Source organism: Janibacter sp. DB-40 (assembly GCF_029510815.1).
Lineage (GTDB): Bacteria > Actinomycetota > Actinomycetes > Actinomycetales > Dermatophilaceae > Janibacter.
In genome coordinates this window covers 2,948,464-3,351,260 of record NZ_CP120360.1, presented here as the reverse complement: position 1 = coordinate 3,351,260, position 402,797 = coordinate 2,948,464, and the positions used below count along the sequence as shown (strand labels likewise).

At 70.9% G+C, this 402,797-nt stretch carries 398 protein-coding genes, 1 tRNA gene, 4 pseudogenes and 3 riboswitches (1 of these 406 running past the window's edge); of the genes and pseudogenes, 240 read left to right on the top strand and 163 right to left on the bottom strand.

Features of this window, described 5'->3' with window-relative positions; genetic code table 11:
- Positions 1-483 precede the first annotated feature (483 nt).
- The 8 genes from rpmH to PVE36_RS16125 all read left to right on the top strand — a co-directional run bounded on the left by rpmH (position 484) and on the right by PVE36_RS16125 (position 6,431).
- Positions 484-621: a 50S ribosomal protein L34 gene (gene rpmH, locus PVE36_RS16160; RefSeq protein ID WP_277238271.1), complete on the top strand. Its 138-nt coding sequence runs from the start codon at positions 484-486 to the stop codon at positions 619-621.
- A gap of 10 nt (positions 622-631) precedes the next feature.
- On the top strand, positions 632-1,003 hold the full coding sequence (gene rnpA, locus PVE36_RS16155) for a ribonuclease P protein component (RefSeq protein ID WP_277453751.1): 372 nt from the start codon (positions 632-634) through the stop codon (positions 1,001-1,003).
- Positions 1,000-1,332, top strand: coding sequence for a membrane protein insertion efficiency factor YidD (gene yidD / locus PVE36_RS16150; RefSeq protein WP_277453749.1), 333 nt, complete (start codon positions 1,000-1,002; stop codon positions 1,330-1,332). Before rnpA ends, yidD begins: the two co-directional genes overlap by 4 nt.
- The gene (yidC, locus tag PVE36_RS16145; RefSeq protein ID WP_277453748.1) at positions 1,329-2,336 is read left to right on the top strand and encodes a membrane protein insertase YidC; all 1,008 of its coding nucleotides are present in this window, start codon (positions 1,329-1,331) and stop codon (positions 2,334-2,336) included. The genes yidD and yidC overlap by 4 nt, the downstream gene beginning before the upstream one ends.
- 62 nt (positions 2,337-2,398) lie before the next feature.
- The gene (locus PVE36_RS16140; RefSeq protein ID WP_277453747.1) at positions 2,399-3,082 is read left to right on the top strand and encodes a R3H domain-containing nucleic acid-binding protein; all 684 of its coding nucleotides are present in this window, start codon (positions 2,399-2,401) and stop codon (positions 3,080-3,082) included.
- Between the two features lie 31 nt (positions 3,083-3,113).
- Entirely contained in the window at positions 3,114-3,755 is a 642-nt protein-coding gene (gene rsmG / locus PVE36_RS16135) for a 16S rRNA (guanine(527)-N(7))-methyltransferase RsmG (protein ID WP_346780602.1), read from the top strand.
- Between the two features lie 439 nt (positions 3,756-4,194).
- A complete protein-coding gene (locus tag PVE36_RS16130) occupies positions 4,195-5,307 on the top strand; it encodes a ParA family protein (RefSeq protein ID WP_277453746.1) in 1,113 nt (370 codons plus the stop codon).
- Positions 5,304-6,431 carry a ParB/RepB/Spo0J family partition protein gene (locus PVE36_RS16125; protein WP_277453745.1) on the top strand — a complete coding sequence of 376 codons (1,128 nt, stop codon included), beginning with the start codon at positions 5,304-5,306 and terminating at the stop codon, positions 6,429-6,431. Before PVE36_RS16130 ends, PVE36_RS16125 begins: the two co-directional genes overlap by 4 nt.
- A 213-nt stretch (positions 6,432-6,644) precedes the next feature.
- On the opposite strand, the gene trxA is transcribed toward PVE36_RS16125, so the two are convergent.
- The 8 genes from trxA to PVE36_RS16090 all read right to left on the bottom strand — a co-directional run bounded on the left by trxA (position 6,645) and on the right by PVE36_RS16090 (position 15,459).
- Positions 6,645-6,968, bottom strand: coding sequence for a thioredoxin (trxA, locus tag PVE36_RS16120; RefSeq protein WP_277453744.1), 324 nt, complete (start codon positions 6,966-6,968; stop codon positions 6,645-6,647).
- Between the two features lie 37 nt (positions 6,969-7,005).
- Entirely contained in the window at positions 7,006-8,028 is a 1,023-nt protein-coding gene (gene trxB, locus PVE36_RS16115; protein ID WP_277453743.1) for a thioredoxin-disulfide reductase, read from the bottom strand.
- Positions 8,029-8,148: 120 nt separating this feature from the next.
- A complete protein-coding gene (locus tag PVE36_RS16110; protein WP_277453742.1) occupies positions 8,149-8,892 on the bottom strand; it encodes a hypothetical protein in 744 nt (247 codons plus the stop codon).
- 263 nt (positions 8,893-9,155) lie between these two features.
- Positions 9,156-11,177, bottom strand: a complete 2,022-nt coding sequence (locus PVE36_RS16105) for a hypothetical protein (RefSeq protein WP_277453741.1) — start codon at positions 11,175-11,177, stop codon at positions 9,156-9,158.
- 91 nt (positions 11,178-11,268) lie between these two features.
- The gene (gene murJ / locus PVE36_RS16100) at positions 11,269-12,960 is read right to left on the bottom strand and encodes a murein biosynthesis integral membrane protein MurJ (RefSeq protein WP_277453739.1); all 1,692 of its coding nucleotides are present in this window, start codon (positions 12,958-12,960) and stop codon (positions 11,269-11,271) included.
- Positions 12,957-14,630: a DUF6049 family protein gene (locus PVE36_RS16095; RefSeq protein WP_346780601.1), complete on the bottom strand. Its 1,674-nt coding sequence runs from the start codon at positions 14,628-14,630 to the stop codon at positions 12,957-12,959. Before PVE36_RS16095 ends, murJ begins: the two co-directional genes overlap by 4 nt.
- Positions 14,627-15,004 carry a DUF6049 family protein gene (locus PVE36_RS16275; protein WP_346780600.1) on the bottom strand — a complete coding sequence of 126 codons (378 nt, stop codon included), beginning with the start codon at positions 15,002-15,004 and terminating at the stop codon, positions 14,627-14,629. The genes PVE36_RS16095 and PVE36_RS16275 overlap by 4 nt, the downstream gene beginning before the upstream one ends.
- The gene (locus tag PVE36_RS16090) at positions 14,977-15,459 is read right to left on the bottom strand and encodes an NUDIX hydrolase (RefSeq protein WP_277453737.1); all 483 of its coding nucleotides are present in this window, start codon (positions 15,457-15,459) and stop codon (positions 14,977-14,979) included. Before PVE36_RS16090 ends, PVE36_RS16275 begins: the two co-directional genes overlap by 28 nt.
- Before the next feature lie 296 nt (positions 15,460-15,755).
- On the opposite strand from PVE36_RS16090, the gene PVE36_RS16085 reads away from it, so the two are divergent.
- The 3 genes from PVE36_RS16085 to PVE36_RS16075 all read left to right on the top strand — a co-directional run bounded on the left by PVE36_RS16085 (position 15,756) and on the right by PVE36_RS16075 (position 18,072).
- Positions 15,756-17,153, top strand: a complete 1,398-nt coding sequence (locus PVE36_RS16085) for a hypothetical protein (protein WP_277453736.1) — start codon at positions 15,756-15,758, stop codon at positions 17,151-17,153.
- A gap of 134 nt (positions 17,154-17,287) precedes the next feature.
- Positions 17,288-17,734 (top strand): hypothetical protein, encoded by a 447-nt coding sequence (locus PVE36_RS16080; RefSeq protein ID WP_277453735.1) that lies wholly within the window; start codon positions 17,288-17,290, stop codon positions 17,732-17,734.
- 56 nt (positions 17,735-17,790) lie between these two features.
- The gene (locus tag PVE36_RS16075) at positions 17,791-18,072 is read left to right on the top strand and encodes a hypothetical protein (protein ID WP_277453733.1); all 282 of its coding nucleotides are present in this window, start codon (positions 17,791-17,793) and stop codon (positions 18,070-18,072) included.
- Between the two features lie 308 nt (positions 18,073-18,380).
- On the opposite strand, the gene PVE36_RS16070 is transcribed toward PVE36_RS16075, so the two are convergent.
- Entirely contained in the window at positions 18,381-18,575 is a 195-nt protein-coding gene (locus PVE36_RS16070; RefSeq protein WP_277453731.1) for a hypothetical protein, read from the bottom strand.
- A gap of 23 nt (positions 18,576-18,598) precedes the next feature.
- Between PVE36_RS16070 and PVE36_RS16065 the strand changes: the two genes are divergently transcribed.
- From PVE36_RS16065 to PVE36_RS16035, 7 genes are all read left to right on the top strand, one after another.
- On the top strand, positions 18,599-18,976 hold the full coding sequence (locus PVE36_RS16065) for a hypothetical protein (RefSeq protein ID WP_277453730.1): 378 nt from the start codon (positions 18,599-18,601) through the stop codon (positions 18,974-18,976).
- A 23-nt stretch (positions 18,977-18,999) separates the two neighbouring features.
- A complete protein-coding gene (locus PVE36_RS16060) occupies positions 19,000-19,527 on the top strand; it encodes a hypothetical protein (RefSeq protein WP_277453729.1) in 528 nt (175 codons plus the stop codon).
- A complete protein-coding gene (locus PVE36_RS16055; protein ID WP_277453727.1) occupies positions 19,527-19,916 on the top strand; it encodes a hypothetical protein in 390 nt (129 codons plus the stop codon). Before PVE36_RS16060 ends, PVE36_RS16055 begins: the two co-directional genes overlap by 1 nt.
- Before the next feature lie 52 nt (positions 19,917-19,968).
- The gene (locus PVE36_RS16050) at positions 19,969-21,438 is read left to right on the top strand and encodes a CCA tRNA nucleotidyltransferase (protein ID WP_277453726.1); all 1,470 of its coding nucleotides are present in this window, start codon (positions 19,969-19,971) and stop codon (positions 21,436-21,438) included.
- Between the two features lie 92 nt (positions 21,439-21,530).
- Entirely contained in the window at positions 21,531-21,998 is a 468-nt protein-coding gene (locus PVE36_RS16045) for a hypothetical protein (RefSeq protein WP_277453725.1), read from the top strand.
- Positions 21,995-22,771 carry a protein phosphatase 2C domain-containing protein gene (locus PVE36_RS16040; protein ID WP_277453724.1) on the top strand — a complete coding sequence of 259 codons (777 nt, stop codon included), beginning with the start codon at positions 21,995-21,997 and terminating at the stop codon, positions 22,769-22,771. The genes PVE36_RS16045 and PVE36_RS16040 overlap by 4 nt, the downstream gene beginning before the upstream one ends.
- Before the next feature lie 13 nt (positions 22,772-22,784).
- Positions 22,785-23,837 carry an FHA domain-containing protein gene (locus tag PVE36_RS16035; RefSeq protein WP_277453723.1) on the top strand — a complete coding sequence of 351 codons (1,053 nt, stop codon included), beginning with the start codon at positions 22,785-22,787 and terminating at the stop codon, positions 23,835-23,837.
- 33 nt (positions 23,838-23,870) lie between these two features.
- Here PVE36_RS16035 and PVE36_RS16030 read toward each other — a convergent pair whose 3' ends face one another.
- Positions 23,871-24,089: a biotin/lipoyl-binding carrier protein gene (locus tag PVE36_RS16030; RefSeq protein ID WP_277238242.1), complete on the bottom strand. Its 219-nt coding sequence runs from the start codon at positions 24,087-24,089 to the stop codon at positions 23,871-23,873.
- Between the two features lie 211 nt (positions 24,090-24,300).
- Between PVE36_RS16030 and PVE36_RS16025 the strand changes: the two genes are divergently transcribed.
- The 11 genes from PVE36_RS16025 to PVE36_RS15975 all read left to right on the top strand — a co-directional run bounded on the left by PVE36_RS16025 (position 24,301) and on the right by PVE36_RS15975 (position 32,591).
- The gene (locus tag PVE36_RS16025) at positions 24,301-25,653 is read left to right on the top strand and encodes a hypothetical protein (protein ID WP_277453721.1); all 1,353 of its coding nucleotides are present in this window, start codon (positions 24,301-24,303) and stop codon (positions 25,651-25,653) included.
- On the top strand, positions 25,653-26,279 hold the full coding sequence (locus PVE36_RS16020) for a hypothetical protein (protein WP_277453720.1): 627 nt from the start codon (positions 25,653-25,655) through the stop codon (positions 26,277-26,279). Before PVE36_RS16025 ends, PVE36_RS16020 begins: the two co-directional genes overlap by 1 nt.
- A gap of 5 nt (positions 26,280-26,284) precedes the next feature.
- A complete protein-coding gene (locus PVE36_RS16015; RefSeq protein WP_277453719.1) occupies positions 26,285-26,734 on the top strand; it encodes a hypothetical protein in 450 nt (149 codons plus the stop codon).
- Positions 26,735-26,753: 19 nt separating this feature from the next.
- On the top strand, positions 26,754-27,299 hold the full coding sequence (locus PVE36_RS16010) for a hypothetical protein (protein ID WP_277453717.1): 546 nt from the start codon (positions 26,754-26,756) through the stop codon (positions 27,297-27,299).
- A 4-nt stretch (positions 27,300-27,303) separates the two neighbouring features.
- Positions 27,304-27,996: a prepilin peptidase gene (locus tag PVE36_RS16005; protein ID WP_277453716.1), complete on the top strand. Its 693-nt coding sequence runs from the start codon at positions 27,304-27,306 to the stop codon at positions 27,994-27,996.
- Positions 27,996-28,247 (top strand): hypothetical protein, encoded by a 252-nt coding sequence (locus tag PVE36_RS16000; protein ID WP_277453715.1) that lies wholly within the window; start codon positions 27,996-27,998, stop codon positions 28,245-28,247. Before PVE36_RS16005 ends, PVE36_RS16000 begins: the two co-directional genes overlap by 1 nt.
- Before the next feature lie 190 nt (positions 28,248-28,437).
- A complete protein-coding gene (locus PVE36_RS15995) occupies positions 28,438-29,130 on the top strand; it encodes a hypothetical protein (protein ID WP_277453714.1) in 693 nt (230 codons plus the stop codon).
- A 2-nt stretch (positions 29,131-29,132) separates the two neighbouring features.
- Positions 29,133-30,212, top strand: coding sequence for an SGNH/GDSL hydrolase family protein (locus tag PVE36_RS15990; RefSeq protein WP_277453713.1), 1,080 nt, complete (start codon positions 29,133-29,135; stop codon positions 30,210-30,212).
- On the top strand, positions 30,209-31,663 hold the full coding sequence (locus PVE36_RS15985) for a hypothetical protein (RefSeq protein WP_277453711.1): 1,455 nt from the start codon (positions 30,209-30,211) through the stop codon (positions 31,661-31,663). The genes PVE36_RS15990 and PVE36_RS15985 overlap by 4 nt, the downstream gene beginning before the upstream one ends.
- 14 nt (positions 31,664-31,677) lie before the next feature.
- A complete protein-coding gene (locus PVE36_RS15980; RefSeq protein ID WP_277453709.1) occupies positions 31,678-32,241 on the top strand; it encodes a hypothetical protein in 564 nt (187 codons plus the stop codon).
- The gene (locus PVE36_RS15975) at positions 32,238-32,591 is read left to right on the top strand and encodes a hypothetical protein (RefSeq protein ID WP_277453708.1); all 354 of its coding nucleotides are present in this window, start codon (positions 32,238-32,240) and stop codon (positions 32,589-32,591) included. Before PVE36_RS15980 ends, PVE36_RS15975 begins: the two co-directional genes overlap by 4 nt.
- A gap of 67 nt (positions 32,592-32,658) precedes the next feature.
- On the opposite strand, the gene PVE36_RS15970 is transcribed toward PVE36_RS15975, so the two are convergent.
- Positions 32,659-33,072, bottom strand: a complete 414-nt coding sequence (locus PVE36_RS15970) for a hypothetical protein (protein ID WP_277453707.1) — start codon at positions 33,070-33,072, stop codon at positions 32,659-32,661.
- 69 nt (positions 33,073-33,141) lie between these two features.
- The gene (locus PVE36_RS15965; protein ID WP_277453706.1) at positions 33,142-33,639 is read right to left on the bottom strand and encodes a hypothetical protein; all 498 of its coding nucleotides are present in this window, start codon (positions 33,637-33,639) and stop codon (positions 33,142-33,144) included.
- A 178-nt stretch (positions 33,640-33,817) separates the two neighbouring features.
- Here PVE36_RS15965 and PVE36_RS15960 point away from each other — a divergent pair, with 178 nt between their 5' ends.
- The 11 genes from PVE36_RS15960 to PVE36_RS15910 all read left to right on the top strand — a co-directional run bounded on the left by PVE36_RS15960 (position 33,818) and on the right by PVE36_RS15910 (position 43,573).
- Positions 33,818-34,603, top strand: coding sequence for a hypothetical protein (locus tag PVE36_RS15960; protein ID WP_277453705.1), 786 nt, complete (start codon positions 33,818-33,820; stop codon positions 34,601-34,603).
- On the top strand, positions 34,600-35,331 hold the full coding sequence (cpaB, locus tag PVE36_RS15955) for a Flp pilus assembly protein CpaB (protein WP_277453703.1): 732 nt from the start codon (positions 34,600-34,602) through the stop codon (positions 35,329-35,331). Before PVE36_RS15960 ends, cpaB begins: the two co-directional genes overlap by 4 nt.
- A complete protein-coding gene (locus PVE36_RS15950; protein ID WP_277453702.1) occupies positions 35,328-37,019 on the top strand; it encodes a P-loop NTPase in 1,692 nt (563 codons plus the stop codon). Before cpaB ends, PVE36_RS15950 begins: the two co-directional genes overlap by 4 nt.
- Positions 37,016-37,363, top strand: coding sequence for a TadE family protein (locus tag PVE36_RS15945; RefSeq protein WP_277453701.1), 348 nt, complete (start codon positions 37,016-37,018; stop codon positions 37,361-37,363). Before PVE36_RS15950 ends, PVE36_RS15945 begins: the two co-directional genes overlap by 4 nt.
- Positions 37,360-38,715, top strand: coding sequence for a CpaF family protein (locus PVE36_RS15940; protein ID WP_277453700.1), 1,356 nt, complete (start codon positions 37,360-37,362; stop codon positions 38,713-38,715). The genes PVE36_RS15945 and PVE36_RS15940 overlap by 4 nt, the downstream gene beginning before the upstream one ends.
- A complete protein-coding gene (locus tag PVE36_RS15935; protein ID WP_277453699.1) occupies positions 38,712-39,632 on the top strand; it encodes a type II secretion system F family protein in 921 nt (306 codons plus the stop codon). The genes PVE36_RS15940 and PVE36_RS15935 overlap by 4 nt, the downstream gene beginning before the upstream one ends.
- Positions 39,632-40,540 (top strand): type II secretion system F family protein, encoded by a 909-nt coding sequence (locus PVE36_RS15930; RefSeq protein WP_277453698.1) that lies wholly within the window; start codon positions 39,632-39,634, stop codon positions 40,538-40,540. The genes PVE36_RS15935 and PVE36_RS15930 overlap by 1 nt, the downstream gene beginning before the upstream one ends.
- Positions 40,533-41,708, top strand: a complete 1,176-nt coding sequence (locus PVE36_RS15925) for a histidine kinase (protein ID WP_277453697.1) — start codon at positions 40,533-40,535, stop codon at positions 41,706-41,708. Before PVE36_RS15930 ends, PVE36_RS15925 begins: the two co-directional genes overlap by 8 nt.
- Complete coding sequence (locus PVE36_RS15920; RefSeq protein ID WP_277453696.1) at positions 41,705-42,364, top strand: response regulator transcription factor; 660 nt, start codon at positions 41,705-41,707, stop codon at positions 42,362-42,364. Before PVE36_RS15925 ends, PVE36_RS15920 begins: the two co-directional genes overlap by 4 nt.
- 159 nt (positions 42,365-42,523) lie before the next feature.
- Positions 42,524-42,757, top strand: coding sequence for a hypothetical protein (locus PVE36_RS15915; protein ID WP_277453695.1), 234 nt, complete (start codon positions 42,524-42,526; stop codon positions 42,755-42,757).
- 186 nt (positions 42,758-42,943) lie between these two features.
- Positions 42,944-43,573, top strand: coding sequence for a pilus assembly protein TadG-related protein (locus PVE36_RS15910; protein ID WP_277453694.1), 630 nt, complete (start codon positions 42,944-42,946; stop codon positions 43,571-43,573).
- A gap of 21 nt (positions 43,574-43,594) precedes the next feature.
- On the opposite strand, the gene PVE36_RS15905 is transcribed toward PVE36_RS15910, so the two are convergent.
- The 4 genes from PVE36_RS15905 to PVE36_RS15890 all read right to left on the bottom strand — a co-directional run bounded on the left by PVE36_RS15905 (position 43,595) and on the right by PVE36_RS15890 (position 47,201).
- Positions 43,595-44,200 carry a hypothetical protein gene (locus PVE36_RS15905; protein WP_277453693.1) on the bottom strand — a complete coding sequence of 202 codons (606 nt, stop codon included), beginning with the start codon at positions 44,198-44,200 and terminating at the stop codon, positions 43,595-43,597.
- Positions 44,200-45,312 carry an OmpA family protein gene (locus PVE36_RS15900; protein WP_277453692.1) on the bottom strand — a complete coding sequence of 371 codons (1,113 nt, stop codon included), beginning with the start codon at positions 45,310-45,312 and terminating at the stop codon, positions 44,200-44,202. The genes PVE36_RS15905 and PVE36_RS15900 overlap by 1 nt, the downstream gene beginning before the upstream one ends.
- Positions 45,313-45,507: 195 nt before the next feature.
- Complete coding sequence (locus PVE36_RS15895) at positions 45,508-46,587, bottom strand: inositol-3-phosphate synthase (protein ID WP_277453691.1); 1,080 nt, start codon at positions 46,585-46,587, stop codon at positions 45,508-45,510.
- Positions 46,584-47,201 (bottom strand): PadR family transcriptional regulator, encoded by a 618-nt coding sequence (locus PVE36_RS15890; protein ID WP_277453690.1) that lies wholly within the window; start codon positions 47,199-47,201, stop codon positions 46,584-46,586. The genes PVE36_RS15895 and PVE36_RS15890 overlap by 4 nt, the downstream gene beginning before the upstream one ends.
- Before the next feature lie 117 nt (positions 47,202-47,318).
- On the opposite strand from PVE36_RS15890, the gene PVE36_RS15885 reads away from it, so the two are divergent.
- The 9 genes from PVE36_RS15885 (at position 47,319) to PVE36_RS15845 (ending at position 54,978) form a co-directional block, all read left to right on the top strand.
- The gene (locus PVE36_RS15885) at positions 47,319-49,664 is read left to right on the top strand and encodes a transglycosylase domain-containing protein (protein WP_277453689.1); all 2,346 of its coding nucleotides are present in this window, start codon (positions 47,319-47,321) and stop codon (positions 49,662-49,664) included.
- Positions 49,664-50,989: a hypothetical protein gene (locus tag PVE36_RS15880; RefSeq protein WP_277453688.1), complete on the top strand. Its 1,326-nt coding sequence runs from the start codon at positions 49,664-49,666 to the stop codon at positions 50,987-50,989. The genes PVE36_RS15885 and PVE36_RS15880 overlap by 1 nt, the downstream gene beginning before the upstream one ends.
- A gap of 158 nt (positions 50,990-51,147) precedes the next feature.
- Positions 51,148-51,435, top strand: coding sequence for a 30S ribosomal protein S6 (gene rpsF / locus PVE36_RS15875; RefSeq protein ID WP_277238191.1), 288 nt, complete (start codon positions 51,148-51,150; stop codon positions 51,433-51,435).
- Between the two features lie 72 nt (positions 51,436-51,507).
- Positions 51,508-52,095, top strand: coding sequence for a single-stranded DNA-binding protein (locus tag PVE36_RS15870; RefSeq protein WP_277453683.1), 588 nt, complete (start codon positions 51,508-51,510; stop codon positions 52,093-52,095).
- A gap of 95 nt (positions 52,096-52,190) precedes the next feature.
- Entirely contained in the window at positions 52,191-52,427 is a 237-nt protein-coding gene (rpsR, locus tag PVE36_RS15865; protein WP_277453681.1) for a 30S ribosomal protein S18, read from the top strand.
- A gap of 30 nt (positions 52,428-52,457) precedes the next feature.
- Positions 52,458-52,904 carry a 50S ribosomal protein L9 gene (rplI, locus tag PVE36_RS15860; RefSeq protein ID WP_277453680.1) on the top strand — a complete coding sequence of 149 codons (447 nt, stop codon included), beginning with the start codon at positions 52,458-52,460 and terminating at the stop codon, positions 52,902-52,904.
- Positions 52,905-53,082: 178 nt separating this feature from the next.
- Positions 53,083-53,670 carry a hypothetical protein gene (locus tag PVE36_RS15855; RefSeq protein ID WP_277453678.1) on the top strand — a complete coding sequence of 196 codons (588 nt, stop codon included), beginning with the start codon at positions 53,083-53,085 and terminating at the stop codon, positions 53,668-53,670.
- Between the two features lie 140 nt (positions 53,671-53,810).
- Positions 53,811-54,275, top strand: coding sequence for an OmpA family protein (locus PVE36_RS15850; protein WP_277453677.1), 465 nt, complete (start codon positions 53,811-53,813; stop codon positions 54,273-54,275).
- Positions 54,276-54,333: 58 nt separating this feature from the next.
- Entirely contained in the window at positions 54,334-54,978 is a 645-nt protein-coding gene (locus PVE36_RS15845) for a hypothetical protein (protein ID WP_277453676.1), read from the top strand.
- A 78-nt stretch (positions 54,979-55,056) separates the two neighbouring features.
- On the opposite strand, the gene PVE36_RS15840 is transcribed toward PVE36_RS15845, so the two are convergent.
- From PVE36_RS15840 to PVE36_RS15830, 3 genes are all read right to left on the bottom strand, one after another.
- A complete protein-coding gene (locus PVE36_RS15840; RefSeq protein WP_277453675.1) occupies positions 55,057-56,685 on the bottom strand; it encodes an alanine/glycine:cation symporter family protein in 1,629 nt (542 codons plus the stop codon).
- Between the two features lie 87 nt (positions 56,686-56,772).
- A complete protein-coding gene (locus PVE36_RS15835; protein WP_277453673.1) occupies positions 56,773-58,128 on the bottom strand; it encodes an MATE family efflux transporter in 1,356 nt (451 codons plus the stop codon).
- Positions 58,129-58,275: 147 nt separating this feature from the next.
- Positions 58,276-59,016, bottom strand: a complete 741-nt coding sequence (locus PVE36_RS15830) for a GntR family transcriptional regulator (protein ID WP_277453672.1) — start codon at positions 59,014-59,016, stop codon at positions 58,276-58,278.
- A gap of 127 nt (positions 59,017-59,143) precedes the next feature.
- On the opposite strand from PVE36_RS15830, the gene PVE36_RS15825 reads away from it, so the two are divergent.
- The 11 genes from PVE36_RS15825 to PVE36_RS15775 all read left to right on the top strand — a co-directional run bounded on the left by PVE36_RS15825 (position 59,144) and on the right by PVE36_RS15775 (position 71,563).
- Positions 59,144-60,169: a Gfo/Idh/MocA family oxidoreductase gene (locus PVE36_RS15825; protein WP_277453670.1), complete on the top strand. Its 1,026-nt coding sequence runs from the start codon at positions 59,144-59,146 to the stop codon at positions 60,167-60,169.
- Between the two features lies 1 nt (position 60,170).
- Positions 60,171-61,145, top strand: coding sequence for a TIM barrel protein (locus PVE36_RS15820; protein WP_277453669.1), 975 nt, complete (start codon positions 60,171-60,173; stop codon positions 61,143-61,145).
- Between the two features lies 1 nt (position 61,146).
- Positions 61,147-62,109 carry a 5-dehydro-2-deoxygluconokinase gene (iolC, locus tag PVE36_RS15815; RefSeq protein ID WP_277455877.1) on the top strand — a complete coding sequence of 321 codons (963 nt, stop codon included), beginning with the start codon at positions 61,147-61,149 and terminating at the stop codon, positions 62,107-62,109.
- The gene (locus tag PVE36_RS15810; protein WP_277453668.1) at positions 62,106-63,014 is read left to right on the top strand and encodes a deoxyribose-phosphate aldolase; all 909 of its coding nucleotides are present in this window, start codon (positions 62,106-62,108) and stop codon (positions 63,012-63,014) included. Before iolC ends, PVE36_RS15810 begins: the two co-directional genes overlap by 4 nt.
- Positions 63,011-63,991, top strand: a complete 981-nt coding sequence (gene iolB / locus PVE36_RS15805; protein ID WP_277453666.1) for a 5-deoxy-glucuronate isomerase — start codon at positions 63,011-63,013, stop codon at positions 63,989-63,991. The genes PVE36_RS15810 and iolB overlap by 4 nt, the downstream gene beginning before the upstream one ends.
- 8 nt (positions 63,992-63,999) lie before the next feature.
- Positions 64,000-65,982: a 3D-(3,5/4)-trihydroxycyclohexane-1,2-dione acylhydrolase (decyclizing) gene (iolD, locus tag PVE36_RS15800; protein WP_277453665.1), complete on the top strand. Its 1,983-nt coding sequence runs from the start codon at positions 64,000-64,002 to the stop codon at positions 65,980-65,982.
- Between the two features lie 76 nt (positions 65,983-66,058).
- Positions 66,059-67,027 (top strand): substrate-binding domain-containing protein, encoded by a 969-nt coding sequence (locus PVE36_RS15795; RefSeq protein ID WP_277453663.1) that lies wholly within the window; start codon positions 66,059-66,061, stop codon positions 67,025-67,027.
- A gap of 6 nt (positions 67,028-67,033) precedes the next feature.
- Positions 67,034-68,071: an ABC transporter permease gene (locus tag PVE36_RS15790; protein ID WP_277453660.1), complete on the top strand. Its 1,038-nt coding sequence runs from the start codon at positions 67,034-67,036 to the stop codon at positions 68,069-68,071.
- Positions 68,071-68,970 carry an ATP-binding cassette domain-containing protein gene (locus PVE36_RS15785; protein WP_277453659.1) on the top strand — a complete coding sequence of 300 codons (900 nt, stop codon included), beginning with the start codon at positions 68,071-68,073 and terminating at the stop codon, positions 68,968-68,970. The genes PVE36_RS15790 and PVE36_RS15785 overlap by 1 nt, the downstream gene beginning before the upstream one ends.
- A 14-nt stretch (positions 68,971-68,984) precedes the next feature.
- Positions 68,985-70,022 (top strand): Gfo/Idh/MocA family oxidoreductase, encoded by a 1,038-nt coding sequence (locus PVE36_RS15780; protein ID WP_277453658.1) that lies wholly within the window; start codon positions 68,985-68,987, stop codon positions 70,020-70,022.
- A gap of 44 nt (positions 70,023-70,066) precedes the next feature.
- Positions 70,067-71,563: a CoA-acylating methylmalonate-semialdehyde dehydrogenase gene (locus tag PVE36_RS15775; RefSeq protein ID WP_277453656.1), complete on the top strand. Its 1,497-nt coding sequence runs from the start codon at positions 70,067-70,069 to the stop codon at positions 71,561-71,563.
- Between the two features lie 191 nt (positions 71,564-71,754).
- Here PVE36_RS15775 and PVE36_RS15770 read toward each other — a convergent pair whose 3' ends face one another.
- Positions 71,755-72,567, bottom strand: a complete 813-nt coding sequence (locus PVE36_RS15770) for an alpha/beta hydrolase (RefSeq protein ID WP_277453655.1) — start codon at positions 72,565-72,567, stop codon at positions 71,755-71,757.
- A gap of 267 nt (positions 72,568-72,834) precedes the next feature.
- On the opposite strand from PVE36_RS15770, the gene PVE36_RS15765 reads away from it, so the two are divergent.
- From PVE36_RS15765 to PVE36_RS15750, 4 genes are read left to right on the top strand one after another with little or no spacing between them, the layout of a single operon-like run.
- Entirely contained in the window at positions 72,835-73,956 is a 1,122-nt protein-coding gene (locus PVE36_RS15765; protein WP_277453654.1) for a fatty acid desaturase family protein, read from the top strand.
- Positions 73,957-73,967: 11 nt separating this feature from the next.
- Positions 73,968-74,279 carry a non-heme iron oxygenase ferredoxin subunit gene (locus PVE36_RS15760; protein ID WP_277453652.1) on the top strand — a complete coding sequence of 104 codons (312 nt, stop codon included), beginning with the start codon at positions 73,968-73,970 and terminating at the stop codon, positions 74,277-74,279.
- Positions 74,263-75,510, top strand: coding sequence for an FAD-dependent oxidoreductase (locus tag PVE36_RS15755; RefSeq protein WP_277453651.1), 1,248 nt, complete (start codon positions 74,263-74,265; stop codon positions 75,508-75,510). Before PVE36_RS15760 ends, PVE36_RS15755 begins: the two co-directional genes overlap by 17 nt.
- Positions 75,507-76,595, top strand: coding sequence for a LacI family DNA-binding transcriptional regulator (locus tag PVE36_RS15750; RefSeq protein ID WP_277453649.1), 1,089 nt, complete (start codon positions 75,507-75,509; stop codon positions 76,593-76,595). Before PVE36_RS15755 ends, PVE36_RS15750 begins: the two co-directional genes overlap by 4 nt.
- A gap of 149 nt (positions 76,596-76,744) precedes the next feature.
- Here PVE36_RS15750 and PVE36_RS15745 read toward each other — a convergent pair whose 3' ends face one another.
- The 5 genes from PVE36_RS15745 to PVE36_RS15725 form a co-directional block, all read right to left on the bottom strand.
- On the bottom strand, positions 76,745-77,458 hold the full coding sequence (locus PVE36_RS15745) for a hypothetical protein (protein ID WP_277453648.1): 714 nt from the start codon (positions 77,456-77,458) through the stop codon (positions 76,745-76,747).
- Positions 77,455-79,878: a PrsW family glutamic-type intramembrane protease gene (locus PVE36_RS15740; protein ID WP_277453647.1), complete on the bottom strand. Its 2,424-nt coding sequence runs from the start codon at positions 79,876-79,878 to the stop codon at positions 77,455-77,457. Before PVE36_RS15740 ends, PVE36_RS15745 begins: the two co-directional genes overlap by 4 nt.
- Before the next feature lie 291 nt (positions 79,879-80,169).
- Positions 80,170-81,198, bottom strand: a complete 1,029-nt coding sequence (locus PVE36_RS15735) for a Gfo/Idh/MocA family oxidoreductase (protein WP_277453646.1) — start codon at positions 81,196-81,198, stop codon at positions 80,170-80,172.
- 63 nt (positions 81,199-81,261) lie between these two features.
- On the bottom strand, positions 81,262-82,032 hold the full coding sequence (locus tag PVE36_RS15730) for an SDR family oxidoreductase (RefSeq protein ID WP_277453645.1): 771 nt from the start codon (positions 82,030-82,032) through the stop codon (positions 81,262-81,264).
- Between the two features lie 37 nt (positions 82,033-82,069).
- On the bottom strand, positions 82,070-83,236 hold the full coding sequence (locus tag PVE36_RS15725; protein WP_277453644.1) for a phytanoyl-CoA dioxygenase family protein: 1,167 nt from the start codon (positions 83,234-83,236) through the stop codon (positions 82,070-82,072).
- A 155-nt stretch (positions 83,237-83,391) separates the two neighbouring features.
- Here PVE36_RS15725 and PVE36_RS15720 point away from each other — a divergent pair, with 155 nt between their 5' ends.
- Positions 83,392-83,655 (top strand): type II toxin-antitoxin system VapB family antitoxin, encoded by a 264-nt coding sequence (locus PVE36_RS15720; RefSeq protein ID WP_277453642.1) that lies wholly within the window; start codon positions 83,392-83,394, stop codon positions 83,653-83,655.
- Complete coding sequence (locus PVE36_RS15715) at positions 83,652-84,044, top strand: type II toxin-antitoxin system VapC family toxin (protein WP_277453640.1); 393 nt, start codon at positions 83,652-83,654, stop codon at positions 84,042-84,044. Before PVE36_RS15720 ends, PVE36_RS15715 begins: the two co-directional genes overlap by 4 nt.
- Positions 84,045-84,053: 9 nt before the next feature.
- On the opposite strand, the gene PVE36_RS15710 is transcribed toward PVE36_RS15715, so the two are convergent.
- Together PVE36_RS15710 and PVE36_RS15705 are read right to left on the bottom strand one after the other, a co-directional pair.
- Positions 84,054-85,523, bottom strand: coding sequence for a multicopper oxidase family protein (locus PVE36_RS15710; protein WP_277453639.1), 1,470 nt, complete (start codon positions 85,521-85,523; stop codon positions 84,054-84,056).
- Positions 85,520-85,942 carry a hypothetical protein gene (locus tag PVE36_RS15705; protein WP_277453638.1) on the bottom strand — a complete coding sequence of 141 codons (423 nt, stop codon included), beginning with the start codon at positions 85,940-85,942 and terminating at the stop codon, positions 85,520-85,522. Before PVE36_RS15705 ends, PVE36_RS15710 begins: the two co-directional genes overlap by 4 nt.
- 172 nt (positions 85,943-86,114) lie before the next feature.
- Between PVE36_RS15705 and PVE36_RS15700 the strand changes: the two genes are divergently transcribed.
- A complete protein-coding gene (locus PVE36_RS15700) occupies positions 86,115-86,909 on the top strand; it encodes a MerR family transcriptional regulator (RefSeq protein WP_277453637.1) in 795 nt (264 codons plus the stop codon).
- 112 nt (positions 86,910-87,021) lie between these two features.
- Here PVE36_RS15700 and PVE36_RS15695 read toward each other — a convergent pair whose 3' ends face one another.
- A complete protein-coding gene (locus PVE36_RS15695; protein WP_277453635.1) occupies positions 87,022-87,633 on the bottom strand; it encodes a DUF5701 family protein in 612 nt (203 codons plus the stop codon).
- A 119-nt stretch (positions 87,634-87,752) separates the two neighbouring features.
- On the opposite strand from PVE36_RS15695, the gene PVE36_RS15690 reads away from it, so the two are divergent.
- From PVE36_RS15690 to PVE36_RS15655, 8 genes are all read left to right on the top strand, one after another.
- Positions 87,753-88,502, top strand: coding sequence for a CHRD domain-containing protein (locus tag PVE36_RS15690; RefSeq protein ID WP_277453633.1), 750 nt, complete (start codon positions 87,753-87,755; stop codon positions 88,500-88,502).
- 5 nt (positions 88,503-88,507) lie between these two features.
- Entirely contained in the window at positions 88,508-89,221 is a 714-nt protein-coding gene (locus PVE36_RS15685; RefSeq protein WP_277453631.1) for a class F sortase, read from the top strand.
- Positions 89,222-89,333: 112 nt separating this feature from the next.
- Entirely contained in the window at positions 89,334-89,726 is a 393-nt protein-coding gene (locus PVE36_RS15680) for a YciI family protein (protein ID WP_277453629.1), read from the top strand.
- The gene (locus PVE36_RS15675; protein WP_277453627.1) at positions 89,723-90,955 is read left to right on the top strand and encodes a sigma-70 family RNA polymerase sigma factor; all 1,233 of its coding nucleotides are present in this window, start codon (positions 89,723-89,725) and stop codon (positions 90,953-90,955) included. Before PVE36_RS15680 ends, PVE36_RS15675 begins: the two co-directional genes overlap by 4 nt.
- 53 nt (positions 90,956-91,008) lie before the next feature.
- The gene (locus PVE36_RS15670; RefSeq protein ID WP_277453626.1) at positions 91,009-91,353 is read left to right on the top strand and encodes a metalloregulator ArsR/SmtB family transcription factor; all 345 of its coding nucleotides are present in this window, start codon (positions 91,009-91,011) and stop codon (positions 91,351-91,353) included.
- A 19-nt stretch (positions 91,354-91,372) separates the two neighbouring features.
- Entirely contained in the window at positions 91,373-91,858 is a 486-nt protein-coding gene (locus PVE36_RS15665) for an SRPBCC domain-containing protein (protein ID WP_277453624.1), read from the top strand.
- 9 nt (positions 91,859-91,867) lie between these two features.
- Complete coding sequence (locus PVE36_RS15660) at positions 91,868-92,446, top strand: dihydrofolate reductase family protein (RefSeq protein ID WP_277453622.1); 579 nt, start codon at positions 91,868-91,870, stop codon at positions 92,444-92,446.
- A 109-nt stretch (positions 92,447-92,555) separates the two neighbouring features.
- A complete protein-coding gene (locus PVE36_RS15655; protein ID WP_277453620.1) occupies positions 92,556-94,007 on the top strand; it encodes an alkaline phosphatase PhoX in 1,452 nt (483 codons plus the stop codon).
- Between the two features lie 3 nt (positions 94,008-94,010).
- On the opposite strand, the gene PVE36_RS15650 is transcribed toward PVE36_RS15655, so the two are convergent.
- The 3 genes from PVE36_RS15650 to PVE36_RS15640 are packed head-to-tail and all read right to left on the bottom strand — an operon-like array spanning position 94,011 to position 95,105.
- On the bottom strand, positions 94,011-94,277 hold the full coding sequence (locus PVE36_RS15650) for a metal-sensitive transcriptional regulator (RefSeq protein ID WP_277453618.1): 267 nt from the start codon (positions 94,275-94,277) through the stop codon (positions 94,011-94,013).
- A gap of 28 nt (positions 94,278-94,305) precedes the next feature.
- The gene (locus tag PVE36_RS15645) at positions 94,306-94,707 is read right to left on the bottom strand and encodes a DUF302 domain-containing protein (RefSeq protein WP_277453617.1); all 402 of its coding nucleotides are present in this window, start codon (positions 94,705-94,707) and stop codon (positions 94,306-94,308) included.
- Between the two features lie 17 nt (positions 94,708-94,724).
- Positions 94,725-95,105 (bottom strand): thioredoxin family protein, encoded by a 381-nt coding sequence (locus tag PVE36_RS15640; RefSeq protein ID WP_277453615.1) that lies wholly within the window; start codon positions 95,103-95,105, stop codon positions 94,725-94,727.
- A gap of 140 nt (positions 95,106-95,245) precedes the next feature.
- On the opposite strand from PVE36_RS15640, the gene PVE36_RS15635 reads away from it, so the two are divergent.
- The 5 genes and pseudogenes from PVE36_RS15635 (at position 95,246) to PVE36_RS15615 (ending at position 98,364) form a co-directional block, all read left to right on the top strand.
- A complete protein-coding gene (locus tag PVE36_RS15635; RefSeq protein WP_277453614.1) occupies positions 95,246-96,628 on the top strand; it encodes an MBL fold metallo-hydrolase in 1,383 nt (460 codons plus the stop codon).
- A 25-nt stretch (positions 96,629-96,653) separates the two neighbouring features.
- Complete coding sequence (locus PVE36_RS15630) at positions 96,654-96,833, top strand: hypothetical protein (RefSeq protein WP_277453613.1); 180 nt, start codon at positions 96,654-96,656, stop codon at positions 96,831-96,833.
- A 68-nt stretch (positions 96,834-96,901) separates the two neighbouring features.
- A pseudogene (locus PVE36_RS15625) lies at positions 96,902-97,225 on the top strand (sulfite exporter TauE/SafE family protein); the annotation flags it as partial.
- A gap of 154 nt (positions 97,226-97,379) precedes the next feature.
- Positions 97,380-97,724: a sulfite exporter TauE/SafE family protein gene (locus tag PVE36_RS15620; RefSeq protein ID WP_277453612.1), complete on the top strand. Its 345-nt coding sequence runs from the start codon at positions 97,380-97,382 to the stop codon at positions 97,722-97,724.
- A gap of 49 nt (positions 97,725-97,773) precedes the next feature.
- Positions 97,774-98,364, top strand: a complete 591-nt coding sequence (locus PVE36_RS15615; RefSeq protein ID WP_277453611.1) for a rhodanese-like domain-containing protein — start codon at positions 97,774-97,776, stop codon at positions 98,362-98,364.
- 67 nt (positions 98,365-98,431) lie between these two features.
- Here PVE36_RS15615 and PVE36_RS15610 read toward each other — a convergent pair whose 3' ends face one another.
- Both PVE36_RS15610 and PVE36_RS15605 read right to left on the bottom strand, forming a co-directional pair.
- Positions 98,432-98,920: a glutathione peroxidase gene (locus PVE36_RS15610; protein ID WP_277453607.1), complete on the bottom strand. Its 489-nt coding sequence runs from the start codon at positions 98,918-98,920 to the stop codon at positions 98,432-98,434.
- Positions 98,921-99,215: 295 nt separating this feature from the next.
- Complete coding sequence (locus PVE36_RS15605) at positions 99,216-100,421, bottom strand: winged helix DNA-binding domain-containing protein (protein WP_277453605.1); 1,206 nt, start codon at positions 100,419-100,421, stop codon at positions 99,216-99,218.
- A gap of 133 nt (positions 100,422-100,554) precedes the next feature.
- On the opposite strand from PVE36_RS15605, the gene PVE36_RS15600 reads away from it, so the two are divergent.
- Both PVE36_RS15600 and PVE36_RS15595 read left to right on the top strand, forming a co-directional pair.
- Positions 100,555-100,923 carry a metalloregulator ArsR/SmtB family transcription factor gene (locus tag PVE36_RS15600; RefSeq protein WP_277453604.1) on the top strand — a complete coding sequence of 123 codons (369 nt, stop codon included), beginning with the start codon at positions 100,555-100,557 and terminating at the stop codon, positions 100,921-100,923.
- Positions 100,920-101,552 carry a cation transporter gene (locus PVE36_RS15595; protein ID WP_277453602.1) on the top strand — a complete coding sequence of 211 codons (633 nt, stop codon included), beginning with the start codon at positions 100,920-100,922 and terminating at the stop codon, positions 101,550-101,552. Before PVE36_RS15600 ends, PVE36_RS15595 begins: the two co-directional genes overlap by 4 nt.
- A 77-nt stretch (positions 101,553-101,629) precedes the next feature.
- On the opposite strand, the gene PVE36_RS15590 is transcribed toward PVE36_RS15595, so the two are convergent.
- Complete coding sequence (locus tag PVE36_RS15590; RefSeq protein WP_277453601.1) at positions 101,630-103,897, bottom strand: heavy metal translocating P-type ATPase; 2,268 nt, start codon at positions 103,895-103,897, stop codon at positions 101,630-101,632.
- Between the two features lie 243 nt (positions 103,898-104,140).
- Here PVE36_RS15590 and PVE36_RS15585 point away from each other — a divergent pair, with 243 nt between their 5' ends.
- A complete protein-coding gene (locus tag PVE36_RS15585) occupies positions 104,141-105,172 on the top strand; it encodes a pyridoxal-phosphate dependent enzyme (protein ID WP_277453600.1) in 1,032 nt (343 codons plus the stop codon).
- Positions 105,173-105,207: 35 nt separating this feature from the next.
- On the opposite strand, the gene PVE36_RS15580 is transcribed toward PVE36_RS15585, so the two are convergent.
- Positions 105,208-105,414 carry a heavy-metal-associated domain-containing protein gene (locus PVE36_RS15580; RefSeq protein WP_277453599.1) on the bottom strand — a complete coding sequence of 69 codons (207 nt, stop codon included), beginning with the start codon at positions 105,412-105,414 and terminating at the stop codon, positions 105,208-105,210.
- Between the two features lie 120 nt (positions 105,415-105,534).
- Between PVE36_RS15580 and PVE36_RS15575 the strand changes: the two genes are divergently transcribed.
- Together PVE36_RS15575 and PVE36_RS15570 are read left to right on the top strand one after the other, a co-directional pair.
- The gene (locus PVE36_RS15575) at positions 105,535-106,200 is read left to right on the top strand and encodes a lysoplasmalogenase (protein WP_277453598.1); all 666 of its coding nucleotides are present in this window, start codon (positions 105,535-105,537) and stop codon (positions 106,198-106,200) included.
- A complete protein-coding gene (locus tag PVE36_RS15570) occupies positions 106,201-107,244 on the top strand; it encodes a LacI family DNA-binding transcriptional regulator (RefSeq protein WP_277453597.1) in 1,044 nt (347 codons plus the stop codon).
- Positions 107,245-107,319: 75 nt separating this feature from the next.
- Here the strand turns inward: PVE36_RS15570 and PVE36_RS15565 are convergent, their stop codons facing one another.
- Positions 107,320-108,801, bottom strand: coding sequence for a DHA2 family efflux MFS transporter permease subunit (locus PVE36_RS15565; protein ID WP_277453596.1), 1,482 nt, complete (start codon positions 108,799-108,801; stop codon positions 107,320-107,322).
- A 92-nt stretch (positions 108,802-108,893) separates the two neighbouring features.
- Between PVE36_RS15565 and PVE36_RS15560 the strand changes: the two genes are divergently transcribed.
- The 12 genes from PVE36_RS15560 to PVE36_RS15505 all read left to right on the top strand — a co-directional run bounded on the left by PVE36_RS15560 (position 108,894) and on the right by PVE36_RS15505 (position 130,534).
- Positions 108,894-109,169 (top strand): DUF2277 domain-containing protein, encoded by a 276-nt coding sequence (locus tag PVE36_RS15560; RefSeq protein WP_277453595.1) that lies wholly within the window; start codon positions 108,894-108,896, stop codon positions 109,167-109,169.
- Positions 109,170-109,581: 412 nt separating this feature from the next.
- Positions 109,582-111,849 carry a replicative DNA helicase gene (gene dnaB / locus PVE36_RS15555; RefSeq protein ID WP_277455876.1) on the top strand — a complete coding sequence of 756 codons (2,268 nt, stop codon included), beginning with the start codon at positions 109,582-109,584 and terminating at the stop codon, positions 111,847-111,849.
- A 1,488-nt stretch (positions 111,850-113,337) separates the two neighbouring features.
- On the top strand, positions 113,338-114,084 hold the full coding sequence (locus PVE36_RS15550; RefSeq protein ID WP_277453594.1) for a TnsA-like heteromeric transposase endonuclease subunit: 747 nt from the start codon (positions 113,338-113,340) through the stop codon (positions 114,082-114,084).
- Positions 114,081-116,285 carry a transposase gene (locus PVE36_RS15545; RefSeq protein WP_277453593.1) on the top strand — a complete coding sequence of 735 codons (2,205 nt, stop codon included), beginning with the start codon at positions 114,081-114,083 and terminating at the stop codon, positions 116,283-116,285. Before PVE36_RS15550 ends, PVE36_RS15545 begins: the two co-directional genes overlap by 4 nt.
- Positions 116,286-116,287: 2 nt before the next feature.
- On the top strand, positions 116,288-117,358 hold the full coding sequence (locus PVE36_RS15540; RefSeq protein WP_277453591.1) for a TniB family NTP-binding protein: 1,071 nt from the start codon (positions 116,288-116,290) through the stop codon (positions 117,356-117,358).
- A 1,187-nt stretch (positions 117,359-118,545) separates the two neighbouring features.
- The gene (locus PVE36_RS15535) at positions 118,546-118,779 is read left to right on the top strand and encodes a hypothetical protein (RefSeq protein WP_277453589.1); all 234 of its coding nucleotides are present in this window, start codon (positions 118,546-118,548) and stop codon (positions 118,777-118,779) included.
- The gene (locus PVE36_RS15530; protein WP_277453588.1) at positions 118,760-120,421 is read left to right on the top strand and encodes a TniQ family protein; all 1,662 of its coding nucleotides are present in this window, start codon (positions 118,760-118,762) and stop codon (positions 120,419-120,421) included. Before PVE36_RS15535 ends, PVE36_RS15530 begins: the two co-directional genes overlap by 20 nt.
- A 110-nt stretch (positions 120,422-120,531) precedes the next feature.
- The gene (locus PVE36_RS15525; RefSeq protein ID WP_277453587.1) at positions 120,532-122,304 is read left to right on the top strand and encodes a class I SAM-dependent DNA methyltransferase; all 1,773 of its coding nucleotides are present in this window, start codon (positions 120,532-120,534) and stop codon (positions 122,302-122,304) included.
- A 226-nt stretch (positions 122,305-122,530) separates the two neighbouring features.
- Positions 122,531-123,529 (top strand): restriction endonuclease subunit S, encoded by a 999-nt coding sequence (locus tag PVE36_RS15520; protein ID WP_277453586.1) that lies wholly within the window; start codon positions 122,531-122,533, stop codon positions 123,527-123,529.
- Positions 123,529-126,681: a type I restriction endonuclease gene (locus PVE36_RS15515; protein ID WP_277453585.1), complete on the top strand. Its 3,153-nt coding sequence runs from the start codon at positions 123,529-123,531 to the stop codon at positions 126,679-126,681. The genes PVE36_RS15520 and PVE36_RS15515 overlap by 1 nt, the downstream gene beginning before the upstream one ends.
- A 38-nt stretch (positions 126,682-126,719) precedes the next feature.
- Positions 126,720-127,766, top strand: a complete 1,047-nt coding sequence (locus PVE36_RS15510) for a hypothetical protein (protein ID WP_277453584.1) — start codon at positions 126,720-126,722, stop codon at positions 127,764-127,766.
- A 965-nt stretch (positions 127,767-128,731) separates the two neighbouring features.
- A complete protein-coding gene (locus PVE36_RS15505; protein WP_277453582.1) occupies positions 128,732-130,534 on the top strand; it encodes an AAA family ATPase in 1,803 nt (600 codons plus the stop codon).
- Between the two features lie 74 nt (positions 130,535-130,608).
- Here PVE36_RS15505 and PVE36_RS15500 read toward each other — a convergent pair whose 3' ends face one another.
- Both PVE36_RS15500 and PVE36_RS15495 read right to left on the bottom strand, forming a co-directional pair.
- Positions 130,609-131,448, bottom strand: a complete 840-nt coding sequence (locus PVE36_RS15500; RefSeq protein WP_277453581.1) for an IS5 family transposase — start codon at positions 131,446-131,448, stop codon at positions 130,609-130,611.
- Between the two features lie 86 nt (positions 131,449-131,534).
- A complete protein-coding gene (locus PVE36_RS15495) occupies positions 131,535-132,878 on the bottom strand; it encodes an MFS transporter (protein WP_277453580.1) in 1,344 nt (447 codons plus the stop codon).
- A 918-nt stretch (positions 132,879-133,796) separates the two neighbouring features.
- Between PVE36_RS15495 and PVE36_RS15490 the strand changes: the two genes are divergently transcribed.
- Entirely contained in the window at positions 133,797-134,870 is a 1,074-nt protein-coding gene (locus PVE36_RS15490; RefSeq protein ID WP_277453578.1) for a hypothetical protein, read from the top strand.
- Between the two features lie 627 nt (positions 134,871-135,497).
- Here the strand turns inward: PVE36_RS15490 and PVE36_RS15485 are convergent.
- Positions 135,498-135,965 carry a hypothetical protein gene (locus PVE36_RS15485; RefSeq protein ID WP_277453577.1) on the bottom strand — a complete coding sequence of 156 codons (468 nt, stop codon included), beginning with the start codon at positions 135,963-135,965 and terminating at the stop codon, positions 135,498-135,500.
- Positions 135,966-136,552: 587 nt separating this feature from the next.
- On the opposite strand from PVE36_RS15485, the gene pstS reads away from it, so the two are divergent.
- The gene (gene pstS / locus PVE36_RS15480; RefSeq protein WP_277453576.1) at positions 136,553-137,620 is read left to right on the top strand and encodes a phosphate ABC transporter substrate-binding protein PstS; all 1,068 of its coding nucleotides are present in this window, start codon (positions 136,553-136,555) and stop codon (positions 137,618-137,620) included.
- A 70-nt stretch (positions 137,621-137,690) separates the two neighbouring features.
- Here the strand turns inward: pstS and PVE36_RS15475 are convergent, their stop codons facing one another.
- Complete coding sequence (locus PVE36_RS15475; RefSeq protein ID WP_277453575.1) at positions 137,691-138,866, bottom strand: FAD-dependent oxidoreductase; 1,176 nt, start codon at positions 138,864-138,866, stop codon at positions 137,691-137,693.
- 69 nt (positions 138,867-138,935) lie between these two features.
- Entirely contained in the window at positions 138,936-139,112 is a 177-nt protein-coding gene (locus tag PVE36_RS15470; RefSeq protein WP_277453574.1) for a hypothetical protein, read from the bottom strand.
- Positions 139,113-139,381: 269 nt separating this feature from the next.
- Between PVE36_RS15470 and PVE36_RS15465 the strand changes: the two genes are divergently transcribed.
- Both PVE36_RS15465 and PVE36_RS15460 read left to right on the top strand, forming a co-directional pair.
- Positions 139,382-140,797, top strand: coding sequence for a GntP family permease (locus PVE36_RS15465; RefSeq protein WP_277453573.1), 1,416 nt, complete (start codon positions 139,382-139,384; stop codon positions 140,795-140,797).
- 99 nt (positions 140,798-140,896) lie between these two features.
- The gene (locus PVE36_RS15460; RefSeq protein WP_277453571.1) at positions 140,897-141,145 is read left to right on the top strand and encodes a hypothetical protein; all 249 of its coding nucleotides are present in this window, start codon (positions 140,897-140,899) and stop codon (positions 141,143-141,145) included.
- 63 nt (positions 141,146-141,208) lie between these two features.
- Here PVE36_RS15460 and PVE36_RS15455 read toward each other — a convergent pair whose 3' ends face one another.
- Entirely contained in the window at positions 141,209-141,598 is a 390-nt protein-coding gene (locus PVE36_RS15455; protein ID WP_277453570.1) for a hypothetical protein, read from the bottom strand.
- A gap of 137 nt (positions 141,599-141,735) precedes the next feature.
- Here PVE36_RS15455 and PVE36_RS15450 point away from each other — a divergent pair, with 137 nt between their 5' ends.
- Entirely contained in the window at positions 141,736-142,770 is a 1,035-nt protein-coding gene (locus PVE36_RS15450) for a hypothetical protein (protein WP_277453569.1), read from the top strand.
- Positions 142,771-142,845: 75 nt separating this feature from the next.
- Here the strand turns inward: PVE36_RS15450 and PVE36_RS15445 are convergent, their stop codons facing one another.
- Positions 142,846-143,307, bottom strand: coding sequence for a pyridoxamine 5'-phosphate oxidase family protein (locus tag PVE36_RS15445; protein WP_277453568.1), 462 nt, complete (start codon positions 143,305-143,307; stop codon positions 142,846-142,848).
- 426 nt (positions 143,308-143,733) lie between these two features.
- Here PVE36_RS15445 and PVE36_RS15440 point away from each other — a divergent pair, with 426 nt between their 5' ends.
- A complete protein-coding gene (locus PVE36_RS15440; RefSeq protein ID WP_277453567.1) occupies positions 143,734-144,324 on the top strand; it encodes a rhodanese-like domain-containing protein in 591 nt (196 codons plus the stop codon).
- Between the two features lie 26 nt (positions 144,325-144,350).
- Entirely contained in the window at positions 144,351-145,727 is a 1,377-nt protein-coding gene (locus tag PVE36_RS15435) for an MBL fold metallo-hydrolase (RefSeq protein WP_277453566.1), read from the top strand.
- A 30-nt stretch (positions 145,728-145,757) separates the two neighbouring features.
- Here PVE36_RS15435 and PVE36_RS15430 read toward each other — a convergent pair whose 3' ends face one another.
- Positions 145,758-146,747 carry an oxygenase MpaB family protein gene (locus PVE36_RS15430; protein ID WP_277453565.1) on the bottom strand — a complete coding sequence of 330 codons (990 nt, stop codon included), beginning with the start codon at positions 146,745-146,747 and terminating at the stop codon, positions 145,758-145,760.
- A gap of 53 nt (positions 146,748-146,800) precedes the next feature.
- Between PVE36_RS15430 and PVE36_RS15425 the strand changes: the two genes are divergently transcribed.
- The 4 genes from PVE36_RS15425 to PVE36_RS15410 all read left to right on the top strand — a co-directional run bounded on the left by PVE36_RS15425 (position 146,801) and on the right by PVE36_RS15410 (position 149,466).
- The gene (locus PVE36_RS15425) at positions 146,801-147,133 is read left to right on the top strand and encodes a TraR/DksA C4-type zinc finger protein (protein WP_277453564.1); all 333 of its coding nucleotides are present in this window, start codon (positions 146,801-146,803) and stop codon (positions 147,131-147,133) included.
- Between the two features lie 72 nt (positions 147,134-147,205).
- The gene (locus tag PVE36_RS15420) at positions 147,206-147,652 is read left to right on the top strand and encodes an OsmC family peroxiredoxin (RefSeq protein ID WP_277453563.1); all 447 of its coding nucleotides are present in this window, start codon (positions 147,206-147,208) and stop codon (positions 147,650-147,652) included.
- 92 nt (positions 147,653-147,744) lie between these two features.
- Complete coding sequence (locus PVE36_RS15415; protein ID WP_277455875.1) at positions 147,745-148,977, top strand: MFS transporter; 1,233 nt, start codon at positions 147,745-147,747, stop codon at positions 148,975-148,977.
- Between the two features lie 48 nt (positions 148,978-149,025).
- Entirely contained in the window at positions 149,026-149,466 is a 441-nt protein-coding gene (locus PVE36_RS15410; RefSeq protein ID WP_277453562.1) for a VOC family protein, read from the top strand.
- Between the two features lie 71 nt (positions 149,467-149,537).
- Here the strand turns inward: PVE36_RS15410 and PVE36_RS15405 are convergent, their stop codons facing one another.
- Both PVE36_RS15405 and PVE36_RS15400 read right to left on the bottom strand, forming a co-directional pair.
- A complete protein-coding gene (locus tag PVE36_RS15405; RefSeq protein ID WP_277453561.1) occupies positions 149,538-150,236 on the bottom strand; it encodes a DUF981 domain-containing protein in 699 nt (232 codons plus the stop codon).
- A gap of 113 nt (positions 150,237-150,349) precedes the next feature.
- Positions 150,350-151,156, bottom strand: coding sequence for a GntR family transcriptional regulator (locus tag PVE36_RS15400; RefSeq protein ID WP_277453560.1), 807 nt, complete (start codon positions 151,154-151,156; stop codon positions 150,350-150,352).
- Between PVE36_RS15400 and PVE36_RS15395 the strand changes: the two genes are divergently transcribed.
- The 4 genes from PVE36_RS15395 (at position 151,155) to PVE36_RS15380 (ending at position 154,803) form a co-directional block, all read left to right on the top strand.
- Positions 151,155-151,901, top strand: coding sequence for a thioredoxin domain-containing protein (locus PVE36_RS15395; RefSeq protein ID WP_277453559.1), 747 nt, complete (start codon positions 151,155-151,157; stop codon positions 151,899-151,901). The genes PVE36_RS15400 and PVE36_RS15395 overlap by 2 nt on opposite strands.
- On the top strand, positions 151,901-152,752 hold the full coding sequence (locus PVE36_RS15390) for a cytochrome c biogenesis CcdA family protein (protein WP_277453558.1): 852 nt from the start codon (positions 151,901-151,903) through the stop codon (positions 152,750-152,752). Before PVE36_RS15395 ends, PVE36_RS15390 begins: the two co-directional genes overlap by 1 nt.
- Positions 152,752-153,243, top strand: a complete 492-nt coding sequence (locus PVE36_RS15385) for a hypothetical protein (RefSeq protein ID WP_277453556.1) — start codon at positions 152,752-152,754, stop codon at positions 153,241-153,243. Before PVE36_RS15390 ends, PVE36_RS15385 begins: the two co-directional genes overlap by 1 nt.
- A gap of 240 nt (positions 153,244-153,483) precedes the next feature.
- Positions 153,484-154,803, top strand: a complete 1,320-nt coding sequence (locus PVE36_RS15380; protein WP_277453554.1) for an HNH endonuclease signature motif containing protein — start codon at positions 153,484-153,486, stop codon at positions 154,801-154,803.
- A gap of 218 nt (positions 154,804-155,021) precedes the next feature.
- On the opposite strand, the gene PVE36_RS15375 is transcribed toward PVE36_RS15380, so the two are convergent.
- The 8 genes from PVE36_RS15375 to PVE36_RS15340 form a co-directional block, all read right to left on the bottom strand.
- Positions 155,022-155,264: a hypothetical protein gene (locus tag PVE36_RS15375; RefSeq protein WP_277453553.1), complete on the bottom strand. Its 243-nt coding sequence runs from the start codon at positions 155,262-155,264 to the stop codon at positions 155,022-155,024.
- Between the two features lie 224 nt (positions 155,265-155,488).
- Positions 155,489-156,121 (bottom strand): hypothetical protein, encoded by a 633-nt coding sequence (locus PVE36_RS15370; protein WP_277453552.1) that lies wholly within the window; start codon positions 156,119-156,121, stop codon positions 155,489-155,491.
- A gap of 107 nt (positions 156,122-156,228) precedes the next feature.
- A complete protein-coding gene (locus PVE36_RS15365; protein WP_277453550.1) occupies positions 156,229-157,962 on the bottom strand; it encodes a calcineurin-like phosphoesterase family protein in 1,734 nt (577 codons plus the stop codon).
- Positions 157,963-158,250: 288 nt separating this feature from the next.
- Positions 158,251-159,390 (bottom strand): glutathione-independent formaldehyde dehydrogenase, encoded by a 1,140-nt coding sequence (locus PVE36_RS15360; RefSeq protein WP_277453548.1) that lies wholly within the window; start codon positions 159,388-159,390, stop codon positions 158,251-158,253.
- A 78-nt stretch (positions 159,391-159,468) separates the two neighbouring features.
- Positions 159,469-160,323: a DMT family transporter gene (locus PVE36_RS15355; protein ID WP_277453547.1), complete on the bottom strand. Its 855-nt coding sequence runs from the start codon at positions 160,321-160,323 to the stop codon at positions 159,469-159,471.
- A gap of 100 nt (positions 160,324-160,423) precedes the next feature.
- Positions 160,424-162,148, bottom strand: coding sequence for a dihydroxy-acid dehydratase (gene ilvD, locus PVE36_RS15350; RefSeq protein ID WP_277453546.1), 1,725 nt, complete (start codon positions 162,146-162,148; stop codon positions 160,424-160,426).
- Between the two features lie 137 nt (positions 162,149-162,285).
- Complete coding sequence (locus PVE36_RS15345) at positions 162,286-162,837, bottom strand: type 1 glutamine amidotransferase domain-containing protein (RefSeq protein ID WP_277453545.1); 552 nt, start codon at positions 162,835-162,837, stop codon at positions 162,286-162,288.
- A 28-nt stretch (positions 162,838-162,865) separates the two neighbouring features.
- The gene (locus PVE36_RS15340; RefSeq protein ID WP_277453544.1) at positions 162,866-164,806 is read right to left on the bottom strand and encodes an aconitate hydratase; all 1,941 of its coding nucleotides are present in this window, start codon (positions 164,804-164,806) and stop codon (positions 162,866-162,868) included.
- A 148-nt stretch (positions 164,807-164,954) separates the two neighbouring features.
- Between PVE36_RS15340 and mbhE the strand changes: the two genes are divergently transcribed.
- The 7 genes from mbhE to PVE36_RS15305 are packed head-to-tail and all read left to right on the top strand — an operon-like array spanning position 164,955 to position 170,818.
- Positions 164,955-167,228, top strand: a complete 2,274-nt coding sequence (gene mbhE, locus PVE36_RS15335) for a hydrogen gas-evolving membrane-bound hydrogenase subunit E (RefSeq protein ID WP_277453542.1) — start codon at positions 164,955-164,957, stop codon at positions 167,226-167,228.
- Entirely contained in the window at positions 167,218-167,742 is a 525-nt protein-coding gene (locus PVE36_RS15330) for an MnhB domain-containing protein (RefSeq protein ID WP_277453540.1), read from the top strand. The genes mbhE and PVE36_RS15330 overlap by 11 nt, the downstream gene beginning before the upstream one ends.
- The gene (locus tag PVE36_RS15325; RefSeq protein ID WP_277453539.1) at positions 167,739-168,095 is read left to right on the top strand and encodes an NADH-quinone oxidoreductase subunit K; all 357 of its coding nucleotides are present in this window, start codon (positions 167,739-167,741) and stop codon (positions 168,093-168,095) included. The genes PVE36_RS15330 and PVE36_RS15325 overlap by 4 nt, the downstream gene beginning before the upstream one ends.
- Positions 168,092-169,624, top strand: a complete 1,533-nt coding sequence (locus tag PVE36_RS15320; protein ID WP_277453538.1) for a proton-conducting transporter membrane subunit — start codon at positions 168,092-168,094, stop codon at positions 169,622-169,624. Before PVE36_RS15325 ends, PVE36_RS15320 begins: the two co-directional genes overlap by 4 nt.
- Positions 169,621-170,175: a Na+/H+ antiporter subunit E gene (locus PVE36_RS15315; RefSeq protein WP_277453537.1), complete on the top strand. Its 555-nt coding sequence runs from the start codon at positions 169,621-169,623 to the stop codon at positions 170,173-170,175. Before PVE36_RS15320 ends, PVE36_RS15315 begins: the two co-directional genes overlap by 4 nt.
- Entirely contained in the window at positions 170,172-170,432 is a 261-nt protein-coding gene (locus PVE36_RS15310; RefSeq protein WP_277453536.1) for a hypothetical protein, read from the top strand. Before PVE36_RS15315 ends, PVE36_RS15310 begins: the two co-directional genes overlap by 4 nt.
- On the top strand, positions 170,432-170,818 hold the full coding sequence (locus PVE36_RS15305; protein ID WP_277453535.1) for a monovalent cation/H(+) antiporter subunit G: 387 nt from the start codon (positions 170,432-170,434) through the stop codon (positions 170,816-170,818). Before PVE36_RS15310 ends, PVE36_RS15305 begins: the two co-directional genes overlap by 1 nt.
- 49 nt (positions 170,819-170,867) lie before the next feature.
- Here PVE36_RS15305 and PVE36_RS15300 read toward each other — a convergent pair whose 3' ends face one another.
- A complete protein-coding gene (locus tag PVE36_RS15300; protein ID WP_277455874.1) occupies positions 170,868-172,283 on the bottom strand; it encodes an NAD(P)/FAD-dependent oxidoreductase in 1,416 nt (471 codons plus the stop codon).
- A 2-nt stretch (positions 172,284-172,285) separates the two neighbouring features.
- Positions 172,286-173,935, bottom strand: coding sequence for a long-chain fatty acid--CoA ligase (locus PVE36_RS15295; RefSeq protein ID WP_277453534.1), 1,650 nt, complete (start codon positions 173,933-173,935; stop codon positions 172,286-172,288).
- A 188-nt stretch (positions 173,936-174,123) separates the two neighbouring features.
- Here PVE36_RS15295 and PVE36_RS15290 point away from each other — a divergent pair, with 188 nt between their 5' ends.
- The 3 genes from PVE36_RS15290 to PVE36_RS15280 are packed head-to-tail and all read left to right on the top strand — an operon-like array spanning position 174,124 to position 178,854.
- On the top strand, positions 174,124-175,356 hold the full coding sequence (locus tag PVE36_RS15290; RefSeq protein WP_277453533.1) for an FAD-dependent oxidoreductase: 1,233 nt from the start codon (positions 174,124-174,126) through the stop codon (positions 175,354-175,356).
- Between the two features lie 55 nt (positions 175,357-175,411).
- A complete protein-coding gene (locus tag PVE36_RS15285; RefSeq protein ID WP_277453532.1) occupies positions 175,412-178,048 on the top strand; it encodes an alpha/beta fold hydrolase in 2,637 nt (878 codons plus the stop codon).
- Complete coding sequence (locus tag PVE36_RS15280) at positions 178,045-178,854, top strand: ABC transporter permease (RefSeq protein WP_277453531.1); 810 nt, start codon at positions 178,045-178,047, stop codon at positions 178,852-178,854. The genes PVE36_RS15285 and PVE36_RS15280 overlap by 4 nt, the downstream gene beginning before the upstream one ends.
- Positions 178,855-178,902: 48 nt before the next feature.
- Here PVE36_RS15280 and heR read toward each other — a convergent pair whose 3' ends face one another.
- From heR to PVE36_RS15265, 3 genes are read right to left on the bottom strand one after another with little or no spacing between them, the layout of a single operon-like run.
- Positions 178,903-179,664 (bottom strand): heliorhodopsin HeR, encoded by a 762-nt coding sequence (gene heR, locus PVE36_RS15275; RefSeq protein ID WP_277453530.1) that lies wholly within the window; start codon positions 179,662-179,664, stop codon positions 178,903-178,905.
- Positions 179,665-179,676: 12 nt separating this feature from the next.
- Positions 179,677-180,051: an SRPBCC family protein gene (locus tag PVE36_RS15270; protein WP_277453529.1), complete on the bottom strand. Its 375-nt coding sequence runs from the start codon at positions 180,049-180,051 to the stop codon at positions 179,677-179,679.
- 30 nt (positions 180,052-180,081) lie between these two features.
- On the bottom strand, positions 180,082-180,423 hold the full coding sequence (locus tag PVE36_RS15265; protein WP_277453528.1) for a DUF2200 domain-containing protein: 342 nt from the start codon (positions 180,421-180,423) through the stop codon (positions 180,082-180,084).
- A gap of 144 nt (positions 180,424-180,567) precedes the next feature.
- On the opposite strand from PVE36_RS15265, the gene PVE36_RS15260 reads away from it, so the two are divergent.
- The gene (locus PVE36_RS15260; protein WP_277453527.1) at positions 180,568-181,332 is read left to right on the top strand and encodes a HEAT repeat domain-containing protein; all 765 of its coding nucleotides are present in this window, start codon (positions 180,568-180,570) and stop codon (positions 181,330-181,332) included.
- A gap of 28 nt (positions 181,333-181,360) precedes the next feature.
- On the opposite strand, the gene PVE36_RS15255 is transcribed toward PVE36_RS15260, so the two are convergent.
- The 3 genes from PVE36_RS15255 to PVE36_RS15245 all read right to left on the bottom strand — a co-directional run bounded on the left by PVE36_RS15255 (position 181,361) and on the right by PVE36_RS15245 (position 184,188).
- The gene (locus PVE36_RS15255; protein WP_277453526.1) at positions 181,361-182,773 is read right to left on the bottom strand and encodes an acyl-CoA synthetase; all 1,413 of its coding nucleotides are present in this window, start codon (positions 182,771-182,773) and stop codon (positions 181,361-181,363) included.
- 28 nt (positions 182,774-182,801) lie between these two features.
- Positions 182,802-183,743 carry a dihydrodipicolinate synthase family protein gene (locus tag PVE36_RS15250; protein WP_277453524.1) on the bottom strand — a complete coding sequence of 314 codons (942 nt, stop codon included), beginning with the start codon at positions 183,741-183,743 and terminating at the stop codon, positions 182,802-182,804.
- A 64-nt stretch (positions 183,744-183,807) separates the two neighbouring features.
- Positions 183,808-184,188, bottom strand: a complete 381-nt coding sequence (locus PVE36_RS15245; RefSeq protein WP_277453523.1) for an ankyrin repeat domain-containing protein — start codon at positions 184,186-184,188, stop codon at positions 183,808-183,810.
- 69 nt (positions 184,189-184,257) lie between these two features.
- Between PVE36_RS15245 and PVE36_RS15240 the strand changes: the two genes are divergently transcribed.
- From PVE36_RS15240 to PVE36_RS15230, 3 genes are all read left to right on the top strand, one after another.
- Positions 184,258-184,728, top strand: coding sequence for a hemerythrin domain-containing protein (locus PVE36_RS15240; protein ID WP_277453521.1), 471 nt, complete (start codon positions 184,258-184,260; stop codon positions 184,726-184,728).
- Between the two features lie 72 nt (positions 184,729-184,800).
- Positions 184,801-185,115 carry a GNAT family N-acetyltransferase gene (locus tag PVE36_RS15235; protein WP_277453519.1) on the top strand — a complete coding sequence of 105 codons (315 nt, stop codon included), beginning with the start codon at positions 184,801-184,803 and terminating at the stop codon, positions 185,113-185,115.
- A gap of 59 nt (positions 185,116-185,174) precedes the next feature.
- A complete protein-coding gene (locus PVE36_RS15230) occupies positions 185,175-185,789 on the top strand; it encodes a maleylpyruvate isomerase family mycothiol-dependent enzyme (RefSeq protein ID WP_277453518.1) in 615 nt (204 codons plus the stop codon).
- Between the two features lie 22 nt (positions 185,790-185,811).
- Here PVE36_RS15230 and PVE36_RS15225 read toward each other — a convergent pair whose 3' ends face one another.
- The 6 genes from PVE36_RS15225 to PVE36_RS15200 all read right to left on the bottom strand — a co-directional run bounded on the left by PVE36_RS15225 (position 185,812) and on the right by PVE36_RS15200 (position 191,608).
- Positions 185,812-187,398, bottom strand: coding sequence for an NAD(P)/FAD-dependent oxidoreductase (locus PVE36_RS15225; protein WP_277453517.1), 1,587 nt, complete (start codon positions 187,396-187,398; stop codon positions 185,812-185,814).
- A 20-nt stretch (positions 187,399-187,418) separates the two neighbouring features.
- Positions 187,419-187,865 carry an SRPBCC family protein gene (locus PVE36_RS15220; protein ID WP_277453516.1) on the bottom strand — a complete coding sequence of 149 codons (447 nt, stop codon included), beginning with the start codon at positions 187,863-187,865 and terminating at the stop codon, positions 187,419-187,421.
- An 80-nt stretch (positions 187,866-187,945) separates the two neighbouring features.
- Positions 187,946-188,563, bottom strand: coding sequence for a class I SAM-dependent methyltransferase (locus PVE36_RS15215; RefSeq protein ID WP_277453515.1), 618 nt, complete (start codon positions 188,561-188,563; stop codon positions 187,946-187,948).
- Between the two features lie 146 nt (positions 188,564-188,709).
- Complete coding sequence (locus PVE36_RS15210; protein WP_277453514.1) at positions 188,710-189,537, bottom strand: NlpC/P60 family protein; 828 nt, start codon at positions 189,535-189,537, stop codon at positions 188,710-188,712.
- Between the two features lie 192 nt (positions 189,538-189,729).
- Positions 189,730-190,428: a GTP pyrophosphokinase family protein gene (locus tag PVE36_RS15205; protein ID WP_277453512.1), complete on the bottom strand. Its 699-nt coding sequence runs from the start codon at positions 190,426-190,428 to the stop codon at positions 189,730-189,732.
- A gap of 178 nt (positions 190,429-190,606) precedes the next feature.
- Entirely contained in the window at positions 190,607-191,608 is a 1,002-nt protein-coding gene (locus PVE36_RS15200; protein ID WP_277453511.1) for an NlpC/P60 family protein, read from the bottom strand.
- Positions 191,606-191,775, bottom strand: a riboswitch (cyclic di-AMP (ydaO/yuaA leader). (Overlaps the previous gene by 3 nt.)
- Before the next feature lie 229 nt (positions 191,776-192,004).
- Between PVE36_RS15200 and PVE36_RS16270 the strand changes: the two genes are divergently transcribed.
- From PVE36_RS16270 to PVE36_RS15155, 8 genes are all read left to right on the top strand, one after another.
- Positions 192,005-192,958, top strand: a complete 954-nt coding sequence (locus tag PVE36_RS16270; protein WP_346780597.1) for a GNAT family N-acetyltransferase — start codon at positions 192,005-192,007, stop codon at positions 192,956-192,958.
- A 61-nt stretch (positions 192,959-193,019) separates the two neighbouring features.
- The gene (locus PVE36_RS15185) at positions 193,020-194,372 is read left to right on the top strand and encodes a TIGR00366 family protein (protein WP_277453510.1); all 1,353 of its coding nucleotides are present in this window, start codon (positions 193,020-193,022) and stop codon (positions 194,370-194,372) included.
- 83 nt (positions 194,373-194,455) lie between these two features.
- Positions 194,456-195,493, top strand: coding sequence for an NAD(P)-dependent alcohol dehydrogenase (locus PVE36_RS15180; RefSeq protein WP_277453508.1), 1,038 nt, complete (start codon positions 194,456-194,458; stop codon positions 195,491-195,493).
- A 106-nt stretch (positions 195,494-195,599) separates the two neighbouring features.
- Positions 195,600-196,784 carry an endonuclease gene (locus PVE36_RS15175; RefSeq protein WP_277453507.1) on the top strand — a complete coding sequence of 395 codons (1,185 nt, stop codon included), beginning with the start codon at positions 195,600-195,602 and terminating at the stop codon, positions 196,782-196,784.
- A gap of 271 nt (positions 196,785-197,055) precedes the next feature.
- Positions 197,056-198,315: a glutaminase gene (locus PVE36_RS15170; protein WP_277453506.1), complete on the top strand. Its 1,260-nt coding sequence runs from the start codon at positions 197,056-197,058 to the stop codon at positions 198,313-198,315.
- The gene (locus PVE36_RS15165; protein ID WP_277455871.1) at positions 198,315-199,022 is read left to right on the top strand and encodes an alpha/beta hydrolase; all 708 of its coding nucleotides are present in this window, start codon (positions 198,315-198,317) and stop codon (positions 199,020-199,022) included. The genes PVE36_RS15170 and PVE36_RS15165 overlap by 1 nt, the downstream gene beginning before the upstream one ends.
- A gap of 151 nt (positions 199,023-199,173) precedes the next feature.
- Positions 199,174-200,559, top strand: coding sequence for an FAD-binding oxidoreductase (locus PVE36_RS15160; protein WP_277453504.1), 1,386 nt, complete (start codon positions 199,174-199,176; stop codon positions 200,557-200,559).
- The gene (locus PVE36_RS15155) at positions 200,556-201,824 is read left to right on the top strand and encodes a cyclopropane-fatty-acyl-phospholipid synthase family protein (RefSeq protein ID WP_277453503.1); all 1,269 of its coding nucleotides are present in this window, start codon (positions 200,556-200,558) and stop codon (positions 201,822-201,824) included. Before PVE36_RS15160 ends, PVE36_RS15155 begins: the two co-directional genes overlap by 4 nt.
- Positions 201,825-201,913: 89 nt before the next feature.
- Here the strand turns inward: PVE36_RS15155 and PVE36_RS15150 are convergent, their stop codons facing one another.
- The 9 genes from PVE36_RS15150 to PVE36_RS15110 all read right to left on the bottom strand — a co-directional run bounded on the left by PVE36_RS15150 (position 201,914) and on the right by PVE36_RS15110 (position 210,913).
- The gene (locus tag PVE36_RS15150) at positions 201,914-203,335 is read right to left on the bottom strand and encodes an NADH-quinone oxidoreductase subunit N (protein WP_277453501.1); all 1,422 of its coding nucleotides are present in this window, start codon (positions 203,333-203,335) and stop codon (positions 201,914-201,916) included.
- A gap of 15 nt (positions 203,336-203,350) precedes the next feature.
- Positions 203,351-204,841, bottom strand: a complete 1,491-nt coding sequence (locus PVE36_RS15145) for an NADH-quinone oxidoreductase subunit M (RefSeq protein ID WP_277453500.1) — start codon at positions 204,839-204,841, stop codon at positions 203,351-203,353.
- Between the two features lie 2 nt (positions 204,842-204,843).
- Positions 204,844-206,754 (bottom strand): proton-conducting transporter membrane subunit, encoded by a 1,911-nt coding sequence (locus tag PVE36_RS15140; RefSeq protein ID WP_277453498.1) that lies wholly within the window; start codon positions 206,752-206,754, stop codon positions 204,844-204,846.
- Entirely contained in the window at positions 206,751-207,053 is a 303-nt protein-coding gene (locus PVE36_RS15135; RefSeq protein WP_277237957.1) for an NADH-quinone oxidoreductase subunit K, read from the bottom strand. The genes PVE36_RS15140 and PVE36_RS15135 overlap by 4 nt, the downstream gene beginning before the upstream one ends.
- Complete coding sequence (locus PVE36_RS15130) at positions 207,050-207,616, bottom strand: NADH-quinone oxidoreductase subunit J (RefSeq protein ID WP_277453495.1); 567 nt, start codon at positions 207,614-207,616, stop codon at positions 207,050-207,052. The genes PVE36_RS15135 and PVE36_RS15130 overlap by 4 nt, the downstream gene beginning before the upstream one ends.
- A gap of 3 nt (positions 207,617-207,619) precedes the next feature.
- On the bottom strand, positions 207,620-208,555 hold the full coding sequence (locus PVE36_RS15125; RefSeq protein WP_277453494.1) for a complex I subunit 1 family protein: 936 nt from the start codon (positions 208,553-208,555) through the stop codon (positions 207,620-207,622).
- Positions 208,548-209,849, bottom strand: coding sequence for a hypothetical protein (locus PVE36_RS15120; protein WP_277453491.1), 1,302 nt, complete (start codon positions 209,847-209,849; stop codon positions 208,548-208,550). The genes PVE36_RS15125 and PVE36_RS15120 overlap by 8 nt, the downstream gene beginning before the upstream one ends.
- Complete coding sequence (locus tag PVE36_RS15115) at positions 209,840-210,190, bottom strand: NADH-quinone oxidoreductase subunit A (RefSeq protein WP_277453490.1); 351 nt, start codon at positions 210,188-210,190, stop codon at positions 209,840-209,842. The genes PVE36_RS15120 and PVE36_RS15115 overlap by 10 nt, the downstream gene beginning before the upstream one ends.
- Positions 210,191-210,313: 123 nt before the next feature.
- Entirely contained in the window at positions 210,314-210,913 is a 600-nt protein-coding gene (locus PVE36_RS15110; protein WP_277453489.1) for a YdhK family protein, read from the bottom strand.
- 256 nt (positions 210,914-211,169) lie between these two features.
- On the opposite strand from PVE36_RS15110, the gene PVE36_RS15105 reads away from it, so the two are divergent.
- On the top strand, positions 211,170-211,577 hold the full coding sequence (locus tag PVE36_RS15105) for a four-helix bundle copper-binding protein (protein ID WP_277453488.1): 408 nt from the start codon (positions 211,170-211,172) through the stop codon (positions 211,575-211,577).
- 80 nt (positions 211,578-211,657) lie between these two features.
- Here PVE36_RS15105 and PVE36_RS15100 read toward each other — a convergent pair whose 3' ends face one another.
- The 4 genes from PVE36_RS15100 to PVE36_RS15085 form a co-directional block, all read right to left on the bottom strand.
- Positions 211,658-212,389: a F510_1955 family glycosylhydrolase gene (locus tag PVE36_RS15100; protein ID WP_277453487.1), complete on the bottom strand. Its 732-nt coding sequence runs from the start codon at positions 212,387-212,389 to the stop codon at positions 211,658-211,660.
- Between the two features lie 249 nt (positions 212,390-212,638).
- Entirely contained in the window at positions 212,639-213,418 is a 780-nt protein-coding gene (locus tag PVE36_RS15095; protein WP_277453486.1) for a GTPase domain-containing protein, read from the bottom strand.
- A 2-nt stretch (positions 213,419-213,420) separates the two neighbouring features.
- Positions 213,421-213,642 (bottom strand): mycoredoxin, encoded by a 222-nt coding sequence (locus PVE36_RS15090; RefSeq protein ID WP_277455870.1) that lies wholly within the window; start codon positions 213,640-213,642, stop codon positions 213,421-213,423.
- 108 nt (positions 213,643-213,750) lie between these two features.
- Positions 213,751-214,257: a SprT-like domain-containing protein gene (locus PVE36_RS15085; protein ID WP_277453484.1), complete on the bottom strand. Its 507-nt coding sequence runs from the start codon at positions 214,255-214,257 to the stop codon at positions 213,751-213,753.
- Positions 214,258-214,342: 85 nt separating this feature from the next.
- On the opposite strand from PVE36_RS15085, the gene PVE36_RS15080 reads away from it, so the two are divergent.
- The 5 genes from PVE36_RS15080 (at position 214,343) to PVE36_RS15060 (ending at position 218,971) form a co-directional block, all read left to right on the top strand.
- A complete protein-coding gene (locus PVE36_RS15080; protein ID WP_277453482.1) occupies positions 214,343-215,347 on the top strand; it encodes an LLM class flavin-dependent oxidoreductase in 1,005 nt (334 codons plus the stop codon).
- Positions 215,348-215,527: 180 nt separating this feature from the next.
- Positions 215,528-216,328 (top strand): reprolysin-like metallopeptidase, encoded by an 801-nt coding sequence (locus PVE36_RS15075; protein WP_277453481.1) that lies wholly within the window; start codon positions 215,528-215,530, stop codon positions 216,326-216,328.
- A gap of 163 nt (positions 216,329-216,491) precedes the next feature.
- Positions 216,492-217,466: an ATP-binding cassette domain-containing protein gene (locus PVE36_RS15070; RefSeq protein WP_277453480.1), complete on the top strand. Its 975-nt coding sequence runs from the start codon at positions 216,492-216,494 to the stop codon at positions 217,464-217,466.
- Positions 217,463-218,290 carry an ABC transporter permease gene (locus PVE36_RS15065; protein ID WP_277453478.1) on the top strand — a complete coding sequence of 276 codons (828 nt, stop codon included), beginning with the start codon at positions 217,463-217,465 and terminating at the stop codon, positions 218,288-218,290. Before PVE36_RS15070 ends, PVE36_RS15065 begins: the two co-directional genes overlap by 4 nt.
- A gap of 189 nt (positions 218,291-218,479) precedes the next feature.
- A complete protein-coding gene (locus PVE36_RS15060; RefSeq protein WP_277453476.1) occupies positions 218,480-218,971 on the top strand; it encodes an ASCH domain-containing protein in 492 nt (163 codons plus the stop codon).
- Between the two features lie 63 nt (positions 218,972-219,034).
- Here the strand turns inward: PVE36_RS15060 and recD are convergent, their stop codons facing one another.
- The 4 genes and pseudogenes from recD to recC form a co-directional block, all read right to left on the bottom strand.
- Complete coding sequence (gene recD, locus PVE36_RS15055; RefSeq protein WP_277453474.1) at positions 219,035-220,888, bottom strand: exodeoxyribonuclease V subunit alpha; 1,854 nt, start codon at positions 220,886-220,888, stop codon at positions 219,035-219,037.
- A complete protein-coding gene (locus PVE36_RS15050) occupies positions 220,885-221,718 on the bottom strand; it encodes a PD-(D/E)XK nuclease family protein (RefSeq protein ID WP_277453473.1) in 834 nt (277 codons plus the stop codon). The genes recD and PVE36_RS15050 overlap by 4 nt, the downstream gene beginning before the upstream one ends.
- Before the next feature lie 569 nt (positions 221,719-222,287).
- Positions 222,288-224,312 (bottom strand): annotated as a pseudogene (locus PVE36_RS15045) (UvrD-helicase domain-containing protein); the annotation flags it as partial.
- Positions 224,309-227,779 carry an exodeoxyribonuclease V subunit gamma gene (gene recC, locus PVE36_RS15040; RefSeq protein WP_277453472.1) on the bottom strand — a complete coding sequence of 1,157 codons (3,471 nt, stop codon included), beginning with the start codon at positions 227,777-227,779 and terminating at the stop codon, positions 224,309-224,311. The pseudogene PVE36_RS15045 and the gene recC, both read right to left, overlap by 4 nt.
- 140 nt (positions 227,780-227,919) lie before the next feature.
- Here recC and PVE36_RS15035 point away from each other — a divergent pair, with 140 nt between their 5' ends.
- Positions 227,920-228,513, top strand: a complete 594-nt coding sequence (locus PVE36_RS15035; RefSeq protein ID WP_277453470.1) for a carboxymuconolactone decarboxylase family protein — start codon at positions 227,920-227,922, stop codon at positions 228,511-228,513.
- A complete protein-coding gene (locus PVE36_RS15030; RefSeq protein WP_277453468.1) occupies positions 228,510-229,394 on the top strand; it encodes an RNA polymerase sigma-70 factor in 885 nt (294 codons plus the stop codon). The genes PVE36_RS15035 and PVE36_RS15030 overlap by 4 nt, the downstream gene beginning before the upstream one ends.
- A gap of 46 nt (positions 229,395-229,440) precedes the next feature.
- Here PVE36_RS15030 and PVE36_RS15025 read toward each other — a convergent pair whose 3' ends face one another.
- Genes PVE36_RS15025 through PVE36_RS15015 form a run of 3 tightly spaced genes read right to left on the bottom strand, consistent with a single transcriptional unit; the run spans position 229,441 to position 231,681 of the window.
- A complete protein-coding gene (locus PVE36_RS15025) occupies positions 229,441-230,409 on the bottom strand; it encodes a threonine/serine dehydratase (protein ID WP_277453465.1) in 969 nt (322 codons plus the stop codon).
- A gap of 4 nt (positions 230,410-230,413) precedes the next feature.
- Positions 230,414-231,046 carry a DUF305 domain-containing protein gene (locus PVE36_RS15020; protein WP_277453463.1) on the bottom strand — a complete coding sequence of 211 codons (633 nt, stop codon included), beginning with the start codon at positions 231,044-231,046 and terminating at the stop codon, positions 230,414-230,416.
- Positions 231,043-231,681: a DUF3105 domain-containing protein gene (locus tag PVE36_RS15015; RefSeq protein WP_277453462.1), complete on the bottom strand. Its 639-nt coding sequence runs from the start codon at positions 231,679-231,681 to the stop codon at positions 231,043-231,045. Before PVE36_RS15015 ends, PVE36_RS15020 begins: the two co-directional genes overlap by 4 nt.
- A gap of 94 nt (positions 231,682-231,775) precedes the next feature.
- Between PVE36_RS15015 and PVE36_RS15010 the strand changes: the two genes are divergently transcribed.
- Both PVE36_RS15010 and PVE36_RS15005 read left to right on the top strand, forming a co-directional pair.
- Entirely contained in the window at positions 231,776-232,705 is a 930-nt protein-coding gene (locus PVE36_RS15010) for an alpha/beta hydrolase (protein ID WP_277453461.1), read from the top strand.
- On the top strand, positions 232,702-233,418 hold the full coding sequence (locus tag PVE36_RS15005; protein WP_277453460.1) for a DUF998 domain-containing protein: 717 nt from the start codon (positions 232,702-232,704) through the stop codon (positions 233,416-233,418). Before PVE36_RS15010 ends, PVE36_RS15005 begins: the two co-directional genes overlap by 4 nt.
- Here PVE36_RS15005 and PVE36_RS15000 read toward each other — a convergent pair whose 3' ends face one another.
- Positions 233,419-234,357 carry a LysR family transcriptional regulator gene (locus PVE36_RS15000; protein WP_277453458.1) on the bottom strand — a complete coding sequence of 313 codons (939 nt, stop codon included), beginning with the start codon at positions 234,355-234,357 and terminating at the stop codon, positions 233,419-233,421.
- A gap of 142 nt (positions 234,358-234,499) precedes the next feature.
- On the opposite strand from PVE36_RS15000, the gene PVE36_RS14995 reads away from it, so the two are divergent.
- Positions 234,500-235,771: a Glu/Leu/Phe/Val dehydrogenase dimerization domain-containing protein gene (locus tag PVE36_RS14995; protein WP_277455868.1), complete on the top strand. Its 1,272-nt coding sequence runs from the start codon at positions 234,500-234,502 to the stop codon at positions 235,769-235,771.
- A 177-nt stretch (positions 235,772-235,948) separates the two neighbouring features.
- Here the strand turns inward: PVE36_RS14995 and PVE36_RS14990 are convergent, their stop codons facing one another.
- The 3 genes from PVE36_RS14990 to PVE36_RS14980 are packed head-to-tail and all read right to left on the bottom strand — an operon-like array spanning position 235,949 to position 238,091.
- Positions 235,949-236,626 (bottom strand): GntR family transcriptional regulator, encoded by a 678-nt coding sequence (locus PVE36_RS14990; RefSeq protein WP_277453457.1) that lies wholly within the window; start codon positions 236,624-236,626, stop codon positions 235,949-235,951.
- Positions 236,623-237,342, bottom strand: a complete 720-nt coding sequence (locus tag PVE36_RS14985) for a maleate cis-trans isomerase (protein WP_277453455.1) — start codon at positions 237,340-237,342, stop codon at positions 236,623-236,625. The genes PVE36_RS14990 and PVE36_RS14985 overlap by 4 nt, the downstream gene beginning before the upstream one ends.
- Positions 237,339-238,091: a hypothetical protein gene (locus tag PVE36_RS14980; protein WP_277453452.1), complete on the bottom strand. Its 753-nt coding sequence runs from the start codon at positions 238,089-238,091 to the stop codon at positions 237,339-237,341. The genes PVE36_RS14985 and PVE36_RS14980 overlap by 4 nt, the downstream gene beginning before the upstream one ends.
- 79 nt (positions 238,092-238,170) lie before the next feature.
- Here PVE36_RS14980 and PVE36_RS14975 point away from each other — a divergent pair, with 79 nt between their 5' ends.
- Genes PVE36_RS14975 through PVE36_RS14965 form a run of 3 tightly spaced genes read left to right on the top strand, consistent with a single transcriptional unit; the run spans position 238,171 to position 241,163 of the window.
- The gene (locus PVE36_RS14975; RefSeq protein ID WP_277453450.1) at positions 238,171-239,151 is read left to right on the top strand and encodes a D-2-hydroxyacid dehydrogenase; all 981 of its coding nucleotides are present in this window, start codon (positions 238,171-238,173) and stop codon (positions 239,149-239,151) included.
- A gap of 3 nt (positions 239,152-239,154) precedes the next feature.
- Positions 239,155-240,525, top strand: coding sequence for an amidase (locus PVE36_RS14970; protein WP_277453448.1), 1,371 nt, complete (start codon positions 239,155-239,157; stop codon positions 240,523-240,525).
- A 26-nt stretch (positions 240,526-240,551) separates the two neighbouring features.
- Complete coding sequence (locus PVE36_RS14965) at positions 240,552-241,163, top strand: hypothetical protein (protein WP_277453447.1); 612 nt, start codon at positions 240,552-240,554, stop codon at positions 241,161-241,163.
- Between the two features lie 94 nt (positions 241,164-241,257).
- On the opposite strand, the gene PVE36_RS14960 is transcribed toward PVE36_RS14965, so the two are convergent.
- On the bottom strand, positions 241,258-241,755 hold the full coding sequence (locus PVE36_RS14960; protein ID WP_277453445.1) for a DUF3830 family protein: 498 nt from the start codon (positions 241,753-241,755) through the stop codon (positions 241,258-241,260).
- A gap of 1 nt (position 241,756) precedes the next feature.
- Entirely contained in the window at positions 241,757-242,998 is a 1,242-nt protein-coding gene (locus PVE36_RS14955) for an aminotransferase class III-fold pyridoxal phosphate-dependent enzyme (RefSeq protein ID WP_277453444.1), read from the bottom strand.
- Between the two features lie 86 nt (positions 242,999-243,084).
- Between PVE36_RS14955 and PVE36_RS14950 the strand changes: the two genes are divergently transcribed.
- A complete protein-coding gene (locus PVE36_RS14950; protein WP_277453443.1) occupies positions 243,085-244,557 on the top strand; it encodes an NAD-dependent succinate-semialdehyde dehydrogenase in 1,473 nt (490 codons plus the stop codon).
- Between the two features lie 102 nt (positions 244,558-244,659).
- Here the strand turns inward: PVE36_RS14950 and PVE36_RS14945 are convergent, their stop codons facing one another.
- Positions 244,660-245,115, bottom strand: a complete 456-nt coding sequence (locus PVE36_RS14945; RefSeq protein ID WP_277453441.1) for a VOC family protein — start codon at positions 245,113-245,115, stop codon at positions 244,660-244,662.
- Between the two features lie 9 nt (positions 245,116-245,124).
- Positions 245,125-245,544 carry a helix-turn-helix transcriptional regulator gene (locus tag PVE36_RS14940; RefSeq protein WP_277455867.1) on the bottom strand — a complete coding sequence of 140 codons (420 nt, stop codon included), beginning with the start codon at positions 245,542-245,544 and terminating at the stop codon, positions 245,125-245,127.
- A gap of 113 nt (positions 245,545-245,657) precedes the next feature.
- On the opposite strand from PVE36_RS14940, the gene PVE36_RS14935 reads away from it, so the two are divergent.
- Together PVE36_RS14935 and PVE36_RS14930 are read left to right on the top strand one after the other, a co-directional pair.
- A complete protein-coding gene (locus tag PVE36_RS14935) occupies positions 245,658-245,987 on the top strand; it encodes a DUF952 domain-containing protein (protein ID WP_277453439.1) in 330 nt (109 codons plus the stop codon).
- Between the two features lie 81 nt (positions 245,988-246,068).
- Entirely contained in the window at positions 246,069-247,460 is a 1,392-nt protein-coding gene (locus PVE36_RS14930; protein WP_277453438.1) for an aminotransferase class V-fold PLP-dependent enzyme, read from the top strand.
- 25 nt (positions 247,461-247,485) lie between these two features.
- Here the strand turns inward: PVE36_RS14930 and ybaK are convergent, their stop codons facing one another.
- Entirely contained in the window at positions 247,486-247,992 is a 507-nt protein-coding gene (gene ybaK / locus PVE36_RS14925; protein ID WP_277453437.1) for a Cys-tRNA(Pro) deacylase, read from the bottom strand.
- Between the two features lie 80 nt (positions 247,993-248,072).
- On the opposite strand from ybaK, the gene PVE36_RS14920 reads away from it, so the two are divergent.
- A complete protein-coding gene (locus PVE36_RS14920) occupies positions 248,073-248,516 on the top strand; it encodes a VOC family protein (RefSeq protein ID WP_277453436.1) in 444 nt (147 codons plus the stop codon).
- Here PVE36_RS14920 and PVE36_RS14915 read toward each other — a convergent pair.
- On the bottom strand, positions 248,513-249,973 hold the full coding sequence (locus PVE36_RS14915; RefSeq protein ID WP_277453435.1) for a protein adenylyltransferase SelO: 1,461 nt from the start codon (positions 249,971-249,973) through the stop codon (positions 248,513-248,515). The genes PVE36_RS14920 and PVE36_RS14915 overlap by 4 nt on opposite strands.
- A 67-nt stretch (positions 249,974-250,040) precedes the next feature.
- Positions 250,041-250,703 (bottom strand): hypothetical protein, encoded by a 663-nt coding sequence (locus PVE36_RS14910; RefSeq protein WP_277453434.1) that lies wholly within the window; start codon positions 250,701-250,703, stop codon positions 250,041-250,043.
- A gap of 85 nt (positions 250,704-250,788) precedes the next feature.
- On the opposite strand from PVE36_RS14910, the gene ppk2 reads away from it, so the two are divergent.
- The 4 genes from ppk2 to PVE36_RS14890 all read left to right on the top strand — a co-directional run bounded on the left by ppk2 (position 250,789) and on the right by PVE36_RS14890 (position 254,187).
- Positions 250,789-251,679, top strand: coding sequence for a polyphosphate kinase 2 (gene ppk2, locus PVE36_RS14905; protein WP_277453433.1), 891 nt, complete (start codon positions 250,789-250,791; stop codon positions 251,677-251,679).
- A 96-nt stretch (positions 251,680-251,775) separates the two neighbouring features.
- Entirely contained in the window at positions 251,776-252,774 is a 999-nt protein-coding gene (locus PVE36_RS14900; RefSeq protein ID WP_277453432.1) for a hypothetical protein, read from the top strand.
- A gap of 34 nt (positions 252,775-252,808) precedes the next feature.
- Positions 252,809-253,519, top strand: coding sequence for a hypothetical protein (locus PVE36_RS14895; RefSeq protein WP_277453431.1), 711 nt, complete (start codon positions 252,809-252,811; stop codon positions 253,517-253,519).
- A gap of 38 nt (positions 253,520-253,557) precedes the next feature.
- Positions 253,558-253,671: riboswitch (SAM riboswitch) on the top strand.
- Between the two features lie 30 nt (positions 253,672-253,701).
- Positions 253,702-254,187 carry an OsmC family protein gene (locus tag PVE36_RS14890; RefSeq protein WP_277453429.1) on the top strand — a complete coding sequence of 162 codons (486 nt, stop codon included), beginning with the start codon at positions 253,702-253,704 and terminating at the stop codon, positions 254,185-254,187.
- Between the two features lie 122 nt (positions 254,188-254,309).
- On the opposite strand, the gene PVE36_RS16265 is transcribed toward PVE36_RS14890, so the two are convergent.
- From PVE36_RS16265 to PVE36_RS14870, 5 genes are all read right to left on the bottom strand, one after another.
- Positions 254,310-255,197 carry a SelB C-terminal domain-containing protein gene (locus PVE36_RS16265; RefSeq protein ID WP_346780596.1) on the bottom strand — a complete coding sequence of 296 codons (888 nt, stop codon included), beginning with the start codon at positions 255,195-255,197 and terminating at the stop codon, positions 254,310-254,312.
- Complete coding sequence (locus PVE36_RS16260) at positions 255,158-256,120, bottom strand: GTP-binding protein (RefSeq protein ID WP_346780595.1); 963 nt, start codon at positions 256,118-256,120, stop codon at positions 255,158-255,160. The genes PVE36_RS16265 and PVE36_RS16260 overlap by 40 nt, the downstream gene beginning before the upstream one ends.
- A 10-nt stretch (positions 256,121-256,130) precedes the next feature.
- A complete protein-coding gene (selA, locus tag PVE36_RS14880; protein ID WP_277453428.1) occupies positions 256,131-257,489 on the bottom strand; it encodes an L-seryl-tRNA(Sec) selenium transferase in 1,359 nt (452 codons plus the stop codon).
- Between the two features lie 106 nt (positions 257,490-257,595).
- A tRNA-Sec gene (locus PVE36_RS14875) sits at positions 257,596-257,691 on the bottom strand.
- A 52-nt stretch (positions 257,692-257,743) separates the two neighbouring features.
- Positions 257,744-258,352: an endonuclease gene (locus PVE36_RS14870; protein WP_277453427.1), complete on the bottom strand. Its 609-nt coding sequence runs from the start codon at positions 258,350-258,352 to the stop codon at positions 257,744-257,746.
- Between the two features lie 53 nt (positions 258,353-258,405).
- On the opposite strand from PVE36_RS14870, the gene selD reads away from it, so the two are divergent.
- Both selD and PVE36_RS14860 read left to right on the top strand, forming a co-directional pair.
- Positions 258,406-259,407 (top strand): selenide, water dikinase SelD, encoded by a 1,002-nt coding sequence (gene selD, locus PVE36_RS14865; protein WP_277453426.1) that lies wholly within the window; start codon positions 258,406-258,408, stop codon positions 259,405-259,407.
- Entirely contained in the window at positions 259,404-259,796 is a 393-nt protein-coding gene (locus tag PVE36_RS14860) for a rhodanese-like domain-containing protein (protein ID WP_277453425.1), read from the top strand. Before selD ends, PVE36_RS14860 begins: the two co-directional genes overlap by 4 nt.
- An 11-nt stretch (positions 259,797-259,807) precedes the next feature.
- Here the strand turns inward: PVE36_RS14860 and PVE36_RS14855 are convergent, their stop codons facing one another.
- Positions 259,808-260,434, bottom strand: a complete 627-nt coding sequence (locus PVE36_RS14855) for a TetR/AcrR family transcriptional regulator (protein ID WP_277453424.1) — start codon at positions 260,432-260,434, stop codon at positions 259,808-259,810.
- A gap of 180 nt (positions 260,435-260,614) precedes the next feature.
- Between PVE36_RS14855 and PVE36_RS14850 the strand changes: the two genes are divergently transcribed.
- From PVE36_RS14850 to PVE36_RS14815, 8 genes are all read left to right on the top strand, one after another.
- Positions 260,615-261,412, top strand: a complete 798-nt coding sequence (locus tag PVE36_RS14850; RefSeq protein ID WP_277453422.1) for an enoyl-CoA hydratase/isomerase family protein — start codon at positions 260,615-260,617, stop codon at positions 261,410-261,412.
- A gap of 5 nt (positions 261,413-261,417) precedes the next feature.
- Entirely contained in the window at positions 261,418-262,566 is a 1,149-nt protein-coding gene (locus PVE36_RS14845; protein ID WP_277453421.1) for an acyl-CoA dehydrogenase family protein, read from the top strand.
- Positions 262,567-262,596: 30 nt separating this feature from the next.
- Positions 262,597-263,343, top strand: a complete 747-nt coding sequence (locus PVE36_RS14840; RefSeq protein ID WP_277453420.1) for a 3-oxoacyl-ACP reductase family protein — start codon at positions 262,597-262,599, stop codon at positions 263,341-263,343.
- A 16-nt stretch (positions 263,344-263,359) separates the two neighbouring features.
- Entirely contained in the window at positions 263,360-264,997 is a 1,638-nt protein-coding gene (locus tag PVE36_RS14835) for an AMP-binding protein (protein WP_277453418.1), read from the top strand.
- Entirely contained in the window at positions 264,994-266,193 is a 1,200-nt protein-coding gene (gene pcaF / locus PVE36_RS14830; RefSeq protein WP_277453417.1) for a 3-oxoadipyl-CoA thiolase, read from the top strand. The genes PVE36_RS14835 and pcaF overlap by 4 nt, the downstream gene beginning before the upstream one ends.
- A 2-nt stretch (positions 266,194-266,195) precedes the next feature.
- Positions 266,196-266,972: an enoyl-CoA hydratase-related protein gene (locus PVE36_RS14825; RefSeq protein WP_277453415.1), complete on the top strand. Its 777-nt coding sequence runs from the start codon at positions 266,196-266,198 to the stop codon at positions 266,970-266,972.
- A 1-nt stretch (position 266,973) separates the two neighbouring features.
- Entirely contained in the window at positions 266,974-267,849 is an 876-nt protein-coding gene (locus PVE36_RS14820) for a 3-hydroxyacyl-CoA dehydrogenase family protein (protein WP_277453414.1), read from the top strand.
- Positions 267,850-267,918: 69 nt separating this feature from the next.
- Positions 267,919-269,001: an acyl-CoA dehydrogenase family protein gene (locus PVE36_RS14815; protein ID WP_277453413.1), complete on the top strand. Its 1,083-nt coding sequence runs from the start codon at positions 267,919-267,921 to the stop codon at positions 268,999-269,001.
- Positions 269,002-269,089: 88 nt separating this feature from the next.
- Here the strand turns inward: PVE36_RS14815 and PVE36_RS14810 are convergent, their stop codons facing one another.
- From PVE36_RS14810 to PVE36_RS14780, 7 genes and pseudogenes are all read right to left on the bottom strand, one after another.
- Complete coding sequence (locus tag PVE36_RS14810) at positions 269,090-270,394, bottom strand: OFA family MFS transporter (protein WP_277453412.1); 1,305 nt, start codon at positions 270,392-270,394, stop codon at positions 269,090-269,092.
- A gap of 43 nt (positions 270,395-270,437) precedes the next feature.
- Positions 270,438-271,574, bottom strand: coding sequence for an NrfD/PsrC family molybdoenzyme membrane anchor subunit (nrfD, locus tag PVE36_RS14805; protein ID WP_277453410.1), 1,137 nt, complete (start codon positions 271,572-271,574; stop codon positions 270,438-270,440).
- Positions 271,571-272,683, bottom strand: coding sequence for a 4Fe-4S dicluster domain-containing protein (locus tag PVE36_RS14800; RefSeq protein ID WP_277453408.1), 1,113 nt, complete (start codon positions 272,681-272,683; stop codon positions 271,571-271,573). Before PVE36_RS14800 ends, nrfD begins: the two co-directional genes overlap by 4 nt.
- Positions 272,683-276,045 (bottom strand): formate dehydrogenase, encoded by a 3,363-nt coding sequence (gene fdh, locus PVE36_RS14795; protein WP_277453407.1) that lies wholly within the window; start codon positions 276,043-276,045, stop codon positions 272,683-272,685. Before fdh ends, PVE36_RS14800 begins: the two co-directional genes overlap by 1 nt.
- Positions 276,046-276,141: 96 nt before the next feature.
- Positions 276,142-277,703, bottom strand: a pseudogene (locus PVE36_RS14790) (SDR family NAD(P)-dependent oxidoreductase).
- A gap of 74 nt (positions 277,704-277,777) precedes the next feature.
- Entirely contained in the window at positions 277,778-278,545 is a 768-nt protein-coding gene (locus PVE36_RS14785) for an aldolase/citrate lyase family protein (RefSeq protein WP_277453406.1), read from the bottom strand.
- Positions 278,546-278,672: 127 nt separating this feature from the next.
- Positions 278,673-279,143 carry a nucleoside deaminase gene (locus PVE36_RS14780; RefSeq protein WP_277453405.1) on the bottom strand — a complete coding sequence of 157 codons (471 nt, stop codon included), beginning with the start codon at positions 279,141-279,143 and terminating at the stop codon, positions 278,673-278,675.
- A 33-nt stretch (positions 279,144-279,176) separates the two neighbouring features.
- Between PVE36_RS14780 and PVE36_RS14775 the strand changes: the two genes are divergently transcribed.
- Entirely contained in the window at positions 279,177-279,848 is a 672-nt protein-coding gene (locus PVE36_RS14775; RefSeq protein ID WP_277453404.1) for an HAD-IA family hydrolase, read from the top strand.
- Positions 279,849-279,864: 16 nt separating this feature from the next.
- On the opposite strand, the gene PVE36_RS14770 is transcribed toward PVE36_RS14775, so the two are convergent.
- Positions 279,865-280,653 (bottom strand): PIG-L family deacetylase, encoded by a 789-nt coding sequence (locus PVE36_RS14770; RefSeq protein WP_277453402.1) that lies wholly within the window; start codon positions 280,651-280,653, stop codon positions 279,865-279,867.
- 177 nt (positions 280,654-280,830) lie between these two features.
- Here PVE36_RS14770 and PVE36_RS14765 point away from each other — a divergent pair, with 177 nt between their 5' ends.
- From PVE36_RS14765 to PVE36_RS14745, 5 genes are all read left to right on the top strand, one after another.
- On the top strand, positions 280,831-281,805 hold the full coding sequence (locus PVE36_RS14765) for an ABC transporter substrate-binding protein (protein WP_277453400.1): 975 nt from the start codon (positions 280,831-280,833) through the stop codon (positions 281,803-281,805).
- Positions 281,802-282,785: an iron chelate uptake ABC transporter family permease subunit gene (locus PVE36_RS14760; protein WP_277455865.1), complete on the top strand. Its 984-nt coding sequence runs from the start codon at positions 281,802-281,804 to the stop codon at positions 282,783-282,785. The genes PVE36_RS14765 and PVE36_RS14760 overlap by 4 nt, the downstream gene beginning before the upstream one ends.
- Entirely contained in the window at positions 282,778-283,836 is a 1,059-nt protein-coding gene (locus PVE36_RS14755; protein ID WP_277453398.1) for an iron chelate uptake ABC transporter family permease subunit, read from the top strand. The genes PVE36_RS14760 and PVE36_RS14755 overlap by 8 nt, the downstream gene beginning before the upstream one ends.
- Positions 283,833-284,588 (top strand): ATP-binding cassette domain-containing protein, encoded by a 756-nt coding sequence (locus tag PVE36_RS14750; RefSeq protein WP_277453395.1) that lies wholly within the window; start codon positions 283,833-283,835, stop codon positions 284,586-284,588. Before PVE36_RS14755 ends, PVE36_RS14750 begins: the two co-directional genes overlap by 4 nt.
- Before the next feature lie 127 nt (positions 284,589-284,715).
- The gene (locus PVE36_RS14745; RefSeq protein WP_277453394.1) at positions 284,716-285,558 is read left to right on the top strand and encodes a maleylpyruvate isomerase N-terminal domain-containing protein; all 843 of its coding nucleotides are present in this window, start codon (positions 284,716-284,718) and stop codon (positions 285,556-285,558) included.
- On the opposite strand, the gene PVE36_RS14740 is transcribed toward PVE36_RS14745, so the two are convergent.
- On the bottom strand, positions 285,551-286,675 hold the full coding sequence (locus tag PVE36_RS14740) for a sterol desaturase family protein (protein ID WP_277453393.1): 1,125 nt from the start codon (positions 286,673-286,675) through the stop codon (positions 285,551-285,553). The genes PVE36_RS14745 and PVE36_RS14740 overlap by 8 nt on opposite strands.
- A 92-nt stretch (positions 286,676-286,767) precedes the next feature.
- Between PVE36_RS14740 and PVE36_RS14735 the strand changes: the two genes are divergently transcribed.
- The 4 genes from PVE36_RS14735 (at position 286,768) to PVE36_RS14720 (ending at position 289,839) form a co-directional block, all read left to right on the top strand.
- Positions 286,768-287,364, top strand: a complete 597-nt coding sequence (locus PVE36_RS14735; RefSeq protein ID WP_277453392.1) for a TetR/AcrR family transcriptional regulator — start codon at positions 286,768-286,770, stop codon at positions 287,362-287,364.
- A 25-nt stretch (positions 287,365-287,389) separates the two neighbouring features.
- Complete coding sequence (locus PVE36_RS14730; RefSeq protein ID WP_277453391.1) at positions 287,390-287,965, top strand: TIGR00730 family Rossman fold protein; 576 nt, start codon at positions 287,390-287,392, stop codon at positions 287,963-287,965.
- A gap of 102 nt (positions 287,966-288,067) precedes the next feature.
- Positions 288,068-289,471, top strand: coding sequence for a class II fumarate hydratase (gene fumC / locus PVE36_RS14725; RefSeq protein WP_277453389.1), 1,404 nt, complete (start codon positions 288,068-288,070; stop codon positions 289,469-289,471).
- A gap of 2 nt (positions 289,472-289,473) precedes the next feature.
- Positions 289,474-289,839, top strand: coding sequence for a hypothetical protein (locus PVE36_RS14720; protein ID WP_277453388.1), 366 nt, complete (start codon positions 289,474-289,476; stop codon positions 289,837-289,839).
- On the opposite strand, the gene PVE36_RS14715 is transcribed toward PVE36_RS14720, so the two are convergent.
- Entirely contained in the window at positions 289,791-290,210 is a 420-nt protein-coding gene (locus tag PVE36_RS14715) for a tetratricopeptide repeat protein (protein ID WP_277453386.1), read from the bottom strand. The two genes, PVE36_RS14720 and PVE36_RS14715, sit on opposite strands and share 49 nt — an antisense overlap.
- An 87-nt stretch (positions 290,211-290,297) precedes the next feature.
- Entirely contained in the window at positions 290,298-290,849 is a 552-nt protein-coding gene (locus PVE36_RS14710; RefSeq protein ID WP_277453385.1) for a nucleosidase, read from the bottom strand.
- A gap of 34 nt (positions 290,850-290,883) precedes the next feature.
- On the opposite strand from PVE36_RS14710, the gene PVE36_RS14705 reads away from it, so the two are divergent.
- From PVE36_RS14705 to PVE36_RS14685, 5 genes are all read left to right on the top strand, one after another.
- On the top strand, positions 290,884-292,386 hold the full coding sequence (locus PVE36_RS14705) for an amidohydrolase family protein (protein ID WP_277453384.1): 1,503 nt from the start codon (positions 290,884-290,886) through the stop codon (positions 292,384-292,386).
- Positions 292,387-292,494: 108 nt separating this feature from the next.
- Positions 292,495-293,310: a DUF4397 domain-containing protein gene (locus PVE36_RS14700; RefSeq protein ID WP_277453382.1), complete on the top strand. Its 816-nt coding sequence runs from the start codon at positions 292,495-292,497 to the stop codon at positions 293,308-293,310.
- 1 nt (position 293,311) lies between these two features.
- A complete protein-coding gene (locus PVE36_RS14695; protein WP_277453381.1) occupies positions 293,312-294,034 on the top strand; it encodes a class F sortase in 723 nt (240 codons plus the stop codon).
- Complete coding sequence (locus PVE36_RS14690; RefSeq protein ID WP_277453380.1) at positions 294,024-294,578, top strand: sigma-70 family RNA polymerase sigma factor; 555 nt, start codon at positions 294,024-294,026, stop codon at positions 294,576-294,578. The genes PVE36_RS14695 and PVE36_RS14690 overlap by 11 nt, the downstream gene beginning before the upstream one ends.
- Positions 294,575-295,372 carry an anti-sigma factor gene (locus PVE36_RS14685; RefSeq protein ID WP_277453379.1) on the top strand — a complete coding sequence of 266 codons (798 nt, stop codon included), beginning with the start codon at positions 294,575-294,577 and terminating at the stop codon, positions 295,370-295,372. Before PVE36_RS14690 ends, PVE36_RS14685 begins: the two co-directional genes overlap by 4 nt.
- A 117-nt stretch (positions 295,373-295,489) precedes the next feature.
- Here the strand turns inward: PVE36_RS14685 and PVE36_RS14680 are convergent, their stop codons facing one another.
- A complete protein-coding gene (locus PVE36_RS14680; RefSeq protein WP_277453378.1) occupies positions 295,490-296,662 on the bottom strand; it encodes a S1 family peptidase in 1,173 nt (390 codons plus the stop codon).
- A 228-nt stretch (positions 296,663-296,890) separates the two neighbouring features.
- Here PVE36_RS14680 and PVE36_RS14675 point away from each other — a divergent pair, with 228 nt between their 5' ends.
- From PVE36_RS14675 to PVE36_RS14650, 6 genes are all read left to right on the top strand, one after another.
- On the top strand, positions 296,891-298,768 hold the full coding sequence (locus PVE36_RS14675; RefSeq protein WP_277453377.1) for a putative nucleotidyltransferase substrate binding domain-containing protein: 1,878 nt from the start codon (positions 296,891-296,893) through the stop codon (positions 298,766-298,768).
- Positions 298,765-299,469, top strand: coding sequence for an exonuclease domain-containing protein (locus PVE36_RS14670; RefSeq protein WP_277453376.1), 705 nt, complete (start codon positions 298,765-298,767; stop codon positions 299,467-299,469). The genes PVE36_RS14675 and PVE36_RS14670 overlap by 4 nt, the downstream gene beginning before the upstream one ends.
- 144 nt (positions 299,470-299,613) lie before the next feature.
- Positions 299,614-300,180, top strand: a complete 567-nt coding sequence (gene ahpC / locus PVE36_RS14665; RefSeq protein ID WP_277453373.1) for an alkyl hydroperoxide reductase subunit C — start codon at positions 299,614-299,616, stop codon at positions 300,178-300,180.
- A 102-nt stretch (positions 300,181-300,282) separates the two neighbouring features.
- Positions 300,283-301,962, top strand: coding sequence for an alkyl hydroperoxide reductase subunit F (gene ahpF / locus PVE36_RS14660; protein WP_277453371.1), 1,680 nt, complete (start codon positions 300,283-300,285; stop codon positions 301,960-301,962).
- Between the two features lie 51 nt (positions 301,963-302,013).
- The gene (locus tag PVE36_RS14655; RefSeq protein WP_277453370.1) at positions 302,014-302,442 is read left to right on the top strand and encodes a cupin domain-containing protein; all 429 of its coding nucleotides are present in this window, start codon (positions 302,014-302,016) and stop codon (positions 302,440-302,442) included.
- Between the two features lie 186 nt (positions 302,443-302,628).
- On the top strand, positions 302,629-303,465 hold the full coding sequence (locus tag PVE36_RS14650) for an alpha/beta hydrolase (RefSeq protein ID WP_277453369.1): 837 nt from the start codon (positions 302,629-302,631) through the stop codon (positions 303,463-303,465).
- A 101-nt stretch (positions 303,466-303,566) separates the two neighbouring features.
- Here PVE36_RS14650 and PVE36_RS14645 read toward each other — a convergent pair whose 3' ends face one another.
- Genes PVE36_RS14645 through PVE36_RS14635 form a run of 3 tightly spaced genes read right to left on the bottom strand, consistent with a single transcriptional unit; the run spans position 303,567 to position 306,976 of the window.
- Positions 303,567-306,254 carry a multicopper oxidase domain-containing protein gene (locus tag PVE36_RS14645; RefSeq protein ID WP_277453367.1) on the bottom strand — a complete coding sequence of 896 codons (2,688 nt, stop codon included), beginning with the start codon at positions 306,252-306,254 and terminating at the stop codon, positions 303,567-303,569.
- On the bottom strand, positions 306,251-306,712 hold the full coding sequence (locus PVE36_RS14640; protein WP_277453364.1) for a hemerythrin domain-containing protein: 462 nt from the start codon (positions 306,710-306,712) through the stop codon (positions 306,251-306,253). Before PVE36_RS14640 ends, PVE36_RS14645 begins: the two co-directional genes overlap by 4 nt.
- A 6-nt stretch (positions 306,713-306,718) precedes the next feature.
- Positions 306,719-306,976, bottom strand: a complete 258-nt coding sequence (locus PVE36_RS14635) for a DUF2249 domain-containing protein (RefSeq protein WP_277453363.1) — start codon at positions 306,974-306,976, stop codon at positions 306,719-306,721.
- A 77-nt stretch (positions 306,977-307,053) separates the two neighbouring features.
- Here PVE36_RS14635 and PVE36_RS14630 point away from each other — a divergent pair, with 77 nt between their 5' ends.
- The 6 genes from PVE36_RS14630 (at position 307,054) to PVE36_RS14605 (ending at position 313,963) form a co-directional block, all read left to right on the top strand.
- Positions 307,054-307,713, top strand: coding sequence for a helix-turn-helix domain-containing protein (locus PVE36_RS14630; RefSeq protein ID WP_277453362.1), 660 nt, complete (start codon positions 307,054-307,056; stop codon positions 307,711-307,713).
- 94 nt (positions 307,714-307,807) lie between these two features.
- Positions 307,808-309,391, top strand: coding sequence for an NAD(P)/FAD-dependent oxidoreductase (locus tag PVE36_RS14625; protein ID WP_277453361.1), 1,584 nt, complete (start codon positions 307,808-307,810; stop codon positions 309,389-309,391).
- Positions 309,388-310,239, top strand: a complete 852-nt coding sequence (locus tag PVE36_RS14620) for an SDR family NAD(P)-dependent oxidoreductase (protein ID WP_277453359.1) — start codon at positions 309,388-309,390, stop codon at positions 310,237-310,239. Before PVE36_RS14625 ends, PVE36_RS14620 begins: the two co-directional genes overlap by 4 nt.
- 96 nt (positions 310,240-310,335) lie before the next feature.
- The gene (locus PVE36_RS14615; protein WP_277453357.1) at positions 310,336-311,343 is read left to right on the top strand and encodes a nitronate monooxygenase family protein; all 1,008 of its coding nucleotides are present in this window, start codon (positions 310,336-310,338) and stop codon (positions 311,341-311,343) included.
- 239 nt (positions 311,344-311,582) lie between these two features.
- Positions 311,583-312,416 (top strand): aldo/keto reductase, encoded by an 834-nt coding sequence (locus PVE36_RS14610; protein WP_277453356.1) that lies wholly within the window; start codon positions 311,583-311,585, stop codon positions 312,414-312,416.
- Positions 312,413-313,963 (top strand): class I adenylate-forming enzyme family protein, encoded by a 1,551-nt coding sequence (locus PVE36_RS14605; protein ID WP_277453355.1) that lies wholly within the window; start codon positions 312,413-312,415, stop codon positions 313,961-313,963. Before PVE36_RS14610 ends, PVE36_RS14605 begins: the two co-directional genes overlap by 4 nt.
- Positions 313,964-314,022: 59 nt before the next feature.
- Here PVE36_RS14605 and PVE36_RS14600 read toward each other — a convergent pair whose 3' ends face one another.
- Complete coding sequence (locus PVE36_RS14600) at positions 314,023-314,343, bottom strand: cytochrome P450 (RefSeq protein WP_277453352.1); 321 nt, start codon at positions 314,341-314,343, stop codon at positions 314,023-314,025.
- Between the two features lie 2 nt (positions 314,344-314,345).
- Positions 314,346-315,521 carry a cytochrome P450 gene (locus PVE36_RS14595; RefSeq protein ID WP_277453351.1) on the bottom strand — a complete coding sequence of 392 codons (1,176 nt, stop codon included), beginning with the start codon at positions 315,519-315,521 and terminating at the stop codon, positions 314,346-314,348.
- A gap of 114 nt (positions 315,522-315,635) precedes the next feature.
- Between PVE36_RS14595 and PVE36_RS14590 the strand changes: the two genes are divergently transcribed.
- Complete coding sequence (locus tag PVE36_RS14590; protein WP_277453350.1) at positions 315,636-315,926, top strand: hypothetical protein; 291 nt, start codon at positions 315,636-315,638, stop codon at positions 315,924-315,926.
- Positions 315,927-316,003: 77 nt separating this feature from the next.
- On the opposite strand, the gene PVE36_RS14585 is transcribed toward PVE36_RS14590, so the two are convergent.
- Entirely contained in the window at positions 316,004-318,115 is a 2,112-nt protein-coding gene (locus PVE36_RS14585) for an NAD(+) synthase (protein WP_277453348.1), read from the bottom strand.
- A 188-nt stretch (positions 318,116-318,303) separates the two neighbouring features.
- Here PVE36_RS14585 and PVE36_RS14580 point away from each other — a divergent pair, with 188 nt between their 5' ends.
- Entirely contained in the window at positions 318,304-319,038 is a 735-nt protein-coding gene (locus PVE36_RS14580; protein WP_277453346.1) for an N-acetyltransferase, read from the top strand.
- Between the two features lie 43 nt (positions 319,039-319,081).
- Here PVE36_RS14580 and PVE36_RS14575 read toward each other — a convergent pair whose 3' ends face one another.
- The 3 genes from PVE36_RS14575 to PVE36_RS14565 all read right to left on the bottom strand — a co-directional run bounded on the left by PVE36_RS14575 (position 319,082) and on the right by PVE36_RS14565 (position 323,132).
- Positions 319,082-320,467 (bottom strand): FAD-dependent oxidoreductase, encoded by a 1,386-nt coding sequence (locus PVE36_RS14575; RefSeq protein WP_277453345.1) that lies wholly within the window; start codon positions 320,465-320,467, stop codon positions 319,082-319,084.
- 101 nt (positions 320,468-320,568) lie between these two features.
- The gene (locus PVE36_RS14570) at positions 320,569-321,453 is read right to left on the bottom strand and encodes a hypothetical protein (protein ID WP_277453344.1); all 885 of its coding nucleotides are present in this window, start codon (positions 321,451-321,453) and stop codon (positions 320,569-320,571) included.
- Positions 321,450-323,132, bottom strand: coding sequence for an FAD-dependent oxidoreductase (locus PVE36_RS14565; RefSeq protein WP_277453342.1), 1,683 nt, complete (start codon positions 323,130-323,132; stop codon positions 321,450-321,452). Before PVE36_RS14565 ends, PVE36_RS14570 begins: the two co-directional genes overlap by 4 nt.
- Positions 323,133-323,200: 68 nt before the next feature.
- Here PVE36_RS14565 and PVE36_RS14560 point away from each other — a divergent pair, with 68 nt between their 5' ends.
- Positions 323,201-323,620 carry a DUF1801 domain-containing protein gene (locus PVE36_RS14560; protein WP_277453340.1) on the top strand — a complete coding sequence of 140 codons (420 nt, stop codon included), beginning with the start codon at positions 323,201-323,203 and terminating at the stop codon, positions 323,618-323,620.
- A gap of 24 nt (positions 323,621-323,644) precedes the next feature.
- Here PVE36_RS14560 and PVE36_RS14555 read toward each other — a convergent pair whose 3' ends face one another.
- The gene (locus PVE36_RS14555) at positions 323,645-324,547 is read right to left on the bottom strand and encodes a LysR family transcriptional regulator (RefSeq protein ID WP_277453339.1); all 903 of its coding nucleotides are present in this window, start codon (positions 324,545-324,547) and stop codon (positions 323,645-323,647) included.
- 92 nt (positions 324,548-324,639) lie between these two features.
- Between PVE36_RS14555 and PVE36_RS14550 the strand changes: the two genes are divergently transcribed.
- Positions 324,640-324,801: a hypothetical protein gene (locus PVE36_RS14550; protein WP_277453338.1), complete on the top strand. Its 162-nt coding sequence runs from the start codon at positions 324,640-324,642 to the stop codon at positions 324,799-324,801.
- Positions 324,802-324,924: 123 nt separating this feature from the next.
- Positions 324,925-325,515 carry a hypothetical protein gene (locus tag PVE36_RS14545; RefSeq protein ID WP_277453336.1) on the top strand — a complete coding sequence of 197 codons (591 nt, stop codon included), beginning with the start codon at positions 324,925-324,927 and terminating at the stop codon, positions 325,513-325,515.
- Positions 325,516-325,706: 191 nt separating this feature from the next.
- Here PVE36_RS14545 and ppdK read toward each other — a convergent pair whose 3' ends face one another.
- The 4 genes from ppdK to PVE36_RS14525 all read right to left on the bottom strand — a co-directional run bounded on the left by ppdK (position 325,707) and on the right by PVE36_RS14525 (position 330,976).
- Entirely contained in the window at positions 325,707-328,424 is a 2,718-nt protein-coding gene (gene ppdK / locus PVE36_RS14540; protein ID WP_277453335.1) for a pyruvate, phosphate dikinase, read from the bottom strand.
- A 162-nt stretch (positions 328,425-328,586) separates the two neighbouring features.
- The gene (locus PVE36_RS14535; RefSeq protein ID WP_277453334.1) at positions 328,587-329,117 is read right to left on the bottom strand and encodes an SRPBCC family protein; all 531 of its coding nucleotides are present in this window, start codon (positions 329,115-329,117) and stop codon (positions 328,587-328,589) included.
- The gene (locus PVE36_RS14530; RefSeq protein WP_277453333.1) at positions 329,114-329,656 is read right to left on the bottom strand and encodes a GNAT family N-acetyltransferase; all 543 of its coding nucleotides are present in this window, start codon (positions 329,654-329,656) and stop codon (positions 329,114-329,116) included. Before PVE36_RS14530 ends, PVE36_RS14535 begins: the two co-directional genes overlap by 4 nt.
- Before the next feature lie 120 nt (positions 329,657-329,776).
- Positions 329,777-330,976 carry an MFS transporter gene (locus PVE36_RS14525; RefSeq protein ID WP_277453331.1) on the bottom strand — a complete coding sequence of 400 codons (1,200 nt, stop codon included), beginning with the start codon at positions 330,974-330,976 and terminating at the stop codon, positions 329,777-329,779.
- 129 nt (positions 330,977-331,105) lie between these two features.
- Between PVE36_RS14525 and PVE36_RS14520 the strand changes: the two genes are divergently transcribed.
- The 4 genes from PVE36_RS14520 (at position 331,106) to PVE36_RS14505 (ending at position 334,576) form a co-directional block, all read left to right on the top strand.
- Positions 331,106-331,576 carry an SRPBCC family protein gene (locus tag PVE36_RS14520; protein WP_277453329.1) on the top strand — a complete coding sequence of 157 codons (471 nt, stop codon included), beginning with the start codon at positions 331,106-331,108 and terminating at the stop codon, positions 331,574-331,576.
- A 303-nt stretch (positions 331,577-331,879) separates the two neighbouring features.
- Entirely contained in the window at positions 331,880-332,668 is a 789-nt protein-coding gene (locus PVE36_RS14515) for a hypothetical protein (protein ID WP_277453328.1), read from the top strand.
- A 10-nt stretch (positions 332,669-332,678) separates the two neighbouring features.
- Positions 332,679-333,488 carry a crotonase/enoyl-CoA hydratase family protein gene (locus PVE36_RS14510; protein WP_277453327.1) on the top strand — a complete coding sequence of 270 codons (810 nt, stop codon included), beginning with the start codon at positions 332,679-332,681 and terminating at the stop codon, positions 333,486-333,488.
- Positions 333,485-334,576: a GNAT family N-acetyltransferase gene (locus PVE36_RS14505; RefSeq protein WP_277453326.1), complete on the top strand. Its 1,092-nt coding sequence runs from the start codon at positions 333,485-333,487 to the stop codon at positions 334,574-334,576. The genes PVE36_RS14510 and PVE36_RS14505 overlap by 4 nt, the downstream gene beginning before the upstream one ends.
- A 25-nt stretch (positions 334,577-334,601) precedes the next feature.
- Here PVE36_RS14505 and PVE36_RS14500 read toward each other — a convergent pair whose 3' ends face one another.
- Both PVE36_RS14500 and PVE36_RS14495 read right to left on the bottom strand, forming a co-directional pair.
- A complete protein-coding gene (locus PVE36_RS14500; RefSeq protein ID WP_277453325.1) occupies positions 334,602-334,862 on the bottom strand; it encodes a hypothetical protein in 261 nt (86 codons plus the stop codon).
- A gap of 38 nt (positions 334,863-334,900) precedes the next feature.
- On the bottom strand, positions 334,901-336,184 hold the full coding sequence (locus PVE36_RS14495) for a saccharopine dehydrogenase NADP-binding domain-containing protein (protein WP_277453323.1): 1,284 nt from the start codon (positions 336,182-336,184) through the stop codon (positions 334,901-334,903).
- Positions 336,185-336,373: 189 nt separating this feature from the next.
- On the opposite strand from PVE36_RS14495, the gene PVE36_RS14490 reads away from it, so the two are divergent.
- The 4 genes from PVE36_RS14490 to PVE36_RS14475 all read left to right on the top strand — a co-directional run bounded on the left by PVE36_RS14490 (position 336,374) and on the right by PVE36_RS14475 (position 340,363).
- Positions 336,374-336,685 carry a hypothetical protein gene (locus PVE36_RS14490; protein WP_277453320.1) on the top strand — a complete coding sequence of 104 codons (312 nt, stop codon included), beginning with the start codon at positions 336,374-336,376 and terminating at the stop codon, positions 336,683-336,685.
- Positions 336,682-337,929 carry a cupin domain-containing protein gene (locus PVE36_RS14485; RefSeq protein WP_277453319.1) on the top strand — a complete coding sequence of 416 codons (1,248 nt, stop codon included), beginning with the start codon at positions 336,682-336,684 and terminating at the stop codon, positions 337,927-337,929. Before PVE36_RS14490 ends, PVE36_RS14485 begins: the two co-directional genes overlap by 4 nt.
- A complete protein-coding gene (locus tag PVE36_RS14480) occupies positions 337,926-338,816 on the top strand; it encodes a sucrase ferredoxin (RefSeq protein ID WP_277453318.1) in 891 nt (296 codons plus the stop codon). The genes PVE36_RS14485 and PVE36_RS14480 overlap by 4 nt, the downstream gene beginning before the upstream one ends.
- A gap of 86 nt (positions 338,817-338,902) precedes the next feature.
- A complete protein-coding gene (locus PVE36_RS14475; protein ID WP_277453316.1) occupies positions 338,903-340,363 on the top strand; it encodes a glyceraldehyde-3-phosphate dehydrogenase in 1,461 nt (486 codons plus the stop codon).
- 126 nt (positions 340,364-340,489) lie between these two features.
- Here the strand turns inward: PVE36_RS14475 and PVE36_RS14470 are convergent, their stop codons facing one another.
- Both PVE36_RS14470 and PVE36_RS14465 read right to left on the bottom strand, forming a co-directional pair.
- On the bottom strand, positions 340,490-342,010 hold the full coding sequence (locus PVE36_RS14470; RefSeq protein WP_277453313.1) for a metallophosphoesterase: 1,521 nt from the start codon (positions 342,008-342,010) through the stop codon (positions 340,490-340,492).
- Between the two features lie 94 nt (positions 342,011-342,104).
- Positions 342,105-342,818 carry a TIGR02206 family membrane protein gene (locus PVE36_RS14465; RefSeq protein ID WP_277453312.1) on the bottom strand — a complete coding sequence of 238 codons (714 nt, stop codon included), beginning with the start codon at positions 342,816-342,818 and terminating at the stop codon, positions 342,105-342,107.
- Positions 342,819-342,905: 87 nt separating this feature from the next.
- Between PVE36_RS14465 and PVE36_RS14460 the strand changes: the two genes are divergently transcribed.
- The 5 genes from PVE36_RS14460 to PVE36_RS14440 all read left to right on the top strand — a co-directional run bounded on the left by PVE36_RS14460 (position 342,906) and on the right by PVE36_RS14440 (position 349,313).
- Entirely contained in the window at positions 342,906-344,570 is a 1,665-nt protein-coding gene (locus tag PVE36_RS14460) for an FAD-binding dehydrogenase (RefSeq protein ID WP_277453311.1), read from the top strand.
- A 177-nt stretch (positions 344,571-344,747) separates the two neighbouring features.
- Positions 344,748-347,279 (top strand): FtsX-like permease family protein, encoded by a 2,532-nt coding sequence (locus PVE36_RS14455; protein ID WP_277453310.1) that lies wholly within the window; start codon positions 344,748-344,750, stop codon positions 347,277-347,279.
- Complete coding sequence (locus PVE36_RS14450) at positions 347,258-347,764, top strand: FtsX-like permease family protein (protein WP_277453309.1); 507 nt, start codon at positions 347,258-347,260, stop codon at positions 347,762-347,764. Before PVE36_RS14455 ends, PVE36_RS14450 begins: the two co-directional genes overlap by 22 nt.
- The gene (locus tag PVE36_RS14445; RefSeq protein ID WP_277453308.1) at positions 347,761-348,597 is read left to right on the top strand and encodes an ATP-binding cassette domain-containing protein; all 837 of its coding nucleotides are present in this window, start codon (positions 347,761-347,763) and stop codon (positions 348,595-348,597) included. Before PVE36_RS14450 ends, PVE36_RS14445 begins: the two co-directional genes overlap by 4 nt.
- Complete coding sequence (locus tag PVE36_RS14440; RefSeq protein ID WP_277453307.1) at positions 348,594-349,313, top strand: ATP-binding cassette domain-containing protein; 720 nt, start codon at positions 348,594-348,596, stop codon at positions 349,311-349,313. The genes PVE36_RS14445 and PVE36_RS14440 overlap by 4 nt, the downstream gene beginning before the upstream one ends.
- A gap of 133 nt (positions 349,314-349,446) precedes the next feature.
- Here the strand turns inward: PVE36_RS14440 and PVE36_RS14435 are convergent, their stop codons facing one another.
- Positions 349,447-350,424 carry an NAD(P)H-quinone oxidoreductase gene (locus PVE36_RS14435; protein WP_277453306.1) on the bottom strand — a complete coding sequence of 326 codons (978 nt, stop codon included), beginning with the start codon at positions 350,422-350,424 and terminating at the stop codon, positions 349,447-349,449.
- Position 350,425: 1 nt separating this feature from the next.
- Positions 350,426-350,758 carry a DUF4235 domain-containing protein gene (locus tag PVE36_RS14430; protein WP_277455864.1) on the bottom strand — a complete coding sequence of 111 codons (333 nt, stop codon included), beginning with the start codon at positions 350,756-350,758 and terminating at the stop codon, positions 350,426-350,428.
- A 130-nt stretch (positions 350,759-350,888) separates the two neighbouring features.
- Positions 350,889-350,990: riboswitch (TPP riboswitch) on the top strand.
- A gap of 86 nt (positions 350,991-351,076) precedes the next feature.
- Here PVE36_RS14430 and PVE36_RS14425 point away from each other — a divergent pair.
- The 3 genes from PVE36_RS14425 (at position 351,077) to PVE36_RS14415 (ending at position 354,687) form a co-directional block, all read left to right on the top strand.
- The gene (locus tag PVE36_RS14425) at positions 351,077-351,721 is read left to right on the top strand and encodes an ECF transporter S component (protein ID WP_277453305.1); all 645 of its coding nucleotides are present in this window, start codon (positions 351,077-351,079) and stop codon (positions 351,719-351,721) included.
- 14 nt (positions 351,722-351,735) lie between these two features.
- A complete protein-coding gene (locus PVE36_RS14420) occupies positions 351,736-354,030 on the top strand; it encodes an ATP-binding cassette domain-containing protein (RefSeq protein ID WP_277453303.1) in 2,295 nt (764 codons plus the stop codon).
- 162 nt (positions 354,031-354,192) lie between these two features.
- Positions 354,193-354,687, top strand: coding sequence for an NAD(P)H-dependent oxidoreductase (locus PVE36_RS14415; protein ID WP_277237740.1), 495 nt, complete (start codon positions 354,193-354,195; stop codon positions 354,685-354,687).
- A 143-nt stretch (positions 354,688-354,830) separates the two neighbouring features.
- On the opposite strand, the gene PVE36_RS14410 is transcribed toward PVE36_RS14415, so the two are convergent.
- From PVE36_RS14410 to PVE36_RS14400, 3 genes and pseudogenes are all read right to left on the bottom strand, one after another.
- Entirely contained in the window at positions 354,831-355,409 is a 579-nt protein-coding gene (locus PVE36_RS14410; protein ID WP_277453302.1) for a hypothetical protein, read from the bottom strand.
- Positions 355,410-355,450: 41 nt separating this feature from the next.
- Positions 355,451-356,344, bottom strand: a complete 894-nt coding sequence (locus PVE36_RS14405) for a hypothetical protein (RefSeq protein ID WP_277453301.1) — start codon at positions 356,342-356,344, stop codon at positions 355,451-355,453.
- A gap of 14 nt (positions 356,345-356,358) precedes the next feature.
- Positions 356,359-356,929: pseudogene (locus tag PVE36_RS14400) on the bottom strand (DinB family protein).
- A gap of 135 nt (positions 356,930-357,064) precedes the next feature.
- Between PVE36_RS14400 and PVE36_RS14395 the strand changes: the two are divergent.
- The 7 genes from PVE36_RS14395 (at position 357,065) to PVE36_RS14365 (ending at position 362,023) form a co-directional block, all read left to right on the top strand.
- Positions 357,065-357,769: a DUF1361 domain-containing protein gene (locus PVE36_RS14395; protein ID WP_277453300.1), complete on the top strand. Its 705-nt coding sequence runs from the start codon at positions 357,065-357,067 to the stop codon at positions 357,767-357,769.
- A 157-nt stretch (positions 357,770-357,926) separates the two neighbouring features.
- Positions 357,927-358,361, top strand: coding sequence for a universal stress protein (locus PVE36_RS14390; protein ID WP_277453298.1), 435 nt, complete (start codon positions 357,927-357,929; stop codon positions 358,359-358,361).
- 143 nt (positions 358,362-358,504) lie between these two features.
- Entirely contained in the window at positions 358,505-358,945 is a 441-nt protein-coding gene (locus PVE36_RS14385) for a universal stress protein (RefSeq protein ID WP_277453295.1), read from the top strand.
- 132 nt (positions 358,946-359,077) lie between these two features.
- A complete protein-coding gene (locus PVE36_RS14380) occupies positions 359,078-360,277 on the top strand; it encodes an MFS transporter (protein ID WP_277453293.1) in 1,200 nt (399 codons plus the stop codon).
- A gap of 47 nt (positions 360,278-360,324) precedes the next feature.
- Positions 360,325-361,026 (top strand): DsbA family oxidoreductase, encoded by a 702-nt coding sequence (locus PVE36_RS14375; RefSeq protein ID WP_277453292.1) that lies wholly within the window; start codon positions 360,325-360,327, stop codon positions 361,024-361,026.
- 22 nt (positions 361,027-361,048) lie between these two features.
- Positions 361,049-361,564, top strand: coding sequence for a DUF664 domain-containing protein (locus PVE36_RS14370; RefSeq protein ID WP_277453291.1), 516 nt, complete (start codon positions 361,049-361,051; stop codon positions 361,562-361,564).
- Between the two features lie 15 nt (positions 361,565-361,579).
- Entirely contained in the window at positions 361,580-362,023 is a 444-nt protein-coding gene (locus PVE36_RS14365; RefSeq protein WP_277453289.1) for an SRPBCC family protein, read from the top strand.
- Between the two features lie 93 nt (positions 362,024-362,116).
- Here the strand turns inward: PVE36_RS14365 and hrpB are convergent, their stop codons facing one another.
- Together hrpB and PVE36_RS14355 are read right to left on the bottom strand one after the other, a co-directional pair.
- Entirely contained in the window at positions 362,117-364,630 is a 2,514-nt protein-coding gene (hrpB, locus tag PVE36_RS14360) for an ATP-dependent helicase HrpB (protein WP_277453288.1), read from the bottom strand.
- A gap of 54 nt (positions 364,631-364,684) precedes the next feature.
- A complete protein-coding gene (locus PVE36_RS14355) occupies positions 364,685-365,998 on the bottom strand; it encodes a threonine/serine exporter family protein (RefSeq protein WP_277453287.1) in 1,314 nt (437 codons plus the stop codon).
- Between the two features lie 74 nt (positions 365,999-366,072).
- Here PVE36_RS14355 and PVE36_RS14350 point away from each other — a divergent pair, with 74 nt between their 5' ends.
- Complete coding sequence (locus PVE36_RS14350) at positions 366,073-367,404, top strand: NAD(P)/FAD-dependent oxidoreductase (RefSeq protein WP_277453285.1); 1,332 nt, start codon at positions 366,073-366,075, stop codon at positions 367,402-367,404.
- On the opposite strand, the gene PVE36_RS14345 is transcribed toward PVE36_RS14350, so the two are convergent.
- On the bottom strand, positions 367,405-368,172 hold the full coding sequence (locus tag PVE36_RS14345; protein ID WP_277453283.1) for an SDR family oxidoreductase: 768 nt from the start codon (positions 368,170-368,172) through the stop codon (positions 367,405-367,407).
- Positions 368,173-368,241: 69 nt separating this feature from the next.
- Between PVE36_RS14345 and PVE36_RS14340 the strand changes: the two genes are divergently transcribed.
- Entirely contained in the window at positions 368,242-369,201 is a 960-nt protein-coding gene (locus PVE36_RS14340; protein ID WP_277453282.1) for a hypothetical protein, read from the top strand.
- Here the strand turns inward: PVE36_RS14340 and PVE36_RS14335 are convergent.
- Positions 369,176-369,721, bottom strand: a complete 546-nt coding sequence (locus PVE36_RS14335) for an N-acetyltransferase (RefSeq protein ID WP_277453280.1) — start codon at positions 369,719-369,721, stop codon at positions 369,176-369,178. The two genes, PVE36_RS14340 and PVE36_RS14335, sit on opposite strands and share 26 nt — an antisense overlap.
- A 73-nt stretch (positions 369,722-369,794) precedes the next feature.
- Here PVE36_RS14335 and PVE36_RS14330 point away from each other — a divergent pair, with 73 nt between their 5' ends.
- The 4 genes from PVE36_RS14330 to PVE36_RS14315 are packed head-to-tail and all read left to right on the top strand — an operon-like array spanning position 369,795 to position 371,855.
- Positions 369,795-370,043, top strand: coding sequence for a hypothetical protein (locus PVE36_RS14330; RefSeq protein WP_277453276.1), 249 nt, complete (start codon positions 369,795-369,797; stop codon positions 370,041-370,043).
- Positions 370,040-371,023, top strand: a complete 984-nt coding sequence (locus PVE36_RS14325) for an iron-containing redox enzyme family protein (RefSeq protein WP_277453275.1) — start codon at positions 370,040-370,042, stop codon at positions 371,021-371,023. The genes PVE36_RS14330 and PVE36_RS14325 overlap by 4 nt, the downstream gene beginning before the upstream one ends.
- Positions 371,020-371,229 carry a CDGSH iron-sulfur domain-containing protein gene (locus PVE36_RS14320; RefSeq protein WP_277453274.1) on the top strand — a complete coding sequence of 70 codons (210 nt, stop codon included), beginning with the start codon at positions 371,020-371,022 and terminating at the stop codon, positions 371,227-371,229. Before PVE36_RS14325 ends, PVE36_RS14320 begins: the two co-directional genes overlap by 4 nt.
- Complete coding sequence (locus PVE36_RS14315) at positions 371,229-371,855, top strand: RsmD family RNA methyltransferase (protein ID WP_277453272.1); 627 nt, start codon at positions 371,229-371,231, stop codon at positions 371,853-371,855. The genes PVE36_RS14320 and PVE36_RS14315 overlap by 1 nt, the downstream gene beginning before the upstream one ends.
- Here PVE36_RS14315 and PVE36_RS14310 read toward each other — a convergent pair.
- The 3 genes from PVE36_RS14310 to PVE36_RS14300 are packed head-to-tail and all read right to left on the bottom strand — an operon-like array spanning position 371,834 to position 375,104.
- Positions 371,834-373,486 carry a hypothetical protein gene (locus PVE36_RS14310; protein ID WP_277453270.1) on the bottom strand — a complete coding sequence of 551 codons (1,653 nt, stop codon included), beginning with the start codon at positions 373,484-373,486 and terminating at the stop codon, positions 371,834-371,836. The two genes, PVE36_RS14315 and PVE36_RS14310, sit on opposite strands and share 22 nt — an antisense overlap.
- A complete protein-coding gene (locus tag PVE36_RS14305) occupies positions 373,483-374,421 on the bottom strand; it encodes an ABC transporter ATP-binding protein (RefSeq protein WP_277453269.1) in 939 nt (312 codons plus the stop codon). The genes PVE36_RS14310 and PVE36_RS14305 overlap by 4 nt, the downstream gene beginning before the upstream one ends.
- Positions 374,418-375,104 carry a TetR family transcriptional regulator gene (locus tag PVE36_RS14300; protein ID WP_277453267.1) on the bottom strand — a complete coding sequence of 229 codons (687 nt, stop codon included), beginning with the start codon at positions 375,102-375,104 and terminating at the stop codon, positions 374,418-374,420. Before PVE36_RS14300 ends, PVE36_RS14305 begins: the two co-directional genes overlap by 4 nt.
- 118 nt (positions 375,105-375,222) lie before the next feature.
- Between PVE36_RS14300 and PVE36_RS14295 the strand changes: the two genes are divergently transcribed.
- Both PVE36_RS14295 and PVE36_RS14290 read left to right on the top strand, forming a co-directional pair.
- On the top strand, positions 375,223-376,884 hold the full coding sequence (locus tag PVE36_RS14295) for an FAD-binding oxidoreductase (protein ID WP_277453266.1): 1,662 nt from the start codon (positions 375,223-375,225) through the stop codon (positions 376,882-376,884).
- Positions 376,881-377,759: a diacylglycerol kinase family protein gene (locus PVE36_RS14290; RefSeq protein WP_277453264.1), complete on the top strand. Its 879-nt coding sequence runs from the start codon at positions 376,881-376,883 to the stop codon at positions 377,757-377,759. The genes PVE36_RS14295 and PVE36_RS14290 overlap by 4 nt, the downstream gene beginning before the upstream one ends.
- 12 nt (positions 377,760-377,771) lie before the next feature.
- On the opposite strand, the gene PVE36_RS14285 is transcribed toward PVE36_RS14290, so the two are convergent.
- The 5 genes from PVE36_RS14285 to PVE36_RS14265 form a co-directional block, all read right to left on the bottom strand.
- A complete protein-coding gene (locus PVE36_RS14285; protein ID WP_277453263.1) occupies positions 377,772-378,467 on the bottom strand; it encodes a hypothetical protein in 696 nt (231 codons plus the stop codon).
- Positions 378,464-379,408, bottom strand: coding sequence for an EamA family transporter (locus tag PVE36_RS14280; protein WP_277453261.1), 945 nt, complete (start codon positions 379,406-379,408; stop codon positions 378,464-378,466). The genes PVE36_RS14285 and PVE36_RS14280 overlap by 4 nt, the downstream gene beginning before the upstream one ends.
- A 17-nt stretch (positions 379,409-379,425) precedes the next feature.
- Positions 379,426-379,581, bottom strand: a complete 156-nt coding sequence (locus PVE36_RS14275; protein ID WP_277453260.1) for a hypothetical protein — start codon at positions 379,579-379,581, stop codon at positions 379,426-379,428.
- Positions 379,582-379,666: 85 nt separating this feature from the next.
- Positions 379,667-380,605, bottom strand: a complete 939-nt coding sequence (locus PVE36_RS14270) for a cation diffusion facilitator family transporter (protein WP_277453258.1) — start codon at positions 380,603-380,605, stop codon at positions 379,667-379,669.
- A 33-nt stretch (positions 380,606-380,638) separates the two neighbouring features.
- Positions 380,639-381,334, bottom strand: a complete 696-nt coding sequence (locus tag PVE36_RS14265; RefSeq protein ID WP_277453257.1) for a GAF and ANTAR domain-containing protein — start codon at positions 381,332-381,334, stop codon at positions 380,639-380,641.
- A gap of 83 nt (positions 381,335-381,417) precedes the next feature.
- On the opposite strand from PVE36_RS14265, the gene PVE36_RS14260 reads away from it, so the two are divergent.
- Both PVE36_RS14260 and PVE36_RS14255 read left to right on the top strand, forming a co-directional pair.
- Complete coding sequence (locus tag PVE36_RS14260; RefSeq protein WP_277453255.1) at positions 381,418-382,125, top strand: spermidine synthase; 708 nt, start codon at positions 381,418-381,420, stop codon at positions 382,123-382,125.
- Between the two features lie 61 nt (positions 382,126-382,186).
- A complete protein-coding gene (locus PVE36_RS14255) occupies positions 382,187-382,939 on the top strand; it encodes a hypothetical protein (protein ID WP_277453253.1) in 753 nt (250 codons plus the stop codon).
- On the opposite strand, the gene PVE36_RS14250 is transcribed toward PVE36_RS14255, so the two are convergent.
- Positions 382,928-383,260 carry a hypothetical protein gene (locus PVE36_RS14250; RefSeq protein WP_277453252.1) on the bottom strand — a complete coding sequence of 111 codons (333 nt, stop codon included), beginning with the start codon at positions 383,258-383,260 and terminating at the stop codon, positions 382,928-382,930. The two genes, PVE36_RS14255 and PVE36_RS14250, sit on opposite strands and share 12 nt — an antisense overlap.
- A gap of 309 nt (positions 383,261-383,569) precedes the next feature.
- On the opposite strand from PVE36_RS14250, the gene dnaK reads away from it, so the two are divergent.
- From dnaK to PVE36_RS14230, 4 genes are read left to right on the top strand one after another with little or no spacing between them, the layout of a single operon-like run.
- On the top strand, positions 383,570-385,468 hold the full coding sequence (dnaK, locus tag PVE36_RS14245) for a molecular chaperone DnaK (protein WP_277453250.1): 1,899 nt from the start codon (positions 383,570-383,572) through the stop codon (positions 385,466-385,468).
- Positions 385,465-386,103, top strand: coding sequence for a nucleotide exchange factor GrpE (gene grpE / locus PVE36_RS14240; RefSeq protein WP_277453249.1), 639 nt, complete (start codon positions 385,465-385,467; stop codon positions 386,101-386,103). Before dnaK ends, grpE begins: the two co-directional genes overlap by 4 nt.
- A 27-nt stretch (positions 386,104-386,130) precedes the next feature.
- Positions 386,131-387,156, top strand: coding sequence for a DnaJ C-terminal domain-containing protein (locus tag PVE36_RS14235; protein WP_277453248.1), 1,026 nt, complete (start codon positions 386,131-386,133; stop codon positions 387,154-387,156).
- Positions 387,157-387,190: 34 nt separating this feature from the next.
- Positions 387,191-387,649: a helix-turn-helix transcriptional regulator gene (locus PVE36_RS14230; RefSeq protein WP_277455863.1), complete on the top strand. Its 459-nt coding sequence runs from the start codon at positions 387,191-387,193 to the stop codon at positions 387,647-387,649.
- Between the two features lie 106 nt (positions 387,650-387,755).
- Here the strand turns inward: PVE36_RS14230 and PVE36_RS14225 are convergent, their stop codons facing one another.
- Together PVE36_RS14225 and PVE36_RS14220 are read right to left on the bottom strand one after the other, a co-directional pair.
- Complete coding sequence (locus tag PVE36_RS14225) at positions 387,756-388,967, bottom strand: TerC family protein (RefSeq protein WP_277453245.1); 1,212 nt, start codon at positions 388,965-388,967, stop codon at positions 387,756-387,758.
- 77 nt (positions 388,968-389,044) lie between these two features.
- The gene (locus PVE36_RS14220) at positions 389,045-389,884 is read right to left on the bottom strand and encodes an SGNH/GDSL hydrolase family protein (RefSeq protein WP_277453243.1); all 840 of its coding nucleotides are present in this window, start codon (positions 389,882-389,884) and stop codon (positions 389,045-389,047) included.
- Positions 389,885-390,014: 130 nt separating this feature from the next.
- Between PVE36_RS14220 and PVE36_RS14215 the strand changes: the two genes are divergently transcribed.
- Positions 390,015-390,590: a TIGR03086 family metal-binding protein gene (locus PVE36_RS14215; RefSeq protein ID WP_277453242.1), complete on the top strand. Its 576-nt coding sequence runs from the start codon at positions 390,015-390,017 to the stop codon at positions 390,588-390,590.
- A 176-nt stretch (positions 390,591-390,766) separates the two neighbouring features.
- Here the strand turns inward: PVE36_RS14215 and PVE36_RS14210 are convergent, their stop codons facing one another.
- Positions 390,767-391,972 (bottom strand): cysteine desulfurase-like protein, encoded by a 1,206-nt coding sequence (locus PVE36_RS14210; protein ID WP_277453241.1) that lies wholly within the window; start codon positions 391,970-391,972, stop codon positions 390,767-390,769.
- A 1-nt stretch (position 391,973) separates the two neighbouring features.
- Positions 391,974-392,438, bottom strand: a complete 465-nt coding sequence (locus PVE36_RS14205; RefSeq protein ID WP_277453240.1) for an SRPBCC family protein — start codon at positions 392,436-392,438, stop codon at positions 391,974-391,976.
- Between the two features lie 109 nt (positions 392,439-392,547).
- On the opposite strand from PVE36_RS14205, the gene PVE36_RS14200 reads away from it, so the two are divergent.
- Both PVE36_RS14200 and PVE36_RS14195 read left to right on the top strand, forming a co-directional pair.
- Positions 392,548-392,814, top strand: a complete 267-nt coding sequence (locus PVE36_RS14200; protein ID WP_277453239.1) for a ribonuclease E inhibitor RraB — start codon at positions 392,548-392,550, stop codon at positions 392,812-392,814.
- A 112-nt stretch (positions 392,815-392,926) separates the two neighbouring features.
- Complete coding sequence (locus PVE36_RS14195) at positions 392,927-394,423, top strand: LCP family protein (RefSeq protein ID WP_277453237.1); 1,497 nt, start codon at positions 392,927-392,929, stop codon at positions 394,421-394,423.
- Between the two features lie 127 nt (positions 394,424-394,550).
- Here the strand turns inward: PVE36_RS14195 and PVE36_RS14190 are convergent, their stop codons facing one another.
- Positions 394,551-395,150, bottom strand: a complete 600-nt coding sequence (locus PVE36_RS14190) for a DoxX family protein (protein WP_277237660.1) — start codon at positions 395,148-395,150, stop codon at positions 394,551-394,553.
- 198 nt (positions 395,151-395,348) lie between these two features.
- Here PVE36_RS14190 and clpB point away from each other — a divergent pair, with 198 nt between their 5' ends.
- Positions 395,349-397,922 (top strand): ATP-dependent chaperone ClpB, encoded by a 2,574-nt coding sequence (gene clpB, locus PVE36_RS14185; RefSeq protein WP_277453234.1) that lies wholly within the window; start codon positions 395,349-395,351, stop codon positions 397,920-397,922.
- A 75-nt stretch (positions 397,923-397,997) separates the two neighbouring features.
- Here clpB and PVE36_RS14180 read toward each other — a convergent pair whose 3' ends face one another.
- A complete protein-coding gene (locus PVE36_RS14180) occupies positions 397,998-398,432 on the bottom strand; it encodes a DUF1330 domain-containing protein (protein WP_277453232.1) in 435 nt (144 codons plus the stop codon).
- Positions 398,433-398,653: 221 nt separating this feature from the next.
- On the opposite strand from PVE36_RS14180, the gene PVE36_RS14175 reads away from it, so the two are divergent.
- Positions 398,654-399,547, top strand: a complete 894-nt coding sequence (locus PVE36_RS14175; protein WP_277453230.1) for a LysR substrate-binding domain-containing protein — start codon at positions 398,654-398,656, stop codon at positions 399,545-399,547.
- Here the strand turns inward: PVE36_RS14175 and PVE36_RS14170 are convergent.
- The 4 genes in view from PVE36_RS14170 to PVE36_RS14155 are tightly spaced (at most 44 nt apart) and all read right to left on the bottom strand, a layout consistent with a single transcriptional unit that may run on beyond the window.
- Positions 399,498-400,859: an MFS transporter gene (locus PVE36_RS14170; RefSeq protein ID WP_277453229.1), complete on the bottom strand. Its 1,362-nt coding sequence runs from the start codon at positions 400,857-400,859 to the stop codon at positions 399,498-399,500. The two genes, PVE36_RS14175 and PVE36_RS14170, sit on opposite strands and share 50 nt — an antisense overlap.
- Before the next feature lie 44 nt (positions 400,860-400,903).
- Positions 400,904-401,704: a CoA-transferase gene (locus tag PVE36_RS14165; protein ID WP_277453228.1), complete on the bottom strand. Its 801-nt coding sequence runs from the start codon at positions 401,702-401,704 to the stop codon at positions 400,904-400,906.
- Complete coding sequence (locus PVE36_RS14160) at positions 401,701-402,630, bottom strand: CoA-transferase (RefSeq protein WP_277453227.1); 930 nt, start codon at positions 402,628-402,630, stop codon at positions 401,701-401,703. The genes PVE36_RS14165 and PVE36_RS14160 overlap by 4 nt, the downstream gene beginning before the upstream one ends.
- Positions 402,627-402,797: the final stretch of a TRAP transporter fused permease subunit gene (locus tag PVE36_RS14155; protein ID WP_277453225.1), read on the bottom strand. 1,848 nt of this gene lie beyond the right edge of the window; the window shows 171 of its 2,019 coding nt (coding positions 1,849-2,019); its start codon lies off the right edge, out of view; its stop codon occupies positions 402,627-402,629. Before PVE36_RS14155 ends, PVE36_RS14160 begins: the two co-directional genes overlap by 4 nt.

Below are 402,797 nucleotides of genomic sequence, written 5' to 3'. Positions count from 1 at the left end.
GGGCGCACACCTCTTTCTCTGCGGCTCCTGGCCGGTCGGGTCCTCGTCACTGCCATTGAACCCCATGAGGGGTCGCCATCCACAACATTGTCCACATCTGTGGGTACGCCAGTGGTGACAAGGTGATGAGGGGTGACGCTAACAACTTGGATCATCATTGGGCAACTGGAAGACGGGCAACTATCCGTCCTCCACGGCGTGTCGCCGCAAGGATCGGCACGCCCACTGGCATCGTCGGTCGGTTCGGCGACGCTGTGTCCAGGGGTGCGACGGAGCAGCCTCGAACGAGGGCGGGTCGCCTCCGGGCGGTTTGACCCTTGAGACCGGGCTCCCGTACCTTTGTCTGAGGCCTGTCGGCCGCTTTCGCATGCCCATGCTCGTCCCGGATCGACCCAGGGAGGCACGACGTGGGTTTCCGATGGCGACCGATGCCATCGACCTGAGCACCGGACCTCCCGGGTCCACCGATCATCGGAGACTGCAATGAGCAAGCGCACCTTCCAGCCGAACACCCGTCGTCGTGCGAAGACGCACGGCTTCCGCGCCCGGATGCGTACCCGCGCCGGCCGCTCGATCCTGGCGAACCGTCGCTCCAAGGGTCGCAACAAGCTCTCGGCCTGACGAGCGCACGGTGCTGCCCTCGCGGCACCGCCTGACGCACCGCGCGGACTTCGCGGCAACGATCCGGGGTCGGGGCACCGCCCGCCGCGGTTCTCGACTCCTCGTGGTCCATGCCCGCCCGGCGGACGCCACCCGGACCGACGCGCGAGACCGGGTCTCGCGCGTCGGTCTCGTCGTGTCGAAAGCCGTGGGGAATGCCGTGACCCGCACGCGCGTCAAGCGCCGCCTGCGCGCTCAGATGGCCCTGCTCATCCCGCTCCTGCCGGGCGGGACGGATGTGGTCGTCCGGGCCAACCCCCCTGCCGCGGACGCCACCTCGCAGGAGCTGGCCGACGCCCTTCGGCACTGTCTGGGCCACCTGCTCGTTGGGCAGGACCGATGATGAAGATCCTCGCGCTGCCCCTCATCTGGCTGGTGAAGGCCTACCAGCTGGTGATCTCCCCGCTGCTGTCACCGAGCTGCCGGTACTACCCGAGCTGCTCGGGCTACGCGGTGACGTCGCTGCAACGGTTCGGGCCGTTGCGTGGCGGATATCTGTCCGTGCACCGCTTGCTGCGGTGCAACCCCTGGTCCGCCGGGGGCATCGACCACGTGCCCACCACGTGGGCCGACCGTGGATCGCCGGAGCTGGCGAAGCCACAGCTGGCCCGGGTGGAGGACGACGACGGCGTCGTACGCGACGTCACCGACAAAAGGATGTTCACCGAGTGAGCTTCAGCGACATCATGTACCCCTTCGAGTGGCTCGTCGCCTGGATCATGTATCTGTGGCACAGCGCACTGACCTCGATCGGTCTGCCGGAGGCCAGCGGCTGGACGTGGACACTGTCCATCGTCGGCCTCGTCCTGGTCATGAGGGCTGCCCTCATTCCCCTCTTCGTCAAGCAGATCCATGCCTCGCGCAAGATGCAGCTCATCCAGCCCGAGATGCAGAAGATCCAGGCGAAGTACAAGGACAAGAAGGACCCCGAGTCCCGTCAGAAGATGACGGAAGAGACGATGGCGCTGTACAAGGACAGCGGGACCAACCCGTTCTCCTCGTGCCTGCCGATCCTGGCGCAGTCGCCCTTCTTCTTCGGACTCTTCCGGGTCCTGAACTCCCTCGACGAGATCGGTGCCGGTCAGGCCAACGCCATCGGTCCGATCACCCAGTACGTGGCGGCCCAGGCGGAGTCATCCGCCATCTTCGGCGCGCAGCTGTCCGCGCAGTTCAACGCCGCCGACAACTGGTCCGTGCGGATCGTCACGGTCGTGCTGATCATCCTGATGTCAGCGACGACCTTCACCACGCAGTACCAGCTGATGCGCAAGAACATGCCGGCATCGGCGCTGGAGGGCCAGTTCGCCCAGCAGCAGAAGATGATGCTCTACCTCTTCCCCATCATCTTCGCCGTCTCCGGAGTCTTCTTCCCCGTCGGTGTCCTCATCTACTGGTTCACGACGAACCTGTGGACCATGTGCCAGCAGTTCTACGTCATCCGACGCATGCCGGCGCCGGGATCTGCGGCCGAGAAGGCCATGCAGGAGCGTCGCCGCAAGCGGGGCAAGCCGATCGACACCTACGAGGAGACCCGCGAGCGGGCCCACGACCTCGAGATGGAGGAGGAGCTGCGCACGAAGGGGGTCCTCTCCGGCCAGCGAGAGCAGCCGATGTCGAAGAAGCGAGCCAAGAAGTCCAGCGGCCAGTCGCCGAAGAAGCCCGGTAAGAACACCTGACCTCGGTCGTGACCCGGCGACCCGCCGGGACCGTCCGCCCGCACCACGCAGCAGGAGAGACCATGAGCGAGAAGAGCACGCCCGTCGGGGAGCCGACCACCGACGAGTCGGACCAGAACGAGGCCGTCGGGGCCAAGGAGCAGGCCGGCACGGAAGAGGCAGGCGCATCCGCCCCCGCCAAGGGTGGGAGCCGCCGTCGGCAGCTCGAGCGCGAGGGTGAGGTCGCGGCCGACTTCCTGGAGACCCTCCTCGATATCGCCGACCTCGACGGAGACATCGACCTGGACATCGATGGTGACCGCGCTGCCGTGGCCGTCGTGGACTCCGACGAGGGCCGCGTGCCCCGCCGCCTCGTGGGGCAGGACGGCAAGGTGCTGGAGGCACTCCAGGAGTTGACCCGACTTGCCGTCCAGTCCGCCACCGGGGACCGCAGCCGTCTCATGCTCGATGTCGCCGGGCACCGGGCTGCCCGGCGAGCCGAGCTGGTCGAGGTGGCGCGTGCCGCGATCGCCTCGGTCAAGGAGAGCGGCGAGTCCTACGACCTGGAGCCGATGACCGCCTTCGAGCGCAAGGTCGTCCACGACGAGGTGCTCGCCGGTGGCCTCGTCTCCGACTCCTCCGGGACGGAGCCGCGTCGCTTCGTTGTCGTGCACCCCGCCGAGGGCGAGGAGGCGAAGGGCATGTCCGAGCCCGGGGACGACACGAGTGGTACGGATGCCGACGAGGAGTCGCCGGGCTCGGCGTGACCATGCTCGTTTCACGTGAAACGCTGGGCCCATGATGATCGACCCTCCTCCACCCACGGAAGGCGCTCACCGGTTCTTCGGTGAGCGCCTTCCGCATGCCGAGGCGTTTGCCGCGGTGCTTGCGGACACCGGTGTCAGCCATGGCCTCATCGGTCCCCGAGAGGTACCGATTCTCTGGGAGCGCCACATCCTCAACTGTGCCGTCATTGAGGACGCCTTCGGCGAGGGCGCCTGCCTCATCGACGTGGGCTCCGGCGCCGGGCTCCCCGGGGTCGCCCTGGCCATCGCGCGCCCGGACCTGGATGTGCACCTCGTGGAGCCCATGCAGCGGAGGACGGATTGGCTGGAGTCGACGGTCGACGAGGTCGGACTCGACAACGTGACGGTGCACCGTGGGCGAGCAGAGGAGTTCCACGGGCGACTGTCTGCTCCCTACGTGACTGCCCGCGCCGTCGCACGCCTGGACAAGCTGGCCCGGTGGTGCTTCCCGCTGGTCGAGCAGGATGGCCAGCTCGTGGCACTCAAAGGTCGGTCGGTTGAGGACGAGTTGGCGGCGACCACCAAGGCCCTTCGCAAGGAGGGCCTCGTTCGCGCCGAGGTGACCTCGCACGGAGCCGCCGTGCTCGAGACGCCGACCCTGACGGTGACCTGCTACGTCCGTCACCGACGGTGACGTTTCACGTGGAACGTGCACCCGTCGCCCCGTCGGCACAAGCCGCCATGGCGACGGGCGACGACGATGCCCGCCGCGTGCCTTCGCCCGCTGGGCCAGCGTGTGTGGCAGACCGGCCCCACGTGGTGGCCGTTTCACGTGAAACCGCGCGGCCATCGACGGGTGCTCTGCGAGCCAACCGTCCACGCCCCGGCTCGGGGACTGCCTCGGGCGATGACCTCACGGTGTCCAGGACGCAGCCTCCCCGAGCCCGGACGAGCCGCGAGGGACGCACGTCGACCCCTTCGACGTTTCACGTGGAACGGCGTGCGGGACGTGGATGCCGCAGGACGACCGCAGCTCGTCACCGCATTCCGCTCGAGGGTCGCCCGTCATTTGGCGTGTCGTCCTCGGTTGGGGTTGTATGGCGGGGCTCCCAGCCTTCAGGAGGAATGACTCGGTGATCAGCGAACGATCCGTCGTCACGGGCATCGGATGGCCCGCACTGCCCGCAGCGGCGACGTCCGCACCCATCGGGTGGCTGCCCGGTCACCCCGAGCAGGTCCCGCCCACGAGTGACGGGCCGACCGCCCTCGATGCCGACGACGACCTCGCCGGACGACCCACGAGCCCGGCGCCGGAGGTGCCCGTGACCGCTTCGACCGACCGTACCGAGACCATGTCGGCGACGGCCACTGCGCAGGAGGCGGCGGAGCGTGTGGAGACGTCGGCGGCGACCGAGCCCTCGTTGCCACGCCCCGCGCAGCCGCGCGTGATCACCGTGTCGAACCAGAAGGGCGGCGTCGGCAAGACGACGAGCGCGGTCAACCTCGCGGCGGCACTCGCGCAGAACGGCCTGCGCGTCCTGCTCATCGACACCGACCCCCAGGGCAACGCGAGTACCGCGCTGAACATCGAGCACCATGCGGAGATCCCGAGCGTCTACGACGTCCTGGTCGAGGGCGCACCGATCCGCGAGATCATGCGGCCCTGCCCGGACGTGGACAACCTCTGGTGCGTGCCGGCGACCATCGACCTCGCGGGGGCCGAGATCGAGTTGGTGTCGCTGGTGGCGAGGGAGAGCCGGATGGCCAAGGCAGTCGCCGGTCTCCAGGAGGACCTCGCCTCCGCGGGCGAGCCACCGTTGGACTACGTCCTCATCGACTGTCCTCCCAGCCTGGGCCTGCTCACCGTCAACGCCTTCGTGGCCGCCCAGGAGGTCCTCATCCCGATCCAGTGCGAGTACTACGCACTCGAGGGGCTGAGTCAGCTGCTCAACAACATCTCCCTCATCCAGACCCACCTGAACCAGGATCTGCACGTCTCGACCATCCTGCTGACCATGTACGACGCGCGGACCCGCCTGTCCTCGCAGGTCGCACAGGAGGTCCGCGAGCACTTCCCGGACCAAGTGCTCGAGGCGACCATCCCTCGATCGGTGCGGGTGTCCGAGGCGCCGAGCTTCGGCCAGACCGTCATCACGTATGACCCACAGAGCACCGGCGCCCGGTGCTACCAGGAGGCCGCGGCGGAGATCGCCCACCGCGGCGCAGCCACGAAGGACGATGCATGAGCGAGAAGCGACGTGGACTCGGCCGAGGGCTGGGTGCCCTCATCCCCGACTCGACCACGGCCGGCCGGCCGGTGACCGAACGCCCGGTCGACGTCTGGTTCCGGGACCAGGAGCGTCCTGCTGTGCCGCACACCGCTGCGGGGATGCTCGCCGAGACACCCGTGGGCGAGTCCGGCGGAGAGGGCGTCGAGGTCGCCCCTCCGGCAGCGGAGGTCGCGCCCGTGTCCAGCGAGGCGGAGACGACCGGTGGTGCGCGCGAGACCGACGAGCCGATGGAGGAGGACGGGACCGGACTGGCGCCGGTGCCCGGTGCCACCTACGGCGAGGTCCCGGTGGCCGCCATCCGGGCGAACCCGCGCCAACCTCGCACCGTCTTCGACGAGGACGACATGGCCGAGCTGGTCCAGTCCATCGAGCAGATCGGCGTCCTGCAGCCGATCGTCGTGAGGCGCGTCGAGCCTGATGACGGTGTCGAGTTCGAGCTCATCATGGGTGAGCGGCGCTGGCGCGCCAGTCGTGAGGCGGGCCGCGAGACGATCCCTGCCATCGTGCGCACGACCGACGACGAGGACCTGCTGCGCGACGCGCTGCTGGAGAACCTCCACCGCAGCAACCTCAACCCCCTCGAGGAGGCGGCGGCCTACCGTCAGCTGCTCGATGACTTCGGTTGCAGCCAGGAGGAGCTGTCCAAGCGGATCGGCCGCAGCCGACCGCAGATCTCCAACACCCTCCGGCTGCTGCGCCTGCCACCCATGGTGGCTCGGCGGGTCGCCGCGGGAGTGCTCAGTGCGGGCCATGCCCGCGCGCTGCTCACCCTCGAGGACGGCAGCCAGATGGAGCACCTGGCCCAGCGCATCGTCGCCGAAGGTCTGTCCGTCCGCACCGTCGAGGAGATCGTGGCGCTCGGCGTGGAGCCCGAGTCCCCCGCACGGAGCACCTCCCGCGCGGGTCAGGAGCGCGACGCCCAGCTCGACGACCTCGCCGGCAGGATCAGCGACCGGCTCGACACCCGGGTCAAGATCGATCTCGGCAAGCGCAAGGGCCGGATGACCATCGAGTTCGCCTCGCGCGAGGACCTGCACCGAGTCCTCGGTCAGATGGGGGTCGACGCCGCCGAGGACTGATAGCGCGCCTTGCCCGGACATCGGGTGAGCCGGCACAGCATCGTTGCCCCCTGATCCACGGACCGGGGGTACGGCAAAGGTGCCAAGGTTCGTGTGGGAGTGCCCCGACTCAGGGCCTGAGCTTGCGAAGGCCCAAGGGGCGCCCCATGCGAACCTTGGCACCAGGTGCCAAGACTGCAGCAGAACGCTAATACGGTTCTGCCACAACGGAACTCAGCCGACGAACGGCTCGAGCTCCTTGACCAGCTTGGGCTTCGGCATGGCGCCGACGAGGGTCTTGACGACCTCGCCGTTCTGGAACACGTGCATGGTCGGGATCGACGTGATGCCGTAGCGGGCGGTGATCTGAGGGTTCGCGTCCGTGTCGAGCTTGACGATCTTCAGCTTGCCGTCGTACTCACCGGACAGCTCCTCGAGGACCGGAGCGACAGCGCGGCACGGGCCGCACCAGGTCGCCCAGAAGTCCACGAGCACGGGGGTGTCGCTCTTGAGGACGTCCTGGTCGAAGGTGGCGTCGGTGGTCGGTGTGGTGGCCATGCGAAATCTTCCTCTCGGTGGTGCGTGGTTCGGGGGTTCAGCGGGCGCCGACGGTGCCGGCGACCGGGTTCTCCTGGGAGGTGAGTGCCTGGTCCTCGGCCGGCGCGGCGGCCTCGTCGCGAGCGGCGAGCCACCGCTCCGCATCCAGGGCGGCGGAGCATCCGGTACCGGCGGCCGTGATCGCCTGCCGGTAGGTGTGGTCGACGAGGTCGCCGCAGGCGAAGACCCCTTCGACGTTGGTACGGGTCGAGCGCCCCTCGACGAGGACGTAGCCCTCGTCGTCGAGGTCGACGACGCCCTTGATCAGCTCGTTGCGCGGGTCGTGCCCGATCGCGACGAAGAGGCCGGTGGCCTCGATCTCGCGGGTCTCGCCGGTGACGGTGTCGCGCAGGGTCAGTCCGGAGACCTTGTCATCGCCGTGGATGGCCAGGACCTCGGAGTTCCAGGCGAAGGAGATCTTCTCGTTGGCGTGTGCGCGGTCGGCCATGATCTTGCTGGCGCGCAGCTCGTCGCGACGGTGCACGATGGTCACCGACCGGGCGAACTTGGTCAGGAAGGTCGCCTCCTCGACGGCGGAGTCCCCGCCACCGACGACGACGATGTCCTGGTCGCGGAAGAAGAAACCGTCACACGTGGCACACCAGCTGACGCCGTGGCCGGACAGGCGCTTCTCGTCCTCGAGACCGAGCTCGCGGTAGGCCGAGCCCATCGCGAGGATGACCGAGTGGGCACGGTGCTCGTTGCCCTCGCCATCGGTGACGACCTTGACCTCACCCTCGAGCGAGACCGCGGTGACGTCGTCCGTGACGATCTCCGCGCCGAACCGAGCCGCCTGGGCCCGCATGTTGAGCATGAGGTCCGGGCCCATGATGCCGTCGGTGAAGCCGGGGAAGTTCTCGACGTCGGTCGTGTTCATCAGGGCCCCACCAGCGGTGACGGAGCCCTCGAACATCAGCGGCTCGAGGTTCGCACGGGCGGCGTAGACGGCGGCGGTGTAGCCGGCCGGACCGGACCCGATGATGATGACATTGCGGACGGGGGAGGTGTTGGCGTCGGCCACGGAATCGGTCCTTGTGGGGTAGGTGGTGCCGGAGCGGTGGGATCCCGTCCCGGCGAGGTCTGCCTGTGACAACGTCATCGTAGATCGCGTCTGTTCCCACCCCCGGTCCGCGGCCGCGGATCACTCCTCGCGAACCGGGAAGGACTCCTTCCAGATCGGCTCGCAGCCGGTCGTCACCGCCCAGGCCCGGACCTTGCCCTCGGGCGCCTCCTCGGCCACGAGCAGGAGCCCGTCCTCACCGTCGAAGGTGGCGACGTCGAGGACGACGGGCTGCAGCTCCGGCTGTCCGAGGCGGGCGAGGCAGTCGCTGGCCGCCGCGGCGGTGTCCATGCCATCGAGCAGGCTCGCGTCCGTCAGGTCGGGGGCGCCGCGTGGGTCGGCCTCGAGATCCGCCGCCTTCTCCTGCAGGTTCGCCCGGGAGTAGTCGGTCTCGGTGTGCGTGATCGCGAAGGCAGGGACCTGCGAGGGCGTGCCGGAGGACCCGGAGCCGTCGGAGGAGGAGGGGGAGTCGCCCCCTTCGTCCGCGGGAGCGCTGGTGGTGGGGCCACCGGACGCCCCGTCCGTCTCGTCGGACTCGTCCGAGCCGAGGACGAGGACGCCCCCGACGCCGAGGGCGAGGACCGCGGCGACCGCGATGCCCAGCACCCACCGTCCCGCCGGATGCCGGCGCCGCGCCGGCCGCCGCTCATCGGAGTCCATCTCCGACCAGAAGGCACCGTCGTCCCGGCTCGGGTCCCTGCGGGCCGTCTGCTCCTGCTCCAGACTTGCTCGGATGCGGTCGCTGAGGTCGTCGGGCATTGGTCCGCTCTCCTTGAGTCCGGCAAGCAGGTGACTCATGCCGGTCGGGTCCTGGTCGTCGGTCATGGCCACCTCCTTCGTCCCGTGATGGCCGTAGTGTCTGACGTCGTGGACTGCTCCAGGGTTCCCGTCGCGGCGAACCCGGTCCTCCCGAGCATGGCAGCAATGCCTTGGTGACCCGGCGCCGAGACGGCGTGGTCACGGGAGCACGGCGGTCGTGTCAGCGTGGTGGGAGGTCGCTCCCCGGCGGGCCTTCTCGTCACCCCCGGTGTGCCGATGCAGCAGCAGCCGCTCGTCGAGCGCGTGGAGGTGCGAGGGCCCCGTACGTGTCACTGGATGGTGATCTCGCCCAGCGACGCCCGGTGGCGGCCCTGACCGTCGGGGACCAGGGAGGTGAACCAGACGGTGACGTACCGGGCCGGGACCGGGTCGGAGGTCTCGAGGGCGACCTCGCCGGTGCGGCCGTCGGTCGTGCCGACCTCGGTGCCGGAACTGGCCGGTGCATCACCCGCGTAGACCGTGGCGTTTGCGCTCGTGGGGAGGGCCAACGTCACGGTGTTGATCTCCTGGCTCTGACCGAGGTCGACCGTGATACCGACGCCGGCCTTGCCCCCACCGAAGTCGGGGGTCTCGTAGCCCTCGGTGGTCCAGACGGTGGCGGGATCGCCGTCGTAGACCCGCGCGGCCTCGGCGTTGTGCTCCACGCCGTCCCCGGAGGGGTCGTACCCCGCCGCGTTGATCACGCCGATGGGCTCGTCGTTCGCGTCCCCGCCCGACGAGTCGGGCGAGGCGGAGCCCTCAGAGCCCGACGGCTCCTCGGTGGGGGCCGCCTGCTCGGGCGTGCTCCCGTCGCCCGCGAAGATCTCGCCCAGCTCGCTGCCGTCACCGATCTGCGCGGTGCCGATCGCCCCGAAGACGCAGGCGACGGCGACGAAAGCGGCGACGATCAGCAGGACGAGGTTGGACTGCGCGCGACTGGGTGCCTGTCCGGCGTCCGCGGGCAGCAGCGGCGCCGGGGGCTCGATCTCGGCGGACACGGGGGCCGCGCCGAGGGAGGAGTGCCTGTTGCGGTCCTCACGCATGGCCTCGCGGCGGGCGCGCGTCTCGTGCAGTCTCTCCCGCGAGCGCTCGGCAGCGCTCTTCGAGGCCTTGCCGAGGCGGTCGCCGATGACCTTCGCCCCGGTTCCGACCGCGCCGGCCGCCGCGGCGGCGGTGGCCGCGGTCCGACCGTTCCCCTGGGTCTCCCCCGTGGTGTTCCGGGCGTCGTCGTCGGTGTGGTCGGTCTGCGTGACCGCGGTGGGGGCCGTGTCCTCGCGGTACCGGGGGATCTCGTTGGTGTCGGCGTCGTCGGCGTCGTCGGTGGCGGAGGTGGCGGAGGGCGTCTCGTCCGCTGCCTCGCCCGCTCCCTCGGCCGCGGCGGCCCCCGTGGCCGCTCCGGCTGCTCCGGCTGCTCCGGCTGCTCCGACTGCACCGACTGCGCCGGCGGCTGCTGCCCCGACGGCCGGCGACGTCGGGGCCGGGTCGTCAGCGGGTGCCGCCTCGCCGCCCTGGTCGTCGATGTCGGTGGCGGCGGCCCGGGTCTGCGGGGTGGTGCGCACCGAGCCGGCCAGCGGGATGCGCGCCCACGGGGCAACCTGGGCGGCGTAGTCACCCGGCGAGTCGGGGCCGGCGTCCTCGCCGAGGGTCTCGCGGCAGATCGTGTCGAGGTCACCGGGGACACCGACGGCGATCCGGGACGGGGGCAGCGGTCCGTGCTCGCCACGGCGGGCGGCGGGTACGACCGACGGTGTCTCGAGGGGCCAAGTGGCGGTCAGGCCGGCGTAGGCGAGGGCGACGACACCGGTGGCGTCGTCACGGTCGGCGTCCTCCCCCTCGGTCTCGATGCCGGCGAGGGCAGCGGTGGTGGCCAGCCCGCGGACCTTGATGCGCCCGTCCGGGGTCAGCAGCACCGACTCCGGGTTGAGCGCGAGGTGGTGCAGGCCGCGCGTGCGCGCGGCCTCGAGCCCGGTGGCGACCTCACCGGTGATCCGGCGGACCTCCTCGGCGGGCACACCCTTCGTACCGATCATCGTGGCGAAGGGGGTGGGGTCGTCGATGCCCTCCTCGCAGACGTAGGCGAGCGGCCCCTCGGTCCCGACGTCGAGGATGCGCACGAGCTGGGCGCTCTCGATCCCGGCCGCCCGGCGGGCGGCGTCGAGCGCCGCAGCGGTCCGCGTCTCGTCGGCGGGCATGACCAGGAGGATCACGTCGCGATCGAGCGTTGTGTCGCGCGCGGTCCACCGCTCGCCGCTGGAGACCGTCTCGATCTGCGCGTCGAGCGTGTAGCGACCGAGCTCGGTCCCCGGGTTCACCCCGTGCACGGTGTCCCTCTCGTCGATGATCTGGCCTGCCGCGCCATCCTAGATCCACATCGGCCCGGACTCCGGGAGCCGCCCGGGCGCGTCAACCGCGGGCGAGGCGTCGCGTCAGCGGCTGAAGGACCTCGGTGACCTCGCGCACCCGCAGTCTGGCGGCCAGGGCGAGGGTGACGACGAGGACGAGCGAGCCGACGACGAGGCAGATGATGAGCGAGCCCAGCCAGGTCTCGGCGGCGACCGGGCCGGACAGCAGCTGCAGGACCCCCCAGCCGGCGGCGGTGGCGATGCAGGTCGCGACGACCAGGCGCACGTTCTGCCGCACGACCCGGCCCAGCCGCAACCGACCGAGGCGGCGTCGGAGCAGCCACAGCCCGATGAGCGCAGCGGCGAGGTTGGACAGGGTCTGGCCGGAACCGACCCAGGTGGCCACGTGTTCGGCAGGTCGCGTGCTGCCGATGAGGGTGACGGAGACCGCCACGAGCGTGACCACGACCTGGAGGGCGAAGGGGGTGCGCCCGTCCTCGTAGGCGTAGAAGGCGCGCTGCACGAGGAAGAACCAGCCGTAGGGCACGAGCCCGAGCATCATCGTCACGAGGACGCCGACCGAGGCGTTCGTGGCGGCACGGTCGGTCCCGGGCAGGATCGCGGCGAGGACGTAGGGGGCGAGCAGGACGACCACGGCCGTGGCCGGGATGAGCAGGACGGCGGGCATGGTCATGCCCCTGCGCAGATCGGCGGTCACGGCCGCCGTGTCGCGGTCGTGGGCCGCGTGGGACAGGCGGGTGAACAGCGCCGTCACCAGCGAGACGGTCACGAGGCCGTGCGGGAGCATGAAGAGCAGGTACGCGTTGGCGTAGGCGGTCAGGCCCGCGCCCTCGATACCGGCCTCGGTGGCCCGCTTGGTCGCGTCGGTGAGCACGCGGGAGTTGACGAAGTACCCGAGCTGACCGACGGAGACCGCGGCGAAGGCCCACGTGGCCATGCGGGAGGCGGAGCCCAGGCCGCTGCCACGGATGCCCCAGACGGGACGGAACCGCAGCCCGGTGGCGCGCAGCGGCGGGATGAGCACGAGCGCCTGCAGGGCGATGCCCAGTGTCGCCGACCCGCCGAGGACCCCGATCATCATCGGCGACCACTCCGAGACGGGCGCCTTGAGCCGGACACCGGTCAGGAGGAACCACGACAGGCCCGCGATGGCGACGACGTTGGCGAGCGCGGGGGCCCACATGAACATGCCGAAGCGGTTGTGCGCCGTGAGCACCTGGCCGAGGAGCGTGTAGAGGCCGTAGAAGAAGACCTGGGGCAGGCAGATCACGGCGAAGGCGGTCGCCAGCCCGCGAGCCTCCCCGTCCCAGCTGCTCGAGACGACGAGCGAGACGAGGAGCGGGGCGGCGAGGGTGAGGACGAGGGTCACGCCGGCGAGGACGGTCACCGCGAGGGTCAGCAACCGGTTGATGTAGACGACGCCGCCGTCCTCGTGCCGCAGCGCCTTGGTGATCTGCGGGACGATCACCGCGTTGAGCACTCCGCCGGCAAGGAGCAGGTGGAAGATGTTGGGCAGGGTGTTCGCGGCGTTCCACGCGTCGGAGGGCATGAGGTTCAGCCCGACCACGGCGATGGTCATCGTGTTGCGGGCCAGGCCGAGGATGCGCGAGGCGAGGCTGCCGGCCGCCATGATCGCGCTGGAGCGCATGATCGAGGGCGCCTCCACCTTCGTCCCCGGGGTCACGTCCTCGCTGTCGCGGTCGGGCGTGGGGGAGCTGGGCGGCTCGCTCATGCACTGTCCTCGCTCACGGTCGGCGTCCTCCGACGGCGAAGGCTACGCCAGGTGCCCGCACCGAGGAGGGCGACGGCGAGACCGCCGATGACCCAGTAGACGGCCTCACCGGTGGGTCGCATCCGCACCGTCAGGGTGGCCCGGTCGGTCAGTGCCTGCCCGTCGGGTGTCGTGACGACGACGTGCACGGGAGTCTGCCCGGCGGCCAGTGCGGTGGCCTGCACGGTGACCTTCTGCCGCCCGTCGGGGCCGATGGTCAGGGGTTTGGACGGCTCCTGGATGCGGAAGGAGGGAGTCTGCGACTCCACCCTGACGTCGAGGTTGTTCAGCTCGACGTCCGTCCGGTTGACGATGGTGATCTGCAGACGGCCGGTGTCGGCGAAGAAGTTGACCTCTCCTGAGGAGACGACGAGGTCGTCCCGGGTGAGGCCGACCTCCTCGTGGAGGTAGTCGTACAGACCGTCGAAGGAGGAGACGTCGGAACGCCACCGGGACGAGGTCAGCTGGTCCAGGCCCGCACCGACCCTCTGCTTCCAGAGCGGACCGTCGGTGCGGACGGAGGCGAAGGTCGACATGGATCGTCGGTCCTCGGCGAGGCGGGCGGCCACCGTCCTGTCCAGCACGGGTGGCGCGATCTCCCCGGTCGCCCGCTCGATCTGCTGCGCGGTCCGCGGGACGGCGTCGCGGGGCGCCTCGTCGACCTGGTCGAGCATGGCCGTGAAGCTGCCCCGCTCGAGCCACGGGACCTCGTCCACGACGGATCGCAGCTCGTCGTAGTCCTCCGGGGAGGGGAGGCCCTCGCGACCGGGCACCACGAGCAGTGACCGGGGCGTGCCGGGGCGCTCACCGAGCAGTACGGAGGTCTCGGCGACGAGGCGCTGCCGCGCGAGGGTCGCGGTCTCCGGGGAGGAGACCTCACCGGCGAGGGTGGACAGGGAGTCGTCGGCCACGAGCAGCCCGGCCCCGTGGGTGGCGCGGGTCGCGCCGGTGGGGGTGAACCCCCCGGGAGCGATGGCGGAGGTGTCGGTGAGCAGGGTCGGCGTCGTGGACCCCGGCTGGAGCCGGTCGAGCGCCGTGGTCCGGCGCTCGGTGACGACCCCGTCGCTCGGCCACTGGATGTCCCCGTGGGCGTCGCTGAGCAGGCCGGCTGATCGCACGCCCTCCTCGACCTGCGGGGCGACGAGGTCGGCGACGGCCTTCGACCGGGCGGCAGCTGCGACGTCGGCGTCGGCGAAGGGCAGGACGATCGTGCGCGCGGGGTCCAGGGCCGAGCGGACCCGGCTCGCCCACTCGGCCCGGATGTCCCGCTCGGCGGTCAGGGCCCGGCTGAGCTCTTGACCGGTGTCCTCGGTCGGCTCCGGCGGAAGGGAGAGGAGGCTGGGGTCCAGGATCCACACCTCGTCCTCGGCCGGGGGCTCCTCGGTCATCTCCCACAGTCGTGAGTCCGGACCGACGGTGTCCTCCCACGCCTGCGTGCGGTCGGCGCCGGGCTCGCCGAAGAGCCCCTCCTCGGTCGGGAGCAGCAGCGGCACCCCCCAGACCATGTCCATGGGGACGTACTCCTTGCTCCGGTGCACCCCCATGAAGGTGTGCACCGCGGCCCGCGGCGTCTGCACACTCACCCAGGCCGCACCCGCGGTGAGCCCGGGTGCGAGCTCATCGGCGGTCACCTCGATCGTGAAGGGAGCGGACTCGCCCGGCTCGAGATCCTCGAGGGTGGCCGTGGCCCGGGGATCCTTGGCGATCGGATCGCTTCCTCGGCCCAGGTCGCGATGTCGTCGCGGTCGGCCGAGGCGGCCCGACCGACCAGCGAGACCTCCGGGGCGACGAGTGTCTCGTCGGTGGTGTTCGTCAGCTCGCCGTCGACCCGGCCGGTGCTCGCCCCGTCGACGACGGGGGTGATGGAGCTGATGGTCAGCTCGCTCTCGGTGGAGTCCTCCCCCGGGGACAGGGGTGTGGCGGCGGCCGAGGGCAGCAGGACCAGCATCGCGAGCAGCGTCGCGATGCTGGTCAGCCTCAGGCGTCGCCGGCGAGCCGCTGCCACGCCTCCCTCGCGATGCGTCTTTCGTTGGGGAAGGTCAGGTGCCGGTGCGCCTCGCGCAGGGGCAGCCAGGCGACGTCGACGGCCTCGTGGTCGGGGTCGTTCTCGATCGTCAGGTGGCCACCGGTCGCCTCGAGGAGGTAGTGGTGGACGAACTTGTGGATCCGTCGGTCGGGGGTGGCGAACCAGTAGTCGATCGTGCCGAGCTCGACGAGCACCCGCGCCTCGATGCCGGTCTCCTCCGCGACCTCACGGGCCGCGGTCTCCACGAGCGTCTCCTGACCCTCGATGTGGCCCTTGGGCAGGCACCACTCGAGTCGTCCGGCTCGGTTGCGCCGGGCGATGACGGCGATCCGGGCGTCACCCTCGTGGATGTCGACGACGACCCCACCCGCACTGCGCTCCTCGACCGCGGGCAGACGCCGCTGCGATCCGGAGGCGGGGGCGGGGTGACTCATGTGGTCACTGTAGCCATCGCACCTGCAACGGGAGGGTGCCGGTGCGAGAGCCTCGATCGGACTGTGACCCCCTTCGCCGTCGTGCCGCGGTCGCAGGGGCGCACGCCCGCAGTGGGCCCGTGGACCCACCGGGATGGCTGACGTCGGGCCCGTGGCCCCTTCTGTCGCCGATGCCTCCTTCGTAGTGTCGCTGCACGAGAGGGTCGGCCCGGCCGGCGCCGTCCGCGAAAGGATCCACATGGGGGGGGCACGCCCACAACACCGAGCGCGGTGCGTCTGGCGTCGAGTACGTCGGCATGATCGTCGTGGCCGCGATCGTCCTGGCGATCAGCCCCGCCGGGGCGGATGTGCGTGCCGCCACCTGCCGTGCGGTGGGGCAGGTCCTGCAAACCGAACTCGGGTGTTCCGGCGGTGGCGCGGGAGATGAGGCGGGCCCGCCCAGGGACGTGGACTACCAGCCGGGGCCTTGCACCGTGACCCAGTCCGGCAGCCAGATCAGCTCGGTCGTCTCCGTGGGCATCGTCGACTTCGGCGAGAACGCGGGTCTGGCGCGCCAGACGATGAGTGACGGAAGCGTGAGTCTCACGGCGACCGATGGAAGCCAGTTGGGGGTCTCGTCCGGTGCGGGTGCGGAGCTCCGGACCGGGGGTGGACTGGAGCTCGGTGCGTCCATCGACTTCGGTGGGGGCTACTCCTTTGCTGCCGGCGACACCTGGACCTTCCCGGACGCGGAGTCGGCGGACGAGTTCCAAGAGCTGCTCCAGGAGCACAGGACCCGAGAGCACCACCGCGGTCCGTCCCGTACCGGCCTCAACATCGCCGACGCCATCGACCCGCTCGACCCACTACCACCGCCGGACTCGGTGTCCCGCGACATGGGTGTCACCGCCGACGTCAGTGGGCAGGTGGGCTTCCAGGCCACCGGGAACGCGGACGGGTCGGGACCCAACGTGCAGCTGAACGCCATCGCCGGGTCCGTGGACCCCGAGGCGCACTGGATCCAGACGACGAGCACGAACGGGACGGAGACGACCGAGGACGACAGCCGGACCTACACCGTGGACATGTCGATCACTCCAGAACTCGGCTCGGACATCTGGGCCGAGGACTTCGGACTGGGCGACACCCACGGCATGAGCCTGGCCATCACCGAGGACGCCCGGGGACGGGTCACCGATATCGCCATCGTCACGACGAACGAGGGCGCCGTCGTCGATGGGAACAGTGTCGATGTCGGCGGCAAGGACGGCATCGATGACGACTCCAACTCGGGGTCGGGGTCCGTCTTCGCCTCGAGCGAGTCCACGACGGCGACCGTGACGGAGACCAAGCTCACTCTCGACCCGGACGCACCCGGGTACCAGGAGGACATGGCGGTGGTCGAAGGCTGGCTCGGCGGTGACGGCAGCGGGTACGAGTGGGCCGGCGTGATGCCGATGGGGGCGGTCAATCCGGCACAGCGCGGGTCCGATCCGTTCAGCCAGCTGATGCACGAGCGCGCGGCGGTCTCGGCCATAACGCGTGAAGGGGTGACCGACACCAAGGGCCTGGCGGCCGAGGTGAAGTTCGGGGTCAAGCTTGGGTTCGACTTCTCCTCATCGTCGAGCGACTCGGAGGCCGTCTACGCCGGGTACCTTGGGGCGCCGTCTGGGGGTACGCGTGAGATGGTTCGCGACACCAATTGCCTACCGTGAACGAGGAGCCAGAAATGCGCTCAGACCGAGTCCGATCCGCTGCGGCCGTCGCTGCGGCCCTGATCAGCGTGGGGATGGCGTCTGCCTGCTCCGACGCTCCGACTGAGGGGTGGAAACAGCTCGAGGGTGATCGGTTGAGCCTGGAGGTGCCCGAGGAGTTCACGGAGGACGAGGGCTCCGGAGAGAGGTGGACGACAGCCGTGCGTGGGGATGATGTCAGCGTGCAAGTGGCCGACCCCTTCGACAACTCACGGATCATCTCGTCCGCCCTGGGCCGCATGCATCTGGCCTCGACCCTGGGCCTGGACGACTGGGAGCCCGGCGAGGTGCGGGACATCGAGGTCGATGGCGCCGACTCAGCGTTGATCCAGACCTTCACCTACGCCGATGGCGGGGACACGGCGAAGGGGGCTTGGATCATCGTCGGGCAGACGCAACCAGCGACCACGGTCGCCGTCGCCATCGCTGGCACCGGGGCGGACACCGAGCTGATCAGTCACGTCAAGGACTCTCTCGTCTACGAACACTCGGAGGAACGGGTGGACCAGGACGGCAAGCCGCTGGATGCCGACGCCTCGTGAGGGCCGTTCTGGCGTTGGCGACGGCGATCGTCGCGGGAGGGCTCACGCTGGTCCTCGTGGTGGCGACCACGTTGTGGATCGATGACCCGTCCTCGCTGGGAACCCAGTTCTTCGTCGGTTACATCCTGGTGGGAGTGGTGATCGGTGCGGCGAGTGCCTGGGTCGCACGCCGGGCTTTGACGGCGTCGGTCGTCGCTGTCGTCGTGGTGCTGCTGTCCTACTGGGCCGACATCCCGGACAACCTGATCCATGTCGCTCCCCGGGTGCTCGCAACATTCGTGGCAACGGGCGTGGCGATTGCGCTGGTACTCAGGCTGAGGACTCCGCACGAGGCCTGACCCTTCGAGTCGCCGACGTCGGACACCGTCCTGATCAGCGGGTACCCGCTCAGTCGGAACCGTGCTCGTCAGGACGACCGCACGCCGGCCTCGTCGCCACCGCAGCGACGGACGGTCACGATGACGGCGACCGACGGCGGCAGCCTGGGTGCCACGGGCGGCTTTGGCGCGGACGCCTCCTGGGGGACCGGGCAGGCAGGGGCGAGGATCGACTTCGGCGGCGGGGTCGAGTTCGACTCTGGCAGCACGTGGACCTTCGAGGACGCGGACCAGGCAGAGCAGTTCCGGGAGCAGCTGGACGACTACCTCTACGACCAGTGGGCGATGACCCACCCGGCGTGTGCGATGGGCACGTGCATGCCCAGGCCACTGCTGGGAGCCGATCCGCCGCCGGTTCCCTCGACGAGCTTCACCGGGGTCAGGGTCACCGGTGACGTCCAGGCGGAGCTGGGGATCTCGGCGACGGGCAGGACGCGTTCGATGACCGAGGTGGAGATGACCACCCACGGGCTGGGGGCGACCGGACGTGGTCGTCAACGAGATCACCCTGGCGGTGGACCCGGAGGATGCCGAGCAGCAGGGCATCGTCACCGACTGGCTGGGTGGTACCGGCAACCACGAGTGGCCGGGCGCCCTGCCGATGAGTGCCTTGGACGCGTCACAGGCAGACCCGGACGACCCCTTCGGACAGCTGCTCTTCGACCGGGCGACGAGCACCTCCATGGCCTACGACAAGGTCGGCGACGTGACCCAGTTCGGCTTCAACATCAAGCTCGGGATGGCGCTGGGGGCCGACTTCACGATGGCATCCGAGGAGAGCACGATCACCGAGGCGAGCCTCCTGGGCGCCCCGCGGTCGGACGGGACTCGGCCGGTGCTCGACTACACGGAGTGCGTAGGGTGATGCGCGTGGGGAGAGGACCGACGATGACGCCGCGACGTCGTGACGTGATGGTGGCGGGACTCGTGCTCGCGGTGGCCGGGTGTTCCGGGTCGGACGACGCCGGCGGCGGCGCCCGGGAGGTGACGGCCGGGCACCTCACCGTCACCGTCCCCGCCGGGTGGACCGAGCAGGACGCCCGCGGGACGTGGGACCGCAGGTTCGTCGGCGACGGCCTCGAGCTGCAGATCTCGGGGACCTTCAGCGAGGACCCGACCGCGTCGGCGGCGTACAGCCGGCTGGACCTGCCGGCGACGATGGAGCTGCCCGGCTACCGGAGTGGTGGAGTGCACCAGCCCGACGTCGAGGTCGAGGGCGCCGACACGTCCATGCGGGCCGACTTCACCTACACGGAGGAGGGCGCCCGGAGGGAGGGCGCCTGGGTCATCGCAGGACAGTGGCCGCACCCGTCCACCGCCGCGATCGCCCTCACGGGAGGGTCCCTCGAGAGTGACGTCGTGCAGTCGATCATCGACAGCCTGCGGTTCACCAGGACCCAGGGTGGGGAGCCCTGATGAGCCGCCTGCGCGGCCGGGTCGGCACGGTCCTCGTCGCGGCCGTCCTCAGCGCCGTGACGATGATCCTCGTGCAGCGCCTCTTCCTCGTCCTTCCACTCGTCTCGGCACTGCCCGCTGGTCTCGTGGGCGGCGCGCTCGCGGCGTGGTCGCGTCCCGAGGACGAGCTGCCCGAGCGGCTGGTGACGGCGGCGGGTGCGGCGGTCGCCACGGTGGTCGCCGTCGGCCTGTGGATGGTCGAGAGCGTCCCCTCCGGCTACCTGCTGCGGATCGTCCTCGGGTGGGTCGTCGTCGCGGTCGTGCTCGCTGCCGTGCACGCGGCGGTCACGGCGCTCGCCCCCGTCGTCCGTCGTCGGGCACGTCGCGACCCGGTCGCACGACTGCGGTAGCCCACCCGGCGGGTGCGGGGCGGCACCCCGGATCCGCGTAGCCTAGGTCCCCATGTCCACCCCTGCTCTTCCCCCCGAGGTCCTGCGCGCCGCGGTGGCTCAGCTGGCCCCGGTGATCCCGCTGCTGACCGAGCTCGGCACGGCATTTGCGAAGGGGGGACACGAGCTGGCCCTCGTCGGTGGCCCGGTCCGTGACGCCTTCCTCTCCCGCACGAGCGGGGACCTCGACTTCACCACGTCGGCGGCACCGGAGGAGAGCGAGCGGATCCTCGCCGCATGGGGCGATGCCACCTGGGACATGGGTCGGGAGTTCGGCACGATCGGCGCCCGCCGGGGCGACATGGTCGTCGAGGTCACCACCTACCGCGCCGACGCGTACGATGGGGAAACCCGCAAGCCGGTCGTCGCCTTCGGCGACAACCTCGAGGACGACCTCGTCCGGCGCGACTTCACCGTCAACGCGATGGCGCTGCGCCTGCCCGACCTCGAGCTCGTCGACCCGCACGGGGGCCTGCTCGACCTCGCGGCCGGGCGGTTGCGCACGCCGTCCACGCCCGAGGTCTCCTTCACCGATGACCCGCTGCGGATGATGCGGGCGGCGCGATTCGTCTCCCAGCTCGGGCTCGTTCCTGCCCCCGAGGTGACCGCAGCCATGACCGAGGCCGCCGCGACCCTGGACATCGTCTCCGCGGAGCGGATCCGGGACGAGCTGGTCAAGCTCGTGCTCGGTGCGGACCCGGTCGCCGGGCTGCGCCTGCTCGTCGAGACCGGGCTGGCCGACCACATGCTCCCCGAGCTGCCCGCACTGCGTCTGGAGATCGACGAACACCACCGGCACAAGGACGTCTACGAGCACTCGCTGACGGTGCTGCAGCAGGCGATCGACCTGGAAGGCGCTGCGGACCCGGGCCCAGATCGGGAGGACGAGCACCCGGTGCCCGGCCCGGACCTCGTGCTGCGACTGGCCGCCCTGCTCCACGACGTGGGGAAGCCACGGACCCGGCGCTTCGAGCCCGGCGGCGGGGTCTCCTTCCACCACCACGATGTCGTCGGTGCGAAGCTGACCGCCAAGCGGATGAAGGCGCTGCGCTTCGACAAGGACACGACCAAGCAAGTCGCCCGTCTGGTCGAGCTTCACCTGCGCTTCCACGGGTACCGCGACGGCCAGTGGACCGACTCGGCCGTGCGGCGCTACGTCACCGACGCGGGCCCCCTCCTGCAGCGGCTGCACCGGCTGACCCGGGCGGACTGCACCACGCGCAACCAGCGAAAGGCCGCCCGTCTGGCCCGCGCCTACGACGACCTGGAGGAGCGGATCGAGCGCCTGCTGGAGCAGGAGGAGCTCGACGCCGTGCGACCCGAGCTCGACGGCAACGAGATCGGCGCGGTCCTCGGGATCCCGCCCGGCCCCGAGATCGGGCAGGCCTACCGCTACCTCCTGCAGGTCCGCCTCGACGAGGGCCCCATCGGCAAGGACGCCGCGACCGATCGACTGCGCGCGTGGTGGGCCGAGCGGGGCTGAGTCGTCCACCCCGACGCCGCCAAGTGGCAGGCTGGGGGCAGACAGACCCGGGGACCCCCCCTTCGTCAGCCAGGAGAGCAACTGTGCCCACCGTGACCTACCCGAGCCCGGTCGTGCCCGGGCCGCCTCGGCTCCACCTCGAGATGCCCGATGGCTGGATCCAGGTGTGGGCGCCGGACACCCTCGTCGCCCTGCGTGACGACGCGCAGGGGACCGACCACTTCCTCGCCAACCTCGTGGTGCGGCACTACCAGCGCCTGGCGCCCTTCGGCACGGACGAGATCATGGCCGAGCTCGGGGAGTACGCCGGTCAGCGGCAGCGCGGGGAGGTCGACGGGCCGCGCACCCGGGAGCTGGACGATCGGTCCGCCGTGGGGGCCGAGGTCTCCTTCGTCGACCCGCAGGCGGGCACGGTGGCGCAGACGCACTGGTTCGCCACGCAGCAGCGCCAGGACGTGCTCGACGTCGTCCAGGTGACCGGCTCCTTCGCGGGGTCGCGGCGCGAGGCCGACGGCGCCGTCATCGACCGCATCATCGACTCGCTCCACCTGGACCCGTGAGCACCCCGGGCGAGGTGGGCAGGCGCCTGCGGTTCGGCAGCGCCACGGACACCGGCCGGGTCCGTGACCACAACGAGGACGCGGTGCTGGCCGAGGGCACGGTCTTCGTCGTCGCCGACGGGATGGGCGGGCACGCCGCAGGAGAGGTGGCCAGCGGGATCGTCGTCGAGACGATGCGCGAGCTGGTCGGCCGGGACGGCCTCACCACCGCCGAGGTCACCGGCCAGGTCCTGCAGGCGAACGAACGCATCCTGGCCTCCGTCGCGGCCCACCCCGAGCAGCGGGGGATGGGCACCACCGCGACCGGCCTCGTCCTCGTCACCCACGAGGACCGCGCGCAGTGGGCGGTCTTCAACGTCGGGGACTCGCGGGCCTACCGGCTCCTGGGCGACGACCTCGGCCGGGTCACGGTCGACCACTCCGAGGTGCAGGAGCTCGTCGACGCGGGCATCATCACCGCCGCGGAGGCGCAGGTGCACCCGGCCCGTAACGTCGTCACCCGCTCCCTGGGTGCGCCGCTGGCGCACGACCCGGACCTCTGGGTGGTCCCCCTGACCCCGGGCGAGCGGTTCCTCGTGTGCAGTGACGGCCTGACGAACGAGGTCGCCGACGAGCAGGTGCGTGCGATCCTGCAGGCACACCCCGAGCCCCGCGACGCGGCGGACGAGCTCGTCCGTGCTGCCGTGGCCGCAGGGGGCAGGGACAATGTGAGCGTCGTCGTGGTCGCCCTCGACGACGCTGACGTCGACGCGGAACTCGCGGGCGACCGGTGACGAAGGAGTGACGATGGAGACGAGGACCGAGGGCCGCGACGGCTGGGTCGAGATCACCCGGGAGGGCGTCCACGTCCTGGCGAAGGGGGATGACACCCTCCGCGAGCGCCTCACCTCGGCCCTCGCGGCCGACGGCGACGACCCCCGTGCTGACGTGCTGACCGACGAGCTGACGAGCGGTGGCGTGCGCCGGGCCCCGGACTTCGCGATCGTCGACGAGAGCGATCACCGCGTCCTCGTGCGCGGCGCGGCCCGGGTGCTGCTCACCGCTGACGACGGGACCACCCGTGAGGTCGTCGCGCCTGCCCGGGCACCGTGGATCGACGAGGACCTCGACGAGCACACCGCGACTGCCGTGCTCTCCACCGGGGAGCCGGAGCCCGTTGCGGCGGAGCCGGCGCCGGCGGAGCCCACCTCGACCCCCGAGTCGATGGCCCCGGCCGCCGTCTCCCCGGAGATGGCGCCGCAAGGCCCCCCCGCGGCGCAGGCACCGAGCCGTCCGCAGTTCGTCGAGGGGCATCTCGTGGGTGCCCGGGTCGCCGGGACAGGTGACTTCGGTGACGCCGATGATGCGTCTTCTCCCCCTGACGCCGATGATGCCTCCGGCGACGACGCCGCCCACGCCAGGGACGACGTGGCCGCTCGCCGGTCGGGCCCGTCGACGGGTGTCCTGCCGGTCGTGGGTGAGACGGCGGACGAGGAGGAGCCGGAGCCGCCGCGGTCATCCGGGCGGCTCGTCCTCCCGACCGGAGAGGTCGTCGAGCTCGACCGTGGTGTCCTGATCGGTCGGGCCCCGCGGGCGAGCGCCGGTATCGGCGCCACCGGCCAGCCGCACCTCGTGCGGGTCGCCAGCCCCGACAACGAGATCTCCCGCAGCCACGTCGAGGTGTATCCGGAGGGCTCGCAGGTCATGGTCCGCGACCTCGGCTCGACGAACGGCACGACGCTGAGCGCTCCCCACGGGCCGTCGCGACGGATGTCTCCGGGCGAGCCGCAGCAGATCGAGCCCGGGACGACGATCCGCCTCGCCGGTCAGGTCGCGGTGGTCCTCGGCGACGAGGACTGACCGGGCAACCGGCCCCCTTCGCCCGGCGGGTGGTCAGTCGTCGATGACGACGAGGACCTCGCCCTCCTGGACGACGTCGCCGGCGGTGACCTTGACCTCGGCGATCCGGCCGGGGCCCTCGGTGAGGACGGGGATCTCCATCTTCATCGACTCCAGGAGCACCAGCTCGTCGCCGGCGGCGACCGTCTGCCCCTCGGTGACGTGCACGGAGATGACGTTCGCGACGAGCTCGGACTCGATCCTGTGACCCATGGCACACAGGTTACGGGTCCACGCGTCGGATCCCGTCCTTGGGCCCTGATCCGGGCCCTCGGGCCCAAGACGCGGGTACTGGGGTGATGGTTACATGGGGGCGCGCCAGTTCTGCCGGAGATCCCGGTAGCGGTCATGACCAGCAGGGGGATGGATGAGCCGGGAGTGGACGCGGTACCGCCATGAGCGAGGTGCGGTCAGCCTCGAACGGGTGGGCATCATCGTCGTCTCCGCGATGCTCGTGGGTGCCCTCGTCGTCGTGCTCACCCAGCGCACCCCGGTCGCGGAGAGCGCTCGCCAGGCCGTGTGCACCATCCTCAACCTCGGTCAGGGCTCGTGCGGGTCCGGTGGTGGTGAGGACACCGCGAAGCGACCCGAGCCGACCGATCCCTGCACCGTGACCGGGTCCTCCGGCAACGTCCACGGCCAGGTCTCCATCTCCGTGGTCACCCTGGAGAACGGCCGGCAGTTCCAGGTCGAGCAGCTCAGCGACGGGACCTACCGGCTGACCTTCAGTAAGGGCGAGGGCGCCGGCGTCGAACTCGGCGTGGGGGGCGGCACGTCGCTGACCGTCGCCGACCGCACGGTCGGCAACCAGGCGTCGGCCGACGTGGGAGCCGGCCTGTCCATCACCGAGGGTGAGGTCTACCACGCCGAGGACGAGGCCGAGTTGCGCGAGGTGGTGGAGGCCCACATCGCCGACGTCGCCAAGGACGAGCTGGTGGCCGAGTCCGGGCCCGTGCGGTGGCTGACCGACAAGGTGACGGACGGGACCGGGCTGACCAAGCCCCTGCCCGAAGCGGACGAGACGTTCTACGAAGGCGGGTTCTCGGTCAACGCGTCGGCCCAGGCGGCTAGTCTCGGGAAGGCCAACGCCGGGGTGAGTACCGCCCAGGCCCTCGGATACCGGGAGTCCAAGGATGGCTCGAAGACCTTCTACCTGTCGTCCGAGGTCAGTGGGGAGGCCGGGCTGCAGACTCTCGGGGTGGACACGGAGGGCATCGACTTCACGGGCGGTGCGATCAACGGCTCCATGGAGATGGTGACAGCAGTCACGGTGGATCCCGATGGTCAGGTGAGCTCCGTCGATGCCACGGTCACTGCCTCCGGTGAGGGGAACGGCGTGGCGGCCGCAGCCTTCACCGGGGAGTACGAGGGCACGTACATCGACACCTCGGCCGGGCGGTCCACGGTCTTCCAGACCTCGCTGCCCATGGATTCCGAGGACAACCAGGTCGCCGGCTGGTCCTTCCTCGCCAGCCAGGGAGTCAAGTCCGTCGGTGGCGTCACCGCAGCGGCCGCGCTGCCGGCGACGGTCCCCGCCGACCTGAACTACTTCAACCGGGTCCGACAGACCGGCAACCTGACCCAGCAGGGCTACGACATGGCCAGCTCGACTCCGTTGGCGGGCAACAGCGGTGGCAAGGCCGGGCCCATCGCGCTGGCAGGTGCGGTGGATGTGTCCACCCAGACCATCGACCTGACCGATGCGCAATACTGGGACGGATCGCAGATGTCCGAATGGACGAGTTGCACTGGTGCCAGCGCTGCAGGAGGTGGCTGATGTCCGGCCACCACCGCTGTCTCGTGGCCGTGACCACGGCCCTCGTGGTGACCATGGCTGCGTGCTCGTCCTCCGACGAGCCGGAGGAGGAGAACGTGAACCCCTCGCAGTCGCAGATGCAGCCCACCGGGACACCGACACCGCCGGTGACCCCGACCGCGATCTCCTCGCAGTGGCGCACCGTCGAGGGGCCGGACTTCACCATCGGGGTCCCCGGCTCCTTCGAGGAGGACATCACCACCGCCGCCAACGGCACCAAGGCCTACGTCTTCGACGCGCCACGTGCCGAGGGCGAGGACACCTCGCTGCACCGGGTGGCGGTCCTGCGGGACGTGAAGCCGAAGCAGGACGTCATCCAGCAGTCCTTCGTGCTGGAGGAGATGCAGTCGGTCAACAACGAGGAGGAGGTGGCGCGCTCCGAGGTCACCTGGCCGGGCGCCGAGAAGGCTGTCCTCGTCCAGTGGACGAACCCTGTCGGCGGCGCAGATGGCCAGCGCCGGGAGACGTGGCAGCTGATGGTCCAGATCAACCCCGACCTCATCCTCAACGTCGTCGCCCTCGGTGACGCCGAGACCTTCGAGCAGAGCGAGCTGCCGACGATCCTGTCGACCTTCAAGGGGGCGTGACGCGCGTGGTCCACGATCTCCATCCGTCGCCGACGACACGCACCTGGACGACCCACCGGGTGGTCGGCGCCGTCCTGACCTGCGTGGCCCTGGTGGTGGCCGCCACCATCTTCGGCATCGTCGGGTCGATCATCGGCATCATGGCCCTGAGCGTCACCGTCGGTGCAGTGGTGCGCACCGTCCTCGTCCTCGGGTCGGTGATCCTGGTGCTCACCACCGGGTACCGGTGGTCGCGCGGCGGACCGCGAACCCTGTGGCTCGTCGCCGGGCTGGTCGCGTACGTCCTCCTGCCTGCCGCGTGGAGCGGCAAGGCGCTGATCGCCACCGCCTTCGGGTGGGAGGGCGCCCTCGCATGGGCGGTGGACGCCTTGGTGTGGATGGTCGTGGTGGTGGTCGTGGTCCGGTCCCTGCCGGAGATCACCGACGCGCGCATCGACACCTCCGGACTGCGGTAGTCGGGTCACGCGCACCTCCATGACACGGTTCTCGTCGGTCCTGAAGCTCGTCCTGCTCGTCGCCGGCGCATCCCTCGTCATCGGAGGTGTCGCCTCGATCATCGTCGGGGGCGTGACCCTCGCACAGGGCAACGAGCCGGTCCGTCTCACGGTCACCGAGGGGCCGAAGACGGCCGTCCCCCCGGCCTCCGGGCTCCTCGGTGGGTCGGTGATGGTCTACACCGCTGAACCCGCGACGGACTCGCCGCGGAGGCTGGGCTGCGAGCTCATCGAGGACGACGGGGACGTCGCGAGCGGGACCCGGGTCGGGAACTTCGACTTCGCCCTCGGGGATCCGATCACCGTCGAGGGGACCACGTGGCACCCGTTCACGCAGATCGAGCTGCGGTCCGAGCCGGCGACTTTGACCTGCCCCGGCGACACGCTGACGCCCGCGGCACTGTCCGAGCAGTCCACCTTCGGCCGCTCCACCACGACCGTCGGACTCGTCGCCCTCGGAGCGGGAGTCCTCGGGCTCGTCATGGGTGTCCCGGCCCTGATCGCCGGGTGGACGATCCGACAATGAGGGGATGGTCTCGATGAGCGACGACGTGCTCCCCGGGATCGGGGTCGCGGCACTCCTCGGAGGTGCGGTCGGACTGTGGTGCTCCCGGTGGTTGCGCTCGCAGGCGTACCGCTACGAGGACGAGCTCGAGCTGCGGACCAGACGGGTGGGCTGGGTGGTCCCCGCCTGCGCCCTGCTTCCGGTGCTCCTGGTGCTCGCGCGACCGGACCAGCTCCCGCTCGTGGCGGTCCAGTCAGTGGCCGCCATCGCCCTCGTCGTCCTCGGTGCCATCGACATCGACGTCTTCCGCCTGCCCGACATGATCACCTACCCGCTGGTGGCCGGGGTGATGGTCGGCCTTCTCGGTGCAGCCCTCGTGGCCGACGACGTCGACGCCTGGGTGCGAGCCCTGCTGGCCGGGTTGGCGCTCGGCGGGTTCTACCTGATCCTCGTGCTCATCGGTGGCGGGGCGGGCATGGGCCTGGGCGACGCGAAGCTCGCGCCCAGCCTCGGCATGCTCCTGGGCCACCTGTCCTGGGGGCACGTCCTGCTCGGGTCCATCGTCGCCTTCCTCCTCGCCGCGGTGGCTGCGGTCTACCTCGTGGTCTTCACCGGCGCCGGACGCAAGTCCCACCTGGCCTTCGGCCCCTACCTCGTCGCCGGCACGCTGCTCGTCCTCGTCGCCCCGGCCCTCGGCCACCTGGTCCCGGAGATCTGATGCGATCGGTCCCCGCACTCGCCCTCGTGCTCAACCTCGTCATCTGCGCCTGGGCGCTGCTCAAGGGGTTCTATATCGAGCCGACCACGGCTGCACTCCAGGAGTCGGCCCAAGGTCAGCGCATGGCGTTGTTCGCCGTCCCGGGGGTGGTCCTGGCCGTTGCCGGACTGATCCGACGGCGCTGGGCGACCGTGGCCGGGGGTCTGTCGGCCCTGCTCGGTCTCGCAGCGTTGGTCGTCGCCCTGCTGTAGCCAGTACCGCCTCCCGCAGGGGTGCTGACGGGGGCGCGCCCCCCTTCGCCCGGGCTGTCGTGGGCCCGTGGTCCCACCGCGAGCGGGGCCCACAACCGGGCCCCAGCGCCCTGTGCAGGCGGTTCGTGCCCTTCTACCTTCGATCTGGACGCACTACCGGGGTCGCCCGGGATCGAAGGAGAGCGATGACATGGGCCTCTCAGCCACCAGCAGGGCACGAGCGGTGCCCGGAGTACGACGTGTTGCCCTGGTGGCGGTGGGTGCGCTCGTGCTCGGCCTGAGTGCGTGCGGGGACGAGCCCGCGCCCGAGGAAGCCGGCAGTGCGCCCGCCGCGTCAGAGGTGTCGTCACCCGCCAGCAGCCAGGACGACCGTCCGGTGGCCGACCGATTCATCGCCAGCAAGGACCTCCCCGGGACGTGGCGGGACAGCGAACCACCCGGCCCGGGATTCAAGCAGCTCGTGTGCGGGGTCGACATCGAGCCGCAGAAGCCGGTCGACGGTGGTGCCATCCGGTTCTCGCAGGGGGGTCTGGGCCCCTTCCTCGCCCAGCACGTGCGCATCCACTCCGATGCCACGACGCCGGCGGCAGTGGTCCGCGACCTGAAGGCATCTCTTCCCGGGTGTACGTCGTACGAGACCAAGGGCAACAGGGCCGACAGTCCGACCGTGCGCTTCGACGTCGAGCCCGTGGAGGTCAAGGGACTGCCGGCCAACGCCGTGGCGTGGCGCCAGACGGCGACCACCGGAGCCGGGCCGACCACAGACATGGTCCTCATGAGCGACGACCATGCCCTGATCGCGCTCACCTCCTATGCGCTCAAGGGCCACCCCGACCCGCAGGTCCTCGAGGACGCCGTCGGGGCCTTCGACCGGACGGAGTGATCGTGCGGTCGCGGGGGTACCGCTCGAGGACGGCGGAGCAGGGGGCCGCCGCCCTCGAGCGGGTGGGTCTGATCGTCGTCGCGGCGATGGTCGTCGCGGGTGTCGTCGCCGGTATCAGCGGGGCGCAGCTGCAGACAGCGGTGGGGAATGCTGTCTGCCGGATCCTCGACCAGGGCTCGTGTCCGCCGAAGGGCTCGACCGCGACCCCGTTGCAGCGGGCCACGTGGGGGGAGTACGTCGCCCTGGGCGACAGCTACGCCTCCGGTGAGGGTGCGGGGGACTACGACCCGGACACCGACTACGACCACGGTGACGAGTGGGACCGGGACAACTGGGGTGACGACGAGCGCAACCGGTGCCACCGCTCGGGCAACGCGTACTCCAACGTCATCCAGCGTGAGGGGACGGGCATCACCTTCGAAGGGGGGTCCACCTTCGCCGCGTGCTCGGGCGCGACCCAGGACGACCTGACCGACGACAACGACAGCAACGACCACGAGAACCCGCAGCTGGACGACCTCGACGACGACGTCTCGCTCGTCACGATGTCGATCGGTGGCAACGACCTCGGCTTCGCCGATGTCGTCAAGGATTGCGTCATCAACGGGGAGAGCGGGATCCCCATGCTCGACTCGTGCCAGGACACGCATGCGGACCGGATCGACGAGCGCCTGGACACCATGCACGAGGAGCTCGTGGACACGTATGACGAGATCCAGGAGCAGGCCCGCAACGCCCGGGTCGTCATCGTCGGTTACCCGGAGCTCTTCGAGCAGGAGCCCCGGGACAGCGTCAGCAACCTGCTCTTCGCCGAGGACCAGGAGTGGATGAACGAGCAGGCAGGTGAGCTCAATGACATGCTCCGGGAGGCCGCCCGTGAGGCCGGGGTGGAGTTCATCGATCCGACGGAGGCCTTCCGTGGCCACGGCATCGGGTCCGACGACCCGTGGATCAACGACCTCAACTGGGGTGGCCCAGGGCTCTCGCTCGTCGACCCCGGCAGTTTCCACCCCAACGCCCAGGGGCACGCCGCGATGGCGGAGCTCGTCGAAGACCAGATCAGGGAGCCGGAGTACCCATGAGTGAGCGCGCCCGTCGCCGGGAGCGCGGTGCCAGCTCGGCCGAGTACGTCGGCGTCGTCGTGGTGACCGCGGTTCTCGTGGGGGCGATCGTCCTCGCGATCAGCCCCCAGGGTGCGAACGTCCGAGCCGCCGTGTGCGATGCGGTGGGCTCGATCCTGCGGACCGACCTCTCGTGTGGGTCGGAGGGCGAAGGGGAGGAGGATGCCGGACAACCCACCGACGAGGACTTCGCGCCACCGGTCTGCCAGGTGTCACAGACGGGCGAGCAGGTCAACTCCACCGTCTCCATTGCCTTCTTCGACGTCGGGGACGACGCCGGCCTGATGCGCACGGTCATGAGCGATGGAACCATCACCCTGACGGCCACACGAGGAAGCACGATCGGGGCTTCGGGGTCCGTCGGTGCCGATTTCGAAGCCGGGGGAGGCACTGACCTCGGCGCCGAGGTCAACTTCGGGGGTGGCGTCACCTTCGGCGTCGGCGACACCTGGACCTTCTCGGGTGACGGTGCTGAAGAGCAGGCGAAGGAGTTCGAGGAGGCGTTGGACGAGCACCGTTTCCGCGACGCGAACCGCAGATGGAACCCACGGGGAGCCGTGGTGGCGGATGTCATCGATCCGTTGGAGCCGCTCCCCGAGCCGGATTCGACGACGGTCGACATGGGGGTGACCGGTGGGTTCGATGCGCAGCTCGGTCTCTCTGTGTCGGCCACCGAGGACGGCAGCGGTCCGAGTCTCGATGCGCAGGTCATCGCCGGGTCCATCGATGCGGACGCCACGTGGACTCGAACTCTGGACACCCACGGGACGGAGTCCATGGAGGACGACACGAAGACCTACACCGTGGACATGTCCATCAACCCGGATGTCTCGTCGGACATCTGGGCGGCGGACCTGGGATTGGGTGATACGGCGGGGATGAGCATGGCGGTGACCCAGAACGCCGAGGGCCAGATCACCGAGATCGCCGTCGTGTCCACCAACGACGGGGCGATCAACGGCGGGGTCGGCCTCGCCGGGGAGAGTGGTTCCGGGACCAAGGGCTCGTTCTTCACCTCGCACGAGGAGACGACGGCCACGGTGACGACAACCAGGCTCACCTTGGACCCGGAGGCTCCCGGGTACGCGCAGGACGCGGCAGTCGTCGAGGAGTGGCTCGGTGGCGATGGTTACGAGTGGCCGGGCGCGATCCCGATGAGTGCCGTCAACCCTGCTCATCCCGGGGCGGATCCCTTCAGCCAGCTGATGCACGAGCAGGCCAATGTGTCTGCGGTCACCAGCGAAGGGGTGACCAGCACCTCCGGCCTCGCGGCTGAGGTCGCGCTCGGCGTCAAGCTCGGGTTCGACTTCTCGGCCAACACCAGTGAGGCGGAGGCGGTGTATGCCGCGTACCTTGGAGCACCGAGCGGCGGAGCGCGTTCGATGGTTCCCTACTCGGACTGCATCTCATGAGACCAAGGAGAGTCATGACCAGGACGGGACATCGTCCGCGGACGGGGGCGGCGATCGCGGTGGCGGCCCTCGTGGGGACGACGGCCCTGTCGGCCTGCTCGAGCGACGCACCCAGCGACGGGTGGAAGCAGCTCGAGGGCGAGCGGGTCACGGTGGAGTACCCGCAGGAGTGGACGAAGGGGGAGGGCTCCGGCGAGAAGTGGGTGCTGGCTGCCGAGACCGATGGCGCCGGCATCCAGGTGGCCGATCCCTTCGACGACTCCCGGACGGCTGCCGGGGCGATCGGCTCACTCCAGTTTCCCGCCACGATGAAACTGGACGGGTACCAGCCGGGTGAGGGTCGGGACATCACGGTGGAGGGGGCTGACACCGCCCTGCTGCAGACCTTCACCTACGAGGATGGTGGCGAGACGGCGCAAGGGGCGTGGATCATCGCCTCGCAGCGCCAGCCCTCGGCGTCGGTGGCGGTGACCATCGGTGGGACCGAGGTGGACAAGGCGCTGATCAGCCATGTCGTGGACACCCTGCGGTACCAGCACTCGGACGAGCCGGTGCCGGATGCGAATGAGCAGTCGTGAAGCGCGCCGTAAGGATCATCGCCGCGGTCGTCGCGGCCGCGATCGCCGCATTCCTCGCGCTGTCCGCGGTCATGCTGACCGCCGGTTGGGCGGGTGCCGACGTGACGGCCATCCGGATCCACTTCATCGTCGGGGCGGTCGTGATCGGCCTCGCGGTCGGGGCCGCGAGTGCGTGGTTCGCACCGTCCACGATGGTCAGCGCCGTCGTCACGTGCATCCTCTTGGGCTTGTTGTACCTGCCCTACAACTCGATGGCCTCGCCTGACTGGCTCGCCCAGCTCGCCGCTGCGCTGCTCGGCGCGGCCGCGCCGACGATCTGGCTCGCGAGGGTGCGCGGGGTCGACCGCTGAGAGTGGCGGGGCCTGTCGTGGGCTGGCTGCGCCGTCGTGTGCTGACCGGGTGTGCACCTGACGAGCGTCAGCGCATGACGTAGACGTGGTCGATGCTCCCGCCGGAGCAGACGACCTTCATGGGGGCCGTGTAGTCCTCCACCTGGGCAACCGGGTAGAGGGTCGTCTCGCCGATGGTGGTCGTGTCCGTCGTGTCGGGGTCGGCGAGGGACGGCATCCCTTGTCCGGTGACGCTGCACAGCCCGGGGTCGGGCTCACCACCGGGACGCGGATCGCCCGACCCGGAGCTGGAGACCCACACCATGGCCGTTCCTTCGCCCACCTGCACCTGGGTGTCCTGTCCCGCCATCGAGTCCGCGAGGAGCTCGGACTCACCCGAGTCCCGCCCGGCGAGGATGACGGCCACGATCACGACCGCCACGAGGGCCACGCCGCCGACGGCCAGAGCGGTCTTGAGGAGGGTGGGGCTGAGCGTCCGCATCGGGCTCCCTTCGCTGATGTCTCCCCCGTGCGCTGGTGACGCTACCCGGTCGCCGGCCCGGATGTCGGGTCAGACGAAGCGGGCCAGCCCTCGGGACCGAGGATGGCTGAGAGCGCTCACGCCAGCGAGTGCGACGCCACCCACGACGAGCGCCATGGGGATGCGCGGATAGCCCGCTTCGGTTGGCAGCGACCAAGCCACCACGTCTGCCGGCAGGTCGGGGCACGACAATCGATCCGATCGCGAGGTCTCGCCGATGACGAGTGCGGGGACGAGCGCCTGGCCATCCTGCACCCGCGTTCCCGTGCGCTCGACGTCGCCGGGGGTGCGCAGATCGCGTCTCCCATCCGCAGTCGACAGCGCGCAGCTCCATCGGCTCGCTCGAAAGTCGTCCTCGAGGTCGCCCTCGTGGACGAAGAGCGTGACGCCAGGGTCGAAGAGCGGCGTCTGACCGAGACCGATCGCGCTGCTACCGCTTACGCGGGTCGGCGGGTTGCGGTCCAGCTGCCATGCGTACGACCCGACACCGATGGCAACCAGCGCTGTCAGCAGGAGCGCGGAACTCACGGCCACTCCCGTGCGGTGCGCACGGTCCAGGCTCGTGCGTCGACGGGCGGTCCGTCGTCTCGCCATGGTCGAGTATTCCCCCTTCAAGTTGTCATATCCCGCACATCCTCTACCATTTCGAAGGGTTCCGTGCGGCGAGCAGGCGCCAGACGGTCCTTCAGTGTGATCAGGGGGTTGTATGCGACTCGCGGTCGCCGTCGTCGACGGGACGCAGTCAGAGGAGTCGGTCCGCACGTGGGTGCGGGAGGACGTCCCACTCGTCATCGTCGGTGCGCACGACCCGGTCGCGCTGAGCCACTGGAGCGATGGCTTGTCAGCCACGCACGTCGTCGTCCTGACACGACCCGAGACGCTGTCGCACGCCAAGTTGCAGACGACCATCGCCGCCGGACAGTACCCGCACATCGCCTTCAGCGTGCTCGAGCGGGAGGTCTCCCTCCTGGCACTGGCGGCGTGTGGGATGACTGCCTTGGAGAGCCGGGTCGAGTCGACGGAGGTGGTCGCCCAGCTGCAGTCGATGCTCGCGACGACCGACGCAGGTGTGTGGTTGCGCAGGGTCCACAGGCTGCGGGCTCCGCAGCCGAGGTTCGCGCAGCACCTGCGCTCGATGTTGCCGGGAGGACGCGGTTACATCGCGACGATGACCCCGGAGCCCCTGGTGGTCGCCTCTGCCAAGGCCCGCGAAGCGGTCGCGGAGCATGCCGGACATCTCGTCAGCGAGGAGACGGACGACCGCATGGGTACGGAGGTCCTCACCGAGGTCTTCGGTCCGGAGTGGAACACGCTGCCTCCGGTGGGTTCGACCGCCACGCGCTACGGGTCCTCCGGGGTCGAATACGTGCGTCTCGGTCGTGATGACGCCCTGTCCACCCAGACCTGCCCCCTCTGCTCACTCACCGTGTCCGGCCAAGTGTGCCCCTTCTGCCGTGCCCGACTCGACGATGACTCCCAGGAGACCGCGTGAACCCCCGCCAACGCCGAGGACTGGTGATGATCATCATCGCCGCGCTCGTCGCCATCGCCACCTTCTTCGTCGTCACGGGTTATGTGGCGTCGGTGAACAGCCAGGTGGGGTCGCGAGTGACGGTCTACCGGGCCACGGAGGCCATCGAGCCCTACACGCCACTCAGCGCCAACAACATCGAGCCCGTCGAGGTGCCAGCCCGGTGGGCTGCGGAATCCTCCGTGCTGAGCATGAGCGACCTGCAGGGTCGACGGATCGGATTCCGGGTCAACTCCGGGAGCACCGTCAGCTCGGACATGCTCATCCCCAGCTCCAGCCTCGACCGGGACGAGCGTGAGATCGCCATCAACGTCAACGCGGTGACCGGTGTCGCCGGGCGGGTGCGACCCGGAGACCGCGTCGACATCGTCGCGGTGTTCGGCGAGGTGCCCGGGCTCCCGGCGAGCGTGAAGATGGTCGACAAGGACGTGCGCGTCGTCTCCATCGCGGGGAAGCAGACGGTCACCAAGGAGAGCCAAGGGGGACTGACCGAGCAGGAGGTCATCCCCGTCACCCTGGCGTTGTCGCCGGAGAAGACCATGGCCGTGACCTACGCAGCTGCCTTCGCGAGCGAGGTGCGTCTGGTGGCACTGCCCAGTGATGTCGGTGTCGATCGAGAGAGTGACGTGGAGGAGTTCGATGCCGGTGATCTCGGAGGCAAGGCCGTGACCGAAGGGGAGAACCAATGACCAGCGTCATCATCGGAACACCGGACTCGAATCTTGCGTCCGACCTTTCCGGCATCCTCGACGAGCAGGGCGACTACCAGGTCGAGGCGATCCTGGAGACCACCGAGGCACTCCTGGAACGCACGCGCCGGGCCAACCCGATGGTCGCACTCGTCGACGAGAACCTCGGCCCACAGCCCACGAGCGTCATCGTGGGGGAGATGAGCCGCCGGTCTCCCGGGACGTCCGTCCTGGTCATCTCGGCGCTGCGGACCCCTGAGAAGACCATCCAGGCCATGGCTGCCGGCGCTCGTGGGGTGATCGGCTATCCGTTCGCCTACGAGGACGTCGCCACCCACCTCGACACGGCGGTCGGGTGGTCCAATTCGATGCGCTCCGTGCTGGAGGGCATGGAGGTCACCACCAGTCGCCGGGGCAAGGTGGTGGCCGTGGTCGGGGCGAAGGGGGGCGTCGGTACGACGACCGTCGCCACCCACATGGCCCTCGATCACCTCATGGACCATCCGGACGCGCGCGTCTGCGTGATCGACGCGGACGTGGAGAAGGGTGACGTCAGTGCACTCCTCGAGGTCCGGCAGTCGGTGTCGATCGCGAACGTCGCCCGGGTGTCGGACGACATGACGACGCAGACGGTGCGAGATGCCCTGGTCCACCACGAGACGGGGCTGTTCATGATGCTCGCGCCGGTGGATGTGCGGGAGGCGGAGTACGTCACTCCCGACGCGCTGCGGGCCATCATCGAGATGCTGCGCCGGGACTTCGACCTCGTCGTCGTCGACGGCGGTGGACACGTCTCACCAACCCAGGCGACAGTCGTCGAAGCAGCTGGCATGACGCTCGTCGTGACCACTGCGGATGTCCTCGCCGTGCGGGCGATGCGCAAGCGGATGCAGGCGTGGGAGGCACTCGGCGTCACTGACGAGGCCTCTTGCATGATCCTCGTCAACCAGGTCGACAAGGGCAGTCTCTTCCCCAGCTCGGCGGTGCAGAAGCTGACCACCGCGAGCGTCCTCGACACGACGATCCCCCTGAGCCCCCGGGTCCTTGAGCAGGCCATCAACGATCGCGACCCGCGATCGGTCACGGAGTCGGGGTGGTGGCGCCTGATCCGTGCGATCCGGTCCGACCTGGGCCTGGCGGACAGCGGCCACACGTCCTCTCCGGCGCCTTCGTCGACGAAGCCGGAGGGCCGTCGTCGACGAAAGGACCCCAGGAGGCAGCAGGGGGAGGCGTCGGCCGATGCCGCCACAGCGGCGCCCGGAGACAGCATCGTGACACAGGAGCCCGCGGCTGAGACGGTCCCCTCACCGGCAACGTCCCCTGCACCGCCTCGAGCGATGGAGCCGGGAATCCGCGAGCGTGGAGCCGTTGCCCTGGAGAATGCCGCGATGATCCCGATCGCTCTCCTGCTCGCCGTGATCGGCTGGCAGGTCGCGGTGACCGGTCTGACCTTCATCTACACCGGTCATGCGAGTTCAGCCGCCACCCGGGAGTGGGCCATCACCGGCAACGAGCACGATGCCAGGACCGAGGCGCGTGATGCGGTACCGCAGCCCTTTGGCTCGGGCGTCGATGTCGCTGCCCACGACGCCAGGGTCACCGTGCGCATGGACATCCCGGCGTCGTTCGATGTCCCTGGGCTGCCCCAACAACTGACGGTCACCGAAGGGGTGGTGATGGAGCCATGAGGAGCACACGCGAGCGGGGGACCGCTGCGCTCGAGGTCGTCGGGACAGTGCCCGTGCTGCTCTTGTCGATGATGGTCGCGCTCCAGATCGGGATCGTCGGCTGGACCGTCGTGGAGACGGGTGAGGCAGCGCAAGCCGGTGCGCGGGCCGAAAGTGTCGGGATGGATCCCAAGGAGGCGGTCAAGGAGTCCTTGGGTGGGATGCTCGAACCGAAGAGTTCCTCGGCCGGGGCCAAGACCCCGGCTGAGGGCTACCGGTACACCGTCGAGGTCGAGTTCCCCACCGTGGTGCCCGTCTCGTTGGGGTCGGTCACTCGCTCTGCCGAGATGCCGGTGATCAAGTGAGCCGGTCCTACACGTCCTTCGCCGGGAACAGCCCAGTAGGACAGGCGACCGAGGACGAGTCCCAAGTCGTGTTCTTCCGTCGGTTGCTGCTGGAGGAGGTTGACCTCCACGAGCTGAACCAGCTCGATGCCAACCAGCGCCGTGCCCGTCTGGAGCGGGTCATCGCCCACCTCGTCTCGCGCGAGGGGGTCGTCGTCTCCGCGAGCGAGCGCAACCAGCTCATCCGCCGTGTCGTCGACGAAGCCGTCGGTCTGGGTGTCCTCGAGCCGATCCTCGCCGACCCGGAGGTCAGCGAGGTCATGATCAACGGCCACGACACGATCTTCGTCGAGCGCGCCGGGCGTCTGGAGCGCTGGCCGGCGCCCTTCAGCAGTGAGGAACAGCTGCTCCAGACGATCGACCGCATCGTCTCCACGGTCAACCGCCGTGTCGACGAGTCGAGCCCGATGGCCGATGCTCGCCTTCCGGCGGACAGTCGGATGCCGAGAGGTGCGCGCGTCAACGTGGTGCTTCCGCCGCTGGCGCTCAACGGCCCGACCGTGACGATCCGTCTCTTCCCACGTGCGTTGAGTCTGCAGACGTTGATCCGTGAGCACAAGAGTCTCGATGAGCGCTCGGCCGCACTGCTTCAAGCGTGTGTCACTGCCCGGCTGAACGTCGTCGTCTCCGGTGGCACCGGTTCTGGCAAGACGACCCTCCTCAACGCCCTGTCCACCTTCATCCCGCGGCACGAGCGGATCGTGACCATCGAGGACGCGGCCGAGCTGAGCCTGGATCAGCCGCACACGATCCGGTTGGAGACGCGTCCGCCCAATGTCGAGGGTCGTGGACAGGTGACGATCCGCGATCTCGTGCGCAACTCCCTTCGTATGCGTCCGGACCGAATCATCGTCGGTGAGTGTCGTGGCGGTGAGGCGCTGGACATGCTGCAGGCGATGAACACCGGCCATGACGGGTCACTGACCACGGTGCACGCCAACTCCACCGACGACGCGCTCGCCCGTCTCGAGACCCTGGCTGCGATGAGTGAGGTCGAGGTTCCCTTTCACGCACTGCGCTCCCAGACGAACTCGGCGATCGATGTCATCGTCCAGCTCGGTCGCCAGCGCGACGGCACCCGCCGGATCACCGAGGTCTGCTACGTCGCCAGTCGCCGTCAGGAGGAGTTCAACCTCATCCCGCTGATGACCTTCGACGCCCGTGCGCAGAACCCGGACGGGAGCACGGGGGTCTTCGTGCAGCACGCGATCCCCGAGGAGTTCCTCGAGCGCCTGCGCTACGGCCATGTCGATACGACGCGCTTCGAGGCCCTGCCGAACGACACGCCGCCGGACTCCGGAGTCTCGACATGACCGTGTTCGCGATCATCGTCGGGGCGGTGCTGGCCGCGGTGCTCCTCGTCTACGGCATCCGCGACCTGGCCGAGCTCGCGGCAGAGCGACGTCGTGCCGTCCTCAGGGCCGAGAGCACCCGTCTCAACGACGACGCCTCCCTTCTCGAGGACATGGACCAGCGTCTGGTGCGCACTCGGGTCGGTCGATGGTTGAAGAGCGAGCTGGACGTCGCGGGTGTGACCGTCCGTCCCCTCCTCGTCCTCGGTGGCTCTGTGGGAGTGGGCGTCACTGTCACGTACGTCCTGTGGAACTTCCTGGCCCCGACCCTGGCGGTCCTCGGTGTCCTCGCCGGGTACCTCGCCCTGCGCTGGTACCTGCAACGCGAGCAGCACCGTCGCAGGGAGAAGTTCACCGCCCAGCTGCCTGAGCTGGCGCGGGTTCTCGCCAATGCGAGCTATGCGGGTCTCTCCCTGCCCACCGCAGTGGCGATCGCCGGCGATGAGCTCAACGAGCCGGCTCGAACCGAGCTGGAACGAGTGAGCAACGCACTGAAGTTCGGCTCCTCGCTCGACTCTGCACTGGCGGAGCTGAAGGATCGGGTCGGTACCCGCGAGAGCAACGTGCTCATCTCCACGCTCATCGTCTCGGCTCGATCAGGCGGCTCCCTCGTCTCGGCGTTGCGGGACATCGCCGAAGCCCTCGACCAGCGCAAGGAGACGCGTCGGGAGGTCCAGACGGTTCTGGCGCAGTCCGTCGCGACCTCGAACATGATCGTGATCGTCGCGTTCGGCATCCTGTTCCTGCTCAACACGATCGAGGCCGGCACGGTCCAGAAGATGACGACCGACCTGGTCGGTCAGGTGGTTCTCCTCACCGCCGGGGTTCTCTTCGCCGGGGGTGTGGTCATCATCAGGCAGATCACGAAGGTCGATTGATGAGCTTCCTCGTCGGCGCCATCCCGGGCCTGGTCGCGCTGCTCGTCGTCCTTCTGTGCTTCCGTGGCTACCACCTGCTGCGGTCGGACCCGTCCGAGCATCTCCTGGCAGAGGACTTCGTGCTCCTGCGGGGCGACGAGCGCAAGCGGAGTGAGGGTGAGAGCGCCTTCCAGCGGCTGGCGTCAGGTATGGGTTCCAAGCTGAGGGCATGGCTACCGGCTCAAGCCATCAGGTGGCTTCAGCGGCAGGTCGATGTCGCTGGTCGGCCACAGGGGATGAGTGTCGACTCGCTCCTGTCGAACGCGTCCCGGTGGATCATCATCCTGACGCCGGTGGTGATCCTCGCAGCCGTCCAGGCGAACATCGTGCAGGTGCTCTTGGCAGTCGCCGCCGTGATCATTCTCCCGCTGGCCCGACTCTCGGGCATGGCCCGCAAACGCCGGGAGCAGATCGATCGCGACCTGCCCGACTTCCTCGACGTACTGGCAGTGACGGTCAGCGCCGGAGTCGGGTTCCGTTCGGCCCTGGGGACGGTGGCCCAACGGTTCGAAGGCCCCATCGGTGAGGAAGTCATGACCGTCCTCCACCAGATCAACAACGGGGCGAGTGTCCGATCGGCTTTCACCTCGATGCGTCAACGTGCCGACTCCGATGCGATGGATGAGTTCGTCACCGCCTACCTGCAGTCGGAGGAGCTCGGTGCCCCGCTGGCAGACACGCTCAACCAGATCGCAGCGGAGATGCGTAAGGCCGCCGCCCAACGAATGCGTCAGCTGGCGGCACGGATCGAGCCGCGCGTGACCATGGTCATCACCGCGGTCATGGTCCCGGGAGCCATGATCCTCATCGCCGGCGGCATGTACGTCGCGCTCGGTTCAGAGGCGCTGGGGTCGGTCCTCGGTGGTTGATGTTCACGGCATCCCGCGGTTGCTGGTCACAGTCACCCAGACGGCCTTCGTCGTTCGTCTCGTCGGGTTGTTGGCCGCGCTGGTCCTGGTCATGGGGCGTGAGCTGACACCGGCGATCCTCGTCGGAGTCGTGGCGGCGGGGCTGACCTCCTACGTGGGGCTTGCGCGCCCCGAGTACCTTCGAATGGTCAGCCGACACCCGAGCATTGCCTTGGTCGACCTGGCGATCATGGCGACAGCCGTGGCCTTCGCCGGGGCCGACTCCCCGCTCGTGCTCGTTCTGCTTCCAACTGCGCTCCTGCTCGGACTGTGGGTCGATCGTATTGCCGGGGCGATCGTCATCGTGTGCCTGCTCGGGGTGTACGTCTTCGCCCTCCAGGCGACCACCTTCGCGGGTCAGGGCAGCTTCCTGGTCACCGCCATCCTGCCGTTCGTCTTCATCGTCCTGTGGCTGCTCGGCATGGTGGTGGCCCGCGCCGTCGAGGGTGAGCGTCGGGCACAGGCATCTGTGCGTGACGCCATTGCCAGTGCCGCCGCGGCGGGTGAACGGACCGCCATCGCACGGGAGATCCATGACTCGATGGCGAAGTCGTTGCAGGGCATCGTCATGACCAGTGCCGCGCTGCCAACGCTGGTGGAGCGCAACCCCACGGGCGCACGGGAGCAGGCCCAGGAGCTGCAGGGCATGGCCAGCCAGGCCGTCCACCAGATGCGTCAGATCATGACCTCGCTCCGCGAGCGGTCAGCGGACCAGAGCCTGTCCTCGGCCGTGGCCGAGGTGGTCATGGCCTGGCAGGTGGCCACCGGCCGGCAGGTCGAGCTGTCCGTGCGGGAGAACCTCGACACGGAGGACGACGCCGTGCGCTACGAGCTCGTGCACTGTGTCACCGAGGCCCTGGACAACGTGCGCCGGCACGCGGGGCCGTGCCGGGTCGTCGTGTCACTGGCGCGCGAGGACCCGGATCGCCTCGTCCTCAGGATCGCCGATGACGGTGTCGGTATGAACCACACCGCGGTGGAGAGCGCTGCGCGGGCCGGGCACCACGGGGTCTCGGGTATCCGTGAGCGGATGGCCCGGATCGGCGGTCTGGCCGAGGTCATCTCCGCGGAAGGGGAGGGAACGACCCTTGAGCTGAGCATTCACCGGGAAGGACTGATCGAGCGATGAGCGCGACGCTCCGGGTGCTGGTCGTCGATGACAGCCCGGTCGTACGCATGGGGCTGAAGGCCCTGCTGTCGACCGAGAATGATCTCGAGCTGGTCGGGGAGGCCGGTGACGGGAACGAGGCGCTCGATCGTGCAGCCGAGGTGGACCCAGACGTTGTCCTTCTCGACGTTCGGATGCCCACTCGGGACGGAGTGTCGGTCATCAACGAGCTCGCTGAGGAAGCCACCGTGATCATGATGACCTTCACCGACGAGAGTCACGTCATCCAGGAGGCGCTCAGCCGTGGAGCGAGTGGATATCTCGTCCATGGAACCTTTGATGCCCAGTCCTTGGCAGCGATGATCCGGCAGTGCGCGGCCGGGGCAGGAGCCTTCTCCGGTCCGGCGCTCGCGGCACTGCGTGGCGGGGCGAGCACGGGCCCAGCTGTCGCGCCCGGGCCAGCATCCCGAGAAACACGTGACAGCCCGCGGTCGACGTCACTGAGCGCTCGTCAGAGCGAGGTGATGGAACTTGTCGCGAACGGTCGGTCGAACCAGCAGATCGCCACAGAGCTCTTCCTCGCGGAGAAGACGGTCAAGAACCACATCAACGCGATCTTCGCCGAGCTCGGCGTCGAAACGCGGGCCGAGGCCATCGTCCTGTGGCTTCGGCGCTGACTGGGCCCAGGGACCCAAGGAAACTTTGGGCCCGCACGCGGGCCCGAGGGCCCTGCCGGCAGCGTCAGCCCGACCGTAATGTCTTCCATGTCATCGCAGACGAAGGCTTCCCGCTCAGGGGGCCGGGAGCCACACGAACTCGATTCAGGGAGAAACATCATGACGCACAAGGCCGCAGCCAAGTTCTTCGTCGCCCAGCACGTGCTCACCGAGCGCCTGTCGAACCGTGAGCGCGGTGCGAGCGCACTGGAGTACGTGGGCATGATCATCGTCGCAGCCGTCGTCGTCGGCGCCGTCGCAGGTCTCCTCACGGATGGCAAGATCAAGGGTGCTTTGGGCCCCGCGATCAACGGGATCCTGGGCACCGGCGACGGTGGCGGTGAGACCCCGTGATCAACCTGATCCGGACGTGAGGTTCGGATGATCGTGCGAAGAGGGCCGGGTTGCGTACTCGACCCTCTTCGCCTGTTGGTACCGAATTGCGCGTCGTGCTGGAGCCGGGAGGATGTGGACATGAACGCCGGGGTTGGACAGAGGCAAGGCGGGGGTGGAAGGGACTCCGAGTCGGGAGCTGCCGCCATGACTCTCATCGTCATGGTGGCCATCCTGCTCCTGGGTTTCGCGATGCTCTTTGGCGTGCGACTGAGCAAGGCCACGGACGAAGCCTCAGGATTGCAGACCGCCGCCGACGCCGCTGCTCTGGCAGGAGCGCAGTCCATCGTCGCCGATGCACCTGGCCAGATCGTCTCGGCACTCGTGAGCGGTGAGGTGATCCCCGGGAGCCTGGGGCAGGCCAAGGCGGAGGACTTCGCCAGCCGTAACGGCGCGACGCTGGTCTCCTACAGCTACAGCCCGAGCCTGGACCGGATCCGAGTCACCGTGGAGAGCAAGGACGTCCTCGAGTCCGGTCAGCGTGAGCGCCGGTCGGCCGCTGCGAAGTTGGGCATGCCGTTCAGTGCGTGCGGCACGTCGCAGGAGCCGCCGGCTCCCTCCACGTCGAGTTCGTCGTCCTCGAGCTCGCCCACGTCGTCGACGTCGTCGAGCACCACCCCGCCATCCGTCGATGACGTCTCCGACACGCTCGAGTGCGGCGGCCTGGACATCCCCGTGGTCTGGGAGTGGGACGAGGACGAGGGGTGGGATCTCGACTCCCACGTCGACGCATCCTTGATCAAGGACCTCGATCTCGAGCCCGCGCTGACCGACTGAGACTGCGCGAACCGGCGTGTGCTACCGGGTGATCGGGACCGTCACGGGGTCCAGCCCCGGCAAGGTGACCTTGACCTTGGTGGCGTCCTTGGGCAGGGGTGGGTACATGGCGGTCTGGGAGCGGGGGTCGGGGCCCGCGTCATGGATCGAGGTGCACACGCACCGCTCCTGCGCTCTTTGATGCTTCCCCTCGGGTATCGAGGCGGTGACCGTCTGCAGTTTCGTGTCGGATCCGGGGGCCTGCAGGGTCGGCTGGTCGAACCAGAACCGACCTTCCATCGCGAGATTTACCGCATCCTGCTGGGCGGTGAGTTGGTAGCGCAGGATGGTCGCGTCCGTGGTCACCCTGACGTCGGTGACTTCGAAGATCACGTGCTCTCTGTCGCGAAAGCCGATTCCGAGGTTGACCGTCCCCTTGGCCGCACCCAGCGCTTGGGGCTCTTGGGCAGCCTCGAAGATCTGGCTGCTGCGGTCCTTCATGGATGTCGTCTGCTGGCTGGTGCTGGAGCCGCTCGAGCTGCTGGTCGAGCCGCTCGGGGAGGAATCGGAGTCGTCGGAGCACGCGGACAGGGTCAGCGCGAGCACTGCGGCGGTCGCGGTGGCGGCCAGGGTGCGGGTGCGGGTCATCACTGCTCCTTCGGGAGGGTGATCGTCACGCGGCGGTTGAGGGTCTTGCCCTCGTCGGTCTCGTTGCTGGCAATGGGTTCGCTCTCTCCCCTGCCGGAGGTCGTGAGGCGCACGCCGGACGGTAGGAGGGGCTCGAGGGCCTTGGCGACGGACTCGGCGCGACGCGTGGACAGGCTCTGGTTGTAGCCTGCCTCACCGCTGGAGTCGGTGTGCCCCGTGACCCTGAGCGTGCCGGTGGCGTCCGCCTCCTTGACCGTCTTCGCGGCGGCCTTGATCTCTCGCTTTGCCTTGCCGCTGAGGGTGGCCTCGTCCACCTCGAAGAGGACATCGGCCGACAGGTCGAGGGAGCGGGACTCGGCATCGGATCGCTCGCTGAGAGCGGAGTCCTCGATGACCTTGTGGGTGGTCAGCGGCACGATGAAGGCTGAGGGGTCCTCGATGTCGTTGATGGCGTCGGTCTTGACCCGCGGCCAGCCCTTCCCCACAGGGATCGGCCACTCCTTCGCGATCGGCAGCATGGGGCCGTCCTCGACGGGGACGTCGGGGATGATCTGACCGGCCACTCGGACGGTGACGGTGTCCATGCCCCCGGGGATCTGGGGCAGTGCCGCCGCGTTGACGTACGCGGTGCCGGGCTCGGGGACTTCCGGCAGGATCTGGGTCCACGTGTTGCAGAGGCAGTCATAGACGGTGTCGCCCTTGTAGAGCGTCGTGTACGCCTTGCGACCGGGCAGGTCGATGACGGCGACATCGCCCATGAACTCAGTCCCACTCCGCGGAGGGGACAGGCTGGACCCACTGCCGAAGGCCATCACCAGTTGCCGGAAATCCGATCCGGAGGTGGAGTCGGGCGTGTACCCGACCGACCAGTACACCATCGTCGCGCCCTCGACACGACGCACCCCGTGGACCGAGATCACCACGTCCATCCTCGTCTCGGCCGTGTCCTCGTTGGACGTGGTCCACGCCTGACCCAAGATCGGCACCTCACCCTCGGCATGGGCCGGGGTCGCGAAGGACAGCCCTGACAGCACGAGCGCGGCCACGGAGGCCGCGCCCACCACCCGTCTGATGGGTTTACGGCGTGGACGTCCCCTGCTCATCACGATCATGGCGCCCACTGTACGAAACCAACCGTGGCGCGTCCCGTCGACGCCCTCGTCCTCGGGCGGGGGCGGCTGTCCCCGACTGCATCTGGACGTCGCTGCCGTCGGCTGGTCGAGCCAGTACTGCCCTGCATCGACATCTGTGCCCGGATGGGACGGGGGTGACCGGAGAACCGGTCACCCCCCTTCGCTCGGACGGACTCAGCGGGGCTCGTCGCCGGCGATGAAGGCCTCGAGCCGGCGGCGACCCTCGGTGTCCTCGCGCTGCTCCGGCGGGGACTTCATCAGGTAGGAGCTCGCGGAGAGCAGGGCGCCGCCGATGCCGCGGTCCTTGGCGATCTTGGCCGCGCGGATGGCGTCGATGATGATGCCGGCGCTGTTGGGGGAGTCCCAGACCTCGAGCTTGTACTCGAGGTTCAGCGGGGCGTCGCCGAAGGCGCGACCCTCCAGACGGACATAGGCCCACTTGCGGTCGTCGAGCCACTGGACGTAGTCCGAGGGGCCGATGTGGACGTTGCGTGCGCCGAGGTCGTGGCTGAGGTTGGAGGTGACGGCCCGCGTCTTGGAGACCTTCTTCGACTCCAGGCGCTCGCGCTCGAGCATGTTCTTGAAGTCCATGTTGCCGCCGACGTTGAGCTGGTAGGTCCGGTCGAGGACGACGCCACGCTCCTGGAAGAGGCGGGCCATCACGCGGTGGGTGATCGTCGCGCCCACCTGGCTCTTGATGTCGTCACCGATGATCGGCACCCCCGCGTCCGCGAACTTCTGCGACCACTCCGGGTCGGAGGCGATGAAGACCGGCAGGGCGTTGACGAAGGCCACACCGGCGTCGATGGCGCACTGCGCGTAGAACTTGTCGGCCTCCTCCGAGCCCACCGGAAGGTAGGAGACGAGCACGTCGACCTCGGCGTCCTTGAGCGCCTGCACGACGTCGACCGGCTCGGCGGGGGACTCGTCGATGGTCTCCGCGTAGTACCTGCCGATCCCGTCGAGGGTGTGCCCGCGCTGCACCTCGACACCGGAGGTGGGCACGTCGCAGATCTTGATGGTGTTGTTCTCCGAGGCGTTGATCGCCTCGGACAGGTCCTTGCCGACCTTCTTGTCGTCGACGTCGAACGCGGCGACGAACTGCACGTCCGAGACGTGGTAGTCACCGAAGGTCACGTGCATCAGGCCGGGGACGCTCCCCTGCGGGTCGGCGTCCTGGTAGTACTGCACGCCCTGGACGAGGGAGCTGGCGCAGTTGCCGACACCGACGATGGCGACGCGGATGGAACTCATGGGTTCTCCTTGGTTGGTGACTGGGTCCGTGGTGGGTTGAAGGCGGGGTGGCCGGGGTCGGACAGGCTGCCGGGGCGTACCCGCGGGGCCTGCCGCTCGCTCTCGATGAGGTCCTCGATCCAGACCAGCGCCCGCTCGGTCGAGTCCTCGCCATGGGTTCGAAGGGCGTTGGTCCAGCGGTCCGCGCCCTCGCCGGCGGGGTCCTCGCCGCGCATGGCCGCCAGACGCTCGGCCAGTCGGGCACGGCGGCCCTCGAGGATCCGCAGGCGGACCTCGCGCTCGGTACGGGCGAAGAAGGCCAGCCGCACGTCGAAGGCCTCGTCCTCCCAGCTGCCGGGATCGCTGCGGTCGGCCAGAGCGGCGAAGGTGGCGCGCCCCTCGTCGGTGAGCGTGTAGGTGATCCGCTGCCGGCGTCCGGTGGCGGGTTCCTCCCGGTCGACGCTGACGAGACCACGCCCCTGCAGGCCGGCGAGGCAGGGGTAGAGCGTGCCGAAGGACAGGGCGCGGAAGGGGCCGAGTCGGGAGTTGAGGCGTCGACGGAGCTCGTAGCCGTGCAGGGGGCTCTCGTGGAGCAGACCGAGCACGGCGAACTCGAGCATGTCTCGGCGGCGCACGGGGGAACTCTACTCGATGTATCGAGCAGATATGTCGACCTCGAGTGCACTCGTGTGTCGAAGAGCGTTCATACTGGATGGCGCACGACTGCCCCCTTCGCCCCACGAGGTGTCCCCATGGCCGATCACCCACGTACGCGCGCCGACGCTCGTCGGCGGCGTGGCGCGTCCTCGCGGGGCCGTCGAGGGAAGCGGGGCATCCTGCGCACCCTCCTGCTCGCCTTCACGGCGCTCGTCGCCCTCGGCGTCGCCGGGATCGTCATCGCGTACATGATCATCGACATCCCCAGGCCGAACGACCAGGCGGTGGCGCAGGCCTCGGTCCTCTACTACTCCGACGGCGAGACGGAGATGGACCGGATCGCCAAGGTCAACCGCGAGTCGGTCGAGCTGGAGAACGTGCCCACGGAGGTCCGGCGCGCCTTCATCGCGGCCGAGGACCGCAGCTTCTACGACAACAGCGGCATCTCGCCCAAGGGCATCCTGCGGGCCGTGAGCGGTGTCGTCTCCGGCGAGGACCGCGGTGGTGGCTCGACGATCACCCAGCAGTACGTGAAGAACTACTTCCTCACCCAGGACCAGACCTACCTGCGCAAGTTCAAGGAGATCCTCATCTCCGTCAAGATCGACGGGGAGCTGAGCAAGGACCAGATCCTGGAGAACTACCTCAACACGATCTACTTCGGTCGCGGTGCGGACGGTATCCAGACCGCGTCCGAGGCCTACTTCGACAAGGACGTGAAGGACCTGACCGCATCCGAGGGGGCGCTGCTCGCCAGCGTCGTCAACGCCCCCTCCCTCTACGACCCCGCGCTCGGTGAGGACCAGAAGAAGCGGGCCCAGGAGCGGTGGAACTACGTCCTCGACGGCATGGTCGAGGAGGGGTGGATGACCGCCGCCGAGCGGCAGGATGCAGCCTTCCCGAAGACGACGGCGCCCCAGCGTTCCCAGACGCGCGACGACGACATCGGCTTCATCACCGAGGAGGTGCGGGCCGAGATGCGGCGTGACCTCGACATCACCGACGCCCAGCTCGACCGCGGGGGCTTCGAGATCGTCACGACGATCGACAAGGCGGCCCAGCAGTCCGCGGCCGAGGCGGTCTCGGAGCACCGTCCCACGGGGGAGCGCGCCTCCGACCTGCACATCGGCCTCGCCTCGATCGAGCCCGGGGACGGCGCCGTCCGCGCGATGTACGGCGGGCCGAAGTTCGGTGAGGGCAAGTACGGCTACTTCAACGCCTCCGTGGACGGCAAGATGCAGGCCGGCTCGACGATGAAGCCCTTCACCATGATCGCGGCCCTGCGCGACGGATTCCCGCTCGACACGAAGTACAGCGGCCGGAGTCCCTTCTACGACGACGCCTTCATCTACGACGGGCCCGGGGCGACGGACATCCAGGAAGAGGGCGGCGTCGTCAACTACAACGGGAGATCCTTCGGCCCCGTGGACATGCGCACGGCCACCCAGAAGTCGATCAACACCTACTACGCCCAGCTCAACCTCGCGGCCACCCCCAAGGCGACCGCGGAGGCGGCCAAGGCGGCGGGTGTCACCTCGTGGTCGGGCAACGAGCGCGTCCCGCTCAACACCGATCCCTCGAACGTCTTCGGTACCGACGCGGTCCGGGTGATCGACATGGCCAATGCCTACGCGACGATCTCCGCAGAGGGGATGCGCGCCGAGCCGTACTACATCAAGTCCGTGACGGGCACCGGAGGCCGGGACGTCGACTACGAGGCGAAGCCCGACGTGCGCCGCGTCTTCCCCAAGGACGTCACCCGCGACGCGATCCAGGCGATGAGTCGGGTGGACGAGCCCGGTGGGACCGGGTACCCGACGGTCGCCGACCTCGGCCGTCCTCTCGGAGGCAAGACCGGGACGACCTCGAACAACTACGCCGCCTGGTTCGACGGCTTCACGCCGGGTCAGCTGGCCACGGCCGTCGGCATGTACAAGGGCGACGGCAGGCTCGTCGAGAAGAACCAGCTGACCGGCATCGGCGGATTCGAGGAGATCACCGGTGGCACGGTGCCGGCGCAGATCTGGACGGACTACATGATCGGCGCCCTGGAGGGCGAGCCGGTCGTCCAGCTGCCGCCCCCGGGCAACGTCAAGAAGAAGCCGCACACCGACCTGCCGTCCGGTGCGCCGACCCCGTACACGCCGCCGCCACCGCCGCCCGAGCCGGAGCCCGAGCCGACGACGACCCAGGCTCCGGAGCCCACGACGAGCAGCACCACGACGAGCAGCTCGACCAGCTCGACCAGCTCGTCCACGAGCAGCTCGACCAGCTCCTCCTCCACGAGCTCGTCGTCCTCGACGACCACGACGACACCGAGTCCGACCTCCTCGACGCCACCGGCTCCGACGTCGACGACCACCACCGAGCCCGAGCCGAGTCTCACCGTGCCGCCGACGCCGGGTGGCGGGGCCACGACGACGGGGAACGGGTCCGGGTAGTGCCCAGCGAGTCCGTGCCCGGCGACCTGCTCCCGCAGGACGCCACCGCCGTCATCGGCGGACGGCTCGGGCGCCGCGCCGCGAGGCGGCAGCGATCCCCCCGCCGGCTCGTTCCGGTCATCCTCGCCATGGTCGCCGTGCCCATGGCGGCGGCCGTCCTGAGGCAGGGCCACTGCGTGGCCCGGGGATGGAACGGTGACGAGCAGTTCTGGCGGGGATGCTTCTCCGACCTGCCGGCGCAGTACCAGCTGGCCGGCCTCGACAGCGGCCTGACGGGGTGGCTCACCTCCGGCAGGGAGCCGACCCAGATGCCCTTGGTGTCGGGGCTGATGGCACTCCTCGGTGGCTTCGTCCCGAGCGATTCCGGCTGGCTGGAGGCGAGCCGGTGGTACTTCGGCATGTGGGCGCTCCTCCTGGCCGTCTGCGCCGTGGTGGGGGTGTGGTGCGTGGCCCGGACCCGGCCGGAGCGCCTCGACCTGGCGACCCAGCTGGCGCTCTCGCCGGTGTATGTCGTCGCGGGCCTGCTCTCGGCGGACCTCGTGGTCGTCGTGCTCGTGCTCGCGGCCCTGCTCGCGCACAGCCGGCGGCGGCCGACGACCGCCGGGGTGCTGCTCGGCCTGGGACTGACCGGTCATGCCTGGGTCGGCGTCGTCCTGGTCGCCCTCCTGGTCTCCGCGCGGCGCCTGGGGGACGGTGCGGCGGCCGTGCGCACCGCAACCATCGCGCTCGGCACGGCCGCGGTGATCGGGATCCTGCTGCTCCTCGTGGCCCCCGAGGTCGTCACCGGTCCGCTCACGTCCTGGTGGGCGGAGTCCGCCGGCTACGGCTCGGTGCTGAGGATTCCGGCGCTGGTGGGCCACCCGCTCCCCGCGTGGGTGTCGCCGGCCGTGGCGCTCCTGGGGTGGCTCGTGGCGGTCGTCGGATCGCTCGTGATGGCCCGCCGGGCCTGGCGTCCGGCGACCTGGGCACAGGTGGCGGCCTTCGCCGTGCCCGTGGTCGCCCTGACCGGGACCGCCGTGCCGGTCCAGGCCGCGCTGTGGGTCCTGCCGCTCGCGATCCTCGCCGGCGTCACGTGGCGGACCCACCTCGGCTTCGTCGCGGTCGAGGCGGTCCACGCCACCGCGCTGTGGTTGTACATCGGTGGGGCGTCGGACCCGGACGTCGGCCTCCCGGGTGAGTGGTACGCGGTCGTCGTCCTCGGCCGCGCCATCGCGTGGTGCTTCCTCCTGTGGAGCGTCTGGTACACGCCGGTGGACAACCCGATCCCCCGTCCACAACCCCCCTTCGTCCCGCGGTCCCGTCCACAGGAGTCGGTGGGGGCCTGACCGTCGGGCTGCTCCCCGGGCACGCTTTGGTGCGAAGGGAGTGCAGCCGATACCCTGAACCGTCCCGGTCTGCCGTCTGGCGGGCCGGTACGGATGCACAGACCCTCCTGTCACGGAGAGACCGTGACCGCACAGACCGAAGGAGGCGGGTTATCAGCATGCGTCAGTACGAACTCATGGTCATCTTCGACCCGGAGAACGACGAGCGGAGCGTCCAGCCGCTGTTCGAGAAGTTCCTCACCGTCGTCACCAAGGACGGTGGCAGCGTGGAGAAGGTGGACCACTGGGGTCGCCGTCGTCTCGCGTACGAGATCAACAAGAAGGCCGAGGGCCTCTACGCCGTCGCCAACATGACGTGCACGCCGGAGACGAGCAAGGAGCTCGAGCGCCAGCTCGGCCTCTCCGAGCAGGTCCTGCGCAGCAAGATCATGCGCGCCGACGCCTGAGGCGTCCTCCCCGGGTCGTCAGCAGCTGCTGACGACCTCACCTGAGACGATCACCGATCGAGAAGGAAACCCATGGCAGGCGAGACCCCCATCACCGTCGTCGGAAACCTCACGGCTGACCCGGAGCTCCGGTTCACCCCGAGCGGCGCGGCCGTGGCCAACTTCACCGTTGCGTCCACCCCGCGCACCTTCGACCGTCAGACCAACGAGTGGAAGGACGCGGAGACGCTCTTCATGCGCTGCTCCGTGTGGCGCGAGGCTGCGGAGAACGCCGCCGAGTCGCTGGTCCGTGGCGCGCGCGTCGTCGTCACCGGCCGCCTCGTCTCCCGCTCGTGGGAGGACAAGGAGACCGGGCAGAAGCGCACCGTCATGGAGATGCAGGTCGACGAGGTCGGCCCGTCGCTGCGCTACGCCACCGCCAAGGTGACGAAGACCCAGCGCGGCGGTGGCGGCGGCCAGGGCGGCAGCTGGGGCGGAGGCGCCCCGCAGGGCGGTGGCTCCGGCTTCGGTGGCCAGCAGTCCGACCCGTGGGCGACTGGTGGCCAGCAGGGCGGCGGTCAGCCGCAGCCCGGCTTCGGCGGTCAGCCCGCCGGTGGCCAGGGTGGCCAGCCGGGTGGTGGCTGGGGCAACGCGCCCAGCTACGACGAGCCCCCCTTCTGATCGATCTCTCGCGCCCGGCCCCGGCCGGGCACTGACAACACCCCCATCCCGAGGAGCAACCTCGGGCTCTCGTGAACACGAAGGAGAGCACCACGATGGCCAAGCCCGTAGTGCGCAAGCCCAAGAAGAAGGCCAACCCGCTGAAGGCGGCGAAGGTCGAGAACATCGACTACAAGGACTCGAACCTGCTGCGCAAGTTCGTCTCCGACCGCGGCAAGATCCGCGCCCGCCGCGTCACCGGCGTCTCCGTCCAGGAGCAGCGCCGCATCGCGACCGCTGTGAAGAACGCCCGGGAGATGGCGCTGCTGCCCTACTCCTCGTCCAACCGCTGATCCCGCGGCCGAGAAGAAACAGGAGCAGACATGAAGGTCATCCTCACCCACGAGGTGTCCGGCCTCGGTACCCCCGGTGACGTCGTCGACGTCAAGCCGGGGTACGCCCGCAACTTCCTCTACCGCCGTGGCCTGGCCACGCAGTGGACGAAGGGGGCGCAGAAGCAGGTCGACGCCATCGCCGCCGGTCGCGCAGCGCGCGCCGTGAAGTCCCTCGAGGAGGCGCAGTCCATCAAGGGCAACCTCGAGGCCCAGCAGGTCACGGTCACCGCCCACGCGGGCGAGTCGGGCCGTCTCTTCGGTGCCGTCACCAGCCGTGAGGTCGCCGAGGCGATCCAGGCCGGTGGTGGCCCGGAGATCGACCGTCGCACGATCGAGATCCCGACCCCGATCAAGAACGTCGGCCCTGCCGAGGCCTTCGTCCGCCTGCACCCCGAGGTGCAGGCCAAGGTCGCCCTGGACGTCGTCGCCGGCTGACGACGCACCACCCGAAGGCGTTGTCCCGAGGTGCGGGGCACGAGCCTCGAAGGGGGGTGACCGCCCGTCGTGGCGGTCACCCCCTTCGTCGTCCCTCTATGGATCGCGCGCGGCCGCGGAGCCGATGGGTTACCCTCGCAGCGGTTCATCAGGGAACGACAAAGGGGACATCATCATCATGCGCACACGCCTCGTCGCACTCGCGGCGGCCACCGCCACCGCACTGAGCGGCTGCTCGATGCTCGACCAGGCATCCGATTCGTCCGACTCGAGCTCGCAGTCCACGGGGTCGGGCGACGGAGCCGAGTCCTCGGGGCCCGAGGGGGACCCCGAGGAGAACGGCGCCAAGGCCGCCAACATCGACACGGAGAACCCGCCGGAGGCAATCGCCTCGGTGACGTTGGACCGGCTCAACCACGACACGGTGGAGGAGACGAAGGTCGAGCTCGTCGAGCTGCGCAAGGACACCAACGTCATGCTCGCGACCTTCCGCCTCACCGGCGAGGGACGTGGCACCGAGCCGACGTCGGCCTTCGACCTGCTCGGCGACAACTCCTTCAGGCCGGTCTTCGTCGACATGGAGAACATGGAGAAGTACCGCAACGTGACTGACCTCACGAGCAACGACATCGGTGTCAAAGCACCCCTGGGGCGGCCGCTCTACATGTTCACCGCCTTCCCGCTCCCGCGCGAGGGCGTGGAGACGATGGATCTGCAGATCGTGTCGGCCCGCGCGGAGATCGTCGACGTCCCGATGCCGAAGTGATCCCTGTGGACCGCCCCACGCCCAGGAGACGTCTGCACCGGCCTCTCGCCTCCATCGCTGTCGCACTCCCTCTTGCAGCGCTGGGCGCGAGCGCGACCGCGGCCGGCGACGAGCCGTTGACGATCGACAGCCTGCCTGCCGTGTCCGACTCCGCGATCGCCGACCAGCGCGTCAGCATCGACGTCCCGGAGCTCACCGCCATCACGGTGCCCGACATCGAGACCTTCGAGCCCGACGTCGAGGAGTCCGGCGACCGGACCGTCGTCAGCCTGCAGACGGATGTGCTCTTCCGCTTCGGTGAGGCCACGCTGACCTCGTCCGCGGAGGACGCGGTCGCCTCGGCCGTCGCCGAGCTGCCGGACGACGCCGAGGTCGAGGTCGTCGGGCACACCGACTCGATCGGATCTGATGCCGACAACCAGAAGCTGTCGACCCAGCGAGCCCGGTCCGTGGCCGAGGTCATCGAGACCGAGCGCGGTGATCTCACCCTCGACGTGAGCGGGAAGGGGGAGTCAGAGCCGGTCGAGCCCAATGAACGCGGTGGCGAGGACAACCCGGAGGGTCGGGAGAAGAACCGCCGCGTCGAGCTGCGCTACGCCAGCTGACACCTCGGGGTGGTGCCCCCGGCTGCACATGGCGGCGGGTAGGCGGCAGGATGCAGGCATGACCACTTCCTCGGACCCACGCGATCGGTGCCGTGAGCTGCGGGAGGAGTTCTGGCGCGGCGTCGGCGAGCCCGGCGAGAGCCGAGGCCCCCTCGGCGACGTCGACGAGCCCTCCCTGTGGCCCGACGGCATCTCCGCGTACCGCCAGGTGACCACCGCCCATGCCGGGGTCGTGACGACCGATGGGTTGAGCAACCCGGGGTCGGCGGGCGCGCCCGCCCTCGGGCTCGAGCTGTACGTCGAGAGCGTCGAGCTCACCGACACGGACCCCGATGCCGGTCGCTGGCTCGTCGCGGCGCTCGAGGAGTGTGCCGGCGCCGTCGCCGGAGCAGCGCCGAGCGTCGCGGACGCGTTGGCCGAGCACGAGCTGCTCTCGCTCGAGGTGAGTGGTGCGGGTGCGCCGTCCGACTGGGTCTCCGACGGCCGTCTCGGGGTGATCCTCGGGATCCGGTTGCCGGGACGGTCCACCGGCTACGACGTCGACGGGGTGAGGGTGGACGCCCTGTCCGTGACCCCCCTTCGCCCCGATGAGCTGGCGGTGATCGCCGAGGAGGGGCCCCGGGGCCGGCAGCGGGTCGCCGAGGCGCTCGCCTCCTCCGGCTGGTACTCCTACGCCGACGCCGAGCGGCCGTCCGTGCTCTGAGCGGGTCCGTCACCGGCCACGACGCGGAAGGGGCCCGGGAGTCATCGACTCCCGCGCCCCTTCGGCGTCAGCGCCGGGTCACTCCTCGGTGTGGTGGCGCTGCTCGGTGCCCTTCATCTTGGGCAGCTCACCGGTGTTGCCGTGCTCAGCGCGGATCTCGGCGAGGTGCGCGTCGTCCTCGGCACCGAGCTCGTAGAGACGACCGGACTTGCGGTCGGCGATGTACTCCTTCATGTCCTGACGGATCTCCGGGAGGAGGATGTACAGGGCGGCGAGGTTGATGAAGCCGCAGATGAAGAGGAAGGAGTCGGTGATCGTCAGCACCTGGCTGAAGGTCAGGACCGTACCGATGACGGTGAAGGTGCAGAAGATCAGTCGGTAGATGTTCAGCGACGTCTTCGTGTGGCCGAAGAAGAACTCCCAGGCCTTCTCGCCGTAGTAGCTCCAGGTGATCAGCGTCGAGAAGGCGAAGAGCGCGACGGCGACGGCGAGCACGATCGGGAACCACGGAAGGAAGGTCTCGAAGGCGTCGGAGGTGAGCGTGACGCCGTCCGGCGGGCCGTCACCGGCGATGACCTGGTCGATGCCGTTCCGGAAGGACGGGGCGTCGGCGATGATGATCGTCAGGGCGGTCATCGTGCAGACGATCACGGTGTCGATGAAGGGCTCCAGCAGGGCGACGAAGCCCTCCGAGGTGGGGCGCCGGGTCTTGACCGGGGAGTGCGCGATGGGCGCGGAACCCAGGCCCGCCTCGTTGGAGAAGGCGGCACGCTGGAAACCGACGATCAGGACACCGACGAGGCCACCGAGACCGGCCTCCGGGGTGAAGGCACCCTCGATGATCGAGCCGATGGCGGAGCCGACCTGCCCGACGTTGGCCAGGATGACGAAGAGGCACGCGGCGACGTACATGATGCCCATGAAGGGCACCAGCTTGCTCGTGACGCGGGCGATGGACTGGATGCCGCCGAGGATGACCGCGGCGATCAGGCCGGCGAGGACGAGACCGAAGATCAGCGCGGCCCCGTCGGAGCCGAGGAACCCGTCGCTGCCACCGGTGACGTCCCGGGCCTGGACGAAGGTCTGGTTGGCCTGGAACATGTTGCCGCCGCCGACGCCGAAGCCGAAGATCGCGATGGCGAAGGCGCCGGTGAGGATCATCGCCGGGACCTTGCCGAAGAGGCGGCCGAAGGCAATCGGCATGTACTTGAACGGTCCGCCGGAGAAGGTGCCGTCGGCGTTCTGCTTGCGGTACTTCACGCCCATGCTGCACTCGGCGAACTTCGTCGCCATGCCGAGCAGACCGCAGACGATCATCCAGAAGGTGGCGCCGGCGCCACCGAGTGCCATCGCGGCGCCGACACCGGCGATGTTGCCGAGACCGACGGTGCCGGACAGGGCGGAGGAGAGTGCCTGGAAGTGGGTGATCTCGCCGGGGTCGTCGGCGTGGGAGAACTTGCCTCGCACGACCTCGATCGCGAGCTTGAACGAGCGGAACTGCACGAAACCCAGGAAGATGGTGATGATCGTGGCCGCGGCCACGAGCCAGATGACGACGATGGGGATCGAGATCCCGGCAATGGGGAAGGCGTAGAAGACCCACCCGGAGATCCAGGCGGCGAAGGGCTCGAAGAAGCTGTTGATCGAGTCCTCGATGGACTTCAGAGGTCCGGACTCAGCGGTCGGTATGAGGAGTGGTGACACCATAAGCAGTCACCCAACACCCGACAGGCCCCCGTGACCCCGGTCACGGTTCCGGCTTTACTGAACCGTGACCTTTGGTGCGCCCAGCGGTCATCCCCGTCGCGGTCGCTCCGCGCCGAGCACGGCCCAGGCGTTACCCCGGATGCGCCAGGCCATGCATGCCCCGCGCAGCAGCATGAAGACCGTGAACGCGGTCCAGAGGACGACGACCGAGACGACGTCACCGTGCCCGTCCCCGAGGGAGCGCGCCAGGGCGACCACGGGGACGTAGGCGATCAGCACGAGCGTCATCGAGCCGGCCAGCCAGGGGCCGTCACCGGCGCCGATGAGGACCCCGTCGACGACGAAGACGTACCCCGAGAGGGGCTGGGCGAGGGCGACGACGACGAGACCGCCAGCGATCGCCGCCTGCACCTGCGGGTCCTGGGTGAACAGGTGCGGGATGGCCCGGTGCAGCAGGAGGACGACCACGCCGAGGCCGACCCCGCCCCACACTCCCCACCGGACCATGAGCGTGGTGGCCTCCCGCGCCCCGTCGGCGTCGCCGCCGCCGAGGGAGGCGCCGGTGAGCGCCTGGCCGGCGATGGCCAACGCGTCGAGGGCGAAGGTCAGCAGGGACCAGATCGTCGTCGTCACCTGGTAGGCGGCGAGCGGGACGTCGCCGAAGCCGGCGGCCACGTAGACGGTGAGCAGGATGATCGCCCGCAGCGCCAGGGTCCGCACGAGCAGCGGCGCGCCGTCCAGGGCGGCGGAGACGACCCGACCGACGTGCGGGCGAAGGGAGGCTCCCACCCCCCTGCCCCGGTGCAGGACGACGGCGAGGAGCGCGAGGGCCATGCCCCACTGGGCGATGACCGTGCCCCACGCGGCCCCGGCGATCCCCATGTCCAGGCCGAGGACGAGCAGCGCCGACAGCGCGGCGTTGCCGCCGAAGCCGAAGATCGAGACCACCAGCGGCGTGCGGGTGTCCATCAGGCCGCGCAGGATGCCGGTCGCGGCGAGGACGAGGAGCATCCCCGGCAACCCGAGGGCGCTGACCTGCAGGTAGACCACCGCCTGGTCGAGTGCCTCGGGGGAGGAGCCGAAGACCCCCGCGATCGGTCGGGCGACCAACCCGACGACGAGGGCCGCCACGACGCCGAGGCCCCCGGCCAGCCACACCCCTCCCGTGCCGACCTCGATCGCGCCCCGGGGCGAGCCGGCACCGACCTGGCGGGCGACGACGCTCGTCGTGCCGTAGGCGAGGAAGACGAAGACGCCGGCCGCGGTGAGCAGGACGGAGCTCGCGGTGCCGAGCCCGGCGAGGGGGACGACCCCGAGCCGACCGACGACCGCGGCGTCGACCATGAGGAAGAGCGGCTCGGCCACCAGGGCGAGGAAGGCGGGTACGGCCAGGGCCAGGACCTCGCGCGGGCCGGCTCGCCGCGGCTGTGGCTGGGCGGTCATGTCCCGAACCCTACGAACCCTCACCACGAGAGTCGCAGGAGCCTAAGCAGTTGCGACGGGGAGGGGGCCGATTCGTGCAGGAGCCTAAGCAGTTGCGAAGGGGAGGGGGCCGATTCGTGCAGGAGCCTAAGCAGTTGCGAAGGGGGTTCAGCGCTCGTCGAGCATGAGGTCGATGGTGTAGTCCTCGGCGCGGTAGGCGTGGTCGCCGAACTCGATGGCGTCGCCCGCGGCGTCGAAGGCCATCCGCGTCATGGTCAGGACCGGCTGCCCGCTGCCGAGCTCGAGCTCCCGGCGCTCCGCGGCGGTGGGCATCCGGGCGCCGATGGACTGCTGGGCGACGACGGGCTTGACCCCGCGCCGGCGCAGCAGCGCGTAGAGACCCTGCCCCTCCAGGTCCTCGCGGGTGATGTCGGACTGGGCCGGTGGCAGCCAGTTGTGCATGATCGCCAGCGGGAGATCCCCGGCGAGGCGCACCCGCAGGATCGAGAGCATCTCGGTCCCGGGCTCGAGGTCGAGTGCCGCTGCGGCGCGCTCGTCCGTGGACAGGCCCATCTCGACGACGCGGGTCCGGGGCTCGCGCCCCTCGGCCTCGAGGTCGTCGAAGAGCGAGGACAACCGGGCCTTGCGGTGCACCTTGCGGTTGGCGACGGTGGTGCCGAGACCACGGCGTCGCACGAGGAGGCCCTGGTCGACCATCTCCTGGATCGCGCGGCGAACGGTCGGCCGGGAGAGCCCCAGCCGCTGGGCGAGGGCGACCTCGTTCTCGAAGGCGTCCCCCGGCTCCAGCCGATGGTCATCGACCGCGGCGGTGAGCTGCTCCGAGAGCTGGTGGTACAGCGGCACGGGCGACTCGCGATCGATGACGACGTCGAGTTGCACTGCGGACATGGCGCGAGCATAGCCGAGCGCCTGACAGGTAGACGTTCATATGTCCTAACAAACTGTTGACATGGCCTCTTGAGGTGCGCAAGAGTGATGCCCACCACGCCAGCACCCACGCGAAGGAGCGCCCCGGATGCGCATCGGACTGACCGGCCTCGGCCGTATCGGCGCGTTCCACGCCGATACGCTGCTCGGCCTGCCGGCCGTCGAGACCCTCGTGGTCAACGACGCCCGGCCCGAGACGGCCCGCGAGGTGGCCGCCCGGATGCGCACCGCCCACCCCGACAAGGACGTCGAGGTCGCCGACACGGCCGAGGAGCTGTTTGCCGCACACCTCGACGGCCTCGTCATCGCCACCGCGACGGGGGCGCACGCGGAGTGGATCCGCCGGGGCATCGCATCGGGCACGCCGACGTTCTGCGAGAAGCCGGTCGCGAGCACCCTCGAGGAGACGATCGAGCTGGCCCGCCTCGAGGCGGACAGCGACACCCCGGTGCACGTCGGTCACCAGCGCCGCTTCGACGCCGGCTTCCGCCGGGCACGCGAGGCCGTGGCGTCGGGTGAGCTCGGCTTCGTGCACACCATCCGGGCCAACACCCACGACCAGTCGCCCCCACCGGCCGAGTTCATCGCGACCTCCGGCGGGATCTTCCGCGACTGCGGCGTCCACGACTTCGACGCGATCCGCTTCGTCACCGGTCAGGAGGTCACCTCCGTCTACGCGACCGGGTCCAACAAGGGTGCCGACTACTTCACCGCGGCCGGCGACGTCGACACCGGTGCCGCCGTCCTCACCCTTGACGACGAGACCCTCGTGCTCATGTCGACCACCCGCTACAACGGCGGGGGTCACGACGTGCGCATGGAGGTCATGGGGGAGCGGGGCACGATTGGCGTGGGACTCGACCACAGCCTGGCCATGTCCAGCGCCGAGCCGGGCGCCGACTTCCCCCACGGCCCGCAGAGGTGGTCCTTCATGGAGCGCTTCCTGCCCGCGTACCAGGCCGAGCTGACCGCATTCTTCGACGTGGCCGCCGGTCGGTCCGAGAGCCCGTGCACCATCGCCGACGCCCTGGCGGCCTTCCGCACCGCCGAGGCGTGCGAGCTCTCCCGTGCCGAGGGCCGCGCCGTTACCCTCTCCGAGATCAAGGGACTGTGACATGACCGAGACCGCCATCCCGCCGCTGACCGAGCGCATCGCCGCCGCGCCCATCTCCTGGGGCGTGTGCGAGGTGCCCGGCTGGGGCTGGCAGCACCAACCGCCGACCGTCCTCACCGAGATGCGTGACCTGGGCATCGCCGCGACCGAGTTCGGCCCCGACGGCTTCCTGCCCGACTCGCCGCAGGGCAAGGCGGACACGCTCGCCGAGTACGGTCTCGCGGCCGTGGGCCAGTTCGTGCCGGTCGTGCTCCACGACCCCGGCTTCGACCCCCTTCCCATCGTCGAGGCCGCGATGGCCGGGCTCGTCGCGGCGCAGGCCTCGACCGTCGTCATCGCCGCGGCCACCGGCGCCGAGGGCTACGACGCGCGTCCCGAGCTCGACGAGGCGGGCTGGTCCACGCTCCTGGCCAACCTCGACCGCATCGACGAGGCCGCCGCCCGGCTCGGCCTGACGGCGACCCTCCACCCGCACGTGGGCACGATGGTCGAGTCGGGGGAGGAGACCGATCGGGTCCTCGCCGGCTCACGCATCGGGCTCTGCCTCGACACCGGTCACCTCCTCATCGGCGGCGGTGACCCGGTCCGGGTCGCCGTCGAGCACCCGGACCGCATCGCCCACATGCACCTCAAGGACGTCGACCTGGCCTGGGCGCGCAAGGTCCAGGACGGGTCCGCCGCCTACACCGACGCCGTCGCCTCGGGGATGTACGTCGCGCTCGGCGAGGGTGACGTGGACATCGAGGCCATCGTGGCCTCGCTCGAGGGAGCGGGCTACACGGGGTGGTACGTCCTCGAGCAGGACACCATCCTCACCGGCGACCCGGCGGACCCGACCACGACGAAGGGGGCCGGCGACCCCGTCGCGGACGTGCGCACCTCCATCGGTCACCTGACGACGATTGCCGAGTCGCTGGATCCGAGGCTCGCCGGCGCTCGCACCTCGACCGACGGGGTGGACGAGGGTGGTGCCTGAGATGGTCGACCTCGTCGCGATGGGCCGGACCGGGGTGGACATCTACCCCCTCGACCACGGCGTCCCGCTGGAGGAGGTGCGCACCTTCGAGAAGTTCCTCGGCGGGTCGGCCACCAATGTCGCCGTCGCCGCCGCCAGGTACGGCCGCAGCGCGACCCTCGTGACCAAGACCGGCGCGGACGCCTTCGGGCGCTACGTGCGCTCCGAGGCCGAGCGGCTCGGGGTCCGGGGCGAGCACATCACCCCCATCGAGGGCGAGGGCCCACCGACGCCGGTGACCTTCTGCGAGGTGCACCCGCCGGACGACTTCCCGCTGTACTTCTACCGGTACCCGACGGCGCCGGACCTCATGCTCACCGACGCGGACCTGCCGCTGGAGGAGATCCGCTCCGCACGGGTCTTCTGGACCACGGTGACCGGGCTGTGCCGGGAGCCCTCCCGGTCGGCGCACCACACCGCCTTCGCCGCCCGCGGCCGTCGCCCGCACACGGTCCTCGACCTCGACTATCGCCCGATGTTCTGGGCCGACCCGAGCGAGGCCTCCGCCGAGGTCGGCCGGGCACTGGAGCACGTGACCATCGCGGTGGGCAACTCGCAGGAGTGCGAGGTGGCCGTCGGTGAGAGCGACCCGCACCGCGCGGCCGACGCGCTGCTGGAGCGCGGCCTGGAGCTCGCCGTCGTCAAGCAGGGCCCCAAGGGCGTGCTGGCGGCCACCGCGGACGAGCGGGTCGAGGTCCCCCCGTACTTCGTCGAGGTCGTCAACGGGCTCGGCGCGGGCGATGCCTTCGGCGGGGCGCTCGTCCACGGACTCCTCGAGGGCTGGGACCTGCGACGTCTGCTGGAGTTCGCCAACGTCGCCGGCGCGATCGTCGCCTCCCGCCTCGAGTGCAGCACGGCGATGCCGACTGCCGACGAGGTGGAGGCCGGTCTCGCGGACTGGGCGACGAAGGGGGCGAGGACGTGAGCACCACGACGGGGGCCCGGCGATCGGTCGACGTCGCCCACCTCACCCGGGTCCGGGCGAGCGACCCGGGCGCCTTCGCCCGTGCCTGGGCGCGGCGCTCGCGCCGGCCGCTCCTCGGTGACGACGGCCGGATGCTGCTCGTCGCCGCCGACCACCCCGCCCGCGGCGCCCTCGGGATCCGTGGTGATGCGATGGCGATGGGCTCGCGCACGGACCTGCTCGCGCGGCTCGCGACGGCCCTCTCCCGCCCCGGCGTCGACGGTGTCCTCGGGACCCCGGACGTGCTCGACGACCTGCTCCTCATGGGAGCGCTCGAGGACAAGGTCGTCATCGGCTCGATGAACCGTGGCGGCCTCCAGGGCGCTGCCTTCGAGCTCGACGACCGCTTCACCGGGTACAGCGCCGCGGAGATCGCCCGCCGCGGCATCGACGGCGGCAAGATGCTCACCCGCATCGCCCTCGACGACCCGGGCAGCGTGGCCACCCTCGAGGCGAGCGGCCGCGCCGTCTCCGAGCTCGCCGACCAGGGGATCATGGCCATGGTCGAGCCGTTCTGGTCGCAGCGCCGGGACGGCAAGGTGGTCAACCTCCTCGACCCCGAGAGCACGATCAAGTCGATCGGTGTCGCCTCCGCGCTGGGGACGAGCAGCGCCCACACCTGGCTCAAGCTGCCGGTCGTCGACGACCTCGAGCGGGTCATGGACGCGACGACGCTGCCGACCCTGCTGCTCGGCGGCGACCCCAAGGGCGACCCCCGCGACACCTACGCTGCATGGGGCCGCTCCCTCAGCATCCCGCAGGTCCGCGGCCTCGTCGTCGGTCGCGCCCTGCTCTACCCGCCGGACGGTGACGTCGCCGCCGCCGTCGACATCGCCGCAGACCTCGTCCACGGAGGTGCCTCGTGAGCCACGCACCCCGCACCGGTGCCGACAACGACCGCTGGTTCCACCCCTTCGCCGCGAAGGGGGAGGGCTGGGTCGTCGAGATCACCGACGCCGTCGACGGATGGCAGTACACCTCCCTCCGCGTGGCCGAGCTGGCGCCCGGAGCCTCCGTCGGCCATGTCCTCACCGGCGAGGAGGGCATCGTCGTGCCCCTCACCGGCGGTGCCGTCGTCGAGACCGTGCGCGAGCGCGGCCGGTCACGGACCGTGCTGACCGGGCGCACGAGCGTCTTCGCCGGGCCGAGCGACACGCTCTACGTGCCGGCCGGCACCGAGCTGACCCTGACCAACGACGGGGACCGTCCCGTCCGGATCGCCCTGTGCGGTGCGCGGGTCCAGGACGGTACCGGCGGTGACCGCCACGTCATCCACGTCCCCGTCGCCGACGTCCCCGTCGAGCTGCGCGGCGCGGGCACGTGCAGCCGCGAGGTGCGCGGCTTCGGGATGCCCGGCACGCTCCCCGAGGCGGAGCAGATCCTCGCCTGCGAGGTCATCACCCCCGCCGGTGGCTGGAGCTCCTACCCGCCGCACAAGCACGACACCGAGCGTCCCGGGGAGGAGAGCCGGCTCGAGGAGATCTACTACTTCGAGACGCAGGCCGTCGGCGACGCCGAGGCGGGACGTCCGCCGCTGACCCGCGGCACCGAGCGCGAGGACGGTCTCGAGCCCGTCGGCTACCAGCAGGTGTACGGCGCCGGGGGGCGCGACATCGACGTGCTCGTGGAGGTCGCGACGGGGGACACGGTCCTCGTCCCCCACGGGTGGCACGGGCCGGCGATGGCCGCCCCCGACGCCGACCTGTACTACCTGAACGTCATGGCCGGGCCCGGCCCCGAGCGCGTGTGGCTCATCTGCGACGACCCGGCCCACGGCGCGATCCGCGCGACCTGGACCGGCCAGGACGTCAACGACCGACTGCCCATGGGAGGCGTGCAGTGACCACCGCGATGACCGCACAGAGCCCCACGTCACCCCCGACCGTCCGCCTCACCGTCGGTCAGGCCGTGGTGCGCTTCCTCGCCAACCAGTACAGCGAGCGCGACGGCGAGCGACAGCCCCTCTTCGCGGGGTGCCTGGGGATCTTCGGCCACGGCAACGTCGCGGGCATCGGGCAGGCGCTGCTCCAGCAGGAGCTCAGCGTGGACGAACAAGCCGACGGCCCCGATCACATGCCTTACGTGCTGGCCCGCAACGAGCAGGCGATGGTGCACACCGCCGTCGCCTACGCCAAGCAGCGCGACCGCCTGCAGACGTGGGCGTGCACCGCCTCCGTCGGCCCCGGCAGCACCAACATGCTCACCGGCGCCGCCCTCGCGACGATCAACCGACTTCCCGTCCTGCTGCTGCCCAGCTCGGTCTTCGCCACCCGTGCCGCCGGCCCGCTGCTGCAGGAGCTCGAGACCCCGCACGCCGGTGACCTGACCGTCAACGACGCCTTCCGCCCGCTCTCGCGCTTCTACGACGAGGTACGCCGGCCGGAGCAGCTGCCGAGCATCCTGCTGTCCGCGATGCGGGTGCTCACCGACCCGGCCGAGACGGGGGCGGTGACCATCTCCCTTCCCCAGGACGTGCAGGCCGAGGCCCACGACTGGCCCGTCGAGCTCTTCGCCGAGCGCACCCACCACGTCGCCCGACCTCCTGCCGAGCCCTCCCGGATCGCGGCCGCCGCCGAGATCATCCGGTCCGCGCAGCGCCCGATGGTGGTCGCCGGGGGCGGTGTGCACTACTCCGGCGCGGAGGACGCGCTCGCGCGGTTCTGCGCGGCGACCGGCATCCCCGTCGGCGAGACCCAGGCCGGCAAGGGATCGCTGCTGCACGGCGACCCGCGCCTGCTCGGCGCCGTCGGGTCGACCGGCACCACGGCGGCCAACATGGTCGCGGCGCAGGCGGATGTCGTCATCGGCATCGGCACCCGCTACCAGGACTTCACCACCGCCTCCCGCACCGCCTTCGCCGCCGAGGACGTGCGCTTCGTCAACCTCAACATCGGCTCCTTCGACGCGGTCAAGCAATCGGGCCTGACCGTGGTCGGGGACGCGCGCGAGTCGCTCACGGCGCTGACCACTGCTCTCGACGGGTGGTCCGTCGCGGAGGACTACCGCGACGAGCAGGAGCGGCTGTGGGAGGAGTGGGACGCGCAGGTCGAGGCGAGCCACCACCCTTCGCCCGAGGTCACCGACGCGCTCGCCGACGGGCTGCTCACCCAGGGCAGCGTCCTCGGCCTGGTCAACGAGCTGAGCGACCCGCGCGACGTCGTCCTCTGCGCCGCAGGCTCGATGCCCGGTGACCTGCACAAGACGTGGCGGGTGCGCGACCGCCGGGCCTACCACGTCGAGTACGGCTACTCCTGCATGGGCTACGAGGTCCCCGCCTCCCTCGGGATCCGCTGGGCCGACCCGACCCGGGACGTCTTCGCGATGGTCGGCGACGGCGGGTACCTGATGATGCCGACGGAGCTCGTGACCGCCGTGCAGGAACGCACGAAGGTCATCGTCGTCCTCGTGCAGAACCACGGGTTCCACTCCATCGGTTCGCTGTCGGAGTCGCTGGGGTCGCAACGCTTCGGTACCGCCTACCGGGCCCGGGACACCGCGACCGGCCGGCTCGAGGGCGAGCGACTGCCCGTGGACCTGGCGGCCAACGCCCGGTCGCTCGGGTGTCGGGTCATCGAGGTCCACGACCGCGAGGGCCTCGCCGCGGCCATCACGGAGGCGAAGGGGGCGCCGGCCGACGGCGGGCCCGTCGTCATCCACGTCGAGACCGATCCCCACGTCTCCGCGCCGGACTCCGCCTCGTGGTGGGACGTCCCGGTCAGCGAGGTCAGCGAGCTGGAGAGCACCCAGGAGGCCCACGTCGACTACACCCGGCACAAGGCAGACCAACGTACGCACCTGACCCCCATCGACCCGTCGAGCAGCACGCACCACTGAAACCCGGTTGTCCAGCAGGGCACCGACCCCCTCGTTCACCGCACCGTCGCGGTGGGCAAGAGAAAGGCAGATCCCAATGTCACGTTTCACCCGCGTCAGCGTCGTCGCGACCTCGTCCCTGGCGGCACTCACCCTCGCCGCCTGCTCCTCCTCGGGCGGCAAGCAGCCCGCCGAGGAAGGAGGAGGTGGCGGTGGGGCCGACACCGAGCAGATGACCGTCGCCTTCATCACCCACGCCGCCCCGGGCGACACCTTCTGGGACCAGGTCCGGGCAGGCGCCGAGGCCGCGGCCGAGAAGGACAACGTCGACCTGCAGTACACCGCCGACCCCGAGGGCGGCAACCAGGCCCGACTCGTGCAGCAGGCCGTGGACAAGGACGTCGACGGCATCGCCGTCACCCTGGCCAAGCCCGGTGCCATGCAGGGCAATGTCTCCAGGGCCGTCGAGGCCGACATCCCGGTCGTCGCGCTCAACGCCGGGCTGGAGGAGTGGAAGGACATGGGCGTGCAGTCCTACTTCGGCCAGGACGAGAAGATCGCCGGCCAGGCGGCCGGTGAGCGACTGCAGGAGGAGGGCGCCGGCAAGACGCTGTGCGTGATCCAGGAGCAGGGCCACGTGGGCCTCGAGGACCGGTGTGCGGGCGTGAAGGAGACCTTCCCGCAGTCGGAGAAAATCTACGTCAAGGGCACCGACTCCTCCAACGTGCAGTCCACGATCACCGCGAAGCTGCAGCAGGACGACAGCATCACCCACGTGCTCACCCTGGGCGCTCCCTTCGCGATGCTCGCGCTGCAGTCCGCCGACCAGGCCGGCAGCGACGCCCAGGTCGTCACCTTCGACCTCAACGACGAGGCGATGCAGGCGATCAAGGACGGCGACATCGGGTGGGCGGTCGACCAGCAGCCCTGGCTCCAGGGCTACTTGGCCGTCGACTCGCTGTGGATGGACGTCAACCAGGGCATGACGATGGGTGGCGGCGAGCCGGTCCTCACCGGTCCCGCCTTCGTCGACGAGAGCAACGTCGACGTGCTGATGGAGAAGTGATCGTCGATGACTGCTGCACAGGCGACCACGGGCGCCGATGACCGGGTCGCGAAGCGGAGCAGCCTCAACCTCCTCTTCGCCCGACCCGAGGTCGGTGCACTCATCGGAGCGATCGTCGTCGCGATCCTCTTCATCGCGGTGGCCCCCTCCTTCCGCAGTGTGGGCAACATCGGCACGATCCTCTACGCGGCTGCGGCCATCGGGGTGATGGCCGTCGGTGTCTCCCTGCTCATGGTGGGCGGAGAGTTCGACCTGTCCACCGGGGTGGCCGCGACCGCGTCGGGGATCACGGCGGCGCTGACCGCGTGGAACTTCGGGCTCAACGTCTGGGTCGGGGTGGTGGCCGCCCTGGTCTTCTCCCTGCTCGTCGGGGCCTTCAACGGCTGGCTGCTCATGCGCACTGGGTTACCCAGCTTCCTCGTCACGCTCGGGACGTTCTTCATCCTCCAGGGCGCCAACCTGGCGGTGACCCGTCTCGTGGGTGGCACGGTGTCGACCCCGCCGATCTCGGACATGGCCGGCTTCGCCTCGGCGGAGAAGGTCTTCGCGTGGCAGGTGTCGGTCGGCCCGGTGAGCATCAGGGCGCTCGTCGTCTACTGGCTGCTGCTCGTCCTCGCCGGGGCGCTCGTGCTGCAGAAGACCCGGATCGGCAACTGGATCTTCGCCGTCGGTGGCGACGCCGCGGCTGCCCGAGCCGTCGGCGTCCCGGTCAAGGCCGTCAAGATCGGGCTCTTCGTCTTCGTCGGGTTCTGCGCCTGGGTGCTGGGCATGCACCTGCTCTTCTCCTTCAACGTCATGCAGTCGGCGGAGGGAGTCGGCAACGAGTTCATCTACATCATCGCCGCGGTCGTCGGGGGCTGCCTGCTCACCGGTGGCTTCGGCTCGGTCATCGGCGCCGCCCTCGGTGCGCTGATCTTCGGGATGACCCAGATGGGCATCAACTACGCAGGCTGGAACGTCGACTGGTTCTACACCTTCCTCGGCGTGATGCTCCTGCTGGCCACCCTGGTCAACATGTACGTGAAGAAGAAGGCGGATGGATGATGAGCACCGCAACCGAGACCCTCTCCGAGGCGCCCCAGGGAGCGCCGCTGGTGCAGATGGAGGACGTCGGCAAGTCCTACGGGAACGTCCACGCCCTGCGCGGGGTGAACCTCGAGGTCTACCCCGGTGAGGTGACCTGCGTGCTCGGCGACAACGGCGCCGGCAAGTCGACGCTGATCAAGATCATCGCCGGCCTGCACGAGCACACCTCCGGTACCTTCACCGTCAACGGCATCCAGCGGAACCTGTCGTCGCCCCGCGCGGCGCAGTCCCTGGGCATCGCGACGGTCTACCAGGACCTGGCCCTGGCGCCGCTGATGTCGGTGTGGCGCAACTTCTTCATGGGCAACGAGATCCGCAAGGGCCTCTTCCTCGACTCGGCGAAGATGAAGCGGATCGCCGAGGGCGAGCTGACCAAGATGGGGATCTACATCGGCGACCTCGACCGGCCGGTCGGCGGGCTCTCCGGCGGCCAGAAGCAGTGCATCGCCATCGCGCGGGCCATCTACTTCGGGGCCAAGGTCATCATCCTCGACGAGCCCACCGCGGCACTGGGCGTCAAGCAGTCGGGCGTCGTCCTGAAGTACATCGCCAAGGCCCGTGACGCCGGCCTCGGCGTCGTCTTCATCACCCACAACCCGCACCACGCCTACCTGGTGGGCAACCGCTTCATCGTCCTCAAGCTGGGTCGCCTGACGCTGGACAACCACCGGGAGGAGATCACCCTCGGTGAGCTGACGGCGGAGATGGCCGGTGGGCAGGAGCTCGCGGAGATCGAGCACGAGCTCGGCAGCACCGAGCCCGGCAAGACGGTCGACCCGGACCACCCGGAGACCGAGCTGGCCGGCCCGGGCAAGCCCGGGGTCCACGACGACGGGACGGCGAAGGGGGAGGTGTGACGCCCCCTTCGGCAGTGCCCGATGACCCGCTGCGGGTCGGGGTGGTCGGCGTCGGCGTCATGGGCGCCGACCACGCCCGGAGGCTGGCGGGAAGGATCGCGAACGCGACCCTCGCGGCGATCGCCGACCCCGACCGCGACCGGGCGCAGGAGTTGGCCACGCAGCTGGGCGGGGTGCGTGTCCACGCCGACCCGCTCGAGCTGATCCGCGACGACGGTGTCGACGCGGTCCTGCTGGCCTCTCCCGGGTCCGTGCACACCGAGCAGCTGCTGGCGTGCATCGAGCGCGGGACGCCGGTGCTGTGCGAGAAGCCGCTGACCATGGACAGCGAGTCCTCGCTGCAGGTCATCGAGGCGGAGCGGGCTGCCGGTCGCTCACTGATCCAGGTCGGGTTCATGCGGCGCTTCGACCCGGAGTACATGCGGCTGAAACAGCTGCTCGACTCCGGGCGCTGGGGTCGCACGCTGCTGCTGCACCAGACCCACCGCAACCTGACGGTGCCCAACCCGCACTTCCGCTCGGAGATGATCGTGCGCGATAGCCTCGTCCACGAGGTCGACTGCGCCCGCTTCCTGCTCGGTGAGGAGATCGCCTCGGTGCAGGTGATCTCGCCGACGCCGACCCGCCATGCGCTCAAGGGCGTGGTCGACCCCCAGGTCTCGATCTTCCGGATGGCGTCCGGGGCGGTCGTGACCAACGAGGTCTTCGTCAACAGCCGCACCGGCTACGAGGTGCGCTGCGAGGCGGTCGCCGAGACCGGCAGCGCGATCATCGGCCGGCCCTCCTCGGGGATCTACACCACCGGCGTCGGCCCCGACGGCGGCGAGGGCACCTGGGGTGGCGGGATCGACCCCGACTACCGCACGCGCTTCGAGCGGGCCTACGACATCGAGGTCCAGGCCTGGGTCGACGCCTCCCGACGGGGCGAGCTCGTGGGCCCCACGAGCTGGGACGGGTACGCCTCGACCGTCGTGTGCACCGCGGGGATGGAGTCACTGTCCACCGGAGCGCCGGTCGACGTGGTCCTCCGGGCGCCTGTCACCCGTACCTGACTATTGATAGTATGTCCTTACAAAGCCGCGTCCAAGGAGCAGACATGACCACCCCCACCCGCATCACCCACCTCGTCGGACACTCGTCCTGGGAGGGGCAGGCCGAGCGCACGAGCGAGGTCTTCAACCCGGCGACCGGCGAAGTCACGGGCGTCCTCGACCTCGCGAGCACGGGGGTCGTCGACGAGGTCGTGGCCCACGCGACCGCGGCGGCGCAGGAGTGGGGCAGCACCTCCCTGGCCAAGCGGGTGCGCGTCCTCTTCGCCTTCCGCCAGCTGCTCGAGGAGCGCAAGGGCGAGATCGCGAAGGTCATCACCGCAGAGCACGGCAAGACCTACGACGACGCGGTCGCCGAGATCTCGCGCGGCCAGGAGGTCGTCGAGTTCGCCTGCGGCATCCCGCACCTGGCCAAGGGCGGCTTCTCGGAGAACGTCTCGACGAACATCGACGCCTACTCCATCCTGCAGCCGCTCGGGGTCGTCGGGGTCATCTCCCCCTTCAACTTCCCGGCAATGGTGCCGCTGTGGTTCGTGCCCCTGGCCGTCGCGACGGGCAACACCGTGGTCATCAAGCCCAGCGAGAAGGACCCGACGGCGGTCAACCTCATCGCGGACCTGTGGCGCGAGGCCGGCCTGCCCGACGGGGTGATGAACGTCGTCCACGGCGACAAGGAGGCCGTCGACGCACTGCTCGACAACGGCGACGTCAAGGCGATCTCCTTCGTCGGGTCGACCCCGATCGCCCGCTACGTCTACGAGCGCGGTGTCGCCGCCGGCAAGCGCGTCCAGGCCCTCGGCGGAGCCAAGAACCACATGCTCGTCCTGCCCGATGCCGACCTCGACCTCGCGGCCGACGCCGCCGTCTCTGCGGGGTACGGAGCGGCGGGCGAGCGGTGCATGGCGATCTCCGTCGTGCTCGCGACGGACTCGATCGCCGACGAGCTCGTGGCCAAGATCGCCGAGCGCACGCGCACCCTGCGCACCGGCGACGGGATGGACGGGTCGGACATGGGCCCGCTCGTCACGGGTGCGCACCTGGAGAAGGTCACGGGGTACGTCGAGGAGGGTGTCGCCTCCGGTGCGGACCTGGTCATCGACGGGCGCGAGGGCGCCGAGGACCTCGGGTCCGGGTTCTTCCTCAAGCCGACGCTCTTCGACAAGGTCACCTCGGACATGTCGATCTACACCGACGAGATCTTCGGCCCGGTGCTGTGCGTCGTCCGGGTGCCCTCCTACGACGAGGGTCTGACGCTGATCAACGACAACCTCTACGGCAACGGCACGACGATCTTCACCAACGACGGCGGTGCCGCGCGGCGCTTCCAGCACGAGGTGCAGGTCGGCATGGTCGGCATCAACGTCCCGATCCCGACGCCGATGGCGTACTACTCCTTCGGCGGGTGGAAGAACTCGCTCTTCGGCGACACCCACGCCCACGGCATCGAGGGCGTGCACTTCTTCACCCGCACGAAGGCGATCACCCAGCGTTGGCTCGACCCGAGCCACGGCGGGCTCGACCTGGGCTTCCCGCAGAACGACTGACCTCCGCCCCTCCGCCCCCGGTTCCCCCTTCGCAAAAGCCTAGGCTCTTGCGAAAACCCGACCGCCCCCTTCGCAGGTGCTTAGGCTCTTGCGAAAACCCGACCGCCCCCCTTCGCAACTGCTTAGGCTCTTGCGAGAACCCGACCGCCCCCCTTCGCAACTGCTTAGGCTTTTGCGAAGGGGGGAGGCGGTCAGCGGCCCACGTGCTCGTGCACGAAGGCGAGCACGTCGTCGAGGACGTCCTCGCGGTTGATCTCGTTGAAGATCTCGTGCCGGGCGCCCGGGTAGGACTTCGCCGGTGCGCCCTCGGGGGCGATGCGCTCCCAGCCCCGGCGGGTCGGCTCGATCGGGACGAGCTGGTCGTCCTCGCCGTGCAGCCAGATCGTCGGGACCTGCAGCCGGCCGCCCTCGGAGATCGTCTTGAGGGTGCTCCGCAGCGCTCGGAGCGTCGGGCGCTTGAAGTCGCCGTGCCACACGAGCTCATCGGCCTCGTAGTCGGCCCCGACGTCCTCGTCCCGGCTGAGCGTCGAGACGTCGATCGGGGTCGGGGGGATCTCGTCCAGGTCGGCCAGCGCGGTGGCCTCCCAGGAGCCGAGCACGGGGCCGGAGAGGACCGTGGCGGCGAGTGCCTCGGGGTGGCGCTGGGTGTAGCGGGCTGCGATCATCCCGCCCATCGAGTGGCCGATGAGCACGACGGGCAGGCCGGGGTTCTCCTCCTGCGCGCGCTCCACGAGCAGGTGGAGGTCGTCGACGACCGGCTCGAAGTCCTCGATCAGGACCCGCTCGCCCTCGCTGCGGCCGTGCCCGAGGTGGTCGTGCGCGTAGACGACGGCGCCGTCGGAGGTGAACCGGTCGGCGACCCATCGGTAGCGGCCGATGTGCTCGCCGTAGCCGTGGGCGATCACTGCGACCCAGGTCGGGTCAGCAGGCGGATCCCACCGCGAGCCGATGAGCAGCCCGGCGTGGCCGGGGGTGTCGATGTCCTCGGGCGGGATGGAGCTCACGGGGTCCTCCTGGGTGACGTCGGTGTCCGGCCCAGTCTGTCAGCGCCGGTAGGGCAAAGGGAGGGGCGTCCCGCTTCGTGGGTGGACGCGGATGCGCGGGCGATTGGCCGGCGCGTTCACCTCCACTCGGCCCACCCCCCTTCGTGCATGGAGGTCGACGCGGGCGATTGGTCGGCGCGTTCACCTCCACCGGGGCGAAGGGGGGTTGACGCCGGGGAGTCCGTCCCGCCACACTCATGGGACCGGTCCCACGGCAAAGGAGCCGACATGACGACGAACCGCGACCGCCTCTCCTGGTACTCGCTCGAGGGCGAGGCCACCGACTTCGCGGTGGCCCACGGCCTCAGCGCTGCCGACTGGTACCGCACCGCCATCCCGCGCAAGCGGATGAAGGAGCTGATGAAGCGCTCCGACGCCCCCGCCATCCGGGACACGGCCATCTGGCTCGGCCTCATCCTGCTCAGCGGCGCCGGCATCGTGGCGACGTGGGGGTCGTGGTGGGTCCTCCCCTTCGCCCTCGTCTACGGGGTGCTCTACGGCTCCGCCGGCGACTCGCGGTGGCACGAGGCCGGCCACGGCACGGCCTTCCGGACGCGCTGGATGGACCAAGCGGTCTACCACCTCGCGTGCTTCTTCATGATGCGCAACCCGGTCACCTGGCGTTACTCCCACGCGCGGCACCACAGCGACACCCTCGTCGTCGGCAGGGACCCCGAGATCATCGCCATGCGCCCGGCGCGCCTCGGCCGGATCCTGCTCAACCTCGTCGGGCTCGTCGACGTCCCCCAGGCGATCGCCACCATGCTGCGCCTGTCGGTCGGTCGGCTCTCCCGGGACGAGCGCGACTACGTGCCCGAGCAGGAGCACGGCACGGCGGTCCGGATCGCGCGCACCTGGCTGGCGATCTATGCCGTCGTCATCGCGCTCGCCGTCGTCACGACCTCGTGGCTGCCCCTGGTCCTCGTCGGCGGACCGCGGATCTACGGGTGCTTCATGCACATCGTCTACGGGCTGACGCAGCACTCCGGCATGGGGGAGAACGTCATCGACCACCGGCTCAACACCCGCACCGTCCTCATGGGGCCGGTCAACCGTTTCCTCTACTGGAACATGAACTTCCACATCGAGCACCACATGTACCCGATGGTCCCCTACCACCGGCTGCCCGAGCTGCACGAGGAGATGCGGCACGACACCCCCGAGCCGTACCCGGGGCTCCTCGCCGCCTACCGCGAGATCATCCCGGCGGTGCTGCACCAGCTGCGCGACCCGTCCTGGTTCGTGCGCCGGGAGCTGCCGGAGACGGCGGCACCCTTCCACGGACCCGTCGACGGGCTCCTCCCGCCGGCCGGGGACACCACCACCACGAGTGCCGCGACCGCGGCCTGAGAGGAGTCACCATGGGCTGGACCCGGGTCTGCGACGTCGACGACGTCGAGGAGGAGGACGTCATCGGCGTGAGCGTCGAGGGACGCGACGTCGCCGTCTACCGCGACGAGGACGGCGAGTTCTACGCCAGCGACGGGCACTGCACGCACGAGCGGATGCTCCTGTGCGATGGTCTCGTCATGGACGGCATCATCGAGTGCCCGAAGCACAACGGGCGGTTCCGCATCACGGACGGCGCGGCGGTGGGTGCACCGGTCACCATCGACCTGCGCACCTATCCGGTGCGGGTCGAGGACGGGGAGGTCCATGTCGACCTCGCCTGACCTCTCGAGCGACGTGCAGCGGATCGTCGTCGTCGGTGCCGGTGAGTGCGGCACCCATGCGGCGATGGCCCTGCGGGACAAGGGCTTCGACGGCGAGATCACCGTCATCGGCCGTGAGTCGGTGCACGCCTACGAGCGCCCGCCCCTGTCGAAGCGTGCCCTCGCCGACGAGGAGCTGGCGCTGGTCCACCCGTGGTCCCCGGAGCAGCTGGAGGAGGCCGGCATCGAGCTGCGCCTCGGGGTCGAGGTCACCGGGCTGGACCTCGACGCCGGCACCGTCACGACGAGCGAGGGGGAGGTTCCCTGGGACCGCCTGCTGCTCGCCCTCGGGTCGGATGCCCGTCGACTCGAGCTGGAGGGTGCCACCTACCTGCGCACCCACGAGGACGCCGCCGCACTGCGCTCTGTGCTCCGCCCCGAGGGACACCTGCTCGTGGTCGGGGCCGGCTTCATCGGCCTGGAGATCGCGGCCGGTGCCCGGGAGCGCGGCATGGAGGTCACGGTGGTGGAGGCCGGGCCGCGGGCGCTCGGGCGGATCGTGCCCGAGGAGGTCGCCGCGCAGGTGGTCGCCCTGCACGAGGAGCGCGGGGTCACCCTGCGCACCGACACGACCGTGACCGGGATGCATCGCGAAGGGAGCGGGTTGCGGGCGGTGCTCTCCGACGGCGGCGAGCTCCTCGCCGATGCCGTCGTCGTCGGTGTCGGGGCCACCCCGGCGACCGCGCTCGCCGAGGAGGCCGGTCTGCTCGTCGACAACGGGATCGTCGTCGACGAGGCGCTGCGCACCTCCGACCCGCGGGTCTTCGCCGCGGGGGACTGCGCGGCCTTCCCCGACGCACGCTCGGGCAACCGGGTCCGGCTGGAGTCGTGGCGCAATGCCCACGACCAGGCCCTGACCGCGGCCGCGTCCATGCTCGGTGAGGACGAGGCCCACGCGGCCGTCCCGTGGTTCTGGTCCGACCAGTACGACCAGATGCTCTCCGTGGCCGGGTTGCCCGGGACGGGCGAGCGGACCGTGCTGCGGCGCCGGGAGGACGGGGTCCTCGTGCACCTCGGCCTCGACGGCCGGGACCGGCTCGTCCACGCCGCGGCCGTCGGCCCGGGACCCAGCGTGGCCAAGGACATCCGGGTCGCGGAGAAGCTCATCGCCGCGGCCGTGCCGCTGGAGGCGGCGCAGCTGGAGGACCCGGGCGTCCCCCTTCGCTCGATCCTCAAGGCGGCCACCGCGTGAGTCCCCGCGGGGGCGACCGCCCGGTCACCCTGCGCACCGTCGCCGAGCGCGCCGGTGTCTCGAAGTCCTCCGTCTCCCGGGTGCTGCAGGGCTCGCCCAAGGTCTCCGAGGAGGCACGCGCGGCCGTCGAGGCGGCCATGGCGGAGCTGGGATACCGGCCGAACTCGGTCGCGCAGAGCCTCGGGGCGCGTCGCACGAAGACCATCGGCGTGCTCGTCAACGACCTGCGGCAGCCATGGTTCGTCGACTTCCTCGCGGGCCTGGGGGAGCGGCTCGCCGAGCACGACCTGCACCCCTTCGTCGCCGACGGACGGCTCGACCGGGACCTCGACGACCGGCTGCTCAACGCCTTCCTCGACATGCGCGTCGACGGGCTCGTACTGGCCGGGACGATGCCGGTCACGGATGCGATCCGGGATGCCGCCCAGCGGCTACCCACCGTCGTCGCCGGCATGCGCGACCTGCGGCTGCCGACGGTCGACGTCATCGCCGAGGACGACGCCGCGGGCGCGCGGCTGGCCGTGGAGCACCTCGTCGCCCTCGGGCATGAGCGGATCGCCCACATCGCCGGGCCGGCGGGCGAGGTGTTCCGCCAGCGCCGGATCGGCTACGAGGAGGCGATGCGCGCCGCAGGGCTGGTCGAGCACATCCGGGTCGTCCCGTCGGACATCACCGAGGACGACGGGTTCACCTGCGGCGCAGCGCTCTTCGCCTCCGACCCACCGACCGCCGTCTTCACCGTCAACGACCTCGTGTGTGCGGGGGCCATGGCTGCGGCGACGGACGCGGGCCTGTCCGTGCCGGGTGATGTCTCATTCGTCGGGTTCGACGACAGCAGCATCGCGCGCATGCGCTGGGTGGGGCTGACGAGCGTCGACATCCAGCCGCGCACGGTGGGGTCGGTGGCGGCGGATTTCCTGGTCGAGCGCATCACCGACCCCGAGCGCGAAGCCCGCGAGCACCTCGTGGCTCCGCGCCTGAGGGTCCGCTCGTCCTCCAGCTCGGCGCCGCGTCCGGTGGCCTCGCACCAAGTGGTGGGAGAGTGCTCTACCGGCGCCTCCGGTGAGCACGGATCCACCACCTGAGTGCCTGCCTCCTCGACCAGCCCGTTCTGCAGGAAGGACCACCCGTAGTGAGCTGCCCGAGGACAGACCGCAAAGCTCCGGGTCTGCTCGAAGGGGGAGGCGGTCGTCGTGGTCCTGACGAGGAACCCGGACCGCACTGCCGTCGCGCCTTAGTGGGAGACCTCGTCGATGCCGTTCATCGACAGCGTCTGCCGCATGGCCTCGACGACGCGGTGGGTCGTCCACTCGTCGGGGGCCGACAGAAGCGTGCCGGTTCCCCGTCTGGAAGTGATTACTCCTGGGGGAACCTGATGGATCGAGGCAACCGAGTCGTCCACCCAGATGCGGTAACCGATGGGCACCTGCCACGAGCTGGTCGGGCGTGCCAGTTTCAGCACGGCCCGATCCCGGAAGTTGCCGGCCAGCGGCTCCCACACGTCCACCACAGCCTCCACGATCGGATCGACCACTGCGGTGGTGAAGCCCCTAGGAGTGGTCTCCCGGAGCGTGACCCTAACTCGGTTGGCGGGGACGCGCCCCCCTTCGACGGTACTGCCCGCGTTGATGCCCAGATCGATGTCCAGACCGGCGATCTCCTGGCTGAGGGAGAAGGAGTACCCGTTCACGGGTGAGGGGTCCCCGTCCTCAGACCGAAACACCTTGGACTCGACCCAGTCCGCCTGCTCGTGCGCGGTCGCGGGCCAGGCCCCCCAGGCGTTGCCGTCCGGGTAGCGCCACCCGTCGACCGGACACACCGATGCAAGGCCCTGCACGGTTGCTGCCGTCTTCCGGGCAACCACGTCCGCGCCCTCGGCCCGTCCGTTCCAAAAGGTCAGCAAGTTGACGTGTGCGGCGTCAGCCAATCGATGTTCCACAGCTGTCATCCCTTCGGAATGTAGTCGACGCTGATGTTGAAGTAGCCCTCGTCGTCGAGGATCTCCTGAATGGCGTCAGCGCCCCGAGGGTCGGAGACCTTCCATTCCAGGACGGCCCCGTCGGGCAGTGCCTGCGATTGTCGCCGTGCCTCATCCACAATGCTCTCCCTCATGCCGCGCGCCCACGGCTTGTCCGGGTTCATGGCGAGTTCGGCGTACCCGTCCTTCGCGTCCAGGAAGACCTCGTGTGGCGGGTCTCCTCGCACGATGCGACCGTCGAAGGAAACGGGTTTGCCATCAGTCGGGTTCCTGACGACGTACTCCGGGATGCCCCCGTCCGGGAGGCGTCTCATCCCGGTGATCTGTTCCTGGTAGGCCATCCCCTTCTCGCCTTGGCGCACCGCTGCCCACCCGGGCCGGAAGTTGGCAGGCAACCGACCGTGTGGTTTGCCCCCGTAGGCGACCCAGTCGGGGTAGCCCTTCGGCCTCGGAAGGAAGCCGTCGAACCGTATCCAGCCTCCTTCGTCGGCCATCAGCGCGCGATATCTGGGCCAGAAGGCTGCAGGGTCGTCGAGGTACTCCTTGGCCAGCTGCTTCGCCCCGACCCCGTAGGTCGCGCCGATGGCAGGCGGCATGAACGTCAGCAACAGCTCACCGAGATCGAGGGCGAACGCGCCGGGCGAGGTGTTGGCGGCGTAGTTCTGGAGCGTGGTCTCGGGGTCTTTGATGAGGTCACCGATACCGGTGCCGTGGTCGACGATGTAGGTGCCGATGCCGGCGGCGAACAGTCCGCCGGTGAACCCGAAGGGAATCGCCAGGAGCGCCGCCGCTCCGATACCGATGAATACCTGCTGCGTCGTGCTCAGGCCGTCCCACCACCCGGCCAAGGCATCCAACTGCCCGGCCAGCCACCACCACGACCATTCGTTACCGGTGGTCAGCTCAGGACCGATCCCAGCCGCCGCGATCGGGGCGATTGCCAACCCTGCGGCAAGCAGCGCTGCCAGCGTCGCTATTCCCATCAACCGGTACCCCAGACCGGGAAACCGGCTGGGCGCGAGGCGGTCGGCGTCGACGTGGCAGACCAGCTGACGCGCCTGACGCTGCATCGACCAGAACGCGCGACCGTTCGTGATGGCCTGCGCGCGGCTCTCCCCCGGTTCACGGCTGTGCGCTGCGACCCCCTGTGCGGCGTCGAGCCACAACACCCGCGACACCTGCGCGCCCGCTGCCACGAACCTCGAGCCGAGCCCCAAGTGAGCGCGCTCGCTTCGCCGACGAGCATGCAGCCTCAGCTGCGGCAAAGCGTCCTGAAGGGCATCCAGTGTCACGTCCACGACCTTGCGTGCATCGTGCTTGGCCTGCGTGACCAACCACGCGAGTAGTCCATCGCCGCGTCCGCGCTGCTCCGTCGTTCCTACGGCAGGCCCGTCACCGAACGCCCCAGCACCCACGATCGGGAAACCATAACGGGAGTAACGACGGGCATCGACCACGACCGCCGCCACGAACAGCACGGCGAGCAAGGCAGTGCGTCCTTCGCCCCCGCCGGTGACCTGAAACGTGAACCGCACGACCCACGGAATGGTCGTGCCCTGGGAAGTCAGCCACGTGTCATCACCCCCAGCGGCGACAGCGTTGCGGCCCATGTGATCCACGACCGCGACCCAGAACATCAGCACCGGCGCGGCCACCGCGCCCGCTCGGACTGCCCACGGGACGCGGGAGGAACTGCTGGATCGCCACGCCGCGATCGCCAGCCCCACCGCGACCGCCACCAACGCCGTCAGCACATGATGACCGGCGTAACTGGCGTATTCACCGGAGAACGACCCGCCCCCGATCGGCCAGATCCCGAACTCGTCGATTCCGAAACACTCAATCCGTTGGTCCGGAGGACGATGAGCACAGAGATCAAGGATGCCGCCCTGAAGGTCAGGGTCGGTGAGGTAGATCCTGCGAAACAGCTCCTCCACCGCCGTGAACGCTGCACCCGAGGCCATCCCCAGCAGTAGCCAGTCGACGACCGCGAACCGCCGCACCCTCCTCGCAGCCAGCACCACGATCAGAGCCACCGGTAGCAGCTTCAGCGCCTCCTCGGTCAGCCCCGCGATCGCCACCGACGCCCCGACCGCCTCACTCGCGGCACCGTGGACATCCGCATCACCGCCGCCCGAGGAAGCCTCCTCATAGGTGAGGAACACCAGGTCCGACAGCCACACGCTGACCAGTCCGATCACGACCGACCACGGCACCGCGAAGGCGAACACCCGCAGGCACGTACCCCAGCTGAGTGTGCGGGTCCGGGCCGCCACCACGCAGCAGATCAGGATCCAGAGCGACCCGACATAGGCACCCATCCCCATACGCACGTTCGGGAACCAGATGACAACGACCAGTAGCCACACCAGCCCCGCGAGCAGCAACACCCACCGAAGCAGCCCGAGAGCCCGGGCGAGACCAGGATGACGCTCCCCGAACCGCTGCCACCGCCGAGCGCGCCACACACGCAGGTGCTCCCACCACTCCAACGGTTCACCGGTCACTGATCCCGGCGCATCACGCACCGCCGCGTCTGACACAGACGTCCCCCAAGAAGCGATTCCGCACGCTCGTGCATTCACATGCCGAGCCCTCGGGCACGGCGAGCGCAGACTACACATGGGTGTCCCCCGCCGCATCCGGAGGCAGGCGGACTGCCCACCGGGTGGCGACTCAGCTCAGACGAGGTGAACCGCCGTCCGGACCTCCTCAATCGACACCGGCCGGTGCTCCGCAGCGGACAGCGTCGCGGCCTCGGCGGTCCAGGCGGTACCCATGGCGTCGGCAACGGTGCACGGGTTGTCGACCGTGCCGGTGGCCACCTCGGTGAAGGTCGCCAGCTCGACGCGGAACGCGTCGGCGAGGCGGTCCATGAAGAACTCGTGCGGCGGCCCGGCGGGCCAGGTGATGCCCGGCTGGGTCGGGCGAAGGGGGAGCCCCTCGTCCAGCCCGGCGGCCACCGCGTCGCGCACCCCGTGCACCTCGAGCCGCACGTCGTACCCGCGGCCGTTGGTGCGGGTGTTGGACACGACGCCGATGGTGCCGTCGGAGAGGGTCAGCAGCACCGAGGCGCTCGAGTGGTCGCCGTGGTCGGCGTAGTACTCGGCGGGCGCGTCCGGGTCGACCGAGCCGACGGCGTGGACCTCGACGACCTCCTGGCCGGTCACCCAGCGCACCGCGTCGAAGTCGTGGACGGAGCAGTCCCGGAAGATGCCGCCGCTGACGGCGAGGTAGGCCGCGGGCGGCGGAGCCGGGTCGAGGGTCGTCGAGCGGACCGTGGTGATGCGGCCGAGCTCGCCCGAGCGCACCGCGTCGCGCGCCGCGACGAAGGCCGGGTCGAAGCGGCGCGGGTAGCCGATCTGCACGGGCACGTCGCTCCCGACGACGGCCTCCTGCACGGCGATCGACTCCGCGATGGTCCCGGCGACGGGCTTCTCGCAGAAGGTGGGGACCCCCTTCGCCACCGCCGCGCGGATCAGTGCGGCGTGGGTGTTGGTCGCTGCGGCGATGACCACGCCGTCGACCCCGGACGCGAGCAGCGCCTCGGGCGAGTCGACGGTGCGGACCGCGGACAGCCGTGCGGTGACGGCGTCGACCGCTGCGGTGACCGGGTCGGTGACGACGAGCTCGTCGACACCGTCGAGGGCGGCGAGGGTGTCGGCGTGGAAGGAGCCGATCCGGCCGAGGCCGATGAGTCCGATGCGCATGGGGATCCTTTGGTCGGGGAGGGCGAAGGGGGTGGGTGGGCTCGTGCAGGAGGTTGGACGGGCCTAGTCGGACCCGCCGATGACCTGCTGGTCCCAGTCGATGACCGAGCCGGTGACGACCCCGGAGCGGTCGGAGAGCAGGAAGACGACGGCGTCGGCGATCTCGTCGACCTGGCCGAGCTTGCCCATGGGCAGCTTCGCGTTGGCCTGCTCGACCCAGTCGTCGCCGGCGTCGTGGAAGCGCCGCTGTGTCGAGTCCTCACCCTCGGTCTGCGTCCACCCGATGTTCAGCGCGTTGACCCGGATCCGGTCGAAGCGGTGGGCGTGGGCGACGTTCTTCGTCAGCCCGGCCAGCCCGGCCTTCGCCGCGACGTACGGCGCGAGGTAGGGCTGGCCGCCGCGCGCGCTGATGCTGGAGATGTTGACGATCGTCCCGGGCGCCTCACGCCCGACCATGTCCGCGACCGCGGCCTGCATGGTGAAGAAGGGGCCGCGCAGGTTCGTCGTGATGTGCGCATCGAACAGCTCCGGCGTCGTGTCGAGGATCGACCCGCGGTCGGTGAGCCCGGCGCAGTTGACGAGGCAGTCGATGCGTCCGTGCCGCTCGATCGTCGTGGTGACGACCCCCTTCGCCGCCTCCGGGTCGGAGACGTCGCCGGTGATGCTCGAGACGCGCTCGCCGAGCTCGTCGGCCAGGGCCTGACCGGGCTCGGGGCGACGACCGGTGACGACGACGTGCGCGCCCTCGCGGACGGCGGCGCGGGCGATGCCGGCGCCGACACCGGAGGTGCCGCCGACGACGAGGACGACCTTGTCGGTGAGGAGCTGCTGCATGGGGGTCCTGTCCGTGGGGGTGTGGGAAGGGGGTCGGTCAGCTGGTGCGGCGGGCCGCGGCGTACCCGGCGAGACGCTGGGCCAGCTCCTCGGGGGAGTCGGCCTCGGCGAGGGCCTGCCGGACGATGTCGGCCTGGGTGGGCGGCGACATGCCGTCGACCGGCTGGTCGAGGTCGAGGTTGGTCGGGAAGGCGTAGCCCTCGGCGCTCGCGGCGACCGCGTGCTCGACGTCGACACCGGCAGCCTTGCGGGAGAGGAGCGCCGGGTAGATCGCGGTGACGATCCGGTGTCGGTCGGTGGCCTCCATCGACCGGCCGAAGGCCGAGGAGATCTGCAGCAGGTTCGCCATCCGGCGCACGTCGCTCGTCGTGTTCGACCCGGCCGCGTGGAAGAGGGCGGGGTTGAAGAAGACCGCGTCCCCCTTCCTCAGCGGCAGCTGCACGTGGTGCTCGGCGAAGTACTCCTGGAACTCGGCCAGCCAGTAGGCGAGGTAGCCGTGCGAGTACTTCTGCGAGTGCGGCAGGTAGAGCGTCGGCCCGGTCTCGACGGGCATGTCGCAGTGGGCGATCGCGCCCTGGAGGGTGAGCACGGGGGAGAGGTCGTGCACGTGGCGCGGGTAGCGCTCGGTGACCTCCGGGGAGGTGAAGCCGAGGTGGTAGTCGCGGTGGACGGTCTGGCCCCGGCCGCCCGGGTTGACCACGTTGACCTGGCTGGTGACCTGGTAGCCGGGACCGAGCCAGGCGCGGGCGGCGAGGGCGATGAGGTCGTCGGCGTAGTAGTCGACGAAGTCCTCGGGATGGTCGACGGCGAGCTTCTCCAGGGCGTTCCAGATCCGGTCGTTGGCCCCGGCCGCGGCGAAGTGGTCGCCGACCTCGGCGCCGGTCGCCTTCTCCGCGGCGATGATCTCCTCGTAGTCCGCCGACACCCGGTCGACGACCTCGTGCCCGAGCGCGCCGGTGATCACGAAGATCCCGGCCCCGTCAGCGAGGACCTCGGCGAGCTCGGCCTCCACCGCGATGGCCCCCGTCTCGCTCGAGATCGCCTCTCGCAGAGCGGTGGCCGCGTAGACCGGCACCTGCTGCTCGATGCGCTCGGCGTGCGTGGGGACCGCGTCGACCTGCCGCTCGAGGAGGGCGCGCAGGTCGGCGACGTGGCAGTCGGACCGGCTCAGGCGACCGGCGAAGGGGGCAGACGTCGTCGTCATGACTCCAGCCTCCCCCTTCGCCCCGGTGCGGTGAGGTCGAGAAGACCTCAAAAAAACCTCATGTCGTGGGGGAGGAGTATCAGCGGCGGCGTGTCCCTCGAGCCCCGGCATCGCGAGGGTAGAATGGAGTCCACCAGGGTAGAAAGGTGGATCCTGTGGGCCTGAACATCAAGAACGAGCGTGTTCACGCGCTTGCCCGTCAGGTGGCGCAGCGCACGGGTGCGACGCAGACGAGCGCCATCGAGGAGGCCCTTGAGCGCCGACTCCATGACTTGGATGCCCGTGATCGTGAGACGGCACGTCGACGGCGACTGATGCGCTTGATGGACGAGATCGAGGACACGACGACGGATGAGCAGCGGGCGGTCACCCGGCAGGTCATGGACGAGATGTATGACGACAACGGCCTCCCTGCATGATCGTCGACACCTCCGCGATCGTCTGTGTCCACGAGGGTGAGCCCGAGGCCCGTCGGTACCTCGAGCTGATGATGGACGCCGATGTCCTGAGGATCTCCGCCGGGACACTGCTGGAGACCTCGCTGGTCCTCGACGCCCGACAGCGCCTGCGCTCGTCCAGACGGCTGGACCGTCTCATCGCCGACCTGGACCTCGAGGTGGTTCCGGTCGACGAGGCCCAGGTCGCCGTGGCACGCACTGCCTACAGGGATTTCGGCAAGGGGTCAGGTCATCCGGCGCAGCTGAACTTCGGCGACTGCTTCGCCTATGCGCTGGCGATCACGACCGGGGACCCGCTCCTCTTCAAGGGCGGCGACTTCGGCCACACCGATGTGGTTGCGGTGGTGTGACGCCGCCGGTCACACCACTGACCAGTCCGCCATCATCATCCGGTCCTCGTGCTCGAGGTTGTGGCAGTGCAGGACGTAGCGCCCGCGGTACCCCTCGATCGGCACGAGCACCTCGGCGCGGGAGGTCGGTCCGACGTCGACGGTGTCCTTCCACGCCGGGGCGCCGTCCTGCTTGACCTGGAAGGGCACCAGGTGCGCGTGGACCGGGTGGTGCACGTCGGTCGTGAAGCGCCACCGCTCGACCGTGCCCAGCCGCGCCTCGAAGAGGTCGTGCCCGGGACGGTAGGGCTGCCCGTTGATCGACCACATCGGCAGCGATCGGTCGCTGCCGGAGTGCGATCCGTGCCCGCCGGACATCGGCTGACCGAGCGCGAGGTGGAAGTCGCGGGTGCGCACGACGCGTGAGGGGTCGATCGGCTCGATCGTCGACAACCGGTCGGGCACGCGGGAGTCGTCCCTCGCCCTGCGTGCGACGTCGAAACGCATGACCAGCCCCATGTCGTCCTCGCCGAGCCCGTTGACCAGCGTGACCTGCGAGCCGGGGGAGTGCTGCGAGAAGTCGATGACGACGTCCGCGCGCTCAGCGGGTGCGAGGGTCAGCGTGCGGCGACGGTGCGGCCGGGCGAGCAGACCTTGGTCGGTGCCGACCTGGACGATGTCACCGCCCGGATCGAGCGCCAGCTCCAGACGACGGGCGTTGCAGGCGTTGAGGATCCGCACGCGATACCGGGCGGCGTCGACGTCGGTGCGTGGCCACGGTGCGCCGTTGACGAGCATGCAGTCGCCGAGCAGGCCGCCGTGGAACCGACGGTCGAAGGTGCCCTCGCGCACCGGGTAGACCAGCTCCGCGTCCTCCCCGAAGGACCGGTCGGTGAGCACGAGCGTCAGCTCCCGGTCGTCGGTCGGCAGCCCGAGGTCCTCCTCGGCCGGGTCACGCAGCACGAAGGCCCCGGCCATCCCCGCGTAGACGTTCGGCCCGGTGAAGTCCATCGTGTGGTCGTGGTACCAGAGCGTCGCGGCACGCTGGTCGAGCGGGTACTCGTATGTGCGGGAGGTCTCCGGCTGCACGAGGTCCGTCGGGTACCCGTCGTGCTCTGCCGGGGTGACGCCGCCGTGGAGGTGGTTGACGACGGGGTGGTCGACGGCGTTGCGCACGCGCAGGCGCAGCGGTTCCCCCTTCGTCGCCTCGATGGTGGGGCCGGGGAAGGAGCCGTCGTACCCGATGATCTCGGTCATCCGCCCGGGCAGGATCTCCGTGCTGCGCCGCCGCACGGTCACGGTGGCACGGCCCTCGTGGGGCGTGAGCCGGGTGAGCGGCGGTAGCTGCGCGGCAAAGGGCGAAGGGAGCGGCACCCGGCTGCTCAGCAGTGCACCGGTCGAGCCGCCCGGCGAGGTCAGGGCCAGTCCGCAGGCCGACAGGCCCACGCCGGCGACGACCCCACCCGAGAGGGAGAACAGCTGGCGGCGGGACAGGCTCATCGCCGTGCCCCCTGTGCGCCCCGCGTCCACGACCACGCGCACAGCCAGACTGCCAGCGCCACGAGCGCGACCCCGAGCGGTACGTGGACGGCGAGCAGCCGGGTGTGGCCCATCCCGACCTGGAAGGTCGTCAGCATCAGCAGCGCGACGACACTGACACCCACCGCGACCCGGCGTGCGAGGACGGCGAGGAGCAGACCGACGAGGCCGGTGAGCATCGTCAGCGGCACGAGCAGTGCGCCGACGAGTGAGTGCATGTCGAAGGCCGCCCAGCTGCCCTGGAGGAAGGACCCGATCGAGATCGGCTGCAGCACGAAGAGGACCGCCTGGAGCAGCGCCACCGTGCGGAACGCCCAGAGGGTGAGCAGATGGGCTGCCGACGGGCGCGTCGGAGGGTGGGCGAGGACGGGTGCGGCCATGTCATCGACGCTATGGATCGCGACCGGCCGGCCACCATCATGCGGTCACCCGACCTCGGGTGGGGCTGCCCCCCCTTCGCGCCGACCAGAGAACCCGCACGACCCCGGCGCCGCGGCGACGAACTCCGAAACCGCTTGACCCTCACGCGACGTGAGGCAGCACGCTGCAGCCATGACCGAGATCGCGATGCTGCCGCAGACTGGTGCCATGGAGGCGCTCACGGTGGGACAGGTGGCCGAGACCTACGGCGTGACGGTGCGGACGTTGCACCACTACGACGAGGTCGGGCTGCTGCACCCCTCCGAGCGCACCCACGCGGGCTACCGGCTCTACACGGGTGAGGACCTGCAGCGCCTGGGCACGATCGTCGTCTACCGCCGGCTCGGCTTCGCGCTGGAGGAGATCGGCGAGCTGCTCGACGCCGACGGGGCCGAGGTGGTCGACCACCTGCGGCGGCAGCGGGACCTGGTCAGGGACCGGCTGGCACAGATGACCAGCCTGGTCGACGCGATCGAGCACGCACTGGAGGCGGAGATGAGCGACCAACCCGCGACGACGGAGGACCTCAAGGAGCTCTTCGGCGACGGGTACTCCGAGGAGTACCGGGCCGAGGCCGAGGCGCGGTGGGGCGAGACCGACAAGTGGCAGCAGTCCCACCAGCGGACGAAGGGCATGACCAAGGCCCAGTGGGCCGAGGTCAAGGCCGAGACGGAGGCACTGGAGTCGGACATCGGCGCGGCGGTCCGCGCCGGCGAGCCCGTCGACGGCGACTCGGCGGCCGCGCTCGCCGAGCGGCACCGGGCGAGCATCGAGAGGTTCTACGACTGCGACCACGAGTTCCAGGTGTGCCTGGCGCAGATGTACCTCGCGGACCCGCGCTTCACCCAGCACTACGAGGACATCGCGCCCGGCGCCGCCCAGTGGCTGCACGACGCGATCGTCGCCAACGCCGAGCGGCAGTCGTGACGGAGACCGGCGGGGAGCTGGCGCGGCGGCCCTTGGCCCTCGTTCCTCGGGCCTTGAGTCGGGCCACCACCCCAGTCCCCGCCGGTCCGGCACCCCCCGCTGGGTGAGTGAACTAGTGCCGGGCCCCAGCCGAGGCGAACCCCAGCCACGTGTGCCGGTTGTTCGCCCAGCACCAGCCGACCTTGGGGGCGTCCTTGCGCTGGCGACCGTCGCGACCCGTGCCGTTGCTGACCCACAGCGCGGGCGTGCGCGAGTCCAGCCCGCCCCGAGCCTTCGGCTTGCGCGAAGCGATCGTCATGAAGCACCGGCCGCGCTCGAGCCGCTCCGGCTCCTGCAGCAGCCAGCTGATGCCCTCGCTCACGGTGAGCGGGACGCGGCCGCGCTCACGGATGGCCGGAAGCGCCTCTGCCGGTGACCAGTTCGCCATCTCGTCACCACGCTCGACGTCGGCGATCCAGTGGAGGGGCGCCTCCGGGATCTCCTCGCCGTCGATCGGCACGAAGTCGGCCAGGTCGGTCATGTCCTCGACGACGAAGCCCGGCTTGTCGGCGTGCCGCAGCAGCGGAGCGAGATCGGCGGCGGGGACGAGCGACGGGGAGACGACGAGGACGCCGGTGCCCTCTGGTGCGGGTGGGACGAGGTCGGTGAACTCGGACTCCGAGAGCCCGGCCAGCGCGGGGACGCCGACCTCGATCAGTCGGGCAACGGGAGCAGGCAGGGGCATGAAGGTGACAACGCGGCCCGCGAAATTTTGTTCCGGGTCCAATCCGCACCGACCCCCGCCCCGAAGCCCCCTGTCCACACCCCGGCGGCGCCGCGTCGCCGACCCACAGGAGGAATGTCATGCGTACGACACGACGACTCGCCAGCACCGCCGCCATCGCCGCCCTCGTCGGGCTGCCCCTGGCCGCAGGGCCGGCCAGCGCCGACGGTCACGAGCTGACCGGTCAGCTCACCCAGCTCAACGACTCCGGCGCCTCGGGCACCGCGTGGGCGCAGGTCGACGGCGACCAGGTCCACATCAAGGTCGACACCCAGGGCCTGCTCGCGGGCTCCCCGCACGCGCAGCACATCCACATCGGCGGTCAGGGCACCTGCCCGACCGACGACATGGCCGGCGACGACGGCATCCTCTCCACCATGGAGGGCGCCCCCGCCTACGGCGGCGTCAAGGTCTCGCTGACCGAGGAGCCCGGCAAGACCGACGCCGGCGCCGCCCTGGACGTCGCCAACTTCCCCACGGGTGCGACGAACAGCTACGAGCGCACGATCACGGTCGACGACGCTCTTGCGCAGCAGATCGCCAACGGTGACGGGGTCGTCGTCGTCCACGGGATCGACGCAGACGGCTCCGGTAAGTACGACGGTGAGGCCAAGTCCTCGCTGGACGACAGCCTGCCGCTGGAGGCCACCGCCCCGGCTGCGTGCGGTGAGCTCGCGCCGGCCCAGATGGCGATGCCGCACGGTGGTGTCGAGACCGGTGGCACGAGCACCGCCGGCGTCGAGTACGCCGGCGCTCTCGCGCTCGGTGGCCTGGCCCTCGGCCTGGGCGGCGTCGGCTTCGCCGCCAACCGCCTGCGCACCACCCGCTGATCACGATGAGGAGCACGCACGCACGCACGACCCGCGGGCGCAAGTGGTTCGTCGCGCTCTGCGTCGGGCTGCTCCTCCTCGGCGGGGGCACGATCGCCTGGGCCGCCACCCAGCAGGTCGGGCCCCCGCCGGCACCGCCGTCCACCACCACGGCGAAGGGGGTGACCCCCTCTCCCACGACGTCCACCGCGCCCGACCGCGAGGCGACGTCGGAGGAGGAGCGGGAGGCGCCCCCTTCGCCCGAGGTCGCGGACGCGATGCCGGCCTCCGAGCCGGTGGCCGTGCGGCTGCCCTCGATCGACGTCAGCTCGCCGGTCCACGGACTCGGCCTCGATGCCCAGGGCCGACTCAAGGTGCCGTCCGGCGACCGGTACGACGAGGTCGCCTGGTACGACGGGTCGCCCACGCCCGGCGAGGTCGGGCCGGCAGTGCTCGAGGGGCACGTCACCGGCAGCGGGCACGACCCGTCGGTCTTCTTCGAGCTGGGCGATGTGCGCGCGGGGGACGAGGTCGAGGTCGACCGCGCCGACGGCACGACGGCGACCTTCGAGGTCACCCAGGTCAAGAAGAGCCCCAAGGACGACTTCCCCCGGATCGACGTGTACGGCGCGACCGCGGGGCCGGAGCTGCGGATCATCACCTGCGGGGGGACCTACGACGAGGACGCGCGACGCCACCTGGAGAACGTCATCGTCTTCGCGGAGCTGGTCGAGGGCTGACCTGTCACCACCGGCATCGTTCCCGGCAGGATGTCGAGCACGCCTCGTCGGCTCCGACGTCCGGGGTGACCTGGCCCCACGGCCGACCACCGACGCCTCCAGGAGGCATCTGATGAAGTTCGTCATCCTCATCCACTCCACCCCCGAGCCCTGGGGTCACCCCACCGGTGACTTCGTCGCCGAGCACAAGGCCCTGCCGCAGGAGCAGCGCGACGACATGAATGCGCACTTCGATCAGGTGCTAACCCAGCTGCAGGAGAACGGTGAGCTCGTCGGCGGTGAGGCGCTCGGCGACCCGCGCAGCTCCACGCTCTTCCGCTGGGCCGACGGCGACCCGATCGCCTCCGACGGCCCCTACGCGGAGACCAAGGAGCAGTTCGCCGGCTTCTTCCTCATCGATGTCGCCGACCGCGGGCGAGCCGAGGAGATCGCCTTCCACTTCGCCGGTCCCGGCGAGACGATCGAGCTGCGTCCGACGATGTGGCCCGGCGGCGACGACCAGTGACCGGGGGCAGCGAGGACGTCTGGCGCGAGCACAGCGCCGAGGTCCTCGCTGCCCTGCTCCGCAGGAGCGGTGACTTCGGCGACTGCGAGGACGCGCTCCAAGAGGCACTGCTCGCAGCCGCGGAGCAGTGGCCCCGGGACGGGATGCCGCACGACCCGAAGGCCTGGCTCATCCGCGTCGCCTCCCGCCGCTTGCTCGACGCGCATCGCAGCACCACCGCACGCGAGCGAAGGGAGTGGGCCGAGTCCGCTTCTGCCGCACGGCTGCTCGGGTCCCGTCCTGACCTGCCCGACGCGGTCGAGCATGACGACACGCTCCGGATGTGCATGCTCTGCGCCCACCCCGATCTCAGCGACGCCTCTCGGGTGGCGCTCACGCTGCGAGGCGTCGCCGGCCTGACGACGGCACAGATCGCGTCCTGCTTCCTCGTGCCCGAGGCGACCATGGCGCAGCGGATCAGCCGGGCCAAGGCGACGATCCGGGCCAGCGGGGCCCCCTTCGCCCCACCGACGCAGGCGGATGCGGTGACGCGGCTGCACGCGGTCCGGCACGTCGTCTACCTCGTCTTCACCGCGGGTCACACGACCGCGGCCGGCGACCGGCTCGTCGACCTCGACCTGCAGCTCGAGGCGATCAGGCTCGCGGAGCGCCTGCACCGTGCCCTCCCGCACGACCCGGAGACGACCGGGCTCCTCGCCCTGCTGCTCATCGACCACGCGCGCACGGCGGCGCGCACCGACGCGGCCGGCGACCTCGTCCCGCTCGATGAGCAGGACCGCGCGCTGTGGGACCACGCGGCCATCGCGAGGGGTGTGGCCCTGGTCGAGGCGGCGCTGGTGAAGGGGGCGGTCGGACCCTTCCAGCTCCAGGCCGCGATCGCCGCGGTCCACGGCGAGTCGACCACGGTGGCGGAGACCGACTGGTCACAGATCACCGAGCTCTACCGCCTCCTCCTACGCGTCGCACCGTCCGCCGTCGTGCGGCTCAATCTCGCGGCGGCCATCGGTATGTCCCAGGGGGCCGATGCGGGGCTCGACGAGCTGGAGGGGCTCCGGTCGGACCCTTCCCTGACCCGGGGACACCGTGTCCACGCGGTACGCGCACACCTGCTCGAGCGAGCGGGCCGGTCGGAGGAGGCGCGCGAGGCATATCTGCGGGCGGCGGGCAGGACGCAGAGCATCCCGGAGCAGCGCTACCTCAACCGACGGGCCGCGGCACTGGAGCGCTGAACACCCTTGACAACGTACAACTCTTTGGTTGTACATTGGTTTCTGTGACACCGATGGACGAGAAGAGGGCGGACGCCTTCTTCCACGCGCTCTCCGACGGCACGCGCCGCGACATCCTGCGACGCGTCCTCGCCGGTGAGCACTCGGTGACCGCGCTGGCCGAGCAGTACCCGATGAGCTTCGCGGCCGTGCAGAAGCACGTCGCGGTGCTCGAGCGCGCCGGCCTGGTCACCAAACGCCGCAGCGGACGCGAGTCCCTCGCGAGCGGCGACGTCGAGGCCGTGCGGACGGTCGCGTCGCTGCTCGCGGAGTTCGAGGACGTCTGGCGCGGCCGGGTGGCAGGGATCGATTCCCTGCTGGCCCCTGACACATCAGCCGACACCACGTCGACGGACTGATCCATAAGGAAGCACCGCCATGCCACTCACCGACGTCACCACCGACACCGACAACCGCACCCTGACGATGACCTGCGACTTCCCCGTCACCCCCGAGCGCCTCTGGCAGGTGTGGGCCGACCCGCGCCAGCTCGAGAAGTGGTGGGGGCCCGAGTCGCACCCGGCCACGGTCACCGAGCACGACCTGCGGCCCGGCGGTCTCGTGAAGTACCACATGACCGGCCCGGACGGGGAGATCTTCCCCGGCGGCTGGGAGGTCATCGCCGTCGACGCGCCCCACCGGCTGGAGGCGCGCGACTTCTTCGCCGACGCGGACGGCAACCCCGTCGACACGGCGCCACAGTCCCGGATGGTCATCGAGATCACCGCGACCGAGGGTGGCTCGCGGATGGTCAACACCTCGACCTGGGAGTCGGCCGAGGACATGCAGGCGGTTCTCGACATGGGCGTCGTCGAGGGATCGTCCTCCGCGATCGGCCAGCTCGACGCGCTGCTGGCGGCCTGAGGAGGCGTCATGTCCGAGCTCGTCGTCGATTTCATCACCACCCTGGACGGCTACGCCTCGGGCGAGGGGTGGCCGGGGTGGTGGGGGCTCGAGGGCCCCGAGTACTTCCGGTGGCTCGAGACCCAACCCGAGCGCCACCACAGCATCCTCATGGGAGCCACGACCTACCGGGTGATGTCGGGCTTCACCGAGGTGCGTGACGATCTCCGCGAGGACGAGAGCGAGTCGGTCGACGAGCTCGCTCGCGCGGACAAGATCGTCGTCTCGAACACCCTGGAGGAGCCCTTGGCCTGGGCCAACACCGAGCTCATCAGGGGCGATGCGGTCGAGGCGGTCCGCCGGCTCAAGGCGAAGGGGGGCCGCTCCCTCCGCACCATCGGCAGCCTGAGCATGTGCCGGTCGCTGCTTCGGGCAGGGCTCGTGGACCGGTTCCGCGTCGCGATCTTCCCGGTCATCACCGGTGTCACCGGCAGTGAGCGGATCTACGACGGCTATCCGGACGTCGCCCTCGAGATGACGGACAGCCGGCTGCTCGACGGGCGGATCCAGGTCGTGGAGTACGCACCCTCCGTCCTTGCGCCGGCCTGACCCAGAGTTCACCCGGCATTGGCCCGGACGGCAACCTGTGGCCGCCCGGGCTTGGTGCGCCCGATCCTCAATGGGGTGAGACAGCGAACACCACCCCACTAGAGGATCCATGTCCACGCACGTGCGCCGCCGCACCCTGCTCGGTGGCACGACGGCCGCCCTCGGCCTGGTCGTCGCGGGCAGCTCCGCCCCCTTCGCCGCACGTGCCACCGCCGCGCAGACCACGCGGATGGCGGCCGGCTACGGACGACTGCGCCGGGCCGGTGCCCTGCTCGCGCTGCCCGAGGGCTTCTCCTACACCGTGCTCGCGGAGTCCGGATCGACGTCCGCCGGCGGGTACCGGGTGGCCGGCGACCAGGACGCCATGGGCTGCTTCGCCCGGCCCGACGGCGGGTCGACCATCGTGTGCAACCACGAGGTCGGCGGTGACGCCGCCGAGGGCGTCCCGCACGTCGACGGCCTCGTCTACGACCGTGGGGCGAAGGGGGGAACCTCCACCCTCGTCGTCACCGCCGCCAACGAGGTGGTCGAGCACTACACCTCCGTGGCCGGCACCGTCGACAACTGCGCCGGCGGCATCACCCCCTGGGGCACGTGGCTCACCTGCGAGGAGACCGACGAGAAGGCCGGGACGCACGAGGACGACGGCGTCACCTACACCTTCGAGAAGGACCACGGCTACGTCTTCGAGGTGGACCCGACGAGCCAGGCCGCGAACGTCGGGCGGGCCAACATCCCGCTGAAGTTCCTCGGCCGCTTCGAGCACGAGGCCGCTGCCGTGGATCCGTCCACCGGCGAGATCTACCTGACCGAGGACGCCGACGAGCCCAACGGCCTCTTCTACCGGTGGACCCCGCCGACCGGGTACACCCAGGGCACGGGCCGGCTGCACGCGCTCGCCGCGGACGGTGCCGTCGAGGTAGGCGTCCTCGAGGCGCTCGTCGCCTTCGAGCGAAACGGCCGGCAGGTCACCGACCTCTCACTGGCGACGCGGACCAACACGACGTACGCCGTCGAGTGGACCAGGGTCCCCGACCGCGACGCCCGCGAGAAGCCGATCCGCGAGCAGCTGGGCGATGGCCTCGTCAGCCGGGCACGCAAGCTCGAGGGCCTGTGGTGGGGCGACGGTGGCACGTACCTCGTCTGTTCTTACGGTCGCACGGACGACGGCTCGATCCACGAGCACGACGGCCAGGTCTGGTTCTTCGATCCGACCAAGCAGACGATCACCCTGACGACGATCTTCGGGGTCAACCGCGACACCGAGAAGGGCGACGGCGTCGACGGTCCGGACAACATCACCGTCTCGCCCCACGGCGGGCTGATCCTCGCCGAGGACGGCGACGGCAAGTCGCACCTCATGGGGGTGACCGACCAGGGCAAGTCCTACCCGCTGGCCCTCAACCTCGTCGACGACAGCGAGTGGGCCGGGCCGTGCTTCAGCGCGGACGGCTCGACCCTCTTCGCCAACATCCAGGGCGACCCGGGGCGCACCTTCGCCATCACCGGCCCGTGGGGCCGTCCGTCGAATGCGGCCCCACGGGCCCGGGGGCGGGCCTAGCCCTCAGGCCAGGGTGAGGAAGAGCTTCTCCATCGCGGCCTTGTCGTCCTCGTTCACGCCGTCCGGCGAGGTCAGGCACTCCTGCAGGCCGGAGGAGACGATGGCGAAGCCGGCCCGGTCGAGCGCGCGGCTCGCTGCGGCGAGCTGGGTGACGACGTCCTTGCAGTCGCGACCCTCCTCGATGAGGCGGATCACCCCGCCGATCTGGCCCTGGGCGCGGCGCAGTCGGTTGATGACCGGCCCCATGTCGTCCATGTCCAAGCTGACCATTGTCCTGTGTCCTTCGTGTGTGGGTGGTTCAGCCCAGGCGGGCCGGTAGGTCCGCCAGGGCGGCGTCGAGCCGGGTGCGCGCATCCTGCGCGACGTCGGTCAACTCCTCGTTCTCGGTGACGCTCACCAGGACCTCGGGGTCGACCGTCTCGACGACGGTTCGATTGTCCCCCTCCGCCCTGACGACGACGTTGCACGGCAGGAGGAGGCCGATCGAGGCCTCGCGGGCCACCGCCTGCTCCGCCAGCTGGGGTCGGCAGGCGCCGAGGATGACGTGCGGCTCGATGTCCGCGTCGGCCTTGGCCTTCAGCGTCGCGGCCAGGTCGATCTCGGTGAGCACCCCGAATCCCTGCTCGGCGAGCGCCTCGCGCGTGGCCTCGAGCGCCTGGGTGAACGGCGCCTCGACGGTGGTGGTCAGTGCGTACTGCATGTGGTGCTCCCTTCCGCTCAGGCCCCGGTCGGGGCGTCCTGCTTCTGCTGCTCGATCTCGGACCGTACCCGGTCCATGTCCAGCTCACGCACGGCCGAGATGACCTGCTCGAGCCCGGAGGCCGGAAGGGCGCCCGGCTGCGAGAAGACGAGGATCCCGTCGCGGAAGGCCATGAGCGTGGGGATCGAGGTGATGCCGACCGCTCCGGCCAGCTCCTGCTGGGCCTCGGTGTCGACGCTGCCGAAGACGATGTCCTGGTGCTCCTCGGCCGCGGCGGCGTACACGGGCGCGAACTGACGGCACGGGCCGCACCAGCTCGCCCAGAAGTCGACGAGCACGATCCCTCCGTCGGTGATGGTGCTCTCGAAGGTGTCGATGGTCAGGGGCTGGGTGGTCATGTGTCTGATCTCCTCCCTCCGCGCGCTGCGGGGATCGTGGTGGTGCCGCAGATCGCGGTCACGGTTGACACCATACCCTAGGGGGTATTAGTTTGTCACCTGTGAATGAACAGCCCATGCAGTCGCAGGAAGGACGAGACGTGCCGACGCAGCCCACGATCGTGACCATCGAGACCCCGAGCCTGGGTGACCGCTCCTATCTGGCCCATGACGGGGAGGTCGCTGTCGTCGTCGACCCGCAGCGGGACATCGACCGCGTCCTCGAGGCCGCCGACGAGGCCGGTGTGCGCATCACCGACGTCTTCGAGACGCACATCCACAACGACTACGTCACCGGTGGCCTGGCGCTGGCCGAGCGCCTCGGTGCGCGCTACCACGTCAACGACGAGGACGAGGTCTCCTTCGACCGCCAGCCCATCCGCGACGGGGACGTCGTCGAGATCTCCCCGACCCTGCGGGTGCGCGCCATCGGCACCCCCGGGCACACCTTCACCCACCTCTCCTACGCCCTCGAGTCGATGGACGGGTCCGAGGTGACCGCCTCGGCGGTCTTCACCGGCGGCTCCCTCCTCTTCGGGGCCACCGGACGGCCGGACCTGCTGGGTCAGGAGCACACGGACGCGTTGGTCCACCACCAGTACGCCTCCGCGCACCGGCTCGCCGACGAGCTGCCGGAGCACGCAGAGGTGCTGCCCACCCACGGCTTCGGCTCCTTCTGCTCCGCCGGCTCCACGGGCGGAGCCACCGAGTCCACGATCGGTGAGGAGAAGCGGAACAACACCGCGCTGACGCAGGAGGAGGAGCAGTGGGTGGCCGACACCCTCGCCGGCCTCGATGCGTACCCCGCGTACTACGTCCACATGATGCCGGCCAATGCCGAGGGGCCCAGCGCGGCCGACCTCCGCAGTCCCGAGCGGGCGGACAAGCAGACCCTCGCCGAGCGCATCGAGGCAGGGGAGTGGGTCGTGGACCTTCGCACCCGCACCGCCTTCTCCGCCGGCCACGTCAGCGGCACGCTGAACTTCGGGCTCGACGGGCAGTTCTCGACCTACCTGGGTTGGCTCATCCCCTGGGGCGCGCCCGTCACCCTTCTCGGGGAGAGCTCGGAGCAGGTGGACGAGGCCCAGCGCGAGCTGGTGCGCATCGGTATCGACCGGATCGCGGGGGCGGCCACCGGCGGCCCCGAGGACTGGACCGACCGTCCGCTCGGGACGATCGAGCAGGCCCTCTTCGCCGATCTCTCCCAGGTGCGCCACCACCGGCAGGTGCACGTCCTCGACGTCCGACTGGCCGGCGAGTTCGCCGACAGCCACATCGAGGGCGCGCAGAACGTGCCGATCGGTGAGCTGCTCGACCGCTTCGACGAGATCCCGCAGGGAGAGATCTGGGTGCACTGCGGCAGTGGCTACCGCGCCTCCATCGCCGCCTCGGTCCTCGCCGCCCGCGGGCGCACGGTCGTCACCGTCGACGACGCGTTCGCCAACGCGCCGGACGCCCCGCTGCCGATGACCAGCTCCGCCTGACCCACCACCACAGAAGGAGACCGACATGTGCCGTCGAGCCACCTGCCGCGTCTGCGGCAAGACCACGTGGGCCGGGTGCGGCCAGCACGTCGACCAGGTGATGGCCGGGGTGCCCGCCGGCGACCGCTGCCCGGGACACAGCTCGTCCGAGAAGGGCGCCGCCCAGAGCCGCCCGCTGCTCTCCCGCCTCTTCGGACGCGGCTGAGCCCTTGACCCCGTCGGGGGCGAGCCATCCCCCCGTCTCGCCCCCGACGGCCCACCCAGGAGCATCACGTGCCCCTTGCTGTCATCCCCCTCGGCCTCGTCATCGGCCTCGCGCTCGGTACCCTCGGCGGTGGAGGGTCCATCCTCGCCGTCCCCGCCCTGGTGCACCTCCTGGGCCAGGACCCGGTTGCTGCCACGACGAGCTCGCTCGTCATCGTGGGCATCACCTCGCTCCTGTCGATGCCCGCCCATCACCGCGCGGGGCGGGTGCGCATCGGCCAGGGAGTGACCTTCGGTCTGCTCGGCACGGCCGGGTCCTTCGCCGGGTCGACGGCCGCACGAGCGGTACCGGCCGCCGTGCTCATGACCGCCTTCGCCGTCCTCATGGTCGTCGTGGCGACACTCATGCTCCGGCAGAGCCTGCGGCGGCGAGAGCGGGAGCGAGAGCGAGAGTGCCGAGGCCGGCACCAGCGAGCCGATCATCACGCTGCACCCGCTGGCCTGCGCCTGCCCGCGGCTAGTCAAGCTCGTCGTCGCCGCCACGGTCGTGGGGCTGCTCACCGGCTTCCTCGGTGTCGGCGGCGGCTTCGTCCTGGTCCCGGCGCTCGTGCTCGTCCTGGGCTTCACCATGCCGGTGGCGGTGGGGACATCCTTGCTCGTCATCGCCATCAACAGCGCCACCGCGCTCGCCGCCCGCGTGCAGCACGGCATCGGTGACCTCGACTGGCCGCTCATCGTCGGGTTCTCGGCTGCTGCCGTGGTCGGAAGCCTGGTCGGTAGCAAGGTGGCCGACCGGCTGCCGGAGCACCGGCTGTCCCAGGCCTTCGCGGTCCTCGTGCTGGTCATCGCCGGCATCACCGCCGTGCAGTACGTGCCAGACCTCGTGGCCTGACACCTCACGAACCAACGAACCACCACACCCCCATACGAAAGGGATCCACATGACCACCTCCACCACCACCCGTCCCACCACACTCGACGCCGCGCAGGTGCGCGCCTGGATGGGCGAGCCCGCAGGGCCCCGCATCATCGACGTGCGCACCCCGGCCGAGTTCGCCGGCTCCCACATCCCGGGCTCGTACAACGTGCCGCTCGGGTTGCTCGAGGAGCACCGGCGCGAGCTGGCCGACCACCTCGACGACGACGTCGTCCTCGTCTGCCGGTCCGGCGCCCGGGCCGGCCGGGCCGAGGGCGTCCTCGCGGAGACCGGGCTGGCGAACCTGCACATCCTCGACGGCGGCATGAACGCGTGGGAGAACTCCGGCGGTGACGTCGTGCAGGGTGAGCAGGGATGGGACCTGGAGCGTCAGGTCCGGCTCGTCGCCGGTTCCCTCGTCCTCACCGGCATCCTGGCCAGCACCCTGGTCCCGCAGGCCAAGTGGCTCTCCGCCGGGATCGGCGCCGGCCTGACCGGAGCCGCCCTGACCGACACCTGCGCCATGGGCATGCTCCTGTCGCGGATGCCGCACAACCGTCGCAACGACCCGAAGCCGGAGACGGTCTTCGCCCAGCTGGGCGCCGGCCGGGCCTGAGCCCCACCGCGGGTGCGCCCGCGACACTCACCCCGCCTGACGACCGCCCGCGACGCGCGGACGGTCGTCAGGCGATGGTGCTGCGCACCGTCGCGACGACGCGCTCGTCGTCGGGCGCGACCTGCGGGCTGAAGCGCGCGACCGGTGTGCCCTCGCCGTCGATGACGAACTTCTCGAAGTTCCACCGGACGTCGCCGCTCTCGCCCCCTTCGTCCTCCGTGTCGGTCAGTGCCGCGTAGACCGGGTGGCGCCCCGGGCCGTTGACCTCGACCTTCTCCGCCATGGGGAAGGTGACCCCGTAGGTCGCGGAGCAGAACTCCCCGATCTCCTCCGCGGTCCCGGGCTCCTGCCCGCCGAACTGGTTGCACGGCAGGCCCACAACGGTGAATCCCTGCGGGGAGTACTCCGCGTGCAGCGCCTCCAGGGCCGTGTACTGCGGGGTCAGGCCGCACTTGGAGGCGACGTTGACCAGGAGGGCCGGCCGGCCGCCGGTGAGGTCGCGCATCGTGCCGGGGGTGCCGTCGAGCCGGGCGATGGGGGTGTCCAGGATGCTCATGACCCGACCCTAGCCCGGCCGGACTCCGGGCCTCAGCGCACCAGACCGACGTCGTCGATCGTGCGGTGGTAGCGCATCCCGGCGACGTATCCACCGCGAAGTAGGCGAGGAAGAGGATCACGAGCAGCACGACCTGGTCGGCATCGACACCGCTACCCAGACCGGCGGCGGCACCGATGGCCGGCAGGCGACGCCACGCGCACGACCCGGCCGCCCCGCGGGGCCTCCCCCATGGTGCGCCGTCCATTCGGGCCGCCGGAGGGTGCACCCCCCGCGGACGAAGGGGGCGTGCCGCTCACGGCAGCGGCGCGCCCTTCATCAGGCGGGAGGAGTACACGTTGGTGATCCGCACGCCGTCCAACCATGCCGTGAGGCGCTCGGCCTCGCGTGCCAGCGCGGCGCGGCCGTGCGAGTCCACATCGGCGCCGGGGCACGGGACCACACCGACCGTGCCCTCCTCGTCCTGCACCCAGGCGCCCACGATGCGCCCGTCCCACCACGCCGTCGTCCCGGCGTTGCCGTTGGTGTCGAAGAGCAGGGGCACGTGATCGGGGTCGAGGTAGAAGCCGCGCTCCTTCCAGCCCATGGTCGTGGGATCGAGGGTGGGCAGCAGCGCGGCCCACGGCTCGACCTCGGCCACGGGTTCGAGGTCGTCGGGCAGAAGCCACCCGGTACGCCCGTCCTCGAGGCCGACCGCCACGGCCCGGACCGCCTCGAGGGCGGCCCGGGTCGCTCCCTTCGTTGCTCCGAGCCACCACTGGACGTCCTCGAGGGTGCCGGGACCGAAGGCGTGCAACCACTGTCGGACCAGCTCGGCGTACCCCTGCTCCGCGTGCAGCGGCACGAGGTCCTCGCCCAGCCACGCGTCCATGAGCGTCCACGACGGCTTGGACAGTCGCCAGTGGCCGGCGTTGGGCCCGCGGACGAGGAGGCCCTCGGCCCCGAGGCAGCCGAGGACCCGCGGTGCGAGGTTGAAGGTGCCGCCGTACTTCTTCCCCTCGTTGACCGTGATGGCACCGGCCAGCTCCGGGATCTCCTCGCGCAGCTGCTTCGCGCTCATCGGCTCCGCCGCGGACAGGCGCTCGACGACCGCGTCGCGCGCGGCGTCCAGCCAGGCCTCCCCGTCGGCGGCGATGCCGTGCCGCTGCGCATCGCGGGAGACCAGCCGGCGCTGCTCGGCGGCCACCCGCGCGGACGCGCTGCCCCACGCCGCCGGCAGGAGGTCCCGGGGGAAGACGAAGAGCGTGCGTCTCATCGCCAGCTGCTTGACGATGTCCCGGTCCTCGTAGAGTGCGCGATCCACGTCGACGGGCGCCACCCCCTCCGTGCGCGCCTGCACCGACAGGTGGACGGTCGCCGCCTCCGTCGCGTGCAGCACGACCATGGCGCGCGTCGCGGCCTCCGGGTCCGACACCCGGTGCCGCGGGTGGAGTGCGTGCCGGGTGGCCAGCCGAGCCCGCCGCTCGGCGTCATCGACGAGTCGAGCCGTCTCGTGCCCCATGGACGCAGCCTGCCACCCACGCCCGACACCGCTGCACGCTGGACGGGTGTTGGCAAACGCGCCGACGAATCGTCAGCGTGTACACCTCCACCGGGGGTGGACGACCCGGCGGCCAGCATGCAAACATCGCCAAATGACGATGACAACCTCTGCCGGCGATCCTGCGTCGGTGTCCGAGCGCGGGGCGGTGACTGCCGCCGCATGCCTCTTCACCGGCCTCGCCGACCGCTCACGGCTGACGATCGTGCAGCACCTGGCGCTCGGCGAGCACCGCGTGGTCGACCTGACCGAGCACCTCGGGCTGGCCCAGTCGACGGTGAGCAAGCACCTGGCGTGCCTGCTCGACTGCGGTCTGGTCGCCGTCCGCCCCCGGGGGCGCGCCTCGGTGTACTCCCTCGCCCACCCCGGCGCGACGTTGGCGCTGCTCGCGGCCGCCGAGCGGCTGCTGGCGCTCACCGGTGACGCGGTCACCCTGTGCCCGACGTACGGCACCGCCCGATGAGCGCGGGACTGCACCTCCCTTCGCCCACCACGCGGAGACGCGCCGTCCTCGGTCGCCGTGCCCAGCTCCTGGCCGGCGCCTCGGTCCTCTACAACCTCGTCGAGGCGGTCGCGGCCATCGCCGCGGGGGCGATCGCGTCCTCGATCGCCCTCGTCGGCTTCGGGTTGGACTCGCTGGTCGAGATGGCCAGCGGCCTGGTGATCCTGTGGCAGTTCCGCGCCGCGCTGCCGGAGTCGCGCGAGCGGCAGGCGCTGCGACTGATCGCGATCTCCTTCTTCGCGCTCGCGGGGTACGTCGGCTTCGAGTCCGTCCGCAGCCTGGTCAGTGCCGAGGGAGCCGACCACTCCACGATCGGCATCGTCATCGCCGCGGTGTCGTTGGTGGTCATGCCGCTGCTGTCGTGGGCCCAGCGACGCACCGGGCGGGAGCTCGGCTCCGGGTCGGTCGTCGCCGACTCCAAGCAGACGCTGCTGTGCACCTACCTCTCCGCGGTGGTCCTCGTGGGGCTGCTCGCCAACAGCCTGCTCGGCTGGTGGTGGGCCGATCCGCTCGCCGCCCTCGTCGTCGCCGGCGTGGCCCTGCGAGAGGGCCTCGAGGCGTGGCGCGGGGACGCCTGCCACTGCGGCTGACCGACCCGAGATGGGCGGGTGGAGGTGTACCCGCCGATGTTTCGTCGGCGCGTTCACCTCCACCCACGCTCAGGGCCTCAGTGCGCCTTGAAGCCCCGCAGCCGCAGGCTGTTGCTCACGACGAAGACCGAGGAGAAGGCCATCGCGGCACCGGCGATCATCGGGTTGAGCATGCCGGCCATCGCGAGCGGGATCGCGGCGACGTTGTAGGCGAAGGCCCAGAAGAGGTTGCCCTTGATCGTGCCCAGGGTGCGCCGCGCGAGGCGGATCGCGTCGACCGCGACCCGCAGGTCGCCGCGCACCAGGGTCAGGTCACTGGCCTCGATCGCCACGTCCGTCCCGGTCCCCATCGCCAGACCGAGGTCCGCGGTCGCCAGGGCTGCGGCGTCGTTGACGCCGTCACCGACCATGGCGACGACCTTGCCCTCGCCCTGCAGCCGCTCGACGACGGCGACCTTGTCGGCGGGCATGACGTCGGCGAAGACGTCCACCGGCGCGATCCCGACCTCGGTCGCCACCGCGCGGGCGACGACCTCGTTGTCACCGGTGAGCAGGATCGGCCGCAGCCCCAGGTCGCGCAGCTCGGCGATCGCCTGCGTCGACGTCTTCTTGATGGCGTCGGCGACGACGACGATGCCGCGGGCACGGCCACCCCAGGCGACCTGCACGACGGTGCCGCCCTCCTGCTGCCGGGCCGTCGTGGTGGCATCGAGCTCGGTGCAGCGCATCTGGCCGGCGTCGGTGAGCAGGGACGGTCGGCCCACGACCACCGTCTGGCCGTCGACGACGCCCCGGACGCCGAGCCCCTCGACGTTGGCGAAGCCGTCGACCTGCGGCAGCTCGCCGCCGCGCTCCCGGGCGCCGGCCGCGACGGCGCGGGCGATCGGGTGCTCGGACGCGGCCTCGAGGGCTCCGGCGTACCGCAGCACCGCTGCCTCGTCCTCGCCCTCGGCCGCGACGACCTCGCGCAGCGTCATCTGCCCGGTCGTGACGGTCCCCGTCTTGTCCAGGACGATCGTGTCGACCGTGCGGGTGGACTCCAGGACCTCGGGGCCCTTGATGAGGATGCCCAGCTGCGCGCCGCGACCGGTGCCGACCATGAGCGCGGTCGGGGTGGCCAGACCGAGTGCGCAGGGGCAGGCGATGATCAGCACGGCGACCGCGGCGGTGAAGGCCATCGACAGGCCGGCGCCAACGACGATCCAGAAGGCCAGCGTGGCGAGGGCGAGCACGAGGACGATCGGCACGAAGATCCCGGAGATGCGGTCGGCCAGGCGCTGGGCCTCGGCCTTGCCGTTCTGCGCGTCCTCGACCATCCGGGCCATCTGGGCCAGCTGCGTGTCGCCGCCGACACGGGTCGCGCGCACGACGAGACGACCGCCGGCGTTGACGGTCGCGCCGACGACCTCGTCACCGGGGGCGACCTCGACGGGCACGGACTCGCCGGTGAGCATCGAGGTGTCGACGGCGGAGGTGCCGTGCTCGATGACGCCGTCGGTCGCGACCTTCTCGCCCGGGCGGACGACGAACCGCATCCCGACCGCCAGCCGGTCGACCGGGATCGTGCGCTCGGTGGTGCCGTCCGCGTCGAGGACGGTGACCTCCTTGGCGCCCATCTCGAGCAGCGCGCGCAGGGCGGCGCCCGCCTGGCGCTTGGACCGCTTCTCGAAGTAGCGCCCGGCGAGGATGAAGGTGGTCACGCCCGCAGCGGCCTCGAGGTAGATGTTGCCCGAGCCGTCGCCGCGCTCCACGGTCAGCGTGAAGGGGTGGGTCATGCCGGGCATGCCGGCGGTCCCGAAGAACAGCGCGTACAGCGACCACGCCAGGGCGGCGAGCGTGCCCATCGACACGAGCGTGTCCATGGTCGTCGTGCCGTGCCGGAGGTTGGTCCAGGCCGCCCGGTGGAAGGGCAGCGCGCCCCAGACCACGACCGGGGCGGCCAGGGTGAGCGACAGCCACTGCCAGTTCGTGAACTGCAGCGGCGGGACCATCGCCATCGCGATGACCGGGATCGTCAGGACCGCCGAGATGATCAGCCGCTGGCGCAGCCGGTCGGTCTCGTCGGGGACGTCCGGGCTCTCCCCCTTCGTGTCCTCATCCGTGCGGGGGAGGGCTGCGCCGTAGCCGGCCTGCTCGACGGTCTCGAGGAGCAGGTCGGGGGCGATGCCACCGGCGTAGGTGACCTTCGCCTTCTCCGTCGCGTAGTTGACCGAGGCGGTGACTCCGTCGAGCTTGTTCAGCTTGCGCTCGATCCGGTTGGCGCAGGAGGCGCAGGTCATCCCGGTGATGTCGAGCTCGACCTCGGCCTGCTCGGGCCGGAGGGGTGCATCTGCTGCGGTACTCATCTGCTCACTCCTGGGCTGGTGACGGTGCCCGGTCGCGAAGTCGTCGGGCTACCCGAACTGTCTCCACGCTATACCCCCTAGGGGTACATGGCAAGGCGGGGTGGTGCGGGTGCGCCCGTCCGTCCGCGGCCGCCGGCCCCGCAGCGCCGGCCTGCTTCCCGAGGACTCATCAGCAGAGCTGGCGGGGTCGTGGCCACGTGCGCGTTGCTGGACCTGATGGTTCGTGCGGAGAAGACTGGCGGCATGCGCACCTACAGCAACCCCGCCGCGCGCACGTGGTCGTCGGGGGCGACGGTCACCAGCGTCCGCGACTTCCACCGCACGCTCCCGGGGTACGCGCCGACGCCCCTCGTCGACCTGCCCCGCGCCGCTCGGGAGCTCGGGGTCGCCCGGGTTGTCGTCAAGGACGAGTCGGCACGCCTGGGGCTGCCGGCCTTCAAGATGCTCGGGGCGTCGTGGGCCTGCCACCAGGTCATCGAGGGCCACCCCGGAGCCGAGCTGGTCAGCGCGACGGACGGCAACCACGGCCGGGCGATCGCGCGCATGGCGACCCACCTCGGGACGAGCGCCACCGTGTTCATCCCCGGTGGGATGCGCGAGCGCGCCGCGGCCCGGATCGAGTCCGAGGGGGCGACGCTCGTGCGCGTCGACGGCCACTACGACGACGCCGTGCGTGCCGCGGCGGAGCACGCCGCGGCCGACGCCTCCCGCGAGCTCGTCCAGGACACCGCGTGGGAGGGGTACGAGCAGGTCCCGACGTGGACCGTCCAGGGTTACGAGACCCTCTCCGAGGAGCTCGACGAGCAGCTCGGCGTCCAGCCGGACCTCGTCGTCGTCCCGTCCGGCGTCGGATCCCTCGCCCAGGCCGTCATCGCCCACTACCGGCAGGCCGGCGCCGAGGGGCGCACCCGGATCCTCGTCGTCGACCCGGACACCGCCGCCCGCACCGTCGAGAGCCTGGCCGCAGGGGAGTCGGTCACCGTCGGTACCGGCGAGAGCGTCATGGCGGGCCTCAACTGCCCCACGCTGTCCAGCCTCGCGTGGCCCGTCCTGCGCGAGGGCTGCGACGCCGCGGTCACCGTCACCGACGAGGAGGCGCTGCAGGCCTCCGACGACCTGCTGGCGCAGGGCGTCTCCTCCGGGCCGAGTGGTGCCGCCACCTACGCGGGGGTGCGTGCCGCCCTTCGCGATGCCGACTTGTGGCGCGACCTCGACCTGCCCGACGACGCGACGGTTGTCCTGCTGAGCACGGAGGGCCGCCAGGACGACGAGTGAGCTCGCCGCCCGGCGGCCGGTGGGGCGGAGCCGGCTCAGGCCAGCTGGTAGCCGGCCTCCTCGACGGCGGAGCGCACGGCCGACTCGTCGACCGGCTCGGCGCTGGTGATGGTCACGGCGCCCGACTCGAGCTCGACGGCGACGTCCTCGACGCCCGGGATCTCCTGGACCTCCTCGGTGACGGAGGAGACGCAGTGGCCGCAGGTCATGCCGGTCACGGTGTAGGTGCTGGTAGCGCTCATGGGGGTGTCCTCTCGCTGTGATTGCTCGCTGCCCACCAAACATTACCCCCCTAGGGTATGAGCGACAACAGCGACCGCCGCAGCCCGCGCCGTCCGGGGGCTCGTGGATAGTCTCGGGGCATGCCGTTCGCCCTCCTCGCCCTCGTGGTCGTCACCGTCGTCCACCTCGGCGCACAGGTGGCCGCGCCCGACGGCGTGCTGGCCGACCTCACCCAGATCGTGCTCATGCCGGCCCTGCTGTGGGTGCTGCTCGCGGGCACGCCCAACCCGAAGTCGCTCCTCGTGCGCCTCGTCGGTCTGGCGCTCGTCCTGTCCTGGCTGGGGGACACGCTGCCCCGCTTCACCGAGGACGGGAGCGACCTCGGCTTCGGCCTGATGCTCGGCGCGTTCTTCCTGGCACAGCTGGCCTACGTGGCCGCCTTCCTCCCCTTCGCCTCCCGGTCGATCATCCGGCGCAGGCCCGCCCTGCTGGCCCCCTACGTCATCGTGCTCGGGGTGGTCGTCGCGGTGAGCGCGCAGGGCGCCGGCGCGCTCTTCCCCGCCGTGCTGCTCTACGGGCTGGTCATCGTCGGGATGGCGGTGCTGGCCACCGGCATCGACGCCGTCGCGACGATCGGCGCGGTGCTCTTCCTCGTCTCCGACGGCCTCATCGCCCTCAGCGCCTTCGCCGCCCTCGAGCTGCCGCTGCACGGCGTCTGGGTGATGCTCACGTACGTGCTCGGGCAGACCCTGATCACCCTCGCGGTCTCCCACCGGGACCGGTCACTGGCGGCGCGGCGGGCCTGAGTGCGCAGCCACCGGATCGCCGACGTCGCCGAGCAGGCGGGCCTGTCCCCGGCGACCGTCGACCGCGTGCTCAACGACCGGCCCGGCGCCAGCCCCCGCGCGGTCCGGGCCGTCGAGCAGGCGATCGCCGAGCTCGATCGCCAGGCGGGCGCCCTGCGCCTCGGCGCCCGCTCCCTCGTGCTGGACGTCGTGATGCAGGCGCCGAACCGCTTCTCCGGGGAGGTCCGCGACGCGCTCGAGTCGCAGCTGACCGGGCTGCGACCCGCGGCGGTGCGGGCCCGGTTCCACCTGCGGGAGTCGGGGACGGTCGAGGACGTCGTCGGCACGCTCGAGGGCATCGGGAGGCGGGGGAGCACCAGCCACGGGGTGCTGCTGAAGGTCCCCGACGACCACCGGGTGGCCGCGGCCATCGACGACCTCGCCGCGCGCGGCATCCCGGCGGTCACCCTCGTCACCGATGTGCACGGCTCGCGCCGGATCGCCTACGCCGGCCCGGACCACGAGTCGGCCGGGCGGACCGCCGCCCACCTCCTCCACCGCTGGAGCGGCCGGGAGAGCGGCACCGTGCTGGCCACGCTGAGCCGCGCGTCGTTCGTCGGCGAGCGCACCCGGGCGGAGGCCTTCGTCGAGCAGCTCGGCGAGGACGCGCCCGGCCTCGCCGTGCGTCGGGTCAGCGACGCGGACGGACTCGATGCCGCCACGGCGGACGTGGTCACCGCGGAGCTCGGCTCCGGCGACGACCTCGTCGGGGTCTACTCCGTCGGTGGCGCCAACCGGGCGATCCTCGCTGCGCTGCGGGCGAAGGGGGTGGCCCCCTCGGTCTTCGTCGGCCACGACCTCGACGCGGACAACCTCGAGCTGCTCCGCACCGGGGAGATCGACCTCGTCCTGCACCACGACCTGCGCGAGGACGCCCGCTCGGCGATCCGCGCGGTGCTGCAGCACCACCGCCTCGCACCGGGCGCGCCCACGTCCCTCGCCTCGGGGGTGCAGGTGGTCACGCGGCACAACATCCCGGCCCGGATGGCGCCGCGGGACGGGTGACCGGGGCAACGATCAGGTGGTCACTTCGTGCGTCTCGACGCGGACCGTGCCGCACCAGGTGACCACTTGATGCGATCAGACCGCGGCGACGTCCTCCGCCGGCGCCGGCTCGTCGACCTCGTCCTCGGCCGCAGGGGTCGAGACGGTGAGGCAGGTGACGACGGTGATCGCCGCGAGACCGGTGAGCAGCGCGAAGGCGCTCTGGGCCCCCCGCGCGAGGTCGGCGGCCGAGGGGTCCGAGCCGGCGACCAGGGCCAGCACGGCGATGCTCGTCGCGGTCCCGGCTGCGCCGAAGACCTGCTGCGAGGAGCCGAGCAGCGCCGACCCGTGCGCGTAGAGGTGCTTCGGGAGGGCGCCGAGCCCGGCGGTGAAGAGCGGCGTGAAGAGCAGCGCCAGCGAGAGCGACAGCAGCACGTGCAGGACCAGGAGGGTCCACGGGCCGGCGCTCGGGACGAGCAGCGCGAGCAGACCCAGCGAGAGGGTCAGGCCGATGCTGCCGGGGACGACGAGCGGGCGCGCGCCGAGCCGGTCGTAGAGGCGCCCGATCGTCGGGCCCAGCAGGCCCATCGCCAGCCCGCCGGGGATGAGCAGCAGGCCCGCCTCGAGGGTGGTCATGTCCAGCCCGTCCTGCAGGTGGATGGGCAGCAGGATGAGTGAGCTGATCAGCGCGGCGAAGCCGATGCACATCGTGACGAAGGCGCCGGTGAAGCTGCGGAAGCGCAGCGTGCGCAGGTCCATCAGCGGGTCGCCCGAGCGCACGAGTGAGCGCTGGCGCCAGGCGAAGGCGGCCACGGCGAGCGTCGCGAGGGCGACCGCCACGAGCGGGTCGACGACCGGCTCGGGGGCGGGGCCCCCTTCGCCCGGGGTCCCTCCGCCGATGCTGGAGAGGCCGTAGACCAGCCCACCGAAGCCGATGGCGGAGAGCACGACGCTGGGCAGGTCGAGGCGGCTGTGCTCGCGCTCGCCGACGTCCGGGAGGTGCCGCAGGCCGACCCACAGCGCGACCAGGGCGATCGGCAGGACGGTGAGGAAGATCAGTCGCCACGACCCGATGCGCAGCAGCAGCCCGGAGACGGCCGGGCCCATGGCGGGGGCGACCGCGATGACGAGCGAGAGGTTGCCCATCGTGCGGCCGCGGTCGGCGACGGGCACGAGGTTCATCAGTGTGGTCATCAGCAGCGGGATCATCACCGCGGTGCCGGTCGCCTGCACGACCCGGGCGGCCACGAGGACCTCGAACGCCGGAGCGAACGCCGCGGCCGTCGTGCCGATGGAGAACAACCCCATCGCCAGGGCGAAGGTGCGCCGGACGGCCAGCCGCTGCATGATCCAGCCGGTCATCGGGATGACCACGGCCATGGTGAGCATGAAGGCGGTCGTCAGCCACTGCGCGGACGTCGCAGGCACCGCGAAATCGTCCATCAGGCGCGGGATCGCGTTGTTCATGATCGTCTCGTTGAGGATCACGACGAAGGTGGCGACCGTGAGCACGCGCAGCACCAGGGCCGTCTGTGCAGGCGTGGTGACGGGGTGCGCCTGCGGCGCGGTCGTGGGCATGGGGTCCATGGTCCGGCAAAACGTGTGCACCACACAAATGCTTTGTGGCGAAGGGGGTGCCCCGCACCGTGTCGAGGAGGAGACTGGTGGGCATGTGCCGAAACATCCGCCAGCTGCACAACTTCGAGCCCCCCGCGACGAGTGACGAGGTCCGGGCCGCCGCCCTGCAGTACGTGCGCAAGGTCAGTGGATCCTCGAAGCCGAGCCAGGCCAACCAGGCCGCCTTCGACGAGGCGGTCGAGGAGGTCGCAGCCGCCACCCAGCACCTGCTCGACCACCTCGTGACGAGTGCCGCGCCCAAGGACCGTGAGGTCGAGGCGGCCAAGGCGAGGGAGCGCTCCCGGCAGCGGTACGAGCGCGCCGGATGATACGCCCGAATCCCCGCTGGTGACCGCCCGGTAGCCGGGTGTCCGCGAGGTGACCGCTGGGCGACGGAGGGGTTGCGCAATCGCGGGAAGTGTGACTCGGGCCGCATCGGCGCTTGTGGATGAGTTCGGGAGAAAAGAATCTCGCTCCACACTCGGTGGACGGCGTTTGCGCAGGTCAGACGGGGTGTCGCGGAGGACTCCACGAGGAGATCCACAGAGTTCTCCACCGGGTGTGCACAGTCCGATGGCGCGTCGTCCACACGCCGCCCACAGGTTGTCCACAGGATCATTTGGCGTTGTCGGTGCCGGCTGCGAGGCTGCTTCGACGTCCCTCTCCTGATGGGGCGCGGGACTCCTTCGCGGGGGTCGCGGGGAAGTTGACGAAGGGGACCGCACAGTGACGACGAGCGAGTTGGAATCGAGCGTCTACGGTGACGCCGCCTACTCCTCCTCGCCTCCCCCGGACCGGCTCCCCCCGCAGGACGTCGGTGCCGAGCAGTCGGTGCTCGGCGGGATGCTGCTGAGCAAGGACGCCATCGGTGACGTCAACGAGGCCGTCCGCAGCAAGGACTTCTACCGACCGGCCCACGAGCTGATCTTCGACGCGATCGTCGACCTGTACTCCCGTGGCGAGCCGGCCGACGCGATCACCGTCGCCGACGAGCTGAGCAAGCGCGGCGACCTGCAGCGCGCGGGCGGGCAGGCCTACCTGCACGACCTCATCCAGTCGGTCCCGACGGCGGCCAACGCGGGGTACTACGCGCAGATCGTCGCCGAGCGGGCCGTGCTGCGTCGGCTCGTCGAGGCCGGGACCAAGATCGTCCAGATGGGCTATGCCCAGGGCGGCGGCGACGTCGAGGACATCGTCAACCAGGCCCAGGCCGAGGTCTACACGGTCGCGGAGAAGCGCGGCGGCGAGGACTACGCCCCGCTGTGGGACACCCTCAACGACACGATGACCGAGATCGAGGTCGCCGCCGGTCGCACCGACGAGATGACCGGTGTGCCGACGGGATTCCACGACCTCGACGAGCTGACCCACGGCCTGCACCCGGGGCAGATGGTGGTCATCGCGGCGAGGCCGGCTGTGGGTAAGGCACTCGCGCTCGATACCCCGCTGCCCACCCCCACCGGCTGGACCACGATGGGCGAGGTCGCCGTGGGTGATGAGCTCATCGACGCGCAGGGGCAGCCGACGAGGGTGGTCGCCGCGACCGAGGTGATGACCGGCCGCCCGTGCTACGAGGTCGAGTTCTCGGACGGGTCCGTGATCGTGGCGGACGCGCAGCACCAGTGGCGCACGACCGAGACGGTGCGGACGACCGAGCAGCTCGCGGCGACCTTCGGGGAGATCGAGCACGCGGTTGCCTTCGCCGAGCCCATGGATCTGCCGTCGCGGGACCTGCCGTTGGATCCCTACGTCATGGGCGCGTGGCTCGGTCACGGCTCGGGGGATGTCTTCGCAGAGTCCGACCCCGAGGTGATCGCGCGCCTTGAGGGCCTGTATTCACCTCTTTCCGACGCTTTGGCGCTACCTCATGTGGTGGGACGAGGTGACAGCGAGCACCTCATCCCGGTGGAGTACCTGCGCGCCGATGCCGCTCAGCGTCGAGCGCTGCTGGCCGGTCTGCTCGATGTGGCTGGGAGCGTCGACGAGGCCGGTCGGGTGCGGTTCGAAGCGACGTCCGCCGAGCTGCTCGACGATGTGCGGGAACTCGTGGCCGGCCTCGGCTTCCAGATCACGCCGGTGGTTGAGGCGCGACGGCCGTCCGCGGCCGAGCCTCGAAACCACACCCTCCACTTCCAGGCGGACGCCGACGTCTTCCGCCTGGAGCACAAGGCGATCCGCCACAAGGAGCTGCGGACGCAGCTCGGTGCGCATGCGGTGGTGGCAGTCCGGCCCATCGCATCGGTGCCGGTGCGGTGTGTGGAGGTCGACAACAGCCAGCACCTGTATCTGGCCGGTCGGTCGATGATCCCGACACACAACTCGACGCTGGGTGTGGACATCGCCCGCGCGGCGGCGATCCACCACGGCATGGCGACCGCGATCTTCTCCCTGGAGATGAGCCGCAGCGAGATCACGATGCGCGTGCTCGCGGCGGAGGCGAGCATCCAGCTGCAGCACCTGCGCCGGGGCAAGATGAGTGACCCGGACTGGCGCAAGCTCTCCCGCGTCGTCGGCCGGATCAGCGACAGCCCGCTCTACATCGACGACTCGCCCAACCTCGCGCTGATGGAGATCCGGGCGAAGGCGCGACGGCTGAAGCAGCAGCACAACCTCAAGCTCATCGTCATCGACTACCTGCAGCTGATGACCTCGGGCAAGAAGGTCGAGTCCCGCCAGCAGGAGGTCTCGGAGTTCTCCCGTGCGCTCAAGCTCCTGGCCAAGGAGCTCGAGGTCCCCGTGATCGCGATCAGCCAGCTGAACCGTGGACCGGAGCAGCGCACCGACAAGCGTCCCGCGATGAGTGACCTGCGTGAGTCCGGCTCCATCGAGCAGGACGCGGACCTCGTGATCCTGCTCCACCGTGATCGCGATCCCGACTCCGAGCGTGAGGGCGAGGCCGACATCATCGTGGCCAAGCACCGCAACGGCCCGACGGCCGACATCGTGCTCGGCTTCCAGGGGCACTACGCGCGGTTCTCGAACATGGCGAAGGACTCGGGCGGCTTCTAGTGTCGAGATGCAGCGAAGATTAGAGCAAAGGCGTTTGTATCTAAGATAAACCGGACGTTATGCGTGAGCCGTGCTTGATAACCAATGCTTATGCAAGCTGACCGTGTTAAGGGTCTCAGCGGGAATGGTGTCGGCTAGGGCGCTTCACTTGGCGGGGCGTTGGGTGAGTGGCCGAGAGGGCGACTTGTAGCCACAGGCCGCTTTCGCGCCACTGGCGGAGTTCGTCCCAGGCGCGCATCAGCCCAAGTGGGTCCGCCGAGTTGGACACTGCACGCCAGGGTGGCGCGGGATCGGTGAACGCCGACCATCGGACCTTGTCCTGCGCTCGAAGCTTGGCGACCAGCTGTAGACGGCGTGCGTCGCCATGACTCCAGGACAGGTTCGTCCCATCCAGGCAGACCTGCCCGAACCGCGCCAGGGGGAGAATGTGCCGGCGTCCGGCTCGCAAGGGGAGGGACACCAGGTTTTGGGCGGGCAGCGGGCCCTTTACGAGGAGCCTGAACAGTTGGTCGGGCTTGAGTGATCGGCAGGTCGGGGCGGACTCCGACCGGTATGCGACCAAGAGAGTCTCAGCGCGTAACCGGGGGGTTCGGTATGCCCACGCGCAGGCGGGGCAAAGCTTCGACCTGCTGGGGTCAGCCCAGGAGTCCCACGCCGTGAACTTGTTGCTGACGACGTCGCGGACCTTGACCACTCCCGAGGCGGCAGCACATCGCGCGCAGTTCCGCCCCGGCGGGAGGCTGTGTTGCTGGTGATTGGCCAGCCAGGCAGCGTGGACAGGGTCCATGTCGGGTGGTCGCTCCTTGCCTCGTCTACTCGGTCATCCGTGGATAGGCCGAGAGGAGCCACTCCACTCGTGACAGTTCCGATTTGAGGCGGCGTTCTTGGCGGTAGCTCACGCCGGCAGCGATCTGGTCGGACAGGTTGCCGGACTGGTCCAACAGCCTGCGGTGACTGGCGACCGTCCGCTGCCGGCATCGATCGCTGCAGAAGCGGGGTGGTCGTCCCCGTCCCTCGTGCCACGTCAGGAGTTCTGAGCACTCAGGGTTGTCGCATCGACGTTGCAGGTCGGTATCCAAGGGGACGCACCCTTTCCGGTTGAACAGTGCGAACGTGGATGTGACGCCGGGAGGTGCTGGGTCCCATCTTTCGCTGCGGTCCTGCGCGGTACACACACAGTATCACCGGAAATCGTGCAGTGGACAATGCACAATTACCGTTGCAAGCCGTCCCTGACGGTCGAGCATTGCCACGCACTACGGTAGTGCGTAGATCAAGGCTCGGTGGGTAGTGGTTGGGGGGAAGGTTGGGGTGCGCTGCCGTGGACGAACGCTAAATGTGCGCCATGACGTTGTCGGCAGGGGAAAGTTGCTCTAGTCTGAGCGGCGGACCGTCTCCTCAGACGGAACGCGTTGAGGGCGCACCCGTTGCACCGGGTACGCCCTCGGGACGAGTCCTGATGCAATTTGCGATAGCGAAGGACTCGTCGTGCCCGATTCTATCTGTGGTGACGCTGAGGATCATCCCCGTAGCGCCGTGTGGTCGTTCGATCTGGGCGGCGGGGTTGTCCCTTGGGTTGGCTTCGGGCCGCCCGATGCGAGGGTGCTGCGCAGCGTGCGGAGGATCCGCAGCCGGAGCGGTGCGGGCCATGTCCCCACGCTGGCGTACTCGACCACGACCGGTGCTCATCTCCAACTGGAATCGGGCTTGGAGCATGACCTGGTCCGTGATCTCGACCGCGATCCGAACGTCGCGTGGCTGGTTGCTCAGCCCGCGCGGATCCGAGGGGTCGGCCGCCACTCGAATGCCAGCGGACTGGTGCCGGATCTGCTGAGCGTCTCTGCTGTGGGCCAGGTGACCGTGTGGGCGGTGCGACCCGAGTATCGACAAGACGAGAAGTTCGTGGCGCAGACGAAGCAGACGGAAGCCGCCTGCGCTGAGTTCGGATGGGCTCACCAGGTTTTCGCAGGCATGCACCCCACCCGTCGCAGCAACCTGATGTGGCTGGATGGCTTCCGTCGGGCGATGCCGTGGTACTCCGAGGCCTTGGCTCACCTATCTGCGAATGGGCGTCGCGCAGTAACCCTCGAGGACGTTCTGGAGACCGACAACGGCCACGGACACGTTTTGTCCGCGGTATGGCACGCGATTCGTCTCGGGGCAATCGACTGCGATCTGAACGCCGCCTTCACTCAGGAAACGGTCTTGCGGTTCGTGGAGGAAGGTGCGTCATGAGCGGCTCCGCGCGAGTTGAGCTGTCGGTCGGGGCGCGTGTTCTCCAGTCGACGGGGCCGGCGATCGTCATCGCGATAGAGCGTCATGGAGTTTGCCTGCGTGATGTTCATGGTGATGACTCACACGTGGTGTGGAAGGACCTTGCAGTCAAGGCGATCGCCGACGCCAAGGTGCAGGCGACCCATGCGTCGCTAGAGCCATGGTGGAGCAGTCTCGACGACGCCGCCCGCGCTGAGGCACTGGTTCGCCACGAAGTCATCCTCGAGGTGCTGACTGGGTATCGGATGGGATTCCCCGAGCTTGCCCAACCTGGTGAACCTCATGTGCCTTTCGGCGAGGGATTCGGGGCGTCCATGCGGGAGCGGGTGCAAGCGATGGCACGACAGTTGTCCCTCGAACGCGAACAAGATCGTGACCTCGGACGGCGCGTACTCAGTGGATCCATCCGAGATTCCACAGTGTCCGAGGCCACCATCTGGAACTGGCTGAACTCCTGGAAGCGTGAAGGCCTGCGCGGCTTGGTCGACGGAAGGCGGTCTCGCGGCAAGAAGGGCTTCGAGGCGATCGACCCGCTGCTGGTGCGGATCGTTGATGAGGAGCTCGCTCGATTCGACGGGTCGGCCAGCAAGGTCAATCTCAAGGAGCTTGAGCGTCGGGTGCACGTGCGCCTGAAGCAGGAGGGCATAACAGATCTTCGTCTGCCGCAACGGCTCACGCAGCAGTACCTTTCCTCGCGATACGCGGCACTCGGGTCCACGGCTCGTCAGCACAAGAGCGCGAAGATGCGTCGCCAACGAGGTCATGCCAGCTATCCAGACACTCACCCCGGGCACCTGGCGGTGGATGTCACGCGGGCTGATGGCCTGGTGTGGGACGAGTTCCATGGTCGTCCGTACTCGGTGGAGATCATCACGATCATCTCGGTGCCCACCCGCGTGATTGTTGCCTGCCGCGTCGTGCCCCGCTCGGCCAACGCGATTGAAGTAGGCATGGCGCTCTATGACGCGATGCGACCGTTCTCGATGGTCGTCGACGGAACCACGGTCGATGACTTCCGCTGGTGCGGGATTCCTGCATCGCTGGACTTCACGCCACATCCGCTAGTGGCCCACCGCCCGCGTCTGAAGATTGACCGATCGATGCAGGGGGAACACATCAAGCCGGGCTTGATCCCGAAGTCGATCCGAGCGGACAACGGGTCGATCTTCGTCGGCACTCATCTGCGAGCCGTGCTCGCTGATCTGGGTGTGGATCTGCTGACGTCGCGCGTGGGACACCCCACGGACAACGCGCACGTGGAGCGCTGGCACGAGACCCTCCAGCGGGCCTACCAGCAGGTGCCCGGCTCCAAGGGCCGCAACGTCCAAGAACGCGGACGCTTTGTCGGTCACGAAGCCTTCGAACCGTTGCTGACCGCTCGGGAGCTCCAGCAGCACCTACACCGATTCATTGCCCTGGACTACCACCGCAGCCCCCACGACGGGATTCATCTACCCGCCCTGGAGGGCGGCCGGTTCACGCCTTTGGAGCGGTTCGACATGCTCTCCGAGGCAACCGGCCGCATCCTCGTCCCCCAGCATCCCGACCTGATCTACCAGTTCCTGCCGATCCGGTGGCTCACGCCGGGCAATGCGGGAGTGGCCTACCGCGGTCTGACCTATGACGGGCCGATCATGGACGAGCTGTACGGCCTGGCCCCGCGAACATTCCGGTCCCGTGACGACAAGGTGCCCTTCTTCTACGACCCACACGATCGCAGCCGGCTGTGGCACCGCTCGCGCCACGATGGGCGCGTCCATGAAATGCAGTGGCGGCAAGCCCACCTGGTCAACGCTCCCTTGACCGACACCGTCGTCGCGAGGGCACGTCAACTCATCAGGGAACGAGGTGGCAACAACGCCATCACCAAGCGCGGCACCATGCTCGAGATCGTCGATGCCCTCACCGAGCTGACCACCCCGCCAAACGCCGATGAGTGGCGTGCCCAGCTGGCCAGCGCTCGACTGCGGCACGAACAAGCCCTCTTCGACCACGCCGAGGCCGACGCGGCTCGCGACGTCATCGACGGACGGGCAGAACCGACGAAGACTCCATCGGAACCAGGTCCAGGGCAGGTGCTCTCCTTCCCCCAGGGTGAGCCACGAGCGCCGCATGACTTCGACTGGGATGCGCCCTGGCCGGACTACCGCGGCACGAGCTAGCCGTGGATTCACACCTGTGGCACCGCCAAGTCAACGACGGGAAGCGCGCCCCGTCTCCCCAGGCGTGGACCGCCCATCGTCTGGACTCCGCCCCAAGCCACGAACGGGAACAGTACGCCTCGGCGGTTCGCCGCTTTCTACGTAGCCACCCCCTGCACTCAGCCAAACACCGTCACCTGGCCACTCAGCTGGACCGAGCCCTGGCTGAGGTCGAGGACGAACCACCCGGGGCGCGCACGATCATCAGCGTCAGTGCCCCCTTCGCGGTCGGCAAGAGCACCCTGATCAAGCAATGGGGCGCCGACCTTTATCGCGACTGGGTGCCCGACTCGACGTCGGACGTCCTTCCGGAGTGGTCCGACGGTGCCGGCACCAGATTCGACCTCGTCCCGATCGTCTACGTGACCCTCATGGCTCGCAGCAAGGCCAAGGACGTGCATGGGGCAATCCTGACCTTCTTGGGCTACCCCTCCCGCGGCACCACCAGCGAGATCACCCTGCGGACCACCACGGCACTGCGCAACCATCGCGTGCGCTTGCTCATCGTCGATGACGCCCACATGTTGCACACCAAGAGCGTCACTGGCCGGGAGACCCTTGATGCGCTGAAGCAGATCAACACCGAACTCGGGGAGCTCGGCGGCACCCTCGTCCTGGTTGGAGCCAACCTGACCAATGGGCCGGCCCTGCGTGACCCTCAGATCCGCGGAAGACTGTTCGAGCACCACCTGTCCGCCTACGACGTGGCCACCGTCGGCGATGCCGGACGCTGGCAGGAGATGCTGGCCTCGGCAGAAACGACCATGCGTCCCTACTTGCCTGACCAAGACAGCCTGCCCGCCGAGCTAGCAGGCCCGATCTTCAAGCGGACTCAGGGCTTCATCGGCGACGTGAGCACACTGCTGGCTGGAGCCACGTACAACGCTCTCACCGCAGGCCGAACCCGTCTGGAGCGCGAAGACCTGGCGCACGTCCAACTGAGCTCGCGAGCCCATGACGGCGAAACCGCCCTCACCACGACGCGGAGCTCGCCCGGGGCCCCTGCTCAGAGCGCCAGGAGGCAGGTGTCATGACCACTCGGCTTCCTGTCCGACCACGCCTACAGGACCATGAAGATTTGGAGGCATACCTGAAACGGTGCGCAGTCGCCAACGAATTAACTTCGACCGCGCTGACGGGTCACGCCCAACTCACCCGCATCTGTGAGGACCCGCCTGCGGCGATGATCACCAGCCTGGCCCAGCAGACCGGGACTCGGCCCGACCGGCTGCGTCGAGCAACCCTGACTGGCGCCTTCCCCGCGGCATCCCTGGACCGGGCGCGTACTGGCAGACGGTGGTCTGGCCAGCCGGCAATATGCCGCACGTGCGACGTCTCTACCGTCGACGCGCGGCTCAACATCGTTGTCCTCTGCCCCCGATGCGGCGCGCTGCTGGCGGATAGGCAGGACCCAGACCCCCTCCCTCCGCCAAGTGCGCTCATGGACGTGCAGGCTGAGGTTCTTGAGACTCTGGATCAGGCAGATCAGTCCCAGCACGCTCGGGAGCGACTGACCCGCCTCGAGGCACTCATGCGAGCCCAGGAGCCAGCCTTGTGGACCGACTGGCCGTCGCTCTTGGAGGGGGAGACCACTGAGTGGCGATCCCGCGCGGTCCGATTCGCGCGGTGGGCCATCACGCCCGGAGTGATCACCGCGCGCCCACCCTCGGTGACAGCGGCCCTCCTCGCCCTGACCTGGCCCTACTCGAGTGACACCGCGACGACCCGGGATCGGATCGACACCTTCGCCGTGATGAGCGAGACCTGGCGACCCGAAACAGACTCCCTCCCTCCGTGGCACACCCCGGATGACGCCGAGCACGGACTCCTCGAGCTCCTCGACGCCACCGGAATGGACTTCGAGCACATACCCACCACCGTTCGTCTGCGCGAGGACCCCGTTGTCCTTCCGCCCTACCTGCAGACTCTGAGGACCGCTGAAGCGCTCGTGCTGGCGACCCTCGCTGCTGGGCAGCGGCCCAGTAGGCGCAGCCTCCGGGCCGTGGCTGCGCAGCAGCATCACTCGGTGAGCGACCGAACATTGCGCGTCGCCGTCCTGCTGTTGTCCAACACGACAGCCCTGCGCTACATGGCTGCTCACGCCACGCTCCTTCATCGAGGGCCTCTCAGAGACCTTCACCGAGTGCGGGGCGACCTACGCCATCTGACGGCCGTGCCCGTTCGTGTCACTCGGCGTCTTCCCCCACTCGAGACCGGCTCCGTGAGCATCCGAGAACTCGCGGCAGCCTGGGTGTGGCTCGACGCGACCCTCGGGCGCCCCGCAGGCGGCCCGCATCCCCACATGTCGCAGAAACTCATGCGCTCCTTCGACCGCGCCCTCAACCCCGAGGGCCGACTGGTCCTGCGTGAGTGGTGGCAGCAGCGCCTCGAGGAGATACCTGCGGCCACCACCACACAGCGAAGGGAGCAGCGGCGTGAGCGCGGCGCCGGGTGACTTCGCAGTTGGTAGGCGCCTCCCCAGCCGACCGGCGCTGCCGGCCGGTCAGGCTCTGGACAGCTACCTCGAGCACCTGGCCGAGGCGAACCACCTTCGCCCCGCAGACCTGTCGCGTCTGATCACCGCCACAACCGACACCGTCCGCTTCCTGATGCTCACCCCCTCAGCGCGCACGTTGACTGCCCTGAGCGCGGTGACCGGTCTGCCGCGCGAGCAGCTACGCGCCGCAACCCTGGCCCAGTACGACGGCACGGTGCTCGACCTGACCGGACTCGAACACCATCGACCTGCCAGCTACCGAGCCCTGTCCGCGAAGGGATGGCTCCCGGGCAACGGCACCCAGATCTGCCCACGCTGCCTACGCATGAACGCCACCTGGCAGCTCCGGTGGCGGCTACCGACCATGACCGTGTGCACCCGTCACGGGGTCTACCTAGTCAGCACGTGCCCCGTCTGCACGAAACCCTTCCGAGCCACTCGGCACGGCTTCCTCCGACCCAGCGGCCACGGACCCATCTGTGGCAACGCCCTTGGTGCCCGCGGGCAGCACTGCCCCACGGACCTTGCCGAGCTCTATGCGCCGCGAGCTGACCCTGGCTGTCTCGAACGCCAAACCCGATATGACGTCGCCCTCGCCGAGGGTCGGGCAACCGTCCTCGGTGAGACGACCAGCGCCAAGGACTACCACCACGCCCTTCGGAGCCTGACCACCCTCCTACTGCACATCGCCAGTGCCGCCGACAACCCACGTGACCTGCCGTACTGGGCGCGGCACCTCAACCGCGACCAGCGCAGGGGCACCTCGTCACGGGCACCGCGGTGGGGCATCGCCCCGCCATCCGAACCCAGGCTTCGTTCACGAGCCCTGACCGCCGCAGACCGAGTCCTCGCCGCACCATCCACCGAGAGGGCAGCGGCCGAACTCGCCTTCTGGACAGACCACATCCCACGCACGCGAGACGGCGTCCTCGGCTGGGCCGCAGATCACACCCTCCCCGACCCGACCACCACCCGCCTGATCATGGCGGTGCAGGCCCCACGCCGCCGCCTCTCGCGCGCCTTGGACGAGATAAACCCCCTGACCCCGAAGGTGATGAACATCCCACAAGTCATCCCGGAGGACCTTTATCTCCAGCACCTGTCCGGACTTTTCACCTCCCGCCCGGAGACTGTGCGCACCTTTGCGGCACTGTGCCTAGCGCGCACTCACCCGAACGTGACCACCTGGGCCGAGGCCGCGTCGGGGCTTGGTCTGTCCGAAGAAGTGGGCACCCAGACCGCGGAAGCCTGCGCCACCGGCCAGACGGCAGACACGACGCGGGTTCTCCAAGCTCTGCGCGCCTTGGGGAGGCAGATGCCGGTGACGGACTACCGCGCGTTCGAACAAGTCGTGCGGCATCTGGGTAGGGCCGGCGACTGGTTTGTCCGCTGGGTCGAGGTTTTCCGACCCGGAACCGCCTGCACGAGCAAGGCGTACACCATTACCTGGCTCTGGACCCACGTAGCCGAAGGCCATTTGGGGACCAGCCCCGCATGGGTTACTCCTCCTACCGCTAATCGCAGGGCGTCGTACCGCCGCTTCGCGGCATCGCTCAGCGAGGATCAACAGCGTTCCCTACGCGAGGTGCTGGCCAGCTAGCCGCAAAGTGAGCACGGAAAGTTATGGGGAGTTCGGCGAACCAGTGGCTCAGCTCCTCATTGTGTGCGGCACGATGAGGGCATCGATTGTCGTCTGTCGCGGGGGAGTCTGTGAGCACGCTCGGAAGTTTCATCTGGTCGATTGCTGACCAGCTGCGGGGGCCGTACCGGCCCAACCAGTACGGCAACGTGATCCTCCCGCTGACGATCCTGCGGCGCCTGGACTGCCTCCTCGAGCCTGATCGCGAGACTGTGCGTGAGCTGGCGGCGAAGTACGACAACCCCAACCGGCTCAAGGTCGAGGTCAAGAAGGCCACCGGCCGGACGTTCTACAACACCTCGAACTACTCCTTCGGCAACCTGCTCAAGGACGCCGACGGCCTGGCGGACAACCTCAACGACTACATCGACCGGTTCTCCCCGGACGTCGATGTCTTCGAGTACTTCGACTTCAAGAAGGAGATCGTCGCCCTCGAGAAGGCCGAACTCTTGCGTGAGGTCGTCAAGTCCTTCGGGGCGATCGACCTCCACCCGAGCAGGGTCTCCAACTCGGACATGGGAGACGCCTTCGAGTACATCATCCGCAAGTTCAACGAGGCCGCGAACGAGACCTCCGGAGACCACTACACGCCCCGCGACGCGATCAAGCTCCTCGTAGACCTCCTCTTCGCCGAGGAGGACGCCGGCCTGACCGAGGCCGGCATCGTCCGCACCCTCTACGACCCCACGGCCGGCACGGGTGGCATGCTCTCGCTCGCACAGGAGCACCTACTCGAGCAGAACCCCGATGCGCGCCTGAGTCTCTTCGGGCAGGAGTACAACCCGCAGTCTTACGCGATCTGCAAGTCGGACATGCTCGCGAAGGGCAACGACCCGAGCAACATCGCCTTCGGCAACACCCTGACCGACGACGCCTTCCCGAACCGTCAGTTCGACTTTTGCATGTCCAACCCGCCCTACGGCGTGGACTGGAAGCAGTACGCCAAGGCGGTCAAGGACGAGCGAGAGCAGGCCGGCCCCTTCGGCCGCTTCGCCCCGGGACTGCCAGCAACCTCCGACGGGCAGATGCTCTTCCTGCTCCACCTCGCGCACAAGATGCGCGACCCGCAGGACGGCGGTGGCCGGGTCGGGATCGTCATGAACGGCTCCCCGCTCTTCAACGGTGGCGCCGGCTCCGGGCCCTCCGAGATCCGTCGGTACCTGTTGGAGAACGACCTCGTCGAGGCGATCGTCGCCCTGCCGACGAACATGTTCTTCAACACCGGCATCGCGACCTACATCTGGATACTCGACAACTCCAAGCACCCCGACCGCAAGGGCACGGTCCAGCTCATCGACGGCACCTCGGCGTGGACCAAGATGCGCAAGAGCCTCGGGTCGAAGAACCGCGAGATCAGCGATGACGACCGGGCTAAGGTCGTCGCGCTCTACGACGAGTTCAAGGATGCGGACAGCGAGCAGTCCAAGGTGCTCAGCAACGAGGACTTCGGGTACTGGACGATCACCGTCGAGCGTCCTTTGTTGGATGACGAAGGGGAGCCCGTCACCGACCGCAAGGGCAAGCCGAAGGCGGACAGCAAGAAGCGCGACACCGAGAGCGTCCCCTTCACCTACGGTCTCGACCCCGACGATGACCGCTCGCTGAGGAGCGACGAAGGAGCGTCTCGAAGCGAAGTCATCCAGGCCTACTTCGACGCCGAGGTTGCACCTCACGTACCCGAGGCCTGGATCGACCACGCCAAGACGAAGGTCGGCTACGAGATCCCCTTCACCCGCCACTTCTACACGTACACCCCGCCACGACCTCTCGCCGAGATCGACGCCGATCTGGAGAAGCAGGTCGCCAAGATCCTCGACCTTCTGCGGGAGGTCGAAGGTGACTGATCCACGTTCGTCAGGCGTGCCCCTAAAGAGGTTCATCAAGTCCGTGCAGAGCGGGACCAGCGTCAACGGCGCACCTTGGCCTGCCCCTAGGGGCGAAGTTGGGGTGCTTAAGACGAGTGCTGTCTATGGCGGGACATTCGACCCAAATCAGAATAAGGAGGTCGAGGCGGCCGAGGTGGATCTGGTCTCGTGTCCAGTTCGCGAGGGTGCGTTGATCGTCAGCAGGATGAACACGAAGCAGCACTTGGGGGTGGCGGCTGCCGTACGGCGTGACTTCCCGAACCTCTACTTGCCTGATCGCCTCTGGTCCATCACATTCAACGGTGCAGATCACCGCTACATCGACTGGTGGACGAAGACCGAGCAATATCGTTCACAGGTGGAGGCAGCGAGCGTTGGTACAAGCTCATCGATGCAGAACATTAGCCAGGGGGACTTTCGTGAGATCCGTATCGATATGCCAGATCTCAGTGCCCAGCGTGCAATCGCTGACTACCTCGACCGCGAGACTGCTCGCATCGACACGCTCATCGAGGAACAGCAGCGCCTGATCGAGATGCTCCGCGAGCGAAGGGCTGCTCTGATCTCCCATTCGGTACTCGGCCACGCGTCAGAGCGGACCCAACTTCGAAGGCTGGTCGATGTCATCGACTGCGCCCACGTAACGGCGGAGTTCGTCGATGGCGACGAACGCTTCCCCGTGGCAAGCATTCGCGAGTGTCAGGGCGCGGCCGTCGACTTGTCGTCATGCTCGTATACGACACCGGAGTTCTTCGAACACTTGCGAAGCGGAAGCCGAGGGCCGCGAGCCGGTGACCTTCTCTTCATCCGTAATGTCTCCGTCGGGCTTGTCTCCATCGTCACTCCAGATCTCCCAAGGTTCGCGATCGGCCAGGAGACGGTCCTGCTCCGGCGAAATTCGTCTGTGGACCCCGTGTACCTGAGGTATGCATTGCTTGGGGCGGAAGTGCAACACGCAATTGAGAGCGCAATGATCGGCAGCACATTCCGAAGGATCAACGTGTCGGCCATCCGCGCCTTGCCGGTCGCCGCGCCACCCGTCGATGAGCAGCGCCGTATCGCGGCCTACTTGGATGAGGAGACAGGGAAGATCGACAGCCTCATTTCCGAGACTGAGAAGTTCATCGAGCTTTCTCGTGAGCGGCGGGCAGCGTTGATCACGGCTGCGGTGACGGGGCAGATCGACGTGCGAGAGGTGGCGTGATGGCTGACCACAACGAGGTGGTCTTCGAGTCCGAGATCTGTGCGTACCTCGAGGCCCAGGGCTGGCTGTATGCGAAGAACGACAAGGATTATGACCGGGAGCGGGCGCTGTTCCCGGAGGACCTCTTCGCGTGGCTGGAGGAGACGCAGCCGGCTCCCTTCGCCAAGGCGTTGAAGGCTGCGGGCTCGGAGGCGAAGTTCCTCGACGTGCTGACCACGGCGCTGGACAAGCCGCTCGAGCACGGTGGCGGGATGCTCAACATCCTGCGCAACGGAGTGCACTTCATCGGTGGTGGCCGGTTGAAGATGGCCCAGTTCCGTCCCGAGACGTCCCTGAACCAGACGACGGTCGAGCAGTACGCCGCGATGCGGGTTCGGGTGATGCGTCAGGTGCACTTCTCGACCGCGGACCAGCGCAGCATCGACCTAGTCTTCTTCGTCAACGGTCTGCCGGTGGCGACTGTGGAGCTGAAGACCGACTTCACGCAGTCGCTCGACGAGGCGGTCAACCAGTACAAGAAGGACCGCCACCCGATCACCAACGGACGGGTCGAGCCGCTGCTGTCCTTCGGTCGCCGGGCGTTGGTGCACTTCGCGGTCTCCAACGACCTGGCCGCGATGACCACGCGGCTGGAGGGCGAGAAGACGCACTTCCTCCCCTTCAACACGGGCAACGAAGGTGGAGCCGGCAACCCGCCGGCCGCGGACGGCAAGTCTTCGACGGCATATCTGTGGGAGCGGGTGTGGGAGAAGCGCGCCTGGCTGAACATCATCGGCCGACTGATGATCGTCGAGACCAAGGAGGAATGGGACGTGGCGACGGGGACCTCCCTTCGCCGCACGTCGATGCTCTTCCCCCGCTTCCACCAGTGGGAGGCCGTCACCAACATCGCCGCCGCCATCGCGGAGGAAGGGGTGGGGCAGCGGTACCTCATCGAGCACTCCGCGGGGTCGGGCAAGACGAACACGATCGCGTGGACCGCTCACCGGCTGGCGCGGATGCACATCGACGACGTAAAGGTCTTCGACTCGGTGATCGTCGTCGTCGACCGCACGGTGCTCGACGGTCAGCTGCAGGACGCGATCCGGCAGATCGACGGTGGCGGGAAGATCGTGGCGACGATCAGCCCGGAGGACGTGCGCAAGGCCGGGGCGACGTCGAAGTCGAGCCTGCTGGCCCAGGCGTTGAGGAACGGTGAGCTGATCATTGCGGTGACGGTGCAGACCTTCCCGTACGCGCTGGATGAGATCCGCAAGGACTCGGCGCTGAAGGGCAAGAAGTTCGCCGTCATCGCCGACGAGGCGCACTCTTCGCAGTCCGGGCAGGTCTCGGCCAAGCTCAAGGCGGTGCTCACCGCGGAGGAGGTCAAGGACATCGAGGAGGGTGGGCAGGTCGACGTCGAGTCGGTCCTGGCCGCGGAGATGGGGGAGAGGGCGGAGTCGCCGAACATCTCCTATCTGGCCTTCACCGCGACGCCGAAGAACAAGACGCTGGAGCTGTTTGGCCGCACGGGAGTCGACGGTAAGCGGGTGGAGTTTCACCTGTACTCGATGAAGCAGGCCATCGAGGAGGGGTACATCCTCGACGTGCTCAAGGGGTACCAGTCCTACGACACCGCGCTGAAGATCGCCGGCAAGGCCAACACGACCGGCGAAGGGGAGGTCGAGGAAGGGACTGCGCGTAAGGGGCTGATGCGGTGGGTGCAGCTGCACCCGACGAATATCAGCCAGAAGGTGCAGATCATCGTCGAGCACTTCCACGCCAACGTCGCGCACCTGCTCGAGGGCAAGGCCAAGGCGATGGTCGTGACGGACTCGCGAAGGTCGGCGGTGAAGTACAAGAAGGCGATCGATGCCTTCATCGCCAAGCGTGCCGCGGAGGATGCCTCGTACAACTACCGCACGCTTGTCGCCTTCTCCGGTGGGGTGACGATGGACGAGAACGAGGTGTGGACCGTCGAGTGGGGGCCGGCGCCGACCAAGGACGACGAGTTCACCGAGGCCAACATGAACCCCGGCGCGGGTAGTGATCTTGCGGCAGCGTTCAAGGGCGACACGTACAAGATCATGACGGTCGCCAACAAGTTCCAAACCGGCTTCGACCAGCCGCTGCTGTCGGCGATGTACGTCGACAAGCGCCTGTCCGGGGTGACCGCGGTGCAGACCTTGTCGCGACTGAACCGCACGCACCGTACGGCCAGTGGGGAGCAGAAGCGCAAGACCTTCGTCATCGACTTCGTCAACAAGCCCGAGGACATCCGCTCCTCGTTCGAGCCCTACTTCAAGGGCGCGGCCCTCGAGACCGAGACCGACCCGTACGTCGTGGTGCATCTGGCGAACAAGCTGGCGCACGCGGGGATCTTCACCGAGGACGAGGTCCGCAAGACCGCCGAGCTGTGGGTGACGCGCAAGGGCAACAGCGCGCTGTCCGCTGCGGTGGCACCGGCCAAGACCGCATTCCAGAAGCGCTACGAGAAGGCCCTCGAAACCGACGACAAGGTGGTGCTCAACGAGCTCGACCTCTTCCGCAAGGACGTCTCCACGTACGTGCGTCTCTACGACTTCATGAGCCAGATCATCGACTACGGCGACCCGTACATGGAGATGCTCTCGATCTACCTGCGGCTGCTGGAGCGGGTCATCAAGGACGAGTCCTGGTCTGCTGAGGTGGACCTGTCCGACGTGGTGCTGGTCGGAGTGAAGCACAACAAGGCCACTGCGGCCGACATCTCCCTGACCGGCGATGGCGAGCTCAAGGGCATCGGCGCTGCCGGAACTGGCGCGAAGAAGGACCCGAAGTACGTCGCGCTCCAGGTGGTCATCGACAAGATGAACGACCTCTTCGGGGCAGAGTCCTTCGCCGAATCGCAGATCCGTGAGTTCGTCAACGGGCTCGTCGAGCGCCTGATGGCGGACCCCGACCTGGTGAACCAGACGAAGGTGAACTCGAAGAAGCAGTTCATGGAGTCGCAGGACTTCCAAGCCGCCGTCACGGAGGCGGTCGTGGAGAACCAAGATGCCCACAACACCATGGCCGACTACTTCTTCAGCGACGGGCCCGGGGCTCACGGCGTGGTTGTGGCGCTGGCTGATGCCTTTTACGAGACCGCGAAAAGCGACACCAGTAGCGGTTCAAACCAGGTCAGCAATTGAGGCCCCCTCACTCTGCCAGCGCCAGTGCTGCGAAACTGATGGATTCGTGGGTTGGGCATATTGACGATCTGGACGAACCAGAGGAGGGCGCCTATCGCGGCTTCATCAAGTTGCGGCTCGTGCACGGGCGTGACCGCTCCTTGCTTCTGCCCGACCAGGTTGTCGTGCAAGGCTCGGGAACCTTCTGGCTGCAGCCGCAGTCGTTCTACGCGCCGATTCTGTTGCTCGACGAGCCTGGTTATACCCAACTCCACCTTGCCGTAGCCAACCGTTGGGGCAGGGATGTGGTCATCCGCGTCGACGTCCAAGGTGATAGCCATGTCGCCTCGCTGACCGACCGATCCCAGATCTACCGGTGCACCATCCACGGACCGCGAAACCTCGACCGGCTCAAGGCCGGCCGGGCTCGCGTTCGCACGGATGGCGGCTTCAACCTTCGGCTGTACCACCACACCAGCAAGAGCAGTAGGTCGCTCATCTTAGAGAGCCAGGAAGTCTGGGGTTCCGCCTGGAACTTTCAAGGCACGAGAGAGTTGGCTAACTGCAGATTCGCCTACTTCACTAGCCTTGATCGGATCGAGAAGGACGCCGACCTTCAACGCATAGCCATGTCGGGAACTGGTCGACTTGGCCTCCGCCTCGACCAGTCATCGGACGGAGCGCCGCCTGACCTAGTGCTGGAGGTCTACCGGGAGCGCACCGAGAATCGAAAGGGACGGATCCCACTTTGGGTTCCGGCCGAGCATGTCTCCCCCTCACACATTTACGAGCATCACGGTGTCGGCGTGGAGTACGAGGTCGCCCATCCTTGGATCCATCGGGTGGGCCTTGAACCTGGCGCAACGTACGCCTTCGTCGGCGACAAGGCGGTCCTGGACCAGAACGGCCTGAAGCGGTTCGACTACTTCGTGATCGGAGATTGCAGGACCAAGGCTGGACTCGCTGCGCCCTATGACGAAGACGTGACAGACGAGACCTTTCAGATTCAAGATCTAGGCGAAGCCACCATCTTTCAGTTCTGGCGAGAGCACTGCAACCAGAACCACATGCACGGAGACATTGAGACCCAGGAGTTCCTGGACTAGGCCGTCTCGCTAACGGGGTACGTCGTGTCGTCACGATCCGGGCCGATGGCAATAAGGTTCGGCCTGCGGAACGGCTCAGTGGCGCGGTGCGGGCTCACGACGATGATCGGCACCGCCTCGGCAGCGTGGCTTGGCGACAACACGCGAACTCGAGAGCATCGCCGTGCGGCATGACCGCACACGCGCGTGTTCTTGGACGGCGCTACGAGCAACGAATGAGACACCTCGGGTGCCTGACCAGGCGGTGCGTCGCGTTTGTCGCTTCCACGCTCTTGCTGTTGACGCGAGGACCCGCCGACGGACCGACGGCGCCCCCGTCGAGCAGCGCTTAGGTGAAGCCGTACGAGAGGCCGAGCGGCGAGACAGCGTCCGCGGGCAGATCGTCGGCCCGGGCGTCGGGAGCGAGCGACGGGAGAGGACCCAGTTTCGCGGCGAGCACCTGGTGGAGTGCTATCTCATCAATAACGGCGTGGTTGTCGCGCCCGACAACATCACGGTCCCGATTACCGCCAACTGATTCTCTGCGGGACGGCCCCATGCCAGCCGACGCGGCAACGCGAGGAGGTTGCCGTGAGACGAGACTTGGATACTTTGCACAACGCTGCCTCGGTACGCAGCAAGAACGTCATGTTGTGAGTGACCGAGAATCCGTAGCCCTCAGCTATTTTGACTGACGGTTGGCCGAGTCCCACGGTCCCGGGCCGGGCCGTTGGCATCCTCGCACCCGACCGGAAATGGTCTGCCACTGAGTTAGATCTCTGGGAGTCGGCGGCTAGCGGACCTGAGGCTAGATTCTCTGGATCGCCTGTCGCCATGACCCGATAAGTTTGGGAATGACGAGTGGCTTTTACCATGCACAGAATGCAGGCAAGGTCTGCTGGCAGCCAAAAATTACGGCATCACTCGTGGCGGATAGATCGTCGGGTAGGGAAGACTGGTGCGCCCAAGGCTTGGAAGGAGCGACGGTGTCGCCACGGATCGAGGAACTGAGCGTCAAGAACCTGCGTTCGATAGGGGGCGAGAGTGTGACGATTCGCTTCCCTGAGACCGGCGCCTTGGTGCTGTTGGGCGAGAATAACGCCGGCAAGAGCAATATCACCCGCGCCCTGGACTTACTTTTTGGGGACTACTGGCCAGGGACGCGACGGTTGGAGGAGCACGATTTTCACGGGCGTGATAGTGATGGCATCGCGGTCGAGGTCGGCGCCGCAGTGTCTGGCATTGCGTGCCCGTATTGCTCCGGAGGCGAGGTTGAGTACTTCAGTTGGGTCTACGACACCCAAAACACCGGGCAGGACGGCAACCCTGTCCAATACCGCTTCAGGTGCAAGAACACCTACTGCACAAAGTCTTGGCCGAACAGCGCCATGAGGTCGGTGCTCTCGGCCGCCGTCCTCGACGCCGACCGGCGGCTGGCCTACCAGTTCAGCTACGCGAGCAAGTACACAATGCTCTCTAAGCTCATGCACCGGTTCCACGAGCGGCTGCTCTACGACCCAGAGCGGAAGATACAGCTTGCCAGGATCTTCGATGGCCTGCTTGAAGAGTTCAGCTCAGTTCCGGAGTTCGCCAAGTTTAAGGACTTGCTTGCGGAGACGGCTGAAGAGTTTGGCCAGAACCTGCCCTACAGGCTAGATGTCGACTTTAGCGCCTATGACCCAAGCAACTTCTTTCGTTCACTCCGAATCCACCCCACCCTCGATGGAGAGGTGAGGAGTTTCGACGAGCTCGGGACCGGTCAATCGCAGATTCTCGCGTTGGCGTTCGCCTACGCCTACGCGGTGGCCTATGGGCAATCGGAGGGCACGGTGCTTGTGATCGATGAGCCGGAGGCTAATCTGCATCCGCTGGCGCAGCAGTGGCTGGCGACGAGGCTGAACCGCCTGGCGGCACCCGGGCTCCAGGTGGTGGTGACGACCCACTCGCCGCACTTCGTCGACCTGGCCAGGCCGGAAAATCTGGTGATGGTAAGCAAGGACGGGAGCGGCGCGACCCAGGTGGTGCAGAGGTCCGTTGACGAGCTGGCGGCAGTCTTGGTCAGGCGGGGTGCGGACCCGGACAAGACGCTGCCTGAGACGGTTGGGCCGTTTTACGCGGCCGGCGCGACGACGGAGATCGTCAGCGGCCTCTTCGCGAGGCGCTGCGTCCTTGTCGAGGGGAGGACGGAGTCCTTGGCGTTGCCCGAGTTGCTCAGGGCCCGCGGTCTCGACGTCCTCAGGGAGGGTGTTGCTGTGGTCTCGGTTGAGGGCATCGGCAACATTGCCAAGTGGCACCGTCTTTACACCGCCCTCGGCATTGAGTGCTTCTGCATGTTCGACACCGACTCCGACAAGGGCAGCGACGCGCAACTGCTCGCCAAGCGGCTGGATATTGCTACGGCGCTAGATTCGGAGGGAGACCCCGCGGAGGCCGCGACGGTTCTGGGCGATCCTCTCTATGTTGGCCAAGGATATGCCACCCTCGACCCGAACTTCGAGGGTGGCATGAAGGCGCTGTTCGGCGACGCGTGGACACGGCTACACGACGAGGCTGTCGCCTCCGTCGGCGAGTCGAAACCGCTTCGCGCGAGGTACGCTGCGCACCGCTTGGCCGACTTCGACTTCACGGGCAGCCCCGGCGAACGAATTGACGCGCTCGTCCGAGCAATCCGCGGCGAGGGATTGGTCGACGGTCCCGACGGGGACGGGCAGAACGACTCCTTGCCGGACAGCATCCTTAGCAAAACGTACGTTTCCGACTGGCGGGCACCGGACGACCCCCCGTTCTGACCCTCACGTGATGCCCGCGACCTTAGGGCAAGCCGCCAGACCTTAGAGCTCGCGCGGATAGGACGGCGTATGGATCAGGGGCACCGGGCAGGACGAGAGTCCCACCGGTAGCGCTTCCAGGACTGCCGGACCAGGCGGCGGATGATGATGATCGCGCTGGCCAGCGCCACCCAGGCGTTCTGCACGCACCCTTGCCGGTCGGTCACCCTCGCCAGCGCCGAGAACCCTCTGTTGTGCCATGAGTTGGTCCGCTCGACGACCCATCGACGAGTGTGGTTGATAGGCAGAAATACCCCCTTGGGAGTGATGTTCGGGGTGCAGCCCAGCTCGGAGAGAAGATCCCGGGTCCGAGCCGAGTCATAGCCCGCATCCAGGTGAACCGTCATGACCTCAGGAAGCCTGAATCCGAACACGGCGAGGGTCTCTAGCGTCGGACGCAGGAGCGGAGAGTCGTTCCTGTTGGCCCCGGCCAGCACCCATCCGATCGGAATCCCGCCGCCGTCCACGAGCACCGATCTCTTGAGACCCGATTTGCCGCGGTCGACAGGGCTGCGGCCGGTGTTCTCTCCTCCGCACGGTGCCTTGACGATGCATCCGTCGACCACGAGGTTGTCCAGGTCGAGGCCGACAGCCTGGTCGTAGGCTTCCAGCGCCAGGTGGTGGAGCCGCTCGAACACGCCGGCACGGATCCACTCGTCCCGGCGGGCTCGCATCGTGGTCGCCGAGCAGGTCTCATCGGCGTGCTGCTGGTAGGTACCTCCCAGGACGAGGCGGGCCAGAAGCTTGTCAAAGACGACCCGGTCTGGGATGCGCGGGCGGTGACACCCCAAAGGGTGGTTGATGTTGCGTTCGGGCAGCAGGGCTCGGAACTGTTCCCACAGAGGGTCGGCGATGAAGCCGGGCAGGACGGGCACGTGGTCTTGTGATCGTCGTCGTCGAGAAGAAGGGCGGGGCCGCCGCGCCGTACCCGTCCGGGCGCGGTGCGGCGGCCCCGGTCCTGCTACCCGACCTGCGGCTGCCCCGCCGCGGTGGACGGCGAGCGGGAGATGACCACGGCACCGACGACCAGCCCGATAACGGCGAGCACCGCAGCGACCACGAACGGGTCCCCGGAGTGCAGGGCCGGTGCGAACCCGAGGCCGACGTAGACGGCCACCCCGGCTGCTCCGCCGAGCTGGTCAGATGCTCGCTGGACGCCGGAGGCGATCCCGGCGTCCTCCTCGGTGGTGCCGCTGACTGCGATGTACTGCAGACCCACGAGCCCGAAGCCCATGCCCGCTGCGATCAGTAGCATCGCCGGGAGCAGCCACACCGCTCCACCACCCAGGACGGCCACGAGCGCGACCACGCCCATCGCGCCGGCAGCCGCTGCCAGGCCGACCAGCACGCAGGCGCGTGCGCCCCAGTGTCCCAGCAGCCGAGGCACGAGCACCGAGGCCACGATCAGCGCCACGGCCAGGGGCAGCATCGTCAGGCCTGCCCCCAGAGGCCCGATACCGAGCCTGTCCTGCAGGTAGAACGTGAACAGCAGGAACGAGGTCGACAACGCACCGCTGAGCAGCATCGTCGTCAGGTTCGCCCGCAGCCGGGCCCGATCGGCGAAGAAGGTCAGCGGGACCAGCGGGTTCGGCGACCTCGACTCGACCCGCACGAACCCGGCAGCAGCCAGCACCGCGCACACCAGCGCGACCCCGCTGACCCACAGGCCGGTGGCAGGCTCGCCCGCCTCGACCGCGGCGTAGACGAACAGCAGCGGGCACGCGGTCAGCAGGAGCGAACCGGGAAGGTCCAAGCGGCACCGTCCCCCGGACGCGGGCCGGTCGGCCGGTACCAGGAGCAGCGCGGCCACGATCACGACCAGGATGAAGGGCACCGAGACCAGGAAGACCCAGCGCCAGCCCAGGTGGGCGGTGATGATCCCTGACAGGGCGAACCCGAGAACCAGGCCGCAGCTGGCCACGGCCGCCCACACGCTCAGGGCCCGTGAGCGGCGCGGCCCCTCGGGGAAGAGCAGCACGATGGTCGCCATCGCCGCGGGCAGCGCGACAGCCTCGCCCGCGCCCTGGAGCAGGCGGGCCGCGACCAGGACCGGAAAGGACGGGGCCAGGCCAGCCAGCAGGGAGGCCGCGCCGAAGACGCTCGTGCCGACCAGGAGGGTGCGGCGGCGGCCGAGAAGGTCACCGAGCCGACCGCCGAGCATCAGCAGCCCTCCGCCGGTGATGGTGTAGCCGACCACGACCCAGGTCAGGGAGTGTCCCCCGACGCCGAGGTCCGCGCCGATCGAGGGCAGCGCGATGTTGACCACGGTCACGTCGACCGCGATGAAGAACTGCAGCATCGACATCGCGCACAGCACGAGCCATGCCCGCACAGGGGCGGGACCGATCCCGCATGAAGTGGTGGAAGTGCCTGAAAGCATCAATTGCTCCGTCGCTCTGAAGAGTTTCCGAGCAGCACGAAGGGCCGCTCCGGTCTGATCACGAAGCGGCTGGACGTTCCAGGTGAGGTGTTGCTGTGTGCCGGACGTCCCGCCGCTAGCGGGACGTCCTGGTCACTGCCGCGCAAGCGGCCGAGCTCGAAGCGCCTGACATGCTACAGATGCTAGCAGCGGGGAATATTCGCCCCCGGACCTGTCCCTCCTATCCGCGCGAGCTCTTAGCCGGGTACGTTGCGTGACGCCCTCGTTGAGGCGAGATTTGTGCAGAGTAGGCCGCGTGTCGTGCGCAGTCTGCGCTGCATCTCGACATCTAGTTGTCGAGATGCAGCGAAGATTGCACAGACGGTCTTCGTATGCAGCAAAAACGTCCTGTTATGGGTCGCGCTATTTTGGTAACGACGAGTTATCTGGTCTGTCGATGCCGCCGGCTGACGATCCCGCACTGCTGAGTTGGGAGACGACCCGTAAACCCTGTGTCACATAGCGCCCGGTCACCGAACAGATCAGCGGACGGGCTTGTGGGACGCCCGGCGGATGGGAGCCGGCTCTTGTGCAGGTCAGCGGCGGGCGTGTCCGGGTGAGGGTTCCTCCTACGGGAACCGGGCGGATGAGGGGTCTTGATGAATTCTGGCAGCAGCGCTCTGATGTTTGCGTTCCGCGAAGAGCTTCGACTGGAACGTCCTCATACACTTGATTCTGCTGAGTGACGGTCGGTCGACCTCCCCACGGGCGGTCACGAAAGTTCCCCAGGGATGGCCATGGGTCTCCCCACATTCGTCGTATCCTGCACGGGACCTTAGGCACCGGGAGAGGAAGCGCGAGCGTATGCGAAAGGTCGAGTGGAGCGCCGAGGTGGAGCAGGTCGACTGGGTCCGAGAACGACTCGCCCCGTTCGAGTCGGGTGAAGTGACTTCGGTCGTGCCGGTCGGCTTTGGGGCATACGCGCGAGTCCTGCATCCAGCCCACGACTCCCAGGAACGCCCGATCCGCTGGTTCGAGGTCGCAGCCCACAACGGGATCGAGCTACCTCGCGATGCTCACTTCCCCGAGATTGCGCTGCAGCCCCCGGGCGACCGAAGCCAGGCGTGGAACGTCGTCGCACCCCAGGAAGGCACACTCTGCCTCGCACACGCCACCGCGCTCGTTGACATCCTGCGCCAGCACACCACCTCCCCGGACAGATGCTGGTTTTGCCTGTGGGACGGCTACGGGTGGGAGACGAGCGCCTTGTACTCGATACCGTCGGCCATCTTCGGCGACGAGCCGCAGCCCGGGGCCGAGCCCGGCCTGTATGTAGGTCCCGACACTCAGGTCAGCGTCCCTGAGCCGCATGGTGCTCCCAAGGACCCGATTCCGCGCCAGGTGCGGGACGGGCCTCGGGCGGAGTTACCAGGGCGTGGGTATTTCCTCTACAAGGGAGTGCTTGACGCAGCACTGGCCTTCCTTGAGCCAGAGCAGCAGACGCCCAATCTGTGGTGGCCAGCGGACCGTGTCTGGTGTCTGGCCAGTGAGCTGGATCTCGGGTGGACCTATATCGGCGGTTCACCGGACCTGATCGACCACATCGTCGGGGACAGCCGGATCGAGGCGGTTCGCGCCGAGCCGGCGGACAGTCACCATCTGCGCCTCCCACCGTGGCTGGTGACTGCGGTCGACGCGGCGGTCTCCCAAGTCATGCAGGGACACCAAGGGCGTGTGCAGACCCAGCTCGGCACGGTGACGGCCACCGCGCGGCGCCCGCGGCGTTTGCGTCGAGGTGACCTGTGGACCACCAGCGTGCGTGCCGACGGGTCTTCCGACGGCAGCGGGTGGACCAGCCTCGCCGACCGTTATGAGGACGCGCTTCGCGAAGACATTCGCCACCAGCTGGCCTGGGCGGTCATCGACCTCCTCGGATAAACAGGCAGCGCCTCCCTCATACCCATGCGCGACGTACCGCAGCGGAAACCCATAGGGACACACCCCGACAACCTCCACCTTGCTCACCCACTAAAAGAGAAACCATCTAAGAGCATGAGCAACCAAAGACCACTCTATTGAAAGCCTCGTTTCGATCAGTCACCTTCGGACCCACCGCGGGCCAACCTCGTCAATGTTCGCACTCCGTATATCGCGCCCACGAGAACGAGAGCGGTCACTGCCCAGATCGCCCCTACCCAAAGCGTCCACCCATTGAACAGATCCGGCGAGTCCTCCACCAGACCGTACGATTCAGCAGCTTCTCCACCAGCAAAGAAGCACAGAATAAGAAGGAAAGGCAATAGAAGACCTACCAAAGGCTGCGGAAGGTGCACAACCAAGAGCAAACTGGTCACCGTCAGCGCCAACATAAGGCTTAGGAAAGTCGAAAGCCAAGCGCCCACATCCGAGGGGGACGTGAGCAGCATCAGAGATAAATAAGGCAGGGTCACCGCCGTAGCCCAGGTTAATATCTTCACCTTCACTCCGGGATGACTGTGGTGCATTCCGGGCTACTTAGAACTGGATTGAAGTCCAAGAGAAACGTCTGCGTTGTTGAAGCCTGTGTTAGCCAACCCAATCGTTGGTGTAGCTACCGCTTCCGGCCCGGACCTTGCCAGTCCACTTGCCCGTCGTCCAGAGGACCTTTCCCGGCCAAGAGCCCGTCTTGGTTCCGCTGCCGTAGAACCCGTTGTGGCTGTATGGGGGGGGGTTGGCCTGGACGCACAGGTCGCGCGAGCCGCAAGGGGAACGCATGGAGATGCGATTGATGCCGTTCGTCTTGGCGACTCTCATCACTGTGGTGAGATCTCCGCTGGCAACCTCTTGGGTGATCGTCTTTGGAGTGGAGGACTCAATGAAGTCCTCGAGCTGAGCGCCTGTATCCACCGGAGCGTTGGTGCGAACGCCGTCGATGACCTTGATCTCGCCGTCGTCGGGGGCAGGGCTCGGAGTGGAAGACGAAGCGGGGCTGGCGGCTGCTACCGAAAGAAATGCTGCGGCACCGAAGGCTGTGAGTCGGACGCCGTGTTTCAAGGAATCTCCCCCTACTTAGTTGCTCAGCCCCTTGCTGAGCGGGCAATGAGAACGCTAATGGCCATCGCTCCTCGTCGCGACTTTTCGCGCGTCTGTGGCGGGTCGCACGACGGCCCTGAGCAGCGCTCGGGTCTAAGCGGCGTCCCACTGACCACGAGCCACGCGACGAGGGGGACCTAGGCGGATGGCAGTCAATGTTCGAAGTTGACTGCACGAGTGCCCGAAGTCCTCTGCACAGGAGCCGGGCGGCCGTATGAGGATCCTCTTGCGGGACGGTCCGATGCAGCGGACGCGACAACGCGACGGGCTGACCGTAGGGCTTTGACTCGGGTACTTTGCACGACGCCCGTCGCAAGGCGGTATGTGTGCAAAGTAGGCCGCGTGTCGTGTGCAGTCTTCGCTGCATCTCGACATCTAGCAGCGCTCCCGCCGAGCGGACGTGACCTACCACGCGGGGTGGACCGTGGGTGCTTAGCATGGGGCGCACGGCCAACCGCGGTTTCACCTCCGACCCGCTCGCCATCGGCCGCCTCCACCCCCTCACGAGAGATCTGACCCACGTGATTCGTTCCATCCGTAGTCGCACGGTGCTGACCGCAACCGCTGCCGTGGCCGTCTGCTTCTCAATCGCCTCCTGCACCCCACCCAACGAGAGAAGTTCCGGTGGGGGCGGAGTTTCCGGCTCGCTCTCCGGCGCCGGATCGTCCGCACAGGCCGCCGCCGTCGACGCCTGGAAGCAGGGCTTCCTCGGGGCCAACCCGGACGCCACGGTCAACTACGATCCGATCGGCTCGGGCGGTGGCCGCGAGCAGTTCGCCTCCGGCGCCGTGCCGTGGGCGGGCTCGGACGCCTACCTCGCCGACGAGGAGCTCGCGGCTGCGCAGGAGCGGTGCGGCGGCAAGGGCAACCTCATCGAGATCCCCGCCTACATCTCGCCGATCGCCCTGCCGTACAACATCCCGGGCGTAGACGACCTGCAGCTCTCTCCCGAGGCCATGGCCAAGATCTTCAACCAGAAGATCACGACCTGGGACCATGAGGCGATTGCCAAGGAGAACCCGGACGTCGACCTACCGTCGACGCCGATCACGGTGGTCAACCGCTCCGACGAGTCGGGCACCACCGAGAACTTCGTCGACTACCTCTCCGTGGCTGCGGGCGACGCCTGGCCGCACGAGGTCTCTGGCAACTGGCCGGTCTCCGGCGGCACCGCCGCCAAGGGCAACACCGGTGTCGTCCAGTCCATCGAGGCCGCCGACGGCTCCATCGGCTACGCGGACGTCTCCCAGATCGGCGACCTCGACGCCGCGAAGGTCCAGGTCGGCGAGGGCTGGGTCGAGCCCAGCCCCGAGGCCGCCGCCAAGATCCTCGATGCCTCGACCCAGGTCGACGGGCGTGGCCAGTTCGACTACGCCACCGAGATCGAGCGCGAGACCACGGAGGCGGGCACCTACCCGATCGTCCTGGCCTCCTACGAGCTGGCCTGCACCCAGTACGAGGACGCTGAGACCGCCACGCTCGTGCAGGCGTGGCTGTCGTACGTCGTCAGCGACGAGGGTCAGCAGGCCTCCGCCGAGACGGCCGGTTCGGCCCCGATCAGCGACGACACGCGGACGAAGGCCAACGCTGCCATCGAGGCGATCTCTGCACAGTGAGGAACCAACGCCACTGATCCCGATTGCCCTGTCAGTCAGCGGTGGAGTTGGCGGTGGGCAGCGGCGGCGATCACACCTTGCCTCGCAGGATCCGTCTGAAGTAGGTCACCGGAAGCGCGTACCGGTCCACGGCCCATGTCAGCCGCCGTGGCTTGACGAGGTCGAGCGCCGGGACGGACGGCGCGGATCTCCCGTCGCGATCGATCTCGACGAGGGAGAGCGTGTGCCGGGCGACGGTGATCGGCATGACGGTGTAGCCGTCGTAGTGCTCGAAGTCCTCGGCACGGCTCGCGAGGATGTTCGCCGCAAGCACCCCCACCTGCTTGCGCAGGGCACCTCCCGAGGGCCTGATGCCCAGGCCGGCAACATCACCCAGTGACCAGATCGCGTGGTGGCGGCGGTGGCGCATGGTCGCGTGGTCGACGTCGACCAGGCCGGCCCCGCCCCCGTCGGCCAGCCCGGCTTCCGCGATCCAGTCGGGGGCGCGATAGGTGGGCACGACGTGCGCGTAGGCGAGGTCATCGAGGACCGCCTCCCCCTGGCGAGTCGTCACGGTCACGGCTCGCGCGCCCGCTGCGGTCACGCGCGCATCGCGCACCACGTGCACGCCGTATGCCGTGAGCGCCTCCTCGAGGTGCGGGTCCGCCGTGGGCACGCCCACGGGTGTGGGCCCGGGAAGCACGAGGTGGACCTCGAGATCCTGCAGCACGCCCTGCCGTCGCCAGTGGTCGCACGCCATGAACAGCGGCTTGAGGGCGGTCGCCGCACAGGGGGCCGGCTCGGGAGGCACCGAGAACACCACGCGGCCGCTGGTCAGGTCCCGCAGCGCGGGCCACACCCTCGGGGCGCTCTCTACGAGGAAGCTTGACCCGGCCCAGCCCGCGCCATACGCCTCGCGCAGCCCCGGGGTGGCGTCCCAGTCCTCCTCGAGTCCGGTGGCGATGACCAATGTCCTGCAGCCGATCGTCTGGCGGCCCTGCGTCGTCACGCTCGGTCCGTCGGGGTCGCAGGAGACGACCCGGTCCTGGATCCACGTGGCCCCACCGGGCATCACCGTGGCGGCGGGCCGCTCCAGGTCACGCATCCTCGCCTCACCGCTGGCGACGTAGTTGAGCATCGGCCGGTATCGGTGTACGGGCTCCGACTCGACGATCGCGACATCCCGGGCGCCGTCGCGCACCACCTTGGCGGCGAGGGAGAGCCCCGCGTTGCCGCCCCCGATGACCACCACGTCGTGATGGCTCATGTGGTCCTCCATCGGTTCTGGTCAGATCGCCATGCGCGTCGCGCACCAACGACCCACTGGCCAGCGGGATCAGCGCATGCGCTTGCGGCGCAGACCACGCAGAACCGACTTGGCGCCCCGCTCGATCTCGCGGTTGGCACCGACACCCCCACCGACTCCTGCGCCACGTCGACGTCGGCCGGCGGGTGCCCCGCCGGCCGACCGACGCGCCATGCCGGTGACCCTGCTGACGATTCCTCTGAGCATGTCCATCTCTCCCAAGTTGGTTCCTCCGAGTGCCGGAAGACCCTCGTGTCATAGACATTCCCGGTGTGGTGGTGCCCAAACGTCACCCGAGAGGACTCACCGATGGGGCGAGGTCTCGCTCCCGGGGCAGGCATGACCGAGGACAGCGGCGGTGCCCCGTCGCCGACATGGCGGGCCAAGGCATCACGGGTCCTTGTCACGGCCGGTGCCGTCAGGCAACGTGAGGAGAGTGCCCGGATCCACCCGGGTACACGACGAGAGGAACGCCTGTGGAACCCATCGACCCGGTATACGGCACAACGGTCCTCCTCCTCATCGCGGCGGCCTCCGTTGCCGTCCTGCTCTTCCTGATCATCAAGGTCAAGCTCCACGCCTTCGTCTCGCTGGTCCTCGTGAGCGTGCTGACGGCTCTGGCCGTCGGCTTCGACCTCGCAGAGATACCCGACGTCCTGATGTACGGCTTCGCCGACACCCTTGCCTCGGTCGCCCTGCTCGTCGCCTTCGGCGTCATGCTCGGACGTCTGCTCGAGGTCACCGGCGGCGCCCAGGTCCTGGCCGACACACTCATCGGCCGCTTCGGCGAGAAACGCGCCCCCCTGGCCCTCGGTGTGGCCTCGCTGATCTTCGGCTTCCCGATCTTCTTCGACGCCGGTCTGGTCGTCTTCCTGCCGATCATCCTCACCGTGGCGCGACGCTTCGGCGGCTCGCTCCTCTACTACGCACTGCCGGCCGCGGGGGCCTTCGCCGCCATGCACGCCATGGTCCCGCCGCACCCCGGACCCGTGGCGGCAGCCCAGCAGATCGGTGGCGACATCGGCGTCACCCTCCTCGTCGGCATCCCGATCGCGGTTGTGGCCTGGTACGTGGGCGTCATGGTGGTCTCTCGCGTCCTCGGCCGTCGCGTCTACGTCGACCCGGCCGGAGTGGCCTTCGGCGAGGTGCGCGACGAACCGCTCGACCTGGATGCGAACGGTGAGGACGGCCCCCGTGTCGGACGTACTCCTCCGTCGTTCGGCACGGTCATCGGCCTGCTGCTGATCCCCCTGGTACTGATCTCCTTCGACACGGTGCTCGCGACGCTGGCGGCGGCAGGAGTCGTCAGCGAGGACGCCGCGTGGGCCAACTTCCTCAGCCTCCTGGGTCAGACGCCGATCGCGCTGCTGATCACCGTCCTCGTCGCGATCGCCATACTGGGTCGTCCCAACATGTCCATGGGCAAGGTCAGCACGCTCCTGGACGCCTCATTGGGACCGATCTGCTCGATCATCCTCATCACCGGCGCCGGCGGCATGTTCGGTGGCGTGCTGGAGCTGAGCGGGATCGGTTCCGCGCTGAGCAGCTCCCTGTCGGACCTGGGCATCTCGCTCATCCTGCAGGCCTTCGTCGTCTCCACGCTCCTGCGCGTGGCGCAGGGGTCGGCCACGGTCGCCCTGACGACGACCGCCGGTCTGATCGCGGCGCCGGTCGAGGCCGCCGGGCTGGGAGACGTCCAGCTGACCCTGCTCGTCATCGCCATCGCGGCCGGCGCGACGGTCCTGTCGCACGTCAACGACTCCGGCTTCTGGCTCGTGAGCAAGTTCTTCGGCATGGACGTGTCCACGACCCTGAAGACGTGGACGGTCATGGAGACGACCTTGGGCGTCGCCGCGTTCCTCATCGCCGGAGCGCTCTGGGTGGTCGTCTGACGAAGGGCTCCGACGGGCCGGCGGCCGCACGTGCATGGGACCCACACCCACCGGGTAGGCCCGGGGGCAGACCACGATCACCCGAGAGGAAGGTCAGGCATGACCCAGTACACCGATGAAGAGATGAGCGCTGCGCGCGAAGCCGCCCAGGCCGCGGTGGAGACCGCGACCTCGTGGGACTACAGCGCGGGCCGCACGAAGGTCGCCGACAAGCTCCGTGAAGGGCTGGACGCGGCCGGGGTGACGGTGGACGAGAGCGAGTTCGACCGCCTCGTCAAGGAGATCGACGCGGTCGCGGAGGACGAGAGCGCCGGGCCGCCGACGGTCCGCTCCGCCACACCCGCCTGATCGGCGGGGAATCTCGACCCGACGGGCCGGCTGTGACCGGGCCGTGTCCGTCGGGTCGGTCGCTCAGCCCGGCCGCACGATCCTTGGTCCCACGGTGCGTGCCCCGAGGTCGTCCACCCGCGCCCTGAGCCCGCGATCCGCGGTGACGACCACCACGCCCGCACGCCGGCCGGCGAGCTGCTCGACGACCTCCACGATCGCGTCGTCCCCGCTGCCGGGCGCGTCGACCACACGCACCGTTTCGGTCGACTCGACGCCGCGGGCTCGTCCCTCGACCACGAGCACCACCTCCGGCGCCTCGGTCAGGTGCAGGCTCTGCCGCAGACCCTCCGGCGCGATGGAGTCGCGCAGCCGTCGCGTGGCTCCGGCCCGGTCGCGCCACCAGCCGTCCGGGACGCTGCCGACGCAGTTGGCTGCGTCCACCACCACCGTGACGCCTGCCGGATCGCTCATCCACCCCACTCTGCCACCTCCAGCGAGTCACCGGAGGGAACCTGCGGGAGCGACGGGTCCCGGACCCTCGCTCGCACCTGTCCGGGCAGTGGGCCGCGAACTGGCCCATGACCTCGGTCGATGGTGGAATGCCTGACATGAGCGAGCCAATCGAGGTGGACGTCTTCGCCGACCCCGGGGTGCCCTCCCGCCTGGTCGAGCGGTTCCTGGACTGGGTGGCGCAGGACGACCGCTACTCCTTCCAGCACATCAGACAGCAGATCCCGCTGCGCGATGACGGCACCCTCGACCTGGAGTCGGTGCGCAACTGGTCGCACGAGCACGGCGTGGATGCGACGGTGATCGTCACCGAGATCCCCCGCACGGCCGGCCATCGGCCCAAGATGACGGCCATTCACCCGGCCGATTCGCTGGTGATCATCTCGCTGCCCGCGCTGGGCTGGTTCAACCTCACGAAACGCCTGAGGCGGGTCATCCTCCAGTCCCTGGACGTGGCCGTTCGGAGCGACGCGACCGAGGGCGAGCTTCCAGACATCGACTGCGGCGTGGTCCACACCCAAGGGTCCGGGCAGGAGAAGTCCTACTACGTCGCGTCGCCCTGGTGGTGGTCGGGACGAGCTCGTCTCGTGCTCGGCATGGTGCGCACGAACGAGCCCCTGGCCACCGCTCCCAAGCTCTCGGGAGCCTTCGCCGCAGCCAGCGCCACGGGTGCGTTCGGCGTCTTCTTCTCCTCCATCTGGAAGATGGCCGACGCGTTGCCCACCTGGCGGCTGGGACTCATCTCGCTCATGACGATCGTGGTGATGGTGGGGTGGCTGACCGTGGGCAACGGCTTGTGGGAGCGCCGGCACAGCGCCAACTCGCTGAGGGAGGCGAACATGTACAACGCCTCCACGCTGGTGACCCTGGCGGCGTCCGTCTCCCTCCTGTACCTCGCGCTCTTCCTGGGGATCTTCACCGCGGCCGTCGTCGTCATCGACTCCGACTTCATGACGAAGACCATCGGCACGCAGAGCTCGGTGCGCAACTACCTCAACATCGCGTGGTTGAGCGCCTCCATGGGGACCGTCGCCGGGGCCCTCGGATCGAGCTTCGACAGCGACGTCGACCTGCGGGAGCTCACCCACGGTCGTCGCCAGATGATGCGGTACTGGGAGAGGTCCGACGACTGAGCCCGTGTGCGCGTGGTAGTCGGGAGTCGCGCAGGGGGACGCCGCGGGCACGGTGCCGTGCGGCGACGTGCCCGGCTACTCCGTCGACGCGCGCCGGAAGCCCTCGGGCATGGTCTGCCACGTGCTCGGGTCCGCGATCGGGAAGCGTCGCCCCGTCACCTCACCCGGCGTGATGCGGATGAACCGGCCCTTGTCGCCGGCCTGCCAGGGCGAGAGGGGGAGGTCGACGGTGTCCATCACGTCATCGATCTCGGCGATGGTGCGTGCCCTGCCCTTGATCACCACGCTCCAGACGCGGCCGGTCTCGGGGTCGTAGCCGTCTGACTCGAGGGCGACGGAGGTGCCGGACAGCGCGCCCTGGACCTTGCTCCCTTCGCCCGTGCGGAAGACCGCGGTGCCGTGGTCGACCACGTAGTTGATCGGGAAGATCTCCGGGTGGTCGCCCACGATCACGGCCAGGCGGCCGACCGTGGCCGTACGCAGCAGGGACCAGCACTCGTCGACCGAGAGGTGCTCGACGTCATTGGTCGCGGTCATGGGTATCGCCCCTCTCTCCAGGTGTCTAGAGGCTATCCCTGCCAGCGCCCGCGCGACAGGGGGGCATGTCGTCGTGTTGACACGATACCCCGGGGGGTATTAAATTCGTCCACATGGAACAGAGGTCATCGACAACGCCGGCGACGTCGGCCTGATCCTGACCTCGTTCCCCGGACACCTTTCCCCCAACCCAAGGAGCTCCCCGTGTGCCGTCAAGCGACCTGCCGCCAGTGCGGCAAGACCACCTGGGCCGGCTGTGGCCAGCACGTCGACCAGGTGATGAAGGAGTTCCCGGCAGCCAGCGTTGCTCCGGCCACTCCACCCCGGCGAAGGGCGATGCCGCCTCCAGCGGTCCGCTCACCCGCCTCTTCGGGCGCGGCTGACCGCCGGCCCCGCAGACAACCCCGATCCACCGGAAGGACCCCCTTGACCACCGACACGACCACCCGACCCGCCACCCTCGACACCGCCCAGGTGCGCGAGTGGATGGCCGGACCCACGGCCCCCCGACTCATCGACGTGCGCACCCCCGGCGAGTTCGCCGACGTGCACATCCCCGGCTCCTACAACGTGCCGCTGGACCTCCTCGAGGAGCACCGCCGTGAGCTCGCCGAGCACCTCGACGACGACGTCGTCCTGGTCTGCCGCTCCGGTGGCCGCGCCTGCCGGGCCGAGGGCGCGCTCGCCTCGGCCGGCCTGCCCAACCTGCACGTCCTCGACGGTGGCATCACCTCGTGGGAGAACGCCGGCGGAGACGTCGTCCGCGGTGACGGCACCTGGGGCCTCGAGCGACAGGTGCGTCTCGTCGCCGGCTCGATCGTCCTCGCCGGAATCGTCGCGAGCACTCTCGTTCCGCAGGCCAAGTGGATCTCCGCCGGGATCGGCGCCGGCCTCACCGGCGCGGCCCTGACCGACACCTGTGCCATGGGGATGCTGCTGTCCAAGCTCCCCCACAACCGCCGCGACACCCCTGACCCCGAGACGGTCTTCGCGCAGCTGCGCGGCGCCCGCAACTGACCCTCCCGAACCGAAGGAGCACCCCGATGATCCTCACGCAGTACTACCTGAGCTGCCTCTCGCACGGCTCGTACCTCATCGCCGACGAGGGCAGCCGCAAGGCCGTCGTCGTCGACCCACGCCGCGACATCAGCGACTACCTCGCCGACGCCAAGGAGCACGACCTCGACATCGTGGGCGTCATCAACACCCACGTGCACGCCGACTTCGTCGCCGGCCACCTGGAGCTCGCCGCCGCGACCGGCGCCTGGATCGGGTACGGCCCCACCGCGGCCGAGCGCGCCGAGTTCGACGTGCGCACCCTGACCGGTGGCGACCGCATCGAGCTGGGCGACGAGGTCGTCCTCGAGATCCTCGAGACCCCGGGCCACACCTGGGAGTCGATCAGCGTGCTCGTGCTCGAGCAGGGCAGCCCCCACGCGGTGCTGACCGGTGACTCGCTCTTCATCGGCGGAGTCGGCCGTCCCGACCTGGTCGTCTCCGACGGGTCCACCCCGCAGTCGCTGGCCGAGGCCATGTACCGCACGCTGCACAGCGTGCTGCTCCCCCTGCCGGATGACACGCGCGTGATGCCGGCCCACGGTGCCGGCTCCTCGTGCGGCCGTGGTCTCTCCGACGAGCTCGAGTCGAACATCGGCGCCCAGCGTGCCACCAACCCCTTCGCCGCGCAGATGCCGGTGGATGACTTCGTCGGGATGGTCACCACGGGCCAGCCCTCCGCGCCGGCCTACTTCCAGGTCGACGCCGCGCTCAACCTGCGCCAGCGGGAGCTCCTCGACCCGGACGAGCCCGTCGTGCCCTTCACCCCGACCGAGGTGCGCGCCGCCATCGAGGGTGGGGCCGTCGTCGTCGACACCCGCTCGCCGGAGGAGTTCGCCGTCGAGCACTTCGCGGGCTCGGTCAACATCGGCCTCGACGGTCGTTTCGCCGAGACCGCCGGGATGGTCCTGGACCACGAGGCGGAGATCCTTGTCCTCGCCGAGCCCGGTCGCCAGGGCGAGGCCGCCCTGCGTCTGGGGCGCATCGGCTTCGACGGCGTGGTCGGCTACGTGGACGGTTCCACTGCCGCCTTCGCCGAGATGCCCGACCTGGTGACCTCCGTGGAGCGGGTCGAGGTGGACGCGATGGATGACCTCGCCGACGAGACCGTCGTGCTCGACGTGCGCAACGCCGGCGAGCGCGAGGACGGGCAGCTCATCCCCGAGGCCGTGCACATCCCGCTGGCCGAGCTGGCGCGCCGCCACGACGAGCTGCCGAGCGACCGGCCGGTGCTGGTGCACTGCGCCGGTGGGTGGCGTTCATCGGTCGCCGCAAGCCTCCTGCGCTCGCAGGGGCACACGGACGTGACCGACCTGGTTGGTGGCTACGCCGCCTGGGCGGAGAAGGCCCCGGCCCGCGTCTGACGACCACGCCCCGCGCGCCGGCCGACGATCTCAGCGGTCGGCGCGTGGGTGTGCGCGGGTGTCGATGTCCGCGCTCTCCTGATCCAGGGCGGCCAGGCTCCAGCGCACCAGACGCGTCCCCATCGCGCCGGCCGTGCCCGCGCCCGTCGGCGCCGGCAGGTCGAGCTCGTCGCGTGCCCATCCGGGCAGCAGGTCCACGGCGCCGAGCGCGAGGAGCCGGTAGACGGGCCGGGCCGCTCGAGGCAGGGGCGGCTCGCGCAGGAGGAAGTCGGCAGCGTCCCGGGCTGCGGGTGTCGCCCGCAGCTCGGGACGCGCCGCGTCCAGCGCCGCGTCGAGCGCGGCGACGCTCATCGGGAGATCCGTGGCGCCGAGCGCGGCCGCCGGGACCGCGCTCTGCGCCACGTACGTGTCCGCTTCCTCCGGGGTGAGTGGGTCCGCGCCGTGCCGCTGGTGCGCGGCGAGGAAGGACCACGCCTCGGCGATGTGGACCCACCGCAGCAGGTGGGGGTCGTTGGCGCGGTAGGGGTGACCCTCGTCGTCCTTGCCGCGGACGCGCTCGTGCACGCTGCGCACCGCGGCGATCGCCTCCTCCGCGTGCTCGACGGTGCCGAACGTCGTCGTCGCGAGGTAGTGGCTGGTGCGCTGCAACCGCCCCCAGGGATCGCCGCGGTACCCGCTGTGCCCGGCGACACCGGCCATCGCCGAGGGGTGCAGCGACTGCAGGAGCAGCGCGGTGATCCCGGCGGCGAACATGGACGCGTCGCCGTGCACGCGCCAGATCGGGTCGGCGGGGGAGAACCACCGCGGCCCCGGGGTGTCCCAGATCCGTGCGTGGGCGGCTTCCGCCTCCGGGCCGGCCACCCTGGCGCGAACTGCCTCGCCCGCCCGGCGGCGAAGGCCGGACGCGGCCGACCCGGTGGTCGTCAGCAGCCGCCTGCGCACCGCATCCGTGGTCGCGAAGCTTCTCCGGATCGCCATCTCGCCGCCCTCCCGTGGCCACGGCATTCGCCGACCAGCCACACCCTCACGCTACGCTCCGGCGGCAGGCACGGTCCCGGTGACAGGATGGACCGATGACTGGCCCCCGCGCCGACCTCGAGGAGGAGCGTCGCACGACGCTCGAGCGACTCACGGCTCTCACCCGGGACTTCACCGCCCTCGTCGAGGCGAGTGAGGGGAGCAACGCCGACGACGAGCACGACCCGGAGGGCGCCACGATCGCCTTCGAGCGCTCGCAGGTCGAGGCCCTCGCCCGGCAGGCGCGACGGCACCTCGAGGAGATCGATGCCGCCCTCGAGCGGCTCGATGGAGGTGCCTATGGCGCGTGCGAGCAGTGCGGCCGCCCCATCGCGAGTGCGCGGCTGGAGGCACGGCCCACGGCGCGGGAGTGCATCGACTGCGCATGAGCCACCGGGGTCTGGCCCAAACATTTTTCACGAGATACGGTGCAGAAAATATCAACTGAGAGAAGGATGACCATGACGATCGCAGACCGTTCCGTCACGACCACCTGGGAGGGCTCGCTGGACACCGGGACCGGCACCCTCCACGGCTCCAGCAGCGGTGCCCTGGACGACCAGGTGGTCACGTGGGGCTCGCGCACCGAGGCACCTGGTGGGAAGAGCAGCCCTGAGGAGCTCGTCGCGGCAGCCCACTCCTCGTGCTTCTCGATGGCCCTCGCCCTGGCCCTGGACGAGAACGGGACCCCCCCGAGACGCCTCGAGGTGACCTCCACCGTCTCCCTGGACGAGGTCGACGAGAAGCCGACGGTCACCACCTCGAGGATCGCCGCCACGGCCGTCGTCGACGGGATCGACGAGGAGACCTTCAGCACGGTCGTCGAGGCAGCCGCGGCGCTCTGCCCGATATCGCGGCTCCTCACGGGTGCGGAGATCACGGTGGACGCCTCGCTCGCGAGCGGGTGAGTCCCGGGGGGGCCACCCCCCTTCGCCCCGCGTCGTCCTCGGGCCGGACGCCGCCTCGGCCGGCACCGGGGATGTCCCATCATGGGGTGGTGATGTCCTCGGCGGTGTGGAAGGTCCTCGGGGCCAGCCTGCTGACCACCGTGGGCTCGTTGCCCGTCTTCCTGCTCGCGACCCAGTCGGTGCCACTGCGACGTGAGCTGGGGTTCGGGGAGCAGCGGTTCGGGATCGCGGTCGCCGCCTTCTTCACGGCTGCCTCCCTCGTGGCGATCGTCGGCGGGGGAGTCGCCGACCGGGTCGGCCCGAGGGTGTCGACGATGGTCGCCGGCGTGCTCTCCACCCTCGGAGGAGTCGGGGTCGCCCTGCTCGCCCATGGATGGCTGAGCCTCGTCGTCTGCATGGTCGTGCTCGGCTCCGCCAACGCGGCACACCAGCTGACGGCGAACCTGGCGATGTCCCGCAGCATCCCGGCGCACCGCCGTGGCATCGGCTTCGGGGTCAAGCAGTCCGCGGTCCCGGTGGCCATCGTCCTGGCCGGTCTGGCCGTGCCGACGATGACGTCCAGCCTCGGATGGCGCTCGACGTTCTGGGTGCTCGGCGGCGTCGGGGCGATCGTCCTCCTCGCTGGCCTGCTCGCTCCCGGGCCGACCCGCTCGACGGCGAGACCGGTACGGCGAGCCGGTCTGGACGCGCCGCCGGTCGGGGCGCTGCTGGTGGTGACGGCCGCGATCGCGCTGGGGAGCGCGGCCGCCAACTCGATGGGGTCCTTCATCGCCTCGTGGGGCTTCGAGGTCGGGCTCACGCCCTCGCAGGCCGGCGGGCTGATGGCCGCGGGCAGTGCGCTCAACGTGATCGGCCGCCTCCTGACGGGAGCCCTCGCCGATCGCCGGCACGGGCGCAACCTGCCCGTGGTCGCCGCCCAGATGGCGATCGGTGGCGTCGCGTTGCTCGCCGTCTCGCTCCCGGGCGTCGCCAGCTACGTCCTCGCGAGCCTCGTGGCGTTCGCCATCGGCTGGTCCTGGCCCGGGCTGTTCCTCTTCGCCGTCGTCAGGGTCGGCCGGGAGGCGCCGGCCAAGGCCTCCGGGTACGTCCAGGCGGGCGCCTTCTTCGGCGGGGCGACCGGGCCGCTGCTCTTCGGGATGGCCGTGGACGCCTTCGGGTACGAGACGTCGTGGCGCATCGCGGCGCTCGTCTTCTTCCTGGCGGCGACGCTCGTGCTGCTGTCCCGGCGGATGTTCCTCACCGACCTGGCCGCCCGCCCACCGCGGGTGCAGCTGGGCTACGGCGGTGGGCGCGGCCGGCCGCGCTGGACGACCGAAGGCCCCTAGCGGCGCCCGCGCGTGGCTAGGGTGGATGGCAGGCCACGGGAGGCGCCCATGACGATCCGACGCATGGACAACGTGGGCATCGTCGTCGAGGACCTCGATGCCGCCGTCGAGTTCTTCGCCGAGCTCGGTATGCAGGTGGAGGGACGGGCCGAGATCGCCGGTGCGTGGGCCGATCGGACCGTCGGACTGGACGGCGTCCGGTGTGCCATCGCCATGATGAGGACGCCGGACGGTCACTCCCGTCTGGAGCTGGCCAAGTACCTCACACCGGCGGCGGTGCCCTCCCAGCCGTCACGGCCACCGCACAACACGATCGGCATGCACCGCGTGATGTTCGCGGTCGACGACATCCGCGACACGGTCGAGCGGCTGCGGTCGCACGGCGGTGAGGTGGTCGACGAGGTGGCGCAGTACGAGGACGCGTACCAGTTGTGCTACGTGCGGGGCCCGGACGGGATCCTCGTCGGCCTGGCGCAGGAGATCGGCTGACGCAGTCGGGCAACTGTCGAGAGTGACGGCCCCGAAGGACATCCTCCGGGGCCGTCATCGTCAGGTGTGCGTCACCACTTGTGCATCGTGCCGTGCTCGATGTTGTAGTACATGCCGATGTGCGTGTAGAAGTTCATCGCGCCGAAGAGCAGGAACACCACGCCGCCGATGAGCCACGCCCAGATCGCCCAGCGCAGCAACTGCGGACGGTTGGTGAGCAGCGCCACGACGAAGAGGATCGCGCCGACCGCGACGATGCCCCAGAGGCCACCGAGGAAGAGTGCCTCGAGGATGGGTAGGTGGCCGAAGCGACCGCTGATCGGCTCCTCCGGCGGCGCCGCGCCCAGCTGGAAGCGGACGAAGGTGAACGCGAGGACCGCCATGCCGAGACCGAGTGCGCCGACGAAGAGGCTCACCGGCTTGAGCGCGCGCAGCATCCTGGCATTGTTCGCGGGCACGTCAACCACGTCGCCGGTGAGGATCTCGCGGTGTCGCCACAGGTAGATCGCGGCGAAGAGGAGCAGGGCGCCGAAGGCTGCGGCGGGCTGACCGAAGGCGATGTTCGCGTACTCGAAGCCGTCCGCACCGAAGGGCCAGGTCACGGTGGTGTGCACACCGGTGACGAAGAGCAGCAGGCCGGTGAGGCCGAAGAAGGCCGCCCAACCCTCGCTCTCGATCGGTTCGTTGCGGATCAACTGCCTGAGGAACCAGGCAAAGCCCAGCAGGCCCGTGCCTGCCGTGAGCGCGACGATCTCGTTGTAGACCACCATCGGCTTCTCCTTCATGTGCGGGGTCGGACCGGGGTAAAAGTTGAAAGTACAACTACTCGGTCCAACGCCGCGCCGGCGGTTCTATTCCCGGCCGGATTCCCCCTTCGTCTCGGTCAATCCCAGGGGATCTCGACGGGCCGCCCGTCGCCCCCGCCGCAGTTGAGGACGGCGGAGGCGTCGCCGAAGACGTGCGTCAGGGTGACGCGCTCGCCGACCGCACAGGTGTCGCGCAGCTCGGCGGCCTGACCGGCCAGGCAGGACTTGCGTCGGATCGTCAGGAGGGGGCTGCCCTCGGCCACGCCCAGACGTGCGGCGACCTCGGGGGTCGCTGCGACCGAGCGGGTGTACTCGACACCGGCGTCGAACTCCACGCCGCAGCGGGACCGCAGCTGTGCGTAGACGGAGGTCTCAGACAGGTCGGCCTCCAGCAGGGGCGCAGCGAGGGAGGCGATGATCCACAGCCGGTCCAGGGCGAAGGGGGTGTCGTCGCCGTACCGCACCCGCGTCACGTGCACGAAGGGGGTCTGCGGGTCGAGCCCGAGGGCGCCGGCGACCGTCGCGCTGGTGGTCAGCTCCTGGGTCAGGACCTCGGAGCGCTCCTTGCTCCCGTGGGCGGTGATCGCGTCGCGCAGGCTGTACATCGGGCCGATCCCCGTGGCGCGATTGGCATTGATGACATAGGACTGCCGGCCCCGGGCGTGCCCGACGACGCCCTGATCACGGAGCGGCCCCAGCGCCCGCCGGATGGTGCCGCGGCTGGCCTCGTATTCGGTGGCCAACGCCAACTCCCCGGGGAAGCCGTCGGCGAACTCTCCCTCCTGCACCCTGTGCAGCAGGTCGTCACTGATCTGCCGCCATCGCGGAAGCGTTCGCACACCCACCTCGTCAAATGTATATACATTGCGTAGCATCGTGGTCATGACCTCGATGAATCGACGAACCCTCACCGTAGTCGTCGTCGCGGCGATCGTCATCGTCCTGGCTGCCGGTGTGTACTTCTCCGACCGGGGCGACGGCGGGTCGGGCGCGGCGGACGCAGGGACCTCCGCTACCTCCGGGACGGACTCGGCGGGGGAGGGCGCTGACCCGCGCGAGGTCGAGAAGGAGGTGGGCCTGGCCCGTCGCGACGCCGACGACGTGACCGCAATGGGTGACAAGGATGCCGATCTCGTGCTCATCGAGTACTCGGACTACCGGTGCCCGTTCTGCGGGGCCTTCGCGCGGGACACCCTGCCGAAGCTGAAGGAGGAGTACATCGACACCGGCAAGGTCCGCTACGAGTGGCGCGACTTCCCGGTCTTCGGTGAGGAGTCGGTCGAGGGTGCCATGGCCGCTCGCGCTGCCGGTGAGCAGGGGCTCTACTGGAAGTACAACGAGGCGATGTACGCCGATGCGCCCGAGCGCGGCCACCTGAAGATCAACCGCGACAAGGTCATGGCGTGGGCCGAGGAAGTCGGCGTGCCGGACATGGACCAGTTCGAGAAGGACCTGGACGACCCGGACCTGCGCGCGAAGGTCGAGGCGGACACCCAGGAGGCGCGCCAGGTGGGCGCGACGGGCACCCCGGCCTTCGTCCTCGGCGACCAGCTCATTGCCGGGGCCCAGCCGGTCGACTCCTTCCGCCAGCTCCTCGACGAGGAGCTGGCGGCCGTGGAGCAGAACTGATGGACATCGGCTACACGGGCGCCTTCCTCGGAGGGATCCTCACCCTCCTGAGCCCGTGCTCGGTGATGCTGCTGCCGGCGTTCTTCGCCTACGCGTTCACCTCGCCCAGTGCGCTCATCGGCCGTACGGCCGTCTTCTACCTCGGGCTGAGCGGCACGCTCGTACCTCTCGGGGTCTTCTCCGGGACCCTCGGCTCCCTGCTGACCACCCACCGCTCGACCCTGGTCGCCGTGGCTGCCGGCGTGGTCATCGTCCTCGGCCTCTGGCAGCTGTCCGGACTTCCCGTCCCGGGGCTGTCCCGGACGCAGGGCACGAGCGCTGATGCGACGTCGACTGCCTCGGTCTTCGCGCTCGGCGCCGTCTACGCGGTCGCCGGGGTCTGCGCCGGCCCGATCCTGGGGTCGGTCCTCATGGTGGCGGCGCTCGGCGGGAGCGCGGTGTACGGCGGCTCGGTGCTGGCCCTCTACGCGCTGGGCATGACCGTGCCGCTCTTCGTGCTGGCGGCTGTGTGGAAGCGTCTGGGCACCCGCGGTCGCGCCCTCATCGCACCCAGGGAGGTCACGATCGGTCCGTGGCGCAACACGTGGACGATGGTGGTCTCCGGGCTGCTGTCCGTCGCCATCGGCGCGCTCCTGATCCTCACCGACGGCACCGCGTCCCTCTCCGGTGTCTTCACCATCGGCACGCAGTACACGGCCGAGTCGACGCTGGCCACCTGGAGCCAGGGCGCCTCGGATGTCTGGTTCGTCGTCGTCGCGGCGCTCGTGCTCGCCGGCGTCCTCGGCTGGCGGGGTCTGGCTCGGCGCCGTCCCTCGTCCGCGACGCGTGAACTCAGCGAGGAGAAGGTCTGATGGTGGACACGGTCTCCCCTCCGAGGGCGGAGCCCTCCGTCCTCGACGAGATGCGCGCGTGGCCGGCCCGCCGCTGGGGGTCCGCTGCCGGCATCGCCGCGCTCACCGTGGTGGGGACGGCGATCCCGACCGCCATGATCCCCACGCCCGTCTTCAGCCGGGACGTCCCGACGACGGTGTGGGCCTGGCCGGTCCTCGTGGTCACCTCGATCCTGGCCGGACTGGTCGCCGCGACGTACGTCGCGCGCCGGGACACCGACGAAGGGGGTGAGCGGGGTTCGCGACTGGGGATGGTCGGCGCCTTCACGACCTTCTTCGCCGTCGGGTGCCCGGTGTGCAACAAGCTGGTCCTCATCGCGCTCGGCTACTCGGGCGCCCTGACCTACTTCGCGCCGGCGCAGCCCTTTCTCGCTGCCCTGGCCATCGCACTGCTGGCGTGGGCGCTCGTCGTGCGCGTCCGTCGCGAACGCTCCTGCCCGGTGCGCCCCTGACCGAGGAGCCTGAGCCGTCCGCCGCCCGCACCGGTGCGGCGAACCTTCGTGAGGAGGAGTGAGCTCCACGCCCGGTGGTTGAGGTGTGAGCTCGGGCCGCGAGCGGGCCCCGTGTCCCGGTGGGTTGAGGTGTGCATAGCGAGTCCCGACAGTGGTGGTTGAGGTGTGAGTTCGCGTAGCGAGCGAGCCTCGAAACCATGCCCGGGCTGGGTTGTCGGTGGTCGCTGGCAGGGTGTCTTCATGGCGATGACAGCGCGGTGGGACGAGGGTTACGGGACTGCTCCCGGCCTGCGTGACGCGTTGCGCTCGTTGCTGCAGGGTGCTGGTGGTGGTGGGGAGTTGTGGCGTCTGGGGGACGCGGAGGTCGCGGATGCGTTGGCGGTGGTCGGGCAGGCACGTGCCCTGCTGGAGATCGCCGAGGTGGACCTGGTCCGTGAAGGCCTGCAGCGGGGGTTGCCGGGTGAGTCGTCGTGGTCGCCGGCGGACTGGGTCACCCGGTCGGAGGGGCAGCGCGCACCGGACCCGAGTGTGCGGCACACCGCGTCGGTGGTGCGGGTGGCCAGGGCCGGGACCGCGTTGGCGGGGCGCTACGCCACCCGCGCCAGCGAGGCCGTGGGCGCGATGCGGGAGGCGTTCGAGGAGGGTGACCTGCCGTTGGGCAAGGCCGACCAGCTCGCGCGGTTCCACGCGCAGGTCGCTCCGGTCGCGGACGAGGAGATGCTTGAGGAGGACCTGGGCGCCCTGGTCGCGGCCGCGAAGGACGATGTGGTCGCCACCGGTCCGGAGGGGCGGCGTCGGGAGCGGGTGCGGGGGCTGGGCGAGAAGGAGCTGGCGGTGGCGATCACCCGCACGGGTCGGTTGCTGAAGCCGGAGAAGGAGAGCGAGGACGATGACCGTCGCGCCAAGCGCGGCCGCTCGTTGACCAAGAGCCAGGGCCCGGCCGGCATGTCGCTGTACCGGGTGGTGCTCGATCCCGAGGGCGCCGCGGTCGTCGACGCGGCCCTGGCCGCGCTGTCGGGGCCGGTCAAGGGCCCCGACGGTGAGGCGGATGAGCGGCCCGCGACCCAGCGGCGGGCGGACGCGCTGGTGGAGATCATCCGCCGTGGGGTCGCCTCCCCGGGCGCGGAGCCGAAGTGCGAGAAGGCGCAGGTGGTGGTCACCATCGGCCTGGACGACCTGCACCAGGGCACCCACGGCGCGGGGGTGACCGCGACCGGGCAGGTGCTGGCCCCGTCGGTGGTGCGCAAGCTGGCCTGCGACGCGGGGATCGTCCCGGTCGTGCTCGGCGGCGACAGCGAGATCCTGGACCTGGGCCGCTCGGCGCGCTGGTTCACCCCCGGGCAGAAACGCGCCCTGTGGCTACGTGACGGCGGCTGCACGTATCCCGGGTGCACCATGCCCCCGCAGTGGTGCGACGCGCACCACGTGGCCTGGTGGTCCCGCGGCGGGGCCAGCGACATCGGCAACGCCGCCCTGCTGTGCGAGCGCCACCACACCAGGGTCCACACCCGAGACCTGCGAGCGAGCATCACCCCCACCGGCGTGACCTGGCACCTGTAGCGACCCCGCCCCACAGCCCTTCCCCAAGGAAGGGCTCGAAGGCATGCCCACGGGCGCCCCGATCCCAGGCTCCGAGGTGCTCCCGCCCCTCCAAGGGCGCCGGGGTGCTGCCGGCCCACGGCGAGCAGCTCCACGACTACGGGTCCGGGCCCGCAGGCGCTCAACCCAGCCCCGAGATGATTCACCCCACGGTCAGCGGATGGTCCCCGCTGGGGCGCCTACGCGGCGATGAGCACGAGCGGGGCGTCGACGTCTGCCACGACGGTCCGACCAGCTGCGCCCCGCGTCGGGCCGAAGTCCATCTCAGCTAGGGCCTCGTCGTGGACGGAGCCGGGGTTGGTCCCATGTGGCGCGCTGCTCGCAGCCGCTCCGGCGAAGCTGGAGATCATCCCCGCGGCGAGGCTGCCGACCATCGCCAGGGCGAGGATGATGGCGAGGATGCGGCGGGTCTGATCGGACATGCCACGACCATACGCAATGCCGGCGCAGCCCGAGACAGCGAAGGGGGAGGCGCCCCGGGTGAGCGCGTGAGCGCTCGTGGCGAGCCGGTCACCACCCCGGTGGCGTCTGCGCAGCCAACGCGGACGCCTTCGCTGCCCCGCGCGGACGCCTTCGCTGCCCCCCATGCTCCGCTGGCCCGCGCCGCTCGGGCGGCGAGCGACGCGGCGGCCGATCGCGAGGGAGGCTACCCCGGGCTGCCGGCGCGGGTGGCGGCACGGTGATCGCTCCGTCCGCTGCGCCACCAGGAGCACAGCACGAGCAGGGCACCGACGACCCCGCCGACCAGGAGGACGCTCCCGGCGGCCACCGAGGCGACCCGGTCCGCGAGATCGACGGAGAAGCCGGGGCGGAGCAGGTGCGAGGTCAGCGACTCGGTGATGGCCCCGACCGGCACGACGAGGCGGCAGGCGAGTCCCCACAGGTCACGCCGGTGGGCCGCGGCGCCCACGAGCCCGAGCGGCGCGCAGAGCAGGACCGCCGCGACGAACCAGTACCAGTTGTCGGCCCAGCTCGCCCACGGCATCGTGCCGGTGAGTGACCCGACGGCGTAGTGGACTACGAGCGCGACCTCGCTGACGACCACGCCGGCGAGGACCGCGTGGGTCGGGCGTCGCACGATCCACCCGGCGAGGACGGGCAGGCCCGCCCAGACCGTGCCGCTGTTGACGACCCGGCTGACGAAGGTCCGTACCCCCCACCACACCCGGTCCCCACCGGCCATCTGCGCCTCGGTCGTGAGGTTGCTCAGCCACGCGACGATCCCCACGCCCGCACCGACGGCCAGGGCGACGAGCCAGCGGCGGGTACCGGTGTCCACGGCCGCAGCCTACGTATCGCGAGGCGCGATACCCGACGGCTGAGGCGACGCCCGTGTCCCGACACCGGGACACGGGCGCGCACAACACCGCTGGGCGCGATGGCGGATCAGTCGGTGACGGTGAACTCGATCGTCTCCGTGCTGACCGTCCCGTCGCGGTCGGTGCTCGTCACCGTCGCGGTGTGCTCACCGGCGGCGAGGTCGGCCGGGAGCGCCGATCGCCAGATGTGCATGCTGCTCTCGGCGACGCTGCCGCCGTGGACCAGCTGCTCCTGGACGGCGACCGGGTCGGACCACAGGGCGCCGATCTTCCGGGCCTCGCCGGTCATCGACTGGGTGCGCTGCGCCCCCTTCGCCTCCCCGCCGTCGATCGCGACGGTGACCTCGGTCCCGGTCGAGCCGGCGAAGACGTTGGCGGTGAGGTAGGTGGTCTCGGCGAGGTCCGCAGCGGAGACCACCGTGGGGTCCTCGAAGGCCGGGGCGCTGCCGCCGTTGTCCCGGTTGGCCTCGAACCACTCGCGGTAGCGCGGCGAGTTCACCCCGACGGCCATCTGGACCGAGTCGTCCTCACCGGTGACGGTGAAGCGGTCGGTGAGCGCCTCCGGACGTGACTCGAGCGTCAGCACCCCGGGGCGGGCGCCGTCGCGCTGGAGCGCGGTCGGGATGCCCTGGTCGGTGATCCGCCCGGAGTACCAGTCACCGGAGATCGCGCCGGCGGTGATGTGGTCGAAGGGCAGCTCCTCGACACCCATCACCTCGGCCCACCCCTGCGTGGAGTCACCCTCCCGCATGAACTCCGTCGTGTGGCTGTGGCCACCGAAGGCGACCGCCTCGTGGCCGGAGACGATCTCGTGGATCTGGTTGATCTCCGCGACCTGGTGCTGGGTGAGGGTCTGGTCGTTGAAGTTCAGCAGCGGGATGTGCGCGGCGAGGACGACGGTCTTGTCCTTCGGGACCTGCGCGACGTCCTGGCGCAGCCACTCCAGCTGCTCCTCGCCGAGCCCGCCGGAGTAGCGCTCCCCGGCGCGGTACTGCACCGAGTCCAGCGCCACGATGTGCAGGTCGCCGACATCGTAGGAGTAGTAGTCCGGGCCGAACTGCGAGCGGTAGGTGTCGAAGCGGTGCTCGCTGTCCGCGGCGTCGTAGTCGAGGTCGTGGTTGCCGGGCAGGAGGCGGGCGGGGCCGTTGATCATGCTCGTCAGCTCACGGGTCCGCGGGTACAGCGACAGGTCGTCACCGACGATGTCCCCGAGGAAGAGGGCGCCGCAGCTCGCGTAGTCGGTGCGCTGAGCGAGGTCGGTGAAGGCTCCCGCGCGGGCGTACTCGACCTCGGTCTGGTTGTAGGTCTGGATGTCGCCGCCCATGATGCAGTTCTGCTGCGACTTCTTGGTGGCGGTGGAGCGGGCGAGGGGGAAGTTCACCGCGTCGGGGGTCGGTCCGGTGGGCTCGATGCCGCCGTACCTCAGCTCCGGGGAGCCCTCGGGCAGGTGGGCGTAGGAGAACTGCGCGATGTTGTGCTCGTCGACGGGGACCTCGTAGCCGGCGGGCTGGGTGACGAAGACGTTGGTGTTGTCGTCGACGGGCAGCTCGTAACCGCCCTTGGCGTCGGTCGTGACGACCTGCCGGCCGTTGGAGACCTGCACTCCCGGGATGCCGCGCTCACCGCGGTCCTGGCTGGAGTTGCGGTTGCGGTCGTCGAAGACGACACCGTCGAGGACGTTCTGGTCCTCGTCGGTGCCGTCGACGACCTCGACCTCACCGCGGTAGGCCGTCTCGGCCCAGCTGCTCCCGCCCTCCTGCGAAGGGAGCGAGGGCGCGGCTGTCGCAGTGGGTGCCGCCAAGGTGGCAGTGAGGCAGAGAGCGAGGGTTCCGGTGGTGACAGGTGCGAGGGCACGTGTCCTGAACAGGGGCATGGTGATGTCCTTCGTGTGTGGGCACGGGCCGCGGTCTGCGGCCGCGACCCACGGTCACGAAGGTGTGTGAACCGGCCCTGACCCGCGGATGGACGTCTGCGACGTCGCGACCCTCATCCGGAGGAACAGTCGGCAAGGAGTTGGTCAGTACGCCCGCGGGGAGTGTTCACCAACCTCCCCACGAGGTGTCGGTGCGCCGGAACGGCGGCGAGGCCGTCACTTCCGGCCGGGCTGCAGCAGCACCTTGGAGTACCCCTCTTCGCGGTTGTCGAACTTCTCGTAGGCGTCCGGCGCATCCGTGAGGGGCAGCTCGTGGGACACGACGAAGCTCGGCTCGGCCCGACCGGCGACGATCAGGTCACGGAGGAAGTGTGCGTACTGCTTGGCGTCGGCCTGACCGGTGCCCATGGTCTGGCCCTTCTCGAAGTAGCGCCCGACCTTGAACAGCAGCTCCCCCTTCGCGGCGTGCTCGTTGGGTGCGCCCGGGTCGGAGGGCAGGTACAGCCCCACGACCCCGATCGACCCGGTCGAGCGGACCGTCTCGACCAGCTGGTTGAGCACGATCGCGGGCTGCTCCTCGCCCCCTTCGGCCGTGGCCTGGTACCCGACCGCGTCGATGCCCCGGTCGACACCCGGGGCGTGCAGCTCATCGGCGATCTGCTGCGCCGGGTCGCCCTTGGTGAAGTCGATCGGCTGCGCGCCGATCCGGGCCGCCAGATCGAGGCGGTCCGCCAGCTTGTCAACGGTGAAGACCCGGCTGGCGCCCCGCAGCAGGGCCGAGTACGTCGCCATCAGCCCGACGGGCCCGGCGCCGTAGACGGCGACCGTGTCCCCCGGACGCACGCCGGCCAGCTCGGTGGCGTGGTACCCGGTGGGGAAGATGTCGGCGAGCAGGGCGAAGTCCTGCTCGTGTTCGGAGCCCTCGGGTAGGGGGACGCAGTTGTAGTCGGCGAAGGGGACCCGCAGGTACTCGGCCTGGCCGCCCGGGTAGGGCCCCATGCCCACGTAGCCGTAGGCGCCTCCCGCACCGGGAGGGTTCACGGTCAGGCAGAAGGCGCTCTTGCCGGCCCGGCAGTTGTCGCAGAACCCGCAGGCGACATTGAACGGCATCACCACACGGTCGCCCTTGCGGACCGAGACGACGCCCGGGCCGACCTCCTCGACGATCCCCATGTTCTCGTGGCCGAAGGTGATGCCCGGCTCGGCGTCGGTCCGGCCCTCGTACATGTGCAGGTCGGACCCGCAGATGGCGGTGGTGGTGATCCGCACCAGTGCGTCGGTCGGGTCCTCGATGCGTGCGTCCTCCACGTCCTGGACCGCCACGTCGTACGGCCCCTGGTAGACCACGGCCTTCATCGTCGACTCCTCTCGTTGTGATGCAGGTCATGGCCCTACCCGGGTTGGGCGGGGACATGCCCGTCGGAGTCGACGGAGTCAGGCGCCCACCTGCAGGGCGACGGCACCGGCGGCGACGACCAGCACGGCCAGCCGCTCGATCGCGGTCAGCCGCTCACGCAGGACGAGCCCACCGATGAGGGCTGCCCACACCACGCTCGTCTCGCGCAGTCCGGCGACCAGAGCCAGGGGTGCCCGGCTCTGGGCCCACACCGTCGTGCCGTAGGCGATCACCGCGAGCAACCCGCCGAGCAGGCCGATCGGTGCGTGTGTGCGCATCCGCCCCCAGAAGGAGCGACCTGCCTGCCATCGGCACACCAACAGCAGGACCGGGCCCTGCAGAGCGAACATCCAGCCGATGTACGCCCCGGTGTTCCCCGCCATCCGTACGCCCACCCCGTCGCTGAGGCTGTAGGCGGCGATGACCAGTCCCGTGCACACGGCGAGGACCAGGCCGGTGTCGGCCCGGGGGAGCCCGCGAGCGCCGGCGAGGAGCACGATGCCGGCCACGAGCACCCCCAGACCGAGCCACGAGAGCAGGCTCAGGCGCTCCCCGAGGAGTCCCACCGCGATCATCGTGACCACCACCGGCGAGGTGCCGCGCGCGATGGGGTAGAGCCGCGAGAGGTCACCGTGGGCATAGGTGTGGGTCAGCAGGACGAGGTAGGCCGCCTGCAGCAGCGCGGAGGCCACGAGGTAGGGCCACGACTCGGCCGCGGGCACACCGAAGAAGCTCACGAGCACCAGCCCGACGACCCCGTTGGCCGTGCCGATGAGCGCCGACGAGACCCACCGGTCGCCGACCGACTTGGCCATGGCGTTCCACGCCGCGTGCAGGACGGCAGTGGCGAGCACGAGCAGCAGGACGCCCTGGACGCCGAGGGGCACGGTCATCGGCGGTGCACCCGCCGCCGGGTTCCCCGCCTGACGGGGGCGGCCCCCTTCCGCTGCTCAGTCGGAGACCTGTGGAACCCGCCGACCACGGGTACCACCGTCACGGCAGGCAGACCGCCCCCTGCGAGGCGGAGCCTACGAGGGCGGCGTACTTGGCGAGGATGCCGGTGCTCGTCATGGGCGGCTTGACCCAGTCGGCGCGGCGGACGGCGAGCTCGGCCTCGTCGACCTCGAGGTCGAGGCGCCTGGCGGTCAGGTCGAGGGAGATGGTGTCGCCGTCCCGGACCAGGCCGATCGGGCCGGCGTCCATCGTCTCGGGGGCGACGTGGGCGATGCAGTTGCCGGTCGTGCCGCCGGAGAAGCGACCGTCCGTGACGAGCAGGGTCGAGGCGCCCAGACCCGCACCCTTGATCGCGCCGGTGATCGCGAGCATCTCGCGCATGCCGGGTCCGCCCTGCGGCCCCTCCTGCCGGATGACGACGACGCACCCGGGCTCGATGGTCCCCTCGGCGAGGGCGTCCAGCGCGTCGCGCTCGCCCTCGAAGACCCGGGCCGGGCCCCGGAAGGTGTCGTAGGAGAAGCCGGCCGCCTTGGCGATGGCGCCATCCGGGGCGAAGCTGCCGCGGAGCACGGCCAGCCCGCCGGTCGCGCGGTAGGGCGTGGCGGCCGTGTGCAGGACCGACCCGTCGGGCAGTGGCGGGTCGAGGTGCGCGAGGTTCTGCGCCACGGTGCGACCGGTGACCGTCATCGCGTCGCCGTGCAGCAGGCCGGCGTCGAGCAGCACCCGCATGACGACGGGGATGCCGCCGACGTGGTCGACATCGCGCATCACGTGCTTCCCGAAGGGCTTGACGTCGGCGAGCACCGGTGTGCGCCCGGCGATCTCGTCGAAGTGGTCCAGGGTCAACGGCACCCCGGCCTCGTTGGCGATCGCGAGCAGGTGCAGCACGGCATTCGTCGAGCCGCCGAGCGACATGAGCACGGTGATGGCGTTCTCGAAGGCCTCGATCGTGAGGATGTCGCGGACGGTGATCCCGTCGCGGAGCATCCGCACCGCGGCCGCCCCGGACTCGCGCGCGATGACGGTGCGGCGCTTGTCGGCCGAGGGCGGTGAGGCGCTGCCCGGCAGCGAGAGCCCGAGGGCCTCGCCCATGCTCGCCATCGTGTTCGCCGTGTACATCCCGGCGCACGCGCCCTCACCCGGGCAGAAGGAACGCTCGACCGTCTCGACGTCCTCGCGCGCCATCGTCCCGGCCTGGCAGGCACCGACGGCCTCGAAGGCGTCGATGATCGTGATCTCCCGGTCGGACCCGTCGAGCATGTGGGCCAGGCCCGGCAGGGCGGTGCCGGCGTAGACGAAGGTCGAGGCCAGCCCCAGCCGGGCGGCCGCCATCATCATCCCGGGCAGCGACTTGTCGCAGCCGGCCAGGAGCACCGACCCGTCGAGGCGCTCGGCCTGCATCACCGTCTCGACGGAGTCGGCGATGACCTCGCGGGAGACGAGCGAGTAGTGCATCCCGACGTGGCCCATCGAGATCCCGTCGGAGACCGAGATCGTGCCGAACTCCATCGGCACGCCCATCTCCTCGCGCACCCCGTCCTTGGCCGCGGCGGCCAGCCGCTGGAGGGACAGGTTGCAGGGGGTGATCTCGTTCCAGCTGGAGCCGATCCCGATCTGCGGCTTGTCGAAGTCCTCGTCGGACATGCCGACCGCGCGCAGCATCCCGCGCGCCGCGGTCTTCTCCAGGCCGTCGGTGACCTCGCGGGATCGCGGCTTCATCCGGTCGCGAAGGGAGGTGCTCGGCTCGGTCTGCGGGTGTGGCATCAGGAGACTGCTTTCTCGCGGCCCTCACGCGGAGGACGGGTACCGGCTGCGGGTGCAGCCGGTACCCGTCACGTTCCGCCAGCCCGCGCGGGCTGTCAACAGCGGCGGGGCCGCCCGGTCGAAGGGGGCGTCGACCGTCAGGCGAAGGCCTTCGCCGCGGAGTCGACGAAGGGGTCGAGGTCGCCGGGGTTGCGGCTGGTGACGAGCGTGAAGTTCCCGGCGGTGCAGGTGACCGACTCCTCGTCGACCCAGGTGCCGCCCGCGTTGCGGATGTCCGTCTGCAGCGAGGGGAAGGAGGTCAGGGTCCGGCCCTCGACGACTCCGGCCTCGACCAGCGCCCACGGGCCGTGGCAGATCGAGGCGATCGGCGTGCCGGCCTCGGCGATGGCCTTGACGAAGGCGACGGCGTCAGAGTCCATCCGCAACCGGTCGGCATTGGTGGTGCCTCCCGGCAGCACCAGGGCGTCGTAGTCGCCGGCCTTCACGTCGGCGATGCTGACGTCGGCTTGGAAGGTGTCTCCCTTCTCGACGTCGTTGTTGAAGGCCTGGACCTCGCCCTTCTCCGGAGCGATGAGGGTCATCTGGGCGCCGGCGTCGCCGAGCGCCTGCCACGGGGTGGTGAGCTCGGCCTGCTCCACGCCGGAGTTGGCGAGCAGCACAGCGATCCTCTTGCCGGTCAGGTCGTTCATCACATTCTCTCCTTGCTGTGTCGTTGCTTCAGAGTGCTTGCGCGGTGAGCGGGATCCGCCCACCGGCGAGCACCATCTCCACCTGTCGGTCGGACAGGCGGTGGTGCACGGCGACCTCCCGGTCGCCGATCGTCGCGGTGAGCCCACGCCCGGCGCGCAGGGCCTCGTGGACTCCCTCGAGCACGACGACGTCGTCGACGGAGATCCCGTCGTGGTCGGACGGGTCGTCGAACTCCAACGGGAGGACGCCGAAGTTGGCGAGGTTCTGCCAGTGAATGCGGGCGAAGGACTTGGCGATCACGGCCACCAGCCCGAGGTAGCGCGGTGCGATCACCGCGTGCTCCCGGGAGGACCCCTGTCCGTAGTTCTCGCCGGCGACGACGACGTGGCCCTCGCCCCCCTTCGCCCGCTCCGGGTAGGTCTCGTCGACGCGGACGAAGGAGAACTCGGCGATCCTGGGGATGTTGCTGCGGAAGGGGAGCACCTGCGACCCGGCCGGCATGATCTCGTCGGTGGAGACGTCGTCGCCCATGACGAGCAGCGTGGGCACCTCCACGTGGTCCGCGATCGGCGCGAACTCGGGCAGCGAGGAGATGTTCGGTCCCTTGACGAGCTCGACCTGCTCCGCCTCCTCCTGCGGCAGTGGCGCCAGCAGCATGTCGTCGATCGTGCTGTAGCGCTCGGGCATCGTCGGACGCGGGTAGGAGATGCCGTGGCTGTCCGCGAGCGTGCGCGGGTCGGTGATCCGGCCGGTGAGCGCCGCGGCCGCCGCGGTCTCGGGGGAGCACAGCCAGACGGCGTCCTCCTCCGTGCCCGAGCGCCCGGGGAAGTTGCGCGGCATCGTGCGCAACGAGTTGCGGCCGCTGGCCGGGGCCTGCCCCATGCCGATGCAGCCCATGCACCCCGACTGGTGGATGCGCGCCCCGGACGAGACGAGCGAGGTCAGCCAGCCGCCGGTGATGAGGTCGGCGAGGACCTCCCGGGAGGTCGGGTTGATGTCGACGGACACCCCGGCGGCGCCCTGCCGCCCCTGGAGGATCTCGGCGACCACGGCGAAGTCGCGCAGGCCCGGGTTCGCGGAGGATCCGACGACGACCTGGGTGACGTCCTCGTCCTCGACCTCGGCCACCGGCACGACGTTGCCGGGGGAGGACGGCTTGGCGATCAGCGGCTCCAGTGCGGAGAGGTCGATGTGCTCGGTCTGGTCGTAGGTGGCGTCCTCGTCGGCCACCAGCCGGGTGAAGTCGTCCCCGCGCCCGACCGCCTCGAGGTACTCGCGCACGGCGTCGTCGGCGGGGAAGACGCTGGCCGTCGCCCCGAGCTCGGCGCCCATGTTGGCGATGACGTGCCGGTCCATCGCCGTGAGCTGGTCCAGCCCCGGCCCGTGGTACTCGATGATCCGGTTCAGTCCGCCCTTGACGCCGTGCCGGCGCAGCATCTCCAGGATGACGTCCTTCGCGGAGACCCAGTCCGGCAGCTCACCGGTCAGCTCGACGCCCCACACCTCGGGCATGGACACGTAGAGCGGCTGCCCGGCCATCGCCATCGCGACCTCGAGCCCGCCCACACCGATCGCGAGCATCCCCAGCGCGCCCGCGGCGCAGGTGTGGGAGTCCGACCCGATGAGCGTCACGCCGGGGCGACCGAAGTGCGCCTGGTGCACCGGGTGCGAGACGCCGTTGCCCGCCTTGGAGTACCAGAGCCCGAATCGCTGCGCGGCGGACTGCAGGAACAGGTGGTCGTCGGGGTTCTTCTCGTCGGTCTGCAGCAGGTTGTGGTCGACGTACTGCACGGACAGCTCGGTGCGGACGCGGTCGAGGTCCATCGCCTCCAGCTCGAGCATCACCATCGTGCCGGTTGCGTCCTGGGTGAGCGTCTGGTCGACGGTCAGGCCGATCTCCGACCCCGGTTCCATCGAGCCCTCGACGAGGTGGTCGGCGATCAACTTCTGTGCGACGGTGCGCGGCATGCGTCTGCCCTCCCTCGGGTTTCTCCCCAGGGGCCTACCCGGATCCGCCCGGTCCATGCAGGACGCGCCGTTTCAACCACCGGCGTCGCGGGTACGGGCCGAGTCACCACGAGTGCCCGGCTGAGGAGGCGGATGCATGGTCATGCGGATGCCCCGGCAGGCGGGGTCACGGCTGTTCCTGGCCGCAGCCCTGCTCCCGGGGGCCGCATTCGTCTGGCTCCTCGTGCGGACTCCTGCCGTGCTGGCAGGGCGGACGGGCAGTGTGTCGGTGCCGTGGGCGCCCGCACTCGGCCTGCAGGTCGACCTGCGACTCGACGCCCTCGGGCTGCTGCTCGCCCTCCTCGTCACCGGTGTCGGGGCCCTCACCCTGGCCTACGCCCGCTGGTACTTCGCCGAGCGTGCCGACCGACTCGGGCGCACCTGTGCCGTGCTGCTGCTCTTCGTCGCGGCGATGGTGGGCATCGCCGTGGCCGACAACCTCCTGGTGCTCTACGTCGCCTGGGAGGTGACGACCGTCTGCTCCTTCCTCCTCATCGCCGACGGTGGCCACACGGCAGGGGCCCGGCGCGCCGCGCTCCACGCGCTGCTGACGACGACGGGCGCCGGCTTCGCCATGCTCCTCGGGTTCCTCCTGCTGGGCCGGGAGGCGGGGACCTACCGGATCTCCGGGCTGGCGGCGGCGGAACCCGCCGGTGGCGTGGTCACCGGTGCAGTGGTGCTGATCCTCGTGGGCGCCTTCGCCAAGTCCGCGCAGGTGCCCTTCCACCCGTGGCTGCCGGCGGCGATGGTCGCCCCGACGCCCGTGACGGCGTACCTGCACGCCGCCGCCATGGTCAAGGCCGGCGTCTTCCTCGTGGCCCGCCTGACGCCGGTACTCGCCGAGACCGTGCCGTGGCAGCCGCTCGTCGTCGTCATCGGGCTGGCGACGATGATCCTCGGGGGGTGGCGGGCGCTGGCCCAGACCGACCTGAAGTCACTGCTCGCCTTCGGCACGATCGCCCAGCTGGGCTTCCTCATGGTCCTCCTCGGGGCCGGTACCCGGACCGCGGCCATCGCCGGCGGCACCATGCTCATCGCACACGCTCTGTTCAAGGCCTGCCTCTTCCTCGTCGTCGGGATCATCGACCACTCCGCGGGGACCCGGGAGATCGGGGAGCTGTCCGGCGTGGGTCGCCGCTCGCCCGTCCTCCTGGGGTCCGCCGCCCTGGCCTGCGCGTCCATGGTGGGGTTGCCCCCCTTCGTCGGCTACCTCGGCAAGGAGGCGGCCCTGGAGGCCTTCCACACCCACGCCTGGGGTGGCCCCGGGGCCCTCGCGGGCCTCGTCCTCGGGTCGGTCCTCACGGTCGCCTACACCGGGCGGTTCCTCCACGGGGCCTTTGCCGGGCCGGCCCGGCCGCGCGGGGAGTGGCGCGCACCGACGGCGGGATTCCTCGCCGCGCCGGTCGTGCTCGCCCTCACCGGGGTGGTGCTCGGCCTGCAGCCCACGCGTCTCGACCACCTCGTCGCCGCCCACGCGGACCTGCTGCCGGACCCGGGCAAGCCGTACCACCTCGCCCTGTGGCACGGGTTCGGCCTCGTCGTCGTCCTCTCCGCCGGCACGCTCGTGGCCGGGATCGCGCTCTTCCTCGTCCACCGGCGGCTGGCGCCCCTGCACGGGCGTCTCGCCGGACCCGCGACGGCGCAGGGGGCCCACGACGGGATCGCCACGGGCAGCACGAGGGCCGCGGCCTGGGTCGACACCCACGTGCACGCCCGGGCGCTGCCGGACCAGCTCGCCCGCACCGTGCTCGCGGTCGTGCTCATCCAGGCCGTCGTGCTGGTGCCCGTGGGCATCCCGGCGCCGCATCCCTGGGACACCCCGTGGCAGGCGGTCGTCGCAGCAGGGGCCCTCGCCGGGACGGTCGCGGTCATCGCCCTGCGCCGACAGCTGTACGCCGCCCTGGTCCTCGGCGTCGTCGGGTACCTCGTGGCCGTCGTCTTCGTCCTCCAGGGTGCACCCGACCTCGCCCTCATCCAGCTGCTCGTCGAGACGCTGACCTTCGTCGTCTTCGTGCTGGTGCTGCGCCGGATGCCGCGCGCCACGGCTCCTCGGCACCACTACGGGCGCCGGTTGCGGGCCGCTGTGGCGGTCTCCTTCGGTGTGCTGATGACCCTCGTCTCGCTCACCATGGCGAGTCGGCACGCACGCTCCCTGCCGTCCCCGGACTATCTCGACGGGTCGCCCGATCACGGCGGACCGAATGTCGTCAACGTCATCATCACCGAGTACCGGGCGCTGGACACCCTCGGCGAGGTGAGCGTCCTCGTCATCGCGGCGACGGCGGTCGCCGGCCTGGTGCTGCAGAGCACCCGCATCGGGGGGCCGCAACCGCCCGACGAGCCGGGCACGCAGCGGGCGGAGGTGAGCACTCGTGATCGATGAGTCCGACCACCCCGGGGACCCGGGCGACCCGCAGGCGGGCAACGAGCCGCTCGACCGGCTGCTGCCGGGCGCGCACCACCTCGACGCCGACGACCGCTCGCTCCTGCTGGAGGCCTTCGCCCGACTCGTGCACCCGACCGCCCTGGTGGTGGCTGCCTACCTCTTCGTCGTGGGCCTGCACCACCCCGGTGGGGGCTTCGCCGCGGGCCTGGTCGTCGGCCTCGGTCTCCTGCTGCGGCGGGTGGCGGGCGGCCCGCGCGACCTGGGCGCGGCGGCACGGGCCAACCCGGGGATCCTGCTGGGTGCCGGGCTGGCGCTCGCTGCCGGGTACGGCATCGCGGGCATCGTGCTCAGCGGGGACCTCCTGCACGGCACCGTGTTGCACCTCGACCTGCCACTCCTGCCGCCCCACGAGCTCCCGACGTCGATGGTCTTCGAGATCGGGATCCTGCTCATCACCGTGGGCGTGGTCCTGGACATCCTGCGGACCCTCGGTGCGGAGGACGACCGATGAACGCCACGAACCTCACCCTCGCCCTGCTCTGCGGCGGCCTCTTCGCCGCCGGCATCCACCTGATGATGGCCAGGTCACTGGTGCGGGTGGCGATGGGGGTGGTCCTGCTCGGCCATGCCGCCAACCTCCTGCTGCTGCAGTCCGGCGGTCGCGCAGGGATGCCACCGGTCTCGGGCTCGACCCCGTACGAGGAGGTTGCGGACCCGCTGCCCCAGGCGATGGCCCTCACCGCCATCGTCATCACCTTCGCGGTGACCGCTCTGCTGCTCGCGGTGGCCTGCCGCAGCAACGACCTGCGCGGCCACGACGACACGACCGACCGGTCGGTCGAGGACGAGGAGGGAGGGCCATGACGCTCGCGACCCTGCTCGTCGTCGTGCCGGTGGCCGTCCCGCTCCTCGCTGCCGGCCTGGCGCTGCTCCTCGGCCCGTGGCCGACGGCCCAGCGTGTCCTCGGCACCACGGTCCCGACGGCCGTGGTCGTCGACGCGGCGCTGCTCCTGCACCGGGCGGACGCCCAGGGCCCGGTGGTGGCCCAGGCGGGTGGTTACCCCGTGCCCCTGGGGATCACGTTGGTGGCCGACCGGTTCTCGGCGCTGGTCCTGCTCGTGTCGTCGATCGTGCTGCTGCTCGTGGTCGTGTACGCGATGGCACAGGGGATGCGTGGGGGCACCGTCCCGTCGGTCTTCCACCCCAGCCACCTCGTGCTCCTGGCCGGTGTGGCGCTGTCCTTCCTCACCGGCGATCTCTTCACCCTCTTCGTCGGCCTCGAGGTCATGCTCATGGCCAGCTACGCCCTGATCACCCTGCGGCCGAACCGGGCCCGGGTGCGCGCGAGCATGACCTACATCGTCACCAGCCTGCTGTCCTCGATCCTGCTGCTCAGCTCGGTCGCGGTCGTCTACGGGTTGACGGGCACCCTGAACCTCGCGCAGCTCTCGCGCCGCGTGGGGGACCTCGACCCGGACGTGCAGGCCTGGCTGAGCGTGATGCTGCTGCTCGCCCTGGCGATCAAGGCGGCCATCGTCCCGATGCACTGGTGGTTGCCGGAGAGCTATCCACCCGCGCCGGCACCGGTCACCGCGATCTTCGCCGCGCTGCTGACCAAGGTGGCCGTGTACGCGATCATCCGCACCCAGACGTTGTTCTTCCCGCGTGACGAGCCGTGGACGCTCCTGCTCATCCTGTCGGCGGTGACCCTCCTGGTGGGGGCGTTCGGGGCGCTGGCGCAGGACAACCTGCACGGGGCGCTGTCCTTCCTGCTGGTCTCCCACATCGGCTACATGCTGCTGGGCCTGGCCGTCTCGACCCAGGAGGGCGTGGCCGCCTCCGGGATCTACTTGGTCCACCACATCGTCGTCCAGGCGGGTCTCTTCTGCGTCGTCGGACTCGTGGAGCACCACCGCGGGACCGCGTCGGTCCGCCGACTCGGGGGCGTGGCGGTCACGGCTCCCGTGCTCTCGGTGATCTTCCTGCTCCCGGCCCTGAGCCTGGGCGGCGTCCCTCCCTCGGACGGATTCGTCGCCAAGCTGGCGGTGCTGCGCGCCGCCGTCGGCACACAGGATGCACTGCCCCTCGTGGTCGCCGGAGTCGGTCTGCTCACCGGCCTGCTCACACTCGCGGTGATGGCGCGGATCTGGTCGAGTGCCTTCTGGGGGGAGCCGGCCGCGCCGGTACCCGATCCCGACCCCACCGACGAGCTCGTCCTCGGCACCGGGTCGGTCATGCGCGGCATGACCGTGGCGACGGCGTGCCTGATGCTGCTCGGTCTGGGAGTGGCCGCCGGGGCCGGCCCCGTGTCGGACCTCGCGACCCGCGCCGGTGAGGACCTGCGCTCCGGCGTCGAGTACCGCGAGTCGGTCCTCGGGGGTGAGGGTCGATGACCGCATCGGCGTGGGCGCGGCGCGGTGTGCTGGTCCTGTGGCTGCTGTGCGTCTGGCTCCTGCTGTGGGGCGCCTGGCGTCCGGACGTGCTGCTCGCCGGGATCGTCGTGTCCCTCGTCGCGGTCCGGTGGTCCCGCCTCCCGGCGCCGCCCCTGCGCACCCGGGTGCGGTGGGGGCGGGCGTCGCTGCTCCTGCTCCGTCTCGGGGGCGACATGCTGCGGGCCTCGTGGGCGGTCACCAGGACCATCGCCCGCGGCGCGGGCCGGACCCGCTCGTCCGTGCTGTGCCTGTCCCTGCGACCCGGCGCCTCCGACATCGCCCTGGTGCTGGCGTGCAACCGGATCTCCCTGGAACCCGGGTCCGTGGTCGTCGACATCGACCGCCACCAGGACCGGATGTACGTGTACGTGCTGGACACCCCGGATGTCGAGGCCGTGGAGCGGCGTCGTCGGGAGAGTCAACGCCTGCTCGATGCCGTCCTTGACGCGTTCCCGACGCGCGCCGGAGCCGCCGGCACGGGTGCCGGGACCGGTGGAGGGAAGGGATCATGACCATCCTCATGACGATCAGCGGCGTGCTCGTCGCAGTGGCGGCTGCGCTGGTGCTCTTCCGCGTGGTCGCCGGGCCGAGCCTGCACGACCGCCTCGTCGCGCTGGACACCGTGACGGCACTGATCGTGTGCGGCATCGTCATCCGCAGTGCCCACCGGGGTGAGATCGGGGACCTGGTCCTCCTGGTCCTGGTCGTGCTCGTCGGTGGGCTGAGCACGGTGACGGCCATCAGGCTCGCCTCCCGGGAGGAGCAGTGATGGTCGTCCTCTTCCAGTGGATCGGTGCCGTCCTGATGGTGCTGGGCAGCCTGTTCGGTGTGGTCGCTGCACTGGGCATGCTGCTGCTCCCGGACGCAGCCGCCCGCCTGCAGGCGGCGGCCAAACCACAGGTCGTCGGCCTGCTGCTGATCCTGCTGGGCGCCGCCCCCTTCGTCCGCTGGTGGCCGGCCCTGGGGATGCTCTTCCTCGTGGGCGCCTTCCAGGTGGTCACCGCCCCGGTGCTGACGCAGCTCCTCGCCCGCGACTCCTACCGGTCCGGGGCGTGGCGGCGCGACCGTCTGCTCGTGGACGAGTACGAGGGTCACCGCCAGCCGGGCGGACGCGACGATGCGTCCCCGGGTGGAGGCGACGACGCGTCGGGATGACCGTGGCCCGCCGGCACGGTGCAGTCACCCCGGCACGGCCTCGAGGGACCTACGTGCGGCGCAGGTCCCGCGGCAGCTGCTCGAGCAGACGCAACCACAGCTCGGACGCCGTGGGGAAGGCGGGCACCGCGTGCCGCAGCAGGTGGACCGGCACCCGACCCACGATCGCGATGGTCGCGGCGTGGAGCAGCTCCCCCGCCTCCGTGCCGACGAAGGTCGCCCCCAGCAGGCGCCCGGTGGGACGGTCGACGACGAGCGACACCCGACCGGAGGCGTCGTCACGCAGGAGCGCCCCGCCAGCGGCGCCACCGAAGGGCACCTCGCTGGTCACCACGTCGTGGCCGGCCTCCTCCGCGGCACGGGCGGTCATGCCGACCGAAGCGACCTGCGGGTCGGTGAAGACCACCTGCGGCACGGGGACCCCGTCCGGGTCCGGCTCGGTCGGGGACCCATCGGCCTCGGCGGCGATGCGCGCGCCCACGACCCGGGCGCGGTACTTGCCCCAGTGGGTCAGCGGTGGGCCGCCACCGGCGTCGCCCACGGCGGTCAGCCACTCCGGGAGGCGACCGGCGGTCACGTCGTCCTCGGTCAGCCCGACCGCGTCGAGCCCCACGTCCCCGAGGCGCGGTCGGCGCCCCGCCGCCACGAGCACCTCGTCCGCCTCGATGGTCCCGGAGCCCGTCGTCAGGCGCACCGGGCCGCCGTGCACCCGGCCGATGCCGGTGTCCTGCGCCTCCGCCCGCTCGCACTCGCTGGCCTCGGTGGACAGGCGCACGTCCACCCCCTTCGCGCGAAGGGAGTCGGTCACCACCTCCCCGACGAAGGGCTCCATCCGCTGCAGCAGCCCCGGCCCGCGCACGAGCATCGTCACCCGCGAGCCGAGCGCTGCCATCCACGTCGCGGCCTCGCAGGCGACGACCCCGCCACCGATGACCGCGATCCGGTCGGGCACCTCGCGGACACCGGTCGCGTCGCGCGATCCCCATGGGATGACGTTGCGGAACGCCGGCGGGACCACCGGCTCGCTCCCCGTGGCGATGACCACGGCGCGGCGGGCGCGCAGGCGGCGGACACCGCCTTCATCCTCCACCTCGATCTCGCGCTCGCCGACGAGGCGACCGTGACCGCGGACGGGTCGGATCCCCGCGTCCTCGACCCACTCCGCCTGGCCGGTGTCGTCGTAGTGCGCGACCCACTCGTCGCGTCGGGCGAGCAGCGCGTCCCGGTCGACGTCCGTCGGGACGACGCCCTGCAGGTGGGCACTCGTCGTCGCCACCTGGGCCGGCCGCAGCAGCGCCTTGCTCGGGATGCACGCCCAGTACGAGCACTCGCCGCCGTAGCGCTCCGCCTCGACGATCGCGGCCGTCAGGTCGGAGTCCTCGATGGCGTACTGGGCGAGGTTCTCCCCGACGGGGCCGCCGCCGAGCACGATGACGTCGACGGTCACCGGCTCCTGGGTCGGCATCGTCACGCCGAGGGCTCCACCCGCAGCTCACCCTCCCGGTAACGCCGGCGCAGCGTCTTCTTGTCGAACTTGCCGACCGACGTCCGCGGCACCTCCTCGATGAAGGCGAAGGCGTCGGGCAGCTGCCACTTCGCGAAGTCCGTGGCCAGGTACTCGCGCAGCTCGGCCGCGGTGGTGGTCGAGCCCTCCTTGACGACGATGGTGGCCAACGGGCGCTCCTGCCACTTCTCGTCGGGGATGCCGACGACCGCGGCCTCGAGGACCGCCTCGTGCCCCATGAGGGCGTTCTCCAGGTCGACCGAGGAGATCCACTCGCCACCGGACTTGATGACGTCCTTCGCGCGGTCGGTCAGGGTGATGTAGCCGAGGTGGTCGAGGGTGCCGACGTCACCGGTGCGCAGCCAGCCGCCGTCGAACTTCTCGGCCACCTCCGGGTCGTCGCTCGCGTAGTAGTCGGCGGTCACCCACGGGCCCTTGACCTCCAGCTCGCCGACGGCTTCGCCGTCGCGGGGGAGGACGCTGCCGTCGTCGGCGACGATGCGGCCCTCGACCCCGCAGAGGAGCCGGCCGGCAGTGGCCTTGTAGCGCCACTCCTCCTCGCCCTCGATGCCGAGGGGCACATTGGCCACGGAGGCGACCGGGGAGGTCTCGGTCATGCCCCACGCCTGGACCATGTCGAGGCCGTGGCGCTCGCGCAGCGCCTGCATCAGCGCGACGGGGACGGCGGAGCCCCCGCACAGGATCCGGCGAAGGGAGTCCAGCCTCACCTCGGAGTGGTCGTCCAGGTAGGTGAGCACGTCGTTCCAGACCGTGGGCACCGCGCCGGAGATGGTCGGCCGGCTCTCCTGGATGAAGCGCACGAGCGGCTCGGCCTGCAGCCAGCGGTCGGGCATGCACAGCGAGGCGCCGCTCATGATGGCCGCGTACGCCAGGCCCCACGCGTTGGCGTGGAACATCGGCACGATCGGCAGGACCCGGTCGGCGAAGGTCAGGCCGGCGACGTTGCCCGTGCACGAGGCCATCGAGTGCAGGTAGGCCGAGCGGTGGCTGTAGACGACGCCCTTGGGGTTGCCGGTCGTGCCGCTCGTGTAGCACATGGCGGCCGCGGCCTCCTCGTCCACCTCGGGCCAGTCGAAGGTGTCCGGCTGCTCGGCGAGGACGTCCTCGTAGAGCAGGATCTCCTTGCCGGAGGAGCGAAGGGAGTCCAGGTTCGCCGCTGCGGCGTCGGGCCCGGCGACGAGCACGTGGGTGACCGTCTCGAAATGCGGCAGCTGCGGGGCGAGCAGGCCGACGAGCGAGTCGTCGACGATGACGACCTTGTCCTCGGCGTGGTTGGCGACGTAGATCAGCTGCTCGGGGAAGAGACGGATGTTGAGCGTGTGCAGCACCGCGCCCATCGAGGGGATCGCGAGGTAGGCCTCGAGGTGCTCGGCGTTGTTCCACTGGAAGGTGCCGACCCGGTCATCACCCTCGATGCCGAGCGACCGCAGTGCGCCCGCGAGCCGGGCGGTGCGCTTGCCGAGCTCGGCATAGGTGATGGACCGGGAGCCGTCGGCGGTCGCGGTGACCACCTCGGAGTCGGGGTGGACGCCCGTCCCGTGGTGCATGAGGGAGGCGATGGTCAGCTGGTAGTCCTGCATCGTGCTCTTCATGGACCCATCCAAGTGTGTGGGGAGCGTCACGTCCATACCCCGCCGCCGGTCGTGTGGCAGGAGCGCACCGCCACGTCCTTGCGCGGTGCACCGGCGAGGGGCACAGTGACGAGCACCGGCACCGTCGGCCGACTCCGGGAGGACCCACGCAGCCGGGCCGAGTTCCTCGAGCTCACCAGGAGCACGCCATGACCATCGCGATCATCGGCGCCGGCCTCGCCGGCGCCAGTGCAGCCGCCGAGCTGCGCGAGCAGGGATACGACGGCGACATCGTCCTCGTCGGCGCGGAGCCGCACGCACCCTACGAGCGCCCGCCGCTGTCGAAGGACATCCTCCTGCGCACGGGCACCGCCGCGGACGCCGCGGTCAAGGACGACGGGTGGTACGAGGAGCACCGGGTCGAGTTGGTCACCGGCTCCGCCGCCACCGATCTCGACCTGTCCGCACGCAGCTTCGCCGTCGGCGACCGGAAGGTCGACTACGACGAGCTGCTCATCGCGACGGGTGCCACCTCCCGCCACCTGCCGATGGGCGACGAGTCCGGGTCCCCCCTTCGAGGCTCCGCCGTCGCACCCAAGGACATCGCCCTTGCCTACCTGCGCACGATCGAGGAGTCGGAGGCGCTGCGCAGGAACCTCACCGGCCACCTGCTGATCGTCGGCGCCGGCTGGATCGGCCTGGAGGTCGCGTCCGCGGCCCGGCAGGCCGGCGGCACGGTCACCGTCGTCGAGGCGGCCGCACGGCCCCTGGCCGGGCCCCTCGGTGAGGAGATGGCCGCCGTCCTCACCGGGCTGCATCGGGAGCACGGGGTCGACCTGCGCACGAGCACGACGGTGGAGACCATCGAGCGCGTGAGGGGGAGGACGCGCGCCGTCCTCTCCGACGGCACCGAGGTCAGCCCGGGACTCGTCCTGGTCGCGATCGGTGCCGTGCCCGACGTGGCGCTCGCCGAGGGTGCCGGTCTGGACGTCGACGACGGGATCCTCGTGGACGCACGGCTGCGCACGAGCGACCCTCACGTGTACGCCGCCGGCGACGTCGCCAACCACGACCACCCGAGTCTGGGTCGGATCCGGGTAGAGCACTGGGACAACGCGATCCAGCAGGGGCGCCACGCTGCCCGGAGCATGCTGGGCGGGCAGGAGCCCTACGCCCGGCAGCCGTACTTCTTCACCGACCAGTACGACCTGGGCATGGAGTACGTCGGCCACCTCGGCCCGGACGGGTGCGACGAGGTCGTCGTCCGCGGTGACCGTGACTCACGCGTGCTCAACGCCCTGATGATCAGGGGCGGACGAGTCGTCGCGGGCATGCACACCAACGACTGGGACGCCACCGACCACCTGCGCGCATGTGTCGGGCGCGAGGCCACCAAGGACATGTGCGACGCATCGATCCCCCTCGCGGACGCCCACGGCTGAGCGTCGCGCCGTCCTCGGGATGTGCCACCGCGTGGTCCACCTGCGATATTTGGGTATGCAGCTCGCCCGACGCCTCCTGGCTGCCACCGCGGCCCTCGGCGTGCTCGTGGCCCCGGCCGCCGCCGCGACACCCGGTGGCGACGATGACGAGGTGCGCGTGGAGCAGGTGACGGTGCCGGTGGGGTCGGAGCCGGACGGCGCCGAGGTCGCCCTCGATGCCGACGTCTACCACCCCGTGGAGGACCGCGACGGCCCGCGCGAGGCGGTGCTCCTCGCGCACGGGTTCGGGGGGAGCAAGGAGGACCTGACGGGCCGGGCCCGCGCCCTCGCGGAGGAGGGGTACCTCGTCGTGGGCTACAGCGCCCGGGGATTCGGCGACTCCGGCGGGGCGATCCACCTCAACGACCCCGACTACGAAGTTGCCGATGCCCGCGCCCTGGTCGACCTCATCGCGGAGCAGCCGCGGGTACGGCTGGACGGGCCGGGCGACCCGAGGGTCGCGGTTGCCGGGGGCAGCTATGGCGGCGCGCTGGCCCTGATGGCCGCTGGCGCGGACCAGCGCATCGACTCGGTCGTCGCCGCGATCACCTGGCACGACCTGGGCGAGGCCTTCTTCCCCCAGTCGGCGACGGGGACCGAGCAGCCCGGCCCCTTCACGGCGCTGTGGGCGTCGAACTTCCTCATGGGGTCGTTCCGCGGTGGGGAGAGCCCGGGGAGTCCGGGGAGTCCGGGGAGTCCGGGCTCGGCGTGCGCGGGGTTCGCCCCCCGGGAGTGCGAGCTGTTCGTCGCGGCCGCGGAGACCGGGGCCGCGCACCCGGACCTGCTCGAGATGCTCAGCCGGCACAGCCCGGCCCCCACGCTCCCCGACATCGAGGCACCAGTCCATCTCGTGCAGGGCATGTCGGACACGCTGTTCGGGATCGAGCAGGCCGACGCCACCGCCCAGGCCCTGCAGGAGGCAGGTGTCCCCGTCGCCGTCAGCTGGTTCAACGGCGGGCACGACGGCCCCACGCAGCCACCCGATTCCGGGTCGGCGGACTCCGGGGGTGGGGGTGGCCCGCCGAGCGAGGGCGGGTCGATCGAGGCCACCGACCAGGAGCGGGAGCAGACCGCGGACCTGGTGACCTGGCTGGAGGGCACGTTGCGGGTGGCGGAACCCGTCACGCAGGCGACCTTGCCGGTGCCGTCCTTCCGCTACGCCATGCCGCCGTCACCCTCGGACGACGCGGATGGCGACCCGGTGGTGCGGGCAGCGAGCCGTCCCCCTTCGGGCGGGACGGCTGACACCGAGGGGTTGGCCCTGTCCCCGGCGGCATCCACCTCCCTGGTCAATCCGCCCGGGGGAGTGCCACGGGCGACGACCGTCCTCCCGGGGCAGGGTGGACTCGGCCCCCTGACGTCGGCCATCTCCACGTATCCGCTGTCGGCTCTGCCGGGCCAGTCGGTGGCCTTCGACACCGACCCGCTCGCGGAGGACCTCGTCGTGGTGGGTCGACCACGCGTCGACCTGGAGCTCACGTCGACCGGGTCGAGCAGCACCCTGTTCCTGTCGCTGTGGCAGGTGCGCAACGGCAGTCCCGTGCTGCCGCGACGTCTCGTGGCGCCCCTGCAGATCGATCTCGATCCGGGCACGCCCACCCGGGTGACGGTGGACCTCCCCGGCGGTACCTGGGAGATGCCGGCCGGCTCGACGTGGCGGGTGCTCGTCACGGCGACGGACGCCGCCTACGCCGGGCCGGACGAGGTGCGGATCGACCAGGTGACGGCGGCCGGGCCGCTGGTCGTCCCGACCGGCGGTGGCGCGCCGGTGAGCACGGGCAGCGTCTGGGACGCCGAGACGCTCGGGGTGGCCGGCGCACTGGCGCTGCTGCTCCTGCTGGTCCTCGCCACGGCTCTGCGGCAGCGACGTGTCCGGCGCCCGCCGCGGGAGGACCTCGCCGAGGTGCCCCTCGTCGTCGACGGGCTCGTCAAGGAGTACCCCGACGGTCACCGCGCGGTCGACGACGTCAGCTGGCGGGCCGAGCGCGGCCAGGTCGTCGGGCTCCTCGGGCCCAACGGCGCCGGCAAGACCACGACCCTCCGGATGGTCATGGGGCTGATCCGCCCCGACGCCGGGAGCGTGCACGTCCTCGGGGTCCCGGTGACGGCGGGAGCAGCAGTGCTGGGCCGGGTCGGCGCGCTCGTCGAGGGACCCGGCTTCCTGCCACATCTCAGCGGGCGGGCCAACCTGCTGTCCTACTGGGCGGCCACCGGCAACCCCGCCGAGGAGTCACGGGTCGCGGAGGTGCTCGAGATCGCCGCGCTCGGCGATGCGATCGACCGCCCGGTCAGGGCCTACAGCCACGGCATGCGCCAGCGCCTCGGGATCGCCCAGGCGATGCTCGGGATGCCCGAGGTGCTCATCCTCGACGAGCCCACCAACGGTCTGGACCCGCCGCAGATCGCCGCCATGCGCCCGATGCTCGCCCGGTACGCCGCAGGCGGGCGCACCGTGGTCATCTCCAGCCACCTGCTGGCCGAGGTCGAGCTGACCTGCACGCACGTCGTCGTCATGCACGCGGGACGTGTGCTGGTGACCGGCTCGGTGGACGAGCTGGGCGTCGCCGAGGGGCGCACCCTCGAGTCGGTGTTCCTGTCGACCATCGCGGCAGCCGGCGACAGCTCCCATCTCAACCGGGTGCGGTCCCGATGAGCCGCCCCCTGAGCCTGCGCGTCGAGCTGCGGCGACAGGTCACCCGACCCCGCACCCGGTGGTCCCTCCTCGTGCTGCTCGTTCTCCCGCTCGTCGTCGTCGCCGCGTTCGCCCTGGGTGATGGTGACAGCGAGGGACAGACCTTCGCCGATCTCGCCACGACGGGCGCAGCCAACTTCGCGCTCTTCATGCTCCTCATCTCCGCCGAGCTGCTCATCCTCATCCTCGCGGCCCTCTTCGTCGGCGACCCGGTGCCGGCAGAGGCCTCGTGGTCCTCGCTGCGCTACCTCCTCATCGCCCCGGTACCGCGTGCGAGGTTGCTCACGAGCAAGCTGCTCGTCGGGCTGGCCCTGACGGCTGTGGCCGTGCTCCTCCTGCTCGTGTGGGTGCTGGTCGTGGGAGGGGTGGTCTACGGCTGGGACCCGCTCTCGCTGAGCGTCGGCGGGTCGCTCGCCTGGGGAGAGGTGCTGTCGCGCCTGGCGGTGGGCGCGGGCTACGTCTTCGTGGCGCAGCTGCCCTTCGCCGCCGTGGCGTTCTGGATGGGGGTGCGAACCGATGCGCCGCTGGCGGCCGTCGGCGTCGCCGTGATCGCGGCCATCGTCTCCTCGATCCTGGACGCGCTCAGTGCGCTCGGGGACTACCGCCGGGCGCTGCCCAACCACTACGCGCGGGAGTGGATCGGTCTCTTCACCCTCGAGCCCGACTACGCCGCACTGCTGCCCGGAGTGCTGTGGGCCCTGCTCTACGCCACCGTCTTCATCACCTTGGGGTACCGCCACTTCGCTCGCAAGGACGTCCTCAGCTGAGCCGGGTGGCCTCGGCACAGTCGTCGGACGGCGCAGTGGTCCTCGACGTCAGCCGGCGAGCGATCCGCCGAAGATCTGCCACGCCAGCGCGCTCTTGGCCACGAGGCTGAGGACGAGGTATGCCTTCTCGCCGTACGCGTAGTCGGCCCAACGACCCAGCCGTCGGTACTGCAGCCACTGGTTGAGGGCGAAGCTCATGAAGAAGATGAACAGCGAGACGATGATCCCGAGCACGAAACCGGGCACCTCGGCGGCGCCGAGCGTGTTCGTCAGGATGGCGACCCACGGGGCGGCACCGGCGATGCAACCGAACCAGAAGGGCAGCATCGTCGTCCGGGCCCGTCCGGGTGGGTTCATCACCTCCTGCAGCCAGCCGAAGAGGATCATCGCGACGTTCGCGCCGATGATGAGGAGGACCTCGGTGATCCCCGTCAGGCCGGTGTAGAAGCCGATGAGGATGATCATCAGTGTCGCGCTGACCGAGTACTCGAGCCAGCGGAACCGGTTGACGCCGGCGCGCAGGTCGGCCTCGTAGCGGCCGCGCAGCAGGGTGCCGGTCAGCAGGTGGTCCACGGCGGCAAGGGCGAGGAAGACCGCGATCGCCGGGCCGATCGGGACATCGAACAGGGGGTCGGGCGCCGGCGGCGCGGTGCCCGGGGGCCCCTGGGGGTACTGCGAGGTGACCCCGATGGCGAAGTCCGTGGCCAGGAGCAGGACCAGGACGGCCTGACCGGCGTGCAGGAGGGCGAGGGCGAGGTTCCAGATCCGCAGGCGGCTCAGGCGCGCGTCGGTGACGCCGGTGGCTTCCATGCCCTCACTGTGTCACTCCGGACGCACCAGCCGTCGGAGGGCGAGCGTGGCGACCCGCGCGTACGCCGGGCCGACGACGGGCGGGCCGGTGACCTCCAGCCAGGTCTCGCTGCCGGCCGGATGTGCGAGCACGCCGTGCGCCAGGTGGAGGCGAAGCCCCAACGCCTCGACGTGCCACGACCAGGTGCGGTCGGCGACGTCGACCTCCTCGATCGTGAAGGGGACGCCGAACCCGACGACGGTGCGCACCACTCCCTTCGTCCCCGGGCGCAGCGTCGGGTGCTCGTACTCGACCGACCGGATCTGCGGCGCCCACGTGGGCCACAGCGCCGGTCGGGTGTACCGCTGCCAGACGGTCTCGACCGGTGCCGCGCCCGTGACACTCACCCGAGCAGTGGACGTCATGGGGGGCCCGCCTCAGCCGCGCAGGACCTTGTCCATGGCCTTGCCCCTGGCCAGCTCGTCGACGAGCTTGTCCAGGTAGCGGATCCGGCGCATGAGGGGGTCCTCGACCTCCTGGACCTTCACGCCGCAGACCGAGCCGGTGATGAGCGAGGCGTCGGGGTTGAGGGTCGCGTCGGCGAAGAAGTCCTCGAAGGTCGTCTCCTCGTCGAGGTGCTGCTGCAACCGCTCCTGGTCGAAGCCGGTCAGCCAGCGGATCACCTCGTCGAGCTCGGCCCTCGTGCGGCCCTTCCTCTCGACCTTGTTCACGTAGTGGACGTAGACGGAGGCGACGCTCATGGTGAAGACCTTGCTCATGGCGTGAGCGTACCGAGAGCACCTCTGGCATCAGGTGGTCGGTTGATGCGGCAAGACGCGATCCATGTCGCATCAAGCGACCATCTGATGAGAGGCGAAGGGGGTCACCGGCCTCAGCGTGAGTGCCCGGATATCGTGGAATCGATGGCCACCTCCGACTCCCTCGAGAAGGCGCTGCGGGCAGCCGTCCACGAGGACTCGTCCGTGCGCCAACGCGCGGCGCTGTACCTCGGCATCCACGCGGACGACTCGGTGGCCCGCGAGCTGGTCTCGCTGCTGATCTCCGAGCCGGACTTCTACGTCCGCGAGACCCTCACGTGGGCGGTCGTGACCCGCGCCGACGCGACCTACCCGTTGCTCGTCGAGGCCCTGCAGGACACCGGCCGGGAGCGCGTGCAGGTCCTGCACGCCCTGAGCAAGATCCGTCGCCCCGAGTCCGTCGCGCAGATCCTCCCACTCGTCGACGACCCCGACGAGCACGTCGCGGCCAGGGCCCGCTGGGCGCTCGGGCGCACCGCGACCCCCGGGGCGGTCTCGGCGCTGATCGACCACCTCGGTGAGCAGGAGGACTTCAGCCGTCGTGAGCTCACCCGCGCGCTCGAGCAGGCGGGCGCGGCTGCCGTCGACGGTCTGGCCGCGCGGCTGGTCGAGGCCACGGAGCCGTCGGTGCGCAGCCACGCGGCCGAGGTGCTCGTGGGGATCGGGGATCCCGGTGCCCGGCCGGCGGCGGACGCGCTCGTCCACGCCCTCGAGCACGACGACAAGCAGGTCGTGGTGCCGGCGATGGAGGCGCTCGCGACCCTGGACGTGCCGGGTGTCGACGAGAGGCTGACCCGGCTGCGCGAGGGGGAGGACCAGTGGCTCTCGATCACCGCGGGCTGGTTGCTCGAGGACCGCGCACGGCGGTGATCCGCGTGGCCGGCTCACCCGGGGCGGGTCAGTCGACGCCGTCGAGCTGCTTCTTCTGCACCTTGCCCATCGCGTTGCGGGGCAGCGAGTCGGTGAAGCGGATCTCGCGCGGGCGCTTGTGCCACGACAGGTCCTGGGCGACGTGCGCCGTCAGCGCCTCGGCCACGGTCTCGTCGGCGGCCCCCGAGGGCACGACCCAGGCGACGACCCGCTGGCCCAGGTCCGGGTCGGCGACCCCGGCGACGGCGACCTCCGAGACCTCCGGCCGGGCGAGCAGCGACGCCTCGATCTCCCCGGCGCCGATCCGGTAGCCGCCGGACTTGATCAGGTCGACCGACTCGCGGCCGACGATCCGGTGGAATCCCCCTTCGTCCCTGGCGGCGAGGTCGCCGGTGACGAACCAGCCGTCCCGCGTGAAGGACGCCGCGGTCGCCTCGGGGCGACCCAGGTACCCGTCGAAGACCATCGGGCCGCGGACCTCGAGGCGACCGATGGTCTCCCCGTCGTGCGGGACGAGCGTGCCGTCCTCCCCACGGATGCGGGTCTGCGCGCCCGCGACCGGCAGTCCCACCCAGCCGGGTCGGCGCTCGCCGTCGGCGCGGGTGCTGAGCGTGATCATCGTCTCCGTCATCCCGTAGCGCTCGACCGGGGCCTGCCCGGTCAGCTCGCGGATGGCGTCGAAGACGGGGACGGGAAGGGGGGCGCTCCCCGAGACGAGCAGCCGGGCCCCCGCCATCGCGCGGGCCGAGTCGGGGTCGGCCGCGATGCGCGACCAGACCGTCGGGACACCGAAGTACATCGTGCCCGGCGTCGCCGCGTAGCGCTCGGGCGTGGGCCGGCCGGTGTGCCGCAGCCGCGCCCCGACGCGAAGGGGGCCGAGCACCCCCAGCACGAGCCCGTGGGTGTGGAAGAGCGGGAGCCCGTGGACGAGGGTGTCGTCGGCCGTCCAGTCCCACGCGTCGACGAGCCCGTCGAGTCCGGCCGCGAGGGCGGAGTGGGCGAGGGCGACGCCCTTCGGGGCGCCGGTGGTGCCGGAGGTGTAGAGGATGACGCCCGTCGCGTCCGCGGGTGGCGTGGGCAGCGTCGCGTCGCTGCGGGCCCCGAGGTCGACCGGGACGACGTGCAGGGTGACTCCGTCCGGTCGCGGGCCGACCCACACGGTCGCGCCCGAGTCGCGCAGGACGTGCTCGACCTCGCCCGGCCCGGCGTCCGGTGGCACGGGCACGGCCGGCACCCCGGCCAGGAGACAGCCCACGACCGCGACGACGGTCTCCATCCGGGGTGTGGCGTGGATGGCCACCGGACCCGCGTCGGGAAGCGTGGCGGCGAAGGCGGTCGCAGCCGCCCGCAGCTCGTCGCTCCCCAGGATGGCGCCGTCCACCTCGACGGCGTCCCGGCGACCCGTCTCCTCGAGCAGTGCGCGGAGCAGCGGTGCTGTCATGCCGGGGACCCTACGCGCGCGCCCGACCTCACCGGCGGGCGAGGTCGTCACCGAGGAGGTCGTCGTCCCGCAGCCGGGTCACGGCGTCGACCAGCTCCCTGCGCCCGGCGTCGTCGAGCCCCAGGACGGGCCGGGGGAGATTCGGGTGGCGCACGAGGCCGAGCTCCTCGGCCAGTGCCGAGACGACGCGGTAGCTGCCGTACCTGTCGAAGAGTGCCCACAACGGCTGGAGACGACGGGACAGCTCGAGCGCGCGGTCGGGCCGGTCGGCGCGGGCGGCCGCGACGAGGGCCAGGCACGTCCTCGGCAGGACCCCGGCCAGCACGCTGTACCAGCCGTCGCACCCGCCGACGAGTGCCTCGGCGGCCACCGCGTCGCCACTGATCCCGACGGTCACGTCCGGCGGGAGGTGCGACCGCAGGGCGGTGAGCCGCCGGGAGACCGCAGCCGCACCCCCTTCGACCGGGGGGATCTTGATCGAGGCGACGCGGGGCAGTGCCGCGATGCGGCCGTGCAGCTCGTCGCTGAAGGTGAACCGGGTCGTCCCCGGGTTGTCGTAGACGATGATCGGCACCGACGATGCGGCGTCGACGTCCTCGAAGAGGCCGAAGACCTCCTCCGGGGTGAGCGGTTGGTAGGACACGGGCGCGAGGAGCAGGGCGTCCGCACCCGCGGCCTGGGCGTCCTCGGCGTGCCTGAGCACCTCGCGCGTGCTGGTCGCGCCCACGCCGGCGATGACGGGCGTCCCGCCGGCCCCGGCGACGGTCATCTCGACCGTCCGGCGCCTCGCTCTCCGGTCGAGGTAGGCGTAGCTTCCGGTCGACCCGAGGGTGGCGATCGAGTCCACTCCCGCGGCAGCGAGTCGCTCGACGAGACCGCGGTAGGCGACTTCGTCGACGCCGTCGGCGCTGCTCTCGTCGACCGGTGTGAGCGGGAAGGCGCTCAGGCCCGTGAATGCTGCCGGAGTCATCCCGGCAGCCTGCCACGCGCGCCGTCGGCGGAGCCGCTGACGCCGTCCAGCCCTCGCGCGTCCCTCAGGCGGGTGGCAGCAGGTCGGGGCGCCCGAACATCTCCGCGGTCTCGCGGGCCGTCGGCTGCCCGGCGTCGGGATCGGCGCCCTGCTCCAGCAGGCTGGCGACGACCTCGTCCTCCCCCTTGAAGACGGCGCCGGCCAGCGGCGCCTGGCCACGGTCGTTGAGGGCGTCGACATCGGCTCCGCGCCGGGCGAGCGTGCGCACGAGGTCGGCGTGCCCGTGGTAGGCGGCGAGCATCAGCAGGGTGTTGCCGGACGGGTCCGTCAGGTCGACCGGCGCACCCGCATCGAGATAGACCCCGAGCTCGTCGGCGCGTCCCGCGCGTGCCATGTCGAAGAGCTGGTGGGCGAGCTCGATCGCGTCATCGGGTAGATCGCTCATGGGGTGAGTGTGCCCGGCCGGGAGGCTGTATTGTCACTAGTGAATTCGTACTTATTGCGGGAGGGTGTCATGAGCGGTGTGGCCAAGGACCTCGAGGTGGAGCACCACAGCATCGACGAGCGGCTCGCGGAGTTCATCGCGGGCCTGGACGAGGGAGAGGTGCGCCCGGAGGTCTTCCGCGCGTCGGCGAGGGAGCTGCAGCACCACATCTACGTCGAGGAGGTGCACCTCTTCCCCCCGCTGCGGGCGGCCGGGATGATCCCGCCGGTCCTGGTCATGCTCCGGGAGCACGGGGAGATCTGGGGCGTCCTCGACGCCGTCGAGCGTCTCCTGGCCGAAGACCACCCGGACATCGCCTCCCTTCGTCAGGAGTGCGGCCGCCTGGCGGCGCTGCTCGAGGCGCACAACCTCAAGGAGGAGCAGATCCTCTACCCGGCTGCCGACGAGAGCCTCGCGACCGAGGACCTGGAGCAGGTCTCGATCTCGCTCGTCGACGGGGAGCTGCCGCAGGGCTGGCGCGCCGAGATGGCAGCGGCCTGACGGCAGCACCTGACATGCTGTGGTCGGGCCCGCGGTCACGGGCCGGCCCCGGCGCATCCCAGGAGGACCTCGATGACAGCAGACGTCACCGTCAGGCACCACCCGCAGGCGAGCCGCTTCGAGGCGCGGATCGGCGACGAACGGTCCGGCTTCGCCGAGTACCAGCTCACCGACGAGCTCTACGTCTTCACGCACACCGAGGTCGACCCCGCCCACGAGGGCAAGGGCGTCGGGAGCGCACTCGCCCGGACCGCGCTCGACCACGTGCGTGACGAGGGCACTCGGCGGGTCCTGCCGGTCTGCCCCTTCATCGAGTCGTGGATGGCGCGCAACCCGCGGTATGCGGACCTGCACTACCGGGCGCCGAGGTCGACCGCGACGGACTGACCAGGACGACAGCTCGCCGCAGCGGATGCCCTGTCGGCGCTGACTGCGAGGATGACGGCATGAGTGACACCTGGTCGATCGTGCACGCCGAGCGTCGGGCCCTCGTCGAGGACCTCTCCCGGCTGACCGACGCGCAGTGGGAGCACCCTTCGCTGTGTGCGGGGTGGTCCGTCCACGACGTCGCCGCGCACCTGGTCAACAACGCCCTGGCCACCCCGGTCGGGGTCGTCCGGGCGATGGTCCGGGCCGGGTTCGACTTCGACCGGCAGAACGACCAGGGCGTGCGGCGCCAGCGCGGTGCCACGCCGGGAGAGACCCTCGAGCGGCTGGACCGCGTCGTCGGCCGCACCTCCGGCCCGCCGGCACCGCTCGACAGCCGTCTCGTCGAGGAGGTCCTGCACGGTGAGGACATCCGCCGTCCGCTGGGCATCCAGCACGAGTACTCGCCGGAGGCGGTCCTGCGGTCCCTGCGCTACCAGGCCCGCACACCCCGGGCGCTGGGCGGCGGCAAGGACGTGGCCCGGCAGGTCGGCCTGCACGCCACCGACGCGGACGTCAGCACGAGTGACGGTCCCGAGGTCACCGGCCCGGCGCTGTCGCTGCTCATGGTCATCTCCGGGCGCACCGTCGCACTCGAGGACCTCCATGGCCCAGGGGTAGCGGTCCTGCGCTGAGCGTGGTGGTCAGGGGCCCCGGTCACCACGGGAGGATGCTGCGCACCCGTGCGTGTGCCAGCGCCGCCCGTGCCGCGTTCGCCCCCGCGGCGCCGTGGACCCCGCCGCCCGGGTGGGCCGAGGCCGACCCGAGGTAGAGGCCCGTGATCCCGGTCTCCGCCCTCCCGGCACCGGGCACCGGGCGGAAGACCAGCTGCTGGTGCAGCTGCGCGGTGCCGCCGTTGATCGCCCCGCCGACGAGGTTGGCGTCGTGGGCCTCGAGCTCGTGCGGCCCGAGGACGCGCCGGGCGGTGATCCGCGAGCCGAAGCCCGGCGCGAGGTGCTCGATCCGTGCCTGCATCCGGTCGGCGAAGCGCTCGCAGTCGTCGCGGCCCCAATCGCCCCGGATGCCGCCGTCTCCGGCGTCGGTACGCGTCACCTGCGGGACGTGGGTGTAGGCCCACATCGACTCGGTACCCGCCGGTGAGCGGGTGGGGTCGGAGGTGGTCATCTGCCCGGCGAGGAGGAAGGGGTCGGAGGGGATCGCTCCCGCCGAGACCTGGCCCAGGGACTCGGTCATCTGCTCGACGGAGTCGGTGACGTGCACCGTGCCCGGGGCGAAGGGGGGCTCGCCCCTCCACGGGACCGGTCCGTCGAGCGCCCAGTCCACCTTGACCGTGGCCGGGTCCCACGTGAAGCGCTCCATCCCCTTCGCCGTCCGGGCGGGGACGTCCCGTGCGTCGAGCAGGCTCCCGTAGAGCGCGGGGGCGCTGACGGTCGCGATGACCGCCCGCCCGGCCGTGATGACCTCCCCGTCCGCGGTGCGCACGCGGGCCGCGCGGCCGTCGACCACCTCGATCCCGGACACCCTTGTGCCGCAACGGATCTCGCCCCCGAGGGACTCGAGGCGCCGGGCGAGGGTCAGCGTGAGCTGGTGCGCGCCGCCCTCGGGGACCGGGTAGCCGACCGTCTGCCCGAGCATCGTCAGCATCAGCGCCATGAGCGAGGACCCGGGCGCGTTGAGCGGGATGTCGGCGTGCCCGGCGTTCCCCGCGAGCAGCAGTCGTGGTGAGCGCCCGCCGAAACGGTCCTGGACGAACTGCTGCACCGGGGTCAGCAGGTCCTTGAGGAAGCGCAGCCCGCCGACCGAGGGCAGCCGGGGAGCCCGCCCGCCGCCGCACGCACGGGGGAAGGGGGTGAGCAGCCCGTCCACGAGGTGGTCGCCGATGCGGTCCCACGTCTCCGACAACCGGAGCCACGCGTCACCGTCGCCGCGGTGCTGCGCCTCCATCGACGCCGCGGTGATCTCCCGGTCGCGGTGGAGGATCGCCCACTCGCCGTCGGGGGTGGGGTGACCGAGCACGGCCGGCGCGTGCCGCCACCGCAACCCGTGGTCCTCGAGGTGGAGCGAGGTGATCGCCGGGGACGCGGCAGCGAGCGGGTAGAAGGCGCTGCCCGTGTCGTGGACGAAGTCCGGGTGCACGTCGCGCGAACTGTGCACGGCGCCCCCCACCTCGGGTGCGGCCTCGAGGACGAGGACCGACCATCCCGCGTCCGCGAGGTGGTTGGCCGCGACGAGACCGTTGGGTCCGGCACCGATGACGACCGCGTCGGGGGCTGTGCTGGGCATGCCGCCATCCTCCTACGGGATCAGACCGATCGGTGGGCGCGGCCCTCGACGAGGAGGGCGAGCCGACGCAGGGTCTCGGTGTTGCGCCAGGCGATCCCCGGTTCCCTGACTGCCGCGGGCAGGAACCGACCGGGACCGTTGGTGGCGTCCTCGAGGATCGTCACCTCCGTCTGCCCGTCGGAGGGGGTGAGGGTGATGAGGACCTCCGCCTCGCCCATCGGCCACGCCCGGGCCTTCAGGCGCAGCGCCACCCCCTCCTCGGAGGCGAGCACCTCGGTGTTGTCGTCGATGAGGTGGGGCCAGACACCGACGGAGTGGTGGATGCGACTGCCCGCGGCGGGCCAGTCGGGCTCCACATCGCGCATCCGGGAGGCACCGACGACCCACAGCGGGAAGAGCCAGCCGTCGGCGAGCACCTTCCACACGTCGTCGGGTGAGGCGTTGATGATGGTCGTGTTCTCGGACATCGGCTGCTCCACTGGGTCGGGGTCGAAGGCCTACCCGGAGCGCGCCCGTCCATGCGGGACCCGGCGCGCTCGGGCGCTGCTCAGGGCCGACGGCCGACCGCGAGGAAGACGGGGTAGGTGGCGTCGTCGCGGGTGACCGAGGAGCAGTCCGAGACGGTGACGTCGGTGAACCCGGCCTGCTCCATCGATGCCCGCAGGCTGCTCCGGTCGAAGCCGTGGTGTCCGTCGAAGTCGTGATCGTGGAAGGAGCCGTCCTCCTTGTCCAGGTCGGCGATGCACACGTGACCGCCCGGGTCGAGCATCTCGAAGAAGGCCCCGAGCACGACGTCGAAGCTCTTCACGTGGTGCATGACCATCGAGGAGACCACCAGGTCGTAGCGGTCGGTCGGGACCGGGTGGCTCTCCAGATCGAGGTCCGAGACCCGGGTCGGCGAAGGGAGGATCCCCGCCTCGACCTTGTCGGCGAGCACCTGCCTCATGCCGGAGGAGTTGTCTGCCAGCGTGAGGGTCGGCTCGATGAGCTCGTCGAGCAGCGCGATGGTCACCAGTCCGGTGCCTGCGCCGTACTCCAGGACCCGGCTGCGCGGGGCGAGCGGGACGGCCGCGGCGATGCCGCGAGCGACCTCACCCGACTGCCGGGCCTTGTCCGGGTCCTCGTCCCAGGTGGCGGCCTTGTCGTCGAAGCTGTGGGTGCTCATGGCACCAGCCTGCCACTTGCCGCGCGACGCACGAGAGCCTCACTGCTGCCACCGGTGACGTGGACCGGACCTCGACGGGGTGGGCCGGCCCCGCGCACGACGAAGGGCCCCGACCGGTGCCGGTCGGGGCCCCTGCGCGGGATGGATCAGAAGCGACCGTAGGTCACGTCGTCCGTCCAGATGTCGCGCTTGGTGACGGTCGAGCCCTCCGTGCCGGAGTCGTACATCTTGCCGTCGCCGGCGTAGATGCCCACGTGGTAGGCGGGCGAGCCGAAGAAGACGAGGTCGCCCGGCTGCGGGTCGGACACCGGGGTCGCCGCGGCCTGCTGGTCGCCGGTCATGCGCGGGAGGTCGATCCCGTGCTGGGCGAAGACGTACTGGGTGAAGCCGGAGCAGTCGAAGCCGGACGGGTCCTCGCCGCCGTACACGTACGGGGTCCCGACGAGGCTCTCGGCCGTGGCCAGGAGCGAGGAGGACTCGGCGTCACCCTCGACGGAGGTGGCGCCGCCGCTCGTGGCGGTTGCATCCGAGTCGCCGGACGTGGAGCCCGTGGAGCCGGTGGAGCCGGTCGCACCGTCCAGGCCCATCGCGGAGCCGGTCCTCGGGCCGACGACGCCGTCGACGGCGAGGCCGTTGTCGCCCTGCCAGGCCTCGACGGCCTGCTCGGTCTCGGAACCGAAGACGCCGTCCTCGGTGGCGCCGACCTCCTGCTGGATCTCCTCGACGACGGCGCCCGTGTCGCCGACGCGCACGTAGCCGTCGAAGCCCGACGAGTCGCTCGACACCGTCGTGCTCGTCGGTGCCGGTGCGCTGCCGGTGGGGCCGCCCGCGTTGGCGGAGGCGCTCGTCGCGGTCATGGTGGTCGCGCCCAGGCTGAGGGCGGCTGCGGCGAGGACGCCGACTCCGGCGCGCTGGGTCGTGCTCGGGGCCGTGCGGACTGCGCGGTGGCGCCCGGCATAGAACGTGGTGGTCATGCGAGTCTCCTCACGCCTGCGGGACCACCGGCCTGCCGGGAGCCCGCTCCTGCCTGTGTCGAACAGGGGACCGCCGGGGTCGGCAGGACACGGCGGTCCCGACGGGGTTCCGCTGCATCTCGGAACCGCGGACCACCGTAAGCCATAAGGTCACGAAATGGTAACGACAGGCCCTCGTCGGGTGACTTCTCGTCAGCGGCGCTCGCGGTCGTGGACCCGGCCCTCGACCGGGCTGCCCTCGGCGTCACCGTGGACCGCTCGCAGCAGGTCGGCCATCTCCTCGTCCATGCGGGCCGCGGTCGCGGCCGCCTCGGTGATCCGCCGGCGCAGGCCGGAGGGGACGTCACCCTCGTACTTGTAGAAGATCTTGTGCTCCGTGCTCGCCCAGAAGTCCATCGCGACCGTCCGGAACTGCACCTCCACGGGGACCTGCACGGGTCCCGAGGACAGGAAGACGGGGATCTCGAGGATGAGGTGGAGGGAGCGGTAGCCGTTGGGCTTGGGCCGGGCGACGTAGTCCTTGACGGTGCGCACCGTGATGTCGGGCTGCGCGGTGAGCGAGTCGACCAGCCGGTAGAGGTCGGCGACGAAGGGGGAGACCACGCGGATGCCGGCGATGTCGGTGATGCCTGCGCGCAGGGCCTCGATCTCCAGCTCCACGCCCTGCCGGGCGGCCTTGGCGATGATGCTCTCCGGGCTCTTCAGGCGGCTTGAGATGTGCTCGATCGGGTTGTCCTGGTGCAGCTCGGTGAACTCCTCGCGCAGGATGTCCAGCCGGGTGGCCACCTGCTCCATGCCGAAGCGGTAGCCGAGCATCATCCGGGTGAAGTCCTCGCGGATCCGGGCGAAGTGCCGCAGGGACTCGTCGGACAGCTTGGGTGTCCCGCTCATGTCGTCTCCGCAGCGTCGGTGGGCATCGCTCACCAGCCTAGGCCGACGTCCGGGGGTCACGGTCGCTGGGCGACCTGCGCCCACGGAGCCCCCGTGCCCTCTCGTCCGGGGACTCATGGCTGCGGACGACGACGGGCCCCGACCGTGGTGGTCGGGGCCCGTCGTCGTCGGGGGTGGATCAGACGCGACCGTAGGTCACGTTCGAGGTCCAGATCGCGCGCTTGGAGACCGGCACGCGGGAGTTGCCGGAGTCGTACATCATGCCGTTCCCGGCGTAGATGCCCATGTGGTACGCGGGGGCCCCGAAGAAGACGAGGTCACCCGGCTGCGGCGAGGAGACGCGCGTGGCGGCCTGTCGCTGCTGCTCGGCCGTACGCGGCAGGGAGATGCCGTGCTTGGCGAAGACGTACTGGGTGAAGCCGGAGCAGTCGAAGCCGGAGGGGGTCGTGCCGCCGTAGCGGTACGGGGTGCCGACGAGGCTCGCCGCGGTGCCGAGGACCGAGCTGTTGCTGGAGATCGCGGTGCGGGTGGCCGTGCGCGAGGCGCGGGTGGGCGAGGAGGACGTCGACCCCTGCAGGCCCATGGCCGAGCCGGTGCGCGGGCCGACGACGCCGTCGACGGCCAGGCCGTTGTCGGCCTGGAAGCGCTTGACGGCCGAGAGCGTCGCGGGGCCGAAGACGCCGTCGACGCTGGTGCCGACGGCGCGCTGGACCTCGCGCACGAGCGAGCCGCGGTCGCCGTAGCGGACGACGCCGGTGAAGTTCGAGGTGCTGCTCGCGACGCGGGTCGAGGTGCTGGAGGTCGAGCCGCCCAGGCCCATCTCGGAGCCGGTGCGCGGGCCGACGACGCCGTCGACGGCCAGGCCGTTGTCGGCCTGGTAGTCCTTGACGGCGGCGAGCGTCGCGGGGCCGAAGATGCCGTCGACGCTGGTGCCGACGACGCGCTGGATCGCGCGCACCACGGAGCCGCGGTCGCCGTAGCCGACGATGTCGGAGAAGGTGCTCGGCGTGCTCTTGACCGACGGCGCGCTCACGGTGGCCGGCGCCGCGGAGGCGCTGCCGGTGGTGAGCAGGGCGGGGGCCGTGAGGCTGAGCGCTGCGGCGGCGGCGATGCTCAGGCCGGTCTTGCGGACGGTGGGCTGCTGCGGCGCGCGGTGGCGACCGGCATAGAACTGGGTCATCGTGCTCTCCTGCGCCTACGGGGTTAGCTGTCGGGTTGGGATGGAGACATCCCGTCCGTGGCCCGGGTGTCCGGGCCGGAGACTTCACCCCGAGGCCTGTCGGCCAGAGGTCCTGGGTCCCCCGTTCCTGCCACTTCCTGTTTGTGCAGTGCCGGTGTGGGTGGCAGGGCTCGGCGACCACACCGCGCCTCCGCTGGATGCGGTGGCGAAGTTGAGACTAGCCCATCAGGACACGAAATGGTCACGGTGGGGTCAAGAAATCTGAACGCCGCACTCAGGTAACGGTCAGGTTCGCTCCGGATGCGCTATGCCGGGGGACTCGGGCCGAGCGGCGGTGGGCGGAACGCCCGGATGCGGACGTGACCGACCGCCCCTCCGGCGGGCATCCTGAACGCCGTGCCCACCCCCTTCCTGCCGATCCGCACCGAGCGACTGATCCTGCGTCCTCATGCCGAGTCGGACCTCGACGCCCTGCTGGCCTACTACTCGATCCCAGACGTCGCGCGCTATCTCCTGACCCACCCGTGGTCGCGGGAGTCGGGTCGCGAGGACCTCGCCAAGCGCCTCGCGCGCACCGGTATCGAGACGCCGACGCGCGCCCTCGCCCTCGTCGTCGAGCACGAGGGCCGGGTCATCGGCGACGTCGCCCTGTGGGCCACCGACGAGACCGGGGCGAAGGGGGAGATCGGCTGGACCTTCCACCCGGACGTCGCGGGGCGCGGCTTCGCGACGGAGGCGGCGGCCGCGGTCCTCGAAGCCGGCTTCGCCCACTACGGGATGCACCGCATCAGCGCGCAGATGGACGCGCGCAACACTGCTTCGGCGGCCCTGTGCGAGCGCCTCGGGATGCGTCTGGAGACCCGGGGGCGGCAGGACTGGTGGAGCAAGGGGGAATGGACTGACTCCCTCGCCTACGCCGCCCTGGCGTCGGACCGCCCGCGCGACGTCGGTGACGCGATCGTCGTCAGCGCCGTCGTGCTCGAGGACGCGGACGGGCACGTGCTGACCGTCCGCAAGAAGGGGACGACCTCCTTCATGCACCCGGGCGGCAAGCCGGAGCCGGGCGAGGCGCCGGAGCGGTGTGCGGTGCGCGAGGTCGAGGAGGAGCTGGGGCTGGTGCTCGAGCCGGAGCTGCTCGACCTCGTCGCGGTGCACCGCACCGCGGCCGCCAACGAGGCGGGCCGCCCGCTCATCGCCAGCGTCTTCAGCCACCCGCACCTGACGGGGCGCTCCCGGCCGGAGGTGGTGCCGGCGGCCGAGATCGAGGAGGTGCGCTGGCTCGACCCCGCCGCCGACCTGCCCGCCGACGCCGCGCCCCTGCTGCGGCTGCTGGTCGCGCCCGGCCCCTGACGCAGGATCGCCTGTCCTAGCCTGTGGTGGTCCACGCCACACCAGACACAGGAGCCCCGTCATGCTCAAGGTCGTCTCCCGGCCGCTGGTCCGTCTCGCCGAGCGGTACCTGCCCACGGCCTTCGTCTTCGCGGTCGTCCTCACGGCCATCGTCGCGGTGGGGGCGCTGCTGGCCACCGACAGCGGCCCGACCGAGGTGGTCAGGGCGTGGGGTGACGGGCTGACCGGTCTGCTGGCCTTCATGACCCAGATGGCGCTGGTGCTGCTCCTGGGCTACATGCTCGCCAACACCGGGCCGGTGCGGCGGCTCCTCGAGCGCCTCGCCCGGGTGCCGCGCACCCCGGCGCAGGCATACGGCTTCGTCGCCCTCTGCGCCGCGGTGGCCTCGCTCTTCACCTGGGGACTGGGGCTCGTGGTGGCCGCCCTGCTGTCCATCGAGGTGGCCCGCGTCGGTCGTGACCGTGGCATCCGGCTGCACTACCCGCTGCTCGTCGCCGCCGGCTACTCCGGCTTCGTCGTCTGGCACATGGGCTACTCCGGCTCGGGCCCGCTGGCGGCCGCGACCCCCGGCAGCTTCGTCGAGGAGCAGATCGGGCGCACCATCCCCGTCAGCGAGACGATCTTCGCCTCGTGGAACATCATCGGTGCGGTGGCGACCGTGGTGGTCGTCGTCGGCGCGATGATGCTCATGGCCCCGAGCAGGGACGACCGCATCGTCGAGCTGCCGAAGGGGGCCTCGCTCGAGGACGCGCAGGGCAACGACCCCATCGAGACGACGGAGGGCTCGACCCCGGCCGACCGCATCGACACCTCCCGCGGCGTGACGCTCGTCATCGGCCTCTTCCTGCTGGCCTACCTCGTCGTCTACTTCGCCCAGGAGGGGATGGCGCTCACGCTGGACATCGTCAACTGGACCTTCCTCTGCCTCGTGCTGCTGCTCGTGCGCAACGCGCGAGAGCTCGGTCAGCTGGTCAGCAAGGCCGCCGCGAACGTCGGCGAGATCCTCGTGCAGTTCCCCCTCTACGCCGGGATCATGGGCATCATGACCGCCACCGGGCTGGTCACGATCCTCGCGGACTTCTTCGTCTCCATCTCCACCGACTCGACCCTCGGGCTGTGGGCCTTCCTCGCCGGTGGCATCGTCAACGTCTTCGTGCCCTCGGGTGGTGGCCAGTTCGCGATCCAGGCGCCGATCTTCCTCGACGCCGCCAAGCAGCTCGGTGTCGACCCGGCGATCGTCGTCATGGGCGTGTCCTACGGAGACCAGTGGACGAACATGATCCAGCCGTTCTGGGCGCTGCCGATGCTCGCGATCGCGCGGCTGCGCATCCGCGACGTCATGGGGTTCACCACCGTGACGCTCGTCATCACGGGTGTCGTCTTCGCGGCGACCCTGGTGCTCGCCTCGCTGTAGGTGGCGCCGACGCGGTTTGCCGATGACGCGGGTGAGGAGTTGACTGGGCGGGAACCCCCTTCGTCCACGAGAGGAGCGCACCCGTGCGCACCGTGAAGGCCTGGGCGGCCCCCTCCGCCACCGAACCCCTGACCCCGACGACCATCGAGCGCCGTGACCTCGGCGAGCACGACGTCCTCATCGAGATCGCCTACGCCGGCATCTGCCACAGCGACATCCACACCGCCCGCAGCGAGTGGGGCGAGGTCCCCTACCCGCTCGTCGTCGGCCACGAGATCGCCGGCACCGTCGCCGAGGTCGGCTCCGCGGTGACCAGCCACGCCGTCGGGGACCGCGTCGGCGTCGGCTGCCTGGTCAACTCCTGCGGTGAGTGCGACGCCTGCAAGGCGGGCAACCAGCAGTACTGCCCGGAGCAGATCGGCACCTACGCCGCGACCGACCGCGACGGCACGATCACCCAGGGCGGGTACTCGACGCACGTCGTGGTCACCGAGGACTTCGTGCTGCGCATCCCCGACGGACTGGAGCTCGACGTCGCCGCGCCCCTGCTGTGCGCCGGCATCACCACCTGGTCGCCGCTGCGCCGCTGGCACGTCGGCGAGGGCACGAAGGTCGCCGTCGTCGGCCTCGGCGGGCTCGGCCACATGGGCGTGCAGCTCGCCGTCGCGCTCGGCGCCGAGGTGACCGTGCTGTCCCAGTCGCTGAAGAAGCAGGAGGACGGGCTGGCCTTCGGGGCCGTCGACTACCGCGCGACGAGTGACGAGGAGACCTTCACCGACCTGCGCGGGAAGTTCGACCTGATCCTCAACACGGTCAGCGCGAAGCTGCCGATGAAGAAGTACCTGTCGATGCTCGCCCCGGAGGGCACCGTGGTCAACGTCGGCGGCCCGGTCGAGCCCTTCGACGTGCCGGCCTTCTCGCTGATCATGGGCGGCAAGTCCCTCGCCGGGTCCAACATCGGCGGCATCCCCGAGACCCAGGAGATGCTCGACTTCTGCGCGGAGAAGGGCATCGGCGCCAAGATCGAGGTCATCCCCGCGGAGAAGGTCAACGAGGCCTGGGACCGCGTCGTCGCCTCCGACGTGCGCTACCGCTTCGTCATCGACGCCGCGACCATCTGAGGGTCATATCGGGACGGAGTCCTGACCCACCGTTCACCCGCGCGAAGGGGGTGGGCCGCCACGATGAGTGGTGGCCCACCCCCTTCGTCGTCCCCGAGGTCGCCCCATGACACCCCGTCGTCTCCGCCTGCTCGCCGCCACCGGTGCAGCCGTCCTGCTCACCGGCCCGGTCGCCGCGGCCGCTCCGACCTCGGCGGTCACCGCGCCGAGTGCCACGGCCTCTGCGGCAGTCGCCACGCCACTCACCGTCGCCGAGGCCCTGGTGCGGCAGGACGGGAGCACGCAGACGGTGCGTGGGTACGTCGTGGGTCAACCGGTCTCGAGCGAGCGGGTGGTCACGAGCGACTTCCCGAACGACTACGCGATCGCGATCGCGGCGAGCCCGGGCGAGACCGACACCTCGCGGATGCTCTACGTGCAGGTCCCCTCGACGCTGCGCTCGCAGTGGGGCCTGCAGACCAACCCCGACAACCTCGGCGAGCAGGTGGACGTCACCGGTGACCTGGAGTCCTACTTCGCCCACGGCGGGCTGAAGGACACCGGCTCGATCGAGCTCGTCGACGGCTCGGGCGACCCCGGTGACCCCGGCGACCCGGGCGACCCGGATCCGGGCGGCTACTACGACGGCACCGAGGGCCTGACCGGCGAGGCGCTGCGTGCCGAGCTCAACCGGATCATCAGCAACCAGACCGTCCTGAGCTACGACGACGTCTGGGAGGGCATCAAGGACGTCGACGAGAACCCGCAGAGCACGGGCGACGTCATCCTGCTGTACTCCGGCGAGTCCTCCCCGAAGTCCAACAACGGGGGCGGCGTCGACAACTGGAACCGCGAGCACGTGTGGCCCAAGAGCCACGGTGACCTCGGCACGACCATGGGGCCGGGGACGGACCTGCACCACCTGCGGCCCACCGACACGACCGTCAACTCCTCCCGCGGCAACCTCGACTTCGACGACGGCGGCGAGCCCCACGACGAGGCCACCGGCAGCTACCACGACTCGGACTCGTGGGAGCCGCGCGATGCGGTCAAGGGCGATGTCGCGCGGATGGTCTTCTACATGGCCGTCCGCTACGAGGGGGGCGACGGCTTCGCCGACCTCGAGGTCAACGACCAGGTCGACAACGGCTCCGTCCCCTACCTGGGCAAGCTCTCGACGCTCAAGCAGTGGAACGAGGTCGATCCGCCGAGCGCATTCGAGGAGCGTCGCAACGAGCGGATCTTCGCCAACTGGCAGGGCAACCGCAACCCCTTCGTCGACCACCCGGGGTGGGTCGAGTCGATCTTCTGATCGGGCTGCCGCTCGCCTGAGGCGGGAGCGGCCGATGTTACGCGCGGGTACGACCACCACTTGTCCCGGCGTTCACCGGGGAAGCCTTTGCTTTCCGGGGTTCGTGATTCGGTGCATCCCGCAAGTGCACGTCGTACCCGCGCGTAACTACGGGGCGCCGGGCGGTGGGCCCAGTGCCGTTGGCATACGGGAGGGCCCTCCGTCGCGCGGGAGGTCGTCGCCCGGGCAGTCATCGGGGACGAGACCGACGCGTCGTGACACGATCGGGCGCATGGAGAACCCGGTACCCGACTACCTCCAGGAGGTCGCGGCAGCATGCACCCCCAACCGCGGGGGTGCGCCCGCCTCCTACATCCCCGAGCTGGCATCGGTCGACCCTGATCGGTTCGGAGTCGCCCTGGCCACGCTCGACGGCACCGTCTACGCGGTCGGGGACAGCGACGTCGAGTTCACGATCCAGTCGATCTCCAAGGCCTTCGTCTACGGCCTGGCGATCCGGGAGCACGGGCTGGAGGCGGTGCTGGACACGATCGACGTCGAGCCCTCCGGCGACCCCTTCGACGAGCTCTCGCTCGAGCCGGGTACCGGCCGGCCGAGCAACCCGATGATCAACGCCGGAGCGATCACCGCGCACACGCTCATCGGCGACGGTGCCGACCCGGAGGAACGCTTCGAGCAGATCCGGGCGCACCTGTCCGCCCTCGCCGGCCGCGAGCTGACGGTCAACGAGAAGGTCTGGCGGTCCGAGCTCGCGACGAGCGACCGCAACCTCGCGATCATCCACATGCTGCGCAACCACGGCACCATCACCGAGCCGGCCGGGGAGGTCATCGAGTCCTACACCCGCCAGTGCGCCATCAACGTCACGACCCGCGACCTCGCCGCCATGGCCGCGACCCTCGCCAACGGCGGCGTCCAACCGGTCACCGGTGAGCGGATCTACGAGCCGCCCCTCGTGCGGCACGTGCTGTCGGTCATGCTCACCTGCGGCATGTACGACTCGGCCGGGGACTGGGCCTCCTCCGTCGGCATCCCCGCCAAGAGCGGGGTCGGCGGCGGCATCATCGGCACCCTGCCCGGTCAGGTCGGCATCGCCTCGTTCTCCCCGCGCCTGGACGGCCACGGCAACAGCGTGCGTGGCGTGGAGACCTTCGAGCGGCTCTCCCGCGACATGGGCCTGCACCTCATGGCCGTGGCCCCGCCGGCGCGGGCGGTCATGCACTCCTCACGGGTGGAGCGCGTGGGCGAGGACCTCGTGCGCATCTACGAGCTCGCCGGCACGATCGGCTTCTCCGGAGCGGAGCGGGTCGTCGAGCGGATCTCGGCGAACCCGCCGGACGAGCGCATCGTCGCCTTCGACCTCTCCCGGGTGCACTCCGTGCGCAATGTCGCCCGCCGGATGCTGCTGGAGTGCCTGCGTCGACTGCGGCTCGAGGGGCACGAGGTGCGCCTGCTCGACGAGGAGGGCGTGCTGCCCGACCCGGACCTCGGTGACGGGGCGCCGGTGGCCCCCCTTCGCTCGGAGGCGTGATGCTGCGGCGCCTGATCTACCCCGTCCCCTCCTACGACGGTGCGGAGCACGAGACGACGAAGGGCGGTACCCACCTGCTCCACCGGCCCGCCCCGAGCGGTGGTCGAACGGTCGTCTACATGCACGGCAACGGTTCCGACCTCGCCTCCGTCAGCCCGCTCGCCGGCCTCTTCGCCCACCACGGGCTCGGCTTCGCGGCGGTGGAGTACCCGGGCTACGGACCGGCCGCCGGGCAGCGGACCACCCAGCGGGCCATCCTGGCCGCGGCCGCCGACGGGCTGGCGCACCTGCGGGAGCAGGGGCTCACCTCCGCGCAGACCGTGCTGGTGGGGGAGTCGCTCGGCTCCTCCGTCGCGGCCCACCTCACCGCGGACGGCCACCTCACCGACGGCGAAGGTGGTGGCCGCCTCGTCCTCGTCTCCCCCTTCACGTCGATGACGGCGATGGTGCGTCGGGTGGTGCGGGTCTTCCCGCGCCTCCTCGTGCCGGACCGGTGGGAGACCGACGCGCTCGCCCCGCGGATCGGCGTGCCGACGCTGCTCGTGCACGGCGCGCAGGACTCGCTCGTGCCGCCGCAGATGAGCGCCGCGCTCGCCGCAGCCATCCCGGACGTGCACCGGGTCGTCGTCGACGGGCGGGACCACAACACGCTCTGGGAGGCGCCGAGCGACGCTCTCGCGGTCGTGGCGAACTTCGCAAGAGCCTAAGCAGTTGCGAAGGGAGGTGGCCGCTCGTCTGCACGAGCCTAAGCAGTTGCGAAGGGAGGTGGCCGCTGGTCTGCACGAGCCCAGGCAGTTGCGGTGTGGGGGAGCCGAAACCGGGTGTCGGCCCCCACACCGCTCGGCTACAGTTGCGTGTATGGCGCAGGTAGTTGGCTGGGCCTCGCACAACGAGGCCGTGGAGCGGCTCGTCCGGTCGCGCGAGGCGATCCCGCACGGCTCACCGGTGCGACTGGCCAAGAAGACATCGAACCTCTTCCGGCCGCGCTCCGGCACGGCCGCGCCCGGGCTCGACGTCTCGGGGCTCACGAGCGTCATCGAGGTCGACGCCACCAACCACACCGCGCAGGTGCAGGGCATGTGCACCTACGAGGACCTCGTCGCGGCCACGCTGCCGCACGGCCTCATCCCGCTCGTCGTGCCGCAGCTGCGCACGATCACCCTCGGCGGGGCGGTCACCGGCCTGGGCATCGAGGCCACGAGCTTCCGCAACGGGCTGCCGCACGAGTCCGTCCTGGAGATGGACGTCCTCACCGGCTCCGGCGAGGTCGTCACCGCCACGCCCGAGGGCGAGCACGCCGACCTCTTCGCGGCCTTCCCCAACTCCTACGGCTCCCTCGGGTACGCCGTCCGGCTGCACATCGAGCTCGAACCGGTCCGCTCGCGGGTGGCCCTGCGGCACCTGCGCTTCCACGACGCGACCGCGCTCGCCGGCGCCGTCGAGCAGATCATCGCGGCGGGTGAGCACGAGGGGACCCGGGTGGACGGGCTCGACGGCGTCGCCTTCTCCCCGGACGAGCTGTACCTGACCCTCGCGACGTGGACCGACGAGCCCGGGCCGACGAGCGACTACACCGGCCAGCAGATCTTCTACCGCTCCCTGCAGCAGCGCACCACCGACCTGCTGACGATGCACGACTACCTCTGGCGCTGGGACACCGACTGGTTCTGGTGCTCGGGGGCCTTCGGCGTGCAGGACCCCCGCATCCGTCGGGTCTGGCCGCGGCGCTGGCGCCGCTCGGACGTCTACCACAAGATCATCGGCCTCGACCGGCGCTTCGACGTCGTCGACCGGCTCGACGCCCGCGCCGGCCGCCCGCTGCGCGAGCGGGTCATCCAGGACGTCGAGGTCACCGTCGACCGGCTGCCGGAGTTCCTCGAGTGGTTCGACGCCGAGGTGGGCATGCGTCCGGTCTGGCTGTGCCCCCTTCGCCTGCGGGAGGTCGACGGCGAGGTGCGCACCTGGCCGACCTACCCCCTTCGCCCGGGGGTGACCTACGTCAACGTCGGCTTCTGGGGGACCGTGCCCGTCGGGGACGACGCGCCCAACGGCCCGCTCAACCGCGCCATCGAGGCCAAGGTCCACGAGCTCGGGGGGCACAAGTCCCTCTACTCCGAGGCCTACTACGACCGGGAGGTCTTCGACCGCCTCTACGACGGCGCGAACCTCGCCCGTGTACGACAGGACTACGACCCCGACGGCCGGCTGACCGGCCTCTACGAGAAAGCGGTGGGAAGGCAATGAGCACGATCGCGATCGCCGACGCGTTGGCGTCCTTCGTGCCGGAGGAGCTTCCGGTGCACATCACGGCGTACGACGGCAGCTCCGCCGGACCGCCGGATGCTCCCTTCACCATGGACCTGCGCACCGAGCGGGGGCTGTCGTACCTGCTCACCGCGCCGGGGGACCTGGGTGTCGTGCGGGCGTACGTCATGGGCGACCTCGTCGCGACCGGCTTCAACCCCGGCGACCCCTACCCGCTGATGAGCGCCATGCGCAACCAGAAGCGGTGGCGCATGCCCGGGCCGACGGAGGCGCTGGAGGTGGTGCGCGGACTGGGGTGGCGCCACCTCGACCCGCCGCCCGTCCCGTCCCAGGAGCACCTGCCGCGCTGGCGGCGCGTGGTCGAGGGGTTGCGGCACAGCAAGCAGCGCGACTCCGCGGCCATCAGCCACCACTACGACGTGTCCAACCGCTTCTACGAGCTGGTCCTCGGGCCGTCGATGACCTACACGTGCGCGCTCTTCCCGACCGCCGACACCTCGCTCGAGGACGCGCAGTTCGCCAAGTACGACCTCATCGCGCGCAAGCTCGACCTGCAGCCCGGTCAGCGGCTGCTCGACGTCGGGTGCGGTTGGGGAGGGATGGTCATGCACGCCGCGCGGGAGTACGGGGTCCGCGCCCTGGGCGTCACCCTCTCCCGGGCACAGGCCGACTGGGCCAAGGAGGCCATCGACCGCGCCGGTCTCGGGGACCTTGCCGAGGTGCGGTTCATGGACTACCGCGACGTGCCGGAGGGCGACTTCGACGCGGTGAGCTCCATCGGGCTGACCGAGCACATCGGGGTGCGCAACTACCCGTCGTACTTCGCCTCACTGCGAGACAAGCTGCGCCCGGGTGGGAGGCTGCTCAACCACTGCATCACCCGCCCGGACAACCACCGTCGCGAGACCGGGCCCTTCATCGACCGGTACGTCTTCCCCGACGGGGAGCTGACCGGCATGGGCACGGTTCTCTCCGCGGCCCAGGACGCCGGGCTGGAGGTCCAGCACGCCGAGAACCTGCGCCCGCACTACGCGATGACCCTCGCCGGATGGAACCGCAACCTCGCGGCTCACTGGGACGAGGCGGTCGCGGAGGTCGGGGAGGGCACCGCGCGCGTGTGGGGGCTGTACATGACCGGCTCGCGGATCGCCTTCGAGCGCCACGAGCTCGAGCTCGCCCACGTGCTCGCGACCAGGACGGATGCGAAGGGGGTCAGCGGCTACCCGCTGCGGCACACCTTCTGATCGAGCGGCCTGCCCGCCAGCCCGCCGGGTAGGGCTCGTGTCGTGCAGGCCGCGACGGCGCTCCCTCGACCAGAGCAGCGCTGCCTCGTCTAGAGCATCAGGGAGTCGGCCAACGCCGACCACAGGAGTCCGGCGCCGACCCCGAGCCCCACGCTCGCGGTGGCGGCGACCACGGCGGTCACCGCGGGCCAAGCCGCGACCTCACCCGTTCGCGGGATCTGCCGATCCCGCTCACCCGAACGCGCGAGAGCGGGCCCGAACCAGCGCAGGTAGTAGAAGAGGCTGAGCAGGCTGTTGATCATCACCATCAGGGCAAGCCATGCGTGTCCGCCGTCCCAGGCCGCGGTGGCAGTGGCGAGCTTGCCCACGAACACCGCCGTCGGTGGGGTCCCCACCAGGCCCAGCAGGGCGACGAGCAGTGCCAGCGCGAGTCCGGGCCGGGCACTGACCAGTCCGCGGTAGTCGTCCAGCTCTCGGCGATCGGGAAACGTCGCGGTGACCGCGAAGGCCGCAACATTGGTGAGAGCGTACGCAGCCAGGTAGAAGAGGAGGGAGGGCAGGGCAAGATCGCTGCGTCCGGCGGCGGCCACGGGCACGAGCAGGAACCCGACCTGGGAGACCGTCGACCAGCCCAGCAGTCGGCGGGGATCGCGCTGCCAGAAGGCTGCCAGGTTCCCCAGGACCATCGAGGCCGTGGCGAGTACCGCCACGACGACCAGCCAGGACTCGTTCCCGGCTGAGACCATGGCCATGAGCCGATACATGGCCACCAGCGCTCCGACCTTGGGCACGGTGGTGAGAAAGGTCGCGGCGGTGACACCGGCGCCCTGGGCGGCGTCGGGTACCCAGAAGTGGACGGGCACCCCACCGGCCTTGAAGAGCAGACCGACGAGGACACACAGCACACCGGCGCCAACGGCTGCATCGGGAGCCGCGGACAGTCCCTCCTTGAGCCCGGCGTAGTCGGTGGCGCCGGTCAGGGCGTAGAGCAGAGTGACCCCGAGCATGAGCACGATCCCCGAGAGCGCACCCATGAGGTAGGTCTTCACGGCTGCCTCGGCCCCGGAGCGACCGCCCCTGAGTCCCACGATCCCGTACAGGGGGATGCTGGCCAGGAGGAATCCGACGATGAGCACGAGCAGGTCGGTGGTTCCTGCGAGGACCATGACCCCTGTGGCGGCGAAGAGCAGCAGCGCGTACGTGTCGGACTCGCGGGCCGAGCCAGCGATCTCCCCGGAGGCGACGCCCAGGATGAGCAGTGTGGTCAGCGCGGTGATCACCCGGGCGGCACCGGTGGCGACGTCCACCGCAAAGGTTCCGGAGAACGCGGCCTGAGCGGGCCCGGCCATGGCGAGGGCCGCTGCGACCGCTGCGCCCAGCAGCGCGAGGGCGGCCACGGCGCGGGCGATCCACTGGCGGTCCCGGGGGAGGAAGGACCCGCCCAGCAGAACGACGAGGCCACCGATGAGGGTGGTGATCTCCGGCAGCAGCAGAGCCGGTTGCATCTGCATCGATCCGTCCACCCCCTATCTCCCGACCAGGGTGACCAGGGCAGCGGACGCCGGCTCGATGACTCCGAGCAGCACCTGGGGCATCACGCCGATGAGCAAGGACAGGGCAAGCAGCGGACCGACCGACCACAGCTCCCGGCCGCTCAGGTCGGCAAATCCGGGTGACTGGCCCTGCGTGGGACCGGTGAAGACTCGCTGGAGCGCCAGCAGGAACAAGGCGGCGGTGACGAGGATGCCCGGCAGGGCGATCGCGGTGACCGGGGCGACTGCGATGCTGCCGGCGAAGATCTGGAACTCGGCGATGAACCCGGACAGCCCGGGCAGGCCCAGCGAGGCGAAGGCCGCCACGGCGAACAGTGTCGCGTAACGCGGTGCAGGCGTGGCCAGACCGCCGTAGGAACCCATGTCGTAGGTACCGGCGCGGGTGTACATCACCCCCGCCAGGAGGAAGAGGGCGGCGGTGATCAGGCCATGGCTGACCATCTGCACGACCGCGCCGGTCACGGCGACCGAACGGGCCTGCGCGGTGTCATCGACGAGGAGGCCGACCGCACCCAGGGCGAGGATGATGTAACCCATGTGGTTCACGGAGGTGTAGGCGATCATCCGCTTGAGGTTGGTCTGGGCCAGCGCCACGAACGCTCCGTACAGGACGGAGATGATGCCGACCGCCACGATCACCCAGGCCCATGCCCGCCAGGCCTCCGGCAGGATCGGCATCGCGATGCGCACGAAGCCGTAGGTCCCCATCTTCAGCAGCACGCCCGCCAGCACGGCCGAGCCGGTGGCCGGTGCATCGGTGTGGGCCGGGGGGAGCCAGGTGTGGAACGGCACGGTCGGGGTCTTGACGGCCAGACCCACGAGGATCGCTGCCAGGACGAAGCCTCCTGCCACCGGGTCGTCCTCCAGCGGCGTGGCCGCGACGAGCTCACGGATGTCGAAGGTGTGTGGGTCCGAGGCCACGTAGAGCCCGATGAACCCCAGGAGCAGGGCCAGGGATCCCAGGAAGGTGTAGAGGAAGAACTTCAGCGCGGATCTGGCGGGGTTCCCGTGGCCCCAGCCGGCGATGACGAAGTACATGCCCACGATGGACAGATCGAAGAACACGAAGAACACGATGAGGTCGGCGGCCATGAAGACCCCGAGGCTGACGCTCTGCAGGAACAGGAAAAGAGCCGTCTGCGCGCGGGGCCGTTCCCGGTCGCGAAGGGCGTAGACGGCACATGCAAAGAAGACGACCGATGTCATGGCCACCAGCGGCAGCGACAGTCCGTCCACGCCGACGTGGTAGCTGCTGCCGACTCCCGGGATCCACGGCACCTGCTCTTCGAACGCCAGCTCGTTCGTCCCGGGGTCCTCGTAACCGGCCCAGAGCACGCCGACGAGCACCAGCTCGACGGCGCTCACCGCTACCCACACCCACCGAGCGGCGGCGCCGCCCAGCAAGGGGACCGCAGCGACGACCGCGGCGACGACCAGGGGAAGAAAGAGGATCAGACTCAGCATGCTCAACCCATCACGGAGTAGACGGACCAGACCACGACGCCGATGGCGAGAACGGCGATGGTCTGGAGGAAGTACTGGTGGATGGCCCCCGTCTGCGGAGCCCGAGCCAACCGCCCGAGGCGGCGGACCTGTCCGGCGAGCGATGCCACGGCCCCGTCGACCAGAAGGTCGTCGACGCGCGCGGCCATACGCGCCAGGACCGCGGTCGCTCCGGTCAAGGCAGTCACCGCCCGGTCCAGCACGAGGTCATCGACACGCGCCGCCCTCTGCGCCAGCCCCAGGACCTGTCTTGCCAGCGCATGCACGCTCCTGTCCAGGACATCGTCGTCGAACCTGGCCAGAGTGCGTGCCACGGTCATGGAGGGACGCACAACGACGGCCTGCGCAGCCGAGGCCAGCCCCAACCAGCCGAGCGCCCATCGCGGCGCAGGCGCACGCAGCCGCAGCATCAGCAGCACGATGACCACCGCGATCACGGCCGAGACCACCAGCTCGACGGCCGGCATCGTGCCGTGGCCGCCCACGGCCTCGGCGAGCATGCCACCGATCGGCGGCAGGACGAGCAGACCCAGGACGGCCGCACCAAGCGCGAGCAGGACCAGCGGCGCCTGCTCCAGGGTGCTCACGTCCGTGGTGCCGTCAGCCCGGACTCCCGCGCGGGAGTCGCGCCGCCAGATCGCCCACAGTGCCTTGCCGGCGTAAGCGGCTGACAATGCCGCGGCCAGTAGCCCCGCCGCGTAGAGCCACGGGGATGACTTCAGCGCGGCGGTGAGCACGGCCTCCTTCGTCGCCCACAAGGACAGCGGCGCCACTCCCGCCAAGGCCAGCGCCGCCACACCCGCGGTCACACCCACGACCGGCCACCGACGGGCGACACCCCGTAGCTTCGCCAGCTCCTCGGTGCCCAGAGCGGTCAGCCATGCGCCCGCGGCCAGGAAGAGCAGAGCCTTGACCCAGGCGTGCGCCACCAGGTGGGCGGCGCCACCGCTGACCGTGCCCACGCCGGCGGCGAGCACCACGAAACCCAGCTGGGCGGCCGTGGAGGCGGCCAGCAGCTGCTTCAGCTCCCGTTGCGCCAACGCCACGACCCCCATGAGCACCGCCGTGGACACGCCGGCCCACGCAGTGAGGGGGCCGGCCCACGCGGTGGAGGCCAGCAGGGGTTCCACGCGCAGCAGGAGGTATCCGCCCATCGCGACCATCGCTGCGGAGTGCAGCAGGGCACTGACGGGGCTGGGTCCCTTCATCGCTCCGGAGAGCCAGAAGGAGAAGGGCAGCTGCGCCGCCTTGCCCAGTGCCGCCACCACGATCCCGGCGGCGGCGACGTGACGCCACGAGCCCTGCGCGTTCGGCAGGTCGGCCAAGGCCATGCCCGCCCCTCCGGCCAACGCCGCGCCCGCACTGATGTAGAGACCGAGGTCAGCCGTGCGAGTGGTGATGAAGGCAGTGAGGCCCGCCGAGACACGGTCGGGGTCTCGCCACCAGAAGCCGATCAGGGCGTAGGAGGTCGCGCCCATGACCTCCCAGGCGAACAGCAGCGCCGGGATGCTGGCAGCGGTCGCAGTGACCAGGGCGGCCGCCGCGAAGATGAGCATCAACCCGTGGAAGCGACCCCGGGACTCCCGGATGTTCCCGGCCGCGAAGATGAGGACGAGGAAGGTCACGGTGGTGATCATCGGCACGACCAGCGCGGCGAGGGCGTCGACATCGAGCGCGAAGTCCGCACCGACGACGAAGGGGTACGAGACGGTCGGGCGGGTCAGGGCAGTCACGAGCGACAGGGCGACCATGATCGCCGAGGTGATCAGGGCGATGGGTGCCGCGCCACGACCCGGACGGAGGACGGCCAGTGCACCACCCACGGTGGCCGGGAGCACCACCATGGCCACGAGTGCCGTCTGGGCGCCGATCATCGGGAGAGCTCCTCGGCCATGTCGGTCATGTCCGTCTCCGCCCGGCGATGCAGCAGCGTGGCCACCGCGAAGCCCATGGCCATCTCCACCGTCATCGCGGCCAGCACCACCAGCAACAGGACCTGCCCGGAAGGGTCAGGGGCGAGGAAGAACCAGAACCCGGCGGCTGCCAGGAGCACCCCGTTGATCATCAGCTCCAGACCCATCATCACCATCACGACGACCTGCTGCGACAGGGCGCCGTAGAGGCCCACGGAGAACAGTGCGGCCGCCACCACCAGCACGCCTTCGAGAGTCATCGGCCCACCCCCCCGGACTGAGGATCGTCAGCCGGTCGGCGGCTCAGGTCGTCGCCGAATCGGTCGTAGCGGGTGCGATGGGCAGCCAGGACCACGCCGGCCACGATCGTTGCGACCATGACCGGACCCATCACGGCCATGACGAGCATCTTCTCGCCCATGATCTCCAGACCGAGCGCGTGCGTCAGGTCCTCGGGGATGGCGCCACGGCGCTGCTGCGGCCAGGGGATGAGCAGCGCACCACCGGCCAGCAGGACGAAGGCGGCGACCGATGCGCCGATCGCCGTCTTCTTCCCATGGGTCATGTCCATGGGCATCAGTGCAGGATTCATGCCCATGAACATCACCATGTAGACGGCCATCACAGCCATCTCCATCACCATCATCAGGATCGTGATCAGCCCGAGGTAGCCCTGCTGCAGCAGCAGGATCTGCACACCCACGGCGACGAACGACAGGGCCAGTGCGTACGTGGCCCGGGCCATCGAGTCCACCATGAACACTGCGACGCCCGAGAGCACGGCGACCACGGCCAACATCCAGAACGCGATACCGATCAGCACGCCTCAGCCTCCCCGGACGACGACGAGGGACACGACCAGATCCTGGACCACGGCAGCGGGGAGCAGGACCATCCACCCGATCTCCATGAACCGGTCCGGGCGCCACAACGGAATCCTGCGACGCAGCCACACCAGCACCGCCAGCACGAGCACGGTCTTCGCAAGCATCCATGCCCAGCCGGGCAGCACCGGGCCGGCGCCACCCCCCAGGAACAGCGGTACCGAGAAGGCTGCTCCGGCGGTCAGGAAGAAGAAGCGCCCGCTCTGGAAGACCAAGCGGTCCACGGACGAGAGCTCTGCCAGCACCCCGCCGGCGATGTCTGCTGCCAGCGCGGGGGCGAACGGGCCCCACACGGAGAACCCGGCCACGCCCACCAGGTAGATGACGAAGGCCACCGGCATCCACACCACGAACCACAGGCCGTCCTGCGCGGCGACCACATCCCCGACACCGAGGCTGCTGGCGGCGATCGCCGGAGCCACGAGGGCGAACATCAGCGGCAGCTCGTAGGCCAGTCCATGGGCAAGGAAGCGGTAGCCCCCCACCAGACCGTGGGTTGAGTTGGCCCCCCATCCGGTCAGCCACACCAGCGCCCAGACCATGACATCGACGACGTTGAACCACACGATCCCCACCTGCGGATCGGCCAGCACCCACCGGCCCAGGGGGATCACCGCGACCACCAAGAAGGCACCGACGAACATCCCGGCACCACCGATCCGCCACAGCAGGGTGTCGGCGGCCAGGGTGGTGCGTCGCCGCTGCCGCAGCAGCCGGGCAGTGCGACTCAGCGGCACGGTCCATTCGCCACCGTGGCCGTCCTCGTGGGCCGACAGCCGCGCGTCCAGCGCGACGGCAAGGTAGGCCAGGGCGCACAGGATGACTCCGGCCGGCACGGCCCACCACACAGGAACGATCTCCAGGGCACCGTCAGGCATGCCCCACCCCCTGGTCGACCAGGAACGGCTCCATCCCCACACTGGCCACCGCCAGCCGCGCGGTGGCCAGCTCCAACCCGACCACCAGCTGCGGCACCTTCTCCCACGGCACCGCGTGGCTGGCGGCCGAGGCCGCTTCCGCGTCCGCGATCTCGGTCCGAAGCCTGTCCACCATGGACGACAGGCGGTCGTGGGCGTCTCCTCCGCAGCCCTGCGGTAGGCCGTGGCGTGCCAGGTCGGACTGATCGAGCGTTAGTACCCCACGCAGGGACCAACGCAGCAGCCATGACGTCCGCACCGTGCGGTGCAGCGTCTCGATCGCCTCTCGAGCGGCGCGCCGGTCATCACGCAGCAGGGCATCCCTGGCGCTGCGAGCGCACGTGGTCGCACGTCCCGCGCCGGTGAGCGCCAGCAGCGCAACGACTCCGTCGCACCGCGCTGCCATGGCCGATGCAGGCGGTGCTTCGGGCTCGCCGCCGCTCGGGAGTTCACCCGGCCCGTCGACGACGGACCCCTCGGCGTCGACCACGACGTCGCCCTGCAGCGAGCAGAGCAACACCAGGCCGGCCGGCCAGAACGGAAGGACGGGACCGAGTGGCAGATGCAGGACATCCATCTCGAGACCGTCGCGGTCCTCGCCACCCTCCGCCAACGCAATCCCCTCGGGGGCCATGTCCATGTCGCCGTGGTCCATGTCGCCGTGGTCCATGTCGCCGTGGTCCATGTCGCCGTGGTCCATGTCGCCGTGGTCCATGTCGCCGTGGTCCATGTCGCCGTGGTCCATGTCGCCGTGGTCCATGTCCTCGTGGTCCATGTCCTCGTGGTCCATGTCCTCGTGGTCCATGTCCTCGTGGTCCATGTCCTCGTGGTCCATGTCCTCGTGGTCCATGTCCTCGTGGTCCATGTCCTCGTGGTCCATGTCCTCGTGGTCCTCGGTCACCTGAGGCTTCTGCGCCCGCTCTCGGGCATCTGCCCGGTGGTACGAGGTGTCGAGCAAGAGACTCGCGGCGGCGTCGAGGGCTCCGTCGACGGCGCTGGGCGAGGGGATGTCGGCGCGCGCGCGTGGGCCGGGCATCTGGTCCCACAGGCGTTCCGTGAGGTCTGCGAGCTCAGGGCCCGGGGCGCCGCACACGGCCAGCACGTCAGCGTCCGCCGGCGTCCATGCCGTGCCCCAGCCCCGGCGCAGCATCTGTTGCTCGAGCTCGACGCGCGTCAGCCACTGCCCCGGAGCCTCGACGACCAGGACGCGGGCGCTGCGGACCGCGAGGCGGGCGAGGAGCCGGGTCACACCCATCGGAAGGCTCCCTCCCGCCAGGCCCACACCACGGCGATGAGGAGCGCCCCCAGGAACAGGAACATCTCGACGACCGCCGAGATCCCCTTCTCGGCCACGACCACTGCCCACGGGTACATGAAGAGCATTTCGACATCGAAGGCGAGAAAGACGATCGTGGCCGGATACCACCGTGCATGAAAGCGCGACAGAGCATGCTCCTGCGGCAACCAGCCCGACTGTGCAGGGAGCACGGCCAGCGGATCGGCCAGGACGCCGACAGCCCGGTGGAGCACATAGAGGAACGCCACTGCGATTGTCGCCACCAGCGCCATGGCCACGATTCCGTGCACGGCGATCATCCCTTCTCGCTCCGTCGGCAAACTCTCCTGAGGTGGCAGATCGGCTCGACCCTACAAGGCGTCCTGCGCCACGACCTGCGCTCTGCACCGCCCCGGCGGGTGGCGCGCGGCCCACCCGGTCCGTCAGTTCCTCGGTTGGATCTCGCTCTCGACGAACCACTTGTGGTTGGTCATCGTCTCGCCGTCGATCGTGAGGTCGACCATGTATACCGTCTCGTCGGTCGAGCGGTCGATCGTGGCCTCGGCGCCGTCCATACCGGTCATGTGGTCTGCATCCAGATCGATCTCGGTGCCGGCCGCGAGGGGCGCCTTGCCGGGATCCTCCAGCTCCTCGTGAACGACCCACTTGTGGTCGGTGACCCGCTCACCGCCATTTGTGGGGGTGTAGCTGACGGAGTAGGCCGTCGTGTCGAAGGCACCGGAGATGCTCGCCTCCGCTCCCTTCATCCCTGACAGGTGATCAGCGGTCAGCGTCACCCTCGTACCCACGGGATACGTCGGCGAGCTCGCCCTTTCGGCTCCCTGTGGGGGAGGTCCACCATCCGGCTGGTGATCGGTCATCTCCTCGCCGGACCCGTGCTCCGATTCGGACGAGCCGGACGTCATCGACGAGTGAGGTGACTGCGTTGCCTCCTCCTCTGCCGCGCCGCCGCATCCTGCAAGCAGCGCAATGACCGCCGCGGCGGTCGTCGCTGCCTGAACCCTGCGAGGGGTCGTCGCCATGCCGTCTCCTTCTCATGCTTCTCCGCTGGACTCTCTACCCGTACCCCCCACAGTATGTGCGCTTCACCGGATGAGTCCGGATGAGCCGCGAGCGTGTCCTCGCATGAACGACGGTGTCGCGAGCTGTCGCTGGGGTAGACGGCCCCCGTCCGCGGTCATTCAGTTTCCGATTACCTCGCCGGGGTAGTCCAAGCACTCGTCGACGCGCCTGCAGGATCGTTGCCGCGTCGTTCCAACGGATGGAAGGAGTAGTGCCATGCACACCGTGGAGCAGATGCTCGAGGCCTACCCGAAGGATCTGGGTGGCATCGACCGAGCCAAGCTGACCGAATGCATTCAGGCCTGTTTCGAATGTGCCCAGACCTGCACCGCCTGTGCTGACGCCTGCCTGAGTGAGGACATGGTCGCTGACCTCACCAAGTGCATCCGCACCAACTTGGACTGCGCGGACATCTGCACGACGACCGGCTCCGCGCTCTCGCGCCACACGGGCTATGACGCCAACGTGACGCGCGCCCTCCTCGAAGCGTGTGCGACGGTCTGCAAGTCGTGCGCTGACAACTGCGATGAGCACGCCTCGATGCATGAGCACTGCCGCATCTGTGCCGAGGCGTGCCGGCGTTGTGAGCGGGCCTGCCGTGACCTGATCAGTTCGCTGGCCTGACCCGCCGAGCGTTGCCGCCCTCGGCCCGCCACCTACCCGGGCGAGGGCGGCAGCTGCGCCGAGGGCTCAGAGCCCACGAGTCACTGAATCAGCACCCGGGTCGTTGTTCCTGCGTCCGTCGTGCTGATCACGCGTCCTTCGACGGACGCGATGATCTCCAGCTGCCCCTCAGCAGTGCGGCCCGCCCACAGCGCCTCGGCCGCCCCGATGCTCTTCGGGTGACGACGCCAGGTGCGGCCGGCGTCGTCACTGGTGGCGATCCGTCCTGCGGGCGAGGAGACCACGATGGTGTCCTCGTCGGCCCACGCGGCGAGAACGGCGGTCTCCGGTGGGGCGAGGGAGGCCCACGTGGCGCCATCGTCCTGGCTGATGAGCAGGCCGGCCTCGGTGGTGGCCAGTACCCTCCCGGACCTCGGAGAGGCAGCCAGTACCCGTGGGGGCGAAGGGATGTCCCGTGTGGTCCAGGTCTTGGTGTCCCGGGTGTGGCGAAGCGTCCCGTCGAAGCCGAGGACGCCAGTCGGTCCGGCGCTCAGAGCGTGGAAGTCCGATTGTCCTCCTCGTGACGCGATCTGCCAGTTGCCACCCGTGTCCTGTGAGGTGATGAGACCCACCGGCTGAGGGAGATCGGTGCCCGGTGCGGGGTGCCCGGAGGCGTAGAGAGTGCCATCGCCGTCGATGGCGAAGCCCATCAGATCGATGGCGGGACCATTGCGGACGAGGTCGCCGTCGACCTGCTGGAACAAGCCCTGGTGTGTTGCCAGCAGCAGATCACCGGTGCGCGGGTGACGAGCGACTCCATGGATGTGGATCATGGGCGGGTGTCGCTCAGTCGAACCCTCTGTCCCCGGGCTGGGCGAGCCGTTGCCTGTGGGCTGGGGTGCCTCGGTCCGCGACGTCGAGGAGCAGCCGGACAGCAGCGCCACGACAGCGGCGCCACCGGCACCAAGGACAGCGCGACGTCGGGGCCTCATGCGGTGTACTCCAGGGCGATCATCAGCAGCAGGTCGGGCACGGCGCCACCGTATCCGCAGCGCTGACCGTGGGCCACAGCTCCTGCTGACTCAGACGTGGCCGCTGAGCTGGGCCATCCGCGCCTCGAGGCGGCTGATCAGCTGCGCGGAGCCGCGGTCGGCCTGCTTCTTCTCCTTGCCGGTGGTGGCCTCGGCCTCGGTGAACATCGGCACGACGTCGACGGAGAGGCGGGCACCGCCGGCGAGCGAGCGCAGCTCGTCGACCTTGGCGCCGAAGGGGGTGCCGCTGCCGGGGGAGTAGTACCGGACGGCGGCGTCCACGTCGTCGGCGAAGAGATCGGACTTCGTCACGACGATGATCAGCCAGATCGGCCTGTCCCGGCGCACGGCCATCGAGGCGACCCGGTGCGAGGTGATCGCGAAGTCCTCGAGCTCGGCCGCCAGCAGGTCCTCGCGCGTCGCGTCGGCCGGCATGGTCCCGCGCGGGGTGGCGTGGCCGTTGGCGACGACGTGCAGGACGCCGTCGACCGGGTCGTCGTGGAAGACCTCGTCGAGCGCGGACAGCCGCGTCGCGGCGTTGTCGCCGGGGACGACGCGGAAGCGGAAGCCGCGGCCCTTGGCGGTCTTGCGGGTGCGGCGCTCCATCGTCGCGGAGCCGTCGTCGAGGGCGGCCTCGACGGAGGCGCGCCGGGCGAGGCGGTCGGCCAGACGGGTCTTGCCGACACCGGTCATCCCCGTCACCGCCACGGTCGGGAAGCGCCCCCGGAAGAGGTGTCCGAACTGCAGCGGTGCGTTGGACAGGGCCGACAGGGCACCACCGGCGAGGCTGGTCCCGATCGCCGCCCTGGTCGGTTGGGAGAGCTTGGCCATGGTTAACCCAGCTGCTTGCGCACGTCGGCCAGCGACGGGTTCGTGGCCGACGAGCCGTCAGGGAAGAGCAGCGTCGGCACGGTCTGGTTGCCGCCGTTGACCACCTCGACGAGCTCGGCGGTGCCGGGGGTGTTCTCGATGTTGATCTCGGTGTAGCCGATGCCCTCACGATCCAGCTGCGACTTCAGCCGACGGCAGTAGCCGCACCAGGTCGTGGAGAACATCGTCACCGTGCCCTCGGAGGGCAGGTCGACGCCGGGGGGCAGGATCTCGCGAACATTCACACCCACAGCCAACCATGCCGCCGCCGGAATTCATCCCCGACCCGGGGATCAGCGGCGCGCGAGGATGCCGGCGAGCTCGCGACGGTAACCCGGACCGGGGTCGGTCGGCACCCCGTGGTGGGTCCACTCGAAGATCGAGTCGGGACTGAACCCGGGGCAGCAGCGACGGCAGGACAGCACCCGTGAGGGGCGTCGGTGCCGGTCGACGGTGTGCCCCCGCGGGCAGGTGCCGAGCCAGCTTCCGGGGATCCTGGCCGCGTCGTCGGGAAGGCACCGCTGCGGGCTCGCGCCGACGGCGATCGCGGTCCTGCGCCACCGGGGCCCGTGGGCCGCTGCGGGCCCGGCGAGCGCGTGCGCGATCTCGTGCAGGACGGTGTCGCGGACCTGGTCGAGGGTGTGCAGGCGGGTCAGGTGCCGGCTCAGGCCGATCGCCCGGTCGGAGTAGCGGCACACCCCCGCCCGTCGCTTGGCGCGGTCGAGGACCAGCGTCCAGTCCTCGAGGCCGTGCTCGTCCATCAGCTCCCGTGCCAGCACTCGTGCGTCCCCGATCTCCATGCGCCAGAGATTAGGTGCCGCCCCTGACAACCCGGACCCACCCCCTTCGCCACGGCCCGCGAGGGGCCGGTGAGACGATGGCGGCATGAGTGCCGCGCTCCCTCCTCTGTCCCTCCTCGACCTGGCCACCGTCGCCCGGGACCAGCCGGTCGCCGAGGCGCTGGACCAGACCGTGACCCTGGCCCGGACCGCCGACGAGCTGGGTGCCTTCGAGCGACTGTGGTTCGCCGAGCACCACAACATGCCGCGGATCGCCTCCGCCGCGACCTCGGTGCTCATCGCGCACATCGCGGCCCGCACCGAGCGCATCCGCGTCGGCTCCGGTGGCGTCATGCTGCCCAACCACTCGCCGCTGGTCATCGCCGAGCAGTTCGGCACCCTCGCGGAGCTGCACCCGGGACGGATCGACCTGGGCCTCGGCCGGGCGCCCGGCACCGACGGTGCGACCATGCGCGCCCTGCGCACCGACCCGCGGGCCGCGGAGGCATTCCCCCACGACGTGCGCGAGCTGCAGGGCTACCTCTCCGGCGAGACCCGGATCGAGGGCATCCACGCCTACCCGGGACGCGGGACGAACGTGCCGCTGTACATCCTGGGCTCCTCGCTCTTCGGCGCCCAGCTCGCCGCCGCCTACGGGCTGCCGTACGCGTTCGCCAGCCACTTCGCCCCCGACGCGCTCGAGCAGGCCGTGCGCACCTACCGCGCGAAGTTCACCCCGAGCGAGCAGCTCGCCGAGCCGCACGTCATCGCGGCACTGAACGTCATCGCCGCCGACGACACCGCGACGGCGCAGGCGGCGCAGGAGAAGGTCCTGCACGCCCGGGTGCGCATGCTCGCCGGCCGGGTCGGCTCCGGACGCATCGACGACGACATGGTCGTCGCGCTGCTCGACACCCAGGTCGGGGAGCAGGCCAAGCACATGCTCACCCACACCGTCGCCGGTGACCCCGACGAGGTGGCGACCGGGCTCGCGGACTTCGCGGCGCTCGCCGATGCCGACGAGCTCATGGTCACCAACCCCGCGCCGGGTCTCGACCAGCGGGTGCGCACCCTGCAGATCCTCGCCGAGGTCGCCGGGCGGAGCGCCTGATCGACGCAGGACGTCCGTTGGATCGGCGCGGTCACCGACGGACCTCCTGACCAAATCGTGAGGAGCCGTGGTCCTTCCCGTACTCGCGGCTGGCAGTTTCGAGGGTGCTGCGCGCCCTACCGTCGGGCCACGGGGGAGGCGACCGCACTCCCCCCTTCGCCACAGGGAAGGGACAACCACATGAAGCGCACCACCCGCGCTGCCGGCATCCTCGCGATCGCGGCGTCCGTCTCGATGGGGGCGGCGACGGCCGTCCAGGCCGAGGACGTCGACCCGCCCTCGTACCAGGAGTTCCGCGCCGACACCTACCAGGACGCCGACCGGCAGTACATCGTCGACGGTGACATCCCGGTGAGCACGCAGGCCGGTCTGCGTGACTTCTACGACGCGATGACGGGGCAGGACAACAGCACCAACCTCGTCGTCAACCAGGTCTACGGCCAGGACGACGTGTGGAGCGCCGGCCAGGCCCGGGACCTCACCTACTGCGTGAGCACCAAGTTCCGCGGGGACCACGACGCGGTCGCCGCCGCGATGGCGTCCGGTGCGGCCCAGTGGGAGTCGGCCAGCTCCGGTGTCGACTTCGTCCACGTCGCAGCCGAGGACAGCAACTGCACCACGCGCAACCGCGACGTCGTCTTCTCCGTCGAGCCGGTCAAGCAGGCCAACTACATCGCGCGCGCCTTCTTCCCCAGCTCCTCCGACCGGTACATGAACGTCCTGGTCAACACCAGCCAGATCTTCACCTCCGGCTGGGAGCCGTCCAACATCATGGCCCACGAGCTCGGCCACACCCTCGGCTTCCGCCACGAGCACACGCGCCCCGAGGCCGGCACCTGCTTCGAGGACAACAGCTGGCGTCCGCTGACCCCCTACGACTCGTCGTCGATCATGCACTACCCGCAGTGCAACGGCACCGACGGCAGCCTGACCATGACCGACTGGGACCGGCAGGGCATCCAGTCCGTCTACGGGTCGTGATGACCGCCCCCTCCGCCCGGTGATGCCACGGCATGGCGAAGGGGGTTGACCGCCGCCTCCCCGAGGGCTCTCCTCCGCCCCCGGGGAGGCGGCCTCTTCTGTCGTGGCGCCGCACGGAAAATCGGGTTGGGGCCGTCGGTGGACTGCAATAGCCTTGCCGATCGTGGGTGATGCAGCGATCGAGGCCGAGGGCCTGACGAAGACCTATGGGCAGGTCCGGGCCCTGCGGGGCATCGACCTGTCCGTACCGGCGGGGAGCGTGCTGGGGGTCCTGGGGCCCAACGGCGCCGGCAAGACGACGGCGGTGCGCATCCTCTCCACGCTCATCCGGCCGGACTCCGGCAGCGCCCGGGTCGCCGGCATCGACGTCGTCGCCGACCCCCTCGCGGTGCGCTCGCGCATCGGTGTGGCCGGGCAGTACGCCGCCGTGGACGAGTACCTCACCGGCCGGGAGAACCTCGAGATGATCGGGCGGCTCTACCACGTGGGTGGCGCAGCGGCGCGTCGTCGCGCGGGCGAGCTGCTCACCGACTTCAGCCTCGACGACGCGGCCGACCGCCCGGCGAAGACCTACTCCGGCGGCATGCGGCGACGCCTCGACCTCGCCGGCGCGCTCGTCACGCGGCCGCCGGTGGTCTTCCTCGACGAGCCGACCACCGGCCTGGACCCGCGCTCACGCGGGGACATGTGGGAGGTCATCCGTGACCTCGTCGGGTCCGGCACGACGGTGCTGCTGACGACGCAGTACCTCGAGGAGGCCGACTTCCTCGCCGACGACATCGTCGTCATCGACCAGGGCCGGATCATCGCCCAGGGCACCGCCGACCAGCTGAAGGCACAGGTGGGGGGCGAGCGGCTGACCGTCACCGTCGAGGACGAGACCCGCGTCGGCGACGCGGCCACCACGCTCGCGTCCGTCGGGGTCGGCGACGTCGACGTCGACGAGCACACCCGCACGCTGAACGTCGCGATCAGCAACGGCACCACCGCCCTCGTCGACGCCGTCGGCCGGCTCGGGCGGGAGGGGATCACCGTGCAGGACATCGGGATCCGTCGCCCGACGCTGGATGACGCGTTCCTCTCCCTCACCGGTCACCACGCCGAGGACGAGACCGAGACCCAGCAGGAGAGCGCATGACCCACCTCGTGAGCGACTCCTGGACGATCGTCCGGCGCAACATCATCAAGCTGCGACGCGTGCCCGACCTGCTCGTCTTCACCACCCTCCAACCGATCATGTTCGTGCTGCTCTTCGGCTTCGTCTTCGGTGCCCTGACGCAGGGCAACTCCGACGGCTACCGCGAGTTCCTCATGGCCGGCATCTTCGCCCAGACGGTCGTCTTCGGTGGGACCTTCACCGGCTTCGGCATGGCCGAGGACATGCAGAAGGGGGTCATCGACCGATTCCGCACGCTGCCGATGCATCCGGGTGCCGTCCTCATCGGTCGCACCCTGTCCGACGTCGTCAACAACGTCATCTCGCTGCTGGTCATGGGGATCACCGGGCTGCTCATCGGCTGGCGGATCCGTGACGGCATCCTCGACGCCGTCGTCGCGACGCTGCTGCTGCTCCTCTTCGCCTACGCGATCAGCTGGGTGATGGCCTGGGTCGGGCTGAAGGTGCGCACCCCCGAGGTCGTGGGCAATGCCTCCTTCATCATCATCTTCCCGCTGACCTTCATCGCCAACACCTTCGTGCCCGCCGAGCGGCTCCCTGCCGCGCTGCGGACCTTCGCCGGGTGGAACCCGATCTCGACGCTCACGCACGCAGTGCGGGACAACTTCGGCAACCTCGGGGCACTCGCCGACACGGGGATGACCGCCGAGGCGGCGCGTGAGGCGGCCGAGTACACGTGGGCCCTGCAGCACGCCGAGATCTACACGCTCGGCTGGATCCTGCTGATCATGGCGATCTTCGTGCCGCTGTCGATCCGGACCTACCAGCGCACCGTCCTGCGCTGATCGCCGGCCGCGGTTCGACGGACGATCCGGCAGGCCAGCCGTTCCCCCTTCGCAACTGCTTAGGCTCCTGCGGTCTCCCGGCCGCAACTGCTTAGGCTCCTGCGCCTTCCCGGTCGCAACTGCTTAGGCTCCTGCGAATTCCAGCGCACTGCGGCACGCGCAGAGGTATCGAACCGGCAGGATGTGGGCATGGATGACATCGAGGCCTTCTGGGAGCGCGCGCAGCAGCACGCCAGGCTGGCGACCGTGAGCTCGTACATGGGTGAGAGCGTCCTCGCGACGCTGCGGCCCCCGGCCTGGGCCTTCGGTGCGACGCCCGAGCAGGCCGACGAGCTGCTCGCCCTCGTGCTCGACGGAACGAAGACCGCCACGTCCTCGGCCCTGTGGGACTACGAGGCCGAGGGGGAGGACCTGCCGACGCCGGGCACCCTGGGCATCGTCGTCGACAGCGCCGGGACTCCGCGGGCCCTCGTCGTGACCACCGATGTGCGCACGGCCCCCTTCGACGAGGTCGACGAGGAGCACGCGCATGCGGAGGGGGAGGGTGATCGGACCCTGGCCCACTGGCGTCGGGTCCACGAGGACTTCTTCACCGAGAACGCGAGCCACGACCGGGGCTTCGCGCGGGACATGCCCGTCGTCCTCGAGCGCTTCCGCGTGCTGCACGCCGAGCCGGCCTGACCGAGTGGCCGGGCGCACGACCCGGGGGTGCAGCGGAGGCTGAGCGCGTGCCACGGCGTCAGGTCACAAGCGGTGCCGCAGCCCGGTCGCACGCTGGGTACGGCGGGTGATCGCGGCGCGGATCGCCTCCTCAGAGCCGACCAGGACGACCGACTTCTGCGCACGCGTGATCGCGGTGTAGAGCAGCTCGCGGGTGAGCAGCCGCGAGTCGGCGTCGGGCAGGAGCACGGTCACGGACGTCGCCTGGCTGCCCTGGCTCTTGTGGATCGTCATGGCGTAGGCGGTTTCGACGTCCGCGAGCGAGGTCGCGGCGTGCACCTGCGGGGCCTCCGGCTCCCCGAAGACCCCGACGACGCGGCCCTCACGCAACGACATCACGCCGGTGTCGCCGTTGAAGAGCCCGAGTCCGCGGTCGTTCGCGGTCACGAGCAGCGGCCGACCCAGCTGGTGGCGGCCGTGCTCCCCGGTCGCCTCGGCGAGCCAGCGCTCGACCCGGTCGTTCCACGGGCCGACGCCCCACGGTCCGTCGCGATGGGCGCACAGCAACCGGTGCTCACCCAGCTCGCGCAGGGCCGCCGGGTGGGCGCCGTCGAGGGCCAGCGTCCGCAGCCGTTTCGCCTGGTCCAGCAGTCGTGGTCGCAGTGCCTCGTCGGCGTCGAGCACGTGTTCGACCTCGACGTGCTGCACCGGTCCGCCCTCCCTCGACGCGGCGAGGATGGCGATCGCCCCGTCGGCGTCGCCGACCCGCACCGCTTCTGCCAGGGCGCCGATCTCCTTGCCGAAGCGGTGCGAGGTGCGCAACCGCGCGACCGGGCTGTCACCGCCCTTCGCGGCTCCCTTCGAGGCTCCTTCGTCGCACCTCAGGGCACCGCCTTCGTCGCACCTCAGGACACCGCCTTCGCCGTAACCGGCGACGAGGTCCGCGAGCACCGCGCCGGCTTCGACGGAGGCGAGCTGGTCGGGGTCGCCGACGAGCAGCAGTCGAGCGGAGGGCCGCAGTGCCTCCAGCAGGCGGGCCGTCATCGTCAGGGAGAGCATCGACGCCTCGTCGACGACGACGATGTCGTGGGGGAGTGGGTTGCCGCGTCCCCGACGGAAGCGGTTGCTGCTGTCGGGCCGCCACCCGAGCAGGCGGTGGACGGTCACGGCCTCGATGTCGGTGCCCAGGCGCTCGCGGTCCTGCATGGAGAGGGCCTCGAGGGAGCCGAGGACGGACTCGCGCAGGCGGGCCGCCGCCTTGCCGGTCGGTGCCGCGAGGGCGATGCGCGGGCGGCGACCGGCGCCCGCTGCCTGCTCGAGCAGCAGGGTGAGCAGGCCGGCGACGGTCGAGGTCTTGCCGGTACCGGGTCCGCCCGCGAGCACGGTGGTCAGGCGCCCGACGGCGGTGCGCACCGCATCGCGCTGCTCGGTCCAGCTGGCGCCGGGGAAGACCCGCTCCAGCCCGGCCTCGAGCATCGCCTCGTCCACGGCCGGCGCAGGGGTGGCGGCACGACGGGCGAGGTCCTGCGCGACCTGCACCTCCTCCCGGTGGTAGCGGTCGAGGTAGACGAGTGCGTGCTCGACGCGCAGCACCCCGGCACCCGCGAGCGCGCTGTCGGCCACACGCCGTAGCCACTCCTGCGTCGACGGCAGCTCGATCGGGATGACCGGCGGCTCCTCGACACCCTCGCGGCTCTCGGTGAGCAGCTCGCGGGCATGCTCGGGGTCCAGGCTCGTCGACCCCTCGCGGGCCGCGCGCACCACGAGCGCGAGCGTCACCCGGGCCAGGTCGTCACCCTCCTCGACGAGCTGGGCCAAGCGCGTGGCGACGTGCACGTCGGCCGCCTCGATGACGCCGACGGTGTTGAGGTCGGCCAGCTCGCCGGTGGCGCCCAGGGCCAACCGGCGGTCGTATCGGTCCTGCTCGATCGTCGTCATCGTGGGCCCTCCGTCCCGGGCCGGCGCCCGTCGAGCAGGTCGGAGACGGCCTCGACCAGGGCGATCGGGGGCTGCCAGGAGAAGACGCCCGTCGGGTGGCCGTCGATGACGGGCGTCCGCTCCCCGGCCATCCCGCGCAGGTACAGGTAGAGCACCCCGCCGAAGTGCTCCTGCGGGTCGTACCCGGGCTGGCGCCAGCGCAGGAAGCGGTGGAGGACCACCCCGTAGAGGATCGCCTGGAGCGGGTAGGAGGAGTGGGTCATCGCCTCGCGCAGGGCGTCTGCGTCGTAGTGCCCGGTGGTCAACGGGGTGTCGACGGGGCCGAGCCAGTTCGTCTTGTAGTCGACGACGAGATGGCGCCCCCCGACGCGCAGGACGACGTCGACGGACCCGGTGAGGTAGCCGCGCAGTGCCTGGTCCCCGAGCAGCGGGTCGTCGAGGACGTCGGCGAAGGGCAGCACCGGGTCGTCGTCGGGCAGGTGCGCGCGCATGAGCGTGGCGAGGTCGCCGAGCCGGGCCTGGTCGGTGGCGTCGGACGCGGCGTCCCCACCCCCGAGCGGCAGCTCGAAGTCCATCTCGCACAGCCGGTCGTGGCTGCCGATGTCGCGCAGCGTCGTCCCCGGCGCCAGCGGACCGAGCGGGGTGTCGATGACGTCGACGAGCGCCTCGGCGAGGGTGTCCCGGTCCAGGTCGGGGACGGGCCAGTGGATGACCTGCTCCTCGATGTGCGTCCGCAGCTCCGCGAGCAGGTCGCGAGCCGCGACGTGGGCCTCCTCCAGCACGGCGTGCACGAGCGAGCCGAACCCGGCGCCGACCGGCAGCTCGGCCATCGGCGAGGGGAGGTGACCCCCTTCGTCGTCCCCGTCGGTGGGAGCAGCGGCCTCCTCGTCCCCGCCCACGGGCGCAGGACCGGACTCGCCCCCCACGAAGGGGGCGAACGTGGCCCCCGTACGGGGGCGAGCGGGGTACTCCCCTCGTCGTCCTGGCGGTCGGTCGCCGCGGGCTCGCTGACGACGAGCTCCTCCGCCGACCGGGGCATCTCGTCCATCGCGCGGGTGAGCGCCGTGTAGGAGGTGCGACGCCACTGCGTGTCGATGCTGCGGGTGAAGGAGCGCACGGACAGGTCCCTCACCGGGGCGGGCGCCGCGACCGGCACGGCGGTGGGCTCGTCGACGAGCTCCACGCGCAGCGCCCCGCGACGCTCCCACTCCTCCAGCTGGGTCCTCAGGGTGCCGTCGCCGGGGACGGGGTGGGTGGCCGGCACCGGACCCTGGCCGGGGGCGCGTCCCAGGAGCAGCCGGTGCAGCGGGGACGGCGAGGTGTTCTGCGCGGACGGGAACCACCAGAGGACGACCTGGCTCTGCGCCCGGGTCATCGCGACGTAGAGCAGGCGCAGCGACTCGCCGCTCGCCTCGGCGGTGGCGCGCTGGAGGCGGTCGGCGCGCCCCTCGTCGGAGCGGATGCCGATGTCGAGGCACCGGGTGCGGTCCTCGCGGTGGAAGTGGAGCGTGTCCGGCGTGGGCAGCCACCGGTCGGCGACGAAGGGGAGCATGACGACCGGGTACTGCAGGCCCTTGCTCGAGTGGATCGTCGCGAGGTGCACGGCGTCGGCGTCGCTGTCGAGGCGACGGGCCCGCTCCTCCTTGCGGGCGGCACCGATCCGCTCGCGCAGCCAGGCCGTCAGCGACGCCAGGCCGTCCCCCTCGGTGACCACGCGCTGGTGCAGCGTCTCGCCGACGTGGCGCAGGTCGGTCAGCAGCCGCTCGCCGTCGGTCCGTGCCAGGACCCGTGCGTCGAGCCCGTCGGCGCTGGCCGCGGCGAGGACCGCGGCGACCCCGCGGCGGGCGAGCAGCCCGGCCCACGTGCGCATCCGGTGGGCGACCTCGTCGGTGAGGTCGTCCCCGCCCGCGTCGAGGGCGGCGGCATCCGTCCCGACGAAGGGGGTCAGCGCCGCCGCACGGACGCGCTCGGGGCGGTGGGACAGCTCCATCGCCTCGAGCAGGGTCAGCCAGGCGGCTGCTGCGGGGGAGGAGAAGATGCTGTCGCTGGAGACGATGACCGAGCGCAGCCCGACCTCGGTCAGGGCCCGGCGCACCTGGTCGAGCTGGTTGCGGGTGTGGGCCAGGACGGCCACGTCGCCGGCGCGCAGCGCGCGCCCGTCGAAGGTCGTGCCCCCGGCGAGCAGCCGGGTGATCTCCGCGGCGCAGTCCGCGGCGACGAGTGGGCGCACGGCGCCGATCGCCACCGAGCGCGCCCCGGCGGGCAGGGCGCGCCCCGTGGTGATGGTGCGCAGCCGCACCGGGGAGAGCATCCCGTCGGGGGCGGTGCCGTCGGCGGTGCCCAGGCGGGAGCCCTCCTGCGCCGCGCTGACCGGGTGCACGACGATGCCCGGGTCGCCGAGCTCCGCCCCGCCCAGCAGGACGCCGAGGCTGCGCACGAGGGGCGCGTCGGAGCGGTGGTTGACCCCGAGGGTGTGCTTGGTGGCGGCGCCGGCGGAGGCCGTGAGGTAGGTGTCGACGTCGCCCCCGCGGAAGCCGTAGATCGCCTGCTTGGGGTCACCGATGAGCACGAGCGTGCTGTGCCCGGAGAAGGCCCGGTCGAGGACCTGCCACTGCACCGGGTCGGTGTCCTGGAACTCGTCGACCAGCACGACCTTCCACCGGTGGCGCATCCGCTCGCGGGCGGGGGAGTCCTCGTCCTCGAGGGCGTCGGCCAGGTGGGAGAGCAGGTCGTCGTAGCCGAGCACCCCGAGGCGGCGCTTGCGCCGGTCGAGCTCCTCGCGCACGAGGTGGGCGAAGCGCAGCATCCGTGCGTCTGCGGTCCCGTCGTCGAGGGCGCTCGGGTCGAGGACGGCGTGGGGGTTCTCGGTGACCGCGCGGGCGATCTCGCCGGCACGGGCCCGGCTGAAGGCCGGCTCGCCCCCACCGGCGAAGCCGCGCACGTACAGGTCGTCGACGACCTCGTCGCGCAGGTCGGACAGGTCCTCCACGAGCCGCGAGTGCGGGTCGGAGTCGCCGGCCACGCCGAGGCCGCGCAGCACGAGTTGGCAGAACTGGTGGGTCGTGGCGATCGTCGCCGCGTCGAAGTGGGTCAGTGCGACCCGCAGCCGACGCTCCACGAGGGCCACCTCGTCGGGGGTGCCGTCCCGCAGCAGGGCCACGACCGGGTCGGCGCTGGGGAGGTCGGGGTCGGCGACGTGCCGGTGGACGTGCCGCAGGTGCTCGCGCACGCGCTCGCGCATCTCACGGGAGGCGGCCCGCCCGAAGGTGATGACGAGCATGTCCTCCAACGGTGTGCCCCCGGCGATGTAGCGGGCCACGAGGGCGCCGATCGTCCACGTCTTGCCGGTGCCGGCGCTCGCCTCGAGCAGGACCGTGCCGGTGGGCAGGTCCGCGGCGATGTCGAAGGGGGTCAGTGCGGTCATGCGGTCCCCGCGATGTTGTCGTCGGCCGGGCCCCAGACCTTCGGGGCGAGGGTGGCCAGGTCGGTGCCGGGCCCGGCGACGGGCTCGAGCAGGGCGGCGAAGGGGGCCTTGCTCCCGTGGACGAGCTGCCACCATGCGTCGTCCTGCTCCCCGGGGATGACCCCGCCGTTGCGCATGGTCGTGGGCAGCCACTCGCCCTCGGCGCGCTTGGTTGCCGCCTGTCCGAGCGCTGGGTTGCGGCCGATGACCTCGGCCCAGGCGCGGGCGGTCTTGACCGGCAGCGGCAGCGCGGTGGTCTGCCCGAGGGCGTAGAGGTCGACGAGGGCTGTCAGGTGGGAGCGGGCCGCCGCGAGCGGCAGGGGGCCGCGGGTGGTGCGGGCGACCGAGCCCTTCGAGCCCTTGCCCAGCGCGGAGGCCATCCACGGCTCGTCCTCCTGCCCGGCCGCGGTCAGGGCGAGCAGCCGGATCCACGAGCCGATCTCCTGCTTGGGGCCGAGCCGTGAGTAGGTGACGTCGACGTGGTGCATCCCGTGGACGCCGTCGACGGCGCCGGTGAGGCGGCGCCCCCCGGGCAGGGGCACCTCGATGTCGACCGTCCGGACGGGGTCCGCCGGGCCCTGCGCCACCTGGGCCATCAGCTGCTCGACCTGGCGGCCGATCTCCTCGAGGGCGATCTCCCCGAGCCCGGCGGGTGGCAGCTCACCGCGCAGCAGCTCGGCCCGGTAGATGTCGTGGGCGTCCTCGCCGGCGAGGCGGGCCCGCAGGGTGCGCTCGCCGATGGCCCACTTCTGCAGGCCGTCGAGGTCGATCGGCAGTCGGTCGCTGACCTCCTCGGCCTCGTGCGACACCCCGACCTGCAGGCGACCGCGCAGGAAGCCGCGGGCGGGGTTCTCGAAGAAGCGGATGAGGTCGGCGAGAGCGACGTCCTCGATGGCCGTGGCCGGCAGCGGCGCGGTGAGCAGACGGCCCGGCGGGGTGCGCTCACCGTGGCTGGCGCGGGCTGCGGCCAGGGCCGAGCGGTCGAAGGTGAAGGGCTCGGGGGAGCCTGTCGAGCCTGGTGAACGGGATCCACCGAGGGCCCCCGGCTCGAGGTTGCGCGCGTCGAAGGGCTGCAGCGGGTGCTCGACCACCTCGAGCGGCGCGCTCGTCGTCTCCCGGGCGGCGTCGATGAGCTCCCCGAGCGGCACGGCCGGCGGGCAGGGCTGGCCACTGTGCTCGTCGGCGCCGGTGTAGGCGATGACCAGGCGCTCGCGGGCCGCGAGGACGGCGTCGAGCAGCAGCTGGCGGTCCTCGCTGCGGGCGTCGCGCTCGCCGGTCAGCGGCACCCGGGCGAGGACGTCGTCACCGTCGAGGGACTGCTGGCGCGGGAATGAGTCGTCGTCCATCCCCAGCAGGCAGACCACGCGGTGGGGCACCGAGCGCATCGGGGTCATCGTGCAGACCGTCAGGCCGCCGGTGCGGAAGCTCGCCCGGCTCGGCCGTCCGGCCAGCTGGTCGGCGAGCAGGACACGCACGTCGGCCAGGCGCAGCGTCGCCCCGCTGCCGTCGTCGGCGTGCCTGGCGGCGCGTGCCAGGGTGCGCTGGAGGTCTCCGACCTGCCAGCGATCGCGCAGCGGGACGTCGGTCAGGGACAGTACGGTCTCGGTCAACCCGCTCATCCATTCGCCCGCCGTGCGGGCGCCCTCGAGGGTGTCGAGGCCGGAGCCGATTCGCTCGAGCATCTCGGTGACGCGGCCGACGAGGTCGACGGAGCCGCTGCCGACGTCGTCGAGCGGCATCACGTCACCGACCTGTAGGGGCCCGTCGGCGGAGACGGCGACCCCGAGGAGGAGCCGGTCGAGGCCGAACCGCCACGTCCCCTGGTGCTCCACCTCCATGCGGAAGGGGGCGCGGTGCTCCTGGTCGTAGCCCCACCGGATGCCGGAGTCGCCGACCCACGTGGTGAGGGTCTCGAGGTCCTCGTCACCGATGGCGAAGCGACGACGCACCGGCTCGGTCGCGGCCAGGTCGAGCACCTCGCTCGCGGTGAGGCGGCCCCCGGCGAGCGCGACGACCCGGTCGGCGACGTCGAGGAGCGGGTTGGTCACCCGCAGCGAGCGGTCGGCCAGACGCACCCGCAACCGGTGCGCGGGGTGGGTGTCGACGCCCTCGGCGTCGGTGCCGTGGTCGCCGAGCCCGAAGGCCGCGCCGATGAGCGGTGCGTAGGTCTCGACGTCCGGGCACATGATCAGCACGTCCCGCGGCTCGAGGGTCGGGTCGTCCTCGAGCAGGCCGACGAGCACCTCGCGCAGCACCTCGACCTGGCGGGCCGGCCCGTGGCACGCGTGGACCTGGATCGAGCGGTCTGCGTCCGGGACGGACCGAGCCGCCTGCTCCGTGGCATCCGGCACGTGGTCCTCGCGCAGGTCCGACTGCAACCAGCCGAGGACAGTCGTCGGCGGGGTGGTGTCGAGGGTCGGCCGTTGACGGCCTCCCACCTCAACCACCGGCGGCTGAGGTGCGACGAGCTCCAGCGAGGAGCCTCGAAGCCCGGTGACGTCGAACGAGGACCCCAGCACCCGCACGAGCTCGCGGGAGTCGCGCCCGAGCGAGGCGAGCAGCGGGTGGTGGACGAGGTCGCTCGTCGCGTCGTGGGACCGCGGCACGATCCCGCTCGCCCCGGAGTCGGTGAGCCGGTCCCACAGCGACGGTGACGGCTGGGGCAGCCACAGGTGCACGTCCCGGGAGAGCCCGAGGGCCTCGAGCAGCTCGACCTCGGTGACCGCCAACCGCGTGTGCCCGAAGAGGGACAGTCGCTCGGGCAGGTCCAGCGCGGGCCCGGACCGCGACGTGCTCCCGAGCCCACGCAGCGCCGCCACCGTCTCGCGGTGCCGCACGTCCGGCGGGGGTGCGTCGACGCGCTCCACGAGGCGCCGCCACAGCTCGGGCTGCCAGGTCAGGTCCTCGTCGAGGGGACCGGCGACACCAGCCGTGTCGCGGCCCTCGCCCCAGTCGGTGAGCATCGTCGGGCGGCTCTGGCCGTAGCGGTGGAACAGGCGCGCCAAGCGCAGCGCGACCGAGTAGCGCCGCCCCGCCCGCACCTCGAAGAGGTCCTCGTCCTCGCAGCCGTGGCCGAGGTGTCGGCTGAGCGCGGCGCACCACGGCTCACCGATCGCGGCATCGATGACCTCCAGGAGGGGCCACACGAGGTGCTGCGGCAGCCACGGGTCGTCCTCGTCGCGGCCGGTGAGCATGGTGACGAGAGATCGCGGTCGGAGGAACCGCACGCCCGCGCACACCCCGTCGCCGCCGCCCTCGCCCGTGCCGAGGCGGTGCGAGAGGCGCTGCGCCAGCCACCGCTCGATGCCCTGCTCGGGCACGACGACGACCTCCTCGGCGAAGGGGTCGGGCAGCGGGCTCGCGAGCAGCTCACCGAGGCCCTCGGCGAGGAGGTCGGTGCGCTGCGCACGGTGCAGGTGAAGTGCCACGGTCAGACCGTATCTGCGACGGCCGACAGTGCGAGGTGGGCTTTCCACACACGTGTGCGGCCACTCGTGTCACAGGGCGGCAGCGGGCGGCGTCTTCATGTCATGGGCAGCACGCAGCGCCCCGACGACAAGGAGATGTCATGAGCACCACCGCCAGGATCCCCAGTGCCGACGTCAGCGGACCCAAGGGCTGGCTCCTCAGGACCATGACCAAGCGGATGTTCGGCCGGACGCCGGAGTCGATCGGCGTGATGTGGCACCACCAGAAGGTCTTCTCGGGCCTCGCCGGTGTCGGTCGCAAGGTCGAGTCCTGGGACGAGCTCGACAAGAACCTCGCCAGTCTCGCGACCATGGCCGCGGCGGCCCGGATCGGCTGCAGCTGGTGCCTCGACTTCGGCTACTTCATGGCCCACAACAAGGGCCTCGACGAGACCAAGGCACGGGAGGTGCCGCGGTGGCGTGGGTCGGACGTCTTCACACCGCTCGAGCGGCGGGTACTGGAGTACGCGGAGGGGATGTCCGAGACCCCACCGGCCGTGACCGACGAGCTCTCGGCCGAGCTCCTCGAGGAGCTCGGCGCGGCCGGTCTCATCGAGCTCACGGCACGAGTTGGCTTCATGAACCTCAGCTCGCGAAGCAACGTCGCACTCGGTATCCACTCCGAGGAGTTCGCTGACGCCTGTGGTCTCCCACCCCTGGCCGCACCCGACGTTGCCGTACCGTCGCAGCCATGAGCACCGCGGTGGACGAGGACCCCTTCGCCACCCACCGCAGCCTGCTCTTCACCGTCGCCTACGAGATGCTCGGCTCGGCGGCCGACGCCGAGGACGTCCTCCAGGACGCGTGGCTCAAGTGGGACCGCGTCGACCGGAGCGAGGTGCGCGACGCCCGGGCATTCCTCGTGCGGGTCGTGAGCCGAACCGCTCTCGATTGCTTGCGAACCGTCGCCAGGCGCCGCGAGGACTACGTCGGTCCGTGGCTTCCCGAACCGCTCGTCACGACGCATGATGTGGCCGAGGACGTCGAGCTCGCGGACAGCGTGTCGATGGCGATGCTGCTGGTCCTCGAGACACTGGCGCCGACGGAGCGCGCCGTCTTCGTGCTGCGGGAGGTCTTCGGGCTCGACTACGACGAGCTCGCCGAGGCCGTCGACAAGAGCGAGGCGGCGGTGCGGCAGATCGCGCACCGTGCCCGCTCGCACGTCGATGCCCGGCGCCCGCGCGTCGACGTGACCCGGGCGGAGGCCGAGTCGGTGGTCGTGGCCTTCCGGTCCGCGCTCGAGACCGGTGACCTCCAGGCGCTCGCCAACCTCTTGGCCCCGGACGTCGTCGCGCTGGCCGACGGTGGCGGCGTCAAGCAGGCCCTCCCGCGTCCGGTCCGCGGCCGCGACAAGGTCTCGCGCCTCTTCGCTGCCGGATGGGCCCGGTTCCCGGGCGCGATCACACTCGAGCCGTTGGAGCTGAACGGGTGGCCGGCGCTGCTCGTGCACCTCGACGGTGAGGTCGACAGTGTCTTCGCGTTCGCCATCGAGGACGGTCTCATCACCGGCAGCTATGCGATCCGCAACCCGGAGAAGCTCTCCCGGGTCGCCGCGGCGACCACGCTGACGCGGTGAGGTGAGCGGACGGCACGCGGGATGGTCTCCGTGGGCCGTCAGGTCATCAACCGGTGAGCACGTCGGCGTAGACGGACGCATCGACGTTGCCACCCGAGGCAACGACCACGACGGTCTGCCCCGCGAAACGCTCCCGCTGCGCCAGGACCGCGGCCAGCGCCGCGGAACCACCCGGCTCCACGACCAGCTTGAGCGTGCGGAAGGCCTCGCGCATCGCCACCCGGGCCTCGTCGTCGGTGACCGTCAGCGGGTCGACCGGGTGCCGGGAGAGCGCGTCGAGCGTGTGCCGGCCGACGGTGGGGGAGCCGATCGCGTCGAGGAAGACCGGCACCGCCGGCACCTTCTCCACCCGGCCGGAGGCGAGCGAGCGCGCCATCTTGGGATAGCCGTCCCGCTCCACGACGAAGGGGGTGACCCCCGGGTGCGCATCGCGCACCGCCTCGAAGACCCCGGAGGAGAGCCCGCCACCGCTGCACGGGACGACGACCGCGTCGGGGGAGTGACCCCCTTCGCGCAGCTGGTCGACGATCTCCAGGCCGACGGTCCCCTGGCCGGACATCACGCGGACGTCGTCGTAGGGGTGCACCAGGGTCAGGCCGCGCTCGTGCACGAGGTCGCGGCCGACCTCCTCGCGGTCCTGCGTGGCGGGGTCGTAGAAGACGACCTCGCCACCCCACCAGCGCACCCCCTCGACCTTGATCCGCGGAGCGTCCTGCGGCATGACGACCGTCGCGCGGGCGCCGGTCATCTGCGCCGACGCGGCCACCGCCTGGCCGTGGTTGCCGGTGGAGAAGGCGAGCACCCCGGCGTCCCGCTCGGCGTCGGTGAGCGAGCGCAGCGTGTTGAGCGCGCCGCGGATCTTGAACGAGCCGGTCAGCTGGAGCGACTCGGCCTTCACCAGGACCTTGGCGCCGGTGAGCTCGTCGAGCACCGGGGAGGACAGCAGGGGGGTGGCGCGCACCCGCCCCTCGATCCGCCGGGCCGCGTCCCTGATCGTCTCGATCCCGAAGCCCATGGGGTCAGTCGAGCGGCTTCGCGCCGCGCTCCCGCAGCATCTGGGTCATCGTCTCCACCTCGGTGGTCTGCGAGGCGATGATCGAGCGGGCGAGGTTCTCGACGGCCTCGTTCGCCGAGTGGTCGAGGGCCGCCTGCGCCATGGGCACCCCGGCCTTGTGGTGGCGGATCATCAGCTGCAGAAAGAGGACCTCGGCCTCCTTGTCGCTGAGCGAACGCAGCTTCTCCAGCTCCTCGGGCGAGGCCATGCCCGGCATCATGCCGTCGTCGGTCAGTCGGGCGTCCGGGTCGTCCGCGTGCTCGTGCTCGAGCCCCTGCATCCACTCCATCGGCTCCCCGGGGCCGGTCGGGCTCAGTCCCCACGCCGCGAGCCACCCGGCCATCTGGCCGGACTGGTTCTCCTGGGTGCGCGCGATGTCGTAGGCGAGCGAGCGCACGAGCTCGTCCTCGGTGCGGGTGCGCACGATCCATGACATCTGGACCGCTTGGTCGTGGTGGGTCGTCATGTCCCGCGCGAAGCCCGCGGCGACGCTGTCGTCGGAGGGGGTCTCCGAGCCGCCGACCGAGCCCAGGGCAAGCCCGCCGACGAGCCCGAGGGCGAGCGCGACGACGACCGCGATGATGGCCTTGGCGCTCACTGGCTCATGGCCCCGGAGGCGTCCACACCACCCGTGCAGGCCGCCCCCGGCTCAGGGGTCTGCGGACCCTCGCGGTACTCCTTGATGAAGCCCTTGAGCCGCGGGTCGTCGGCCGAGTCCAGCGCCAGCCGGTGGCCCCAGGCGCTCGCGACGATCTTCGAGGGCATCTCGCCCTCGTAGGGGGAGAGGATCGTGTAGGTGTCGGGGAGGGTCTCCTCGAGCGTGTCGACCTGGGCCTCGGGCAGGTCCGGGTCGTAGGTCACCCACACGGCGCCGTGCTCGAGCGAGTGGACAGCGTGCTGGCTCGGCACCGGCTCATCGTAGACACCGCAGTTGAGCCAGACCGGGTTGTGCTTCCCGCCGACGGGTGGCGACTCCTCGTAGTCAACCTCGCCCTGGACGTGGGTGCCGCCCTCGTAGTCGTACTCCTGGACCGCCGCGAGGTCGCCGGCGGCCTCGCGCTCCTCGCTCTCGCTGACGATCGCGTACCCGACCATGGCGAGGATCGCGACGATCACCAGGGCCGTGGAGCCCACCAGGAGGAAGGTCCGGCGGCGCTCCTTGGACTGCTGCTCCTGACGTGCCTGTGCCAGGCGGGCATCGCGGGCGGACGTCGGCTTCGACTTCTTGCTCATGGGTCCCTCGGGTCGGGGGCGGTCGGAACTGCGCAGGATTATCGCACCGTCGACTGAGGGTCTCCTGAGCGACTGCCGTCGTTACGCTGTCGACATGCGCGCCGACACGATGACCATCGCCTCCCCCCACGATGGTTCTCCCCTCTTCGTCCGCACCTGGGTGCCCGAGGGCGAGGCGAAGGGGGTGGTGCAGCTGGCCCACGGCATGGCCGAGCACTCCGGCCGCTACGGGCGGTTCGCGCAGGCACTCACCGATGCCGGGTACGCCGTCTGGACCCACGACCACCGTGGTCACGGCGAGACCGCGAGCCGGCCGGAGGACCGCGGCGTCTACGCCGACGACCACGGCTGGGACGCGGCGGTCGAGGACATCCAGGCCGTCGGCGAGGCCGCGCGTGCGCAGTACCCGGGGCTGCCGTTCTTCCTGTTCGGGCACTCGATGGGCTCCTTCCTCGGCCGCGACCACATCACCCGCTACGGGCAGGACCTTGACGGTGCGATCTTCAGCGGCACCGGCGGCGACCAGGGGCTCCTCGGCAGGGTCGGCCAGACCGTCGCCACGCTCGAGTCCCGCGTGCGTGGGCGTCGAGCCACTTCACCGTTGATGAACACGCTGACCTTCGGGCAGTTCAACCTCGGCTTCCGCCCGACGACGACGAAGTTCGACTGGCTCTCCCGGGACACCGACGAGGTCGCGAAGTACATCGCCGACCCCCGCTGCGGCGAGGTCTTCACGGCCGGCTTCTTCGCGGACATGCTCGGCGGGATCAACGCCCTGCCGAGGAAGGCGCGCCTCGTGCCCGCCGACCTGCCGGTGTACTTCGTCTCCGGTGATCGCGACCCGGTGGGTGGCAAGGGTGGCCGGGGCGTGCGCGAGGTCGCCGATGCCTTCGTCGCGGCAGGGGTGCGCGACGTGACGGTGACGCTCTACCCCGGGGCCCGCCACGAGATCCTCAACGAGACGAACCGCGACGAGGTCACGGCCGACATCATCCGGTGGCTCGACGACCACCTGCCCGCGTGAGCCCGACGGATGAGCTCGGGGCGCCGTCGTCGCACCTCGCGCGACCGGGCACTGCTCGGCACTCCGGCCGGCCGGACGGAACCACCCGGTACCGCCTCGGCGGTCTGCTCCTGCTGCTTGCCGGTCTCTACTTCGTCGGCGAGGCGTGGGCGGCCGCCGGCTGGGAGGGGCGCCCCTACCGCTGGACGGTCGACGCGATCAGCGAGCTCGGCGTCCCGGAGACGCGGTACGCGGGTGGTGAGCCCTTCGCCGCGACCCACCACGTCGTGATGAACGCGACCTTCGTCGCCACCGGTCTGCGGACCCTCCTCGCGGGGGTCGTCCTCGCCCCCTTCGTCCCTCGGCGCGCCCGCCGGACGGTGCTCGGTCTCACGGTCGCCTACGGGGTGGGCGTGGTCATCGTCGGGCTCTTCCCGACCGGGGTGCCCTCCACCCGGGCGGACATCCACGGTGTCGGGGCCGTCCTGACGATCGCCGGCGGGAGCGTCCTCCTCCTGGCGCTGGCCGTATCGCTGTCCGGTCGCCACCGGCGACTGGCGCTGCTCACGCTCGTCCTGGGGCTCCTGTCCACGGGCGGCACCGTCTGCGGCGTGCTGGAGATCGGGGGCTTCGGTCTCGTCGAGCGGGTCGCCGTCTACACCGTCCTGCTGTGGCAGGTCCTCGCCGGCATCGCCGTCCTGGTCAGCGGGCCCCGCACGCACCCACCCGTCTGATCAGTCGCTCGCGCTCAACGGCAGCGAGTTGCTCGCCCCGAGTCCCTGCTCGGCCGACGCGGTCCGGACGGCGTCGATGAAGAGGTCGATCGAGCGACGCGGCACCGAGGACCCCCGGTGGGCCACCGAGATCGTGCGCATCACCGGCTTGTCGAGGGCGACGATGTCCACTCCCTCCGGCCGCATGGCCAGCGCGAGGTCCGAGACGAGGGTGACCCCGAGACCGGCGGCCGTCAGGGCCAGCGCCGTGGGCTGCTCCTCGACCGTGTGCGCGATCCGGGGCGCGAAGCCCTGCTTGTGGCAGGCGATGCGCACCGCCTGGCCGAAGTGCGAGCGCGGACCGGACAGGATCCACGGGTGCTCCGCCAGCTGGAGCAGGGAGACGGTCTCGCGGGCCACCGTCTCCGCGGGCACGGCGGCGTGCAGCCGCTCCACCGCGACGACGGTCCGGGTCAGGCTCGGGTCCCAGTCCATCTCGTGGTCGGAGTAGTCGATGACGAAGGCCGCGTCGAACTTGCCCTCGAGCACCGCGGCGGCGCTCTGCTCGGGGACCAGCTCGGTCGTGTGCACCTGGATCCCCGGGTGGTTGGCCGCCAGCGTCGTCAGGGCCCGGGGGAGCAGGCCGGCTGCCACCGAGGCCCACACCCCGACGGTCAGCTTCGCGGTGACGCCCTCCTGGGCCGCCTCGAGCGCGGCCGTGGCCCGCTCGACGGCGCCGAGGATCTCCTCGGCGTGCTCGAGGAGCACCAGACCGAGGTCGGTCAGCTGGACACGCCGGCCGAAGCGCTCGACGAGCGTGACGCCGACCTCGCGCTCGAGCTGGGCGAGCTGCTGGGAGACCCCGGAGGGGCTGTAGTGGAGTGCTGCGGCCGCGGCCGTCACCGTGCCGCGGCGATGGAGCTCACGCAGCATCTGCAACCGACGCAGGGACAGTTCCATTCACCCAATGTAGGCGTTCATAACGATCGTGCAGCGGAAGTGCACATGATCGTGCAGGTTCACGCGCTGGACGCCCCGTTGTGACCGGGCCCACGCTGGGGAGACAGGAACCTGCAGAAAGAAGGTGGTTGACGTGACGATCATGCACAATCCGCACTGGGACTCGACGAGCAAGACGGAGTCGCGCGTCCACCGCGTCCCCGACGGCGCCCTCGACGCCGTCGACGCCGTCCCCGGTCAGGACCTCGTCGACGGGCCACCGGCCCACGAGGTGACCTGGACCGACCCGGTCACGGGCGCTCGCGGATTCCTCGTCGTCCACACGCTCGTCGGTGGGCTGGCCACGGGCGGGACCCGCATGCGTCCCGGGTGCACGATCTCCGAGGTCGGTGACCTCGCCCGCGGGATGGCCATCAAGACCTCCGTCTTCGGCCTGCCCGTCGGCGGGGCGAAGGGGGGCATCGACTTCGACCCCCGCGACCCGCGAGCCGTGGGCGTGCTGGAGCGCTTCTGCGCTGCGATGCTCCCGTGGCTCGACGGCCACTGGGTCACCGCCGAGGACCTGGGTGTCGCGCAGTCGCGCATCGACGAGGTCTTCGCCAACCTCGGTCTGGGGCAGTCCTACCACGCGGCGATCACACGCTCAGCCAACCCGCACCGCACGCTCGAGCGCGTGCGCGCCGGACTCGACGCCCTCACCGACGACGGTCTGCAGCTCGGCGAGGTCATCGGTGGCTACGGCGTCGCCGAGGCGTGCCTCGGCGTCGCGGACTCGCTCGGCTGGGAGCAGGGCACGACGACGGTCTCCATCCAGGGCGTGGGCACCATGGGCGGTGCCGCCGCCTGGTACCTGCACGAGGAGGGGGTGAAGGTCGTGGCGCTCGCGGATGCCGCGGGCACCCTCGTCGACCCGAACGGACTGGACGTGCCGCTGCTGCTCGACCTGCGCGACGAGTACGGCGAGATCGACCGCAGCCGCGTGCCCGAGGACGTCGAGCAGCTGCCCCGCGAGGCGATCCTCTCGACCCGTGCCGACATCTTCGTCCCGGCCGCGATCTCCTACGCGATCCGCGAGGAGAACGCCTCCGAGATCAACGCGCAGGTCGTCGTCGAGGCGGCCAACGCGGCCACGACGCCACCGGCCGAGGCGATGCTCACCGCCGGCGGGATCCCGGTGATCCCGGACTTCGTCGCCAACGCCGGTGCCGCTGCATGGGCCTGGTGGCTGCTGCAGGGCCAGGTCGGTGACGACCCCCAGGACTCGTTCACCCGGCTGAAGTCGGAGATGCGCGACAAGGTCGCCGTCATGCTCGCCGAGTGGCGGGGCATGGGCATCTCCCCCCGGCAGACCGGCCGGGCCCTGGCTGCGGCCAACCACAGCCAGCTCGCCCAGCAGGGGATCATCATCCCCTGACGCCTCGGGCGGTCCCCTTCCTCCGTGCGTGGTGGGTCGCGCGGAGGAAGGGAGCCATGGCCCTTGGCTCTCCGCCCGCGCTGGTGTGTGCTCTCGGAACCCGGGTGCACGGCGCGGGCTCCGGCCTGAGCCGGGCCACGACTCCCTTCCTCAGCACTCCGCCACGGGCACCGAGCGTCAATCGACCGGCTCGGTGCGCTTGTCCACGAGCCGGTCGACGGCGTCGTCCAGGTGGGCGAGCAGGGCGGACTTCACCCTGGCGGGGGAGTCGTCGAGGAAGGCCCGGGCCAGGGCCTCGTGCTCGTGGACCTGGATGTCCAGGTCGGGATAGGTGGTGCGCAGCTCGCCCAGGCACATGCGGGTTTCGACGAGCAGCGTGCGCATCGCCCTGATCAGCCGGGGGCTGTGGGAGCACTCGACCAGCGCCTCGTGGAAGGCCTGGTCCGCGTCGGAGACCGCCGGGCCGTCGCCGCGGGCCGCGGCACGGCGCATCTGCTCGACGCTGCGCTGCACGGCCTCGTGCAGCTGCGCGCGGCGACGCTCCTCGAGCACGATCTCGACGGCGCCCCGCTCGATGACCGACCGGGTGCGGTAGACATCGCGGACGTCCTCCAGCGTCAGCTCGGCGACGAAGACCCCGCGGTTGGTGATCGCCACGAGCACTCCCTCGGAGACCAGGCGCTGCATGGCCTCGCGCAGGGGGCCGCGCGAGACGGAGAACCGCTCGGCGAGGTCGGCCTCCCCGAGCTGGTCGCCGGGTTCGAGGGATCCGGACATGATCGCCGCACGGAGCTCGCCGGCGATGTGCTCGACCGTCGAGCGCCGCTTCACGGGCTTGAGGTCCTCGAGCGTCATGATCCCGGCTTCGCCCGGAAGAGGGTGCCGAGCTGCGGCATCGAGGGGGTCTCCCCGACCAGCCGCAGTCCCTGCCAGATCGTCACCTGGTTGGCGGTGAGCACCGGCTTGCCGAGGCGGGCCTCCAGCTCGGGCACGACGGCAAGCGTGCGCATCGCGGTGTCCGGCACGAGCAGGGCCTGGGCATCGGGGTGGTCGTTGGCGGCGGCGAGATCGATGACCTGCTTGGGCGTGAGCTGCCCGACCTCGGCTGCGGTGTCGATGCCCGCGCTCGACATGGAGACCACCCGCGTCCCCGCCGCGTCGAGGAAGTCGACGAAGAGCGAGGCGACGTCGTGCGGATAGCTCGCGGCGACGGCGACCGTGGTGATGCCGAGGTGCTCCAGCGCGGCGGCGAAGGCGGCGCTCGTGCTCGACGCCGGCACACCGGCGGCACCGGCGAGGGCCGCGATCTGGTCCTCGACCCCCTTCGGCCCGTAGACGAAGCTGCCCGAGGTGCACGCCCACACGACGGCATCCGGCTCGTACTGCGCCAGCTCCGCGGCGCCCCCGGCGAGCCGCTCCGGGCTGCCGAGGTCGAGCAGCTCGGGGACCGCGTGCAGGTCGGTGCCGTAGATGTGGGCCACGGGCAGCTCCACGTCGAGCAGGGCTGCGGCCCAGGGGTACTCGTCCTCGGCTGCGTGGTCCGGGTAGATCATCCCGATCGTGGGGCTCATGGTTCCTCCTGGAAGACGTCCCGCAACCACTTCCCGGGGCCGACCATCGGCAGCCCCATCCGGCCCAGGCAGGCCCAGACGGTGAGTTGGTTGGCGGTGAGGATGGGCTTGCCGAGCTCGCGCTCGAGCGGCGTGATGATGTCGTAGGTCGGCAGATTGGTGCAGGAGACGAAGATCGCCTCGGCGCTGGGGTCGTCGGCGGCGAGGATCTGCTCGACGACGGTGCGGTAGTTGACCCGCCAGATGCCGCCACCGAGCCCCAGGTGGTGCGAGCGGACCACCTCGACGTCGAGCGCGCCGAGGAAGGTCTTGAGGCGGTCGGTCAGCTCGGCGTCGTAGGGCGTGACGACCGACATGCGGCGCGGCCCGAGCTTCTCCACGGCCTCCATGAGGGCGCCGGAGGTGGTGACCGCCGTGGGCGCGCCGGCCTCGAGGATCGCCTGCCGCAGCGACGCCTCGTACTCCGGCCCGTTGATGAAGCTGCCCGACGTGCACAGGTAGGCCACGACCTCGGGGTCGACGCCCAGGACGTCGCGGGTGGCCTTCTGCAGGTGCTCTTTGCCGGAGACGAGCTCGGCCTGCTCGAGGCTGACCGCCACGGGCTCGAAGGGAGTGCGTGCCAGGTGGAAGCTGACGTCCAACGGGGCCCAGCGCCACAACTCACGCTCCAGGGCGAGGTCGAAGGGCGCGATGATGCCGATCCCGCGTTGGGCCAGCGGCCCCTCGAACTCGACGTCTGTCAGCTCCACGCGTGGCCCCTCTCTGTCGGGCAGCGGGAAGATTGCCGGATTGTTGACAATCTAGGGATCGCGCTCCTAGGTTGTCAACATGTCGACAGAGCCCGTCGTCGTGGTCCTCCACAACGAGAATCGCCCCTCTCCGGAGGCCCTCGCGCCAGTGACCGAGCGGGCCGATGTCCGCTTCACCGAGGCCGACGGACTGGCCGCCGCGATGGAGGGTGCCGACGTCGTCTTCGCCTACGACTTCCTCAGCACCGCGCTCGCCGAGGCCTGGCACGCGGCCGGGTCGGTGCAGTGGGTGCACATCGCCGCGGCCGGGGTGGACCCGCTGATGACGCCCGAGGTCCGCGAGAGCGACGTCGTCATCACCAACTCCCGTGGTGTCTTCGACGACGCGATCGCCGAGTACGTCCTGGGCCAGGTGCTCTCCTTCGCCAAGGACCTGCCGCGGTCGCTGCGGCTGCAGGACGAGGCCACCTGGCAGCACCGCGAGTCCGAGCGGGTCGCCGGGACACGCGCGCTCGTCGTCGGGACGGGACCGATCGGCCGCGCGATCGCCCGGCTCCTGCGGGCCGCCGGGCTCGAGGTCTCCGGCTCCGGACGAAGGGAGCGGACCGGCGATCCGGACTTCGGTGACGTCTCCGCCACCGAGGACCTCCACGAGGCACTCGGGCGGGCGGACTGGGTGGTGGCGATCGCCCCGCTGACCGACCAGACGTCCGGGATGTTCGACGCGGACGCCTTCGCGGCGATGCAGCCGCACGCCCGCTTCATCAACGTGGGCCGTGGCGAGCTGGTGCGGACCGACGACCTGGTCACCGCCCTTCGCTCCGAGCAGATCGCCGGTGCCGCCCTCGACGTCGTCGACCCGGAGCCGCTGCCGGAGGACCACCCGCTGTGGTCCCTGCCGGACGTCATGATCACCCCCCACAACTCCGGCGACTTCGTCGGCTGGCGTGACGCCCTGGTCGACCTCTTCGCCGAGAACTTCGTGCGCTGGGTCGACGGGCGCCCGCTGGACAACATCGTCGACACGTCGCTGGGCTACGTTCCGACCACCAGGAGCTGAGAGATGAACCCGATCGAGATGACCGCCGTCGAGCTCGTCGCCGCCTACGGCGCGAAGGAGCTCTCGCCCGTCGAGGCGACCAGCGCGGTCCTCGACCGCATCGAGGAGGTCGACGGCGAGATCAACGCCTTCTGCCTCGTCGACCGCGAGAGCGCCCTCGAGCAGGCACGTGCCTCCGAGGCCCGCTGGCAGGCCGGGACGCCCATCGGGCTGCTCGACGGCGTGCCGACCTCGATGAAGGACATCTTCCTCACCAAGGGCTGGCCGACGCTGCGCGGCTCCAAGGCGATCGACCCCGACCAGCCGTGGGACGTCGACGCGCCCGTCACGGCACGGCTGCGCGCCGACGGGATGGTCCTCGTCGGCAAGAACACGACCCCCGAGATCGCCTGGAAGGGCGTCACCGACTCACCGCTGACCGGCATCACTCGCAACCCCGTCGACACCCGGATGACCGCTGGTGGCTCGTCGGGGGGCGCCGCGGCATCCGTCGCCGGCGGGATGGGACCGGTGAACGTGGGGACCGACGCCGGCGGCAGCATCCGCATCCCCGCGTCCTTCTGCGGGATCGTCGGCTTCAAGCCGACCCACGGCCGCGTCCCGATGTTCCCGGCGAGCCCCTTCGGACCGCTGGCCCACGCCGGCCCCATGACGCGTACCGTCGAGGACGCCGCCCTGCTCATGGACATCCTGTCCCTGCCCGACCACCGCGACCCCACCTCCCTGGCGCCGCCGCGACTGACCTTCCGGGGTGAGTTCAACCGCGAGGTCACCGGCCTCCCCGTCGCCTACTCCAAGACGCTGGGGTACGTCGAGGTGGACGAGGAGGTCGGTCGCATCTGCGACGACGTGGTCGCCAGGATCGACGCGGCCGGGATGCCGGTGACGGCGGCCGACCCGGGCTTTGACGACCCGCTCGAGGCGTTCGAGCTGATGTGGGCGGCCAGCGCGGCCACCCTCCTGCGGACGATGCCCGGCGCCCGCAAGACGGTCGATCCCGCTCTGGGAGAGGTGTGGGACCGCGGCGAGGAGGTCGGGGCGGTCGAGTTCCTCCAGGCGCGTGCCCTCGCGGCCGCGCTCGGGATCACCATGGGTGCCTTCCACGAGCAGCACAACGTGCTCATCACGCCGACGATGCCGATCACGGCCTTCGAGGCGGGTCACGACGTGCCACCGGGCAGCGGGCTGAAGACCTGGCCGCAGTGGACGCAGTTCACCTACCCGTTCAACATGACGCAGCAGCCGGCGATCAGCATCCCCGTCGGCACCACGTCCGCGGGTCTGCCGGTCGGTCTGCAGATCGTCGGGCCGCGCCACTCCGACGACCTCGTCCTGGCCGTCGCGCGCTTCGTGGAGTGGCTCATCGCGAACTGAGGCGTCGGTGGCCGAGGGGTGGATCCATGGGCGCATCGATCCATGAGCACGTCTTGGTGCCAGCGACCGGCGAGGGGCACCTGCCGCTCCTCCTGCTCCATGGCACCGATGGCAGCGAGACCGAACTGCTGCCGTTGGCAGACCGTCTGTCTCCGGCGACGAAGTTGAGCGTGCGCGGTACGGTCGACCTTCCCGGCGGCCATGCCTTCTTCCGTCGACACCCGGATCGTCGTGTCGATGAGGAGGACCTGCGAGCGAGGGTCCCCCTCCTGCGCGAGTTCCTCCTGGACAACCGCCGTGAGCTCGGCGACACCCGCCCCGTCGCGGTCGGCTTCTCCAACGGCGCGATCATGGCCACGGCCCTGATGATGTGCCACCCCGATCTGCTCGCTGGGGCGGTGCTCCTGCGGCCCCTCGCGCCCTTCGCCAGACCGCCCGTGGCCGACCTCACCGGAGTCCGCGTGCTCCTCCTCGACGGTGAGCACGACCAGCGGCGACAGCGCGGCGACGGGCTTCGCCTCGCGCAGGAATTTCGCCGGATGGGTGCCGACGTGACCCACGACGTGCTGCCCGTGGCGCACGAGATCACCGAGCAGGACGAGCGCCTGGCCCGGCACTGGCTGCGTACGCCCTGCTGAGCTGACGTGACCGTGCACAAAGAGGCCTCCCGAGGCGCGATCCGTGACGATTTCCGCCGCAGGGTGACCCCAGGAGACCTCTTCGTGCACGCGATCAGGCGCGGGCGAAGAGCAGCCGCTCGCCGGCGAACCCGTTGCGCCACAGGTCGTTGCAGGCAGCTGCCATCTCGGGCAGGCCCTCCTCGATCGCGCCGAAGACGGACCCGGGCACCCAGCCCATGTCGCCGTTGATGAGCAGGTTGTTGCGTCCGTAGAAGATCGCCAGGTCGGTCGCGCCCTGCTCCGCGTGCGCCGTCGAGCCCGGGTCGTACCCGTACGCGGGGTTGCCGATCTCCCACGGCTCGAAGTCGAACAGGCACACGTCACCGGGGATCGGCGTGATCGTCGGGTTCTCCCGGTGCGGGGCCGCCGTGATCCGCGGGATGAGGGTGTAGACCTCGTTGCGCGCGTACTTGGCGTGGAAGGCGTCGCTGCCCGCGGGCAGGGCCTGCCACACCGCCTCGCAGGTCAGCGGGGCCTCGTCGTCGAGCAACCGTGCGCGGCAGGTCACGCCCCGCGACTCGAGGGTGATCGTGAAGTACCTGGCTGCCATCTCAGACCTCCGCCAGGACCTCGGCCCAGATGCCCAGCGCCTCGTCCACCTGCTCGGCGGTGACGACGAGCGGGGGGATCATCCGCACGACGTTCATGTGCGCGCCGCAGGTGAGCATGAGCAGGCCCTTGCCCGCCGCGGTCTGCTGCGCCTTCGCCGCTCGGGCACTGTCCGGGCTGCCGTCGGCGGCGGTGAACTCGCTGCCGACGAGCAGGCCGAGTCCGCGCACGTCCCCGATGCCGTCGATCGCGGCGGCCTTCGCCCCCTCGAGCAGCTGCGTGCCGCGCTCGGCGGCGTTGGCTACCAGGCCCTCCTCCTCGATGACCCCGAGGGTCGCCACGGCAGCGGCGCAGGCGACGGCGTTGGCTCCGTAGGTCCCGCCCTGCGACCCGGGCCAGGCCTTGCCCATCAGGTCCTGCGAGGCGGCGATGCCGGAGATCGGGAAGCCGGAGGCGATCCCCTTGGCCATCGTCATGATGTCCGGCTGCACGCCGAAGTGCTGGTGCCCGAACATCGCGCCCGTGCGACCGAAGCCCGTCTGCACCTCGTCCATGACCAACAGGATGCCGTGCTTGTCGGCACGCTCGCGCAGGCCCTGGAAGAAGGCGGTGTTGCCCGGGATGTACCCCCCTTCGCCCAGCACCGGCTCGACGATGAAGGCGGCGGTCTCCTGCGGGGAGGTGAGCGTCGCGAACATGTAGTCCAGCTCCTGCAGGGCGAAGCGGGTCGCCTCCTCCTCGCTCCACCCGTAGCGGTAGGCGGTGGGGAAGGGGGCGACGTGCACCCCGCCCATCAGCGGCGAGATGCCCGCCGAGAAGCGGGTGCCGGACGTCGTCATGCTCGCCGTCGCCACGGTGCGGCCGTGGAAGCCGCCGTGGAAGACGATGACGTTGGGCCGGCCGGTCGCCTGGCGGCTCAGGCGCAGCGCGGCCTCGAGCGCCTCGGAGCCGGAGTTGGCGAAGAAGAGCGAGTCGAGGTGGGCCGGGAGCACGCAGGAGAGCTTCTCGACCAGTTGCTGGAGCGGCCTGTGCATCACGGTGGTGTACTGGCCGTGGATGAGCTTGCCGACCTGCTCCTGCGCGGCGGCGACGACCTTCGGGTGGCAGTGCCCCGTGCTCACGACGCCGATGCCGGCGGTGAAGTCGAGGAAGCGGCGGCCGTCGGAGTCGAACACCTCGGAGCCGAGTGCGTGGTCGACGGTCACGGGGGTGGCCTGCTTGAGCAGGGGGGACAGCGCTGTCATCGAGAACCTCCAAGTTGGTTGTCTGATTGTTGACAATACTTCTAGGATGGTGGCGACGGCAAGGGACGCTGATGAAGGAGCCATCGATGCAGGACAGCCAGATCACGCAGGACCGCGAGCGGGAGGCCATCGAGTCGCTGCCCACCGGCCTCTTCATCGACGGGGAGTGGCGGCCCACGGCCGCGACCCTGCCGGTCTACGACCCCTCGACGGGCACCGTCCTGTGCGAGGTCGCCGACGCGACGCCGCAGGAGGCCTCCGCCGCCCTCGACGCCGCCGTCGCGGCGCAGCCCGGCTGGGCCGCGACCGCACCTCGGGAGCGCAGCGAGATCCTCTCTCGCGCCTACGACCTGCTCATCGAGGAGAGCGAGCGGCTCGCGCTGATCATGACCCTCGAGATGGGCAAGCCCCTGGCCGAGGCCCGCGGCGAGGTGAAGTACGCGGCCGAGTTCTTCCGCTGGTTCGCCGAGGAGGCCGTGCGCATCGACGGTGGTTTCATGACGGCGCCGGCCGGGGGGTCGCGCTTCCTCGTCTCCAAGGAGCCGGTCGGCCCCTGCATCCTCATCACGCCGTGGAACTTCCCGATGGCGATGGGCACCCGCAAGATCGGGCCGGCGATGGCCGCCGGGTGCACCTCGGTGATCAAGCCCGCGTCGCAGACCCCGCTGTCGACGCTCGCCCTCGTCGAGATCCTCGAGCGGGCCGGCATGCCCAAGGGTGTGGTCAACGTCGTGACGACGAGCAAGACCGACGACGTGATGACGCCGCTCATCCTCGACCCGCGCTCGCGCAAGATCTCCTTCACCGGGTCCACCCCCGTCGGCAAGCACCTGCTCGAGCTCGCGGCGAAGACGGTGATGCGCACGTCGATGGAACTCGGGGGCAATGCCCCCTTCCTCGTCTTCGAGGACGCCGACCTCGACGTCGCGGTCGAGGGCGCGATGCTGGCCAAGATGCGCAACATCGGCCAGGCCTGCACGGCCGCCAACCGCATCCTCGTCCAGCGTCCGGTGGCCGAGGAGTTCTCCCGCCGGCTCACCGAGCGGATGGCCGCGCTGCAGATGGGCCGCGGTGTCGAAGACGGCGTCGTCGTCGGGCCGCTCGTCAACCAGGGAGCGGTCGACAAGGTCGACGAGCTCGTCCGCGACGCCGTCTCCCGGGGCGCGACGGCGCAGCTCGGTGGCGAGCCGTCGAGCCGAGAGGGGTACTACTACCCCGCGACCGTCCTCACCGGGGTCCCCGCCGAGGCCGACCTCGCGAGCACCGAGATCTTCGGTCCGGTCGCGGCGATCGGGGAGTTCGACACCGAGGAGGAGGCGATCCGACTGGCCAACGACACCCCCTTCGGCCTGATCTCCTACGTCTTCACGCAGAGCCTGGACCGCGGTCTGCGGGTCAGTGGAGCGCTGGAGGCGGGGATGGTCGGCCTGAACCAGGGCGTCGTGTCCAACCCGGCCGCACCCTTCGGTGGGATCAAGGAGTCCGGCGTCGGCCGCGAGGGCGGGTTCGTCGGCATCGACGAGTTCCTCGAGACGAAGTACATCGGCGTGAAGATCTGAGGGCGTACCCTGCCTGCCCCTCGATTATCGGGTGACCCGAGAAACCCCGGCTTCGCAAGAGTTTCAGACTCTTGCGAAGCCGGGGTTTGTCATGCCAAGTGCTCAGGCACCGGTGCCCTCCTGCGCGAAGTCCGCGGCGGTCACCGGGCCGGTCGCGGGCTGGGTGATGCGCACGTGGTTGCCGAAGGGGTCCCGCAGGGCGCAGTCGATGCCGTACGGCCGCTCGGTCGGCTCCTCGGTGAACTCCACCCCCTTCGCCCGCATGGCCTCGTAGGTGGCCCGGCAGTCGTCGGTCGTGAGGATCGCCGCGGCGCCGAGCGCGCCCTTGGTGAGCAGATCGCGCAGCTGGGCGGAGGTCGCGTCGTCGACGAAGGGAGGACCCGGCACCTCGAGCATGATGTGGCGGTCGGGCTGGGAGGGCAGCGCGATGGTGAGCCAGCGCATGAAGCCCAGGTCGACATCGGCACTGACCTCGAAGCCGAGGGTGCCGCAGTAGAAGGCGAGCGCCTCCTCCTGGTCGAGGACGTAGACGGAGTGGTGGCTGATTCCGGTGAACATGGATCGAACCTAGGGCCGCGGGCCGGCCGGCGCTTCTCCGAAACTGCTCGGTCTGGTCCACCGCCGGACCACGCAGCCGGGGACCTCGAGCGCGTCCCCACCGGCGCGGAACTCGCTCGGTGAGCGCCCGGTGATCTCGCGGAAGGTCCGGCTGAAGGTGCCGAGGCTGTCGTAGCCGATGTCGAGGGCGATGTCGGTGACGGAGCGGGCGCCGTCGCGCAGCATGGTCATCGCGCGCTCGATGCGCCGGCGCTGGAGGTAGCGGTGCGGGGTCTCGCCAAAGGTCGCGGTGAACTGCCGCGAGAAGTGCGCCGGGGACATCAGCGCGACGCGGGCGAGCGAAGGGATGTCCAGCGGCCTCGCGTAGTCCCGGTCCATGGCGTCCCGGGCGCGCAGCAGCCGCCGGTTCTGGTCCTCCCGCGCAGACATCGCCACGTCCTCAGGCTAGCCCCGTCCGGTCTCTGCGAGGGCGCATCCCGACCTCCCACCCCGACCCCTGAGGAGGTCGCGCAGCGACCGTCCCGAAGGGGCACCATGTCCCCATGACGCTCCAACACATCGCCCTCGAGTCCGACTGGCAGGCCGCGCAGGCGGCGGGCCGCTACCCGGTCTCGACGCGGGGGCAGCTGATCGCGGACGTCGGGTTCATGCACTGCAGCACTCCCGAGCAGACCGCGGGTGTGCGCGAGCGCTTCTACTCCGACGTCACCGAGCCGCTGCTGCTGCTCACCCTCGACGAGCCCGCGCTCGCGGCGCACGGACTCGAGGTGCGAAGGGAGCCGCCGGCGCCGGGAGTTGCCGAGCTCTTCCCGCACGTCTACGGCGGGGACCTGCCGGTGGAGTGCGTGGCCGGGGTCCGCGTCCTGCGCTGACGGCGGGGGGCGTGGCACGGGGCCCTCGGCGCGGATAATTACCCACGGGCGGATTCCGTCGAACTGCGTCATGCTTGACCCATGGACGGGGACGGCCTGGGGGAGGCCCTCGACGCGGCTGCGAAACACGCCGCGGCGTGGCTCGACAGCGTCCCCGAGCGCCGGGTCCCGGCGAGTGCGACCGTCGACGAGGTGCTGGCGACCCTCACCACGGAGCTGCCGGCGGGACCGAGCACGCCCCTGCAGGTCATCGAGGAGCTCCAGCACGCGTGCGATCCCGGACTGACGGCGATGCCGAGTGGCCGCTTCTTCGGATTCGTCATCGGCGGCACGCACCCCGCGGCACTGGCCGCCGACTGGCTGGTCAGCGCCTGGGACCAGAACGCCGGCATGCGACAGGTGACCCCGGCAACCTCGGCCGTCGAGGAGCTCGCATCCCGGTGGGTCCTCGATCTCCTGGGCCTGCCGGATGACGCGGGCGTCGGATTCGTGACGGGGGCCACCACCGCCAACTTCACGTGCCTCGCAGCCGCGAGGGACTCGCTCCTGCGGGCTCGCGACTGGGATGTGGGTGCACGGGGTCTCGCCGGTGGCCCTGCCGTGCGCGTGCTCGCGGGGGAGGAGGCGCACATGAGTGTGGACCTCGCCCTGCGCTACCTCGGGTTGGGCCGGCCCGACACGGTGGCGGCCGACGAGGAGGGCCGGATGCGACCCGACGCCCTGCGGGCCGCGCTCGCGGACGCTCCAGCGGTCCCGACGATCGTGGTCCTGCAGGCGGGCAACATCCACTCGGGAGCGTTCGACCCGTTCACGGACCTGGTGACCGCGGCGCACGAGGCGGGAGCCTGGGTGCACGTCGACGGCGCGTTCGGACTCTTCGCCGCGGCCTCGTCGACGCACCGGCACCTGACCTCCGGCATGGCTGCCGCCGACTCCTGGGCCACCGACGCCCACAAGACACTCAACGTCCCCTACGACTGCGGCATCGCACTCGTGCGTGATGCCCGGGCTCTGCGTGCGGCCATGGGCCACGAGCCGGCTCCGTACCTCATCACCGACGCGGCCGGGGACCCCTACGAGAAGGTGCCGGAGATGTCGCGCCGGGCTCGGTCCGTGCCTGTGTGGGCCGTGCTGCGCGCCCTGGGGCGACAGGGCGTCGAGGACCTCGTCGATGGGCTCGTCGATCGTGCCCGTGCCTTCGCCGCAGGGCTCGCCGACGTGCCAGGCGCGACCGTCCTCAACGACGTCGTCTTCACGCAGGTGACTGCGGCGCTGGAGGACGACGAGACGACCTCGAGGACGGTCGAGGCAGTCCTTCGCGACGGTGCCGTCTGGATATCGGGGTCCCGCTGGCACGGTCGCGTGGTGCTGAGGGCGTCGATGAGCAACTGGTCGACCACGCCGGCCGATGTCGACGCCGCCGTCGACGCCGCCGTCGACGCGGTGAGGCGGGCTCGGGCGTCGCTCACCTGATCGCCGTCGCTGGCCCGCCGGGGTGTCAGGCCCTGACGATGTCGGCGACAGTGGCCGAGGTGAGCGCCACGAGGTCCGACGGGGGCAGCTCCAGGTCGAGGCCGCGTCGCCCGCCACTGACGAAGACCGTGCCGTGTGCCAGCGCCGACTCGTCGACGACCGTGGGAAGGGCGCGCTTCTGGCCGAGCGGGCTGATCCCACCGACGACGTACCCGGTGGTCCGCTCGGCGAGCGCGGGGTCGGCCATGGTGGCCTTCTTGGCGCCGACCGCGGCCGCCAGCGCCTTGAGGTCGAGCTGGCCGGTCACCGGGACGATGCCGACGACGAGGCCGTGGTTCGCCGGCAGGTCCGTCTGCGCGAGGAGCGTCTTGTACACCCGCTCGGGCGCGACCCCGATCGCCTCCGCCGCCTCCAGCCCGTAGGACTGCGCCGCCGGGTCGTGCTCGTAGGGGTGCTCGGTGAAGTCGACGCCGGCTGTCGTCAGCACCCGCAGCGCGGGGGTGGCGCCACCGGTCCTCGTCCTCTTGCCCATGGGGCCAGCCTGCCAGCGAGGCTCCCGCCGGCGGGGCGAAGGGGGTGGCCTCCCACTGGGAACGGCGCCACACTGGGGTCGTGTTGCGACTGTCCCCCAAGCTCGTCGTCGACGACGGCCCCGGCGGCGCCGACCGGGCGATCGACTTCTACCGCGAGGTGCTCGGCGCCGAGGTGGACGTCCGCCACGTCATGGGCGCGGCGGTCGTCTTCGCCCGGCTGCTGCTCCCCGGTGGTGGCGAGCTGCACGTCAAGGACGCCGACGGGGTCGACCCCGGCCCGCCGGCGGGAGGTGGCGGGCACATCGTCGATGTCGTCTGCGCCGACCCGGACGCCGTCGTCGCCCGAGCGGTCGGCCATGGCGCCGAGGTGCTGTTCGCGGTGGACGACCAGCCCTACGGCTCGCGGCAGGGGCGCTTCCGGGACCCCTTCGGGCACCAGTGGATCGTCGGTACCCCCATCGCGATGAGCGAGGAGGCGGTGCAGGACGCCCTCGACGCCTGGGCGGGCGACTCGAGGGGCTAGGTCCCGCAGTAGGTCACGTAGCCGCGGGTGAAGGCGGGGTCGGCGGGCTCGGCGTAGCGCTCCCGTCCCTCCTGCTCGACGAAGGGGGAGCGGAGCACCTCGAGGAGCTGCTCGAAGGGGGTGAGGTCCCCCGCGTGCGCCGCGGCCAGGGCCTCCTCGACGAGGTGGTTGCGCGGGATGTAGAGAGGGTTGGTCTCGTCCATGATCTCGGCGCTGGACCGGACCGGCTTGCCTTCCCCCTCGAGGCGGGTCAGCCACCGCTCCCGCCACGCCTCCCAGCGCGACGTGTCCTCGACGCGGTCCAGGGTCGGGGTCTGCTCCCGGCGCAGGACCCGGGCCAGGTCCCGGAAGAGGCCCGTGAAGTCCAGCGACTCCGCCTTCGCGATCATCAGCAGGTCCTCGACGAGCTCGCGGTCCTCGCTGCCCACCCGGACGAGCCCGAGCTTGATGCGGAAGCGGTCCAACCACGCCTGCTCGTGGATCCCCGCGAAGGCCTCGACCCGCTCTTGCGCCTCGGTCATGAGGGCATCCGGCTCGCCGTCGGCCAGCGGCAGCAGGCACTCGGCCAGGCGGGCAAGGCCCCACACCGCCATCGACGGCTGCGCGGAGTAGCGGTAGCGGCCCATCGCGTCCACGCTGCTGAAAAAGGTCTCCGGGTCGTAGGCGTCGAGGAAGGCGCAGGGGCCGTAGTCGATCGTCTCGCCGGAGAGGGTCATGTTGTCGGTGTTCATCACGCCGTGGATGAAGCCGAGGGACATCCACTGCGCGACGAGCCGGGCCTGGCGCTCGACGACCGCGGACAGCAGTGCCATCGGGTCGTGCGGTGGCAGCTCGGGGTAGTGCCGGGCGCGGACGTGCTCGACGGCGGCGGCGAGCTGCTCGCGGCTGCCCCGGGTGGCGAGGAGGACGAGGGTGCCGACCCGCAGGTGCGAGGCGGCGACGCGAGTGAGGACCGCTCCGGGGAGGGGACGCCCGCGCAGGACCTGCTCACCGGTCGCGACGGCGGCCAGGGCCCGGGTCGTCGGGACCCCGGCGGCGTGCATGAACTCCGAGACGAGGTACTCCCGCAGCACCGGGCCGGTGACCGCGCGCCCGTCACCGCCCCGGGAGAAGGGGGTGCGTCCCGACCCCTTGAGCGCGATGTCCCGGCGACGGCCGTGGGTGTCGACGACCTCGCCGAGCAGGTGCGCGCGGCCGTCGCCGAGCACCGGGGTGAGCTGTCCGAACTGGTGCCCGGCGTAGCCCTGGGCGATCGGCTCCGAGCCCTCGGCGAGGGCGTTGCCCGCGAGGACCGCCACCCCCTCCGGGGAGCGGAGCCCGGCAGGGGCGAGGCCGAGCTCGACGGCGAGGTCATCGTTGAGGGCGAGCAGCTCGGGAGCGCGCACCGGGACCGGGTCGACCCGCGCCCCGAGCCAGCCGAGGTCACGGACGAAGGTGTTGTCGAAGGGCCACCTCATGCCTCCACCCTCGCACGCGCGATCAACGGGGACGGCCACGGACGCCGCCGGCCCGGACGCGGCAGGGTCACGCGTGTTCGGCCGTGTAGCTCAGCTTGAGCTGGCCCTTCTTGGTGCGCACGCGCGTGATCCCGATGCCGGTGAGGTCACTCGTGCTGCGCACGTGGGTGCCACCGCACGGGTCCCTCTGGAGGCCCTCGATCGTCACCCGGCGCACCCCCTCCGCGTCGACCTCGGCGCCGTAGGCCAGGTCGGCGGCGACGAGCTCGCGGGCGCGGTCGAGGACGGCCTCGATCAGGGCGGCCTTGGCCTCCTCGCCGTCCGGGAGGGTGCCGCCGTCGACGTCGTAGAGGAGGAAGGCCTGCCCCGGGGCGTGGCTCAGCCCGATGTTGACGAAGCCGAGGGGAGCGACGCAGGCGTCGAGGAGGTGCCCCGCGGAGTGGAGGGCCGCGTGACGGCGGCGCACCTCGGCGTCGATCGCGACGTGCACCTTGTCCCCGACGGCGGGGAGCATGTCCTGCGGGTGCAACCAGACAGCGACGTCGTCCTTGCTCACCGTGGCCGGGCGCCCGTCCACGGTGGCGACGTCGTCGGGCTGGCCGCCCCCCTTCGGGTGGACGATGCCGTCGCGCACCGCGATGCCGGGGGCCGGCTCCTCGCGCACCTCGACGACCTCGGTGTCGACCTCGAAGAGGTAGGTGTCCTGCCAGTACCTGCGGTGCTGCTCCATGCCGCCATTGAAGCAGGGCTGCACGGCGTCACCCGAGGGAGTGCACGGGCACCCGCGCGACATCCCCGCGTGGTATTGGTCATCTATGCAGCAGAATCTCCGGGAGTACATCGACCGGCTCACGGCCGAGGGGTACACGGTGCGCGACGACCAGGGCGATGACCCGCAGCTCATCGCACCGAACGGCAAGGCGGTGGAGACCTGGCGGGAGAACTACCCCTACGACGAGCTGATGACGCGCAACGACTACGACGTCGAGAAGTACCTGCTGCAGATCGAGCTGCTGAAGTTCCAGTACTGGACGCAGGACACCGGCCGCCGGTTCGTCCTCCTCTTCGAGGGGCGCGACGCGGCCGGCAAGGGCGGCACGATCAAGCGCTTCACCGAGCACCTCAACCCCCGCGGGGCACGGGTCGTGGCGCTGACCCGCCCGAGCGAGCGCGAGGAGGGGCAGTGGTACTTCCAGCGGTACATCCAGCACCTGCCCACGCGGGGCGAGATCGTCCTCTTCGACCGCTCCTGGTACAACCGTGCCGGCGTGGAGCGGGTCATGGGCTTCTGCACGGACGAGCAGTACGAGGAGTTCATGGACCAGGCGCCCAAGGTCGAGCGGATGCTCGCCGAGGCCGGGGTGCACGTCACCAAGCTGTGGTTCTCGGTGACCCAGCAGGAGCAGCGCACCCGCTTCGCCATCCGGCAGATCGACCCGGTGCGCCGGTGGAAGCTCTCGCCCATGGACCTGGAGAGCCTCGACAAGTGGGAGGCCTACACCGAGGCGAAGGAGGAGATGTTCGAGCGGACCGACACCAAGCACGCCCCGTGGATCGTCATCAGGTCCAACGACAAGAAGCGTGGCCGGATCAACGCGATGCGCTATTTCCTCAACCAGTTCGACTACGCGGACAAGGACACCTCGGTCGTCTTCGCGCCGGACAAGAAGGTCGTCGCCCGCGGCAAGAAGGTCGTCGGCGACTGACGGCCGAGGGTCCTCGCGCTCCGGTTGGGGCCCCCGCCGGCGGGGTAATCTCATGAGCAGCCGCCGTCGGGAGCGGCCTCATGAAGGGGAGACGCCATGGAGGGCGGGAGACACGTCGCGGGCTCCTCGTCCCGCTCGCGGGTGCTCCGGTCGGTCCGGGGCGCGGCGCTCCTGCTGTGCTTCGGGTTCCTCGGGCTCGTGTGGCTGCTGCCCCCGGCGCGCCGTCGCCGTCGCAGACGCGCCGCGGCATGCACCGCCTGTCGTCGTCGCCAGCGGGTCGGCACCGTCGCCCTCGCCGGCTTCGCGGTGCTGCTGCTCGTCGGTGCCGCGGCGCGCACGCAGATGGCGGTGCTGGAGGACTGCGGCGTCCGCTTCGCCGCCGGTGCGGAGGAGGTGGTGGCGGAGACCCCGACCCCGGATGTGGCGCCGGGACTGTGGGCCAGGACCCGCGCGGCGGTGAACGCGCCGATCGGTGGAGTCATGCTCGTGGCCACCCGGGCGGCCGGGATGGAGCACTGCTCGGGTTCCTCGGTACTGGTGGCCTTCTCCCCGGCCCCGACCCCGGACGGCGGCGGAAGCGTCGTCGGGGACGTCTTCGTCAGCTGGATCGGCCAGCTGGACGCGTCCGGCGTCGCCCTGCCCGGCCAGGAGTCCTACGTGCGGTTCGGGTCGGACACCAACGCCCGCCCGGACCTGGTCGAGGCGATCGCGCGGCACGAGTCCCGGCACGTCGACCAGTGGGCCATCGGCACGGTGGTCGGTGGCCCCCTCGCGCTGCCGACGGCGTACTACCTCGACAGCCTGCTCTTCCCCCTGTCGCGCAACCACTTCGAGCGCGCCGCCGGCCTCGAGGACGGCGGTTACGAGATCCCGCCCGACTTCGGCCCGAGCCCGCTGTGGCCGCCGCTGGTCCTCTCGCTCGCGCTGCTCGTGGTCATCCTGCGCCGTCGTGTCCGCTGGGCGAGCCGCGTGCTCGTGGGCGGCCTGAGCGGGGCCCGGGCCCACGACGAGGACCACTGCCCGGTGCACAGCCGGGGATGGTTCCACAGCGCCCCGGCGCCTCGTCCCCCGGACCGGCCCGACGACGTGCCCTGAGCGCCCACCCCGGGGCGTGGGCGAGACTGGGGGCATGCCGCTCTCCGACCCGTCGTCCCCGCAGGCGCCGACGCGCGTGCGCAACCGCCAGCTCGCCGACATCGGCCCCCTCGCCCAGCTGCGTGCGGGCCGGCTCGGCATCCGGTTGCCGCTGCTGCTCGTCGGGCTCTTCTTCTACGGCGCCTCGATGGCGATGGTCATCCGCGGCACGCTCGGGCAGATCCCGTGGGACGTCCTGCACGTCGGCGTCTCGAAGCACCTCCCGCTGACCTTCGGGACGATCGTCATCGGGGTCTCGCTGATCGTCCTCCTGGCCTGGATCCCGCTGCGCCAGAAGCCGGGCGTCGGCACGATCGGCAATGCCCTGCTCATCGGTCCCTCGGCGGACGTCGTCCTCGCCCTCCTGCAGACGCCGGAGGCCCTCGGGTGGCGGATCGCGCTGCTGGTCGGCGGTGTCGTCCTCAACGGCATCGCGACGGGCATGTACATCGGCTCGCAGTTCGGTCCCGGTCCGCGTGACGGCCTGATGACCGGGCTGGCGCGGGTGACGGGGCGCTCGATCCGGCTGGTGCGCACCGGGCTCGAGGTCTCCGTGGTCGCCGTCGGGTGGCTCCTCGGCGGTGTCGTCGGTGTCGGCACCGTGCTCTACGCCGTCGCCATCGGGCCCCTCGCGCAGCTCTTCCTGCCGCTCTTCACGGTCGAGCTGACCCCCCGGCGTCCGGATGCCGGACCGTCAGACACATAACTGGACATTATGGGTCGCAATATGTGACGTTATGTCTTGGTCATGAGTCCCAGCGCGAAGCCCCGGCTTGCTGGGCGGCAACCCTCCACCCTCGGTGGGGTGCCCCGGGTGAGGACCTGGACGCGGTCGACCGGCCGCGTCAAGCGCGGGTTCACCTGAGCCCTGGACGAAAGAGTCATGCCATGAGCCAGACGATCGACGAGACCACCACCGACCCGAACCTGGTGACCACCTCGGTCACCGGCGCCCTCGTGCGCGGCACCGCCACGGAGGTCACCCTCTCGGCGCGCCAGCACACCTTCACCATCGACGAGCCGGCCGGTCTCGGTGGCACCGACCTCGGCGCCAACCCCGTCGAGCACCTGCTCGGCGCGCTCGCCTCCTGCACGGTCATCACCTACCAGGTGTGGGCGGAGAAGCTGGGCCTGCGCCTGGACGGAGTGGACGTCGCGCTCTCCGGCGACATCGACCTGCGGGGTTTCTTCGGCACCGCCGAGGGCGTGCGGCCGGGCTTCCGGGGCATCGACCTCGAGGTCACCCTGACCGGCCCGGAGAGTGACGCGGACTACCGCCGCCTCGAGGAGGCCGTCTCGACCCACTGCCCGGTCGCGGACAACCTCACCAACGGCGTCCCGGTGCGGACCACGCTCGAGCTGGCCGCCGGCTGATCACCACGCTCAACCGTCGCCACTGCTGACTCCGACCGGCAGCGGAGTCAGCCCACGTCGTCCGGTCTGCAGCCCGCAGGGGGTGTTGCAGGCCGGGCGCCGTGCTGTCCGGCCGCCGGGGGCTAGCGCACGACCTCGCGCAGGCTTCCGTCGACCCGCCGGGTCCAGCCGCGCCCGTCGAGGTGCTCCAACAACGGCACCGCGGCCCGCCGGGTGGTGCCGAGGGCCTGCCTCGCTGCGCTGAGGGTGAAGGGCTGCTCCAGCCCGGCGAGCACCCGCATGGCCCGTGCCGGTGCGTCGGGCAGCAGGACGACGTCGTCGGGCAGGCGCAGCAGCCGGCCGAGCCGGGCCGCGGCGGCGAGCTCGGTGGCCCCGAGACCGAGGTCGGCCAGCTCACCGCGCTCCGGGGCGACGAAGGGGGTCACCCGCAGCTTCTCCTCCACGGCCGCGATGCTCGCCTCCGCGGCGCCCAGTCCTCCCGCGGCCGGGTCGTGGACGGTCCCGTCCGTCAGGGCCAGGCCGGCCGGCCCGATGAGCGCCCGCACGGCCGCCTGCCCCAGCGAGGGCGGCAGGTGCGCCGCCAGCCCGAGGTGGTGGGCCGCCTCGGCCACCGGCATCCCGGCGCTCAACGGCTCGCGTCGGTGGTGCTCGCGGACGGCCGCGACGAGGCGCGCCTGCCAGTCGGCCAGGGTGGTCCCGTCCACGAGCCAGTCGCCCACTCGGACGGCGCCGGCCGGCGCGGTCAGGCCCAGCCGGCCCAGCACCTCCTCCCGGTCGGCGCCCCGCGACCGCAGCCGCACGGCGGACAGGTCCCCGGTGGACAGCGCCTCGGCGCGCCGGCCCGCCGCGCCCCGCCGGGACAGCGGGAGCGGGTCGACGTCCACGACGCGCGCGGACCACAACCGGCGGCTGCCCGGGTCGCGCAGGATCGCCCGGTCGGCGACCCGCCACGGCAGGACCACCCCCGAGGTCAGCCGAGCGAACCCGGCACCGAGCGGACGCACGTGCACGCTGGCGTCCGCCGACCCCACGTGCAGCGTCGCCACCTGCGGGGGTGAGCGGTCCGGCCGGCCGGGGCGACCCCTTCGTCCCCGTCGACGGGGGTCAGGGCGACGTCGACGACATCGGCCGGCTCGAAGGCGTCCGGGGTGAGCAGGACGAGCGATCGGCCCACGGTGTCGGCCTCCACCCCGCGGAGGTTGACCGCGACCCGGGAGACCGGACCGACCTGCTCGCGGGCGGAGTCCTGGCTGTGCAGACCGCGTACGGTCACCTCGCGGGCGGTGCCGTGGTCGAGGAGGGTCAGCCGGTCGCCGCTGCGCAGGGTGCCCGCGCCGAGGGTGCCGGTGATGACCGTCCCCGCCCCGGAGATGGAGAAGGACCGGTCGCCCCACAGCCGCACCGGCGCGTCGGGGTCGGGCGTCGGCATGCGGTCGACGAGCGCGTCCAACCCCTCACGCACCGACTCCAGGCCCTCGCCGGTCACGGCGGAGACCTCGCAGACCGGCACGTCGAGGCCGGCCGCCGCGAGTCGCCTGGTCGCCTGGGAGCGCACCTCCGCCCGCTGCTCGGCGTCGGCGAGGTCGCACCGGGTGAGCACGAGCAGCCCGTCGGTGATCCCGAGCGCGTGGACCGCGGCGAGGTGCTCGCTGCTCTGGGCCTGCCACCCCTGGTCCGCGGCGACGACGAAGACCACCGTCGGCGCGGGCCCGAGCCCCGAGAGCATCGTGCCGACGAAGCGTTGATGGCCCGGCACGTCGACGAAGGCGACCTCGGCCCCGCTCGGCAGCGTCGTCCACGCGTAGCCGAGCTCGATCGTCAGGCCGCGCCGACGCTCCTGCGCCAACCGGTCCGGGTCGCGTCCGGTCAGGGCCCGCACGAGGGTGGACTTGCCGTGGTCGACGTGCCCGGCCGTGGCCAGTACCCGCCTCATGACACCGGTCTCATGGCAGACCGGGCCGCTCGTCGGCCCCGGTCACCGCGTCGGACCCATCGCGAAGGGCGATGCGCACCGCCGCCTCCACGTCGCCGTCGTGGTCGGCGGGGATGCAGCGCAGGTCGATCAGGCCGCGGCCCTCGTCGACCCGGGCGAGCACGGCCGGGGTGCCGGGAGGCGGGGTGCGCAGTCGCTCGACCGCGGCGACGGGGATCTCGACCGCCCAGCCGGGCAGCGGCACCCCGGGGGCGCCGCCGCCACCGACCCGTCCCTCGACGGGCACGACGCCGCGGCCGAGCGCGGCGGCCAGGCGCTCGACCCGGGGGAGCAGCGCGTCGGCGCGCGCGTGGAGTGCGGCCGCCACCGGTGGGGCCGGCCCGCGCACCGTCGCCTCGAGCGCGGCGATGGTCAGCTTGTCGATCCGCAGCGCCCGGGCGAGCGGGTGGCGGCGCAGGGACGCGACGACGTCGGCGTCACCGAGGACCAGGCCCGCCTGGGGGCCGCCGAGCAGCTTGTCGCCGCTCGCGGTGACGATCGTCGCGCCCTGTCGTAGCGCGGTGCTCGCGTCGGGCTCGTCGGGCAGGAGCGGGTCGGGGGCCAGCAGGCCGGAGCCGATGTCGGCGACGAGCGGGACGGGCGAGCCGTCCGGGCGCACCGCGTCACGCAGCTCCTCGTACCCGACCGCCGTGGTGAAGCCGTCGACCCGGAAGTTGCTCGGGTGCGCCTTGAGGATGCATCCGGTCTCCGGGCCGATCGCGTCGAGGTAGTCGCGCTGGTGGGTGCGGTTGGTCGTGCCCACCTCGCGCAGCCGGGCGCCGGTCGAGGCGATGAGGTCCGGCAGGCGGAAGCCGTCGCCGATCTCGATCATCTCCCCGCGGGAGACGATGACCTCCTTGCCCGCGGCGAGGGCGGTCGTCGCGAGGACGAGCGCGGCGGCGCCGTTGTTGACGACGAGCGCGTCACCGACCTCGGGCACGGCCTCGCGCAGGGCGGCGAGTGCCCCGGCACCACGCCGGCTGCGCGCGCCCGAGGCCAGGTCCATCTCGACGTCCACGTAGCCGGCGGCGTCGACGATCGCCTCGACGGCACTGGGGGACAGGGGCGCCCGCCCGATGTTGGTGTGGATGACCACGCCGGTCGCGTTGAGCAGCGGAGTGAGGGACGAGGCCCGGGTCGGGAGGCCGGCCAGGGCGGTGGCCGCCACGTCCCCCGGGGCGATCTCACCGCGGCGGGCGCGGTCCTGGGCGCGGTTGACGACGGCGCGCACCGTGGAGCGGCCCAGTCGCGTGGCGGCGGCGACGAAGGGGGGCTCGGCCAGGAGCGCGTCCGTGCGGGGGATCGCCCGACGAGGGTCGATCGTGGTCACCTGGCGCTCCCTTCGTCCGGGACTGGTCGTGCCTGTGTCATGCACTGCGCGCCCGGGTCACGTCGCAGCGTCGCACGGGCGCGCACGTCGTGACACGGGCAATGCGTGGCGGAGACGGACGGGAATCGAACCCGCCAGACCGAGATGCTCGGCCTCACCGGTGTTGAAGACCGGGGGGACCACCAGGAACCCAGACGCCTCCACGGCCCACCATAGGACCTCGGGGGTGGGCGTGCGCCCCCAGGTCCGCACCGTCAGTCGTCGAGGTCGACGCGGACCAGGGCGGCGGTCAACCGGGCGACATCGTCGCCGTCGACGAGCGCGGCGAGCTTCTCCGGGTCGGTGGGGAGGCCGACCGCTCTGGCGCCCTGGCGCACCCGCTCGTCGACCTGCGGCCGCAGGTCCGGCCAGACGGCCTGGACCTCACGGCAGAAGATCCCCGAGCCCGTCGGGCCGACGCGGGGAAACTCCTCCAGCAGGGCACGCAGGCTCCCTTCGTCCTCGGCCGCCTCGTGCAGCCGGCGCAGATCACCCCGCCACCGCTCCTGCAGCAGCTGGGCCATCTCCGCGAGGTACGTCGCCGTGCTCTCGTCGTACCGGCGGTAGCCCCCGCGGCCGAGCGCGTCCACCCGCTCCTGCCACGTCGAGTCGAGGAGGTGCTCCGGTGTGGTCCATCCTGCCCCGAGCAGCTCGCGCATCGTGGCCACGGCGACGGAGGCACCGATGGGTGCCGAGAAGAGCTGGGTGAGGCACAGCAGCTGGAACAGCGGGGCCGGCGTGTCCCGCAGTCGGATCCCCGCCTCCTGCGCGTAGGTGGTCCCGTGATCGCGCAGAAGCCGCTCGACGATGTCCTCGTGGCCCATGCGTTCCTCGTACCCGGGTTCCGGCGGGCCATGCCGTGGCCTAGCCTCCTGACATGGACCCCGTTCGCCTGACCCAGTACGCGCGCGGCGGTGGCTGCGCCTGCAAGATCCCGGCCGGTGAGCTCGAGGAGATCGTCGCCGGGCTGTACGGCGCGAGCCCGCCCGGCGCGGATGTCGTCGTCGGGTTGGACGATGGTGACGACGCGGGCGCTGTGCGCATCCGGGGGGGCCAGGCGGTGCTCTCCACGTCGGACTTCTTCACGCCCGTCGTCGACGACCCCTACGACTGGGGTCGCATCGCCGCGGCCAACGCCGTCTCCGACATCTATGCGATGGGCGGTGAGCCGATCATGGCGATCAACCTCGTCGCCTGGCCGCGCGAGCTGATCTCGACCGACCACCTGCGCGAGGTGCTGCGTGGCGGGCTCGACGTGGCCACCGAGGCAGGCTGCCCCGTCCTCGGCGGGCACAGCATCGACGCCCCCGAGCCGATCTACGGGATGGCGGTCACCGGCACCGCCGACCCCGACCGGATGATGCGCAACGACGCCGCCGAGGCGGGGCTGCCGATCAGCCTGACCAAACCCTTGGGCGTCGGCGTGCTCAACAACCGGCACAAGGCGACGGGGGAGCGCAGCGAGGAGGCCATCGCCTCCATGGCCGCCCTCAACCGGGACGCCGCCCGCGCCGCCCTCGCCGCCGGGGTGCGCGCGGCGACGGACGTCACCGGCTTCGGCCTGCTCGGGCACCTCTACAAGATGGCGCGGGCCTCCGGCGTGGCCGCCCGGATCGACGCGACTGCCGTGCCCTACGTCGCCGGAGCCCGGGAGGCGCTCGCGGCCGGACACGTGCCCGGGGGTTCGAAGCGCAACCTCGACTGGGTGCGCCCGCACCTGTCCGCCGACGGCATCAGCGAGGACGAGCTGATCCTGCTCGCGGACGCCCAGACCTCCGGTGGGCTGCTCGTCGTCGGCGAGGTCCCGGGAGCGCCGGTCGTGGGTGAGACGGTCGCCGCCGGGTCGCTCCCGGACGGCGCGCTCGTCCAGGTGACGTGAGCGAGGTCGACCGGCTCCTGCAGGAGGTCCGGTCCGGCGTCGCCCGGATGACCCCCGAGCAGGCGTGGACCGTTGCGAAGGGGGGCGCCCTCCTCGTCGACACCCGCACCATCGTGCAGCGCAGCCGCCAAGGGGAGATCCACGGCGCCGTCGTCATCGACCGCACGGTCCTCGAGTGGCGGCTGGACCCGACGAGCCCCCACCGCATCCCCGAGGCGATCGCCGGCGTGCAGGTCGTCGTCCTGTGCCGGCAGGGCTACAGCTCGTCGCTGGCGGCCGCGTCCCTGCGCGCGCTCGGCGTCGACGCGACCGACGTCGTCGGGGGCGTCGAGGCCTGGGCCGCGGCCGGGCTGCCCCTGACGGACGGCCCGGCCGACGTCCGGGAGTAGGGGCTTCGGCGTCAGGGGCCGACGGTTCGCAGGGCGGCGAAGGTGAGGTCGAGCTCCGCCTCGACGTACTCCATCAGGGACATCTCCGCGGCGAGGTCCCAGTGCTTGAGCGCCCAGCCGTGGGCGGCCATCTTCAGATTGTGCGCCACGAGGGCGGACGAGACCTCGCGGAAGGCGCCCGAGCGGATGCCGTCCTCGACCGCCTCCCGGATGGGGTAGATCGTCTCGGTCTCCAGTCGCATCAGCTCGGCCCGACCCTCCTCGGTCAGGGTCTGGGACTCGCGGTAGGCCAGCAGCGTGGCCTCCCGCTTCTGGTCGATGGTGGTGCAGAAGGTGGTGAAGCCGGCGCGGATCCGTGCCTCGGGGTCATCTCCAACAGCGAGCATGGCCGGGGGGACGGTGCGGTGGAAGTCCTCGAGGATGTCGAGGATGACCGCCCGCAGGACGTCGCTCTTGCCGCCGAAGTACTGGTAGATCAGGCCGACGCTCGTCCCCGCATCGTCGGCGACGGCCTGCATGACCATGCCGTGGTAGCCGGTCTCGTACAGGATCTTCGCCGCACTGACGATCACTTGGCGACGACGGCGCTCGATGCGCTCCGCTCTCGCCGATTCTTGGTCTGTCGTGCTGCTGGACACGTGTGCGATGCCTCGTCGTCTTCTGGGGTGGAGTGGCGTCTCGCGACCGATGGTACCCAGCCGGCTACATCGCGAGTGAAGGTTCATTCGTGCCTGTTCACATCCACCCTTGACAGAAACGGGTGAATGAACCACTATTCAGAATAGCACTGAATGACTGTTCATTCGATTAGGAGAACCATGGACTTCAGCACCTACGACCAGCTTGCCTTCGACCGTCTGGACAACGGCGTCTTCAAGATCACGCTGAACCGGCCGGAGAAGTACAACGCCACCGACGAGCAGATGCACGGCGAGTTGGCCCGCGTCTTCCGCGACGTCTCCGAAGATCCGAGCATCCGTGTGGCAGTGGTCACCGGGGCCGGCAAGGCCTTCAGCGCCGGGGGCGACCTGGAGATGGTGGAGCGGCTGGCCGGCGACCACGAGCGGGTGTCACACATGCTCAAGGAGATGAGCGACATCGTCTACAGCATGATCGAGTGTGAAAAGCCGATCGTCTCCGCGATCAACGGCGTCGCGGTCGGTGCCGGGACGGTCGTCGGACTCCTGTCCGACATCTCGATCATCGCCAAGGACGCGAAGCTCGGAGACGGGCACGTCAAGCTCGGCGTGGCCGCCGGCGACCACGCCGCGATCATCTGGCCGCTGCTGACCAGCATGGCGAAGTCCCGCTACTACCTGATGACCGGCGAGATGCTCACCGGCGAGGAGGCCGAACGGATTGGGCTCGTCAGCAAGGCCCTGCCCCGCGAGGAGGTCCTCGACGAGGCGCTGCGCGTCGCCAACGTCATGGCGACCGGCGCCCAGCAGGCGATCCGCCTGACCAAGCGCACGCTCAACAGCTGGGTACGCCAGGCTGCACCGATCTTCGACCAGTCAGCTGCCTACGAGATGCTCACCTTCATGAGCCCCGACGTCGTCGAGGGCTACACCGCCCTGCGCGAGAAGCGCGAGCCGAACTTCCCCTCGGCGCGCTGATCGCCGTGGACTACTCCTTTGACGAGGACCAAGAGGCCTACCGCACCGAGGTCGCGAGATTTGCGGCGAAGGTGCTGGCCCCGCACTACCAAAGCGATGACAAGAAGGCGGAGTTCCGTCGCCAGCTCGCCCTGGACATGGCGGGCATGGGGCTTACCGGACTACGTATCCCCGAGCAGTACGGCGGACAGGAGGCAACGGCGCTCATCGCGGGGATCGCGGCCGAGGAGGTCGGTCGGCACGACTTCAACGCCACCTACCTCATCATCAACACCGCCCTCATCTCAGACGTCATCGTCCGCAACGCCACCGACGAGCAGCAGGCGTCCTGGTTGCCGGGGATCGCCTCCGGCGAGACCGTGCCGTGCATCTGCATCACCGAGCCGGGGCATGGCACCGACGCGGCGGCCATGGAGGTCAAGGCGGTGCCCGGCGAGGATGGTGGCTGGATGCTGCACGGGGAGAAGACCTCCATCACGCTCGGGATGACCGCCGACCGGGCGGTCGTGCTTGCCCGTACCGGCGGCCCGGGCGCCCGGGGTATCAGCGCCTTCTGGGTGGATCTGTCACACGAGAGCGTCACCCGGTCCGCCTTCGACGACCTCGGTGGTCGATCCATCGGCCGCGCGTCCCTTCACTTCGACGGCACTCCGATCGCTGCCGACGAGCTCATCGGTGAGGAGGGCGGCGGGTTCGTCTCGGTCATGCAGGGCTTCGATTACTCACGGGCGATCATCGGCCTGGCCTGCATCGGTGCGGCCTCAGAGTCGCTCGACGAGGCCGTGCAGTGGTCACGCGACCGGGAGGCCTTCGGTCAGCCGATCGGCCGCTTCCAGGGAGTCTCCTTCCCGCTCGCCGAGTGCGCGACGCACCTGCGGGGGGCGCGCCACGTCTGCCTCGAGGCGCTGTGGCGCAAGGACAACGACCTCGAGCACAGCGAGGAGGCGGCCATGGCAAAGTTCTGGGCGCCCAAGCTGGCCGCGGAGGTCATCCACCAGTGCCTGCTGACGATCGGCCATGTCGGCTACTCGTCCGAGGCGAAGGTGGGCCAGCGCCTCCGCGACGTCATCGGTCTCGAGATCGGCGACGGCACCGCCCAGGTCTCCAAGCTCGTCATCTCGCGACATCTGCTCGGGCGCGCGTACGCGCCCTGACCCGACCAACCACGACAGAAGGAGCCCATCATGGGTCGTCTTGACCAGAAGATCACCATCATCACGGGTGCAGGGGCCGGCATCGGCCGGGCCATCGCGCTCAAGGCCGCTGCCGAGGGCGCCACCGTCATCGTCACCGACCGCGACCTCGAGTCGGCCCAGCAGGCCGCCGGCGAGATCGGTAACGCCGCCAGCGCCTACCAGGTCGACGTCACCGACAAAGAGTCCGTCGACGCCATGGTCGCGGCCGTCGCGGACGAGCACGGCCGCATCGACGTCCTCGTCAACAACGCCGGATGGGATGAGGGGATGCCTTTCCTCGAGACCACGCCCGAGTTCTGGCAGAAGGTCATCGCGATCAACTTCGTCGGGGTCCTCAACACCTGCCACGCGGTCCTGCCGCACATGAAGGAGCAGGGGGGCGGGTCCGTCGTCAACCTCGGCTCGGACTCCGGCCGCGTGGGTTCCACCGGCGAGGCGGTCTACTCGGGCGCGAAGGGGGGCGTCATCGCCTTCTCGAAGACGATCGCCCGCGAGATGGCCCGCAACCAGGTCAACGTCAACGTCGTCTCTCCCGGGCCGACCGACACGGCCTTCTTCGCCTCCATGGGCGGCGAGAGCCCGAAGCTGCGCGAGGCGCTGATCAAGGCGATCCCGTTCCGCCGCCTCGGGGCACCGGACGACCTCGCGAATGCGGTCGTCTTCCTTGCCTCTGACGAGGCGTCCTACATCACTGGCCAGACGCTGTCCGTCAGCGGCGGCCTGACCATGAACTGAGCGGAGGCGACGACCAATGACGTTCGAGACCATCCTCACCCCGCAGCTCGTGGAGCAGTACACGAGCGCTGGCTACTGGATCGACCGCACCATCACCGACTACCTCGACGAGTGGGCCGAGCACACACCCGACAAGGTCGCCTTCATCGACCCCCGTCGTCAGATCACCTACGGCGAGCTACAAACCGAAGTCGACCATGTCGCCCTCGGGTTGTTGGAGCTCGGCATCTCGCCCGGTGACGTCATCTCCTTCCAGCTGCCTAACTGGATCGAGTGGGTCGTCCTGCACTACGCCGCGACCCGGGTCGGCGCGATCAGCAACCCACTCATCCCGATCTACCGCGCACGTGAGGTCGACTTCATGGTCGGCCTGGCCGAGTCCAAGATGATCGTCGTCCCCTCGACCTTCCGCGGCTTCGACCATGTCGACATGATCGACCAGCTACGGGGCGACTGGCCCGCGCTGGAGTCCGTGCTCGTCGTCGACGGGAAGCCCGGTCAGGGAACGTCGTCGTGGGAGGACTTCGTCGCCACCCCGTGGGGGGAGCGGCGTGACCGGGCCGAGCTGGCCGCCCTTCGCCCCGACCCCAACGACGTGACGCTGCTGATCTTCACCTCCGGGACGACCGGGGAGCCGAAAGGGGTCATGCACAGCCACAACACGGTGGTGGCCGCGAACGCCGCCCTGCCGGACCGGCTCGGGATCACCAGCGAGACGGTCTTCCACATGGCCTCCACGCTGGCCCACCTGACCGGCTTCCTCTACGGTGCCCGGCTGAACGTCCAGAACGGCGCGACCTGCGTCTTGCAGGACGTGTGGAACAACGAGGAGTTCGCCCGACTCGTCGAGAAGCACGGCATCTCCTACACCTCGGGGGCCACCCCCTTCCTCCACGACATGCTGGGCGCGCCCAACCTCGCTGATCACGACCTGTCGTCGTTGACGCGGTTCTGCTGCATGGGCGCCCCTATCCCCCGCGCCATCGTGCGCGAGGCGAAGGAGAAGCTGCCGAACACGGTCGTGCTCGGCGGTTGGGGCCAGACGGAGAACGGGTTGGTCACCCTGGGGATCCCCGGTGACCCGGAGGAGAAGATCATCGAGACCGACGGGTATCCGTGGCCGGGGATGGAGATCCGCACCGTCGATGCCGACGGCGCTCGGGTCATGCCCGGCGAGGAGGGACGCCTGCAGGTCCGTGGGCCCTTCCTCTTCATCGGGTACGCCAAGCGCATCGAGATGACGCGCGACCTCTTCGAGGACGGGTGGTTCGACACCGGAGACCTCGCCAAGATCGACGACGAGGGGTACGTGCGCCTCTCAGGACGCACCAAGGACGTGATCATCCGCGGCGGTGAGAACATACCGGTCGCCTACGTCGAGAACGTGCTCTACGAGAACCCAAAGCTCCAGTCGGTGGCCGTCATCGGCGTACCCGACCCTCGGCTGCAAGAGCGTGCGTGCGCGTGCGTCATGCTCAAGCCCGATGCCGGCGGCGAGTTCACCTTCGAGGAGATGACGGACTTCCTCGCAGCCAAAGGGGTGGCGAAGCAGTACTGGCCGGAGTCACTCCGTGTCCTGGATGCCTTCCCCACCACGCCGAGCGGCAAGATCCAGAAGTTCCACCTCCGTGATCAGGTCGGGAAGCAGACGTGACCACCGCCTATCTCGTGTCGGGCGTCCGAACCCCCTTCGGGCGGTACGGAGGGGCTCTGGCGCCCGTCCGGCCGGACGACCTCGCCGCGCACACCATCCGCAGCCTGGCTGACAGCCTGCCCCAGGTGGACTGGGCGGCGATCGACGACGTGCTGCTGGGCTGTGCCAACCAGGCGGGCGAGGACAACCGCAACGTCGCTCGCATGGCTGTGCTGCTATCCGGGCTCCCCGTCGAGGTGCCCGGCAGCACGATCAACCGGTTGTGCGGCTCCAGCCTCGATGCAGTGATGAGTGCGGCGCGCAGCGTCCGCGCCGGCGACGCCGACCTCGTCATCGCCGGAGGCGTCGAGTCCATGACGCGGGCCCCCTTCGTCATGCCCAAGGCGAGCGCGGCCTGGTCGCGCAACGCAGAGGTCCACGACACCACCATCGGCTGGCGCTTCGTCAACCCTCAGATGGAGGAGCAGTACGGCACCGACGGCATGCCGCAGACGGCCGAGAACCTGGCCCTCGAGCTTGGGATCTCGCGTGCCGACCAGGACGCCTTCGCGCTGCGGTCCCAGGAGCGGGCGGCCGCGGCGATCGCGAGCGGCCGGCTGGCCCGGGAGATCACCCCCGTGGAGGTGCCGCAGCGACGGGGTGAGCCGGTCGTCGTCGACGCCGACGAGCACCCACGCGACACGTCAATGGACAAGCTGTCCGGGCTGCGCCCGATCTTCAGTGGTGGCAGCGTCACCGCCGGCAACGCCTCTGGCGTCAACGACGGGGCCGCCGCCGTGCTCATCGCCTCCGAGGCCGCTGTGGAGAAGCACGGGCTGACCCCGCTGGCCCGTGTCACCGCGGGTGCCGCTGCCGGCGTCCCGCCCCGCACGATGGGGATCGGTCCGGTCCCGGCCACCAACCGCCTCCTCGAGCGCCACAACCTACAGGTCGGCGACCTCGACGTCATCGAGCTCAACGAGGCCTTCGCCGCGCAGTCGCTCGCGGTCCTGCGCGGCCTCGGCTTGCCCGACGACGCCGAGCACGTCAACCCCAACGGCGGCGCGATCGCACTCGGCCACCCGCTGGGAGCCAGCGGCGCCCGAATCGCCCTCACCGCAGCCCTCGAGCTCTCAGATCGCGGTGCCCGTCACGCCCTCGCCACCATGTGCGTCGGCGTCGGCCAGGGCATCTCCGTCCTCCTGGAAGGAGTCTGACCATGACCTACGAGACCCTGCTGGTCGAGGTCGTCGACCGGGTCGCCACCGTGACGATCAACCGACCCGACGTGCGCAACGCGGTCAGCGCGCAGGTGCAGGCCGACCTGCGCTCGTTCCTGACCGCGGCCCGTGACGACGACTCCATCGGCGCGGTCGTCTTCACCGGCGCCGGGGAGAAGGCCTTCGTCGCGGGGGCCGACATCGCCCAGCTCGCCGGATACACCCTGCACACGGGTCTCGCCTCGCAGATGCAGAAGCTCTACGACGAGGTCGAGGCCTTCGAGAAGCCGACGATCGCGGCCGTCAACGGCTACGCCCTCGGCGGTGGGTGCGAGCTGGCCATGGCCTGTGACATCCGCGTCGCATCCGAGACCGCACGCTTCGGGTTGCCGGAGACGAACCTGTCCGTGCTGCCCGGTGCCGGCGGCACCCAGCGGCTGGCCCGGCTCGTCGGCACCGGCCGGGCCATCGAGATGATCCTCACCGGCCGGATGGTCCCGGCGGACGAGGCGCTCTCCTTCGGCCTGGTGACCACCGTCGTGGCTCCGGACGAGTTGCTCGGCGCGGCTCGCGAGGTCGCCGACCAGGTCCTGGCCAAGGGCCCCCTCGCGGTGCGCCTGGCCAAGCTCGTCGTCCGCTCCGGGATGGACGCGGACCAGCACACCGGCCTGGTCGTCGAGCGTCTCGCGCAGGCGCTGCTCTACACCTCCGACGACAAGCGGGAGGGCACCGAAGCATTCCTCGCCAAGCGCCCTGCCGAGTTCACGGGGAGCTGAGATGGCTGACATCACGAAGGTCCTCGTCGTCGGCTCCGGCGCCATGGGCGCGCAGATTGCGATGGTCTGCTCCCTCGCCGGGCTAGAGGTCGCGGTGCAGGACGTCGCCGAAGCCTCGCTCGAGCGCGCGAGGGAGGAGCTCACCCAGCGGATGCAGCGCTCCGTCGACAAGGGCCGGATCACCGCCGAGGAGCGCGACGCCTCCTTCACCCGGATGCGCTTCGGTACTGACCTCGCAGAGGCGGCGAAGGGGGTCGACATCGCCATCGAGGCGGCCGTCGAGAAGATCGACGTCAAGCGCTCGCTCTTCGCCGATCTCGACCGGCTCACCCCGGAGCATGCGATCCTCGCCACGAACTCATCGAGCTTCGTCCCCTCGAAGATCGCCGACGCGACCACCCGGCCCGACCGGGTCGTGGGCATGCACTTCTTCAACCCAGCCCTAGTCATGAAGTGTGTCGAGGTGGTGAGGGGCCCGCAGACCTCCGACGAGACGGCCGCCATGACGGTGGCACTGGTCGAGCGACTCGGCAAGACGGCCGTAGTCGTCGACAAGGAGATCCCCGGATTCATCGCCAACCGGCTGCTCAACGCGGTGCGTGATGAGGCGATCCGGCTCCTCGAGGGTGGCTACGCGAGCGTCGAGTCGATCGACACTGCTGCGCGCACCGCTCTCGGATACCCGATGGGACCGTTCGAGCTGATGGACCTCACCGGGATCGACATCGGGTACCACACGAAGCAGGCCCGGTTCGAGGAGACCGGCCATCCCGCCGACGCCCCTTCCCGGAGCGTCGTCGACAAGGTCGAGCGCGGGGAGCTCGGCCGCAAGACCGGCAAGGGCTGGTACGACTACACGAACGAAGGGAACCACTGATGGACCTGGCACTGAACGAGGACCAGATCAGCTTTCCAGAGGCTGGCCCGTGAGTTCCTCGACAAGGAAGTGGTCCCCTACCGGACCGAGTGGGACCGCCGCGAGTCCGTGGACACGGCGATCATCCCCAAGATGGGCGAGATCGGCTTCTTCGGTCTGACGATCCCCGAGGAGTACGGCGGCCTCGGCGGCGACTACATCACGTACTGCTTGGGAATGGAGGAGCTCGGTCGTGCCGACTCCTCGGTCCGGGGGATCGTCTCGGTCTCGATGGGTCTTTTCGGCAAGATCCTGCTCGACCACGGCAGCGAGGAGCAGAAGCAGGAGTGGCTGCCCGGGATCGCCGACGGCACCAAGCTCGGCTGCTTCGGCCTCACCGAGCCCGACACCGGCTCCGACGCCGCCAACCTGAAGACGCGCGCCGTCCGTGATGGCGACGACTGGCTGATCACCGGGGGCAAGATCTTCATCACCAACGGCACGTGGGCGGACGTGTGCATGGTCTTCGCCCGCACCGGTGGACCCGGGCCGAAGGGGGTCTCGGCCTTCCTCGTGCCGACCGACGCCCCCGGCTTCACCAGCACCGAGATCAAGGGCAAGCTCGGGCTGCGGGGGCAGGCCACCGCCGAGCTGGCCTTCGACAAGGTCCGCGTCCCGGCCTCGGCGATGGTCGGCGAGGAGGGTGACGGCTTCGCCTTCGCCATGAAGTCACTCGACAAGGGTCGGGTATCCGTCGGTGCCGGCTGCACCGGGATCATCCAGGGCTGCCTGGAGGCCGTCGTGTCCTACTCGCAGGAACGCACCCAGTTCGGACGTCCGCTCGCGTCCTTCCAGATGATCCAGGACATGATCGCCGAGATCTCCATCGACGCCGATGCGGCACGCCTCCTGACCTGGCGGGCGGCCGACCTGATCGAGCGCGGCGAGCCCTTCGGCACCGAGGCGTCCAAGGCGAAGTACTTCGCCTCGGAAGCGGCCGTCAAGGCAGCCAACCTCGCCATCCAGGCCTTCGGCGGCTACGGCTACGTCGACGAGTACCCGGTGGCGAAGTACATGCGCGACGCCCGGGTGATGACGCTCTACGAAGGCACCTCCCAGATCCAAAAGCTGCTCATCGGCCGCGCCGAGACCGGCATCAGCGCCTTCGTCTGAGAAGAGCTGTCCACACCGCGGGGAGGGAGCGGACGAAGGGAAGGTGCGGGCCGGGCCTTCCCGCCGTCCGTGACCGGCGCGCGAGAGGTCAGCGCTGCGCCTTCGGCGGGCGCGCGATGATCGGGATGATCACGCCGACCAGCGCGATGATGCCCATCACCGTGAAGCCGAGCGTGTAGCGCCCTTCGGACCCGATCAGCCAGGAGATGAGCAGCGGGCCGACGATGCCACCGATGGACCACCCGATGAGCATCAGCCCGTAGATGCCGCCGGAGTGCTTCAGACCGAAGAAGTCGCCGGCCGTGGCCGGGAGGGTGCCGAAGGCGCCTCCGTAGCAGGTGTAGATGATGGCGGCCAGGATGTAGAAGAGCACCACGTTGCCGACGTGCGGGAGCGCGAGCAGCGCCAGGCCCTGCAGGCCCAGAATGCCGACGAAGGCCGGCCTGCGGCCGATCTTGTCCGAGGTCGCGGCCCAGGCGATCCGACCGGCGCCGTTGAACAGACCCATGATGCCGACGAGGGTCGCGGCCGCCGCGACGCTGAAGCCGGCGATGTTCGTCGCGGCATCGGCAGCGACCGAGATCAGCGAGATGCCCGCGGTGACCGAGACCGTGAGGATGAGGGTGAGCAGGTACCACTGCGGCGTGCTCAGGGCCTCCTGCTGGGTGAAGTCGCGAGCGGCCTTCTTGGCCGGCTCCTCCTTCTTCTTCGGGTCGTCCTGACCGTCGGCCGTGGCCGCACCGGGCGCGACGTAGTCCGCCGGCGGGTTCTTGAAGACGGAGGCGCCGAGGAGCCCGAAAACCAGGTACGCGCCACCGAGCCAGAGGAAGGCCTTGGTCGGCTCGGCCTGGTAGCCCTCCATGCCGGAGATGAGCCGGTTCATCATCGGCGAGGTGATCACGGCGCCGAAGCCGAACCCGCCGACGGCGACGCCGGTGATCAGGCCACGCTTGTCCGGGAACCACTTCTGCAGCATCGCGATCGGCACGATGTAGGCGAGGCCGAGGCCGAAGCCGCCGAGCACGCCGTAACCGAGGATGAGCAGCCACAAGTCGGAGGTGTCACGCGCGAAGCCGGCGAGGATGATGCCGATCGAGTAGAGGACCACACCGGAGAGTGCGACGACGCGCGGGCCCTTGCGGTCCTGGATCCGACCGCCGAGGAAGGTCCCGAGGAAGAGCATCCCGATGGCCACCTCGAAGGGGATGGCCGTCTGCACCTTCGTCAGGTCGAAGGCCGACTGCTCATCGTTCAGGGCCCGGCCCATTGTGCTCCACGCGTACACGGCGCCGATCGTCAGCTGGACGAGGACACCACCCGCGAGGATGATCCAGCGGTTGCCGGCTCTGCTGGACGTGGACTCGGACTCGTGCGTGGTTCCGACCGTACTCATGGGACCTCCCACTGCTCGGGTGCTGCGACCTGGGTGTGCGGACCTACCTGACCGTGACGGCGCTGTCGTGGACGACGCCCTGGCTGCGGCGCTCCTCCAGCCGGGCCTTCTGCAGCCGGACCGTGTACTGGGGGTCCTTGGCGGACTCGATGCCCGCCTCGACGATGCCGGCCCGGGTCAGGGCGGACGCGGTGGTCAGCGCGGCACCCGCGGCGAGTGCCGCGAGGCGGCTGCGTCCGGCCAGCAGGGTCCCCACGCCACCGGCGATGGTCAGGGCCCTGGCCAGCCGCAGCTTGCCAGCGCCCGTGCCGGCGGTGAGCGGCTCGTCGATGTTCAGCTGCGCGAGGTGCTCCTCGAGCTGGTGCATCGCCACCAGCTCGGTGCCCACGCCGATCAGCGCGAGCCTGCGGGCGGGGCCGGCGTGGCCGGCCGGGGCGAGCAGCATCTGCACACCGCCGGAGGCGAGGGCGGCGGAGCCGACGAAGACGAAGGGCAGCTGCCGCCGGCTCTCGTGCCACACCGGGTGCGCGGTGTCGGACAGCAGCACCGAGGTGTAGGCCGCCAGGGGCGCGCCCAGCAGGGCCTGGCCGATCGTGGCGGGGGCGGTCACCGGGGCGAGGACCCGCGCGAGGGAGCGAAGGGGGCCGCGCGCCGGCAGCATGCCGAGCACCTCGGTCGCGGTGGTCACCCCGGCGAAGGCCGAGTAGCCGGACAGGATCCACGTGCCGACCGACATCGGGGAGGTCAGCTTGACCGTGCGCAGCATGTTGAGGAAGCGCTCCGGCCGGCCGAGGTCGGCGACGAGCGCCACCCCACTCAGGCCGACGGTGGCCATCGAGGTCAGCCGCGAGTTGCGGCGCAGCAGCTCGTTGCCGGTGGCCGCCGCGCCCGCGGCGATGATGCCCGACGTGCCGGCGATGCCACCGACGAAGAGGTAGGCGGAGATCCGGTGGTCCCACGGCACCGGCTTGACGACCGGCTGCCCGTAGTAGCTGGAGAACTCGGCGTCGGGCACGGCCGGCGCCTCGCGCTGGCCCCCGCCCTCGCGATTCATCCAGCTGCGGCGGGCCCCCTTCGCCACCTCAGTGGCACCGCTGACGGCGCCACGCACGCCCGAGGCGCGCCGGCGCCGTCGTCCGGTCTCCGGGGGGCGATAGCTGTCGAAGGGGGAGGTGGTCACGACTTGCTCCCGATGAAGGCGAGAGCGGCCGCGCCCAGGAGGCCGAGGCCGGCGACTCCCGCGGTGCGGAACATCTCGGGCAGCTTCGCGGTCGGGACGACCGGGTCCGGTGGCAGGCCGTAGACCTCCGGCTCGTCGAGCAGGAGGAAGACCGAGCCGGTCCCGCCGACGCCGTCGTCCTCGTTGGCCCCGTACAGTCGGGCCTCGGTGAAGCCCTGCTCGTGCAGCTGGACCACCCGCTCCTTCGCCGAGGCGACCATGTCCTCGTGCGTGCCGAACTTGATCGAGGTCGTCGGACAGGTCTGCGCGCAGGCGGGTGTCTGGTCGTGCGCGAGGCGGTCGTAGCAGAGCGTGCACTTCTGGGCGACGCCGACGTTGGGCACGTGGTCGTCCGCCCGCACGCTGACGCTGTCGTCGGTGCGTCGCTCGATGACGCCGAAGGGGCACGCCCCGACGCAGTAGCCGCAGCCGTTGCAGATGTCGTCCTGGACGACGACGGTGCCGTGCTCGGAGCGGAAGAGCGAGCCGGTGGGGCAGACGTCGAGGCAGCCCGCGTGGGTGCAGTGCTTGCACACGTCGGAGGACATCAGCCAACGGAACTCCGGCACCGGGCCGACGATCGGGACACCGTCCACGGTGAGCCCGTAGTCCCCGGTGCCGCCGGCCTCGACGTTCGCCTTCTCGTCGAGCATGTCCGACAGCGCGGGGCCGTGCCCCTCGATCGGTGCCGGCAGGGTGCCGTACCCCGCCGGCTGCGCGCCGGAGGGCCCGGGCGCAGGCTCGGGTGTCCCGATGCTCGGCATCCCCAGGTCGACGAGACGCTTGCCGGACTCGCGGGCGGCCTCGATGCGGTCCTGGCTCTGCTCCACGAAGGCGACGTGGCGCCACGTGCTCGCGCCGAGATCACCGGTGTTGTCGTAGGAGTTGCCGCTGATGGTCAGACCGTCGAGCGGGATGCCGTTCCACTCCTTGCACGCCACCTCGCAGGCCTTGCAGCCGATGCAGATCGAGGTGTCGGTGAAGAAGCCCTTGCGACTGGGCGCGTCCTGCCACCCGGCGTCCTCCGCCGGGTTGGTCCGCCCGGCGAGCTGGCGCTCGAGGTAACCCATCACTGGTCTCCTTCCATGGGGTCCTGATGCCTGGCGGCGGCACGGCGCTCGCGGATCTCGTCGGAGACCTCGTTGACGCGCTCGTTGCTCGTCTCGACGGTCGTGCCCGCCCGTGACTGGTACTCCGCGACGAGTCGCAGCAGGTCCTCCCCGCGTGGCCGGCGGCCGGGCCGGATGTCGCAGGACCCGACCTTCGACTCCTGGATCTGCACGTTGGGGTCGAGCACGACACCGAGCAGGTCGTTGGCGCCGTCGCCCTCGACGACGGCGTCACGGCCGACGCCCCAGTGGTAGGGCAGACCGATCTGGTGGACGGTGCGGCCCTTGATCGTCAGCGGTCTCATCCGCTCGGTCACGAGCACCCGCGCCTCGATCGCGCTGCGCGCGGAGATGATCGTCGCCCACTCGCCGTTGACCAGGCCCTGCTGCTCCGCCAGCTCGGGCGAGACCTCGCAGAACATCTCCGGCTGCAGCTCCGACAGGTAGGGCAGCCAGCGACTCATGCCGCCGGCGGTGTGGTGCTCGGTCAACCGGTAGGTGGTGAAGACGAAGGGGTAGACCTCCGCCCCGGGAGCGTTGCCGGAGGGGCTCCACAGGTTGTCCTTGCGCGGGTAGACCAGACGGCTCGGATTGCTCTGCTGGGTGTAGAGCGGGTTGGCGACGGGTGACTCCTGCGCCTCGTAGTGCGTCGGGAGCGGCCCGTCGACCATGCCCTTGGGCGCGAAGAGCCAGCCCTTGCCGTCGGACTGCATGATGAAGGGGTCGTCACCGGCCAGTGCTCCCGGACCGCTGTCGTCCGGGCCGGGACGGAAGGACGGTGCCCGGTCGACGGGGAAGTCGGGGACGTCCTTGCCGACCCACTTCCCTTCCGCCTCGTCCCACCAGATGTACTTCTTCCGCTCGCTCCACGGCTTGCCCTCGGGGTCGGCGGAGGCGCGGTTGTACAGGATCCGCCGGTTCATCGGCCAGGCCCAGCCCCACTCCTTGGCGACCTCGTCCTGCTCCTGTGCCGGCACGCGGTTGGCCGACTTGTTGACCCCGCCGGCGTAGACGCCGGTGTAGATCCAGCACCCACCAGCGGTGGAACCGTCGGGCCTCATGTCGGCGAACTTGTCGAGCAGCTGCCCGGCCTTCTCCCCGGTGAGGTGGTAGCCGTTGATCTCCTTCAGGACGGCCTCGGCGTCGGTCTCCCCGTGCTCGTCCCTGGGGTAGTCCCAGGTGAGGTCGAGCAGCGGACGGTCGCGCTCGTCGGTCGACCCGGCGAGACGATCGCGGATGCGCAACCCGAGCTCGTGGAAGAAGGCCAGCTCGCTCTGCGCGTCACCCGGCGGCTGCACCGCCTGGTGGTGCCACTGGAGCATGCGCTGGGTCTGGGTGAAGGTCCCCGACTTCTCCACGTGCGTGGCCGCGGGGAAGAAGAAGACCTCGGTGTCGATGTCCTCCGTCCGCAGCTCACCGGTGGCGATCTCGGGGGAGTCCTTCCAGAAGGTCGCCGACTCGAGCAGCTGGAAGTCGCGGACGACGACCCACTTCAGGTGGGTCATCGCCATCCGCTGCATCTTGCCGTGGGCGGACCCGACGGCGGGGTTCTGCCCGACGACGAAGTAGCCCTCGACCTCGTCGTCGAGCATCGCCATGACCGACTGGTAGGTCCCGTGGGCGCCCGTCAGCCGAGGCAGGTAGTCGTAGCAGAAGTCGTTCTCCGGCTGCGCGGCGTCGCCCCACCACGCCTTGAGCAGGCTCGTCGTGTAGCTGTCGGCCTCGGTCCAGAAGCCCTTCTGCTCTGGTTTGGCGATGCTGGCCAGGTAGTTCTCGAAGGTGTCGTGCTGACCGACCATCGGCATCGGCAGGTATCCCGGCAGGATGTTGAAGAGGGTCGGGATGTCGGTCGAGCCCTGGATGCTCGCGTGCCCACGCAGGGCCATGATCCCGCCACCCGGGCGACCCACGTTGCCCATGAGCAGCTGGAGGATCGCGGCGGTGCGGATGAACTGCGCGCCGAGGCTGTGCTGGGTCCAGCCCAGCGCGTAGGCGAAGCACGTCGTGCGCTCACGGCCGGAGTTGGTGGTCAGTGCGTCGGCGATCTCGTGGAACTGCTCCACCGGGACGCCGCAGACGTCCGCGACCATCTCCGGCGTGTAGCGCTGGTAGTGCCGCTTGAGCAGCTGGAAGACCGTACGCGGGTGCTGCAGGGTCTCGTCACGTGTGACGGAGCCGTTCTCCAGCGTCGGCCCCGCACCGCCGTGCTGGTCACCGGCTGCCCGCGATGCCTTCGTCCCGCCGTGCTCGGAGTCGGGTCCACCGACCTTGTCGTCGGGGTCGGACTCGCTCGGCGGCTCCGATCCCTCTTCGTAGCCCCACGAGGTCATGTCGTACTTGCCGGTCTCCGGGTCGTACCCGGAGAAGACGCCGTCGAGGTCCTCGGTGTCGCGGAAGTCCTCGCTGACGAGGGTCGCGGCGTTGGTGTAGCTGACGACGTAGTCGTGGAAGTACAGGTCCTTGCTCAGGACGTGGTTGATCAGCGCACCGAGCAGGACGACGTCCGTGCCCGCCCGGATGGCGGCGTGCGTGTCCGCGATCGCCGACGTGCGGGTGAACCGGGGGTCGACGTGGATGACCCGCGCCCCCCGGGCCTTGGCCTCGGAGACCCACTGGAAGCCCACCGGGTGGCACTCGGCCATGTTGGAGCCCTGGATGATGATGCAGTCCGAGTTGGCCATGTCCTGCAGGTACTGCGTGGCGCCGCCTCGGCCGAACGAGGATCCCAGACTGGGAACCGTTGCGCTGTGTCAAATGCGGGCCTGGTTCTCGATCTGGATCGCCCCGGAAGCCGTGAACAGCTTCTTCATGAGGTAGTTCTCCTCGTTGTCGAGGGTGGCTCCCCCGAGCGAGGCGATCCCCATGGTCCGACGCAGGCGTCGTCCCTTGTCGTCGAACTCCTGCCACTTGTTGGCGCGGGCCTCGAGGTACCGGTCGGCGACCATGTCGATCGCCTCGTCCCGGTCCATCCGCTGCCACTCCGTGGCACCCGGTGCCCGGTAGAGCACGTGCGTCTGGCGGGTGGGCGAGTTGACGAGCTGCTCGCTGGCGGCGCCCTTGGGGCAGAGCCGCCCTCGGCTCACCGGGGAGTCCGGGTCGCCCTCGATCTGCACGACCTTCTCGTCCTTGACGAAGACCCGCTGCCCGCAGCCGACGGCGCAGTAGGGGCACACGCTCTGCACGACGCGGTCGGCGGTCGTGGTGCGCGCCTCGACCTCACGGGTCCGGCGCGAGGTGACCGCGCTGCCGCGGCCGAGGAAGTCTCCGGAGGCCAGCTGCCGCAGCACCGGCCAGCCCAAGAACGTCGAATCCTTCGGGGCCATGGCCACCGCTCCCTTCGTCCGCCGGTGTGACTGTCCTCACCGTAGCCTTCTTTGTTCCCCGTTGTGGGCGGGACCAAACAATACCGTTGTGCCGCCTCACCAGGGGTGCGGCTCGTAGTCCTTGAGGAAGACGCCGTGCAGGTCCTCGCCGCGCTCGCCGCGCACGATCGGGTCGTAGACGCGTGCGGCTCCGTCAACGAGGTCCAGCGGTGCGTGCCAGCCCTCCTCGGCGATCGCCAGCTTCTCGTGGTGGGGTCGCTCGTCGGTGATCCAGCCGGTGTCGACGGCCGTCATGAGGATCCGGTCGGTCGTGAACATCTCGCCCGCGGAGGTCCGGGTGAGCATGTTGAGCGAGGCCTTGGCCATGTTGGTGTGCGGGTGGCCGGCGCCCTTGTAGCGGCGGGAGAACTGTCCCTCCATCGCCGAGACGTTGACGACGTAGGCCCGGGCGGTGTCCCCGTGGGCGAGCTGCTCCCGCCGCCGCTCGACGGCCGCTCGCATCGCCACGCGCAGCCGCGAGACGAGGAGGAAGGGGGCGACCGAGTTGCACATCTGCACCTCGAGCAGCTCGAGCGGGTCGACCTCGTCGACGGTCTGCTTCCACGAGTTGGTCGTGACGACGTCCGGGAGCAGCCCGCCGGCGTCGACGGCGGTGCCGGCCCGATGCGCCTCGAGGCTGGCATTCCCCGCGCTCAGCGCGAGCCGGGTCATGTCCGCCGCCGTGACGGTGCCCTCACTGCCCTCGGTGCCCTCCGAGTGGGCGACGGCGTGCTCGGCGAGGGTGCCGACGAGCTGGGCGGGGTGGGCCTCGCTCACCCGGTCGAAGGAGAGCATCGTCGGCGTCGGCCCATCGCTCGGCAGCGGCTGCGACTCGCCCTCGACGAGGTGAGAGTACGCGCCGGGGGAGCGGCGCACCGTCTGGCAGGCGTTGTTGATCAGGATGTCGAGCGGCCCTGCGGCAGCGACCTCGTCGGCCAGGGCGACCACCTGGGTCGGGTCACGCAGGTCGATTCCGACGATGGTCAGCCGCTCGATCCACTCGGGGGAGTCGGCGAGCTCCGCGAACCGCCGCGCCGCGTCCCGAGGGAAGCGGGTCGTGATCGTCAGGTCCGCGCCGTCGCGCAGCAGGCGCAGGGCGATGTACATCCCGATCTTGGCGCGACCGCCGGTGAGCAGCGCGCGGCGTCCGCGCAGGTCGGTGCCCTGGCCGCGTCGGGCGTGGCTCGTGACGGCGCAGTCCGGGCACAGCCAGTGGTAGAAGCTGTCGACGAGGGTGTACTTCCCGTGGCAGACGTAGCAGCCGCGGGGGATCTGCAGCTCACCCGCGAAGCGGTGCTCGCCGGCCACGGACGAGGTGAGGGGGACCCCTTCGTCTCGTCGTCGATGCGCATCGGCGAGCCGGTCGCCGTCGCCTCGAGCACCGCCGTGTCGTGGGCGACCTTCGGCGCCCGCTCGGCCCGGCGTGCCTCGCGTCGGCGGGCCTTGCGCACCCGGTTGTACATCGTCCCCGCCGCGCGCTTGACCGTGGCGACGTCCTCGTGGCCCGCGGGCAGCTCGTGGAGCATCCCGAGGACGCGAAGGGTGGTGGCCAGGTCGTCGGGGTCGACACCCGGCCGGTCCGTGGGTTCGGTCACGGGGGACGAGCGTAGACGGCCCATCGGCCCCTCGCTGCCGCCGGGTCGATGTATTCGGGCGTGCCTGAAGGCGCCGGAATACATCGACCCAGCCGGGGTCAGGTCAGGTCGAGCACCCGCTCGGCGCCCAGGGCGACGAGCGCGATGTCAGTCGTGACGGCGACGCGGTCGATGCCCAGGGCACGCAGCGCGGGGACCCGTGCGGGGTCGCCGGCGAAGGCCGCGACGTCGCTGCCGTTGCGCCGGGCCGCGGCGAGGATGCGGGGCACCGGGCCGGTCGGGGAGTCGTCGGCGAGCAGCTCGTCGACGCTCACCCCCAGCGAGAGCGACAGGTCGACGGGACCGAGGAAGAGCAGCCCCACCCCGTCGAGCGCGGCGATCTCCTCGACCGCCTCGAGCGCGCCGGCCGTCTCGATCATCACCGCGCACTGCACGTGGGCGTTCGCCCGCTCGGCGTCCGGGGCGTAGCCGTCCCACATCGGGGTGAGCGGACCCCAGCTGCGCTCGCCGAGCGGCGGGTAGAAGGTCGCGCGGACCCCTGACCGGGCGTCGTCGAGCGAGGTCACCGAGGGGATGACCACGCCGGCGGCCCCGGCGTCGAGCGAGGCGCCGATCCACGAGTGGTCGACCCCGGGGACGCGCACGACGAAGTTGGCCCCGACGTCACCGAGCGCACGGCCGAGGTCGACCAGTGCGGAGCGGTCGACGGCGCCGTGCTGGGCGTCGAGCGCGAGCCAGTCGAAGCCCGACCGGGCCAGCCGGCGGGCCAGGTCCACGTCGCTGCCCATGAGCCACAGGCCGCGCGAGGCCGGCCCGATGGCCGGCCGGGGTGATGGCTCCGGTGCGGACGAGGATGTGGCGTACATGCGTGACCTCCCGTGTCGAGCCCAACTCTAGACAGGTGGCCCCTCGCCACCGTCGGGTCGATGTATTCGGGTGCGTCAGGACGCGCCTGAATACATCGACCCAGCGAGTGAGAGAGTCGCCGACGCGTCAAACCCGGCGGGCGTGCAGCGCGCGCACCTGCCGGGCGAGCTCCTCGTCCGGGCCGTCGACGACGGCGCCCGGGACGATCGTCGTGATCGGGATCGTCGCGACCGGGGAGGGCGGCAGGTCCAGCTCGCCCGCCCACTGCGCCAGCTGCGCGGAGCTGCTCGCGAAGACGATGCGCCCCAGGCCGACCCAGCCGTGGGCGGCGGCGCACATCGGGCAGTGCTCGCCGGAGGTGTAGACGGTGGCCGCCGCGCGCTCCTGCGGCGACAGGTGCTGCGCCGCCCACCGGGCGATGGCGAACTCGGGGTGCTGGGTGTGGTCGCCACCCGAGACCCGGTTGCGGTCCTCGAGGCGCACGGTGCCGTCGGCAGTGACCAGGAGGGAGCCGAAGGGCTCGTCGTGGTCGTCGAGCGCCTCCTCCGCCAGCTCCACGGCCCGCAGCAGGTGACGTCGGTCGGTCGGGTCGATCATGGGGACATCGTCGCAGTGACGGACACTGGGCGCATGACCTCCTCTGCCGTGCTCGAGCGCACCTTCGACGCCGTGATCTTCGACAACGACGGCACGCTCGTCGACTCCAGCGCCTCCGTCGAGCGCTCGTGGGTGCGCTGGGCGCGCGAGCACGGGATCGACCCGGAGCGGTTGCGCGGCTTCCACGGGATGCCGGCGGCAGCGATCATCGAGCAGATCGGCCCGCACCTCGACGCGCGGGACGCGCTCGCGCGGATCGAGGAGCTCGAGATCGCCGACGTCACCGGCATCGTGGCGCTGCCCGGCGTCCTGGAGGCGATCGCGGTGCTGTCCGGGGCCGAGCCCCCCGCCCCCTTCGCCATCGCCACCTCCGCGACGCGGGCGCTCGCGGAGATCCGCCTCGCGGCAGCGGGGATCGACGTGCCCGCCGGCTTCGTGACCGTCGACGACGTCGAGCGGGGCAAGCCGCACCCGGACCCGTTCCTGCTCGCCGCCGAGCGCCTGGGTGTCGACCCCGCGCGCGCACTGGTGTGCGAGGACGCGCCGAGCGGGATCGATGCCGCCAGGGCGGCCGGGTGCGCCGTGCTCGCCGTGACGACGACAGCCCCGGTCAGCGAGCTGGCCGGGGCCGACCTGGTGGTCGCGTCCCTCGCGGACGTCGCCTTCGCCGCCGTGGACGGTCGGGTCAGGGTGGGCCTGCGCTGAGCCTGCGGACCGGGGCTCAGACGAAGGGGAGGTCGCTCGCCATCCCCGGTGGTCGCCCCGGCTCCGCGTAGTGCTCGGTGCCGAAGGCCGCAGCGTACACCTCCGGCGGCATGGCCAGCATCTGCTGCACGTCGACCTGGGAGGCGTGGCAGGTGAGGGCGGCCCGCTTGTCCGCGATCACCTCGGTGACGTCGACCGCGTGGTGGATCTCGCTCTGCGGCAGTCCGATCAGGTTGCCGTCGTCCATCGGCTCGTCCGCGTCGAGTCCCGGGTCGATCCCCGTCTCCCGGGCGGCCGCGAGCTGCTCGCGCAGGCGGTCCCGGTTCATCGTGCTCTCCAGGACGCGGGGGCGGCGGGCGGCCAGCTCCGCGGCGCGGTGGGCGACGTGGTGGACCTTCACGTGGTCGGGGTGGCCGTAGCCGCCGTGCCAGTCGTAGCCGACGAGGATGTCCGCGTCCTCCTCGTCGAGGACCGCCGCGACCCGCCCGGCGGCCTCGTCGAGGTCGGCCCCGTGGAAGGAGGCCGCGTGGGCGTTCTGGTCCCACCCGCTCATCCCCGAGTCGCTGTAGCCGAGCCACTCCACCCGGGCCGCGCCGGTGATCCGGGCCGAGGCCATCGCCTCGGCGCGGCGGTGGTCGGCGAGGGACCCCCCTTCGGCCAGGTCCGGTGGCACGGTGCCGTGCTCGCCGAAGGTCGCGTAGACGAGGACGACGCGGTGCCCGGCCCGGGAGGTCAGGATCATCGACCCGGCCGTGCCGCTCGCCTCGTCGTCGGGGTGGGCGTGCAGGAAGACAGTGGTGGCCACGCGGGCGATTGTGCCGTGTGCGAAGGGGGGATGCCTCCCCTGTCCCGTGGTTCCCGCGACCGGGCGTTCCGCATACCGGACCCGCGGTGCGGGTCCGAGAGTAGGTGAGGCTACCCTTACAACTGCTTTCCCCGGGGTGTCGATCCGTACGCCCGCTCTCTGTCGAAAGGACCTGTGATGACGCGTACGCGGTCGATCGCTCTCGTCGGTGGTGTCGCCCTCGCCCTGAGCGCCTGCGGGGGTGTCTCGTCGGAGGACGCCGAGGGTGGCTCGAGCGCGACCATCGAGGTGGAGGACAACAACGGCACGCAGACCGTCCCCTCGCCCCCGACCTCCGTCGTCGCCACGGACAACCGCACCTTCGAGACGCTGGCCGACTGGGACGTCGAGCTCTCCGCCGCCGCCGTCACCCTCATGCCGAGCACCAACCCGTACACCCGGGACGACTCGATCGTCGACCTCGGCAGCCACCGCGAGCCGGACCTCGAGGCCGTCGTCGCCGTCGAGCCCGACCTGATCATCAACGGCATGCGCTACGCCGAGTACGAGGACACGCTCGCCGAGCTCGCGCCGGAGGCGACGATCCTCGACCTCGACCCGCGCGAGGGCCAGCCCCTCGACGAGGAGCTGAAGCGGCAGACCACCGTCCTGGGCGAGGTCTTCGACAAGGCGGACCGGGCGGAGGAGCTCAACTCCGACCTGGACGAGGCGATCGAGCAGGCCGACCAGGCGTACGAGGAGGGTGACACCGTCATGGCCATCACCACCTCGGGTGGCGAGCTGGGGTACATCGCGCCGGGCAAGGGGCGCGTCCTCGGCCCGGTCTTCGACATCCTCGGCCTGACCCCGGCGCTCGAGGTGGACAACGCGAGCGACGACCACCAGGGCGACGACATCTCCGTCGAGGCCATCGCGAAGGCCGACCCCGACTGGTTGCTCGTCATGGACCGCGACGCCGCGATCGCCGCGGAGGAGGAGGGCTACACGCCCGCGGCGCAGCTGCTCGAGAAGTCCGAGGCACTGGGTGACGTCACCGCCATCGAGGAGGGCAACGTCGTCTACATGCCGGCCGACACCTACACCAACGACGGCATCCAGACCTACACCGAGTTCTTCGCCGCCTTCGCGGACGAGCTGGAGGCCTCGAACTGAGCACGATCGCGCGGCGGGCCGCCCCGGCCAGGGGGCGGCTCATCGACGGCAGGCTGCTCCTCGGAGCGCTTGCCGTCGCCGTGCTGCTCGCGCTGAGCCTGACCACCGGTGTCTACGACGTCCTCGGTGCCGACGACGGCGCCGAGATGTTCGCCATCACGCGGGTCCCCCGCACGATCGCGCTCGTCCTCGCCGGGGCTGCCATGGCGATGTCGGGACTGGTGATGCAGCTGCTCACGCAGAACCGGTTCGTCGAGCCGACGACGACCGGCACGACGGAGTGGGCCGGGCTCGGGCTGCTCGGGGTGATGCTGCTCTTCCCGACCGCCTCGATCATGGGGCGGATGGTCGGGGCCGTCGTCGCCGCCTTCGTCGGCACGATGATCTTCTTCCTCTTCCTGCGCCGGGTCTCCCTGCGCTCGTCGCTGATCGTCCCGATCGTCGGCATCATGCTCGGCGCGGTCGTCGGCTCGGTCTCGACCTTCATCGCGCTGCAGACCGACACGCTGCAGAACCTCGGCGTCTGGTTCGCCGGGAGCTTCACCTCCGTGCTGCGCGGGCAGTACGAGGTGCTGTGGGTCGTCGCACTCGTGGCCGTCGCGATCTTCGTCGTGGCCGACCGGTTCACCGTCGCGGGCCTGGGCGAGGAGATCGCGACCAACGTGGGCCTCAACTACAACCAGGTGCTCCTCATCGGCACCGGGCTGATCGCCGTCGCCACCGGAGTGGTCACCGTGGTCGTCGGCAACCTGCCCTTCCTCGGCCTGATCGTGCCCAACGTCGTCTCGATGTTCCGCGGGGACGACCTGCGCAGCAACCTGCCGTGGGTCTGCCTCCTCGGCATCGCCGTCGTCACCGTGTGCGACATCATCGGGCGCACGATCATCGCTCCCTTCGAGGTCCCGGTCTCGTTGATCCTCGGAGTCGTCGGGGCGATCGTCTTCATCGCCCTCCTGCTGGGGCAGCGTCGCCGTGGCTGAGGCACCCGCCCGCCCGCGGACCACGCCGGCGACCAGGACCCACGGACCGGAGCGGGCCTCCGGGCCGCTGCCGACGCAGCGCGCCCGCCGCCGCTACCGGCTCGTGCTCGGCACGCTCCTGGCGCTCGCGGCCCTCTTCGCCGGGGGTCTGCTCGCCTGGGACAACCCGATGCCCCTCGGCACCGAGGGCTTCTGGCGGATCGCCGAGCTGCGCGTGACCACCGTCGTGGTCATGCTCATCGTCGCCGTCTGCCAGGCGCTGGCCACGGTGAGCTTCCAGACGGTGACGAACAACCGGATCGTGACCCCCTCGCTCATGGGCTTCGAGGCGCTCTACGTCGCGGTGCAGACGGCGGCGGTCTACGTCCTCGGAGTGGCCGGGATCCAGCTCTTCCAGGGGGTGGGCCAGTTCGTCCTCATGGTCGCGCTCATGGTGGCCCTGTCCCTGGGCCTCTACGGGTGGTTGCTGACCGGCCGCTACGGCGACATCCAGATCATGCTGCTCATCGGCATCATCATCGGCGGGGGGCTGGCCTCGGTGGCCGCCTTCATGCAGCGGATGCTCACGCCGAGCGAGTTCGACGTGCTCACCGCGCGGATGTTCGGCTCGATGTCCAACGCCGACGCGGCCTACCTACCGGTGGCGATCCCGCTGTGCCTCGCCGCCGGCGGCGCCCTGTGGTGGCAGGCCAAGCGCCTCGACGTCGTCGCCCTCGGGCAGGACGCGTGCACCAACCTCGGGGTCGACCACCGTCGCCAGGTCATCCGGGTGCTCTTCCTCGTCTCCGTCCTCATGGCGGTCTCCACGGCCCTCGTCGGGCCGATGACCTTCCTGGGGTTCCTCGTCGCGACGCTGGCCTACCAGGCGGCCGACACCTACGACCACCGCCACATCTTCCCGGTCTCGGTGCTCATCGGGTTCGTCGTCCTCGCCGGGTCGTACTTCGTGATGAAGAACGTCTTCTACGCCGAGGGGGTCGTCTCGATCATCATCGAGATGGTCGGTGGCTCGGTCTTCCTCCTCGTCATCCTGAGAAAGGGACGCCTGTGATCACGCTGACCGGTGTCGGCAAGCGCTACACCAGCGACGTACGGATCGGCCCGGTCGACCTGACGATCCCTGCAGAGGGCATCACCGCGCTCGTCGGCCCCAACGGCGCCGGCAAGTCGACCCTGCTGACGATGATCGGCCGGCTCCTCGACATCGACGAGGGGGTCGTGGAGGTCGCCGGCTACGACATCGCGAGCACGAAGTCGAAGGACCTGGCCCGGATCCTGTCGATCCTGCGCCAGGAGAACCACTTCATCACCCGCCTGACCGTGCGCCAGCTCGTGGGCTTCGGGCGCTTCCCGTACTCGCAGGGGCGGCTGACGCCCACCGACGAGGAGGTGATCTCCCGCTCGATCGACTTCCTCGACCTCACCGACCTGGAGGACCGCTACCTCGACCAGCTCTCCGGCGGGCAGCGTCAACGGGCCTACGTCGCGATGGTCCTGACCCAGGACACCGAGTACGTCCTGCTCGACGAGCCGCTGAACAACCTCGACATGAAGCACTCCGTGCACATGATGAAGCACCTGAGACGCGCCGCCGAGGAGCTCGGGCGCACGATCATCATCGTCATCCACGACATCAACTTCGCCAGCCACTACGCCGACCACATCTGCGCGGTGAAGAACGGCGATGTCGTCGAGTTCGGCACGCCCGAGGAGATCATGACCGACGAGGTCCTCACGCGGGTCTTCGACACCGACGTCGGGGTCATCGAGGGGCCGCGCGGTCGGATCGCCGTCTACTACTGATCCGCGGACGCGGAAATCGAGTCCGGACGCAGGTATTTCTGCGTCCTGACTCGATTTCCGTGCCCCGGGTGGCGCGCGGTCCGGGAGTCCTCTTGCCACCGGCGGTGAAGCGGGCAAGAGTCCCCCCATGAAGCCCCACCCGGAACGGCACTGGCTGCCGATGGAGACCTACCTCGCGGCCATCGAGCGGGAGACGCGACGCTTCCGGGAGGTGCTCGTCGACCTGCCCGAGGGCACACCGGTCCCGAGCTGCCCCGGCTGGGACGTCGACGACCTGCTGTGGCACCTCGGCGGAGGGGACGTCCAGCACTTCTGGGCATGGATCGTCGCCAACCGCCCCGAGGGGCCGCAGGACTACCTGCAGCCGGAGCGCCCCGCGGACCGCCACGGGATCGTCGTCGCCCTCGACCGCGCCCACGAGGACCTCATGCTGCGCCTGCGCAACGCGGACCCGGCGGACGGGTGCTGGTCCTGGGCGTCGGACACCAGCCTCCACACGGTCGCGTTCACCATGCGTCGGCAGGCGCACGAGGCGCTCATCCACCGGGTCGACGCGGAGCTCGCGGCCGGCGCCCGGACCCCGCTGGACCCGCAGCTGGCGACCGACGGTGTCGTCGAGTGCCTCGAGGTGATGTACGGGGGGCTGCCGTCGTGGGGACGTTTCGCCGACGACGGCACCCGGGTCGCCGTCGACATCACCGACACCGGCCACCGGGTCGTCCTCGCCCTGGGCCGCTTCACCGGTCACGACCCGGCCACGCAGGAGGACCACGACCTCGACGACGTGCAGGTGCTCGGCCACGACCACACCAGCGCACGGGACGACTCCTTCGACGCGCGGGTCAGCGGCAGTGCAGAGGAGCTCGACCTGTGGCTGTGGCACCGCAACGGTCGCGCCGAGCCGGAGCTCGACGGGTCGCGGGAGGTCGTGCAGCGGCTGCGGACGATCCTCGCCCAACCGATCAGCTGATCCCTGCGCGACCCGGCTCGTGCGCCCACCCCGGCCCGCGCAGCAGGTACCCGAACCGCTCGCTCCACGTGCGGGCCCCCGCGACGTCCGCCGCGATCGAGCGCCACTCGTGCGTCGCGATCACGACCGGGTTGAGCGTCTCGATGTTGCGGGTGAGCCCGTAGCGCACCGGCTCGACCTCCGGCTCGAAGGTCCCGAAGAGCTTGTCCCACAGGATGAGGATCGAGCCGTGGTTGATGTCGAGGTACTGCCGCTGGCTGCCGTGGTGGGCGCGGTGGTGGCTCGGGGTGTTGAGCACCTTCTCCAGCCACCCGATCGAGCGGACCGCCTCGGTGTGGATCCAGAACTGGTAGATCAGGTTGATCGCCCGTGCGTCCTCGATGTAGCGGGGCGGGATCCCGGCCAGCGCGAGCGCCCCGAACGGCACCGCCATCGTGAAGGCCTCGGCCACCGGCTGCCGCAGCGCCGTGGACAGGTTGTAGCGCTCGCTGCTGTGGTGGACGACGTGGACGGCCCACAGCCAGCGCGACTCGTGGGAGAGGCGGTGGTTCCAGTAGTAGAGGAAGTCCCACGCGGCGATCGCGGCCAGGTAGGTCAGCGGCCCGCCCCGCGCCGCGACGGGCGTCAGCCGGCCCAGCCGCGTCGCGCTCGTCTGCAGCGACCACACCGAGGCGGCGGCGATGGCCGTCGAGCCCACGGCGGCCACGGCCGCCCCCGATGTCATCAGCCGGAGCGCGTCGACCCGTGAGCGCACGGTCACCGGGGTCGGCTGGTCCGGGAGGGTGCCGGCCTCCGGCAGGTCGCCCCCGTGCTCGCGGCGTCGGCGCAGGACGTCCCCGACCGTGGTGACCACCCCTGCCACGGCACCGACCGCGAGGAGGGTGGTTCCCCCCTTCGTCCTGCCGGGAGCGAGCCGGCGGACCATCGGGCCGGCGACGAAGGGGGCGATCAGGCTCCCCACACCCATCGTCAGGGAGGCGATGGTGTCGCCCAGCTCGTAGTCGCCGGCACGGCTCATCCCGGGCGCAGCGGGATTGCGGCGCTGCCACCAGAGCTCGGCGCCCATCGCCCCGACGAAGGCCGGTATCGCCAGGACCGTGAGGTCAGGTCGTGCCATGGACGACTCCTGTGTCGTGCGGTGCGCGGATGAACTGACCATAGAGTCAGTTCACGGCGGTGACAAGATGTGGCCGAGCACAGGAGGAGCGGATGGGCGAGATCGGGACGAAGGGCGTCGCCCGCGCCGAGCGCAGGCGGCAGCTGGTGCACGGGGCCGTCGAGGAGCTGGGGCGGCGGGGCTACGCCAGCGCCTCGATGGCCGACGTCGCCGAGCGAGCCGGCGTCTCGAAGTCCATGGTGCACAACGTCTTCGGCTCCAAGGCCGACCTCGCCGCGGCCTGCCTCGAGGAGGTGGGGCCCGGGCTCATCGCCTCGATCGCCGCGGCGCAGACGGCGGACGACCCGGGTCGGCGCGCGCAGGAGACCTTCACGGCGATCTTCGGCGCCATGGCCGAGCACCGGCACGCCTGGGCCCTGATCAAGGACGACACCCTGCCCGAGGGGTCGCCCGCCGCCGCTCTCGCGGCCGACTACCGCAAGCAGCTGCGCACCATGGGCACGGTCGGCACGCGCGACGTCCTGGCCGCCGCCGGGCTCGAGGACCCGCTCGACCACGACCTGCTCGACCGGATCTGGGAGTCGATCGTCGAGGAGACGGTGCGGTGGTGGCAGGACCACGAGGACCACTCCGCGCAGGACATGGCGGCGCGCCTGACCCGGCTGCTGTCCGTCGTCACGCTGCGATGACCTCCGCGCCCCGTATCGTCATCGGGTGATCAAGCGACTGACGTGCTTCACCGGCTCCACCACCGGCAACGACCCCAAGTGGGTCGACCTCGCCCACGCGGTCGGGGCCGACCTCGCCGGCCGCGGCATCGGCGTCGTCTACGGCGGCGGGGGGAGCGGTCTCATGGGTGCGCTCGCCCAGGGCGCGCTCGAGCGCGGTGGTGAGGTCATCGGGGTCATCCCGGAGTTCATGATCGACCGCGAGTGGGGAAGGGGGGACCTCACCGAGGTCCACGTCGTCGCCTCCATGCACGAGCGCAAGGCGCTCATGGCCGACCTGACGAGTGCCTTCCTCGCCCTGCCGGGCGGCATGGGCACGCTGGAGGAGATCTTCGAGGTGTGGACGTGGCGCCAGATCGGGCTGCTCGACAAGCCCGTGGGCTTCCTCGACGCGGACGGCTTCTGGACGCCCCTGCTGGACTCGCTCCACGGGATCGCCGACGCCGGGTTCATGTCCGCGGCCAGCCTGGCGGAGATCGTCGTGGAGGCGGACCTCGACTCGGCCCTCGCGAGCCTCGAGGCACGCGGGAGCGGCACGCGCATGCTCACCGGGCGCACCTGACGGTGGTGCGAGCGTCCGTGTCCCGGAGTTCGCCTGCCGGGTGTGCACCCCGCCGCCGGGCTCGCGCGGGATGTCGCCGGGTGGCCGAGTAGCGTGTGCCGCATGACTGAGACGCGTGCGGAGAAGGACAGCATGGGCACCATCGAGGTGCCCGCGGACAAGTACTGGGGCGCGCAGACGCAGCGCTCGCTGGGCAATTTCGACATCGGTCGCGACACCTTCGTCTGGGGTCGCTCGATGGTCCGTGCGCTCGGCACGCTGAAGAAGTCGACCGCCCTGGCCAACGCCGAGCTCGGCGAGCTGCCGCAGGAGGTCGCCGACCTGATCACCCGGGCCGCGGACGAGGTCATCAGGGGCGACCTGGACGAGCACTTCCCGCTCGTGGTCTTCCAGACCGGCTCGGGCACGCAGTCCAACATGAACTCCAACGAGGTCATCTCCAACCGCGCCATCGAGATCGCCGGCGGCGAGATGGGCAGCAAGGCACCGGTCCACCCCAACGACCACGTCAACCGCGGCCAGTCGAGCAACGACACCTTCCCGACGGCGATGCACATCGCGATCGTCCTCGACCTGGGCGAGCGTCTGTACCCCTCGGTGAAGCAGCTGCGCGACACCTTCGCCGCGAAGGCCACGGAGTACGCCGACGTCGTCATGGTCGGCCGGACCCACCTGCAGGACGCCACCCCGGTCACCCTCGGTCAGGTCATCGGCGGCTGGGTCGCCCAGATGGACTTCGCCCTCGATGCCGTGCGGCACGCCGACGAGCGGGCCCGCGAGCTGGCCATCGGCGGCACCGCGGTCGGCACGGGCCTGAACGCCCACCCGCAGTTCGGCGACCTCACCGCGCGGAAGATCAGCGAGGAGACCGGCCACGACTTCACGCAGGCGGAGAACCTCTTCGCCAGCCTCTCGGCGCACGACGCGCTCGTCGAGGTCTCCGCCTCCCTGCGCACCCTCGCCGGCGCGCTGATGAAGATCGCCAACGACGTGCGCTGGTACGCCTCCGGCCCCCGCAACGGCATCGGCGAGCTGGCCATCCCGGAGAACGAGCCGGGCTCCTCGATCATGCCGGGCAAGGTCAACCCGACCCAGGCGGAGGCGATCACCATGGTCGCCACGCGGGTCTTCGGCAACGACGCGACGGTCGGCTTCGCGGGCAGCCAGGGCAACTTCCAGCTCAACGTCTACAAGCCGGTCATGGCGCACGCGGTCCTCGAGTCGATCCGGCTGATCGCCGACGCCTGCGTCTCCTTCGACACCAACTGCGCGGTGGGCATCGAGCCGGTCACCGAGGTCATCGAGGGCAACCTCGAACGCAACCTCATGGTCGTCACGGCCCTCAACCGCCACATCGGCTACGACAAGGCCGCGGCCATCGCCAAGAAGGCCCACAAGGAGGGCACGAGCCTGCGCGAGGCGGCCATCGCCTCCGGGGACGTCAGCGGCGAGGACTTCGACGCGTGGGTGGTGCCGGCCGACATGACCCACCCGAGCGCGGGCTGACCATGCCGATCGGGAACCGGGGTCCCGGTCGACGCTCGGCCGCACGCCGGGAGGAGCCGCACCTCAGCGGCCTCGTCGACAAGGACCCCGTCCCGCCGCTCGTCACCGGCACGGTCGTGCTCGGGGTCCTCGCGGCGCTGGGCATCTTCGCCACCGGATGGCTGCCGTGGGCGATGTGGCCGCCGGCGGGGGAGGACGTCACCGGCCTGCTCATCGCGAGCCTCGTCGCCGCACTCGTCGGGTGGACCTCCCTCGCCTACGGGATCGTCATCACCGCGGCGAAGATCGACGACCTCCGCGAGATGCTGCGCGTGCGCTCTCAGGAGCCGGGATCGATGACCTCGGCGGACCCCGACGACGTCGCGTAACCACCGAGCAGCTCGGCCAGGCGAAGGGGGCCCCGCGCCTCCTCGGGCCGCCCCGCCCGTTGCAGGGTGCGCCCGAGCAGGAGGTGGGCGTAGGGATCGTCCGGGGCCTCGTGGAGGACCCGGCGGGCCGCGGACTCGGCGCGGGAGAGCTGCGCGGAGTGGAAGTAGGCGCGAGCCAGCAGCAGGTGCACCTCGGCCGTCCCGTGGCCGACCGGGTCGTCGGCGTAGGACGCACTCTCCTGCTCGGCGCGGGCGGCAGCCACGTCCGTGAAGAACTCCTCCAGCTCACGGGCGGCATCGAGGTACTGGGCCTCGGCGAAGAAGGCCTTCGCCCGCTCGTACCGCTCGTAGCCGTGGATGGGGGTGCTCATGTCCCGGCAAACGCCGGCGGGGCCCGAACTCTTCCCGGCCCGGCCCGGTGCCCGGGGTGCGCACCGCGCAGCCCGAGCGCTCGCACATCACCGCCCGAGGAAATCCTCCAGCCAGCGGGCCAGCTCCCGTGCGCAACCGTCGACCGCGGCCGACCAGTCGTGGGCGGTCTCGTCGGCGTTGTCGCTGACGATCTTCACCAGGTGCACGGGCACTCCCAGCTCGGTGCACGCGAGGGCGATCGCGTAGCCCTCCATGTCGACGAGGCCGGCACGCTCGGCCAGGGCATCGCGCACGGCCGGGTCGGTGACGAAGAGGTCGCCACTGGCGAGCACCGCCTCGTGCTCGCCGGGCAGCTCGATGAGGTCGCGCGGGTCGAGCCCGAGCTGCCGGATCGGCTCGGCGGACAGGTCGTGGTTGACGACCGTGCCGATCTCGTGCAGGCCGGTGACGTCCGGGCGCAGGGCGCCGGCGGTGCCGATGTTGACGACGGCGAGCTCCTCCCTTCGCGGGTGCTCGCAGATCGCCCGGGTCACGGCGACCGCCGCGAGGGTCTTGCCGACCCCGGTGACGAGGACCTCCACGTCGTCAGGGACGTGGGCGGCCTCGGCCGCGATGGCGGCGACGACGAGCAGGTGCATGCTCGGAGGGTATCCGCGCCGTACAGTTCCGAGCATGCCCTCTCAGGACCCGCACGCCCTCCTCGCGGGCGTCCGACTCCGGCCCGGAACCGACCCCGTCGACGTGCGCGTGCGCGACGGGAAGATCGCCGAGATCGGCGCGCACCTGCGCCGTTCCGGCGCCCTGGTCCACGACGGCGGTGGTGCGCTCGTCATCCCCGGGCTCTGGGACGCCCACGTGCACTTCGGGCAGTGGGCGGCCACGACCCGGCGCGTCGACGTCTCCGACACCGCGGCGCCGGAGGAGGTCACCGCGCGCATCGCCCGGCACATCGCGGAGACCGACCTCGAGCCCGGCGCGGTGGTGCAGGGATTCGGCTGGCGGATCACCGACTGGGACCGGCTGCCGACGACCGCCGAGCTCGACGACGTCGCCGGCGACCACCCCGTCGTCCTCATCTCCGGGGACTGCCATGCAGGGTGGCTGAGCAGCGCGGCCTTCCGTGCGCTCGGCCGACCGCACCGGCCCGGCCCCCTCGACGAGGACGACTGGTTCCCGATCTACACCCACCTGACCGACCTGCCCGAGGACCCCCGGGACGTCCACGGCTCCATCGACGCCGCCATGCGTGACGCCGCGGCCAAGGGGGTCGTCGGTATCGTCGACATGGAGTTCGAGTCGGGCCGCACGGCGTGGCCCTGGCGTACCGCTGCCGGTCTCGACCGCCTGCACGTGCGCACCTGCACCTACCCCGAGGGCCTCGAGGACGTCATCGCTGCCCGGGTGCGCTCCGGGGACGTCCTCGACGAGGCCGGCATGGTCACCATGGGCCCGCTGAAGATCATCAGCGACGGCTCGCTCAACACCCGCACGGCGTGGTGCTGCGATCCCTTCCTCGGCGACGTGTCGCTCGGCGACCCGCGGGGGAAGCAGAACGTCGACCGCGAGGAGCTGACCGAGCTGCTCGCCCGCGCCCACGCCCACGGCCTCGTCGGAGCCGTCCACGCCATCGGCGATGCGGCTCTCCTTGATGCCGTCGCAGCCTTCGCCGCCAGCGGCGCCCGCGGCAGCATCGAGCACGCCCAGCTCGTCCGCCGCGAGGTGCTGCCCCGGATGGCCGAGCTCGGGCTGGTCGCCAGTGTCCAGCCGGCCCACCTGCTCGACGACCGCGACTCGACCGAGGACCTCTGGCCCGACCGGCTCGAGCGGTGCTTCGCCCTGCGCTGGATGGTGCAGGCGGGGGTCCCCCTTCGCCTGGGGTCGGATGCGCCGGTCGCTCCGCTCGACCCGTGGCTGGCCATGGCCGCCGCGGTCCACCGCAGCGCCGACGAGCGTGAGCCGTGGGCCCCCGAGCAGGCACTCACCCCGCAGGAGGCGCTCGCGGCCTCGACCGACGGGATCACCTCGATCGAGGTCGGCGGCCCCGGAGACCTCGTCCTCCTCGACGACGACCCGGCACGGGAGGACCTGCACGGGACCGCCGAGCAGGCGGCCCACCTGCGAAGAATGCGTCCGCTGGCGACCTTCGTCCGGGGGCGCATCACCCACTCGCGCTGAGCGCTCGAGAAAAAAGTTTCCGCCAAGTGCATCCCTGAGGGGGGTGGGCGCAGAAGAAGCAGACAGGACGCACTCCTGCGCCCGTGACCACCAGATCAGGAGCTTGTCATGCGACTCAGCCGCCCCCTTGCCATCGCCGCCCTCACCACCGGGTTCGCCACCGTGCTCAGTGCCCCCGCACACGCAGCCGAGGACGCGACCGTGAGCATCCTGCACGGCGTCCCCGGTGCCACCGTCGACGTCTACGCCAACGGCGACGTCCTCCTCGAGGGCTTCGAGCCCGGTACGATCACCGATCCCATGCCGCTGCCCGCAGGTGAGTACGACCTGAAGGTGACGGCTGCCGGTGCCGGCGCCGACGGCGAGGCCGTCATCGAGGCCAACGACGTGGCGGTCACCGCAGGGACGAACGTCACCGTCGCGGCGCACCTCGACGCGGACGGCGCTCCCGTGCTGACCCCCTTCGCCAACGACACGAGCGCCACTGAGCCCGGTGACGCCCGACTGACCGTGCGGCACACGGCGGCCGCCCCCGCCGTCGACGTCCGCGCCAACGGGGAGGTCGCCTTCTCCGACCTGACCAACCCGAACGAGGCCATGGCCGACCTGCCCGCCGGGAGCGTCAGCGCGGACGTGGTGCTCGCGGGGACCGAGGACGTGGCGATCGGGCCGGCCGACGTCATGCTCAAGGAAGGCACCAACACGATCGTCTACGCCTGGGGCTCGGCCGAGGACGAGAACCTCCAGCTCGCGGTGCAGGAGGTCGACGGGATGCACAGCTCCCCGAGCGGGGTGCCGAGCGGCACCGGTGGACAGATGGAGACCGGCTCCTACGGCGCTGTGGGCGCAGCCGGGGCCGCCGCCCTGCTCGCCGGTGCCGCAGCGTTCGTCGTGACCCGTCGGCGGGCCACGGCCCGCGTCTGAGGTGAGCTCCTCCGTCGGTTCGGACGGCAGGAGGGCGGCCATCATCACGGTGACCGCCCTCCTGGCGGCCCTGCTCACCCTCGCCGTCCACTCGACGTCGTCACCACCTCGACTCGATGACTCGGCCGACACGACGCAGGCGCTCGCCCCGGTGCCGGTGGAACCCCGCGCGCAGCCGTCCCCGGAGGTCGCAGTGACCCCCGGGACGCGGTCCGCCGCACCGCTAACGGCCGCGGAGGCGACGCCCTCACCCACGCGGGTGACGCTCCCCTCCCTCGATGCCTCGCTACCCGTGCGACCGGTCGGCGTGGACCGCCAGGACGCGATGCAGATCCCCGAGGACCCCGACACCGCGGGCTGGTACCGGTACGGGCCGGCGCCCACGGCGGCGAGCGGCGCGAGCGTGATCGCGGCGCACACCGACACCGAGGGCGAGATCGGTCCGCTCTCGCGCCTGGCCGAGCTCGAGCGGGGCGACCACATCCGGGTCGCCGTCGGCGACGAACTCCTCGTGTACGCCGTCACCCGTGTCGACAACCACGCGAAGAAGGCTCTTGACCTCGATGCGCTCTTCGACCGATCCGGTCCGCCGCGCCTGCACCTCGTCAGCTGTGGCGGGGAGTGGGACCCGCGCACGCGCAGCTACGAGGACAACGTCATCGCCGTGGCGACGCGCATCACCGATCCGGAGGTGCTCGCCTATGGTGGGTCACGTGGAGGCTGACCCGCGAGCAGCGACGGCTGACGACGAGCTCCTGCGTCGCATCGCCCGCGCCGACCAGGAGGCCCTCGCCGACGCCTACCGCCGTTTCGGCCCACTCGTCCACACCATCGCCCTGCGGTCCGTCGGTGAGCACCACGACGCCGAGGACATCACCCAGCAGGTCTTCGTCGCACTGTGGAGGGGACGGCAGTCGCTGGACCCCTCGTCCGGCTCCCTCGCCGGCTGGCTCGCCACGGTCACCCGGCGTCGTTGCGCCGACCACCACGCGACCCGGGCCCGTCGTACGCGCGACGAGCAGGTCTTCAGCCGCGAGCCCGCCCGGCCGGGGCCGGACCCGGCGGATGCGACCGATCGCGTGCTCATCGCCGACGCGCTCGAGGCGCTCGGCGATCCACGGGCGACGATCATCAGGATGGCGATCCTCGAGGACCGCCGCCAGGAGGACATCGCGACCACCCTCCAGCTCCCCCTCGGCACGGTGAAGAGCCACGTCCGCCGAGGATTGATGCACCTGCGCTCCCGCCTCGAGGAGGTGACGGCATGACCCACGTCCCGACGACCTCGCACCACCACGTCCCCGAGGACCGACTCGTCGACCTCGCCCTGGGTGAGGCACCGTCCACCGGGGAGGACCAGCACCTGCAGGCCTGCGCGGACTGCGGGTCGTTGCTCGACTCGCTGCACCGCACGATGGACGTGACTCGCGACTCGAGCCGGATCGACCTGATCACCCCACCCGACGAGGTCTGGTCACGGATCGCGGACACGATCGCCACCGACGAGATCGGCCGGGCCGATGCCGACTCACCGGATCGGCCACGAGCGGTCACGGACCCGGAGGTGGTGCCCCTGACCTCGGCCACCGGTGCGCGATCGCGCCGCGCACGCCGTCCGGCGGTGGTGTGGCTTGCTGCCGCCTGCGCGGCGGGCGTGCTCCTCGGGGCGGTCGGCAGCGTGGTCGCCGAGCGACTCGGATCCCCCGGGTCGGAGGAGCAGCGCACCGTCGCGACCGCCGAGCTGGCCACCCTGGACACGGAGGAGCAGCGTGGCTCGGCCACGGTCCACGAGCGTGAGGGGCGGCTCGTCCTCGAGGTCACGGCGCCCGGCGTCGAGGTCACCGATGGCTACGCCGAGGTGTGGTTGATCAACAGTGACGGCGAGCGCATGGTCTCGGTCGGGGTGCTCGAGGACTCGAGGTCGACTGCCTCGTTCCCCATCTCCCGCTCGCTGCTGGACAACGGGTACGTCGTCGTCGACATCTCGCGTGAGGACTTCGACGACCAGCCGCAGCACTCCGGCGACAGCTTCGTGCGCGGACCGCTGTCGCAGGAGTCGTGACGTCGGCGAGCACGGCCCGTCCGGACGCGAGGGAGCCCGGCGGCACGTCGGGCGCCGGCCACAGCGGAGGCTGTGGATGGCTCGATGACGTGCGGCCGGGTTCCCCGTCGCCGTCGGTCAGCCCACCGTGTCGATCGTGACGCCGTAGTAGTTCGCGGCGTCGACGACGGGCTGGAAGAACGAGTAGGAGCCGGCCGAGTAGTCACGGTTCCAGCCACACTCGACACCGACCGGCCCGCCGGAGGTCATGCCTTGGGCGAGGTTGCCGACGCCGATGTAGGCGCCGCCGGAGTCACCGCCCTCGGTGCACACGCTCGCCTCGGCCAGGCCGGAGACCACGGTCCCGCCGTAGTTGACGGTGCGGTTGTACGCCTTGATCTGGCCACAGGTCCAGCCGGTCGTGTTGCCGGCCTTGCAGATCTCGGAACCGATCGCGTTCTTGCTCATGCCCTGCACGCCGTAGTAGCCGGAGTGGCCGCGGCTGTCGACGTAGGGCACCCCGGTGTCCTCGGAGTCGATGTCCATCAGGCCCATGTCGACGCTGCTGTACCCGCTGCGGAAGCGGGTGTGCACGCCCTCGCCGATGTGGGTGCCGTTGGCGTCGAGGATGGACGGCATGCCCTCGACGCAATGGCCGGCGGTGAGCAGGACGTTGTTCCCGTTCGACAGGCGTCCGGGGTACCCGAGGCTGCAGTTGGTGCCGGGGGAGAGGTCCATGATCCGGCCCGGCACCACGTCGGCCTGGGTGGCGAGCGCCTCGCCGGTGCTGACGGAGACCTTCTTCATGGCGTCCAGCCGCTGGCGGAGCCCACGGGGGGCGTCCTCGGCGACACGCACGTCGACGACCCCGTCGGGCAGGTTCGCGCCGACGGTGAGCACGTGCCCGGAGTCCTTGCCGGCGCGCTCGAGCACCGCGTCGGCGATCGAGTCGAGCTCGCTCTGCGACGTGGCGGTGCTCGGCCGCAGCCCCGCTGCGCGGACCTCGGCGGCGTCGGCGCGCGGGACGCCCACGACGAGCTGGGTCCCCTCGAACCATGCTCCGTCGACGTCGACACCGCGCTCCTCGAGCGACCGCAGGGCCTGCTGCTTCTCGTCCTTGGTCTCGAGGTACTTCTCGGCCTGTGCCCGACTCTTCCCGTCACGCTCCATCACGTACTCGGTCAGCGGCGCCGCCATGCTCTTCGGTTCCCCGGGGTCCCCGGGTGACGGGGCGGCGGCGCCCATGGGGGCGAGCACCACGCTCGCGCCGATGAGCGCTCCGGTGAGGCTGAGTGAGCTACGCAGGTTCATGCCATCTCCTTTGATGTCGACCCGGCCGGGGTGTCCGGCCCGGTCCGACCGTGGCGCAGGACGAGTGCGCCCGTGATGTGAGATGACCGATTCCGTGAAAGCAGGGGGAAACGTTGGGCCGCCCGATAAATCCTCCTGACCTCCTGACCACGTCCCGGAGGAATTCCTGCTCTTCCGCGGCCCCGGCGACTCGGCCGCGGAGGGTGTGTGACCTGTCACGATGAGGACATGGTCGATGTCGAGCTGGCCGAGGTCGCTGACTTCCTCGCGGAGCACGCTCCCTTCGATGCGCTTCCGGAGCGGGTCCGCCGGGCCCTGCCCGCGCGGATGACGGTGCGTTACCACCGTCGCGGCACGAGCCTGATGGCCGTCGGCGTCGACAGCCACGACCTGATGCTCGTGCGCTCGGGCGCGATCGAGATCCGGGACGCCGACGGTGGGCTGGTCGACCGGGGGGCGGAGGGCACGACGGTCGGGTCGACGACGCTCGTCGGCGGCAACCCCTCGCGCTTCGACGTCGTGGCCATCGAGGACACGCTCGCCCTGCACCTGCCCGGGACGCTCTTCCACGAGCTCTCGAGCGAGCACCCCGACTTCGCCGACCACTTCGACGCCGAGCGGGCTGACCGGCTGCGGTCGGCCGCATCGTCGACGATGACCAACGCGACGGGGGAGGCCATCCTGCGCACCTCGGCGGGTGAGCTCGTCCGTCGGCCACCGGTCACCGTGCCGCCCCATGTCACCATCGCCGACGCTGCCGGGGTGATGACCGACGAAGGGATCTCCAGCCTCCTCGTCGTGGAGGGCCGTGAGGTCGTCGGGATCCTCACCGATCGCGACCTCCGCCGACGCGTGGTGGCAGCGAGGGTCGACCCGGCCGGGCCCGTGTCCTCGGTGATGACCGCCGACCCCGTCGTCGCACCCGCCGAGGCCTCCGCGCTCGAGCTGCTCATGACGATGACGGAGCGCGCCGTGCACCACCTCCCCGTCGTCGACGGTGGGCAGCCCGTCGGGGTGGTGACGACGACCGACCTCATGCGGCTGGAGCGGGCCAACGTGGTCCACATCGTCGGTGACGTCACGAAGCAGCGCGACGTCGCGGGCGTGGTCGGGCTCGCGCGTCGGACACCGCGCCTCGTCGAGCAGCTCGTCGGCCAGGACGTGGGCGCAGCAGACATCACCCGCGTCGTCACGACCGTCGGCGACGCCGTCGAGCGCCGCCTGATCGCACTGGCGGAGGAACGGCTGGCCGCCCGGGGGTACGGGCCGGCGCCCCGGTACTGCTGGATGGTGCTCGGCTCCCGCGCCCGGCACGAGCAGGCGCTCGGCAGCGACCAGGACCACGCCGTGATCATCGCCGACGACGCCCCCGAGGGGGCCGAGGAGTACATCGCCGCGCTCGCCCACGAGGTCGTCTCGGGGCTCGAGGCCGCCGGGTACCCCCGCTGCCTCGGCGATGTCATGGCGAGCAACCCGCGCTGGCGCCAGCGACTCACCGGCTGGCGCCGGGAGTACCGCCGTTGGATCACCGAGCCGGTCCCCGATGCGGTACTGCGGGCGAGCATCTTCTTCGACTCGCGACCGCTTCTGGGCGACGAGAGCCTGCACGCCCGCCTCGAGGAGGACATCACCGAGCTCGCCCCCGACGGGAGCAACTTCCTCGCCCACCTCGGCAAGCAGGCCGTGTCCAACGAGCCGCCGCTCGGGTTCTTCCGCGGCTTCGTGCTCGCCAAGGCGGGCGAGCACAAGGACACCCTCGACCTCAAGCGCGGGGGGATGGGGTCGATCGTCGACCTCGCCCGGGTGCACGCCCTGCGTGCCGGGCTCGTGTCGGTCAACACCCGCTCCCGCCTGCTCGCCGCCGGGCGGGCCGGCTCGCTCAGCCCGTCGTTGGCCGCCAGCCTGGTCGACGCGCTGGACTTCATCACGCACGTGCGTCTGGTGCACCAGGCCGCGCAGGCGGCGAGCGGCAACCGGCCCGACTCCCGGGTGCGGCCGAGCGACCTCAGCGCGTTCGAGCAGCGCTCGCTCCGCGAGGCCTTCCACGTGATCCGCTCCGCCCAGCAGGCGCTCGCCCACAGCGACCCGTCCGTGCGCTACTCATGAGGCTCGGCCCGGTCCGATCACCGCAACGGCGGCGCGGGGCGGCGCTGGCTGCGGCTCCACCCGGCCCGCTGCGGGACTACCTGTCCGCCCCCTTCGTCGATCCGGGGACCCGCGTGGACGAGCTGCCGCTGCTCGCGCTCGACGTCGAGACCACGGGCCTGGACGTCCAGCGCGACCGGGTCGTCGCGGTCGGCTGGGTGCCGGTCGACGGCCGGTCCATCGACCTCTCCGGCGCCGGGCGGCGCGTCCTCGGCGTGCGCATGGACGTCGGGCAGTCCGCGACGGTGCACGGCCTCACCGACGACGCGATCGCCCGGGGTGAGGTCCCGATCGCCGTCCTGGAGGAGATCCTCCGGGTGCTGCGTGGCCGCGTGCTGCTGGCGCACCACGCCGCGATCGAGGTCGGTTTCCTCGATGCTGCGTGCCGGCGGGTGTGGGGAGCTTCCTTCGCCACGCCCGTGGTCGACACCCTCGCGCTCCAGCGCCGGGTGCTCGCCGGTCGCCTCGAGGCTCATCCGGAGCTGCACCCCGGGGAGCTACGCCTGTGGGCGGCGCGGGAGCGCTACGGCCTGCCGCACTACCGGGCCCACGAGCCCCTGACCGACGCCCTCGCGTGCGCGGAGCTCTACCTCGCGCAGACCTCGGAGCTCTCGCACCGGACGAGGAAGCCGTTGTCCCTCAAGGCCATCCAGCACACCTGAGCGGTCCCGGGAGAGGGGGCGGGACGGATTTGCAGTCCCCCCACATCTCGATTAGTCTGGAGTCATTCCAGAACACGAGGTTCTCCAGAGAGAACGCGTGGACGGAACCCGAGAACCCGAGAGATGCACACAGGAGACCAACGCATGTCGCTCATCAACACCCAGATCCAGCCCTTCGAGGCCACCGGCTACATCAACGGTGAGTTCAAGGACTTCTCCGACAAGGACATCGCCGGCAAGTGGGCGATCTTCTTCTTCTACCCGGCCGACTTCACCTTCGTCTGCCCGACGGAGCTCGAGGACCTGGCCGCCGAGTACGACAGCGAGCTGAAGGACTTGGGCGTCGAGGTCTTCTCCGTCTCGACCGACACGCACTTCACGCACAAGGCGTGGCACGAGACCTCCGACGCGGTCGGCAAGGTCACCTACCCGATGCTCGGCGACCCGACCGCGACGATCTCGCGCAACTTCGACATCCTGCGTGAGGACGAGGGCCTGGCCAACCGTGGCACCTTCCTCGTCGACCCGGACGGCGTCATCCAGTTCATGGAGATCACCGCCGAGGGCATCGGCCGCAACGCCAAGGAGCTCGTGCGCAAGGTCAAGGCCGCGCAGTACGTGCGCAACAACCCGGGCGAGGTCTGCCCGGCCAAGTGGGAAGAGGGCGCCGACACGCTCGCCCCGAGCCTGGACCTCGTCGGCAAGATCTGATCGACCTGACGCATCTCGGATGAGGGGTGGCGCGCCACCGCGCGCCACCCCTCGCCCACACCCCCCCGCACGCCCCCTTCGTCCTACAGGAGTCGCAGCACCATGGCCCTCGATCCGAACCTCGCCACCCAGCTCAAGGCCTACCTCGAGAACCTCCGCGAGCCGATCGAGCTCGTCGCGACCCTCGACGACGGCGCCAAGTCCACGGAGCTCGACGAGCTGCTCGTCGAGATCGAGGGCATGAGCGACAAGATCACCCGCCGTCTCGCCGAGGGTGCCGAGCGCAACGAGCGCGTCCCCTCCTTCGCGATCACCCGCGCCGGCTCCCCGGACGTGTCCGTGCGCTTCGCCGGCATCCCGATGGGTCACGAGTTCACCTCGCTGGTCCTCGCGCTGCTGCAGGTCGGTGGCCACCCGAGCAAGGCCTCGCAGGACGTCCTCGAGCAGATCGGTTCCCTGCAGGGTGAGCACACGTTCGAGACCTTCTTCTCGCTCAGCTGCCAGAACTGCCCGGACGTCGTCCAGGCCCTCAATCTCATGAGCGTGCTCAACCCCAACATCACGCACGTCGCGATCGACGGTGCGGTCTTCCCGACCGAGGCCGAGGACCGCGGCGTCCTCGCGGTCCCCACCGTCTTCCGCAACGGTGAGCTCTTCGGCTCCGGCCGGATGGAGCTCGCCGAGATCGTCGGCAAGGTCGACGAGCTGTCCGGTGGCGACGCCGCCGCGCGTGCCGCCGAGGAGCTCAGCTCCCGTGACCCCTATGACGTCCTCGTCGTCGGTGGCGGTCCTGCCGGTGCCTCCGCCGCGATCTACGCCGCGCGCAAGGGCATCCGCACCGGGCTCGTCGCCGACCGGGTCGGCGGCCAGGTCCTCGACACCATGTCGATCGAGAACCTCGTGTCCGTCCCGCACACCGAGGGCCCGAAGCTTGCGGCCGACCTCGAGCGCCACATGTCCGAGTACGACATCGATCTCGTGCGCAGCCAGCAGGCGGCCGGCCTCAGCGAGGGGGAGAACGGCCTGACCGTGCTCGACCTCGCCAACGGCGCGGCCCTGTCCGGCAAGACCGTCGTCCTGGCCACCGGTGCCCGCTGGCGGACCATGGGTGTCCCCGGCGAGGAGGAGTACCGCAACAAGGGCGTCACCTTCTGCCCCCACTGCGACGGCCCCCTCTTCAAGGGCAAGGACGTCGCCGTCATCGGCGGCGGCAACTCCGGCGTCGAGGCCGCGATCGACCTCGCCGGCGTCGTCGGTCACGTGACACTCATCGAGTTCCTCGACGAGATGCGCGCCGACGAGGTGCTCCAGCGCAAGCTGCGCTCGCTGCCCAACGTCGACGTCCGCCTCGGCACCAAGACCACCGAGGTCATCGGTGACGGCGCCAAGGTCACCGGCATCGCGGTCGAGCCGCGCGAGGGTGGCGAGACCGAGCAGCTCGACGTCGAGGGTGTCTTCGTCCAGATCGGTCTGCTCCCCAACACCGAGTGGCTCGGTGACGCGGTCGAGCTGAGCGAGCGCGGCGAGATCGTCATCGACGGCGTCGGCAGGACGAACCTCCCGGGCGTCTTCGCCGCCGGCGACTGCACGACCGAGCCGTACAAGCAGATCGTGAGCGCGCTCGGTGCCGGATCCACCGCATCACTGAGCGCCTTCGACCACCTGATCCGCACCAGCGCACCCTCGGACGAGGCCGCGATGGCCGCGACGAAGGTGGCCGACGGGCCGATCGAGGCCGGGGACCAGATCGACGTTCCCGACTCGGTGGGCGCCTCCGCCTGAGCCGGACGGCTACTGTCGGTTCGACCCCCTTCGCACACAAGGAGACCCGCCATGAGCGAGCAGATCGACCTGTCCGACCACGGTCCCGCGCCCTACGTCGTCAACATCGAGGACGCGACGCTGCAGAACTCCAACTACCGCTCCACCCTGTGGACCGGGAAGTACATGCAGCTGACCGTCATGGCCATCGCGCCCGGCGACGACATCGGCCTGGAGGTCCACGAGGACCACGACCAGTTCCTGCGCATCGAGGAGGGCCGCGGTCGTGCCCAGCTCGGTCCGGCTGAGGACGACCTGTCCTTCGACCGCGAGGTCGGCGACGACGACATCGTCATGGTCCCCGCCGGCCAGTGGCACAACATCACCAACATCGGTGACGTCCCGCTGAAGGTGTACTCGCTCTACTCCCCGCCGGAGCACGTCCACGGCACGGTCCACGCGACCAAGGCCGACCAGGACGCGGACCCGACGGAGGACTGACGACCCTCGCGCGTCACCGACGCGCGCAGCGCACGCACGCCCTTGGCGCTCGGCCCGGACGCCTTCGAGGTCATCGCACCTCGTCGCGCGGTCCGGGCCGAGGCCTGAGCCGGGCGCACCTGCGCTGTGCGCGCCGGCCCGGGATCCCGTGGCGCCCCGACGTGACTTCCGAGTAACCTCGACGTCATGAAGAGCACCATCGAGTTCACGCACCTGCCCGGGCCCGGCGAGCCCGTCGTCCTCATCCACGGGATCGGCCACCGGCGCCAGGCGTGGGGTGAGGTGCCGCGGCTGCTCAATGACCGCGGGTACGACGTGTACGTCGTCGACCTGCCGGGCCACGGGACCTCGCCGACGCCCACCCGGCCGGACGGCTACACGATGCGCAGCACCGCCGAGCAGCTCGAGCGGCTCTTCGCCTCGCTCGGGGTCGACCGGCCGCACGTCGTCGGCAACTCCCTCGGTGGGGCCGTCGCGCTCGAGCTCGCCCACGCCGGTGCGGCGCGCACGGCCACCGTGCTCTCCCCGGCGGGCTTCTTCCCCGTGCACCACCTGCCCAACATCGCGGTGAACCTGCTCTTCATGAAGCTCGGCAGCTACCTCCCCGAGGCGGTGCACCGCTCGCTGGTCGGCCACGAGTGGTTCCGCAGGATCGCCTTCCGCTCGCTCTACACCCACCCCGAGACCATCACGGTCGAGGCGGGGGTGGGCGACACCCTCAACCTGCGTCGGTCGAAGGGGTTCTGGCCGCACTTCGTCCGGGCGACGTTCCTGCGCTTCACCAAGGACGTGCAGGTCCCGACGACGGTCGCCTGGGGTGACACCGACCGGCTGCTGCTGCCGTCCGAGGCGCACACCGCTCGGCGTCGGCTGCCCGGCGCCACGCACGTGACCCTGCCGGACAGCGGCCACTGCCCGCAGCACGACCACCCGGAGCTGGTCGTCGACGTCGTGTCGGCGACGATCAATCGGGTCTCGAGCGGGGCGATGGAGTCCGCCGCAACGCAGCGCCCGGCCGGCTGACACGCCGGCATCGAAGCAGGACGCGGAAATCGATTCCGGACGCGGCAATACCCACGTCCGGAGTCGATTTCCGCGTCCCGGGTTGCTCGTAGGCGCCCGGCTCAGCGCACGCGGACGACGCCGTGCGCGCCCTTCTCCGCGGCGCTCATCACGTGGTTGACGAAGGGGTAGTGCCCCGGCTCCGGGAAACTCAGCTCGACGAATCCGCCCTGGCCCGGCAGCAGCCCCAGCGCCTGTGACCCGGTGCTCGGCCCGCCCACCTCGTCCGGTCCGCCGAGGGTGTAGGCGCCCTCCCGCCACACGGTGTCGAACTGGCCACCGACGACGTGGAAGGACAGCGGACCGTTCGGTCCCGCGTCGAGCACCCAGAAGCGGACGCGCTCACCGACCTTCGCCGTCAGCTGGTCCGCGTCGTACTGGAAGGCGCTCCCGTTGAAGGTCGTGGCGGCCGGCGTCCCGTCCGCGGTGTCGCCGTAGATCTCGGACGCGGTGAGCACGTAGGAGCGGTCCACCTCGGGCAGGTCCGGGGGCTCGATGACCACCGCGCCGTGCATGCCCTTGGTGATGTGCGTCGACATCGGCATCGTCGAGCAGTGGTACATCCAGATCCCCGCGCGCTCGGCGGTGAAGGTGTACGTCAGCTCCTCACCGGGGGCGATCGTGCGCATGGGGCGGTCAGGGGCCAGTGCCCCCGCATGGAAGTCGATCGAGTGCCCGATGCTGCCGTCGTTGACGAGCGTGATGACGAACCTGTCGCCGACCCGACCGTGCAGCACCGGCCCGGGCGCGGTGTCCCCGAAGGTCCAGCGCGTCTGCGTGACCCCGGGCGCGACCTCCATCTCCACGTCCTGCACCCGCAGCGTCACCCGGTGGGTCGTCTCGTCGCCCAGGGGCGGCAGGGTGGCGTCGTAGGCCTCGTGGTCCTCGGGCCACTTCTCGCCCGGGTCCAGGGCGAGGGCGTCGTCACCGCTCGCCCCGCCGGGCATGCTGTGCGTGCCCGCACCCACGGACCCGCCCGTGGCGCCGGGCTCGGACGGGGCGTCGCCGGCGGTCGCGCCGCCGATGACGGCGATGTCGAAGGTCATCCCCATGGCCTTGTGGCCGGTGACGGTGCACCAGCCCTCCCGGTCGTCACCGACGATGCCGACGTCGAGGGTGGCGCTCTCCCCCTTCGCCAGTCGGGGAGTGCTCGTCTCCTCGTCGAGGTGGAGGTCGTGGACGGTGCCGCCGTCCTCGTTGGTCAGCTCGATGACCAACCGGTCACCCGCCGGCACCTCGACACCGGAGGGGAGAAGGACATGTCCTCCTGGGCGACGACCTCGACCGTGGTGGTCTCGCCCGTCGGCGTGACGCTCGTCGCGGGTGCCGCGACCGCGCCGCTGCCACCGTCGAGCACAGGTTGGAGGGCGGGCCCGGCGGCCAGGGCGAGTGCCACGAGGGTGACGCCGGCCATGAGCTGCGTGCGGGGGAAGGGGGATCGAGCACCCGGGCGGCCTCGGACCGGCCCAGCTCGAGGTCACGGCGCGGGTGGGGGTCGAGGTCGCGGCCGCGCGCCGGGCGACGACCAGGCGCTTGACGGCAATGAGCATGATCGGGATGAACGCCGCCAGCCCGATGAGCACGAGGGTGGTCAGCACGACCCGGGTCCCGGACGGGACCGGCAGGAGCGACAGGGCGAGGGGCACGTTGATGATGACGATGCGGGTCATGCCCAGCCGGTCGAAGGCCTGGATCCCGACACGCACGACCTTCGGGCCGCCACCGATGACCGCGGGCACCAGGTGGCTGAGGGCGCCGCAGAGCACCTGCAGGCCGAATCCGACGATGAGTACCGCCGCCACCCGGCCGTACCCAGCGGTCATGGCGGTCATGTCGGGTGCGGTGGCGACGCGCCACGCGACCATCGCGATCCCCACGAGGAACCACACGGCACCGGCGGCGACCGACCAGGACGCGAAGTGCATCGGCGGCTTCGCCCGGGCGGGCGCGACGAGCGAGCGCCCTGTCCACAGCAGGGCGACCAGGTAGCCGAGGACGCCGGCGAGCAGCACCCAGCGCCACCCGACGAGGGCGCCGACGACGGCGACCGAGAGCCCCGCGACGAGGCCGGGGAGGGCCTGGGTGGCGCGCCGCTCGGCGGCCGGGTCCATGCGCACGCGCAGGATCGTCGGCCACAGCGTGATCAGGGTGCCGGCGACGGTGATGCCGACCCAGCCGAGGACGTTGACGAGGGAGTGCGCCAGCGTCATCCGCGCGTGCATCTCCTCGGAGTACCCGCGGGCCAGGAGCACGCCCAGGGTCGCGCCGACGGGCAGGAAGGCGGCCGAGGCGAGGTAGTGGTGCACGACGATCCGGAATCGTCCGGGGAGGGCGCCGCGCAGGCGCCGCACCAGCTGCCACCCGTGCCACACGACCGCGACGACGACGGCGCCCGCACCGGCGAGGGTGAGCCACCACCACGTGGTCGGGACGCCGACGAGCACCCCGATGACGCCGAGGTGGAGCAGGACGAGACGCCGGTTCTGGGTGGCGCGCACGTCGATGTCGGGGTCGTTCTTCAGCAGGCTTACCGTGAAGTGCGTGCTCCACACCATGATCGAGTGGGTGAGTGCGCCCAGCGCGACCATGTGCACCATCAGCCAGGTCGAGTCCGGGACGAAGGGGTGCACGGCCGCCGTGATGACGGCGGTGACCATCCATAGGAGGCCGGGATGGTCCCGCATCGCCCAGGCGCCCCCCTTCGGCCGGGCATTGGGTGCCGGCTGCGGCGAGGGGACGTGGGAGGTCATGACGAGCGGAGCGGGGAGACCGGGGAGGCGGCGGCGGTCAGCTCGTCGACCTCCTCCCACTCGGCACCGCCGAGAGTCGTCAGGGAGGCGGGGAAGAGGCCGTTCTCCTCGCGCTGGATGTGCGCACGCAGCTCGGTGTCGAACCGGGCGACCAGCTCGGTCTCACCGGCGCGGATGCGGGCGAGGAGGCCGTCGAGGTCCACGTGCTCGCCGCACAGGGCGTCGATGTGCTCGGTGAAGTCCTCGTCGCGGCGCAGCACGGCGAAGAGTCCGGCCTCCTCCGCGTCGGTGTGCGGATGGAGCAGGCGCTCGACGTCATCGACCAGCCCGGCGACCTCGTCGGTGCGGCCGGCGGCAACGGCGCGGCGCAGCAGGCCGGTCACGTTGACCAGCTCGTCGTGCTCGGTGCTGAAGCGACCGATGATGCCGATGGAGCGGCACCCGCAGTAGGAGCACATCGAGGGTCAGGACTCCCCTCGGGTCAGGCGCAGGGTCCACGCCTCGGGGCCCTGCTCGAGGTAGTCGACGGTCCACGTGTCGGGCTCGTGGCCGTCGATCTGACGCAGCAGCGGCTGGGGGTCGTGGGGCGCGACGAGGTCCAGGGAGCGGCCCGGCCGGATCGCCGAGAGCGCACCGATGACGGTGGCGTGACGGATCGAGCGGGGGATGGGCCGCACGTCGAGGGCGGGGATCTCCTCCACCATGGGCAGGTTCGTCGTCATGGTGCTTCCTTCGGCGTCGGCTCGGATCGGGGAAGGGGAGTTGCCCCGCCACCCCCCAAATTACTACATTAGGTCTCGTGGAAAATACAACCCTTGGGCCGGAGCCGGCGCCGGAGGCAGACCCGGGCGATCTCGGGGCCGCGGTGCGGCAGGTGCTCGAGGCCCTGCGCGCCGGTGGTCGACCCATGCGGGTCACCGAGATCGCCGCCAGCGTCGGCTCCCACGAGAACACCGTCCGCAGCCACCTCACCCAGCTGCTCGAGCGCTCCCTCGTCACCGCCGACACCGCACCCGCCGAGGGGCGCGGTCGTCCCGCGGTGCTGTACGAGGCCGGCCCGCGGCCGGGAGTGCGCGTGGACGAGTACCGCGCCCTTGCCGGCGCCTTCGCCGCCGACCTCGTCGCCAGCGAGGACAGCCCGCACGTGCGCGACCGGGCCCGGCGCATCGGCCGCGCCTGGGGTGCGCGGCTGGCCGCCCGCGGGACCACGGTGACCGAGCGGGAGCACCTCGACTCCACCCTCGCCGATCTGGGATTCGGGCCGGTCCGGGACGGCGCGACCGTGCGTCTGACGACCTGCCCGCTCCTCGACCTCGCGGTGGAGAACCCGGACGTCATCTGCCAGGTCCACCTCGGCCTCGTCGACGGGACCCTGGGTCGGGGCGACGGCGACGAGCCGGCCGAGCTGATCCCCTTCGCCGAGCCGGGGGCCTGCCTGCTGCGCGTGCCGGAGCGCTGAGCCCGCTCCCCTCCGGAGTCGACCGGACAGTGCTTTCCCTCGCGGTGTCGCGTATGTTACTCGTGAGGAACCCCAGTCGAACGGAAGGTCGAGGATGACCACGGAGCCCCGTACCCGCGAGCTGCCCGAGCGGGTCGACGTCCTCGTCGTCGGCGCCGGCCTGTCCGGGATCGGTGCAGCGCACCGCATCCGCGAGGCCAACCCCGACATCGAGCTCGCCCTCGTCGAGGCCCGCGGGGTGACCGGCGGGACGTGGGACCTCTTCCGCTACCCGGGGGTGCGCTCGGACTCGGACATGTTCACGCTGTCCTTCCCCTTCCGGCCGTGGACGGGCCGCAAGGCCATCGCCGACGGCGCGGACATCCTCGACTACATCCGCGAGACCGCCGAGGAGACGGGTGTCGCCGAGCTGGTGCACACCGGCTGCCGGGTCACTGCCGCGACCTGGTCGAGCGAGGAGCAGGAGTGGACGGTCGACCTCGAGACCACCGACGGCCCGCGGCAGGTGCGTGCCGGCTTCGTCCACCTCGGCAGCGGTTACTACGACTACGAGCAGACGCACGACCCGGGCTTCGCGGGTGTCGAGGACTTCGCCGGGCAGGTGGTCCACCCGCAGTTCTGGCCGCAGGGCCTCGACCACACCGGCAAGCGCGTCGTCGTCATCGGCTCCGGCGCCACGGCCGTCACCGTCGTGCCCGCGATGGCGGACACGGCCGCGCACGTGACGATGCTGCAGCGCACCCCCAGCTACGTCTTCGACCAGCCGTCGGTCGACCCCTTCGTCCAGCTGCTGCGCCGGCGCCTGGGTCCGAAGGCCGTCCAGTCCGCGACGCGGGTGAAGAACCTCGGTCTGCAGACCTTCCTCTACCAGCTCTCGCGGCGGAACCCGACGGCCGCCAAGAAGGTCGTCCAGGGCAACCTGCGTCGCTTCCTGCCCCAGGACGTCATCGACGAGCACTTCGACCCGCCGTACGACGTGTGGGACCAGCGCCTGTGCGCCGTGCCGGACGGCGACCTCTACGCGCAGATGCGCCGCGGGCGGGTCTCCGTCGTCACCGGGCACGTCGACCGCTTCGTCCCCGAGGGCATCCGCCTCACGGACGGACGGGTCGTCGAGGCCGACATCATCGTCACCGCGACCGGGCTGCTGATGAAGGCGCTCGGTGGGATCCGCTTCGTCGTCGACGGGCAGGAGGTCCCGCTGGCCCGACGCTTCGCCTACCGGGGCCTCATGCTCGCCGGCGTCCCCAACGTCACCATGACCGTCGGCTACGTCAACGCCTCGTGGACCCTGCGCGCGGACCTCGTGAGCCGCTACGTCGCCCGGCTCCTGCGGCACATGCGTGACCGCGGCCTCGGCGTGGCCGTGTCCGTCGCCCCCGACGGCATGACCGCCGGACCGATCCTCGACCTCACGTCCGGCTACGTGCAGCGGGTGATCTCCCAGTTCCCCAAGGTCGGCGACCGGGTGCCGTGGACGATGCCGCAGAACTACCTCAGGGACAAGATCGCCTTCCGTCGCGCGGACGTCACGCAGGACATGCACTTCGTGCCGACCGGGGCGAAGGGGGCCTCGCTGCCCGTCGGCGCGGAGGCCCCGGAGGAGCTGCCTCTGCCGGGCAGCTCGAGCAACGAGGACGCCTCCCCGGGCGACCGCGTGCCGGAGCCGGTCCGATGAAGCGGCCGGAGCTGGTCCTCCTCGGCGGGACCGCGGTCGTCACCGGCGCCGCCGGCGGCATGGGTGAGCACCTGGCGAAGGGGGTCGCCCGCCGGGGCGCGGACGTCGTCGTCATCGACCGCGACGGGACCGGTCTGGCCCGGGTGGTCGAGGAGATCGGCCGCGAGACCCCGGGCGCGACCGTGACGAGCCACGTCGTCGACCTCGCCGACCGGCCCGCGGCCGACGCGGTCATCGCCCGGGTGCGCGACGAGCACCCCGGTGTGACGATGCTCTTCAACAACGCCGGCGTGGCCCTCGGCGGGCGCTTCGGCGAGGTGGGCGCCGACGACTTCGACTGGCTGCTCGAGATCAACCTGCACGTGCCGATCCGCTTCACCCGGGCGCTGCTGCCGCTGATGCTCGCGAACGGCCAGGGGCAGGTCGTCAACCTCTCCAGTCTCTTCGGGCTCGTCGGCCCGCCCGGCCAGACGGCGTACTCCACGAGCAAGTACGGGCTGCGCGGCTTCAGCGAGTCACTGCGTTCGGAGCTGGAGGAGGAGGGCCACCCGGTCGGTGTCACCGTTGTCCACCCCGGCGGGATCCGGACCAACATCGCCGCCAATGCCCGCGTCGGAGCGGGGACGGATCCGGCGGAGGCCGCGCAGGGCAAGGCCGACTTCGCCAAGGTCCTGCGCTACCCGGCGGACAAGGCCGCCGAGGAGATCATCGAGGCCGCCGTGGCGCGTCGTCCGCGGGTGCTCGTGGGCAACGACGCCAAGGGTCTCGACGTCCTCGCCCGCGTCACCCCCGGCCGGTACTGGTCACTCATGGGGCGGGCCATGGCCCTGGCGGCGAAGCGGAGCTGACCCCCCCTCGTCCTGGACCCGACTCGCAAGAGCCTAAGCAGTTGCAGATGGTGGGGGTGGTCGAGGCGCCCCAGCGGGGGTGTGAACAATGGCCCCATGACCATGCCTACCCAGCTCCAGGGGCGTCTGCGCCTGCCCGTGATCTCCGCGCCGATGTTCCTCGGCTCCGGTACCGACCTCGTCATCGGCGCCTGCCGCGCCGGTGTGCTCGGGACCTTCCCCGCGCTCAACCTGCGCACGACCGAGGAGTTCGACGCCTGGTTGACCGAGATCGAGACCGCGTTGGCGGTGCCCGGTGGGTCCGACACGTCCGCCCGGCAGCCCGCCCCGTACGGCGTGAACTTCATCGTCCACCGCACGAACAAGCGCCTCGAGGCCGACCTGGCGAAGATCGTCGAGCACGAGGTGCCGGTCGTCATCACCAGCCTCGGCGCGGCCAAGGACGTCGTCGACGCGGTCCACTCCTACGGCGGGCTCGTCTTCCACGACGTCACCAACGCGAAGTTCGCGGCCAAGGCCGCCGAGGCCGGCGTCGACGGACTCATCCTCGTCACGGCCGGTGCCGGTGGGCACGCAGGCGGGATCAACCCCTTCGCACTCCTCCACGAGGTGCGCCGCGTCTGGGACGGGCCGCTCATCCTCGGTGGCGGGCTGAGCACCGGGCGCGACGTCCTCGCGGCGCAGGCCGCCGGCGCGGACCTGGCGTACATGGGCACGCGGTTCCTCGCGACGAAGGAGTCGATCGCCTCCGAGGAGTACCGCCAGATGCTCGTGCACTCCGGCGCCGAGGAGATCGTCTACACGCCCTCGATCAGCACCATCCCGGCGAACTTCCTGCGCCGCAGCATCATCGAGGCCGGCCTCGACCCGGACAACCTCCCCGCCCCGGACGCGGTCGACGTCTCGCACGTGACCAACCCGCACACCGAGGAGCCGCGCAGCACGAGCTCGACCGTCGCGCCCAAGGCGTGGCGGGACGTGTGGAGCGCCGGCCACTCCGTCGCCGGCATCACCGAGGTCCTCCCGGTGGCCCAGCTCGTCGACCAGCTCGAGGCCGAGTACCTCACGGCGAAGGGGGAGCTGCTCGCCCTCTTCGACGGCTGAGTCCTCTCCAGCCCGCAGCTGCTTAGGCTCCTGCAGGTGTGGTTCGCATCTGCTTAGGCTCCTGCGGGTGTGGTTCGCATCTGCTTAGGCTCCTGCGGGTGTGGTTCGCAACTGCTTAGGCTCCTGCAGGTGTGGTTCGCAACTGCTTAGGCTCCTGCGGGTGTGGTTCGCAACTGCTTAGGCTCCTGCGAGCGGAACACCCCTCGCGACGCGTTCGGCTCGTCCTCTACGTTGGGGACATGGCTGAGCTCCCCACTCGCACCCTCGGTGACGGCGTCTCCGTCCCGGTCGTCGGCTTCGGCACCTACCCCCTGCGCGGCGATGCCGGTGTCCGGGCCATGGTGGCCGCGCTCGAGGCCGGGTACCGCTTCCTCGACACGGCGGTGAACTACCGCAACGAGCGCGAGGTCGCCGAGGCCGTCCGGGCCAGCGGGGTCGAGCGGGGAGACGTCTTCATCCAGACGAAGATCCCCGGTCGTGACCACCGCAGCGCCGACAGCAGTCTGCGCACGACGCTGCAGGTGATGGACCTCGACTTCGTCGACAGCGCCCTGATCCACTGGCCCAACCCCTCGCAGGGCAACTTCGTGCGCGCATGGGAGCGCCTCGTCGAGGCGAAGGAGGAGGGCCTCGTCCGCTCGATCGGCGTGAGCAACTTCAAGCCCCACCACCTCGACGCGATCATCGAGGCCACCGGCGTCACGCCGGCCTCGAACCAGATCGAGCTGCACCCCTTCTTCCCCCAGGCCGAGCAGCGCGCCGACAACGAGCGCCGCGGCATCACCACCCAGTCGTGGGCGCCGATCGGTCGCGCGGGGGACCTCATGGCAGCCGAGCCGGTCGCGACCGCCGCGCGGGCCCACGGGGTCACGCCGGCCCAGGTCGTGCTGCGCTGGCACCTGCACCTGGACGCCCTGCCGCTGCCGAAGTCCGCCGACCCGCAGCGCCAGGCGAGCAACCTCGAGGTGCTGGGCTTCGACCTCTCCGACGGGGAGGTCGAGGCGATCACCGCGCTCGGCCGCCCCGACGGCCGTCTCTTCGACGCGGACCCGGACACCCACGAGGAGATGTGAGCCGCTGGCCCGTCGAGCCGACCGAGGGAGAGGCGACGCCCGCCCCCTTCGGCATGTCGCAGTACTGCGTCGCCGACCCGGCGGCGCGCGCCCCCGACCGGCGGGCGCTCGTCGTCGTCCACTCCGAGCCCGGGGACGACTCGACCTGGACCTTCGCGCAGGTCGACGACGCGGTCCGGGCGGTCGCGGCCGGTCTGCTCGGTCTCGGCCTCGAGCGCGGTGACCGGGTGCTGCTGCGGATGGGCAACCGGTCGGACTTCCCCTTCGTCTTCTTCGGTGCCATCGCGGCCGGTCTCGTCGCCGTGCCGACGAGCGCCCAGCTGACGGGCGAGGAGGCCGCCGCACTGTTGACCGACAGCGGCGCGGCCGCGGTCGCCCTCGACGAGGACCTGCCGCTGACCGTGCCACCGCACGTCCCGACGGTCACCGCCCACACGATCGCCGAGTGGGTGGCGGGCGACGAGCGTGCCGAGCACGACGTCGGCCATCCCGACCGCGCCGCCTTCATCACCTACACCTCGGGCACCACCGGCAGGCCGAAGGGCGTCACCCACGCCCACCGCAGCGCGTGGGGGAGGCGCCCGATGTACCGCGGCTGGTACGGCCTGGCGGAGGGGGACGTCATGGTGCACGCGGGCGCGCTGAACTGGACGTACACCCTCGGCGTCGGCCTGACCGACCCCTGGGCCAACGCCGCCACGGCGGTCGTCCACGACGGCCCCCGAGACCGGCTGCTCTGGCCGCGGCTGGTCGAGGGGTACCGCGCGACGCACCTCGCGGCGGTGCCCGGCGTCTACCGGCACCTGCTGCGACACGGCGAGCCGGGAGAGTGGGACCTGTCCTCGCTCAGGGCGGCGCTCGTGGCCGGTGAGGCGCTCCCGTCGCCGCTGTGGCGGGAGTGGACCGAGCGGACCGGGGTGCCGCTGTACGAGTCGCTGGGGATGAGCGAGGTCTCGACCTTCGTCTCGAGCGGGCCCGACGTGCCGGTGCGACCGGGCAGCCCCGGCCGCGCCCAGCCCGGGCGGCGCATCGCCGTGCTCGACCCGGACCGGCTCGACGAGCCGACCCCGCTGCCCGACGGCCGGGCCGGACGGCTGGCCGTCCACCGGGACGACCCGGGCGTGATGCTCGGGTACTGGCGCCGCCCGGAGGAGAACCTCGAGGTGATGCGCGGCGAGTGGTTCGTCACCAACGACCTCGCCTCGCTCGACGCCGACGGGTACCTGACCTACCACGGACGCTGCGACGACGTGGTCACCGCGATGGGCTACCGGATCTCACCGGTGGAGGTCGAGGACGCGCTCTCCGACGTCGAGGGAGTCGCCGAGGTCGCCGTCGCGCCCCTGGACGTCGGCGACGGCGTGACCCTCGTCTGCGCCTGGGTGGTGCCGACCTCGCCGACGGCTGATGAGGCGACGGTGCGGGAGCGGGTGCTCACCCGGGCGGGCGAGCGGCTGGCCGCCTACAAGCGCCCCCGCGAGGTGCGGGTCGTCGACGGCCTCCCTCGCACGGCCAACGGCAAGGTGATCCGGCGCGACCTGGGCTGAACCCAGGTGGAGGTGTACACGCCGACGAATGACCGGCGAGCCCACGTCCACCCCGCTCCTCAGCGCCGGACCAGCCCGACCCGGAAGCCCACGGGCATCAGCGTCAGCCGCTCGGTGATCGTCAGCTCGTAGTCCGGCTCGGGCACGAGATCGAAGCGGTGGAGCAGCTTCGCCAGGACGATCACCGCCTCGTGGAGGGCGAACTGGCGGCCGATGCAGGCGCGCTCGCCGGTGCCGAAGGGCTTGTACGCGTGGGCGGGGCGGGCGCGGTTGTGCTCCGGCAGGAAGCGGTCGGGGTCGAACCGCTCCGGATCCGGCCACACGTCGGGGTCGCGGTGCAGCTGGGGGAGGAAGACGAGCACCGAGTCCTCCGGCGTCATCGTCAGGCCGCCGGGTACGCCGGCCGAGCCGTCCGCCCCGATGACGTCGTCTCCCGCGGGGACCGTGCGAAGCCGGGCGCCGTCGGCCACAGCCGCAGTGTCTCGTCGACCACGCGGCGCAGGTAGCGCAGCTTGGGCACCTGCTCGAAGGTCGGCGTCGCCGTCGGGTCCGTCCCCAGCACGTCGTCGAGCTCGGCGCGCGCCCGGGCGAGCACCTCCGGCTCGCGGGTGAGGTGGTACAGCGCGAAGGAGAGGGCGCCGGAGGTGGTCTCGTGGCCGGCGACGAGGAGGGTGAGGACCTGGTGGCGGACGTTCTGCGCCTCGAGCTTCGTCCCGGCGTCGTCGACGGGCACGTCCATCATCCGGCCGAGCAGGTCGTCGACTTGCTCGCCGCTCGCCTCGCGCTCGGCGACGATCCGCCGCAGGAGGTCGTCGATGTAGCGGTGCCGGTCGAGGGCCCGGCGGTCGTGCCGGCGCACGAGGCGCCGACCGACGAGCGGGAGCGAGGCGAGGTTGGACCGGCCGGCCGCGTAGGACATGGAGGCCACGAAGGTCGTGACGAAGGGGTCGACCTCCTCGGTCTCGAAGCTGCGGAAGGTGTGGCTGAAGGCCGCGCGCGCGATGGACTCGAGGGTGAGCTTGGTCAGCCACGGGGAGACCTCGACGCTGCGCCCGGCGCCCGCGGCCTCGTCCCACACGTCGATGAGCTCATCGGTCGTCTCGACCATGACGTCGTGGTAGCGCCGCATCGCCGGCTTGGCGAAGGCCGGGAGAAGCAGGTTGTGCGCCAGACGCCAGTTCGGCTCGTCGGTGTGGGCGGTGAAGAGCCCGTCCTCGACGAACATCCGCAGGTCGTGCACCCCGGGGGCGAGGGCCTTGACGAAGCGGGTGTCGTCGCAGAGCTCGCCGGCGAGGTCGACGCCGGCGACGAAGACGAACTTGCGGCCCAGGGCGAGCAGCTCGTAGATCGGCCCGAGGTCCCGCGCGAAGGTGAGCATGTTCTGCACCGGCTTCGTCGGGTCGTGGCCCTTGGCGAAGACGTCCCCGACGACGGGTCGGCGTCCCGGCAGGTGGGGGAAGGTGTGTCCGGCCCATCCCATCCCGGTGCCCGGTGGGTGCGTCCTGACGGTGTCCCGCGAGCCTGCGGTGGCCCGTCGCCACCGGGTGGACACGGCCATCGGGGCCACCTTTCGTCAGATGTAGTGAGGTGCTTCACCGTAGCCGCGCAGCGACCCCGGGTCCATGGCGGCGGGTCGTGGCCGGGGGCGACAGGGACATGGGATGATGGCGCCATGAGCAAGCACCCCCGCCTTCCGCGCCCCCCGAAGGGCCCGCACTCAGTCGAAGAGCTCGGTCACGCGCAGAACCCCGCCTGGTGGACCGTGATGACCCTCGGGATCCTGTCGGGCGGCATCGCGACCCTGGCCGTCCTGCTGCTGAGCGCCGTCCTGGGGATCATCGCCGCCGTCCTCGCCGTGCTGGCCATCGTCGCCGGCATCGTGATGTCCAAGATTGGGTTGGGCAGCTACACCTTCGAGCAGGGCGACACGGCCGAGGGCAGCCCCTCGGTCGGCATCAAGTAGGCCCCGAGCACACGTACTCGTGACATGGCGGGTGGTGGTCGTCCCCCGGACGATGACCACCCGCCATCTCTCGTGCGTCAGGCCCGGGGGACCTCGTCCTCGATCTCGGCGAGCCAGCGGGCCCCGGAGACGTCGCTGGGCATGCGCCAGTCACCGCGCGGCGACAGCGACCCACCGGGCAGCACCTTCGGGCCGTTCGGCATCGCCGAGCGCTTGAACTGGTTGGCGAAGAAGCGCTCGACGAAGACGACGAGCCAGCGGCGGATCGTCGCGAGGTCGTACGCCCCGCGGTCCTCCTCGGGGACGGAGACGGGCCACGCCCCCTTCGCCGCATCGGACCATGCCTGCTCCGCGAGGAAGGCGATCTTGCTGGGCCGGTACCCGCGGCGCAGCACGTAGTAGAGCGTGAAGTCCTGCAGTGCGTAGGGGCCGATCTGGTCCTGGGTGGACTGCGGGCCCTCACCGGCCTGGCTGGGGACGAGCTCCGGGCTGATCTCGGTGCCGAGGACCGAGCGCAGCGTGTCGGAGACCTCCGGCAGCTGGTCGGAGTCGGCGACCCAGTGGACGAGCTGCTGCATGAGCGTCTTGGGCACGCCGCCGTTGACCCCGTAGTGGCTCATCTGGTCACCGACGCCGTACGTGCACCAGCCCAGGGCCAGCTCCGACAGGTCACCGGTGCCCAGCACGATCCCGCCGCGCTGGTTGGCGAGGCGGAAGAGGTAGTCGGTGCGCAGCCCGGCCTGGACGTTCTCGAAGGTCACGTCGTAGACCTCCTCGTCGTGCTCCGCGTCCGGGTCGAGCCCGAAGGGGTGCCCCATCTCGCGCAGCATCTGCGTGGCCGCGGGCCGGATGTCGATCTCCTCCGACGTGACGCCCAGCGTCTCCATGAGGTCGACCGCGTTGGTCTTGGTGCGGTCGCTCGTGCCGAAGCCGGGCATCGTGATGCCGATGATGTCGGTGCGCGGCCGCTCGAGCCGGTCCATCGCCTTGGCCGCGACGAGCAGGGCGTGGGTGGAGTCGAGGCCGCCGCTGACGCCGAGGATGATCTTCGGCTGCCAGCGTTCGCCGCCGATGGCGCGCAGGCGCTGCTCGAGGCCGGAGACCTGGATGTTGTACGCCTCGAAGCAGTCCTGCGCCAGCCGCGCCTCGTCGTCGGGGACGAAGGGGAAGCGGTCGACGTGCCGGCGCAGCCCGAGGTCGCCCGTCGGCGGGTTGATCTCGAGGTGCACCTCCCGCCAGGGGTGCGCGGCCGAACCGATGCCCAGGGCGACACCGTTGTCGTCGAAGCTGCCCTGCCGCAGCCGCTCCTGCCGCAGTCGGTCGACGTCCACGTCGACGACGGTCGCGCGGGGACCGGACGGGAAGCGCTCGGACTCACCGAGGAGGTCGCCCCCTTCGTAGACCATGGTCTGGCCGTCCCACGACAGGTCGGTGGTGGACTCGCCCTCGCTCGCGGCGGCGTAGAGGTAGGCGGCGTTGCACCGCGCCGATGCCGCGCGCGCCATCAGGTGGCGGTCGTCGGCCCGGGCGACGGTGATGGGGGAGGCGGAGAGGTTCAGCAGGACGGTCGCGCCGGCGAGGGCGGCCTCCTGGCTGGGCCCGACCGGGACCCACAGGTCCTCGCAGACCTCGGCGTGGACGACGAGGCCGGGCACGTCGTCGACGTGGGCGAGGACGTCGGTGCCGAAGGGGACGCCGTCGAGCAGGTCGGCGTCCTCGCCCCGGGCGAAGGTCGGCCGGAACCACTCGTCGACCATCCCGGCACCGGAGGCGAAGTGCCGCTTTTCGTAGAACTCGCGGTAGTTGGCGAGGTAGGACTTCGGGGTGATCCCGACGACCTCGCCGCGGTGGATGAGCACCGCGCAGTTGTAGAGCCGGTTGCGGTGGCGAAGGGGGGCACCCACCGCGACCAGCGGCATCAGGTCGGCGGTGGCCCGGGTGAGGTGGACGAGGGCGGCCTCGACGTCGCGCAGCAGCACGTCCTGCAGGTGGAGGTCGTCGATGGCGTACCCGCTCAGGCCCAGCTCGGGGAAGAGCGCGACCGCGACGCCGTCGTCGTGCAGCTGCCGGACCTGCTCCAGCGTGGCCTCGGCATTGGCGAAGGGGTCGGCCATCGTCACCGGCAGCGTGCACGCGGCCACCCGCGCGAAACCGTGGCGGTAGAGGTTGCGGAAGTCGAGATCCGTCATGCGGTGACCCTACCCACGGCAGCGCACTTCATCCCGAGCCCAAGCGGGTGCCCGCGCCACCCGATTATCGGGTCACCCGAGAAACCCCTGCTTCGCATGGGTATGAAACTCCGGCGAACCGGGGGGAAGTCATGCAGAGCGAGCGAAAACCGTTGGTAGGCCACGCCCCCTTCGTCTTGGATGTCCCCATGCAGACGTACTCCCTCGCCGAGCGCCCGGACCTCCTCGACGCCTTCTGGGCGATCCCGGGGGACTGGCCGGCGTTCATGCTCGAGGACCCGACCTCGCTCTTCGCGTACGAGGTCGCGATCGAGACCTTCCCGCAGCTGCACCTGGTGGTCCTCGACGGCGACGAGCCGGTGGCGCGGCTGCACGCGGTGCCGCTCGAGGCGGCCGTGGCGCACTTGCCGCCGCGCGGGTGGGACCACGCGATCCAGTACGCCGAGCGCATGGCGGCGAAGGGGGTCACCCCCGACCTCTCGACGGTGAGCCTGATCGAGGCGCGGGTCGCGCCGCAGCGGCGTGGTCAGGGGCTGAGCGGGCCGTTGCTCCTCGAGGCGCGCCAGCGCTTCGCCGAGCTGGGGACGCGTGACCTCGTCGGGCCCGTCAGGCCGACGCGCAAGGCGCTCGAACCGCGCACGCCCGCGGACGAGTACGCCCGCCGGGTGCGCGAGGACGGTCTGCCGGCCGACCCGTGGCTGCGGGTGCACGCGCGTCTGGGCGGCCGGATCATCGGTGTGGCGCCGCTGTCGATGGTCATCCCCGGCACGCTCGCGCAGTGGCGGGAGTGGACCGGGCTGCCCTTCGACACCGACGGTCTCGTCGATGTCGAAGGGGGTCTCTCGCCCGTCCACGTCGACGTCGCGAACAACCACGGGGTCTACATCGAGCCGAATGTCTGGGTGCACCACGACCTGCGGTGAGGTCGCTCGCTGAGCGGGCGTCCACACGGTCCGGTGCTTCGCGTCAGTCGCGAACGCCCCGCCGCGCCGACTCCAGGAGCGCTTCCCGGTCGTGCAGGGTGGTCCGGGGGCGGCCCTTCGACTCCCCGAGCGCGATCTCGGCGGCGTCGATCGCGTGCCATCCGTCGACGTCGACGTAGCGGACGCCGCGCTCCGACAGGTGGGTCGTCACCGCATCCGGATCGGGTTGGGCCGCACGCGGGAGCTGCGCCGCGTCGGCGAGGAGCGAGCGCACCGTCGCGGTGGCGTCCTTCTTGTTCGTCCCGATGATGCCGGTCGGTCCGCGCTTGATCCAGCCGGCGACGTACTCCCCGGGGACGACGGTCCCGTCGTCGACGACGCGGCCCTCGGCGTGGGGGACGACACCGCGGGCCTCGTCGAAGGGGACACCGGCCAGCGGCATCCCCTGGTACCCCACCGAGCGCACGACCAGGTCGGCGTCGATCGTCGTGTACTCACCGGTCCCGTGCAGTGAGCCGTCGGCGTCGAGCCGGGTGCGCTCGACACGGACCCCGGTGACCCTGTCCGGTCCGGTGATCTCGACCGGCTGGGAGAAGAAGCGCAGCCGGATCGTGCGGCGGCCCCGGGCCGGCGTCCTCGTGGACCACTCCTCCAAGACCTCCATGTTGCGCTCCCGGCGTCGCTCACCCTCGATGTCGGCCTCGCTGACCGGGTCGAGCGCGAGGTCGTGCGCATCGACGAGCACGTCGGCGTCGGCGAGCTCCCCGAGCTCCTTGAGCTCCTTGGTCGTGAAGGCGGCCTGGGCCGGGCCGCGGCGACCGAGCACGGTGATGCTCGTGATGCTGGTCGCCGCCAGCAGGTCGAGCACGTGCTGGGGCATGTCCGTGTGGTCGAGCTCGGGAGCGGTCTTACTCAGCACGCGCGTCACGTCGACGGCGACGTTGCCGACACCGATGACCACGGCGGACGTCGCCGCCGTGATCGCTGCCTCCACGCGCTCGCCCGCAGCGTCCGGGTGACCGCAGTACCAGTTGACGAGCTCCGTGGCGGAGATGGTGCCGTCGAGGTCCTCGCCCGGGATCTCCAGACGCTGGTCCGTCGCCGCGCCGTAGGTGAAGACGATCGCGTCGTAGAACCGGTGCAGCTCCTCGACGCTGATGTCCGTGCCGACCTCGACATTGGCCAGCAGCCGCACGGCAGGGTCGTCGAGCACGGTCTCGAGGGTGTTGCGCACCGAGCGCAGTGCCAGGTGGTCAGGGGCGACCCCGTAGCGGGCGAGCCCGAAGGGGGCCGGCAGCCGGTCGAAGACGTCGATGCTGACCTCGACCTCGTCGTGCCTGGTCAGGGCCTCGGCAGCGTAGAGCCCCGATGGTCCCGAGCCGATGATCGCCACCCGGAGCGGGCGGGTCGCGGATCCGTTGTCTGGCATAGGTGCTGCACCCTCCTCGAGCCAGTCTAGGAGGACGGTCGCGATCCGGGGCTCGTCCCGACGTGCCTCAGCGTTTCGAACGCACGGGGTCGGGCGGCGCCTCAGGTGGTGCGTGGCCCCGCTGTGGCCTCCGCCCCGACCGCGCCCCGACGGGCCAGGGCCAGGATCCAGATCGAGGCCAGGCCGATCGCGGCCAGGACCACGAGGAAGCAGGCTGCCTGCGCGCTCGGCCAGTCCAACGCATCGCCGTAGCGGACCAGGGCCACCGCCTGGAGCACCACGAACGTGACCCCGGTCAGGCCGAGCGGTCGCACCCAGCCGGCGTCGTCGATCAGGCCGGCGTGGCCGGCCGCCCAGCCGAGGCCGACCAGCCAGGCGCCGCCCGCCCGGGCGGTGAGGGGGGTGAAGGGCCAGGGCCACATCGCGGAGGCAGGATCAGGGGCCAGCAACAGTGCTGCCCCCGCCGCGAGCAGGACCACGGCCAGGACGGCCAGGAGCAGCCGCAGGCCGGTCGGGAGCGGCCGTCGCACCCTGGTGGGCAGTTGGGTGGCCGTCCTGCGCGCCGCCGCCTGCAGTCCGGCGGCGATCACCATCGCCACGGGGACGACGGCGTAGATCGCGAGCCAGCCCCACGTCACGAGCTGGGCGCTCGTGGGGTGCTCGTCGCCGAGGTGGAAGCGGTCGAGGTGGACGAGCGTCACCACCAGGGTCAGCGTGGTGAAGATCAGGACCGTCCAGACCGTCAGCCGTGCGCGGCCCCATCCGGGAGACCGGGCGCCGGCGACCTCCAGCACCGCGCTGGACCAGTAGGCCCCGCCGAGGAAGACCGCGGTCATCGGCGGCTCGACGGTCCAGGCGAACCAGTCGGCCGTCCGCAGGGGGAAGACGTAGAGCTGGAGGCCTGCGAGGAACACCAGCACCGCGGCCACCACCAGGATCGCCCGCATCGGGCGGGTGACCTCGACGTCGTGGTCGGTGCGTCTCATGGCCGCGGATGGGCCGCTAGGTGGCCGTGGACGAGGGCGATCACGGTCGCGCCGTCGCCCACGGCCGTGGCGACGCGCTTGATCGAGCCGGCCCGGACGTCACCCACCGCGAAGACGCCGGACATGCTCGTCTCGAGGGGCAGCGGGGGCTCGCCGCGGGCAGCACCCTCCGCAGCCAGGGTGTCCGGACCGGTACGCACGAAGCCGGCCTCGTCGCGCAGCAGCTCGTCGGGCAGCCACGACGTGCGCGGCATCGACCCGATCAGGATGAACAGGCCGCCGGCCGGCAGGTCCTCCCCTTCACCCCCGTGCGGGTCGCCCACGGTCAGCCCGGCCAGGCACCCCTCGGCCGTCCATCCTCCACGCACGCTCGCTCGATAGCGGATGGTGACGTTCTCAGTCTCCTCGAGCTGACCGATCAGGTAGTCCGACATGCTCGCTGCCAGGGACGGGCCGCGCACCAGCAGTGTCACCCGCGCGGCATACCGGGCGAGGTGCAGGGCAGCCTGCCCCGCGGAGTTGCCACCGCCGACGACGTACACCTCCTGACCCGTCATCGACGGCGCCTCGGCGACCGCGGCCCCGTAGTAGACACCGCGGCCGATCAGAGCCTCCAGCTCGGGCACGTCCAGTCGGCGGTAGTCGACGCCGGTGGCGATGACGACGGTGCGCCCGCGGGCCCGGCTGCCGTCGGACATCGACACCGTCAGGACGTCGCCATCGGTCTCGAGGGCCACGACCTGGCGCATGAAGGAGTACTCGGTGCCAAAGGCCCACGCCTGCTGGAAGGAGCGGTAGGCGAGGTGCGCGCCGCTCACGCCGCGCGAGAAGCCGGGGTAGTTGCGGATGAGTGAGCTGGTGGCGGCCTGGCCACCGACCGCCTGCTGCTCGATGACGAGCGTCGAGAGACCCTCGGACGATGAGTAGACGGCGGCCGCGAGGCCGGAGGGCCCCGCGCCGACGACCACCACGTCGTAGAGGTGGTCGGCGGACACCGGCTGGACGAGCCCGAACGCGTCCGCGATCTCCAGGTCGGTCGGGTCGACCAGGGTCGTCGGCGGCGAGGTGAAGGTCAGCACCACCACCGGGAGTGCAGGGTCGTCGAGGCCGAGCCCGGCGAGCATCCGTTGGGTCGCCTCGGTGCCGACAGGGTGGAATGCGACCGGGATGTGGTTGCGGCCGAACGAGTCGCGAAGGGAGTGGGTCCGCTCATCGCGTTGCTCCCCGATCAGGCGCACGGCCTCGAAGCCGATGCCCTGCGCCAGGTGCCAGTCGTCGAGCGCGTCGGTGACGGCGCCGTGGAACTCCTCGTCGCGGGCGCGCTCGGGCCGCAGCAGCGAGAACTCGGCGTGCCCGTGCGAGATGGCCGAGAACACCGTAGAGGCGCTCGCGAAGTCACCCCAGATGACGGCGACGGCCCGCTTCGCGGACGGCTGGACGGCGTAGGCCCGCCGCAGGAAGGCCAGCCCCTCCCGGTCGTCCGGTCCGTAGCAGCCGATGACGAGGGCGACCTGGCGTCCCCAGCGTCGCAACCCCTCCAGGACCGCACTGGCGTGTGCGTAATCGGCGCAGACGACGACCTCGTAGTCCCCGCCGTAGCGCCGCCGCAGCTCGGCCCCGATGACCTCGCGCGTCACCGGGTCGGTGGTGGCGAGCAGCAGCACGGGGTCGTCGTCCATCGTGGCCTCCCTCGCCCCCTACGGAGAGACGCTACTCCCGCGGTGCGCGGACGCATAGTGTCGACCGCATGACCCAGAGACAGGATCGCAAGACCAAGCCCACCGATGCCTCGGCCGACGAGGTCATCGCTGCGGTGGCCGACGAGCGTCGGCGCACGGACGCGCGGGAGGCGCTCGCGCTCATGCGCGAGGTGACGGGGGCCGAGCCGGTCGTCTGGGGGCCGTCGATGATCGGCTTCGGCACCCAGCCGTACACGACCGCCGACGGCAAGGAGCGGGAGTGGTTCCGCGTCGGGCTGGCCCCGCGCAAGGCGGCCCTGACGCTGTACGGGCTCACGTTCTACGGGTCCAACGAGGACCTGCTCGATCGCTTGGGCAAGCACTCCATCGGCAAGGGGTGCGTCTACGTCAAGCGGATGTCCGACATCGACCAGGGGGTGCTTCGCGAGCTGATCGAGCGCTCCTGGCGTGCCGAGTCGGATGCCTGAGCTGGCTTGGCCCCGGCCGGCCCGTTACCGCTGCCGGGCGCTCGCGGCGGCGATCTGCTGGAGCAGGTCGACGGCCAGCTTCGCCGCCTCGTTTGTCCGGGCCACCGGAGCGGTGAGGGCGACGATGTCGCGGACCGGGTTGGGTTTGGTCAGGCGCAGCCGCCTGACGGTCCTCGGCAGCGAACGGGTCGCCAGGTCCGGGAGCACCGTGATGCCGATGCCGGCCGCGACGAAGGCCGTCGCCGTGTGGTGGTCCTGCGCCTCGACCGTGTAGCGGGGACGGAATCCCGCTGCGCGACAGGCCCGGTCGACCATGTCCTGGGTGATCCCTGCGGAGATGTCGTTGCTGATCCACTTCTCGTCGGCGAGCTCGGACATCTCCACGCGTCGCCGGCCGGCCAGCCGGTGGTCGGAGTGCACGAGCGCGACGAAGTGGTCGGTCATCAGGGGCGTCACGAGGTGACCCGGGCGCACTGAGGTCGTCGGGTCGGCCGGCACGACGTCGATGTCCACCGGCGGTGACTCGCCGACGGGGTAGCCCTCGGTGAGCACCATGCGCAGCGTCAGCTCGGGCATCTTCGTCTGGATCCGCTTGGCCAGCTGCGGCATCCACCGATACCCGGCCGAGGCGAAGTACCCGATCTCCAGCGAGCCGGTCGCTCCCTCGCGCAGGTCGTCGACGACGGCGTCGATGCGCTTGAGCTCCGACATCAGCGGCTCGCTCTCCTGGGCGAGGGTGTGGGCCGTCGGCGTCGGAGCGATACCGCGGCCGTCGCGGGTGAAGAGTGTGAGTTGCGTCTCCTTCTGCAGCGCCGCGATCTGCTGGCTCACCGCGGACGCGGACATCCCCAGGTGCTCCGCGGCGGCGGCGACCGAGCCGGAGGCCATGACGGACAGGAAGATCCTCACGCGATGTGCATCGACCATGCGAAGAACCGTACCAACCATGAAGAAAAACTGGATGATCCGCCGAAACTCTGAATTTGAGGAGGATAGTTGATCACAGCACCGTTGGGGTCATGAAGAAGATCTGGATGACCACGAAGCACGCCCTGCGCCCCGCGACCCCCGGCAAGAACGCCCCCCGCCGCGCGGCCGCGCACGACCAGCAGCACGCCCACCACGCGCCCTACGACCACCGGATGAGTGACCGCTTCCGCCCCTCGCTCTCCACGCGCTGATCGACTGCCGGGGTAGGAGCCAGCCGGCCCGACCCACTCCCTCATCACGGGCGCTGCCACCGGATCCCCGGTGCGGCGCCCTTCGTCGTGTTCGATCGGATTGCCGCGGCTAGGGTCATCGGCGTGCAGGTGTTCAGACCGATCGCCGTCATCGCCGCCGGGGCCGGCCTCGCCTTCGTCCTCGCGGCCGCGGCCCTCTGGGCGGCACTCGGCGGCTTCGGTATGGACCCGGCCGACTGGGATCCCGTTGCAGGGACCCGGGTGGTGCTCGTGTGCGCGGCAGTCGTCCTCGTCCACGGGCTGTGGATCGTGACGTGGTGCGCGTGGCGTCGGCTGGGGTGGGCTCGGTTCGTCGCGGCCGTCCTCCTGGTGCCGGTGACGGGCCTGCTGACCTGGCTGGTCGTGAGGTCGGCGTGGGTGACGACGACGCGCGGCAACGGCTGGTCCTGGGGGAGCCAACTGCTCACGCAGGAGTCGACCGGGACGATCCCGCTCGTGCCGGTGGTCCTCGTCCCCGCAGTCGTCGTCGCGGTCTCGGTGCGGCTGACGGTACGGGTGCCCGCACGCGATCCCAGCGAGAGCATGTTCGTCCGTCCCGCGTGGCGCCCGCGGACCCTGCTGCGTGGCACCGCGGTCCTCGGCGCGGTTCTGGGCACCGTCGTCCTGACGGCGATCCTGGTCTTCCTGCTTCTCGCCATGACCGGCCGGGTCTGACCCGACCATCGACGAAGGGGGCTGCGCACCGCACGGTGCGCAGCCCCCTTCGTCATGTGGCTCGGGGCGCGAACTGCCCCGTTCCGCGCGACTCAGCTGGACTTTCCCCCGGTTCGCCTGAGTAAGAAACTCGTGCGAACCGGGGGTTTATCGGGTGACCCGATAATCAGGAGGCAGGTGCGGCGACCCGACTACTTCGTCCCCACGTCGTCGGTGAGGACCACCGCCCGGCCGGCCTCGAGGCGCGCGACGGGCACGCGGAAGGGCGAGCAGCTGACGTAGTCCAGCCCTGCGTTGTGGAAGAAGTGGATCGACTCGGGGTCGCCACCGTGCTCACCGCAGACACCGGCCTTGAGGTCGGGGTTGGTGTCCCGGCCCTTCTCCACGCCGATGCGCACGAGCTCGCCGACACCGAGGGCGTCGAGGGTCTCGAAGGGGGAGATCGTCAGCACGCCGTTCTCCAGGTACTTGGGGAAGAACGCCGTCTCGACGTCATCGCGGGAGAAGCCCCACGTCGTCTGGGTCAGGTCGTTGGTGCCGAAGGAGATGAACTCCGCCGTCTGGGCGATGCGGTTGGCCGTCAGGGCCGCACGCGGCAGCTCGATCATGCAGCCGATCGGCAGGTCCAGGGACTGGTTGTGCGCCTCGGCTACCTCGGCGATGATCTTCTCCGCCTGTGCGCGGACGATGACCAGCTCACGGTTGGAGCCGATGAGCGGGACCATGATCTCCGGCTGGGGGTCCTTGCCCTCCTCGCGCAGCCGCACGACGGCCTCGGCGATTGCTCGGACCTGCAGCGCGAAGAGACCCGGGATCTTCAGCCCGAGGCGCACGCCGCGCAGGCCGAGCATCGGGTTGGCCTCGTGCATCTGGCGGACGGCGTCGAGCAGCTTGCGGGCCCGGTCGACCTCCTCGCCGGTCTCGCCGCGCTCCTCGGCCAGCGCGACCTTGACGGTGAGGTCGGTCAGGTCGGGGAGGAACTCGTGCAGCGGCGGGTCGATGAGCCGGATCGTCGTCGGGAGCCCGTCCATCGCGGTGAGCAGGTCGACGAAGTCCGCGATCTGCGGCTGCAGCAGCTCCGCCAGGGCGGCGTCGCGCTCCTCATCGGTGTCGGCCAGGACGACCCGCTCGATCTGGTGACGACGGTCCCCGAGGAACTGGTGCTCGGTGCGGCACAGGCCGATGCCCTCGGCGCCGCGGTCGCGGGCGCGCTGGGCGTCCGCGCCGGTGTCGGCGTTGGCGCGCACCCGCAGGCGACGGCGCGCGTCTGCGTGGGTGAGCAGCCGGTCGACGGCGTCGATGAGCTCCTTGGTCTCGTCGTCGTCGGCGATCGCCAGCGCGGCGTCGATGCCCTCGGAGATGTAGGTCATGACGGGGGAGTCGATGACGTGGACGTCACCGAGGAAGACCTCGCCGGTCTTGCCGTCGATGGCGAGCGTGTCGCCCTCGTTGATGACGTGCTCGCCGACGCGGATCTGCTTCTTGGCGACGTCGACGACGAGGTCCTCGGCGCCGACGACCGCGCACTTGCCCATGCCCCGGGCGACGACGGCCGCGTGCGAGGTCTTGCCGCCCCGGGCGGTGAGGACACCGGCGGCGGCGATCATGCCGGGCAGGTCCTCGGGGGAGGTCTCCCGGCGCACGAGGATCACGGAGTCACCGCCGGCCTGGGCGGCCTCCGCGCTGGCGTTGTCGAAGGCGACGCGGCCGACGGCGGCACCGGGCGAGGCGCCCATGCCGACGGCGATGAGGCTGCGCTCGGCGTCGCGGTCGAACTGCGGGAAGAGCAGCTGGTTGAGCTGCTCACCGGTGACCCGCTCGAGCGCCTCGTCCATGGTGATGAGGTCCTCGTCGACCAGCTGGGTCGCGACGCGAAAGGCGGCGCCGGCGGTGCGCTTGCCCACGCGGGTCTGCAGCATCCATAGTCGGCCGCGCTCGACGGTGAATTCGATGTCGCAAAGGTCCCGGTAGTGCGTCTCCAGGCGGCGCATCGCGGTGCGCAGCTCGCGGTAGACGGAGGGGTCGCGGTCCTCGAGGTCGGTGAGCGCGAGGGTGTTGCGGATGCCGGCGACGACGTCCTCTCCCTGCGCGTTGGGCAGGTAGTCGCCGTAGATGCCGGAGTGGCCGGAGGAGGGGTCGCGGGTGAAGCAGACGCCGGTGCCGGAGGTGTCGCCGAGGTTGCCGAAGACCATGGCCTGGACGTTGACGGCGGTGCCGAGGTCGTCCGGGATGCGCTCGCGGCGGCGGTAGAGGCTGGCCCGCTCGGTGTTCCAGCTGCGGAAGACGGCCTCGATGGCCAGGTCGACCTGGCGGCGCGGCGTCTGCGGGAAGGGGGCGCCGGTCTCGTCCTGGACGATCTGCTTGTACTCGGCGACGATCTGCTTGAGGTGGTCGGCGGTGAGGTCGACGTCGGCGGTGACGCCCGCCTCCTCCTTGTGCCGGTCGAGGACGTCGGAGAACTTCTCGGAGTCGACGTCCAGCACGGTCTTGCCGAACATCTGGATCAGGCGGCGGTAGGAGTCCCAGGCGAAGCGCTCGTCACCGGAGAAGGAGGCCAGCGAGTGCACGGTGTCGTCGTTGAGGCCGACGTTGAGGACGGTGTCCATCATCCCGGGCATGGAGAACTTCGCACCGGAGCGCACCGAGAGCAGGAGCGGCTCCTCGGAGTCGCCGAGGGTGCGGCCGATGAGGTCCTCGACATCGCGCAGACGCTGGGTGACCTCGACGCGGACCTCCGGCGGGACGCGTCCCTCGGACAGGTAGGCGCGGCACGCCTCGGTCGTGATCGTGAAGCCCGGCGGGACGGGTAGCCCCAGCTTCACCATCTCGGCGAGGTTGGCTCCCTTGCCGCCGAGCAGGTCCTTCTGGTCCCTGTCGCCGTCGCTGAACATGTGGACGTACTGAATCACCGGTGGCCTCCTTGCGGCGTCTGCAACCCGCCCACTATGGCACCGACGGCGCCGCGCGTCCGCAGCGGTTCCGCTGCGCGGTCGCGACCGCAGTTCGTCGCGGGCGGGAGAGGGTGCCGCCCGCGTGGTGCGGGGCCACCCGACCCGGGACGCGAAGGGGGTTCAGCCCTGCGCGGGGTCCGTCCGGTGATCGGCCTCGAGCTCGCTCTTCAGCCGGTCGAGGGTGCGTCGGATGTTCTTCGTCTGGAACTGCGCGAAGGTGCTCCCGCCGGTGGCGGCCTTGTCGAAGAGCAGTGCCACACCGTCCGGCCACGGTCGGTCGTCGGTCCACGTCTCGGTGACGCGGGTCCCCTCCTCGACGGACTCGAAGCGGTAGTCCCAGGTGGCGATCCTCGCCCGGACCCGGGGCGTGCGCAGACCGATGCGGTGCACGCGGAAGGTGAAGCGTCGGCCCGGGTCGGCGGCGGTGACGACGCACCCGGTGACCCACTCCGCCTTGCCGCGGCGGTTGGCGCCGACGAAGGATGTGCCGACCGTGAGCCCGTCGGGGCGATCGGCTGCGTGCTCGATGGTGCCGCCGAGGTTCTCCGGGCTCCACCGACCCATCTGGGTGATGTCGCTGACGGCCGCGTAGACGGCCCGGGGGTCGGCGTCGATGACGACGCTGTGGGAGACGGTCTTCTCGCGGGTCATCCCGCCACGGTAGGCGTCGGCGCGCCCACACGCGTCAACGCGTCCCCGTCGAGGCGGTAGGTCTCCCACTCGACCTGCGGCGTCGCACCGAGCGACTCGTAGAAGGCGATGGCCGGTTCGTTCCACCGCAGCACCGTCCACTCCACCCTGCGGTACCCGCGCTCCGTGGCGATCTGCGCGAGGTGCAGCAGCAGCGCCTTGCCGAGGCCGGACCCGCGGTGCTCCGGCTCGACGAAGAGGTCCTCGAGGTGGATGCCCTGCTGCCCCGTCCAGGTGGAGAAGGTGAGGAACCACAGCGCCATTCCGACGACGCGACGGCCCCCTTCCTCATCCGCCTCGACGACGTGGCAGAAGGCCGTCGGAGTGCCCTCGGAGGGGAAGAGGACGGCCGCGAAGTCCGCCTCGGTCGCCTCGACGGCGTCCGGCTCCCTCTCGTAGACGGCGAGCTCCCGGACGAGCCGCAGGATGTCCGGCAGGTCGGCAGGGGTCGCGGGCCTGATGTCGGGATGGGTCATGCGCGCATTCTGCCTCTGCGCCATGGGGGAGCGCCGCCCGGGATCGCGCGGGAGCCCAAGCAGTTGCGAGGAGGGTCTCGCAAGAGCCTAAGCAGTTGCGACCAAGGTGTCGCAGGAGCCTAAGCAGTTGCGAAGGGGGGAGGCTCAGTCGAGGGTGGTGCGGCCGCGGTGGATCCGTAGCGAGAGAAGCAGGATGACCAGTCCCGCGAGGGAGAGGCCGGCGCCGACGAGTGACGGTGCGCGCCAACCCCACCCGGCGGCGAGAACGACGCCACCGAGCCACGCGCCGAGGGCGTTGGCGATGTTCAGCGCGGCGTGGTTGCCGGCGGCGCCGAGGGTGCGCGCCCTGCCGGCGACCTCCATCAGCCGCAGCTGGAGCGCGAGGACGAAGGCCGAGACGGAGATGCACACGAGGAGCAGGACGATGCCGGCGGGGATCGCCGAGTCGGCGGCCCACGCGAAGGCGGCCAGGCTCGCCCCCGTCGCGACCGTCGACCACACGAGGGTGTGCAGCACCGAGCGGTCGACGAGGCGCCCGGCGACGATCGTGCCGAGCAACCCGCCGATGCCGTAGACGAAGAGGTAGATCGGGACGGCGTCCGCGGGCAGCCCGGTCTGGTTGCGCAGGATCGGGGAGATGTAGGAGTACATCGCGAAGACACCGCCGAAGCCGATGGCCCCGATGAGCAGGGTCAGCCAGACCTGCGAGTCGAGGAAGGCGGCGAGCTCGCTGCGCATCCGCGCCTCCCGATCGCCCGGCTGGTGGGGCACGAGGAGGCCGACGAGTACCGCGGTGAGCAGGCCGATGGCCGCGACGAGCCAGTACGCCGAGCGCCAGCCGGCCTGCTGCCCCAACCAGGTCGCCAGGGGCACGCCGGCGACGTTGGCGATGGGGATGCCGAGCATGATCCGGCTGACCGCCCACCCGCCGCGGCCGGGCGCGACGATGTCGAAGGCGACGATCGAGGCGATGCCGAAGAAGGCGCCGTGCGGGATCCCGGCGAGGAGGCGGGAGAGCATGAGCGTGCCGTAGCCGGGGGCGAGGGCGCTCGCGGCGTTGCCCAGCGCGAAGAGCAGCATCAGCGCCACGAGCAGCTCCCGCCGCGGCAGCCGGTTGCCGAGCACCGCGATCGTGGGAGCGCCGACGACCACGCCGATGGCGTACGCGGAGATGGTGTGCCCGGCCCGGGGGATCGAGGTGTCGATGCCCTCGGCGATCTCCGGGAGCAGCCCCATGGTCACGAACTCGGTGGTCCCGATCCCGATGCCGCCGAGCACGAGGACCGCCAGTGCGAGGGCGGTCGGTCGACCACGGTCGACCGGGGAGGGCGAAGGGAGGGGCACGCCGCACATCCTCCCCCAGCGTCGGTGTCCTCGTGGCATCGCTCGACGTGCACGGACCCACCGCTCCACGGTGGTGGGGCCGGTCACGACCACCCCCCGTGGAGCGGGGTCCGTGCATAGGGTCGACGCATGACCACCATGAACGCACCGCTGCTCGAGACAGAGACCGAGATCGCCGCACCGCCGGAGGCCGTGTGGGCCGTGATCACCGACCCGCGCGCGCTGGGGGGCCTCAGCGACCAGGTGATGCGCACCCACGTCGTCGGCTCCGCACCGGTCGGGCTCGGCACCCGTACGGTCAACATCAACCGCCGGGGCCCGCTCGTGTGGCCGACCCGGGCGAAGGTCGTGCGCTTCGAGCCGATGCGCGACTACGCCTTCCGCATCAAGGACAACGCGAGCACCTGGTCCTTCGAGATGGAGCCGACGGACACCGGCACCCGGGTGGTCCACCGCCGCGAGGCCCCGAATGGCACGACGAAGGTCTCGCGCCTCCTGCAGGAGAGGGTCCTCGGCGGCGTCGCCGACTTCGACCGTGAGCTCACGGAGGGCATGGCCGGGACCCTCCAGCGGCTCAAGGCGCTCCTCGAGAGCAACTGACGACCGCGGTGCCCCCAGGGGGCCGCGCCCCCCCCTCGCACCCTCCGGGGAACCCCCGGAGGACATGGGTAATTCTCCCCATCGACCTCCTCATGACCTGGGCCATAGGTTGTGGTGTGGAGGCAGGCGACAGGGGAATCGCCCGCCACCACCGGCCCGTGGCTCGCAGGGGGGTCACGGCAGACGCAGGTGGGACTCAGCAGGGGAGAGTCCCGCCTGCGTCGTCATGTCGGCCGGTGGACACGCGGCACCGGCACAGGGAGGTGCCACCGACGCGTCGCGTCCTGTGTGACCATGCATGTCATGGCGTACCCACCCACCGGTTCCACCCCGACCCCGCCCTCCGGCGGATGGGGCGGTGGGCAGCCGCCCGGTGGGTCGTGGCACGAGGAGCGGCCGGACCCGCAGCCGCCCCCGCGCAAGGGGCTCACCACCGGGGTCATCGTCGGGATCGCCGGCGGCATCGTGCTCGTCGTGGTCCTCCTGTGCTGCATCGGGGGCTTCTTGGTGGCCAGGGACGACGACGACAGCGGTGCGACGGAGTCGGTGACGAGCCCGTCCTCGGAGGCCACGTCCGCCCCGAGCAGCACGAGCAGCACGAGCAGCACGTCGACCTCCTCGACCACCTCGACCACGTCGAGCACGACCACCTCGAGCACCACCTCGTCCTCGAGCAGCGCCAGCAGCACGACGAGCACCTCCCCGGACACCAGCTCCACCGCGGCCTCGCCGACGTCCTCGCCCCCGTCCACCACCGGAGCGATCCCGTCGGTGGCCTTCCCGGACTCCTTCGGCGAGTGGACCAAGAGCGACAGCGCTACTGACACCCTGGCGATCTACCGGAAGGGCGATGACGAGGCGCTGAGTGTCGTCGCCATCCCCCGCGACCAGGTCGACGGCTTCTACGACCGGATCTGGGAGGACACCTCCAAGCACGGGGACATCACCTGCGGCAAGCTGAGCACCAGCGCGAACCACCAGTGCGTGGGCGTCGTGGACGGCAACGGTGTCCTCGTCTCCGGGTCGTCCGAGACCGCCGCCGAGACCGCCCAGATCCTGACGGAACTCCTCGCCGCGATCGCGGACACCTAAACTGGGGCGCATGCCTCGCCACGTCACGACCACGATCGAGGACGGTGTCGCGCACCTGCGCCTGGCCCGGCCCGACAAGCTCAACGCGCTCACCCTGGAGATGCTCGACGACCTGGCGGCGACGGCCCACAGGCTGCGCGCCGACCGTCGCCTGCGCGCGGTCATCGTCTCGGGGGAGGGCGACTCCTTCTGCGCCGGGCTCGACTTCGGCTCGGCGATGCAGGACCAGAAGGGGATCTTCTCCCGATTCGTCCCCCGCCCGTGGCGTGGGACCAACACCTTCCAGGAAGCGGCGTGGGCGCTGCGTCGCATCCCGGTCCCCGTCATCGCCGCCGTGGACGGCCACTGCCTCGGTGGTGGCCTGCAGATCGCACTCGCGGCCGACTTCCGCATCTCCCACCCCGAGGCGACCTGGTCGGTCCTCGAGGGCAAGTGGGGGATCATCCCGGACATGTCGGGCGTGCACGCCCTCTCCCAGCTCGTCGGCATCGACGTCGCCAAGAAGCTGACGATGACGGCGGAGAAGTTCTCCGGGGAGCGGGCCAAGGAGCTCGGCCTGGTCACCGACCTGGCGCTCGACCCCGTCGCCACCGCGACGGCGTTGGCCGCCCAGCTGTCCGAGCGCTCGCCGGACGCGCTCGCCAGCACCAAGCGCCTCTTCGACGGCACGTGGCACAAGGGCCCACGGGCGACGTTCGCGCAGGAGCGCATCGAGCAGCTGGGGCTGCTCTTCGGTCCGAACACCCAGCGTGCCCGCCAGGCCAATGTCAGGGGTCGGGCGCCCGAGTACCTGCCGCGCAGCCGGAAGGTCGTGCGATGACGGAGGATGCGCAAGCCGGCTTCCTCCCGATCGTCCCGCAGGGGCTGCCCGGGGGCTGGACGAGCCGCGCGCCGGAGGAGGGCGACGTCGAGGAGATCGTCGACCTCGTCCTCGCGGAGAAGCACGAGGTCGAGGGCTCGGGCACCGTCGAGTCGGACGTCGTCGCCGGTGAGGCCGTCGGGCAGGGCGCCTGGACCCGCCGCCAGGTCGTCGTGCTCGACCCCGAGGGGCGCATCCGCGTGTGGGCCAGGGTCCACGACCGCGCCGCCGGACGGACGAATGTCGACCTCACCGCCGACCCCGAGCTCAGCCGCGAGCAGGAGCAGCACCTCGCCCGCATCCTGCTCGGCTGGGCCGAGCGGGTGGCCCTGGCCATCGCGCGCGGACGGGGGCTCGGCGGCACCCGGCTCGACGTCTCCGTGCACGAGGCCGACGACCGGCTGCGCTCGTTGCTCGAGCCCGCCGGCTACCGCCTCGCCCGCACCTGGCTGCAGATGACCCGGGACCGCCAGCCGCGCGACGAGTACCTCGTCGAGACCCACCGTCGTGAGGGCGTCGTCGCCCGTCGGATCGCCAAGCGCGAGGACGGGACCCCGGTGGCGGCCGACCTGCAGTCGGTCTACCGGATGATCGAGGAGTCCTTCGCGGACCACTTCAACTCCTACCGGGAGTCCTTCCCGGAGTTCCTCGCCCGGCTGCGCGAGGCTCCCGGCCACCGCTGGGACCACTGGTGGATCGCCGACATCGACGTCGACGGCCAGTGGGTCCCCGGGGGCGCCGTCGCGGCGCTCGTGCTGCCGCCCGACGAGAGCGGGGCCGAGGGCACCTACATCGACTACATCGGCGTCCACCGCCTGGCGCGCGGGCGCGGTGTGGCCAAGGCGCTGCTGCACACGGTCCTCGCCGACACCGCCCGGCGCGGCCGCAACCGCGTCTCCCTCGAGGTCGACGCGGACAGCCCCACCGGAGCCGACGGTCTCTACGAGTCGATGGGGTGGTCCACGCGGTACCGCACCGAGTCGTGGCACCGCGACGTGCGCCTCGAGGGCACGGACGACCCGGTGCCCCGGGCCCGCCTCGACGGCTGAGCGCGGGGTGGGATCCGGGCGGGCCTCAGTGGCGTGCCCTGCGCCCACCCACCATCGACTCCGCGACGCCGATGAGGAGCACGGCGGAGATCACGGCGAGGACGAAGCCGAGGACGTTGAGCTCCCAGATGCTGCCGGTGCCGAAGAACTGGGCGATGAGGCCACCGATCAGTGAGCCGACCAGTCCCAGGCCGAGCGTGGCCAGGATGCCCAGGTTCTGCTTCCCCGGCTTGATGAGCCGAGCGAGGGCGCCGATGATGAGTCCGGCGACGAGGAATCCGATCATGGTCGACCGGTACCCGCTGGCCAGCGCGTCATGCGCGGTCAGACCACGCGGTGGGTCTCGATGACGAAGTCGTGCTCGCGCAGGCGGCCCACGAGCGCGGAGCCGAGCGCGACCGCGGGGGTGAGCACGCCCCCTTCGCTCGTGAGGTCGTCCTCGGCGAGGCTCAGGGCCGACTGCCCGAGCATGATCGCCGTGCCGCTGTAGCCGGGGTCGGCGTCGGCCGCGACGGTGGTCGCGTAGCGCTCGCCGCTCGTCGTCGTGGCGATGACCTCCATCCGGAAGCGCCCGTTCGCCCGCGACTCCTCGTCGGGGCCCTCGCCCGGTGACGGGAGTGCCTTGGCCAGGAGCGCCCGGGTCGGCCTGAAGGACATGCCGCCGACGAGGCCGAGCAGCCCGGCGGTCATGCCGGTGGCGGCGAAGGGGGCGGACCGGCGCGTCCCGAAGTCGCTCACCTCGTGGTAGCGGAAGGCCCGGCCGTACCGCCAGTCCAGGAGGGCGTTGCTGCGGCGCACGACGCGCGTGTTGTACGAGGCCATGACGAAGGGGCCGGTCCAGTGGCCGTCGTCCGTGCGGCGCACGGGCAGACGGGAACCGAAGCGCCTCAGCCGTCCCTGAGGGGCCTCCTCCATCCCGACCTCGGCCCGCTCGGCGCGGGTCGGCTCGGCGGCACGGTCGGGGCTGAGCCCGTAGGGGTCGGTCATCGCGCGGCGCGCCTCGAGGGACTCGCGTGCGGCGATCGCCTGCTGGCGCATCGAGTCGATGGTCCCGCCGGAGAGACCGCCCTTGAGGCTGCGCACGTAGAGGACCGTGTCGGTCAGCTCCCCGGCGCCCTCCTCGGCGGCCACCCGCGCGGTCTCGAGGACCCCGAGGTCAGAGGGGATGGAGTCGAAGCCGCAGGAGTGGACGATCCGGGCTCCGCTGCGGTGGGCGACATCGTGGAAGGCCTCGCTCGTGTCGCGGACGAAGAGGACCTCGCCGGTCAGGTCCGCGTAGTGGGTGCCGGCCACCGCGCAGGCCTTGACCAGCTCGTAGCCGTACTTGGCGTAGGGCCCGACGGTGGTGACGAGCACGCGGGTGGCGCGGGCGACGTCGGCACAGGCTGCAGGGTCGTTGACGTCGATGATCAGCCGGGGCCACGATGCGGCGGGGCCGCCCAGCTCGGCCGCGACGGCGTCGAGCTTGGGCCGGGAGCGCCCGGCGAGCGCGATGCGCATGCCTTCGGGCGCGTGGTCGCGCAGATGGGCCGCCGTGAGGCGTCCGACGAAACCGGTCGCGCCGACGAGGACGATGTCGTACTCGCGCCGGTCGGAGGGGGAAGTCATGACACGACAGTAGTCGTTGCCGGACAGGCCCTTTGCGGACCAAGGGCTCCCGGGGCTTTTGCCGGGGGCGTCGCGTGGGTAGACATGGGGGTGACGACGGTGCATCCGTACCGTCCGCCGAGAGCAGAAGGAGAAGCACCATGACGCAGCCTCCGCAGGACACTCCGGACCTGTCCGACGACACGATCGGTGGGATGCCGACTGATCAGCCGCTCACTGCCGGTGGTGACGGCGGCGCCGATGGTGGAGCCGGTGACGGCGGCGCTGACGGTGGTGCCGGTGACGGCGGCGCCGGTGGTGGTGCTGGTGACGGTGGCGCCGATGGTGCTGCTGGCGACGGCGGTGCTGACGGTGGTGCCGGTGATGGTGGCGCCGATGGTGCTGCTGGCGACGGCGGTGCTGACGGTGCTGCTGGCGACGGCGGTGCTGACGGTGCTGCTGGCGACGGTGGCGCCGATGGTGCTGCCGGTGACGGTGGCGCCGACGGCAGTGCCTGAGTGAACGACACCCCCGGGACCGGTGCATCGACGCGGTGCACCGGTCTCCGTCGCATCACCGACCTCGACCCGGACCAGCTGGCGCAGATCTGGGGCCGGGAGCCCCGGCACGTGCCTGCGGCGGCCCTGCCGACCCCCTTCGCCGATCTGCTCGGCACCGACGACGTGGACGACCTGCTCTCCCGCCGCGGGCTGCGCACCCCCTTCCTGCGGGTGGCACGGGACGGGCGGACGCTGCCCGACGCCGACTTCACCCGCGGTGGGGGAGTCGGCGCGGCGATCAGCGACCAGCTCGACGACACCGCCCTGCTGCGTCTCTTCGCCGAGGGTCACACCCTCGTCCTGCAGGGGCTGCACCGCACGCATCCGCCCCTGCTGGACTTCTCGCAGCAGCTCGCCGCCGACCTCGGGCACCCGGTGCAGGTCAACGCCTATGTCACCCCCGCGCAGAGCACCGGTTTCTCCGCGCACTACGACGTCCACGACGTCTTCGTCCTGCAGATCGCGGGGGAGAAGCAGTGGCGCCTGTACCCGCCGGTGCTGACCCACCCCCTTCGCGACCAACCGTGGCAGGAGCGCGCCGAGGCGATCGCCGACGTCGCGTCGGACCGCCCCCACCTCGAGGTCACCCTGCGCCCGGGCGACACCCTCTACGTCCCGCGCGGCTGGCTCCACGCCGCCACCGCGCTGGGTGGGGTGAGCACGCACGTGACCGTCGGGGTGCACGTGTGGCACCGCGGACACCTCGCCGAGGCCCTCCTCGACCAGGCACGAAGGGAGGTCCTCGCCCGAGCGGAGCAGCGCACCTCCCTGCCGCCCGGGGTGGACGTCGGTGATGCGGACGCCATCGGGGAGGAGGTGGAGCAGGTGCGCACCGCGCTCCTCGACGCCCTGGCCGACGTCGACGCGCACCGGGTGGCCCGCGCCCTGGCGGCACGCCACCGGGCAGGCCAACGACCCGCGCCGGTCCCCCCGGTCGCGAGCGTGGCCGCCGCCGACGAGGCGCTGGGCGAGCGCCTGCGTCCGCGGCCGCACCTCGCGGCACGGATCGAGCACTCCGGCGACGCGCCCCTGCTCATCTCCCGGGCCGGACGACTGCGGCTGGACGAGGAGGAGGCGCGCATCGTGGGCCGCTGGCTCGACGGCGAGTCCGTCGACCTCGGTGACGCGCTCGCCCGCCGACTGCTGCTCGCCGGAGTGGGGACCCTGCGCGGGCTCCCGGGCGCCGGTTTAGGGTCGATCTCGTGAGCACTCCCGCCGACTCCCGCTTCCGGTGCTCGCTCGCCGCCCGCGAGCGAGGGGACGTGCCCGTCGGGACGGCGGTGCCCGCCCCCTACTGGTTCGTCGTCGGACACTCCGGGCCGTGGCCGGCGAAGCCCATCGAGGCCGACCCGTTGACCGAGGTGGCCGGGGAGCTGTCCGCCGAGCTGAACCGCTTCGGCGCCCGCCTGCAGCTGGTGCGGCGGCACGGCCGGCTCGAGGGCCCGCTCGTCGAGGCGGACGGGTTGCAGCCGGTCTTCCTCGTCGACGTGCGGCGCGGCCTCATCGGCCGCTCCACCTGGCGGACGCCCCAGGACCTCGTCGAGCTCGCCGGACGCTTCGACGACCTGCCCGACCCGACCGAGGAGCCCCTCGTCCTCGTGTGCACGCACGCCCGCAAGGACGTCTGCTGCGCCATCGACGGGCGGGTCGTGGCGGCCGTGCTCGACGACGCCCTGCCCGGTGCCGTCTGGGAGACGACCCACCTCGGCGGGGACCGCTTCGCCGGCAACACCGCCCTGCTGCCCGAGGGCTCGATGTACGGCCAGCTCGACGGCGGCAGCGCCCCGCGGGTGGTCCTGGACCACTTCGACGGCCGGGTCGACCTCGAGCGCTGGCGCGGCCGCAGCTGCTGGGCCCCGGTCGTCCAGGTGGCCGTGCACGATGTGCTCGGCGCGGTGCCGGGCGCCCGGCTCGCGGACGTCGCCGAGCCGACCTCCACCGACCTCGGCTCGGGCACGTGGCGCGTGGACGTCGACCTGGGCGGCTCCCTCCACAGCCGTCTGGTGACCCGCACGATGAGCGAGGCCCACGTCCTCACCTGCAACGGGGCGCCCAAGCAGCAGGCGCTCTTCACGGTGACGACCCCCCACTGACGGGGTCGGCCCCCCTTCGCCCGGCCGTCGTCCGGGAACTGACCCGAGGACGGATCGGGCCCGGCCCGCGGCTATTCTCGGGCCCCATGACGACGATGCACCAGACGAGCACCACCGCTGACGACCACCTGTCCGACTGGGCCGACCGGCAGGCCAAGGCGGAGGCCATGATCCCCCTGGTGGGACGCCTCTACCGGGAGAACGGCGTGGTCACCTCGATCCACGGGCGCACGCTCCTCGGCCAGTCGCCGACGGACATCCTCAAGGCCCACCGGTTCACGCGTCGCGTCGACGTCGAGATGACGGTGGACGACACCCTCCCGGTGCTGCAGGCCCTGGCGACCCTCGACCTCGGTCCCGCGTCGGTGGACATCGCGCGCCTGCACAGGCGTCGTCTGGAGACCGGCGACGACGTGCCCCTCGAGGACTTCCTGCGCGGCGAGCTCGCCGATGTCATCGGTGGGGGCGACGGCGAGGGGCAGGGGACCACCGACGTCGTCCTCTACGGCTTCGGGCGCATCGGGCGGCTCCTGGCGCGCATCCTCATCGAGCACGCCGGTGCCGGGCACGGTCTGCGGCTGCGCGCCGTCGTCGTGCGCAAGGGTGCCGCCAACGACCTCGTCAAGCGTGCCAGTCTGCTGCGCCGCGACTCCGTGCACGGCTCCTTCGACGGCACGCTCACTGTCGACGAGGAGAAGAACACGATCCTGGCCAACGGGACCCTCATCCAGGTCATCTACTCCGACGACCCGACCACGGTCGACTACACGCAGTACGGCATCTCCGACGCGATCGTCGTCGACAACACCGGTCGGTGGCGCGACGAGGAGGGCCTGTCCCAGCACCTGCAGTGCCCCGGCGTCTCCCGGGTGCTGCTCACCGCCCCGGGCAAGGGCTCGGTGCCCAACATCGTCACGGGCATCAACGACGCGATGATCGGCGACGACGACCGCGTGGTCTCCGCCGCGTCCTGCACGACGAACGCGATCGTCCCGACGCTCAAGGCCGTCAACGACGAGTACGGCATCGTCGGCGGGCACATCGAGACGGTCCACTCCTTCACCAACGACCAGAACCTCACCGACAACTTCCACAAGGGCGAGCGCCGCGGCCGCTCCGCCGCCCTGAACATGGTGCTCACCGAGACCGGCGCCGCCAAGGCCGTGGCCAAGGCGCTGCCCGAGCTCGAGGGCCTGCTCACCGGCAACGCGATCCGCGTGCCCACCCCGAACGTCTCGATGGCCATCCTCAACCTCACGCTGAAGACGCCCGTCGAGGTCGACGCCCTCAACGACTACCTCCGGCAGACCTCGCTGTACGGCGAGATGCACAAGCAGCTGGACTTCGTCGACAGCCCCGAGGTCGTCTCCACCGACTTCGTGGGCAACCGCCACGCGGGCATCGTCGACGGGCGCGCGACGATCACCGCCGGCGATCGCTGCATCCTCTACGTCTGGTACGACAACGAGTTCGGTTACTCCTGCCAGGTCGTGCGGGTGCTCGAGCAGATGGCCAAGGTCCACCCGCCGGTGTTCCCGCGCATCTGAGCCCGGTCGGGGTGCACCACGATTATCGGGTCACCCGAGAAACCCCCGCTTCGCGGGAGTCCGAGACCCTTGCGGAGCGGGGGTTCGTCTTGCTGAGCAGGCCGCGACCGGGGCGAAGGGGGTGGGTCACGGGGTCGGGAACGGCTCCACCGCCACCGAGTCGCCGCCGCAGGTGCGTCCCTCCTGCGGCTCCTCGGCGATCCGGCCGGCGTTGAGCACCGACACGGAGTCGAAGCTGGGCTGTCCCTCGATGACGGCGCGGTACTCGTAACGCGTCAGCCGCCCGGCCCGGCACTCCGAGTCGAAGGTGAGCACGTCGAAGGCACTCGGCTGACCGAGGAGCTCGCCGTCGGTGTTCCACGTGAAGTGGCGCAACGTCCCGGCGCCGGTGAAGGTGCCGACCTGGATGCGGTTGCCGTCGACCTCCGGGACGTGCATGTGGCCGTTGATCCGCAGGCGCCCCGGGGCGTCCTCGAGGGAGATCGGGTTGTGCGCGACGGTCAGGTCGGGCACCCGCCCGTCGCCGAGGGCCTCGACCCACGCGTCACGGGCCTCCCGCTCCCGCTGGGCCATCTCCTCGCTCGCCGGGTTGCCGAAGGTGCGCGGGTCGTTGAAGCCCGCGATGCGCAGGCCCCCGACGGTCACCTGCTGGTAGTCGCCGGGCTGCGGCTCGAGCAGGACGACGTTGTCCAGCTCGGCCAGGCGGTCGAGCAGGGCGGTGTCGTCGGGGGAGATGGCGTCGTGGTTGCCCCGGACGAAGACGTAGGGGACCCCGAGGGAGGCGATGCCCTGGTAGAGGTTGGTCAGCCGCGCCTCGACGACCTGGCTGAAGTTGATCAGGTCGCCGGAGTCGATGACGACGTCGATCCCCTGCTCCTGCACGATCGTGCGCATCAGGGCGTACTGGTTGGCCGCGTGGATGTCGGAGACGAGCAGCACCTTCAGCGCGCTCTCGTCGGGGATCTCGGCGGGCGCGTACTCGGCCTGGACGGCGTTGGAGAGCGCGAGCAGGTTGCGCACGTACGGGGTGGCCTGGTCGGCGCGCGTGCGCACGTCGCCGAGGATCCCGCGGTTGGCGACGGCCATCTCCAGCAGACCGGTGGAGTGCAGCGCCTCGAGCCGCTCGGGCGTGTAGGAGCGCTGTGCGGCGACCCCGACACCGGCGCACGTGACGGCGGTGACGAGGACGCTGCCGATGACCTGGCGGCGGCCGGGGAGGCCCCGTCGGTAGAGGCCGGCGCCGAGGACCACCAGGCCCGTCCCGAGGACGGCGCCGCCGAGGAAGCGCAGACCGACCCCAATGGCCGCCTCCCGGATCAGGCGCTCCCGGTCGGCGTCGTCGAGGGCGAGCGTGGACAGGCCGAGGTTGCCGGACTCGACCAGCTCGGTGATCTCCGGCTTGATCCGCGGCTCGACGCGGACCCCCGGCGCGAATCCGGCGAACTCGGCGGAGACGCTGCCGACGACCGTGTCGCTGCCGATGGTCGAGTGCTGCCCCCAGGAGGGGGACAGGCGCACGTCGGCGGCGTAGTAGTCGGTCTCCACGGGGACCGGCCACAGCGCCGACACGGTCGCCCCACCGGTGAGGCTCGCCGCTGCGACGAGGAGGGCCGCCGCGGCGGGACGGAGAGCTGCTGTCCATCGCACGGGGTCACTGTAGGTCGCGCACCCGATGGAGCGTGGTCAGGCCAGCCCGAAGGTGGTGGCTCGGCTCGCGCAGGTCCTCCCGTTCGCCGGCCGGTCACCTCTGCTCGATGGCGGGCGCCGGGCTCTCGACTGGCCGTCGCCGGGTCCACGGCCAGGTCATCAGGGCCCACACGGTGGCCACGAGGACGACCTCGACCAGGAGGTAGATCGGCCACGGGCCGAAGAGGTCGAGGATCGACCCTGTCGACGGCTTGCGGTTGACGAAACCGTAGTTCGTCCCGAGCAGCACGTTCGTCGGGTACATCAGGATCATCCACGTGGCGGTGATGAGTACCGTGCGTCGGTAGCCGCGCCAGTCCGGTCGGTGCCCCAGGCCGAAGGTCAGGAAAACCGCGGCCCAGACGACGAAGATGTGCATCGCCCAGAAGGCGAGGAACCGTGGATCGGGGAAGGCGGCCGACAGCGCCGGGGTGAGCAGGGCCTGGGGGGCGAGCAGGAGCCCCCACAGGTAGGTGACGCAGACGATGGTGTGGCGCCGGGTCCACAGCGCGACGACCGTGACGGCCGCGGCCAGGTCGCAGAGCTGCAGCGGCAGGCTCACACCGAGCTGGAAGTTGCCGGGCAGGTGGTCGAGCACCTGCAGCGGCAGGACGGCGGCGACGAGGCCCACCGCGAGCCAGCGACTGACCTGCCGGGGCCGGTGTCGGGTGAGTTTGCCGAGAAGCACCATCGGCCAGATCCCCGCGAGGAAGACGCCGATCATCACCAGGTGGGAGATGCCGAAGGTCTCGAACCGGGCCGCGTCCATGACCCAGTCTCCCCCGCCTGCGGGGACGATGTCAGCGCGCGGTCCGGCGACATTGCTACCCGACAGTAATGAGTTTAGTGTCACCCCATGGATGCTGATGCCATTGTCGTGGGCCACGGGCTCGCCGGACTCGTTGCCGCTGCCGAGCTCACCGACGCGGGGCGCAGGGTGCTGCTCGTCGACCAAGAGAGCGAGGCCAACCTCGGGGGGCAGGCGCACTGGTCCTTCGGCGGGCTGTTCTTCGTCGACAGCCCCGAGCAGCGCCACCTGGGCATCAAGGACTCGGCCGAGCTCGCGTACTCCGACTGGATGAACACCGCCGGCTTCGACCGCGACGAGGACCACTGGCCGCGCGAGTGGGCGAAGGCCTACCTGGACTTCGCCGGGGGCGAGAAGCGCTCGTGGCTGCACGAGCAGGGGATGCGCTGGTTCCCGATCGTCGGATGGGCCGAGCGCGGTGACGGCTCGGCGCACGGTCATGGCAACTCCGTGCCCCGCTTCCACATCACGTGGGGTACGGGACCGGGGGTCGTCGCCCCCTTCGCCCGGCGGGTGGAGGAGGCCCGCGAGCGCGGGCTGGTCACCTACGCGCACCGCCACCGCGTGGACGAGCTGATCGTCGAAGGGGGTGCCGTCACCGGGATCCGCGGGGTGCATCTCGCCGAGGACCGCGCCGAGCGGGGGGTGGCGACCAACCGCGACCCGAAGGGTGGGTTCGAGCTGCGGGCGCCCGTCGTCCTCGTCGCCTCGGGCGGCATCGGCGGCAACCACGACCTCGTCCGCGAGAACTGGCCCGAGCGCCTCGGCACCCCGCCGAAGCGCATGGTCACCGGCGTCCCCGCCCACGTCGACGGGCGGATGATCGCGATCACCCAGGAGGCCGGGGGCCGGCTGATCAACCGCGACCGGATGTGGCACTACGTCGAGGGCATCCGCAACTGGGACCCGATCTGGCCCGGTCACGGCATCCGCATCCTCCCCGGACCCAGCTCGATGTGGCTCGACGCGAACGGCGACCGCCTGCCCGCGCCGCTCCTGCCCGGCTTCGACACCCTGGGCACGCTCGCCCACCTGCGCCGCTCCGGCCACGACCACAGCTGGTTCGTGACCAACCGCTCGGTCGCAGGCAAGGAGTTCGCCCTGTCCGGCTCGGAGCAGAACGCCGACCTCACCGGCAAGGACGTCCGGGGGGTCCTGCGCAAGCGGTCGCTGGCCGATGTCACCCCGTCGATGCAGGACTTCCTGGACAAGGGTGCGGACTTCGTCATGGCCGACACCGCCGAGGAGCTCGTGGAGAGGATGAACGGTCTCCTCGAGGAGGGCGAGCCGGCCCTCGACGTCGCCCACGTCAAGCGCCAGCTCGACGAGCGCGACGGCCAGCTCGACAACGCCTACTCCAAGGACGCGCAGATCGCGGCCATGCGCGTGGCCCGGTCCTACATCGGGGACAAGATCTCCAAGCGCGCCTACCCGCCGCACAAGCTGCAGGACCCGAAGAAGGGCCCGCTCGTCGGCGTGAAGCTGCACATCCTCTCCCGCAAGACCCTCGGCGGCTTCGAGACCGACCTGTCCGGCCGGGTCCTCGGCCACGACGGCGAGCCGGTGCGCGGGCTGTACGCCGCGGGCGAGGCCTCCGGCTTCGGAGGCGGCGGCGTCCACGGCTACCGCGCTCTCGAGGGGACCTTCCTCGGCGGGTGCATCTTCTCCGGTCGCTCCGCGGGCCGGGCGATGGGAGCAGAGCTGGGGGACTGACCGAGCCGCCCCCCTTCGCGTCCCCATGTGGCTGGGTCGATGTATTCCGGCGGGTGCGAGGACGCCGGAATACATCGACCGGCGGACAACCGGAGTGGCGCGCCGCTCCACGGATCATGTGCCGACTGCATAGGGTTGCCCGCGGCACGGAAGGGGGCCACGTCGATGTGGGCAGCGTTGCGGCACCGCACAGGGCAGGTCATCGCCCTTGCCCTCGTGTCGGCACTGGTGGCCACGTGCGCGGTCTTCGCCCCCGTCTTCGCCCGCAGCGTCGACCAGGGTCTGCTGCGGGTCGCCGTCGAGGAGGCCGGTCCCGTCGCGGCCGCCACGGCCATCACCCGGGGCCGCACGTCCGAGGAGCGCACGACGATGCCCTCCGAGGTCACCGAGCTCCTCCCACGTGACCTGACGAGGGTGTCCGAGGAGCCGATCGAGGCCATGCGGCACGGCACCACGGTCGTCCCGCAGGAGGGCAAGAAGCCCTCGCCCATGGTGCTGCGCTCCCGCACCGGGGTGTGCGACCACCTCGAGATCGAGGGCGACTGCCCGTCGGCGGCCGGCGAGATCGTCGTCTCCGGCGCGGACGCGAAGGCCTGGGGGTGGCAGCCCGGGACGACCTTCGAGATCGGCCAGGAGAAGTACACGCGGTTCGAGCCCGACCCGCCGCCCGTCGAGCTGACCGTCGTCGGCGTCTACGAGGTGGCGCAGGAGGCTCCCGGTTACTGGCTCGGGGATCGCCCGGACGGCAAGTCGGGGGTGCCGCAGGGGGACATGGACCACGTGCCGGCCGTCGACGACTTCCTCACGGCCGAGGCGACGTTCAGGGACACCCTGCCGCGGGCCGTCGCGAGCGTGGTCCTGCCGCTCGATGCCGATGCGGCCACCCTCGAGTCGATGCCGCGGGCCGTCGCCGCGGCGACGCAGCTCGGCGAGGAGCACCCCGAGCTGCGGGTGGACGACTCCGCCCGGCAGCTCGTCGACGGGATCAGCACCGGCCGCGCCCAGACGGCGGTCATCGTCCCCTTCGTGATGGTCCAGCTCGCGCTGCTGTCCGTCCTCGTCCTCTTCCTCGTCGCCCAGGCGGCCGTGGACCAGCGGCGGCACGACGTCGCCCTGGCCCGCCTGCGCGGGCGCTCGCGCTCCGGTGCCCGGCGGCTGCTGCTGGCGGAGCTCACGATCCCGGTGCTGCTCGGTCTTCCCCTCGGCTTCGCCGGCGCTCTCGGCCTCGCTGCGGTCGTGCGAGCGGCGTTGCTGCCGAGCGGGATGCCCTTCGAGGTCCCCGTCAGCGTGCTCCCGTGGCTCGTGGGGGCGCTCGCCGTCTCCGTGCTGGCGGTCCACCTCGCCGCCCGCCCGGTGCTGCGTGAGCCGGTCAACGACCTCCTGCGCTCCGTGCGGCCACGGTCCGCCGGCAGCTCGGTCGTCATCGACGTGGTCGTCGTCGTCCTCGCCCTCCTCGGTGTCGGTGGGCTGGCGACCGGGGCCCTCAGCGGCCCGGCCGCGCTGGCGACGCCGACCCTGCTCGCCATCGCCGTCGGGGTGCTCGCGGCACGACTCGTCCCGTGGATCGCCGCGCGCCGGGCCCGTGCAGCCGTGCGCCGGGGACGGGTCGCCGCGGTCATCTCCGGCCGCGGTATCGGTCGGCGTCCGGCCGCGCGGCGGGTGCTCGTCGTGACGACCGTGGCCTCGGCCATCGCGATCTTCGGCGCCGACGCGGTGGTGGTCGCCGACCACAACCGGGTCGCCCGGGCCCAGCTCGAGACGGGGGCGCCCGCGGTCGCGTCCGTCAGCACGGCCACCGCGCCGGCGCTCATGGCCGCGGCGGAGACCCTCGAGAAGGCCGGCATCGAGGCCGCCCCCGTGGCCGTGATCCGCCCCCACAACGAGACGTCGGCGGCGACGATCGCCGTCGACCCGGACCGACTGCCGGGAGTGGCGCACCCGTCGACCGTGACCGCGGCCGACCTCGACGTGCTCGCGCTCCCCGAGCAGGAGCCGATCATCCTGCCGGCCGGTCCGACGAGGGCCACGGTCGAGTGGGACCTCGAGGACCGCGACAGCAGCGAGCCACCGGAGCTGCGCGTGGAGATGACCACCCCGGAGGGCAGTCGGCGCTCCACCGCCCTGGCGACCCTCGGCCCGAAGTCCCAGGGGCGCACCGAGGTCGACACCTCCCTCTTCTGCTCCGATCACTGCCGGCTGGCCGGCCTGACCCTGGCCGTCTCCGGGTCGACCGGCTCGCAGGTGCACGGCACCGTCAGCGTGACCGACCTGACCGTCGGGGGTGAGCCGCTCCCCGTGACCGGCGAGGGCACGTGGAGCTCCACCCGCGACGAGAGCGGCCTCGGTGTCGATGCGAGCACGAAGGGGGACACGCTGCGCCTCGACGTCGGCGCGGCGGACGGGGCGGACGTCTCGACGTCCGTGACCGACGTGCCCCACCCCCTTCCGGCCATCGCCTCGACCGACGATCTCGCGGTCGGCGACGTGAGCGAGGTCATCGACGTCGCAGGCGGCCAGACGCAGGTCGAGGTCGACCAGCACGTGACGGCTTTGCCGTCCGTGACCGACCGGGGGTGCTGCTCTCCCTTCCCGCCCTGGCCCGCGTCAGCGGGGAGCTGGCGACCCGCGCCGAGAGCCGGATCTGGCTCGCCGATGCCTCTCCCGCCGCCCTGGAGCGAGTCCGCGAGGTGCTCGCCGACGACGGCGTGACCGTCCGCTCCATCGCGACGACGCAGGAGGCCGACCGGGCGTTCGACGAGTCCGCCTCCGGTTGGGGCCTGCAGCTGGCCCTCATCGGTGGCGTCCTCGCCGTGCTCCTCGCCGCGCTCGTGCTGGTGATCCTCGCCGTCACCGGGTGGCGGGCCGCCGTCCGCGACCTCGCGGCCCTGCGGATCAGCGGCGTGCGGCACCGCGACATCGCCCGCGCCCTGCGCACGGAGCACGTGGCCGGCGTCGCCGTCGGGGTGCTGCTCGGGGCCGGGTCCGCCCTCGTCGGGGCACGGATCGCACTGCCGTCGATCCCCTTCTTCACCGAGCCGGCGGCGGTTCCCCGGCTCGACCTCTCACCGGCGTGGCCCGCCGTGCTCGCTGCCACGGCCGGGGTCGCCGTCGTGCTGCTCGTCCTCGCCCTGGCCATCGCCGCCGTGGTGGCGCGGCGGGTCCACCCCGCCGCCGTCCGGGGTGAGGCGTCATGACCGGGCTGCCGGTGCGCACCCACGGACTGGTGCACATCTACCGCGCCGAGGGCCACGACGTGGCGGCACTCTCCGGGGTCGACCTCACCGTCGCGGCAGGGGAGCGGATCGCGCTGCTCGGCCCGAGCGGCGCGGGGAAGTCGACGCTGCTTGCGCTCCTCGGCGGTCTGCTGCGGCCGAGCGCGGGGCGCATCCACGTCGGGGAGCACGAGCTGTCGGCGATGACGGAGGGCGAGATCGACGCCTTCCGCGCCGGTGACGTCGGCATCCTCCTGCAGGGCGCCGAGCGCAACCACCTGCCGTGGCTGAGCATCCGGGGGAACATCGACTTCGCGCAGCAGCCGGCCCGCCGGAGCGGCCGGGCGGTCCCGGCCGTGGACGAGCTCGTCGCCCTCCTCGGGCTGGGCGACGTGGCCGACGAGAAGCTCGAGCGGCTCACGCCCGGGCAGCAGCAGCTGGGCGCACTCGGCGTCGCCCTCGCCGGCGGACCCGGCCTGCTCCTCGGGGACGAGCCGACGAGCCAGCTCGACCACGAGTCCCGCGACGTCGTCCTCGACGCCCTCGCCGAGGTGGGCCGCACGCTCGGCACGACGGTCGTCGTCGTCACCCACGACCCGGACGTCGCGCGGGCCTTCCCGCGCACGGTGACCATCCGGGACGGGCGCGTCGGGGGTGAGGGTCGCAGCGGGGAGGAGTACTCCGTCGTCGCCGCGGACGGCTCGCTGCCCCTGCCGGCACCGGCGTTGGACGCCTTCCCACCGGGGACGCTGGTTCGGGTGCACCGGGACGAGGGCGGGCAGTGGCTGCTGATGCCCGGCGAGGAGGAGGCATGAGCGCGCCCACGCGTCGCGGGACCGCCACGGGACCGGCACCCGCGGACCTCGTGATCGAGGGGCTCGGGGTGGTCTACGGCGACGTGCGTGCGCTGGGTGACGTTGACGCGACCGCCCGCGCCGGTGAGGTCACCGCGGTCACCGGGCACTCCGGTGCGGGGAAGACCTCGCTGCTGTGGGCCGTCGGGGGCCTGCTCGCACAGGCCCGGACCGAGGGCACGGTCTCCCTGGGAGCGCGGACCCTCGGCGACGAGGAGTCGGCCCGGGCCGCGGGCGCCGTGCTCATCCCGCAGGGCAGCGCCCTGGCGGAGGTGCTCACGGCCCGCGACAACGTCGCCGTCCCGCTCCTGGCGGCCGGGACGGCCGGCGGCGATGCGACCAGGCGGGCCGACGAGGCGCTCGCCGCGGTCGGTCTGGGGGAGCACGGCAGCCACCTCGCCGAGGAGCTGTCCGGCGGTCAGCGCCAGCGGGTGGCCGTCGCCCGCGGACTGGCCCTCGCCTCCTTTCGTCTGGACGAAGGGGGCGTGGTCCTCCTCGCCGACGAGCCCACCTCCGAGCTCGATCACGACACCCGGGAGCGGGTGGTCGCGCTGCTCCAGGGCGTCGCCCGACGTGGCGGGATCGTCCTGCTGGCGACCCACGACCCCGAGGTCGCCGAGGTGGCCCACGCGGTCTGGCACCTCGACGCCGGCCACCTCACCACCGCAACTGCTTAGGCTCCTGCGAAGGGGCGGCGCCCACCCCGCAACTGCTTAGGCTCCTGCGAAGGGGGCGGCGCCCACCCCGCAACTGCTTAGGCTCCTGCGAAGGGGGAGGCGCCCACCCCGCAACTGCTTGGGCTCCTGCGGATCAGGGGGTGAGCAGGATCTTGCCGATGTGGCCGCTGGCCTCCAGCTCGCGGTGCGCGTCGGCCGCCCGGTCCAACGGGTGGGTGCCCTGGATGATCGGGCAGACGGCGCCGTCGTCGATGAGCGGCCACACGTGCTCGCGCACGGCGGCGACGATCGTGGCCTTCTCCTCGGGCGGACGGGCCCGCAGCGAGGTCGCGATGACGGCGGCACGCTTGCTGAGCATCTTCCCGAGGTCGAGCTCACCCGTGCGACCGCCCATGAGCCCGATGACGACCAGCCGGCCGTTCGTCGCCAGGAGGTCGACATTGCGTGGCAGGTACTTCGCACCCATGACGTCGAGGATGACGTCCGCGCCGTGCCCGTCGGTGGCGCTGCGGACCTCCTCGACGAAGTCCTGCTCGCGGTAGTTGACCGCGATGTCCGCGCCGAGCTCGCGGCAGAAGGCCAGCTTCTCCTCGGTGCCGGCGGTCACGGCCACCGTGGCGCCAGCGGCCTTGGCCAGCTGGATCGCCATCGTGCCGATGCCCGAGGAGCCGCCGTGGACGAGGAAGACCTCACCCGGCTGCAGGTTGGCGGTCATGAAGACGTTGGACCACACGGTGCAGGCCACCTCGGGCAACCCGGCCGCATCGCGCACGGACACACCCTGCGGGACCGGCAGCAGCTGGGCGGCCGGCACGAGCACCTGCTCGGCGTAGCCGCCGCCGTCGACGAGCGCGCAGACCTCTTCGCCGACGGACCAGCCGTCGACGTCGGGGCCCACCTCGCGGATCGTGCCCGAGACCTCCAGGCCGGGAAGGGGGGAGGCCCCCTTCGGCGGCGGGTAGAGGCCCTTGCGCTGCATGACGTCGGCCCGGTTGACGCCCACGGCGACCGTGTCGACGACGACCTGACCCGACTGCGGGCGCGGGTCGTCGACGTCGGTGGCCTGCAGGACGTCGGCGTCCCCGGGCTCGGTGATCGAGATGCCCCGCACGTCAGGAGCGCTTGCGGCTGTGCTTGCTGATCTCGTCGGCGTTGGCGCCACCCTCGGCCAGCTCGCGCTCCATGTTCTCGCGCATCGGCTTGGGCAGGTGGCCCGCCGAGCGCTGGTAGATCGCGGCGGCCTGACGCGTGGTGAAGGTCCGGGCCAGACCGACGGCCAGACCAACGAGGGCGGCGTAGGCCAGCGCCTCCCCGAACGGGATGTCCGGGTTGGTCGGGTCGATCTCGGAGTCGTGCCCGGCCTTCTTCCAGATCGCCGTGATGACCTTCTTCGACACGATGCCGGCGATGATCGCCGACCCCGTCCCGAGCAGCTTCCAGACCATGTTGCCCACGTCGGTTGTCCCTTCGTCTAGGGGGGCGCAGCGGATGCCGCGCCAAGTACTCGTCGTGCACAACACTGCCACAGGACGGGCCGCCAGCACTGGTCATCGCGCGTACAGCGAGTATGCTGGCAGGGCACGACAGGGGAGCGCACAGCGCTGAGAGTGCGGGCAACCGCAGACCCTCGTACCTGATCCGGTTCGCACCGGCGTAGGGAGTCGAGTCTCAAGGGCCCTCGTCGATGCCGAGGCCCCCGGGGCCGCGGTCATCGGCGGTGGGAACCCTCCCTGTGGGTTCATCGACACAGGAGAAGCACCCACATGACCACCACCAAGCCGACGGACCACGTCCGCGCCGGCACCGTCCTCGCCACCCGCCCGTTGATGGGCTGGCGCACCGTCGACCTGCTGACCGTCGCCTTCCTCGGCGTGGCCTTCGGCGTCGCCTACTGGGGGTACGGCCTCCTCTACAACGGCCCGATCTCCGCGCTCGGGCTGGCCTTCCAGCCGCTGTTCGGCCTCTTCGTCGGCTTCTGGTTCATCGCCGGGATCGTCGGTGGGCTCGTCATCCGCCGCCCGGGCGCGGCCCTGGCGTGCGAGCTCATCGCGGCGACCGTCTCCGCGCTCTTCGGCAACCAGTGGGGCGTGACGACGATCGTCTCCGGCCTCGCCCAGGGCATCGGCGCCGAGCTCGCCTTCGCGATCTTCGCCTACGCGTCCTTCGGCCCGATGGTCGCACTCCTGTCTGGCGCCCTCTCGGCGCCGCTGGAGTGGCTCTACGAGATCGGCACCTACTTCCCCGACTGGACCTGGACGTGGAAGCTGGCCTACCTGCCGCTCATGGTCGCTTCCGGCATCGTCATCGCCGGCCTCGGTGGCTGGCTGCTCACCCGGGCGCTCGCGCGCGCCGGCGCGCTCAACCCCTTCCCGCCGGGCCAGGAGGTCCTGGAGCAGAGGGCGGTCTGATCGCGGTGACCGTGATGCGTCGCCAGCCCACTCGGCCGGGTGGAGGTGCACGCGGCGAGGACTTCTCCGCGCGCACGCCTCCACCAGCGAAGGGGGGAGAGGTCGAGGTCCGCGGCCTGACCTGGCGCCCGATGGGCCGTCGGGAGCCGGTGCTGCGCGACCTCGACCTGACCGTCCCCGCGGGCCAGCGGGTGTTGCTCGTCGGGCCGAGCGGGTCGGGCAAGTCCACCCTACTGCGGGCGCTCGCGGGTCTGCTGCTCACCGTCGACTCGGGAGACCTCTCCGGCACCGTGCGCCTCGACGGCCGCGCGCCGGGCGAGCGGCCGGGGTCGGTCGGGCTGGTCCTGCAGGAGCCCGGCTCCGGCACCGTCGCGGCCACGGTCGGCCGGGACGTCGCCTTCGGCCTGGAGAACATCGCCCTTCCCGCGGAGGAGATGCCGCCGCGCGTGACGGCTGCGCTCGAGAGGGTCGGTCTGGGCCACCTGCCGCTGGACACACCGACCCACACCCTCTCGGGCGGGCAGACCCAGCGCCTCGCCCTCGCCGGGGCCCTCGCGCTGCAACCGTCCCTGCTCCTGCTCGACGAGCCGACCGCGATGCTCGACGACGCGACCGGCGCGGAGGTGCGCGATGCCGTCATCGCCGCCGGCGAGGGGCTGACCACGGTCCTCGTCGAGCACCGCATCGGGCCCTGGGTCGACCTCGTCGACCGGGTCGTCGTCCTCGACATCCACGGGCGGGTCCGCCACGACGGCACCCCTGCCGCGGTGCTCGCCGAGCACCACGACGAGCTCGTCGCCGACGGCATCTGGGTCCCCGGGGCGCCCGCACCGGAGCCGACGGTCATCGACCTCGGACCCCTGCACCGGCCGCACCCCGCCGGCACCGACCTCGTCACGGCGGAGCCGCTCCGCGTCGAGCGGCGTCGTACCCGCCTCGACGGCAGCACGGAGGTCATGACCGCCCTGGCCACGGACGAGACCCTCACCGCCACCGCAGGCCGGACCACCGCGCTCGTCGGGCCCAGCGGCGGCGGCAAGAGCACCTGGCTGGCGGCGACGGCCGGGCTGCTGCCCCCTTCGTCCGGTCGCGTGGTGACGCACGACGGGCGCGACGTCGCGGACCTGCCGGCCGAGGAGGTCGCCGGCCGGCTCGGCTGGGTCCCGCAGTGGAGCTCCAGCGCACTGCTCGCGCGCACCGTCCTCGACGAGGTCATGCTCACCGGTCGCACGCTCGGCACGCAGGACGAGGGGAGGGCCCGTCACCTCCTCGAGGCGCTCGGCCTGGCCCACCTCGAGCGGGCCGACCCGCAGACGCTCTCCGGTGGTGAGCAGCGCCGCCTGGCGGTTGCCGCGGCACTGGCCCACGGCCCCGGGGTCGTCCTCGCCGACGAGCCCACCGTCGGGCAGGACCGCGGCACCTGGGCGGCCGTCGTCGGGCTGCTCATTGCGCACCGGGAGCGGGGAGGTGCGGTCGTCACCGCGACGCACGACCCCGACCTCGTCCGGCTCGCCGACGAGGTGCACACCGTCCTGCCCCCACCGCCGCGCGAGGCGCCGCCACGACCACGGGCGGTGCTCTCGGCGTGCGGGCCGCTGTCCCTCTTCGCCGCTGCCGCCCTGCCGATCGTCGCGGCGGTGCTCTCGCCGGGGTGGCGGACCTCGCTCGTCGTCCTCGCCTTCCTCGCGCTCGGCGCACTCGTCGGCCTCGCCAACCTCCCCGGCAGCGGGCGTGGCTGGACCGTCTCCGGTCGCTGGCGTGGTCTGGCGATCCGCCTGGTGCCCGCGCTGCTCGGCGGCCTCGGCGTCGGCTGGTCGACGTGGCTGCTCGGCACCCGGGACCTCGGCGACGCGCTCTCGGCGGCCACGCGCATGCTCGTCATCGTCGTGCCGTCGGCGATCACACTCGCCTTCATCGACCCCGACGACCTCGCCGACCACCTCGGCCAGCGCCTCCGGCTACCAGCACGGCCGGTCGTGGCCGTCGGTGCTGCACTGCAGCGCATCCAGTCCTTCGGGGCGGCGTGGACCGAGGTCGGCTGGGCACGACGGCTGCGGGGCCGGGGCGTCAGCTGGCGGCACCCGCGCAGCGTGGTCGCGTACCTGTGCTCCTCCACGATGGGGATGTTGCTGCGCTCGCTCGGCTCGGCCGCGACCCTCGCGGTCGCGATGGACGCGCGCGGGTTCGCCTCGGCCGGGCGCCGGACCTGGGCGACCCGTGCCCCGTGGCGGCTGGCGGACACGCTCGTCGTGCTCGTGGCGTGCGTGCCGATTGCCATCGTCGTGGCGGGTCGCTTCCTCCGAGTGTGAGCGGGTGAAGGAGGGGGTGTGGCCCGGCTCAGGCCGAAGTCCGCACCGGTCACGGCAGGTGACGACTACCCGTAGGTGTGCGGACTTCGCGCCAAGGGCCGCCCCGCTCCCTTTGCCCGCTCTATCCTCGACCGACGGCGCGACAGAGGGCACGATGGAGGCATGGCACGCCTGCTCGTCGTCCACCACAGCCCGACCCGCTCGACCAAGGCGCTGCTCGATGCGGCGCTCGAGGGCGCGCGACACCCCGACATCGAGGGGGTGGAGGTGGAGGTGATCCCCGCGCTCGAGGCCACCGCCGACGACGTCCTCGCCGCCGACGGCTACCTGCTCGGGACGCCGGCGAACTTCGGCTACATGTCCGGGGCGCTCAAGCACTTCTTCGACTCGACCTTCCTCCAGGTCGGCGGCGCCCTCGACGACTCCGGGGGCGCGGGGGAGGGACAGGCCGGGCCCACCGCCAAGCGGCCCTTCGGGCTGTGGGTCCACGGTCGCTACGACGTCACCGGCGCCGTCCGCGCGGTGACCTCGATCGTCTCGGCGCTGGAGTGGAAGCAGGCGGCGGAGGTCCTCGAGGTCCTCGGCGACGTCGACGAGGACGCCACCGACCGCGCCACCGAGCTCGGCGGCACCCTCTCCGCCCTGCTCTCCTCCTGACCGCCGCGGTTCCGCGTCGCAGGAGCCTAAGCAGTTGCGAATGGCGGGCCGTGTGAGTTGCAGGAGCCTAAGCAGTTGCGAGTGGCGCGCGAAGGGGGACCCCACCGAGAGCGGTGGGGTCCCCCTTCCTGCCCTGCCGGGGCTCAGGCGTGACGTGCGGTGTATCGGCTGTGGCGGGGGGCGTAGCGCGCGTTGGCGCGGCGCAGCGCGTAGGCCGCGACGACGACGAGCAGCGCGTAGGCCGCGACGGCCATCCAGCCCCCGACGAGGCCGACGGCGGTGCCGATGGCGACCACGGAGACGACGACGCAGCAGACCGCGATGAGGTTGCGGCGGACCGCTGCGATGGACTCGGGCGACGCGTGACGGCTGCGCAGGCTGTGCCCGACCGGGGGGACGACCCGCTCGAGGTCACTCTCCGGCACGGCCTCCGTCCCGGTCGTGATGGTGTCGACCGTCGGCGCGGCAACGGTCGCGGTCGTCGCCGGCCCGGTCGTGGCGCCGACGGCCTGCGTCGTGGACGCGATCGGGTCCTTGCCGGGAGAGGCGGACTCCTCGACGGCGTCACGGAAGGCGAGGGTGGGGATGAGCGCGGTCTCGACCACGTCGTCATCCGTCGCGAGCATCGCCTCCAGGTCCTCGGCCGGAACGGTGCGCGCCCGGGAGACGGACGGCAGGGCGGTGGGCCCCGAGGTGGACGGCGTGGTGCTCGTGGTGCTCATGTGAACAACTATCTCTTGCGCCGAAAGCGAATTCGTGCATGTCAGTCGTTCGGGCGTGTCTCCAGATCGGCGACTGTCCCGGTGGCCCGGGCGACCTCCTCCTCCAGCCGACCGACGTCGGCGGCGGCCGCCTCGAGGGCCGCGAGCGCCTCTGAGTGGGCCAGCCGCGCGGCGCCCAGGGCCCGCTCGTGCTCCCGCAGGTCCTCCCTGGCCTCGGCGAGTTCACGCTCGCGTGCCCGCTCCGCCGCCGCGTCGGCTGCCGCCCTGGCCTCGGCCGCTGCGTGGGCGTCCTCGGCGTCCTCGGCGTCCTCAGTGTCCTCGGCGTCCTCTGACTCGTCGACCCCGTCGGCGTCATCGGTCTCCGCGACCTCCAACTCCGTCTCGTCGTCCGCCCCCTCCGGGTCGTCGTCGCTCTGCGACAACGGCGGGACGAGCCGCAGCACCGCCACCGCGTCATCGAGCTCGACCTCGCCGAACCCCGCGTAGGCCAGTGGCCGCAGCAGCCGGCCGGATGCGAGCGCCTCCCCGCTCGCCGGGTCCGCGAGGGCAGCCACCGCCGTCGAGGAGACCCCGTCGGCCGCGCCGGCGCCGAAGGGCGTGCCGGTCTCCTCCCCGCAGCGGCGGGCCGCGGCGACGAGGGCCTCGATCGCCTCGTGGCGCTCCGGCCGGGCCGCGGACAGGGCGGCTCCGTCCCCCTTCGCCTGGGCGGTGCGCATCCGCTCACCCAGGTCGAGCAGGTCGGCGACCACCTCCGGCTCGGAGCGGGCGACCCGGTTGAGCAGCCACGCGACGACGGTCGGCTTGCGCAGGGTCTTCAGCTCGTCGACGAGGCCGGGTGCCTCCTCCTTCGCCCGGGCCACGAGGCGGGTGCGCACGGCGACGAAGTCCGCCAGTGGCGCACCGTAGAGCTCGTCCACCGCCTCGGCCAGGTCCATGACCACCGATCCTGTCAGCCGCGCGCCTCGGCGATGCGGGTGAGGCGCTCGTGGCGGGCGGCCCAGCCCCCTTCGCCGCGATCCGGCACGTTGTCGTCGGCGCCGTGCCAGCCGACGGCCCCGTCGACCATCTCGCGCAGGATGTCCGCCTGCCCGGCGTGGCGGGCCTCCTCCTCGATCAGGTGCACGAGGATCCGCTCGAGCGTCACCGTGTTGCCCGGCGCCCACCACGGCACCGAGCGGCAGGGCCTCGATCGTCGCGTCGGCGTGGGCGAAGCACGCCTCGACCCACTCGATCACCTCGGCCATCGACTCCTCCTCGGTCGCGAAGAGGTCGGTGTCGTCCTCGACCGACACCCCGGGGGCGTCCCACGGCAGCGGCAGGTCGCTCGGCCGGCCGAAGGTCTCCCCGAAGTAGCCGAGCTCGCACGAGCCGACGTGCTTGTAGAGGCCGAGCAGGTTGGTGCCGGTCGGGGTGCGGGGGAGTCGTGCGTCCCGCTCGGACAACCCCTCCAGCTTGAGGCGAAGGGAGTCGCGCTGGCTGCGCAGGACCGTGTGCAGGATCGTCTTCGGATCGTCGGTCATCGCTGCTCCTCGCGGGTCGGGTGCGTCCACCCTCCCACCGCCGGGATGCGCGCACCACGGAATCGACGGACCGTCCAGCGGATGTCCAGCCACCACGTGCCGGTCTCCCAGCCCGATCGCCTAGATTCTGTCCCGATGACCTCTCTCCCGCGCACCCTCCCGTGGCTCGTCGGCCTCACGGCGCTGCTCGGGGCCGGCTCCCTGCTGGCCTCGGGCCTGCAGGACGTGCGCGCGGAGATGACGGGGGCGCCTGCCTTCGCCTTCCTCCGCTGGAACCTCTTCCTCGCCTGGGTGCCGTACGTGGTCGCGCTCGTCCTCGTGGGGCTGAACAGGGTGCGGGCGCCGGGCTGGCTCCTGGCTGTCCCGGGCCTGGTGTGGCTGCTCTTCCTGCCCAACGCGCCGTACATCCTCACCGACTTCATCCACCTCGGGGCGATCCCGGGAGCGCCGATGTGGTTCGACGCCCTGCTCATCGGCGCCTTCGCCGGCACCGGGTTGCTGCTCGGGATGGCCTCGCTGCTGCTGGTGCACGACGTGGTGGGGTCGCGACTCGGGTCGCTCGCCGGGTGGGTGCTGGCGATCGGTTCCCTCGCCCTGTCCTCGCTCGGGATCTACCTGGGCCGCTTCCCGCGGTTCAACTCCTGGGACGTGCTGACCAACCCGGAGGGGCTCGTCGGGGTCGTGCTCTACCGGCTCGGCGACCCGCTCGGCAATCCGTTCCTGCTCAGCTTCGCCACTGCCATGACCGCCGGACTCGTCGTGTCCTACCTCGTGACGTGGGCGCTCGGCCAGGTCCTCGTGCGGCGGCCGGTCGGGCGGGTGGCCCAGCCCGGCGCGTGAGCAGTCCGCTTCCATGCGGGCTCGGGGCGGCTGCGGGCCCGTCAATCCGGGGCGGCGTAACCCCCCGTTGGCGCCTCGTCCGGCTCTAGGCTGATAACGCGTCGACCGACGCAGATCCTCTCGTGATCGCGAACCCTTACAGGATGGGTGGAGCCACATGGACGTCAAACCAGTCATTGTTGGAGTCGACGGGTCCCAGGACTCCGTCCGGGCCATGAAGTGGGCGGCGGAGTACGCCAAGCACATCAGCGCGCCGCTCCAGGTCGTGATCGCCTGGGAGGTGTCGACGCTCTACGGTGAGACCTTCTCCGACAACTGGGACCACACCGCCGTCGAGAAGAAGCACCGCGAGGTGGCCGAGGGGGTCGTGAGCGAGGCGCTCGGCGACGGCGCGCAGGTCGACGTGCGTGTCGAGCACGGCAACGCCTCCGAGGTGATGGTCCGCGCCTCCCACGATGCGCAGCTCATCGTCGTCGGCAGCCGGGGGCACGGTGGGTTCACCGGGATGCTGCTGGGCTCGGTGAGCCAGCACCTCGTCACCCACGCGCGGTGCGCGGTCACGGTCCTGCCGCACGAGAAGTCCAAGAAGTAGGAGCCGTTCTCTGGCCCCACCCCTACTACGTAAGGTAGTATTGGTGCCGGGCCGGGGCGCTGACGGCGATCCGATGTGACCGTCAGGGCCGGATCCGAACCGACGGGGGCGCACACCTCCGTACAACATGGCAGGAGGGCGACATGGCAGTGGAACCGATCATCGTCGGCATCGACGGGTCCGCGGACTCCGTCCGAGCACTGAAGTGGGCGGCGGAGTACGCCCGGCTGGTGGAAGCGCCCCTCGTGGGTCTGGTCGCCTGGCAGCTGGAGCCGGTCTACGGGTACATGGCGATGACCAACTGGGAGACGGCCGAGTCCGTGGAGGGGGAGGCCCGCGAGATGCTGGCCGAGACCATTCGCACCACCTTGGGGGAGGACGCGCAGATCGAGCACCGCAGCGTGCGGGGGCACGCGGCGCAGGTGCTCGTTGAGGCATCGCACGATGCGCAGCTGGTGGTCGTGGGCAGCCGCGGCCACGGAGGCTTCACCGGGATGCTGCTGGGTTCGGTGAGCCAGCACGTCGTCACCCACGCGCGCTGCGCCGTCACAGTGATGCCGCACGAGGACCAGCACAAGAAGTAGGCGACCAGCGTCGTCGACAGTGCGGGAGCGACCCGGGTGCGGTCGCTCCCGCACTGCTGTCCCCACGGGTTCGGCAGAGCCTGCGCGGGCGGTGATTCGTCGCGCCATCGCGCGGATGGCAGAGTACCGAGGGTGACTACCCGGGCCGCGACCGTGCAGGAGCGACCCCCCGTCCCCCGGGAGATCCTCGTCCTGGTGGCCGCGGCATTCGTCATCGCCGTCGGCTTCGGGCTGATCTCCCCGGTCCTGCCGCAGTTCGCGCAGAGCTTCGACGTCACCGTCGCCGCCGCGACGGTCATCGTCTCCGCCTTCGCCTTCTTCCGCCTGCTCTTCGCGCCCGCGGGTGGCGCGCTCGTCACCCGGCTGGGCGAGCGTCCCGTCTACCTCACCGGGCTGGTCATCGTCGCGCTGTCGACCGGCGCCTCCGCCTTCGCGCAGTCGTACTGGCAGCTGCTCGTCTTCCGCTCCCTCGGTGGTATCGGCTCGACGATGTTCACCGTCTCGGCGATGGCCCTGCTTGTGCGGATGGCCCCGCCGGTGATCCGCGGGAAGGTCTCGTCGATGTACGGCAGCGCCTTCCTCGTTGGCGGCGTCATCGGTCCCGTCATCGGTGGTCTCCTCGGCGAGCTCGGGATGCGCGTGCCCTTCGTCGTCTACGGGATCGCGCTGCTCATCGCGGCGGGCTTCGTCGGCGTGATGCTGCGGGGCGCACACATGCGTCCCGACCCCACGCGGACCGAGCTGGCGCCGATGACCGTGCGCGAGGCGCGACACAACAGTGCCTACCGCGCCGCCATGGTCTCCGCCTTCGCCAACGGGTGGACGAACTTCGGCGTCCGGGTCGCCGTGCTGCCCCTCTTCGCCGTCGCCGTCGTCGGCGAGACCTGGGCTGCCGGTGTCGCGCTCGCCGTCGGTGCGGGCGCGACCGCACTGACCCTGCAGTTCTCCGGTCGTCTCGCCGACACGGTCGGACGCCGTCCGCCGATCATGGTCGGTCTGGCCCTGAGCGCCCTCGGCATGGGCACGATGGGTCTGTCCGGAGGGCTGGTGCTCATCCTCGTGCTCTCCACGGTCGTCGGTGCCGGCGCCGGGCTGCTCAACCCGGCGCAGCAGGCGAGCGTCGCCGACGTCGTGGGCAACGACCGCTCCGGCGGCAAGGTGCTCGCGGGCTACCAGATGTGCCAGGACGCGGGCGGGATCGGCGGCCCGATCCTCGTGGGGCTCGTCGCGGACTACGCCGGGTGGGGCTGGGCCTTCGCCCTGAGCGGGGTCATCTCGGCGCTCGCGATCCTCCCGTGGCTGCGCGCGCAGGAGACGCTGGCCGTTCACTGATGGGGAGGATGCGGATGATTTCGGGCCCATCCGCTGTTGGCGCGGACATGCAGATCGACATCTGGTCCGACATCGCCTGCCCGTGGTGCTACATCGGCAAGCGCCGCCTCGAGAGGGCGCTGGCCGACTACCCGCACCGGGACGAGGTGGGCGTGACCTGGCACAGCTACCAGCTCGACCCCGGCCTTCCCGAGCACTACGACGGCACCGAGGTCGAGTACCTCTCCTCCCGCAAGGGGATGCCCACCGAGCAGGTGCAGCAGATGTTCGCGCACGTGGCCGAGCAGGCCGCGGGCGAGGGGCTGGCCTACGACTTCGACTCGCTCGTCGTCGCCAACTCGGCCCGCGCCCACGAGCTGCTGCACCTCGCCAAGGAGCGTGGCCTGGGCGACGAGGCCAAGGAGGCCCTGCTCTCCGGGCACTTCGAGCACGCCGCGGACATCGGTGACGTCGACACCCTCGTGCGTATCGGGACCTCCGTCGGTCTGGACGAGGGGGAGATCCGCTCGGCCCTCGCGGACGGCCGCTACCAGGCCGCCGTCGCCTCCGACATCGACATGGCCCGCCAGATCGGGGTGACCGGTGTCCCCTTCGTCGTCGTGGACATGAAGTACGCGGTCTCCGGGGCGCAGCCGCCGGAGGTCTTCCGCGAGGTCCTCGACAAGGCATGGGGTGAGCGCACCCCCGCCCTCCAGGTCGTCGACGGCGGCGATGCCGACGCGTGCGGCCCCGACGGCTGCGCCATCTGAGCCTGCGGCGTAGCGTCGGGACATGACACCTGCAGAGCTGCTCATCGACGCCTTCGACCGCGTGCGCGACGGTGCCTTCGCCGTCGTCGACGGCCTGACCGAGGACCAGCTGGCACACCGGGTCACGCCCGACGCCAACTCGATCGCGTGGCTGGTCTGGCACGCCCACCGCGTCCAGGACGACCACATCGCCGACGCCGCCGGCCTCCAGCAGGTCTGGGCCGCGCGGGGGTTCATCGAGCACTTCGACCTCGACCTCGACGAGGACGACACCGGCTTCGGGCACACCCCTGCCCAGGTGGCCGCGGTACGTGCCCCCGCCGACCTGCTGGCCCGGTACGTCGAGGAGGTCCACGCGCAGACGATGGCGTGGGTGGGCGGCCTGAAGGAGGCGGACCTCGACTGGGTCGTCGACACCTCGTGGGAGGAGCCGGTCACCCTCGGGGTCCGGCTGGTCAGCGTCGTCAACGACATCACCCAGCACATCGGCCAGGCCGCCTACGTGCGCGGCCTGCTCGACGAGCACCCGTCGGCATGAGGGAAGGGGGCGGACGTGGCCGGTGAGTTCGTGGTCGAGGTGGACACCCCGATGGCTCCTGCGCAGGCCTGGGCGTGCGTGTGGGACCTCGACCGCCACACCGAGGTCATCCCGCTGACGACGGTCGAGACCGTCCCACCCGCATCGCACCTCGGCGTCGGCACGGAGTTCTGCGGCCGGACCGGGCTCGGCCCAGTCGGCTTCGACGACCGGATGCGGGTCGTCGTCTGGGAGCCGCCCACCACGGGCGCCGGCCGCGCCGTCGTGGCCAAGACCGGGTCCGTCATCGCTGGTGGGATCGAGGTGGCGTTCACCCCCCACGCGGGCCGCACCCGGATCACCTGGCGTCAGCACGTCGAGCTGCCGTGGCTTCCTTCGCGCCTGTCGGGTGCGGAGCGACTCGCCGCTCGCCTCGTCGCACCCGGGTACCGCATGGTCCTTCGGCGGCTGCTCGCCTGACTGCGGTGGCGACGGCAGCACGGGCCCGGAGATTCGCACGTGGTCGGGGGGCCCGGATCGACACGCGGCGACCGTGTGCCTGCGACCCGCGAGTCACGTCCGCCGCTTGGTCCGTCCGGTCGCCGGCGCCGTCCACGGGTCCTCGGGCCACGGGTGCTTGGGGTAGCGACCGCGCATCTCGGCACGCACCTGTGAGTACGGCCCGGACCAGAAGGACGCGAGGTCGTCGGTGACGGCGAGCGGGCGCCGCGCGGGGGAGAGCAGGTGGAAGAGCACCGGCACGCGTCCGTCGACGAGCAGTGGCGACTCCGCGAGGCCGAAGCACTCCTGCAGCTTCACCGCGACCACCGGTGCGGCAGAGGGGTCGTCGTGCTCCGGCCACGTGATCGCCACCCGCGACCCGCTCGGCACCGACAGCCGCTCCGGCGCCAGCTCGTCGAGTCGCGTCGCCGCGGGCCACGGCAGCAACCGACGAAGGGGGTCGGTCAGGTCGATCCTCGCCACCGGCGTCCCCGTGGCGATCCGCTGCAGCTCGGGGCCGAGCCACTCGTCGAGCCGTCTCGCGAGTGCGGCGTCGGAGACGTCCGGCCACGGGGCGTCGAGGTGGTGGTGCAGCACGGCCAACCGGCGCCGCAGCGCGTCCGCCGCCGGTGACCACACCAGGAGGTCGAGCCCACGGTCGGCCAGGGCGCGGGCCACCGCGTCCGCCCCCGTCGAGGCGTCGGCCCGGACCGGGGTGGAGCTGAGCTCGATGGCGCCGATGGCGTCGACCTCGCGGGCCGTGACCCTCCCTTCGCCGAGGTCGGCCCGGGTCTCGCGCACCCGCAGCCCGGCGCCGGCGGTCTCGGCCTCCTCCCGTATGAGGCCGGCGGCCAGCCGGATGACGGCACCGGTCCCGGCTGCCACCCGCCCCTCGGCCCGGGCGACGTCGGCGACGACGATCCACTCGTGGTGGCGAAGGGGGTTGCCCGCCGGCAGCGCCGCACGCGTCCCGGAGGCCAGCAGGTAGGTGGGGCCGTCACCGACGCGTCTGGCGATGCGACCGGGGTGGGCCAGGGCGGTGACCAGACCCGTTGCGTCCGAGCGGGACCCCTCCGTCTCTGTGGCGACGAGCCGGGTCAGGCGCTCGACCTCGCGGCGCCAGCGGGAGGCCTCGCGGCCACGGCCGGAGCGCAGGTCGCCCACCAGCCGGTCGAGATCGCCGTCGTCGCTGCGCAGGTCGTCGGCGAGCGCGGCGACGACCTCGGCGGCGGATCTCGTCCCGACGAGGAGGGCCCCCTCGAGCAGGGCGCGGGCCAGCCGCGGGTCCGCGGGAACGCGGGCGGCGGCGGTCCCCTCAGGGGTGATCCGGCCCTCGCCGTCGACGAGGCCGAGCCCGCGGAGGGTCTCCTCGGCCGCCGCGATGGCTGGCGAAGGGGGCGGTGTCAGCAACGGCAACGCCTCACCCCGGGGCGATCCCCAGGCCGCGAGGGTCAACGCGGCCTCGGTCAGGTCCGCGGTCGTGATCTGCGGGGTGACGTGCTCCGGTGCGCGCGACCACGCGGACTCCTCGATCAGCCGGACCGCCGTGCCCGGTCCCAGGCGTGCGGCGCGGCCGGCCCGTTGGGTCATCGAGGCGCGGGAGGCCTGGACCGTCACGAGCCCGGACATGTCGCGGGCGGCGTCGCGGCGCGGCTCGCGGGAGAGCCCCGCGTCGACGACGAGCCGGACCCCGGGGACCGTGAGGGAGGACTCCGCGAGGTCGGTGGAGACGATGATCCGTGAGGAGTCCCCTTCTCGTGCACCGGTGGCCCGGTCCTGCTCCCGAGGACCGAGCCGGCCGTGCAGCGGGAGGACCTCGGCACGCGGCACGCGATCGCGCAGCTCCTCGACGACCCGGTCGACCTCGCGGGCGCCGGGGACGAAGACGAGGGTGTCCCCTTCGCCGTGGTGGTGGACGGTGGTCGCGGCGACGTGGTGAAGGAACTCCCGCGTGACGCCACGGGCGTCGGTGCGCGGAGTGGGGGAGGGTGCCCACCGGATGTCGAGGGGGTACAGCGCGCCCGGGCTGTCGACCAGCGGCGCGGGCCCGACGTCGTCGGCGAGCACGTCGGCGACGGCCGGGGCGTCGAGCGTCGCGGACATCGCCACCAGGGGCAGGTCGCGCAGCTGGCGGACCTCCGCGAGCATCCCGAGCAGCAGGTCGGTGTCGAGCGCGCGTTCATGGATCTCGTCGAGGACGACCGCGGCCGTGCCGGCGAGCTCCGGGTCGGCGAGGAGTCGGCGCACGAGGACGCCCGGCGTGACGAACTCGATCCGGGCGCCCCGCCGCAGCTGCCGGTCGCCGCGCACGGTGTAGCCGACGAGCTCACCGATGCCCGTTCCCGTGAGGTGCGCGAGGCGGTGGGCGGCGGCACGCACGGCCACGCGCCGCGGGCCGGTGACGACGACGCGACCGGGCACGCAGTCCGCGACGAGGGGTGGGGCGAGGGTGGTCTTGCCGCTGCCCGGTGGTGCCTGCACGACCGCGACGCCCCGGTGGGTGACGGCGGCGCGCAGGTCGTCGAGGGCCTCGGCGAAGGGGAGTCCGTCGCCGAGGGCGGCGGTGTCGAAGGGCGGCACCCGCACAGTCTCGCAACTGCCCGCCTGACGGGCGTGGCTCCTGGTGTGTCGCGCGGCAGTTCACTGCGTCGGCCCCTCCTGGCCCCGTGGTCTGCGGGGGCGTCGGGAGGCCCGCTCGGCCAACTGCCGCGCGACTCGCCGACGGACGGGGTTGAGTCGCCGCGCGACGTCACGCAGCGGGCGCGCGAGACCCGCGCCGACGATGACCCCGAGCGCGATCGCCACCACGATGACCAGGACCTCGGCCGCGGCGACGACACCGGCCGCCGGGGAGGACTCGATCTGCGCGACGGACACGAGCCCGAGGGAGCCGGGCACGAGCAGCCAGAAGCTCGGCAGGAAGGCCACGACCCGAGGCACCCGCGGCCGGACGAACTCCACCAGCGTCGCGACGAGGCTCGCGGCGCAGGCACCGAGGAAGGCGCCGAGCCACGCGCCCTGTCCCGTCGCGCGCCCGAGCTCCTGCGCGATGACGGTCGCCACGATCGTCACGAGCAGGGCAGGCACGAGGGACGGGGGCACGGACTCGAGCAGGGAGATCCCCGCCGCGATGAAGAGCAGCCCGAGCAGCGGCGCCCACAGGCCGAGCTCGTCCGGGCGCTCGCCGGTGATTCTGGACAACGGGACACCGAGCGCGGCGACGGCCGCACCCACCCCGAGGGTGGCCAGCAGCAGCTGCGTGGCGCCATAGGCCAACCGGGACGTCCCGGCCACCATCGATCCCGCGGACAGCTCGGTCAGCCCGGTGACGATGAGCGCACCGGGCAGGAGCACGGCGATCGGTGGCACCAGCGTCCACAGCGGCGCGTCGACCAGCCCGACCTCGGCCGCGCCGAAGGCCGCGAACGCCGAGGCGAAGGCCGCGAGGAAGGGCATCAGCGTGCCGACGAGCAGCGTGCGTCCGCTGAGCATCATCAGCCCGGCGACCACCTGGCTGAGCAGGGCCGCGAAGACCACCGAGGACCATGCCGGCGCCAGCACGAGAGCGACGCCGGTGCCGATGAGGAAGAGGCCCAGCGGCAGGCCGTAGGCGGGGTAGCGGTGGGGATGCTGGCGCAGCACCGCCAGTCGGGCGAGCGCGTCGGCCGGGTCGAGCAGGCCGGAGGTCAGGGCCGTGTGGACGGCCGTCACCTCGGCGAGCTGGTCGAGCCGCACACCGCCGTCGACGGCCTCGAACGTCGCCGCGTCCCCGCTCGTCAGCGCGACCCACAGTCCGGTCGGGGAGGCAGCGACCTCGATGCTCTCGTGGCCGAGTGCCGTCGCCGCCTCCTGTACGTCCTCCTCGACCTCGTGCACCGGCATCCCGCCGGCGAGGAGCCCGGCGCCGAGCCAGGCGAGCAGCCGTCGGGTGTCCTGCACAGCAGTCGTGGTCACCGCGCCATTGTGGGGGATTGGAATGCGCCTGCGTGGGTAGGCCGGGAGGAAGACCACGACGAAGGGAGTCCCCTGTGACCGTCTCGAGCACCGACCGCCGCGAACGCGTAGTCGTCGTCGGGAGCGGGTTCGCCGGCTTCGAGGCGGCCCGCGGAGTGGCCCGACGCCTGCGTCGCGCCGAGCATCCCGCCGAGGTCGTGCTCGTCTCGATGCACGACTACATGCTCTACACCCCGCTGCTGCCGGACGTGGCCGGTGGGCTCATCGATCCGCGCTACGTGGCGGTGCCGCTGGCCAACGAGCTGTCGGACGTGTCGCTGCGACCGGGCTGCGTCGACGGTGTGGACCTGGAGGCACGGACGCTGCACGTGAGCGGCTGTGCCCCCGAGGACGAGGAGATGCACTGGGACCGGCTGGTCCTGACCCCGGGGTCGGTGACCAAGCTCCTCGGCGTCCCCGGCGTCGCCGAGCACGCCCGCGGCCTGAAGACCGTCGCGGAGGCCCTGTACCTGCGCGAGCAGTTCCTCTACCAGCTCGAGCTGGCCGAGCACGAGAGCGATCCGGAGGTCCGGCAGGCCCGCCGCACCGTCGTCGTCGTGGGGGCGTCGTACGCGGGGACCGAGCTGGTCGCCCAGCTGCACGCGCTCGCGGAGGACCACGCGCAGCAGCGCGGCAAGCCGCTGGACCAGGCCCGGTTCGTGCTCATCGACGTGGCCGACCGCGTCATGCCCGAGGTCGGGGAGAAGCTCGGCGACCGCGCGCTGGAGTCGCTGCGCGGCCGGGGCATCGACGTGCGTCTGGGCACGAGCCTGGAGGAGCTCACGGCGGAGGAGGCCACGTTGACCGACGGGGACGTTATCGGTACACGGACGGTCGCCTGGGTCACGGGCGTCACGGGTGCACCGGTGCTCGAGACCCTCGGTCTGCCGCTGGAGAAGGGCCGGCTCGTCGTCAACGCCGACCTGTCCGTCCCGGGCCACCCGCACGTCTTCGCGGCCGGCGACGCCGCGGCCGTGCCCGACCTTGCGAGCAAGGACAAGGATGCGGTCACGCCTCCGACGGCGCAGCACGCGGTGCGCCAGGGCAAGGCCGTCGCCCGCAACGTCGCGGCGACCCTCGGCGTCGGCAGCAGCAAGCGGTACAAGCACCGCGATCTCGGTCTGGTCGTCGACCTCGGCCCGAAGTACGCCGTGGCCAACCCGTTTGGCATCGAGCTGTCGGGCTGGCCGGCGAAGGTCGCCGCCCGGGGGTACCACCTCGCAGCGCTGCCGCGTTCGGCCAACCGCTGGATGACCGCGCTCGCCTGGGCTGCCGAGGTGACCAGCGACCGACCCATCTCCCGCCTCGGGCTGGTCAGCGCCGAGGAGTCCGACTTCCGCACGAGCGAGGGCCTGGACGTGCCCTGATCAGGGACGCAGGTGCGAGGCCCCGTTGAGGTCGAGGGTCGCCCCGGAGGCCCACTGGGCGTCGGGCGAGGCGAGCCAGACCACGGCGGAGGCCACCTCCTCAGGGTGCCCGACCCGGGCGAAGGGGGAGTCCTCCCGGATCGCATCGCCATCCGGTGAGGCGAGCCGGTCGGCCACCCTTTCGGTGTCGATGAAGCCGGGCGCGACGGTCGCGACGGCGATCCCGTGCGGGGCCAGGGCGACGGCGAGCGAGGCGTCCATCGAGTGCAGCGCGGCCTTCGACGCGGCGTAGGCGGGGAAGTCCGGCTCGCCGCGGTGCACCCCGCGGGTCCCGATCGTGATGACCCGACCCGGAAGCCCGAGCTCGATCAGGCGCGCGGTCATCGCATGGGTCACCAGGGCGGTCCCGAGGGTGTTGATCCGCAGGTACTCCTCCCAGCTGCGTTGCCAGGCAACGGACTCCGTGGTCGCCGGGGGATGCCTCAGCGTCGGCGTCGTCGCGATCCCGGCGTTGTTGACGAGCACCGTCACCGGAGCGCCGAGAGCCGCCTCGGCGGCTGCGGGCAGCCCCCGGGCGTCCTCCGCGTCGCCGAGGTCGGCCGTGACGAGGGCGTGCCCGGTGCCCGGGAGGGACGCGAGCGTCCTTCCCCCTTCGTCCGTGGCCGTGCGGACGTGGACGGCGACCCGGTCACCCTGCTCGGCGAAGGACTGCGCCACCGCGCGACCGATCCCGCGGGAGGCTCCGGTGACGAGGACGTTGCGGTTCATGACGAGCTACGGTATCCATCTCCTCACCAGACGCAGCGCACGCACGTGCGCGGGGGGCAGGGGGACCGAATGGGTTTGCTGGACCGATTGACCGTGCGCTCGCGGAAGCGAGCCAGCCGTGCCGATCCGATTGCTGCCGCACTGGAGGACGCGGCCGCGGCAGGCCCGTTGCGGATCCTGATCGAGGCCGAGCAGCAACCGGCGCTCACGGAGCTGCCCGACTGGATCGGTGTCGACGAGGACGATGAGATGGACGGCTTCAACACGGTGGTCGAGCTCGACGACGAGATCCACTTCTACTGCGACCCGGCCGACGGACTCGACCTGGCACTGGCCGAGCAGCGAGGGATCAAGGAGGCCTACGCCGAGGACCGCGAGGTCATCTACGTGCGGACCCGACTCCACCTCGACGACGTCGCCGCTGCGGTGATCCGGGCCGTCGTCGACATCAACCGCAACCCCCGCGATCCCGACGAGGGGGGCGAGAGGAGGCTGTTGCCCAGCGTCGCCCCGACCGACATCCCGGCATGGATGGTCATGAGCCGCGAGATCGTCGACGCGGTCGCGCCGCAGATCGGTGAGGCCGGCTACTCAAGACGAGAGGGCTTCTTCCGCCGATCGGGCAGGGACGGCTTCGTGCAGATGCTGTCCGTCCGCTGGAGCCCCGACGAGCACCCTGACGAGACCTTCGGCCACGACCGGATCTGGGTCGGCTACGGCGTGTGGATCCCGGGGGCCCGGGGACAGCCGATGCCGGCGGATCTGGACGCGGTCACGCTGCTGGAGGCGACGCTGTCCTCCGGGGAGAGACTCCTCCCTGACCCGGCGGTGGTCGCCGAGGCGCTGGAGACGACCGCGCTGCCGTGGCTGGAGGCCACCGACGGTCGCGACGCCTTGGCCGCCTGGGCGGCGGAGGACCCGGGCCGGATCGACCCGCCGACGCAGCGGCCGCTCATCGCCCGGCTCCTGACCGAGTGGGGCTACCCGGACGCCGCCCGCCGGGTCAATCCGGAAGGACCATCGCGATGACGTCGGGTGCGCCCTCGGACAGCCACCCCGGCCGCACGCGGCCGACCTCCTGCCACCCGGTGCGCCGGTAGAGCCGCATCGCAGCAGTGCTCGTGGGGACGACGTCGAGGCACGGCGCGAGGTCGCGCTCCCGCAGTGCCGCGACCGCGGTGTCGAGCAGCGCACTGCCGGCTCCGCTGCCCCGCGCCGAGCCGGCGGTGAAGAAGATCGCGACCTCACCCAGCTCGTCGTGGGGGCGCCGGTGTGCGTCCATCCACGCCCGCACGACGGCCGCGTCCCCGTCGGCGAGCGACGTCGGGTCCCCCGGGAGGGAGATGGCGACGTGACCGACGGCTGCGCCGTCGACCTCGGCCACCCACGCGGCCGTGGTGCCGGGCCGCAGGATGAACTGCTCGGCGGAGTACGGGAGCGGGTCGCGGTGCGGGTAACCGGAGGCGCGCTGCTGCTCCAGCAGCGCCCGCGCCAAGTGCGGTACGTCGTCCGGTCGCCGGGGGCGGATGACGGGCTCGCTGGGGGACACCCGACTATCCTGCACAGCGGGAATGTCCGACCCGCAACAGGGTAGGACGAGGGCTCCCGAGCAAGGAGACAGCATGACGAGCGAGCAGACGCCGGAGCAGGGCCAGGTGTCCGAGACCACCAACCTCGACGAGGACCAGCTGCAGGGCGGCGTCCACAGCGAGGGGGAGCCCTCGACCGCTGCCGTCCGGGACCAGGACGGCCCTGCGGACGCGGAGCTGGCGTCGCCGGACGAGCGGACCGTCGACGCGGACCCGGAGGACGCCGAGGACCCCGAGGGCATCGAGGACGCCGAGCGCCGGGTGGGGTGGGCCGACGAGTGACCACCCTGCCCGGGGAGCGCGGTGCGGTGAGCGCCCACGTGCTCCGGATGCTGCGCGGGGACCGACCCGGGCCCCTGCCCGAGGTGGCCGGTGACGTCCTCGTGGACGAGGACGTCCAGCTGGCCCTGTGGTGCCTCTTCGAGCTGCACCACCGCGGGTTCGACGACGTCGACCCCGATCTGGAGTGGGACCCGGAGGTGATCCGCGTCCGGCGCGTGCTCGAGGCCGCGCATCTCGCCGCGGTGCGCGACCTCACCCGCGAGCGGCTGGAGCAGGTGGATGCGCGCGATGACCTCGTCGACCAGATCGACACGCTGCTCGCCGTCGACGACGGCCCGTCCCTCGCCGAGCACCTGCGTCGCCACGCCGATGCCGACCAGTTCCGCGACTTCCTGCGCCAGCGCAGCATCTACCACCTGAAGGAGTCCGACCCGCACGCCTTCGTCGTGCCGCGCCTCGACGGGACGCCGAAGGTGGCCCTCGCGGAGCTGCAGTACGACGAGTTCGGTGCGGGCCGACCGGCAGCCCTGCACTCGACCCTCTTCGCCGATGCCCTCGCGGCCTGCGGCCTGGACCCCACGTACGGCGCCTACATCGACGAGGCGCGGGCCACGACGCTCGCGGTCAACACGACGATGAGCATCTTCGGCGTCAACCGGCGGTGGCGGGGGGCAGCGATGGGGCACCTCGCGGCCTTCGAGTCCACGAGCTCGCTGCCGTGCCGATGGATCACCTCGGGCGCCCGGCGCCTCGGTCTGCCGGAGGAGGTGGCGACGTACTACGAGGAGCACATCGAGGCCGATGCGGTGCACGAGCAGCTGGCCGTGCGGAGCATCTGCGCCCCGCTCGTGGCGGCCGAGCCCGACCTGCACGACGACGTCCTCCTCGGTGTCGCCGCCTGCCTCGAGCTGGATGCGCTCGCCGCGCGGGATCAGCTGGCGCAGTGGGGCCACGCAACCGCCGTGGGGGTGCCCGCGTGAGCCGCGAGGTCTCCGTCCAGCGGTGCCCGGACGGTCCGGTGCTGGTCCGCGGTGCGGACAGGGTGCGCGACGCCGACGGTGCCGAGCATGAGGTGACCCGGCCCGTGGTCGCGATGTGCATGTGCGGTACGTCCGCCCGGCTGCCGTGGTGCGACGGCACCCACAAGGTGCTCAACGCGCAGCGGTCCCCGGGCAGTGGTCACTGATGGCGCGGGTGGACTTCGCCTTTGCCGGCCTGCGGCTGACGACCGACGAGCGGCTGCTCGCCCCGCGCGAGTGGACCGCAGCCCAGTCGCGGTGGGCGGCCGACCTGCTGCCGACCCTGCCGCCCGGTCCCGTCCTCGAGCTCTGCGCCGGAGCGGGCCACATCGGTCTGGCTGCCGTCCACGAGAGTGACCGGCCGCTCGTGGCGGTCGACCGCGAGGAGACCGCGACGACGCACGTGCTGCTCAACGCGGGCCTGCTGGGCATCAGTGACCGGGTCGAGGCGCGCTGCAGCCCGCTGGGGGAGGCGATCGCCCCGCACGAGCAGTTCCCGCTCGTCATCGCGGACCCGCCCTGGGTGCGTCGGTCCGACATCGGTCGCTACCCGCAGGACCCGCCGGAGGCCATCGACGGGGGCACCGACGGGCTGGACATCGCTCGTGAGTGTGTGCAGGTCATCGATCGCCACCTCGCCCCGGGCGGGGCGGCACTGCTCCAGCTCGGCTCGGCGCAGCAGGTGTCCGCGCTGGAGCTGCCGCGGACGCTCGCCGTCGACGAGGTCCGCGAGTTCCCCCGGGGAGCCCTGGTCCGGATGGGCAGGCCCGCTCACCCGACGACGTCGACCTGACGCCTGCGGAAGCCGACCAGTCCCATGAGCGCCAGGCCGACGGCGAGGGCCAGGACGACGAGGAAGGGACCGGCCGTGAAGTCCTCCACAGGAGGGCTGGCGAGCTGGTGCAGTGGAGAGAGCGCGACCAGTGCGTCCGGGAGCTGCAGCAGCTCGCCGAAGAATTCGACGACACCCATCCACACCACCAGGACCCAGCACAGCGGAGCCACCAGGCGCGGCGCCCAGCCGTAGAGGGCGGCTCCGAGTCCCGCCACGACCAGCGCGGCGGGGACGAGCGCGACGTGTGCGACGGTGACCATCCCGATGACGTCCGCGTCACCGGTTACGGCGGCCGCCGCGAGCCCGGTGCACACGCCGGTCACCACGCTGATGACGACGGCCCCCACCGCCACGACGGCGAGGTGGGAGCCGAGCCAGCCGCTGCGTCCGATCGGAGTCGCGAGGACGGTGTCGGTGCGACCGCTGTCCTCCTCCACGCGCAGGGTGCGCACCCCGAAGACCGCGTAGGCGGCGATGAGCACGGTGACGAAGGCGCCGAGGAAGGAGCTGTAGCCGTCCAGCAGCGCGTCGGTGCTGAACATCTCGGCCATGGCCGGTGGCATGTCCTCCCCGGCGTCGAGCATGGCCTGGGCGAAGGCGCCGTCGGTGACGCCGAGGAGCAGGATGCCGGTGCCCCACCCGAGGAATCCCCCGCGCTGGAGCCGCAGGGCCAGGCCGGAGGGCGTGCCGAGGCGGGGACGGGCGTGCGGCCGACCCGGCCGCACGGCGACGAGGCTCGCTCCGAAGTCCCGTCTGCCGAGGAGGAGGTAGCCGGCCGTGGTCCCGGCGACCGCGACGAGCACGAGGAGGAGAAGGGAGGCCCACCGGTCGTGCACGTACGGCGCCGTCTGCGCCGGCCACGCCAGGGGAGAGAACCAGGAGAGCGCGCTGCCGCCGGGCGCGGCCATGTCGCCCACCGCGCGGATGACGAAGGCGGCGCCGAGCACGCCTCCGGCCATCCCGGCGGCCGGGCGGGAGAACTCGCTCAGCTGCACGGTGACCGCGGTGACCCCGGCGAAGGCGAGGCCCGACAGCGCGGTGCTGAGCCCGACGAGGAGGGACCCCGTGGTGGCGAAGCCGTTGGTGATCGCCAGCCCCGACACCACGACGAGGACGAGCGCGTTCGTGATGAGCGCGATGACGATGGCCGCCGTCAGCGGTGCGTAGCGGCCGGTGACGTTGGCCCGGAGCAGCTCCGCGCGCCCGGTCTCCTCCTCCTGCCGGGTGTGCCGGACGACGAGGAAGATGTTCATCAGCGCGGCGAGGAGGAAGAGGTACGGCGTGTAGCCCGCCGCGAAGAACCGCTCGTACGTGGGGTCGTCCATCCCGAACGCCGGCCCGGTGAACATCCGACCGACGGGCTGGGTGAACATCGGCACCAGGGCGGCCAGGTCCTTCTGCGTGGGCGCCAGGAGCGGCAGGGCGTTGCCGATGTAGAGGACGAAGATGCCCAGCCCGGCCACCCACGCGGGCAGCTTGACCCGGTCCCGGCGCAGCCCGAGGCGGACGAGGGTCCCCGTCCCGGCGAATGTCGTCCGAGGGGCGGAGGGCGTGCTGGTCGCCCAGGTCGTCCCGGTCGCGGCGGTCATCGGACCCCGACCTCCTCCTGCGGCTCGGCCCCGCCGGCGGTGGCGTCCTCGCCGTAGTGGCGCATCAGCAGCTGCTCGAGCGTCGGGGGATGGGCGACGAGGGAGCGGACCCCGAGCTCGGAGAGTGCGCGGACGACGGGCTGGACGCGGTCCCCGTCGACGTGGAACTGCACGCGACCGTCCTCGCGGGTGAGGCCGTGGACCCCCGGGAGCGTCGCGAGCTCGTCGGCCGGCCGGTCCGTCTCGGCGACGAAGGTCGTGCGGGTCATGTGCCGCAGATCGGAGAGGCTGCCCGACTCGACGACCCGCCCACGGCGCACGATCGAGATCCGGTCGGCCAGGGCCTCGACCTGCGCCAGGATGTGGCTCGAGAGCAGGACGGTGCGCCCCTCGGCCTTCGCCTCCGCGATCGTCTGCTGGAAGATGACCTCCATCAGCGGGTCGAGCCCCGCGGTCGGCTCGTCGAGCAGGAGCAGGTCGACGTCGGAGACGAGCGCCGCGATCAGCGCGACCTTCTGGCGGTTGCCCTTGGAGTAGGTGCGGGCCTTCTTCGAGGGGTCGAGGTCGAAGCGCTCGCACAGTTCCTCGCGCCTCGCGGTGTCGATGTGGCCGCGCAGCCGGGCGAAGAGGTCGATCGCCTCGCCGCCGGTCACCGTCGGCCAGAGAGCGACGTCCCCCGGGACGTAGGCCAGGCGCCGGTGGAGCTCGACGGCGTCGTCCCACGGGTGGCCCCCGAGCATGCGCACGGTGCCACCGTCGGCACGCAGCAGGCCGAGCAGGACACGCATGGTCGTCGACTTCCCGGCGCCGTTGGGGCCGAGGAAGCCGTGGACCTCGCCCGCAGCGACCTCGAGGTCCAGGCCGTCGAGGGCGCGGACCGTGCCGAAGGTCTTGACGAGCCCGTGCGTGGAGATGACTGCATCGGTGGAACTCATGACGTCTCCCTGTGGTCTGCGGCGGGCGCTCCGTCCGTCGCGGTGGTGTCGGTGGGTGGCTCGAAGAGCCCGGCCATCTCGCTGTAGGCGCCCTCGGTGACCAGACCCTGGGTGTACAGCTCCATGACGGGTCGGAAGTACGGGGCGAGGTCCTCGGGGTCGGTGCCGGGGGCGAGGAAGTCGACGCCGAGCAGGCGGTGCAGCTGCTCGTGCAGGACGAGGGCGCCGAGGGACCAGACGACCAGGACGACCGCGCGCTCGCGGGGGACGCTGCTCGGCTTGAGCAGCCCGGCCTGCTCGCTCGCGGCCATGTAGACCTCGGCGTCGGCCACCATGTCGTCCACGAGCCGGCCGACCTGCTCGCCGCCCTCGCTCAGGGTCCGCACGAGGTAGCGCAGCAGCGGGCGGCTCTCTTGCATCATCTGCAGGGCCGCCAGCGGATTCATCTGAGGACCGCTGGCGAGGACCGTCTCCTTGTTGCCGCGGATCAGTCGAGCCACGTGCTCGTCGCAGGCGCGGTGGAGTCCGGCCTTCGACCCGAAGTGGTGGATCACCAGCCCCTGCGAGACCTCGGCGCGCGCGGCGATCGACTTCAGGCTGGTGCCGGCAACGCCCTTCTCGCCGAAGAGCTCGATGGCGGCATCGCGGATGCGCACCATCCCGTCGCGGTCATCGGTGCTCATGACGGGACGCTTGGCTGACTGTTCACTCAGTCAGTACACTCCTGACTGTGCGTTCAGTCAACCCCGATTGCGAGGGCATCGTCGTCCCCGCGGGTCACGGGCTGTGCACAATGGCGCAATGGCAGATCTCACCGAGCTCCCGCGGCGTTCCGTCTGGCACGGGTGGGGCGACCCGGGACAGGTCAGACCGCTGCCGACCGGTGGTTGGCCGCTGCTGAAGTTCCTCGGCAGGGTCGAGCCCGCCGCCCACGACGCCCCACCCGTCGCTCTCGCGGAGGTGCGCCTGCCCGAGGTTCGCCTCTCCGAGGCCGCCCGTGCGGCGCTCGTCGCCGTCGTCGGTGACGAGCACGTCTCCACCGACCGTCTCGACCGGGTCGAGCACGCCGGCGGCAAGAGCTATGCGGACCTCTACCGGCTGCGCACCGGTGACGGTTCCCGGGCCCCCGACGCCGTGGTGTTCCCCGGCACCTCACGGGAGGTCTCCGGCCTCCTCGCCGCCTGCGTCGAGCACGAGGTGGCCGTCGTCCCCTTCGGCGGTGGCACGAGCGTCGTCGGGGGTGTCGACCCTGTCCGGGGCCGGTTCGCCGCGGTCATCAGCCTCGACCTGCGCCGTCTCAACAGGGTGCGCGGTGTCGACCCGGTCTCCCAGACCGCCGTCGTGCAGGCCGGTGTCCGCGGGCCCGAGGCCGAGGCCGTCTTCCAGCAGCACGACCTGACCCTGGGGCACTTCCCGCAGAGCTACCAGCAGGCCACCCTCGGTGGCTACCTCGTCACCCGCAGTGCCGGGCAGGCGTCCTCGGGCTACGGCCGCTTCGAGGAGAACGTCGTCTCCGTCACGATGGCCACCCCCACGGGTGAGCTGGTCATCGGTGGCCGGGCCCCGGCCAACGAGACCGCCGCCGGACCGAAGCTCCTCGACGTCGTCATCGGCAGCGAGGGGCTGCTCGGTGTCGTCACCGAGGCGACCGTCCAGCTGTCCCGTCGGCCGACGATCGAGCACCAGGAGTCCTGGGCGCTGCGCGACACCCCGACCGGGTTCGCCGCCTTCCGCGACCTCGCGCAGGAGCTCGGCCGCGGGATCATGCCCGATGTCGCCCGCCTGTCCGACCACGACGAGACGACGACGGTGATGGCGCAGGCCGGACTGGCCGGGATGGCCGGGATGGGTCGCGTGCGCGCCCGCGGCTGGCGGGAGCCGGCCCTCGCGGTCTTCCAGCTCGAGGACGGCGACAAGGCCACGCTGCGGTTCCGCCGCAGGAGGCTCGCCGCGGTCCTCAAGCGCCACGGCGCCGTGAAGCTGACCGACTCCATCGCCGAGCACTGGATGACGGGCCGATTCCGTGGCCCCTACCAGCGCGATCACCTCATGGACCGCGGTGTCTTCGTCGAGACCCTCGAGACCGCGACCACGTGGGACAACCTCGAGTACCTCTACGACGCGGTCCGCTCGGCGATCGTGACGGCGACGGGTCGGGGCTGGGTGCAGTGCCACGTCTCGCACCTCGAGGGCGGTGGCGCCTCCCTCTACTACACCGTCATGGCCTCCGCCGAGGCCGACCCGATCGCCCAGTGGCGTCGGATCAGGACCGCCGCGGGCCAGGCGATGATCGACGCCGGGGGCACCATCACCCACCACCACGCCGTGGGGACCGACCACCGCCGCTGGATGCGGGACGAGATCGGCGACGGCGGGATCCGCATCCTGCGTGCCGTCAAGGCCGAGCTGGACCCGACGGGTGTGCTCAACCCGGGCAAGCTCATCCCGGACGACGAGGGATGACCGACGCCCTCGTCGTGGTCAACCCCACCGCCCGCAACGGGGCGGCGGGGGCGATGATCCCGGTCGTCTCGGACATCCTGCGCTCGCACGGTTGGTCGGTGGACGTGGCCGTCACGGAGTCCGCCGAGCACGCCGTGGAGATCGCCGCGGCCGGTGAGCCGGATGGCCAGCTACTCGTGGCGCTCGGCGGCGACGGTCTCGTCGCGCGGGTCGCCGAGGGGGCGCTCCGCTCCGGCGCCCTCGTCGCCCCGCTGCCCGGCGGGCGCGGCTGCGACTTCATCCGCGCACTCGGTGGGTCGCGCGACCTGCGGCAGGCGGCATCCTCCCTTCCCCGCGCCACCGAGCGAAGGGTGGATGTCGGCCTCGCGGGAGGGACCCCCTTCCTCGGGGTGGCCACGGTCGGGTACGACTCCCGGGCCAATGACCACGCCAACGCGGCCCCGACCTGGCTGCCGGCGGCGCTCGTCTACGCCTACGGTGGCGCCCGTGCGCTCGTCGGGACCCGCTCGACGTCGATCACGGTGACCACGGACGGTGTGGCCCGCACCTTCGACGGCTGGAGCGTCGCCATCGGGAACTCGGGCCGCTACGGCGCCGGCATGAGGGCCAACCCCGATGCCCTCCTCGACGACGGTGAGCTCGACGTCACCACGGTCGAGGGCCTGCCGCGGTGGAAGTACCCGATGCTGCTGCCGCGCTACTTCCGGGGCACCCACGTCGACGGCGTCGACATCCGTGCCGACCGTGGGCGCACCATCGACGTGACGGCGCCGGCCGGCTACCGCGTGTACGCCGATGGCGACATCGTCGGGGAGACACCGATGACCTTCACGGTCAGGCAGCAGGCGTTGCGCGTGCTCGTGCAGGCGCGCTGACGAAGGGGTGGTTCACCGGCGCGAGTGGGGCGTGGCCAGCCAGTACGCGTAGGTGCGCATCCCGTCGGTGGTGCGGATCTCCTGCTCGACCCGGTGCGGCGCGTCGAGCACGAAGTCCACCGGCGTCCGGAGCAGCGGACCGTCGTGGACGAAGGAGTGGAACTCACCCAGCTCGCCACACGGATCGGCGCCGTCGGGGAGGCCGGCGAAGAAGTCGTGGTCCAGCGGGACCCCGAGGCTCTCCGGTCCGAGCACCGCCGCGTCGACGACCACGGTGACGGCACGGATGCGTGAGGCGAGGAACCTCTCGGCGCACTCGTGGGAGGTCAGCCCCCACAGCGGCTCGAGCACCTCGATCCCCAGCGGCTCGAACTGGGCGCGCTTGTGGTCGAGCACCCCGGAGGACGACAGGTCACCGAAGGCGAAGGCGTCGACGCCCTCCCTTCGCATCCCGACCGCGGCCGCGTCCATCGCGTCGACGTACCCGTCCAGCCCGGGACCCGGGATCGCCACGGTCTGCAGCGGCAGACCGATGCTGTCCGCCTGGGCCTGCAGGAGGTCGACCGGGATGTCGTGCACGGTCGACGCCCCGCCGGCGTGGACCGTCGTCACCAGCCGGTCGACGACGACGCCGTCGTCGGCGAGCAGGGCGGTCAGGGCGAGAGCCGAGTCCTTGCCACCGCTCCAGTGGAAGGCGACCGTCCTCATGGCCGGGCCCGGGCCGAGGCCCTGTCGACGCGTCCGCGGCGGCGCGCCGGGGCCGCCACGAGGAGCAGGCTGAGCAGGACCACGGCGATGCCGACACCCGTCAGGAGGGACAGGCTCTCACGCAGGACGAGCACCCCGAGCAGCGTGGCCGTGACCGGCTCGGCGAGGGAGAGGGTGGCGACCGTGCTCGCGGAGAGCCGGGCCAGCCCGTGCTGGAAGAGCACGTAGGAGACACCTGTCGCGCCGATCCCGAGCCACAGCACCATCGCCCAGCCGGCAGGGGAGCGCAGCCACGCCAGGTCGGCGGAGAAGAGGGCCGGCAGCAGCAGGATCGCACCGGTGACGAAGAGTCCGGCCATGACGACCAGTCCCCGCACTCCCCGCAGCAGGAGCGTCCGCGCGGCGACCGTGTAGCCCGCGTAGGACAGGCCCGCACCGATGGCCGCGAGGATGCCCAGCGCGTCGATCCGCCCGCCCGTCCCTGCCGACCCGGACACGAGGAGGACGACTCCCGTGACCGCGCCGGCCGTCGCGACGGCCCACCGACGACGTGGCCTCTCGGCCAGGAGGAGACCGAGCAGACCGGTCGCCAGGGGTGCGGTGCCGAGGGCCACGACGGTGCCGACCGCCACCCCGGCGCGGGCGACCCCCTCGAAGAAGCACACCTGGTAGGCCGCGACGCAGAGACCGCCGAGCAGGACGACGACCGGCTGGGGGACCCGCACCCTCTGGGCGGCCACGGGGGCCGGAGTGCTACCGGGCCGGACCGCGACGGCCAGCAGCGTCAGGGCCATCGCGCCGAGGAGGATGCGCAGGGCGCCCACCGTGACCGGCTGCGTGCCCTCCGGGCCGAGGGCCTGCGCGGTGCCGGTGGTGCCCCAGAGCGCGGCCGCCCCGACGGCGGCCACGGCCGCCGTCGCGGTCCCCGCGCCACGCGTCACGTCGGCCACTGTCGTCGTCAGGGCAGCCGCTCGGCGAGCGCCAACGGCACCGCCTTCGGGTCGCCGGCCCCGGTGAGTCCGCTCATGCCCACGGTCGAGCCGTTGTCGAAGAGCCGGGCCGCCTCCTGCGCGCTCAGGACCGTGGCACGCACCTCGGCGCTCCGGATCCGCATCGCACCTCCTGCGCGTCCATGGATGGGTCGCCTGATGTTATCGGCCCGCCCGCGGGGTCCCGTGGCGCGGTCGCGCACGTGGACGTCAGTGCTTCGTCGACCGCGGCTCGGCCGCGCTGATCGACGGCGTCTCGATCTGGATGGTCGAGTGGTGGATGGCGACGTCGAAGTGCTCCGCGACGCACGTCTTCACGTGGGCGAGCACCTCGGCGGCATGCCCGTCGGCGAAGCACTCGTCGTCGACGACGACGTGGGCGCTCAGGGTCGGCAGGCCGGTGGCCACGGTGGAGGCGTGCAGGTCGTGGACCTCGCGCACGTGCTCCACGGACAGCATGTGCTCGCGGACGTCGTCGAGGTCGAGTCCCTTGGGGGTGAACTCCATCAGGACGCTGGAGGTCTCGCGCAGGAGCTTGACCGCGCGCGGGACGATGAGCGCGGCGATGAACAGGCCCGCGATCGCGTCCGCCTGCAGGTAACCGGTCGTCGCGATGACGATCGCCGCGATGATCACGCCCACCGAGCCGAGGGCGTCGTTGAGCACCTCCAGGAAGGCGGCGCGCATGTTGAGGTTGGCCGACCGGTTCGACGCCAGGACCCCGATGGCGAGGGCGTTGGCGACGAGGCCGATGACGCCGAAGACGAGCAGCTCACCGGCGGGCACCTCGGGCGGGGCGACGAGGCGACGGACACCCTCGATCGCCGCGTAGGCGCCGACGACGAGGAGCAGGGCCGCCTGGGCGAGCGCGGCGATCACCTCGATCCGCCGGTACCCCCAGGTCCGCGTGGAGGCGGCCGGTCGCAGCATCAGCGTGCCGGCGACGAGCGCGACGAGCAGCCCGGAGGCGTCGGTGAGGGCGTGCGCGGTGTCGGTCAGCAGCGCGAGGCTGCCGGTGAGCCAGGCACCGACGGCCTGGGCGACGACGATGCCCGCCGTGATCGCGAAGGCGATGGCGAGCTTCGTGCGGAAGTCGCCGGGGTGTCCTGCGCCGTCGGCGGCCGAGGAGTGAGCATGTCCTGCACCCATGGCGACATTGTCTCCCTTCGCCGGGATCCCGCGTCAGGGGGACAGGACGCCGTCCGTGACGACCGACCGGGCGAGGTCGGCCATCTTGACGTTGTTCTCCTGCGACATCCGCAGCAGGGCCGAGGTCGCCTGCTCCTCCGACATGTCGTATCGGGCCCGCACCATCCCGACCGCCTGGCCGATCGTGCGTGCGTTCTCCAGTGCCGCGTGCAGCTGCCGGCTCGTGCGTGCCGAGGTCAGCGCGACCGCGGCGTGGGAGGCCAGGACCCACCCGCGGTTCTCGCTCTCGGCGCCGAAGGCGTTCTCCCGGTCGCTGTACAGGTTCAGGGCGCCGAAGGTGTGCTCGTGGCTGAACAGCTGGAAGCCGAGAATGCTCCCCACCCCGAGCTCACGCGCCCGCGGCAGGTACCGGGGCCACCTGGGGTCGGTGCTCGTCGACAGGCAGTGGAAGGCCTGGTTGCGCTCCTCCTGCGCGTACGAGGCGTCGAAGCAGGGTCCTTCGCCGTGCTCGGCCTGGGCCTCGTCGGAGTCACACACCCGCTGGCTGGTGGCGGCGGGGGTCTCCACCTTCCGCTGCTTGGTGATGATCATGACCCCGGCGTCATCGCACCCGGGCACCAGTCGTACGGCCATCTCCGCGACGGAGTCGAGGATGGCCTGCTCGGAGGTCTTGCTGGCCAGGTCCCTCGCGATGGTCGCGAACAGTACCCTCTCGTCTTCCGCGTTCATCCTCTTCCTCTCGATGACGGCGCCCCCCTTGCCGTACCCGCTCCGCCGACGCGCGACGCCCGGGGTGGGGGCAGACTGGGGCGATGCGACGATTCGAGGAGCTCGCCTGGAGCTCGACGCCCCGGGGGGAGATCAGCTTGCGCCGGCGGGTCGAACCGACGCTCAAGGTGGAAGTCTACGAGGTCAAGCTCGGCGACGAGTTCCTCATGTCGAGCCTGTTCACGGTCGCCGAGATCGAGCTGGCCCGGCTGGGGTTGGCCGAGGCGAAGGGGGACCAGCTGGACGTCGTCGTCGGCGGCCTCGGCCTGGGCTGCACCGCGCGGGCCGCGCTCGAGGACCCGCGGGTGCGCTCGATGGTCGTCGTCGACGCGATGGCGGAGGTGATCGACTGGCACGAGCGCGAGCTGCTGCCCGAGTCGGCCGACCTCGTGCGGGACCCGCGCACCCGGCTGCTGCACGACGACTTCTTCGCGCTCGCGGCGTCCGGGGCAGGCTTCGACCCGGACGCACCGGGGCGGACCTTCGACGCGGTGCTGCTCGACATCGACCACACCCCGCACCACCTGCTCCACCCCGACCACGCCCCCTTCTACAGCGAGGACGGACTGCGCCGGCTCACCGCCCACCTGCGTCCCGGCGGGGTCTTCGCGCTCTGGTCGGACGACCCGCCCGACGAGCAGTTCTGCGGGTTGCTCGAGCGGGTCTTCGACCACGTGGACGCGCACGTGGTGGCCTTCGCCAACTTCCTCACCGGCGGCGAGTCGAGCAACACCATCTACGTCGCGCGCTGACCAGCGGCACGAGGGCCGCGCACCCGAGTGACCGTGTGCCGCCCGTGCCAGACTTGCGTACGTGGACGACGAGATCGTCGCCCGGAAGGCCCTGCTTCCGTGGCGGGGCGTGCTGCGCACCGGCGCCGTCGCAGCGCTGGGCTCGGTGGTGCTCGTCCTGGTGCAGGTCGTCGTCTTCGCCCTCCATCCGCCACCGGCCACGGCCGCGGAGTTCGTCGACCTCATGACGCGCAGTCCCCTGCTCGGCCTGGTCAGCCTCGACGTGATCTACGGCCTCAACAACGTCCTGGTCGCCCTGGTCTACCTGGCGTTGGTCGTCGTGCTCTGGCAGCAGGCCCGGTCCACGGCTGCGATCGCCGGGCTGCTGGTCGTCCTGGGCATGGCGGCCTACCTCTCCTCCAACCCGTCCGTCGAGATGCTGCTGCTTGCGCAGGAGCACGCGGCCGCGCCCGTCGCCGACCGGCCGGCTCTCCTGGCTGCGGGGGAGGTGCTGATGGCGTCGTGGCGGGGGACGGCGTTCCTGACCTACTACATCCTCAACGGGATCGCCCTGCTGCTGGTCGCGACCGCCCTGCTGCGCACCCGGGTGCTCGGGCGTGCCGTCGCGTGGTGGGCCTTCGTGGCAGGGGTGCTGATGCTCATCCCCTCGACCTTCGGCGTCCTCGGGCTGGTGATGTCGATCCTGTCGCTCTTGCCCTGGTGCGTCATGTGCGTCCTGGTCGCGCTCCGCCTCGAGGCGGTGGCCGCCGGCCTCGGCGCCGTCACCCCGACTGCATCTCGAGACCGAGTCCGGCGAGGACGTTCATCGCGATGAAGGCCAGCGCGACGACGGCCAGCAGGGTCGCCGGTACTCACCCGCGGCGGTCGCCGTGTGAGGCGGCCCGACGGGCGAACCAGGAGGAGAGGAGGGCCGGTAGGCAGAAACCAGAAGGGCCGGGATGGTCGCCGCCAGGATGGCCCACAGCGGTGCCTCGCCGGCCGTGTCGCCGACGGGGTACCCGAAGAGCCCGATGAGGCCCTCACCGATGAGGAAGGCCAGACCGAAGGCGATCGGCAGCAGGAGCACGCTCAGCCAGGCATTGCGCACGTCGTGAGCGCCTCTGTCGGCCGATGGGTGGGTCGATGTGGTCGTCATGACGTACCTCCCCGTACGGACGGGCCCCGGGCGTGGGTCCCGACCTGATTGTCCGTCAGCGCGGCCGACCTCGGCAACGGGTGCGGGCGCTGGGAGGGCGCACGATCCCGGGGGCCTGCTGCGCGCAGCGGTTCCACGCGATCCCCCGAGCCGGGAACAATCCCCCTTCGTCCGTAGTTGAGCCGAGTGAACTCAACTTTTGAGCCTCCGATTTGCGCAAGCCGTGAGCCGGTATCTAAGTTGAGTGACAACAACTCAACTCCGTCGGGGTCAACCACCTCGGCGCCGCGATCACGAAGGAGCACCCCCATGGCCCGTGCCGTTGGCATCGACCTCGGAACCACCAACTCTGCCGTCGCCGTCCTCGAGGGTGGCGAGCCCACGATCATCGCGAACGCCGAAGGCGGTCGCACCACCCCGTCCGTCGTGGCCTTCTCCAAGGGCGGCGAGGTCCTCGCCGGAGAGGTCGCCAAGCGCCAGGCGGTGACCAACGCCGACCGCACCGTCCGCTCCGTCAAGCGCCACATCGGCACCGACTGGACGACGGACGAGATCGACGGCAAGAAGTACACCGCCCAGGAGATCTCGGCCCGCACGCTGCAGAAGCTCAAGCGCGACGCCGAGGCCTACCTCGGTGAGGACGTGACCGACGCCGTCGTCACCGTCCCCGCCTACTTCGACGACCACGAGCGCCAGGCGACCAAGGAGGCCGGCGAGATCGCGGGCCTGAACGTCCTGCGCATCGTCAACGAGCCCACCGCTGCCGCCCTGGCCTACGGCCTGGACAAGGGCAAGGAGGACGAGCTCATCCTCGTCTTCGACCTCGGTGGCGGTACCTTCGACGTCTCCCTGCTCGAGGTCGGCAAGGACCCCGAGGACGGCTTCTCCACCATCCAGGTGCGCGCCACCTCCGGTGACAACCAGCTCGGTGGTGACGACTGGGACGAGCGGATCGTCAACCACCTGCTCACCCAGGTGAAGAACAACACCGGTGTGGACCTGAGCAACGACAAGATCGCCATGCAGCGTCTGCGGGACGCGGCGGAGCAGGCCAAGAAGGAGCTCTCCTCCTCCTCGACCACCTCGATCAACCTGCAGTATCTGTCGATGGGCGACAACGGCCCGATCCACCTCGACGAGTCGCTGTCCCGGGCGAACTTCGAGCAGATGACCAAGGACCTGCTCGACCGCACCAAGCAGCCCTTCGACAACGTCATCAAGGACGCCGGGGTCTCCCTCTCCGACATCGATCACGTGGTCCTCGTCGGTGGCTCGACCCGTATGCCCGCGGTCAGCGAGCTGGTCAAGGAGATGACCAAGAAGGACCCGAACAAGGGCGTCAACCCGGACGAGGTCGTCGCGCTCGGCGCGGCCCTGCAGGCCGGTGTCCTCAAGGGCGAGCGCAAGGACGTCCTGCTCATCGACGTCACCCCGCTGTCCCTGGGCATCGAGACCAAGGGTGGCCTGTTCACCAAGCTGATCGAGCGCAACACGGCCATCCCGACGAAGCGCTCGGAGGTGTTCTCGACCGCCGAGGACAACCAGCCCTCGGTGCTCATCCAGGTCTTCCAGGGTGAGCGCGAGATCGCGCAGCAGAACAAGAACCTCGGCACCTTCGAGCTGACCGGCATCGCGCCGGCGCCGCGTGGTGTGCCCCAGGTCGAGGTCACCTTCGACATCGACGCCAACGGCATCGTCAACGTCTCCGCCAAGGACCGTGGCACCGGCCAGGAGCAGAAGATCACCATCTCCGGCGGCTCCGCGCTGTCGAAGGAGGAGATCGACCGCATGGTCAAGGAGGCCGAGGCCCACGCGGACGAGGACCGGCAGCGTCGTGAGGAGACCGAGGCCCGCAACACCGCGGAGAACCTCGTCTACTCCACGGAGAAGTTCCTCTCCGAGTCCGGCGAGAAGCTGACCGACGAGCAGCGCAAGCCCGTCGACGACGCGCTCGCCGACCTCAAGGAGGCCATCAAGCCCGAGTCCGAGATCAGCGTCGAGGACCTCAACAAGAAGGTCGACACCCTCAACGAGGAGAGCCAGAAGATGGGCGCCGCCCTCTACGCCGCCTCCGCCGAGGAGGGCCAGGCCGGTGGCGAGGCCCCCGGCGCCGACGCCGGCGGCGACCAGGGCTCGACCGAGGGCGACGACGACATCGTCGACGCCGAGGTCGTCGACGAGGACGCTGACTCCGAGGAGAAGAAGTGAGCGACCCCAACCAGCCGATCGACCCCGAGGTGACCGCTGACGCGGACACCCGGGCCGAGGAGCCGGTCGAGGCCGAGGTGGTCCCGGAGGAGCAGGAGACTGCTCCCTCCGGGGCCGCCCCCGGCGGGGCCTCCGACGGAGACGACGCGTCGGCCGAGCCGGACGCCCCCGAGACCGATGTGCACCCCGACACCGCCCTCGCGGCCGAGCGCCTCGAGGACCTGCTTCGACTGCAGGCCGAGTACGTCAACTACAAGCGGCGCGTGGACCGCGACCGGGCGGACATCCAGATCCGTGCGGCGCACGACGTCCTCGAGACGCTCCTGCCGGTGCTCGACGAGATCCAGCTCGCCGACCAGCACGGGGACCTGCCCGAGGGCAGCCCGGTGCGCACCATCACCGACAAGCTCCAGCAGGCCCTGGGCAAGTACGGCCTGGAGCGCGTCGGGGCCAGGGGCGAGCCCTTCGACCCCAACGTGCACGAGGCCCTGATGCACGCCGAGTGGGACCCCGAGGACCCGGAGCTGCCGACGGACGCGACCGAGACGACGGTCGTCACCGTCCTCCAGCCGGGCTACCGTGCAGGCGATCGTGTGCTGCGGGCCGCCCGCGTCGCCGTCGCCGACCCGCAGTAACCACCCGAAGCCCGAAAGGAGGAGAACATGGCAAGTCAGGACTGGTTGGACAAGGACTTCTATGCCGTCCTCGGGGTCAGCAAGGACGCCGAGACCAGCGAGATCAAGAAGGCCTACCGCAAGCTCGCCAAGCAGTACCACCCCGACCGCAACGAGGGGAACCCAGCGGCCGAGCAGAAGTTCAAGGACATCGGCGAGGCCCATGCCGTGCTCTCCGACCCCGAGGAGCGGCGCGAGTACGACGCGATCCGCTCCATGACCGGTGGGGGTGCCCGCTTCACCGCGGGTGGCCCCGGTGGCAACGGGGGCTTCGAGGACATCTTCTCCGCCTTCGGCGGGGGAGGGGGCGGTTCCCGGATGCGCTACAGCACCGGGGGCGGCTCCCCCTTCGCCGGGGGCGGGGCCGGTGAGCCGGACCTGGAGGACATCCTGTCCATGTTCGGTGGCGGCGCCGGGCCGGCCGGCTTCGGCGGCCAGGGTGCCGGCTTCCGCTCGCCCCGTGGACCGCAGAAGGGGGCCGACCTCACCGCCCGGACACAGCTGTCCTTCCGTGACGCCGTCGAGGGGCGCACCATCTCCCTCGACGTCAACGGCGAGAAGGTCAACGCCAAGATCCCCGCCGGAGTCAAGGACGGGCAGAAGATCCGCGTGCGCGGCAAGGGCGCACACGGTGACCCGAGCGTCGGCCGCGGCGACCTGATCCTCACCGTCTCGGTGCGGGCGCACCCGGTCTTCGGGCGCGACGGCGACAACCTGACGATCGACCTGCCGGTGACCTTCGCCGAGGCGGCGCTCGGGGCGACCGTGGCCGTGCCGACCCTCGACGGGTCGAGCGTGAAGGTCAAGATCGCCCCCGGGACGCCGAGCGGTCGCGTGCTGCGGCTCAAGGGTCGCGGGGTGGCGACGGCCAAGGCGAAGGGGGACCTGCTCGCCAAGGTGCAGATCGTCGTGCCGACCGACCTGAGCGATGCCGAGCGCGAGGCCATCGAGGTCCTGCGCGACTCGGGCACCGGCGACCCGCGCGCAGACCTCGCGTCCGCGGCGCGGGGCTGACGCGGGGGACCGACGCAGAGAGGACGTGAGCTCGATGGCCCGGATCTCCGGACTGAGCGGAGACGACGAGACCCCGGTCTTCGTCATCTCCGTCGCCGCCGAGCTCGCCGGTATGCACGCGCAGACGCTGCGCCAGTACGACCGGATGGGACTGGTCATCCCCTCGCGCACCCGTGGTGGCGGCCGGCGGTACAGCGCCGCGGACGTCACCCGGCTGCGCGAGGTGCAGCGCCTCTCCCAGGACGAGGGCGTCTCCCTCGGCGGTATCCAGCGCATCTTCGAGCTCGAGCACCAGGTGGCGGCCCTGCGCGCCCGGGTCGGCGAGCTGGACGCGGAGCTCGCCGAGGCCAGAGAGCAGCTCGGGCAGGGGAGCCGCTTCTTCGCCGTCGGCTCGCAGGGGGACATCGTCGCGCTGCGCCACGGGCAGCGACCGCGTCCCCGCAACGCCGGCCAGGCCCTCGTCGTCTGGCGCCCGCACACCCGGCGGGACTGACTCCCCTTCGCCCGACGATACGAACTGCTGCAGGCAGCAGCTTGTATCGTCCGCCGTACCTCGAGCTGCTGCAGACGATACGAAGTGCGGCCGACTCCCTCCACTGCTACGGCCTCGGCGAGGACTCCCGACCCTCGTCGACGGCCCGCTCGTGCTGCTCGACGGCCCGGTCGATCAGCTCCTGCAGCTCCTGTTCCTCGCGTGCCTTCTGCCGGTACTTCGGGCCCAGCGCGCGGATCTGCGCGCCCTCGGCGACGAGCGCCCGGTAGACGCGCTCGCGCTCCTCGGCGTCCGTCGTGTAGCCGAGGTCGAGGTACTCGGTGGCGTGCCGGCGGGCACCCGCGATCGCGTTCTGCGCCCGACCGGCCTTGCTGAGGAGCGACATCGCGATCGTGACGACGAGGATGGCGACGATGACCCCCAGCGACAGGCCCGTCGTGATCTCGATGACGTCGACCGGCTCCCCGTTGTTGATGAAGGGGAGGGTGTTCTCGTGGAGGGCGTGGATGACCAGCTTGACGCCGATGAAGACGAGGATCCCGGCCAGGCCGTAGGAGAGGTAGATCAGGCGGTCGAGGAGCCCGTCGATGAGGAAGTAGAGCTGCCGCAGGCCGAGCAGCGAGAACGCCGTCGCCGTGAAGACGATGTAGACGTCCTGGGTCAGCCCGAAGATCGCCGGGATCGAGTCGAGCGCGAAGAGGATGTCGGTGCCGGCGATGGCGACCATCACCAGGAGCATCGGGGTCATCGCCCGCTTGCCGTTGTCGACGGTGAAGAGCTTGTCGCCGTCGTAGTAGTCGGTGGTGGGGATGACCTTGCGGGCCAGCCGGACCACGATGTTGTCGCCGGCGTGGTTGCTGCTCGACTCCGGCCGGAGCATGTTGCCTGCCGTGATGATGAGGATCAACCCGAAGAAGTAGAAGACCCAGGCGAAGGTGTTGATCAGGGCGGCGCCGAGGAAGATGAAGCCGGTCCGGGCGATCAGCGCGAAGACGATGCCGAAGAGCAGCACCTTCTGCTGGTCCTCGCGGGGTACCGCGAAGCTGGACATGATGATGAGGAAGACGAAGAGGTTGTCCACCGAGAGCGCCTTCTCGGTGATGTAGCCAGCGAAGTACTCACCTCCTGCGCTGCCACCACCGAGGAGGAGCACCGCGAGGCCGAAGACGATCGCGATCCCGACGTAGACGGCCGACCAGATCGCCGCCTCGCGGAGGGTGGGCACGTGCGCCTTGCGCACGTGGAAGAAGAAGTCGAACGCCAGCAGACCGGCGATCAGGACGATCGTCGCGGCCCAGATTCCTGCACTGACCTCCACGAGGCCTCCGTCCGTCGTGCCCGGCACATGTCGTCAGCATCGTGACATCCCTCGGCGCAGGGGCCGAACGGAGGTCCTCAGGTGCGGTGGAGGGCGGCGTCCCGGGGGCGCCCCTGCCGCTCGAGGGCGGCCTGCTCTGCGGCCAGTCGCTTCATCCCCTCGGCCGGGTGGATGGGCACCGGCCACTTCGGGCGCGTGGTGTCCCCGACGTACTCGCCACGGAGCCGGCGCCGGACCAACGGGACCACCTCGTCCCGGACGAAGGTCGCCTCCGTGCGCGCCACGTGCCGCCACCCGGTTGGTTCCCCGGGGACCAGGTCGCGCAGCCTGAGCGTGTGCGGCACCCCCAGTGCGTCGGCGACGGCCGCAGCCATCCGCTTGTGCCCCTGGCGCGACATGTGGATCCGGTCCGGTGCCCACAGGGACCGTTGGTCGAACTCACGCATGCGGGTGTGGTCGACGAGCACCGCACCGTGCGTGGCGGCGAGGTCGCGCACGGCGACGTTGAGGGTGCGCACGCGGCGCACCAAGGGCTCGAGGAGGAGGCTCGCCTGCGGCTCGAAGGTCGTGAAGACGACGACCTGCGCGCCCGTGTCGACGAGCCGCTGCAGTGCTGCCCCGTAGCGGCGGATGATGTCGTCGACGTCGGCCCGAAGGGAGAGCAGGTCGTTGCCGCCGGCGGCGAAGGAGACGTGCGTCGGTCGCATCGACAGGGCCGGCTCGAGCTGGTCGGCGACGACCTGGTCGAGGAACTTGCTGCGGACCCCGAGGTTCGCGTAGCGCCAGCTCCGGTCGGCCCTGCCCAGCTGGCGGGCGAGGCGGTCCGGCCAACCACGCAGGCCGTTGGGGTAGTGCAGGTGCGGGTCACCCACACCCTCGGTGAAGGAGTCGCCGATCGCGACGAGGAGCCCAGTCATGGCGCATCCATGTCACCCGGTCCGGCGACGTGCGATCAAGGCCTACGACGCAGGCTTCGCCGAGGGTTCGCGCAGCGTTCACGCCCCGGCGTCCGCGTCGGGCCCCGCGCGGGGATGGCACGCTGGGGTCATGCCCCTTCCTCGTGATGCCGCCTCCGTCTTCGACCGCAAGAACACGCCGTTGATGCGCCTCGTCGACTCCGTCGACCCGCAGCGGCTCGCCGGCCCGAGCCCGTGCGCGGGCTGGACGGGCTTCGACGTGGTCCAGCACCTCATCGACACCCAGCGCGACTTCCTGCAGAAGGCCGGGGCCGACATGCCCGACCCGACGCCGACGGTCGAGGCGCTGGGCGCGCCCACGGCGTGGCGCACGCACGCGGAGGCGGTCGCCCGCCAGCTCGCCGACGACACCCTCGCCGAGCGCCCGTACGAGACCCCTTTCGGGACGAGCACGGTCGGCGGCGCCTTCGAGCGGTTCTTCGGTTTCGACCTGCTCGTGCACCGGTGGGACATCGGCCGCACGGCCGGGGCGGAGGTCGTCTTCAGCGACCGCGAGCTCGACCAGATCGAGGAGTCCGTCGCCGGCTTCGGCGAGGCCATCCGTGGCGAAGGGGTGTGCGGACCGGCGGTGGAGGTCCCCGCCGACGCCTCCCGGCAGGACCGTCTCATCGCCCTGACGGGCCGCGACCCCTCTGCACCTGCTTAGGCTCGTGCGGTCCGGGCACAGGAGAGCCGCAACTGCTTAGGCTCTTGCGGTCTCGGGCTCTGGGTCTGTGCACCTGCTTAGGCTCTTGCGGTTGCGGGCACAGGAGAGCCGCAACTGCTTAGGCTCTTGCGGTCTCGGGCTCTGGGTCTGTGCAACTGCTTAGGCTCTTGCGGTCCTCAGGCGAGGAACTCGCGCAGCCCCGCCAGGAGCCGGTCGACGTCCGAGTCGTCGGTGTAGGGGGCCAGGCCCACCCGCATCCCGCTGTCCACCGGCAGATCGAGCGCCCGGAAGGGCTCGTAGGCGTAGAAGCTCCCGGCCGGGGCGAGGACATCGCGCTCGGCGAGGAAGCGGTAGGCCGCTGCGGCGTCCCGGTCGGCGAAGGTGAAGAACAGCGTGGGGGTGCGCTGCTCGGCCACCGAGTGGACCGTGACGCGGTCGCCCAGGTCGGCCAGTCCCCCCTCGACCCTCCGGCGGAGCCGGTCCTCGTGCTCGCGTACGAGCTCGTGGGCACGGACCAGCCGCTCACGCCGGCTGCCGCCCTCCGGGGCGATGCCGGCGATGACGTCGACCGCGGCCGTCGCGCCGGCCATCAGCTCGTAGGGCAGCGTCCCGAGCTCGAACCGCTCCGGTACCTCGTCCGTGGAGGGCAGCAGCTTGTCGGGGGTGAGGGTCGCCAGCAGCTCGGGGTCCGCGGCGAGCGCGGCACAGTGCGGCCCGAAGAACTTGTAGGGCGAGCAGACGTAGAAGTCGGCACCCAGGGCGGCCACGTCCACGCTCGCGTGGGCGGTGTGGTGCACGCCGTCGACGTAGACGAGCGCGCCCACTCGGTGCGCCGCCTCGGCGATCCTGGCCACCGGGGGTTGCGTGCCCAGCAGGTTCGAGGCCGCGGTGAGCGCCACGAGCCGGGTGCGCCCGGTGATGACCCCGTCGATGCCGCTGAGGTCGAGGTCACCCGTGGCCGGGTCGAGCGGCAGCCACCGCACGGTCGCGCCGACGGACCTGGCCGCCTGCACCCAGGGGCGGACGTTCGAGTCGTGGTCGAGCTGGGTGACGACGACGTCATCACCCGGACCCCACCCCTTCGCCAGGGTCCGGGCGATGTCGTAGGTGATCTGGGTGGCGCTGCGGCCGTAGACGATTCCCTCCGGCCGTGCACCGAGCAGATCGGCCAGTGCGCTGCGGAAGTCCGCGATCGCCGCCTCGGCGTTGGTCTCGCTGACCACGCCGGTGCCGCGGTTGGACAGCGGCCCGGTCAGGGTGCGGGCGACGGCCTCACCCACCACCGCTGGTGTCTGGGTCCCTCCGGGGCCGTCGAAGTGGGCGATGCCGGAGGAGAGGGACGGGAACTTCGCGCGCAGCGCGGCGACGTCGAGGCCGGTCACGTCAGCTGCTCACCGCCGCGGCGAGGCGACCGAGGGTCTCCTCGAGGTCCTCCTCCGTGACGAGTGGGAAGTCGATCTTCTCCAGCAGGGCCTCGTCGGTGACGTCGCTCCAGTCATAGGTGTGGGTGACGAGGGTGTGGCCCGGCCCCTCGGGCGCGAGCTCCCACAGCCACTCCCACCCGGGCGGCTCGGTGCCGGCCGGTGCGGTCTTCCAGCCGACCATCTTGTTCTCGCTGTAGGCGGTCACGTGGTTGTCCGTCTGGTAGTCGCCACCCATGTGGTCGCCGGACATGTTCATCGTGAACACCTGCCCGACGGACTGGATCCGGTCGGCGTGGTCGATCGAGCGGACGAAGCCGGACCCGTCGAGGTCGGGGTGGCGCTCCGGGGTGGTCAGCACCTCGAAGACGTCCTCGGTGGGCGCGTCGATGGTGCGCTGGACGGTGATCTTCTTCTCCTGTGCCATGTCCTGACGAGACCACGTCTCCCGGGCCCTGTAAAGCCCGGGTCCGGTCGGGAGGCGCTGCGTGTGCGACGTTGGCACGGGCGGCGGGGCGCATGGGAAAATCGAGGTCATGACCGAGCACCTGATCGTCTTCCCCGACCGCGATGACGCCGAGCGCGTCGCAGACGACCTCATCGACGAGGGGTACCTCGAGGTCCGGGTCGTGCGGGAGGCGCTCGCCGGTGAGGACGACGGTGAGGACCACGAGTGGGCGGTCCACGTCGTCGAGGGCGGAGCCGGGGACTCTGCGGGCGACGCACCCACCACCGGTGCACGAGAGCGCTTCGCCGCGCTGGCCGAGGAGCTCGACGGCTGGTACGACCCCGATCCCGTGTGACGCGCCGCCGACGTGGAACTTTCCTCGGCGAGGCGCCGTTGTGTCACCATGTCGGTTGAAATCTGCCCACGGACGCCTCCGTCCACGGGAGCGAGCGCGAAGGGTGGCACGTGTGGCTTCTCGGCACGAGCCTGCGGGCCGGCATCTCGGCCTCGGGGAACGAGGGGCCACCGCACGGCGCACCGCGCGACAGGTTCGGCGCTACTACACGCTGACGGCGGCCAGCACCGTCGTCCCCGGCCTCGGGCTGCTGCGCACCCGGCGCCGGACCGGTCAGGTCATCCTCGTCGCCTTCGCCGTGGCCCTCGTCGTCGCGATCATCTACGTGCTCGCCAGGGGCCTGATGGGCGTCATCACCGTCGGTCTCAGCCGCAACGCGCTCACCGTGGTCATCCCCGTCGTCGTCATCGCCGCCGCGGTGTGGGTGTGGGGCATCGTCACCACGGCCCGTGACAACCTGCCGGTGGGCGCCACCGGCCGACCGAGGATCGCGATGATCGTCTTCGCGGCACTGGCCTGCGTCCTCGTCCTCGCGCCCGCGGCGCAGACGGTGCGGTACGCCGCGATCCAGCACTCCCTCATCGGCAGTGTCTTCGACACCCTGCGCCCCGAGGGCGCGGTCGGACCCATCGGCGGCGACGACCCGTGGGCCGGTATCGACCGGGTCAACGTCCTGCTCCTGGGCTCCGACGCCGGCGAGGGCCGGATCGGTACCCGACCGGACGCCATCATGGTCGCGAGCATCGACCCGCAGTCGGGCGAGACGGTCCTCTTCGGCATCCCGCGCAACCTGCAGGACATCCCCTTCTCGGAGAGCAACCCGCTCTCGGAGATCTACCCGGACGGGTACAACTGCGGCGACCAGTGCCTCATGGAGTTCGTCTGGACGTTGGGCGAGGACCACGCCGACCTCTTCCCCGACAGCCCGGAGCCTGGCCTGACGGTGACCAAGGACGCGGTGAGCCAGATCCTGGACCTGGACGTCGACTACACCTCGGTGATCAACCTCGAGGGCTTCACGCAGCTCGTCGACGCCATGGGTGGTGTGACGATCGACGTCCAGGAGCGGGTCTGCATCGGCTGCAAGCTCGACGCCGCCGGCAACGTCGTGGGGACGACGGGGTGGATCGAGCCCGGGGTGCAGCGGCTCGACGGTTTCCACGCCCTCTGGTACTCGCGCTCCCGGGCATCCTCGCAGGACGGTGACTTCTCCCGGATGCGCCGCCAGCGGTGCATGGTCGGAGCGCTGCTCAACCAGGTCAACCCGACGTCGATGCTCGTGCGCTACCCGGACTTGGCCGCCACGCTGGAGGACAACGTCCGGGTGGACATCCCCGAGCAGGACCTCGACGAGTGGGCCGAGCTGGTGCTGACGATCCAGGAGGGCGACTCGATCAAGTCACTGCCGCTGACCAACGACAACATCGACGTCGTCAACCCGGACTACGACCGGATCCACCGGATGGTCGACGAGGCGATCGACCCGCCGGAGCCGACGTCCGAGCCGACGACCTCCAGCCCGACCACTTCCACCCCCGCGCCGTCCGAGACCCCGTCCCCGAGCGAGACGACGACCGAGTCCGCGAGCGACATCAACGCCACCTGCTGAGCCGTCGCGTCCTTCCCGGGGTTACACGGCCCCGCCCGCGCGTCCCCGCGGGCACGCGCGGGCGGGAACGCACGAGCCCGCCCCCGCTCGGTGAGCGGGGGCGGGCTGGTGGCCGAGAGCCGGGTGGTCAGCGCAGCCAGCCGTTGCCGACCTTCCTGCCCCACCAGCGGCCCAGGCCCCAGGTGTCACCGGAGAGCGTGTACGCCGCCACGAGGAGGACGAGCGCCTCGATCCAGTGGGAGTCGGTGACCGGGTTCGTGAAGCCCATGTTCGCCTGACCGATCGGCAGCGCCGCCAGGTACATGAAGGCCATCAGGATCGTGCCGCCCCAGGCCGCGATCTTCAGGCCGGCGCCGGTGAGCATGGCCAGGCCGATGCCGAAGAGGCCGAACATGAACAGCGCATCGGCGACGGAGCCGAAGGTCTCGGCCATCCAGGTGAACATGCCGGCGAAGGGGCTGTCGGCCGTGGCGTTGAGCATGTAGCCCTGGGCGGGGGCCCCGCCGTTGATCACCGCAGCCTCGGACTCCGTGCCGTAACCCAGGCCGAACAGCTTGTCGATGAAGGGCCACATGAAGGTCCAGCCGATGAGGATCCGCATGGCGGCCAGCAGCTTTCGGGCGAAGCCGGAGCGGACGACGTCGTCGTTGAAGAGGGTGGCGCCACCGCGCACCGCGCGGTCGGCGGCAGCGTCTTCCCGGGCCGGGGTGGGGATGTGGGTGCTCATGACGATCCTTTCGGATTCTGCGGTGGTGGAGGGTCGTCCGACCTTCCACTACCGATAGTAGTACTACGACGCCTCGGAGTAAAGTGGATCACGTCTCGACCACCGGCCGTACCGCTGCACGTCGAAGGTTGAGCGGAATAGACTCAACTTTGATCCGGTTGATCAGTGCAGACGATCCACCAGCCGTGAAGGAGAACCATGGAGTTCCAGCCGACGACGAAGGTCGCCGAGGCCCTCGCCCTCGCCCAGCGGTCCGCCCAGACCGAAGGACACCCCGAAGTCACCCCCAACCACCTCGTCAGCGCCCTCGTGCGCCTGGACACCCCGCAGTGCGACACGCTGCTGCAGGCCGCCGGGACCGGCGCCTCGCACGTGCTCGGCCAGGCCGACGCCGCGCTGCGCTCCCTGCCCACCACGAGCGGTGCCGCCCAGCCCCCTTCGCTCAGCCGGGAGACCGGAGCCGTGCTGAAGCAGGCCGACACCCTGATGCGGTCGAAGGGGGACACCCACCTCGCCCTCGACATCCTCCTGCTCGCGCTGGCCGAGGCCGGCCACCTCGCCGCGATCGAGAAGCGCGGGGCGAAGGACATGGAGGCGAAGATCGAGGAGCTGCGGGCCGGCCGCAAGGTCACCTCGGAGACCCCGGCGGACGGGGGAGAGGCCCTCGAGCAGTACGGGACCGACCTGACCGCCGCGGCCCGCGACGGCAAGCTCGACCCGGTCATCGGCCGCGACGCGGAGATCCGCCGCGTCGTCCAGGTGCTCTCCCGCCGGACGAAGAACAACCCCGTGCTCATCGGTGACCCCGGCGTCGGCAAGACGGCCGTCGTGGAGGGGCTCGCCTCGCGCATCGTCGACGGCGACGTGCCGGAGTCGTTGCGCGACAAGCGCCTCGTCAGCCTCGACCTGAGCGCGATGGTCGCGGGGGCGAAGTACCGCGGCGAGTTCGAGGAGCGCCTCAAGGCCGTCCTCGAGGAGATCAAGTCGAGCGAGGGCGAGGTCATCACCTTCATCGACGAGCTGCACACGGTGGTCGGAGCGGGGGCCGGCGGCGACAGCGCCATGGATGCCGGCAACATGCTCAAGCCGATGCTCGCCCGCGGCGAGCTGCGTCTCGTCGGCGCGACGACGCTCGACGAGTTCCGTGAGCACATCGAGAAGGACCCCGCGCTGGAGCGTCGCTTCCAGCAGGTCTTCGTCGGTGAGCCGAGCGTCGAGGACTCCATCGCGATCCTGCGCGGGCTCAAGGAGCGCTACGAGGCGCACCACAAGGTGGAGATCGAGGACACGGCACTCGTCGCGGCGGCGACCCTGTCCGACCGGTACATCACCGGTCGCAAGCTGCCGGACAAGGCGATCGACCTGGTGGACGAGGCGGCCTCGCGGCTGCGCATGGAGATCGACTCCTCACCCGTCGAGATCGACGAGCTGCGTCGTGCCGTCGACCGGCTGAAGATGGAGGAGCTGCACCTGAAGAACGAGACCGACGACGCCTCGCGCGACCGTCTCGACCGGCTGCAGAAGGACCTCGCCGACAAGTCCGAGGAGCTCGCTGCGCTGACCGCGCGGTGGGAGGCCGAGAAGACCGGTCTCAACGCCGTCGGTGAGCTCAAGTCGCGGTTGGACGACTTGCGCACGCAGGCCGACCGGCTGCAGCGCGAGGGTGACTTCGAGGGTGCGTCGCGTCTGCTGTACGGCGAGATCCCCACGGTGGAGAAGGAGCTCGAGGAGGCCCAGGCCCAGGAGTCGCAGACGGTCAGCAGCGACGAGTCGCCGATGGTCAAGGAGCGCGTCGGCAGCGACGACATCGCCGAGGTCATCGCGGCCTGGACCGGCATCCCCGCCGGGCGTCTGCTGCAGGGGGAGACGGAGAAGCTGCTGAGCATGGAGTCGATCATCGGCTCGCGGCTCGTCGGCCAGACCGACGCCGTGCGTGCGGTCTCGGATGCCGTGCGGCGCAGCCGTGCCGGCGTCGCCGACCCGGACCGTCCCACCGGCTCCTTCCTCTTCCTCGGACCGACCGGTGTCGGCAAGACCGAGCTGGCCAAGTCGCTCGCGGACTTCCTCTTCGACGACGAGCGGGCCATGGTCCGCATCGACATGTCGGAGTACTCGGAGAAGCACGCGGTCGCGCGCCTCATCGGTTCCCCTCCCGGCTACGTCGGCTACGAGGAAGGGGGCCAGCTCACCGAGGCGGTGCGTCGCCGGCCCTACTCCGTGGTCCTGCTCGACGAGGTGGAGAAGGCGCACCCGGAGACCTTCGACATCCTGCTGCAGGTGCTCGACGACGGGCGCCTGACGGACGGTCAGGGCCGCACGGTCGACTTCCGCAACGTCATCCTCGTGATGACGAGCAACCTCGGCAGCCAGTTCCTCACCGACACGAGCATGGAGCCGTCCGAGCAGCGCGAGTCGGTGCTGGGGATGGTGCGCCAGGCGTTCAAGCCGGAGTTCCTCAACCGGCTCGACGAGGTCGTCGTCTTCGACGCCCTCACCCGGGACGAGCTGAGCCACATCGTCGAGCTGCAGGTGCGCGAGATGTCGGCACGGCTGGCCGACCGCCGCATCGAGCTCGAGGTCACCGAGGCCGCTCGTGGCTGGTTGGCGGAGAAGGGCTACGACCCCGCCTACGGTGCCCGGCCGCTGCGTCGCCTGGTGCAGAAGCAGATCGGTGACCGCCTGGCCACCGGCCTGCTCGCCGGGGACGTGCGTGACGGCTCTTCGGTCGTCGTCGACGTCGATGGCGAAGGGGAGGGCCTCACCCTGCGGTGAGACCGCCCCCGGACCCCTTGGACATGGCTGTCCGGCGCCCTCCACCAGCGTGTGGGGGGCGCCGGACGTCGTCGCTCACGCGAAGCCTGCCCCGCCCTCGCGCGGGTCGAACCTGATCAGTCGGCTGTCCGCCACCGCCGCCGTTCGGTTGATGACCGCCCGCTGGTACTCCTCGTCGGAGATCATGGCGAAGAAGGCTGCCGCAGAGGGGTACTCGGCGATGAAGCCGGCATCCCACTGCTCCTCGGACGGCCCGGTCAAGGTCACCCGGGGCTTCCCGCGCCAGATGATCCGTCCGCCGACGCGCTGGAGGACGGGACCGCTCGTACGGCCGTACTCGCGGTAGGCGTCCGCGCCGCTCCAGTCCTTCCCGGCGTTCTCGTGGCCCGCCGGGTAGGCCGCCTTGTCCCGGTATCGGATCAGGTTGAGCATTTGGATCGGTTCGTCGCGCGGCAGCGACTTGAACTGGTCGAACGCCTCCCTGGTCGGATCGACGTGGCCCTCACTCATCGTGCCTCCTGTTCTCGTGGCCCACCCGAGGATGGGGACGCCCTCGTGGTCCACGCAGCCTACGGCTCCCGCCCGGGCTCAGCCCGGCAGGAGCAGGTCCATGCCCGCCCACCGGGCTGCTGGCGCACTGGAGTGCGAGGCGCCGTGGTCGAGTCGCGGAGTGGGACAATCCCGCCATGACTTCTCCACGGAACGGATGCTGACGCATGGAGCTCCATCACGTGCGCGCATTCCTCGCGGTGGCGGAGGAGCTGCACTTCGGCCGGGCCGCGCAGCGGCTGCACATGGCCCAACCACCGCTGAGTCGGACCATCAAGCAGCTCGAGCGCAGCCTCGGCAGCCCGCTCTTCGAGAGGACCACCCGCACGGTGCGTCTCACCCTGCAGGGTGAAGCGCTCCTTGGTCCCGCCCGGGCGATCATCGAGGCCTTCGACGAGGCCGAGCGCGCGGTGACCCATGCCGCGGCAGGTGAGACCGGAAAGGTCCGGATCGGCTTCGCGGGCCCCTCGTCGCACGAGCCCGTCAGCGACCTTGCCCGCGCGATGCGCGGCGAGTACCCGGGGATCGAGCTGGAGCTCACCAGCTTCATCTACGGCAGCGACACGGTCGGCCAGCTCATGAGCCACGAGCTGGACATGGCGATCGTGCGGTTCGCGTCCACGCCGTCCCCGGGCATCGACGCACGCGTCGTGCAGCGGGAGCGATTCGTCATCGTCGTCCCGGAGGGGCACTGGCTCGCAGACCGTTACGACATCACCATGGAGGATCTGGCCGATGAGCCCTGGGTCATGCTCAGCGCCGCGAGCGGCTCGGTGGTCCGTGACGCGCTCTTCAACCGGGCCCACGAGGCCGGGTTCATGCCCCGGGTCGTCCAGCAGGCACCCGACAGCTGGACGATCATGGCGCTGGTCAAGGCCGGGGTGGGGATCACCTTGAGCATCGACAGTGCCTTCACGTCACTCGACCCTCGGGGGCTGCACATCATCCCGCTCCGAGGCATCAACCCATACACCCGCGCGAGCCTGGCCTGGCGATCGGACGACCCGAGCCCTGCGTTGCGGCGCGTCATCGAGATGTCGGAGCGGGTCTTCCCCCCGGAGCAGCACGACGACTGACCCGACGGACCGCGACGACGAGCGCGACCAGCGAGACGAGCGCCAGCGCGGCGGTGCCGAGGTGGACGACCAGTGGCCGGTCGAGGGGAAGTGAGAAGGCCAACCACGCGTAGCCCGCGCACAACCCGATGAATCGACTCATGTTGTGCACCCCCATCGCCGTGCCGGTCCGTCCCGGCACGTCGAGGAGCATGAGCGCGGCCATGCTCTGGATGGTCGCGATGCCGGAGCCGACTGCGAAGAGGACGACCAGGAGAAGGGGGAGGACCGAGATGTCCTCTCCGCGTCCCTCGATGATGCCGAGGGCCGGAGCGACGAGCGTGAGGGCGAGCAGTCCGCCCGCGAGGGTGGTCCGGGTGCCGGCGCGACCGGCGATCCGCCCCGCGACGGGAGCGAAGGTCGTCATCCCGAGCGCCAGTGCCAGGGTCGACACCCCGATGAGACCGGGACCGAGGTCCAACCGCGTCCCGAGGTAGACGGGCACGCTGACGACGGTGATGCCCATGGCGGCCATCGCTGCCGCGGCGCTGAGGGTGGCCACGGCGTAGCCGGGGTCGCGGCCGACCGGGCCCAGGACCGGTGGGCGTCGGCCCGGACGCAGGACGTGCACGAGGACGAGTGCACCGACTGCGGAGATGGCGATCGACGGGCCGACGTGGCCCTGGCCGATCGCCGTGAGTCCGACCGCGAGCAGACCGCTGCCCACGGTGAGGACCAGGAGGCCGCCCATGTCGATGGGTTCGACAGCGGTGTCGGTCGGGGCCTCCGGCAGGGTGCGGATGAGTGCCGCGAGCACGACGACGACCACGAGGGCGGCGGCGCCGAAGACCCACCGCCATCCGAACAGCTGCGCGACGGCCCCGCCCGTCGGCGGGCCGATCGCTTGACCGACGCCGATCGCCGAGGCCCACGCCGCCATCGACTGGCGGCGGTTGAGTGGCCAGTGGCTCGCGAGGAGGTACTGGACGCAGGCGGGGATGCCCGAGCACGCGATGCCCTGCACTCCGCGCGCGAGGACGAGCATGGTGAGGTTCGTCGACAGACCGGCGGCGACCTGCCCGCAGACCATCAGCGCCAGCGAGATGACGAGATAGGTCCGCGGCCCCAGCCTGGCAGCGAGCCACCCCGCCATGGGTGAGGTGAGTGCCATCGTGACCGTGAAGGCAGCGACGGCGAGGACGATGCCTCGGTCGTCGGCCCCGATCGCTGCGGCGATCTCGTTGATCGGTGCCGACATGATCGTGCTCGAGATCGTCCCGAGCGAGGTCACCGCGAGCAGCGCGACGTAGGCGACGCGACCGGGCGGCGTCACCGCCGCACCATCTGCGTCCACGCTGGATGCTCCCGACGTGGGGGTCAACGCAGATACAGCCTCACGGTGTCGATCTCGTCCCGCAGCAGTCGGACGTCCTCGACGGTGGGGGGAGGGGTCGTGACGAGGTCGTCCCTGACCCCCAGGTCCCACCCGGTCCTCGCTCGCACCTCGTCGACCGTGACTCCCGGGTGAATCTGGGCCAGCTCCAGCTCAGGTGACCCGGGGTCGCGGCGCAGGACGCCCAGCGGGGTGATGACCGTCGTGACACCCCCGCCCACCGGAGCGAGGCGCCCGCCCGACCGACGCGCCCGAACCGGGCTGGGAGAGGTGCAGAAGTCGACCTCGGCAGGGAGGGATCCCTCGTCGTGGCGACGGAGCACGACGAAGCACTCGGTGGCGCTGGCGACGATGTCGCTCGCCCCGCCCGAGCCCGGCAGGCGAACCTGCGGCTGGTCCCAGTCGCCGATGAACGAGGTGTTGAGGTTGCCCTCCCGGTCGACCTGGGCGGCTCCGAGGAAGCCCACGTCGACGTTGCCGCCCTGCAGGACGTAGCCGAAGAGCGCTTGCATCGACAGGACCGCCTCCGCACCGGAGACGAGGGTGAAGTCGGCGATCCCCTCGGCCATGGTCTCGGGGTGGGCGCCGCAGACACCCGACTCGTAGACGAGCTCGAGCTCGCTGTTGATCGTGCGCTTGGCCAGGTCCACCGCGAGGGTGGGCAGGCCCACGCCGGCGAAGATCCGTCGGGCACCCGCGAGCTCGCGCGCTGCGACCACCGCCAGGAACTCGGTGCTGTCGGGCGTGACGTCGGAGAGTGCGGCAGTGGTGGTCACGATGCTCACAGGGCCTTCCTTCCGTAGTCGACCGGCTGGGAGGGCCGGGGTGAGACACGCAATCCATCGAGGCGGTCGTGGCCGATCCCCTCGAGGTAGGACGCATGGTCCGGACGGTCGACGATCTCGCGCTGGACCCAGTCCCGGATGGCGCTCTTGTCCTTGGAGATCGCCGTCCACTCCCGGTAGAAGGCGCCATCACGGTCGTAGTAGCCCTGCGTGTACGACGGGTGCGCGCCCCGGGGGACCTCGACGACTGCGTCAACGGCATGGGCGGGGATGAGAGTGCGGTTGGGGTCGGAACGCACCACCTCCGTCGGAACGATCTCCTCGACCGTCACGATGACGTGGGTGGCGGCGTAGGCCGCCTCCTGCTGGGCGCCGGTGATGCCCCAGACCTGCGTGTTGCCGTACGCGTCGGCGCGCTGCGCGTGGATCACGGTCACGTCCGGGTTCAGCGCGGGCACCACGTATACGTCGCCCTCCCCGTAGGGACTCGTGACGAGTCGGATCCGGTCGTTGATCTGCGGCAGGTCGCCGCCCACGTACGAGCGAAGGGGGAAGAAGGGCAACCTGGAGGCGCCCGCCTGGTAGCGGCAGTACATGCCGTAGTGGCTGTACTCCTCCACCTCGAGCGGCTCCGGGTCGTGGTCCTCCACGCGTCGGCGGATCTCGTAGAGGGACCCCGCCGACCCGGAGGCGAAGAATGACGCCACCAGTCGGGAGACGCAGCCCGCGGCCAGCATCTGGTCGGTGAGGATGTCCGGGGTCATGCGGCAGACCGTGAGGTCACGGCGGCCCTGTCGGATGATCTCGTGCCCGGCGGCGAACGGGATGAGGTGACCGAAGCCCTCGAGGGCCACTGTCATCCCGTCAGCCACGTAGGTGGCCACGGCGTCACGGAGGGTCATGGCCTTGGACGTGCGGGCGCTCATACGGCGACCGCCTCGGCTCGCGGCTGCGCCTGGCTGTCCGTGTTGTCGCGCGCGCCGGTCCCCGGTCGCAGCCGCAGGAACACGGCCAGCAGGAGGGCGGCGACGAGACCGGCCAGCTGGGTCGTCCTGTCGGGCAGCAGCAGGCTGACCCCGGCGACGACGGCGAT

Bases quoted from the DNA above. Each gene is read 5' to 3' on its own strand.
- PVE36_RS15280 (WP_277453531.1), top strand. From the start codon at position 178,045: ATGAGCCGCCCCCTGAGCCTGCGCGTCGAGCTGCGGCGACAGGTCACC.
- PVE36_RS15830 (WP_277453672.1), bottom strand. From the start codon at position 59,016: ATGTCCGCAGTGCAACTCGACGTCGTCATCGATCGCGAGTCGCCCGTG.
- PVE36_RS15205 (WP_277453512.1), bottom strand. From the start codon at position 190,428: ATGAGCGGGACACCCAAGCTGTCCGACGAGTCCCTGCGGCACTTCGCC.
- PVE36_RS15630 (WP_277453613.1), top strand. From the start codon at position 96,654: ATGTGCCGTCGAGCCACCTGCCGCGTCTGCGGCAAGACCACGTGGGCC.
- PVE36_RS14430 (WP_277455864.1), bottom strand. From the start codon at position 350,758: ATGGTCTGGAAGCTGCTCGGGACGGGGTCGGCGATCATCGCCGGCATC.
- PVE36_RS14940 (WP_277455867.1), bottom strand. From the start codon at position 245,544: ATGTCTGCGCGGGAGGACCAGAACCGGCGGCTGCTGCGCGCCCGGGAC.
- PVE36_RS15215 (WP_277453515.1), bottom strand. From the start codon at position 188,563: ATGAGCACCCACAGCTTCGACGACAAGGCCGCCACCTGGGACGAGGAC.
- PVE36_RS15970 (WP_277453707.1), bottom strand. From the start codon at position 33,072: ATGCGGACGCTCAGCCCCACCCTCCTCAAGACCGCTCTGGCCGTCGGC.
- PVE36_RS14705 (WP_277453384.1), top strand. From the start codon at position 290,884: ATGCCCTCTCAGGACCCGCACGCCCTCCTCGCGGGCGTCCGACTCCGG.
- PVE36_RS15285 (WP_277453532.1), top strand. From the start codon at position 175,412: ATGCAGCTCGCCCGACGCCTCCTGGCTGCCACCGCGGCCCTCGGCGTG.
- PVE36_RS15610 (WP_277453607.1), bottom strand. From the start codon at position 98,920: ATGAGCATCCTGGACACCCCCATCGCCCGGCTCGACGGCACCCCCGGC.
- PVE36_RS15450 (WP_277453569.1), top strand. From the start codon at position 141,736: ATGAGCGAGCCAATCGAGGTGGACGTCTTCGCCGACCCCGGGGTGCCC.
- rpsF (WP_277238191.1), top strand. From the start codon at position 51,148: ATGCGTCAGTACGAACTCATGGTCATCTTCGACCCGGAGAACGACGAG.
- PVE36_RS15560 (WP_277453595.1), top strand. From the start codon at position 108,894: ATGTGCCGAAACATCCGCCAGCTGCACAACTTCGAGCCCCCCGCGACG.
- PVE36_RS15660 (WP_277453622.1), top strand. From the start codon at position 91,868: ATGTCCGAGCTCGTCGTCGATTTCATCACCACCCTGGACGGCTACGCC.
- PVE36_RS15315 (WP_277453537.1), top strand. From the start codon at position 169,621: ATGACCGCATCGGCGTGGGCGCGGCGCGGTGTGCTGGTCCTGTGGCTG.
- PVE36_RS14840 (WP_277453420.1), top strand. From the start codon at position 262,597: ATGGGTCGTCTTGACCAGAAGATCACCATCATCACGGGTGCAGGGGCC.
- PVE36_RS15165 (WP_277455871.1), top strand. From the start codon at position 198,315: ATGCTGCGGCGCCTGATCTACCCCGTCCCCTCCTACGACGGTGCGGAG.
- PVE36_RS15310 (WP_277453536.1), top strand. From the start codon at position 170,172: ATGACCATCCTCATGACGATCAGCGGCGTGCTCGTCGCAGTGGCGGCT.
- PVE36_RS15200 (WP_277453511.1), bottom strand. From the start codon at position 191,608: ATGACCCAGTTCTATGCCGGTCGCCACCGCGCGCCGCAGCAGCCCACC.
- PVE36_RS14895 (WP_277453431.1), top strand. From the start codon at position 252,809: ATGCCGCTCTCCGACCCGTCGTCCCCGCAGGCGCCGACGCGCGTGCGC.
- PVE36_RS15825 (WP_277453670.1), top strand. From the start codon at position 59,144: ATGCGCATCGGACTGACCGGCCTCGGCCGTATCGGCGCGTTCCACGCC.
- PVE36_RS15295 (WP_277453534.1), bottom strand. From the start codon at position 173,935: ATGAAGAGCACGATGCAGGACTACCAGCTGACCATCGCCTCCCTCATG.
- PVE36_RS14620 (WP_277453359.1), top strand. From the start codon at position 309,388: ATGAAGCGGCCGGAGCTGGTCCTCCTCGGCGGGACCGCGGTCGTCACC.
- PVE36_RS15580 (WP_277453599.1), bottom strand. From the start codon at position 105,414: ATGAGCGCTACCAGCACCTACACCGTGACCGGCATGACCTGCGGCCAC.
- PVE36_RS15065 (WP_277453478.1), top strand. From the start codon at position 217,463: ATGACCCACCTCGTGAGCGACTCCTGGACGATCGTCCGGCGCAACATC.
- PVE36_RS15145 (WP_277453500.1), bottom strand. From the start codon at position 204,841: ATGCTGAGTCTGATCCTCTTTCTTCCCCTGGTCGTCGCCGCGGTCGTC.
- PVE36_RS14585 (WP_277453348.1), bottom strand. From the start codon at position 318,115: ATGACGGATCTCGACTTCCGCAACCTCTACCGCCACGGTTTCGCGCGG.
- PVE36_RS15340 (WP_277453544.1), bottom strand. From the start codon at position 164,806: ATGCCGCGCACCGTCGCACAGAAGTTGATCGCCGACCACCTCGTCGAG.
- PVE36_RS14220 (WP_277453243.1), bottom strand. From the start codon at position 389,884: ATGACTGGGCTCCTCGTCGCGATCGGCGACTCCTTCACCGAGGGTGTG.
- PVE36_RS14810 (WP_277453412.1), bottom strand. From the start codon at position 270,394: ATGAGTACGGTCGGAACCACGCACGAGTCCGAGTCCACGTCCAGCAGA.
- PVE36_RS14890 (WP_277453429.1), top strand. From the start codon at position 253,702: ATGAGCCAGACGATCGACGAGACCACCACCGACCCGAACCTGGTGACC.
- trxA (WP_277453744.1), bottom strand. From the start codon at position 6,968: ATGGCCACCACACCGACCACCGACGCCACCTTCGACCAGGACGTCCTC.
- PVE36_RS14230 (WP_277455863.1), top strand. From the start codon at position 387,191: ATGGCCCGGATCTCCGGACTGAGCGGAGACGACGAGACCCCGGTCTTC.
- PVE36_RS15950 (WP_277453702.1), top strand. From the start codon at position 35,328: ATGACCAGCGTCATCATCGGAACACCGGACTCGAATCTTGCGTCCGAC.
- PVE36_RS15605 (WP_277453605.1), bottom strand. From the start codon at position 100,421: ATGGGGCACGAGACGGCTCGACTCGTCGATGACGCCGAGCGGCGGGCT.
- rsmG (WP_346780602.1), top strand. From the start codon at position 3,114: ATGATGATCGACCCTCCTCCACCCACGGAAGGCGCTCACCGGTTCTTC.
- PVE36_RS15490 (WP_277453578.1), top strand. From the start codon at position 133,797: ATGCGAAAGGTCGAGTGGAGCGCCGAGGTGGAGCAGGTCGACTGGGTC.
- PVE36_RS15355 (WP_277453547.1), bottom strand. From the start codon at position 160,323: ATGACCGTGCCCCTCGGCGTCCAGGGCGTCCTGCTGCTCGTGCTCGCC.
- PVE36_RS15100 (WP_277453487.1), bottom strand. From the start codon at position 212,389: ATGATCCACATCCATGGAGTCGCTCGTCACCCGCGCACCGGTGATCTG.
- PVE36_RS15520 (WP_277453586.1), top strand. From the start codon at position 122,531: ATGAACACGAAGCAGCACTTGGGGGTGGCGGCTGCCGTACGGCGTGAC.
- PVE36_RS14965 (WP_277453447.1), top strand. From the start codon at position 240,552: ATGGGCGCATCGATCCATGAGCACGTCTTGGTGCCAGCGACCGGCGAG.
- PVE36_RS14600 (WP_277453352.1), bottom strand. From the start codon at position 314,343: ATGACGCCGGAGGACTCGGTGCTCGTCTTCCTCCCCCAGCTGCACCGC.
- ahpF (WP_277453371.1), top strand. From the start codon at position 300,283: ATGGCCCTCGATCCGAACCTCGCCACCCAGCTCAAGGCCTACCTCGAG.
- PVE36_RS14270 (WP_277453258.1), bottom strand. From the start codon at position 380,605: ATGGGTGCAGGACATGCTCACTCCTCGGCCGCCGACGGCGCAGGACAC.
- iolD (WP_277453665.1), top strand. From the start codon at position 64,000: ATGACCGCACAGAGCCCCACGTCACCCCCGACCGTCCGCCTCACCGTC.
- PVE36_RS15030 (WP_277453468.1), top strand. From the start codon at position 228,510: ATGAGCACCGCGGTGGACGAGGACCCCTTCGCCACCCACCGCAGCCTG.
- ahpC (WP_277453373.1), top strand. From the start codon at position 299,614: ATGTCGCTCATCAACACCCAGATCCAGCCCTTCGAGGCCACCGGCTAC.
- PVE36_RS15690 (WP_277453633.1), top strand. From the start codon at position 87,753: ATGCGTACGACACGACGACTCGCCAGCACCGCCGCCATCGCCGCCCTC.
- PVE36_RS14370 (WP_277453291.1), top strand. From the start codon at position 361,049: ATGACACCTGCAGAGCTGCTCATCGACGCCTTCGACCGCGTGCGCGAC.
- PVE36_RS14945 (WP_277453441.1), bottom strand. From the start codon at position 245,115: ATGTTCACCGGAATCAGCCACCACTCCGTCTACGTCCTCGACCAGGAG.
- PVE36_RS15515 (WP_277453585.1), top strand. From the start codon at position 123,529: ATGGCTGACCACAACGAGGTGGTCTTCGAGTCCGAGATCTGTGCGTAC.
- PVE36_RS15565 (WP_277453596.1), bottom strand. From the start codon at position 108,801: ATGCCCACGACCGCGCCGCAGGCGCACCCCGTCACCACGCCTGCACAG.
- PVE36_RS14405 (WP_277453301.1), bottom strand. From the start codon at position 356,344: ATGGACCTGGCCGAGGCGGTGGACGAGCTCTACGGTGCGCCACTGGCG.
- PVE36_RS14900 (WP_277453432.1), top strand. From the start codon at position 251,776: ATGGAGGGCGGGAGACACGTCGCGGGCTCCTCGTCCCGCTCGCGGGTG.
- PVE36_RS15600 (WP_277453604.1), top strand. From the start codon at position 100,555: ATGACGATGACAACCTCTGCCGGCGATCCTGCGTCGGTGTCCGAGCGC.
- PVE36_RS16085 (WP_277453736.1), top strand. From the start codon at position 15,756: ATGATCGTCGTGGCCGCGATCGTCCTGGCGATCAGCCCCGCCGGGGCG.
- PVE36_RS14180 (WP_277453232.1), bottom strand. From the start codon at position 398,432: ATGAGTGAGGGCCACGTCGATCCGACCAGGGAGGCGTTCGACCAGTTC.
- PVE36_RS15400 (WP_277453560.1), bottom strand. From the start codon at position 151,156: ATGACCACGATGCTACGCAATGTATATACATTTGACGAGGTGGGTGTG.
- PVE36_RS15410 (WP_277453562.1), top strand. From the start codon at position 149,026: ATGACGATCCGACGCATGGACAACGTGGGCATCGTCGTCGAGGACCTC.
- PVE36_RS15395 (WP_277453559.1), top strand. From the start codon at position 151,155: ATGACCTCGATGAATCGACGAACCCTCACCGTAGTCGTCGTCGCGGCG.
- PVE36_RS15790 (WP_277453660.1), top strand. From the start codon at position 67,034: ATGACTGCTGCACAGGCGACCACGGGCGCCGATGACCGGGTCGCGAAG.
- PVE36_RS14495 (WP_277453323.1), bottom strand. From the start codon at position 336,184: ATGACTTCCCCCTCCGACCGGCGCGAGTACGACATCGTCCTCGTCGGC.
- PVE36_RS14975 (WP_277453450.1), top strand. From the start codon at position 238,171: ATGTCGACAGAGCCCGTCGTCGTGGTCCTCCACAACGAGAATCGCCCC.
- PVE36_RS16055 (WP_277453727.1), top strand. From the start codon at position 19,527: ATGAGCCGCCTGCGCGGCCGGGTCGGCACGGTCCTCGTCGCGGCCGTC.
- PVE36_RS15115 (WP_277453490.1), bottom strand. From the start codon at position 210,190: ATGATCGCCGTGCACGGAATCGTGGCCATGGCGCTGGTGGCGACAATC.
- PVE36_RS15360 (WP_277453548.1), bottom strand. From the start codon at position 159,390: ATGAAGGCCGTGGTCTACCAGGGGCCGTACGACGTGGCGGTCCAGGAC.
- ilvD (WP_277453546.1), bottom strand. From the start codon at position 162,148: ATGCCACACCCGCAGACCGAGCCGAGCACCTCCCTTCGCGACCGGATG.
- PVE36_RS14275 (WP_277453260.1), bottom strand. From the start codon at position 379,581: ATGCGGATCCGGAGCGCCGAGGTGCGTGCCACGGTCCTGAGCGCGCAG.
- PVE36_RS15795 (WP_277453663.1), top strand. From the start codon at position 66,059: ATGTCACGTTTCACCCGCGTCAGCGTCGTCGCGACCTCGTCCCTGGCG.
- PVE36_RS15455 (WP_277453570.1), bottom strand. From the start codon at position 141,598: ATGAGCGATCCGGCAGGCGTCACGGTGGTGGTGGACGCAGCCAACTGC.
- PVE36_RS14745 (WP_277453394.1), top strand. From the start codon at position 284,716: ATGAAGCCCCACCCGGAACGGCACTGGCTGCCGATGGAGACCTACCTC.
- PVE36_RS15590 (WP_277453601.1), bottom strand. From the start codon at position 103,897: ATGAGTACCGCAGCAGATGCACCCCTCCGGCCCGAGCAGGCCGAGGTC.
- PVE36_RS15140 (WP_277453498.1), bottom strand. From the start codon at position 206,754: ATGATCGGCGCCCAGACGGCACTCGTGGCCATGGTGGTGCTCCCGGCC.
- murJ (WP_277453739.1), bottom strand. From the start codon at position 12,960: ATGAGCGAGCCGCCCAGCTCCCCCACGCCCGACCGCGACAGCGAGGAC.
- PVE36_RS15930 (WP_277453698.1), top strand. From the start codon at position 39,632: ATGAGCTTCCTCGTCGGCGCCATCCCGGGCCTGGTCGCGCTGCTCGTC.
- PVE36_RS15175 (WP_277453507.1), top strand. From the start codon at position 195,600: ATGACACCCCGTCGTCTCCGCCTGCTCGCCGCCACCGGTGCAGCCGTC.
- PVE36_RS14395 (WP_277453300.1), top strand. From the start codon at position 357,065: ATGACCTCTCTCCCGCGCACCCTCCCGTGGCTCGTCGGCCTCACGGCG.
- PVE36_RS14575 (WP_277453345.1), bottom strand. From the start codon at position 320,467: ATGCCAGACAACGGATCCGCGACCCGCCCGCTCCGGGTGGCGATCATC.
- PVE36_RS15435 (WP_277453566.1), top strand. From the start codon at position 144,351: ATGATCCTCACGCAGTACTACCTGAGCTGCCTCTCGCACGGCTCGTAC.
- PVE36_RS16110 (WP_277453742.1), bottom strand. From the start codon at position 8,892: ATGACCGACGACCAGGACCCGACCGGCATGAGTCACCTGCTTGCCGGA.
- PVE36_RS14260 (WP_277453255.1), top strand. From the start codon at position 381,418: ATGCGACGATTCGAGGAGCTCGCCTGGAGCTCGACGCCCCGGGGGGAG.
- PVE36_RS15385 (WP_277453556.1), top strand. From the start codon at position 152,752: ATGGTGGACACGGTCTCCCCTCCGAGGGCGGAGCCCTCCGTCCTCGAC.
- PVE36_RS15510 (WP_277453584.1), top strand. From the start codon at position 126,720: ATGGATTCGTGGGTTGGGCATATTGACGATCTGGACGAACCAGAGGAG.
- PVE36_RS16030 (WP_277238242.1), bottom strand. From the start codon at position 24,089: ATGGGTCACAGGATCGAGTCCGAGCTCGTCGCGAACGTCATCTCCGTG.
- PVE36_RS14465 (WP_277453312.1), bottom strand. From the start codon at position 342,818: ATGGACGCGGCCCGGTTCGAGACCTTCGGCATCTCCCACCTGGTGATG.
- PVE36_RS14250 (WP_277453252.1), bottom strand. From the start codon at position 383,260: ATGACGACCACATCGACCCACCCATCGGCCGACAGAGGCGCTCACGAC.
- PVE36_RS15255 (WP_277453526.1), bottom strand. From the start codon at position 182,773: ATGACAGCACCGCTGCTCCGCGCACTGCTCGAGGAGACGGGTCGCCGG.
- PVE36_RS15960 (WP_277453705.1), top strand. From the start codon at position 33,818: ATGCGACTCGCGGTCGCCGTCGTCGACGGGACGCAGTCAGAGGAGTCG.
- PVE36_RS14735 (WP_277453392.1), top strand. From the start codon at position 286,768: ATGGGCGAGATCGGGACGAAGGGCGTCGCCCGCGCCGAGCGCAGGCGG.
- PVE36_RS15650 (WP_277453618.1), bottom strand. From the start codon at position 94,277: ATGGTCAGCTTGGACATGGACGACATGGGGCCGGTCATCAACCGACTG.
- rpmH (WP_277238271.1), top strand. From the start codon at position 484: ATGAGCAAGCGCACCTTCCAGCCGAACACCCGTCGTCGTGCGAAGACG.
- PVE36_RS14610 (WP_277453356.1), top strand. From the start codon at position 311,583: ATGGCTGAGCTCCCCACTCGCACCCTCGGTGACGGCGTCTCCGTCCCG.
- PVE36_RS14570 (WP_277453344.1), bottom strand. From the start codon at position 321,453: ATGAGACGCACCGACCACGACGTCGAGGTCACCCGCCCGATGCGGGCG.
- PVE36_RS15645 (WP_277453617.1), bottom strand. From the start codon at position 94,707: ATGCAGTACGCACTGACCACCACCGTCGAGGCGCCGTTCACCCAGGCG.
- PVE36_RS14300 (WP_277453267.1), bottom strand. From the start codon at position 375,104: ATGAGCACCGATGACCGCGACGGGATGGTGCGCATCCGCGATGCCGCC.
- PVE36_RS15735 (WP_277453646.1), bottom strand. From the start codon at position 81,198: ATGCGCATCGGACTCATCGGCCTCGGCCGGATCGGCTCCTTCCACGCC.
- PVE36_RS15725 (WP_277453644.1), bottom strand. From the start codon at position 83,236: ATGACGACGACGTCTGCCCCCTTCGCCGGTCGCCTGAGCCGGTCCGAC.
- PVE36_RS15695 (WP_277453635.1), bottom strand. From the start codon at position 87,633: ATGCCCCTGCCTGCTCCCGTTGCCCGACTGATCGAGGTCGGCGTCCCC.
- iolC (WP_277455877.1), top strand. From the start codon at position 61,147: ATGGTCGACCTCGTCGCGATGGGCCGGACCGGGGTGGACATCTACCCC.
- rplI (WP_277453680.1), top strand. From the start codon at position 52,458: ATGAAGGTCATCCTCACCCACGAGGTGTCCGGCCTCGGTACCCCCGGT.
- PVE36_RS14500 (WP_277453325.1), bottom strand. From the start codon at position 334,862: ATGATCGGATTCCTCGTCGCCGGACTCATCATCGGCGCCCTCGCTCGG.
- recD (WP_277453474.1), bottom strand. From the start codon at position 220,888: ATGACGACGATCGAGCAGGACCGATACGACCGCCGGTTGGCCCTGGGC.
- PVE36_RS14345 (WP_277453283.1), bottom strand. From the start codon at position 368,172: ATGAACCGCAACGTCCTCGTCACCGGAGCCTCCCGCGGGATCGGTCGC.
- PVE36_RS15320 (WP_277453538.1), top strand. From the start codon at position 168,092: ATGACGCTCGCGACCCTGCTCGTCGTCGTGCCGGTGGCCGTCCCGCTC.
- PVE36_RS15125 (WP_277453494.1), bottom strand. From the start codon at position 208,555: ATGCCTGACGGTGCCCTGGAGATCGTTCCTGTGTGGTGGGCCGTGCCG.
- PVE36_RS15670 (WP_277453626.1), top strand. From the start codon at position 91,009: ATGGACGAGAAGAGGGCGGACGCCTTCTTCCACGCGCTCTCCGACGGC.
- PVE36_RS14990 (WP_277453457.1), bottom strand. From the start codon at position 236,626: ATGACGCTCGAGGACCTCAAGCCCGTGAAGCGGCGCTCGACGGTCGAG.
- PVE36_RS15835 (WP_277453673.1), bottom strand. From the start codon at position 58,128: ATGACCGCCCAGCCACAGCCGCGGCGAGCCGGCCCGCGCGAGGTCCTG.
- PVE36_RS15845 (WP_277453676.1), top strand. From the start codon at position 54,334: ATGACCACTTCCTCGGACCCACGCGATCGGTGCCGTGAGCTGCGGGAG.
- PVE36_RS14625 (WP_277453361.1), top strand. From the start codon at position 307,808: ATGACCACGGAGCCCCGTACCCGCGAGCTGCCCGAGCGGGTCGACGTC.
- PVE36_RS14420 (WP_277453303.1), top strand. From the start codon at position 351,736: ATGCGTCGCCAGCCCACTCGGCCGGGTGGAGGTGCACGCGGCGAGGAC.
- mbhE (WP_277453542.1), top strand. From the start codon at position 164,955: ATGCCCCGGCAGGCGGGGTCACGGCTGTTCCTGGCCGCAGCCCTGCTC.
- PVE36_RS15345 (WP_277453545.1), bottom strand. From the start codon at position 162,837: ATGAACGACCTGACCGGCAAGAGGATCGCTGTGCTGCTCGCCAACTCC.
- PVE36_RS14800 (WP_277453408.1), bottom strand. From the start codon at position 272,683: ATGGGTTACCTCGAGCGCCAGCTCGCCGGGCGGACCAACCCGGCGGAG.
- PVE36_RS15290 (WP_277453533.1), top strand. From the start codon at position 174,124: ATGACCATCGCGATCATCGGCGCCGGCCTCGCCGGCGCCAGTGCAGCC.
- PVE36_RS15685 (WP_277453631.1), top strand. From the start codon at position 88,508: ATGAGGAGCACGCACGCACGCACGACCCGCGGGCGCAAGTGGTTCGTC.
- PVE36_RS16010 (WP_277453717.1), top strand. From the start codon at position 26,754: ATGACACGGTTCTCGTCGGTCCTGAAGCTCGTCCTGCTCGTCGCCGGC.
- PVE36_RS14680 (WP_277453378.1), bottom strand. From the start codon at position 296,662: ATGAACCTGCGTAGCTCACTCAGCCTCACCGGAGCGCTCATCGGCGCG.
- PVE36_RS15715 (WP_277453640.1), top strand. From the start codon at position 83,652: ATGATCGTCGACACCTCCGCGATCGTCTGTGTCCACGAGGGTGAGCCC.
- PVE36_RS15910 (WP_277453694.1), top strand. From the start codon at position 42,944: ATGACTCTCATCGTCATGGTGGCCATCCTGCTCCTGGGTTTCGCGATG.
- PVE36_RS14510 (WP_277453327.1), top strand. From the start codon at position 332,679: ATGCCTCGCCACGTCACGACCACGATCGAGGACGGTGTCGCGCACCTG.
- PVE36_RS15585 (WP_277453600.1), top strand. From the start codon at position 104,141: ATGCGCACCTACAGCAACCCCGCCGCGCGCACGTGGTCGTCGGGGGCG.
- PVE36_RS15575 (WP_277453598.1), top strand. From the start codon at position 105,535: ATGCCGTTCGCCCTCCTCGCCCTCGTGGTCGTCACCGTCGTCCACCTC.
- PVE36_RS14460 (WP_277453311.1), top strand. From the start codon at position 342,906: ATGGATGCTGATGCCATTGTCGTGGGCCACGGGCTCGCCGGACTCGTT.
- PVE36_RS15025 (WP_277453465.1), bottom strand. From the start codon at position 230,409: ATGGGCTTCGGGATCGAGACGATCAGGGACGCGGCCCGGCGGATCGAG.
- PVE36_RS14655 (WP_277453370.1), top strand. From the start codon at position 302,014: ATGAGCGAGCAGATCGACCTGTCCGACCACGGTCCCGCGCCCTACGTC.
- PVE36_RS15420 (WP_277453563.1), top strand. From the start codon at position 147,206: ATGACGATCGCAGACCGTTCCGTCACGACCACCTGGGAGGGCTCGCTG.
- PVE36_RS14235 (WP_277453248.1), top strand. From the start codon at position 386,131: ATGGCAAGTCAGGACTGGTTGGACAAGGACTTCTATGCCGTCCTCGGG.
- PVE36_RS15745 (WP_277453648.1), bottom strand. From the start codon at position 77,458: ATGACAGCTGTGGAACATCGATTGGCTGACGCCGCACACGTCAACTTG.
- PVE36_RS16140 (WP_277453747.1), top strand. From the start codon at position 2,399: ATGAGCGAGAAGAGCACGCCCGTCGGGGAGCCGACCACCGACGAGTCG.
- PVE36_RS15300 (WP_277455874.1), bottom strand. From the start codon at position 172,283: ATGCCGACCCAGGAGCCGGTGACCGTCGACGTCATCGTGCTCGGCGGC.
- PVE36_RS15260 (WP_277453527.1), top strand. From the start codon at position 180,568: ATGGCCACCTCCGACTCCCTCGAGAAGGCGCTGCGGGCAGCCGTCCAC.
- PVE36_RS14970 (WP_277453448.1), top strand. From the start codon at position 239,155: ATGAACCCGATCGAGATGACCGCCGTCGAGCTCGTCGCCGCCTACGGC.
- PVE36_RS14935 (WP_277453439.1), top strand. From the start codon at position 245,658: ATGACGCTCCAACACATCGCCCTCGAGTCCGACTGGCAGGCCGCGCAG.
- PVE36_RS14425 (WP_277453305.1), top strand. From the start codon at position 351,077: ATGACCACCACCAAGCCGACGGACCACGTCCGCGCCGGCACCGTCCTC.
- dnaK (WP_277453250.1), top strand. From the start codon at position 383,570: ATGGCCCGTGCCGTTGGCATCGACCTCGGAACCACCAACTCTGCCGTC.
- PVE36_RS14590 (WP_277453350.1), top strand. From the start codon at position 315,636: ATGAGCAAGCACCCCCGCCTTCCGCGCCCCCCGAAGGGCCCGCACTCA.
- PVE36_RS14310 (WP_277453270.1), bottom strand. From the start codon at position 373,486: ATGACCGCCGCGACCGGGACGACCTGGGCGACCAGCACGCCCTCCGCC.
- PVE36_RS14635 (WP_277453363.1), bottom strand. From the start codon at position 306,976: ATGACGACGAACCTGCCCATGGTGGAGGAGATCCCCGCCCTCGACGTG.
- PVE36_RS14200 (WP_277453239.1), top strand. From the start codon at position 392,548: ATGACCGAGCACCTGATCGTCTTCCCCGACCGCGATGACGCCGAGCGC.
- PVE36_RS15075 (WP_277453481.1), top strand. From the start codon at position 215,528: ATGAAGCGCACCACCCGCGCTGCCGGCATCCTCGCGATCGCGGCGTCC.
- PVE36_RS14700 (WP_277453382.1), top strand. From the start codon at position 292,495: ATGCGACTCAGCCGCCCCCTTGCCATCGCCGCCCTCACCACCGGGTTC.
- PVE36_RS15170 (WP_277453506.1), top strand. From the start codon at position 197,056: ATGGAGAACCCGGTACCCGACTACCTCCAGGAGGTCGCGGCAGCATGC.
- PVE36_RS15375 (WP_277453553.1), bottom strand. From the start codon at position 155,264: ATGTCCGATCAGACCCGCCGCATCCTCGCCATCATCCTCGCCCTGGCG.
- PVE36_RS14820 (WP_277453414.1), top strand. From the start codon at position 266,974: ATGGCTGACATCACGAAGGTCCTCGTCGTCGGCTCCGGCGCCATGGGC.
- ybaK (WP_277453437.1), bottom strand. From the start codon at position 247,992: ATGGGCAAGAGGACGAGGACCGGTGGCGCCACCCCCGCGCTGCGGGTG.
- PVE36_RS15710 (WP_277453639.1), bottom strand. From the start codon at position 85,523: ATGAGCCTGTCCCGCCGCCAGCTGTTCTCCCTCTCGGGTGGGGTCGTC.
- PVE36_RS14385 (WP_277453295.1), top strand. From the start codon at position 358,505: ATGGCAGTGGAACCGATCATCGTCGGCATCGACGGGTCCGCGGACTCC.
- PVE36_RS14955 (WP_277453444.1), bottom strand. From the start codon at position 242,998: ATGACAGCGCTGTCCCCCCTGCTCAAGCAGGCCACCCCCGTGACCGTC.
- PVE36_RS14285 (WP_277453263.1), bottom strand. From the start codon at position 378,467: ATGAGGACGGTCGCCTTCCACTGGAGCGGTGGCAAGGACTCGGCTCTC.
- PVE36_RS15185 (WP_277453510.1), top strand. From the start codon at position 193,020: ATGCTCAAGGTCGTCTCCCGGCCGCTGGTCCGTCTCGCCGAGCGGTAC.
- PVE36_RS15380 (WP_277453554.1), top strand. From the start codon at position 153,484: ATGGCGATGACAGCGCGGTGGGACGAGGGTTACGGGACTGCTCCCGGC.
- PVE36_RS15785 (WP_277453659.1), top strand. From the start codon at position 68,071: ATGAGCACCGCAACCGAGACCCTCTCCGAGGCGCCCCAGGGAGCGCCG.
- PVE36_RS15425 (WP_277453564.1), top strand. From the start codon at position 146,801: ATGACTGGCCCCCGCGCCGACCTCGAGGAGGAGCGTCGCACGACGCTC.
- PVE36_RS16050 (WP_277453726.1), top strand. From the start codon at position 19,969: ATGTCCACCCCTGCTCTTCCCCCCGAGGTCCTGCGCGCCGCGGTGGCT.
- PVE36_RS15905 (WP_277453693.1), bottom strand. From the start codon at position 44,200: ATGACCCGCACCCGCACCCTGGCCGCCACCGCGACCGCCGCAGTGCTC.
- PVE36_RS14675 (WP_277453377.1), top strand. From the start codon at position 296,891: ATGGTCGATGTCGAGCTGGCCGAGGTCGCTGACTTCCTCGCGGAGCAC.
- PVE36_RS14445 (WP_277453308.1), top strand. From the start codon at position 347,761: ATGACCGGGCTGCCGGTGCGCACCCACGGACTGGTGCACATCTACCGC.
- PVE36_RS15240 (WP_277453521.1), top strand. From the start codon at position 184,258: ATGAGCGGTGTGGCCAAGGACCTCGAGGTGGAGCACCACAGCATCGAC.
- PVE36_RS14785 (WP_277453406.1), bottom strand. From the start codon at position 278,545: ATGTACGCCACATCCTCGTCCGCACCGGAGCCATCACCCCGGCCGGCC.
- PVE36_RS14960 (WP_277453445.1), bottom strand. From the start codon at position 241,755: ATGGCAGCCAGGTACTTCACGATCACCCTCGAGTCGCGGGGCGTGACC.
- PVE36_RS15920 (WP_277453696.1), top strand. From the start codon at position 41,705: ATGAGCGCGACGCTCCGGGTGCTGGTCGTCGATGACAGCCCGGTCGTA.
- PVE36_RS14650 (WP_277453369.1), top strand. From the start codon at position 302,629: ATGAAGAGCACCATCGAGTTCACGCACCTGCCCGGGCCCGGCGAGCCC.
- PVE36_RS14910 (WP_277453434.1), bottom strand. From the start codon at position 250,703: ATGGAGCAGCACCGCAGGTACTGGCAGGACACCTACCTCTTCGAGGTC.
- PVE36_RS15460 (WP_277453571.1), top strand. From the start codon at position 140,897: ATGACCCAGTACACCGATGAAGAGATGAGCGCTGCGCGCGAAGCCGCC.
- PVE36_RS14550 (WP_277453338.1), top strand. From the start codon at position 324,640: ATGAAGAAGATCTGGATGACCACGAAGCACGCCCTGCGCCCCGCGACC.
- PVE36_RS14390 (WP_277453298.1), top strand. From the start codon at position 357,927: ATGGACGTCAAACCAGTCATTGTTGGAGTCGACGGGTCCCAGGACTCC.
- PVE36_RS15305 (WP_277453535.1), top strand. From the start codon at position 170,432: ATGGTCGTCCTCTTCCAGTGGATCGGTGCCGTCCTGATGGTGCTGGGC.
- PVE36_RS15640 (WP_277453615.1), bottom strand. From the start codon at position 95,105: ATGACCACCCAGCCCCTGACCATCGACACCTTCGAGAGCACCATCACC.
- PVE36_RS14640 (WP_277453364.1), bottom strand. From the start codon at position 306,712: ATGTGCTCCTACTGCGGGTGCCGCTCCATCGGCATCATCGGTCGCTTC.
- PVE36_RS15995 (WP_277453714.1), top strand. From the start codon at position 28,438: ATGGGCCTCTCAGCCACCAGCAGGGCACGAGCGGTGCCCGGAGTACGA.
- PVE36_RS15160 (WP_277453504.1), top strand. From the start codon at position 199,174: ATGGCGCAGGTAGTTGGCTGGGCCTCGCACAACGAGGCCGTGGAGCGG.
- PVE36_RS14595 (WP_277453351.1), bottom strand. From the start codon at position 315,521: ATGGCCGTGTCCACCCGGTGGCGACGGGCCACCGCAGGCTCGCGGGAC.
- PVE36_RS15225 (WP_277453517.1), bottom strand. From the start codon at position 187,398: ATGCCCAGCACAGCCCCCGACGCGGTCGTCATCGGTGCCGGACCCAAC.
- PVE36_RS15470 (WP_277453574.1), bottom strand. From the start codon at position 139,112: ATGCTCAGAGGAATCGTCAGCAGGGTCACCGGCATGGCGCGTCGGTCG.
- clpB (WP_277453234.1), top strand. From the start codon at position 395,349: ATGGAGTTCCAGCCGACGACGAAGGTCGCCGAGGCCCTCGCCCTCGCC.
- PVE36_RS14505 (WP_277453326.1), top strand. From the start codon at position 333,485: ATGACGGAGGATGCGCAAGCCGGCTTCCTCCCGATCGTCCCGCAGGGG.
- PVE36_RS14535 (WP_277453334.1), bottom strand. From the start codon at position 329,117: ATGACCCGCGAGAAGACCGTCTCCCACAGCGTCGTCATCGACGCCGAC.
- PVE36_RS15700 (WP_277453637.1), top strand. From the start codon at position 86,115: ATGACCGAGATCGCGATGCTGCCGCAGACTGGTGCCATGGAGGCGCTC.
- PVE36_RS14295 (WP_277453266.1), top strand. From the start codon at position 375,223: ATGGCAGATCTCACCGAGCTCCCGCGGCGTTCCGTCTGGCACGGGTGG.
- PVE36_RS15150 (WP_277453501.1), bottom strand. From the start codon at position 203,335: ATGCAGATGCAACCGGCTCTGCTGCTGCCGGAGATCACCACCCTCATC.
- PVE36_RS15230 (WP_277453518.1), top strand. From the start codon at position 185,175: ATGAGTGACACCTGGTCGATCGTGCACGCCGAGCGTCGGGCCCTCGTC.
- PVE36_RS14775 (WP_277453404.1), top strand. From the start codon at position 279,177: ATGACCTCCTCTGCCGTGCTCGAGCGCACCTTCGACGCCGTGATCTTC.
- PVE36_RS14740 (WP_277453393.1), bottom strand. From the start codon at position 286,675: ATGGCACGACCTGACCTCACGGTCCTGGCGATACCGGCCTTCGTCGGG.
- PVE36_RS16125 (WP_277453745.1), top strand. From the start codon at position 5,304: ATGAGCGAGAAGCGACGTGGACTCGGCCGAGGGCTGGGTGCCCTCATC.
- PVE36_RS15615 (WP_277453611.1), top strand. From the start codon at position 97,774: ATGACCACCTCCACCACCACCCGTCCCACCACACTCGACGCCGCGCAG.
- PVE36_RS14190 (WP_277237660.1), bottom strand. From the start codon at position 395,150: ATGAGCACCCACATCCCCACCCCGGCCCGGGAAGACGCTGCCGCCGAC.
- PVE36_RS15265 (WP_277453528.1), bottom strand. From the start codon at position 180,423: ATGAGCAAGGTCTTCACCATGAGCGTCGCCTCCGTCTACGTCCACTAC.
- PVE36_RS14515 (WP_277453328.1), top strand. From the start codon at position 331,880: ATGGCGTACCCACCCACCGGTTCCACCCCGACCCCGCCCTCCGGCGGA.
- PVE36_RS15105 (WP_277453488.1), top strand. From the start codon at position 211,170: ATGCACACCGTGGAGCAGATGCTCGAGGCCTACCCGAAGGATCTGGGT.
- heR (WP_277453530.1), bottom strand. From the start codon at position 179,664: ATGGAAGCCACCGGCGTCACCGACGCGCGCCTGAGCCGCCTGCGGATC.
- PVE36_RS16090 (WP_277453737.1), bottom strand. From the start codon at position 15,459: ATGAGTCACCCCGCCCCCGCCTCCGGATCGCAGCGGCGTCTGCCCGCG.
- PVE36_RS15060 (WP_277453476.1), top strand. From the start codon at position 218,480: ATGGATGACATCGAGGCCTTCTGGGAGCGCGCGCAGCAGCACGCCAGG.
- PVE36_RS16020 (WP_277453720.1), top strand. From the start codon at position 25,653: ATGTCCGGCCACCACCGCTGTCTCGTGGCCGTGACCACGGCCCTCGTG.
- PVE36_RS15655 (WP_277453620.1), top strand. From the start codon at position 92,556: ATGTCCACGCACGTGCGCCGCCGCACCCTGCTCGGTGGCACGACGGCC.
- PVE36_RS15980 (WP_277453709.1), top strand. From the start codon at position 31,678: ATGACCAGGACGGGACATCGTCCGCGGACGGGGGCGGCGATCGCGGTG.
- PVE36_RS15120 (WP_277453491.1), bottom strand. From the start codon at position 209,849: ATGGGTGTGACCCGGCTCCTCGCCCGCCTCGCGGTCCGCAGCGCCCGC.
- PVE36_RS15680 (WP_277453629.1), top strand. From the start codon at position 89,334: ATGAAGTTCGTCATCCTCATCCACTCCACCCCCGAGCCCTGGGGTCAC.
- PVE36_RS15445 (WP_277453568.1), bottom strand. From the start codon at position 143,307: ATGACCGCGACCAATGACGTCGAGCACCTCTCGGTCGACGAGTGCTGG.
- PVE36_RS14950 (WP_277453443.1), top strand. From the start codon at position 243,085: ATGCAGGACAGCCAGATCACGCAGGACCGCGAGCGGGAGGCCATCGAG.
- PVE36_RS14850 (WP_277453422.1), top strand. From the start codon at position 260,615: ATGGACTTCAGCACCTACGACCAGCTTGCCTTCGACCGTCTGGACAAC.
- PVE36_RS15090 (WP_277455870.1), bottom strand. From the start codon at position 213,642: ATGTTCTCCACGACCTGGTGCGGCTACTGCCGTCGGCTGAAGTCGCAG.
- PVE36_RS16035 (WP_277453723.1), top strand. From the start codon at position 22,785: ATGGAGACGAGGACCGAGGGCCGCGACGGCTGGGTCGAGATCACCCGG.
- PVE36_RS15760 (WP_277453652.1), top strand. From the start codon at position 73,968: ATGGGCTGGACCCGGGTCTGCGACGTCGACGACGTCGAGGAGGAGGAC.
- PVE36_RS14930 (WP_277453438.1), top strand. From the start codon at position 246,069: ATGGACGGGGACGGCCTGGGGGAGGCCCTCGACGCGGCTGCGAAACAC.
- PVE36_RS14645 (WP_277453367.1), bottom strand. From the start codon at position 306,254: ATGACCTCCCACGTCCCCTCGCCGCAGCCGGCACCCAATGCCCGGCCG.
- PVE36_RS15050 (WP_277453473.1), bottom strand. From the start codon at position 221,718: ATGGCCGAGCTGCCGGTCGGCGCCGGGTTCGGCTCGCTCGTGCACGCC.
- PVE36_RS14415 (WP_277237740.1), top strand. From the start codon at position 354,193: ATGGCACGCCTGCTCGTCGTCCACCACAGCCCGACCCGCTCGACCAAG.
- PVE36_RS15325 (WP_277453539.1), top strand. From the start codon at position 167,739: ATGAACGCCACGAACCTCACCCTCGCCCTGCTCTGCGGCGGCCTCTTC.
- PVE36_RS14670 (WP_277453376.1), top strand. From the start codon at position 298,765: ATGAGGCTCGGCCCGGTCCGATCACCGCAACGGCGGCGCGGGGCGGCG.
- PVE36_RS15235 (WP_277453519.1), top strand. From the start codon at position 184,801: ATGACAGCAGACGTCACCGTCAGGCACCACCCGCAGGCGAGCCGCTTC.
- PVE36_RS14715 (WP_277453386.1), bottom strand. From the start codon at position 290,210: ATGAGCACCCCCATCCACGGCTACGAGCGGTACGAGCGGGCGAAGGCC.
- PVE36_RS15775 (WP_277453656.1), top strand. From the start codon at position 70,067: ATGACCACCCCCACCCGCATCACCCACCTCGTCGGACACTCGTCCTGG.
- PVE36_RS16000 (WP_277453715.1), top strand. From the start codon at position 27,996: ATGCGATCGGTCCCCGCACTCGCCCTCGTGCTCAACCTCGTCATCTGC.
- PVE36_RS14290 (WP_277453264.1), top strand. From the start codon at position 376,881: ATGACCGACGCCCTCGTCGTGGTCAACCCCACCGCCCGCAACGGGGCG.
- PVE36_RS15755 (WP_277453651.1), top strand. From the start codon at position 74,263: ATGTCGACCTCGCCTGACCTCTCGAGCGACGTGCAGCGGATCGTCGTC.
- PVE36_RS14710 (WP_277453385.1), bottom strand. From the start codon at position 290,849: ATGCACCTGCTCGTCGTCGCCGCCATCGCGGCCGAGGCCGCCCACGTC.
- PVE36_RS14205 (WP_277453240.1), bottom strand. From the start codon at position 392,438: ATGGCACAGGAGAAGAAGATCACCGTCCAGCGCACCATCGACGCGCCC.
- PVE36_RS15245 (WP_277453523.1), bottom strand. From the start codon at position 184,188: ATGAGCGATCTACCCGATGACGCGATCGAGCTCGCCCACCAGCTCTTC.
- PVE36_RS14825 (WP_277453415.1), top strand. From the start codon at position 266,196: ATGACCTACGAGACCCTGCTGGTCGAGGTCGTCGACCGGGTCGCCACC.
- PVE36_RS14615 (WP_277453357.1), top strand. From the start codon at position 310,336: ATGACCATGCCTACCCAGCTCCAGGGGCGTCTGCGCCTGCCCGTGATC.
- PVE36_RS15885 (WP_277453689.1), top strand. From the start codon at position 47,319: ATGGCCGATCACCCACGTACGCGCGCCGACGCTCGTCGGCGGCGTGGC.
- PVE36_RS15095 (WP_277453486.1), bottom strand. From the start codon at position 213,418: ATGGCCAAGCTCTCCCAACCGACCAGGGCGGCGATCGGGACCAGCCTC.
- PVE36_RS14985 (WP_277453455.1), bottom strand. From the start codon at position 237,342: ATGAGCCCCACGATCGGGATGATCTACCCGGACCACGCAGCCGAGGAC.
- PVE36_RS15250 (WP_277453524.1), bottom strand. From the start codon at position 183,743: ATGACTCCGGCAGCATTCACGGGCCTGAGCGCCTTCCCGCTCACACCG.
- PVE36_RS15820 (WP_277453669.1), top strand. From the start codon at position 60,171: ATGACCGAGACCGCCATCCCGCCGCTGACCGAGCGCATCGCCGCCGCG.
- PVE36_RS16005 (WP_277453716.1), top strand. From the start codon at position 27,304: ATGGTCTCGATGAGCGACGACGTGCTCCCCGGGATCGGGGTCGCGGCA.
- PVE36_RS15210 (WP_277453514.1), bottom strand. From the start codon at position 189,537: ATGACCACCACGTTCTATGCCGGGCGCCACCGCGCAGTCCGCACGGCC.
- selD (WP_277453426.1), top strand. From the start codon at position 258,406: ATGGACCCCGTTCGCCTGACCCAGTACGCGCGCGGCGGTGGCTGCGCC.
- PVE36_RS15730 (WP_277453645.1), bottom strand. From the start codon at position 82,032: ATGCAGCAGCTCCTCACCGACAAGGTCGTCCTCGTCGTCGGCGGCACC.
- PVE36_RS15495 (WP_277453580.1), bottom strand. From the start codon at position 132,878: ATGTCGATGCTGCAGTTCTTCATCGCGGTCGACGTGACCGTGGTCAAC.
- PVE36_RS14520 (WP_277453329.1), top strand. From the start codon at position 331,106: ATGACCACCATGAACGCACCGCTGCTCGAGACAGAGACCGAGATCGCC.
- PVE36_RS15015 (WP_277453462.1), bottom strand. From the start codon at position 231,681: ATGAGCAAGAAGTCGAAGCCGACGTCCGCCCGCGATGCCCGCCTGGCA.
- PVE36_RS14555 (WP_277453339.1), bottom strand. From the start codon at position 324,547: ATGGTCGATGCACATCGCGTGAGGATCTTCCTGTCCGTCATGGCCTCC.
- PVE36_RS14330 (WP_277453276.1), top strand. From the start codon at position 369,795: ATGACGAGCGAGCAGACGCCGGAGCAGGGCCAGGTGTCCGAGACCACC.
- PVE36_RS14375 (WP_277453292.1), top strand. From the start codon at position 360,325: ATGCAGATCGACATCTGGTCCGACATCGCCTGCCCGTGGTGCTACATC.
- PVE36_RS15840 (WP_277453675.1), bottom strand. From the start codon at position 56,685: ATGGTGTCACCACTCCTCATACCGACCGCTGAGTCCGGACCTCTGAAG.
- PVE36_RS14915 (WP_277453435.1), bottom strand. From the start codon at position 249,973: ATGAGGTGGCCCTTCGACAACACCTTCGTCCGTGACCTCGGCTGGCTC.
- rpsR (WP_277453681.1), top strand. From the start codon at position 52,191: ATGGCCAAGCCCGTAGTGCGCAAGCCCAAGAAGAAGGCCAACCCGCTG.
- PVE36_RS15945 (WP_277453701.1), top strand. From the start codon at position 37,016: ATGAGGAGCACACGCGAGCGGGGGACCGCTGCGCTCGAGGTCGTCGGG.
- PVE36_RS15220 (WP_277453516.1), bottom strand. From the start codon at position 187,865: ATGTCCGAGAACACGACCATCATCAACGCCTCACCCGACGACGTGTGG.
- PVE36_RS15035 (WP_277453470.1), top strand. From the start codon at position 227,920: ATGAGCACCACCGCCAGGATCCCCAGTGCCGACGTCAGCGGACCCAAG.
- PVE36_RS15765 (WP_277453654.1), top strand. From the start codon at position 72,835: ATGACGACGAACCGCGACCGCCTCTCCTGGTACTCGCTCGAGGGCGAG.
- PVE36_RS14315 (WP_277453272.1), top strand. From the start codon at position 371,229: ATGGCGCGGGTGGACTTCGCCTTTGCCGGCCTGCGGCTGACGACCGAC.
- PVE36_RS15900 (WP_277453692.1), bottom strand. From the start codon at position 45,312: ATGATCGTGATGAGCAGGGGACGTCCACGCCGTAAACCCATCAGACGG.
- PVE36_RS15415 (WP_277455875.1), top strand. From the start codon at position 147,745: ATGTCCTCGGCGGTGTGGAAGGTCCTCGGGGCCAGCCTGCTGACCACC.
- PVE36_RS14765 (WP_277453400.1), top strand. From the start codon at position 280,831: ATGACGCGTACGCGGTCGATCGCTCTCGTCGGTGGTGTCGCCCTCGCC.
- PVE36_RS14560 (WP_277453340.1), top strand. From the start codon at position 323,201: ATGACCCAGAGACAGGATCGCAAGACCAAGCCCACCGATGCCTCGGCC.
- PVE36_RS14580 (WP_277453346.1), top strand. From the start codon at position 318,304: ATGCAGACGTACTCCCTCGCCGAGCGCCCGGACCTCCTCGACGCCTTC.
- PVE36_RS14995 (WP_277455868.1), top strand. From the start codon at position 234,500: ATGCACAATCCGCACTGGGACTCGACGAGCAAGACGGAGTCGCGCGTC.
- PVE36_RS15135 (WP_277237957.1), bottom strand. From the start codon at position 207,053: ATGACTCTCGAAGGCGTGCTGGTGGTGGCGGCCGCACTGTTCTCCGTG.
- PVE36_RS15085 (WP_277453484.1), bottom strand. From the start codon at position 214,257: ATGGAGATCGGGGACGCACGAGTGCTGGCACGGGAGCTGATGGACGAG.
- PVE36_RS15665 (WP_277453624.1), top strand. From the start codon at position 91,373: ATGCCACTCACCGACGTCACCACCGACACCGACAACCGCACCCTGACG.
- PVE36_RS15595 (WP_277453602.1), top strand. From the start codon at position 100,920: ATGAGCGCGGGACTGCACCTCCCTTCGCCCACCACGCGGAGACGCGCC.
- PVE36_RS15705 (WP_277453638.1), bottom strand. From the start codon at position 85,942: ATGGCCGCACCCGTCCTCGCCCACCCTCCGACGCGCCCGTCGGCAGCC.
- PVE36_RS14305 (WP_277453269.1), bottom strand. From the start codon at position 374,421: ATGAGTTCCACCGATGCAGTCATCTCCACGCACGGGCTCGTCAAGACC.
- PVE36_RS14565 (WP_277453342.1), bottom strand. From the start codon at position 323,132: ATGGACGACGACCCCGTGCTGCTGCTCGCCACCACCGACCCGGTGACG.
- PVE36_RS15010 (WP_277453461.1), top strand. From the start codon at position 231,776: ATGCGCGCCGACACGATGACCATCGCCTCCCCCCACGATGGTTCTCCC.
- PVE36_RS15155 (WP_277453503.1), top strand. From the start codon at position 200,556: ATGAGCACGATCGCGATCGCCGACGCGTTGGCGTCCTTCGTGCCGGAG.
- PVE36_RS15405 (WP_277453561.1), bottom strand. From the start codon at position 150,236: ATGGTGGTCTACAACGAGATCGTCGCGCTCACGGCAGGCACGGGCCTG.
- PVE36_RS14530 (WP_277453333.1), bottom strand. From the start codon at position 329,656: ATGGCGCAGAGGCAGAATGCGCGCATGACCCATCCCGACATCAGGCCC.
- PVE36_RS14265 (WP_277453257.1), bottom strand. From the start codon at position 381,334: ATGAACGCGGAAGACGAGAGGGTACTGTTCGCGACCATCGCGAGGGAC.
- yidD (WP_277453749.1), top strand. From the start codon at position 1,000: ATGATGAAGATCCTCGCGCTGCCCCTCATCTGGCTGGTGAAGGCCTAC.
- PVE36_RS15545 (WP_277453593.1), top strand. From the start codon at position 114,081: ATGAGCGGCTCCGCGCGAGTTGAGCTGTCGGTCGGGGCGCGTGTTCTC.
- PVE36_RS16260 (WP_346780595.1), bottom strand. From the start codon at position 256,120: ATGAGGCGGGTACTGGCCACGGCCGGGCACGTCGACCACGGCAAGTCC.
- PVE36_RS14215 (WP_277453242.1), top strand. From the start codon at position 390,015: ATGCCCCTTCCTCGTGATGCCGCCTCCGTCTTCGACCGCAAGAACACG.
- PVE36_RS14780 (WP_277453405.1), bottom strand. From the start codon at position 279,143: ATGATCGACCCGACCGACCGACGTCACCTGCTGCGGGCCGTGGAGCTG.
- PVE36_RS14160 (WP_277453227.1), bottom strand. From the start codon at position 402,630: ATGAGCGCCCGCACGTCCAAGGCCATGACCCTCCGTGACGCCGTGGCC.
- PVE36_RS15985 (WP_277453711.1), top strand. From the start codon at position 30,209: ATGAGTGAGCGCGCCCGTCGCCGGGAGCGCGGTGCCAGCTCGGCCGAG.
- PVE36_RS14835 (WP_277453418.1), top strand. From the start codon at position 263,360: ATGACGTTCGAGACCATCCTCACCCCGCAGCTCGTGGAGCAGTACACG.
- PVE36_RS14475 (WP_277453316.1), top strand. From the start codon at position 338,903: ATGACGACGATGCACCAGACGAGCACCACCGCTGACGACCACCTGTCC.
- PVE36_RS15110 (WP_277453489.1), bottom strand. From the start codon at position 210,913: ATGGCGACGACCCCTCGCAGGGTTCAGGCAGCGACGACCGCCGCGGCG.
- PVE36_RS16060 (WP_277453729.1), top strand. From the start codon at position 19,000: ATGACGCCGCGACGTCGTGACGTGATGGTGGCGGGACTCGTGCTCGCG.
- PVE36_RS15475 (WP_277453575.1), bottom strand. From the start codon at position 138,866: ATGAGCCATCACGACGTGGTGGTCATCGGGGGCGGCAACGCGGGGCTC.
- PVE36_RS15000 (WP_277453458.1), bottom strand. From the start codon at position 234,357: ATGGAACTGTCCCTGCGTCGGTTGCAGATGCTGCGTGAGCTCCATCGC.
- PVE36_RS14410 (WP_277453302.1), bottom strand. From the start codon at position 355,409: ATGAGCACCACGAGCACCACGCCGTCCACCTCGGGGCCCACCGCCCTG.
- PVE36_RS15935 (WP_277453699.1), top strand. From the start codon at position 38,712: ATGACCGTGTTCGCGATCATCGTCGGGGCGGTGCTGGCCGCGGTGCTC.
- PVE36_RS15855 (WP_277453678.1), top strand. From the start codon at position 53,083: ATGCGCACACGCCTCGTCGCACTCGCGGCGGCCACCGCCACCGCACTG.
- PVE36_RS14870 (WP_277453427.1), bottom strand. From the start codon at position 258,352: ATGGGCCACGAGGACATCGTCGAGCGGCTTCTGCGCGATCACGGGACC.
- PVE36_RS15915 (WP_277453695.1), top strand. From the start codon at position 42,524: ATGACGCACAAGGCCGCAGCCAAGTTCTTCGTCGCCCAGCACGTGCTC.
- PVE36_RS14685 (WP_277453379.1), top strand. From the start codon at position 294,575: ATGACCCACGTCCCGACGACCTCGCACCACCACGTCCCCGAGGACCGA.
- PVE36_RS14440 (WP_277453307.1), top strand. From the start codon at position 348,594: ATGAGCGCGCCCACGCGTCGCGGGACCGCCACGGGACCGGCACCCGCG.
- PVE36_RS15895 (WP_277453691.1), bottom strand. From the start codon at position 46,587: ATGAGTTCCATCCGCGTCGCCATCGTCGGTGTCGGCAACTGCGCCAGC.
- PVE36_RS14340 (WP_277453282.1), top strand. From the start codon at position 368,242: ATGGGTTTGCTGGACCGATTGACCGTGCGCTCGCGGAAGCGAGCCAGC.
- PVE36_RS15390 (WP_277453558.1), top strand. From the start codon at position 151,901: ATGGACATCGGCTACACGGGCGCCTTCCTCGGAGGGATCCTCACCCTC.
- ppk2 (WP_277453433.1), top strand. From the start codon at position 250,789: ATGCAGCAGAATCTCCGGGAGTACATCGACCGGCTCACGGCCGAGGGG.
- PVE36_RS15080 (WP_277453482.1), top strand. From the start codon at position 214,343: ATGAGTGCCGCGCTCCCTCCTCTGTCCCTCCTCGACCTGGCCACCGTC.
- PVE36_RS15870 (WP_277453683.1), top strand. From the start codon at position 51,508: ATGGCAGGCGAGACCCCCATCACCGTCGTCGGAAACCTCACGGCTGAC.
- PVE36_RS14720 (WP_277453388.1), top strand. From the start codon at position 289,474: ATGCCGATCGGGAACCGGGGTCCCGGTCGACGCTCGGCCGCACGCCGG.
- fumC (WP_277453389.1), top strand. From the start codon at position 288,068: ATGACTGAGACGCGTGCGGAGAAGGACAGCATGGGCACCATCGAGGTG.